Source organism: Parvibaculum sp. (assembly GCF_030651915.1).
GTDB lineage: Bacteria > Pseudomonadota > Alphaproteobacteria > Parvibaculales > Parvibaculaceae > Parvibaculum.
Genome location: NZ_JAUSBV010000010.1, coordinates 220146 through 599278 on the forward strand (window position 1 = coordinate 220146; position 379133 = coordinate 599278).

The 379133-nt window shown below is 62.0% G+C and carries 370 protein-coding genes and 9 tRNA genes (1 of these 379 only partly in view); 151 read left to right on the top strand and 228 right to left on the bottom strand.

What is annotated here, in order from left to right:
• The 16 genes from Q7V31_RS15065 to Q7V31_RS15140 form a co-directional block, all read right to left on the bottom strand.
• On the bottom strand, nt 1-203 hold the start of the coding sequence (locus Q7V31_RS15065) for a VWA domain-containing protein (protein WP_304735460.1). It extends 970 nt beyond the left edge of the window; only the first 203 of its 1173 coding nucleotides appear in the window; its start codon is at nt 201-203; its stop codon lies beyond the left edge, outside the window.
• Between the two features lies 1 nt (nt 204).
• Entirely contained in the window at nt 205-1116 is a 912-nt protein-coding gene (locus tag Q7V31_RS15070) for a MoxR family ATPase (protein WP_304735462.1), read from the bottom strand.
• Nucleotides 1117-1153: 37 nt separating this feature from the next.
• Nucleotides 1154-1951 (bottom strand): xanthine dehydrogenase family protein subunit M, encoded by a 798-nt coding sequence (locus Q7V31_RS15075; RefSeq protein WP_304735464.1) that lies wholly within the window; start codon nt 1949-1951, stop codon nt 1154-1156.
• 10 nt (nt 1952-1961) lie between these two features.
• Nucleotides 1962-4340, bottom strand: a complete 2379-nt coding sequence (locus Q7V31_RS15080) for a xanthine dehydrogenase family protein molybdopterin-binding subunit (protein WP_304735466.1) — start codon at nt 4338-4340, stop codon at nt 1962-1964.
• Nucleotides 4341-4374: 34 nt separating this feature from the next.
• Nucleotides 4375-4839 (bottom strand): (2Fe-2S)-binding protein, encoded by a 465-nt coding sequence (locus Q7V31_RS15085; RefSeq protein WP_304735467.1) that lies wholly within the window; start codon nt 4837-4839, stop codon nt 4375-4377.
• Between the two features lie 122 nt (nt 4840-4961).
• Nucleotides 4962-5618 carry a carbon monoxide dehydrogenase subunit G gene (locus Q7V31_RS15090; protein ID WP_304735469.1) on the bottom strand — a complete coding sequence of 219 codons (657 nt, stop codon included), beginning with the start codon at nt 5616-5618 and terminating at the stop codon, nt 4962-4964.
• 43 nt (nt 5619-5661) lie between these two features.
• Nucleotides 5662-7356: a Na(+)/H(+) antiporter subunit D gene (locus Q7V31_RS15095; protein ID WP_304735470.1), complete on the bottom strand. Its 1695-nt coding sequence runs from the start codon at nt 7354-7356 to the stop codon at nt 5662-5664.
• Nucleotides 7349-7621 (bottom strand): hypothetical protein, encoded by a 273-nt coding sequence (locus Q7V31_RS15100; protein WP_304735471.1) that lies wholly within the window; start codon nt 7619-7621, stop codon nt 7349-7351. The genes Q7V31_RS15095 and Q7V31_RS15100 overlap by 8 nt, the downstream gene beginning before the upstream one ends.
• Nucleotides 7618-9123, bottom strand: a complete 1506-nt coding sequence (locus Q7V31_RS15105) for a monovalent cation/H+ antiporter subunit D family protein (protein WP_304735473.1) — start codon at nt 9121-9123, stop codon at nt 7618-7620. Before Q7V31_RS15105 ends, Q7V31_RS15100 begins: the two co-directional genes overlap by 4 nt.
• A 10-nt stretch (nt 9124-9133) precedes the next feature.
• Entirely contained in the window at nt 9134-10639 is a 1506-nt protein-coding gene (locus Q7V31_RS15110) for a monovalent cation/H+ antiporter subunit D family protein (protein ID WP_304735474.1), read from the bottom strand.
• Nucleotides 10639-11058 (bottom strand): cation:proton antiporter subunit C, encoded by a 420-nt coding sequence (locus Q7V31_RS15115; RefSeq protein ID WP_304735475.1) that lies wholly within the window; start codon nt 11056-11058, stop codon nt 10639-10641. Before Q7V31_RS15115 ends, Q7V31_RS15110 begins: the two co-directional genes overlap by 1 nt.
• Nucleotides 11058-11495 (bottom strand): Na(+)/H(+) antiporter subunit B, encoded by a 438-nt coding sequence (locus Q7V31_RS15120; RefSeq protein ID WP_304735477.1) that lies wholly within the window; start codon nt 11493-11495, stop codon nt 11058-11060. The genes Q7V31_RS15115 and Q7V31_RS15120 overlap by 1 nt, the downstream gene beginning before the upstream one ends.
• 4 nt (nt 11496-11499) lie before the next feature.
• Nucleotides 11500-12084 (bottom strand): DUF4040 domain-containing protein, encoded by a 585-nt coding sequence (locus Q7V31_RS15125; RefSeq protein ID WP_304735478.1) that lies wholly within the window; start codon nt 12082-12084, stop codon nt 11500-11502.
• Complete coding sequence (gene mnhG / locus Q7V31_RS15130) at nt 12081-12440, bottom strand: monovalent cation/H(+) antiporter subunit G (RefSeq protein ID WP_304735479.1); 360 nt, start codon at nt 12438-12440, stop codon at nt 12081-12083. Before mnhG ends, Q7V31_RS15125 begins: the two co-directional genes overlap by 4 nt.
• Before the next feature lie 2 nt (nt 12441-12442).
• Nucleotides 12443-12727: a monovalent cation/H+ antiporter complex subunit F gene (locus Q7V31_RS15135; protein WP_304735480.1), complete on the bottom strand. Its 285-nt coding sequence runs from the start codon at nt 12725-12727 to the stop codon at nt 12443-12445.
• Nucleotide 12728: 1 nt separating this feature from the next.
• On the bottom strand, nt 12729-13202 hold the full coding sequence (locus Q7V31_RS15140) for a Na+/H+ antiporter subunit E (RefSeq protein ID WP_304735481.1): 474 nt from the start codon (nt 13200-13202) through the stop codon (nt 12729-12731).
• Nucleotides 13203-13559: 357 nt separating this feature from the next.
• Between Q7V31_RS15140 and Q7V31_RS15145 the strand changes: the two genes are divergently transcribed.
• The 3 genes from Q7V31_RS15145 (at nt 13560) to Q7V31_RS15155 (ending at nt 14772) form a co-directional block, all read left to right on the top strand.
• Nucleotides 13560-14114, top strand: a complete 555-nt coding sequence (locus tag Q7V31_RS15145) for a cold-shock protein (RefSeq protein WP_370690677.1) — start codon at nt 13560-13562, stop codon at nt 14112-14114.
• Between the two features lie 67 nt (nt 14115-14181).
• On the top strand, nt 14182-14613 hold the full coding sequence (locus Q7V31_RS15150) for a PaaI family thioesterase (RefSeq protein ID WP_304735483.1): 432 nt from the start codon (nt 14182-14184) through the stop codon (nt 14611-14613).
• An 82-nt stretch (nt 14614-14695) separates the two neighbouring features.
• Nucleotides 14696-14772: transfer RNA gene (locus Q7V31_RS15155), tRNA-Pro, on the top strand.
• 15 nt (nt 14773-14787) lie between these two features.
• Here the strand turns inward: Q7V31_RS15155 and Q7V31_RS15160 are convergent.
• The gene (locus Q7V31_RS15160; RefSeq protein ID WP_304735484.1) at nt 14788-15000 is read right to left on the bottom strand and encodes a hypothetical protein; all 213 of its coding nucleotides are present in this window, start codon (nt 14998-15000) and stop codon (nt 14788-14790) included.
• Between the two features lie 151 nt (nt 15001-15151).
• On the opposite strand from Q7V31_RS15160, the gene Q7V31_RS15165 reads away from it, so the two are divergent.
• From Q7V31_RS15165 to Q7V31_RS15185, 5 genes are all read left to right on the top strand, one after another.
• Complete coding sequence (locus tag Q7V31_RS15165; RefSeq protein WP_304735485.1) at nt 15152-15478, top strand: ETC complex I subunit; 327 nt, start codon at nt 15152-15154, stop codon at nt 15476-15478.
• A gap of 16 nt (nt 15479-15494) precedes the next feature.
• Nucleotides 15495-15571, top strand: a tRNA-Arg gene (locus Q7V31_RS15170).
• A 30-nt stretch (nt 15572-15601) separates the two neighbouring features.
• Nucleotides 15602-16633, top strand: a complete 1032-nt coding sequence (locus Q7V31_RS15175; RefSeq protein ID WP_304735487.1) for a histone deacetylase family protein — start codon at nt 15602-15604, stop codon at nt 16631-16633.
• A gap of 192 nt (nt 16634-16825) precedes the next feature.
• Nucleotides 16826-17512, top strand: a complete 687-nt coding sequence (locus Q7V31_RS15180; protein ID WP_304735488.1) for a tetratricopeptide repeat protein — start codon at nt 16826-16828, stop codon at nt 17510-17512.
• Between the two features lie 109 nt (nt 17513-17621).
• Nucleotides 17622-18947 carry a D-arabinono-1,4-lactone oxidase gene (locus tag Q7V31_RS15185; protein WP_304735490.1) on the top strand — a complete coding sequence of 442 codons (1326 nt, stop codon included), beginning with the start codon at nt 17622-17624 and terminating at the stop codon, nt 18945-18947.
• 3 nt (nt 18948-18950) lie between these two features.
• On the opposite strand, the gene Q7V31_RS15190 is transcribed toward Q7V31_RS15185, so the two are convergent.
• Nucleotides 18951-19175 carry an acetyl-CoA carboxylase biotin carboxyl carrier protein subunit gene (locus Q7V31_RS15190; RefSeq protein ID WP_304735492.1) on the bottom strand — a complete coding sequence of 75 codons (225 nt, stop codon included), beginning with the start codon at nt 19173-19175 and terminating at the stop codon, nt 18951-18953.
• Between the two features lie 13 nt (nt 19176-19188).
• On the bottom strand, nt 19189-20352 hold the full coding sequence (metC, locus tag Q7V31_RS15195) for a cystathionine beta-lyase (RefSeq protein ID WP_304735494.1): 1164 nt from the start codon (nt 20350-20352) through the stop codon (nt 19189-19191).
• A 193-nt stretch (nt 20353-20545) separates the two neighbouring features.
• Here metC and Q7V31_RS15200 point away from each other — a divergent pair, with 193 nt between their 5' ends.
• Genes Q7V31_RS15200 through Q7V31_RS15215 form a run of 4 tightly spaced genes read left to right on the top strand, consistent with a single transcriptional unit; the run spans nt 20546 to nt 24759 of the window.
• The gene (locus tag Q7V31_RS15200) at nt 20546-21655 is read left to right on the top strand and encodes an amino acid ABC transporter substrate-binding protein (protein WP_304735496.1); all 1110 of its coding nucleotides are present in this window, start codon (nt 20546-20548) and stop codon (nt 21653-21655) included.
• A 32-nt stretch (nt 21656-21687) separates the two neighbouring features.
• Nucleotides 21688-22872 (top strand): amino acid ABC transporter permease, encoded by a 1185-nt coding sequence (locus Q7V31_RS15205; RefSeq protein ID WP_304735497.1) that lies wholly within the window; start codon nt 21688-21690, stop codon nt 22870-22872.
• A 3-nt stretch (nt 22873-22875) separates the two neighbouring features.
• Nucleotides 22876-23976, top strand: a complete 1101-nt coding sequence (locus Q7V31_RS15210; protein WP_304735498.1) for an amino acid ABC transporter permease — start codon at nt 22876-22878, stop codon at nt 23974-23976.
• 9 nt (nt 23977-23985) lie between these two features.
• On the top strand, nt 23986-24759 hold the full coding sequence (locus Q7V31_RS15215) for an amino acid ABC transporter ATP-binding protein (protein WP_304735500.1): 774 nt from the start codon (nt 23986-23988) through the stop codon (nt 24757-24759).
• A gap of 12 nt (nt 24760-24771) precedes the next feature.
• On the opposite strand, the gene Q7V31_RS15220 is transcribed toward Q7V31_RS15215, so the two are convergent.
• From Q7V31_RS15220 to Q7V31_RS15245, 6 genes are all read right to left on the bottom strand, one after another.
• Nucleotides 24772-25290 carry a GNAT family N-acetyltransferase gene (locus Q7V31_RS15220; RefSeq protein ID WP_304735501.1) on the bottom strand — a complete coding sequence of 173 codons (519 nt, stop codon included), beginning with the start codon at nt 25288-25290 and terminating at the stop codon, nt 24772-24774.
• Between the two features lie 13 nt (nt 25291-25303).
• Nucleotides 25304-26149, bottom strand: coding sequence for a 3-mercaptopyruvate sulfurtransferase (gene sseA / locus Q7V31_RS15225; protein WP_304735503.1), 846 nt, complete (start codon nt 26147-26149; stop codon nt 25304-25306).
• Nucleotides 26150-26185: 36 nt separating this feature from the next.
• A complete protein-coding gene (locus Q7V31_RS15230; RefSeq protein WP_304735504.1) occupies nt 26186-27184 on the bottom strand; it encodes a cysteine synthase A in 999 nt (332 codons plus the stop codon).
• 91 nt (nt 27185-27275) lie between these two features.
• Nucleotides 27276-27890, bottom strand: a complete 615-nt coding sequence (locus Q7V31_RS15235) for an NUDIX domain-containing protein (RefSeq protein WP_304735505.1) — start codon at nt 27888-27890, stop codon at nt 27276-27278.
• Nucleotides 27891-27933: 43 nt separating this feature from the next.
• A complete protein-coding gene (locus Q7V31_RS15240) occupies nt 27934-29226 on the bottom strand; it encodes a cyclopropane-fatty-acyl-phospholipid synthase family protein (protein ID WP_304735507.1) in 1293 nt (430 codons plus the stop codon).
• A 199-nt stretch (nt 29227-29425) separates the two neighbouring features.
• Nucleotides 29426-29500, bottom strand: a tRNA-Asn gene (locus Q7V31_RS15245).
• A gap of 171 nt (nt 29501-29671) precedes the next feature.
• On the opposite strand from Q7V31_RS15245, the gene Q7V31_RS15250 reads away from it, so the two are divergent.
• Complete coding sequence (locus Q7V31_RS15250) at nt 29672-29947, top strand: hypothetical protein (RefSeq protein WP_304735509.1); 276 nt, start codon at nt 29672-29674, stop codon at nt 29945-29947.
• On the opposite strand, the gene Q7V31_RS15255 is transcribed toward Q7V31_RS15250, so the two are convergent.
• Nucleotides 29930-30967, bottom strand: coding sequence for a polysaccharide deacetylase family protein (locus Q7V31_RS15255; protein ID WP_304735510.1), 1038 nt, complete (start codon nt 30965-30967; stop codon nt 29930-29932). The genes Q7V31_RS15250 and Q7V31_RS15255 overlap by 18 nt on opposite strands.
• Nucleotides 30968-31177: 210 nt before the next feature.
• Here Q7V31_RS15255 and Q7V31_RS15260 point away from each other — a divergent pair, with 210 nt between their 5' ends.
• From Q7V31_RS15260 to Q7V31_RS15275, 4 genes are read left to right on the top strand one after another with little or no spacing between them, the layout of a single operon-like run.
• Entirely contained in the window at nt 31178-32452 is a 1275-nt protein-coding gene (locus Q7V31_RS15260; RefSeq protein ID WP_304735511.1) for a GNAT family N-acetyltransferase, read from the top strand.
• 11 nt (nt 32453-32463) lie between these two features.
• Nucleotides 32464-33843 (top strand): flippase, encoded by a 1380-nt coding sequence (locus tag Q7V31_RS15265; protein ID WP_304735512.1) that lies wholly within the window; start codon nt 32464-32466, stop codon nt 33841-33843.
• Between the two features lie 20 nt (nt 33844-33863).
• Nucleotides 33864-35156: a GNAT family N-acetyltransferase gene (locus tag Q7V31_RS15270; RefSeq protein ID WP_304735513.1), complete on the top strand. Its 1293-nt coding sequence runs from the start codon at nt 33864-33866 to the stop codon at nt 35154-35156.
• Complete coding sequence (locus Q7V31_RS15275; RefSeq protein ID WP_304735514.1) at nt 35140-36048, top strand: cupin-like domain-containing protein; 909 nt, start codon at nt 35140-35142, stop codon at nt 36046-36048. The genes Q7V31_RS15270 and Q7V31_RS15275 overlap by 17 nt, the downstream gene beginning before the upstream one ends.
• Before the next feature lie 12 nt (nt 36049-36060).
• Here the strand turns inward: Q7V31_RS15275 and Q7V31_RS15280 are convergent, their stop codons facing one another.
• Nucleotides 36061-38277 (bottom strand): polysaccharide biosynthesis tyrosine autokinase, encoded by a 2217-nt coding sequence (locus Q7V31_RS15280; RefSeq protein WP_304735515.1) that lies wholly within the window; start codon nt 38275-38277, stop codon nt 36061-36063.
• 236 nt (nt 38278-38513) lie between these two features.
• Here Q7V31_RS15280 and Q7V31_RS15285 point away from each other — a divergent pair, with 236 nt between their 5' ends.
• Genes Q7V31_RS15285 through Q7V31_RS15295 form a run of 3 tightly spaced genes read left to right on the top strand, consistent with a single transcriptional unit; the run spans nt 38514 to nt 41601 of the window.
• Nucleotides 38514-39095: a polysaccharide biosynthesis/export family protein gene (locus tag Q7V31_RS15285; RefSeq protein ID WP_304735517.1), complete on the top strand. Its 582-nt coding sequence runs from the start codon at nt 38514-38516 to the stop codon at nt 39093-39095.
• 35 nt (nt 39096-39130) lie between these two features.
• Entirely contained in the window at nt 39131-40306 is a 1176-nt protein-coding gene (locus Q7V31_RS15290) for a glycosyltransferase family 4 protein (RefSeq protein ID WP_304735519.1), read from the top strand.
• On the top strand, nt 40303-41601 hold the full coding sequence (locus tag Q7V31_RS15295) for an O-antigen ligase (protein WP_304735520.1): 1299 nt from the start codon (nt 40303-40305) through the stop codon (nt 41599-41601). Before Q7V31_RS15290 ends, Q7V31_RS15295 begins: the two co-directional genes overlap by 4 nt.
• A 55-nt stretch (nt 41602-41656) precedes the next feature.
• On the opposite strand, the gene Q7V31_RS15300 is transcribed toward Q7V31_RS15295, so the two are convergent.
• Nucleotides 41657-41730, bottom strand: a tRNA-Cys gene (locus Q7V31_RS15300).
• A gap of 216 nt (nt 41731-41946) precedes the next feature.
• On the opposite strand from Q7V31_RS15300, the gene Q7V31_RS15305 reads away from it, so the two are divergent.
• The 4 genes from Q7V31_RS15305 (at nt 41947) to Q7V31_RS15320 (ending at nt 47811) form a co-directional block, all read left to right on the top strand.
• Nucleotides 41947-42612 (top strand): protein-L-isoaspartate O-methyltransferase, encoded by a 666-nt coding sequence (locus tag Q7V31_RS15305; RefSeq protein ID WP_304735521.1) that lies wholly within the window; start codon nt 41947-41949, stop codon nt 42610-42612.
• Nucleotides 42613-42760: 148 nt separating this feature from the next.
• Nucleotides 42761-44161 carry a TolC family outer membrane protein gene (locus Q7V31_RS15310; RefSeq protein WP_304735523.1) on the top strand — a complete coding sequence of 467 codons (1401 nt, stop codon included), beginning with the start codon at nt 42761-42763 and terminating at the stop codon, nt 44159-44161.
• 578 nt (nt 44162-44739) lie between these two features.
• Nucleotides 44740-44976 carry a DUF2497 domain-containing protein gene (locus tag Q7V31_RS17380; protein ID WP_370690678.1) on the top strand — a complete coding sequence of 79 codons (237 nt, stop codon included), beginning with the start codon at nt 44740-44742 and terminating at the stop codon, nt 44974-44976.
• 117 nt (nt 44977-45093) lie between these two features.
• Nucleotides 45094-47811 (top strand): valine--tRNA ligase, encoded by a 2718-nt coding sequence (locus Q7V31_RS15320; protein WP_304735525.1) that lies wholly within the window; start codon nt 45094-45096, stop codon nt 47809-47811.
• A gap of 73 nt (nt 47812-47884) precedes the next feature.
• On the opposite strand, the gene Q7V31_RS15325 is transcribed toward Q7V31_RS15320, so the two are convergent.
• On the bottom strand, nt 47885-48241 hold the full coding sequence (locus Q7V31_RS15325; RefSeq protein ID WP_304735527.1) for a DUF2852 domain-containing protein: 357 nt from the start codon (nt 48239-48241) through the stop codon (nt 47885-47887).
• Nucleotides 48242-48388: 147 nt separating this feature from the next.
• A complete protein-coding gene (locus Q7V31_RS15330; protein WP_304735528.1) occupies nt 48389-49477 on the bottom strand; it encodes a Zn-dependent alcohol dehydrogenase in 1089 nt (362 codons plus the stop codon).
• A 204-nt stretch (nt 49478-49681) separates the two neighbouring features.
• Between Q7V31_RS15330 and ilvD the strand changes: the two genes are divergently transcribed.
• Both ilvD and Q7V31_RS15340 read left to right on the top strand, forming a co-directional pair.
• Entirely contained in the window at nt 49682-51412 is a 1731-nt protein-coding gene (ilvD, locus tag Q7V31_RS15335; protein ID WP_304735530.1) for a dihydroxy-acid dehydratase, read from the top strand.
• Nucleotides 51413-51505: 93 nt separating this feature from the next.
• Nucleotides 51506-52261: a tetratricopeptide repeat protein gene (locus tag Q7V31_RS15340; RefSeq protein WP_304735532.1), complete on the top strand. Its 756-nt coding sequence runs from the start codon at nt 51506-51508 to the stop codon at nt 52259-52261.
• Between the two features lie 10 nt (nt 52262-52271).
• Here the strand turns inward: Q7V31_RS15340 and Q7V31_RS15345 are convergent, their stop codons facing one another.
• The 3 genes from Q7V31_RS15345 to Q7V31_RS15355 all read right to left on the bottom strand — a co-directional run bounded on the left by Q7V31_RS15345 (nt 52272) and on the right by Q7V31_RS15355 (nt 53357).
• Complete coding sequence (locus Q7V31_RS15345) at nt 52272-52571, bottom strand: HigA family addiction module antitoxin (protein WP_304735533.1); 300 nt, start codon at nt 52569-52571, stop codon at nt 52272-52274.
• A gap of 27 nt (nt 52572-52598) precedes the next feature.
• Entirely contained in the window at nt 52599-52880 is a 282-nt protein-coding gene (locus Q7V31_RS15350) for a type II toxin-antitoxin system RelE/ParE family toxin (protein ID WP_304735534.1), read from the bottom strand.
• An 81-nt stretch (nt 52881-52961) separates the two neighbouring features.
• Nucleotides 52962-53357 (bottom strand): EthD domain-containing protein, encoded by a 396-nt coding sequence (locus tag Q7V31_RS15355; RefSeq protein ID WP_304735536.1) that lies wholly within the window; start codon nt 53355-53357, stop codon nt 52962-52964.
• Between the two features lie 100 nt (nt 53358-53457).
• Between Q7V31_RS15355 and Q7V31_RS15360 the strand changes: the two genes are divergently transcribed.
• Nucleotides 53458-54975, top strand: coding sequence for a M81 family metallopeptidase (locus tag Q7V31_RS15360; RefSeq protein WP_304736026.1), 1518 nt, complete (start codon nt 53458-53460; stop codon nt 54973-54975).
• A gap of 219 nt (nt 54976-55194) precedes the next feature.
• On the opposite strand, the gene blaOXA is transcribed toward Q7V31_RS15360, so the two are convergent.
• The 9 genes from blaOXA to erpA form a co-directional block, all read right to left on the bottom strand.
• Nucleotides 55195-55983, bottom strand: a complete 789-nt coding sequence (gene blaOXA, locus Q7V31_RS15365) for a class D beta-lactamase (protein WP_370690679.1) — start codon at nt 55981-55983, stop codon at nt 55195-55197.
• A 310-nt stretch (nt 55984-56293) separates the two neighbouring features.
• A complete protein-coding gene (locus tag Q7V31_RS17385) occupies nt 56294-56482 on the bottom strand; it encodes an AbrB/MazE/SpoVT family DNA-binding domain-containing protein (protein ID WP_370690669.1) in 189 nt (62 codons plus the stop codon).
• Between the two features lie 354 nt (nt 56483-56836).
• Nucleotides 56837-57250 (bottom strand): GFA family protein, encoded by a 414-nt coding sequence (locus Q7V31_RS15370; protein WP_304735538.1) that lies wholly within the window; start codon nt 57248-57250, stop codon nt 56837-56839.
• Between the two features lie 32 nt (nt 57251-57282).
• Entirely contained in the window at nt 57283-57813 is a 531-nt protein-coding gene (locus tag Q7V31_RS15375) for a flavin reductase family protein (protein WP_304735540.1), read from the bottom strand.
• A 34-nt stretch (nt 57814-57847) separates the two neighbouring features.
• A complete protein-coding gene (gene cueR / locus Q7V31_RS15380) occupies nt 57848-58276 on the bottom strand; it encodes a Cu(I)-responsive transcriptional regulator (protein ID WP_304735542.1) in 429 nt (142 codons plus the stop codon).
• A 20-nt stretch (nt 58277-58296) separates the two neighbouring features.
• Nucleotides 58297-60639: a heavy metal translocating P-type ATPase gene (locus tag Q7V31_RS15385; protein WP_304735544.1), complete on the bottom strand. Its 2343-nt coding sequence runs from the start codon at nt 60637-60639 to the stop codon at nt 58297-58299.
• Between the two features lie 194 nt (nt 60640-60833).
• Complete coding sequence (xth, locus tag Q7V31_RS15390; RefSeq protein WP_304735546.1) at nt 60834-61625, bottom strand: exodeoxyribonuclease III; 792 nt, start codon at nt 61623-61625, stop codon at nt 60834-60836.
• Entirely contained in the window at nt 61622-62212 is a 591-nt protein-coding gene (locus Q7V31_RS15395) for a PAS domain-containing protein (RefSeq protein ID WP_304735548.1), read from the bottom strand. Before Q7V31_RS15395 ends, xth begins: the two co-directional genes overlap by 4 nt.
• A 122-nt stretch (nt 62213-62334) precedes the next feature.
• Complete coding sequence (gene erpA / locus Q7V31_RS15400; RefSeq protein WP_304735550.1) at nt 62335-62688, bottom strand: iron-sulfur cluster insertion protein ErpA; 354 nt, start codon at nt 62686-62688, stop codon at nt 62335-62337.
• A 142-nt stretch (nt 62689-62830) separates the two neighbouring features.
• On the opposite strand from erpA, the gene Q7V31_RS15405 reads away from it, so the two are divergent.
• The 13 genes from Q7V31_RS15405 to Q7V31_RS15465 all read left to right on the top strand — a co-directional run bounded on the left by Q7V31_RS15405 (nt 62831) and on the right by Q7V31_RS15465 (nt 75170).
• A complete protein-coding gene (locus tag Q7V31_RS15405) occupies nt 62831-64021 on the top strand; it encodes a deoxyguanosinetriphosphate triphosphohydrolase (protein ID WP_304735551.1) in 1191 nt (396 codons plus the stop codon).
• A gap of 70 nt (nt 64022-64091) precedes the next feature.
• The gene (argS, locus tag Q7V31_RS15410) at nt 64092-65840 is read left to right on the top strand and encodes an arginine--tRNA ligase (protein WP_304735552.1); all 1749 of its coding nucleotides are present in this window, start codon (nt 64092-64094) and stop codon (nt 65838-65840) included.
• On the top strand, nt 65840-66631 hold the full coding sequence (locus Q7V31_RS15415) for an SPOR domain-containing protein (RefSeq protein ID WP_304735554.1): 792 nt from the start codon (nt 65840-65842) through the stop codon (nt 66629-66631). The genes argS and Q7V31_RS15415 overlap by 1 nt, the downstream gene beginning before the upstream one ends.
• On the top strand, nt 66628-67659 hold the full coding sequence (nagZ, locus tag Q7V31_RS15420; RefSeq protein ID WP_304735556.1) for a beta-N-acetylhexosaminidase: 1032 nt from the start codon (nt 66628-66630) through the stop codon (nt 67657-67659). The genes Q7V31_RS15415 and nagZ overlap by 4 nt, the downstream gene beginning before the upstream one ends.
• Before the next feature lie 128 nt (nt 67660-67787).
• Nucleotides 67788-68672, top strand: a complete 885-nt coding sequence (locus Q7V31_RS15425) for a ScpA family protein (RefSeq protein ID WP_304735558.1) — start codon at nt 67788-67790, stop codon at nt 68670-68672.
• Complete coding sequence (scpB, locus tag Q7V31_RS15430; RefSeq protein WP_370690670.1) at nt 68669-69448, top strand: SMC-Scp complex subunit ScpB; 780 nt, start codon at nt 68669-68671, stop codon at nt 69446-69448. Before Q7V31_RS15425 ends, scpB begins: the two co-directional genes overlap by 4 nt.
• A gap of 221 nt (nt 69449-69669) precedes the next feature.
• Complete coding sequence (gene tatA / locus Q7V31_RS15435) at nt 69670-69900, top strand: twin-arginine translocase TatA/TatE family subunit (RefSeq protein ID WP_304735560.1); 231 nt, start codon at nt 69670-69672, stop codon at nt 69898-69900.
• Nucleotides 69901-69938: 38 nt separating this feature from the next.
• Complete coding sequence (gene tatB / locus Q7V31_RS15440; protein ID WP_304735562.1) at nt 69939-70412, top strand: Sec-independent protein translocase protein TatB; 474 nt, start codon at nt 69939-69941, stop codon at nt 70410-70412.
• Nucleotides 70409-71230 (top strand): twin-arginine translocase subunit TatC, encoded by an 822-nt coding sequence (gene tatC, locus Q7V31_RS15445; RefSeq protein WP_304735563.1) that lies wholly within the window; start codon nt 70409-70411, stop codon nt 71228-71230. The genes tatB and tatC overlap by 4 nt, the downstream gene beginning before the upstream one ends.
• Nucleotides 71231-71361: 131 nt before the next feature.
• On the top strand, nt 71362-72669 hold the full coding sequence (serS, locus tag Q7V31_RS15450; protein ID WP_304735565.1) for a serine--tRNA ligase: 1308 nt from the start codon (nt 71362-71364) through the stop codon (nt 72667-72669).
• Complete coding sequence (gene surE / locus Q7V31_RS15455; protein ID WP_304735566.1) at nt 72662-73480, top strand: 5'/3'-nucleotidase SurE; 819 nt, start codon at nt 72662-72664, stop codon at nt 73478-73480. The genes serS and surE overlap by 8 nt, the downstream gene beginning before the upstream one ends.
• A 25-nt stretch (nt 73481-73505) precedes the next feature.
• Nucleotides 73506-74156 carry a protein-L-isoaspartate(D-aspartate) O-methyltransferase gene (locus Q7V31_RS15460; RefSeq protein WP_304735567.1) on the top strand — a complete coding sequence of 217 codons (651 nt, stop codon included), beginning with the start codon at nt 73506-73508 and terminating at the stop codon, nt 74154-74156.
• A 48-nt stretch (nt 74157-74204) separates the two neighbouring features.
• Complete coding sequence (locus Q7V31_RS15465; RefSeq protein ID WP_304735569.1) at nt 74205-75170, top strand: M23 family metallopeptidase; 966 nt, start codon at nt 74205-74207, stop codon at nt 75168-75170.
• Here Q7V31_RS15465 and Q7V31_RS15470 read toward each other — a convergent pair.
• The gene (locus tag Q7V31_RS15470) at nt 75167-76027 is read right to left on the bottom strand and encodes an ATP-binding protein (RefSeq protein ID WP_304735571.1); all 861 of its coding nucleotides are present in this window, start codon (nt 76025-76027) and stop codon (nt 75167-75169) included. The two genes, Q7V31_RS15465 and Q7V31_RS15470, sit on opposite strands and share 4 nt — an antisense overlap.
• Before the next feature lie 217 nt (nt 76028-76244).
• Here Q7V31_RS15470 and yajC point away from each other — a divergent pair, with 217 nt between their 5' ends.
• From yajC to Q7V31_RS15500, 6 genes are all read left to right on the top strand, one after another.
• Nucleotides 76245-76559, top strand: coding sequence for a preprotein translocase subunit YajC (gene yajC / locus Q7V31_RS15475; protein WP_304735572.1), 315 nt, complete (start codon nt 76245-76247; stop codon nt 76557-76559).
• Nucleotides 76560-76601: 42 nt separating this feature from the next.
• Entirely contained in the window at nt 76602-78209 is a 1608-nt protein-coding gene (secD, locus tag Q7V31_RS15480; RefSeq protein ID WP_304735574.1) for a protein translocase subunit SecD, read from the top strand.
• 22 nt (nt 78210-78231) lie between these two features.
• Nucleotides 78232-79185, top strand: a complete 954-nt coding sequence (secF, locus tag Q7V31_RS15485; protein ID WP_304735575.1) for a protein translocase subunit SecF — start codon at nt 78232-78234, stop codon at nt 79183-79185.
• Nucleotides 79182-79571, top strand: coding sequence for an Mth938-like domain-containing protein (locus Q7V31_RS15490; protein ID WP_304735576.1), 390 nt, complete (start codon nt 79182-79184; stop codon nt 79569-79571). The genes secF and Q7V31_RS15490 overlap by 4 nt, the downstream gene beginning before the upstream one ends.
• A 158-nt stretch (nt 79572-79729) precedes the next feature.
• The gene (locus tag Q7V31_RS15495; protein WP_304735577.1) at nt 79730-80335 is read left to right on the top strand and encodes a urate hydroxylase PuuD; all 606 of its coding nucleotides are present in this window, start codon (nt 79730-79732) and stop codon (nt 80333-80335) included.
• A gap of 71 nt (nt 80336-80406) precedes the next feature.
• Nucleotides 80407-81234, top strand: a complete 828-nt coding sequence (locus Q7V31_RS15500) for a phytoene/squalene synthase family protein (RefSeq protein WP_304735578.1) — start codon at nt 80407-80409, stop codon at nt 81232-81234.
• Here Q7V31_RS15500 and trmFO read toward each other — a convergent pair whose 3' ends face one another.
• The 5 genes from trmFO to Q7V31_RS15525 form a co-directional block, all read right to left on the bottom strand.
• Nucleotides 81235-82644 (bottom strand): methylenetetrahydrofolate--tRNA-(uracil(54)-C(5))-methyltransferase (FADH(2)-oxidizing) TrmFO, encoded by a 1410-nt coding sequence (gene trmFO / locus Q7V31_RS15505; protein WP_304735579.1) that lies wholly within the window; start codon nt 82642-82644, stop codon nt 81235-81237. It abuts the gene before it with no gap.
• A 27-nt stretch (nt 82645-82671) separates the two neighbouring features.
• Entirely contained in the window at nt 82672-84099 is a 1428-nt protein-coding gene (locus Q7V31_RS15510; protein ID WP_304735580.1) for an amidase, read from the bottom strand.
• A gap of 22 nt (nt 84100-84121) precedes the next feature.
• On the bottom strand, nt 84122-85549 hold the full coding sequence (locus Q7V31_RS15515; RefSeq protein ID WP_304735583.1) for an amidase: 1428 nt from the start codon (nt 85547-85549) through the stop codon (nt 84122-84124).
• Nucleotides 85550-85623: 74 nt separating this feature from the next.
• Complete coding sequence (locus Q7V31_RS15520; RefSeq protein ID WP_304735584.1) at nt 85624-87732, bottom strand: alkaline phosphatase; 2109 nt, start codon at nt 87730-87732, stop codon at nt 85624-85626.
• A 90-nt stretch (nt 87733-87822) separates the two neighbouring features.
• Nucleotides 87823-88623, bottom strand: a complete 801-nt coding sequence (locus tag Q7V31_RS15525) for a helix-turn-helix domain-containing protein (protein WP_304735585.1) — start codon at nt 88621-88623, stop codon at nt 87823-87825.
• 84 nt (nt 88624-88707) lie between these two features.
• Here Q7V31_RS15525 and Q7V31_RS15530 point away from each other — a divergent pair, with 84 nt between their 5' ends.
• Nucleotides 88708-89580 carry an alpha/beta fold hydrolase gene (locus tag Q7V31_RS15530; protein WP_304735586.1) on the top strand — a complete coding sequence of 291 codons (873 nt, stop codon included), beginning with the start codon at nt 88708-88710 and terminating at the stop codon, nt 89578-89580.
• A 36-nt stretch (nt 89581-89616) separates the two neighbouring features.
• Here the strand turns inward: Q7V31_RS15530 and uvrA are convergent, their stop codons facing one another.
• Nucleotides 89617-92613, bottom strand: coding sequence for an excinuclease ABC subunit UvrA (gene uvrA, locus Q7V31_RS15535; RefSeq protein ID WP_304735587.1), 2997 nt, complete (start codon nt 92611-92613; stop codon nt 89617-89619).
• Between the two features lie 229 nt (nt 92614-92842).
• Between uvrA and Q7V31_RS15540 the strand changes: the two genes are divergently transcribed.
• From Q7V31_RS15540 to Q7V31_RS15550, 3 genes are all read left to right on the top strand, one after another.
• The gene (locus Q7V31_RS15540; RefSeq protein WP_304735589.1) at nt 92843-93046 is read left to right on the top strand and encodes a hypothetical protein; all 204 of its coding nucleotides are present in this window, start codon (nt 92843-92845) and stop codon (nt 93044-93046) included.
• A 90-nt stretch (nt 93047-93136) separates the two neighbouring features.
• On the top strand, nt 93137-93613 hold the full coding sequence (locus Q7V31_RS15545; RefSeq protein WP_304735591.1) for a single-stranded DNA-binding protein: 477 nt from the start codon (nt 93137-93139) through the stop codon (nt 93611-93613).
• A 23-nt stretch (nt 93614-93636) separates the two neighbouring features.
• On the top strand, nt 93637-94110 hold the full coding sequence (locus Q7V31_RS15550; RefSeq protein ID WP_304735592.1) for a DUF2269 domain-containing protein: 474 nt from the start codon (nt 93637-93639) through the stop codon (nt 94108-94110).
• Between the two features lie 21 nt (nt 94111-94131).
• Here the strand turns inward: Q7V31_RS15550 and Q7V31_RS15555 are convergent, their stop codons facing one another.
• Entirely contained in the window at nt 94132-96906 is a 2775-nt protein-coding gene (locus tag Q7V31_RS15555) for a cation-transporting P-type ATPase (RefSeq protein ID WP_304735593.1), read from the bottom strand.
• Nucleotides 96907-97462: 556 nt separating this feature from the next.
• Between Q7V31_RS15555 and gyrA the strand changes: the two genes are divergently transcribed.
• The 10 genes from gyrA (at nt 97463) to Q7V31_RS15605 (ending at nt 108818) form a co-directional block, all read left to right on the top strand.
• Nucleotides 97463-100144: a DNA gyrase subunit A gene (gene gyrA, locus Q7V31_RS15560; RefSeq protein ID WP_370690680.1), complete on the top strand. Its 2682-nt coding sequence runs from the start codon at nt 97463-97465 to the stop codon at nt 100142-100144.
• Nucleotides 100145-100149: 5 nt separating this feature from the next.
• Entirely contained in the window at nt 100150-100653 is a 504-nt protein-coding gene (coaD, locus tag Q7V31_RS15565) for a pantetheine-phosphate adenylyltransferase (protein WP_304735594.1), read from the top strand.
• A gap of 38 nt (nt 100654-100691) precedes the next feature.
• Nucleotides 100692-101234: a peptidylprolyl isomerase gene (locus Q7V31_RS15570; RefSeq protein ID WP_304735596.1), complete on the top strand. Its 543-nt coding sequence runs from the start codon at nt 100692-100694 to the stop codon at nt 101232-101234.
• A 7-nt stretch (nt 101235-101241) separates the two neighbouring features.
• Nucleotides 101242-101715, top strand: coding sequence for a peptidylprolyl isomerase (locus Q7V31_RS15575; RefSeq protein WP_304735597.1), 474 nt, complete (start codon nt 101242-101244; stop codon nt 101713-101715).
• A gap of 248 nt (nt 101716-101963) precedes the next feature.
• Nucleotides 101964-103019 (top strand): tRNA preQ1(34) S-adenosylmethionine ribosyltransferase-isomerase QueA, encoded by a 1056-nt coding sequence (gene queA, locus Q7V31_RS15580; RefSeq protein ID WP_304735599.1) that lies wholly within the window; start codon nt 101964-101966, stop codon nt 103017-103019.
• Entirely contained in the window at nt 103016-104155 is a 1140-nt protein-coding gene (gene tgt, locus Q7V31_RS15585; RefSeq protein ID WP_304735600.1) for a tRNA guanosine(34) transglycosylase Tgt, read from the top strand. The genes queA and tgt overlap by 4 nt, the downstream gene beginning before the upstream one ends.
• Nucleotides 104156-104324: 169 nt before the next feature.
• Nucleotides 104325-104399: transfer RNA gene (locus tag Q7V31_RS15590), tRNA-Lys, on the top strand.
• A gap of 176 nt (nt 104400-104575) precedes the next feature.
• Nucleotides 104576-105010, top strand: coding sequence for a GFA family protein (locus Q7V31_RS15595; protein WP_304735602.1), 435 nt, complete (start codon nt 104576-104578; stop codon nt 105008-105010).
• Nucleotides 105011-105346: 336 nt separating this feature from the next.
• Nucleotides 105347-107965 carry a methyl-accepting chemotaxis protein gene (locus Q7V31_RS15600; protein WP_304735603.1) on the top strand — a complete coding sequence of 873 codons (2619 nt, stop codon included), beginning with the start codon at nt 105347-105349 and terminating at the stop codon, nt 107963-107965.
• Nucleotides 107966-108191: 226 nt separating this feature from the next.
• Nucleotides 108192-108818: a methyltransferase domain-containing protein gene (locus Q7V31_RS15605; RefSeq protein WP_304735605.1), complete on the top strand. Its 627-nt coding sequence runs from the start codon at nt 108192-108194 to the stop codon at nt 108816-108818.
• A 34-nt stretch (nt 108819-108852) separates the two neighbouring features.
• Here Q7V31_RS15605 and Q7V31_RS15610 read toward each other — a convergent pair whose 3' ends face one another.
• From Q7V31_RS15610 to Q7V31_RS15625, 4 genes are all read right to left on the bottom strand, one after another.
• A complete protein-coding gene (locus Q7V31_RS15610) occupies nt 108853-110229 on the bottom strand; it encodes a glycosyltransferase family A protein (protein ID WP_304735606.1) in 1377 nt (458 codons plus the stop codon).
• A 29-nt stretch (nt 110230-110258) separates the two neighbouring features.
• Complete coding sequence (locus tag Q7V31_RS15615) at nt 110259-110807, bottom strand: dTDP-4-dehydrorhamnose 3,5-epimerase family protein (RefSeq protein WP_304735608.1); 549 nt, start codon at nt 110805-110807, stop codon at nt 110259-110261.
• Between the two features lie 378 nt (nt 110808-111185).
• Nucleotides 111186-111599, bottom strand: coding sequence for a nucleoside diphosphate kinase regulator (gene rnk / locus Q7V31_RS15620; RefSeq protein ID WP_304735610.1), 414 nt, complete (start codon nt 111597-111599; stop codon nt 111186-111188).
• Nucleotide 111600: 1 nt separating this feature from the next.
• Complete coding sequence (locus Q7V31_RS15625; RefSeq protein ID WP_304735613.1) at nt 111601-112134, bottom strand: hypothetical protein; 534 nt, start codon at nt 112132-112134, stop codon at nt 111601-111603.
• A 319-nt stretch (nt 112135-112453) separates the two neighbouring features.
• On the opposite strand from Q7V31_RS15625, the gene Q7V31_RS15630 reads away from it, so the two are divergent.
• Nucleotides 112454-112837: a D-Ala-D-Ala carboxypeptidase family metallohydrolase gene (locus Q7V31_RS15630; RefSeq protein ID WP_304735614.1), complete on the top strand. Its 384-nt coding sequence runs from the start codon at nt 112454-112456 to the stop codon at nt 112835-112837.
• 21 nt (nt 112838-112858) lie between these two features.
• Here the strand turns inward: Q7V31_RS15630 and Q7V31_RS15635 are convergent, their stop codons facing one another.
• Both Q7V31_RS15635 and Q7V31_RS15640 read right to left on the bottom strand, forming a co-directional pair.
• Complete coding sequence (locus tag Q7V31_RS15635) at nt 112859-113218, bottom strand: hypothetical protein (protein WP_304735617.1); 360 nt, start codon at nt 113216-113218, stop codon at nt 112859-112861.
• A 47-nt stretch (nt 113219-113265) separates the two neighbouring features.
• Entirely contained in the window at nt 113266-114375 is a 1110-nt protein-coding gene (locus tag Q7V31_RS15640; protein WP_304735620.1) for a hypothetical protein, read from the bottom strand.
• 227 nt (nt 114376-114602) lie between these two features.
• Between Q7V31_RS15640 and Q7V31_RS15645 the strand changes: the two genes are divergently transcribed.
• On the top strand, nt 114603-114983 hold the full coding sequence (locus Q7V31_RS15645) for a hypothetical protein (RefSeq protein ID WP_304735622.1): 381 nt from the start codon (nt 114603-114605) through the stop codon (nt 114981-114983).
• Between the two features lie 60 nt (nt 114984-115043).
• Here Q7V31_RS15645 and Q7V31_RS15650 read toward each other — a convergent pair whose 3' ends face one another.
• Together Q7V31_RS15650 and Q7V31_RS15655 are read right to left on the bottom strand one after the other, a co-directional pair.
• Complete coding sequence (locus tag Q7V31_RS15650; RefSeq protein WP_304735625.1) at nt 115044-118454, bottom strand: hypothetical protein; 3411 nt, start codon at nt 118452-118454, stop codon at nt 115044-115046.
• Nucleotides 118451-120499: a hypothetical protein gene (locus tag Q7V31_RS15655; RefSeq protein WP_304735627.1), complete on the bottom strand. Its 2049-nt coding sequence runs from the start codon at nt 120497-120499 to the stop codon at nt 118451-118453. The genes Q7V31_RS15650 and Q7V31_RS15655 overlap by 4 nt, the downstream gene beginning before the upstream one ends.
• Before the next feature lie 276 nt (nt 120500-120775).
• On the opposite strand from Q7V31_RS15655, the gene Q7V31_RS15660 reads away from it, so the two are divergent.
• Both Q7V31_RS15660 and Q7V31_RS15665 read left to right on the top strand, forming a co-directional pair.
• Nucleotides 120776-121897 (top strand): helix-turn-helix transcriptional regulator, encoded by a 1122-nt coding sequence (locus tag Q7V31_RS15660; RefSeq protein WP_304735628.1) that lies wholly within the window; start codon nt 120776-120778, stop codon nt 121895-121897.
• A gap of 94 nt (nt 121898-121991) precedes the next feature.
• Nucleotides 121992-122819, top strand: coding sequence for a helix-turn-helix domain-containing protein (locus tag Q7V31_RS15665; protein ID WP_304735629.1), 828 nt, complete (start codon nt 121992-121994; stop codon nt 122817-122819).
• A 197-nt stretch (nt 122820-123016) separates the two neighbouring features.
• On the opposite strand, the gene Q7V31_RS15670 is transcribed toward Q7V31_RS15665, so the two are convergent.
• The gene (locus tag Q7V31_RS15670) at nt 123017-123664 is read right to left on the bottom strand and encodes a carbonic anhydrase (protein ID WP_304735631.1); all 648 of its coding nucleotides are present in this window, start codon (nt 123662-123664) and stop codon (nt 123017-123019) included.
• 259 nt (nt 123665-123923) lie between these two features.
• Between Q7V31_RS15670 and Q7V31_RS15675 the strand changes: the two genes are divergently transcribed.
• From Q7V31_RS15675 to Q7V31_RS15715, 9 genes are all read left to right on the top strand, one after another.
• Nucleotides 123924-124259, top strand: coding sequence for a hypothetical protein (locus tag Q7V31_RS15675; RefSeq protein WP_304735633.1), 336 nt, complete (start codon nt 123924-123926; stop codon nt 124257-124259).
• A gap of 144 nt (nt 124260-124403) precedes the next feature.
• Nucleotides 124404-125198 carry a sulfate adenylyltransferase subunit CysD gene (cysD, locus tag Q7V31_RS15680; protein WP_304735634.1) on the top strand — a complete coding sequence of 265 codons (795 nt, stop codon included), beginning with the start codon at nt 124404-124406 and terminating at the stop codon, nt 125196-125198.
• Between the two features lie 12 nt (nt 125199-125210).
• Nucleotides 125211-127127, top strand: a complete 1917-nt coding sequence (gene cysC, locus Q7V31_RS15685; protein ID WP_304735636.1) for an adenylyl-sulfate kinase — start codon at nt 125211-125213, stop codon at nt 127125-127127.
• A gap of 37 nt (nt 127128-127164) precedes the next feature.
• The gene (gene galE / locus Q7V31_RS15690) at nt 127165-128154 is read left to right on the top strand and encodes a UDP-glucose 4-epimerase GalE (protein ID WP_304735638.1); all 990 of its coding nucleotides are present in this window, start codon (nt 127165-127167) and stop codon (nt 128152-128154) included.
• 121 nt (nt 128155-128275) lie between these two features.
• Nucleotides 128276-129640: a bifunctional UDP-N-acetylglucosamine diphosphorylase/glucosamine-1-phosphate N-acetyltransferase GlmU gene (gene glmU / locus Q7V31_RS15695; RefSeq protein ID WP_304735640.1), complete on the top strand. Its 1365-nt coding sequence runs from the start codon at nt 128276-128278 to the stop codon at nt 129638-129640.
• A 2-nt stretch (nt 129641-129642) separates the two neighbouring features.
• Nucleotides 129643-131466 (top strand): glutamine--fructose-6-phosphate transaminase (isomerizing), encoded by a 1824-nt coding sequence (gene glmS / locus Q7V31_RS15700; RefSeq protein WP_304735642.1) that lies wholly within the window; start codon nt 129643-129645, stop codon nt 131464-131466.
• A gap of 277 nt (nt 131467-131743) precedes the next feature.
• Nucleotides 131744-132898 (top strand): SPOR domain-containing protein, encoded by a 1155-nt coding sequence (locus tag Q7V31_RS15705; protein WP_304735645.1) that lies wholly within the window; start codon nt 131744-131746, stop codon nt 132896-132898.
• 238 nt (nt 132899-133136) lie between these two features.
• Nucleotides 133137-134573, top strand: a complete 1437-nt coding sequence (locus Q7V31_RS15710; RefSeq protein ID WP_304735646.1) for a hydroxymethylglutaryl-CoA synthase family protein — start codon at nt 133137-133139, stop codon at nt 134571-134573.
• Nucleotides 134574-134585: 12 nt separating this feature from the next.
• Entirely contained in the window at nt 134586-135788 is a 1203-nt protein-coding gene (locus tag Q7V31_RS15715) for an acetyl-CoA acetyltransferase (protein WP_304735647.1), read from the top strand.
• Between the two features lie 93 nt (nt 135789-135881).
• On the opposite strand, the gene Q7V31_RS15720 is transcribed toward Q7V31_RS15715, so the two are convergent.
• From Q7V31_RS15720 to Q7V31_RS15740, 5 genes are read right to left on the bottom strand one after another with little or no spacing between them, the layout of a single operon-like run.
• On the bottom strand, nt 135882-136694 hold the full coding sequence (locus Q7V31_RS15720; RefSeq protein WP_304735648.1) for an enoyl-CoA hydratase/isomerase family protein: 813 nt from the start codon (nt 136692-136694) through the stop codon (nt 135882-135884).
• Nucleotides 136691-137821: a DUF3089 domain-containing protein gene (locus Q7V31_RS15725; RefSeq protein ID WP_304735649.1), complete on the bottom strand. Its 1131-nt coding sequence runs from the start codon at nt 137819-137821 to the stop codon at nt 136691-136693. Before Q7V31_RS15725 ends, Q7V31_RS15720 begins: the two co-directional genes overlap by 4 nt.
• A 16-nt stretch (nt 137822-137837) precedes the next feature.
• Entirely contained in the window at nt 137838-138215 is a 378-nt protein-coding gene (locus Q7V31_RS15730; RefSeq protein WP_304735651.1) for a DUF6285 domain-containing protein, read from the bottom strand.
• 10 nt (nt 138216-138225) lie between these two features.
• Nucleotides 138226-139233 carry a phosphotransferase family protein gene (locus Q7V31_RS15735; protein WP_304736030.1) on the bottom strand — a complete coding sequence of 336 codons (1008 nt, stop codon included), beginning with the start codon at nt 139231-139233 and terminating at the stop codon, nt 138226-138228.
• Between the two features lies 1 nt (nt 139234).
• Nucleotides 139235-140269 carry a hypothetical protein gene (locus Q7V31_RS15740; RefSeq protein WP_304735653.1) on the bottom strand — a complete coding sequence of 345 codons (1035 nt, stop codon included), beginning with the start codon at nt 140267-140269 and terminating at the stop codon, nt 139235-139237.
• A 185-nt stretch (nt 140270-140454) separates the two neighbouring features.
• Between Q7V31_RS15740 and Q7V31_RS15745 the strand changes: the two genes are divergently transcribed.
• Nucleotides 140455-141198: a DUF502 domain-containing protein gene (locus Q7V31_RS15745; protein WP_304735655.1), complete on the top strand. Its 744-nt coding sequence runs from the start codon at nt 140455-140457 to the stop codon at nt 141196-141198.
• A 6-nt stretch (nt 141199-141204) separates the two neighbouring features.
• Here the strand turns inward: Q7V31_RS15745 and recG are convergent, their stop codons facing one another.
• The gene (recG, locus tag Q7V31_RS15750) at nt 141205-143289 is read right to left on the bottom strand and encodes an ATP-dependent DNA helicase RecG (protein ID WP_304735656.1); all 2085 of its coding nucleotides are present in this window, start codon (nt 143287-143289) and stop codon (nt 141205-141207) included.
• 96 nt (nt 143290-143385) lie between these two features.
• Between recG and Q7V31_RS15755 the strand changes: the two genes are divergently transcribed.
• On the top strand, nt 143386-143691 hold the full coding sequence (locus Q7V31_RS15755; protein WP_304735658.1) for a succinate dehydrogenase assembly factor 2: 306 nt from the start codon (nt 143386-143388) through the stop codon (nt 143689-143691).
• A 13-nt stretch (nt 143692-143704) separates the two neighbouring features.
• Nucleotides 143705-147199, top strand: coding sequence for a transcription-repair coupling factor (gene mfd, locus Q7V31_RS15760; RefSeq protein WP_304736031.1), 3495 nt, complete (start codon nt 143705-143707; stop codon nt 147197-147199).
• A gap of 8 nt (nt 147200-147207) precedes the next feature.
• On the opposite strand, the gene Q7V31_RS15765 is transcribed toward mfd, so the two are convergent.
• From Q7V31_RS15765 to Q7V31_RS15775, 3 genes are read right to left on the bottom strand one after another with little or no spacing between them, the layout of a single operon-like run.
• Nucleotides 147208-147681, bottom strand: coding sequence for a hypothetical protein (locus Q7V31_RS15765; RefSeq protein ID WP_304735659.1), 474 nt, complete (start codon nt 147679-147681; stop codon nt 147208-147210).
• Complete coding sequence (locus tag Q7V31_RS15770; protein WP_304735661.1) at nt 147678-148127, bottom strand: hydrogenase; 450 nt, start codon at nt 148125-148127, stop codon at nt 147678-147680. The genes Q7V31_RS15765 and Q7V31_RS15770 overlap by 4 nt, the downstream gene beginning before the upstream one ends.
• Nucleotides 148128-148145: 18 nt before the next feature.
• A complete protein-coding gene (locus Q7V31_RS15775) occupies nt 148146-148799 on the bottom strand; it encodes a DsbA family oxidoreductase (RefSeq protein WP_304735662.1) in 654 nt (217 codons plus the stop codon).
• A gap of 144 nt (nt 148800-148943) precedes the next feature.
• On the opposite strand from Q7V31_RS15775, the gene Q7V31_RS15780 reads away from it, so the two are divergent.
• From Q7V31_RS15780 to Q7V31_RS15795, 4 genes are all read left to right on the top strand, one after another.
• A complete protein-coding gene (locus tag Q7V31_RS15780; RefSeq protein ID WP_304735664.1) occupies nt 148944-149723 on the top strand; it encodes a glucose 1-dehydrogenase in 780 nt (259 codons plus the stop codon).
• A gap of 96 nt (nt 149724-149819) precedes the next feature.
• Entirely contained in the window at nt 149820-150116 is a 297-nt protein-coding gene (locus Q7V31_RS15785) for a hypothetical protein (RefSeq protein ID WP_304735665.1), read from the top strand.
• 118 nt (nt 150117-150234) lie between these two features.
• On the top strand, nt 150235-151689 hold the full coding sequence (gene putP / locus Q7V31_RS15790; protein WP_304735668.1) for a sodium/proline symporter PutP: 1455 nt from the start codon (nt 150235-150237) through the stop codon (nt 151687-151689).
• 111 nt (nt 151690-151800) lie between these two features.
• Entirely contained in the window at nt 151801-151971 is a 171-nt protein-coding gene (locus Q7V31_RS15795) for a hypothetical protein (protein ID WP_304735669.1), read from the top strand.
• On the opposite strand, the gene Q7V31_RS15800 is transcribed toward Q7V31_RS15795, so the two are convergent.
• Complete coding sequence (locus Q7V31_RS15800; RefSeq protein WP_304735671.1) at nt 151968-153524, bottom strand: acyl-CoA synthetase; 1557 nt, start codon at nt 153522-153524, stop codon at nt 151968-151970. The two genes, Q7V31_RS15795 and Q7V31_RS15800, sit on opposite strands and share 4 nt — an antisense overlap.
• 151 nt (nt 153525-153675) lie before the next feature.
• Here Q7V31_RS15800 and Q7V31_RS15805 point away from each other — a divergent pair, with 151 nt between their 5' ends.
• From Q7V31_RS15805 to Q7V31_RS15815, 3 genes are all read left to right on the top strand, one after another.
• Complete coding sequence (locus tag Q7V31_RS15805; RefSeq protein WP_304735673.1) at nt 153676-154806, top strand: CaiB/BaiF CoA-transferase family protein; 1131 nt, start codon at nt 153676-153678, stop codon at nt 154804-154806.
• Nucleotides 154803-155561 carry a histidine phosphatase family protein gene (locus tag Q7V31_RS15810; protein ID WP_304735675.1) on the top strand — a complete coding sequence of 253 codons (759 nt, stop codon included), beginning with the start codon at nt 154803-154805 and terminating at the stop codon, nt 155559-155561. The genes Q7V31_RS15805 and Q7V31_RS15810 overlap by 4 nt, the downstream gene beginning before the upstream one ends.
• A gap of 69 nt (nt 155562-155630) precedes the next feature.
• Nucleotides 155631-156227, top strand: a complete 597-nt coding sequence (locus Q7V31_RS15815; protein ID WP_304735676.1) for a VOC family protein — start codon at nt 155631-155633, stop codon at nt 156225-156227.
• Between the two features lie 6 nt (nt 156228-156233).
• Here Q7V31_RS15815 and Q7V31_RS15820 read toward each other — a convergent pair whose 3' ends face one another.
• From Q7V31_RS15820 to Q7V31_RS15830, 3 genes are read right to left on the bottom strand one after another with little or no spacing between them, the layout of a single operon-like run.
• A complete protein-coding gene (locus Q7V31_RS15820) occupies nt 156234-157895 on the bottom strand; it encodes a class I adenylate-forming enzyme family protein (protein ID WP_304735678.1) in 1662 nt (553 codons plus the stop codon).
• Nucleotides 157896-157936: 41 nt separating this feature from the next.
• On the bottom strand, nt 157937-158869 hold the full coding sequence (locus Q7V31_RS15825; protein WP_304735679.1) for a nitronate monooxygenase family protein: 933 nt from the start codon (nt 158867-158869) through the stop codon (nt 157937-157939).
• Nucleotides 158870-158871: 2 nt separating this feature from the next.
• Entirely contained in the window at nt 158872-160674 is a 1803-nt protein-coding gene (locus tag Q7V31_RS15830) for an extracellular solute-binding protein (protein ID WP_304736033.1), read from the bottom strand.
• A 222-nt stretch (nt 160675-160896) separates the two neighbouring features.
• On the opposite strand from Q7V31_RS15830, the gene Q7V31_RS15835 reads away from it, so the two are divergent.
• On the top strand, nt 160897-161445 hold the full coding sequence (locus Q7V31_RS15835) for an invasion associated locus B family protein (protein ID WP_304735680.1): 549 nt from the start codon (nt 160897-160899) through the stop codon (nt 161443-161445).
• Between the two features lie 3 nt (nt 161446-161448).
• Here the strand turns inward: Q7V31_RS15835 and Q7V31_RS15840 are convergent, their stop codons facing one another.
• Nucleotides 161449-162144, bottom strand: coding sequence for a DapH/DapD/GlmU-related protein (locus Q7V31_RS15840; RefSeq protein WP_304735682.1), 696 nt, complete (start codon nt 162142-162144; stop codon nt 161449-161451).
• Between the two features lie 107 nt (nt 162145-162251).
• Entirely contained in the window at nt 162252-162584 is a 333-nt protein-coding gene (gene hspQ, locus Q7V31_RS15845) for a heat shock protein HspQ (RefSeq protein ID WP_304735683.1), read from the bottom strand.
• Nucleotides 162585-162747: 163 nt separating this feature from the next.
• On the opposite strand from hspQ, the gene Q7V31_RS15850 reads away from it, so the two are divergent.
• A complete protein-coding gene (locus tag Q7V31_RS15850; RefSeq protein ID WP_304735685.1) occupies nt 162748-163851 on the top strand; it encodes an NADH:flavin oxidoreductase in 1104 nt (367 codons plus the stop codon).
• Between the two features lie 6 nt (nt 163852-163857).
• On the opposite strand, the gene Q7V31_RS15855 is transcribed toward Q7V31_RS15850, so the two are convergent.
• The 4 genes from Q7V31_RS15855 to Q7V31_RS15870 all read right to left on the bottom strand — a co-directional run bounded on the left by Q7V31_RS15855 (nt 163858) and on the right by Q7V31_RS15870 (nt 168183).
• A complete protein-coding gene (locus tag Q7V31_RS15855; RefSeq protein ID WP_304735687.1) occupies nt 163858-164901 on the bottom strand; it encodes a CoA ester lyase in 1044 nt (347 codons plus the stop codon).
• A 71-nt stretch (nt 164902-164972) separates the two neighbouring features.
• Entirely contained in the window at nt 164973-166265 is a 1293-nt protein-coding gene (locus Q7V31_RS15860; RefSeq protein ID WP_304735688.1) for an MFS transporter, read from the bottom strand.
• Nucleotides 166266-166349: 84 nt separating this feature from the next.
• Nucleotides 166350-166916, bottom strand: a complete 567-nt coding sequence (locus tag Q7V31_RS15865; RefSeq protein ID WP_304735690.1) for a gamma carbonic anhydrase family protein — start codon at nt 166914-166916, stop codon at nt 166350-166352.
• Complete coding sequence (locus Q7V31_RS15870; RefSeq protein ID WP_304735691.1) at nt 166909-168183, bottom strand: MFS transporter; 1275 nt, start codon at nt 168181-168183, stop codon at nt 166909-166911. The genes Q7V31_RS15865 and Q7V31_RS15870 overlap by 8 nt, the downstream gene beginning before the upstream one ends.
• A gap of 168 nt (nt 168184-168351) precedes the next feature.
• Between Q7V31_RS15870 and Q7V31_RS15875 the strand changes: the two genes are divergently transcribed.
• The 5 genes from Q7V31_RS15875 to Q7V31_RS15895 all read left to right on the top strand — a co-directional run bounded on the left by Q7V31_RS15875 (nt 168352) and on the right by Q7V31_RS15895 (nt 172638).
• A complete protein-coding gene (locus Q7V31_RS15875) occupies nt 168352-168969 on the top strand; it encodes a glutathione S-transferase family protein (protein ID WP_304735693.1) in 618 nt (205 codons plus the stop codon).
• Nucleotides 168970-169110: 141 nt separating this feature from the next.
• Nucleotides 169111-169506 carry a hypothetical protein gene (locus tag Q7V31_RS15880; RefSeq protein WP_304735694.1) on the top strand — a complete coding sequence of 132 codons (396 nt, stop codon included), beginning with the start codon at nt 169111-169113 and terminating at the stop codon, nt 169504-169506.
• 40 nt (nt 169507-169546) lie between these two features.
• Nucleotides 169547-169966, top strand: coding sequence for a PaaI family thioesterase (locus Q7V31_RS15885; protein WP_304735697.1), 420 nt, complete (start codon nt 169547-169549; stop codon nt 169964-169966).
• A 200-nt stretch (nt 169967-170166) separates the two neighbouring features.
• Nucleotides 170167-170967 carry a triacylglycerol lipase gene (locus Q7V31_RS15890; RefSeq protein WP_304735698.1) on the top strand — a complete coding sequence of 267 codons (801 nt, stop codon included), beginning with the start codon at nt 170167-170169 and terminating at the stop codon, nt 170965-170967.
• A 123-nt stretch (nt 170968-171090) separates the two neighbouring features.
• The gene (locus tag Q7V31_RS15895; RefSeq protein WP_304735700.1) at nt 171091-172638 is read left to right on the top strand and encodes a wax ester/triacylglycerol synthase family O-acyltransferase; all 1548 of its coding nucleotides are present in this window, start codon (nt 171091-171093) and stop codon (nt 172636-172638) included.
• A 59-nt stretch (nt 172639-172697) separates the two neighbouring features.
• On the opposite strand, the gene Q7V31_RS15900 is transcribed toward Q7V31_RS15895, so the two are convergent.
• Nucleotides 172698-172787: transfer RNA gene (locus tag Q7V31_RS15900), tRNA-Ser, on the bottom strand.
• A gap of 231 nt (nt 172788-173018) precedes the next feature.
• Here Q7V31_RS15900 and Q7V31_RS15905 point away from each other — a divergent pair.
• Nucleotides 173019-173330 carry a hypothetical protein gene (locus tag Q7V31_RS15905; RefSeq protein ID WP_304735702.1) on the top strand — a complete coding sequence of 104 codons (312 nt, stop codon included), beginning with the start codon at nt 173019-173021 and terminating at the stop codon, nt 173328-173330.
• A gap of 2 nt (nt 173331-173332) precedes the next feature.
• On the opposite strand, the gene Q7V31_RS15910 is transcribed toward Q7V31_RS15905, so the two are convergent.
• On the bottom strand, nt 173333-174673 hold the full coding sequence (locus Q7V31_RS15910; RefSeq protein ID WP_304735704.1) for an MmgE/PrpD family protein: 1341 nt from the start codon (nt 174671-174673) through the stop codon (nt 173333-173335).
• Nucleotides 174674-174862: 189 nt separating this feature from the next.
• Between Q7V31_RS15910 and Q7V31_RS15915 the strand changes: the two genes are divergently transcribed.
• The 8 genes from Q7V31_RS15915 (at nt 174863) to Q7V31_RS15950 (ending at nt 183090) form a co-directional block, all read left to right on the top strand.
• Nucleotides 174863-175864 carry a septal ring lytic transglycosylase RlpA family protein gene (locus Q7V31_RS15915; RefSeq protein ID WP_304735705.1) on the top strand — a complete coding sequence of 334 codons (1002 nt, stop codon included), beginning with the start codon at nt 174863-174865 and terminating at the stop codon, nt 175862-175864.
• 57 nt (nt 175865-175921) lie between these two features.
• Nucleotides 175922-177076, top strand: coding sequence for a D-alanyl-D-alanine carboxypeptidase family protein (locus tag Q7V31_RS15920; RefSeq protein ID WP_304735707.1), 1155 nt, complete (start codon nt 175922-175924; stop codon nt 177074-177076).
• Nucleotides 177077-177078: 2 nt separating this feature from the next.
• On the top strand, nt 177079-177735 hold the full coding sequence (tmk, locus tag Q7V31_RS15925; RefSeq protein ID WP_304735708.1) for a dTMP kinase: 657 nt from the start codon (nt 177079-177081) through the stop codon (nt 177733-177735).
• Nucleotides 177736-177863: 128 nt separating this feature from the next.
• Entirely contained in the window at nt 177864-178556 is a 693-nt protein-coding gene (locus Q7V31_RS15930) for a M23 family metallopeptidase (protein ID WP_304735709.1), read from the top strand.
• 67 nt (nt 178557-178623) lie between these two features.
• The gene (locus Q7V31_RS15935) at nt 178624-179757 is read left to right on the top strand and encodes a DNA polymerase III subunit delta' (RefSeq protein ID WP_304735710.1); all 1134 of its coding nucleotides are present in this window, start codon (nt 178624-178626) and stop codon (nt 179755-179757) included.
• A gap of 158 nt (nt 179758-179915) precedes the next feature.
• Nucleotides 179916-181472, top strand: a complete 1557-nt coding sequence (gene metG, locus Q7V31_RS15940) for a methionine--tRNA ligase (RefSeq protein ID WP_304735712.1) — start codon at nt 179916-179918, stop codon at nt 181470-181472.
• A gap of 8 nt (nt 181473-181480) precedes the next feature.
• The gene (locus Q7V31_RS15945) at nt 181481-182275 is read left to right on the top strand and encodes a TatD family hydrolase (protein ID WP_304736035.1); all 795 of its coding nucleotides are present in this window, start codon (nt 181481-181483) and stop codon (nt 182273-182275) included.
• Entirely contained in the window at nt 182272-183090 is an 819-nt protein-coding gene (locus Q7V31_RS15950) for an MBL fold metallo-hydrolase (RefSeq protein ID WP_304735715.1), read from the top strand. Before Q7V31_RS15945 ends, Q7V31_RS15950 begins: the two co-directional genes overlap by 4 nt.
• 63 nt (nt 183091-183153) lie before the next feature.
• On the opposite strand, the gene Q7V31_RS15955 is transcribed toward Q7V31_RS15950, so the two are convergent.
• Both Q7V31_RS15955 and Q7V31_RS15960 read right to left on the bottom strand, forming a co-directional pair.
• Nucleotides 183154-183477 carry a hypothetical protein gene (locus Q7V31_RS15955; protein ID WP_304735716.1) on the bottom strand — a complete coding sequence of 108 codons (324 nt, stop codon included), beginning with the start codon at nt 183475-183477 and terminating at the stop codon, nt 183154-183156.
• A 313-nt stretch (nt 183478-183790) separates the two neighbouring features.
• Nucleotides 183791-184291 carry a hypothetical protein gene (locus Q7V31_RS15960; RefSeq protein ID WP_304735718.1) on the bottom strand — a complete coding sequence of 167 codons (501 nt, stop codon included), beginning with the start codon at nt 184289-184291 and terminating at the stop codon, nt 183791-183793.
• 344 nt (nt 184292-184635) lie between these two features.
• On the opposite strand from Q7V31_RS15960, the gene Q7V31_RS15965 reads away from it, so the two are divergent.
• From Q7V31_RS15965 to Q7V31_RS15975, 3 genes are all read left to right on the top strand, one after another.
• Nucleotides 184636-185139, top strand: coding sequence for a hypothetical protein (locus tag Q7V31_RS15965; RefSeq protein WP_304735719.1), 504 nt, complete (start codon nt 184636-184638; stop codon nt 185137-185139).
• Nucleotides 185140-185209: 70 nt separating this feature from the next.
• Nucleotides 185210-185464, top strand: a complete 255-nt coding sequence (locus tag Q7V31_RS15970) for a hypothetical protein (RefSeq protein WP_304735721.1) — start codon at nt 185210-185212, stop codon at nt 185462-185464.
• Complete coding sequence (locus Q7V31_RS15975) at nt 185461-185877, top strand: hypothetical protein (protein WP_304735723.1); 417 nt, start codon at nt 185461-185463, stop codon at nt 185875-185877. The genes Q7V31_RS15970 and Q7V31_RS15975 overlap by 4 nt, the downstream gene beginning before the upstream one ends.
• 54 nt (nt 185878-185931) lie before the next feature.
• Here Q7V31_RS15975 and Q7V31_RS15980 read toward each other — a convergent pair whose 3' ends face one another.
• The 23 genes from Q7V31_RS15980 to Q7V31_RS16090 all read right to left on the bottom strand — a co-directional run bounded on the left by Q7V31_RS15980 (nt 185932) and on the right by Q7V31_RS16090 (nt 196864).
• Complete coding sequence (locus Q7V31_RS15980; RefSeq protein WP_304735725.1) at nt 185932-186090, bottom strand: hypothetical protein; 159 nt, start codon at nt 186088-186090, stop codon at nt 185932-185934.
• Complete coding sequence (locus tag Q7V31_RS15985) at nt 186090-186263, bottom strand: hypothetical protein (protein WP_304735726.1); 174 nt, start codon at nt 186261-186263, stop codon at nt 186090-186092. Before Q7V31_RS15985 ends, Q7V31_RS15980 begins: the two co-directional genes overlap by 1 nt.
• Nucleotides 186264-186266: 3 nt before the next feature.
• Entirely contained in the window at nt 186267-186467 is a 201-nt protein-coding gene (locus Q7V31_RS15990) for a hypothetical protein (RefSeq protein WP_304735727.1), read from the bottom strand.
• Entirely contained in the window at nt 186467-187189 is a 723-nt protein-coding gene (locus Q7V31_RS15995; protein WP_304735729.1) for a cell wall hydrolase, read from the bottom strand. Before Q7V31_RS15995 ends, Q7V31_RS15990 begins: the two co-directional genes overlap by 1 nt.
• Nucleotides 187182-187370 (bottom strand): hypothetical protein, encoded by a 189-nt coding sequence (locus tag Q7V31_RS16000; protein WP_304735732.1) that lies wholly within the window; start codon nt 187368-187370, stop codon nt 187182-187184. The genes Q7V31_RS15995 and Q7V31_RS16000 overlap by 8 nt, the downstream gene beginning before the upstream one ends.
• Nucleotides 187371-187378: 8 nt before the next feature.
• Nucleotides 187379-187696 (bottom strand): hypothetical protein, encoded by a 318-nt coding sequence (locus tag Q7V31_RS16005; RefSeq protein WP_304735733.1) that lies wholly within the window; start codon nt 187694-187696, stop codon nt 187379-187381.
• A 6-nt stretch (nt 187697-187702) separates the two neighbouring features.
• The gene (locus tag Q7V31_RS16010; RefSeq protein WP_304735736.1) at nt 187703-188431 is read right to left on the bottom strand and encodes a hypothetical protein; all 729 of its coding nucleotides are present in this window, start codon (nt 188429-188431) and stop codon (nt 187703-187705) included.
• Nucleotides 188428-188877, bottom strand: coding sequence for a hypothetical protein (locus tag Q7V31_RS16015; RefSeq protein WP_304735737.1), 450 nt, complete (start codon nt 188875-188877; stop codon nt 188428-188430). Before Q7V31_RS16015 ends, Q7V31_RS16010 begins: the two co-directional genes overlap by 4 nt.
• Nucleotides 188877-189254, bottom strand: coding sequence for a hypothetical protein (locus Q7V31_RS16020; RefSeq protein ID WP_304735738.1), 378 nt, complete (start codon nt 189252-189254; stop codon nt 188877-188879). Before Q7V31_RS16020 ends, Q7V31_RS16015 begins: the two co-directional genes overlap by 1 nt.
• On the bottom strand, nt 189251-189481 hold the full coding sequence (locus Q7V31_RS16025; RefSeq protein WP_304735741.1) for a hypothetical protein: 231 nt from the start codon (nt 189479-189481) through the stop codon (nt 189251-189253). Before Q7V31_RS16025 ends, Q7V31_RS16020 begins: the two co-directional genes overlap by 4 nt.
• Before the next feature lie 3 nt (nt 189482-189484).
• Nucleotides 189485-189772, bottom strand: a complete 288-nt coding sequence (locus tag Q7V31_RS16030; protein WP_304735743.1) for a hypothetical protein — start codon at nt 189770-189772, stop codon at nt 189485-189487.
• Between the two features lie 2 nt (nt 189773-189774).
• Nucleotides 189775-190608 carry a major capsid protein P2 gene (locus Q7V31_RS16035; protein ID WP_304735747.1) on the bottom strand — a complete coding sequence of 278 codons (834 nt, stop codon included), beginning with the start codon at nt 190606-190608 and terminating at the stop codon, nt 189775-189777.
• Nucleotides 190609-190653: 45 nt separating this feature from the next.
• Nucleotides 190654-190782, bottom strand: a complete 129-nt coding sequence (locus Q7V31_RS16040; RefSeq protein ID WP_304735749.1) for a hypothetical protein — start codon at nt 190780-190782, stop codon at nt 190654-190656.
• Nucleotides 190783-190963: 181 nt separating this feature from the next.
• On the bottom strand, nt 190964-191629 hold the full coding sequence (locus tag Q7V31_RS16045; protein ID WP_304735752.1) for a hypothetical protein: 666 nt from the start codon (nt 191627-191629) through the stop codon (nt 190964-190966).
• Nucleotides 191626-192267: a hypothetical protein gene (locus Q7V31_RS16050; RefSeq protein WP_304735753.1), complete on the bottom strand. Its 642-nt coding sequence runs from the start codon at nt 192265-192267 to the stop codon at nt 191626-191628. Before Q7V31_RS16050 ends, Q7V31_RS16045 begins: the two co-directional genes overlap by 4 nt.
• Nucleotides 192268-192458: 191 nt before the next feature.
• On the bottom strand, nt 192459-192671 hold the full coding sequence (locus Q7V31_RS16055) for a hypothetical protein (protein ID WP_304735755.1): 213 nt from the start codon (nt 192669-192671) through the stop codon (nt 192459-192461).
• Entirely contained in the window at nt 192668-193885 is a 1218-nt protein-coding gene (locus tag Q7V31_RS16060) for a protein rep (protein WP_304736037.1), read from the bottom strand. The genes Q7V31_RS16055 and Q7V31_RS16060 overlap by 4 nt, the downstream gene beginning before the upstream one ends.
• Before the next feature lie 29 nt (nt 193886-193914).
• A complete protein-coding gene (locus Q7V31_RS16065; protein WP_304735757.1) occupies nt 193915-194148 on the bottom strand; it encodes a hypothetical protein in 234 nt (77 codons plus the stop codon).
• Between the two features lie 5 nt (nt 194149-194153).
• Nucleotides 194154-194336, bottom strand: a complete 183-nt coding sequence (locus tag Q7V31_RS16070; protein WP_304735759.1) for a hypothetical protein — start codon at nt 194334-194336, stop codon at nt 194154-194156.
• Complete coding sequence (locus tag Q7V31_RS16075; protein WP_304735760.1) at nt 194333-194524, bottom strand: hypothetical protein; 192 nt, start codon at nt 194522-194524, stop codon at nt 194333-194335. Before Q7V31_RS16075 ends, Q7V31_RS16070 begins: the two co-directional genes overlap by 4 nt.
• The gene (locus Q7V31_RS16080; RefSeq protein WP_304735762.1) at nt 194524-194889 is read right to left on the bottom strand and encodes a hypothetical protein; all 366 of its coding nucleotides are present in this window, start codon (nt 194887-194889) and stop codon (nt 194524-194526) included. Before Q7V31_RS16080 ends, Q7V31_RS16075 begins: the two co-directional genes overlap by 1 nt.
• Before the next feature lie 594 nt (nt 194890-195483).
• Nucleotides 195484-195810 (bottom strand): ribonuclease E inhibitor RraB, encoded by a 327-nt coding sequence (locus Q7V31_RS16085; RefSeq protein ID WP_304735765.1) that lies wholly within the window; start codon nt 195808-195810, stop codon nt 195484-195486.
• A gap of 46 nt (nt 195811-195856) precedes the next feature.
• Complete coding sequence (locus Q7V31_RS16090) at nt 195857-196864, bottom strand: SDR family NAD(P)-dependent oxidoreductase (RefSeq protein ID WP_304735767.1); 1008 nt, start codon at nt 196862-196864, stop codon at nt 195857-195859.
• Nucleotides 196865-197044: 180 nt separating this feature from the next.
• On the opposite strand from Q7V31_RS16090, the gene acsA reads away from it, so the two are divergent.
• The 6 genes from acsA to Q7V31_RS16120 are packed head-to-tail and all read left to right on the top strand — an operon-like array spanning nt 197045 to nt 203165.
• Nucleotides 197045-198805 carry an acetate--CoA ligase gene (gene acsA, locus Q7V31_RS16095; protein WP_304735770.1) on the top strand — a complete coding sequence of 587 codons (1761 nt, stop codon included), beginning with the start codon at nt 197045-197047 and terminating at the stop codon, nt 198803-198805.
• Nucleotides 198802-199797 carry a pyruvate dehydrogenase (acetyl-transferring) E1 component subunit alpha gene (gene pdhA / locus Q7V31_RS16100; protein WP_304735772.1) on the top strand — a complete coding sequence of 332 codons (996 nt, stop codon included), beginning with the start codon at nt 198802-198804 and terminating at the stop codon, nt 199795-199797. The genes acsA and pdhA (Q7V31_RS16100) overlap by 4 nt, the downstream gene beginning before the upstream one ends.
• Nucleotides 199794-200786: an alpha-ketoacid dehydrogenase subunit beta gene (locus Q7V31_RS16105; RefSeq protein ID WP_304735774.1), complete on the top strand. Its 993-nt coding sequence runs from the start codon at nt 199794-199796 to the stop codon at nt 200784-200786. The genes pdhA (Q7V31_RS16100) and Q7V31_RS16105 overlap by 4 nt, the downstream gene beginning before the upstream one ends.
• A complete protein-coding gene (locus tag Q7V31_RS16110) occupies nt 200783-202084 on the top strand; it encodes a dihydrolipoamide acetyltransferase family protein (RefSeq protein WP_304735776.1) in 1302 nt (433 codons plus the stop codon). Before Q7V31_RS16105 ends, Q7V31_RS16110 begins: the two co-directional genes overlap by 4 nt.
• Nucleotides 202081-202332, top strand: coding sequence for an acyl carrier protein (locus Q7V31_RS16115; RefSeq protein ID WP_304735779.1), 252 nt, complete (start codon nt 202081-202083; stop codon nt 202330-202332). The genes Q7V31_RS16110 and Q7V31_RS16115 overlap by 4 nt, the downstream gene beginning before the upstream one ends.
• A 56-nt stretch (nt 202333-202388) precedes the next feature.
• A complete protein-coding gene (locus Q7V31_RS16120; protein WP_304735781.1) occupies nt 202389-203165 on the top strand; it encodes a glucose 1-dehydrogenase in 777 nt (258 codons plus the stop codon).
• A gap of 28 nt (nt 203166-203193) precedes the next feature.
• Here the strand turns inward: Q7V31_RS16120 and Q7V31_RS16125 are convergent, their stop codons facing one another.
• From Q7V31_RS16125 to Q7V31_RS16135, 3 genes are read right to left on the bottom strand one after another with little or no spacing between them, the layout of a single operon-like run.
• A complete protein-coding gene (locus Q7V31_RS16125) occupies nt 203194-203895 on the bottom strand; it encodes a phosphoribosyltransferase (protein WP_304735783.1) in 702 nt (233 codons plus the stop codon).
• Between the two features lies 1 nt (nt 203896).
• Complete coding sequence (locus Q7V31_RS16130) at nt 203897-204550, bottom strand: dienelactone hydrolase family protein (protein WP_304735784.1); 654 nt, start codon at nt 204548-204550, stop codon at nt 203897-203899.
• A gap of 5 nt (nt 204551-204555) precedes the next feature.
• Entirely contained in the window at nt 204556-205899 is a 1344-nt protein-coding gene (locus tag Q7V31_RS16135) for an erythromycin esterase family protein (RefSeq protein ID WP_304735787.1), read from the bottom strand.
• Nucleotides 205900-206102: 203 nt separating this feature from the next.
• On the opposite strand from Q7V31_RS16135, the gene Q7V31_RS16140 reads away from it, so the two are divergent.
• The 3 genes from Q7V31_RS16140 (at nt 206103) to mazG (ending at nt 209124) form a co-directional block, all read left to right on the top strand.
• Nucleotides 206103-206753, top strand: coding sequence for an MBL fold metallo-hydrolase (locus Q7V31_RS16140; protein ID WP_304735790.1), 651 nt, complete (start codon nt 206103-206105; stop codon nt 206751-206753).
• 133 nt (nt 206754-206886) lie between these two features.
• Entirely contained in the window at nt 206887-208308 is a 1422-nt protein-coding gene (locus Q7V31_RS16145) for an MFS transporter (RefSeq protein WP_304735792.1), read from the top strand.
• Between the two features lie 12 nt (nt 208309-208320).
• Nucleotides 208321-209124 (top strand): nucleoside triphosphate pyrophosphohydrolase, encoded by an 804-nt coding sequence (gene mazG, locus Q7V31_RS16150; RefSeq protein ID WP_304735794.1) that lies wholly within the window; start codon nt 208321-208323, stop codon nt 209122-209124.
• Here mazG and Q7V31_RS16155 read toward each other — a convergent pair.
• The 10 genes from Q7V31_RS16155 to dusB all read right to left on the bottom strand — a co-directional run bounded on the left by Q7V31_RS16155 (nt 209121) and on the right by dusB (nt 221638).
• Nucleotides 209121-209951, bottom strand: coding sequence for an inositol monophosphatase family protein (locus Q7V31_RS16155; RefSeq protein WP_304735796.1), 831 nt, complete (start codon nt 209949-209951; stop codon nt 209121-209123). The two genes, mazG and Q7V31_RS16155, sit on opposite strands and share 4 nt — an antisense overlap.
• Before the next feature lie 8 nt (nt 209952-209959).
• Nucleotides 209960-211378, bottom strand: coding sequence for a GTPase HflX (hflX, locus tag Q7V31_RS16160; protein WP_370690671.1), 1419 nt, complete (start codon nt 211376-211378; stop codon nt 209960-209962).
• 11 nt (nt 211379-211389) lie between these two features.
• The gene (gene hfq / locus Q7V31_RS16165) at nt 211390-211638 is read right to left on the bottom strand and encodes an RNA chaperone Hfq (protein WP_293510532.1); all 249 of its coding nucleotides are present in this window, start codon (nt 211636-211638) and stop codon (nt 211390-211392) included.
• Between the two features lie 212 nt (nt 211639-211850).
• Nucleotides 211851-212708 carry a D-amino-acid transaminase gene (locus Q7V31_RS16170; RefSeq protein ID WP_304735801.1) on the bottom strand — a complete coding sequence of 286 codons (858 nt, stop codon included), beginning with the start codon at nt 212706-212708 and terminating at the stop codon, nt 211851-211853.
• Nucleotides 212709-212719: 11 nt separating this feature from the next.
• The gene (trkA, locus tag Q7V31_RS16175; protein WP_304735804.1) at nt 212720-214096 is read right to left on the bottom strand and encodes a Trk system potassium transporter TrkA; all 1377 of its coding nucleotides are present in this window, start codon (nt 214094-214096) and stop codon (nt 212720-212722) included.
• A 25-nt stretch (nt 214097-214121) separates the two neighbouring features.
• Complete coding sequence (locus Q7V31_RS16180; RefSeq protein ID WP_304735807.1) at nt 214122-215516, bottom strand: sigma-54 dependent transcriptional regulator; 1395 nt, start codon at nt 215514-215516, stop codon at nt 214122-214124.
• A complete protein-coding gene (locus tag Q7V31_RS16185) occupies nt 215506-217833 on the bottom strand; it encodes a PAS domain-containing sensor histidine kinase (protein WP_304735810.1) in 2328 nt (775 codons plus the stop codon). The genes Q7V31_RS16180 and Q7V31_RS16185 overlap by 11 nt, the downstream gene beginning before the upstream one ends.
• 199 nt (nt 217834-218032) lie before the next feature.
• On the bottom strand, nt 218033-219475 hold the full coding sequence (gene ntrC / locus Q7V31_RS16190; RefSeq protein ID WP_304735813.1) for a nitrogen regulation protein NR(I): 1443 nt from the start codon (nt 219473-219475) through the stop codon (nt 218033-218035).
• A 13-nt stretch (nt 219476-219488) separates the two neighbouring features.
• Entirely contained in the window at nt 219489-220619 is a 1131-nt protein-coding gene (locus Q7V31_RS16195) for a nitrogen regulation protein NR(II) (RefSeq protein ID WP_370690672.1), read from the bottom strand.
• Nucleotides 220616-221638 carry a tRNA dihydrouridine synthase DusB gene (gene dusB / locus Q7V31_RS16200; RefSeq protein ID WP_304735816.1) on the bottom strand — a complete coding sequence of 341 codons (1023 nt, stop codon included), beginning with the start codon at nt 221636-221638 and terminating at the stop codon, nt 220616-220618. Before dusB ends, Q7V31_RS16195 begins: the two co-directional genes overlap by 4 nt.
• 127 nt (nt 221639-221765) lie before the next feature.
• On the opposite strand from dusB, the gene Q7V31_RS16205 reads away from it, so the two are divergent.
• The 3 genes from Q7V31_RS16205 to Q7V31_RS16215 are packed head-to-tail and all read left to right on the top strand — an operon-like array spanning nt 221766 to nt 223902.
• On the top strand, nt 221766-222914 hold the full coding sequence (locus Q7V31_RS16205) for a bifunctional 2-C-methyl-D-erythritol 4-phosphate cytidylyltransferase/2-C-methyl-D-erythritol 2,4-cyclodiphosphate synthase (protein WP_304735820.1): 1149 nt from the start codon (nt 221766-221768) through the stop codon (nt 222912-222914).
• Entirely contained in the window at nt 222911-223411 is a 501-nt protein-coding gene (locus Q7V31_RS16210) for a phosphatidylglycerophosphatase A (protein ID WP_304735823.1), read from the top strand. Before Q7V31_RS16205 ends, Q7V31_RS16210 begins: the two co-directional genes overlap by 4 nt.
• Nucleotides 223408-223902 carry a CinA family protein gene (locus Q7V31_RS16215; protein ID WP_304735826.1) on the top strand — a complete coding sequence of 165 codons (495 nt, stop codon included), beginning with the start codon at nt 223408-223410 and terminating at the stop codon, nt 223900-223902. The genes Q7V31_RS16210 and Q7V31_RS16215 overlap by 4 nt, the downstream gene beginning before the upstream one ends.
• A gap of 6 nt (nt 223903-223908) precedes the next feature.
• Here the strand turns inward: Q7V31_RS16215 and Q7V31_RS16220 are convergent, their stop codons facing one another.
• The 10 genes from Q7V31_RS16220 to eno form a co-directional block, all read right to left on the bottom strand.
• Complete coding sequence (locus Q7V31_RS16220) at nt 223909-224400, bottom strand: type II toxin-antitoxin system RatA family toxin (protein WP_304735827.1); 492 nt, start codon at nt 224398-224400, stop codon at nt 223909-223911.
• 5 nt (nt 224401-224405) lie between these two features.
• Nucleotides 224406-225371 carry a lipoyl synthase gene (lipA, locus tag Q7V31_RS16225; protein WP_304735829.1) on the bottom strand — a complete coding sequence of 322 codons (966 nt, stop codon included), beginning with the start codon at nt 225369-225371 and terminating at the stop codon, nt 224406-224408.
• Between the two features lie 84 nt (nt 225372-225455).
• Nucleotides 225456-225956 carry a PAS domain-containing protein gene (locus Q7V31_RS16230; protein ID WP_304735832.1) on the bottom strand — a complete coding sequence of 167 codons (501 nt, stop codon included), beginning with the start codon at nt 225954-225956 and terminating at the stop codon, nt 225456-225458.
• Nucleotides 225957-226020: 64 nt separating this feature from the next.
• Nucleotides 226021-227556: a sulfatase gene (locus tag Q7V31_RS16235; RefSeq protein WP_304735835.1), complete on the bottom strand. Its 1536-nt coding sequence runs from the start codon at nt 227554-227556 to the stop codon at nt 226021-226023.
• A 26-nt stretch (nt 227557-227582) separates the two neighbouring features.
• On the bottom strand, nt 227583-228983 hold the full coding sequence (lpdA, locus tag Q7V31_RS16240; RefSeq protein ID WP_304735837.1) for a dihydrolipoyl dehydrogenase: 1401 nt from the start codon (nt 228981-228983) through the stop codon (nt 227583-227585).
• Nucleotides 228983-230263 carry a pyruvate dehydrogenase complex dihydrolipoamide acetyltransferase gene (locus tag Q7V31_RS16245; protein ID WP_304735839.1) on the bottom strand — a complete coding sequence of 427 codons (1281 nt, stop codon included), beginning with the start codon at nt 230261-230263 and terminating at the stop codon, nt 228983-228985. The genes lpdA and Q7V31_RS16245 overlap by 1 nt, the downstream gene beginning before the upstream one ends.
• A gap of 13 nt (nt 230264-230276) precedes the next feature.
• Entirely contained in the window at nt 230277-231653 is a 1377-nt protein-coding gene (locus Q7V31_RS16250; RefSeq protein WP_304735841.1) for a pyruvate dehydrogenase complex E1 component subunit beta, read from the bottom strand.
• A 3-nt stretch (nt 231654-231656) separates the two neighbouring features.
• A complete protein-coding gene (pdhA, locus tag Q7V31_RS16255) occupies nt 231657-232712 on the bottom strand; it encodes a pyruvate dehydrogenase (acetyl-transferring) E1 component subunit alpha (protein ID WP_304735843.1) in 1056 nt (351 codons plus the stop codon).
• A 174-nt stretch (nt 232713-232886) separates the two neighbouring features.
• The gene (locus Q7V31_RS16260; RefSeq protein WP_304735844.1) at nt 232887-233216 is read right to left on the bottom strand and encodes a septum formation initiator family protein; all 330 of its coding nucleotides are present in this window, start codon (nt 233214-233216) and stop codon (nt 232887-232889) included.
• Between the two features lie 69 nt (nt 233217-233285).
• The gene (gene eno / locus Q7V31_RS16265) at nt 233286-234560 is read right to left on the bottom strand and encodes a phosphopyruvate hydratase (RefSeq protein WP_304735845.1); all 1275 of its coding nucleotides are present in this window, start codon (nt 234558-234560) and stop codon (nt 233286-233288) included.
• A gap of 184 nt (nt 234561-234744) precedes the next feature.
• Here eno and queC point away from each other — a divergent pair, with 184 nt between their 5' ends.
• From queC to queF, 4 genes are read left to right on the top strand one after another with little or no spacing between them, the layout of a single operon-like run.
• Entirely contained in the window at nt 234745-235458 is a 714-nt protein-coding gene (queC, locus tag Q7V31_RS16270; protein ID WP_304735847.1) for a 7-cyano-7-deazaguanine synthase QueC, read from the top strand.
• Nucleotides 235459-235469: 11 nt separating this feature from the next.
• A complete protein-coding gene (gene queE / locus Q7V31_RS16275; protein ID WP_304735849.1) occupies nt 235470-236099 on the top strand; it encodes a 7-carboxy-7-deazaguanine synthase in 630 nt (209 codons plus the stop codon).
• A complete protein-coding gene (locus tag Q7V31_RS16280; protein ID WP_304735850.1) occupies nt 236099-236467 on the top strand; it encodes a 6-carboxytetrahydropterin synthase in 369 nt (122 codons plus the stop codon). Before queE ends, Q7V31_RS16280 begins: the two co-directional genes overlap by 1 nt.
• Nucleotides 236467-236928 (top strand): preQ(1) synthase, encoded by a 462-nt coding sequence (gene queF / locus Q7V31_RS16285; RefSeq protein WP_304735851.1) that lies wholly within the window; start codon nt 236467-236469, stop codon nt 236926-236928. Before Q7V31_RS16280 ends, queF begins: the two co-directional genes overlap by 1 nt.
• Before the next feature lie 103 nt (nt 236929-237031).
• On the opposite strand, the gene Q7V31_RS16290 is transcribed toward queF, so the two are convergent.
• The 16 genes from Q7V31_RS16290 to Q7V31_RS16365 all read right to left on the bottom strand — a co-directional run bounded on the left by Q7V31_RS16290 (nt 237032) and on the right by Q7V31_RS16365 (nt 259131).
• A complete protein-coding gene (locus Q7V31_RS16290) occupies nt 237032-238015 on the bottom strand; it encodes an AraC family transcriptional regulator (protein WP_370690673.1) in 984 nt (327 codons plus the stop codon).
• Between the two features lie 18 nt (nt 238016-238033).
• Nucleotides 238034-239065, bottom strand: a complete 1032-nt coding sequence (gene dmpG, locus Q7V31_RS16295; RefSeq protein WP_370690674.1) for a 4-hydroxy-2-oxovalerate aldolase — start codon at nt 239063-239065, stop codon at nt 238034-238036.
• Nucleotides 239062-240009, bottom strand: a complete 948-nt coding sequence (locus tag Q7V31_RS16300; RefSeq protein ID WP_304735854.1) for an acetaldehyde dehydrogenase (acetylating) — start codon at nt 240007-240009, stop codon at nt 239062-239064. Before Q7V31_RS16300 ends, dmpG begins: the two co-directional genes overlap by 4 nt.
• A gap of 9 nt (nt 240010-240018) precedes the next feature.
• Nucleotides 240019-240798 (bottom strand): 2-keto-4-pentenoate hydratase, encoded by a 780-nt coding sequence (locus Q7V31_RS16305; RefSeq protein WP_304735856.1) that lies wholly within the window; start codon nt 240796-240798, stop codon nt 240019-240021.
• Nucleotides 240788-241639: an alpha/beta fold hydrolase gene (locus Q7V31_RS16310; protein WP_304735857.1), complete on the bottom strand. Its 852-nt coding sequence runs from the start codon at nt 241637-241639 to the stop codon at nt 240788-240790. Before Q7V31_RS16310 ends, Q7V31_RS16305 begins: the two co-directional genes overlap by 11 nt.
• A gap of 26 nt (nt 241640-241665) precedes the next feature.
• The gene (locus Q7V31_RS16315) at nt 241666-242538 is read right to left on the bottom strand and encodes a VOC family protein (RefSeq protein ID WP_304735859.1); all 873 of its coding nucleotides are present in this window, start codon (nt 242536-242538) and stop codon (nt 241666-241668) included.
• A gap of 12 nt (nt 242539-242550) precedes the next feature.
• Complete coding sequence (hcaB, locus tag Q7V31_RS16320) at nt 242551-243381, bottom strand: 3-(cis-5,6-dihydroxycyclohexa-1,3-dien-1-yl)propanoate dehydrogenase (protein ID WP_304735861.1); 831 nt, start codon at nt 243379-243381, stop codon at nt 242551-242553.
• A gap of 36 nt (nt 243382-243417) precedes the next feature.
• Nucleotides 243418-243981 carry a 3-phenylpropionate/cinnamic acid dioxygenase subunit beta gene (locus tag Q7V31_RS16325; RefSeq protein ID WP_304735863.1) on the bottom strand — a complete coding sequence of 188 codons (564 nt, stop codon included), beginning with the start codon at nt 243979-243981 and terminating at the stop codon, nt 243418-243420.
• Nucleotides 243981-245363, bottom strand: a complete 1383-nt coding sequence (locus tag Q7V31_RS16330; RefSeq protein WP_304735865.1) for a Rieske 2Fe-2S domain-containing protein — start codon at nt 245361-245363, stop codon at nt 243981-243983. The genes Q7V31_RS16325 and Q7V31_RS16330 overlap by 1 nt, the downstream gene beginning before the upstream one ends.
• Nucleotides 245364-245758: 395 nt before the next feature.
• Entirely contained in the window at nt 245759-254203 is an 8445-nt protein-coding gene (locus Q7V31_RS16335) for a GH36-type glycosyl hydrolase domain-containing protein (RefSeq protein ID WP_304736045.1), read from the bottom strand.
• An 11-nt stretch (nt 254204-254214) separates the two neighbouring features.
• On the bottom strand, nt 254215-255237 hold the full coding sequence (locus Q7V31_RS16340) for a universal stress protein (protein WP_304735866.1): 1023 nt from the start codon (nt 255235-255237) through the stop codon (nt 254215-254217).
• 148 nt (nt 255238-255385) lie between these two features.
• On the bottom strand, nt 255386-255871 hold the full coding sequence (locus Q7V31_RS16345) for an RT0821/Lpp0805 family surface protein (protein WP_304735867.1): 486 nt from the start codon (nt 255869-255871) through the stop codon (nt 255386-255388).
• A 135-nt stretch (nt 255872-256006) separates the two neighbouring features.
• A complete protein-coding gene (locus Q7V31_RS16350) occupies nt 256007-256765 on the bottom strand; it encodes a helix-turn-helix domain-containing protein (protein WP_304735868.1) in 759 nt (252 codons plus the stop codon).
• Nucleotides 256766-256887: 122 nt separating this feature from the next.
• Nucleotides 256888-257265, bottom strand: a complete 378-nt coding sequence (locus Q7V31_RS16355; RefSeq protein WP_304735869.1) for a response regulator transcription factor — start codon at nt 257263-257265, stop codon at nt 256888-256890.
• Between the two features lie 96 nt (nt 257266-257361).
• The gene (gene fixJ, locus Q7V31_RS16360) at nt 257362-257988 is read right to left on the bottom strand and encodes a response regulator FixJ (RefSeq protein WP_304735870.1); all 627 of its coding nucleotides are present in this window, start codon (nt 257986-257988) and stop codon (nt 257362-257364) included.
• 9 nt (nt 257989-257997) lie between these two features.
• Complete coding sequence (locus Q7V31_RS16365; RefSeq protein WP_304735871.1) at nt 257998-259131, bottom strand: PAS domain S-box protein; 1134 nt, start codon at nt 259129-259131, stop codon at nt 257998-258000.
• 241 nt (nt 259132-259372) lie between these two features.
• Here Q7V31_RS16365 and Q7V31_RS16370 point away from each other — a divergent pair, with 241 nt between their 5' ends.
• Together Q7V31_RS16370 and Q7V31_RS16375 are read left to right on the top strand one after the other, a co-directional pair.
• A complete protein-coding gene (locus tag Q7V31_RS16370; RefSeq protein WP_304735873.1) occupies nt 259373-260254 on the top strand; it encodes a universal stress protein in 882 nt (293 codons plus the stop codon).
• Nucleotides 260255-260291: 37 nt separating this feature from the next.
• The gene (locus Q7V31_RS16375; protein ID WP_304735874.1) at nt 260292-260510 is read left to right on the top strand and encodes a ChaB family protein; all 219 of its coding nucleotides are present in this window, start codon (nt 260292-260294) and stop codon (nt 260508-260510) included.
• Between the two features lie 6 nt (nt 260511-260516).
• Here Q7V31_RS16375 and Q7V31_RS16380 read toward each other — a convergent pair whose 3' ends face one another.
• Nucleotides 260517-260996 carry an Hsp20/alpha crystallin family protein gene (locus tag Q7V31_RS16380; protein WP_304735875.1) on the bottom strand — a complete coding sequence of 160 codons (480 nt, stop codon included), beginning with the start codon at nt 260994-260996 and terminating at the stop codon, nt 260517-260519.
• A gap of 191 nt (nt 260997-261187) precedes the next feature.
• Here Q7V31_RS16380 and Q7V31_RS16385 point away from each other — a divergent pair, with 191 nt between their 5' ends.
• Complete coding sequence (locus Q7V31_RS16385; RefSeq protein WP_304735876.1) at nt 261188-261631, top strand: DUF2267 domain-containing protein; 444 nt, start codon at nt 261188-261190, stop codon at nt 261629-261631.
• A 49-nt stretch (nt 261632-261680) separates the two neighbouring features.
• On the opposite strand, the gene Q7V31_RS16390 is transcribed toward Q7V31_RS16385, so the two are convergent.
• Nucleotides 261681-262100 (bottom strand): CBS domain-containing protein, encoded by a 420-nt coding sequence (locus Q7V31_RS16390; protein WP_304735878.1) that lies wholly within the window; start codon nt 262098-262100, stop codon nt 261681-261683.
• Between the two features lie 100 nt (nt 262101-262200).
• Complete coding sequence (locus tag Q7V31_RS16395) at nt 262201-262605, bottom strand: DUF3775 domain-containing protein (protein WP_304736046.1); 405 nt, start codon at nt 262603-262605, stop codon at nt 262201-262203.
• A 158-nt stretch (nt 262606-262763) separates the two neighbouring features.
• Between Q7V31_RS16395 and Q7V31_RS16400 the strand changes: the two genes are divergently transcribed.
• A complete protein-coding gene (locus Q7V31_RS16400) occupies nt 262764-263336 on the top strand; it encodes an HPF/RaiA family ribosome-associated protein (RefSeq protein ID WP_304735879.1) in 573 nt (190 codons plus the stop codon).
• On the opposite strand, the gene Q7V31_RS16405 is transcribed toward Q7V31_RS16400, so the two are convergent.
• Nucleotides 263333-263623, bottom strand: coding sequence for a hypothetical protein (locus tag Q7V31_RS16405; protein ID WP_304735881.1), 291 nt, complete (start codon nt 263621-263623; stop codon nt 263333-263335). The genes Q7V31_RS16400 and Q7V31_RS16405 overlap by 4 nt on opposite strands.
• A gap of 74 nt (nt 263624-263697) precedes the next feature.
• Between Q7V31_RS16405 and Q7V31_RS16410 the strand changes: the two genes are divergently transcribed.
• The 3 genes from Q7V31_RS16410 (at nt 263698) to Q7V31_RS16420 (ending at nt 266606) form a co-directional block, all read left to right on the top strand.
• The gene (locus Q7V31_RS16410) at nt 263698-265002 is read left to right on the top strand and encodes an acyl-CoA dehydratase activase-related protein (RefSeq protein ID WP_304735882.1); all 1305 of its coding nucleotides are present in this window, start codon (nt 263698-263700) and stop codon (nt 265000-265002) included.
• 91 nt (nt 265003-265093) lie between these two features.
• A complete protein-coding gene (locus Q7V31_RS16415) occupies nt 265094-265678 on the top strand; it encodes a TetR/AcrR family transcriptional regulator (RefSeq protein ID WP_304735883.1) in 585 nt (194 codons plus the stop codon).
• Between the two features lie 19 nt (nt 265679-265697).
• On the top strand, nt 265698-266606 hold the full coding sequence (locus tag Q7V31_RS16420; RefSeq protein WP_304735884.1) for a phytanoyl-CoA dioxygenase family protein: 909 nt from the start codon (nt 265698-265700) through the stop codon (nt 266604-266606).
• On the opposite strand, the gene kdsA is transcribed toward Q7V31_RS16420, so the two are convergent.
• The 8 genes from kdsA to tpiA all read right to left on the bottom strand — a co-directional run bounded on the left by kdsA (nt 266603) and on the right by tpiA (nt 271556).
• Nucleotides 266603-267436, bottom strand: a complete 834-nt coding sequence (gene kdsA, locus Q7V31_RS16425) for a 3-deoxy-8-phosphooctulonate synthase (protein ID WP_304735885.1) — start codon at nt 267434-267436, stop codon at nt 266603-266605. The genes Q7V31_RS16420 and kdsA overlap by 4 nt on opposite strands.
• A 21-nt stretch (nt 267437-267457) precedes the next feature.
• On the bottom strand, nt 267458-269086 hold the full coding sequence (locus tag Q7V31_RS16430) for a CTP synthase (protein ID WP_304735886.1): 1629 nt from the start codon (nt 269084-269086) through the stop codon (nt 267458-267460).
• 105 nt (nt 269087-269191) lie between these two features.
• Nucleotides 269192-269566 (bottom strand): preprotein translocase subunit SecG, encoded by a 375-nt coding sequence (secG, locus tag Q7V31_RS16435; protein WP_304735887.1) that lies wholly within the window; start codon nt 269564-269566, stop codon nt 269192-269194.
• A 152-nt stretch (nt 269567-269718) separates the two neighbouring features.
• Entirely contained in the window at nt 269719-269913 is a 195-nt protein-coding gene (locus Q7V31_RS16440; protein WP_304735888.1) for a hypothetical protein, read from the bottom strand.
• Nucleotides 269910-270071: a hypothetical protein gene (locus tag Q7V31_RS16445; protein ID WP_304735889.1), complete on the bottom strand. Its 162-nt coding sequence runs from the start codon at nt 270069-270071 to the stop codon at nt 269910-269912. Before Q7V31_RS16445 ends, Q7V31_RS16440 begins: the two co-directional genes overlap by 4 nt.
• Before the next feature lie 31 nt (nt 270072-270102).
• A complete protein-coding gene (locus Q7V31_RS16450) occupies nt 270103-270327 on the bottom strand; it encodes a hypothetical protein (protein ID WP_304735890.1) in 225 nt (74 codons plus the stop codon).
• 52 nt (nt 270328-270379) lie between these two features.
• A complete protein-coding gene (locus Q7V31_RS16455; protein ID WP_293506055.1) occupies nt 270380-270589 on the bottom strand; it encodes a cold-shock protein in 210 nt (69 codons plus the stop codon).
• 208 nt (nt 270590-270797) lie between these two features.
• A complete protein-coding gene (gene tpiA / locus Q7V31_RS16460; protein ID WP_304735895.1) occupies nt 270798-271556 on the bottom strand; it encodes a triose-phosphate isomerase in 759 nt (252 codons plus the stop codon).
• Between the two features lie 571 nt (nt 271557-272127).
• Between tpiA and Q7V31_RS16465 the strand changes: the two genes are divergently transcribed.
• From Q7V31_RS16465 to trpE, 3 genes are all read left to right on the top strand, one after another.
• On the top strand, nt 272128-272496 hold the full coding sequence (locus Q7V31_RS16465; RefSeq protein ID WP_304735896.1) for a hypothetical protein: 369 nt from the start codon (nt 272128-272130) through the stop codon (nt 272494-272496).
• 163 nt (nt 272497-272659) lie between these two features.
• Nucleotides 272660-274552, top strand: a complete 1893-nt coding sequence (locus Q7V31_RS16470; RefSeq protein WP_304735898.1) for a peptidylprolyl isomerase — start codon at nt 272660-272662, stop codon at nt 274550-274552.
• Nucleotides 274549-276060: an anthranilate synthase component I gene (gene trpE / locus Q7V31_RS16475; protein WP_304735900.1), complete on the top strand. Its 1512-nt coding sequence runs from the start codon at nt 274549-274551 to the stop codon at nt 276058-276060. The genes Q7V31_RS16470 and trpE overlap by 4 nt, the downstream gene beginning before the upstream one ends.
• A gap of 198 nt (nt 276061-276258) precedes the next feature.
• Here trpE and Q7V31_RS16480 read toward each other — a convergent pair whose 3' ends face one another.
• The 4 genes from Q7V31_RS16480 to Q7V31_RS16495 form a co-directional block, all read right to left on the bottom strand.
• Nucleotides 276259-278511 carry a S8 family serine peptidase gene (locus tag Q7V31_RS16480; protein ID WP_304735901.1) on the bottom strand — a complete coding sequence of 751 codons (2253 nt, stop codon included), beginning with the start codon at nt 278509-278511 and terminating at the stop codon, nt 276259-276261.
• Nucleotides 278512-278608: 97 nt separating this feature from the next.
• Entirely contained in the window at nt 278609-278872 is a 264-nt protein-coding gene (locus Q7V31_RS16485) for a hypothetical protein (protein ID WP_304735902.1), read from the bottom strand.
• A gap of 2 nt (nt 278873-278874) precedes the next feature.
• Complete coding sequence (locus tag Q7V31_RS16490; protein WP_304735904.1) at nt 278875-279612, bottom strand: SDR family NAD(P)-dependent oxidoreductase; 738 nt, start codon at nt 279610-279612, stop codon at nt 278875-278877.
• Between the two features lie 367 nt (nt 279613-279979).
• The gene (locus tag Q7V31_RS16495) at nt 279980-280549 is read right to left on the bottom strand and encodes a rhodanese-like domain-containing protein (RefSeq protein WP_304735905.1); all 570 of its coding nucleotides are present in this window, start codon (nt 280547-280549) and stop codon (nt 279980-279982) included.
• 288 nt (nt 280550-280837) lie between these two features.
• Here Q7V31_RS16495 and Q7V31_RS16500 point away from each other — a divergent pair, with 288 nt between their 5' ends.
• The 9 genes from Q7V31_RS16500 to lexA all read left to right on the top strand — a co-directional run bounded on the left by Q7V31_RS16500 (nt 280838) and on the right by lexA (nt 287522).
• The gene (locus Q7V31_RS16500; protein WP_304735906.1) at nt 280838-281128 is read left to right on the top strand and encodes a DUF1778 domain-containing protein; all 291 of its coding nucleotides are present in this window, start codon (nt 280838-280840) and stop codon (nt 281126-281128) included.
• Nucleotides 281125-281625 carry a GNAT family N-acetyltransferase gene (locus Q7V31_RS16505; protein ID WP_304735908.1) on the top strand — a complete coding sequence of 167 codons (501 nt, stop codon included), beginning with the start codon at nt 281125-281127 and terminating at the stop codon, nt 281623-281625. Before Q7V31_RS16500 ends, Q7V31_RS16505 begins: the two co-directional genes overlap by 4 nt.
• Before the next feature lie 176 nt (nt 281626-281801).
• Nucleotides 281802-282395 (top strand): aminodeoxychorismate/anthranilate synthase component II, encoded by a 594-nt coding sequence (locus tag Q7V31_RS16510; RefSeq protein WP_304736047.1) that lies wholly within the window; start codon nt 281802-281804, stop codon nt 282393-282395.
• 16 nt (nt 282396-282411) lie between these two features.
• Nucleotides 282412-283440 (top strand): anthranilate phosphoribosyltransferase, encoded by a 1029-nt coding sequence (trpD, locus tag Q7V31_RS16515; protein ID WP_304735909.1) that lies wholly within the window; start codon nt 282412-282414, stop codon nt 283438-283440.
• Nucleotides 283433-284230, top strand: a complete 798-nt coding sequence (gene trpC, locus Q7V31_RS16520; RefSeq protein ID WP_304735910.1) for an indole-3-glycerol phosphate synthase TrpC — start codon at nt 283433-283435, stop codon at nt 284228-284230. Before trpD ends, trpC begins: the two co-directional genes overlap by 8 nt.
• Nucleotides 284231-284472: 242 nt before the next feature.
• Nucleotides 284473-284985 (top strand): GNAT family N-acetyltransferase, encoded by a 513-nt coding sequence (locus Q7V31_RS16525; protein WP_304735911.1) that lies wholly within the window; start codon nt 284473-284475, stop codon nt 284983-284985.
• 3 nt (nt 284986-284988) lie between these two features.
• Nucleotides 284989-285474 (top strand): cyclic pyranopterin monophosphate synthase MoaC, encoded by a 486-nt coding sequence (moaC, locus tag Q7V31_RS16530; RefSeq protein ID WP_304735912.1) that lies wholly within the window; start codon nt 284989-284991, stop codon nt 285472-285474.
• Nucleotides 285475-285477: 3 nt separating this feature from the next.
• A complete protein-coding gene (gene glp / locus Q7V31_RS16535) occupies nt 285478-286689 on the top strand; it encodes a gephyrin-like molybdotransferase Glp (RefSeq protein WP_304735914.1) in 1212 nt (403 codons plus the stop codon).
• 119 nt (nt 286690-286808) lie between these two features.
• The gene (gene lexA / locus Q7V31_RS16540; RefSeq protein ID WP_304735915.1) at nt 286809-287522 is read left to right on the top strand and encodes a transcriptional repressor LexA; all 714 of its coding nucleotides are present in this window, start codon (nt 286809-286811) and stop codon (nt 287520-287522) included.
• A 2-nt stretch (nt 287523-287524) separates the two neighbouring features.
• On the opposite strand, the gene Q7V31_RS16545 is transcribed toward lexA, so the two are convergent.
• Entirely contained in the window at nt 287525-289678 is a 2154-nt protein-coding gene (locus tag Q7V31_RS16545) for a ComEC/Rec2 family competence protein (protein WP_304735917.1), read from the bottom strand.
• 264 nt (nt 289679-289942) lie between these two features.
• On the opposite strand from Q7V31_RS16545, the gene gltX reads away from it, so the two are divergent.
• Together gltX and gltA are read left to right on the top strand one after the other, a co-directional pair.
• A complete protein-coding gene (gene gltX, locus Q7V31_RS16550) occupies nt 289943-291355 on the top strand; it encodes a glutamate--tRNA ligase (RefSeq protein WP_304735918.1) in 1413 nt (470 codons plus the stop codon).
• A 105-nt stretch (nt 291356-291460) separates the two neighbouring features.
• Nucleotides 291461-292777: a citrate synthase gene (gltA, locus tag Q7V31_RS16555; RefSeq protein WP_304735919.1), complete on the top strand. Its 1317-nt coding sequence runs from the start codon at nt 291461-291463 to the stop codon at nt 292775-292777.
• 49 nt (nt 292778-292826) lie between these two features.
• Here gltA and lpxB read toward each other — a convergent pair whose 3' ends face one another.
• The 45 genes from lpxB to Q7V31_RS16780 all read right to left on the bottom strand — a co-directional run bounded on the left by lpxB (nt 292827) and on the right by Q7V31_RS16780 (nt 338336).
• Nucleotides 292827-294002, bottom strand: a complete 1176-nt coding sequence (lpxB, locus tag Q7V31_RS16560; RefSeq protein WP_304735920.1) for a lipid-A-disaccharide synthase — start codon at nt 294000-294002, stop codon at nt 292827-292829.
• Nucleotides 293999-294868, bottom strand: coding sequence for an LpxI family protein (locus tag Q7V31_RS16565; protein WP_304735921.1), 870 nt, complete (start codon nt 294866-294868; stop codon nt 293999-294001). Before Q7V31_RS16565 ends, lpxB begins: the two co-directional genes overlap by 4 nt.
• A gap of 27 nt (nt 294869-294895) precedes the next feature.
• Entirely contained in the window at nt 294896-295696 is an 801-nt protein-coding gene (gene lpxA / locus Q7V31_RS16570) for an acyl-ACP--UDP-N-acetylglucosamine O-acyltransferase (protein ID WP_304735923.1), read from the bottom strand.
• Complete coding sequence (gene fabZ / locus Q7V31_RS16575) at nt 295693-296169, bottom strand: 3-hydroxyacyl-ACP dehydratase FabZ (RefSeq protein WP_304735924.1); 477 nt, start codon at nt 296167-296169, stop codon at nt 295693-295695. Before fabZ ends, lpxA begins: the two co-directional genes overlap by 4 nt.
• 54 nt (nt 296170-296223) lie before the next feature.
• Nucleotides 296224-297285 carry a UDP-3-O-(3-hydroxymyristoyl)glucosamine N-acyltransferase gene (gene lpxD / locus Q7V31_RS16580; RefSeq protein ID WP_304735926.1) on the bottom strand — a complete coding sequence of 354 codons (1062 nt, stop codon included), beginning with the start codon at nt 297283-297285 and terminating at the stop codon, nt 296224-296226.
• Between the two features lie 49 nt (nt 297286-297334).
• The gene (locus tag Q7V31_RS16585; RefSeq protein WP_304735927.1) at nt 297335-297937 is read right to left on the bottom strand and encodes an OmpH family outer membrane protein; all 603 of its coding nucleotides are present in this window, start codon (nt 297935-297937) and stop codon (nt 297335-297337) included.
• Between the two features lie 54 nt (nt 297938-297991).
• The gene (bamA, locus tag Q7V31_RS16590) at nt 297992-300343 is read right to left on the bottom strand and encodes an outer membrane protein assembly factor BamA (protein ID WP_304735929.1); all 2352 of its coding nucleotides are present in this window, start codon (nt 300341-300343) and stop codon (nt 297992-297994) included.
• 89 nt (nt 300344-300432) lie between these two features.
• Nucleotides 300433-301599, bottom strand: a complete 1167-nt coding sequence (rseP, locus tag Q7V31_RS16595) for an RIP metalloprotease RseP (RefSeq protein ID WP_304736048.1) — start codon at nt 301597-301599, stop codon at nt 300433-300435.
• A gap of 141 nt (nt 301600-301740) precedes the next feature.
• Nucleotides 301741-302955, bottom strand: coding sequence for a 1-deoxy-D-xylulose-5-phosphate reductoisomerase (locus tag Q7V31_RS16600; protein WP_370690681.1), 1215 nt, complete (start codon nt 302953-302955; stop codon nt 301741-301743).
• Nucleotides 302952-303821: a phosphatidate cytidylyltransferase gene (locus Q7V31_RS16605; RefSeq protein ID WP_304735931.1), complete on the bottom strand. Its 870-nt coding sequence runs from the start codon at nt 303819-303821 to the stop codon at nt 302952-302954. The genes Q7V31_RS16600 and Q7V31_RS16605 overlap by 4 nt, the downstream gene beginning before the upstream one ends.
• 4 nt (nt 303822-303825) lie before the next feature.
• A complete protein-coding gene (locus Q7V31_RS16610; RefSeq protein WP_304736049.1) occupies nt 303826-304593 on the bottom strand; it encodes an isoprenyl transferase in 768 nt (255 codons plus the stop codon).
• A gap of 79 nt (nt 304594-304672) precedes the next feature.
• Nucleotides 304673-305236 carry a ribosome recycling factor gene (gene frr, locus Q7V31_RS16615; RefSeq protein ID WP_304735933.1) on the bottom strand — a complete coding sequence of 188 codons (564 nt, stop codon included), beginning with the start codon at nt 305234-305236 and terminating at the stop codon, nt 304673-304675.
• A gap of 42 nt (nt 305237-305278) precedes the next feature.
• Nucleotides 305279-306004 (bottom strand): UMP kinase, encoded by a 726-nt coding sequence (gene pyrH, locus Q7V31_RS16620; protein WP_304735935.1) that lies wholly within the window; start codon nt 306002-306004, stop codon nt 305279-305281.
• A gap of 118 nt (nt 306005-306122) precedes the next feature.
• Entirely contained in the window at nt 306123-307049 is a 927-nt protein-coding gene (gene tsf / locus Q7V31_RS16625) for a translation elongation factor Ts (protein WP_304735936.1), read from the bottom strand.
• Between the two features lie 43 nt (nt 307050-307092).
• The gene (rpsB, locus tag Q7V31_RS16630; RefSeq protein WP_304735937.1) at nt 307093-307851 is read right to left on the bottom strand and encodes a 30S ribosomal protein S2; all 759 of its coding nucleotides are present in this window, start codon (nt 307849-307851) and stop codon (nt 307093-307095) included.
• 239 nt (nt 307852-308090) lie between these two features.
• Complete coding sequence (dnaE, locus tag Q7V31_RS16635) at nt 308091-311504, bottom strand: DNA polymerase III subunit alpha (RefSeq protein WP_304735939.1); 3414 nt, start codon at nt 311502-311504, stop codon at nt 308091-308093.
• 258 nt (nt 311505-311762) lie between these two features.
• Nucleotides 311763-311900: a hypothetical protein gene (locus tag Q7V31_RS16640; protein ID WP_304735940.1), complete on the bottom strand. Its 138-nt coding sequence runs from the start codon at nt 311898-311900 to the stop codon at nt 311763-311765.
• 663 nt (nt 311901-312563) lie between these two features.
• Nucleotides 312564-313277 carry an SDR family NAD(P)-dependent oxidoreductase gene (locus Q7V31_RS16645; RefSeq protein WP_304735942.1) on the bottom strand — a complete coding sequence of 238 codons (714 nt, stop codon included), beginning with the start codon at nt 313275-313277 and terminating at the stop codon, nt 312564-312566.
• The gene (locus tag Q7V31_RS16650; RefSeq protein ID WP_304735943.1) at nt 313274-313693 is read right to left on the bottom strand and encodes a thiol-disulfide oxidoreductase DCC family protein; all 420 of its coding nucleotides are present in this window, start codon (nt 313691-313693) and stop codon (nt 313274-313276) included. The genes Q7V31_RS16645 and Q7V31_RS16650 overlap by 4 nt, the downstream gene beginning before the upstream one ends.
• Nucleotides 313694-313760: 67 nt before the next feature.
• Nucleotides 313761-314471 (bottom strand): ABC transporter ATP-binding protein, encoded by a 711-nt coding sequence (locus Q7V31_RS16655; protein ID WP_304735944.1) that lies wholly within the window; start codon nt 314469-314471, stop codon nt 313761-313763.
• The gene (locus Q7V31_RS16660; protein ID WP_304735945.1) at nt 314464-315756 is read right to left on the bottom strand and encodes a lipoprotein-releasing ABC transporter permease subunit; all 1293 of its coding nucleotides are present in this window, start codon (nt 315754-315756) and stop codon (nt 314464-314466) included. The genes Q7V31_RS16655 and Q7V31_RS16660 overlap by 8 nt, the downstream gene beginning before the upstream one ends.
• 163 nt (nt 315757-315919) lie before the next feature.
• On the bottom strand, nt 315920-317239 hold the full coding sequence (gene proS / locus Q7V31_RS16665; RefSeq protein ID WP_304735946.1) for a proline--tRNA ligase: 1320 nt from the start codon (nt 317237-317239) through the stop codon (nt 315920-315922).
• A gap of 66 nt (nt 317240-317305) precedes the next feature.
• Nucleotides 317306-319006, bottom strand: a complete 1701-nt coding sequence (locus tag Q7V31_RS16670) for a hypothetical protein (RefSeq protein WP_304735948.1) — start codon at nt 319004-319006, stop codon at nt 317306-317308.
• Between the two features lie 77 nt (nt 319007-319083).
• On the bottom strand, nt 319084-319473 hold the full coding sequence (locus Q7V31_RS16675) for a hypothetical protein (RefSeq protein WP_304735949.1): 390 nt from the start codon (nt 319471-319473) through the stop codon (nt 319084-319086).
• A 58-nt stretch (nt 319474-319531) separates the two neighbouring features.
• The gene (locus tag Q7V31_RS16680) at nt 319532-319777 is read right to left on the bottom strand and encodes a hypothetical protein (protein ID WP_304735951.1); all 246 of its coding nucleotides are present in this window, start codon (nt 319775-319777) and stop codon (nt 319532-319534) included.
• A gap of 541 nt (nt 319778-320318) precedes the next feature.
• Nucleotides 320319-320591 (bottom strand): DUF1467 family protein, encoded by a 273-nt coding sequence (locus tag Q7V31_RS16685; protein WP_304735953.1) that lies wholly within the window; start codon nt 320589-320591, stop codon nt 320319-320321.
• A gap of 22 nt (nt 320592-320613) precedes the next feature.
• Nucleotides 320614-321018 (bottom strand): methylmalonyl-CoA epimerase, encoded by a 405-nt coding sequence (gene mce / locus Q7V31_RS16690; protein ID WP_304735955.1) that lies wholly within the window; start codon nt 321016-321018, stop codon nt 320614-320616.
• Nucleotides 321019-321088: 70 nt separating this feature from the next.
• Nucleotides 321089-322777, bottom strand: a complete 1689-nt coding sequence (locus Q7V31_RS16695) for a ribonuclease J (RefSeq protein ID WP_304735956.1) — start codon at nt 322775-322777, stop codon at nt 321089-321091.
• Nucleotides 322778-322786: 9 nt separating this feature from the next.
• On the bottom strand, nt 322787-323554 hold the full coding sequence (locus Q7V31_RS16700) for a biotin--[acetyl-CoA-carboxylase] ligase (RefSeq protein ID WP_304735957.1): 768 nt from the start codon (nt 323552-323554) through the stop codon (nt 322787-322789).
• 6 nt (nt 323555-323560) lie between these two features.
• Nucleotides 323561-325009 (bottom strand): NADH-quinone oxidoreductase subunit NuoN, encoded by a 1449-nt coding sequence (gene nuoN, locus Q7V31_RS16705; RefSeq protein WP_304735959.1) that lies wholly within the window; start codon nt 325007-325009, stop codon nt 323561-323563.
• A gap of 13 nt (nt 325010-325022) precedes the next feature.
• Nucleotides 325023-326567, bottom strand: coding sequence for an NADH-quinone oxidoreductase subunit M (locus Q7V31_RS16710; RefSeq protein ID WP_304735960.1), 1545 nt, complete (start codon nt 326565-326567; stop codon nt 325023-325025).
• Nucleotides 326567-328498, bottom strand: coding sequence for an NADH-quinone oxidoreductase subunit L (gene nuoL, locus Q7V31_RS16715; protein ID WP_304735961.1), 1932 nt, complete (start codon nt 328496-328498; stop codon nt 326567-326569). Before nuoL ends, Q7V31_RS16710 begins: the two co-directional genes overlap by 1 nt.
• A 6-nt stretch (nt 328499-328504) precedes the next feature.
• Nucleotides 328505-328813 carry an NADH-quinone oxidoreductase subunit NuoK gene (gene nuoK, locus Q7V31_RS16720; RefSeq protein ID WP_304735963.1) on the bottom strand — a complete coding sequence of 103 codons (309 nt, stop codon included), beginning with the start codon at nt 328811-328813 and terminating at the stop codon, nt 328505-328507.
• Between the two features lie 65 nt (nt 328814-328878).
• On the bottom strand, nt 328879-329493 hold the full coding sequence (locus tag Q7V31_RS16725) for an NADH-quinone oxidoreductase subunit J (protein ID WP_304735965.1): 615 nt from the start codon (nt 329491-329493) through the stop codon (nt 328879-328881).
• Between the two features lie 31 nt (nt 329494-329524).
• The gene (nuoI, locus tag Q7V31_RS16730) at nt 329525-330016 is read right to left on the bottom strand and encodes an NADH-quinone oxidoreductase subunit NuoI (protein WP_304735966.1); all 492 of its coding nucleotides are present in this window, start codon (nt 330014-330016) and stop codon (nt 329525-329527) included.
• A gap of 38 nt (nt 330017-330054) precedes the next feature.
• The gene (gene nuoH / locus Q7V31_RS16735) at nt 330055-331068 is read right to left on the bottom strand and encodes an NADH-quinone oxidoreductase subunit NuoH (RefSeq protein WP_304735967.1); all 1014 of its coding nucleotides are present in this window, start codon (nt 331066-331068) and stop codon (nt 330055-330057) included.
• 7 nt (nt 331069-331075) lie between these two features.
• Nucleotides 331076-333118, bottom strand: coding sequence for an NADH-quinone oxidoreductase subunit NuoG (nuoG, locus tag Q7V31_RS16740; RefSeq protein WP_304735968.1), 2043 nt, complete (start codon nt 333116-333118; stop codon nt 331076-331078).
• A 4-nt stretch (nt 333119-333122) separates the two neighbouring features.
• Nucleotides 333123-334409: an NADH-quinone oxidoreductase subunit NuoF gene (nuoF, locus tag Q7V31_RS16745; RefSeq protein WP_304735969.1), complete on the bottom strand. Its 1287-nt coding sequence runs from the start codon at nt 334407-334409 to the stop codon at nt 333123-333125.
• Entirely contained in the window at nt 334409-335026 is a 618-nt protein-coding gene (gene nuoE / locus Q7V31_RS16750; RefSeq protein WP_304735970.1) for an NADH-quinone oxidoreductase subunit NuoE, read from the bottom strand. The genes nuoF and nuoE overlap by 1 nt, the downstream gene beginning before the upstream one ends.
• A complete protein-coding gene (locus Q7V31_RS16755) occupies nt 335023-336201 on the bottom strand; it encodes an NADH-quinone oxidoreductase subunit D (protein WP_304735971.1) in 1179 nt (392 codons plus the stop codon). The genes nuoE and Q7V31_RS16755 overlap by 4 nt, the downstream gene beginning before the upstream one ends.
• Nucleotides 336202-336204: 3 nt before the next feature.
• Entirely contained in the window at nt 336205-336807 is a 603-nt protein-coding gene (locus tag Q7V31_RS16760; RefSeq protein ID WP_304736050.1) for an NADH-quinone oxidoreductase subunit C, read from the bottom strand.
• Nucleotides 336808-336880: 73 nt separating this feature from the next.
• Nucleotides 336881-337441 (bottom strand): NADH-quinone oxidoreductase subunit B family protein, encoded by a 561-nt coding sequence (locus Q7V31_RS16765; protein ID WP_370690675.1) that lies wholly within the window; start codon nt 337439-337441, stop codon nt 336881-336883.
• Nucleotides 337432-337797 (bottom strand): NADH-quinone oxidoreductase subunit A, encoded by a 366-nt coding sequence (locus tag Q7V31_RS16770; RefSeq protein WP_304735972.1) that lies wholly within the window; start codon nt 337795-337797, stop codon nt 337432-337434. Before Q7V31_RS16770 ends, Q7V31_RS16765 begins: the two co-directional genes overlap by 10 nt.
• Nucleotides 337798-338076: 279 nt before the next feature.
• Nucleotides 338077-338153, bottom strand: a tRNA-Asp gene (locus tag Q7V31_RS16775).
• Nucleotides 338154-338260: 107 nt separating this feature from the next.
• Nucleotides 338261-338336 (bottom strand) — tRNA-Val (locus Q7V31_RS16780).
• Nucleotides 338337-338483: 147 nt separating this feature from the next.
• Between Q7V31_RS16780 and Q7V31_RS16785 the strand changes: the two genes are divergently transcribed.
• Nucleotides 338484-339788 carry an MFS transporter gene (locus Q7V31_RS16785; RefSeq protein WP_304735973.1) on the top strand — a complete coding sequence of 435 codons (1305 nt, stop codon included), beginning with the start codon at nt 338484-338486 and terminating at the stop codon, nt 339786-339788.
• A gap of 56 nt (nt 339789-339844) precedes the next feature.
• Here Q7V31_RS16785 and Q7V31_RS16790 read toward each other — a convergent pair whose 3' ends face one another.
• The 9 genes from Q7V31_RS16790 to Q7V31_RS16830 all read right to left on the bottom strand — a co-directional run bounded on the left by Q7V31_RS16790 (nt 339845) and on the right by Q7V31_RS16830 (nt 350931).
• The gene (locus Q7V31_RS16790) at nt 339845-340120 is read right to left on the bottom strand and encodes an HU family DNA-binding protein (RefSeq protein ID WP_304735974.1); all 276 of its coding nucleotides are present in this window, start codon (nt 340118-340120) and stop codon (nt 339845-339847) included.
• 193 nt (nt 340121-340313) lie between these two features.
• The gene (gene lon, locus Q7V31_RS16795; protein WP_304735976.1) at nt 340314-342755 is read right to left on the bottom strand and encodes an endopeptidase La; all 2442 of its coding nucleotides are present in this window, start codon (nt 342753-342755) and stop codon (nt 340314-340316) included.
• A gap of 259 nt (nt 342756-343014) precedes the next feature.
• Nucleotides 343015-344280, bottom strand: a complete 1266-nt coding sequence (gene clpX / locus Q7V31_RS16800) for an ATP-dependent Clp protease ATP-binding subunit ClpX (RefSeq protein ID WP_304735978.1) — start codon at nt 344278-344280, stop codon at nt 343015-343017.
• A 335-nt stretch (nt 344281-344615) separates the two neighbouring features.
• Nucleotides 344616-345248 carry an ATP-dependent Clp protease proteolytic subunit gene (locus Q7V31_RS16805; RefSeq protein ID WP_304735979.1) on the bottom strand — a complete coding sequence of 211 codons (633 nt, stop codon included), beginning with the start codon at nt 345246-345248 and terminating at the stop codon, nt 344616-344618.
• Between the two features lie 180 nt (nt 345249-345428).
• Nucleotides 345429-345953 (bottom strand): GNAT family N-acetyltransferase, encoded by a 525-nt coding sequence (locus Q7V31_RS16810; protein WP_304735980.1) that lies wholly within the window; start codon nt 345951-345953, stop codon nt 345429-345431.
• Nucleotides 345954-346037: 84 nt separating this feature from the next.
• The gene (locus Q7V31_RS16815; RefSeq protein WP_304735981.1) at nt 346038-347321 is read right to left on the bottom strand and encodes a type III PLP-dependent enzyme; all 1284 of its coding nucleotides are present in this window, start codon (nt 347319-347321) and stop codon (nt 346038-346040) included.
• Between the two features lie 290 nt (nt 347322-347611).
• Entirely contained in the window at nt 347612-349087 is a 1476-nt protein-coding gene (gene tig / locus Q7V31_RS16820) for a trigger factor (RefSeq protein WP_304735982.1), read from the bottom strand.
• Nucleotides 349088-349121: 34 nt separating this feature from the next.
• Nucleotides 349122-349206 (bottom strand) — tRNA-Leu (locus Q7V31_RS16825).
• Between the two features lie 225 nt (nt 349207-349431).
• A complete protein-coding gene (locus tag Q7V31_RS16830; RefSeq protein ID WP_304735984.1) occupies nt 349432-350931 on the bottom strand; it encodes an NAD(P)H-hydrate dehydratase in 1500 nt (499 codons plus the stop codon).
• 140 nt (nt 350932-351071) lie between these two features.
• Between Q7V31_RS16830 and Q7V31_RS16835 the strand changes: the two genes are divergently transcribed.
• On the top strand, nt 351072-351566 hold the full coding sequence (locus Q7V31_RS16835; RefSeq protein ID WP_304735985.1) for a DUF2141 domain-containing protein: 495 nt from the start codon (nt 351072-351074) through the stop codon (nt 351564-351566).
• Between the two features lie 49 nt (nt 351567-351615).
• Here the strand turns inward: Q7V31_RS16835 and Q7V31_RS16840 are convergent, their stop codons facing one another.
• The 4 genes from Q7V31_RS16840 to Q7V31_RS16855 all read right to left on the bottom strand — a co-directional run bounded on the left by Q7V31_RS16840 (nt 351616) and on the right by Q7V31_RS16855 (nt 355835).
• Nucleotides 351616-353883 (bottom strand): arylsulfatase, encoded by a 2268-nt coding sequence (locus Q7V31_RS16840; RefSeq protein WP_304735986.1) that lies wholly within the window; start codon nt 353881-353883, stop codon nt 351616-351618.
• 103 nt (nt 353884-353986) lie between these two features.
• Nucleotides 353987-354460 carry a hypothetical protein gene (locus tag Q7V31_RS16845; RefSeq protein ID WP_304735987.1) on the bottom strand — a complete coding sequence of 158 codons (474 nt, stop codon included), beginning with the start codon at nt 354458-354460 and terminating at the stop codon, nt 353987-353989.
• Between the two features lie 131 nt (nt 354461-354591).
• A complete protein-coding gene (locus Q7V31_RS16850; RefSeq protein ID WP_304735989.1) occupies nt 354592-354945 on the bottom strand; it encodes an antibiotic biosynthesis monooxygenase in 354 nt (117 codons plus the stop codon).
• A gap of 29 nt (nt 354946-354974) precedes the next feature.
• Nucleotides 354975-355835, bottom strand: a complete 861-nt coding sequence (locus Q7V31_RS16855) for an isocitrate lyase/phosphoenolpyruvate mutase family protein (protein ID WP_304735990.1) — start codon at nt 355833-355835, stop codon at nt 354975-354977.
• A gap of 121 nt (nt 355836-355956) precedes the next feature.
• Here Q7V31_RS16855 and Q7V31_RS16860 point away from each other — a divergent pair, with 121 nt between their 5' ends.
• Nucleotides 355957-356856, top strand: coding sequence for a LysR family transcriptional regulator (locus Q7V31_RS16860; protein ID WP_304735991.1), 900 nt, complete (start codon nt 355957-355959; stop codon nt 356854-356856).
• A 118-nt stretch (nt 356857-356974) separates the two neighbouring features.
• On the opposite strand, the gene Q7V31_RS16865 is transcribed toward Q7V31_RS16860, so the two are convergent.
• Nucleotides 356975-358672 carry a hypothetical protein gene (locus Q7V31_RS16865; RefSeq protein WP_304735992.1) on the bottom strand — a complete coding sequence of 566 codons (1698 nt, stop codon included), beginning with the start codon at nt 358670-358672 and terminating at the stop codon, nt 356975-356977.
• 252 nt (nt 358673-358924) lie between these two features.
• On the opposite strand from Q7V31_RS16865, the gene Q7V31_RS16870 reads away from it, so the two are divergent.
• Nucleotides 358925-359356, top strand: a complete 432-nt coding sequence (locus tag Q7V31_RS16870; RefSeq protein ID WP_304736051.1) for a LysR substrate-binding domain-containing protein — start codon at nt 358925-358927, stop codon at nt 359354-359356.
• Nucleotides 359357-359719: 363 nt separating this feature from the next.
• On the opposite strand, the gene Q7V31_RS16875 is transcribed toward Q7V31_RS16870, so the two are convergent.
• Nucleotides 359720-360301, bottom strand: a complete 582-nt coding sequence (locus tag Q7V31_RS16875) for a histidine phosphatase family protein (protein WP_304735994.1) — start codon at nt 360299-360301, stop codon at nt 359720-359722.
• A gap of 515 nt (nt 360302-360816) precedes the next feature.
• Here Q7V31_RS16875 and Q7V31_RS16880 point away from each other — a divergent pair.
• On the top strand, nt 360817-361182 hold the full coding sequence (locus Q7V31_RS16880; protein WP_304735995.1) for a hypothetical protein: 366 nt from the start codon (nt 360817-360819) through the stop codon (nt 361180-361182).
• Between the two features lie 248 nt (nt 361183-361430).
• Here the strand turns inward: Q7V31_RS16880 and Q7V31_RS16885 are convergent, their stop codons facing one another.
• The 3 genes from Q7V31_RS16885 to Q7V31_RS16895 all read right to left on the bottom strand — a co-directional run bounded on the left by Q7V31_RS16885 (nt 361431) and on the right by Q7V31_RS16895 (nt 364944).
• A complete protein-coding gene (locus Q7V31_RS16885) occupies nt 361431-362984 on the bottom strand; it encodes an acetyl-CoA acetyltransferase (RefSeq protein WP_304735997.1) in 1554 nt (517 codons plus the stop codon).
• A 113-nt stretch (nt 362985-363097) separates the two neighbouring features.
• Nucleotides 363098-363757 (bottom strand): alpha/beta hydrolase, encoded by a 660-nt coding sequence (locus tag Q7V31_RS16890; RefSeq protein ID WP_304735998.1) that lies wholly within the window; start codon nt 363755-363757, stop codon nt 363098-363100.
• Nucleotides 363754-364944 (bottom strand): aminotransferase, encoded by a 1191-nt coding sequence (locus Q7V31_RS16895; RefSeq protein ID WP_304736000.1) that lies wholly within the window; start codon nt 364942-364944, stop codon nt 363754-363756. Before Q7V31_RS16895 ends, Q7V31_RS16890 begins: the two co-directional genes overlap by 4 nt.
• A gap of 326 nt (nt 364945-365270) precedes the next feature.
• On the opposite strand from Q7V31_RS16895, the gene Q7V31_RS16900 reads away from it, so the two are divergent.
• The 3 genes from Q7V31_RS16900 to Q7V31_RS16910 all read left to right on the top strand — a co-directional run bounded on the left by Q7V31_RS16900 (nt 365271) and on the right by Q7V31_RS16910 (nt 368389).
• A complete protein-coding gene (locus tag Q7V31_RS16900; RefSeq protein WP_304736002.1) occupies nt 365271-365609 on the top strand; it encodes a P-II family nitrogen regulator in 339 nt (112 codons plus the stop codon).
• 142 nt (nt 365610-365751) lie between these two features.
• Nucleotides 365752-367158, top strand: coding sequence for a type I glutamate--ammonia ligase (gene glnA, locus Q7V31_RS16905; RefSeq protein ID WP_304736004.1), 1407 nt, complete (start codon nt 365752-365754; stop codon nt 367156-367158).
• A 661-nt stretch (nt 367159-367819) separates the two neighbouring features.
• Nucleotides 367820-368389, top strand: coding sequence for an AAA family ATPase (locus tag Q7V31_RS16910; protein WP_304736006.1), 570 nt, complete (start codon nt 367820-367822; stop codon nt 368387-368389).
• Here Q7V31_RS16910 and Q7V31_RS16915 read toward each other — a convergent pair.
• Nucleotides 368365-369132 (bottom strand): MBL fold metallo-hydrolase, encoded by a 768-nt coding sequence (locus tag Q7V31_RS16915; protein WP_304736007.1) that lies wholly within the window; start codon nt 369130-369132, stop codon nt 368365-368367. The two genes, Q7V31_RS16910 and Q7V31_RS16915, sit on opposite strands and share 25 nt — an antisense overlap.
• 17 nt (nt 369133-369149) lie before the next feature.
• Nucleotides 369150-370451, bottom strand: coding sequence for an NADH:flavin oxidoreductase/NADH oxidase family protein (locus tag Q7V31_RS16920; protein WP_304736009.1), 1302 nt, complete (start codon nt 370449-370451; stop codon nt 369150-369152).
• A 154-nt stretch (nt 370452-370605) separates the two neighbouring features.
• Between Q7V31_RS16920 and parE the strand changes: the two genes are divergently transcribed.
• Complete coding sequence (gene parE / locus Q7V31_RS16925) at nt 370606-372651, top strand: DNA topoisomerase IV subunit B (protein WP_304736011.1); 2046 nt, start codon at nt 370606-370608, stop codon at nt 372649-372651.
• Between the two features lie 6 nt (nt 372652-372657).
• Here parE and Q7V31_RS16930 read toward each other — a convergent pair whose 3' ends face one another.
• On the bottom strand, nt 372658-373659 hold the full coding sequence (locus tag Q7V31_RS16930) for a HAMP domain-containing sensor histidine kinase (protein ID WP_304736012.1): 1002 nt from the start codon (nt 373657-373659) through the stop codon (nt 372658-372660).
• 486 nt (nt 373660-374145) lie between these two features.
• Between Q7V31_RS16930 and Q7V31_RS16935 the strand changes: the two genes are divergently transcribed.
• A complete protein-coding gene (locus tag Q7V31_RS16935; RefSeq protein ID WP_304736013.1) occupies nt 374146-375732 on the top strand; it encodes a DEAD/DEAH box helicase in 1587 nt (528 codons plus the stop codon).
• 83 nt (nt 375733-375815) lie between these two features.
• On the opposite strand, the gene Q7V31_RS16940 is transcribed toward Q7V31_RS16935, so the two are convergent.
• Nucleotides 375816-377279 carry a coniferyl aldehyde dehydrogenase gene (locus Q7V31_RS16940; protein WP_304736014.1) on the bottom strand — a complete coding sequence of 488 codons (1464 nt, stop codon included), beginning with the start codon at nt 377277-377279 and terminating at the stop codon, nt 375816-375818.
• Nucleotides 377280-377583: 304 nt separating this feature from the next.
• Between Q7V31_RS16940 and Q7V31_RS16945 the strand changes: the two genes are divergently transcribed.
• Together Q7V31_RS16945 and Q7V31_RS16950 are read left to right on the top strand one after the other, a co-directional pair.
• A complete protein-coding gene (locus Q7V31_RS16945; RefSeq protein ID WP_304736015.1) occupies nt 377584-378639 on the top strand; it encodes a GGDEF domain-containing protein in 1056 nt (351 codons plus the stop codon).
• A gap of 161 nt (nt 378640-378800) precedes the next feature.
• Nucleotides 378801-379025: an enoyl-CoA hydratase/isomerase family protein gene (locus Q7V31_RS16950; RefSeq protein WP_304736016.1), complete on the top strand. Its 225-nt coding sequence runs from the start codon at nt 378801-378803 to the stop codon at nt 379023-379025.
• Nucleotides 379026-379133 lie beyond the last annotated feature (108 nt).

Genomic DNA, 379133 nt, shown 5'->3' on the forward strand with positions numbered 1-379133 from the left:
TGGAAAGCCTGATCGAAAATGTGATGCTGGTCGCGGCGTTTAACCAGCGTCGCGTGCAGCGTCCAGTAGAAATCGGCGCGGGCGCCGATGCCGGCGGCTTCAACCGCCTCGACCGCGTCGAGCACCTGACGCGGGCCCACGGGTAGTCCGGCCCGGCGCAGCACGCGGGCGAAATGAACGATATTTTCGGCGAGACGGCCCATCTCAGTCGGCCGCCCGCGCCGCCACCCTGATTTCCTCGAGCAGGCGTGCCGCCTCGCTGCCGGCCACACGGGCGATGTCGTCCTGATATTTCAGCAGTGCGCCCAGCGTGTCGTTGACAAGCTCCTTGTCGAGCGCGACGGCGTCGAGCGCCGTCAGGGCTTCGGCCCAGTCGATCGTTTCGGCGATGCCGGGGCTCTTGTAGAGATCGAGGCTGCGCAGGGCCTGGACGAAGGCAACGATGTCGCGCGACAGCTTTTCAGGCGTTTTCGGGGCCTTCAGTTTCAGGATCGCCAGCTCCCGTTCGGCATCGGGGTAATCGACCCAATGGAACAGGCAGCGGCGCTTCAGCGCGTCGTGGATTTCGCGGGTGCGGTTGGAGGTCACGATGACGATCGGCGGTTCGGCGGCCTTGATGGTGCCGATTTCGGGGACCGTCACCTGAAAATCCGAAAGGACTTCAAGCAGATAGGCCTCAAAGGGCTCGTCGGTGCGATCGAGCTCGTCGATCAGCAGCACCGGCGGCCCTTCGACCGTCGGTTCCAGCGCCTGCAGGATCGGGCGGCGGATCAGGAAGCGCTCGGAGAAGACATCCTTGCCGAGTTCGGTGCGGTCCTCGACGCCTTCGGCCTCGGCCAGACGGATCTCGATCATCTGCGCCTGATAGTTCCACTCATAGACGGCGGCGGCCGTGTCGAGGCCCTCATAACACTGAAGCCGGATCAGGCGGCGGCCCAGCGCTTCGGCCAGAACCTTGGCGATTTCGGTCTTGCCGACGCCGGCCTCGCCTTCGAGCAGCAGCGGGCGGCCCATCTTCAGCGCCAGAAAGATCACGGTCGCCAGCGAGCGGTCGGCGACATAGGCGCCACGCGCCAGCAATTCGACGGTTTCGTCGATGGTCGAGGGCAGGTTCATGGAAACAATCTATGCCTGAGGGCGCCTGTCCGCAAAATCAGCCCGCTGCGGCGACGGCGCGCTTGGCCATGACCGTGATCAGATGGGCACGGTATTCCGCCGTGCCGTGGAGATCGGCATTCAGGCCCTTGGCCGGCACCTTGACGCCGGCGACCGCGTCGGGCGACCAGCTTTTGGTCAGCGCATCCTCCATTTCCTTGACCCGGAAGACACCGTTCTGGCCGGCGCCGGTGACGGCGACGCGGACGCCCCAGGGTCCCTTCGAAACGAAGACACCGACCATCGCATAGCGCGAAGCCGGGTTCGGGAACTTCATGTAGGCGGCCTTTTCGGGATGGGGGAAGGTGATCTCCTTGACGATCTCACCGTCTTCCAGCGCCGTTTCGAACATGCCTTTGAAGAACTGGTCAGCCTCGATCAGGCGTTTGCTGGTGTGTATCTTGGCGTCGAGCGCCAGGCAGGCGGCCGGATAATCGGCGGCGGGGTCGTTGTTGGCGATCGAACCGCCAATGGTGCCCATGTGGCGGACGGCGGGGTCGCCAATCCCCTCGGCCAGCGCGGCCAATGCCGGATTGTGCTTCTTCACATCGGGTGATTGCGCCACCGTCGCATGTTTCGCGCCCGCACCGATCATCACCGCATCGCCTTCGGCGCGGATGAAGTCAAGCTCCTTCAGGCCGCCGATATCGATCAGGTCGCTCGGCATCGCAAGGCGCTGTTTCAGCGTCGGGATCAGTGTCTGGCCGCCGGCAAGGAGCTTCGGATCGTCGGCCTTGGCGAGCAGCGCTTCGGCTTCGGCCAGCGTTTTCGGTCGCGCATAGTTGAACTGGTACATGGGAATCTCCTTATTCGGCGGCGGCGCGGGGGCGCGACTGGATGGCCGCCCAGACGCGGGCAGGCGTCGCCGGCATTTCGATGTCGCGGATGCCGAGGGCATCCGTGATGGCATTGATGATGGCGGGCGGCGAGGCAATTGCACCGGCTTCGCCGCAGCCCTTCATGCCAAGCGGATTGGACGGGCAGACGGTTTTCGTGAAGCCGAGATTGAAGCTCGGTAAATCGTCGGCGCGGGGCATGCAGTAGTCCATGTAGGAGCCGGTGATGAGCTGACCGGATTCCGGATCGTAGACGCCGTGTTCGAGCAGCGCCTGGCCGATGCCCTGGGCGATGCCACCATGGACCTGACCTTCGACGATCATCGGATTGATGATGGTGCCGAAATCGTCAACGGCGACGAAATTGATGATGCGCGTGACACCGGTATCGGGATCGATTTCGACCTCGCAGATGTGGCAACCGGCCGGGAAAGTGAAGTTGGTCGGGTCGTAGAAGGCACCTTCCTTGAGGCCCGGCTCGATCTCGGCCGAGGGAAAGCCATGCGCGGTGTAGGCCGAGAGGGCGAGTTGTGCCCAAGGCATGGTCTTGTCGGTGCCCTGTACGGTGAAGGTGCCGTTCTCGAAAACGATGTCCTCGACGGCGGCTTCCATCAGATGGGCGGCGATCTTCTTCGCTTTCGTCTCGATCTTGTCGAGCGCCTTGACGATGGCGCTCATGCCAACCGCGCCCGAGCGCGAACCGTAGGTGCCCATGCCGAACTGCACCTTGTCAGTATCGCCATGCACGATCTCGACCTGTTCCATCGGGATGCCGAGCCGCGAGGCAACCAGCTGGGCGAAGGTGGTTTCATGGCCCTGGCCGTGGCTGTGCGAGCCCGTCAGCACCTCGACATTGCCGGTCGGGTTGACGCGGACTTCGGCGCTTTCCCACAAGCCGACGCCGGCGCCAAGCGAGCCGACGGCGGCGGAGGGTGCAAGGCCACACGCCTCGATATAGGAGGAGAAGCCGAGCCCGCGCAATTTGCCGCGCTTTTCGGCTTCCGCTTTGCGCGCCGGGAAACCCTTATGATCGGCCGCCTTCATGGCGGCGTCGAGCGAGGCTTCGTAGTCGCCGGCGTCGTAGGCCATAATGACCGGTGTCTGGTGCGGGAAGCTGCGGATGAAATTGCGACGGCGGATTTCGGCCGGGTCTATGCCGGTCTCGCGTGCTGCCGTTTCGACAATGCGTTCGACCAGATAGGTAGCTTCGGGGCGGCCGGCGCCGCGATAGGCGTCGACCGGCGCCGTATGCGTATAGACGCCGTCGACCTCGACATAGATGGCGGGGATGTCGTATTGGCCCGACAATAGTGTGCCGTAGAGATAGGTCGGCACCGAGGCTGAAAAGGTGGAGAGATAGGCGCCGAGATTGGCGACGGTCTTGACGCGCAGAGCGAGAAACTTGCCGTTCTTGTCGAGCGCCAGTTCGGCATGGCTCAGATGGTCGCGGCCATGGGCATCCGAAAGGAAGGCCTCGGAACGGTCCGCCGTCCACTTGATCGGGCGGCCGACTTTCGCGGCGGCCCAGACGCAGGCGGTTTCTTCCGCATAGATGAAAATTTTCGAACCGAAGCCGCCACCGACATCCGGCGCGATGACGCGCAACTTGTGTTCGGGGGCGACGCCGACAAAGGCCGAAAGCACAAGACGGGCGACATGCGGGTTCTGGCTTGTCGTGTGCAGCGTGTAGGTGCCGGTTCCCTTGTCGTATTCGCCCAGGGCGGCACGCGGCTCCATGGCGTTGGGGATCAGGCGGTTATTGGTCAGGTCGAGCTTGACGATCCTGTCGGCCTTCGCGAAGGCAGCTTCGGTTTCAGACTTGTTGCCAAGTTCCCATTCGAAGCAGGTGTTGCGTGGCGCTTCCGGATGGACCTGCGGCGCGTCCTTCGACTGACAGGCGGCGAGGGCGACCGCGGCCGGCAGCGTTTCGTAGTCGACGTCGATCATCTCGGCGGCAGAGCGCGCCTCGGCCAGCGTTTCGGCGACGACCATCGCGACGTGGTCGCCGACATAACGCACCGTATCGACCGCGAGGATCGGGTGCGGGCCGACTTTCATCGGCGTGCCGTCCTTCGAGCTGACGGTCCAGCCGCAGATCAGGCCGCCCAGCCCGTCATCGGCGACATGCTTGCCGGTGAAGATCGCGACGACGCCCGGCGCCGTTTCGGCTGATTTGGTATCAATTCCACGAATTTTCGCGTGAGCGTGCGGCGAGCGCAGGAAGTATGCCCATGTCTGACGGGGCCTGGCGATGTCGTCGGTATAGTGGCCGTTTCCAGTAATGAAGCGGAAGTCTTCCTTGCGGCGAACGGGTTGGCCGATACCTTCGCCTATAGCTGCGTTCGACATGGAACTCCTCCCTGAGTTTCCGAGGTCGTATCGTTCAGCGCATCTCCTGCGATGCGGCGAGGATGGCTTTCACGATGTTGTGATAGCCGGTGCAGCGGCAGATGTTGCCCTCGAGCTCCTCGCGCACGGTCTTTTCATCGAGGTTCGGTTTACGGCGGATCAGGTCGACGGCGGTCATGATCATGCCTGGCGTGCAAAAGCCGCATTGCAGGCCGTGATGTTCGCGGAAGGCCTGTTGCACGGGGTGCAACTCGCCGTTCTTTGCCAGCCCCTCGACCGTCACAATTTCGGCGCCCTCGGCCTGAACGGCCAGGATCGCGCAGGATTTGACCGCGCGGCCGTCGACATGCACCACGCAGGCGCCACATTGGCTGGTGTCACAGCCGACATGGGTGCCGGTGAGGCCCAGTTGTTCGCGGATGTAATGGACAAGCAGCGTCCGCGCCTCGACATCGGCGCTTGCAGGCTTGCCGTTGACGGTCATGGCGACAACGGGCATGCGCAACCTCCCTTGGTGACTTGTGGCCTCATTTTCCGGATTGCCGGCATTTTCCGCCGTACGAGGCCGTTTTCCGGAGTCTCGACCCTCGGCCGCGCGAGGTCAAGCATACGCCGCTCCGATCAGGTGCCGAAGGCCCAGATCAGGACAATGATGACGAGGATCAGTGCCGGACCCCAGATCCAGGGCGACAGGCTCATGCCTGCATCCTCGTCGGGGATCAACGGGATGCCGGTAGGGGATATGGCGTCGCGATCGGGCGATTTGACCGGGATGCCGTGGGCCATCTCGTCGACCAGTTCGGGCAGTTCGCCTTCGGCGATCTTTTCGACCCGGGCCCCGCCGGTCAGAGCCGAGAAATTGTCGAAGAACTCTTCGGCCATCCGGGCTGCCGTCGAGTCGATGAAACGCTGGCCAATCTGGGCGAGCTTGCCGCCAACCTGAGCGCTGACCGAATATGCGAGGATGGTACCGCCGCCCTCGGCGTCGGACAGGCTGACCTTTGCCGAGCCCTTGGCGAAGCCCGCCGCGCCGCCATTGCCTTCGCCGGAAATTGTGTAGCCGTTTGGCGGATCGATGTCGGTCAGCTTGACCTTGCCCTTGAAGCGGGCGCTGACCGGACCGACCTTGGCTTTGGCGACGGCCTCGAATTCGTCGTCGGCCGTTTTTTCGACTGACTCCGCACCGGGGATTGATTTTAGCAGAACATCTGCGTCGTTGAGTGCCGCCCAGACGGCCTCGCGCGTGGCGGGGATCTTGTATTCACCGGACAGTTCCATCGGGGGCATCTCCTTGAGGCGCGGCTCTGGTCTCGCGCAGTCTCTATACGTAGGTCAGGACCAGTGTGGTGCCAAGCAATATGGCGATCCAAAGTACCATCGAGCCGGTGGGCCATGTGCGGGCCAGCACGCCCTGCGGGCCGTGGGTGCGGTAGATGCCGCTCAGGAAGACATTCAGGCGTCGTTGGATAAGCAGAGACGTCCAACGCCAGAGGGCGGTGACGAACGCCGATAACCTGCCAAGACCGGCCGACAGCAGGTGGCGATACAGCCAATCGGTATCGAGCAGAATGGCATGGCGCGGCGTTGACCAGAAACCCGCCCGGGCGAGAAGCGCGAAGGCGAGGGCAGCGAAGAGTACAAGTTGCAACTGCGTGATCAGATGCGAAAGCGTATAGGGCTCATAGGTGACATCGTTGGGCAGCAGGGCATAGAGCGGATCGGGGTAGATGCCGATGCCGATGGTGACTGCCGCCGCAAGTGTCATGGCGACCAACATATGCGATGGTGCTTCTTTCGCGCGCACTCCACGGTCCGGCCCGAAGAAAACGCTCAATGGAACGCGAATTGAGGTGTGCAGTACCGCGGCCGCATTGGCGGCGATTAACACCAGCCAGACCAGGTAGAGGCCACCATAGCCGGCGGCGCTCAAGACCAGAGATTTCGACACGAAGCCCGTGGTCGCCGGCAGAGCTGCAATCGACAGGCCGCCGACAATGCAAAACAAGGCGGTCCAGGGCATCTGTCGGGCCAGTCCACCGAGATCGCTTGCTTTAGATGTGCCGGTGCGGAAGAGAACAGCGCCGATGCTCATGAAGAGAAGCGCCTGATAGAAGATACTGCTGAGTGCATGGGCGATGGCGCCGTTCAGTGCGAGCGGTGTGCCAATACCGATGCCAACAACCATGAAACCGAGCTGACTGTTGAGCGCATATGTCAATACGCGCCGCAGTTCGTTTTCGACCAGCGCGTATGCAATGGGGAATAAAACCATCGCGATGCCGATGTAGATCAGGATTTCGGTGCCGGGGAAGCCGCGCGCGAGCGCATAGATCGCCAGCTTGGTCGTGAAGGCCGAGAGGATCACCGTTCCGGTAACGGTGGCCGCAGGATAGGCATCGTGCAGCCAGTTGTGCAGCAGCGGGAACGCGCATTTGATGCCGAAGGCCAGCAGGATTGCCCACGTGGCGGCACTTTGGAGCTCCATGGCGCGGAAGGCGACCGTACCGGTTTCGCGGTAGAATAGAATAATTCCCGCCAGCAGGATGACACCCGAACCGATCTGCACGATCAGGTAGCGCATGCCGGCGGCATAGGCGCCTTCGGTGCGGCGGGCCCAGATCAGGAAGACCGAGGCGATGGCCGTGCCTTCCCAGAAGATGAAGAGCGTGACCAGATCGGCGGCGAATACGGCGCCAAGGGCGGACCCCGCATAGAGCAGCATCGCGACTTGCTGAATCGTGTCGCGGACATGCCATGCATAGACCGCGACCACCAGCACTGCGAGCGAGAAGCCGAGACCGAATAGATAGGAAAGTGCGTCGACCCGCATCAGGCCGATATGCATACCCATCAGGTTGATATTGCCATAAGTGCCGTGTGGCAGACCCCAGAACACCGCCACGCCGGCAAACGGTGTCAGGATTATGAGAATCTGGCGCCACCTGCCGTGCGGAACTAAGGGAAGTGTCAGTGCGGCGACGACGTAGACCAGTGCGGGTGTCATGAATTCAGGCATCGGCCTTCTCCCGCTCAAGGTCGGCGGCGGGATGCTCCTCGGCATCGGTTGAAGCCGGCGCATAATAGTTCGCGTCACGCGTCAGCAAAGCACGAAGGCCGAGAGCGACCAGTCCCAGCACTATGCCGGCGGCGAGCGCAAAAAGTCCGTGAAAGCCGGGCAAATGCTCGAAGGCAAAGTAACCGTGTTTGTCATAGGCAAAATCGGCCAGCACCGATGCGACGACGAGTGCTACAAGCAGCGCGATTCCGTTGCGGCTGGTCATGGCGTTGTCTCCGGCAGGATCGGAATGTGGAGCAGGAACTCGTAGAGGCCGCCGATCGCGAAAAAGAGAACGATGCAGCCAACTGCCGTAATGCAGATCGGCACGAGGCAAAAGAGCGGTGCTTCCTCGATTTGGTCACCGGGAGCCGCGGCGGCGCCAAGCGAATGTGCGGGTCTTGCCGATGGTGCAGCAAAAAATGCGCGGGCCGGAATCGGCAACAGATAGGCGACGTTCAGCAACGAACTCAGCATCAAGACGCCGATGATTGCGATCTGGCCGGCGTCGGCGCTTGCGAGCATCAAATACCACTTGCTCCATGCGCCGCCCATTGGCGGCAGACCGATAATGCTGAGGGCGGCGATCGTGAAGGCGATGAAGGTGATGGGCATCTTGCGCCCGAGCCCGTCGAGTTCGCTGATCTTCGTCTTGTGGGCGGCGACATAGATTGCCCCGGCGCACATGAAGAGGGTGATCTTGCCGACGGCATGCGTTGCAATGTGCATCGAGCCGCCGATGACGCCCATCTGGTTTGCGAGCGCCATGCCGAGCGTGATGTAGGAAAGCTGGCTGACGGTCGAGTAAGCGAGCCGCGCTTTCAGATCGTCTTTCGTCAGTGCGACGATTGAGGCGATCAGGATCGAGGCGGCGGCGAGCCAGATCAGCCAGTCAGATGCACCCGTCTTCGACAGGAAACCGACGCCGAAAATATAGGTGCCGACCTTCAGCATTGTGAAAACGCCGGCCTTGACGACGGCAACCGCGTGGAGGAGCGCGCTGACTGGTGTTGGCGCCACCATGGCGGCTGGGAGCCAGCGATGGAAGGGCATCAGTGCGGCTTTGCCGATGCCGAAGGCGAAGAGCGCCAGCAGGAACGGCGCGAAGGACGGATCGAGTTTGCCATCAAGGATACCGCCGGCGCGGAAATCGAGCGTGCCGGCGATGTTCCAGACCCAGACGATGCCGACCAACAGGAAGGCAATCGAGGTCGTCATCAGGATCGCGAGATAGGTGCGTGCACCCTTGCGGGCTTCCGGCGTTTCCTTGTGGGCGACCAGTGGATAGGTCGAAATTGTCAAGATTTCATAGAAGATAAACAGCGTGAAGAGGTTTGCCGAAAAGGCGATGCCGAGGGCGCCGGAAATCGCGATGGCAAAGCAGATATAGAAGCGTGTCTGCTTTTTTTCGCCGGCACCCCGCATGTAGCCGATCGAATAAACCGCGGTGACGATCCAGAGGCCCGACGCGACGACGGCAAATAACATGCCGAGCGGCTCTATCGAAAAGGCGAGCAGCAGGCCAGGCATCACTTCAAAAAGCGCAACCTCGGGCCGCGCACCCTCCATGACCGGCCCCAGAAGCGTCAGTACCGCGATGAACGTGGCAATGGCGGCGAGCACGCTCGCGCCATCGCGCAGGTTAGGGCGGCTGCCGAGCGCGGCGATCAGGAAGGTGACGCCGGCCGGAATGAATATCGCCAGCAGGAGGATTGTGCTGTCGGTCATATCAGGCACCTCACTGCCACAACATGTTGGAGGCGCTGATCAGCGCCGATGCCGCACGGCTGGCAGCGGCCGTGGTGAGTGCGGCATAGGTCCCGAAGAAGACCGAGAGCGCTGCAAGCCCCCATGTCGGTAGCAGCATCCAGAGCGGCGCCTCCTTGCGCACGACGCCTTCCGGCGCCGGCTGAAGATAGGCCGTCTCGACGACACGCCATATGTAAATGATGGCAAGCAGCGACGAGGCCATGATCAGCAGCGCCACCGGCCACCAGTTCAGTTCCAGTGCCGCGAGCACGAGATACCATTTGCTGACGAAGCCGACCGTCAGCGGCAGTCCGATAAGGCTCAAGCCGGCGACGACAAAAGCTGCAGTCGTCCACGGCATGTCGCGGCCAATGCCGCGCAGGCTCGAAATCGAACTCGTGCCGGCCGCAAAGATATAGCAGCCGGCGACCATGAAAAGGGCGCCTTTGGTAACTGCGTGATTGAACAAATGGATCACCGACGCCATCAGGCCGGTGTGCGAGAGGAAGGTGAGACCGAGCAACATGTAACCAACCTGGGCAATGCTGGAATAAGCCAGCATCCGCTTCAGGTCATCCTGGAACACTGCAACGATGGAGGCCGCAAACATCGCGACGATCGCCAGCGGCAACACGACATGGCGAAGCGTTGCTGCCTGAAAATCGTAGTCGAAACCGAAAACCGTGAACATAAAGCGCAACAGCACATAGATTGCGACCTTGGTGGCGGTCGCGGCAATGAAGGCGGTCACGGCGGATGGAGCGAAGCTGTAGGCGTTCGGGAGCCAAAGATGAAGCGGGAACATTGCGAGCTTCAGGCCGACGCCGATCAGGATAAAGACGAAACCCATGCGCAAGGTGCGGCTGTCGCCATGCTCGGCAATGCGTTGCGCCAGATCGGCCAGGTTCAGCGTGCCCGTGATCATGTAGAGCATGCCGATGCCGATGACGAAGAAGGTCGCACCGACGGTTCCCATGATCAGGTAGTTGTAGGCGGCTGTCAGGGCGCGTTTGTTGCGCTCGGCACCGGTTGCGATCAATGCATAAGTCGAAAGCGACGAAATCTCGAGGAAGACGAATATGTTGAAGGCGTCGCCCGTGATGGTGACGCCGAGAAGGCCGGTCAGGCAGAGCAGGAACGCCGAGTAAAACAACGGCTGGCGCTCTTCCGAAATTTCGTGAGCGACGCTTGCTCGTGCGTAGGGCAGGACAAAAAGCGCGATGCCTGAGATTACCAGCAGCACAAAGGCATTCAGAATGTCGACGCGATACTCGATGCCAATGGGCGGGGCCCAGTTCCCCATTCGATAGGAAATGATCGTGCCATCGAGGGTGGCGACGAAGAGCGAGACGGCGACGGCAAACGCGAGCAGGACGGCGACCATCGTCAATGCCCAGGCGCGCGCGCCCCGGCCGAGCATGGCGCATATGGGGGCCGCCAGCATCGGCAGAACAACCTGCAACGCCGGCAGATTTGCTTCGATCATCGCCAGCATCAACGTTCGCTCCCGGCGGCCGAGGCCTTGGCCGTCGTGTCCATTGCGAGTTCCAGCGCGATAATTTCATCCTCCTCGATCGTGTCGTAGGTTTCGCGGATGCGCACGACGAGTGCCAGAGCCAACGCCGTCGTTGCGATTCCAACGACGATGGCGGTGAGGATCAGGACATGGGGCAGCGGGTTCGAGTAGACCGTACCGGGCTCGCCGGTGAGGATCGGCGCTGTGCCGCCCACGATCTTTCCCATCGAGACATAGAGCAGGAAAACCGCCGTTTGGAAGATATTAAGCCCGACAACTTTCTTGACCAGATTTCCGCGGCTCACCGTGATGTAGAGGCCCGTCATCATCAGGACCACGAACATCCAGTAGTTGTAGTGCGTCAGGACGAACCCGAAATCGAAGACGATTTCTTCCATCACCAGTCCTCGTCCTTGATCGGCGGATTGTGCGAGGCGAAGGCGACGAAGATCGCCATCATCACGGCGGCAACAGTCGTGCCGACGCCGATTTCGACGACGATGATGCCCCATTCCTGGGCGTGAACCGGGTTGGCGGCGAGCGCGTTATAGCCGAGATAGGCGTCGCCAAGCAGCATTGTGACCACGCCGGTGCCGGCAAAGATCAGGACCCCGAGGGCGGCGAGGAAGCGCAGCAGGCGCGGCGGAAGGATGTCGGTCATAGCCTCAACGCCGAAAACCAGCGCGTAAAGAATAAAAGCGACGGCGAAAATGACGCCGGCCTGAAAGCCACCGCCCGGTCCATATTCGCCGTGGAACTGCACGTAAAGCGCATAGAGAAGGATTGGAGGTATCAGCAGTTTCGAAACGACGCGAAGGATCGAATGGTGTTCCATGAAATCAATCCTTCTTTCGCTCGTCGGACACATCGTCATGCCGGCGCGACCGGCCGCCTCCGCCCAGCAGGAGCAACACCGCAATGGCTGCGGTGAAGACGACGACAACCTCGCCCAGCGTATCGAAGCCGCGATAGCTTGCGAGCACGGCGGCTACGGTATTGGGGATGCCGATTTCGACGGGTGTTCGCTCCAGGTAATCGGGTGCGACGTGGGTCTGTACCGGATTGTCGGCAGCACCGAATGGCGGCATATCAAGCGTGCCGTAGATTAGCGTTGCGCCCGCGATTGTGCATATCAGCAACGGCAAGAAAGCGGAATGTGTGACCGGTTTTTCATCGCGTACTGTGAGCGCAAGTGTGCCGAGCAGCAAGACGGTCGAGATGCCTGCGCCTACAGCCGCTTCGGTGAAAGCGACGTCCATGGCGTCGAGCGTGACAAAAAGCGCTGCCGACAGGAGGCTGAAGACGCCGGCCAGCATTACAACCGCGAACAGGTTGCGCAGACGTGTGATGGCGATGGCCGTAAGCACAAGAAAAAGGAACAAGAGAATGTCGATGACGGCAACGCCGATCAGACCATTGCTCATGGTTTGCTTTCCTCACCGAGTACATCGGATGCCTGGTTTTTGCGAAGATCAAGCGGTCGCAACCCGGCGGTGAAGGACGCATTGGCGACGGCATGGGTCGCGGTCGGACTGGTGACAAACAGAAATAGGCCGATCAGGACCAGCTTGATCGAGGCTTGAGAGAGGCCGGCTTGCAGGATCATGCCGAAGACGATCAGTTCGGCGCCGATGGTGTCGATGATGCCGGCGGCATGGATGCGCGCCCACACATCCGGCAGTCGGATCATACCGAGGGCTCCGATCAGCAGGAATATCCCGCCGATGGCAAAGGAAATGCCGCTGGCGATGTCGACAACAAGATCGAGCGTCGGGTCCATGGTTAGTCCTCGTCTTGCAGCGAGCGACGACCGAGCGCGCGGTAGCGGAAAAATTTCAGAATTGCAATTGTCGAGACAAAATTGATCAGCGCATAGAGCATCGCGATGTCAAGAAAGTCCGGCCGCTCGGTAATGAAGCCAAGCAATCCAAGCAACAGGACGGTCAAGGTGCCGAAGGTGTTGACGGCCAGTACACGGTCGTAAAGCGTCGGACCGGCGAAGAGGCGGATCAAGACCATCATCATGGCGATGAAGAGTGCGGCGGCCGTGGCAAGGAGCATTGTCATTTCAGCGTGTCTCAATCTCGGCAACGCGGCGACCCATCTCGGCAAACCCGCTCATTGCCGATGCTTCTTCGGTCAGGGCATGAATGAGGAAGATTCCCGGTCGCGTTTCGACCGTAACCGTGCCGGGTGTCAGCGTGATCGAGTTTGCGAATATGACATGACCCATGTCGGTTTTCTGGGGAGCCGGCACGGCAATCAGCTGCTGATGAAGCGGCATGTCGCGGGCCAGGATGACTTTCGAGACGGCAACGGCAGATTTGAATATCTCGCCCCCGAGCCAGCCCCAATAGAGCAGAAGGGTCAACCGGAGCTGGATCGGAACCGCCTCGTCGTCCAGCAGTTTCATACGAAAGGCCAGGTAGAGCGTCAGCGCGCAGGACAAGACACCGAGCAACAAAAGGAACGGCTTGAAAAACCCTGACAAAGCCAGCCAGAGAGCAAATAGCGCCACCGACAGACCAATCGCTTTTGCCATGCTTTCCCTTGCTTGCTGATGTGGCGGACCAACGAAATTCTTGGACCGCCCGGCCCATGGGCCGAGAGCCACACCCTTTGAAACGCCAGAAGAGGATGCCCATCCGTCGGCGAGGCCGGAATCCTTCGTGAGGCGGCAATATGCAATGCGGTGGCGGCTGAGGGCAAGAAAGACCGGCCTGGCACTGCCAAAAATCCGGCCTTTCGGCCCGCTTTCAATGCTTAACCGACACTGTTATAGTGAATAATACAAAACGGGGGGTCCTGGGGAGGAACCACGGACCAGTGATAAATTCCGTGTCGGTCAATACTTGAGGCCATTGTTGGTTTGACCGAATGGACGTTGATCGTGGTGGGGATGGAACAGCGAATCGAAATCTCGGCAGATTCAGTCGGTGAGTCGTTTGAAGTCACCGGCGCGGTCAAATGGTTCGATGCGGTCAAGGGGTATGGATTCATCATTCCCGATGACGGACGTGACGACGTGCTCGTGCATTTGTCCTGTCTCAAGCAAATGGGCCTCGATGCGCTTGACGAAGGCGCAACGGTGACCTGCGAGGTCGTGCGGCGTCCGAAGGGCAATCAAGCTGTCCGGGTGATCGATGTCGACGATACGACCGCGATAAAACCAGCCGGTGCCGTCGCGCGGCCGGTCAATCGATCATCGATGTCAGATGTGGTGCCGATCGGAGACTTCGAGACCGCGACCGTCAAGTGGTTTAACCGTGCGCGTGGATACGGGTTTGTGACGCGGGGCGAAGGTACACCGGACATCTTCATCCACATGGAAACGTTGCGCCGGCACAGCATTCGCGATTTACTGCCCGGTCAACAGGTCCAGGTCCGTTTCGGTGAGGGTCCGAAGGGGCTGATGGTTGCCGAGATCGCACCGGACACGCCGTCCGGGGATTGATTTCCGCAATTCATTGATCCTGCCGTGAAGGTATGCCGGCAGGGTGGGTTGTTCCAATTGAGTGGTCATGATCGATAGCAACGACGACAATCCGCCCGATGGGTTCGTTCCATCGACAGGCAGGGGCCCCTATACCAGTCATAACGGTCCATTCTTTCACAAAGTCACCGACGACGGATTTGTCCATGGTGTCCGTGTCAGGTCACGGCACTGCAATTCGCGCGGTATCACGCATGGCGGCATGCTCATGGCTTTTGCGGACGGGCTTCTTGGCACCGCGGTCTGGCGCGCGACGCAGACTGTTGCGTTGACGGTCCGCATGAACAGCGATTTTCTGTCCTCGGCTCGGCCCGGCGAATGGCTCGAGGGAACCGCACGCGTGACCCGTGCGACACGATCGGTCGCGTTTTGCGAGGCCGAATTGTATGTCGGAGCACGGCCGGTGCTGAAGGCGACCGGAGTCTTCAAGCTGATGCGGCGGCATAAAGGGGTCGCATAAGCCTTGTCCTATTCAAACGGTTGCCGGAAAGGGTCCGGCCGGTGTATTGCAGGTCCAGTCCGGCGCCAATGGCCGTACATGTCGGGGCGTAGCGCAGCCTGGTAGCGCATCTGCTTTGGGAGCAGAGGGTCGCAAGTTCGAATCTTGCCGCCCCGACCATCGTCGTCTACGCAGTCAGGCGGCGCGGGGCATCACGGTTTTGACAGCCGATTCATCGAGCCACCAGGCCCGGCTGGCGAGCCTTTCAATGCTGTGCGCCAGCCAGTACGAGGTGCCGCCATGCGAAACGGACCTTGTGAGTTCGAGCACACATTCGATGTCGATCCGGTTGAAGCCGTGAGCGGCAAGCAATGCGATTGCGGCCTCGCGATCGAAATAGTGGGTCATTTCCGGCGCTCCTTCGATCCTGGGTGTGCTATCGACGTCTCGGTTCAGCGTGCTGCTGACCCCGACGATGGTTTTGTTATCGCTTGCAAATTCGGCTGTTTTAGGGCGATAAGAATAAAGTTTTGCGACGTTCCCCATAAGCTTGGGGATTATGGTTCAGGGGCAGAAATTGGCGCGCGCGCGTATTTACAAACCGTCAAAAACGGCCATGCAATCCGGCCGGGCCAAGACCAAAAAATGGGTGCTCGACTTCGAGCCCGCCAACGCGCGCAAGGTCGAACCGTTGATGGGCTGGACAAGCTCGGGCGACATGAATTCGCAAGTTACGCTCCGCTTCGACAGCAAGGACGAAGCGGTCAGCTATGCCGAAAGACTGGGGCTCGACTATCAGGTTTTCGAGCCGCAGGCGTCTCGCCGTTCAATCAAGGCGTATGCCGACAACTTCAAGTATGGCCGGCAGGGACTCTGGACTCACTAGGCCTGCCCGGCGTCCCGATCCCGTAGCTCAACCGGATAGAGCAACAGATTTCTAATCTGTCGGTTGCAGGTTCGAGTCCTGCCGGGATCGCCACCGGATTTTCTTTCCATTGAGGCATAGTCGATGAAGGTTGTCTTTGACCCGGAACAAAAGCGCCACTATCCCCGCCATTTCCTCGTCAACGGCGTCGTCGAGTCCAACCCTGAGGTTCCCGAACGGGCCGACCGGCTTCTTGCGGCCGCGCGTCAAGCCGGCCTTGAGCATGTGGTGCCGGCGGATCACGGTCTTGTGCCCATTTCAGCAGTGCATACGCCTGAATATATTGCCTTCCTGTCGACCATCCATGAACGCTGGCTGCGGATAGAGGGCGGTTCGGATGAGGTGGTGCCGGGCATTCACCCGGATCGACGGGACGGCGCCTATCCGCTCTCGGCCGTTGCGCAAGCCGGATACCACATGGCAGACGGTGCCTGTCCTCTTGCCGCAGGGAGTTGGGCGGCGATCAAGCGCAGCGCGGATGCGGCGGCGGAGGCCGCGCTGATGGTCCGTGACGGCACAGCATGGGCCTACGCACTGAGCCGCCCGCCGGGGCATCATGCCTTTGCCGATATGGCCGGTGGCTTCTGCTACCTCAACAATTCGGGTGTCGCGGCGCAGATGCTTCGCGGCAAGCATGCGCGTGTGGCCATTCTCGATGTCGATGTTCATCACGGCAACGGAACACAGGGGCTGTTCTACAAGCGGCCGGACATCCTGACGGTCTCGATCCACGCCGATCCGGTCCGCTTCTATCCCTTCTTCTGGGGACATGCCGACGAGCGCGGGGCGGGCGCTGGCCTCGGCTATAATTACAATTTGCCATTGCCGCGCGGCACGGATGACGAAGCCTATATGCCGGCGCTGGCGGCAGCCCGACGTCGCATCGAAGCATTCGCGCCGGGGGCGCTGGTCGTCGCACTGGGCCTCGATGCCTACAAGGATGATCCGCAAGGTGGATTTGCGATCACTACCGATGGATTCGGGCGGATCGGCGAGATGATCGGGCGCTTCGGGCTACCCACCGTTCTTGTCCAGGAAGGCGGCTACCTCTGTGACGCACTGGGTGCCAATCTGACCCGTTTTCTCCAAGGTTTCGGCGCTTCTCACACGCTTTGACGCCGGCAGGGGCTTGCCGGAACGGGATTTGTGACCAACCTTTAACTTGAGTGTTTGGACCTGCTCCGGATCATGGTTGCCGGAGAGTGAGGGCGACCGGGGAAAGACGCCCCTGAGGGTGCCCGATGGGAGAGAAAAATGCGCCGACATGCCGTCAGTGTATCCGCTACAGCAAATGACGGACGGCCGCTCATGGCCGTTGCCTTTCTTGTTTTGCTTGCAGCGATGACATTTGCCACGGGGTCACGTGCGACCGGCACCATGGCGAATCCATCCAAGCCAGATCCTTCGATTGAAGGTCAGCCCAACGAGGCGTCCGGGCAAGATCTTTATAATCGCGGTTTCTACCCGGAAGCGCTGGCCGAGTGGAAAAGAGCCGTCGATATCAACAAGGATGCCGGTGCGGCTTTCCGTCTGGCTGAGGAACATTTCGACGCCAAGGTCATCGAGCGCGATGTTGAAACGGCGCTCAAGTATTATTTCTATGGCGCGCAGGGCGGAGACCGGCGCGCGCAGATGGACCTGGCGTCGATGTATGACAAGGGCTGGGGTCTGACGCAGGACGTGCAGGCGGCCGCAAAGTGGTATGAAGCCGCCGCGCGGCAGGGACTTGAAAGTTCACAATACAACATTGCCACGATGTATGAGGATGGTGTTGGCGTCGAAGCGGACAAGGTCAAGGCATATATGTACTACCAGTTGGCAATCGAAGGTGGCTTCCCGCGCTTTGCCACGGAGGCGATCGACCGGCTGGCAGAATCAATGACAGCGGCCGAAATCAAGGAGGCATCGATTTTGGCACGCAACTTCAAACCCCTGACGCCGGAAGAGAGCGCTGCGGAGATGTCGACCGCGAGCGAGGCCATTGACGTCGACTGACTGCATTTTTCTTTGAAGGAAACCGAAGCCCCGGGTTTGACCCGGGGCTTATTTCTTTTGGACTGCGGATCGAAGCGCTACTATTCGCACGGGGAAATGGAGATGCAGCATGACGGATGTATGGTCTAACTGGTCCGGTTGGGTGAAGGCATGGCCGACGCAGATTGCCGCGCCTGCGACCGAGGAAGAGGTCGTGGCGATCCTTCGGGGCGCACCGGCGCCCATCCGCGTCGCCGGACGGGGGCATTCATTCACGCCACTGGTCGAGAGTGCCGGAACAATTTTGACGCTTTTTGGACTATCGGGCGTTGTCGACCACGATCCGGAGGCGATGACGGCGCGCATCAAGGCAGGAACGACCATCCGGAACCTCGGGCCTGAGCTCTTCGAGCGTGGGTTGGCATTGCTCAATCAGGGCGATATCGACAGGCAGACGCTGGCGGGCGCTGTCGGAACAGGGACGCATGGGACCGGTGGCGAGCTTGGATCGCTCTCCGCTGGGGTCAAGGCTTTCCGGTTGGCAACGTCGAGCGGTGAGGTGATTTCCTGCAGTCGCACGGAGAATTCGGATGTCTTCGATGCTGGACGGGTCAGTTTCGGTAGTCTCGGCGTGATGACCGAGATCACCATGCAATGCAGGAATGTCTATGCGCTGGAAGAAACTGGCGGGCGTATGTCGATTGCCGAAGCGCTCGACAAGGCCGAGGCCCTGCGCGATGAAGCGCGGCATTTCGAGTTTTTCTGGTTTCCGTTCGCGGATCAGGTGCTCATCAAATTTCTGAGGGAGACCTCCAAGGAAGCGCGTCCGCGCCGGCGACGGCCGGACGGCGAGATGTCGCGCGACGACAAGATCATGCAACTGACTTGCGAAATTTCGCGGACGCTGCCCTTCCTGCGCGGCCCATTGCAGAAGCTTCTGACGTCGACGAGCGGATCGCGCTATTCGGGCGGTGCGGCCGACGGTGCCGAAGAGCAAAAGACGAGGGTGCGTTGGTCGCATGATGCGTTTCCGAGCGACCGCAATGTGCGCTTCAACGAAATGGAGTATGCGGTACCTGCCGAAAAGGGCCCCGATTGCATCCGTGAGGTCGGCGAGCATATGCGCAAGTGCGGAACCAATTTTCTCTTTCCGCTGGAATTTCGTTATGTCGCCGCCGACGATGCGTGGCTGTCGCCTTTTTATCGCCGGGACAGCGTGACCATTTCAGTTCATCAGTATCATCGCCAGCCCTACAAGGCGTTGTTTGCCGGCGTCGAGGATATTTTTCGCCGTTATGACGGGCGGCCGCACTGGGGCAAGCTGCATACGCGTGGCGCAAAGGACTTCGAGGCCCTTTATCCCAAGTGGGAGGCTTTCCGAGACGTGCGGAGGCAACTCGACCCGGAGGGCAAGTTTCTCAACGCGCATCTGAAGCAGATATTCGGAGAGGCGTGAGTGCTAGTCTGGTTCGACGATCGCGACCGGCTGACCTTCTTCCACCGTATCTTCCTCGGCGACGAGTATTTCGATCAGCGTGCAATCGGCCGGCGCTGAGACCGGAATTTCCATTTTCATCGATTCGAGAATCAGGATCGCGTCGTCCTCGGTCAGCCGATCGCCCGCTTTCGTTTCGATCTTCCAGACCTTGCCGGCAATCTCGCTTTTGACTTCAATCCTGGACACGTTGCCTCTTCCGTTATTCGTTGCAGGCGCGGAGCCGCTCGAAGCCGGCGTCGAGATCGGCGATCAGGTCGTCGGGGTCTTCAAGGCCGGCATGGAGACGCAGCATCTGACCTTGCGCCTCCCATCTGGTCGCCGTGCGGATTTTCGCCGGATCTTGCGGGATGATCAGGCTCTCGAAACCGCCCCAGGAATAGCCCATGCCGAAAAGTTCAAGACCGTCGAGCATGGCGGCGAGCGCGGCTTCGGATGCCGGATTGAGCTCGATGCTGAACAGCCCGCTTGCGCCCGTGAAGTCGCGCTTCCAGAGCGCATGGCTGGGATGGCTCGGTAGTGCCGGATGAATGACGCGGGCGACTTCCGGCCGCTTTTCCAGCCAGCGTGCGAGCTTGAGCCCCGTTTCCATATGGCGCGCGAGACGAACTGACAATGTGCGGATGCCGCGCAACACGAGATAGACGTCGTCTGGACCGGCACAAAGGCCGTTGGCACCATGGCTGGCGACCGTGTTGCGCCACGCGGCTTCCGTCGTCGTGATCGCGCCCATCATCACGTCGGAATGGCCGCCAAGATATTTGGTCACGGCCTGGATCGAAACATCGACGCCGTGATCGAACGGCTGGAAATAGAGCGGCGAGGCCCAGGTGTTGTCGAGCATTACGATTGCACCGGCCTTGTGTGCTGCCTTGGCGATGGCCGGGATGTCCTGTACTTCGAAGGTTACCGAACCGGGACTCTCGGTGAAGACGACGGCGGTCTCTGGTTTGATCAGCGTCGTGATATCGCTCCCCAAACACGGGTCGTAGTATTCAACATCGACCCCGTAGCGCTTGAGAACCTGCTCGCAGAACTGGCGTGACGGTTCGTAAACACTGTCCGTCATCAGCAGGTGGTCACCGGTCTTGAGATGCGCAAGGAGTGCGGCGGTGACGGCGGAAAGGCCTGACGGGGTCAGCAGCGTGCGATAGCCACCTTCGAGCTCGGCGATTGCGTCTTGCAAGGCGGCGCTTGTCGGCGTGCCGCGGCGACCATAAGTGAATGGCTGCTTGCGCGTTCGGACGGCATCGAGGGTTGAATAGAGGATGGTCGAGGCATGATAGACCGGCGGATTGAGGATACCGAAATTGGCTTTCGGATCGCGGCCAGCGGTGACGATCAGCGTGTCTTGCTTCTTCTTCATCCGGTCTTGTCCGTCCTCTGATCCCGGCCGATGATGCCTGCAGCAGTTTGTAACCTTCAAGTACGAAAGTGCCCGCCGATGAACGATCCACAACGCTGAATGCACATACAGGGTTTGCGCGCGAGCCCTCGGCGGTTAATCTCAGCGAATGCAGCATAGCATTGCAATCGGATAGGTTGACAAAGGAAGCCGAATGAGGAACCCCGTGGCCGCCCTTCTTTTGGGCATTCTGATCGGCGCCGGAGGGCTCTATTTCATGCTGCCCTACGATGCGGCGGCCGTGCTGTCAGGTCGGGCGGAAGTCGCCGTGTCTGCCGGGGGCGCCGTTCCCGATGTCGACCGGGCCGGGGCAGGTGAGACCCTGCAACGCATAAAGCGGCGGGGCTTTCTTCACTGTGGTGTAAGCCAGGGGCTTGCCGGCTTCTCCAGTCCCGACGAGCGTGGTCGGTGGTCCGGCATCGATGTCGATTATTGCCGGGCGATCGCGGCGGCGATTTTCGGCGACGGGGAGAAGGTTCGCTTCCGGCCGCTTTCGGCCAAGGACCGCTTCACGGCACTGCAATCCGGCGAAGTCGATATTCTTTCACGCAATACGACGTGGACGATGTCACGCGATACGCAGCTCGGCTTCGATTTCGCCGGCGTTATCTATTACGACGGGCAGGCCTTCATGGTACGGAAAGACTCCGGTATTACGAATGCGCGACAGCTGGCGGGGGCGACGATCTGCACGCAGACCGGCACCACGACAGAACTCAATCTGGCTGACTATTTTCGTGGCCGCGGGCTTGAATACCGGGTGCTTTCATTCGAAAAGAACGATGAAGCGATCAGCGCCTACGATCAGGGGCGATGCGACGGCTATACGACCGATGCCTCAGGGCTCTACGCCGAGCGACTCAAGATGCAGCGGCCCGAAGACAATATCGTTCTGCCCGAAATTATCTCCAAAGAGCCGTTAGGCCCCGTGGTGCGGCAGGGCGACCCGCAATGGGCCGACATCGCGCGCTGGACGCTTTCGGCGCTGTTGAATGCAGAAGAGCTCGGCATCACATCCGAAAACATCGAAGAGATGCGAGAGAGCGAAAATCCACTGGTTCGCCGGCTGTTGGGGGCGGAAGGCTCATACGGCGCATCGGTCGGTCTCGGTCCGGATTGGGTGATCGATATTGTACGTGCCGTCGGCAACTACGGCGAGATTTTTGAGCGCAATGTCGGCGTCGACACGCCGCTCGGCATCGAACGCGGGTTGAACGCGCTTTGGACCGACGGAGGCGTGATGTATGCGCCACCGATCCGCTGACAAACCGTATGCGAGGCGGCTGGGGGCAGGGTATGCAGAAACCCGTTAAACGCGGATCGGGCATGGGGATCAGTTGGTACAATCCGCGCGTCCGCTCGATTGCCTATCAGGCGGGCGTACTGGCTGCCGTCATCGCCGTCGTCTGGTTTTTCACGGCGACGGCGCAGGAAAACCTCGAACGCCTCAACATTTCGACCGGCTTCGGTTTTCTCGACACGACGGCCGGGTTTGGCATCATCCAGACCCTGATCCCCTATACCGAGCAATCGAGCTATGGCCGAGCCTTTCTCGTCGGACTTCTCAACACGCTCTCGGTCGCGGTCATCGGCATCGTGCTTGCGACGATGCTCGGCTTTGTCGTCGGTGTGGCGCGGCTGTCGCGGAACTGGCTGGTGGCGAAGATCGCGGCCGTTTATGTGGAAGTGATGCGGAACATTCCGCTGCTGCTGCAACTCTTCTTCTGGTACTTCGCGGTGCTGCGGCCGCTGCCCGGGCCGGCGGACAGTATCGAGGCGCTGCCGGGGGTCTTTCTCAGCAATCGCGGATTGATCCTTCCCGATCCGGTTCTCGATGCCGGCGCCGGGCTGTTTTTCAGCGCGCTTGCTGTGGCGATCGTGGCTGGTTATGTGCTGGTTCGATGGGCGCGGGCGCGGCAGCGTGCGACGGGCCGGTTGTTTCCGGCCTTGCGCGTCACTGCGGCACTGATCGTCGTCCTGCCGCTTCTTGCATGGGCAGTCGGCGGAACGCCCTTCCATCTGGAATATGCGACGCGCGGCGCCTTCGACTTCAGTGGCGGTGTGCGCCTGTTGCCGGAGTTCGTGGCGCTGGTGCTCGGGCTCACGCTCTATACGGCGGCCTTCATCGGCGAAATCGTCCGCGCTGGGATTCAGTCCGTCGACCGTGGGCAAGCCGAGGCGGCGGCAGCGCTCGGCCTCAAGGACAGCACGACGCTGCGGCTCGTCGTGGTACCGCAGGCGCTGCGCCTCATCGTGCCACCGCTGACCAGTCAGATACTCAACCTTACGAAAAACTCTTCGCTGGCGGTTGCCATTGCCTATCCCGATCTAGTGGCCGTGTTTGCCGGCACCGTGCTCAACCAGACGGGGCAGGCCATCGAGGTTATCGCCATCACCATGGCGGTCTATCTGACGCTCAGTCTTGCGACGTCGCTGGCAATGAACTGGTACAATGCGCGCATTGCGTTCCGGGAGCGGTAGACCATGAGCGCAATCGACATGATGGGCCCACCGCAAAAATCCGGAAGCGTCCTCGGCTGGCTTCGCCGCAATCTCTTTTCGAGCATCGGCAATACGGTGCTGACGGTGATTGCCGCCTATCTGCTTTGGCTTACTGTGCCGCCGCTGCTCAACTTCGCGATTTTCGACGCTGTTTGGACCGGCGACACGCGCGAAGCCTGTCTCGGTGAGGGCAAGGGTGCCTGCTGGCCGCTGGTCTGGGCGAATTTTGACCAGTTCATCTATGGCCGTTATCCGGCATCGGAAATCTGGCGAGTCAATATCGTGTTCGCGCTCGGTTTCATTGCGCTGGTGCCGATGCTCATCCCGTCCGCGCCGGCCAAGCGCTTCAACGTAATTTTACTGCTGGTCGTCTACCCATTGATCGCGCTGGTTTTGCTCGCGGGCGACCGGCCGGGGCTGCCGCCGGTGCCGACGAGCGAATGGGGTGGGCTGCTGGTTACGCTGGTCGTCGCTGTTACCGGCATTGTCGTTTCGCTGCCGCTCGGCATTGTGCTGGCGCTTGGGCGGCGGTCGTCGATGCCGGCGATCCGCATGCTGTCGATTATCTTCATCGAATTCTGGCGTGGCGTGCCGCTGGTGACGGTGCTGTTCATGGCAAGCGTCATGCTGCCGCTGTTTTTGCCGGAAGGTCTCAGCCCCGACAATCTGTTGCGCTGTCTCGTCGGTGTTGCGCTTTTTTCATCGGCCTACATGGCGGAAGTGGTGCGCGGCGGCTTGCAGGCGATACCGGCGGGGCAATACGAGGCGGCGCGCGCCGCCGGTCTAAGCTATTGGCAGACGATGGGGCTTGTCGTGCTGCCGCAGGCGTTGCGTCATGTCATTCCCGGCATCGTCAACACCTTCATCGGCCTCTTCAAGGACACGACGCTGGTGCTGATCGTCGGCATCTTCGATATTCTGGGGCAAGTCAGGGCGCAGCTCTCCGACCCGAACTGGACTGTGCCGCAGGGTGCGCTGACGGGCTATCTCTTCGCCGGGATCGTCTTCTGGATTTTCTGCTTCGGCATGTCGCAATATTCAAATTTCATGGAACGCCGGCTCAATGCCGGGCGTGGCCGCTAGGAGGGCAGGATGGCGGCGGATACCGCAAAGCCAATGCGCGTCTCGGACAAGGTGATGATCGAGATGTCGGGCGTGCACAAATGGTTCGGCGATTTTCATGTGTTGAAGAATATCGACCTGACGATCAAGGAGGGTGAACGGATCGTTATTGCCGGACCGTCGGGTTCGGGCAAGTCGACGCTGATCCGCTGCATCAACCATCTCGAAACGCATGACGCGGGGAAAATCGTCATTGACGGCATCGAGCTGACCGAAGACCTGAAACGCATTGACGAGGTGCGGCGCGAAGTCGGCATGGTGTTCCAGCAGTTCAACCTCTTTCCGCACATGACGGTCCTCGAAAACTGCACTTTGGCACCGCTCTGGGTGCGAAAGATGCCTGAGGCCGAGGCGCGCGACCTTGCCATGAAGTTTCTGGAACGTGTGCGTATTCCCGAGCAGGCCGACAAATATCCCGGTCAGCTATCGGGTGGCCAGCAGCAGCGCGTGGCGATTGCAAGGGCGCTCTGCATGAACCCGAAGATCATGCTGTTCGACGAACCGACTTCGGCGCTCGATCCGGAAATGATCAAGGAAGTTCTCGACGTGATGGTGGAGCTGGCGCGCGAGGGCATGACCATGCTTTGCGTGACGCATGAAATGGGTTTTGCGCGCGAGGTTGCCAACCGCGTCGTTTTCATGGACGAGGGCGAAATCATCGAGCAGGCGCCGCCGGAAGAATTTTTCAACGCCCCGAAGAGCGAGCGGACGAAATCGTTTCTGGCGCAGATACTTGCCCACTAGGCGTCTAGAGGGTCAGTCGAGTTCTTCCAGTTCCACTTCTTCCTGTGCGTAGGGTGTGAAGCCGTGGCGCTGGTAGAGGGGGAGGGCCCGGGGATGGTCGAGGGTGCAGGTCTGCACGATCAATCGTTCGGGGTGGCGTGTCCAGGCGCGTGTGATCGCCTCACAAAGCAGAAAACGGCCGAGGCCTTTTCCGACATGCTCCGGAATCACGCCGAGAAATGAAAGTTCCGCGCGTTCCCGGTTGCGGAAGTCGAGCTCGGTGAAGCCGGCCGGTGCGCCGCCGCAATAGAGGACGTAAATCTCCACCTCGTTGTGATGGATGATTGCGCCCAGCGCCTCATCGGAGAGACGCTTGCGATTGACCCAAACATAGTTCCGGCCAATCGCATCGTAGAGATAGCGATAGAAGTGGATCGGGGGCTTTTCGACGCGCAACAGCGCGTATTTCCCAAGGGGGCGCGGCACGGGCGGCAATCGCGGCTCGGACAACATTTCGAGATGTGTGACGACGGTCTTGTGTTTTTTCCCCATGCGCCCCCGCGCATCAGATCTCGACAGGCATTTCCACAACGGCGCCCCATTCGGCCCATGAACCATCATAAACGGGGACTTGCGGCTTGCCGAGTACCGCGAGACCGAGCGCGAGAATTGAGGCTGTGACACCTGAACCGCAGGTTGTGACTACTGGTGCGGCGATATCGACGCCCGCGCGCTCGAACAGGCGGCGAAGCTCATCCGGATTCTTGAGGGTGCCGTCGGTGGCGATCAGATCGGAGGCCGGCAGGTTGAGGCTGCCCGGAATATGGCCGCCCCGGAGGCCGGGGCGCGGTTCGGGCTCGGTTCCGTTGAAGCGGCCGGTACTGCGGGCGTCGAGAATTTGCTCGGCGCGCGTGTCGAGGTTGGCAAGCATCTGGGCGCGGTCGCGGATCAGGCCTGTATTGCGCCGCGCGGTGAAATGGCGCGCGCTGTGGCGCGGCTTGATGTCGTCAAGCGGGCGGCCTTCGCTTTTCCATTTTCTGAGACCGCCGTCCAGCACGACAACATCCGCATGTCCCATGACGCGAAACATCCACCAGACGCGAGCGGCACTGAAAAGCCCGGCACCATCATAAACGACGATGCGGACGCCATCGCCAAGACCGAATGCGCGAACTCGCGACGAAAATTTTTCGGGCGTCGGCAGCATATGTGGATACGGACTTTCGAGATCGCAGATTTCGTCGATGTCGAAGAACACAGCGCCGGGAATATGCGCCTGTTCGTACTCGGCTCGTGGGTTCCGCTGTGCTTGCGGTAAATACCAGGACGCATCGACAACCCGAACATCCGGGGCATCGAGATGAGCGGCGAGCCATTCGGTTGTCACGAGCGGTGAGGCGGCATCAGGCATTCCTGAATTCCTTGCATTTCGGCTTTTTCTGTCTGGTCAGAGCCAGTCTGGCGCCGGCAGTCCCTTTTCCTTCAGGAAGACCGGGTTGAACATCTTGCTCTGATAACGTGTGCCGTAATCGCAAAGGATGGTGACGATCGTGTGACCGGGCCCCATTTCGCGGGCGAGGCGGATGGCACCGGCTACGTTGATGCCACTCGAACCGCCGAGGCATAGCCCTTCTTCTTTCAGCAGGTTGAAGACGATGGGCAGCGCCTCTTCGTCCGGGATCTGGAAGGCATCGTCGATGGGCGCATCGACGAGGTTGGCCGTGATGCGGCCCTGGCCGATTCCTTCGGTGATCGAGGAGCCTTCGGCCTTCAATTCACCATGCTTGTAGAAGTGATAGAGCGCGGCGCCCATCGGGTCGGCAATGCCGATCCGGATATTCCGGTTGCGGTCCTTCAGCGCCATACCGACGCCGGCCAGCGTGCCGCCGGTGCCGACGGCGCAGATGAATCCGTCGACCGTGCCGTCGGTCTGCTTCCAGATTTCGGGCCCGGTGGTTTCGATATGGGCGAGGCGGTTCGCGACATTGTCGAACTGGTTGGCCCAGATGGCGCCGTTGGGCTCCTTCGCCGCCAGCTCTTCGGCGAGGCGGCCGGAATATTTGACGTAGTTGTTCGGGTCCTTGTAGGGAACCGCCGCCACTTCGATCAGTTTCGCGCCGCAGAGCCGCAACATGTCTTTCTTTTCCTGCGACTGCGTCTCGGGGATAACGATGACGCTCCTGAAGCCGAGCGCATTGCCGACAAGCGCGAGGCCGATGCCGGTGTTGCCGGCCGTGCCCTCGACAATGACGCCACCGGGCTTCAGCGTGCCGCGCTTCACCGCATCCTGAATGATGTAGAGCGCCGCGCGATCCTTCACGGACTGTCCGGGGTTCAGAAATTCGGCCTTGCCGAGAATCTCGCAGCCGGTTTCTTCCGAAGCGCGCCGCAAGCGCAGCAGAGGTGTGTTGCCGATCGAGTCGACCAGTCCGTTTTTAATATCCATTAGATCAGGGGCTTTGCTGTTCGGTGGCAAGGGAACTGGAACATACGGAGGCGGGGGGCAGTGTTCAAGGTCGAACGAGTGGACCTTTTCCTCATCCGATTCGCGACTTGTTTAATATAAGCCATTGAATCATAAGGATCGTCTTCGCGTCCGCAATACGCCCATCCTGGGTGGCGGCAAGCGCCTCGGAGAGCGGCACGACAACGGCGCGAATATCTTCTTGCTCGTGGGCAAGTCCGTGAATGCCGCCGATATCGGACAGATCGGCGGCGGCCGCGTAGAGATGCGTGCGCTCGCCATAGCCACCGGGCGAAGACCAAACGGTGGAAATATGGAGCGCTGTACCGATCCCGCAGTCGGCTTCCTCGCGCGCTTCGCGTGCCGCGACCCCGGCCGGTGTTTCGCCGGGGTCGACGATTCCAGCGATCGCCTCGAAGAGCCATGTCGCCTGACCCCATACAAGGCCACAGGCGCGAAATTGTTCGAGTAGCACTACGGCATCAAGTGCGGGGTCATAGGGCAGCACCATCGCGACTTCGCCTATCGTGTAGATGTCGCGTGTCACCTCGCCTGACCACGTGCCGTCGAAGCGCCGATGGCGGAAGACGAGACGCTCAAGTTTACCCCAGCCGCGGCCGATTGTGTCGCGCGAGCGGATGTCAACGTCGGCAAGGCTGCGCGGCGTTGGAACGAGGCGATTGTCCATGAAGAGCTCCAGACCGGTGAGGTCTGCAGTCTAACAGCAGGCGTCAGGGTCGTGCGAGTGTCACCTGCGTCACATCGATATTGCCGGAACGGAAACCCGCTTCGCAATATGCGAGGTAATATTCCCACATGCGGCGGAAGCGTTCATCGAATCCTTGGTGCTGTATTTCGGGCCATGCCGCACGGAAACGTTCGCGCCACTGGCGCAGCGTTTCGGCATAGTCGAGGCCGAATTCGAGATTGCCTGCCCAGGTCAGACCGGCGCGTTGGACCTGCTGCTTCAGCACCGAAGGCGAGGGCAGCATGCCACCTGGAAAAATGTAGCGCTGAATGAAGTCCGCACGTTTCCGGTATGCTGCAAAGGAACGGTCGGCGATGGTAATGATTTGCAGGCCGGCCTGTCCACCGGGTTTCAGGCAGTTGCGTATCTTGTCGAAATAAGCTGGCCAGTATTCTTCACCAACCGCTTCGAACATTTCGATCGAGGCAATGCGGTCGAAGCGCTCGTCGACGTCGCGATAGTCCTGATAGCGGATGTCGACCCGGTCGCTGAGGCCCTTCTGCTTCATGCGGTCGCGGGCGAAGGCGAGCTGCTCCTTGCTGATGGTGATGCCGGTTACACGGCACCCGATTTCGCCCGCCGCATATTCGGCGAAGCCGCCCCAGCCGCTACCGATCTCAAGCAGGTGGTGTTCGGGCCTGAGGTCGATGCGTTCTGCCAGCGAGCGGTACTTGTTGATCTGTGCCGACGATAAATCCTGTTCCTTGTGCGCGAAGCGCGCCGAGGAATAGGTCATGGTCGGGTCGAGCCAGCGACGGTAGAAGCTATTGCCGAGATCGTAGTGATACTCGATGTTGCGCTTCGAGCCGCTTTTTGAGTTGCGCCGCAGCATGTGCCCCAACCGCGCGACGAAGCGAAAGACCGGGTTGCCGGTCAGCTTTTCCTGCAACGCATCGGCGTTGCCCAGAAAAAACTCCAGAAAGGCCGTCACATTGGGGCTGTCCCACATGCCGTCGAGAAAGGCTTCGGCGGCGCCGAGATCGCCGCTTGCAAAGAAGCGCCGGGCGAGACCGAAATCGCGGATCAGCATTACGGCGTCGCTGCCCGGTTCGGTGCCCTTAAAGCGCAACTGGCGCCCGTCTGGCAGGATGACGGTTAGCGAACCGCGTCTGACGCGCAACAACAAACGGAAAGCGAGCCGGGCGAGGCGCGGGATACCGACGAGCGCAGCCAAATCAGCGGCATTGACATCGATCGGCGCCTGCTGCGCAGTGAACGCTGCATCCACGGGCGTCTCATGCGCGCCGTTGCGGGTGACAAGTGGCGAGTGCTGCATCGCTGCGAGTCCCTCCTCCGTTCTGCCGTTGCGGGCAGTATAGGCGAATACCGGTGAATGCCCAACGCTTCCCCGCCTCATATGGCTACGGGATGTGATGGCGCATGGTTCAGTTTCGAAAGGAGTTTTGTGCGGCGCGGCCATTAAAAAAGGCCGGCGGGCGGTGCGCTCGCGGCCTTCTCATATACGGTCTCGAAGGTGGCTCCCCGGGCCGGATTCGAACCAGCGACCAATCGGTTAACAGCCGATTGCTCTACCACTGAGCTACCGGGGATCACATCGAAATGGCCCCGGATGGAGCCGCCGATGAGCGGTGCATATAGCAAAGACATTTGCCTCACGCCAGCCAAATGTCTTGTTCCTGCCACCTTTTCCCCTTATCTGCCCACAGGGGCCGGACAACCGATGGGGCCCCTCGCAAATCTTTCGGAGTGAGCAATCTGTCATGGCGGCTGTGCGTCTCGGCAACAGGAAGTTCAATGTGCCGGGTACCCCCATCATTCGTGTCGTTGTGGGTATGGTGCTGATCATCGGCGGCATGTTCGGCTTCCTGCCGGTGCTGGGCTTCTGGATGTTGCCTCTCGGTGTTGTCGTGCTTTCGGTTGACATCCACCCGGTCCGCCGTTTCAGACGACGCGTTGAGGTCTGGTGGGGTCGGCGGCGGCAGCGCAAGCGGGACCAGCGCCGGGCTACGGTGTCGTCCTCAGTCGATCCCAAGTGATCGAATCGGCCGAGCGAATGCGAAGGGCAGTCCGCTCAGCAACGCTTCCAGCATGCGCCGGTCCTGATATTCGCCATTGAGAGAGAGGCGCGGCAGGCGGCTGAGCCGCCGCGCATGTTCGGGTTTGATGAGTCCCTTGCGCGTTGTTGTCGCCGAAAGGAAGCCCAGCGCTTCTGCGCGGGCGAAGTCGGCCTCGCCGGCGGAAGTCGGATCGCCATATGGATAGGAGAAATGGCGCGGGCGGTATCCGAGCTCGGATTCCATGCGCGTCAGGCCTTGTTCAATGTCCGCCCGTCCCCGCGCGTCGGGAAGGCCGGCCTGTGCGAAATGCTCGGCTGTATGCGCCTCGATGCTCGCCAGCGGGTGCGCGGCGAGCATCCGCACTTCGTCCCAGCTCATTGCCAGTTCGCGCGTCAGCGCCTGCAGGTCCAGTCCGTGTTCGGCGGCGAGGCGCCGCACTTCGGCGCGTAGCAGGTCTTCCGGCAAGGCACGCAAGGCCCAGTAGAACTTGTTCCATGCAGCATGTTTCTCGAAACCGTCGCGCGTGAACATCGCGATCTCGCCGTCCGGCAGCATCACGCGCACAGCAATGGACGACGCGATGATGCGCTCGAGCGCGACCCACCAGATTTCGGCTGTTCCGTCCGGCAAGCCAGTCGTCAGATAGACCGTGAACGGAACGCTGTGGCGCTCGAAAACGGGCAGGGCGTCGGTGAGGTTATCGCGATAGCCGTCATCGAGCGTGAAAACAGCGAAACGTTCCGAGACATCGCCCTCTTTGAGACGCGTCACCGCTTCGTCGAGGCTCAGACAGACATAGCCGCGCTCGCGGACAAGGCGGATCGTTTCATCCAGGAAGCCGGGGGTGATTTCGAGCAGCCGATTGGGGGCGAAGTCAGTGTCGTCCGGTTCGCGCACGCGATGGAGCATGAAGATGACACCGATCCCGGCCAGTGACAGTGGAGCAAGGCGAACGGCGCCGCTGGCATGCAGAGCCAGCAGCGCCCGGCCCATGGCCATCGGTTTTCGATATGTCCCTAATTCCAAAGTGGTCATTCCTGGAGCCTGAGAGAGCGCGGGTTGCATTCTGGCGCGAAAAGGTTAACGCGATTCCACTTTGCACGGGCCTTGCAGATAGATCGGCAAGGCAGGGATGTGCGTCCGAAATCGAGAAAAATCACGCCACTTGCTGACCGGAAAGACCAAGACCAGCGTGGCGAGGCCCCCCCAATGACGCCGCTGACCCGACCCATTGCCGATAAAGCCGGCATTGCGACGATGCCGGAGACCGAAACACACGAATCCGCCCGGATTCTGGCCGGTCCGTGGACCGAAAACGCCGCCGTCGGTCCCGATGTGCTGCTTTCGGTTCATGAAGATTTCGAGCCCCTGAAGGCCGTTTGGCAGCAACTGGAGCAGACGGGCGACTGCACGCCCTTTCAGACCTATGCCTGGCTGACGGCATGGCAGCGCCATATCGGGACAAATCAGGGCGTCCGGCCGACGATTGTCGTTGGTTGGGACAGTGCGGGTGGGGCGTTGTTCATCCTGCCGCTGGCTGTCCGGAGCGGCTTCTTCTGCAATCGCCTGTCGTGGCTCGGCGGCGATCTTTGCGACTATCAGGGGCCCCTTCTCTCGAAAAACTTCCAGAAATGCGTCGGCTCCGATCGGTTTCCGGCGCTATGGGCGCAGATACGTGGGCTGCTGCCCGTCCATCATGTCGTGGCGCTGGACCGGATGCCGGAGCAAGTCGGCGCGCAACCCAATCCGTTCATGGCGCTGGCCGGAAATCGCCCTCACGCCTGTTTCGCCCACAAGACGATGCTCAAATCCGACTGGAACAGCTACTACGGCGAAAAGCGTTCGTCGGCGAGCCGGAAGCGTGACAAGCAGAAGCGCCGCAAGACCGAAGAGTTCGGTGCTGTGTCGCTGGTGACGCCGCAAACGGCGACAGAACGATTGCGCGCGCTTGACGTGTTGATGGCGCAGAAGGCCGTGGCGTTTGCCCGCATGGGCGTTGCCAATCTCTTCGACAAGCCCGGCTACCGGGACTTCTATCGCGATCTGGCGACCAGTGCCGATGCGGGCGACATGGTTCACATTTGCTATCTCGACGTCGGCGGCACCATTGCGGCGGCGAACTGGGGCGTCAGCTTTGGCGGGCGCTATTCCTATGTGCTTGCCAGTTATGACGAAACAACCGAAGCGGCCAAATACGGTCCCGGCGTGATTCAGCTCATGGAATTGATGGCCCATGCGACGGCCACTGGTCACAGCGAGTTTGACTTCACGATTGGTGACGAGGCCTACAAGGAGCAGTGGTGTGAGGTCGAAATTCGCCTCCACGACCATTTTGAACCCAACAACCTGATCGGCTGGTTCGGTGTCGTGCCTGAAATCGCCCATGCCTTCGCTAAACGTTTCATCAAGCAGAGCCCGCTACTTTGGCACTGGTTTACCCGGTTACGCGCCGCTGCTGCCTCCTTGCGGGCTGCCGGGGCCTGAGGGCTTGCTTAATGAGTGTTAACGCGTTTCCGCAACCGCTGAGGCGGATCGGCGAGACCATCGCCGCGAGGCTTGGCGACGGCCATCTTGCCGGCGTCGTGCGCGGTGCTGCGTTCGTGATGGGTATTCGCGTCGCCGGCGCGGCGATCGCCCTTCTCAGTCAGGTGCTGCTGGCGCGTTGGATGGGCGTCTATGAGTATGGCGTTTTTGCCTATGTCTGGGTCTGGGTGATCATACTCGGCATTATCGTGCCGATGGGATTCGGTACCTCGGTGCTGCGCTTCGTGCCCGAATACCGCGCCAAGGCGAAATGGCACCGCCTGTCCGGCATGCTGTCGGCATCGTTTTATATCGTTCTGGCGTTTGGCGTTGTGACCGCGCTTGTTGGTATCGGTATCCTCTGGGCGGTGCGCGACCATATCGAAAGCTTCTACGTGCTGCCTTTGGTTGTCGGATTGCTATGCGTGCCGGCCTTTGCCTTGATGGACTGGCAGGAGGGGGCGGCGCGCGCTTTCGGCTGGGTCAACCTGGCTTATATCCCGGCCTACGTCATTCGGCCGCTCGCCATCGTTGCTTTCGCCGGCGGAATTCTTCTGTTCTCCGGAACGCCGACGGGACTGCAGGTGACGATGGGTGCGCTGGCAGCGACTGTGCTGACGCTGATTGGTCAGCGCGTGATGCTGACGCGCCGCGTCGCACAAACGATGCCACGCGCCAAACCTGTCTTTCATGTCCGGCACTGGGTTGCGATCTCGGCGCCGCTGGTGCTGGTCGAAGGACTGTTCCTCGTTCTTGTCAACACCGACGTCCTGCTGCTCGGGTATTTTGTTGATCCGGACGAGATCGGTATCTATTTCGCGGTCACGCGTATCGCCAATCTGATGGCCTTCATTTGCTTTGCATTGTCGGCGCTGGCGGTACCGAAGTTCGCCGAACTCTATGCTGCCGGCAAGCACGATGAACTGCAGACCTTCATGCATGGTGTGATCCAATGGGTCTTCTGGCCGACGCTTGCGGCTGGCTTGTTCCTGCTGGCAATCGGCGAGTTCGCGCTCGGGCTCTTCGGTGACGGGTTTGCTGCCGGTTATTCGGTGTTATGGCTCCTGATGCTTGGATTCCTGGCGCGCGCGGCTACGGGGCCGATCGAATATCTGCTCAACATGACGGGCAATCAGAACGCAACCGCAATCGCCTATAGTTGTGCGGCGGTACTGAACGTGGCGCTCAATCTGATCCTTGTGCCGCGCTTCGGCCTGGAGGGGGCGGCTGCCTCGACGGCTATCTCCATTATTCTTGCCACCCTCTGGCTCGCCGTCATCGTGCGACGGCGGCTCGGTATCACGGCGTTCGTATTCGCCGGCTTTCGGATTCGCAAGTTGGCGGCCGTCTGAAGGTCAGAACAGGAAAGCGCATGACTGATATTCGCCGGCACACACTGTTTTCCGGACTCGGTTTTTCGCGCAGCGAAAACATCTTGCCGCTTTCCGTCGAGCGGTTGAGCCATGCCGCGCGTTATGCCTATGACAGGCCGCCTTCCGCAGACATCGTGGTGCTGGAAAGCGCTGACGCGATGGGTCCCTATCTCGAAAACATCGACGAACTTGCGCAGGCGTCCGTCGACACCAACGTGCAGTTCGAGAGTGCAACCCTGGCGGCTTCGATGGAGCACCTGCAAGGCCGGGCCGCGGCGCAGGTCGCGCTGGTCTGGAGTGAACCTGGCCGCGACAACAGGCGAATGCTGCTTGGTGTTTTCCCCTTCAGAATTGTGCGGGGCCATTTTGGCCTGCCGGTCCCGGTCTGGTCGCTATGGGAGCACATCCACAGCTACACCGTCACACCATTGGTTCGGTCCGGACACGAGCGTCACGCTGTGCGGCGTTTCCTTGACTTTGCCGATCAATCCGGCGCGGCGCTGGTGCGCTTTCCACTGTTTGAAGTCGCGGGGGCCTTTGATACCGCGCTCGAAGAGGTGTTGCGGGAGCGAAAACGTGCGTGGCTCGAAACCGATCGACATGAACGTGCCTTCCTGCGGTCCGATCTTGATGAAGACGCTTATCTGGCTGCGCATATCCGCAAGAAAAAGCGGAAGGAGTTTTCGCGATTGTGGAACCGGCTGGCCGAACAAGGTCAGCTCGCCTTTGTCGCGCATGATGGCGGCGCGGATCCAGTTGCCTGGGTGCAGCGGTTTCTGACCCTCGAGGCGGGGGGGTGGAAAGGCAGACGCGGTACGGCCATGAAGCTGCGTCGCAACGAGCGAGCGTGGTTCGAGACTATTTGTGCAGGCGCGCAGGCGCAGAAAAAACTCATCTGCACTGAACTGACGCTGGACGGCCGACCGATCGCCATGCTGGCGAGCTTTCGCTCAGGCCCGGGCCTCTATACGTTCAAAATCGCCTTTGACGAAATCTATGGAAAGTATTCGCCCGGGACGTTGCTGATGCTGAAAGGCATCGGCGCGTTCCTGCGTGACGATCGGATCGAATGGGTCGATTCCTGCGCCATGCCTGGTCACCCGATGATCGATCATATCTGGGCGCAGCGTCGGACGATGCGCAGTGTAACCGTTTCGACGTGCCATCGCGCCAGCCCGGCGTTTCTGTCCTACAGCGCCGCCATGACACGCTTCGCCGAACAAGCGCGGGAAAAGCTGCGTTTTCTCTACCGTCGAATTCGCAAGGAGATCGAGAATGACCAGGCTCATTGAAATCGAACCGGGCACCGTGTCATCGTCATTGCCGGAGGCGAGCTTCCGGATTTGCCACCATCTGGCCGATCATCCGTTGTTCCAACTCGATCGTCTGGCACGTCTCGCAGCCTCGCTGCCCGCCGACCGGATCGAATTCAACGGTCCGGTGGAGCCGAACCAGGATCCGAATCGGACGCCGTCCAATGGCTTGACGCCCGAGGAAACGGTTCGGCGCATCGAGCATGCGAAGTCGTGGATGGTCATCAAAAACGCCGAGGGCGATCCGGAATACAAGGCATTGCTCGACGCCTGCCTTGATCAGGCAGCCGAACAGACCGGGGGGCTGATGGGCGGTGCACTCGATCGGCAAGCCTTCATTTTTGTGACATCGCCGGGCAACGTGACGCCATTTCATTCGGATCCGGAGCAGAATTTCCTGCTGCAGATTCGTGGTTCCAAACGCATGTCGCTATTTGACCATCGCGACAGGGAGGTCGTCAGCGCTGAAGATTCGGAGCTTTTTCCCGGCAAGCATCGCAACCTGCCATATCGCGATGAGCTGGAGGCCAAGGCGACGCATCGGCAGATTGCGCCTGGCGAGGGCCTCTTCGTGCCGATCTTCGATCCGCATTGGGTCAAGAACGGCGATGCAGTGTCGATTTCATTTTCGATTACCTGGCAGACGGAAGAAACGCGGCGGCTCGTGAGGCTTTCCTATGTCAATGCAGTTCTGCGCAAATTTGGTTGGCCGCAAGCGCCTGCTGGCGCCAATATGGCTTGGGACTGGGTCAAGATCGCGGCCTATCAGGCGCTGCGTCCCATCTACGATGCGGTCAAGAAGCTGGTTGGTGACCGCCGAAGGGCGCTCGCCATTTTTCTGGGGCGCAAAGCGAGTGGCGCTGTGGCCTGAATATTCGCTGGCCTAGCGTAAGGCGAGGCGGCGGCGCGGTGCGCGCGCAGGATATTCCTCGATCACCGTGTCGGTGTAGCGCCGATACCGCTTGATGTCGACGCGTGTCAGCAGGATGCCGACGCGGCGGCTGCTCGCGGCCGAGAGCAACTTCAGCACATGGGCAACAACCTGTCGGCTCGTCGAAGACCATCGTACGACAAGAATGGTGACGTCTGAAAGTTTGGTCAGGACCTGAGCGTCGGCGGCAGCCATGGCTGCGGGCGAGTCGATGATGACATAGTCGTAGGTTTGCTGGAGCGCCGACAATACCCACTGCATTTGCGGTGATGCCAGCGCAGCCGTCGGGTTGGCAAGAGGCGAACCGGCCTGCAGCAGATGTGCGGGGCTTCCGGGTTCCGACCGGATGACATGCTGAAAGGCGGCGCGACCGGTCAGCAGTTCCGACAACCCGGGGAGCGGTGCCGCGCCGAGGGCAAGATGAAGGGCAGGTGCGCGCATGTCAGCGTCGATAATGATCGTGCGATGTCCGCCCATCGCAAAGACGCGCGCAAGGCTGGCGGCAGTCGATGTTTTTCCTTCACCGGCGACCGATGACGTGACGAGGACGGTGCGCGCGCGGCGATTGCCGATGCGCGCCATCAACACGTTGCCTTGCAGTGCCCGAATTGCCTCGGCATAGAGGCCGTTGGGATCGCGGATCAGGTCGCTCGCCGGTGCGCGCGCGCCGGCGCGGGGATCAAGCTCGGGCGTCAAGCCCAGAAAGGGCATCCCGGTCGCGCGCTCGATCTGTTCGCCGATCCGGAATCCGCGTGCAAAAACTTCGATCAGGAACACGACGAGAAAGGCAAGGATCAGTCCGGCTGCGGCGCCGAGCATTAACGTCGGCCCTGTGCGGGGCGATGTGGGCTCGGTCGGCTGCTGGGCGCGGGAGACGATGCGCGCGTTGGCGGATTGCGTGTCGGCTTCGGCGCGAGCCTTGGCTTCCTCATAACGGCGGAGGAAGGACTCCAGAAGTGCCCGGTTGGTATCGGCTTCGCGCTGCAGCGCCCGGAGTTTCACGTCATCCTGATTGAGCTGGGCGGTACGGCGCTGTGCACGATTGAGATTCTCGCGGACGGCCGCGACGCGTGCATTGACGACGCGTGCTTCGTTTTCCAGCGCTTCGATTACCTTGTAGACCTCCTTCTCGATCTGCGTTTCGAGGTCGGCGAGGTTGGCCTGCGATTCCAGCATCCGCGGATGTGTCGGCAGCAGCGTTTCCGACATTTGGGCGATTTGCGCCCGCAGCGCGACTTCCTGTTGGCGCAGGTTCTGGATCAATGGCGATTGCAGCACTTCTGCGGCCGAATTGACCGCGTTGCCGGAGGCAACCAGATTGCGCGCGTTGGACAGTTTGGCCTGCGCGGCCGCGCGATCTGCCTCGGCCACCGAGAGCTGGCTGTTGAGGTCGGTCAGTTGCTGTTGCGGGACCGTCGATCCGTTTGTGAGAAACAGACCGGACTCGGTTCGGAAGTCCTCGACAGCCGCTTCCGATTCCTGAACCTTGACGCGCAGTTCGTCGATTTGATGCGCGAGCCAGCGTGTTGCCTCGCTGTTGACGTTGGCTTTTTCCTCGATCTGTTGCGCGATGTAGAGATCGGCCAGGCGATTGGGAATCGCGGCGGCCATGCGCGGATCGGTCGAGGTGAAGAGGATTGCGATGACGCGCGAATTTGACTTCTGGAAGATTTCCAGCCGCGCCAGTACTTGATTGGCGATTTCCTCGATATCGGTAACCGGGTTGTGTTCGCGCAGTCTGAAGGCAATGACAACGCGGTCCATGAACCCCGGCTGGCGCAGCGCCGGATTGAACTCGGCATTTGCCCCCAAGCCCAGATCCTGAATGAGTTGCGCAATCAGGCGGCGCGACGTCATGATCTGAATTTCGCTCTGCAGCGTCTCGCTGTCCGGCAGAGGGCTGCTGACGTCAATGTCGAATGTCGAGATTTCGCCGGTGCGGGGCGCGAGCATGACGCGGGTTTCGACCGTGAAGGTCGGCGTCGCAGTCGCGAGCCAGAAGAGCACCAGGGTCATGAAACCGGCGAAGACGACGATGACGATTTCCTTGCGCGCCCAGATGCCGCGCAGAATATCCCAGGGCGAGATGTCGCCGCTTGCGCCTTCGCCGGGCGCAGTGCGGCGCCTGTCGCCGAAGGTCACAGCCTGATTCATCTGGGTATCGGTCATCAATTCCGCTCGCCGGTATGCCCAAGTCAGGTCCGCCGCGTGCGCGGAAGCTTGCGAATACCCCATTCAAAGCAGCTTGCAGTAGACGGCTTTTGGGTAACGGAAGCCTTAACGGGAAACCATCAGGCTACGGCAAAGCCGGTGTTCACCGAGCCTTTTCAAAGGGCCGTCGGTCGTCTGCACCGCGCCGATTGCAAAAAATTAACCCTTCGGGCGCTACCGTCCGGAGGGGCAGGTTGAAAGAAAGAGACGCGTCGATGAAGGCCGGGTTTACAGGTATCTTGGTGGCCCTTTGCATGACCCTCGCGGCTTGTGCCCAGTACGGTGTGCTGGAGCAGCGGCCGGCCTCGGGTGAGTTTGACGCCTATCGGCTGGACACGGGCGATCAGCTGCGGGTCACCGTATTCGGGCAAGCGGATCTTAGTGGCGACTTCACGGTCGATGGAACGGGCTCGATCTCCATGCCGTTGTTGCCGCCGATTGTGGCACGCGGCCTGACAACCGAAGAGTTCGAGGCGGTCGTGGCCGTCGAGCTCGGCCGCCGTTTGCTCCGCAATCCCAATGTCAGCGCGCAGGTGATGCAGTTCCGGCCGTTCTTCATTCTCGGAGAAGTGCAACGTGCCGGGCAATACCCCTATGTCAGCGGCATGACGGTTCAAAGCGCAGTTGCGATCGCCGGCGGCTACAGTTATCGCGCCAATGAAGACCGTGTCCGGATCACGCGAAATCTTGGAGACCGGATCGTCGAGCTCGGTGTCGACAGCAAGGCTCCTGTCATGCCTGGCGATACGATTCTCGTCAGAGAACGGTATTTCTGATGCAACCGCCGGCGCCCAACTGCGCGACCAGAACGATGAGAGTGTTGCATGTGATGCGGCTGCCGATGGGCGGTCTTTTTCGTCATGTACTGGATCTCGTGGCGGGTCAGCAGTCGGCGGGCATAGCGGCAGGCGTCGTCTGCGCTCCGCCACCCGACGACGGCGTATCCGCCGCACGGCTCGCGGCGCTCGAAGCAAGTTGCGGGCTCGGCCTGCATGTCTTGCCGATGCACCGATTGCCCGGCCTGGGCGACCTTGCCAATATGCGGGAAATCGGCACCTTGATCGCCCGACTCCGTCCGGACGTCGTTCACGGTCATGGCGCCAAAGGCGGCCTGCTGGCGCGTTTGGCGCCAGCGAGCAGCGAGGCGATACGCGTTTACACGCCGCATGGCGGTACGCTCCACTATAGCGGTATGACGCCACACGGATTTGCGTTCCTCGCAGCGGAACGGCTGATGCGCAGCCGCACCGATGGATTCATTTTTGAGTCGGATTTCAGCCGGACCACGTTTATTGCCAAGGTCGGCAATCCGGGTGCTGCGACTGCCGTCATTCACAACGGTCTTGCAGAAAACGAATTCATGCCGGTCGGGCATGCCGATGCCGCCGCCGATTTTCTGTTCATTGGCGAACTGCGGATGCTGAAGGGCGTATCGACGCTTATTGAAGCGATGAGATTGCTCGGCCGGCCGGCACGTCTCAAAATTGTCGGTGAGGGTCCGGACCGGAAGCGGTTCGAGGACCTTGCGCGTGGGCTGCCGCCCGGTATCCGTGTCGAGTTTCTCGGCGCGATGCCTGCGCGGGCAGCGTTCCGGCTGGCGCGGATCGCCGTCATGCCGTCATGGAACGAGTCGCTCCCCTATGTGGCGCTTGAAGCGGCGGCGGCGGGCGTACCGCTCATTGCCACGCGAGTCGGTGGCGTTCCCGAGATTTTCGGCAGCGAGGCCCATCGCCTCGTTGCGCCGAATGATGCCGTGGCTCTTTCGCAGGCGCTTGCCCATGCGCTTTCGGAACCGGGCGATATCGGTGCATCGGCGATACGCCTTCAGGCACGTATCTCGCAGATGTTTTCGGTGACGGACATGGTCGCATCCGTAAACGGATTTTATGCCCGCATTCTCGACGCAAAAAAATCGCGCCATGCGGCGGTGGCAGATGTCTCGATTTTTGACAGTGCAAGGAGCCATTTCACAGGCGCCGGACAATGAGCGTCGAGGGTTGGCAGATTGACTCAACGGCGCGGCGTTCTGGCGTGCCGGTGCCGAACCTTGCGCTTCGTCTCGGTGAGGGCCTGGTCGTTCTGGTTCTTCTGACGAGCTTCTACGTCCGGTCGGAACAGGGTGCAGATCAGCCGACGCCTTACGACATGCTGATGGCGATCACGGTCGGTCTGCTGTTTCTGTTCGGCCTCAAGTTTCCGCGTGGTCTCGGGTGGCCCGCGGTCCTTTGGGGTCTCGTTGTCATTGGCTATGGGATCGGGGCGATGGGCGCGCTCTATCTCGACAAGGCACGGCCGGCGATGATCGTGTCGATCTATCTGATCGGAACGTTTCTTTTCTTTTCCTCGTTCGTCTATGCCGACGTCACGCGTCGGCTCGGCATCGTGTTCTGGGCCTATACGGCCGCTGCCTGTGTCGCTGCCGGACTTGGCGTTGGCGGCTATTTCCATCTCCTCCCGGGTTCGGAGGCGTTTCTGGTTTTTGGGCGCGCCACAGGCACATTCAACGATCCCAATGTGTTCGGTCCGTTTCTTGTGGCGCCGATCCTGTTTCTGGCAATGAAGCTCAGCACGGCGCAGCGGCTCCGTTCGCTCTGGATGTTGTTGCCGTTCGGGCTTCTGACTCTCGGTGTGTTGCTCAGCTTTTCGCGCGGTGCGTGGGGCAATCTGGTTCTGTCGGCTGCGGTCTTCGTCGTTCTGACACTTGCAACTTCACGTTCGTCGCGGCAGACGTTTCGACTGATCGGGTTCTCTGCGCTGATGGCTTTGGTGCTGACGGTCGTAATTGGCGTGGCGCTTTCAAGTCCCAGAGTGTCGGCGCTGTTCGAGCAGCGTGCGTCGCTGACTCAGGACTATGACGTCGATCCTGAGCACGGCCGCTTCGAGAGCCAGGCGCGGGCTTTTTCGATTGTCCTGCAAAAACCATGGGGCATCGGTCCGGCACAATGGGCCCGCATCAACAATCTCGACACCCACAATGTCTATTTGCATGTGCTGGTCGCCGGCGGCTTTCTGTCCGGTCTGGCATTCATCGCCTTCGTGTCGGTGACGGTTGCGCGCGGATGGCGCGCGGCGTCTGCAGCCGGACCGCAACAAGGCATGTTGATCGTCGCCTATGCGGCGTTGATCGGCCATTTTGCCGAGGGTGTCATTATCGACATCGACAGCTGGCGCCATCTCTATTTGCTGCTGGGCCTGCTTTGGGGGGCGATGCTTGCGACCGAGGCCCAAGGGCGCGGGGGCGAGCCGATCCAGGCTCCGGTTGCCGGGCGGGGCTGGCGCTAGGCCACGCCGATCGTCCGAATCCCTGCCGCACCGAAAACCGCATAAATCGGAACCCTGGAGGCCACGCCCGGAATCGAACCGGGGTATACGGATTTGCAGTCCGCTGCGTAACCACTCCGCCACGTGGCCATTTCCGAGGGCGGGCGGGGTATAGCAATTCCCCGGCCCGGGTACAACGATCATTAGACCAAGGAGATTTCTGCGGCCTTAATGGCGGTGTCGCCGTCTCGCGCTGTCGATTTCGGCGGCAGGGCGAATTTGAGTTTGGTTCACGGGACCAGTATAAACGCGGCGGGTACAAGCCGTCCCCGCATTCATCCCTTTTTCACGGCCAGGACTTCCCAGATGACCGACTTTGCCGCCGCCCGTCACAACATGGTCGAGAGCCAGGTGAGGGTCAACGCCGTAACCGACGGACGGGTGATCGACGCCATGTCGGCGATACCGCGGGAACGTTTTGTGCCGCCGCCGCGTCAAAGCCTTGCCTATATGGACGAGGACATTGCCTTGACCGACGGCGGGGGAAGCCCGCGCTTTCTGATGGAACCCCGTGTTTTCGCCAAGCTGGCCCAGCTCGCGGCGGTTGGGCTCGACGATCTGGTGCTGGATGTCGGGTGCGGCACGGGTTATTCGACGGCCGTCCTGTCGCATCTTGCCGGAACGGTCGTGGCGCTTGAAAGCGACAGCGAACTGGCGGCGCGCGCTGCGGCGGCACTGGCCGACCTCGGCGTCGACAATGCGGTCGTGGTGACCGGCGCGCTGAATGAGGGCTATGCGAAGCAGGCGCCTTACGATGTGATCTTCTTCAGCGGCGCTATCGGCTTTATCCCTGAGGGGTTCAAGGCGCAGTTGAAGGATGGCGGCCGGATCGTCGCGGTTCTTGGGGACGGTATTTTGGGCCGGGCGCGGATCTACGTAAGGGCCGGCGATACGCTGAGCGGCCGGGATGCGTTTGATGCCAATGTGCAGCCGCTGCCCGGTTTTGTGGCCACGGAGAGCTTTGTTTTCTGAAAATGATGGCAGATTGCACCTATTCGCGGCATTGCTCAGCTCTACTGGGAATAGTAATTCAGGCACACTACATCTAGCCTGTCGAAGACTTGGTTCATTCGCGGATGCGTTGAGGGACGAAACCGCCTCTTTGCGGAGAAGTAAGACAATGAAACGACCCTTGGAAACGTCCCTGAAGCGAATGATGGCAACGGTGCTCGGCACGACGGCGTTGACCGGAATGCTGGCGCTCGCGACACCTGCCGCCGCCGACACGCTGTTGGATGCGCTGACGGCCGCCTACCAGACCAATCCGACATTGCAGGCCCAGCGCGCCCAGTTGCGCGCCACCGACGAACAGGTCCCGCAGGCGCTGTCGGGTTGGCGGCCTTCGTTGCAGGCGCAAGGTTCCTACGGCGCGATCAATACCGACACGACGCTGGTCGGTGGTGCGACGGCCAGCGACGATCGCCGGCCCGCCACCGGTGCCGTCACGCTCAACCAGAATATCTTTGCCGGCGGCCGAACGGTCAATGCAACCGGGCAGGCCGAATCTGTTGTGCAGGCCGGCCGCGAGACCTTGGCGGGTGTCGAGCAGCAAACGCTGCTGGCTGCCGTGCAGGCCTATATGAATGTGATCCGCGACGAAGGTGTTGTGCGGCTCAACCAGAACAACGTTGCTGTGCTGCGGCGCCAGCTTGATGCGACGCAGGACAGGTTTCGCGTCGGCGAATTGACGCGCACCGACGTCGCCCAGTCGGAAGCGCGTTTGAGCCTCGCCCGTTCCAATCTCATCGGCGCCGAGGCGCAACTGACGGCAAGCCGCGCCTTCTATTCACGCGTTGTCGGCCAGGCGCCCGGTACGCTCGAAAAGCCGGTGCCTCTCGCGGGCTTGCCGGGTGACGAAGATCAGGCGCGTGAGCTCGCGGCGGAGAACAATCCGACGCTGCTGGCCGCCCGTCACACCGAATCGGCGAGCCGCCGGGCCGTCTCGGTCGCCAAGGGCGCGCTCTTGCCGTCCTTCGACGTGCAGGCGCGCTATCAGTATGGCCGCGATCCGGCCACCGCCATTCGCGATGTCGAGGAAAGCTCGATCCTGGGCGTGCTGACGATCCCGCTCTACCAGAGCGGTACCGAATATTCGCGCGTGCGCGAAGCCAAGGAAATCAACAACCGCAGCCGGCTCGAAGTGTCGGCCGCCATGCGGCAGGTCGACGAGGCGGTTCGCATCGCCTGGGAGCAGTTGCGGGCCTCGCAGGGTCGGATCGTCTCGACCTCTGAACAGGTGAATGCCAGCGAGATCGCGCTGGAAGGTGTCCGGCAGGAATCCGAGGTCGGCGCCCGCACCACGCTCGATGTGCTCGACGCCGAGCAGGAGCTTCTCAATGCCCGCGTCGCGCTGGTCGGTGCGGAGCGCGACCTGGCCGTTTCCGAGTATAATCTGCTGGCCGCCACCGGTCAGCTCACGGCGCGCCAGCTGCAGCTTCCGGTCACTTATTACGACCCGGAAGTGAATTATGGCGAGGTCCGCAACAAGTGGATCGGCTTCGGCACCGCTGGCGACGAGTAGTTTCATCCGGTTAGCGAAGTCTTTAGGGGAAGTTGGCAAAATCGTTCAACTTCTCCTAAGGTTATATTGGTATTCGTTAGGGGCCGGAGAGGTGGAATCCGGATGGGCAGGATCGGAATATGAGCAATCAGGGCCAGGCACAGGAACCGACGATGGAGGAGATTCTTGCCTCCATTCGCCGGATTATTTCCGAAGACAGCGGCAGCGACGAACCGGGCGATGCGCCGGAACCCGTCGCGGCGCCGGCTGCTGCCGACGAAGCCCTGCCGGAACTGTCCGCCGAAGACGAGGCGGATATTCTCGAACTGACCGAACCCTTGCCCGAAGAGCCGTTGATGGCCGAACCGGCACCCGAACCGGAGCCCCCGTACGTCCCGGCCCCTGAAGAGGTCGAGGACGACATCGCATTCGCGCCCGAACCCGAACCATCCCACGCACCCGTCGAGGAAGCCGTTGACGACATCGGATTTGCATCCGAGCCCGAACCGGCGCCTGCGCCTGCGCCTGTCATGACCGCCGCGCCGGCGCCCGAGCCGGTCGTTCAAGCGAATACGGACATCGATATTGAGGAGCCTGCCATGAGTGCCCAGAGCCAAATCCCGATCGTGTCGGGCGATGCCGAAAGGGCCGCCTCGGCCGCTTTTGGAGCGCTGGCCAGTTCGCTGGCGAGCGGCGGCGACGGCCGGACGCTGGAAGAGATCGTGTCCGACATGCTGCGGCCGATGCTGAAAGAGTGGCTCGACGGCAACCTGCCGCCGCTGGTCGAGCGTCTGGTCGCCGAGGAAATCGAGCGAATCGCCCGCCGCCGCGGCTGATCCGGCCTTTTCCGGTCCAAATTCCCTCCGATGCTTGATCGGTCCGGGGTGCCTGTGCTGTAACACGGGCCCCGGCGCGGCTTGATTTGCGCCGGCGTTTCACGGATACCGACCCCCATGCTCGACAAGACATTCAGCCCGCAAGAGGCCGAGGAACGGCTTTACCGGCTCTGGGAAGAGAGCGGCGCCTTCAAGGCCGGCGGCCCCGAGGGCGCCAAACCCTATTGCATCGTCATTCCGCCGCCCAACGTCACCGGCAGCCTGCATATGGGCCATGCGCTCAACAACACGCTGCAGGACGCGCTGATCCGCTTCGAGCGCATGCGCGGCAAAGACGTGCTCTGGCAGCCCGGCCTCGACCATGCCGGCATCGCCACTCAGATGATCGTCGAGCGCCAGCTTGCGGCCGAAGGCAATATCGGCCGCCGCGAGATGGGCCGTGAGGCTTTCATCGAGCGCATCTGGAAATGGAAGGGCGAGTCGGGCGGCACCATCATCGGCCAGCTTCGCCGGCTGGGTGCGTCCTGCGACTGGAGCCGCGAGCGCTTCACGCTGGATGACGGGCTCTCGAAGGCCGTTCTGAAAGTCTTTGTCGAGCTTTACCGGCAGGGCCTCATCTATCGCGACAAGCGTCTGGTCAACTGGGATCCGAAGCTGCAGACCGCCGTGTCCGACCTCGAAGTCGAGAATATCGAGGTCAAGGGCCACTTCTGGCATTTCCGTTATCCGCTGGCCGACGGCGTCACCTATCAGTGGCCGCTGACGGACGAGGAGGGCAATCCGGCCGGCCACGAGACGCGGAACTACATCGTCGTCGCCACCACGCGCCCCGAGACGATGCTGGGCGACACCGGCGTTGCCGTGAACCCCGAAGACGAGCGCTACAAGAGCCTGATCGGCAAGTTCGTCGAACTGCCGCTGGTCGGCCGCCGCATTCCGATCGTCGCCGACGAGCATGCCGATCCCGAACAGGGTTCGGGCGCCGTCAAGATCACGCCGGCGCATGACTTCAACGATTTCGAAGTCGGCAAGCGGCAGGGGCTCGAACAGATCAACATCCTGACCACCGACGGCCGCCTCAACGACGAGGTGCCGGAGAAATATCGTGGTCTCGACCGGTTCGAGGCGCGCAAGCATGTCGTCATGGACATCGAGGCGCTTGGTCTGCTCGAGCGCATCGAAGACAAGATCGTCATGGTGCCGCATGACGAAAAGTCGAAGATGGTCGTCATCGAGCCCTATCTGACCGACCAGTGGTATGTCGACGCGGCGACGCTGGCGAAGCCTGCCATCGAGGCGGTCGAGCGCGGCGCCACCACCTTCGTGCCGAAGAACTGGGAGAAGACCTATTTCGAATGGATGCGCAACATTCAGCCCTGGTGCATCTCGCGCCAGCTCTGGTGGGGGCATCGCATTCCGGCCTGGTATGGACCCGACGGTCATATCTTCGTCGCCTATAGCGATGAGGAAGCCGCGGCCGAGGCGCTAAAGCATTACGGCAAGCCGGTCGAACTGGCGCGCGACGAAGACGTGCTCGACACCTGGTTCTCTTCCGCCCTCTGGCCGTTCTCGACGCTGGGCTGGCCGGACCAGACGCCGGAGCTGAAACGCTATTATCAGACCGACGTTCTGGTCACCGCTTTCGACATCATCTTCTTCTGGGTCGCCCGGATGATGATGATGGGATTGCACTTCAAGCAGGAAGTGCCGTTCCACACCGTCTATATCCACGCCATCGTGCGGGATGAGAAGGGCCAGAAAATGTCGAAGACGAAAGGGAACGTCGTCGATCCCCTGGAGCTCATCGACGCTTACGGCGCCGACGCGCTGCGCTTCACGCTGGCCGCGATGGCGGCGCAAGGCCGCGACATCAAGCTCGCGACCTCGCGGGTCGAGGGCTACCGCAATTTCGGCACCAAGATCTGGAACGCGGCGCGCTTCTGCGAGATGAACGAATGCGTCCGCGTCGAGGGTTTCGATCCCGCCGCGCTCACGCAGACGGTCAACAAATGGATCGTCGGCGAAGCGGCGCGCACCGCGGCCGAGATCACCGAGGCGCTCGAGACCTACCGCTTCAACGAGGCGGCGGGGGCTGCCTACAAATTCGTCTGGAACGTCTATTGCGATCTCTATCTCGAATTCATCAAGCCGCTGCTGATGGGGACGGACGAGGTGGCGAAAGCCGAGGCGCGGGCGACGGCGGCCTGGACGCTCGACCAGATTCTGCTGATGCTGCATCCCTTCATGCCCTTCATCACCGAGGAGCTCTGGCAGCGCACCGCCGAGCCGGGGCCGAAGCGCGAGACGATGCTGGTGAAAGCCGCATGGCCGGCGCTTGCCGGTCTCGGCGATGCGGTCGCCGATGCCGAAATGAACTGGGTCACCCGCTTCATTGCCGAAGTGCGTTCGGTGCGCGCCGAAATGAACGTGCCGGCGGGCGCCAGGATCGCCTTGCTGATCAAGGGTGCGAGCGCTGATAGCCTTGCGCGTCTCGAGCGCCACCGCGACGTCATCCAGCGTCTGGCGCGGCTCGAAACGGTCGATGCAACCGAAACGATCCCGGACGGCGCGGTGCAACTGGTTCTCGACGAGGCGACGCTGATCCTGCCGCTGAAGGGCGTCATCGACGTCGCCGCCGAAACCGCGCGCCTCAAGAAAGAAGTCGGCAAGCTTGCCGACGAAGTGAAGAAGATCGATGCCAAGCTCGGCAACGCCAAGTTCCTGGCCGGCGCGCCCGAACAGGTCGTCGAGGAACAGCGCGAACGCAAGGCCGATGCAGAGGCCGCGATGGCGAAATTCGCCGAGGCGTTGAAGCGGCTCGAAGGCGCGGCGTAACGCAGCTCATCCGTCGTCCAACAAAAAAGGCGGCTCTCATGGAGCCGCCTTTCGTCTGTCGCATGTCTGCCGCTCAGTTGGCGGTCGCGCCGCCGGCGTTGCGCTCGGCCATGAACTGATCGAATTCCGTCTGGTCCTTGGCGCGGCGCAGGCGCTCCATGAAGTCGCCGAAGGCCTTCTGCTCTTCCGCGAGGCGCTTCAGCGTCTCGTCGCGATAGCCGTCAAAGGCGGTGTTGCCGCTCGACCGGTGACGCCGGAACTGCGACGAACAGCGGCGCATACCATCACGATTCCATCCCTGCATTTTTCCGCTCCAGATCATGTAGAAGAGGATACCGAGCCCGATCGGCCAGAAGAGGATGAAACCGATCACCATCATCGCGATCCAGGCGCCTTTCGGCAGGTCGTCCAGCATTGCAGCCGTGGGCATTGAGGGGGTCCTCCCGGTGGGGTTCGCATTGAACACAAGGGACAGGTGGATATTGCCGGCGCTTGCGTCAAGGTGCCGCATGCCGATTTTCGGCAAAAAGAAAAGGCGGCTCGAAAGCCGCCTTTCCTGCTTCCAGAGCACCCGAACTCAGGCGTCGAACATGATCACCGAGCGGGCCAGTTCGCCGCGCTTCAATTCGTCGAAAGCCTCGTTGACCTGATCGAGCTTGATGCGGCGCGAGATCATCTCGTCGAGCTTCAGCTTGCCGGACATGTAGAAATCGACGAAGCGCGGCATGTCGACCGGGAAGCGGTTCGAGCCCATGATCGAGCCTTGGATGCGCTTCTCGCCCAAAAAGTCGGCGCCGTGCAGTTCGATGTTCACGCCCACCGGGATCATGCCGATGATGTTGGCCGTGCCGCCGCGCGCCAGCATCTTGAACGATTGCTCGGCCGTCGCCTTCAGGCCGATCGCCTCGAAGGAATGATGCACGCCGGCGCCGTTGGTCAGCTCCATCACCTGTTTCACCGGGTCGCCATCCTTGGCGTTGACCACGTCGGTCGCGCCGAACTGCTTGGCGAGGTTCAGTTTCGAACCCTGCATGTCGATGGCGATGATGCGGCCGGCGCCGGCAATCGCCGCGCCGTTGATCGCCGCCAGGCCGACACCGCCGCAGCCGATCACCGCGACCGTTTCGCCGGGCCGGACATTCGAGGTGTGGATCACCGCGCCGACGCCCGTCGTCACCGAACAGCCGATCAGCGCCGCGCGGTCGAGCGGCATGTCCTTGCGGATCGCCACGCAGGCATGTTCATGGATCAGCATCTGCTCGGCAAATGACGACAGATTGAGGAACTGGTTCATCGACCCGTCATCCTTGGCCAGCCGCGGCTCGTCGCCCTGCTGGCGCTTGGTCTCGGGGCTGACGCAGCGCGACATATGGCCGGTCAGGCAATGCTCGCAATGGCCGCAAAAGGCCGACAGGCAGGTGATCACATGGTCGCCCGGCTTGACCGTGCGGACTTCGGAGCCGACCTGCTCGACGACGCCGGCGCTTTCATGGCCCAGCACCGCCGGCAGCGGGTAGGGGTAGGAGCCCTCGACGAAATGCAGGTCCGAATGGCAGACGCCCGCCGCCACGGTGCGGATCAGCACCTCATGCGGGCCCGGTTTGTTGATTCTCACGTCTTCGATGGCGAGCGGCTTGCCGACCTCGCGCAGAACTGCGGCCTTCATGTGTTTTCTCCCTGTATCCGGATATTGGGTTCTGGTGTTCCGGTTAAGGCGATGTTCCCCCGCCATAGGCCGATGGTCAACTGGCGGATTTCGGGGGCTCATGCGGCAACATGGGGGCTTTATCCGGCGAACCCTTCCCCCTAGTATCCGGCCAACTTTCATCCTCGAAAAGCCGGAGGCGTCCCCTCAACCGGGCGCGATCACATGACTGCCAGTAAATTCGACAAATCGAAGCTGCCGAGCCGCCACGTCACGGTCGGGCCGGAACGCGCGCCGCACCGTTCCTACTACTACGCGATGGGGCTGACCGAGGACGAGATCAACCAGCCCTTCGTCGGTGTGGCCACCTGCTGGAACGAGGCCGCCCCCTGCAACATCTCGCTGATGCGCCAGGCGCAGTCGGTGAAGCGCGGCGTCTCGATGTCGTCTGGCACGCCCCGCGAATTCTGCACCATCACGGTGACCGACGGCATTGCCATGGGCCATCAGGGCATGAAGTCCTCGCTGGCCAGCCGCGATGTCATTGCCGATTCGGTCGAGCTGACCATGCGCGGCCATTGCTACGACGCGCTGGTCGGTCTTGCCGGCTGCGACAAGTCGCTGCCCGGCATGATGATGTCGATGGTCCGCCTCAACGTGCCTTCCGTCTTCATGTATGGCGGTTCGATCCTGCCCGGCCGGTTCCACGGCAAGGACGTCACTGTCGTCGACGTTTTCGAGGCGGTCGGCCAGCATTCGGCCGGCAACATGGAAGATGACGAGCTGCACGCGCTCGAATGCGTCGCCTGTCCCTCCGCCGGCTCCTGCGGTGGCCAGTTCACGGCCAATACCATGGCCTGCGTTGCCGAGGCGATGGGCCTTGCGCTGCCGGGTTCCGGCGGTGCGCCGGCGCCATACGAAAGCCGCGACGAATATGCGGAAGCCTCGGGCCGCGCCGTCATGCATCTGCTCGCCAACAATATCCGCCCGCGCGACATCGTCACCCGCAAGTCGCTCGAAAATGCCGCTGTCATCGTCGCGGCGACGGGCGGCTCGACCAATGGCGCGCTGCATCTGCCCGCCATCGCGCATGAGGCCGGCATCGATTTCGACCTGATGGAAGTCGCCGAAATCTTCAAGAAGACGCCCTATATCACCGACCTCAAGCCGGGCGGCAATTACGTCGCCAAGGATCTCCATGATGTTGGCGGCGTTTCGATGGTCCTGAAGGTGTTGCTCGATGGCGGCTATCTGCATGGCGATTGCATGACCGTCACCGGCCAGTCGCTGGCCGACAATCTGAAAGACGTCAAGTTCAACCCCGACCAGAAGGTCGTCTATCCGCTCTCCAATCCGTTGTCGCCGACGGGCGGCGTTGTCGGCTTGCAGGGTTCGCTGGCGCCCGACGGCGCCATCGTCAAGGTCGCCGGCATGGAGAAGGACCATCTGAAGTTCTCCGGCCCGGCGCGCTGCTTCGACAGCGAGGAGGAATGCTTCGAGGCGGTCGACAAACGTCAGTACAAGGAAGGTGAGGTTCTGGTCATCCGCTATGAAGGCCCGAAGGGTGGCCCCGGCATGCGTGAAATGCTCTCCACCACCGCCGCGCTTTTCGGTCAGGGCATGGGCGACAAGGTGGCGCTCGTCACCGACGGCCGTTTCTCCGGCGGCACCCGCGGCTTCTGCATCGGCCATATCGGCCCGGAGGCGGCTGTCGGCGGCCCGATCGCGCTGATCGAGGATGGCGACATCATTGCGATCGACGCCGAGAAGGGCACCATCGACCTTGAAGTGGACGAGGTCACGCTGGCGAAGCGGCGGGCGGCCTGGAAGCCGCGCGAGACCATCTACGCCTCGGGCGCGTTGTGGAAATACGCCCAGCTTGTCGGCATCGCCCGCAAGGGCGCCGTCACCCATCCGGGCGGCGCGGCCGAAAAGCACGTCTACGCCGACATCTGACGCCACAGCTTCACCATATTCCGGCTTTAGGCTTGGGTTTCGGGACCGTTCTGCCAGAATGGTCCCGAACCCCTTGTCCGCCCGGGAGTATCCATGACCGTTCGCCGCAGCCTTGCCTCGCTCGCCGCCATGCTCGGCCTGACCTTCACGCTGGCCGGCGGTGTCGTGGCCAATCCATTGCCCGAGGCCCAGGCGGCCTATGATCGCGGTCTCGCGGCGCATCGGGCCGGCGACGTCGCCAGCGCGGTCATCGAATGGGAAGCGGCGGCGGAAGGCGGGCATACGGGTGCCGCATGGCTGCTGGCCAATCTCTACGACAAGGGTGTCGGCGGCGTCGTGCAGAACGATGCGCGCGCCTATGAATATTACCTGCAGGCCGCGCGCGGCGGACAGCCGGAGGCCGCCTATCGGCTCGGCCTGATCTATCTCGAAGGCAATGAAGCAATCGGTCTCAAGCGCAACTATGTCGAGGCCTTGAAGTCCTTCGAGGTCGCGGCGCTTTTGCCGCGTGCCGACGCGCAATTTCAGCTCGGCATGATGCACCGCAACGGCCTCGGCGTGCCGCTCGACCGCACCGAGGGCCTGCGCTGGATCATCCTCTCGGCGAAGAAGCGCTATTCACCGGCGCTGGCCGAGCTCGGCCGTATCTATTTCGAGGGCGAGGGCGTCGCCGCCGACCGCCTCCAGGGCTGGTCCTTTCTGATGCTCGCCAACCGCTTCGGCACTGCCGAAGAACGCCGCGCCGCCGACGAACTGTTCGAGAAATATGCCAACCGCATGAAGACCGGCGAACGCGAAAAGGCGCTCGAAATGGCCGATGCCTGGGTGGCGGCGAACAGCGGTTCGTGAGGGCGGCGGATCAGGCCGTTTCCAGCTTTCTGATCCTGGCGATTTCCGCCTTCTTGACCTTGGCTTCCAGCTTCAAATCGTAGCCGGTCTGCATGTTCATCCAGAGCTGCGGCGTCGTTCCGAAAAATTTCGACAGGCGCAGGGCGGTGTCCGGCGTGATCGCGGTCTTCTCGGTCACGACGCGTTCGATGCGCGTCCTCGGAACGCCCAATGCTTTTGCCAACGCGCCGGGGCTCATGCCCAGCGGCTGCAGATAAAGCTCTCGCAAGACCTCGCCCGGATGTACCGGCGGAAGAATATCGGTCGCCATGCTCATGCTTCCTTTGTCGCGGGACAATTAGTGATAGTCCGCAATTTCAACATTCTCGGGACCGGCTTCACCCCAGATAAAACAGATTCTCCACTGCTTGTTGATGCGGATCGAATGCTGTCCCTCACGGTCTCCTGATAGTTTCTCGAGACGATTGCCGGGTGGCGAGCGAAGGTCGTTCAGTTCTTCCGCGTGGTGTAGCAATGTCAGCATCAACTGGGCGCGTCTCACGAGATCGCCCGGAAACCCTTTTCTGACGCTGCCGTCGGCGATCGAGGCCGTCAGCTTGTTCCTGTAGGACTGGATCATTTCCGGGATCCTCGCGTGTATCATATCATGATACATTCGGATTTCAAGAGGAAATGTATCGTTGTGTGATACGGAGTGAGATTACCCGAAAACTATCTTTTCCTCGCCCCACCAGAGCGGCGAGCGGGTGAAGTCGATGAATTTGGCCTCGTCCTCGTAAAGCTGCCGCCCCGCCTCGATGCCTTCGGGCGAGGCCAGCGCGGCGGCGAGCGCCTCGGCGCTCTCCCACCAGAGCTGCGCCACGCCGTCATAGATCGCCGGCGCCTTGTCGAGCCCGCCGCCGCGTACCTCGCGGATGCCGTCGCTCAAGCCCGCCTCCCAGGAGTGAAGCTGCACATAGCGTTTGATCCGCAGGGTCTCCCGGTGGCTCGCCACCAGCGGCGCATGCTTGTTCCACCAGTAGTCCTGGAACGCGGCGAGGCTCAGCGCGGGCAGGCGGGTCAGGCAGAAGGTCAGGCAGAAGGTCAGTTTGATCATGGCGGTTCCTCAGCAGTTTGATTTGATGCCAGTATAGGCGAGGCGTTGGATACCGGCCGGAAAATCAACTGGAACCGGGCGAAGCAGGGGAACGAAACAGATCATGCGCATCGCCGTCGGCGGCTTCCAGCACGAGACCAATACCTTCGCGCCGTCCAAGGCCGACTATGCCGCTTTCGCCCAGGCCGATTCCTGGCCCGAATTGCAAAGCGGTCCGGACCTGCTGACCGCCTTTACCGGCATGAACGTGCCCGTCGCCGGTTTCATCGAGGCGGCGACGAAAGCCGGTCACACGCTCATGCCGCTGGTCTGGTGTTCGGCGACGCCGTCGGCGCATGTCACCGAAGACGCCTTCGAGCGCATTGCCGCGATGATGCTCGACGCGCTTGAAGGTTCGGCGCCATACGACGCCGTCTATCTCGATCTTCACGGCGCAATGGTCACCGAACATCTCGACGATGGCGAGGGCGAGTTGCTGGCCCGCATCCGAGCCGCCATCGGCCCCGACATTCCGCTGGTCGCCAGCCTCGACCTGCACGCCAATGTGACGCCCGTAATGGTCGCGCATGCCGACGCGTTGATCGCCTATCGCACCTATCCCCATATCGACATGGCCGAGACCGGCGCCCGTGCGGCCGCGCATCTCGATCAAATCTTCGCCGGTCTGCCGCGTCAGGCCAAGGCCATGCGCAAACTCGACTATCTGATCCCGCTGACCTCGCAATGCACGCTGATCGAGCCCGCGCAGCATCTCTATGCGCATCTCGCCAAACTCGAAGGCGCACTGCTCGGCAATGGCCGCGTCGGTTCGGTTTCCTTCACCACCGGCTTCCCGCCGGTCGACATTCCCGATTGCGGCCCCACCGTCATCGCCTATGGCGACACCGAGGCCGCGGCCGAAGCCGCCGCCGACCTGATCGCAAAGGAAGTCGTGGCGGCTGAACCGCGCTTTCGCGAAAAGCTTTGGAGCGCGCGCGAGGCGGTCGCCTATGCGATTGCCAATGCCGATGGCGGTCACGGCCCCATCGTGCTGGCCGACACGCAGGACAATCCCGGCGCCGGCGGCAATGGCGACACAATCGGCATTCTCGCCGAACTGATCGCGCAAGATGCGCCGCGCGCCGCACTGGGTGTGCTCTACGATCCCGAAAGCGCCGGCACGGCGGTCCAGGCGGGCGAGGGCGCCCGCGTCCGGCTCCTTCTCGGCGCGAAGACCGGCGGCGCGCCGGACGAGATGCCCATCGACGCCGAATTCGAAGTGGTGCGCATCACCGATGGCGAGTTTCTGGCGACCGGCCCCTTTTATGGCGGCTCGCGCATGTCGCTCGGGCCGACGGCGCGGCTCAGGATCGGCGGCGTCGAAATCGTCGTCGCCTCGCGCAAAGCTCAGTGTGCGGATCGCGAAATGCTGCGCCACACCGGCATCGAGCCCGCCAATCTCGCCATTCTCGCGGTCAAGAGCTCCGTCCACTTCCGCGCCGATTTCGGGCCGATGGCGCGCGAGGTGCTGGTCGTCGAAAGCCCCGGCCCCAACATCGCCGATCTCTCGAAACTGCCCTACAAGCGCCTGCGCAAGGGCATCCGCGTCATGCCGATGGGAGAGGGGTTCGGGGGGTAGGGGCGAAGGCCTTTCCCTTTTTCTCCACCCTCCCCCTGAGGGAGGGTCGAAATTAGCGAAGCGAATTTCGGGGAGGGGTAAGCGTCGAACCTCAACGCATAATCGAAAGCGCGCAATTTGCCGTAGGCGGAGAACCCCTCCCCAAACCGCTTGCAGCGGTTTGACCCTCCCACAGGGGGAGGGTAGAGAAAGAGGAGGGCTGGAAATAGAATTCGGGCACTACAACGCGCCCAACTCTCCCAGAAACCGCTTCGCAAGCTCAATGCGTAATCCCGCCTGCTCGATCTCCGTCATGTCCATGTTGAGCGCGAAGGCGAAAATCCGGTCGTCGCGTTCCGTCCAGCCGACAAACCAGCCGAGGCCGGGCTTGTCCTCGTAAAAGGCCCAGCCGGTTTTGCCGTAGAGCTTTGCGCCGTCGATCTCCTCGAGCAGTAAAATCTCGCGCACCAGCGCCTGGCTGCGGGTCGACAGCGGCAGGGCGTTTGTCGCCAGCGCGGCGACGAAGCGCGTCTGTTCAACCGCGTTGATTTCCAGCGGCCCGTCGAGCCAGAAACGGTCGACGACATCGCCGGGATCGGCATTGCCGTAACCGAGCCGTTCCAGCATGCCGCGCATGCGCGTCAGGCCGATGCGGCGCGCCACTTCCTGATAGACCGGCACATTGGAGGCGCGGATCGCCTCGCGCATGCTCATATCCTTCTCCCACGCCTTGAAGGGCTGCGGCTCGCCGCCATAGGGGAGTACCTCGTCGACATCCGTCACGGCGCCGGTTTCGAGCGCGATCAGGCTGTTCGCGATCTTGAAGGTCGAGGCCGGAACGTAGCGGCGCTCCGCGCGCCCGCGATGGACGATCGTGGTTTCGTCCGTCTGCACATTCAGCAGAACGAAAGTACCGTTGACGCCCGCGGCCTCGAAGAAACGTCCGAGGTCGGGGCGCTCCTCCACACTGCGCGCCTGCGCACCCGCGAGCGCCGGCAGCACGAGGAAAGCGGCAAGGATCGCAAGCATCCATCTGACGGGCATATGGGCTCCGGAACGGGACAAACAGGGGGGAAGCTTTGCTGGGGTTTATGGTGACAGTGGGGCCGTCAGTGGGCCGAACCCGGGCATCGGCGCCGAAACGCCATTTATGCATCGTTCCCTTCTTCACCGGGAATGCTGTGTCGAAGTTGTGCATTTTGAGGCAGGTGGTTTCTGCCGCTCCGTATTCGTCATTGCGAGCGAAACGAAGCAATCCAGAAGCCACGAGCGCAGAGCCTGCGGCTTCTGGATTGCTTCGTCGCGCTGGCGCTCCTCGCAATGACGATCCATTTTTTCGTTACTCGTTCCGGTTGTCTTTGTCGACCTGCCGCGTCGTCTCCGGAAGAGATTTCCGACGAAGGGCGACATTGCCATCGGAGCGGATGAAGAACGTCACCCGATCTCCAGACCTCAAACGAAGGTACTCCCGGATTTCCAACGGAATCGTTATCCGCCCTTTGGTTGTAACGAGCGATTCTGTTTTCATTCCTGTTATCCTCCTTGTCGGCTCAACGATCTTACTTTCGCTGGGAAGGATGTATCAACGCCATGTATTCGACTTCGGTACTGCTGTGCTCGCGATCATCCAGCATACGGTATCCTCATCGCCGCTGCTCCCCGGGCGAAAGAGATTTGCCCCGGGGAATCACAAATCAGGCCGCCCGGGAACATGGAGCCGTAAGTCGGAAATCTGCGCTGCCGGTATGGTTCCCCGATATAGCCCTAAATGGGGATTGAGCGTCGCGCTGACAACTGGGGATATCTTTTTCGGATGCTTTTTTCGCGCGCGCGCGAGCGGATCGCTGAACGCGCGCAGCAATGACGTCAGGACACTGCCGGATCAGTTTTCGGTGGTGCCTTTTCTTTCGGGCAGTTCCGCATCGAAGCCGTGCATCCATGAAGGCCTGGAACCGACCCAGATCTGGAAGCTCGGCGGCATGGCTTCGGGATCGTCCAGCGAGGCTGCGGTCACGTCGATGCTTTTGCCGGCGTCCTTGAGATAGCGGAAGGCGATCTGCGTGCCGCAATCGCCGCAGAAACCGCGCTCGGCCAGATCCGACGAGTTGCGGAATTTGAGCGCGCCCTGCGTCACACGGAAATGATCGCCGGTCACCGTGAACCAGGTGACGACCGGCGCGCCCGCCGCCCGCTGGCACATGCGGCAATGGCAATGGGCACAGCCCTTGACGCCGCCCGTGACTTCATAGCGCACTGCGCCGCAAAGGCAGCCGCCGGACATTGTTTCCTTCGTCATCTCTCCTCCGTTGCGCTTCTGCCGCGCCGCTGTCAGGGCATGCGGGACGGTAGCTTGAAGGCCGCGCCATCGACGAAAAAATTTCCCTCGCCGCGATGATGGATGGCTTTCGGATTTTTCTGCTTCGGGTCGATCCAGGCCTCGACCACTTCCAGCATGAACAGATTGTAGCGATTGACCATGCGGGTATCGACGACCTTGCATTCGAGATTGGCGAAGCACTCGGCGATCAGCGGCGGCGCCACGCGGCGGGCGGGCAGGGGCGTCAGCCCGGAGGCCTCGAACTTGTCGATGTCGCGGCCCGACACATTGCCGATCTTGACGACTGTTGCCGCCAGCTTGCGCGCCGGCAATGCGATCACGCATTCGCCGGTGGCGCGCAGGGCGGCGAAGCTGTGATTGGCATTGCTGACCACGCAGGCGATTAGCGGCGGCTCGAACTCGACCATGGTCTGCCATGACATGGTCATCACATTGGCGCGGTCCTTCCGGGTCGTCGTCAGCAGGACCACCGGTCCCGGCTCCAGCAATTGATAGACCTTCGAAAGGGGCAGCTTTCGCATGGCGGTCATCCCGGTTCGGTCGTTGCCTGCCTTGTCATGCACGCCTCCGCTTCGGCGTCCGCGCCGGTGCTTCGTGTTCGGCCGACAGATCGTCGAGGATCGGGCAATGCGGGCGGTTGTCGCCGTGGCAGGTCGCGGCGAGCTTGCGCAGCGTATCGGCGACGGCCTGCATCTCGGCGATCTGCCGTTCGAGTTCGACGACATGGCCGAGTGCCAGTTTCTTGACCTCGGCGCTGTTGCGGTCGCCGTCGCGCCAGAGTCCGAGCAGCACCGTAATCCGCTCCATCGGAAAGCCCATCGTCCGCGCGCGCTTGATGAAGCGCAACACATGCAGGTCGTTTTCGCTGTAGACCCGATAGCCCGCCTCGCTGCGCGTCGCCGGATCGATCAGGCCGACGCTTTCATAGTAGCGGATCATCTTGGCCGAAACGCCCGAGGCCTTCGCCGCTTCGCCGATGTTCATGGTTCTGTTCCGATCCTCCCTCACCCGAGCTTCGCCTGTCGCAGCCGCAGCGCATTGGCAATCACGCTGACCGAACTCAGCGACATCGCCGCCGCCGCGATCACCGGCGAAAGCAGGATGCCGAAGACAGGATAGAGCAGGCCCGCCGCCACGGGAACGCCCGCCGCGTTGTAAATGAAGGCGAAGAAGAGGTTCTGGCGGATGTTGCGCATGGTCGCCCGGCTCAAGGCGCGCGCGCGGACGATGCCGGTAAGGTCGCCGCCCAGCAGCGTGATGCCGGCGCTTTCCATGGCGACGTCGGTGCCGGTGCCCATGGCGATGCCGACATCGGCGGCGGCCAGCGCCGGGGCATCGTTGACGCCGTCGCCGGCCATTGCCACCACGCGGCCTTCGGCTTTCAGGTTGGCGACGATCTCGGCCTTGCGTTCCGGCAGCACCTCCGCCTCGACGTCGAGAATGCCGAGCTGCCGCGCCACCGCCTCGGCAGTCGTGATGTTGTCGCCGGTCAGCATGACGATGCGGATGCCGTCGGCCTTCAGCGCGTCGAGGGCGCCTCGCGTCGTTTCCTTGACCGGGTCGGCAATGGCAATGACGCCGGCCGCCTTGCCGTCGATGGCGACGAAGATCGCGGTGGCGCCGTCGCGGCGCAGCCGGTCGGCCACCGTTTCAAGCGCGGCGGTATCGGCGCCGAGGCTGTCGAGATAGGCCTTGTTGCCGGCCGCGAGGCGCCGGCCTTCGACCTTGCCGCCGGCGCCGCGTCCGACCGGTGAATCGAATTCGGCAACTTCGGCCAGCGCCAGCTTGCGCGTGCCGGCTTCCCTGACGATCGCGGCGCCGAGCGGATGTTCGCTGGCCCGTTCGAGGCTCGCGGTCAGGCGCAGCAATTCGTTTTCATCGACACCTTCGGCCGGCACGATCTCGACGACGCGCGGCTTTCCTTCCGTCAGCGTACCGGTCTTGTCGATGACCAGCGTGTCGACATGTTCCATGCGTTCCAGCGTCGCCGCGTCGCGGATCAGCACGCCCATGCCGGCGCCACGCCCGACCCCGACCATGATCGACATCGGCGTCGCCAGACCGAGCGCGCAGGGGCAGGCGATGATCAGCACCGCGACGGCGGCGACCAGCGCGAAGGCAAGCCGCGGTTCCGGCCCGAAGATCGACCAGACGATGAATGCGATGACGGCAACGGCAATCACCGCCGGCACGAACCAGCCCGACACCTTGTCGGCCAGGCGCTGGATCGGCGCGCGCGAACGCTGCGCGGCGGCGACGAGACCGACGATCTGCGACAGCATCGTGTCGCGTCCGACCTTTTCGGCTTTCATCGTGAAGCTGCCGGTCTGGTTGATCGTGCCGGCGATCAGCTTGTCGCCCGGCCGTTTGCTCACCGGCATCGCTTCGCCGGTGATCAGCGCCTCGTCGACGGCGCCGCCGCCTTCGGCCAGCTGACCGTCCACCGGCACCTTCTCGCCGGGGCGGACACGCAGCACATCGCCAACGGCGATCTCCTCGATGGCGACGTCCTCGTCATCGCCACTGCTGGTGACGCGCCTTGCGGTCTTGGCTTCGAGGCCGAGCAGCGCCTTGATCGCATCGCCGGTCGTCTCGCGCGCCCGCAGTTCGAGCACCTGGCCGAGCAGCACCAGCACGGTGATGACGGCCGCGGCCTCGAAATAGACCGCGACCGCGCCCTCGGCGCTGCGAAAGGCATCGGGGAAGATGTCGGGGGCCAGCGTCGCCACCATGCTGTAGGCCCAGGCGACGCCGGTTCCCATCGCGATCAGCGTGAACATGTTGAGGTTGCGCGTAACCAGAGATTGCGCGCCGCGGTGGAAGAAGGGCCAGCCGGCCCAGAGCACCACCGGCGTTGCCAGCACCATCTGGATTAGATTGTTGTTCTGCTGCGAAAGGACGTGCATCAACCCGGTCAGATGCGCCCCCATTTCGAGCGCGAAGACGGGCAGGGTCATTACCAGGCCGATCCAGAAGCGGCGACGCATGTCGAGATATTCCGGGTTCGGACCATCGGCGATCGTCGGCGTCATCGGTTCGAGCGCCATGCCGCAGATCGGGCAGGAGCCGGGGGTGTCGCGGACGATTTCCGGATGCATCGGGCAGGTCCATTGCACCCCCGCCATCGCCTCGACCGGCGGCCGCTCCGCCTTCGGCTTCAGGTAAGTCTCGGGATCGGCCTTGAACTTCGTCCGGCAACCGGCGCTGCAGAAATGGAAGTCCTTGCCGTCATGGCGGTGGCTGAGGGTCTCCGGGGTCACTTTCACCGTCATGCCGCAGACGGGGTCGATCGCCGTTGTGCTGCCGTGCTGGTGCCCGGCATGGTCGTGATGGGTGCAAGTGGACATGGAAAGCTCCTCTGGTCCGGTGTCGGATCAGAGATAGGGCTTCCCATCATGGGAAGGTCAAGGGGCGGAATTTACCGGCGGCGGATGCGAGACGGGGATAAGTCGGGTTATCCCCGGGCACGAATTGCGGGATAAGTTCGCCCGAAGTCGGCTTGTGACAGTTTTATGACAGTTTTGTGACAGAGGGGGGTGTTTCAGCCCTTTTCGCTGTCGATTTCGACCCAGACGGGCACGTGGTCGGAGGGCTTTTCGCGGCCTCTGACATTGCGGTCGATATCGCAGGCCGTCAGGCGGTCGGCGGCTTGCGGCGACAGCAACAGATGATCGATGCGGATGCCGTTGTCCTTTGCCCAGGCACCGGCCTGATAATCCCAGAAGGTGTAGCGGTGGGCTTCGGTGTGGCAGGCGCGGAAGGCATCGGTCAGGCCGAGATTGATCAGCTCACGGAATTTGGCACGGGTTTCGGGCCGGAACAGCGCGTCATTGGCCCAGGCTTCCGGATCGTGCACGTCGTCGGCGGTCGGGATGACGTTGAAGTCGCCGGCGAGCACCAGCACTTCCTCATAGGCCAGCAGCTTATGCGCGTGGTCGATCAGGCGGTCCATCCAGTGCAGCTTGTATTCGAACTTGTCGGTGTCGACGGGATTGCCGTTCGGCAGGTAAATCGATCCGATCCTTATGGCGCCGCTACTTACCGACACGACGGCCTCGATGTAGCGCGCCTGTTCGTCGCTGTCGTCGCCGGGCAGGCCGGTTGTCACGTCCTCGAGCGGCAGCTTCGAAATGATCGCGACGCCATTATAGGTCTTCTGTCCATGGACGGCGATGTTGTAGCCCAGCGCCTCGATCTCGCTGCGGGGAAAGGCGTCGTCGACGCATTTCAGTTCCTGCAGACAAACAATGTCGGGCGCGGCTTCGTTCAGCCATGCAATCAGGTTGGGCAGGCGGGCCTTGATCGAATTGACGTTGAAGGTCGCGATCTTCATTGGTCGGGCTGCCTCCCCCCGGTCAGGGCCGTTCTCTCGGCCCATTGGACGATCGCCTCGCCGTCGGGCACGCCCTGTCCAACATCGATGAATTCAAAATGGGTGGCCGGCGCCATGAAGATCGGCCGCCCGCCGGTTTCGGTGTAAGGCGCCGTGCCGAGCGGCGTCACGATCATCACCACCATCCGTCCCTCGCCGTCGTCAGTACGCAGAGGAAAGCCCGCTACTTCGACATCCGTTGCGAATCCGCGCTCGTAATCCTCCCGGTGCACGGACACGAACCCGCAGGGCGTCGCATGAAATGCCTTGAAGCGTGCAACCGCGCGCGAGACCTGAAGCGGCTCGGCGAAGTCGCCATAGCGTTTGCCGGTGATGTTCAGCCCCTGCCGCTCCGTAATGCCTGTGCCCGCGAGTCGAAAGACCAGATCGTCGTCCGTCAGCTCGGCGATCGTCATGTGCCGCATCAGCGGCGCCGTTTCCGTGGTCAGCCTGAACGCACTGCGAAGCGGTACTTCATCTGCTTTTCGGATCGATCGCCAGTATATCTCCAGCTTTCGGCTGGAATCAGTCAGCACACGGCTACTCATAAGCTAACGCTTGCTCCCCCTGCACGCAGAATCACTCTGTCGACACAAGGATACTGGCGTTTCTTCTAGGGTAAAACCTTCGTTGTGCCATGTGAGCACAGTATTTTGAGTATATCTGTTGTCTAGACAGAGAAGGAAGTTCCACAACCGCAGGATGACGTTGCGTTAGGATTGTTGATCTTGAAGGCCGAGCCGATCAGATCGTCCGTATAGTCGATCTCGGAGCCGGCCAGATAGGCGACCGAAACGGCGTCGATCAGCACCGTGGCGCCATCTCTTTCGAGGATCAGGTCGTCGTCCTGCCTGAGGTCGTCCAGCGTAAAGCCGTATTGAAAGCCCGAGCAGCCGCCGCCTTGCACGGCGACACGCATCATTGCACCTTCGCCTTCACCATCGAGGATTTTGGCAATTTGCCGGGCGGCCCGTGCGGTCAGCGTGACGGGCTTGATGAGTTCGGCTGTATCGGCGTTGGTCATGCGTTCATTCTCGCGTTCAGGCCCGAAATCGTGCTTTCGGCCTTGAACAATACCAGAATTGGCTTAGCAGATATGTAGTTGCCCGGAACCCGATTTTCAAACCGCCAAATCGGGCCATGGGACTGAAAAGTCGAGGTTTTTCGTGCTGATCGCCAATCCTGCCGCCACCGCGCCCTATGCCACCCGCGCCGAAGAGACGCGCGGGCGGCTCTTTGCCGAGCCCGAGAGCGCGACACGGACACCGTTTCAGCGCGACCGCGACCGGATCATCCATTCCGGCGCCTTCCGCCGTCTCAAGTACAAGACGCAGGTCTTCGTCTATCACGAGGGCGACAACTACCGGACCCGGCTGTCTCATTCGCTTGAAGTGGCGCAGGTCGCCCGTTCGATCGCGCGCGTGCTGGGTCTCGACGAAGATCTCGCCGAGACGCTGGCGCTGGCCCACGATCTTGGCCATACGCCCTTCGGCCATGCGGGCGAGACGGCGCTTGATCGCTGCATGGAAGGCTTTGGCGGTTTCGACCACAATGCCCAGACGCTGCGTATCGTCACCAAACTGGAGCAGCGTTATGCGCGCTTCGACGGCCTCAACCTGACATGGGAAACCCTTGAGGGGCTGGTCAAGCACAATGGACCGGTGGTGACGCCCGATCACGGCGTCGAGGCGTTACCGCGCGCCATTGCCGAATATGCCGAGACGCAGGATCTCGAGCTTTCGACCTATGCCGGGCCGGAAGCACAGGTGGCGGCGCTGGCCGACGATATCGCCTACAACAACCACGATATCGACGACGGTTTGCGGGCCGGCCTTTTCGAGATCGACGACCTGATGGCACTGCCACTGGTCGGCGATGCCTTCCGGGGCGTTCTGGACGAGTTTCCGGGCCTTGAAACCGCACGTGTGATTCATGAGGCGGTACGACGCCTGATCGGCACGATGGTCGACGATTTGCTGGTCGAAACGCGGTGCCGACTCGACCAACTCCGGCCGGGTTCAGCCGCCGACGTCCGCGCGATGGGACGGCCGCTGGTTGGCTTCGGTGCGGTGATGGGCGAGCACAATGCGGCTCTGAAGTCCTTTCTGATGCAGCGCATGTACCGGCATTACCGCGTCAATCGTTCGATGAGCAAGGCACAGCGGATCGTCACGGATCTTTTCGAGCTGTTGCATCGGGGGCCCGACCTCCTGCCACCGGAATGGCAGCGGGGTTGCGATGGGGCGGGCGGCCTCAAGACGGCCCGCCGGGTGTGCGACTTCATCGCGGGCATGACCGATCGCTTCGCCATTGAGGAGCATCGGCGGCTCTTCGACCTTCACGACTCAAGGGCGTGAACGGGGGCTGGAAACAGGCCCTCGGCGCCGCTAGAGTGCGCGCCCGGTGGCCCTCCAACTGACGGCAATAATGAATATTTTTCGGTATTTCGAGGATCGCGTCGAGGCCGCCCTGCGGGCCCTGGTGGACGAAGGTGTATTGCCGGCGGGTATCGACACGTCGCGTGTTGCTGTCGAACCGCCGAGGGATCCCTCGCATGGTGACCTGTCGACCAATGCAGCAATGGTGCTGGCAAAGCCTGCCGGCGTGAAGCCGCGCGACCTTGCCGATCAATTGGCCGCCAAGCTCACCGCCGAGGAGGCTGTAGCGGAAGTGTCGGTCGCGGGGCCGGGCTTCATCAATCTTCGGCTGAATGCCGTTTTCTGGCTGGCGCGCATTCCTGAAATGCTCCGCGCGGGTCCGGCCTATGGCGCAAGCGACATGGGCCGTGGTGAGGCGGTCAATGTTGAGTATGTGTCCGCAAATCCGACCGGTCCGATGCATGTCGGCCATGTTCGTGGCGCGGTCTTCGGCGACGCGTTGGCCAATCTTCTGGAGAAAGTCGACTATCGGGTTTGCCGCGAATATTACATCAACGATGCTGGCGGGCAGATCGAAGTGCTGGCGCGCAGCGCATTGCTTCGCTACCGCGAAGCATTGGGTGAGGAGATCGTTGCGATCCCCGAAGGCCTCTATCCCGGCGACTATCTGAAGCCGGTGGGGCAGGCCCTCGCTGCCACGCATGGCCGCGCGCTGCTCGATATGGACCCGGCCGATGCGATTGCCGCGGCCCGCGCGACCGCCGTCGAGGCGATGATGGAATTGATCCGCGGCGACCTCGCCGTGCTCGGCATCACGCATGAAGTGTTCTTTTCCGAGCTCTCGTTGCACGGATCCGGCGCGATCGAGGAAACGGTAAGGCTGCTGGAACAAAAGGGCCTGATCTATGTTGGCGTGCTGGAGCCGCCCAAGGGCGAGACGCCCGAGGATTGGGAACCACGGCCGCAGACGCTTTTCCGTTCGACACAATTTGGCGACGATGCCGACCGGGCCCTGAAGAAATCCGATGGGAGCTGGACCTATTTCGCGCCGGATATCGCCTATCATCACGACAAGTACCGGCGTGGTTACCGCACGCTGATCGACGTCTGGGGTGCCGACCATTCGGGCTATATCAAGCGCGTCAAGGCGGCGGTGGCTGCGCTAACGGGCGGCGATGCGGAGATCGATGTCAAGGTTTGCCAGATGGTGCGGCTGTTCCGCAATGGTGAGCCGGTACGAATGTCGAAGAGGTCCGGCGATTTCGTGACACTGCGCGATGTTGTGGACGAGGTCGGCAAGGATGTCGTGCGCTTCATGATGCTGACGCGCAAGAACGATGCGCCGCTCGATTTCGATTTTGCCAAGGTGACGGAGCAATCACGCGACAATCCGGTGTTTTATGTTCAATACGCCCATGCCCGTATTCATTCCGTTTTGCGAAACGCGGCCGAAGCCGGTTACGACCTTTCCGACGGGGCGCTCGCAAATGCCGATCTTTCGCGCCTGGGCGATGAGGCCGAGCTGGCGCTCCTGCGGCTGATGGCGGGCTTCCCGCGCCAAGTGGAGCAGGCCGCTCTTGCCCATGAACCGCACCGAATTGCCTTCTATCTCGATGATCTTGCGGCGGCCTTCCATGGGCTCTGGAACAAAGGCAAGGACGATGCGTCCCTTCGGTTCATTCGCGAAAATGACAGGGATGCTACGCTTGCCCGACTCGCTTTGATTCGGGCTGCGGCATATGTCATTGCCGCCGGTCTGGGGATACTGGGGGTTGAGCCGACCGAGGAGATGCGCTGATGTCGCGCCGAGACGGCAGCTGGGACGAGGATCCGGAATACGACTTCGATCCCGACGTCGAGGACTACGAGGCCTTTGATGACGACGAAGGCCGTCGACGGGGGCCGTTGATGCTCCTCAGCATCGTGGCGCTCCTGGCGGTGTTCGCGGGCGTTGTGTTCCTCGCTTATCGGCAGGGCGATTTGCAGAGCGGCGTTCCGCCGATCCTGCGTGCCGACGGCGAGCCGACCAAGGAAGTCCCCGTGAACCCCGGCGGCAAGAAATTTCCGCATCAGGATGCCGGCATTTACGACCGCCTTGGTGGAGAGACGAGCGCAGGGCGGGGCGAGGCCGAACAATTGCTGCCACCAGCCGAGGAGCCTCTGGCAATCGACCGTGCGGCCGATATTTCGCCGCGCGACCAGCAGGCAATGGATCGGCTCGCGGAAGCAATAGAAAGCGCGCCGCTTGATGCCGTCGTACCGGGAACGACCGCGCCAGAAGATTCGTCGGAGCCAGCCGTTTCGCCGGCGCCAACCGAAACGGAGCCGCAGGCAAGCGCTGCAGGAAGTCATGTCGTGCAGCTGGCCGCTTTCCGCGACGAGGCAGCCGCACGCGACGCGTTCAACAAGCTCAAGGTCAAGTATCCCGATCTTTTGGGGGGCCTCGGTGCTGACATCCAGCGCGCCGATCTGGGCGCGCAAGGCATCTATTACCGGTTACGCGCCGGCTTTCTCGACAAGGCGGATGCCGATGCGCTTTGCGCGAAACTTGATGCGCAAGGGCAGGGCTGTTTCGTCAGACCGCGATGAGTGTGTCGGCAGCGGTCTATGGCTGCGGCGGCCTCGTGATTGAGGCTTGGGAGCGGGCATTCTTTCGGGCAGCACGGCCCTGGGGCTTCATTCTATTCGCGCGCAATATCGACACGCCTCACCAGGTTCGGCAGTTGGCCGCGAGCTTGCGGGAGGCCGCCGGCCATGATGCACAAATCCTGATCGATCAGGAAGGCGGCCGTGTTCAGCGCTTGCGTCCGCCTCATTGGCAGAATTATCCGTCCGGCCGTGCCTATGGCGATCTCTACGCGCGCGATCCCGAAGCGGGTCTCGCGGCCGCGCAACTCGGCGCCCGTCTGATCGCGGCAGATCTTCGTGCTCTCGGCATCACCATTGATTGCCTGCCGGTACTCGATGTCCCGTCGCCGGGGGCACATGATGTGATCGGCGATCGCGCCTATGCGGCGACGCCGGACAAGGTGACGGCGTTGGGACGGGCGTCCGCCAATGGCTTGCTGGCCGGCGGCGTCTTGCCGGTGATGAAACATATTCCCGGACATGGGCGCGCCGGCGCCGACAGCCATATGAGTCTGCCGATCGTAACCGCGTTGCGCGGGGAACTTGAGGATGCGGATTTTCGCCCCTTCCATGCGCTGCGCGATCTGCCTTTGGCGATGACGGCGCATGTCGTCTACACGGCCATCGATCCGGATGCGCCCGCGACAACGTCGAAAAAGCTGATCGACGAAATCGTTCGCGGACACATCGGCTTTGCAGGCCTGTTGATGTCGGACGATCTTTCGATGGAGGCTTTGGCGGGTGGCCTCGACGAACGGGCGCAGGCGAGCCTTGCGGCCGGTTGCGATGTCGTTTTGCATTGCAATGGGCGGATGGCTGAGATGGAGGCGGTGGCGCGCGCGGTGCCGGTGCTTGAGGGCATTGCACAAGACCGGGCCGATTCGGCGATTGCGGCTCTGCCACGGCATGTCGAAGACCTCGATCCGGCAGAGAACCATGCGCGTTTGGCCGAATTTTTGGTGGCAGGCGCTGAAGATCGCTGGGGATAAGCCGAGAAACAGGGTACCCCGGCCTCGGGACGCGCGGTATAAGGGGCATTCGTCCCCGGCCGATGGGCAGAATCGGATCGCGGACGTATGGGGACTGCAAGAATCCGGGTCATATGCACAAGGCAGCCATGAGCGAGGCGCCCACACAAGGCGAAGCTGACGAAGGCGCTCCGGCAGGAGACGTCGCCTCTGACGACGCCGTGTCGAGTTTCGAAGAGGGGCCGCCGCGGAGTGACGGCGATCCCGGCGATACGCTGATTGTCGATCTTGACGGCTTCGAGGGGCCGCTCGACGTATTGCTGACGCTGGCACGCAACCAGAAGGTCGACCTCACCCGCATTTCAATTCTCAAGCTGGCTGAGCAATATCTCGACTTCATCGCCCATGCGCGACGTATGGAGCTCGATCTTGCCGCCGACTACCTCGTGATGGCGTCATGGCTTGCTTACCTCAAGTCGAAACTGTTGTTGCCGGCACCCGAGGAAGAAGAAGGCCCATCGGGTGCCGAGATGGCGGCTCGGCTCGCTTTTCAGTTGCAACGGCTCGAGGCGATGCGCAAGGCGGCCCAGGAAATTTTCGGGCGGCGTTGCCGGATGGGCATTCAGGTCTTTCCGCGCGGCGCGCCGGAAGGCATTCGCCTTATCAAAACAAGCGATTATCAGGGAACGCTGTTCGAACTTCTCAAGAGTTATTCGGAGCAGCGCCTTAAAGGTCACGAGACCAAGTGGGAGCCGAAACGACTGCCGATCATGGCGATCGAAGCGGCGCGAAAGCGCCTCGAAGCGATGATGGGCATGATGTTCGATTGGGGCCGGATCGACAATTTCCTGCCCGTTGATGAAATGAGTGCACCGATGCGACGTTCGGCGATGGCGAGCATGTTGAGTGCGGCGCTGGAGCTTGCCAAGGACGGGCATATGGAATTGCGCCAGTCAGGGGCGTTTGGGCCGTTGTTCGTGCGCCGTCGTGAAGCCAAATCCGAAGAAACCACCCCAGAGAAGACCAAGGAATGACGGACGAGACAGTTCAGGATACGGAAGCCAAGGGCGGTATCGAAATGGAGATCGAAGATGACGACGGGGGCGATGCGGACGCGGCGTCCGAGAATGTCGTTCGCTTTCCGGTCAATGCCACGGAACACACAGCGCTGATCCGCATGGTCGAGGCGCTGCTTTTCGCGGCCGCAGAACCGCTCGACATCGACAGTATCGCCAGCCGGTTGCCTGATGGCGCCGATGTCGGTGCGGCCGTTGAGGACCTGCAAAAAACCTATGAGGGGCGCGGCGTCAATCTCGTTCGGATCGCCAACAAATGGATGTTCCGGACGGCCGACGACCTGGCCTTTCTGATGGAGCGGGAAGCGGTCGAGCAACGACGTTTGTCGCGGGCGGCGATGGAGACGTTGGCGATTGTCGCCTATCATCAACCTGTCACGCGCGCCGAAATCGAGGAAGTTCGGGGCGTGACCGTCTCGAAGGGGACGCTTGATGTGCTGATGGAGACGGGGTGGGTGCGCCTGCGCGGTCGCAAACGGACGCCGGGCCGCCCGGTTACCTATGGCACGACCGAGGAGTTCCTCGTGCATTTCGGTCTGGAAAATGTTGGCGACCTGCCTGGAACCGATGAACTGAAAGCGGCCGGCCTTCTCGACGGACGCTTGCCGCCGGGCTTCGACATTCCCAATCCGAGCGAGAGCGGCGCCGAGGGCGATGGCGAGTTCACCGACGAAGAAGAGTATGGTGCAGCCCTTGATGAGCATATGGCGCAAGATGTCGCGGAAGACAATTAGCGCATGATTGGCTCATCCACTTTATGATGTTCGCCGGAATTTTCTTTTTAAATCATCTTGTTATTGAGGTTTGTTAACTATAATTCTTGTCTTTAAACCCATTGCGCAGATAGCACTCACGATCTGAAATGGTGTCGCAATTCGGCGGCAAAACGCCCATATTGCGACGAGGTAGTGCCGGTTACAGAAGCGTGGGCGTTTTCACGCGGGTGGAGAGACAAATGCCGAGTTGGACGCAAATACTGCTGGTGGTCGTACTGATCGTGCTGCTGTTCGGCAGGGGCAAGATTTCCGACATGATGGGTGACTTCGCGAAGGGCATCAAAAGCTTCAAGAAGGGGCTTTCGGAAGAGGATGAGGCCGATACCGCTCGACCGGAGCCCAAGACCATTGATGCGACTGTAAGCCGGGAAGAGAGCGCCGGGGCCAAGAACAAGGCCACCAACGGCTAGTAGGCGCGCGCGCCTGGTTCGAGGCATTTCAGAGCAATATGTTCGATATCGGATGGTCAGAGCTGCTTGTCATTGCGGCGGTCGCCATCATCTTCGTAGGCCCCAAGGACCTGCCGCGGATGATGCGGACGGTTGGCCAGTATGTGGCCAAAGTCCGGGCGATGGCGCGTGAGTTCCAGAGTTCGTTCGAGGATCTGGCGCGCGAGACCGAACTTGAGGAATTGCGCAAGGAAGTTACCGGCCTTCGCGATGTTGCCTCGGCACCGCTTAAAAAGCTCCAGCAGGAAATCGACAAGCCCATGAAGATCGGCGCTGGCGGCGCGGGTGCGGCCGCCGCCGCTTCGGCGTCGGCGGCACGGGCCGCCGAGATTGCCGCGGGTGAACCGGCCGAAACCAGCGATATATCGCCTGAAATGCAGGATGCGTTGAGGGAAGCCGAAGCCATTGATGCGTTCGGGGTGAGTGACCCGGCGCGCGCGGTGCCGGCGGATTCGGAGCGTGACGACAAATGAGCGTCAATGCTGCCGCGCCGGATCCGGACGATGAGGTCGAGGCATCGCGGGCGCCGTTGATCGATCATCTGATCGAATTGCGCTCCCGACTGATCCGCTCGGTAATTGCCATTGCGATTGCTTTCGGGATTTGCTTTGCCTTCGCCGACGATATTTTCAATATCCTGATCAGGCCTTATGAAGTTGCGGTCGGGTCCGGACCCGAGGCGCGTTTCATTTTCACCGCACCGCAGGAATTTCTGATCACGCAACTGAAGCTTGCCTTTTTCGGTGCGATGTTTCTGGCCTTTCCGATCATCGCCTCGCAGATTTACATGTTCGTCGCGCCGGGCCTCTACAAGAACGAGCGCCACGCCTTCCTGCCTTATTTGGTGGCCACGCCCATCCTGTTCCTGATCGGTGCGGCGCTGGTCTATTTCGGGGTCATGCCGCTCGCACTGCAGTTCTTCATGAACATGCAGCAAGAAGGCGGCGAGGGGCGGACGGCTATCGAATTGATGCCGCGCGTCAGCGAATATCTGAGCCTCATCATGACGCTTCTCTTTGCGTTCGGCATGTGCTTCCAGTTGCCGGTCATCCTGATGCTGCTGGCGCGGATCGGCGTCGTTAATGCCGCTCAGCTTCGCAAGGGCCGTCGCTATGCCATCGTCATTGTCTTCGCCGTCGCGGCCTTTCTGACGCCGCCCGACTTCTTCAGCCAGATTGCGCTCGGGGTTCCGACCCTGCTGCTCTACGAGTTTTCGATTTTCGGTGTGTCATGGACCGAAAGACGGCAGGCCGCGGCGGCGGCCGAAGCCGAGGATGCGGCCGAGGCTTGATCCGCCATCATCTGGACGGTTGGGGTCTTTGCGCCTATACAGGGCGCGAAAACGAACGGGCTGGTGGGAGATGATTCGATCTTGCTGATTGCCCGGTCGTAGTCGGATTTCCCACCATTTCCAGAGGTGTCATGTTCGACATCAAAGCCATTCGTGACGATGCCGGCGCCTTCGATGCCGGGCTCGCCAAGCGCGGGCTCGAGCCGCAAGCCGCGCGCCTGATCGAAATCGACGAGCGGCGGCGCCAGATCGTCACCCGTCTGCAGGAAATGCAGCAACGACGCAACGACGCCTCAAAGCTGATCGGCCAGGCCAAGGCCAAAAAGGATGAGGCCACAGCGCAGAAGCTGATGGACGAGGTCGTGAGCCTGAAGGGCGACCTTCAGAAAGGCGAAGAGGAAGAGCGGCAGGTCGATGCCGAGCTTGCGGCGGCGCTGGCCTCGATCCCGAACATCCCGCTCGATGGAGTGCCGGTCGGTCCGGACGAAAGCGCCAATGTCGAAGACCACCGCCACGGGGCGCCGCGCGCGATGAATTTCTCACCGCGCGAGCATTTCGATCTCGGCGAGGCCCTCGGTCTGATGGATTTCGAGACGGCGGCGAAGCTCTCCGGCGCGCGTTTCGCGGTGCTGAAGGGCCCGCTGGCGCGGCTCGAACGCGCCATTGGCAATTTCATGGTCGACCTGCACACCAGTGAGTTCGGTTACGAGGAAGTCGCGCCGCCGCTGATGGTACGCGATGAGGCGATGTTCGGTACGGCGCAGTTGCCGAAATTTGTCGACGACCAATTCGCGACGTTCAAGGGGCAGAGCCGCGACGACCAGGAAAAGTACTGGCTGATCCCGACCGCCGAGGTGCCGCTGACCAATCTGGTGCGCGAAAGCATCCTGTCGGAAGAAGATCTGCCGAAGCGCTTCACGGCCTACACGCCCTGCTTCCGCGCCGAAGCGGGAGCGGCGGGGCGCGACACGCGGGGGATGATCCGCCAGCATCAGTTTTCGAAGGTCGAGCTGGTTTCGATCACGACGCCCGAAAAATCGCTCGCTGAGCACGACCGGATGCTCGCCTGCGCCGAGGAGGTGTTGAAGCGGCTCGGCCTGCATTACCGGGTGATGGTGCTTTCGACCGGCGACATGGGCTTTGCGGCGCGCAAGACCTACGACATCGAGGTCTGGCTGCCGGGACAGAATGCCTATCGCGAGATTTCCTCCTGCTCGGTCTGCGGCGATTTCCAGGCACGGCGGATGAATGCGCGCTACCGGCCGAAGGGCGAGAAGAACACCCGTTTCGTTCACACGCTGAACGGTTCTGGCCTCGCGGTCGGGCGAACGCTGGTGGCGGTGATGGAAAATTACCAGCAGGCCGACGGTTCGATCGAGGTGCCGGAAGCGTTGCGCCCCTATATGGGTGGGCTGGAGGTCATTGCGCCTCATGGGTAAGCCTGCGTTCAAGGCCCTTCGTATTCTGGTCACCAATGATGACGGCATTCATGCGCCGGGTCTCACGGTGCTGGAGAAGATTGCACTGAAGTTGACGCGTGATGTCTGGACGGTCGCGCCGGAGGAGGAACAGAGCGGCTCTGCGCATTCGCTGTCGCTTGCCAATCCGCTGCGCGTGCGCAAGCTCAGCACGCGAAAATACGCCATCAAGGGAACGCCATCAGACTGTGTGCTGATGGCCGTACGTCACATCATGAAGGATGAGATGCCCGATCTGGTTCTTTCGGGCGTCAATCGCGGCCAGAACATCGCCGACGACGTGACCTATTCCGGTACCATCGCAGCGGCGATGGAGGGAACGCAGCTCGGCATTCCCTCGATCGCGCTCAGCCAGGCTTTCGGCTTTGGTGGCAACATTAAACTCAAATGGTCGACGGCCGAGCATTTCGCGCCGGACATCATCAAAAAGCTCGTCGCGGCAGGATGGCCCGCGGATGTCCTGATCAATATCAATTTTCCGGATGTCGTGCCGCAATCGGTAACCGGTATCGAGGTGACGCGGCAGGGCAAGCGCGACCAATCGCTGGTCCGCGTCGAGGAGCGGATCGACGCGCGCAACAATCCCTATTACTGGCTCGGATTCGAGCGCATTCTCAGCAATCCGCCGCAGGGAACAGATCTGCGCGCCATCTATGAAGGTCGTATCTCGATCACGCCGTTGCATATGGATCTCACGCACTCCGGTACGGCAAAGGCACTCAACGCCGCGCTTGGTACGATTCCGTTGAAACGTCCGCGTCGGAAATCGTGAGGTTCCGGTGAGCGACGAAACGCCCATGGACGAGATCGAACAGGGCAAGATCGAGTTGATCATGGGCCTGCGACGACAAGGCATCCGCGACAAGCGGGTGCTTTCAGCAATTGAGCGCGTGCCGCGCGAGAAATTCATCAGCGGTACATTTCGCAAGCAGGCCTATGAGGATCATGCCCTGCCGATCGAATGCGGGCAGACGATCAGCCAGCCCTACATTGTCGCCTACATGACCGAACAGTTGCAGGTCGGCGAACGGATGAAAGTGCTGGAAGTCGGCACGGGCTCGGGCTACCAGGCTGCCGTGCTGGCGCGGCTGTGCCGTCGTGTTTACACGATCGAGCGCTACCGGACCCTTCTGAAAGACGCCCTGAGGCGCTTTGAGAACCTTAATATTCACAATGTCACCGCCAAGGTCGGGGACGGCGGGCAGGGTTGGCCCGAACAGGCTCCGTTCGACCGAATCATCGTGACCGCGGCAGCACCGGCTGTCCCGCAAAAGCTGGTCGAGCAGCTCAAGGAAGGCGGGCTGATGATCGTGCCTGTTACGACATCTGGCGGCCGGGGGGAGCAGAAACTTGTGCGGATTGAGCGGACGGGCGAAGGTGTGAAGCGCGAGGAACTTTTACCGGTGCGCTTTGTGCCATTGGTCGAAGGTGTCGCGAAAGAAACCTGAACGCCTGAGAGGGAGCGGCTGGCAAAGATGCGGCGCGGCGGTCACAGCATGAAGGTGGCGAGATTGGTCGGCGCGCTCGCGTCGATACTGCTTGTGGCGGCCTGCAGCAGCCGCAGCGAGCGTCCTTGGTGGGATGGACAATCCGTCGGCGGCCAGCGTTTGCCGATGGCGCGCCCGGGCGATGCGGTTACATCGAGCGGCAACTATGTGGTCCGTCGTGGCGACACTGTTCACAGCATTGCCAGGGCGCATGACGTACCGCTGCGCTCGATCATCGATGCCAACCGACTGGCGCCGCCCTATGCCATTCGGGTCGGGCAAAAATTGACGATCCCGGCGGGACGGTTCCATGTCGTAAGGAGCGGGGATACGGTCTACAGCATTTCCCGACAATACAATGTCGATATGGCATCGCTGACCAGCCTCAACCGCCTGCGGGAGCCCTATACGATCAGGGTTGGCGAACGGCTGCAGCTCCCCTCGCGCGGCACGGCACAACCCATTGTCGACAGCGACGTGGCCGGTGGCCCGGTGCCGATAGCGCGACCGGTCGCCGGGGTGGCCGTTGCATCGTCCCAACCGTCGGTGATGACAACGACCCAACCGAAGAGCTCGCTGCCTGCGGCTCCGGCCGCGACCGGCGGGTTCATCTGGCCGATAGAGGGCAAGATTCTCTCGACATATGGGCCCAAGGCCAACGGGCTGCACAATGACGGCATCAACATCGCCGCGGAAATAGGCGCGCCGGTCAAGGCGGCACAAAGTGGTGTCGTTGCCTATGCCGGCAACGAATTGAAGGGCTATGGCAATTTGCTTTTGATCCGGCACGAGGGCGACCTGATCACGGCCTATGCGCATAACAGCAAATTGCTGGTGCAGCGCGGCGACACGGTCACGCGCGGCCACACCATTGCACAGGCAGGAAATTCCGGCAGCGTTGTCACGCCTCAGGTGCATTTCGAAGTGCGACGGGGCGCCAAAGCGCTCGACCCGCAGTTGTTTATCGGCCGCTAGCCGAGTTGTTGGCCAAGGCGGCCGGCCAGATCCTGAATGTATTGCCAGGCCACGCGACCAGATCGGGCGCCGCGCGTCGCGGCCCACTCGATCGCTTCGGCGTGCAACCTTTCCGTTTCGATCATCAAGCCATAGTGGGCGGCATAGGCCTCGACCATGCCGAGGAAGTCCGCCTGGCTGCAATTGTGAAAACCGAGCCACAAGCCGAACCGGTCGGAAAGTGAGACCTTTTCCTCGACGGCCTCAGACGGATTGATGGCGGTTGAGCGTTCGTTCTCCACCATATCGCGGGGCATCAAGTGGCGACGGTTCGATGTCGCATAAAAAATCACGTTGTGCGGCCGTCCCTCGATGCCGCCTTCGAGCACCGCCTTGAGAGACTTGTAGCTGGTGTCGTCGTGGTCGAAGGAGAGGTCGTCGCAAAAGATGATGGCAGGCCGATCTTGTCCGCGTAGAAGCGACATCAGGCGCGGCAGGCTCTCGATGTCCTCGCGATGAATCTCGATCAGGATCAGGCTGTGCGGTATTTCTTCGTTGACGGCCGCATGCGCCGCTTTCACGAGCGAACTCTTGCCCATGCCGCGGGCACCCCAAAGGAGTGCATTGTTGGCGGGAAGGCCGCGGGCGAAGCGCCGCGTGTTGTCGAGCAGGATATCGCGAACCCGATCGATTCCCTTCAGGAGAGAGAGATCGACCCGGGCGACCTCCGGGACCGGGACCAGCGCGGTTGTTTCGGCGTCCCAGACAAAGGCATCTGCGGCCATGAAATCGGCCGTGACGCTCCCGGGCGGCGCGAGGCGTTCGAGCGCCTCGGCGATGCGGTGCAGTTGAGCTTCAATACTGGCTTTGTCGGTCATCGCAGCGCTCGCCGGGGCAATCCAAACTGGGGATGGGGTGCGGACCCTAGCACCTTGGGTCACGCCCGAAAATGCCTGTCAGAGCCGTTGCTTAGGTGAAAAGGAAGAGGCCCCGGCCAGCGGTTTGCAAATGCCCGACCGGCCGCTATAGTCCGGCGCAATCCAGCGCGGCGTGGCAGCCCTGCCGCAGAGCAAGCAGTCGGAACAGGAGAAATTGATGGGTGGCGGCGGCACTTCTGAATTCTTGATCTCGCTATTTCCATTTATCGCGCTGTTCGCGATCATGTATTTTCTTATTCTCCGGCCCCAGCAGAAGCGGATGCGGCTGCATCGCGAGATGGTCGCCAATGTCCGCCGTGGCGATGTGGTGGTGACGGCAGGTGGCCTTGTCGGGAAGATCGTCAAGGTCGAGGACACCGAGGTTCAGGTCGAAATCGCCGATGGCGTCCGGGTGCGTGTGGTCAAGACCACGCTGACGGATGTGCGCTCAAAATCGGAACCGGTGCCGGCCAACGCCAATACCCCTTCGTAACGCTGCTCGCGGGAGCCCCCCGCAAAGGGGGGACATGCCGATATGCTTCACTTCGAACGCTGGAAAATAACACTGATCGTCTTGCTGTGCGTGGCGGGGATTGCCTATTCGGCACCGAATTTCATGCCTCGGGCGTCACTTGAGGGCGTGCCGAGCTGGCTGCCGAACCAGCAGATCAATCTCGGTCTCGATCTTCGTGGCGGCTCTTACATGCTGCTCGAGGTCGATACGCGGTCGCTTGTCCAGGATCGGCTCCAGTCGCTCCTCAATGACGTTCGTGTGGCGCTCGGCAACGAGCGAGTTCTCTATACGGGTCTCGGCATACGAAATTCGGATGTCTCGGTTCGTATCACGCGAGCGGAAGACATGGAGAAGGCGCGGGCGGCGATTGACAGTATCGGCACGACGATTGCCGGAAATGTTTTCTCGGCTTTACCGGAGCGCGACATTGCGGTGCGCGTCAACGAGCAGGAGATCGTGGTCTCGCTGACCGAACCGGCAATCGTCGCGCGCACTCAGTCCGCTGTGCAGCAATCGATCGAAATTGTACGTCGCCGCATTGACGAACTGGGCACGACGGAACCTGTAATCCAGCAACAAGGCGCAAGCCGTATTCTGGTTCAGGTGCCCGGACTCGATGATCCACAGCGTTTGAAAGAACTGCTGGGACAAACGGCGAAGATGAATTTTCGCCTTGTCAGCAACGCGATGTCGGGCGAGCAGGCCGTCGCAACGCGAACGGTCCCGACAGGTACCGAGATTATTTACACGGCAGATGAGCCGAGTTCGCCGGTGCTCGTCGAGCGTCGTATCATGGTCGGCGGCGACAAGCTGGTCGATGCGCAACCGGCCTTCGATCAGCAGTCAGGCGCGCCGGTCGTCAACTTCCGTTTCGACTCCACGGGCGCGCGGCAATTCGGCGAAGTGACACGCAATAACGTTGGCAGGCCGTTCGCGATCGTGCTCGACGACAAAGTGATCAGCGCCCCTGTGATCCGCGAGCCGATCATGGGTGGCTCGGGACAGATCAGCGGCAATTTCACCGTGCAAGCGGCCAATGACCTGGCGATCCTGCTGCGTGCGGGTGCACTGCCTGCGCCGCTCAATGTGCTGGAGGAGCGAACGGTTGGCCCCGGCCTTGGCGCCGATTCAATCCGGGCGGGTGAAGTCGCCGCGGTGATCGGCAGCCTTGCGGTTGTCGTCTTCATGATCGCGAGCTATGGGTTCTTCGGCGTATTGGCGGTGGTGGCGCTCGCCCTCAACATGGCGATGATCTTTGCTGTCTTGTCGGTGTTGCAAGCAACACTTACCTTGCCCGGTATTGCCGGCATTGTGCTGACGGTCGGCATGGCGGTAGACGCCAATGTGTTGATTTACGAACGCATACGCGAGGAAATCGCGGCGGGCAAGGGGCCAGTTCCGGCCATCGAAACGGGGTACAACAGAGCCCTTTCGTCCATTCTCGATGCCAATATCACAACACTGATTTCCGCAGCGATCCTGTTCCAGATGGGGTCGGGGCCCGTGCGCGGCTTCGCGGTAACGCTCGGCGTTGGCATCATAACCTCGGTATTTACCGCTTATACCGTTAACCGCCTGATGCTCTCGGTTTGGATACGCCGCCGGCGTCCGAAAACTATTTACCTATAAACGCCGGGACGGAGCCAGACATATGCGTCATCTCAAGCTAATTCCCGACGATACCCATATTCCGTTTGTCAGATTCCGATATATCGCCGTTGGCTTTTCGCTGATCATCATCGCTGCGTCGATCGCGCTGTTTTTCACGCGCGGCCTCAATTTCGGCATCGACTTCAAGGGCGGGATCATGATTGAGGTCGCGACCGATGGTCCCGCCGACATCACGCAGTTGCGAACCACGATGAGCGGTCTTGACCTCGGTGAAGTTCAGATCCAGGAATTTGGTCAAGCCGATGATGTCTTGATCCGGATTCCGTCACCGGCCGAAGGTGGAGAAGCCGCTTCGCAGGAGGTCGTCAACAAGGTTCGCACAGCACTTGGCGACCAGGTTGCCGAATACCGACGCGTCGAAGTTGTTGGACCGCAGGTCAGCGGTGAGCTTGTCCGGAACGGTACCATTGCGGTCGTACTCGCGATGGTGCTGATGCTTGTCTATATCTGGTTCCGTTTCGAATGGCAGTTCAGCCTCGGCGCGATCGTTTCACTGGTCCATGACGTTTTTGCGACCATCGGCATTCTCAGCATCCTGCAGATCGAGTTCAACCTGCAGATGATCGCCGCCATCCTGACCATTGTCGGCTACTCGATGAACGACACCGTCATTGTTTACGATCGTGTCCGGGAGAACTTGCGCAAGTACAAGAAGATGGATCTCGCAGAGTTGATCGATTTATCTATCAACCAGACTTTGTCGCGTACGGTCATCACATCGGGTACGACATTGCTGGCGCTCCTGGCACTGTTTGTCTTCGGCGGCGAAGTGTTGCGCGGCTTCACCTTCGCGATGATCTTCGGCATCTTGATCGGTACCTATTCGTCGATTTTCATTGCTGCGCCGGTCATTCTGGCGGTCGGCGTGTCGCGTGACTGGTCGGGCAACAGCGCCGGCAAGACGGCGGAGGGAAAGTCCGGGGCCAAAGCGTGAGCGGTGGCCCTTCGGGCATGAAGCCGCGCTTTTCGGGACAGCCGCCGGTCGACGCCTATGGCGATGGTGGCTTTCGCCTCGAAGGACAGCGTTTCGATGGCTCGATCATCGTCACGCCGCGAGGGCTTTATCCCTGGTCCGCCGCCGCGCTCGGCGACGTCACGGCAGCGTCGCTCGCCGTTCTGGCCGACGCGGCCAGCACCGTCGATTTCCTGCTGATAGGGTCCGGCGAGGCCTTTGCGCGATTGCCGGCGCAGGCGCAGAGGCATCTCGAATCGCGCGGGCTCTTTCCAGATATGATGGCGACCCCGGCCGCCTGCCGGACCTACAACATGATGCTCGCCGAAAACCGCCGCGTTGCCGCTGCGCTGATCGCCGTTCCCTGATTGCGGGTTCTCGCGGGCTTGGCTTTTGTGGCGGAAACTCCTAGTTTTCATTCCAGTATCGCGACATTGAGTCGCGCCGGTTTCGGCATCCGATCCGGACGCCTTCCACGAGGCAGAGGCCGGAGGCGGCGCCGGGCAATCAGACGGGGAGGACCATCATGGCTGCCATTCTCACATCGCTCCGCAACACGGTGATCGCCGGCTTCGTGCTGGCGGTGATTTTGGTGCTGCTCTATCTCAACTGGGGCGGCTCGCTCGGCGACTACGCTTTCTGGGCTTTCTTCTTCCGCTGGCTTCACGTCATCAGCGGCGTGATGTGGATCGGCCTGCTCTGGTATTTCAATTTTGTCCAGATGCCGTCGATGCCAAAAATTCCCGACGACCAGAAGCCTGCGGTGAGCAAGGTGATTGCACCTGAGGCACTGTTCTGGTTCCGCTGGGGTGCAATGGCGACGATTGTCACCGGTGTCATCGTTGCCCATATGAACGGCTATTTGCTCGACGCCTATACGCTCGGTGCGATGACCGGCTTTGCAGTACCGAAAAGTATCGCCATCGGCATCGGCATGTGGCTGGGTACGATCATGTGGTTCAACGTCTGGTTCGTTATCTGGCCGAACCAGAAGATCGCGCTCGGCATCGTTGACGGCCCCGCCGAAGCGAAGCCGGCGGCGGCGCGCACCGCGATGCTCTTCTCGCGCACCAACACGGTGCTTTCGATCCCGATGCTCTTCGCGATGGTCTCGGCGCAGAACATCTACTGATCGCGCAAACGCGTGGGCAACATGAGCGGGGCCGCCATGAAGGCGGCCCCGTTTTCTTTGAGGGATGCGGCATGACGCAGACGGCAACGGCGTTCGCGGCCTGTTTCGAGGAAGTCCGGCAGCACGATCACGACCGTTTTCTGACGGTATTGCTGGCGCCCGCGCCGGCACGCGACGCGCTGCTCGCGCTTTACGCCTTCAATGTCGAGATCGCGCGCATTCCCGAAGCGGTCAGCGAACCGATGATGGGCCAGATACGGCTGCAATGGTGGCGCGAGACCGTCGAGGGCCTCGACCGGGGCGAGACGCGCGGTCACGCGGTTGCCGAAGCGCTGGCTGCGACGGATATTTCACGTGAGGGGCTGCTGGCGCTGATCGACGCGCGGGAGCGCGACCTCTCGGAAGAGGCATTCGCTGACCTTCCCGCGCTCGAAGCCTATGCCGACGCAACTTCGGCGGCGGTCATGCGTCTGGCCGCCGGGGCGCTCGGCGTGACCATGCCCGAAAGCGCCGTTCGCAACGCCGGCATCGCTTATGCGCTCACAGGCCTCCTCCGCAGCTTGCCTCTTCATGCTTCGCAACGACGCCTCTTCATGCCGGCCGACCTGTTGCGTCGCCACGAGGTCGATCCGCATACGGTTTTGGCCGGCACGATGACCGAGGGCCTGCGCGGTGTCATGCACGAGGTGGTGGATCGGGCACGGGCTTTTCTTGCCGAAACGCGGCGCGAGCCGTTGCCGCGCGCGGCATTGCCGGCACTTCTGCCGGCGGCGCTATGCGACCGCTATCTCGATTTGATGATGGCGCGGGTGTTCAATCCGTTCCATCAGGCGACAGAGGTGCCGGTGTTCCGACTTCAGTTGCGGTTGCTACGCGCGAAAATTATCGGGTGCATCTGATTACTCGGCTGCCTGCGCCTTCGGATTGAGCCAGTGTTCGAGATCCGCCAGCGCGCGCGAGGTATAGGCGCGTTTGCGTGCCGGTGCTTTGGCCTTGCCGCGTGGACGCTTGCCGTTTTCGTCGAGCGGCACTTCGGGCGGTGGGAAGAGACCGAAATTGACGTTCATCGGCTGAAAGGTCGTTGCGTCGGCATCGCCGGTGATATGCGCCAGCAATGCGCCGAGTGCCGTCGTGCGCGGCGGTGCCTCGGGCGCAAGGCCCCGTCGCTCGGCAGCGGCGAAGCGGCCGGCAAGCAGTCCCATCGCGCCGCTTTCGACATAGCCCTCGACGCCGGTGATCTGTCCGGCGAAACGCAAACGCGGCTCTTTCGCCAGCCGCATCGACGGGTCGAGCAGCTTCGGGCTGTTGAGGAAAGTGTTGCGGTGCAGGCCGCCGAGCCGCGCGAACTCGGCGCCTTCAAGTCCCGGTATCGTGCGGAAGATGCGCGTCTGCTCGCCATGTTTCAGTTTGGTCTGGAACCCGACCATATTGTAGAGCGTGCCGAGCTTGTTGTCCTGGCGCAGCTGGATCACCGCGTAGGGCTTTTCGTCGGGCTTGTGCGGATTGGTCAGGCCGACCGGTTTCATCGGTCCGAAGCGTAGCGTCTCGATCCCTCGCTCGGCCATCACCTCGATCGGCAGGCAGCCGTCGAAATAGGGCGTCGTCTTTTCCCATTCCTTGAATTCGGTCTTGTCGCCCGTCAGCAACGCCTCGACGAAGGCGGCGTATTGCTCGCGCGTCAGCGGGCAGTTGATGTAGTCCTTGCCCGCGCCGCCTTCGCCTTCAACGCCAGCGCTCACCTTGTCGTAGCGCGACTGGTACCAGCAGACCGACATGTCGATACTGTCGCGATGAACGATCGGTGCGATGGCGTCGAAGAAGGCAAGTTCTTCCGTGCCAGTCAATTCGCCGATGGCCTTGCCGAGTGCGTCCGATGTCAGCGGTCCCGTCGCGACGATCACATTGTCCCAACTGGCGGGCGGCAACCCGCCAATCTCGCCGCGCTCGACCGTCACCAGCGGATGTGCCGTCAGCTTGTCCGTCACATAAGCCGAAAATACATCGCGGTCGACGGCAAGCGCCCCGCCGGCCGGCACGCGCGCAACGGCGGCGGCTTCCATCAGCAGCGAGCCCGCGCGCCGCATCTCTTCATGCAGCAGGCCGACGGCGTTCAATTCGTGATCGTCGGAGCGGAAGGAGTTCGAGCAGACGAGTTCGGCAAAGCCGTCGGTATGGTGCGCGTCTGTTTTCACCACCGGACGCATCTCATGCAGAACCACAGGCACGCCAGCCTGTACAAGCTGCCATACGGCCTCGGAGCCGGCCATGCCGGCGCCGATCACGTGGACGGGTTTGACGCTATCGCTCATGGGGCAGGAGATAGCACTCCCGTCCCCTCAGTTCCACACCTTCGGCTTCCGTGCAGCCCAGGGCAGTTCCTTCTCCAGTTGCGCGGCGAGGCGGAAAAGGGTTGCCTCGTCGGCGTAGCGGCCGGTCAACATCATGCCAATGGGCAGGCTATTTTCGGATTCCCACAGCGGCAGCGACAGCGAGGGCTGGCCGGTGAAGTTGAAGGGCGGGGTGAAGGGGAAAACCTGGCCCTGCCGCTTGTTCAGTTCGCGCGCCTCTTGGTCAGGGCCCAGATGGCCGATCTCGGGCTGCAACTGGCCGAGCACCGGGCAGAGATAGACGTCGATTTCCTCGAAGACGCCGAGGATCTGGCGGTTCATCAGCCGAAGTTGCTGCCAGCCCCACATGGCCTGCGCGCCGGAGAGTTTCTGGCCGTTGCGGAAGCCCGCCCAGGTCAGCGGCTCCAGCTCGTCCGGTTCTGGCTCGCGGCCCATCTTCTCGATTCGGCGCAGCATGCCGGCGGCGAAGTTCGAGCCCGAGACCGCGCCTTGCGCGCGATAGAGCTGACGGTAGTCGATGCCCAGCCCGCGCGGGCGGACATCATGGCCGAGTTTTGCCAGCGCATCGGCCGTGCGCTCCAGCGCCGCCTGGATCTCCGGATGGATCGGCCGACCGTTCGGCGTCTCGCTCGACCAGGCAATTTTCAGCTTGCCGGGGCTTTTGGTGATCTCCTCAATATAGGGACGCGCCTTCGGCGGCGGTGCGTAGGGGGAGGCGGGCTCCGGATAGCCGGTCGCGTCGAGCATCGCGGCGCTGTCGCGCACGGTGCGGCTCACCACATGGTCGACGCTGAAGCCGATGGCGCGGTCGTAGTCGTCCGGGCCTTGCGGGTTGCGGTCGCGCGTTATTTTCATGCCAACAAGGCCGCAACAGGCGGCCGGAATACGGATCGAGCCGAGCCCATCGGATGCATGCGCGAGCGGCAGGATGCCGGCGCCGACGGCGGAAGCGGCACCCCCCGACGACCCGCCGGAAATGCGCGCCGGGTCCCAGGGGTTGCGGCAGGGCCCGAGCAGGCGCGATTCCGTGGTGCCGGTAATGCCGTATTCGGGCGTGTTGGTTTTTCCGAAGAGCACGGTACCGGCGGTGCGGAAACGCTTCACCAATTCGCTGTCCTCGGTGTCTACGAGGTTGGCGACGAAGCGGCTGCCGCTCGAGCGCCGCCAGCCCTTCACCGGTGACCCAAGATCCTTGATCAGGAAGGGCACGCCCTTGAACGGCCCGTCGGGCAATTTGCCCTTGGCGACGTCGCGCGCTTCCTCGTAAGCCTCATAGACGATGGCGTTGAGTGTCGGGTTGTGGCGCTCGGCGCGTTCGATCGCGGCGTCGATCAGTTCGAGCGGCGTCACCTTGCCCTTGGTCACAAGCTCCGCAAGGCCCAGCCCGTCATAATCCGCATATTCGGCAAATCCCATTGTCTCTCTCCCTTGCCGCAAATCAGTTCCAGATTTTCGGATGCTTGTCCTTCCATGGCCGCGCTTCTTCCAGTTGCGCGGCGAGGCGGATCAGGCCGGCCTCGTCGCCGAAGCGTCCGGCAAACATGATGCCGACCGGCAAACCGTCCGCCGTCCAATGCAGCGGCAGCGAAATTGCCGGCTGGCCCGTCGCATTCTCGATGGCGGTGAAGGGAACGTAGTCGATGATCGGCGCGAAAGCCTTCACCGGGTCGCGTTCGTGAATGTCGATGGTGCCAATCTTCAGCGGTGGCGCACCGAGCGTCGGCGTCATCCACGCATCGTAGGATTCCATGAAATGCGCAACCTGCCGCGACATGCCCTGCATCTGCGCAATCGCCATCTGGTATTGAACCGCCGTCACCTGCTTGCCGGCCTGATAAAGGCCCCAGGTCAGGCCTTCGATCTCGTTGTCGTTGGGCTGCTTGCCGGTCAGCATCGCAAATCCGTCAATCTGCAATGCAAGACCTGCGGCCCATAGCGCCATGAAGGATTGCGAGAGGATTTCATTGGTCAGTGGCGGCGCCGCTTCCTCAACCTCATGGCCGAGGTCGCGCAGCAGCTTTGCCGTCTCCTCAATACCCTTGACGCATTCGGGATGCACCTTCTTGCCGGCCGTGTCGGTCACCGAATAGGCGATGCGGAGCTTGCCCGTTTTTCGGCCGACTTCCTCGGCGAAGGGGCGATCGTTCGGCGGCGCGAAATAAGGGTCGCCGAGTTCCGGTCCCGAGGTGCAGTCGAGCATGGTCGCGGTGTCGCGCACACTGCGCGAAACGATGTGCTCATGGATCAGTCCGCCCATGATGTCGCCCATATCGGGGCCCAGCGGATTGCGCGCCCGCGTCGGCTTCAGTCCGACAAGGCCGCAACAGGCCGCCGGAATGCGGATCGAGCCGCCGCCGTCATTGGCATGGGCGATCGGCACGATGCCGGCCGCGACGGCGGCGGCCGAACCGCCGGAAGAGCCGCCCGTCGAATAGTCGGTGTTCCAGGGATTGCGAGCGGGTCCATAGAGCGCCGACTCGGTCGTCGGCAGCAGCCCGCATTCGGGTACATTCGTCTTGCCAAGAATGACGACGCCGGACTGTTTGAAGCGAGTAGTCAGCGTCCCGTCATGCGGGGCCGGAATGCCGCTGAGGAACCGCGAGCCGTTCTGCGTCGGCACGCCTTCGAGGTCGCCCAGAATGTCCTTCAGCAGGAAGGGTACGCCCTCGAAAGGGCCGCTGGCCGGCTTCTTCGCCGCTTCGCGTCCGCGATCGTAGATTTTGGTAACGACCGCGTTCAGCGCCGGATTGTGCTTTTCGATGCGCGCAATGGCTTCCTCGGCCAGATCGGTCGCGCTGACCTCTTTCCGGCGCACCAGATCGGCGAGCCCCAAACCGTCATAAGACGCATACTCGGAAAAACCCATGCCCTCTCCCTCCCGGTCTTTTCTTGGGACGGAAGCTTAGCGGTTGGGGCCCGCGCGTCAAACCGGAGGGCAAGTCAGACGAGGGTCCAAGGGTAGGGCGGCGGGCCCTCGAACTCCGGACCTTCCAGCGCCGGCTCTTCGCCGGCTGCCCATGATTTCACGGTGAAACGCGCGCGGCGCAGCACGTCCGCGCCTTCAGGGCCGGCGTCGCGCGACACGTCGCCTACGTTGACCTGCTCGACCTTCATCGCCTCGTCGCTCAGGGTTACCAGCGTATAGCCGTGCCCGTCCGAGTCCAGGTAGTCGAGGCCGGGGCTCGCGCGTTCGTTCTGCACCATGTCGCGGAGATAGGCCGAGTCCGAATAATTGACGAGAATGCCGGCACGCAAACCGTTCACCAGCGTGTTGTTCCAGTTCTCGAACTTCTCGCCGTCCCGGTCCAGCACGACCGCGCGGTGAAAGAAGCCGCTGTTGCGTGTGCGCTGCTCAACCATGGGGTACATCGCGTTGGAGCTGATGGCGGCGGTCATGAATTCGACGGCGACATGCGAAATTTCGTCCGCATCCGGATCGACGGGCAGGCGGCCGGCGGCGAAGGCATGATAGTCGCCGGCGACCGAAACGAGATTGCCGATGCCCTCGTCGCGAACGAAGCTCATCAGTTCCTTCAACTCGCCGGGAAATCCGTTCCAGGCGTCGGTGCCGACATAGCCGTCCTGCAATCCAGCGAAGGGAATGCGCGAGAAGTCGAGGCGCATCTGCAGCGCCGGGCCGCCATTCGCCCAGACGCGCCACTTTGCGGTCGAGGCGGTCAGGACCGACTTGAACCATGCTTTTTGCGCAGTGCCCATATGTGTGCCGGGCGGTGCGTCGCGCCGTGGGTTGGGCATCTCCTTGCCTCCATAGCGGATCGTTTCCGGCGGCTCACCGTTATTTGCGGTCGCGCCGGCGTCAAGCAGCTGAACGAGACTTACGGGAGAAGCGGGCGCGCCCTTGATGAATTCCTTGACCTCTTCCGTCATCACGGGCGGGCTGCGATAGCTCCTGAGATCCGTCACCACCAGATCGAGCATCGCGCCCCATTTCAAGGTGCGATAGATCGTCAGGCTCGACAGTGCTTTCAGATTGTCTTCGCCTTGATAGAGGAAGTGTTCGTCGGGTTCGCCCATCGGCCCGTCCACTACGCGAACAGGCTTGTAGTCATGCGCCTTGTTGGCAACGCCGTTGAACGAGGGCATGCGCGTCAGCACGGCGGGGATGTATTCGAACCACGCCCGATTGGCGGCAAGCTTGCGGCGCTGCGCCGGTTCGCCATCGCCGAAATAAGTATCGTGGCTCTGCCAGGCGTCGTTGGTGAATTCGTGATCGTCCCAAGTGTGGACGAAAGGAAAGCGTGCGCGCGCCGCCTGCAGGTCGGGGTCGGTCAGACATTTGCGGTAGATCGTGCGGTAGTCGGCCATCGTTACGGCGGCCTGTCCACCTTTCTGCCACCAGGGCCGTGTGCCGTCCGGCTCCCACGGTTCGGTGCCGTTCGGGAGCGGCCCGATCAGGCGCGCCGGTCTCATATTTTCCGGTACGTCGCCGGTGCGTTCGTAGATGAAGTCGCCGAGATGCAGAACGAGATCGACCCTGTCCTCCGGCGCGGCGGCGATGTCGTCGTTCACGAGCCGGCGCAACGCACCGTAGTAGCCCTGTTCGTAGCTCTGGCACGAGATGGCGGCGAAACGGACGTTGCGGGTGGCGTTCGCGCGCGGCGCGGTGCGTGTGCGGCCCGGATAGGGCGAGCGGTCGCCACCGGCATAGAAGCGATAATAATAGACGGTGTCCGGTCTCAACCCGTGAATGAAGAGACGCACCGTGTGGTCGGCGGCCGGGTCGGCGCGCATCGCCTGTTCGGCAACCAGCTTCTCGAAGGCTTCGTCCTCGGCGACCTGTACATAGAGATCGATCCAGGTCTGCATTTCCGGCGCGGAAGGGTCGGTCGTCTCGACGCGGGTCCACAACATCACGGCGTCGGGCTGCGGGTCGCCGGAGGCGAGCCCTTGCGGGAAATGATAGTAGCCGCCATTGGCCTGGGCCCAGGCGCGCCGCGACGTGAAGGGCAGGGTGCTGGCGGCGAACGCAAAACACCCGGCTCCTGCCGTAAACAGCTTGAGAAATTCGCGGCGATCTAACTGAAACATGATCCCCCGGCGCCCGACTTACAGCCCTTAATATACGGGTTGGCGCTCGCAGGGAACGGCCGATCTGGTGTCCGGCGGAAAAAATCCGGTTTACACGCTTTCGGCCGTTAACGTTTCGAGGAAAGACTGCGTCTCGCGGTCGGCGGGGAAGAAGCACTCGATACGGATCGACTGCATCGTCGCGTCGTAGGGCACGCCGAACGTACTGTAGTTGGATACGAAAGAAAGGCGTCGGTCGCCGATCCGGATTTCGAACCTGAAGATTGGCAACTCGGCCCCGGCGGGCTCGATTTCAGGTCCGGCCAGGCGCCTGATCCGGGCAACGAGACGCCCGGCCTTGGCGCGGTCCGGGGCAATCAGCGCTTCCTGTTCCAGATGATGAAGCAGCGCCGGCGCCACCTCGCGCCAATTGACGATCGACGCGCGCGCGGCCGTATCCGAAAAGAAAAGCTCGAACAGATTGTCGCCGGCCGCAATTGGCTGGTCGCGCGAGATGCTGAAGAACCGCACGGCGGCATCGTTCATTTCGAGAATGTTGCCGAGCGAGTCCGATGCGACGGCCGGTATGGCGCCCTGTGCGTCGAGCAGTTTTGACACCGCATCACGCGCCAGCACCCGTTCGGGCTGTGCGAGGTCTGCCGGCGCGAAGGCGGGCGCAAAGCCCGCGAGCCGCAGCATCGCGTTGCGCTCGTTCGCCGACAATTCCAGCGCGTCGCCGAGACGCAACACGACATCGCGGCTCGGGCGCGACCGTCCCGTTTCGATGAAGCTCATGTGACGCGCCGAGATGCCCGCGACTTCCGCCAGTTCTTCCTGGCTTCGCTTTCGTGCGAGCCGGGCGCGGCGCAGGTGAACGCCGAATATGCCTTCGTCCTGCAGGATCGTGTTCATGGCGATTTTCTTACCTTCCGGGTAGTGGCGCAGCTGCGTCGCTCAGCCGAACCTGCGGATCGGCACAAACGGAAAGAATGCAAAATGACGAAAACCCTGACCTTCCCTTACGAAGACATCGAGCTTGCCTACACCGTTTCCGGGAGCGGCCCGGCGCTCATTTTGCTGCATGGCTGGCCCTTTCACAAGGCGAGCTTCCGCAAGCTGCTGCCGCTGCTCGAACCGCACTACACCTGCTATGCTCTCGATGCAGCGGGCATGGGTGCATCTGGCTGGAGCCGGCAAACCAATTTCTCTTTCCATGGCCATGTCGAGCGCGTGCGGGCATTCGCGGACAGGATGAAGCTGCCGGGCTATTCCGTCATCGGCCATGACACGGGCGGCACTTTTGCACGCATGCTTGCAGTTTCGGACGCGGCGCGCGTCGACAGGATCGTTGCCATCGATACCGAAGTGCCGGGGCATCTGCCTGGTGTCGTGCCGAAACTGCAATGGATGTTCAGACGGCGCTTCGGACGCGCGCTCTTCAAGGCGGCGCTCGGTTCTAAATCGTTGATGCGCCGCTGGCTTGGAAGCACCGGCTTCTTCGTCGACAAGCGGCTGCTCGACGACGAATACATGGAACTGTTCGTGACGAGCTGGCTTCGCTCCGATCACGCATACAGGGGATTGCTCGAATATCTTCTCGGCGTCGATCACAGTCTCGTCGCGCGTCTCGACGAATTGCATGCGAAGATTGACGTGCCGATACTCTTCATTTGGGGCGAGAAGGACGGCGTATTCCCCGTCCGGCGTGCCCGGGAGATGGTGGCACGGATGCCGGACAAGGCGAGCCTCGCGGTGATCGGCGGCGCGGCCTTCCTTCCGCATGAAGAGCGGCCTGAGGAAGTCGCCAGCCATATTCTGACGTTTCTCGACGCGCAGGCACCCGTCCGCTTCGCTAGCGAGAGCCGGTAGCCCCCGCCCGAGACCGGCGGAACGCGTGTGCGATGCCTATTTTCTCGTCTGCGCCCTAGCCGCCGTCTTCGGTCTCCCCTGCGGCCCGGCCTTGCGGGCCACCGCTCCGCTTTCGAGCGCGGAGGTGGCCTTGCGCACTTTCGCTTTCCCCGGGCGGCGTTTGAAGAGCTCCTTCAAATATTGCCCGGTGTAGGAGCGGGGCTCGGCCGCGACATCTTCGGGCGTTCCTGCCGCCACAATTTCGCCGCCGCCATCACCGCCCTCGGGGCCGAGATCGAGCAGCCAATCAGCCGTCTTGATGACTTCGAGATTATGTTCGATGACGACGATGGTGTTGCCGCTGTCGACCAGTTCGTGCAGCACCTCGAGCAGCTTTGCCACATCGTGGAAATGCAGACCCGTCGTCGGCTCGTCGAGAATGTAGATCGTGCGGCCGGTGGCGCGTTTTGATAGTTCCTTGGCGAGTTTGACGCGCTGCGCTTCACCGCCCGACAGCGTCGTCGCCTGCTGGCCGACCTTGATGTAGCCGAGACCGACGCGCTGCAGCACTTCCATCTTGTCGCGCACCGCCGGCACCGCCTTGAAGAAGCCAGCCGCTTCGTCGACCGTCATCTCCAGCACATCGGCGATCGACTTGTCCTTGAACTTCACTTCCAGCGTTTCGCGGTTGTAGCGATGGCCATGGCAATTGTCGCATTCGACATAGACATCAGGCAGGAAGTGCATTTCGATCTTGATGACGCCGTCGCCCTGGCACACCTCGCAGCGCCCGCCCTTGACGTTGAACGAAAAGCGGCCGGGCTTGTAGCCACGGGCGCGGCTTTCGGGCAGCTCGGCAAACCAGTCGCGGATGAAGGTGAAGGCGCCGGTATAGGTCGCCGGATTGGATCGCGGTGTGCGGCCGATCGGCGACTGGTCGATGTCGATGATCTTGTCGAGATATTCGAGGCCGAAAATTTCGTCGAAGGCACCGGGATGTTCGCGCGTGTTGTTGAGGCGCCGCGCCACGGCCTTGTAGATCGTCTCGATCAGGAGCGTCGACTTGCCGCCGCCCGAGACGCCGGTGACGCAGGTAAAAACGCCGAGCGGAATTTCGGCGGTTACATTCTTGAGGTTGTTTTCCTTCGCGCCGGTGACCTTCAACCACTTGCCGTTGCCGGTGCGGCGCGTCGCCGGCACCTCGATCTGGCGAAATCCGGTGAGATACTGGCCGGTCAGACTGTCGGGCGCGGCCATGATGTCGTCGACCGTTCCCTCGGCCACGACTTCGCCGCCGTGAATGCCGGCGCCGGGACCCATGTCGACCACATGATCGGCGGTGCGGATCGCATCCTCGTCGTGCTCAACGACAATGACTGTATTGCCGAGGTCGCGCAGCCGCTTCAGCGTTTCGAGCAGGCGGTCATTGTCGCGTTGATGCAGACCGATGGAGGGTTCGTCCAGCACATAGAGCACGCCGGTCAGGCCCGAACCGATCTGGGAGGCGAGGCGAATGCGCTGGCTCTCGCCGCCCGACAATGTGCCTGAGTTGCGCGACAGGGCCAGATATTCCAGGCCGACATTGTTGAGGAAATGCAGGCGTTCGCGGATTTCCTTCAACACACGGCCGGCGATCTCGTTCTGCTTCGCGGTCAGATGCTGGTCGAGATCGGAGAACCAGCGGTTCGCTTCGCGGATCGACATTTGCGACACTTCGCCGACATGCAGCTTCGCGATCTTGACCGACAGCGCCTCCGGCTTCAGGCGGAAGCCGCCGCAGGCGTCGCAATTGGTGATGCCCTGAAAGCGTTCGATATCTTCGCGCGCCCAGGCGCTGTCCGTTTCGCGCCAGCGCCGCTCCAGATTGGGGATCACGCCCTCAAACGGTTTCTTCGTCTTGTAAGAACGCATGCCGTCGTCATAGGCAAACGTCACCACTTCGTCGCCCGAGCCGTAAAGGATCACATTCTGCGCTTCTTCCGGCAGTTGCGACCACGGCACCGTCATCGAAAACTTGTATTGCTTCGCCAGCGCCATCAGCGTTTGCGTGTAGTAGGGCGAGGTCGAGCGCGACCAGGGCGCGATCGCCCCCTTCTTCAGCGACAGTCCGTGATCCGGCACCACAAGGTCCGGGTCCATATAAAACTGCGTGCCGAGCCCGTCGCAGGCCGGGCAGGCGCCGAACGGGTTGTTGAACGAAAAGAGACGCGGTTCGATCTCGTCGATGGTGAAGCCCGAAACGGGGCAGGCGAAGCGCGAGGAGAAGATAATGCGTTCGGCCGCTTCGCCCTTTTTTGCATCGGCCATTTCAACGACCGCGATGCCGTCGGCCAGGTTCAGCGCGATTTCGAAACTGTCGGCCAGCCGGTTGCCGAGGTCGGGGCGCACAACGATGCGGTCCACCACCACGTCAATGTCGTGCTTGATCTTCTTGTTGAGGTCCGGCACGTCGGCGATCTCGTGGAAGGCGCCATCAACCTTGACGCGCTGAAAGCCTTTCTTTTGCAGCTCGGCGAATTCCTTGCGGTACTCGCCCTTGCGGCCGCGGACGATCGGCGCCAGCAGGAAGAGCCGCGTTCCTTCCGGCAGCGCCATCACGCGGTCGACCATCTGGCTGACGGTCTGGCTTTCGATGGGCAGGCCCGTCGCCGGCGAATAGGGGATGCCGATGCGCGCCCAGAGCAGCCGCATATAGTCGTAAATCTCGGTCACCGTGCCGACCGTCGAGCGCGGATTACGCGATGTCGTCTTCTGCTCGATGGAGATGGCGGGCGAGAGGCCGTCGATCTGATCGACATCCGGCTTCTGCATCATTTCGAGGAACTGCCGCGCATAGGCCGAGAGGCTCTCGACATAGCGGCGCTGGCCCTCGGCATAGATCGTGTCGAAGGCCAGCGACGACTTGCCCGAGCCCGAAAGCCCGGTAATCACGATCAGCTTGTCGCGCGGCAGCTCCACGCTGACATTGCGCAAATTGTGTTCGCGCGCCCCGATCACGCGGATCTGGCGGTGTTGCGTGTCGGGCGCGGCGGCGGGTCTGGAAGAACGGGTCATGCGGAGGAACTCTGGGGAGGCGTCATCCGGCGGGCTGAATGACGGATACGGTGTCGGGACCATCTATGTAGGGCAGTCGCCGCCGCTTCAAGGGCCATATGGGGGTGTCAGGAAAGAATCACAGCGGATCGGATTTGAGCTTGCCATGAATGCCGGACCATGAGAACATAATGAGAACGACGAGCCGGTCAAGGCGTGAGGCGACAGGTGGGGATAGCGTTTGATACGCTTGGTTATTCCGAGCGGCTGCAAACCGCCGGAGCCTCAACAGCTCGCAGACGAGCATGCAAGGCTGGCCCGCGATATGATTATTGCCGATCTGGTGACGAAGGAAGATTTGCGGTTGGCGCTGTCGCACCAAACTCTTCAGTTTGGGGCCATGCTGGTTGTGGGGCTCGGTCTGCTCTTCGCGGCAATTTCTTTCATCGTTTGATCCACAGGTTTTTTATCGGGTGCGCTGGTTTGCAACCGCCGTCGCGGTTAGGGTCCGGCGCAAGGACAGTTCCAGCGCGAGGGCGAAAACATGGCAGGCAGCGTCAACAAGGTGATCCTGGTCGGCAATCTGGGAGCGGACCCTGAAATCCGCCGTACGCAGGACGGCCGTCCGATCGCCAATCTCAGGCTCGCGACCTCGGAAAGTTGGCGCGACAAGAACACCGGCGAGCGCCGCGAAAAGACCGAGTGGCACCGCATCGTCGTCTTCAACGAGGGTCTCTGCAAGGTCATCGAGCAGTATGTCAAAAAGGGCGCCAAGCTCTATATCGAAGGCGCGTTACAGACGCGCAAATGGACCGACCAGTCCGGCGTCGAAAAATATTCGACCGAAGTCGTGTTGCAGGGATTCAATTCGGTTCTGACCATGCTCGACGGCAAGGGCGGCGGTTCGTCCGCCGGCGGCGACTACGGCGGCGGCAGCGGTTCCGATGATTTCGGCGGCGGTTCTGGCAGCGGCGGACGCGGCAATTTCACCCAGGACCTCGACGACGAAATTCCGTTCTGAAGGGTCGGTGCGGGCTTCAGGCGATGGATCTCTTTCACGTCCTCGAATATCTACACATTCTCGGCGCCATGGTTCTTTTCGGGACCGGGGTCGGCATCGCCTTCTTCATGTATATGGCCGACCGCAGTGGCGATGTCGCGCTGATCGCCGGCACGGCGCGGATCGTCGTCATCGCCGATTTGGTCTTCACAGCAACAGCCGTCATCGTTCAGCCGGTCACCGGCCTTGCGATGGTTATGCTGTCGGGCCATACGCTCGACGAAAGCTGGATTGTGTTGAGTCTCGCGCTTTTCGTGATGGTCGGCCTGTTGTGGCTACCGGTTGTCTGGATGCAGAACGAAATGCGCAAGATGGCCGTCGCCGCGCGCGACGGTGGAACGGTGCTGCCTGCCCGCTATCGGCGCTACATGCGCCTCTGGTTCTGGATGGGCTGGCCGGCCTTTTTCGGCGTACTGGCGATCCTCTATCTGATGATCGAAAAGCCTCAGGTCTGGTAGACGGGCATATCCATCCGCGCTTCAATCCGCGGTTCTGTGCCGCCGTTTCTGCCAGCCCAAGCGGGTCATTTTCTCGATTTCCAGTATGACGAAAAGCGCGACGCCGACGGCGACAATCGCGAGACCGTCCGTGAAGGCAACCGGCGCCGTGTCGAATGGCAGCACCATGAATGGCGCGTAGGTGAAGGTGAGCTGCAGCACGATGACGGCGGCGACGCCGGCGAGAACGGCCGGCGTTCCGAAAAGGCCCCGCAGCGTCAGCGAGCCACCGTGCACATAGCGCACACTGAACAGGTAGAAGATTTCCATCACGACAATCGTGTTGACGACCATGGTCCGGGCGACTTCGTTGGGCAGGCCGCGGTCGATCGCCCACGCGAACATGCCGAAGGCACCGAACAGGAACAGGATCGAGATGAAGACGATCCGCCAGACGACGTCGCCGCGCAGGATCGGCTCGTCGGCCGGGCGCGGTTTCTGGCGCATCGTGCCGGGTTCGGTCGGTTCGAATGCGAGCACCATGGCCAGTGCGACCGAGCTGACCATGTTGACCCAGAGGATCTGGACCGGCGTAATCGGCATTTCGAGGCCGGCCAGGATTGCAAAAACGATTGTCATCGATTCTCCGCCATTGATCGGCAGCAGGAAGAGGATCGTCTTCTTGAGATTGTCGTAGACTGTCCGGCCTTCGCGTATTGCTGCGACGATCGAGGCGAAGTTGTCGTCGGCTAGGACCATTTCGCTCGCTTCTTTTGCGGCTTCGGTGCCTTTCTGGCCCATGGCGACGCCGACATCGGCGCGCTTGAGCGCCGGCGCGTCGTTGACGCCGTCTCCGGTCATCGCAACGGTCAGGCCGTCGGCCTGCAAGGCCTCAACCAGGCGAAGCTTGTGTTCGGGCGTGGTGCGCGCAAAGACCTGGGTTTCGAGAGCGGCCTTTTTCAGGGCGGCGTCGTCCATCTCTTCAAGGTCGCGGCCGGTCAGGACATGCGGATCGTCCGCCAGCCCGAGCGCGCGGGCAATGGCCTTCGCGGTCAAGGCGTGGTCGCCGGTGATCATCACAACGCGTATGCCGGCCTGCTTGCAGGCCTTGACCGCTTCGATCGCTTCCTCGCGCGGCGGATCGATGAAACCCACCAGGCCGATCAGCACCAGTCCGCTCTCGACATGATCGGCCTCGACGGCGCCATGCTCGGCCGAAACCGGCTTCAGGGCAAAGCCGAGAACGCGTTCGCCTCTTGCCGCCAGTTCATCGACCCGTGCGTGCCAGCGATTGCGGTCGATCGGCACTGTGCCATCGGATGTCAGCACGGCGTCGGCCATCTCGATCAGGCGTTCGGGTGCCCCCTTGACAAAAATGGCCCGTCCGCTGTCTCCGGCGGCGTGCTCCGCCTCATGCAGCGTCGCCATGAACTTGTGGGCGGAGTCGAAGGGTATCGCGTCGAGGCGGGCGCGGGCATGGCGGCGTTCGGACGGGTTCCGTCCGGCTTTCATCGCCAAAATCAACAGCGCCGCTTCCATCGGGTCGCCGGCCGCCTTCCAGCTGCCTGCCTCTTCATGTATCTCGGCGTCGTTGCAGAGCGAGGCCGCTTCGAGAATGGCGGCCAGTTGAGGATGTTCGTCCGGGCCGACCTGCTGTCCGTCGCTGGTCAGTTTGCCCTCGGGGACATAACCCGTCCCCGAGGCCTCGATCAAACCGTCAGCCGTCACGATCGAACGTGCGGTCATCTCGTTGCGTGTCAGCGTGCCGGTCTTGTCGGAGCAGATGACGGAGACGGCGCCGAGGGTTTCAACTGCCGGCAAGCGGCGGATGATTGCCTTGCGGCCGGCCATGCGCTGCACGCCGATCGCCAGCGTAATCGTCATGATCGCCGGCAGTCCTTCGGGAATCCCCGCAACGAAAAGACCGACGACCGCCATGAAAGCGTCGGCCAGTGCGAAATCCGGGCGTTGCAGCGCGATGACGAAGACGAGGACGGCCACGCCCATCAACGCAAAGGTAATGTGACGCGCAAAGCGGTCCATTTGCCGGACCAGCGGTGTTTTCAGTTCGACGACGTCGGCCAGCATGCCGCTGATACGGCCAAGCTCGGTCTGTGTCGCGGTTGCGACCGCAAGACCAGCGCCCTGTCCGGACACGACGATGGTACCCGAAAAGACCATCGAACTACGCTCGGCCAGATCGGTTGCGGCAGGTGCGGGAGCGGTCGACTTTTCAACCGGCACGGATTCGCCGGTCAGCGCCGCTTCGTCCAGTTTGAGGTTTCGGGCGCGGAGCAAGCGGAGATCGGCCGGCACGCGGTCACCTGCTTCGAGAAGTACCAGATCCCCCGGTACGACCTCATCAGCCTTGATGAGGGTGCGGGTGCCGTCACGCCGTACGGTTGCCTCGGGATCGATCATGCTGCGGATGGCTTCCAGCGCATCTTCCGCCTTGCCCTCCTGGAAGAAACCAATGCCGGTATTGACGATGACAACTGCAAGGATCACCAGCGCATCGACGCTGTGTCCGATCAGCAGGGCGAGGCCCGCCGCGGCGAGCAGCACGTAGATCAGCAGATTATTGAACTGGCCGGCCAGCCGCATAAGAGCGCTGCGCCGCCTGGCGGTGGCGAGACGGTTGGGACCGAAGCGTTCGAGACGGGCGGCAGCCTCCGCAGCACTCAGCCCATCGGCAGAGCTCGTCAGTTGTGCGGCGATGTCGTCGATTGGCAGCGCCGCCCAATCCGGGCGTGCGTCGGTTTCTGACGGCGCGGTGGCGGGAGCGACATTGAAGCTTGAGGAACGGTTGCGGGACATGGGAACAGGAGGCCTCGCGATGGGTTGTCGGTCGTTGTCGGGCGTGGTCCGAAAGCCGCTGTCGACACTACACGAGGACGTGAACTAGGTGCATTTCGCGCACAGGACATGTTGCCGCGCATGTGCAGCGACGGGCTTTTCCGGACCGGCTGGCGAGAGCCGTCGCAGGCTTTTGGGAAAGGGCTTTTTTTTCTTTTAATTCAGCATGTTACGGTACGTCTTTTCGCGTCTTTGAAGTTGCCGTGAGAAGGCGTGTCTGGTAGTCTGCCAACCAGTCAGTCAGAGGGATTCGGCGCGCGTCGTCGGCCCTCGTTTTTGTTCCTTCCGAGCGCCCCCGCGATGCGCGATTTCGGCCCTTGCGGCAGCGCTCTCAACGTCAGAAAAACACTTGTCCGATACTCAAGACAACGACATTCCGGGTAGCGAGCCGGGCCCGGGCGGCGACACCGATGTGGAAAACAGTCTGAACGGCGGCGGTTCGCGTCCGCCGGCCGGCGGCGCGGCGGGCGGCCTTCCGCCGGAGCGCGACGTTTCCCCGATCGCCATCGAAGACGAGATGCGCAGCTCCTATCTCGATTACGCAATGAGCGTGATCGTCAGCCGGGCGCTGCCCGATGCGCGGGACGGCCTCAAGCCCGTCCATCGCCGTATCCTCTTTTCAATGAATGAGAACGGCTACGACTGGAACAAGCCCTATCGCAAGTCGGCGCGCGTCGTCGGCGACGTCATTGGCAAGTATCATCCGCATGGCGACCAGTCGATCTACGACGCGCTGGTGCGCATGGCGCAGGAATTCTCGATGCGCCTGCCGTTGCTGGACGGGCAGGGCAATTTCGGTTCGGTCGACGGCGACCCGCCGGCCGCCATGCGTTACACCGAAGTGCGTATGGCCAAGACCGCCCATGCGCTGCTGCGCGACATCGACAGGAATACGATCGACTTCAAGGACAATTACGACGGCTCCGAGCGCGAGCCGGTCGTCCTGCCGGCTGAATTTCCAAACCTTCTGGTCAACGGCGCCGGCGGCATCGCCGTCGGAATGGCGACCAACATCCCGCCGCACAATCTCGGCGAGGTGATCGACGCCTGCATCGCGCAGATCGACAATCCCGAGATCACGGTCGATGAGCTGATCGAACATGTGCCGGCGCCCGATTTTCCGACCGGCGGCATCATGCTCGGCCGTCAGGGTGCGCGCTCGGCCTATCATCTCGGCCGCGGCTCGGTCGTTGTCCGGGGCCGGGTCGACATCGAGGAAGTGCGCAAGGACCGCCAGGCGCTGGTCATCACCGAGATTCCCTATCAGGTCAATAAGGCCTCGATGGTCGAGAAGATCGCCGAGCTGGTGCGCGAAAAGCGCATCGAGGGCATTTCGGACCTGCGCGACGAATCCGACCGCAACGGCATGCGCGTCGTTGTGGAGCTGCGCCGCGACGCGGTGCCCGATGTGGTGCTGAACCAGCTCTACCGCTTCTCGCCGCTCCAGCAGAGCTTTGGCTGCAACATGCTGGCGCTCGACCATGGCCGCCCGGAGCTGATGAACCTCAAGCAGTTCCTGGCCATTTTCATTGCCTTCCGCGAGGAAGTGATTTCGCGGCGCACCAAGTTCGAGCTCACCAAGGCGCGCGATCGCGCCCATGTGCTGGTCGGCATGGCCATCGCGGTCGCCAATATCGATGAGGTGATCCAGCTCATCCGCACCGCGCCCGATCCGGCGGCGGCGCGCGAGCGCCTGATGGCGCGCGACTGGCCGGCCGCCGATATCTCGCCGCTGATTGCGCTGATCGACGATCCGCGTCACCGCCTGTCGGATGAAGGCACGACGCGCATGTCCGAGGAACAGGCGAAAGCCATTCTCGAATTGCGCCTGCAGCGTCTCACGGCGCTTGGCCGCGACGAAATCGGCGACGAGCTCAAGGGGCTCGGCGAGAAGATTTCGGACTATCTCGACATTCTGCGATCGCGGGAACGCGTGCTCACCATCATGCGCGATGAGCTGCTGGCGATGAAGTCGGAATTCGCCACGCCGCGCCGTACCGAAATCATCGAGTCGGAATCCGACTTCGAAGACGAAGACCTGATCCAGCGCGAAGACATGGTCATCACCGTCAGCCATCACGGCTATATCAAACGCGTGCCGCTTTCGACCTATCGGGCGCAGCGCCGCGGCGGCAAGGGTCGATCCGGCATGTCGACGCGCGACGAGGATTTCGTCACCCGCCTTTTCGTCGCCAACACGCATACGCCGGTGCTGTTCTTCTCGTCCACCGGCATGGTCTACAAGCTCAAGGTCTGGCGCCTGCCGCAATCGACGCCACAGGCGCGCGGCAAGGCGATGATCAACATTCTGCCGCTGAAGCAGGGCGAGACCATCACCACCATCATGCCGCTGCCCGAAGACGAGAGTAAGTGGGATGAGCTGTTTGTGATGTTTGCCACGAAGAGCGGCGGCGTCCGGCGCAACAAGCTTTCCGATTTCATCCAGATCAATCGTAGCGGCAAGATCGCGATGAAGCTCGAGGACGAAGGCGACAGCATCATCGGCGTGCAGATATGCACTGAAAATGACGATGTGCTGCTGACGGCGGCGGGTGGGCGTTCGGCGCGCTTCCCTGTCTCGGAAGTGCGCGTCTTTGCCGGCCGCACCTCCACCGGCGTGCGCGGCATCCGGCTCGATGAAGGCGACGAGGTGATCGGCATGACGATCCTGCGCCATGTCGAAGTGACCTCGGCGGAGCGCGAGGCCTATTTGAAGCAGGCGGCCGCCATGCGTCGGGCTACGCTGGGCGACATTTCGGTCGATGACGGCCCGTCGAAGACCGACGAGGAAGACGCCGACGACGCGGCGATCGAGGACCTCACCCTGACCACCGAGCGTTATGCCGAGCTTGGCGCCAAGGAACAGTTCGTGCTCGCCGTCACCGAGAAAGGCTTCGGACGCCGTTCCTCCTCCTATCGCTATCCGGCCAAGGGCCGCGGCGGCAAGGGCGTCATTGCGATGGATATCGGCGCGCGCAACGGCAGGCTGATCGCCTCCTTCCCGGTTGAGGACGACGACCAGATCATGCTTGTCACCGATGCCGGCCAGCTCATTCGTTGCCCGGTCCATGACATCTCGATCCAGGCGCGCGGCACGCAAGGCGTCACCGTCTTCCGCACCGCCGCCGACGAGCGTGTCGTCTCGGTCGAGCGGGTCGAGGAAAGTGCCGACAGCGAAGCCGGCGACGAGCAGGAATAGAACATATGGCGCGCATCGGACTTTATCCCGGCACATTCGACCCGATGACCAATGGCCATCTCGATGTCATCCGCCGCGCTCTGACGCTGGTCGATCATCTGGTGGTCGCGATCGGCGTCAATGCCACCAAAACACCGCTGCTGACGCTTGAGGAACGCTTCGCGCTGATCGAGGCCGAGGCCGCGCCGCTGGCAAAGGCGGCGGGCGCACGGGTCAGCACGGCCTCCTTTTCCGGCCTTGTCGTCAATGCGGCCGACGAGGCGGGTGCCAGCGTCATCATCCGCGGCTTGCGCGGCGCCGTCGATTTCGAGTACGAAACCCAGATGGTCGGTATGAACCGCGTCATGAACCCGAAAGTCGAGACGGTTTTTCTGGCCGCTTCGCCCGAAACGCAGTTCATCTCCTCGACGCTGGTGCGCCAGATCGCCTCGATGGGCGGGGATATCCTGCCCTTCGTGCCCAAGCGCGTCGCCGACAAGGTGCTGGCGCGCATGGCCGAAAAGAAATAATCGTCGATAGAAGCAGTCATGAGAAACGGGAGTATCCCATGCGTAGACTGACGACCGCGCTGATCGCGCTTCTGGCGCTTGCCGGGCTTTCGGGAAAGGCCTTCGCGCTTGACCCGGAAAACACCATCTATCTCGATCTCAAGGATGGCCGCGTCGTCATCGAGCTGCTGCCAGAGGTGGCGCCGCGCCATGCCGAACGCATCAAGACGCTGGCGCGCGAGGGCTTTTATGACGGCATCGTCTTTCACCGCGTCATCGAGGGCTTCATGGCCCAGACCGGCGACCCGACCGGCACCGGCATGGGCGGTTCCTTCCTCGACGATCTCAGGGCCGAGTTCTCGCACAATGAAAGCTTCACGCGCGGCGCGCTCGGCATGGCGCGCTCGCAAAGCCCCAACAGCGCCAACAGCCAATTCTTCATCGTCTTCGACGACGCCTCGTTTCTCGACGGGCAATACACGCTTTTCGGCCGTGTCGTCGAGGGCATGGAATTCGTCGACAACATCAAGCGCGGCGAGCCGCCTTCGGATCCCGACAAGATCGTGAAGATGCAGGTTGCCGCCGACGTAAAGGAAAATTGAAACCGCCATGACCGATATCAAGGACCCCGAAAACACGCTGATCATGGAGATTCCGCACGGGAAAGTCGTGATCGAGCTCAGGCCCGATCTCGCGCCGAAGCATGTCGCCCGCATCAAGGAACTGGCACGTGAAGGTTTTTACGACGGCATCGCCTTTCACCGCGTCATCGACGGCTTCATGGCCCAGGGCGGCGATCCGACGGGCACCGGCTCGGGCGGTTCGGGCAAGAAGATCCCGGCCGAGTTCTCGAAGGAACCGCATGTCCGCGGCACCTGTTCGATGGCCCGCACGCAAGACCCCAACAGCGCCGATTGCCAGTTCTTCATCTGCTTCGGCGACACCGCCTTCCTTGACGGGCAATACACCGTCTGGGGCCAGGTGATTTCGGGAATGGACGCCGTCGACAAGATCAAGCGCGGCGAACCCGTCCGCGATCCCGACCGCATCGTCAAAATGCGCGTCGCGGCGGATGCGGCGTAGCCGGCGCCGTCGCAACGCACCTTCTTCCACCCTCCCCTGGGGGGAGGGTCAAACAGAACGGCTTTGGCGATTTATTGCCAAAGCCGTTCGGTTTGGGGCGGGGTCGCTGACTTCGTCGCATGTTTAAACGATAGCGAGTTCACCGTGGCGAGACCGAGCCCCCGCCCCGAAAAATTCGTCGCTACGCTCTCGAATTTTTCGACCCGCCCCCTAGGGGCGGGTGGGATACATCGGATTGATCGAACCCCATGCGCGTTTCCGATTTCGATTTCGAGCTGCCGGAAGCGCTGATTGCGCTTCGGCCGGCCCGTCCGCGCGACGCGGCGCGGATGCTGGTCATCGGCCCGGATCAAAACGCGCTGGCCGATGAAACCGTGCGCGACCTGCCCGGCCATCTGCGCCAGGGCGATATCCTCGTCTTCAACGATACGAAGGTCATCCCGGCCCGTCTCTTCGGCACGCGCCGGCGCGGCGACGCGGAAGCCCGCATCGAGGTGATGCTGCATCTGCGCGCAGGGCCCGCTGCATGGCGCGCCTTCCTGCGCCCGGCCAAGAAGCTCAATCCCGGCGAGACGATCGAATTTGCCGGCGGGCTCGTCGCCACCGTCGAGGACAAGGGCGAGGGCGGCGAGGCGGGCTTGCGCTTTTCGCTGTCCGGCGCCGCGCTTGATGCCGCCATCGCCATTGCCGGTGAAATGCCGCTGCCGCCCTATATCGCCCGCAAGCGCGCAACGGACGAGGCCGACCTTGCGGACTACCAGACGCTCCATGCCAGCGAGCCCGGCGCCGTTGCGGCCCCCACGGCCGGTCTCCATTTCACGCCCGAACTGATGGCCGCCATCGAAGCGCGCGGCGTCCACTGCGTCCGGCTGACGCTGCATGTCGGCGCCGGCACCTTCCTGCCGGTCACGGCCGAGGACACTGACGCCCATAAAATGCATGCCGAATGGGGCGAGATCGCGCCTGCGGAGGCTGCGGCCATCGAGGAAGCCCGCGCCCGCGGCGGCCGCGTCGTCGCGGTCGGCACCACGGCGCTGCGCCTGCTTGAAAGCGCGGCGGATGCCGAAGGCCGCATCCATCCCTTTCGCGGCGAGACCGACATCTTTATAACGCCGGGCTATCGCTTCCGCGCCGTGGACCTGCTGATGACCAATTTCCACTTGCCCAAATCGACGCTTTTCATGCTGGTCTCAGCGCTGCGCTCGCTCGACGAGATGAAGCGCGCCTACGCGCATGCGGTTGCCGCGCAATACCGCTTCTATTCCTATGGCGATGCCACCTTGATCTACAGGGCCACGCCATGAGCGCCTTCTCCTTCAGGCTCGCCGCCACTGACGGCCAGGCCCGCACCGGCGCCATTTCGACGCCGCGCGGGGAAATCCGCACGCCGGCCTTCATGCCGGTCGGCACGGCCGCCACCGTCAAGGCGATGTATCCCGAGCAGGTGCGCGCCACCGGCGCCGACATCGTGCTCGGCAACACCTATCATCTGATGCTGCGCCCCGGCGCCGAGGAGGTTGCGGCGCTGGGCGGCCTGCATCATTTCATGAACTGGCCGCATCCGATCCTGACCGACAGCGGCGGTTTCCAGGTGATGTCGCTGTCGAAGCTGCGCAAGATGAGCGAGGAGGGCGTCGCCTTCCAGTCGCACTTGGACGGCTCGCGCCACATGCTCTCGCCCGAGCGCTCGATCGAAATCCAGTGCCTCTTGGGTTCCGACATCCAGATGCAGCTCGACGAATGCACGCCCTTTCCGGCGACCGAGGCCGAAGCCGAAAAGTCGATGGAACTCTCCTTGCGCTGGGCCGCGCGTTCGAAAGCCGCCTTCGAGGCTGAGCTGCATCGCACCCCCGGCATGGCGCTGTTCGGCATCGTCCAGGGCAGCACCTATGAGCCCTTGCGCAAGCGCTCGGCCGCCGGCCTGCAGCAGATCGGTTTCGACGGCTATGCGGTCGGCGGGCTTGCGGTCGGCGAGGGCCAGGCCGAAATGCTGCGTGTGCTCGATTTCACGGTGCCGGACCTGCCGGCCGACAAGCCGCGTTATCTGATGGGCGTCGGCACGCCTGACGATCTCGTCGAAGCGGTGCGCCGCGGCATCGACATGTTCGACTGCGTGATGCCGACCCGCAATGGCCGCCACGGCCTTGCCTTCACGGCGCGCGGCAAGGTCAACCTCAAGAATGCCCGCCACGCCGCCGATCCGCGCCCGCTCGACGCCGAAAGCACATGCCCCGCCGCGCGCGACTATTCCCGCGCCTATCTCCATCACCTGATCAAGTCGGGCGAGATGCTGGGTTCGATGCTGGTCAGCTGGATCAACCTCCACTACTACCAGAGCCTGATGGCCGAGATGCGCGCCGCCATCGCCGAAGCGCGCTTCGAGGCCTTTATCGCCGGCTTCAAGGGCGCCCAGGCCGGCGGCGATATCGAGCCGGTGTGAGGGGCATGGGCTTGCGCTCAAATCTCGGCATCATCCCGTGGTTCGTCCTCCAAATCCCCAAGCCCGAAAAGGATTTACCCGCAATCCAACCCCGTGGTTGACCCCGCCCGACGCGCCCCTTAAGTTCCGCCCACCTTTTGAGCGGCGGCACGAGATTCCGCCCTCCGGCGGGCCCTTAGCTCAGCGGTAGAGCGGCTGACTTTTAATCAGTAGGTCGATGGTTCGATCCCATCAGGGCTCACCACTCTTTCTCTTTCACGCCATCATTCCGGTCAAAATATCTGTCACCCCGGCGACCCGCCTCCCATAGCTGCGAAGTAGCGAAGGGAGAAAGCCGGGGTCCATGGGCGGCACGATTGCCTGACGTCGTTGCCGTGTTGCGGCTAGGTTTGAACGGCCAACTCAGCACGGACGACACCCATGCCCCCACACCCCTCCAATCTCCCGCCACCCTATGAAGGCGGCTGCGCTTGCGGCGCGGTCCGCTTTCGCGCCGATGCCGCGCCGCTCGGCGTCCGCTTCTGTCATTGCCGCATCTGCCAGCAGGCGATGGGGGCGCCATTCCTTGCCGTCGCCTCCTTTCCGAAAGCCGCCGTCACGGTCACGGGCGCGACGGCGCGCTGGCGCTCGTCGGAAAGGCTCTGGCGTCACTTCTGTCCGCAATGCGGCACGCGGCTGACGCTCGAACCGCTCGACGGTGCCCGTCTCGGCTTTCCGCTGGCGACGCTCGACAACCCGGCGGCGCTTCATCCGGAAATGCATATCTGGGTATCGTCGCAGGTTCCCTGGCTCGTCATTGACGACGGATTGCCGCGCCATGCGGAGGGATCGCCCGAGCCTTACCGGATGACGTGAAAATACGGTGCGCGGATTTTTTGACGCGCCTTGTCTGTTCCCGGCCGGCCGTTTCTTGCTGTTTGCGCGCATCTGGCCGCCAGAATGCCACGGACCGGGGATCGTTGCCTGTCGGGGGGATGACCCGTCCATGTCATGGCCGCAGGCCGTACCGGCGCGACAATTTCTCAATGAAAGCTTACCGAAGAACCGTGTCCCGGTTAAGGACACCTTATGGCGTCTTCGCCAATCATGCCGTTGAAAGATGCGCATGATGGCAGGCGAACGGGGTAGGCGACTTCATTTCCCGATGCTGTTGCCGTAACGCGCCGAGGGGAATGCCGAGGGGGAATATCGATGACACCGGAAATCCGACAGCGTGTTCAAGACTCATTTGCGGCCGTTGCGCCGATCGCGGAGCAGGCCGCCGAACTTTTTTACGGCCGCCTTTTCGAGACCGCGCCCGAACTCAGACCGCTCTTCAAGGGCGACATGAAGGAACAGGGCCGCAAGCTGATGAAAATGCTGGCGATGGCCGTAAGCGGCCTGAACGACATCGACCGCCTCGTGCCCGCGGTCGAGGCGTTGGGCCGCCGGCATGTCGGCTATGGCGTCAAGCCGGCGGACTACCAGACCGTCGGCGCCGCGCTTCTGTGGACGCTGGAGCAAGGTCTGGGGGCCCGGTTCACGCCCGATGTGCGGGCCGCTTGGGAAGCCGCCTATGAATTGCTCGCCGGCGTCATGATCAAAGCCTCCCTTTCACCGCAAACAGCGGAAACCTCACCACCGACAGCACCCGAGAGAAAACCGATGCACAGCATGATCCATCGACTGACAAACGTCTCCCTCGCCGTCAAGATTCCGGCCCTGGTCGCGATAGCCGCGTTGCTGTCCGTCATCGCCGTCGGGACGATGAGCTACCTTCAAGCGGCCGACGCCCTGCACGCCGAAGCCGAAACCCGATATACCGCTCTTGCCGAAGCGCGGGCGGATGCGCTTGGTTCCTATCTGGGAAGCATCCGGGAAGATCTTAGCGTCACCGCGGCCAACAGCATGGTTGCCGATGCGCTTGTCGCCTTCGACCAGGGCTTTCGCGAGATAGACCGGGACGGCCGGGGCGCGCAGGTTCTTCAGGACCTCTATATTCGGGGCAATCCGCACCCGACAGGCGAGAAGCACAAATGGGATCAGGCTGGCGATGGCTCGACCTACAGCACGGCGCACGGCACCTATCATCCGTGGTTCCGTCAGTTGACCGAAATGCGCGGCTACTACGACGTCTTCCTGATCTCGCGTAGCGGCGACATCGTCTATTCGACCTTCAAGGAGCTCGATTTCGGAACGAATCTAAAATCCGGTGAATGGAAGACGAGCGACCTTGCGAAGGTCTTCAATGCGGCCAGCGACAATGCGACGTCCGGTAAGATCGTCTTTACGGACTTTGCGCCCTATGCACCGAGCAATGGCGCCGCGGCCAGTTTCATCACCACGCCCGTCATGCGCAACGGCCGGTTCCTCGGCGTGCTCGCCTTCCAGATGCCGATCGAGCGCATCAACGCGGTCATGCAGTCATCCGCCGGCATGGGCGAGAGCGGCGAGACCTATCTGGTTGGCGCCGACTATCTGATGCGCAGCGATTCCCGCTTTTCCAAGACATCGACGATCCTCGAAACCAGGATCGAAGGCGAAACGGTGAAGGCCGCGCTCGCCGGCGAGAGCGGGATCAGGAACATCCGGGACTATCGTGGCGTCCCGGTGCTCTCCGCCTTCCGGCCCTTCGACTTCGAAGGCGTGCGCTGGGCCATCATCGGCGAGATCGATATCGAAGAGATGATGATTCCGGCCAACAACATGCGCAACATCGCCGCCCTTATCGGCCTTGGTGTGCTCATCGTGCTCGCCGCGATCGGGGTCTTCGTTGCGCGTACCATCACGCGGCCGGTCTCCGCCATGACCGGTGCCATGAACATGCTTGCGGGCGGCAATCATTCGGTCGAGATCCCGGCAACGGAACGCCGCGACGAGGTGGGGCTGATGGCCAAGGCCGTGCTCGTGTTCAAGGAAAACATGATCCGGGCGAAAGAGCTCGCGGTCAAGGAAGCGGCCGCACAGGAACAGCGTGAGCGCCGGGCGCGCGCCATTGACGAGCTCACCGCCTCGTTCGACAACGATGTCAGCGCCGTCCTGAAGACGGTGGCATCGGCGGCGACCGAACTGCAAGCGACCTCGCAGAACATGTCGGCGATCGCCGAGGAGACCTCGCGTCAGGCCGTTGCCGTCGCCGGAGCCTCGGACCAGGCGTCCAGCAATGTGCAGACGGTCGCCTCCGCAACCGAGGAACTTTCGTCGACGGTCGTCGAGATCGGCCGCCAGGTCACCCAGTCGGCCGAAATCGCCGCCCAGGCCGTCAACGAAGTGACAAAGACCAACGACACCGTGAAGAGCCTCGCGGAAGCGGCGCGGCGGATCGGCGATGTGGTCCAGCTCATCAACGACATCGCCGCGCAGACCAACTTGCTGGCGCTCAACGCAACGATTGAGGCGGCACGCGCCGGGGAAGCCGGCAAGGGCTTCGCGGTCGTCGCGTCCGAGGTGAAGTCCCTCGCCAATCAGACGGCCCAGGCCACCGAGGGCATTACGGCGCAGGTCAGTGCCATTCAGAACGCCACCGACGGTGCCGTGACGGCGATGGGGAGCATTGGCGACATCGTCGGGCGTGTCGCTGAAATCGCGACGACCATTGCCTCGGCAGTGGAAGAGCAGCAGGCTGCAACGCAGGAAATCGCCCGCAATGTTCAGCAGGCGGCGCAAGGCACGCAGGAGGTGACCCTCAACATCGCTGGTGTGACCGAGGCGGCGGGCTCGACGGGCGTCGCAACCGGACAGGTCCTCAGTGCGGCGAACGAACTTTCGCAACAGTCGGAGAGCCTCAGCGCCCGGGTGGATACCTTCCTGGTGGCGATCAAGGCCGCCTGATTGGTCTGAATGGTCATTCCGATCGATGGACGGCGCGCGGCGGAAGTCGCGCGCCGTCTGTCGTATCCGAGCGGCGCGCAATCGGCCCGAAACCGTCTGGTTGATCTGCCTTGTCTGTTCCCGGCCGGACGTTTCTTGCTGTTTGCGTGCGTCTGGCCGATAAAGGCCCCGTTCCGTTCATTGTGCGGGTGCCGATGCAGGGCCACGAAGCGCAGGGAGACGCCGCATGACCACCTGGCTGCACGAACAGCGGCTGCAAGCGGCGCGCGCGGCCGTGCGAGAGAGCGGCGCCACCTCCGTGCTCGATCTCGGTTGCGGCGATGGCGATCTGCTCATCCGTCTCGCAGCCGAGCCCGGAATCGCGCGGATCGTCGGCATCGATCTCTGTGGCGATGCGCTCGGCCGGCTTCGCGCGCGGCTCGATGCGTTGGCGCCAAAGGCGGTGGCCGAGGTCGATCTGGTGCAGGGCTCGATGACCGACGCCCGGGCCTCGCTTGCCGGCTTCGATTGTGCCGTCCTGATCGAGACCATCGAACATATCGAGCCGGACCGGCTGTCGGTCCTCGAACGCGCCCTCTTTGTCGTGATGCGGCCGGCAACCGTGATCATCACGACGCCCAACGCTGAATTCAATTCGCTGCTTGGCGTGCCGTCCCACCGCTTCCGCCATCCCGGCCATCGCTTCGAATGGGACCGCGCCAAGTTCCAGCGCTGGGCGGGCGGCGTCGCGGCGCGCAACTCCTATGCGGTCGCCTGCCGCGATATCGGCGATCGTCACCCGGCGCTTGGCGGCGCAAGCCAGATGGCGGTGTTCGACCTTGCCCGCCGCCCCGGCGGGCGTCTCGCCGCCTGAACGGCGCCAACTCCGAAGATGTGCACTCGATTCCTCACGTCATGCTGCCGGCGAGACTGTCGATCTGCGCCGTTGCGGCATCGGCCTCGGCCGCGAAGGCGAGCCGTTGCGCCAGGCTCTGTCGCAGGCGCCAATAGGGAAGGGCGTGATGGGAATGCGGCGCCCGGTCGCGCACCCTTTCGATCCAGTCCCAGGCGGCCGTGTTGGCCCGCCCGCTCAGCCCTTGCGCCACCGCATAGCCGAAATAGAAGCGGGTCCAATCGGCGGTGTCGCGGAAACCCTGCTCGACGTCCTCAAGCATGGCCGCATCGATCGCATTCTGGCGTGCGGCCAGGTGAAACCGCAGCAGCGACAATGCCGGCCGCTTCCGGCAGCGCGCCAGCAGCGCCGCCATCGCGGCAGGCGTCATCGGCCCGGCGAAGGTGGCGGCGAGGTTCGGCGCGGTGAAATAGGGGCCGACCCGCGCATCGATCATTTCCTCCAGCGCCGAAAGCGCTCCGTCGGCCTCGGGGCAGATGCCGTCGGCCAGATCGCGCACGGCCTCGATCGCGGCAAGCTGGCGCGGCGCGGGTGCTGCCTGCTGCATGGCACCGTCGATCAGCTTGCGTGCCGCCGTGCCATGGGCCGGATTTCCGGCCGCCGCCATGGCGGCAAACAGCAGGTGGACATGAAAGGCATAGCCACCATCCCGCCGCAGCCCGGCCTCGATATCGCCGTCGCCGATGCGGGCAAACCAGCCGGCAATCTCAGCGGCGCGGGCCGCGTCCGGCATGCCGGTGCGGCCGGCGCCGTGAAACGAGAGTGCGGTCACGCGTTGCAGCGTCGTCCAGCGAATGGCGGGGTCCAGCGCGAAGAATTTCAGCATGTGCCAGACGACGCGGCGGTCGGTTGCCGCCATCCATGCCCCGGCACCGCTGAGATAGACTTCCTTGCTGTGTGCCAGATGGGTATCGAAGACACCCTTGAACTTGTCCTCGATCAGCAGGCGCTTCATTTCCGGATGGGCGGAGTCGCTGAGCGCCAGCGACACGGCGCCGTCGACCTGCACGGATACTGCCGGCGTGTCGACCACATCGGCTTTGTCCAGCGCCGCGCCAAGCAGTTCGACATGCCGCGGCAACAGCAGATCGTCATCGTCATTGTAGAAGATGCGCTCGGCCGCTGCCGCGCGCACCGCGCGGTCGCGATTGGCGACGCCGCGAAACGGTTCCTTCGACCGGTCGGAAAACAGGATGCGCGGGTCGCTACGGGCGAAGCTCTCGGCGATTTCACGCACTGCCGGCGTCGCGCCATCGCCGGACACCACGATCTCGATGTCGCGCACCGTTTGCGCCTGCGCCGAGCGGATCGACCAGGGCAGGGTGCTCGCCCTGTCATGGGTCGGGATCACAATGCTCGCATAGGGGGCCATAAGGTCTCCGTCGATCGGCCGGTGGCGCGCTAGCGGAAGATCGGATGATCCGGAAACAGCGCCGACAGAAAAGGCTGCGCCGCGTCCGTTTCGGACAGGATCGGCGTTCGCGTCGGCCAATCGACGGCCAGCGTCGGATCGTTCCAGGCGACGCCAAACCGGTTCGCCGGATCGAACGGGGCCGAAACATCGTTCAGATAGTCGGTCTCGCTGAAGCAATAAAAAGCGTTGCTGAGGCCGCGGCTGACAAAGACGCGCGCATATTCGCCGGGTGCGTCGCCCAGCATGAAGCTCTCGCTCTGGCCGAAGGTCGGGCTTTCGGGCCGCACATCGGCGGACACGAACATCGCGGTGCCGCGCGGCACATAGACAAGCTTGTCCCAGGGCTCGGTATGGAAGCCCCGCAGCACGCCGGCGCGCGAGCGCGAATGGTTGCCCTGCGCCAGAACCGGCGCCCGCCCCAGCGCCTCGGCAAGCTCGCCGGCCTGATAGCTGTGCTTGAAAAAGCCGCGGCTGTCTTCGCGCAAAGGCCAGCGAACGAGGAACAGGCCGGCAATCGACGTCGGAAGGACAGGCATGAACGCACCTCAGATCTGGAGTTCAGCTTGATCCAGATCAACCGCGCCCCCTGCCTGATATGCCAGAACGCAAGGCCGGAATAAATCCCCGATCGGTTGCCAGGCCCGGAAAACGTCATGCAAGGCCCGGCAAACCTCTTTGCGGGAGCCCTGTCTGTCGCTTGGTGACTTCCCACCCTCCCCCTGAGGGAGGGTCAAAATTCGTCTTCGAATTTTGGGGAGGGGTAAGCGTGGAACGGCAACGCATAATCGTGATTCCTGCATCCGCCGATAACGGAGCACCCCTCCCCGAAATTTGTTTCGCTAACGCTGCACAAATTTCGACCCTCCCTCAGGGGGAGGGTGGGAAATATCGATATCTCCCGTGTGTCTCCTATCTCACCCGCGCTCGACCACCCTCACCACCTTGAGCCAGCGCAGATCGCCATGGCGCGAGCTCCAGGAGATGGTCTGGCCTTCGCGCATGCCGAGCAGAGCCACGCCGACCGGCGAGGCGATCGAGACCACGCCCTCGTCCGACGAGCGCGCCGTCGGATAGACGAGCGTCAGCCGCTGCACGCGGCCCTTCATGCCGAAGATGAAGTCGACCGTCGAATTGACGGTCACGACATCGTCCGGCAGTTGCACCAGCGGCAGGACGGTCGCGCGCGCCAGCTCCCGATCGAGAAAATGCGCGACCTCCGGCAGCACGTCTTCAAGCCCGCCGGCCACCGCCGACAGTTGATCGTATTGCTCCGCCGCCACCATGATCGGCGGCATTGCGGCGTGGATCGCTTCTGCATGCACGGTCATCTCAAGCGGCCTCCGGTCCGTTGTTGTCCGGCCCCTCTCCATCCGCCAAGTCTCCGGCCGGTGCGGCGTTTTCCATGCGGCGGCGGATATCGGCTTCCGGCTGAAAGTCGATGCCGGTGAGTTCGAGCGTCAGCCGCGCACCGTCGAAAAGTTCGGCCTCGACAATGTCGCCGGCGGACTGGCCGAACAGCGCCAGGCCGATGGGCGTCAGCACGCTCAGATACTGGCCATTCGGTGCCGGCCCCCGCTGCAATTGCATCATCCGCCGCTCGGCAAGGCGGCCGTCAATTCGATAGCGAACGACGCTGCCCAGCGTCGCCACGGTTTCGGCGACGGCGGCGCCCGCCACCACCTTTGCCTCGGCGAGTTTCGCGCGGACGCGGGCCCGCATCGGGCTCGTGAGATCGAGGTCCTCGAAGCTCGCGGCTTCAAGCCGCGCATAATCCGACGAGGTCAGCACGGGCCGCGATGCCGTTTGCGGGTTCGGAACGATATTCAGTTGGGCGCGGCTGCCGCCGCCATTGACGATGGACATGACAAAACCTCATCGCACGGCTGGACCCATGGTCCGCCGATGCCGATTGAAATGAAACGATCTGTGAAGTCGGTCCCCGGGTCTGGCTCGCGCAAAGGCGCAAAGCCGCGAGCCCGGGGCTAATGTCCCGCGAGCAGCGTACCCGGCGTCAGAAAAACAGGTGCGGTGGCTTTGCGCATAATGACCTCAGGCTAGCCCTTGTGCCGGAAAAGTCAAAGCGGGCAGGGGTGGCCGAACGCCGCAGCCCGATTCGCTTCCCGCTTGCTTTCCCTCCGTCCGCTGAGCACCATGATGCCCGGAAACCGGCAAGGGGGGGTGCATGATCGACTGGCGCAGATATCCAAATTTCAGCGAGCGCGAATTTCGCTGCTCGGCCACCGGCCAATGCGACATGCAGGCCGAATTTCTTGATGTGCTGCAAGCGATCCGCACCGAATACGGAAGGCCCATGCGCATCAGTTCGGGTTTTCGTGCCCGCTCGCACCCGGTCGAAAGACGAAAGGCCGCCACAGGCGCGCATCCTCAAGGCATTGCCGCCGATATTCTGGTCTCCGGCGCGGCGGCGCTGGCGCTGATGGACATTGCCCGCAAGCATGGCATCCGCCGCATCGGCCTCAACCAGAAAGGCGCCGTCTCCGGCCGCTTCCTGCATCTCGACATTGGCGGGCCGGGCCTGTCGTCGCCAGCCGTCTGGACCTATTGAACGGGCGCGCCCGCCGGGTGATTACGGAGCGGGCGTCACGAGCCTGACGATGCCGACTGCCAAACCCAAAGCCTGATCGACGGCATCGATAATGTCCGTGGTTCGGTCGAGGCCCTTGAGAATTTCGTCGATCCTTTGATTGGCGGCGACAAGCGCGGCGGTCGCACCGGTAACCTGAGCCGTGGAATTGCGGAGTCCGGCGACAATCGCTGCGGTCAGCGCATCCCTGCAGCCGTTTAGCAATCTCCCAAGACGTTGGACTGTTTCATCGCTTGCCTGAGGATCGAATCTCGCTTTCCTGTAGGCCGCATGGGCTAGCCGATAGGCTTCTTCGAGAGCTTCAATCGGGTTCGATGTTTCTGTTGCGGGGTCGTTTGGCATTGCCGTTCGTCCTCACACCGGGAATTTTTCTGCAGTCAGAAAACAAGTCATTGGTTCACCAGTTTGTTGAGCGTCTCCACGATTTCGTTCAACCGCGCGAGATCGATGGGGACTCCTTCCTCGAGTTTCTGGTGCCCGGACTCGAGTTCCCGGATAGCGTTGACCATTGCGATGTATTTTTGGGCGCGCTCTGCGGCTATTGTCTTTTGCCGATGCTCGATGACACCGGCAAGCGCCTTGTTCAGGTTGTCGTATTTTGCCAGTTTTGCGTCAAAGTCTTTGGTCGGGGTAAAACCCAATTCGACAAACGCGGCTCTCTTTTCGGCGGTCTCATCAATCGCGCTGTCGCATTTCCCGTTGACCCTTTTGACGCATCTTAATGTATCCCTGAGTTCCGCTTCGATGCCAGGGAGCAGAGTTCTTTGCAATGCCGACATGTAATCTCGCTCGCCCTCAAGCGCTTCGGCGAGTGCTTCCAACCCCGGTCTGATTTCACGACTTGCCGCCAGAACAGCACGCTTGTGCGCTTCGACCGCCAACATGCCGCTGGCTATGGTCGATCTCGACGTCGTCTTTTCGCTAATGGAAGAGATATTCGATTTTGCACGCTTGTTGACGATGGTGATGTAGTCGTTTGTCTGTTTTGCGAAAGTCGAGATCCGCTGTTCGACATTGCTTTGGTGGTCGCGCAGGGCCAGCTTTGAAAAAGAACGATAGACGGAAACGAGTGCCGCAGACGACTTTGCGCGCGCCTCGAATATTTCCTGCATTTCCTTGAGACTTTTGACGGATTCGGACTCGTCCGGTTCCTTGTCCTCTGTCTCTTCTGTATCTATCGAATTCCTGCCATCCAGATCTATTCGCACTTCGACCTGGAGCTTCGCGATTTCCAGCCTTGCCTGCATTTCCTTCTGCTCGTCATGCAGCGCCGTCGCCGCCGCCGTTCCGCTGGCGGCCAAAGCCTGTGCCGCATCGAGGCTGACCGAGGAGCAGGCAGCGGTCAGGAGCAGGGCCAACGCCGCAATGGCGGGCAGGACGGCGCGGTGCATCGCGCCGGTCGCGCATGAAGCGGTTCTGTCTTCAGGTGATGTCGAATGTGTCATACCGCCGCCCCTCGTTTCCGCAAACAGATTGATCGACGGCGAAAGTTTTTTCAATCGTTATTTGGACAGTGTCAGTAATATTGACCGAATACTTCGGGCCTCTATTTGTTCTGCTTTTGAAGACCCGAGCGGCGTCTTCCGAGCGCATGCACGCCGGAGCCTCTTGCCCGCCCTCCGTCTGCTGATCATCATTACCGGGATCGAATCGCGCGGCGGGCTCAGGTGTGGTAGCCGGCCCGCGCGCTATGCGTTCGGCAACCGGTCAGACAATGGGGGGAACCATGAAGATCGACCGTCTTTTTCTCGTCATCGCGGCTATCTACATCCTGGTGGGCATGGGGCTCGGGATGTTCATGGGCCAATCTCAGGATTTCTCGCACCGCACAACGCACACCCATATCAACCTGCTGGGTTTCGTCAGCATGACGCTCTTCGCACTGGTCTATCGCGTCTGGCCGGCGATGCAGCAAAGCGTGCTCGCCAGGATCCATTTCTTCGCCTACCAGATCGGCGCTCTGATCATGGTGTCGGCCATTTTCCTGAAATATGGTGGCCATGCGGAGGAGGGCGTTTTTGGGCCGATGTTCGGCGTCTCGGAGGCCCTGCTGGTTCTCGGCATGATCTGCTTCCTGATCGGCGTCGTCAGGTCCGCCAGGGAATAAGCGGGCGGGCAACAGGCAACGGGCGCGCCTCATACGTGGCGTGATGCCCGTCGCACCCGCTCAGGGCGCGAGATCGATTTTAGGACCGCCGCCACCTCGGGGTCGGTTGCCGATACCGATTCCGATATTCAGGTTGTCCATGAAATTGGTGTTCTTGACGCAGCTCCCGTTCCGCTCGCGTGTTCCCTTCGGACATTCGCAGGCGGTGCGCTCGCCATTGAGTGTCATCGGGGCGGCACAAAGCGGCACACAGCCGATGCCCTCCATCACCTGGCCGTCCGCGCATGAAGCTTGCGGCGGTTCCGGCGCGTCGGGTTCTTCGGGTTCGTCCGGATAGCTCTGCTCCACCGGCTGGACGCAACCGACATCGGTCACCAGAAATTCACCGGCCGGGCAGGAACAGGTCGTCGGCGAAATCTTGCTCATGTTCGGGTACCGGCAGCTGCATTCATTGCCGCGCAGTACCGCCGAATGCCGGTCGCAGGTCGGGCTCTTGACGCAGCCCTCGCCGGCGACAAGCGAACTGCCGCTCGGGCATGCGCAGACGGTCGCGGTTTTTTGTGTCATGTCCTCGAAGCGGCATTGGCACTGGCCGTCCTTGAGGCGTGTGCTGCGCGGGTCGCATTCGGGTTCCGGCGGCGGCGTCACGGGCGGCGTCACAGTCGGCGCGTCGACCTCGCTGGTGGCGCAACTCTGGTTGTTGGTATCGTTGCTGTCGACGTGGCCGGATTCCGGCGTCAGGCCGACCGTCGCGCAATTTTCATAGACGAACGAGGTCGAACTCGTCGACGGATTGCCCCTGATCGTGATCGGCGGCAGGTGCGCGCCCGTGGCGATTTGCGCCGTGCCGAGATAGGTGCAGCTCAGCGTGCCGCCGGCGGGAATCGGAAACTGGCCGACAGGGCCGCAATCCCAATCCGTGCCCGATGCATTGGTAAAGATCATTCCCGGCGGCACGACATCCGTCACCACGATCGCGCTCTGACCGGTAAAGGGAGCGCCGGTATTGGTCACTGTCAGCGTGAAATCGACGAAGTTGACGATGGTCGGAGGCCCCGCACCCTGTAGTTCTTCGGTCCCCGCCTCGCCGGTCTTCTCGATGGTGAGGTCGATGATCTCCGGCTCTTCCTCGGGCTCGGTGCCGTCATCGGGCACCGTCACCTCGACAACGCCGGAGCAGCACAGGTCGGTCCCCGGCTTGCTGCCGCCACCGGTTTCGACCGCATCGACCACGAAACTGACAGTCATGCCGGGCACCAGACCGGTCAGATTCCAGCTTCCCTGAATCGAACCGCCGCCAAATGTTTGCGACGGCGAAACGACCGTCACGCCGCCGGTCGTCGAACGCACCGTGACAAGCGTCGAGGAAAAGCCCGGGGGGCCGCTGCCGGACAGCGTCAGCGTTCCGGTTCCATCCGGGTTTGCCGCGAGCGATGGTACAAGCTCCAGACAATCGGGCCCGGTCACGGGGCCGCATTCGCCGCCCACGGCCATCCCGAGGTCGATACTGGCATCCAGCGTCGAGAATTCATCCGTCAGGGTGGCGGCGTTCGAAACCTCGCCGCAGCCATCGACCGTCGCGCGGTAACAGATTTGCGACTGTTCGTCGGCGGTGTAATTCAGCTCTATCTGATAGTCGGTCGCAGGCGGCGTGCCGCCGGAATAGGTCGGCGTGAAGTCGAGCGTGACCGTGCTGCTTGTGCCCGTCGCGGACAGGTTGACGGTATAGCTATTGGCAGCTGTCACGGCGATCGTCTGAAGCACCGTACCGGAGCCGTCCCTGAGCGTGATCGTGCCCCCGGTCAGCTCTGCCGGACGATTGAGAATTTCGATCGTGGTCCAGGTCGCGTTGTCGGGCTTGTGAAAACAGAACGCCTCGTCGAGTTTGAACGTGGCGTGGTAGTCCTGCGGCGTGCAGGCACCGGCCGACGCCGTGCCGTCCAGTCCGAAACGCACCAGGATGCCGCCATGACCCAGCCCGTAGATGCAAGATTGCGGGGCGGACGGATCAGACGCATAGCCATAATCGCCAACGCTTCCGCGCGTGGTACCGCCGCCATCGGTCCAGGCACCTGAGCTTTTCCAGTAGGGCGTGAACGGCGTGCAGGCGGCATTGGTCGCAAAATCATGGCATTTCGGCACAACGGCGCCTGTATAGGGCGGGTAGAGCACGCGCGTGGTGCCCGGAATGTGATAGGCCGCAAAGATCGGCGACGACGACAATGCGGCCGGCCATGCGGTCACGTTGCTTCCGTTGACGGTGCTGAAACAGCGGAAATTGCTCGCTCCGAAAGTCTGAACCAGGCAGATCGCATTCATGATGCCGCTGCTGTCGATGCCCGGTCCCAGATGGGTTCCAGACGTTGCGCCGCCGTTCACGCCGCCGGCCGGCCAGCCCGCGCAAAACGAGCCGTCCGACAAATTCAGGCAGTAGACGCGCGGCGGCAGCGTCTCGGAAACGAAGAGCCGCGTTCCATTCTCTTCGACGAACATGTCGCGCGATCGCGCGCCGGTCGTATGCGGCGGGATCGTCGGCGGCGTCCAGCCCGCACAGGCCGGTGCGCCGGGCAGGGCGATGTCGACGCAATAAACCTTGTCCAGAGCAAACATCAGCAGGCGCGACGGATTCTGCGGATCGGTCCTCACGCCCGCGACATAGAAATCGAGATTGACCCCGACATAAGGTCCGGCGGTGCCGCCCATGTTGAGGCTTGGTTGCCCCGGCAATCCGACGAAGGCGCAGGCCGTATCCGCTTCGGCGTCCCAGCATCCCAGGCCGAATTCGAGTGTCGTTCTCGAAACCTCGTCGTAGCGGCCGACGGGGAAGTAGATTTTCCTGTCATATACAGCGGCATGCGGAAAATCCGGCGTTGTCAGCTGTTCCGGCGACGTGCTGACGCGGAGCGGGTAGGCCGGCGTGCAGTTTGCCAGTGTGGCGCCGAGCCAGCACATGATCTTGCCGTTGATGGCTTCGTGGTGGTTGATGCCGAAAACCTTGGTGCCGACGGAAGTGACGACGGGCACGGGTTCGTATCCGTCGCCGATGCCGCCCTGGATGCCGGCCGAGCCGGATACCGCCGGGATATTGAGCGTGAATCCCGTACCCGGCCCGAAGCCGGGACTGCTGTAGGTTTCGGTGTTCAGATTGTATTCGGGTGTCGAGAGCGTCCAGCCGGGTGCAACGATGGAGCCGGCCACGTAGGTTTGATTGGGGCTGAGCGTGTCGACGATGCTCACCGGTCCCGACGAACCGCTTACCGGTGGGCTGTAGCGCAGCACGTATTGAATGATCTGCCCGACCGATACCGGCCCCGTCAGCGGATTGCCCTGGGCGTCATAGGCGGATTTTGTGAAGGACGAGATGCCGTCCCCGCCGATCATCATGCGCAGTTGGGGCAGGCCCAGCAGGACGATGGCGCCAATGCCCACGGCGGCGGCGGTCCACAAGGCTGCGGTCCTGAAACCGGTCATGGCCGCATGCTCCTGCCTTCGGCCGGCCTGCAGATTTCTTCCGGTACTTTCACCGTCAGCGTCGCGCGGCAGCAATCATAGGGCTCGCCTGTCAGGCGTGCGGCATCGTCGAAACCGCAAACATCGATCGTCACCGTCTGGCCCGGCGTCGCGCCGCTCAACGAAATCAGACCCGGTGGCGGCACCACGGGAATGACCGGGCCGTTGCTGACACTGACGCCCGGCGTCGACGAATAGGCCGTCAGCGTATCCATGCCGATTCCGGCGATGTCCTGCGTAAAGATCTTGAATATCCAGCCGCCCGCCTCGGGATCGCAGATCGCCTCGCCGCTCACATTCATGCAGATTTCGGGTTCTTCGTCCGGCAGGCAGTCCGGGCCGAAGCAGGAGATGCAATCCGGGCCGATGCAGGGCGGCACACAGTCGAGGCCGACGCACTCGCCCTCTGGAAGATCGGTGTCCGGAAAATCGGTTCCGCCGGGCGGGTCTGTCAGCGGCACAGGCGGCAGAGCCCGCTGCTCCGTCACAACCCCGCCGGCCGGCAACACGCCGCAGGCGCCGACCGCACAGCCGAGACGATAGACCTCGACGTCGCCCACGGTGCCGGCGGCCGCCACCGAACTCATCCGGTCCGTGTAATTGACGAAGTAGCTGATGGACGGGGGCACGTTGAAGCCGCGCACCGGTCCTTTGGGACTGATCTGCAAGCCATGAGCGTTGAGCGGTCCGTCGGGAATGAACAGATCATCCTGCTGCTGGAAATCGCGCAACATGTCGCCGGTGAGGAAAATGCCGTCCTCGCATGCCGTCAGGTCGATCGTTCCGTCGGGGTTGTATCCATAGCCCAGAGAGACACCGCCGGCGCTGTTGCGGTGGTCGCCCGCATAGCCCACCGCATACTCCTCGGGTGCCTGGTACCAGGCGCTCGGCGTTTCCGGATCGTCCGGCTTCTCGCGCCAGAAGCGGTTGACATGTGCAATGCCGTGCGGCGCCTGAGCATCATAGCCGTAGGTCGTTCCGATCACCGAGCGCTGGGCGACGATCATGGCGCCGTCATAGGCGAAGACAATGTCCGAAACCGGTGCGGCATTCATGGCGCCCGGTAGGGAAATTTCCATGCGCGGGTCTTTGACGAAGTCGCCGTCCTTGTCGAGACCGACCGACCATATCTGTCCGCTATCGGCTTCCGGCTCGCCGGCTTTGACCGGCGCAAGGCGGCCGGCGGCAACTGCGTAATAGAGCCGCCCCTCATGCGTTGCGAGACCCCAGACGCGCCGTTCGGCATGGGTGAAGCCCCATGTCGCGGTGTCTTCCGTATCGAATGCCGCGTCTGCAATGTTTGCCCGCGCCGCCGGATCGTGGGCTCGCCTCGGCAGGCGCGCGGCGGCGCGGCCGGTTGTTCCGTGGTCGAAATATCCGAGATCGGTGCCGTCGAGGGCAAAACGATGGATCATCCCGGTCGACAGATCCGACACGAAGAGCTGCCGATGCGCTGCGTCATAGGCGATGTTGCCGAGCGCGGCCGGGCCGCTCGTCTTGCCACCCAGTTTGACATCCGCAAAGAGCGAGATTTCGCCGCTGCGCCCGTCGACCTTCCAGATGCTGCCGGGGCCGCCGCCGGGGCCGAACTGACCCGGCGCCCAACCGGCGGTTGCCTCGCCCTTTCTCCGGCGCTCGGGCAAGCCGTCGCCGTCGCTGTCGGGCGTTGCGATGTTGAGCCCGTAGACAGACGTCGCGGTCAGGTAAATGTCGGGATAGGCGCGGTTGTCGATCGCGATGCCGAAAACCTGACCGACGGCGCGCGCCGGTATGTCGCGTTTGTGGGGCGCCGCCCAGAACGCGCCGTTCCAGACGAAATCGGGCTTCTTGGGATCGAAAATGCGCGCCGACGGACCGTTTGGATCGATAAAGGTCTGGTCCGGGGCCGTTTTTCCGGCCGGCAGCGGCTTGGCGGGATCGGGCGGAATGACGCCGGAAAACCCGGTGACGATCGCATCGCCCAGACTAAGCGTCGGCACGCGATCGAGGGGATGAAGCGCCGACACGGACACCGGCGGACGGCAATAGCACAGCAAAAGCAATAGTATGATGATGACAAGGACAGCCACCGCAACCTGTGCGGCGAGCCGTTTTCGACTTCGCCTCGATGATTGGCGCCCGATCACTTTTCCAACATCTGCCTGCGTTTCCGCGTGACAGCCCCCGTATTCATCGCCCCGTTCTCTTTCTACAGCGATCTTGAGCGTCCGGCGCTATCGCGACTGGTCCGTTCGGACTAGTCTCCACCGTCGGTCTGCTTTTCCGAATGGAGTTTGGCGACCATGTTCAGCGCGGACGACCACGACAGGCTTGTCTCGCAATTCTATTCGTCCGCGATGGGCGATACGCCATGGACCGCCACGCTCGCTCATGCCGCCGACCTCTTCGGCAGCAGCGCGTCTCTCATTCAGGTCCGTGATTCATCGAAGCAGACGGTTGCGGTCGAGAACCACGGTTACTCGCGGGAATTTTCCGACGCCTTTTTCGCCAGCGAGGCTTTTGCCAACGATCCGCGTCTGGCCTATTTTGAGAAGGTGCGGCCGGGTTCGGTTTATTTCGACCACATGCTCTATGACGTCGAGGAAATGAACCGCAATCGCTGGTGCCGCGAATCCTGCGACATTCTGAAAGTGAAATACCAGCTCGGCGCGGTCTTGAGCTTGCCGAATGACGCAACGGCGGGATTTGCAATTCTGAGCAGCCCGAAGGAAGGGCATGCATCGGAAGCCGCCATCGAGTCATTCCGCCGCCTTGCGCCGCATATCCAGCAAGCCTGCGCGCTCGGCCATGTCATCGAGACCCAGGCCGCAACGCGCGCGGTTCTGCTCGATGCGCTGGCGCGGAAATCGGACGGTGTCATCCTTCTCGGCCGCAATGCAAAACCGACTTTCATGAACGACGGCGCGACGGCGATCCTGAATGCGGGTGACGGGTTTTCTCACACGGCGGCCGGCGGCTTCGTTGCACACCGGCCTCCCGAAACCCGCAAGCTTCAGCACCTGATCCGCGACGCTGTCATGCGGCCCTCGCAGCCCGATGCCGGCTATGAGGCATATGTGCTGGTGACGCGGCCGTCCGGAAAGCGGCCCTATGTTCTGCGGATCATTCCCGCGCCTGCGACCGAGCGTTTTCTGGCCAGCCAGACCATCGCATCCGTAATCCATATTCAGGATCTGGCGGCTGTTCCGCTTCCGTCCAGGGGTGCGCTTTGCCAGGCTTTCGGACTGACGGAACGCGAAGCGGATCTGGCGATCGAACTCGTGCGATGTGCCGATCTCGACGCTGCAGCGATCAACGCCCACATGGCCTACAACACGGCGCGCAATCATCTGCATGGAATCTTCCGGAAAACCGGTTCGACAAGTCAGGCGGAGCTTCTCCAGGTCCTGGGCCGACTTCACTAGGGTTCCTGCCGCGGTCGGATTTTTGGCCGGCTCTTATTATTTGGTAACCCTGTCTGGCTAATCTCCGTCCGGAACGGCCAAGGCGGATCTCCGGATGACGGGTTACAGGGACGAAATCGGGCAGACATTGTGCGCGGCGCGGCAGGCGGCCGGGCTGACGCTGGGCGATGTCGCGGCCAAAATCCGCATCAAGCCGGTCTATCTCGCGGCGATCGAGGCGGGCCATTTCGAACGCCTGCCGGCGCTTCCGCAGACGCTCGGCTTCACCCGCACCTATGCCCGCCACCTCAAGGTTGATGTCGAAGCGCCGCTGGCCCGGCTCGGCGAGGAGGTGCATCGCCACATCGACAGCACCGACTATTCGGCGCCGGAACTGGCCTGGGCCGAGGTGCCGATGCGGCGTATCGCCTGGGTCGCCGCCGGCGCTGTTTTCGGCGTGGCGTTGCTGACCTTGTCGATCGTCGATTTCGGGCCGTCGCCGGTCGCGCCGGTGCCGGAGCGCTTGCCGCCCCTGCACGCCGTCGCGCCCGCGGCGGCACCGGTCCGGGCGATCGCGCCTGCCGCCATCCCCGCCACCGTCGCTGTGCCCGTTCGCTCCGTCCACGGATCGTCGCCGGTCTCGGCCGTCATGGCGGCGGCGCTGTTCGGTCGCGGCACGGCGGCCGCCGCGCCGCCGGCCACGACCGCGCCCGTCGCGGCCGCTACACCGGTCCCCGATCTCGTCGCGACGATGAGCGTCTATCTGCGCGCGGCGCCGGCCAATGAGGGGCGCGTGCTCGGCGTGCTCACCGCCTGCGAGCCGCTGACGCTGGTCGGCGAGGGCCGCTATGGGCAGTGGCGCCAGGTCAAACGGGCCGATGGCGTCACGGGCTGGGTCTTTCACGGCTATCTCGGCACCAAGGCGCCTGCCGCCTGCCGCTGAAGGGCGCGGGGAGGGGGGCATGTCCCCGGTGCCGGTCCGCCCGAGATGGCGCCGTCAATTAGCTCCAGATCTCGATTTGCCGTCACCCCGGGGACAAGTTTTTTTATCCCCGGGTCGCGCCGTGACTTATCCCCGGCCCCGAAAGCCGGCGGCGGGCATTTGTGACAGTTTTTTGACAGTTTTGTGACAGAGGGGGGTCAGCTGTGATCGGCGACGTCTGTGAAGCTGTCTGTTTCGGCGTCATAGATCGACAATTTGCCGCTGCCGATGCCGTAGAACCAGCCATGCAGGCGCAGCGTGCCGGCCTTTTCGCGTTCGGCGATGAACGGGAAAGTTCGAAGCATTTCAAGGGATTGCACGACGGCGCGCTGTTCCATCAGGCGCAGCAGGGCGGGCTTGTCGAGATCGCCATGGGCCGCGCGCACGGCCGTCTCGACGCCGGTTGCCAGCGACATCCAGTTGGAAATGAACTCGCCTTCCGGCGGATGTCCGCAGCCGGCGTCATAGAGCGCCTCGATGCCGCCGCAACTGACATGGCCCATTACAATTACATCAGCAATTTCAAGGCCTTTGATGCCAAACTCCAGAGCGGCACTGGTGCCGTGATAGTTGCCGTCGGGCTGGTAGGGCGGCACCAGATTGGCAACGTTGCGGACGACGAAAAGTTCTCCGGGGTCGGACGAAAAGATCATCGCCGGGTCGGCGCGGCTGTCGCAGCAGGCGACGATCATCGCCTTGGGCCGTTGGCGGCGGGCCGCAAGTGCTTGATATCTGGCCTCATTCTGCTTGTAGGCGCCGGCGCGGAAAGCGCGGTATCCTTCAATCAGGCTGTCGATCGTGTCCATGCGGTCGGCGCTCCTGGCTGGTCTCGGCGGGTCTTCATACACAAGCCGCGCTGCCGATGAAAGATGCCGCGGCGGCAAGGCTTTGCGGTATCCTGTGACAGTGAAACGGGCAGGCTGCCTGCCAATTGTGCAAGCCTCGCGCGGCTGCCGCTGATTTCGCGCCCGCTCCGCTGCGCCATAGGCACAGGCCCGGATTCTGCATAGACTTTGCGCCAAAAAGGGCGTGCTCGGGACGCCGGTTCAGTCGATGAGGGAAGACATGTCGTATGTCGAAATGTTCGAAAGTCTGTCGCTTGAAAGCCAGATTTCGATTGGCGGGTTGGTACTCTTGCTGGTGATCCTGACGGCGCTGCATGTACGCAGCCTGCTGGCCTTGCGCGCCGAGCGCGCCGAGCGCGGCGCCCGGGAAATGAGCGCTCGCATCGACGCCCTGATGCGAAAACTCGAAGGAAAGACTGGAAGAAACGGCCGCCCCGATCCCGCCATCCTGCGTCCGCGTCCACTGCAACGCAGCGCCGCCAAGACGGTTCCGGCGGCACGCTGTCCCTCCAATGGCCTTGTGCCGCAGCGCCGCGTCCGGTCGCGTTTGGCGTAAGCGGCCCCATCTGCGGCGTTTTTGGCGCTTGCAAAGGCGATCAGGTCGCATTAAATCACAGACACAAACGGGGTTTGGAACATAAACCCCGTTTTCTTGTGTATTATCGCATGTCGCAGGCCGGGCCTGCGCAGGAAGGCCGTCATGGATCGCCTCGATCAGCTCGAAAGCCAGAGCATTTTTATCTTCCGCGAAGCCTTCAACAGGATCGAGAATATCGCGATGCTGTGGTCCTTGGGGAAGGACTCCAACGTGATGATCTGGCTGGCGCGCAAGGCTTTTTTCGGTCATGTGCCGTTCCCGGTGATGCATGTCGACACTGGCAAGAAGTTCCCCGAAATGTACGATTTCCGCGATCGGTACGCCGCCGAATGGGGCCTCAATTTCATCCGCGAAGAATGCCCGCCGCTGGAAATGACCGATGAAACGCTGCCGCCCGCTGCGCGTTCGGCCGCCCGCAAAACAGAAGGTTTGAAGCTCGCGATCAAGAAGTACGGCTTCAACGCGCTCTTTGCCGGCATTCGCCGCGACGAGGAAGCGACCCGCGCCAAGGAGCGCGTCTTCAGCCCGCGCGGCCTCACCGGCCAGTGGGACTTCAAGGATCAGCCGCCGGAATTCTGGGACCAGTTCAAGACCGATTTCCCGCCGGGAACGCATATTCGCATTCATCCGCTGCTGCACTGGACCGAAGTCGACATCTGGCTCTATACGCTGCGCGAACAAATCCCGACGATCCCGCTCTATTTTGCCAAGGACGGCAAGCGTTACCGCTCGCTCGGCGACAAGGACATCACGTCGCCGGTCGCAAGCACGGCAACGACGATCGAAGAGATCATCGAGGAACTGCGCACCACGAAGGTTTCCGAGCGATCGGGTCGGGCCATGGATCACGAGTCGGAGGATGCCTTCGAGCGTCTTCGCGCCGACGGCTACCTCTAGGGAAATTCGAGCATGTCCGAAGCATCAGAAGCCAAACTGAGACTGGCCGCCGTGAACCCCACTCCCGCATCAGCGCGCGACCTTTTACGCATCGTCATTGTCGGCCATGTCGATCACGGAAAATCGACGCTGGTCGGCCGGATGTTTCATGACACAGGCTCGCTTCCCGACGGCAAATACGAATCCATCAAGACCATGTGCGAGCGCCGCGGCGTTCCTTTCGAATGGGCCTTTCTGATGGATGCGCTGCAGGCCGAGCGCGATCAGGGCATTACAATTGACACGAGCCAGATCTGGTTCAAGACGGACTATCGCGACTACACGATCATCGACGCGCCGGGTCACAAGGAATTCCTCAAGAACATGATCACCGGCGCGGCACAATCCGATGCGGCGCTGCTGATTATCGACGCGGCCGAAGGGGTGCGCGAGCAGTCCCGCCGGCACGGCTATTTGCTGCATCTTCTTGGTATCCGTCAGGTCGCTGTTGCGGTCAACAAGATGGACCTCATCGCCTATGAAAAAGACCAGTTCGATCTCATCGAACAGGAATACCGCGACTATCTGACATCGATCGGTGTGACACCGACATTTGTCATTCCGGTCTCGGCGCGGCAGGGCGACAACATCGTCGAACCGTCGGCACAGATGCCCTGGTACAAGGGGCCGACAGTGGTCAAGGCGCTCGACAGCTTCATGCCGACGGCGGCGCCGGTCGAACGGCCGCTGCGTTTCCCGGTGCAGGATGTCTACAAGTTCGATCAGCGGCGGATCATCGCCGGGCGTATCGAAGAAGGCCACCTGCGTGTTGGCGATACGCTGATGTTCTCGCCGTCGAACAAATCGGCGCGCGTGCAGAGCATCGAGTTCTGGTCGACGGTTCCGGGCAAGAAGGCGCCGACCGAAGCGTCCGCGGGCGAGTCCGTGGGCATTACGCTCGATGAACAGATCTTCGTCGAACGTGGTGAGCTTGCCAGTCATGTCGAGCATTCTCCCATTGAAACCGATGTGTTCCGCGCCCGCATTTTCTGGCTTGGGCATGAGCCGCTGCTGAAAGGCAAGAGCTACCGCATCAAGCTCGGCACGCTGGAGGCGCCCGTCACCGTTCAGTCGATCGAGAGCATCATCGACACAAGCGATCTCTCGAATACGTCTTCGCATCAGGTCGAGCGCAACCAGGTCGCCGAAGTCGTGTTGCGCGCGCGGCGGATGCTGGCCCTTGATGAGTTCAGCAAGGCGCCCAAAAGTGGCCGCTTCGTGCTCGTCGACAAGTATGACATTGCCGGTGGCGGCATCATTTCGATGGACGGCTATGCCGACCAGCGCGACCTCATTACCTCACGCTCGACCAATATCACGCGCGTCGTGCATGGCATTGACACGGCGGCCCGCGCGTTCCGCAACGGACACAAAGGCGGCGTCCTCTGGTTCACCGGCCTTTCCGGTGCCGGCAAGTCGACACTCGCCGTTGCCCTCGAAAAGAAGCTCTTCGAGAAGGGTTATAACGTCTACGTGCTCGACGGGGATAACGTTCGTCACGGCCTCAACGCAAATCTCAGTTTTTCGCCGGAAGACCGGGCGGAAAACATTCGACGAGTCGGTGAAGTGGCAGCCCTTTTCGGCCGTGCGGGCATGATTGCCATCACCTCGTTTATCTCGCCCTATCGCTCGGATCGCGACCGGGCGCGTGAGGCCGCCGAGAATTTCCACGAAATTCACGTCAAGGCCGACGTGGCGACCTGCGAGGCGCGGGATCCGAAGGGCCTCTACAAGAAGGCGCGAGCCGGTGAAATTAAGGATTTCACAGGCATTTCCGCGCCCTATGAGGCACCTGACAGCCCTGAACTCGTCGTCGATACGGCTGATACCCAGATTGACGAATGCGTCGAGCGGCTCGTCAACTATGTGGAGACGAAGTTCAAGGTATAAGGGCTCGACAGGTCTCCAGAGGCGGACAGGACCCTGAATGAGCATTCTCGTTACCGGTGGCGCCGGCTATATCGGCAGTCACGCTGTTATCGACCTGATGAATGCCGGCGAAGAGGTTGTCGTGATCGACAATCTCTCAACCGGCTTTGACTGGGCCGTACAGGTGCCCGAGGCGCTGATTGTCGGCGACATAGCCGACGAGGCGCTGGTCGATCGCGTCATCGCGGAGCGCAAGGTCGAGGCGGTTATTCATTTCGCGGGCTCGATCATCGTGCCCGAGTCCGTCTCCGATCCGCTGAAATACTACCTCAACAACACGGCCAGATCGCGAACGCTGATCGAACGTTGCGTCCGGGGCGGGGTCGGGCACTTCATCTTTTCGTCGACTGCTGCGGTCTACGGCACGCCGGAACACTCGCCGGTCAACGAGGATGAACCTCTGGTGCCGATGTCGCCATATGGCCGCTCCAAGCTGATGACCGAATGGATGCTGCGCGACATCGCCGAAGCACATGAAATGACCTATGCGGCGTTGCGCTACTTCAATGTTGCGGGTGGCGATCCCGAGGGACGGGTTGGACAGTCGACTGCCAACGCGACCCACCTCATCAAGGTGGCCTGCCAGACGGCTCTCGGCCAGCGGCCCTACATCGAAGTCTACGGGGAGGACTACCCGACTCCTGACGGCACCTGCATTCGGGACTACATTCATGTCAGCGACCTGGCTGCTGCACATACGGCTGCATTGAACCACCTTCGCGACGGCGGTCGGAACCTGGTTGCCAATTGCGGCTACGGACACGGCTTCTCTGTGCGCGATGTACTGCGCTCGGTTGAACGTGCCGCCGGGCGCAAGTTCGAGATTCGACAGGCGCCGCGGCGCGCGGGCGACCCGGCATCCATTGTTGCCGATCCGGCAAGGATCAAGCAGACGCTGGGTTGGACTCCGGCCTATGATGATCTCGACACGATTGTCACGCATGCGCTGGCATGGGAACAGAAGCTCGCAGCGCGAAATCGGCTTTGACGAGCGAACTTGTCCCCGGTCGGCCGGGATGGGGCAACATAGTGAAATATAAGTTTATTTCCGGAAGATTCGGGCGATGTGCGAATTTCAGCCGCACCCAGAATGGAGCTAGTCGGAGACCATGACGAGAGGCAACGTCAGCACCGTCATTCTTGCTGCGGGCAGGGGCACGCGGATGAAATCCCGGCTGCCGAAAGTGCTGCATGCGATTGCCGGCCGGCCGTTGCTCGGACACGTGCTTGCAGCCGTCGAGAAAGCCGACGTTGCGCATCCCGTCCTGGTGCTGGCACCGGATATGGACAGTGTGGCGTCCTTTGCACGGTCGGTATTGCCCGGCATTGCGACAGTCGTTCAGCCGTCGCCGCGCGGAACCGGCGACGCCGTACGCGCCGCCGAAACGGCGGTCGGGCAGGGTGCGGGCGTGGTGCTTGTCGTGTTTGGCGACACGCCGCTGGTGCGCAGCGAAACGCTTTCGCAGATGATCGAATGCTGCACGGAAGAGATGCCGGTTGTCGTGCTGGGGTTTGAGGCCGTAGATCCTGCGCCTTACGGCCGTCTCGTCCTTGACGAGAAAGATATGCTGGTCCGGATTGTCGAAGCGAAGGACGCGTCGCCTGCCGAACGTGAAATTCGTCTCTGTAACGGCGGCGCGATGGCCGTCCGTCGTGAGCACATGTTTCGTCTGCTGGCTCTGGTCGGCAATGACAATGCCAGCGGCGAATACTATCTGCCGGATGTCGTCGGCCTCGCGCGGACCGAAGGACTTCCATGCACGGTGGTACGTGCAACCGAAGAAGAAATCCAGGGTGTCAACAGTCGCGCTGACCTCGCAGCGGCGGAAGCCGCCATGCAACGGCGCCTTCGAAAATCTGCTCTCGATGACGGCGTCACGATGCTTGATCCGGATACCGTCTATTTGAGTTTCGACACCAAGATCGGCTCGGATGTCACGATCGGACAAAACGTCGTCTTCGGCCCGGGCGTGCGGATTGCCGAAGGCGCAACGATCAAAGCCTTCTCGCATATCGAAGGTGCATCCATTGCCGAGGGAGCGGAGATCGGGCCGTTTGCACGCATTCGGCCCGGAACCGAAGTTGGCCGCAAGGCGAAGATCGGCAATTTCGTCGAGACGAAGAAAGCGAAGATCGAAGAGGGCGCGAAGGTCAGCCATCTGTCCTATATCGGCGATGCACGTGTCGGCGCATATGCGAATATCGGTGCGGGTACGATCACCTGCAACTATGACGGCTACGACAAATTCTTCACGGATATCGGATCTGGCGCCTTTGTTGGCTCCAATACGTCGTTGGTCGCGCCGGTCACGATCGGCGACGGCGCTTATATCGGCTCGGGCAGCGTTATCACGAAAGATGTCGCGTCCGACGCTCTGGCCGTTGCGCGCGGCAAGCAATTCGAAAAGGGCGGTTGGGCGACCAAGTTCCGCGCGGCGCATGAGAGCGTCAAAAAGATATCATCGGGCGAATAGTCATGTGTGGAATTGTCGGCATTGTTGGAACGGAACCGGTTGCGCCTATCATCCTGGAAGCGCTGAAGCGGCTGGAGTATCGCGGCTATGACAGCGCCGGCATCGCAACGCTCAATGGCGGCGGCATCGAAAGACGCCGGGCCGAAGGCAAGCTCGTCAATCTCGACAGATTATTGACCGACAACCCGCTCGATGGCGTTATCGGTATCGGCCACACCCGATGGGCAACACATGGTGCACCAACGGAGCGAAATGCCCATCCGCATGCAACCGACCGTGTCGCCATTGTTCACAACGGAATTATCGAGAATTTTCGCGAGTTGCGCGAGCGGCTGACGGCGGGCGGTGCGACATTTACCACCGAAACGGACTCGGAAGTCGTTGCGCATCTTGTGACGCACTTCCTGGACAAAGGACTTGCGCCACGGGAAGCCGCCGCCGCCGCCATTCTCGAACTCGAAGGCGCTTTTGCGCTCGGAATCGTATTTCGCGGCGAAGAAAATCTTATTGTCGGCGCACGCCGGGGACCGCCGCTCGCGATCGGCTACGGCAAGGGCGCCATGTATCTCGGATCGGATGCATTCGCGCTCGCGCCGATGACAAGCCGCGTAAGTTTCCTTGAAGACGGTGATCGGGTTGAGATCACTCGCGAGGGTGCATCCGTGTTCGATGCGCTTGGCAAAGCGGTTCAACGCCCGATCAAAATCACTGACGTTTCGGCGGCCTTAGTCGACAAGGGAAATCACCGGCACTTCATGGCCAAGGAGATATTCGAACAGCCGGAAGTTGTCGGCCACACGCTGTCGGAATATGTGAACCCCATCGACGACACGATCCGCCTTCCCGATTTGGCTGTCGATCTTGCCTCGGTGCCGCGGATCACGATGATCGCCTGCGGGACGGCTTACTATGCCGCGATGGTCGCCAAGTACTGGTTCGAGCGCTATGCGCGGATCTCGGTCGAGGTGGATATTGCCTCCGAGTTCCGTTATCGCGAAGCGGCGATGCCGGAAGGCGGCCTGGCCATCTTCATCTCGCAATCGGGTGAAACGGCGGACACGCTGGCGGCATTGAATTACTGCCGTGCGCAGGGACAGAAAATTCTCTCGGTCGTCAATGTGACGGAGTCGTCGATCGCGCGCGCGTCGGACGCAATCCTGCCCACCTTTGCAGGCCCCGAGATCGGAATTGCCTCCACAAAAGCCTTCACCTGCCAGTTGACGACGCTTGCAGCCCTGGCGATACGTGCCGGTCTCGCACGCGGGACTCTCGACCGTGCCGATGAAGAAAGGCTCGTACGGACACTCATGGAGGTGCCCCGTCATATTTCGGAAGCGCTGGCGAAAGACAATGAAATCCAGATGCTCAGCGCCGAGATTGCGAAGGCTCGCGATGTTCTCTATCTCGGTCGCGGGCACAATTACCCGATCGCGCTTGAGGGTGCACTTAAACTCAAGGAAATTTCCTATATCCACGCAGAAGGCTATGCGGCGGGCGAATTGAAGCACGGGCCGATCGCTCTTATCGACGAGGAAGTGCCCGTCATCGTGATTGCGCCGGTGGATGCCCTGTTCGAGAAGACCATTTCGAACATGCAGGAAGTGATCGCGCGCGGCGCGCGTGTCGTCCTGATTTCCGATCGCGCCGGTATCGAACGGGTCGGGCCGGGCGTTTGGGCGACCATCGAAGTGCCAAGCGTCGATCCGCTGATCGCACCGATCGTCAACGCCATTCCAGTGCAACTCCTTGCTTATCATACCGCTGTGTCCAAGGGCACGGACGTCGATCAGCCGCGCAACCTCGCAAAGTCGGTGACGGTCGAGTAACCGGCGATTCGCGGTCGGTCCGAGTTGCGGTTCCCGAGCCCTCTCGGCAAACGTCTGATTTCATTGATATTTTTACTCCTCCGCTAACGCTTGAAGGCGCCGTGATAGATTTGCCGTGCAACAAGCGACGATGCTTCGGGGAGGGCCGGCGAATGCGGCGTCAAAAATGCCCAGCCTGACACACACAATGCGGCATCATTTGTGGGCTCTTGCACTTGCAGCGGTGGTGGCAAGTGCGGCGCCGTCCCGGGCTGAAGAAGCAGAGGCGACGGCGCTTATGAGCGCCGGTGCCGCGGCGATAGAAAACGATCACTTCGACAAGGCCGTCGCCGATTTCTCAAATGCGCTGGATAGCGGTGGACTCGACGCCGCAGGGCGTGCCCTTGCTCACTATCATCGTGCAATCGCCCTGCAGAAGACCGGACAGCAGGACGGGGCGATCGCGGACTACACGCGGGCTATCGCCTCAAACATGCTGCCTGTCCCGGTTCAGGCACGGGCGCATTTCAATCGTGGTATTGCCCTTGTCGCCATCGGCGATGCCGGCCTGGCGGAGGCCGACTACCGCGCGACTATTGCGCTCGCGCCGGAGTATGCGGCGGTCTACCACAATCTTGCCAATCTCGAACGGCGCCGGCACGACTACGAGGCTGCCATCGTCAACTATTCTGCCGCGATCCGGCTCATGCCCGGTAACGAGCGCAAGCTGCCGCTTTTCGGCAGGGCGCTGGCCTATGAGCAAATTGGAAATCTGCGAAGTGCCGAGGCCGATTTGCGGGATGCGTTGGCTATCGATCCCGAGTTCGAGGTCGCCGGCGCCAAACTCGCCGAGATTTCGACCGACACCGGGCCTCGCGGCGCACAGAGCGCTGCCTCGGTTCAAACGGCCAAGGCGCCGGAGCCTCGCGTCTTGCCGGCCATGCTGACACCGTTCCAAAGCGCCTCATCCGGGAATGAAGGTGGCCCTGCCATTCGCATCACAAGTTCCGGGGGTTGGGAGACGACAGCGGTTCGAACTGCGGCTGCCAACAAGCCCGTCGATATCTCCCCCGCAGCGGCGGTCGAACCGGCTGAAGAGGATGAGAAGGTGCCTGCGGACCGACTGACGACGGCCTCATTACGACCGACCGCGCTTGTGCCGCATGTAACGGAATCGAGTGCGATGCGGTCTCCGGCGACAACGGCGCAATACCGGATACAGCTTGGGGCCTTCCGCGACGAACAGAGTGCCGTTCTTGAATGGGACAAGATTTATCGAGCAGCAGAGGCGGTGGTTGGCAAATTTGAACATTTTGTACAGCGTGCCGACCTCGGCGAACGCGGTACTTTCTACCGGCTCAGGGCCGGCGCCTTTGATGGCGTGGCCGAAGCGCGATCTGTGTGCAAGGCCCTCGATGCCCGGAAGATCGCTTGCGTGGTCGTTGAGGGTTGACGGGCAACTGCGTCGCCCACCTGGGTCACAGCATTCTCTGACCGGCGGTTGACGTAGCGGCGGCATGGGGCTCAGGCACCGCCCACAGGGACGGTTGTCGGGAGGCCGATTTCATCGATAAACTCGCGGCAACAATAAGCAACCGAGTGTTCGGAAAGGGAGACGAATGGCCCAGCAAGCGGTGGGACTTACAGCCTATGGTGCATATATCCCGCGCCTACGACTGCAGCGAAAGGCCGTGGCTCAGGCAAATGCATGGATCGCGCCCAATTTCCTTGGAAAGGGGAAGGGCGAGCGCTCGATGGCCAATTGGGACGAGGATGCCGTCACGATGGCGGTCGAGGCGGCACGCGATCTTCTCGGTCCGGATGACGACAGAAGTCATGTCGATGCGCTCTATTTCGGCTCCACGACCATGCCGTTCAAGGATCGTCTCAACAGTGGCATCATCGCCGCGGCGCTGACGCTGGATGAAAATGTGCGTGCCGTAGACGTGGCGTCGACGCAAAGGGCCGACACCTCGGCATTGATGCAGGCGCTCGCGGCGGTGAAGGCCGGCGAGGCGAAGAGCGCGCTCGTGCTGGCGGCCGACCACAGGAAGACCAAGGCGGTCACTTCGCAGGAGCTCGATTTTGGCGACGGTGCCGCGGCCGTGATGATCGGTTCGGACAATGTCATTGCCACGTATCTTGGCGGCGCAAGTCTCACGATCGATTTCATCGACCACTTCAGGGGTGACACTGAAGAATTCGATTATAATTGGGAAGAGCGGTGGATACGGGACGAAGGTTTTGCCAAGATCGTTCCGCGCGCAGTCAAAGCAGCGCTTGAAAAGTCGGGCGTAAGCGCCGGAGATATCAAACATTTTGTGCTGCCGTGCATCTTTGGTGACAAGTTCGCGCAGCAACTTGCCAAACGGTCTGGAATTGCGCCGGAAGCAGCGCGCGACACATTGGCTCTGAATTGCGGGGAGACCGGCGCGGCACATGCGCTCGTCATGCTGGTGCATACGCTCCAGAAAGATGCAAAGCCAGGCGACAAGGTTCTGATGTTGCATTTCGGCGGTGGCTGCGATGCGCTGATTTTCGAGGTAACAGACAAGATCGCCAGTCAGGCCGGCAAGCGCGGCGTTGTGGGCTCGCTTGCCGCCCGTGTTGAGGAGACCAATTACCTGAAATTTCTCACTTTCAACGGCCTCGTTGAGTGGGAAAAGGGGATGCGCGCCGAGCAGGACAAGAAAACGGCTTTGACGACGCTCTACCGCAATGAGGACATGCTGATGGGCCTCGTTGGCGGCCGTTGCAAGGAGACCGGCGTCGTGCAGTTCCCGCGTTCTCGCATTTCGGTCAATCCCAACAATCACACGGTCGACACGCAGGAGCCTTACAAGTTCGCCGAAAGGAAAGCGAAAATCCTGTCGTGGTCGGCCGATTTCCTGTCCTTCAGCATGAATCCGCCCAATCATTACGGCATGGTCGTTTTTGACGAGGGTGGTCGTATCATGATGGATTTCACCGATGTCGAAACAGGCTCGGTCGATTCCGGCATGGAAGTGAAGCTCGTGTTCCGGATCAAGGAATTCGACGACAAGCGCGGTTTCCGCCGATATTTCTGGAAAGCGGTACCGATAGCGACGAGTGGAGCAAAATCACAAACGGGCCAGGCGGCCGAATAGGGAGACACGAACATGGCGGCAGGTATCAAGGACAAGGTCGCGATCCTCGGCATGGGGTGCTCGAAATTCGGCGAGCGATGGGATGCCGGGCCTGAGGATCTGATGGTGGAGGCCTATCTCGAGGCGATGCAGGATGCGGGCATCGAACCGACGCAGCTCGACGCGGCATGGTTCTCGACCCATATCGACGAAATTGGCACCGGCAAGGGCGGTACGCCGCTATCCGTGGCGCTCCGGCTCCCGAATATCGCCGTGACGCGCGTAGAAAACTTCTGCGCCTCCGGTTCGGAAGCGTTTCGCGGGGCCGTCTATGCTGTCGCATCCGGTGCGGCGGACATAGCGCTCGCGGTTGGCGTCGAGAAGCTCAAGGACACCGGCTATGGTGGCCTGCCGGTCGGCAATATGGGCACGCTCAACCCGCAATGGTCGCCGTCGGGTTCCGCCCCCGGTAACTTCGCGCAGCTCGCATCCGCCTACCGGGCCAAGCATGGCGTCAGCAGGGAAGACCTCAAGCGCGCGATCGCGCATGTTTCCGTGAAGAGCCATGCCAATGGCGCCAAGAACCCGAAGGCTCATCTTCGTAACGTGGTGACGGAAGAGCAGGTGCTGAATGCGCCGATGATCGCGGAGCCGCTCGGCCTCTTCGATTGCTGTGGTGTGTCCGACGGCGCGGCGGCTGTGATCGTCACCACGCCTGAAATCGCGAAAGCCATGGGCAAGAAGGACATCGTCACCGTGAAGGCGATGCAGCTTTCGGTCTCGAACGGCCTCGAATCCCAGCACAACAGCTGGGACGGCAGCTACTTCCATACGGCACGGATCGCGGCCAAGAAGGCCTACAAGGAAGCCGGCATCGACAATCCGCGCGACGAAGTCAGCATGATAGAAGTGCATGACTGCTTCTCGATTACCGAACTCGTGACCATGGAAGATCTCTTCATCTCGCCAGAGGGCGGAGCCGTGAAGGATGTCATGGACGGTTTCTACGACGCCGACGGCAAGGTGCCCTGTCAGATCGATGGTGGCCTCAAGTGCTTCGGTCATCCGATCGGTGCGTCGGGCTTGCGTATGGCTTACGAGATGTACCTTCAGCTTCAGGGCCGCGCCGGCGACCGACAGCTTGCCAATCCGAAGATTGGCCTGACACACAATCTGGGCGGCGCGCCGTCGCAGAATGTCTGCTCGGTGACAATCATCGGTGCCCACGGCGCCTGAGTGACCGAACCTGTCTGAATCCGTGAAGGCCGGGCTATGTTCCCGGCCTTCACTACATTCAGGGCATATGATGGTGCCTTGGGCACATGCCTCTTATGAGCTGCGATTGATGTCCTCGTCGCCGGCGACAAACATCTTCATCAGCCGGAGGGCATCGGGATCGGTGGCGACAAGCGCGGCAAATCGGCCTCGCGCGTTGGACAGGCTCTCTGAAAGGGGACGATCCGCCGCCGATTTCACAAGGGCCTTGGCATCGGCAAGCCCCTGCTGACTCTTTCCGGCAAGCTCACGGGCCAGTTGATGGGCCCGATCGATCGCACGCCCTTTGACGCATTCATGGACGAGCCCCAATGCGGCGGCCTCTGCAGGCCCGACCGTGCGGCCGCACAGGATCAGCTCCAGCGCACGGGCTTCTCCGAGCAGCCGGGGCAAGCGTTCCGTTCCGCCGGCGCCGGGAAATATGCCGACATTCGTTTCAGGCAGCCCGATCCGGTAATCGCCGGCCTCGGCGATGCGCAAATCGCAGCAAAGCGCAAATTCGAAGCCGCCGCCCTGACAGAAGCCGTTGATGGCGGCAATTGTCGGCTTGGGCATCCGGTCGATCTTGTCGAAAGTTCGTGAGAGCGCCGTTTCAGATCGGCCTCGTTCGAAGATTTCCTCCTTGCTGGCCGGATTTTTCTGCAGCGCGTCGGCAAAACCCAGAATCTCGGCTACATCGTAGTGACGGATAAAGACATTCTCGATACCGCCCGTGAAGACGACAACGCGGACGGCGTCGTCGGCGCTCAACTCGTCTGCGATTCGATCGATTTCCTGCATCTGCACGGCATTCATGTAGCCGCGTGGCGGGTTGACGAAGGTAACGGTCGCAACCCCTTTGTCGATTGCCAGTGCCGTCAGGTTCATCGCCGTGCCTCCATCTCGAGATAGGCTGCGACACGTGTATCGAGATTGGCGCGCATATTCATATAGAAGAGGTTGTAGTCATAGATGTGGTAATCGCCGCTTCGCACACCCATTGTGAATCCTGCCTCGTTCTCGTCGATGGTGATCAGCAAGACACCGTCGTCGCAGGCGGCGCCGGTCAGCGCCGGACGCGGCGCCGGAAAGGCCTCATCCGAGCCGACGAATGGCAGACTGCCGAGATTTTCCGATGCAGCGGCCGCGCTTCCGACCAGCCAGTTCAGCGGATTGACACAGGCAAGCGACGCCCCGCCGATCATCCGATAGCCGCCATCGATCCATGTCGTGCCGTCCTCAACCCAGCCTCGGCGCGGTGCCGACGCGTTCATGGAATTCCAATTGACCGTACACCCCGTTGCCTCAGGGCCATTGCATGGCTCGATCCCATCGATGCCGAGATCTTCCGGCAGCACCGATCCGATCAGATAGGCGGCGATCATCCGATCGGCCAGCGGCGTGCCGGCGATTTCCTCCTGCAACAGTCTGGATCCATGCAATCCACCCTGGCTGTGACCGGCCAGGATAAAGGGTCGCTCTTCATTTCGTTCTGCAATGAAGTTTCGGAAAGCCTCACGGACGTCACGGTAAGCAAAATCCAGTGCCGCATGTTCATTCTCGCCCTTGCCGATAAAGGCATAAACCGTTGCCTGTCGATAGCGCGGCGCGAAGATGCGACAGCATCCATTGAACACGCTGGCCTGATAGCGCAGGACGCCGCTTTCGAGACGATCCAGCGAGAACCCCGGTTCGTCGTACCGCGCATTCCAGCCTGCCTTGCCGTAGTAGGTCGTGGGATGAATAAAGAAGACGTCGACATCGGCGTTTGCCTGATTGTCCGTGAGGCCGCTTCCGGCGGGCACAACATCAGCAAGATCGGTCCGCCCGGGAAGCGCGGCCCAAGAGTCGTCCAATGTATAGTCCGGTGCCGGCGGCGCCTTGGCTTCGTCGAAGCCGGTCCATGGCTTCAGCAGAACATGGTATTGCGCCGGTTTGTTCACATAGAGAAAACCACCGACCAGGATGGCGAGAACTGCAAGACCGCCTGCAGTCCAAAGTACCTTCTTCAACATCGACTAATCCTCGTCTTTATCGACCGTCTTCGACCGCGCGCTTGTAGCCCGAATAGTTGGGCTGGTCGATTGCGAGCTTGGTCAGCGTCGTCGCCCAGAGGTGATCTGTCAGACCCGGTGTTTCGAGACCGATGGAGCCGTTTTCGATGCGCGCGCACAGTTCGCGATTGAGCTCCTGCAGCGTTCCTTCGCGCCCAAGCAAGGCTTTAAGGCGGGCGGCCTCACCGGTATTGGCCGAGGGCGCAATTTCGAGCTCACGTTTGACGATGTCCAGCGCGTTGGCCGCGACACGGGCATGAAAGGCGGTGTGACCCTGAAGCTGCGGCATGGCGTGATTGCGAATGAATTCGGCGACGGCTTCAACGAGCTCTGCAGCTGTCGGTTGATCCTGCATCTTCGACTCCTCAGTTGCGTGGCGCCAACAGGCGCAGCAAATCGACTTCGGTTTCGGATGAACGGCGCCCGATTGTTGCACGCTCGACGGACCGGTCCGTACCGCTCTTGAATGCCGTGACCATGATGGTGCACATAACGCCCCATTTGAGCGTTCCCAACACTTCCCAGTATTTGACGCGTGCAGGATCAATCTTGAGGCCGCCGGCGGATTCGTAGCCCTCGAACATATCCTCGCGTGAGCCGAATCCGCCGACGGGCTGGTCGATATTGCCAAAACGCCATGAATTGACACAGATCCAACCGAGATCCTCCATCGGGTCGCCGATATGCGCCAGTTCCCAATCAAGGACCGCTCGTACGCCGTCCGGCCCGATCATCAAATTGCCGTTTCGAAAATCGCCGTGCACCAGCGTATGCGCGGTTGTTTCGGGCGGGGCATTGTCCCGCAGCCAACGAAAGGCCAACTCGAAAACCGGATGAGGATGACCATGCGCCTTGTAGGTTTCCAGATACTGTATGATTTCGCTGCGCGCCGGCGAGGTCCGCAAGGGCGGGAGCGACTCCATTTTGATACGATGCAACCTTGCGAGGATTTCGCCGCATTGACGGGCCAGTTTCGGTCGCGCCGCAGCAAACTCGTCATCACGCAGGATTTTTCGCGCGATCGTCTCTCCGGCAATGCGGTCCATGATGAAGCCGTGACCAAGACCGTCGTCAGGCGCGAGAACGTGACGAACGGTCGGGACCGGAACGTCCGCATGACCCGCCAGATCGATCAATCGGGCTTCGGTTTCAAGCGGAACGGCGGTTGCGCGGGAATCACGCGCGCCGCCGGGCGCACGACGCAGGATGAGAAGTACGGGCTCCTTGCCTGCAGTGGTGACGTCGAACGACCATGTTTCCTGACTCGCACCGCCGGACAGACGCTTGAGATTCGTGATGCCGGTTGCGCCCGGTATATGGTTGCGCACGACCGCGGCAAGCGGAGCTGAAAGTGGGTTTTCCTCCACGCCCATGTCAGTGACCCGCACCGACAGGTCGACCGTCGACGATCTGATCAAGATATTCCGACAGACCATAACCGGTCACACCATTGCAGCGATATTCCGTCATGCCTTCGGTGATACGGGTATTCAGATCGGTTCCATCTGGAGCCTTGCGGCGGTTGCGCAACGGAATCAGCGACAGGACCTTGCCGTCAATGTCGTACACGGCGCCCGATTCCGTGACCACATGGGCGTGCAGGGCGGTTTGGTACCAGTTGTCATCCCATTCGCTCTCGATCGTGCACGACTGGATAAGATCATAGGCCCCGTCTTTCAGAACCATGCCGCCCTGGCGCTGCTTTCCTTCGTCGTTGGTGACGATCGAAATCATCATGCCGAAGTCGCGGCCGAAATTCATCGGCAGCCAGCGATACCAGTGGATCGCCTGCCAGTAGCGGGGGCCCCAACTCTTGTCGCGCAATCCGAAACCCGACACGTTGAAACGCTCATCGCCGACAATGAAGTAACCTTTGGCTGCCATGTGCTGTTCATAGTGAGCCTTGGCAAAGGATTTCTCCGGGTCGAGATCGAGCGGCGAGCCGTCGTCCTTGACGGTTTCGCCACCGAACATCGGCGACACACCTTCGTAGTCAAGGACGACCTCGCAGGGAACGACGGGATTGTTTTTGAAGGCCTGCGCCGGATCGGCCATTTCGAGCGGGTTGGCGAGGACCACAACGTTTCCGGTGTAACTCACCCGGAGCCGCCTGAAAGGTTCGATAACCTCGAATTTCATGCCCCCGGCATTCATGGCCTCGTTACCCGATATTTTGGGCCGCGCATACATGAACGCGACGCGCCCGTCGGGCAGATAGAGGCAATTGGACATTTCGGCATAGCCCTCGTTAGGGCGATTGCCGAGCCGAAACCAGCCGCCTGTCTTGTTGGCCGGATCGAACATGTTGAAATACATGCTCTCGTTATAGTTCAGGGCTGCATCGGGCTTGTGGGTGTATTCGTCCGCCGGCTCGAGACGAAGTTTTGTTCCGGGTGGGGTCGAGGCCATATCGTCGTCTCCGCTGATGGTGTTTCGGGAGCCTCGGTCGAGCTCCCTGTATATCAATTTCGACATGATGGATCGGGCGAGCCTGACAGGGAAGAGGCGCAATGGTATGAAACAAGTGTGCGTGCTGGAGGCCAGCGCGCCCCGGCGTCAACCCATGACCCCGGGCGACGACGAAACAGCGGAATATGGCAGAACGCATGAACGACCGACAGAACGACGAAACACCGCCGACAGAGAGCGAATCCACCCTGATTCTGCCGGCCAGGCGGCCGCGGTTTATGGCGCGTATTCGAAACTATTTCCTGACCGGCATGGTCGTGGCCGCGCCGATCGGATTGACCATCTGGATTACGCGCTGGTTCATCGATCTGATCGACACATGGTTCACGCCGCTTCTGCCGCGCCAGTATCACCCTGATGCCTACCTGCCGTTCGATATTCCGGGGCTGGGCCTTCTCATTGCATTTGTCTTGCTGACACTTCTGGGAGCGCTGACGGCCAATATTTTTGGTCGCACCGTACTCAATTTTGGTGAACGGATTGTCGCCCGGATGCCAGTGGTACGCAGTATTTACGGCGCCCTGAAGCAAATATTCGAGACTGTCATATCGCAGTCAAGTGCGTCGTTCCGGGAAGTTGGCCTCATCGAATATCCCCGCAAGGGAATTTTTTGCATCGTCTTCATTACCACGCAGACGAATGGCGAGATCGTCGATCGTGTCGGGCGAGAACTCGTCAGTGTGTTTCTACCGACAACGCCGAACCCGACATCGGGATTTCTTCTATTCGTCCCGAAGGATGATGTGCAGGTCCTGGATATGACGATTGAGGAAGGCGCCAAGTTGATCATTTCGGCCGGCCTTGTCGAACCAAAGCATCGAAAAGACGACGACGAGCCGATTACCGTGAACAACCCGGCCGGCCTTTAGGCGTCGTCAACCGGATCGCAGATATCGGATGGCCTCATCTCGCTCGAAGAGGTAGAGCAGATTACGCAGCGCTCCGCCGCGCGGGCTTACCAGTTCGGGGTCGGCATTGAGGACCAACATGGCGTCATCATAGGCAGCGGCGAGAAGCTCCCGTTGTTCGTCAACGCGGGCAATCCGGAACGACGGCATGCCGCTTTGCCGGGTGCCGAGAAGTTCGCCTGCGCCGCGCAAGCGCAAGTCCTCTTCGGCAATGCGAAATCCGTCCTCTGTTTCGCGCATGATCCGGATGCGCGCCTCCGCCGTTTCGCCCAGAGGCGATTGATAGAGGAGCAAGCATGACGACTTTTCGCTGCCGCGGCCGACACGCCCGCGCAGCTGGTGAAGCTGGGCGAGGCCGAAGCGCTCGGCATGCTCGATAACCATGACCGTTGCGGAGGGCACATTGACACCGACTTCGATGACTGTCGTGGCGACAAGGATACGGATGTCGCCGGCTGCGAACCTTGCCATGACATTGTCTTTCTCGGACGCCTTCATGCGGCCGTGCACAAGGCCGACAATGTCACCAAAGATCGAATGCAGATGCTTGTTTCGCTCCTCGGCCGCCGCCGCATCGATCTCGTCCGATTCCTCAACCAACGGACAAACCCAGTAGATTTGTGCGCCTCTATCAAGCGCGCGCCGCAAGCTTGCGACGACATCATTCAGTCGCTCAAGCGGCAGAGCGCTCGTAACGACTGGTGTGCGTCCCGGAGGCTTTTCGTCAAGACGCGACACATCCATATCGCCATAGGCGGTGAGCGTCAGTGTGCGGGGAATGGGCGTAGCGGTCATCACCAGGACATCCGTCCCAACACCACCTTTGGCTGTCAACATGAGGCGCTGATGAACGCCGAAGCGATGCTGTTCGTCGACGACAGCGAAGGCTAGCGCACGGAATCCGACATCCTCTTGAAAAAGCGCGTGGGTGCCGACAAGAATGTCGATCTCGCCATTCGCAACAGAATCCAGGATGGCCGCGCGGCGGGCGCCCTTCTCCCGGCCGGTCAGCAGTTCAAGCCGGACACCAGCAGCTGCACATAACGGGGCCAGCGTCGCATGATGCTGGCGGGCAAGAATTTCGGTCGGCGCCATCATGGCCGCCTGAAAGCCCGCTTCGACAGCGTTTAGCATCGCGAGGAGGGCCACCACGGTCTTGCCGCTGCCGACATCGCCCTGGAGCAGGCGCAGCATGCGGTGGGTACCCGTCATGTCCGCAAGGATTTCATCCAGTGTGCGTGTCTGAGCGGCAGTGAGCGCGAATGGAAGTGCCGCAATGACCTGTTTCCGCAAGCGTCCATCGCCGGCGACGGAACGGCCGGGCAACCGCCGCATACGCAACCGCACAAGGCCGAGAGCCAGTTGATTGGCAAGCAGTTCATCATAGGCCAGACGGGCGCGCGCAGGCGCGCCGGTTTCGAGATCGCCCAGCGTTTGGGGTTCGTGGGCGGCCTGAACGGCGGTGCGCCAGGATTGCCATCCCCGTGCTTTTAGCCAGCTCGGGTCCTGCCATTCAGGCAGGTCGGGCAGAAAATTCATGGCGGCGCGAGCGGCCTTCTGGATGGCTCTCAATGGCAGACCCGCGGTCAGCGGATAGACCGGTTCAAGAAGCGGCAGCGATGGCATTTCTTCAGGTTTTACAATGTGATCCGGGTGGGTCATTTGCGCTTGACCCTGATAGAACTCGATACGACCCGAGACGATGCGCTGCGCACCTTCGGGAAGCGTTTTGAGTAGATGGTCGGGCCGGGTGTTGAAGAAGACGATCTGCATTTCACCTGTTGAGTCAGAGACATGCACCCGATATGGCAGCCGCGGGTTGCGGGGTGGCACATGCAGGCCGACGGTCACTTCGATGGTGGCGATCTCTCCGTCGCGGATTTCGGCGATTTTTGGACGGCTGCGGCGATCGATGAGACCGCAAGGCAGATGCCAGAGAAGGTCGACGACCTTGCTACCTGTCAGATTTTCCACACGTTTTTCGAGCCGGGGGCCGATTCCGGGGAGGCTGCGCACGGGCGCGAAGAGCGGAAAAAGAATCTCAGGCCGCATCGCCGTCCCCATGGGCACAGGTGGGAATCACGCTTCCATTCTAATGACATAGAGGCCGGAGCGGTCTATATCCCGAACTCGAAAGGGACAAGGACGATGGCTGAAACAAGCGCCGAGGATCATCGCGCAAGACTGCGGCGAATGGGCTTCAGATCCTGGCACCGGGGTATCCGGGAGATGGATCTTATCCTCGGACATTTTGCCGACAGCACTTTGGAATCGTTGAGTTTTCCAGAACTCGACCAATATGAGGCGCTGCTCGAGGCCGAGGATACATCCCTCTACAACTGGATTACGGGGCGTGAAACGGTGCCCATGGAACATGACACGCCGCTGCTTGCCCGTATCCGCACATTCAATCACCTGAAGGGAACGCTTTGGGCCGACCGGAGCGAGAACTAATTTCTTGAAAAGAATGCAGGAATTGGCGGCGATGCCGGGCCGGCTGACGCTCGGCGAAACGCCGGAAGGCTTCGATGCGCTGGCGCTGGCCGACATCGCGCGCGCATGCCGGAGCATGTCAAATGGCATGGTTGGGCATGTTGCTCGCGACGATGCCCGCATGGCGGCGCTTGCCGAGGCTCTCGCGTTCTTCGCCCCTGATATCGACGTCGAACTTTTCCCCGCCTGGGACTGCCTGCCTTATGACCGCGTGTCCCCGAACGGCGATATCAGCGCACGCCGCATGGCGACGCTGTCGCGGCTGGCGGCGCGGGTGGAGACGGGTGGGGACAAGCCGCTCGTCGTCTTGCTCACCGTCAATGCGGCGCTGCAACGCGTCCCCGCACGGGAAACGGTCAGCGGCGCGGCGTGGTCGGCGCATGTCGGCAACCGGGTCGACCTCGATGCGCTGACCTCCTATCTGGCGGCCAATGGCTACAACCGCACTGGCACGGTGCGCGAGCGCGGCGAGTTTGCCGTCCGGGGCGGCATCGTCGACATTTTCCCGCCCGGTCTGGAATTGCCGATCCGACTCGACATGTTCGGCGACACGCTGGACGCGGTCCGGAGCTTCGATGCCGAAAGCCAGCGTACCGTCGGTCAGCTCTCCGGTCTCGACCTCGTGCCGGCCAGCGAAATTCATCTCGACGCCGAGACGATCCGCCGATTTCGGGCGGGATATGTGGCAGCGCTCGGCGCGGTCAATGACGGTGACCCGCTCTATGCCGCGGTCAGCGAGGGCCGCAAACATGCGGGCATGGAACACTGGCTGCCGCTGTTCCACGAGAAGCTTGAAACGATTTTCGATTATATGCCGGGTGCGACGGTAACCCTCGACGCGCAGGCCGAAGAAGCCAGGGGCGCACGGCTCGAACTCATCAGCGACTATTATGATGCCCGTGTCACGGCGCGCGGCACCAAATCGACCGTCGACGCACCGAGCTACAAACCGCTAAAACCCGAAGCGCTCTATCTCGACGCAGCGGAGTGGGATGCCATCCTCGATGCGCGGCCGGTGCGCGCCTTTACGCCGTTTCGCGTTCCCGAGGGTGCCGGCATCAACCTGGGCGGAAAGCAGGGACGAAGTTTCGCGCCGGAACGCGCGCAGGACGGCGTCAATATTTTCGAAGTTCTCGGCGGCCACATCGCCGGTCTACGCCGGGCAGGCAAACGGATAGCAATTGCAAGCTGGACGGAGGGCGCACGGGATCGGCTGGCCCATGTACTCGGCGATCATGGTATCGGAAATGTTCTCATTGCGGATTCATGGTCTCAAGTTAACACTGTTAGCAAAAATACAGTTTCACTAATTGTTCTCGGCATCGAGGCCGGATTCGAAACGGCAGACCTCGCCGTCATTGGTGAGCAGGATGTGCTGGGCGACCGGTTGGTACGCCAGCGCCGGAAAAAACGGGCCGAGAATTTCCTGACCGAAGCGTCGAGCTTGTCGCCCGGCGATTTCGTCGTGCATGTCGATCACGGTATCGGACGGTTCGAGCGGCTGCTGACCATCGAGGTCATGGGTGCGCCACATGACTGCCTGTTGCTTGTCTATCAAGGCAACGACAAGCTCTATTTGCCGGTCGAAAACATTGAGCTGTTGTCGCGCTACGGTTCGGACGATGCGGAAGCGCAGCTTGACCGGCTGGGGGGCACCGGCTGGCAGGCGCGAAAGGCCCGTCTCAAGGAACGCATCCGCGAGATGGCCGGCGAGCTCATCAAGATCGCCGCCGCGCGCGAGTTGAAAAAAGCTCCCGTCATGGAGCCGCAGCCGGGCGCCTATGACGAATTCTGCGCCCGCTTTCCCTTTACCGAGACCGACGATCAGGAACAGGCCATCGAGGCCGTGCTGGCGGATCTGGCACGCGGACGGCCGATGGACCGACTGGTTTGTGGCGACGTCGGATTTGGCAAGACCGAAGTCGCTTTACGCGCGGCCTTTGTCGCCGCACTGAACGGCTACCAGGTGGCCGTTGTCGTGCCAACGACACTTCTGGCGCGCCAGCATTTCAAAACCTTCAACGACCGTTTCCATGGATTACCGGTCAAGATCAGGCAGATGTCGCGGCTTGTCGGCACCAAGGAGATGGCGGAAGCGAAGGCGGGTCTCACCGACGGTACGGTCGACATCGTCATCGGCACCCATGCGGTGCTCGGCAAACAGATAAAATTCCGCAATCTGGGGCTTGTTATCGTCGATGAGGAGCAACATTTCGGCGTCGGCCACAAGGAGCAGTTGAAGGCCCTGCGTGCCGAGGTTCATGTGCTTACACTGACGGCAACGCCAATTCCACGAACGTTGCAGATGGCCCTGTCGGGCGTTCGCGAGCTTTCGATCATCGCAACTCCGCCGGTCGACCGCCTTGTCGTTCGCACCTATGTCTCGCCGTTCGATGCGGTCGTCATGCGCGAGGCGTTGATGCGGGAGCATTTTCGCGGCGGGCAGAGCTTTTATATCGTGCCGCGTATTGCCGATCTTTCCGAGGCCGGCGAGTTTCTGAAGCAATATGCGCCGGAAGTGAAATTCACGATCGCGCATGGACAAATGGCGCCGGGCGAAATCGAAGACAAGATGACGGCGTTTTACGACGGTAAATACGATGTGCTGGTTTCGACCACCATTGTCGAATCCGGGCTCGACATTCCGACCGCCAATACGCTGATTGTGCACCGCGCCGATATGTTCGGTCTCGCGCAGCTCTATCAGCTTCGCGGGCGTGTCGGCCGTTCGAAAGCCCGCGCCTATGCCTATCTGACCGTGCCTGCGAACCGGACATTGACGCCGGCGGCCGAGCGGCGCCTCAAGGTGCTGCAGTCGCTCGACTCGCTTGGCGCCGGTTTTTCGCTCGCCAGCCACGATCTCGATATTCGCGGCGCCGGCAATCTGCTCGGCGACGAACAGTCGGGCCATATCCGGGAAGTCGGATATGAGCTCTACCAGTCAATGCTGGAAGAGGCCGTGGCCGCAATGCGTGGCGGCGGTGCGGAGGAAGACGAGGAGGGCCGCTGGTCGCCGCAGATCAATGTCGGCACGCCGGTGCTTATCCCCGAAAACTATGTGCCCGACCTTGAGGCGCGGATGTCGCTTTACCGGCGGCTTTCCGATGTGGAGACTCGCGCCGAGATTGACGGCTTCGGCGCGGAGCTGATCGACCGTTTCGGCAAGCTGCCGGAGGAAGTCGAGTTCCTGCTGAAGATCGTCGAGATCAAGGGCATGTGCCGTGCGGCCAATGTCGAGAAGATCGAAGCCGGCCCCAAAGGTATCGTGCTGACATTCCGCGACAACACCTTCGCCAATCCGGCCGCCCTGGTCGAGATCATCAACGACGAACGCGGGAATGCCAAGCTCAGGCCCGATCACAAGCTCGTCTTCAGGCGCGACTGGGATACGCCCGAAGAAAGACTCACCGGCACCTATGCGCTGATGCGGAAACTCGCGGAGTTGGCGGGCGCGGCAAAGGCGGCGTAGATTTTCGCTTACTGAGAGTTCTGTTCAAGCATCTCACTCAGAAGGCCAACGGCTTGCATGACGGTGATCGAATAGATTCCGCCCTTTTCCGATTTCCATACTTGATAGCCTTCTTCAAATTCCGCACCGGGCGCGACGTCGCTCTCCAAGAGTTGGTCCACTGACCCAGCTATTGCCGACATTTCAAAGGGCATGTGGCTGACCGTCATGGTGCCGTCCGGTGTCACGAGTCCTGGAGGTGCGGGTACACCAAGAAGTGAAACATGAACAGCGTGCATGTCGTTCCATTCTTCAATACGTCCGATGACAACTTTCGTCGTGGTTGGCTCCACCGACTTGATCGACCAGAGCTGATGCGGTCGGAGAATTGGCTCTGAGGTTTCGTTTTCTGCCATGCCTGTAGTTGAAGCGAATTGAATGCATAAAAAAAGAAGGATGCACCTTGAGATTTTACGTGCCGCCATAGCCGATTGAGGTTTCATTTTTTGCCTCCGCGCCAGAGACCCCAAATGATCAGGACAACGCCGAGGACCATTGCCACGGACAGGCTGATCAGCAGAAAGGAGATGATTGCCTCCTGCGTCCCTGAACCTGCCATTCCCTGCGCGGCGATCGGCATCATGCCAGCGCCGGCCCCCCAAATACCCGCCAGCAATACGCCCAGCCAATTGGCGAAGGCGGCATAGGTCACAAGCCAGAACGCACTGAGAAGCGCCACCGAACCGAGCACGAGGCGCGGCCAAAGCAGACCGAGAAGCACCAGGAACATTCCGTTCATGAGTCCTTCAAGATGCGCCGAAAGTCCCATGCGCGGATTGGCGATGCCCCCGGAAATGAACCCCGTGAGAAGCCCAATCAGGAAGAGAACGATACCCAGCAGCAATAACCAATACGCCTGCTGCTCCTGTCGCAGCGACAATGAAGACATGAAATCCCCCCTTTGGATTTACTGCGCGGCGCTGACCGCTTCTTCCGCTTCCTTGGCCAGCAGCTTGTCGAACATGCGCACCAGTGTTTCCGGCTCCTGCGCACCGACCATCACCCACTTCGAATTGATGACAAAACTCGGGACACCCTGAATGCCGAGTTCGCGCGCGGTCATGTCCTCGCGGCGTACCAGTTCCTTGTCGGCATCGCCGCTCAGCAAGCCGCGCACAATGTCGGTGTCCATGCCGGCTTCGGCCGAGGCATCGACCAGTACGTCGTGCGACCCGATATCTTCGCCGTCCTCGAAGTAGCGGCGGAAAAGGATATCGACCATTTCGTTCTGGCAGCCGGCCGTACCCGCCCAGCGGATCAGCCGATGGCTGTCGAGCGTATTGGGCGAACGCTCGATCCTGTCGAAGCGGAACTCAATGCCGACCGCCGCGCCGAACTCGCGGATCGTGTTGCCCACTTCCCTGGCACGTTCCGATCCGAATTTCTTTTCCATGTAGGCTTTGCGGTCAACGCCCCCTTCGGGGATCGACGCATCAAGCTGAAAGGGGCGCCAGGCGAGCGTGATGTTCGTACCGCCATGCATCGTCAGCGCTTCGTCGAGACGCTTCTTGCCGATGTAGCACCACGGGCAGACCGTATCCGAGACGACATCGAGTTGCATTTCTGGCCTCCGCCGCGCGTTTTCGATGGGTGATTATGAGGCCTGAAACGCAGGGGCCGCAAGGCACCGGTGGGCCGCCACTTGACGGGGCGGGCGACGCACGCGAAGAGTCCAGCAAAATCAAACGGCTGGAGGCTACACGCAATGACCGAGACAACCGAAGTCAGGCTCCCGGATTACGATCTCGGCGGTAAGGTGGCGCTGGTGACGGGCGCGACCAGCGGGCTCGGCAGACGCTTCGCTCTGGTGCTGGCGAAGGCCGGGGCGAAGATCGCCATTACCGGTCGGCGGGTCGAACGGCTCGCCGCGCTCAAATCCGAGATCGAGGCGACAGGCGGCGTGGCGGCGGCGATCGCCCTCGACGTCACGGATCCGGCGAGCATCGCGGCCTGCATGGCGGAGGCCGAGCACACGCTCGGACCGGTCGACATTCTCGTCAACAATGCCGGCATGAATGTGCAGGCGCTTCCGGCCGAGGTGACGCCGGAAGGCTTCGACACGATGTTCGACACCAATGTGCGCGGTGCCTTCTTCATGGCGCAGGCGGCCGGACGCTCGATGATGGCGCGGGGCGCGGGCGGCCGCATCATCAACATTGCTTCCATCGGCGCGCATACGGTTCTTCCCGGACTGACGATCTATTGCATGACCAAGGCAGCGGTCGGCATGATGACCAAATCGCTCGCCAAGGAATGGGCGCGGAAACAGATCAACGTCAACGCGATGTGCCCGGGCTTCATCGAGACCGAACTCAACTCGGACTGGTTCGGTACCGAGGGCGGGCAAAAGCAGATCAAAAGCTGGCCCCGGCGGCGGCTCGGGGTCGAGGAGGACCTCGACGGGACGCTGTTGCTTCTGGCGTCCGACCACGGACGGTTCATCACCGGGTCGCTTTTCACCGTCGATGACGGGCAGTCGCTCTGACAGACGACGAAATGCCCGATTTTCGGTAACACTTCATTAAGCATGATGGCTCATAATTTCCCCGAATCCTCTTTCAAGGTAATCAGAGGACGAATCGTGGGAAAACTCTTCGTCGGATTTGTGTTGGGCTTTCTTGCCTGCACTTGGACTTATGGAATCAATCCGACTGAGGCCGCTTTCGGCCTCAGTCACAAGATTGCTGCGGCCCGCGATCATCTGCAGACTGAGTATAACGTCGAGCGGCCGCTCGGCCACAAAGGTCAGTACGCGTGGGTAGGCCGAAACGGCGACGTTAAAACCATCTCGGCCGAGGTCCCGCACCCGACAATAGACCCCCTTGAACATCGTCGCGCTTACTGGCTAAGTCAGGCAGGCGGTTTGCCTCCGATGTGAAGCGCACCCGCCAGAACGGGGGCTTCATGATCGGTGGACTGACTGTTGAGAGCTGGCTGGTTCTTGGGCTACCCGCGCTTGCCATCATGGCATCCGCCGTCAGCTGGTTTCGCGCCCGATGACCGCGACGCTGCCTCTCACCATCGCGGTCTATCTGCTGGCGATGCTGGCGCTCGGCGTGGCCGCCTATCGCTTCACCAACAATCTCAAGGACTACATTCTCGGCGGACGGCAGCTTGGCCGCTGGGTGGCGGCGCTTTCGGCCGGCGCCTCCGACATGAGCGGCTGGCTGATGCTCGGGCTGCCCGGCGCGGTCTATCTCTACGGCCTCAACCAGATATGGATCGCGGTCGGGCTGGTTGCGGGCGCATTTCTCAACTGGCGGTTCATTGCGCGGCGCCTGCGGCGCTATACCGAGGCGGCCGGCGATGCGTTGACGCTGCCGGACTATTTCGAAAACCGTTTCGCCGACCGGAGCCGCGTGTTGCGCGTCGCCAGCGCCTTTGTGATCCTGATTTTCTTCACGATCTACACATCGGCAGGTCTTGTGTCGGGCGCCATCCTGTTCGAACAGGTGTTTGGCCTCGACTATCATTGGGCGCTGGCCATCGGCGCCGTCAGCATCCTGTCCTATACGGCGATCGGCGGCTTTCTCGGCGTCTGCTGGACCGATACGGTGCAGGGCGTGATGATGTTCTTCGCGCTGCTGATCGTGCCGGCCGTCGCCATTTCGGCAATGGGCGGCGTCGAGGCAATGATTGCCGGTGCCAACAGCGCCGGGCCGACAGGCGCACTCGACGCCTTTCACGACATCAGCCTGATCGGTGCGGTTTCGCTGATGGCGTGGGGGCTCGGCTATTTCGGCCAGCCGCACATTCTGGCGCGCTTCATGGCGATCCGCGACGAGGCGGCATTGCCGGGCGCGCAGTTGATCGGCATGACCTGGATGGTGCTGGCGCTTTACGGCGCCGTGGCGACCGGACTTGCCGGTATCGGCTATTTCGCCGCCGCGCCGCTCGCCAATCCCGAGACGGTGTTTCTGGCCTTGTCGCAGGCGCTGTTCAGTCCGGTGATTGCGGGGGTGCTGCTGGCCGCCGTGCTGGCGGCGGTGATGAGCACGGTCTCCTCGCAGCTTCTCGTGTCGTCGAGCGTCATCGCCGAGGATTTCTGGAAGCGCATTTTCCGGCCCGATGCGCAAGCGCGTGAATTGCTGATGGCGGGGCGGGCATCGGTCATCGTCATCTCGGTGGCGGCGCTCCTGCTGGCCCTCGACCGGGACAGCACGGTGCTGGCACTGGTCGCCTATGCCTGGGCCGGGTTCGGCGCCGCCTTCGGGCCGGTGGTGATCCTGTCGCTGTTCTGGGGCCGCATGACGCGCAATGGTGCGCTGGCCGGCATGGTCGCGGGCGCCGCCACGGTCATTGTCTGGAAGCAGCTCTCAGGCGGGATTTTCGACCTCTATGAAATTCTGCCCGGCTTCGCCGTGGCGATGCTGGCGGTCGTTATTGTCAGCCTGGCCGGCCGTGCGCCGCCGGAGGAAGTACGCGCCAGGCATGGCGCCATCGCGCATTAACCATTTCACTGTACCTTTTTGAAACAAGCCATTGATTTTGCTTGCGTTTTTATGGTTCGTGCGAGAGATTTTAACCGTGTTGCAGTTGTAGATTGAGAGGGCCGGACCCCAATGTCCAATTTCCTGATGGGCATTGTTTTCGGATTTTTCCTGTGTGTCTGGGTGCTCGATGCGAGCCCCATGACCGCAACGGCATCATTGTTTGAGCGTGTCCGCCAGGTGCAGGTCTCGTTCGCGGCCGAGCATGAGCCATTGCCGCAGGAACGGCCGGCGCGGCCCTAGACGCGCCGCAGCGCCCGTCGCATCACCTTGCCATTGGCCGTTCGGGGCAGGCTGTCGACGAAAATCACCTCGCGCGGGCGCTTGTAGGCGGCCAGGCGCCTCTCGGCCCAGGCGAGAATCGCGGCGGCGTCGGGTTCGGACGCCTCTTTCGGCACCACAAAAGCGGCAATGACCGACAGATCCTCCCGGACATGCAGCTCGGTGACCGCGACCTCCTGCACATCGGGATGGCCTGCCAGCGCCGCCTCGACCTCCTGCGGCGAGACGCGGTAGCCCATCGCATTCATCAGGTCGTCGGCGCGGCCGTGATAATGCATGTAGCCATCGGCGTCGAAACTGGCGAGATCGCCGCCGATGAACCACTCGCCGCGATAGACGTCGGCCTCTTCTTCGGGGCGCCGCCAGTAGCCGAGCATCAGCCCGGGATCGGAACGGTGGACGGCCAGCAATCCGGTCTCGCCGGGGGGCAGCGGCTCGAGACCGCCATCGACCGGCAGCGCCGCCACGCAGCGGCCGGGCTGCGGCCGACCCGGGCTTCCAGCACGGATTTCCATGCCCGGCGCGGTCGAGACATAGGTCGAGCATTCCGACATGCCCAAGGCCTCGTAGAGGTCCTTGCCGGTCGCCTCCCGCCAGTGCTCGAGCAGGGCCGGCGACAGCGCCTCGCCGGCGGTCAGGCCGTGGCGCAGGTTTGAAATGTCATGCGCGGCGAGATCGCAATATTTCAGGATCTGGCGATAGAGCGTCGGCACGGCGGCAAAGAGCGTGGCGCGCGTCTTTTCCATCAGCTTCGGCCAGACCTGCACATCCTTTTCGCCATTGTAGAGAATGGTGGTCGCGCCATTGGCCCATGGGTCGGTCAGGCCGACACCCAGCGTATAGGTCCAGTTGAAGGCACCGGCATGGAGCATCGTGTCGGCGGGCTCGATGCCGTACCAGCCCCGATACATTGGCCGACGACCCCAGGCGCTGCGATGGGCATGCAGGACGCCTTTCGGGCGGCCGCTGGTGCCAGAGGTGTAGACCAGGAAGGCCGGATCGTTGGCGCCGGTATCGGCGTAGCCGGCCCGCGGCGCATGCGCCTTCAAGCGCTCGATCATGGCCGCATCGATCACCCGCACGCCGCCCGTCTGCATGTGCATGCCGGGCGCCAGTGCGACTGCGGCGGCGGCTGAATCCGCGAGCAGGAAGTCGGCCTCGTCGGCGGTGAGTTGCGAGGAGGAGGGAAGCGGCACGATGCCGGCCGCCAGCGCGCCGAAAAAGAGCAGCGCATAGTCGGATGTGTTGGGCATGCGGATCATCAGACGTTCGCCGGATGCGAAACCTTCCGCCAGCAACCCGGCCGCCACGCGGCGCACCGCGTCATCGAGTGCGCCATAGCGCCAGCGCTCGGCCGTTTCGAGCGGCGCGTCGGCGTCGCCGACAACGACCAGCGCGATCTTCTCCGGCGTCTCCTTCGCCGCGCGCGCCAGGCAATAGCGCGCGATGTTGAAGGATGCGGGGCAGGGCTCGCCGGTATAACCGCGAGCGATGGCGGGAGCGGGCAGGGGCATGGCGCGTTTGTAGAGGCGGAAGCGAAAACCGGCAAGGGAGCCCGCGCCAGCCCGCCCTTGCGTCAATCCGGCCAGCGTTTACGGGCCTCGCCGCAGCCTGTACAAATCTCCTCCAACAAACGGCAAACAGCTGAATTCAAGGGAGCACGTCATGGGTAGCGGACCGCTGAGCGGCATCAAGGTCGTCGAATTCGCAGGTATCGGGCCGGGGCCCTTCTGCGCCATGCTGCTCTCCGACATGGGTGCGGATATCATCCGCATCGACCGCAAGGGCGGGCGCGGCGGCTCGAAATTCGATATCGGTTCGCGCGGCCGGCGCTCGGTCGCGCTCGACCTCAAGAAGCCGGAATCGGTCGAGGCCTGCCTGAAGCTGATCGAGAGCGCCGACATTCTGCAGGAAGGCTTCCGTCCCGGTGTGATGGAGCGTCTGGGCCTCGGCCCCGATGTCTGCCTGAAGCGCAATCCAAAACTCGTCTATGGCCGCATGACCGGTTGGGGCCAGACCGGGCCGCTGGCCAATGCCGCCGGCCATGACATCAACTACATCTCGCTGACGGGCGCGCTGCATGCGATCGGCCGTCCGGGCGAAAAGCCGGTGCCGCCGCTCAATCTCGTCGGCGATTTCGGCGGCGGCGCGCTTTATCTCGCCATGGGCATGCTGGCGGCGCTGGTCGAAGCGCAGCGCAGCGGCAAGGGCCAGGTGGTCGATGCGGCGATGACCGATGGCGCCTCGTCGCTGATGGCGATGTTCTACGGGTTCACGGCGTCCGGCATGTGGCAGGAGCCGCATGGCACCAACATGCTCGATGGCGGCGCGCATTTCTACGATACCTACGAGACCAAGGACGGGCAGTGGATTTCGATCGGTTCGATCGAGCCGCAATTCTACGCGATCCTGCGCGAGAAGGCCGGGCTCACCGATGCGCTCTGGGACGCGCAGATGGACCGCGCGCAATGGCCGGCGATGAAGACCAAGATCGAGGCCGTGTTCAAGACCAAGACGCGCGATGAATGGTGCCAGATCATGGAGGGCACCGATATCTGCTTTGCGCCGGTGCTGTCGATCAAGGAAGCGATCGACCATCCGCACAACAAGGCGCGCCAGACCATTGTCGAGATCGACGGCGTGGCGCAGCCCAATGTGGCGCCGCGTTTCTCGCGCACGGAATCGAAGATCCAGGGCCCCGCGCCGACGGTCGGCGAGCACACCGAAAGCGCGCTCAAGGATTGGGGCTTCTCGGGCGCCGATGTCGAGGCGCTGAAGAAGGCGGAAGCGATTTGAGTGCACTTCCCGGTACGACAGGGCGGCGGCGCCTCTATCTGATGCGGCACGGCCATGTCGACTATTTCGGACCGGAGATTCTGGCGGCCGGCGGCGACACGAAAGTGGTGCCGCTGACGCCGCTTGGCCGGGAACAGGCGAAGGCGGCCGGCGCCGCGCTTTCACATGTCGCGCTCGACCGCGCCATCTGTTCCGGCGTGCCGCGGACGCGGCAGACGGCGGAATTCGTCCTCGCGGCGCAGGAATCTTCCGCGCCTTTCCTCGAGGAAGAACCGGCGCTGGTCGAAATCCATGGCGGTAGCTTCGGCAGGATTTCGAGTCGCACCGAACTCGCCGCGAAAATGGCTTTCTATTTCGAGACGGCGGAAATGCCCGGCGCCACCATGCTCGAGGGCGGCGAAGTCTTCCGGGACGCGCTCACCCGCGCCATCGGCGCCGTCACGCGGCTCCTGGCCGAGCCGGGCTGGCACACGGCGCTGATTGCCGCGCATGAGGGCATCAACCGCCTCATTCTCGGCTGGGCGGCGACGGGCTGCTCGCTCGAGCGGGCGCTGGGCGCGGTGCGTGCCTTCGAGCAGGACCCGGCCTGCATCAATGTCATCGATTTCGACATGGTGCCGGCGGCCGACGGCAGCATCGGCACCGAAATCCAGCGCAGCCTGATCAAATCGGTCAATGTGACGCCCTATAATTACGTCAAGCACGGCATGAACATGACCAGCCTTGAGGCGATTTTCGCGCGGGAGCCGCGCTAGGCGCTCTGGTTTCGCGCGCCGGGCGGGAGTAGCCTCAAGCTATCGTCATCTTCTTTCGGGGAGGAAAGAATGAGCAACGAGCTTCTGGGCAGGGTCGATCATATTGGCGAGACCAAAACACCGGCGCCGACGATCACCGGCTTTCACCATATCGCCTATCGCTGCCGCGATGCCGAAGAGACGCGGAAGTTCTATTGCGACCTCCTGGGCCTGAAGCCTGCGGCCGCGCTCGCCTTCGACAAGGATCCGGCCGGGCGCGACAAGCCCTATATGCATCTCTTCTTCGAAATGGGCGACGGGCGTTTCATTGCCTTTTTCGACGAACCGACAAGCGCCAGCGACGACGTCTTCCGGATGAAAGACGGGATCGAGGATTATCACTTCGCCTTCGAGGTTGGCTCGATGGAAGAAATGCGGGCTTTCATCGCGCGGCTGAAAGAAGCGAAGGTGCCGGTGTTCGGCCCGATCGACCATCACTTCTGTCACTCGATCTATTTCTTCGACCCGAGCGGCCTTGCCTGCGAGATTACGGTGCGCGACGCGAAACATGACGAGATCATGAAGGCGGAAGGCGACCGCGCGGCGCAGGCCATCCATGAATGGACCGAGAAGACCCGCACCCTGAAGAAGGCACGGCTGAAACTTCTCAACCAGGCGGCGGACTGACGCGCGTCACGCCCCGATCATCTCCCTGAGCTGGCGCCGCAGCACCTTGCCGAGCGGGTTGCGGGGCAGGGCGTCGGCGAGTTCGAGACGCTCGGGCAGCTTGTAGGCCGCGATGTCGGACTTCATCAGGTGGTTGCGGATGTCGTCGAGCGTCACGCTTTCGCCCTCGGCCGGCACCGCGACGGCACAGATGCGCTCGCCCATGACGGCATCGGCATAGCCGACAACGGCCGCCTCCTTGATCTTCGGCAGGCCGGCCAGCAAGCCGTCGATCTCGCCCGGCGAGATGTTCATGCCGCCGCGGATGATGATGTCCTTGGCGCGCTCGACGAAACGGTAGTAGCGATTGCTGGCGCCGGCGATCTCGAAGACGTCGCCGGTGTGAAAGAAGCCGTCCTTGTCGATGGCATCCGTCGGGCCGCCGCCATCGCCGGCGCGGTAATAGCCCGCGAAGACCGTGGCACCCTTGATCAGCAATTCGCCGGGCTTGCCGGGTTCGCTCACTTCATCGCCCGTCTGGATGTCGACGAGCTTCGTTTCGATGGCCCCGGCGATCTTTGCCGGCCAGTCGAGGCCCTTGACGCCGAAGCGCGGGAAAAACTGCGCGCGCTCTTCCGGGTCCGGCACGTCGCCCGCGCCGGATATCAGGCATGTGCCTTCGTTCGAACCGAAGATGTTGACGATGGGCAGGCCGTATTGCTCCTGCCAGGTTTTCACCATCCAGGGCGAGAGCGGCGCCGAGCCCGAGCCGATGCTGCGCACCGCCGAGAGATCGAGCGTGGCCATCAGCTTTTCTTCCTTCAACAACAGCGACAGCACAGCGGGTGGCGCGACGGTGTAGGTGATTTTCTCGCCGACCAGTTGCTTCAGAAAAACAGGCAGGTCGAAGGGGTGATGTTGAACCAGCGTGCCGCCGGTCAGCAGCCAGGGCATGAAGCAACCGCCGATGGCGGCCATGTTGACCAGCGGGAAAGGGTTCAGCACCGTATCGCCGGGCTGGAGTTGTGCGGCGTCGGCGCAGGCGACGCCGGCGATCATCCAGTGATTGTGACTGCGGGGCACGCCCTTGGGCCGTGCTTCCGTTCCCGACGTCCAGCAGATCGTCGCCGCATCGTTCGCATCCGCCTTGGGCAGCGCGTCGAGCCGCGCATTGTCGGCCGCGGGCCACTCGCTCTCCCCAATAACGAAGAGCGCGCGAAGCGCGGGCAGCTTCGGCTTCAGGCTCTCGAACATCGCGGCATGATCGTGGCCACGTATCGTGCGTGCCGTCACGGCAGCCTTCGCGCCCGCAAAGGCCAGCACGTCGCCCAGTTCATGCGCGCGCCACTGCACGGGTGCAGGCGTAACGATGAGCCCGATGCGCCATGCGGCCAGATAGACCGCGACCAGTTCCACCACATTCGGGAGCTGTACGGCAACGATGTCGTCCTTCTTCAGTCCGGCGTCGAGAAAGCCGGTCGCAATCCGGTTGGCCTCGTCGCCGAGTTCGCGATAGGTGAGACGGCGCGGGTTTTGTCCGTCGATATCCGCCCGATTTGGCGGGTCGGCGACGGCAAGGCCCTCCGGCGTTGTCGCTGCATTGGCGCGGAATCGCTGATCGATGGTTTCGGTTCCCCACCATCCGGCCCGCGTATGGCGGTCGATTTCCATCTTCGATGCCAGGATCATCCCGTGCTCCTCCCAAAGCGACGCCGAGGACTTTTCGCCCTCTAGTTTTTTGCGGCCTCATATTCGGCCCGAAGCCGGGCAACGAGACTTGCCACCGGCTCTGTCCGGTCGATCATGCCAACACCATGGCCCGCCGACCAGACCTGCGCCCAGCGTTTGGCGCCGGATTGCGGATCGGTGAAGTCGATATCGGGGCTCTTTTCCATCGCGTCGAGATCGTAACCCGCGCGCGCGATACTCGGCTTCAGCCAGTTGGCCGCAACGCCGGTGATGGCGCGGGTCAGGATCAGGTCGTCCACGCTCGAGGCGATCAGCATGTCGCGATATTCGGGGGCAGCGAGGCTTTCCTCGCAAGCGATGAAGCGCGTGCCCATATAGGCGAGATCGGCGCCCAGCACCTCGGCGGCACGTATGCCGGCGCCATTGGTGATGCCGCCGCCCAGAACCACCGGTCCATCGAAGAATTCGCGCACGGCTGGTACGAAGGAAAATCCCGTCATCTGGCCCGTATGGCCGCCGGCACCCGCCGCCACCAGCACCAGCCCGTCGACGCCCGCCGCTACCGCCTTGCGGGCGAAGGGAACCGAATTCACATCTGCGAACACGAGGCCGCCATATTCATGCACCCGTTCGACGATGGCACGCGGGCTGCCGAGCGCGGTGATGACCAGCGGCGCCTTGTAACGCATGACGAGGTCGAGGTCTTCGTCGAGCCGCACGTTCGAACGATGAACGACCACGTTGGCCGCCCAGGGGGCGTCTTTCTCACCGAGACCGGTCGTGATGCGGTCCATCCACTCGTCGAGCATGGCGACGGTGCGGGCGTTCGGCGTCGGAAAGGAGCCGATGACACCGGCGCGCGATGCGGCCAGCACCAGTTCCGGGCCCGAGATCAGAAACATCGGTGCTGCGATCAGCGGCAATGTTACGCGCGCGCGCCACGCAGCGGGCAGTCTGGACGACAGGTTCAGCATCTCTACTCCTCAATCCACCATGCGCTGCTACGATAGCCGTAGAGTGACGGCTGTTCCGGTACCTTGACCTTGTCCCAGAGCGCCAGCCACTGGTTGGGCTGATGGAAGAGCGGGATCATGTAGGCACCGGACAGCAATACCCGGTCCATGGCCCGCACGGCAGCGACGAAGTCCTCATGCGTGCGCGCTTCGAGCATCGCTCCGATCATGGCGTCGATGGCGGGTTCCTTCGCGCCCATATAGTTGCGTGTTCCCGGTGCGTCGGCAGCGGCCGAGCCCCAATAGAAGCTTTGTTCGTTGCCGGGCGACAAAGAAGAAAACCAGCCGTTGAACATCATTTCAAAGTCGTAACTGCTGCGCCGTTCCTGAAATTGGCTTGGATCCACATTGCGTACCGATATGTCGATGCCGACGCGCCGGGTCATGCTTGCATAAGTGAGGGCGAGGCGCTCATCGTCGGGTGTCGCCACGAGTATTTCCAACTTCAACGGTCGGCCGGTTGGAACACCTGTCATGACGCCGCCGCGCAACTCATAGCCCGCTTCCTTCAACAGCGCGATGGCCGCCGCACGGTTTCGTCTGTCTTGTCCGGACGCATCGCCCGTCGGCGCATGCCAGCCATTTTCCATGATTTCAGGCAACACGGCATCAGGGAAAGGCGCCAGCAATTCGCGTTCGCGGGCACTTGCCGGGCGCCCATGCGAGCCAAGCTCAGAATTGTCGAAGAAGCTCTGCGTGCGAACATAGAGCCCGTGATAGAGATTGCGGTTGACCCATTCGAAATTGAAAAGCTGGACCAGGGCCTGGCGCACTTTTATGTCGGCAAGCGCAGATTTGCGCGTGTTGAAGACGAGAGCACGCATCCCCGAAGGCATACCGCTCTTGAATATCTCCTTGCGGACCTTGCCCTGACGGACCGCAGGAAAGTCATAGCTGTTGGTCCAGCGGCCGGGATCGTCCTCCGGGCGCGCATGATAGAGCCCGGCCTTGAAGGCTTCGAAGGAGGCATTGGCGTCGCGGAAATACTCGTAGGTGATGCGATCGATATTGTTGTGGCCCGAGTTGACCGGCAAGGCCGAGCCCCAGTAGTTCTCGTCGCGCCGGTAAACGACGCGTGCACCCGGCGCGAACCCGTCGACGACATATGGCCCGCTGCCGATAGCCATGTCGAAACCGGACTGGTCGAAATTTCGACTCTCGTAGATGTGCTTCGGCACAATGGGCATCAGGCCGAGAATCAGCGGAATTTCCCGGTCTCCATCCGGCGTGAATATGAACTTCACGGTGCGAGGGGCCGGTCGCTCGATACGCTCCACTTTCGAGTAATAGGTCTTGTAGTTCGGTCGGCCCTTGTCGCGCAGCGTCTCGAGCGAATAGATCACGTCGTCGACCGTGACCGGTGTTCCGTCCGAAAAATGTGCCTTCGGATTCAACGTGAAGGAAATCCAGCTCCGGTCATCCGCCATCTCGACTTTCTCGGCCAGCAACGCATAGAGCGTGAAGGCCTCGTCATATCCCCGCGCCAGCAAGCTCTCGAAAACATGCTCGCGCAGGCCGATTGCCGATGTGCCGCGCACGATAAATGGATTGAAGCTGTCGAAAGAACCGGTGGCGCCATAGGTAATGGAACCGCCTTTGGGCGCACTGGGATTTGCGTAGGAAAAATGGGTGAAACCGTCGGGGTAAAGCGGATCGCCGTGCATGGCGATGGCATGATCGGCCTTGGCAGGACCGGCAAAGGTCGCAAACAGGGAGGGAAGGATGACGGCCAGGGCAAGGCAGATCAGGGGTCGAGAAAACGGCATCACAGACAAGGCGTGTTCCTTCGGATTCCTCTGGCGGCGGCCGGACCGGGACCTGACGTCATTGCATAGCGTTAAGCAAATTTCCGGATTTTTCAAAGATTTCCAGTGCCTTGTTTATGCCGAAATGCGAGTCTATCAGAGCGCATGCTCGATGGTCCGAATACCCAACAAGGGTTCCGGGCCGTTTCACCGAGCGATTATGCTTCGAAAAGGACGTCTATCATGTTTCTTCGGCGCTTGATTCCCGGCATCGCCGCTGCGGTTCTCCTGTCCATGACCGGCGCCACGCCGGGAACGGCCCAGCCGGCCGCTCCCGAGCCCACTATCCAGAAATTTGGAACGTGGAGCACGCGCTGCGACGAGAACACGACCGGCGCCAAGCGCTGTCACGCCTTTGTCGGTGTCGCGGCCGGCGAAGACAAGCAAAGGCTGCTCTATCTCGGTATCGGCTATGGTCCGCAAGACAGCGACGGTGACGGCCAGAACGAGCTCTTCCTGTTTGCCATCACGCCTCTCGGCACCTTCCTGCCAGCGGGGATAGGCTGGTCCGTGGATGGCAAAGAGAACTTCAGCCAGCAGTTCATGTTCTGCATTGCCGGCGGTTGCCAGACCGAAATCCTGCTCTCGGATGAGCGACTGAAAGCAATGAAAAACGGCACCCAGATGGAGGTCGTGTTCCGTCTCGTCGGGCAGGGCGACGTAAAGGTTCCGGTGAAACTCGACGGCATCACCAAAGCAATCGCTGCGATTCCCGTTCCGAAAAAATCTTGATCGTCAGTCGCTGCGTGTCGGCGCGAACACGCTACGTAACCATCCGAACACTGTGTTGTTCCGTGCGAGGAGGCGCGTCAGGTTTTCCATATCGCGCGCAAGTTTTTCGGGATTGCCAAACAACGTCTCGCGTTTTTTGAACGACCTGTTGGGATCCAGTTCGCGGACGACGCGTGCCGGATTTCCGGCCGCAATGCAATTGGCAGGTATGTCCTTCGTGACCACGGCACCTGCACCGATGATGCTGTTATCGCCGATTGTCACACCCTTGCCGACAATTGCACGAACGCCAAGCCACACATTCTCGCCGATATGGATCGGCCGGTGCTTGTCCAGTTCGGCGGTGCGATCATAGGTGTCGTGCCAGTCGGAATCGGAGATATAGCAACCGCTCGCCATCATGGTATTGCTGCCAATCCGGATTTCTTCCGACGCAACGATATGCGTGCCGGGACTGATCAGCACATGGTCGCCGATGACGATGCGCCCTTCGCGTTCGCCGGTCCGCCAGGTGGCAAGACGCACATAATTTCCATCGGCTGCGTGCAAATGGAGATTGGCGCCGGCGGTGATCCCGCCACCCCAAAGCTCGATGTTCCAGGGGCTGGTCACGTCGAGCCCCGGTCCGATTGCGTCGAAGCCGGGAACCAGAAAGCGCTGCGTATAGAAACGCACCCACCCATTGATGATCCGGCGCACGAAATATGGCCTGGAGTCACGGCGCAAGGTTTGAGCCCTTCCCGGAGAGTAACCAAGACGCCGCCCGGCGGGCGGCTTTCGCACATCTGACTAGCAGATGGCAGATACTAATGTGCGGACTTTGCACGGATCGCGTAGATACTGCCCTGCAAGGTGCCGAAGAGCTCATGAACCTGCGAATGTCGCACCGGTTCGCCGGAGTCATCCGGAAGCAGGTTCTGCTCCGACACATAGGCGACGTACTCAGTGTCCGCGTTCTCGGCCAGCAGGTGGTAGTAGGGCTGGTCCTTGCGCGGCCGCACCTCTTCCGGGATCGAGTGCCACCATTCCTCGGTGTTGTTGAAGGTCGGATCGACGTCGAAGATCACCCCGCGAAAGGGATAGAACCTGTGGCGAACAACCTGGCCAATGCGGAATTTCGCCTGTCGGTTAACTTCCATAACGTCGTCGTACTCCCCAGGATATTGCACAATTCTAACAGGTGAAACGGCGCGACGGAAACCCTGTGATCTGGCGATCTTGATTTCACAGGCAGGGATTGCCATTCGCCGACAAATTCTCAATATGGCGGACAACGCCATTCCCCGCATTCAGGAGCTTTGTATGAGCCGTTCCGTCGCACCGCTGTTCGAGCCCTTCACGTTAAACGGGCTGACACTGCCCAACCGGGTCGTCATGGCCCCCATGACCCGTTCCCAGTCGCCTGGAGCCATTCCCGGCCCGGACGTCGCCGCCTATTACCGCCGCCGTGCGGAAGCCGAATGCGGCCTTATCATCACTGAGGGCACGACCGTCAATATGCCGGTCGCAACCGGCGATCCGAAGGTCCCGCAATTCTGGGGCGAGGAGGCTCTGAAGGGCTGGAAACGCGTCGTGGATGAAGTGCATGGCGCGGGCGGCAAGATCATGCCGCAGCTCTGGCATGTCGGCATGATGCGCAATCCGGCCAAGGCAACCAATACGGACCTGCCGAGCCACGGCCCCTCGGGTCTGACCAAACCGGGCAAGCAGCTTTCGCAGCCCATGACCAAGGCTGAAATCAAGGCAACCATCGACGCCTTCGCCCGCGCCGCGGCCGATGCCCGCGCGATTGGCTTCGACGGGGTCGAGGTTCACGGTGCCCATGGCTACCTCATCGACCAGTTCTTCTGGGAGGGTACCAACCAGCGTGAGGATGAATATGGCGGCGATCTCGTTGGCCGCACACGCTTTGCGGTTGAGATCATCGAAGCGATCCGGCGCGAGGCGGGCAAGGACTTCCCGCTGATCCTGCGCTTTTCGCAGTGGAAACAGCAGGACTACACGGCGAAGCTCGCACAGACGCCGGATGAGCTCGGCGCTTTCCTCAAACCGCTTTCGGATGCCGGCGTCGATGCCTTCCACTGCTCACAGCGTCGTTTCTGGGAGCCGGAGTTCGAAGGTTCCGACCTCAACCTCGCCGGCTGGACCAAGAAGCTCACCGGCAAGCCCTCGATCACGGTCGGCAGCGTCAGCCTGTCGGGCGAATTCATCGCTTCCTTTGCCGGCGAAGCGTCCGAGGCCACCGGCATCGACGATCTGCTGGAGCGGCTGGAGCGGGGCGAGTTCGATCTGGTGGCGGTCGGGCGGGCGTTGCTGGTCGATCCGGCATGGACCCACAAGATCCACCAGGGTGCCTTCGATCAGCTGCTGCCGTTCAAGCCGGAGGCGCTGGCGGTACTTTCCTGAGGGCTCTCACAGACCGTATGCCTTGGCAAGGTCGGGGTCTCGGGCCCCGACCTTCTTTGCCAGATCGACGATGACCCTGGCCTGTTTCCAGGTCGCGTCATCCTGCATCTTGCCGTCGATCATGGCGACCCCGGTGCCGTCGGGCATCGATTCGAGAATCCGCTTGGCGAAAATCACTTCGGCCGGGTCGGGGCTGAAGACGCGCTTGGCGATGGCGATCTGGTTCGGGTGCAGCGACCAGGCACCCACGCAGCCCATCAGGAAGGCGTTGCGGAACTGCTGCTCGCAGGCGTCCGCGTCCTGGATGTCGCCGAAGGGGCCGTAGAAGGGCCGGATGTCGTTCGAGACGCAGGCATCGACCATCTTGGCAAAAGTGTAGTGCCAGAGGTCCTGCTGGGCGGCGATGCGCGGGCTGCCGTCTTCCTTCGGGTCCTCGAGCACCCGGTAGAACGGATGTCCACCGCCAACACGCGTCGTTTTCATCCGTCGCGAGGCGGCGAGGTCGGCCGGGCCAAGGCTCATGCCATGCATGCGAGGGCTGGCGCAGGCAATTTCCTCAACGTTCTTGACGCCTTGCGCCGTTTCCAGAATGGCATGGATGAGGAGCGGCTTCTTCAATCCGTGCTTCGCCTCAAGCTGGGCCAGCAACTGATCGAGATAGTGGATATCCCAGGGGCCTTCGACCTTGGGTAGCATGATCACATCGAGCTTGTCGCCGATCTCGCCGACAAGTTCCGTTATGTCGTCGAGCATCCAGGGGCTGTTCAGCGGATTGATGCGGGTCCAGAAACCCGTCGCACCGAAATCATGGGCTTTGCCGACCTCGATGACCCCCCTGCGTGCCGCTTCCTTGGCGTCCGCCGGAATCGCATCCTCCAGATTGCCGAGCAGCACGTCGACCTGCGGGATGATCTCGCCTATCCGTGCACGGAGCTTTTCGTTGTGCCCCGGAAAGAAATGGATCATGCGCTCGAGCGCCACCGGCAGCTCCCGATAAGGGGCCGGAGCGCCGATGGCGAGGGGCTTGTAGAAGTTTGATGACAGTTTCATGACAGTTCCGTGACAGAAGGGGGGTGGCACATCAGCCTAACTGTACGTGCAGGGCGAATCCATTAATGCTTTCAAGATAGTACAGCCTTCTTCTCAGCCTCGATCAAAGCCCGTACCGGTCCAGCGGCCAAAAGGCAGGCAAAACCGAACAGCGGCGACAGCGTGATCGCTAGATAGGCGGTCTCGTAACCGCCCGCCGCGACATAGAGAAATCCCAGCAAAGCCGGGCCCGCCGCATTGGCGCAGGTCGTGATCATCTGCGAGACGGAGAGAATACGCGCATAGGCCTTGATGCCGAAGGCTTCGGCCATGATCAGCGGTTGCATCATCTGCATGTTGCCGACCGTTGCGCCGAACATGACAGAGGCGATGAGCAGTGCCACCGCGCCCTCGGCAAAGGCAAAGGCGGCGAAAGAAAAGCCCTGCAGCACAAATATTCCAAAGAGATAGCGGCGCGAAGAAACCCGCGCCAGCAGCCAACCGCCAACAAGGCGTCCGGCAATGCTGGCGGCAGCCATGACCGAGACGGCGAGGGCGGCCGTCGAGGTGTCGCCGGTGCGCGTCAGCACGAGACGGAACTGATGCGCGAGGCTGCCGACCTGCGCCATCATGGCGAAAACGAAGGCGGCCGTGCAGAGAATGAAGAAACGGCTCCGAACCGCCTCGGCAAAGCCGATGCCGTCGGGCGGCAGCAAGCTGCCATCGGCGGCGCGCCGGGGCGGATCGCCGTCGGGCGAGAGGCCGATCGCTTCGGGGCTGCGCCGCAGCACCGCCAGCGTTACCGGGATGACGCCAAGTATCATCATCAAAGCCAGCCAATAAGCTGCCTCGCCGAGCCCGAGCGTACCGACAAGGCCCGCCGAGATCGGCGTGAAGATGATGCCGCCCATCGACAGACCCGTCGAGGCATAGGCAATCGCCTTCGAACGCTGGCGCGTGAACCAGCGCGCGACAATCGTCATGCCGGGAATGACGGCGACGGCGGCGTTGCCGATGCCGAACAGAATATAGAAACCGTAGAGTTGCCAGAGCTCCGTCACATGGCCGGCGCCGGCCAGTACCAGCGCCGACAGGAGCGCGCCACCGGCGATGACCCAGCGCGGATCGTAGCGATCCAGCAGCCAGCCAACGCCGAGCCCTGCGATACCTGATGAAATGAAGAAAACCGCTGTGGCGTTCGATGTCGCCGAGACCGAGAATCCGCCGCCGGAGACAAAAGCTTCCAGAAAAATCGACAGATTGTAGAAGATCAGTCCGCACGACACGGTGTGCACGACAAAAACCGCACCGACGATATACCAGCCGTAAAAGAGGCCGGCGCGCGGCGGGGCGCGCGGCGTTTCTGGCGCGGGGCCAGCATTCATGTTGTCGAACTCCGGCAAGGTCGATAGACGAATGGCGTGATCTGACCTAAATAGAGCTTCCGGTCAGTTCCCCCAAGCGGAATCTTATTTGGTTGCCAGCGCGCGCATCTCTTCCGCCATCGCCTGGCGAAAAGTTTCCCGTTCCGTCACCCGATGATCGCCCTCCGCATATGCCCTGGCGTTCTCGTAGTAGAAGCGGGCATTCATGATGTTGGCCGCACCGCTGTCCCGGCTCCGGATGACCTTGGCCGGTGACCCGGCCACAATAGAATTCTCCGGGATAACGGTTCCCTCGGTCACAATCGAATGGCCGGCAACAATCGAGTTCCGACCAATCCTTGCACCGTCCATGATCGTGGCGTTGATCCCGATCAGGCAATTGTCTCCAATCTCGGCACCGTGGATCGTGCAGTGATGCGTGATCGAGCAGTTATCGCCAATGATCGTCGGCGTCTCGTTGCCGACATGGATCATCACGAAATCCTGGATGTTGGTTCGCCGGCCGATCCTGACTTCGTGCATCTCGCTGCGAATGACGACATATGGCCAGAGCGACGCGCCTTCGCCGATGAATATCTTGCCGTAGATCAGCGCTGTTTCGTGGATGAATGCCGGATTGTCGAGAACGACATCGGGGCCGAGATCACGCATGAGATTTTCCATCGATGAGGGCGCGGACCGGGCCCGCAGCAAGGATCAGCAGAAAGGCGAGTAGCGACGCCGACGCCATCACCAGAAATGCCACTTCGTAGCCGCCGAGTCCTTCATAGAGAAAGCCAATGGCCGCTGGCCCCGTCGCCACACCGGCGGTCATGCAGAGTTGCGTCACCGAATAAATGCGACCATAGGCCTTGAGGCCAAAAGCCTCTGCGACCATAAGGGGTTGCATCATCAGCAAATTGCCGACGGTCAGGCCGAAAACGATAGTCGTTGCGATCAGTGCCGGTGTTGTTTCCGCAAAGGCATAAAAGGAGAGGGCGGCACCCTGGACAATCGTCAGGCCAAAAACGAAGCCGCGTGACGGAATCCATCTGAGCGCCTGTCCGCCGATCAGACGGCCGATGATGCTGGCGGCTGCCATCGTCGCCACGGCAAGGCGCGCGGTGTTGCTGTTGTCGGTGCGCGAAAAGACAAGACTGTACTGGTGCGCGATCACGCCGACCTGCGCCATCATCGCGAAAACATAACCTGTCGTCAGGAAGATGAAAAAGCGGCTGCGGACGGCATTCTCGAATGAAATGCCATCGGCGGGCAGGGGCACGCCACTCGCGTCCCGCATGATCGGATCGCCGTCCGGGCCGAGCCCCATCGATTGCGGCGACGGGCGGATCAGCAACCAGGCAACGGGCACAACACCGAGAATGAACATCAGCGCCAGCCACGGCGCCGCGCCGCCGAGCCCGATGCGTTCGATCAGCAGAGCCGATACCGGCGTCAAAACGATGCCGCCGAGCGAGAGGCCAGTGGAGGCATAGGACAACGCGACCGAGCGTTGCCGCGCAAACCAGCGCGCGACCAGCGTCGTGCCGGGGATCAACGCCGCGCCCGCATAGCCGACGCCGAACAAAATGTAGAAGGCGTAGAGTTGCCAGAGTTCCGTGACGTAGCCTGCGCCGAAGATGGCAAGGGCGGCGATCAGCGCGCCGCCTGTGATCACCCAGCGCGGATCGTGGCGCTCGATCAATGCAGCGACGCCGAGGCCGGCGAGACCGGACGCGAGAAAAAAGCACGCGGTGGCGGCAGACGTTGCCGAAACCGAGAAACCACCCTGCAGCACGAAGGCCTTGAGATAGACCGACAGGTTGTAGAAGCCGAGCCCCGCCGTCGTGGTCATGATGACCAGAACGGCGATGACGACGTACCAGCCATAAAAAAGGCCCTGGGCCGGGCCTGTCGGTTCGGCGCTTTTCGCGCTCATGGTTGGCCTCCCGCACCCAACGCGCGGAAGGCACGCCGGACGCCCTACATAATCGCCCCACGCCCGCGCGCCAAGCCGAAAAGCCTGACTAGTGGCGTGGTCGGCATCATTCGGTTATTCATGGGGCCATACCGGCATTTCAACGACCGGAACCACAGGGAGCTACCTATGAAATTCTACAATTCGATCGGGCCAAATCCGCGCGTGGTCAAAATGTTCATGCAGGAGAAGGGGATCAAACTGCCGTTCGTCGAAGTCGACCTGATGGCCGGCGAGAACCGCAAGGAGCCATATCTGGCGAAGAACCCTTCCGGGCAGTCGCCGGCGCTTGAACTCGACGACGGGACTGTGCTCGCCGAGATCACGGCCATTTGCGAATATCTGGACGAGAAGTTTCCCGGCAACTCCCTGATCGGCTCCACACCCGAGGAGCGCGCCGAGACGCGGATGTGGACGCGCCGCGTCGACCTCAATATCTGCGAACCGATGGCCAACGGTTTCCGCTTTGCAGAGGGCCTGCCTCTCTTCCAGAACCGGATGCGCTGCCTGCCCGAGGCGGCGGCCGGCCTGAAGGCCATTGCCCAGGACAAGCTGGCATGGCTCGACAAGCTGATGAGCGGTCGCGAGTTCCTTGCCGGCAAGCGCCTGACGATGGCTGACATTCTGTTGTTTGGCTTTCTCGACTTTGGCGCGTCGGTCGGTCAGCCGATTGATCCGGAGTTCAAGAATATCAGCGCCTGGTTCGAGCGCATGAAGGCGCGGCCCTCGGCTGCCGCAAGCGCCTGAGCAAGTCCCGTTCGGCGGTGGAACCGGTCCTTCGATTGAGGTGCCGGTTCCATTACCGGAAATCAACTTGCAGCCGCTGCGGAATCTGCCAAGCTAGTAAAAACCAATTACTAGTTGGGGGGTATCTTGGGAGGAACAGCCGTGAAGTATCTTGTACAGCTTTGCTTGGCTCTCGGCGTCGCAATGACCGTGAGCATGTTCGTCGCGCCCGAGCGTGCACATGCGCAGCCGGTACCGGATTGCATCGATTCACCGGACGGGAAGCCGCAAGCGACCGCCGCCTGGTGGGGCCGCCGCACGGCGGAGGAAAAGCACTTGATCTCCGAACTGGAATGCAAGGAACGCTTCATTCCGATGGTCTGCATTTTCCTTTGGGAACCGGATCTTCGGGCCTGCACCAACAAGGGTGTCGCCGAGTACCGCGCCGACAAGGCCTGCACCGCGAAGGGCCATGCCTTGCTGTCGGAAGCACATGTCGCGTGCAAGGAAGAGTTCAAGCGCAGCTTCTCGCCGCCATTTCCAGGATCGACGTCCTGAGGCAGTATGACCCGGCACGCGCCGCCGGGAGTAAACACATTTGAGCCACAGCAAGACAGACATGCCGCCGCTGGATGACGATTGGGAATCGCCGGCGGCCGTTACCCTCGGCAAGAAGGTTCTGGAGACGGACCGGGAGCGCGGCTATATCCGCGCTTCCTTCGTCGCCGGCGACGGCTTCGTCAATCGCGGCGGCCGCATTTTCGGCGGCTTCCTTTCGGCGATGCTCGACGGATTGTGCGGCCATGCTGTTCGCCTTACGCACGAAGAACCGGGGACACCTCAGGTCACGCTCGAACTCAAGACCAGCTTTGTCGGCCGCGCCGACAAGGGAACGCTGACAGGCGAAGGATGGGTGCGCCATCGCGGCAAGTCGATCGCCTTCGCCGAAGCCGAACTGCGCGACGCGGCGGGAGAACTGGTCGCCAAGGGCAGCGCCACGTTCAAGATCGGCCGGTGAGCCCACCCATTAATCCCGCCAAACTGATGGTTTTTGGCGGTTGGCGGATCGCTCCCGTCCGGCTTGAACGGCGCTCTAATGGCGCGTAGCCTCATTTCAAAGACATCACCCGCCGGATTCTTGTGAACGAGAGCGGGACAGTTTCAGGCTCACAAACTCGGACACAACGGAGCAGATCAGCTCCCGGAAGGAATTGCGGCATGGCTGCAATCGCAGACGTCAGCGCAGCCGACATTGGTCGAAACATGAAGCAACGGCTTCAGCCCCCTTCGCGGCTCCTGACGCTTGCGGAACCCCGTGCGCTCATCGAACTCGGCATGGGTCTCGCGTCGCTGCCTTTGTTGATGCGGGCTCCGCGCGGCGACGGACATCCGGTGCTTGTAATGCCGGGCTTTCTCGCCTCCGACGGCTCCACCAAACTGCTGCGCAGCTATCTCGACCGGCTCGGCTATGAGACGCAAGGCTGGGGGCTTGGCCGCAATATCGGCAGCATGATGGCGCGGCGTCATCAGCTCTATGAGGAAGTCGAGGCGCTGCACGAAAAGACCGGCCGCAAGGTCAGCCTGATCGGCTGGAGTCTCGGCGGCATCTATGCCCGCGATGTGGCGTTGACCATGCCCGAGGCGATCCGCTCGGTCATTTCTCTGGGCAGTCCCTTCGCCAACGATTTACGGGCGACGCATGCCGGCAAGCTCTACGAAAAGCTCGGTGGCGAGGCGGTCGACGACATTGCCGAAGCTGATCTGGTTCGCATACAGAGCGATCTCGCAGTGCCGACAACCGCGATCTACACAAAGACCGATGGCATCGTGAACTGGCGCACCTGCGTGCTGCGAGAAGGCCCGCAAGCCGAGAATATCGAGGTTCTCGGCAGTCATTGCGGTCTCGGCGTCAACCCGGCTGTCCTTTGGGCTGTTGCCGACCGGTTGGCACAGAAGGAAGGTACCTTCCAACCGTTCGCACGGCGGGGTCCGTTCCGGCTCGGTTATCCGGCGGCCTGACACGTTCCGATGTTTCCGCTCGGGGGAGGGGAAACAACGCGTTCGGTATGAATTGAAAGAGCGCAAGCCCACTACAAGGGCCAGCCGGCACCAAGCCGGCGCGCTTCATGGGGGGAGGAAAATATGGACCAGCTCAGTCCGATGGATGCGTCGTTTCTCTATTTCGAAACGGCGAACGCACCGATGCATATCGGCGGGTTGACGATCTACGATCAGTCGACGGTCGAGGGCGGCGTTCTGGGATTCAAGCGTATCCTCGAGAACTACGAGACGCGGCTGCATCTTGCGCGCTCCTTCCGACAGCGCATCGTTCATGTGCCGATGAACCTCGATCACCCTTACTGGATCGAAGATCCGAATTTCGATATCGAATTCCATGTTCGGCACATTGCACTGCCCAAACCCGGCAACTGGCGCCAGCTCTGCATCCAGGTCGCACGTCTTCACGCGCGCCCGCTCGACGTTTCGCGGCCGCTCTGGGAATTCACCGTGATCGAGGGGCTCGACCAGGTGGAAGGGCTGCCGCCGGGTAGCTTCGGCATCATGTCCAAGATTCACCACGCCGCAATCGACGGTGTGTCCGGCGCCGAAATCGTTGCCGCCATTCACGACATCGCGCCGGACGCCCGGCCGGCACCGCCCGAAAAACCCTGGGTGCCGGAACGCGATCCCAATGTGCTCGAGCTGCTGTCACGCACCTATATCAACAATCTGCGCCAGCCCTTCAAGCTTGCGGGCGTCGTGGCGTCGTCGGTGCCGGCTCTCGCGAAAGTCGGTATCGGCCTTACGGCGGGCAAGCTCAAGACGGCGGGGCCGGTGCCGCGCACCCGTTTCAACACCAGCATTTCTCCGCATCGCGTTTTCGATGGCCGCTCCTTTTCGCTCAGCGATATTCGGGCAATGAAGAGCGCCGTCGAGGGTGCGACCGTCAACGACGTGATCGTGGCGGTTGTCGGCGGCGCGATGCGCAAATATCTCGAAGCGAAGGACGAACTGCCGAAAGAGTCGCTGATCGCCATGGCGCCGATTTCCGTTCGTTCCGACGACAAGAAGAAGGCCGCCGGTAATCTCGTCAGCGGTATGATGCTTTCGATCCGAACCGATATTGCCGATCCGGCCGAGCGGCTGCGGGCGGTTTTCCAGGCGACCAAGAGTTCGAAGGAACTGACCAACGCCATCGGCGCCAAGACGCTTTCGGATTATTCGCAATTCATTCCGTCGACGCTGTCGGGGCTCGCAGCGCGGCTCTACTCCAATCTCGGTATCGCCAACCGCATCCGACCTTTCTTCAACACCGTCATCACCAATGTGCCGGGACCACAAATTCCGCTCTACATGACGGGCTCGCGCATGGTTACGCATTACGGGCTGGCACCGATTCTCGACGGCATGGGCATTATCCATCCGGTGTTCAGCTATTGCGGCCAGATCACCGTGTCGTTCACGTCCTGCCGCGAGATGATGCCGGACCCCGATTTCTACGCCGCCTGCATTCAGGAATCCTTCGACGAGATGAAAGAGGCGATGCTCGCCGAAGCAGAGGCGAGCGGCGTCGAAACAATCAACGCAAAACCGAAGGCGAAGGCGGCAACGGGCCCGCGCCGCAAGCAATCTACGCCGAGAGTCGCGAGGGCCAAAACGAGCGCAAAGGCGGCAGGAACGGCGGCTTGAGATCAGCGTCGCGCAGTGGACGGCTGTGGAAAGTGCCGAGAGACGCTGCCGCACTTTAGTGGCGGATGGGGTGGGATTCGAACCCACGGTGAGCTTGCACCCACGCCGGTTTTCAAGACCGGTGCCTTAAACCACTCGGCCACCCATCCGGGCTCTCGAGTTACCGGTAGCGACGACGCAACTCAACCGGAAAATCGGCAGCATTGCTTCTTCGCCCAGCAGATGTCGAACTGAGCGTTTTTGCCTTGTCGGCCAGGCCATCGATCCCGTTCCTTTATGGTTAACGTCAATTCCCTTTTGCAAGTCCCGGCAATGCTTGCCAAAATGGGACAAAAGCGGGCAAGAATGCCGCGTGCGTGGCTTTCGGGGGGAGTGTTGTTGTGCCGGTTGATTTAACGTCGCCATGGATTCCGCTGGGCATCATCATGGTGCTTGGCATTTTTATGTTCCGGCAGTTTCTCGGGGAGCGGCGGGAGTCCCGTGAACTGGCTCTCGCGGAGGCCGCGGCGGAGGCAGCGCCCAAGACAAATGTCGCGCCGCCCGCACCGCTGGGAACAGCCCCGACGTCCGAAAAAGAGAAGCGCAAGCTGCGTTGGCGGACAGCCTGGATCTGGATGCCTTTTCTGATCGGCTTTTTCGGGCAGGCCTATCTGAGCTTCATCAAGCCAATGGTCGACAACGCCGCCGGCTGATTTCAGACCAGCGAAAGATCGGGCAGGGTTGCGCTTTCGGCAAGGCCGAGTACGGCGTCGATGAACGGCGTCGGGTTCGCGAGCCCGCCGTGACGGAGAAGCATTCCGGCTTTCTCCACCATTTCATTGGGGCTGAGCGGCGCTTCGGGGTCGCCCTTGGCGTCGGTGCGTTCGGCCACAAGTTCACGCCCGTCGGCCATGCGCAGACGGACACGACCGCCCCAGTTCTGCGGATAGGCGGACGCCCATGGATTGGCGGCTTCGATCCGGGCTCGCGCCGCAAGCGGTGCACAGCGTTGTCGGGCCGCGGCACCGAAGGCTTCAAAATCGACCACCGGGAACAGCAGGGCGGCGGCGGCCGCGTGCTGCAACGAGAACTTTGCCTCATAGTCGCTTTGCACAACGGGCCGATCGCAGACATCGATTGCCGCCCCATAGGTCGAAATGTCGATCGCTTCTATCGCATTCGTGTCGAGTCCCTCGGCCGTCAGCTGCAATCGCAGCTCGACGGCCGCATCGATGGTCGGATGGGTGTGACGGCATGAAGGCCATGGCTTGATCGAGGTGCGAACAAGTTGCCACGGCGCGCCTGGGGCACGCAGAACCGCATCCGGATCCGCGTCGGGGCAAGCTGCCCGAAAAAACCCCTTCTCACCTTCCAGAATTTGGGGCGGACCCGTGAAGCCGAAGGCTGCGAGTTCCGCAGCGTTGACACCTGCTTCTGCGGCATGGCCGGCATGGAGATGTTTGGTCATCGCGCCGGTTTCGAGAAATTGCCAGAGGCCGGCGGACTGACTGCCTGCATTTCCCAGCGCGTGAACCGCGGCCTCGTCCGACAAGCCGAGGAGCGACGCGCCCGCCATCGCCGAGCCGAAGGGCCCGCAGGTCGCCGTGTTGTGCCAGATGCGATAATGCGCCGGCCCGACAGCCATGCCGACCCGCGTCGTCGCCTCGAAGCCTTGCAGAACCGCCTGAAGAAACGCCCGTCCGCTCGCGCCTCGCGCCGTCGCGAGCGCCCAGGCGGCCGGAACGACGACACAGCCGGGATGCACCACCGACTCGCGATGCAGATCGTCAGTTTCCAGAATATGGCAGAGCGCCGCCATCAGGAATGCCAGGCGCGCCGGTTCAGGCGCCGTGTTGGAGCCACCGCGCGCATGCCACCAGTTCATCAACACGCGCCCGGGCTCCGAATTGCGCCCGGCCAGGCTGTTGGCGACGGCATCGAGCGTAAAGAGCGCCGCAGCCTCGAAATCGGCCGACGTCATCGGTTTTCGCCGGATCAGGCCGACGAGGCCAGCGGTCAGGGAAGGACGGGCGGGGCCGCCGGAAAGGTCGTTCACTTTTTTGTTCCAACAGACGGAATGTCTTTACGGACATGATGTAACCATATGGAGCCCGTAGCAAATTCCGGCTGCCGACCCGGTCTTGCTTGCCGCCGAATGTCCGGCTCAATATAAGAAAACTGTATAGATTCGAGGGATGAGTCGTCGCAGACGATGTACGACCGCCTCCTCGGAGAGAGGTCTCCGATGACTATTCAAACTTCTGAAAAGGTCCGCGGCTCAGCGCGTGCTCTGCTGGCGCCGCTGGCGCTTGCCTTGATGCTGGCAGGCTGCGGCACCGCCAGCAAGCCGTCGACGTCGGGGCCGATGAAAACCGGCGGCGGATACTACAAGGTCGGCAATCCCTATCAGATTGGCGGCATCTGGTATTATCCGCGCGAAGATGAGAAATATGATTCGACCGGCATCGCCTCCTGGTACGGGCCGCAATTTCACGGCAAGCAGACGGCCAATGGCGAGATTTTCGACCAGAATGCGATGACCGCCGCACATCCGACGCTGCCCATGCCGACGATCGCGCGGGTTACCAATCTCGAAAACGGCCGCTCGGTGATTGTGCGCGTCAACGACCGGGGGCCATTCGCCGCCGGGCGCGAGATCGATATGTCGAAGCGCGCTGCCGAGGAGCTCGGCTTCATGACGAAAGGCACGGCAAAGGTGCGGGTGCAGTTTATTGGCCGGGCTCCGCTCGATGGCGGCATCGGTGACGGACGCGCCGTTGCCGAAACCTTTATCGCGCCGAAGGTCGAGACGCCACCGGACGAACGCCGCGCGAATGCCGCGCCGTTGATGTCGGTGGCTGCCGTCTCGACCTCTCAGCTGGCTGCGCCTGTCGGTGCGGCAAGCGCGCCGCCGCAGAACATAATGCCCGCATCGGCGCCGACCGCACCGTCCGATGCGGCCATGCAGCCTGTTCGCGATGACGCAAGCCTGACGCGGCAGGTGCCCGTCTCCGGGGCCGGCAATATCTACGTGCAGGCCGGCTCGTTTCAGAACCTGCAAAACGCCGAAGCCGTACGTCAGCATTTGACAGGGCTCGGGCAGGTCGAAATTCAGACGACGATGGTCGACGGCACACAGTTCTATCGTGTGCGCCTGGGGCCGCTCTCCGACGTTCCGGCGGCCGACAGTTCGCTGCAGTCCGTCTTGCAGCGCGGACATAACGGCGCGCGTATCGTCATCGACTAGGCCGTACAATTGCCGGCGAGCAGACCGCCCTGTCGCCGAGAAGGACACGCAAACACCATGAAAAGCGCCGCTTCTTTCCTGATCTTCTGTGCCGCCCTGATCGGGGCTGCATTTGCCGTGCCGCGGACGGCGCTTGCCTTCGACACATCGGCGGAATTTGCGCTCCTGATGGATTATGAGACCGGGGCCGTGCTCTGGGGCAAGAACGAAGACCAGACAATGTATCCGGCCAGCATGAGCAAGCTGATGACGCTGGATGTGCTGTTCGGCGCGCTGCGCGACGGCAGCGTCAAGCTCGAGGACGAGTTCATCATCAGCGAATATGCCTGGCGCACCGGCGGGGCCGCGTCGGGCTCGTCAACCATGTTCGCCGACCTTAATTCGTCAGTGCCCGTCGAGGCATTGCTCAAGAGCATCATCATCCAGTCCGGCAACGACGCCTGCATCGCCGTAGCGGAAGCACTGAGCGGGTCTGAGGAGGCCTTTGCCATCCGCATGACCGAACGAGGCAAGGAAATCGGCCTCAAGAATTCGGTGTTCAAGAATGCCACCGGCTGGCCGCATGAAGAACATGTAATGACGCCGCGCGATCTGGCCTTGCTGGCGCGCCATCTCATCATGGAATTCCCCGAATACTATCCGATCTTCAAGGAACGTGACTTCACATGGAACGGCATCCGGCAGGGCAACCGCAATCCCGGGCTTTATCTCGATCCATCCGTGGACGGACTGAAGACCGGCCACACTGAAGCCGCGGGCTATGGCCTTACCGCGTCGGCGGTGCGCGGCGACCGGCGGCTGATCCTTGTGCTGAATGGTTTGCCGAGCGAAAGGGCGCGGGCCGACGAAACGGTGCGCATCCTCGACTGGGGCTTCCGGTCGTTCAAGAACTACAAGCTTTTTGCGGCCGGAACGGCCATCGACAATGCGCCGGTGTGGCAGGGCACCTATGCAGAGGTGCCGCTGGTCAGCACGTCCGACATCAATGTCATCCTGTCGGTCGATCAGCGCCGCGACATGAAAGTATCGGTGGCATATGAAACGCCGCTTGTGGCGCCGGTTGCGGCCGGACAAAAAGTCGGTGTGCTGAAGGTTGAAACGGCGGGGGCGCCGCTGCGAGAATATCCGCTGGTGGCGGGCGGAAGCGTTGAAAGACAAGGACTTTTTGGCCGCGCCGGCACGTCGTTGATGCAGATGCTGTTTGGAAGCTGACCTTGGCGCAGGCCCGATTCATCACGCTGGAAGGCGGCGAGGGCGCCGGAAAATCGACGCAGATTCAACTACTTGCGGAGAAGCTGCGGGCGCGCGGCGAGACCGTCTGCGTGACGCGCGAGCCCGGCGGCGCGGCGGGTGCGGAGGCGATACGGCAGTTGCTGGTGACTGGCGAAACGACGCGCTGGAGCGCAAAAACCGAGGCTTTGCTTCACTTTGCGGCCCGTGCCGACCATCTCGAGCGGACTATCAGACCGGCACTGGCACGCGGCGAATGGGTGATTTCGGACCGCTTCGTCGACTCGACGCTGGCCTATCAGGGGCAGGGGGTCGGCCTCGAATTCATCAATGAACTCAAGGAGATGGTTGTCGGTGCCGACATGCCGGCGCTGACGCTGATCCTCGATCTGCCGGTCGAACAGGGCCTTGCACGCGCCAAGTCGCGGCAGGGACAGGACAATTCGGCCGAGGACCGCTATGAGCGCATGGACCGTGCGTTCCACGAGAACCTGCGCCAAGCCTTTCTAAACATTGCCAAAAACGAGCCGGAACGCTGCGCCGTCATCGACGCCAGCGGCGACCCGGCAGCGGTCGCGACAGCGATCTGGCAGACAGTCGAACAACGCCTTACCCCCCCTCTGTCACGAAACTGTCACTGAACTGTCATAATTGGCAAACGGGGTTAATCCGGTTTGCCCTTATCCCCGGCTTCGCCTATAGGACATGCAGCATTTTTCAGATGGATGGATTCCCGGCGACCGCGCCGGCCACGAGAAGAGGATCGCCGGTGACACGACGACAGCAAAATGAGGTCGCCCGACCTATTTTTTCGGCGACCCTGATCCTCCTCTCGGCCTTCCTGTTCTTCCTTCCTTCGTCCTCCGCCGACGCCCGCAGCGGCAATCTCGTCACCGTGCTCGATCCGGTGGCCGCCAATGCGATCCGGCCGCTCGACCGGCCGGAGCAAGTCGAGCCGACCTTGCCCGATCGCGGGCTCCATCTCGGCGATCCGATCGACACCTCGAAGGCGCGCATGACCTCCGGCTATGGATGGCGCATCCATCCCGTTCTGAAGGACAAGCGGCTGCATCGCGGCGTCGACTGGTCGGCGCCGAAGGGTACGCCCGTCTACGCGGCGGAAGACGGCATTGTCGGCATGGCCGGCTGGCGCGGCAATTACGGCAAGCTGGTGACCATCCGCCACGCCGAGAATGTCGAAACCTTCTATGCGCATCTCTCGGGCTTCGCGCCCGGTGTCAGCGCGGGAGCGGGCGTCAAGAAGGGCGATGTGATCGGCTATGTCGGCATGACGGGGCTCGCGACCGGCAACCATCTCTATTACGAGGTGGCGATCAACAATGAGCGCGTCGATCCGCTGGCGGACGATCTCAACGAACAGATCAACGTGCTGGCCTCGCGCGGCACGCGGCCGACCGACCAGGTCGCATCGAGCCGCAGCCGGCCGACCGAAGCGCCGTAAGGGCCGCAGCCGCCATCCACCAAGCCAGGACATGACGCCCGCTGCCTGCCCGTGCTAACACAAGGGCATGGCTGAGAAGGACATTCCCGAGAGCGACCGGCTGGACGATTTCGCGCATCCGCGCGAAGTGGCGGGGCTTCATGGGCATCAGGAGGCCGAGCGGGCGCTTTTCGAAGCCTTTATGGGCGGGCGGATGCATCATGCATGGCTGATGACCGGACCGAAGGGCATCGGCAAGGCGACGCTGGCCTATCGCTTCGCGCGGTTCATTCTGCATTACGGGACGCCGGAGGCGGCGCGGGCGGCGGGTGCGCGCGATCTCGCAGTACCGGCGGCAAGTGCGGCTGCACATCAGGTGGCGGCGGGGAGCCATCCGAATCTTCTGACCGTGCGGCGGCCATGGGACGACAAGACCAAGAAATTCAAGACCGTGCTGCCGGTCGACGAGGTGCGGCGCATCGGTCATTTTTTCGGCATGACGGCGGGCGGCGCCGGCGGCTGGCGGATCGTCATTCTCGATGCGGCCGACGACATGAATCCGAATGCCGCCAATGCGCTGCTTAAGGCGCTCGAAGAGCCGCCGCCGCAGGGGCTGTTCCTGGTGCTGTCGCATCAGCCGGGACGGCTGTTGCCGACCATCCGCTCGCGCTGCCGGGCGCTGGCGATGAAGCCGCTCGGCGTGGCCGAGATCGTCGCGACGATGACGGCCGAAGAATTGAAGCTCAAGGCAGGCGAAGCCGAAACGATCGCACAGCTTGCCGATGGCAGCGCGGGCAGGGCGCTGGCGATCGCGTCGGGCGGCGGACTGGCGCTCTACAAGGAACTCGCCGGCCTGCTTGCGTCGCTGCCGCGGCTCGACATTGCCGCCGTTCATGCGCTGGCCGACAAGGCGGCGCGGCGCGGCGCGGACGACGCCTATGAGACGCTTGCCGAGTTGCTGACGCTGTGGCTGCAGCGGCTGATCCGCAGCGGCGCCGGGCTCGATCCCGGGCCCGATATCGCGGCGGGCGAGGGGGCGGCGATGGCGCGGCTTTCGGACCCGGCGCGCGGCGGGGCCAGCCTTGATCGCTGGGTCGAGGTATGGGAAAAGATCGGCCATTCCATTGCCCGGGGCGAGGCGCTGAACACGGACCGGAAGCTCGTGGTCCTGAACGTCTTTTCGATGCTCGAAGCGACCGCCAGCGAGCGGGCGGGTGCTTGAGAGACGACGGCAACTCAGCGCCCCTGCCCCGAAAAATTCGCGCTTCGCTTGAATTTTTCGACCCTCCCCAACTCTGGTGGTTTGTCCGCTAGAGCGGACAAAATGGGGGGAGGGTGGGAAGATGCAAGCAACGCCCGGCAAACCGATTCGAGAGCACAATGAGCGCGCCAAAGGCTTTTTACATCACGACGCCGATCTATTACGTCAATGACGTGCCGCATATCGGGCATGCCTATACGACGCTGGCGTGCGATGTGCTGGCGCGGTTCAAGCGGCTCGACGGCTTCGACGTCAAGTTTCTGACCGGCACCGACGAGCATGGACAGAAGGTCGAAAAGGCCGCGGCGCTGGCGGGCGTGACACCGCAGCAATTCACCGACCGCGTGTCGAAGAATTTCTTCGATCTTTGCGAGACGTTGAATTTTTCCAATGACGACTTCATCCGCACGACCGAACCGCGCCATGCCGCCGCGTGCCAGGCCCTGTGGAAGCGTATGGAGGAGAATGGCCATATCTATCTCGGTTCCTATGCCGGGTGGTATGCCGTGCGCGACGAAGCATTCTATGACGAGGACGAACTGACCGCCGGCCCGAACGGCAAGAAGATCGCGCCGACGGGCGCCGAGTGCGAATGGGTGGAGGAGCCGTCCTATTTCTTCCGGTTGTCGGCATGGGCGGAGCCGCTGCTCGAATTCTACGCGGCGCATCCCGATTTCATCGCGCCCGCAAGCCGGCGCAACGAGGTCGTCAGTTTCGTCAAAGGGGGTCTGCGGGATCTCTCGATCAGCCGTACGACCTTTGACTGGGGCATACCTGTGCCGGGCGACGAAAATCACATCATGTATGTCTGGCTCGACGCGTTGACCAACTACATGACCGCCGTCGGCTATCCCGATACCGAGAACGAGCAGTACAAGCGCTACTGGCCCGCCGACCTGCATGTGATCGGCAAGGATATTCTGCGCTTCCATACGGTCTACTGGCCGGCCTTCCTGCTGGCCGCGGAACTGCCGACACCCAAGCGCGTGTTCGCGCATGGCTGGTGGACCATCGAAGGGCAGAAAATGTCGAAATCGCTCGGCAACGTCATCGCACCGGATCATCTGGTGGCGACCTACGGGCGCGATGCGTCGCGCTATTTCCTGCTGCGCGAAGTGCCATTCGGTAATGACGGCGACTTCTCTCATACTTCGATCGTGCACCGGACCAATGGCGACCTCGCCAACGATCTCGGCAATCTGGTGCAGCGTGTGCTCAGCATGATCGCCAAGAATTGCGGAGCGGCGGTGCCGGAACCGGGCGCTTTCAGCGATGCCGACAAGGCGCTGCTGGCGACCGCGCATGGGCTTCTTGACCGGGTGCGAGCCGAATTCGACGCACAGGCCTTCCACAAGGGGCTCGAGGCGATCTGGGGGTTGTGCGGCGACGCCAACCGCTATGTCGACGAGCAGGCGCCCTGGACCTTGCGCAAGACCGATCCGCCGCGCATGGCGACCGTGCTCTATGTGCTGGCCGAGGCAATCCGGCATATCGGCATTCTGGTGCAGCCGGTGATGCCGGAAGCGTCGGCGAAGATCCTCGACCAGCTGGCGCTGGGGCCCGAGACGCGCGGCTTCGGCACGCTGGGGCCGCAGGGCGCGCTGAAGCCCGGGACGGCGCTGCCGGCGCCCCAGGGCGTGTTTCCGCGCTATGTGGAGCCGGAGGCGGCATCGTGACCTTTCCCGTGTTGATCGACAGTCATTGCCATCTCGACTTTCCGGATTTCGGGCCGGAGGTCGAGGATGTCGTCGCGCGCGCCCATGCGGCGGGTGTGGGGCTGATGATGACGATTTCGACCAAAGTCAGCGAGTTCGAGCGGGTGAGGGCGGTGGCGGAGCGATTTCCGCATGTCTTCTGCACGGTCGGCATTCACCCGCATGAAGCGGCCTCGGAGCCCGAGACGGATACAGCGACACTGATCGAGATGGCCAAGCATCCGAAGGTGGTCGGCATCGGCGAGACCGGGCTCGACTATTATTACGAGCACAGCCCCCGCGAAGCGCAGCAGCGGAGCTTCCGCGCCCATATTGCGGCGGCGCGCGAGACCGGACTGCCGCTTGTCGTGCATACGCGCGACGCCGACGCGGACATGATTCAGATTCTGGATGAAGAAACGGGGAAGGGCGCTTTCCCCGGGTTGCTGCATTGCTTCAGCTCGGGGCCGCAACTGGCTGAAAAGGCTCTCGAACTGGGCCTTTATATTTCGCTCTCCGGCATCCTGACTTTCAAGACCGCGGATGAGCTGCGCGCAACCGCCGCGAAGGTGCCGATGACGCGGCTGCTGGTCGAGACCGATGCGCCTTATCTCGCGCCGGTGCCGAAGCGCGGCAAGCGCAACGAGCCGGCTTTCGTGGTGCATACGGCGGCGAAGCTGGCCGAGGTCAAAGGCGTAACGGCGGCCGAGCTGGCCGAGGCGACGACCGCGAATTTCCTGCGGCTGTTTTCGCGCGTGCCGGCCGACGCGGTGCGGCGCGGATGAAGCTCCGGGCGACCATTCTCGGCAGCGGCTCGTCGGGCGGCGTGCCGCGCATCGGACCCGGTGGCGGGCATTGGGGCGCCTGCGACCCGAAGGAGCCGAAGAACCGGCGGCGGCGCTGCTCGCTGCTGGTCGAGCAATGGGACCGAAACCCGGCCGAAAAGACCGTGGTGCTGGTCGACACCTCACCCGACATGCGCGAACAGTTGATCGATGCCGGGGTGGGGCCGATCCATGGCGTGCTGTTCACGCATGACCATGCCGACCAGAGCCATGGCATCGACGATCTCCGCATGGTGGCGATCAACCAGCGCCGCCGCGTCGATTGCTGGATGGACGGGCCGACCAGCGAGACGTTGCTCAACCGCTTCGGATATTGTTTTCGCGAGAAGCCCGGGGCCGGTTACCCGCCGATCCTCAACCATCACTTGATCGAGGAGCCGGGAAGGGCGCTGCATATCGAAGGACCGGGCGGCACCGTTGTGGCGCTGCCATTCGACCAGGATCACGGCAATATCCGCTCGCTGGGCTTCCGCTTCGGACCGCTGGCCTATTCGGCCGATGCGGTTGGCATTCCGGATGAGAGTTTCGCGCTACTGGACGGAATTCACTGCTGGATCGTCGATGCGCTGCGCTATGCACCGCATCCAACGCATGCGCATGTCGAGATGGCGCTTCAATGGCTGAAGCGGGCCGGGGTGCCTCAAGGCGTGCTGACCAATCTGCATGTCGATCTCGACTACCAGACGCTGAAAGCCGAGCTGCCGGCGGGCGTCGAACCCGCCTATGACGGCATGGCGCTGGAGTTCGAGTTCTGAATAGCAAACGGCGCGGGAGCCTGAACTCCCGCGCCGAATGGTCGTGACAGGCTCGATTTGGGCTTAGTAAGCCGCTTCTTCGTCGATCACTGCGCCGGTATGGGTATCGAGCGTCACCTGGACGCGCGCGCCATCGAGATTGGTGGCGGTGAAGGACTGCTGGCCTTCGACTTCGGCATCGCCTTCGGCCTCAATGGGCTCGATGTCGCTGTAGCCCAATGCCTGAAGCTGCGCGATGGGGTCGACCTCGAGCATCGGCTCGGTGGCGGCCGCATCCGGCGCGCCCGGCATGCCGGGCTGCAATGCGTCGCCCTCGGCGAGGGCGGGAGACGCCAACAGCGCAATGCTGGCCGCGCCTGCGAGAAGGGTCTTGCTGAACCGGGTCATATCAAACCTCCAGTCGTTGCGCCCCCAGGCAGCCCTGACAAGAGGGATCTAATATTCGGCGTGGCGAGATCAACCCGATCATGAAATGACCCCATGTTGGGCAAGAATATGCAGCGATAAAAAGCGCTTACTATTTTTGCCGTACCAAACCGATCCCGGTTTCTATTGGGTTTTCGACGCTTCCGGTTGGACATTACGGAGACATCATTCAAATCGTCCGCAATCCCGCGCCATGAATGCAGACGGCGCGGAAGCCGAAGCTTCCGCGCCGTTGTTCGTTGTTTGCTGTTCGTGGCTTGCGCCGGGAAGCGGATTATTCAGCCGGCTCTTCGCCGATCACAATGCCGGTGGCCGTGTCGACAAGCAGGTTGACGCGCGCGCCGTCGGGGTTGGTGGCGGTCACATTGGCCTGACCTTCGGCGGCAGCGTCACCCTGGGCCTCGACGGGCTCGATGTCGCTGTAGCCGAGGGCCTGAAGGCGGGTCAGGTGCTCGACGGCAAGTTCGCGCGGAAGGGCGGAACGGTCGCTGCCGAGCGTGGTGCCGCCGCTGGCCTGACCGGCCGTGCCGACCGCATCGGAGGCGGTTGTCCGGCCGGTGTCCATGACGTCATGCGCCTTGTCCGCGGCATTCGGCAGACCAGCCGCGCCCGAACCTGAGGCGCCGCCCTTGGCACCAGCGGAGATACCACCCGCGGGGGTGCCGATTTCGGCGCCGACGCCGGCGCCGACACCGACTCCCGCGGCCAGCACGGGCGAGGCCATCAAAGCGACACTGGCAGTGCCGGCGAGAAGAAGCTTCGTGAACCGGGTCATACGTTAGTCCTCCAGTCGTTGTGCCCCCAAAGCACCCTGGCGGTTCGTATTTGAAGGCTTCAGACCAGCAGGTCAACCCAATCACGAAATGACCTTATGTAAGGCGATAATATGCAGGCGCGTTATTCGGCATTATATTTGTTATTACGTTGCGGTAAGTGACGGAACAACTTGCGTTTTGCTTTATGAAGGAACGTGATTACGGGTATTTACCGGGTGAGACTTCGGGACGCGCTGGCTCAAATATGACGTTATATTTCGTCATAATATATATTATCGGCGAACGAGCTTGACACAAGACAAAGCAAAATCAAGCACCTAGTAACCGTGTCCGGCTATACTCTATGGAAAATGTGACGTTACCCCAAAAAAAACTGGAGACGTTCGCCATAAGCGAATACGCAGCCGCACAATCCACCCTCTCCAGTTCTCAAATCGCAAAATCTCTCGACGCCGCCGCCGACGCACTGGAGGCAGAGGCCCGGCGATTGCGCCGGAACGCGGCCGAGCTGCGGGACCATATCGACCGGCAACGCCGCCTGACAGAGCTGCGCCACCGCGCCCGCGCGGCGGCCGTCGCCGCGTCCAGGAGCGGCCGGGACTTCGGTACGGCCGCACACGAGATCGCCCGGCAGACCGGCGCACCTATCGAGGCCGTCATACAGATCATGGAAGTCGAGTGGCGGAAGACGGGCCGCGAACGCCTCGCCCTGCGTAACGAGGCCATCATGCGCCTAAAGCGCCAAGGGCTCACCAATGCCCAGATCGGCGAGCGGATCGGCCTGCACGAAAAGTCGGTCGCCCGAATTGGCGGCCGGATGCGCCGGAACATGGTCTACCGGGCGTGATTTACCATAGCTGTTCAGCTACCGTTCAGCCCGCCCGGCCAGAATGGGCTGACATTCCGAGGGGAACAACATGAGCCGTCTAGATCGCTTTGCCGAAGCCTACAGCGGCAAGAAAATCCGTCAGGACCACCCGTTTCTCATGGGCGTTTATGTCGCCCTGATCTTCTTGGGCGGCTGGCTTGCCGCGCGCGAAGAATTTGAACCCATAGGCTGGGCGCTTGCCGCCGGGGCCGTGGCAGCGGCCGTGCAATGGTCATTGAATTCGATGAAAGAGGCATGGGCGGAAAGCGCCGGCGACAAGGACGACAGGAAGGAGCCCAAATGAGCCCTCTGTTAAAGCTTGCCCTCCCCCTCGCCGTGGCGGCCGTACTCATCAGCGGCCCAACCAGCGCCGCTGAGACCTGTTCTATCGAGCGGGCGGTCTATGAGGTCAAAGACACGGAAGGCGGATTCCGGACCTACATCACGATGACGCTCGACTACGCGGCAGACCCCGACCACCTGACAGCGACAATCTACAATCCGGACGGCAGCCCGGCCGACTCGGTGCAATTCCAGTGGGCGGGAGAGACGCCTTTCGAGGTGCGGACATCGGCCCGCCTGCTCACCTTCAGCAAGAACTTCGATTGGATGCCAATGCCCGAGATCGCGACCGACGCCGCGCCCTGGGCAATCGTGATACCAGCAGCCGGAGACGCGCGGCCAGAGATATGGACGCTGTTCTTTTGTCAAAAATGAGAAAGGCCGCACATGATCGCGATCGCGTTGCGGCCTTTCAATAAATTCAACACCTTAGCTGCGGCGGCGCCGGCGCTTCGCGGGTTTCCGTTTCGTCGCGGCCTTGGCCTTGACGATCCGGCCGCCGCGCACATAGCGGAAGCCCTTCTTCAGCGTCCCGTTTGCCTTTTTCGCGCCGCGCGCGCTCGCCTTCCGTTTGCGTCTAACCGCCATCACTTCCCACCTTTTGTTTGAAGCTGCACCACAAGTTTTTCCAGCGCCGCAAAGCCCAATTCGATTGCGAAAACGCGGCGGTCGAGACGCCATAGCGCGATGACAAGTGCGATGGTTGCAGCATCGCCGCCCGTCGATAGAACCTCTCGCAACAAGACCGCGAATTCAGGCACGGCTCACCACCACTTCTGCGACTTGCCAACCAGAAAAATGCCGATGACGGCCGCAACGACCATCACATTCGAGACGCCCTCTTTCGTCGCCTCGTTCGCACCCTGATAGGTGCCGATTGTTGCGGCCGTGGTTTTCGACCCGGCCCACCATCCGGCGATTGCGCCGCCACCGGCGAGGATCGCGGGAGCAAGAAAAATTGGCATCAGGGAACCCCTACCAAAAAAATGTGATTGCCGATTGTCAGTGACGACTTTGCGGCCGGAGCCCATGCGGGGCTCGCTTTGCGCGGGTTGTAGTAGTGATGTGCCCCGCCAGTCGGGTCCACAAGTCGCTCGGCAAGCGCGTCCTGGGCGACGGCCAGACACACCTTGAATGCGCTATTTGTGTCGGTAACCGACAGCGCGCGAAGCGAGTTCGCATCGGTGTCGCGATATTCGACGTTCCAGAGCGAGTACTGACGATTTTGCAGGCAGACAGCGCGCGCCGTGTTAGGCCATCGCCTATCCGCAACACGGTTCATGACCACCGCTGCAACCGCTTCGATGCCCCGCCGAGACTCACCAGCCGCTTCACCGAAAAGGGTTCGCGCCAGAACATCAAGCTCAGTCGCAGAGCGCGCGAAATCATCGAAATTCGACCAACCGAATGAACCGACGCGCGGGGCCGCCGCCTGTGCAGGTTGCCCCATGCTGAAAAACGAATTGACCAGATCGGCCGTGAACGGAAGCGCCATCGAGCTATCGCCCAGGTCAATCTTGTGGGGATTGCCTTGCACCGATCCGGGTTGCGTGACCGGGTATACATTCGCAGCAGTGTTCGGCGCGGCAGGCGCAGGCGCAGGCGCAGCGCGGCGCGAGCGCAGCCATGACCATGCAATTGCAAAAACGCCCATCACGAGAATTATATCTCCGCTCTTGTCACTCATTTTCCGGTTTCGGCTCGAATGGCGCGGGCATTTCTTCGATGCGCTTGCCCTTCAAATTCGTTTTCACCTTGTCACCCGGCGCGCGCATGTGTTCAACGCAGACCGGCGCTTCGTCGCCGTCGCTTTCAAAAACGCGAACCTCACCGGTCGGGAATTTCTGCACTATGCGATTGTCTGCCATTGTTCCGCCTAAAGAATGTCCCAAGTCGCGCTGACCTTGGCCGTGTTGGCGATGAAGGCCGAGATTGCGAGCCCGGCCGGGACGAATAGCTCTTGCATGTTGTCGGCCGCTGCAACGGCGGCACCGCACACCGCAACACCATCGACCCGCAATTCTGCCCGCGTCGACGCCCCGCCCTCGCACATCAGGGCAACCGTGCGAAGGAGGACGCCGCGCACATTGGCGCCCGCCGTCACAAGGGTTGTCGTTCCCGCCGACGTAACGGTTGCATTCGAGCCGCCGAAACTCGGGATTGATCCGCCGTCCGATGATTTCCACGCGCCCATGCTGCCCTACCACGTAATTTCAGCGCGACGGATCGTCTGCGCGAAGGCGGCCGGATTGCGGATATTAAGCGCGCCGTTCGCTTCGATTTCGAGGCGCTCACCCGGCCGGATCGGAATGCCGTTGTCGTTGTTTGTGTTCGCCGTCTTGATGTACATGGTCTCGGTTCCAAGATGCTCAAGCACATAACGCGCGCGCGCGGCCGTCGCCGCCGAAATCAGCGTCACCGCAGTCGCGGTGCATGACAGGTTGGCCGTGTTTGATATCGTGACAGACACCTGCTCACGCGGCAGATAGGTTCCCGTCAGACCGACATTCCATGCGCCGGACTGCAACACCGCCTGAGGGGCGGCGAAACTGACGACCCAAGACGATGCCTGGACAACATCGAATTGCGCGCCGACGCCGGGCACAACGGGCACACTTCCCGTGCCGAAAATCGCGCGATTGTCGAAAATGTCGCCATTCGACACCTGCACAACAATATCAATCGGCGCAGCGGTCGGATTTCGGAAGCGAAGCTGTCCAAAGCGCGGGCGCGCGCCCGAAGCGTCCGGCCGGCCTTGGTACGAGAGGCCCGGTTGCGCGATTTGGAACGGCCCGCTGTCAAACGAGATCAAGAAAGCATCGGTCGCGGAAATGATCGCCAGCATTTCGGCATCTGCCGCGTGTACCTGTTCAGCACCCGCCGCGAGCGTGAAAAAAATGTCCTGACAGGTCGGAAAGGCCGCGCTCATTTAAGCACCTGTGCGGCGACATAAAGCGCGCCGACGATCAGCACGACATTCAGCGCATTGTTGATGACTTCGGTTAGATCGTTCGTCCACTCGCTGCGCACCGCGTCCGCATAGCTCGCCTGCGTTGCCGCCGCGAAGCTAACCGATCGATCGGCATTGTCCGCCGCGAAGCCCAGAACGTCTTTCGCAAAATCCAGCACGCCCGCCGAAATACCCTGCGCAAGATCAAACCCGCCATCGAGAGCATTGCCGCTGAATGCGAGCGCCGACGACAAGGCGTCACCCGACATGTCGTTCAGAACGATACTCACCGACGAGTCCTTGCCGCTCGCAAGGTCTTTCAACGAATAGATGGTTGACGCCCCATCGGCCGCGATGCGTTCATCGCGATTGATGGTCTGCGTCTCTTGCTTGCTCGATGACTTCGAGGATGACGAAAGGCACATTACGCCGCCTCCACATACATGACCGCGCGCGGCGACATGCCGAGACGAGCGACGATCATTTGCATTTTGCGGACCTCGACCATGCACATGATCGCCCGCAAGCCATCGGCGCGGCGGCGCTCTTGAAGTGCCGCCCATAGCGCGCGGATCGCCAGCGCATGACCCTCGGCATTCAGGCCGATGATTTCGAGCAAGTCACCCGAGACGCGCCACGCGACGGCCGCAGCCGCTTCGCCCTCGCTCTCCGCAACGGCAAAATGCACATCGCCGGCCGAATGCTGCGCCTCAAGATCGCCCATCGGGAAATCGAGCGGCGCGGTCGCCAGCAACATCGCCGCGACTTCCGCCGTGTAAGGATGATCGACGTTGACCCTCACGTGAAGCGCCTCCCGACGATGCCGAGCGCGACGATTGCGGCGACGATCAGAATGACCGGCATCCAGCTTTGCAACACGGAAGCTTCCCCGGACGCAGCGTTACCGCCGCCAACCGCAAAAGCGCCCGTGTTGAAATTGCTATGCGCATTCGACGCGCCATCAGCGAAGCCGGATGAGCCCATGTCGAGGGACATTCCGCCGCCCATCATCGAAGCAAGAGGGAGCATGGTCTACCTCCGCAGAAGATAGATCGCGAGCAGGCCAGCGCCCGCCGCAAGCGCTATCGTGTCCCAAGGTAGCCCGGCCGAATAGGCATAAGGCGCGGGCGGGACAGTCTGATAGTTCGGCGGCGCGGCCAGCGAATTGCCCTGCGCCTTGAGGGTCATTTTCGCCAACTGATGCTGCTGCGTTGTCGAAAGAATTTCCTTCGCACCGCCAAACAGAACCCCGAGCCACCCGCCCGAGAAAACATCATTGGACGGTTGCGGCGGTGCGGCTCCGGGCACATTTGCCGACATGGCTAGTCCCTCGCGCCGATATATTCCGCCAGAATGTTGAAGCTTGCGGCGGCGGCCATGTCAAAGTCGAAACGCAACTCGCCGACCGCCCCGCCATCGCCGCGCCGCATCGGAAGCGGCAAGAGAGGCGTTCCGAATTCCTCGAAATTGATATGGAACACGGCGGCGGCAGGCGTGAAGCCGCGCGCGGTCAACACCGCATTGTTGAGCAGCCGCGTCCGGTCAAACGCGAGCACCTGATCGACATAGACCTTGACGGCCGAAATGTCGTTCGCCGTCGCCTCGAAGCAATGCAGCATCGAATAGTCGCCGATGCTCCGATGCATGTTGGCTTCGGTGCGGACGCCGGTTGACGTAACCGGCACGTTGAGGCGGCGCGTCTTGCGCATGATGAGCGGCGCGACCACGTTGTCGACCACAGCCGAGGCGGTCAGCGTCGGATTGGTCCGGCCCGCCGCAATGTCGACTTCGATCTGGAACGTCTGCGCGTTGCGCTGAAGCGACCACGCCATGCGGTCCTGATCCTCCAAGCGGGAATGCCAGGGCTCGCGGAACCAGATGAACAGGCGGCCGTTCTGATAGGCCATGCCGCGAAGCGCGTTCATGACGTTGAGCTGTGCCGCCGAGAATTCGCGCTGCGCCGTGCCATCGAGCCGGATGCTGATATTCGTCAGCGCCAGTTCCATGTTGGCCTGCGTCACGAGCACGCCGTTTTCGCGATACTCCAGCATGATGCAGTGATAGCGACGGTCGGCGGGCATGTCGATTGTAGCCCGGCCCGGCGAGGCCACGCCGTTGATCGTGGCAAGAGGCACGGTGCGCATGAATTGCGACATAGACTGATTTCCTTCTGTGTACGGAGGGACGGGACGGCGCGGCGCTTAAGCGCCGTAACCAGCCGTCGCCTTCTGAATGAAGGAATAGTCCTTCATCATGTTCATCAGGATGCCCGTCGCCACGATGGTGGCGGACAGGATCAGCGCGAGGCGGATTTCAGCTTTCGTCGGCATGGTGTCTCATCCGTTCGTTGAGAAGGTGTTTTGAGCCCACGGCAGGATGACAAAATGATAGGCCAGCGCGCCGAGCGCACTCCCTATTGCCGTCACCAGAATGGCTTTCACTACCGCTTCGTCCATGCCGCGATGGACGCCCGGCGCGGGCGCTTTGGCAAACGGAAAGCGACTTCATATGTCATATGGAAATCGGGCGAATTTGGCCGTTTTGGCGGACCTCGATTGCGCGGACCTGTCCATTTTCATGCACAAGCGCGCGGTGCGCCGGGAGGGTCCGCAGGCGGTCCGCATAGTCGCGGCCGATCAGTCGCAGCATTTCCTGTCGGTCTACATCCGCCGCCAGCGCGAACAGGTAGGACGTTGCCACGTTGGCCCGATAGGTCGCGGAAATTTGCGCCGGGCGTTGCGACACCGCGATGCACTCGATGCCGACATGGCGTCCCTGATTAACGACGCGCGTCATGCCGGAAAGATGCACCGGCAATTGCCGCGACGGATACGACAAATCGGCTTCCTCGACAACGAGTGTCAGCTTGCGCGTGTCGCGGCCATCCTCATATGGCGATTGCGCCGCCCAGCATATGAGCGTCAGCTTGTGCAGCGCCTCGATTTCGTCACCGGACGGCGGCACATATGCAATCCGAAAGCCGCGCGACCATCCGCGCCGCATCGCCTTGAGCAATTCCGTCCGCGAGTGTGTGACGGTCCACCCGCTGCCGACATACTCCGCGCGCGGATCGAATACGACAACCTTGGGCCTGCCTTTCAGCAGGCCCTTGGTTAGCGTCGATTTGCCAGAGCCGCGCCGCCCGAAAATCTGGATCAACTCGGCATCTTTTCTCATGCCGCCAGCTCGATCACGGTTGAGGCATCGGTTTTCGGCTCGCCTGTTTCGGCAGCCATCGCCGCCGCCTGTGCGGACGGTTCCGGCATTCCGGTATCGGCGGGCGCGGGCTTGCGGGAAGCAAGTTCGGCCCGGATCGCCCACAACTTCACGCCGACAAACGGCAAGATTGCGAGCGCGCGTTGCATCCACAGTGAGCCCGGCTCGACAAGCCAACGCAGATACGCCGTTTCGGACGCAATGTCATAGATCGCGTCAGAGGCGGCGCGCGCGGCCTGCATTTCGTCCGGCTTTATCGGCAGACTTTCGAGCGGGAATGGCGACACCGGCACAAGGTTTGGCGCATGGAAGCAAAGCTGAAACATCGCAAAGAAATCGTCTTTGGGTATCAGCCCGGCCGCTGCATCGTCGCGCGCGACATATGTGGCCTCACCATCCGCCGCCGCTTCCTCCCGCTCGATCTCGGCGGACAATTCGTCCAGGTGCGACGTGTCGAGATCATCGCCCGAGGAGGGAACCCGCGAGATCGTCGGCTCGCTCTCGTTCAGCGTCGGCGGCGGGTTCGTTGTCGGCGGCGGGTTCGGGCTTTCGGTTCGCGGCCGACTTGCCGCGAGCTTCGCGTCCAGCTTTGACGGCATTTTCGCTTTCCTTTTTCAGAGTGGCGACGATCTTGGCAGTATCGGCGGACCCGAACGCCTTGACCTCAAGGCCGCAGGCCCGCCGTTTCGGATCGGCGCTACCATTGCAGCGATAGAACGCCCGGCCAGCGACGTTCATTTTGAATTCGACGGTCGCATCGCAATTGATGCACTCGCCGAGGCCGATGATTTCACTTGCCATCGACATATCCGGTCGGTCGGCCGTCGCGCCAGCCTCTCGCTTGCCGGTTCGGACCCGGCTTCGGTTCGGCATGATGCTTGACGCGCGCCTCGCCCTTCGGCTTCGGTGCGGCCGTCGCGCGCGGTTTGGCCGGCGCTTTCGCCTTCGGCTTCGCCGCCGCTTTCGGCTTCGGCTTTGCCGTCTTTTTCGGCTTGCAGGTCATAGGTGTTTTTCCTTGTGGGCTTTGAGCGCGTCCATCACTTCGGCCATCGAGCCGAAGCCGCCGGGATCGAATGCGCGTTTTCTGGGTGCGGGCGGCGGGCGGTAATTCGGCGCGGGCATTTCGCGCGCGTCGAAATAGGATTGGCAGTCGTGTTGCGATAGCAAAAACTCGACGGCCTCAGTCCCGCCCTTGATCGCGGCGGAAAGAATGTCGGCCGTCAGTTTCAGGCGAACGACGCGGTTCCATGTGCCGCTGTCGAGTACGGCAACGCGGCCCGTTTGTTGCGCGATGATTTCGCCCGTCGCCGTGTCGATCACTTCGGAATGTTGGAAGCCCTCAAGCGCCAATTCTTCGTCGGGCGCTGCATCGCGCAGGCCGTACCACTCGCGAAGGCCGCGCGCATATGTCAGGTGGCGCGCACCTTTGAAGGCCGTGGCAAATTCGACAAAGAGCCGCCCTGCCCGCGCGTCATGCTCGCTCGCCTTGAGCAAGTCCCATACGCTTTGCCCGGCCGCGTCTTTCTGTGCGCCCTTGGCGATTTCCTGCCCCGCGCCCCACTTCGCGACATAGGCCGCGCCAGCGCCAGCCGATGACGCCTCGCGAAGATGGAAAGCCTTTCGGTTGCATGTTCCGCCGACGCGCCGCACCGCGCTTGACCATCGCGCCCATAGTGCGGCCTCTAGATCGTCCTGGCGCTTTTCGGACAGTGTGCCGCCTGTGAAAATCAGGACATGCAAATGGGGATGCCAGCCGCTTTTGCCGTGCGTCACTTCGAGCGCGCGCACTGTGCCGATGATGCCGAGATCGGCCTTGAGGCGCAGCCATGCGCCGCCCTGTTGCGCTTTTTCCCAAGCCCGCGTCACCTGCCAGCGCAGCCCTTCGGCCGACTGGAAAGCCATATGGCGAAGCGTGAGTGTCGCCATATACAATCCGCCGCCCGCCGCCATATGCGCTTCGGTCAGCGCCTCGACTTCAGCGGTTCGCCGCGTTGCGATTTTCGAGGCGCAGACCGGACACGTCCATATGCTTCCGCACGTCTCAACCCCGCGAAAATGCGCTCCGCCTTCCGGGTTAACCCATACCTCGACAGTCGGCCCTGTGCGGCGACGGCCGCAGCGTGAGACGCGGCCCGGCTCGCTTCGATCCGCCGCCGCGTCGAGAAGCTGCCCCGCCCGGTCGCGTAATTCGTGCCGCTCTTTCCGCAGATGCAGCACGTCCTCTGGAAAGTCTGTTTGCGTGTCTATCAAGGCGCGGCACCGGGCCGCTTGTGGTGGTCGAGAAAAACAACGTCGCGGACGCGCAACAGGATGATTTCACCGTCACAGTCCCACTTGTCAGCAATGCGGCGCGCCGCCGCGTCGTCGGCGGCCTCGATTGCCCGCACGTCATATTGCCGACCGTCTGCCGTCATATAGCGCGCGATGTAGAGCGACATTGCGCGCGATGAGGGAATGAAATTCATAGGATCGCGAAACATGCACATCACGCGCCGCCTTCCGGCAAGGTCAGCTCGCCGCGTCCGAACGTGTCGCGCATCCGCTGATAGTCGATCAGCAGCGACATGAGCGCGGCACGGTCGACGGTTGCCTTTTTCCCGCGACCGTTCGCTTTCTCGAATAGCTCTTCGAGTTGTGCGGCGGTGAGATCGAGCTTGAGCGCGGTCATTGCGCGCCGCCTTGCGGTTCGCGCGGGCGCGCATCGCCACACCAGTCGCCTACCGCAACAAGAGGCCATTGCGCGCCGCCATAGCTGTCAATGCGCGGCGCATTGCGGCGACACTCGCCAGACGTTGCGCCGGTCGCGAAATCGGAAAACTTGCAGAGGCCGCAGCCGAATTTGACGGGGCCGGACATTACCAGTCCCTCCCGCGTTGCATCGCGGCGAAGCGGCGCGAGCGCGCACGTTCTTCGGCCGTCTTTGCCGCCGCGAACTGGCGCGCAATCTCAAAGTTAAAGCGCGACGTGATGACCCATCGGCCTTCCGTCGGCCAATAGCACAGGGTTTGAACTTCCGCCGCATTGTCCGGGCGCTGTAGGCGCGCGAAAACATCGACGGCCGCCGCGCCGCATCGTCCGGCCGCTTCGGCGCGGTCGAATATCTCGGTTGCGTCCTCGATCAAGAGAACAGCGCCGGCCGCGCTCATATAGCGGATTTGTTTTTGGAAGGGTGGCGTATAGAGGGGCGCTGTCACGCCCGGCAATTCGTCAATTACGAGCATCGTTTTTCCCCGCGTTGCTCTGGCACCTGCCCCGCCTCGGCGGCGGCGGCGATGTCAGGGCTTTCCGGGGTACGGACAGATCATCGCCGCCACGCGCTTTCTGCGGGGGCATCAAGATCGCTCACACGTTCATTTGCCGTTCAAGTCGGCGCGGATACTGTGCCTCGACTCAAACGAGCCGCTGCCACGGGGGAAAATCGCTATGATTGGCCGTTATTTTCTTGCGCGCGAAAATCGCCGCGGATCTCCGATCGGAGATTGCACAGATCTAACCAGCTCGCGCCTGGCGCAGCTCGTATCCGGCAATCCGATGCCGCTAAATATGGCTTTACAGGCGATGCTCCGCACAAGGTCTAGACTTAGACCAAATCACTTGTGTTCAAATCGAGCGGAGGCACCATAAGCATTGTTCTGCCACCGTCAGGCCGCCGAAAAGTAACATCTATGTAAAATGGACTATATATTATCGGAGAAATGGATATGGTTGTGCGGGGGCGTGCCTCCTCTCCGGCCAAAGACGACAAACCGGAATTTTCCAGCTTCAAACGGTCCGGTTTCCAGCGTGCCGGTCGGCAAGCGCATTACCGCAACGAGTCAATGCACGGTTGGCCTGTCGCGCAGCACCTCTGCTTCCCAGCCATCGTATTGACCGCCAACCCTGGCAACCAAGGCCTCCATGGAACGACGCATCGAGAGCATCAACCGTTCCGTTGGCACCGCCTCGTGATGCACCAGCACGAGCCAGTTCACACCATCCGCTCCCGGACGCTCCTCGGTGTTGAAGCCGCGGGCCTGGAGTTCTTTCGCGACATCGACGGCAGCTTCACCGGTCGGCACATACAGGTAGTGACGAATGGGATGCGGTGCATCGCCGTCGGACAACGCGGCCAGCACGCGGACCGCCTTAGCGTCGTCATTCATGTCCTATCGTCTTTCCTGCACAGGATGCCGCCCCAGCCCACCCGACCTAACGTTTCAGGACCGCCTTGATCAGCGGGCCGTAAGGCGAACCGCCGAGCATTGCCAGTTGTTGCTGCGCCGACACCTCGTTGATGGGTTCCTGCGGGCGCGCAACCGGGTGCACGGCGCGCCGCAAGGGACGCTGGCCCGCCGGCATCGCAATGATCCCGGCGATCGCGCGCGGAATGTCCATTGGATCCGTGTCGCCGCCGCCTCCGCTTGCCACACCCATGGACGCTGTCATCTGCGGATAGGCGGCGAGCAATTCCTCCGGCGTCCGGGCCTTCAGCGCGGCCGACAGTGCAACGGAGTTTTCCCAGATCTTCGTCGGGTAGCCGCCGGGCTCGATGATCGTCACTTCGATGCCCTGCGTGACCGTCTCATAGGCGAGCTGCTCGCTGAGCGCCTCGAGCGCGAACTTGGTTGGCGAATATTGCGCGAGGCCCGGGACGATGAGGCGGCCCAGCTGGGACGAAATGTTGAAGACCTGCCCGGCGCCGGCCGCGCGCATGGCCGGAAGTACGGCGCGGATCATCCGTTGCGGACCGAAGACATTGGTGTCGAAGATCAGCTGCGTCGCTTCCATGTCCTGGACTTCGATCGGCCCGGAAAGCGCGATGCCGGCATTATTGACCAGAACATCGATCGATCCGCCGGCCGCCGCCAGCGCCTTCGCAACACCGGCCTCGACCTGCGCGTCCGAGGTCACGTCGATTTCGATCACGGTGATGTCGAGATCGTCGCTTGCCGCAAGCGCCATCAATTCGTCGGCCTCCGGACGCGGCAGATTGCGCATCGTGGCAAATACTTTTGCCCCCAGCCGCGCGTAATGCTCGGCACCGAGACGGCCAAAGCCCGAGGAACAGCCGGTAATGAGGATCGACTTGCCGGAAAGGTCCGGCGCGGTTGAATTTTCTTCAGCGCGCGCCTGAAAGCCGCCGGCTCCGACAGCGGTTGCCGCCAGCCCCGCGCCCATCATCAGGTGGCGACGGCTGATCTCGAATTTGCTCGGCATGGGAGACTCCTGTCCTTTTCGGCAGCCTAACGTCGCGAGACCGGCAGGTCACGCATAACAGGCGACCGCATATTGCGGCTCGGGTGACCTGCTGTCGCAGGCCGCGATGATGTGTTGATCGCAATCCGGCGACCGCCCATCATGGCCTCATATCGGGGCGTCGCCGCGAGGGAGATTCGAATGACAAAACATCCGATCATCCATCAGGCCCCATCGCCCGACCGACAACCCAATGTCGAGGACTATCCGGCACTGTGCGCCCGCTTTCGCTGGGCCGACGCGCAGGCCGAACTCGACGGGCTTCCCGGCGGCAAGCTCAATATCGCCCATGAAGCGGTGGACCGGCATGTACTGCATGGCGCCGGCGACAAGACGGCCATTCGCTGGATCGCGAAAGACGGCACGGTGCGGCCGATCAGCTATGCGGAGCTGAAGACGCAGAGCGACCGCTTCGCCACCCTGCTCCACCAGCTCGGCGTCGAGAGAGGCGAACGCGTTTTCTCGCTGCTGGGCCGCGTGCCCGAACTCTATGCCGCGGTGCTGGGAACGCTGAAGGCCGGCGCCGTCTACTCGCCGCTCTTCCCCGCCTTCGGCCCCGAGCCCGTGAAGGCGCGCATGCAGATCGGCGCCTGCCGCGTTCTGCTCACGACCGAGACTTTCTACAAGCGCAAGATCGTTCCCATTCGCCAGGAGCTTCCGGCGCTGCGGCATGTGCTGATCGTCGGCCCCATTTCCGAAGCGCTGCCGGACGATGTCCATTCCTTCGACGCGCTGATGGCGCAGGCAACCGACGGGCCCGGCATCGTGGCGACCGCGCCCGAGGACCCAGCGCTGCTGCATTTCACCAGCGGCACGACCGGCAAGCCGAAGGGCGCCATCCATGTTCATCAGGCCGTGCTTGCGCATCACATTTCCGGCAAGCTGGCGCTCGACCTGCATCCGGACGACATCGTCTGGTGCACCGCCGATCCCGGCTGGGTAACCGGGACTTCCTACGGGATCATCGCACCGCTGACGAACCAGACGACGATGATCGTCGACGAAGCCGAGTTCGACGCCGCGCGCTGGTATCAGATTTTGCAGGATCAGAAGGTTTCCGTCTGGTACAGCGCGCCGACGGCCATTCGCATGCTGATGCGGGCCGGCGCCGAACTGGCGTCGAAATACGATCTTTCGGCGCTGCGCTTTCTGGCCAGTGTCGGCGAGCCGCTGAATGCAGAGGCCGTGCTGTGGAGCCAGGACGTCTTCGGCCGCGCCTTTCACGACAATTGGTGGCAGACCGAAACCGGCGCGATCATGCTGGCGAATTATGCCACCGGCGATATCAAGCCCGGATCGATGGGCCGCCCCCTGCCCGGCATCACGGCCGGTATCGTGGAGCGCCTTCCCGATGGCGGCGTGCGGGAAATCACCGCGCCCGACACGCCGGGCGAACTGGCGCTGCGCAGCGGCTGGCCGTCGATGTTTCGCGGTTATCTCGACGAGGCGGAACGCTACCGGAAATGTTTCGCCGATGGCTGGTACCTGACCGAGGATCTCGCCAGCCGCGATGCAGACGGCTATTACTGGTTCGTCGGCCGTGCCGACGACATGATCAAGTCGGCTGGACATTTCATCGGACCCTTCGAGGTCGAAAGCGCCCTTGTGGAGCACCCTGCCGTCGCCGAAGCGGCCGCGATCGGCGTTCCCGACGACCGGGCCGGCGAAATCGTCAAGGCCTTCGTGACACTCCATCGCGGCTACACGGCCAGCGACGATCTCGAAAAGGAGATCATGGCGCATGCGCGCAAGACACTCGGGCCGGCCGTGGCGCCGCGCATCATCGCCATCGCCGAAAGCCTGCCCAAGACACGCAGCGGCAAGATCATGCGGCGCCTGTTGAAGGCGCGCGAGCTCGGGCTGCCCGAAGGCGACACGTCCACGCTGGAGGCATTCGCTTGACCGCCGGAAAAACCGAGGCGACGCATCCCCGTCTGACACGCGCGCATTGCCAGCATCTGCTGCAGCAGATGATCCGCATCCGCCGCTTCGAGGAGAAATGCGCCGAGCTCTATACGCAGGAGAAGATTCGCGGCTTCCTGCATCTCTATATCGGCGAGGAGGCGATCGCCGTCGGCGTGATGGATGCGCTGGAGGCGGACGATGCCGTTCTCGCCACCTATCGTGAACATGGGCATGCGCTGGCGCGCGGCCTGCCGATGAACAAGGTGATGGCGGAGATGTATGGCAAGCGCGACGGCAGCTCCGGCGGGCGCGGCGGGTCGATGCATATCTTCGATGCCGAGAAGCGGTTTGTCGGCGGCAACGCCATTGTCGGCGGCGGCCTGCCGCTGGCGGTGGGGCTCGCGCTTGCCGACCGGATGCAGGGCCGGGAGCGCGTGACGACCTGTTTCTTCGGCGAAGGCGCCGCCGCCGAGGGCGAGTTTCACGAAAGCATGAACCTCGCCACGCTGTGGAAACTGCCGGTGCTGTTCGTCTGCGAAAACAATTTCTATGCGATGGGCACAAGACTCGATCTCTCGGAATCGGAAACCGACATTCACGCCAAGGCGGCCAGCTATCGCATGCCCTCGGAAGCGGTCGACGGCATGAACATCGTCGAAGTGGAAGCCGCCGCGCGGCGCGCCGTGGCGACCGTGCGGGCCGGCGACGGGCCCTATTTCCTCGAATGCCGGACCTATCGATTCCGCGCCCATTCGATGTTCGATCCGCAGCTCTACCGCTCCAAGGACGAAGTCAAGGAACGGGAGAAGAAAGGACCGATCGTGCGCTTCCAGGGCTGGGTCCTCGATGCGGGCATTCTGCATCAGGCCGATATCGATGCGATCGAGGCCGACGTGGCGCAGGAAATCGACGCGGCAGTCGCCTTTGCCGAAGCGAGCGAGTGGGAAGCGATCGAGACGCTGCTCGATCATGTGGGGGCCGTGCCGTGAGCGAAGAGATCACCTATCGCGAGGCCGCGGGGGCTGCCATTCACGACGCCATGGCGGCGGACCCGCGCGTCTTCATCATGGGCGAGGATGTCGGCCATTATGGCGGCACCTATGCGGTGACCAAGGGACTGCTGGAGACGTTCGGTCCCGAACGGGTGCGCGATACGCCGCTTTCGGAGTCGGGCTTTACCGGCGCCGGCATCGGCGCGGCGATGGGCGGAATGCGGCCGATCGTCGAGATCATGACCGTCAATTTCAGCTTGCTGGCACTCGACCAGATCGTCAACAACGCAGCCACGCTGCGGCACATGTCGGGCGGGCAGTTCAACGTGCCGGTCGTGATCCGGATGGCGACCGGCGCCGGCCGGCAGCTGGCGGCCCAGCATTCGCACAGTCTCGAAAACTGGTATGCGCATGTGCCGGGGCTGCGTGTGCTGGCGCCCGCGACCGTGCAGGATGTCTATTCGATGCTGGCGCCGGCGCTCGAGGATCCGGATCCGGTGATCCTTTTCGAGCATGTGATGCTCTACAACCGGAAAGGAACGCTGGACCGCAGCGCCGCCGTCGATCTGCGCTCGGCCGCGATCCGTCGCGAAGGCCGCGACATCACACTGATCAGTTATGGCGGGAGCCTGTGGAAGACGCTGGAGGCCGCGGCGCTGCTGGCCGAAGACGGCATCGAGGCCGAAGTGGTCGATCTCAGGGTGCTGCGGCCGCTCGACGCGGATACCTTTCTGTCCTCTGTGCGGAAGACGCGGCGCGCGGTGATCGTTGATGAAGGCTGGCGGACCGGCAGCCTTGCCGCCGAGATTTCGGCACAGATCATGGAGGAGGTTTTCTGGGAGCTGGATGCGCCGGTGGGCCGGGTCTGTTCCGCCGAGGTACCGATCCCCTACCCGCGGCATCTGGAAGAAGCCGCGTTGCCGCAAGTGCCCGCCATCATTGCCGCCGCGCGCGCCGCGCTGGGCAAACAGGGGGAGCCCGCGTGAGCATTTTCAAGATGCCCTCACTCGGCGCCGACATGGATGACGGTGTGCTGGTCGAATGGGACGTCAAGCCCGGCGACCGGGTCAGCCGCGGCGATATCGTCGCCGTCGTCGAGACCCAGAAAGGCGCCATCGAGATCGAAATCTTCGAGAGCGGAACCATCACCCGCCTGCTCGCCGCGCCGGGCGACACAATCGCCGTCGGAGCGCCGCTGGCCGAGCTCGACGGCCCGGCGGCGACCGCCGGGGAAACAGAAGCGGCCAAGGCTGCGCCCGCACCGTCCGCGAAAGCGGCAGCGGAGCCGGCCGCGGAAACGCTGCCCGAACGACCGGCGGCCCCGACAATCGAAACGCCCGCCGTGGCGGCGACAGCGCGCGAGAAAACGGCGCCGGCCGTGGAAGCTGCACCGGCTGCAAAGGCCGCACCGGCCGGCCGGGTCCGGGCCTCTCCCGCCGCGCGGCAGCTCGCCGCCGAACGCGGCATCGATCTCGCCGGTATCCAGGGCACGGGCCCCGACGGTGCGGTGGTGCGCGACGACGTGGCCGGCGGGAAGGCGCCGCAACCCGCGCCGGGCGCGCGCCCGGCCGCCCCGACCAAAACAGCAGAGACGACGGGACCGGCGCGCCGCGGCTTCGACGTCGACGAAATGCGCAAGGCGATCGCCGCGGCCATGTCGCGCTCGAAGCGCGAGATTCCGCATTACTACCTCAGCCATACGATCGACATGCGCGTGGCCAGCGGCTGGCTCGACGAGCTCAATGCGCAGCGTCCGCCCGAAGAGCGGGTGCTGATCGGCATGCTGCTGCTCAAGGCCAGCGCGCTGGCGCTGACGCGGTTTCCCGAATTCAACGGGCGCTACGAGAACGAGGCCTTCGCGCCGGCCCCCGCCGTCCATATCGGCATGGCCGTGGCGATGCGCGGCGGCGGGCTGGTGGCGCCGGCGCTGCACGATGTCGACCGGCTGTCGCTGGAAGAGCTGATGGCCAAAGCGCGCGACCTGGTGGCGCGGGTGCGCAGCGGGCGGCTGCGCAGTTCGGAATTCACCGATGCCGGTATCACGGTCACCAGCCTCGGCGAGCGCGGCGTCGACACGGTCTTCGGCGTCATCTATCCGCCGCAGGTCGCGATTGTCGGTTTCGGTACGGTGGCCATGCGTGCCCTTGCGACCGAAAACGGCGTCGATGCGGTGCCGACCGTCTGCGCCACGCTGGCCGCCGATCATCGCGTCAGCGATGGCCGGCGCGGCGCGCTGTTTCTGCGTGAAATCGACAAACTGCTGCAGGTTCCGGAGGCATTGTGACGCGCGATCAGCTGAGACACATCTTCATCGAGGAACTGATGTCCATCGCGCCCGACATCGATCTCGACGGCGTGCCGGACACGGCCGATCTGCGCGATGCGGTGGATCTCGACTCCATGGACATCATGAATCTGCTGATCGCCCTGCATCAGCGGCTTGGCGTCGACATTCCGGAGGCCGATGCGATCAAGCTCACCACGCTTGGCGGCGCTGTGGCCTATCTTGCCGAAAGAAGCTCTGCGACATGATCAATCCGAAGCCGCATCGTGTCGTGCGGCATCACCCTTCAACCCGGGAGAAGCAGATGAGACGCGTGGATCAAAAGGTTTGCATCGTTACAGGTGGCGCCATGGGGCTCGGCGAAGCGACGGCGCGGCTGCTCGCCCGCGAGGGCGCCAAGGTCGTTCTGACCGACCTGAAGGATGCGGAAGGCGAAGCGGTGGCCGCCGGCATCCGCAAGGAAGGTGGCGACGCCCTCTACCTGCATCACGATGTCGCCGATGAAGGCGCATGGGAAGAAGTCATGAAACAGACCGTCGCCGCTCACGGACGGCTCGATGCTCTGGTCAACAATGCCGGCGTCGTCCGCGCCTGCGCGCCGCACGAGCAGACGCTCGAAAGCTGGCGCTGGCTGATGTCGATCAACCTCGACGGCGTCTTTCTCGGAACCAAGCACGCCATGCGGACGATGATGGCGGCCAATCCGGGTACGGGTTCGATCGTCAACCTGTCGTCAATCGCCGGGCTTGTCGGCATTGCCGAAGTCAGCGCCTATTGCGCCTCAAAGGGTGCCGTTTCGACCTACACCAAGGCCGTCGCGCTTTATTGCGGACGGGAGAAGCTCGGGATTCGCGTCAACTCGGTGCATCCGGCCTATATATGGACGCCGATGGTGGAGAACCATCTGAAGTCGCTGGGCGATCTCGAGGAAGGACGCAAGATGGCCGATGCGGCGCATCCGATCGGTCATGTCGGCGAGCCCGACGATGTTGCCTATGCCGTTCTCTACCTCGTGTCCGATGAGGCAAAGTTCGTCACCGGCGCTGAAACGGTCGTCGATGGCGGCTATACCGCACAGTAGCGGCGGTTGGACGGCATGCGGCCCGTTCTCACGCATTGTCCTGCCGGTTCTTGTTCCGCCAGGCCTTCGCCGCCTCCAGCAATTCCTCGACTTCGCTGTCTGAGGTCTGAGTGAAGTCCACATAGTGGAGACCGACGGCGCGAAACGGTTCCGGCATCGCGAGGCAGACGACCTCGTCCGCCAGCGCCTTCAATTCCTCGATGGTCTCCGACGGCGCCACCGGTACGGCCAGCACCAGCCGGGCCGGATGGCTCCGGCCAATGCCGCTCAGCGCCGCCTTGACCGTGCCGCCTGTGGCGATGCCATCGTCGACCACGATGACGACCCGGCCCTCGACATCGGCCGGCGGCGCGCCCTTCTTGTAGGCTTTCCGCCTGCGCTCGATCTCGTCGAGTTCCCGCGCCATCTGCGCGTTCACATAGGTGTCGCTGGCCTGCGTGAGTTGCGCGAGGCGCTCGTTCAGCACCAGTTGCGGATGCAGACCGTCGACCACGGCGCCGATCCCGAGTTCCGGCTGGCCCGGCGCGCCGATCTTGCGCACAAACAGAAGGTCGAGTTCGGCCTGGAATGCCTTCGCAATTTCGAAGGCAAGCGGCACGCCGCCGCGCGGCAGCGCAAGGATGACGGGATCTTCGTTCGCATATTTGCCCAAGGCCGCCGCAAGGCGCCGTCCGGCATCGCGGCGATCCTGAAACAGCCGACCATCGGCATCCGCGCGCATTGTCGGCATATCAATTCTCCGAAAGTGGCAGCAAATGAGCCAGAAACCAGCGGATCGCGTGATCCACGACCTGGTCGAGCGTTCCCGGTTCCTCGAACAGGTGTCCAGCACCGGGGACGATGACGAGTTCCTTCTCGGTCCGCAATTGCGCCAGGGCATCGCGGTTCATGCCGATCACCGGACCGTCGAGCCCGCCGACGATCAGCAGCACGGGCGCGCGCACATGCGCCAGCGCCGGACCGGCCAGATCGGGTCGCCCGCCACGCGAGACGACCGCCGCGACGCGCGCACCCGGCTCCGCCGCAGCCACGAGCGCGGCCCCGCCGCCGGTGCTGGCTCCGAAATAGCCGACGCTCAACCGGCAGGTGTCGGCTCGGGCCGCGGCCCAGTCGGTCGCCAGCAGCAGGCGGCCGGCAAGCAGCGGGATATCGAACACATTGCGGCGATCCCGTTCCTCAGCCGGTGTCAGCAAATCGAGCAGCAGCGTCGCCAGCCCGGCCTTACGCAAAGCAGCGGCGACATAGTTGTTGCGCGGGCTCAGGCGACCGCTGCCGCTGCCATGCGCGAAAATCACCAAACCCTTCGGGTTCTCCGGCAGACCCATTAATCCCTGAAGTCTCTGCGGTCCGATCTCGACGGTGCGTGGTTCGGATGCGGTGGTCATGTTCGTCAAAGCCCGAATGGATAGGTATCGGGCGCGCCACGTGGACGCCCAGCCGCCAGCGGCGTCACCGCCGTCGTTTCCTCGAACCAGACATAAGCATCGAACTGGTCGGCCAACACGGCCTCGAAATAGTGGCTGAGAAACTCGCTTTCGGGACGGTAGATCACGCCGATCGCCCGCTCGAGCATCGGCTCGCGCAAGGCTTCTGCCAGACCGCGCCGCGCCACGCCCCGCCAATCCGTCAGCGAACGGGAGACGCCTGTCTTACGGAAGGCATATTCATAGCTGTCGGTCCGCGCCGGCAGAACGCTCTTCAACTCCATCGGTGCGCCCCAATCGCTGGCTGCCGCTACGGTTCCGCGATCCGTTCCGAAGCCGATGGCCACCGCTCTGTCACCGAAGGCCGAGCGGCAGAGCTCGCCGATGTTGAATTCACCCTGCCAGCCCATGGATGTCGCCGACGCATTGCCGATATGGGAGTTATGCGCCCAGACAATTGCGCGCGCATCGGGACCGCGCGCCGCCATAAGCGCGGTCAGGGTGTCGAACATGTGGCGATCACGCAGATTCCACGACTCGGTCGAACCGCGATACATGATCCGATAATAGTGTTCGGCCGCAAGCACAACCCGCGCATTCTGCGCAGCATCGAACCAGGCCTCGCCGTCTTCGCGGACATAGTCGAGGCGGCGCGCGAGCATGTCCTTGAGCTGTCCGACCACATCCTCCTCGCAAGACTCCTTGCCCTGATAGAGGACCGCGCGACCATAATATGCCGGCTCGTCCTGCCAAGGTGTCAGGCAGCCGTAGCGCCGCCGCGCCAGCATCGCGGCCTCCGGATCGACGCGGTCCAGATAAGCGAGCACCGCATAAATGGATTCGCCGAGGCTGTAGACATCGAGACCATGGAATGAGACACGTGCCTCCGGCGCCCGCGTTTCGTTCCAGACGCGCAGCCAATCGGCAAAGGCCATGACTTCCCGGTTGCGCCACATCCAGACGGGAAAACGGGAGAAGGCCTCGCCTCGGCCCGGCCGCGCTGCATGATGGCGGACATAGCGATCGATATGTGCAGCGTCCGGCCAGTCGGCCTCGACGGCCACGATGTTGAAGCCATGATTCCGGACGAGTTCACGCGTGATGGCGGCGCGCGCATTGTAGAATTCAGCAGTTCCGTGCGATGCCTCTCCGAGCAGAATAACACGGGCGTCGGCGAACCGCGCAAAAGCCGCGCCAAACTCCTCCGCCTTCAGCGGCGACGGCAGCGGTTCGGCATGATGTCGGAGTACCTCCGTCAGCACCGGCTGGTGCGATTTCCTGTGTTCATGCGCAGTACGAAAATCGGCCATGACGACGAGCGCTCTCTCCCGATTTCATCCGGCATAATGTCCGGCGGCCGCGAACCTGTCCAGCGGTGCCAGTGTCGCAGCTTCACATTGCGGGACGTACCGCGTCCGGACCGGCGCGACGAAAGCCGCACCGACCGGTTGGACAAGAAGAAACGCTGCCCCTACCCTGCGGGCATCGACATTGCCATTCCGAGAGTTTTCCCATGAGTCTCAAAGCTGCCATTCTTCCCGTGACGCCGTTCCAGCAGAATTGCACGCTGATCTGGAACGACGAAAACATGCGCGGCGCCGTCAGCGATCCCGGCGGAGATCTGGCGCGGATCAAGGCGGCGGCGACCGAGGCCGGCGTCGCCATCGAGAAGATCCTGCTGACGCATGGCCATCTCGATCATGCGGCGGCGGCCGGCGATCTGGCGCGCGAACTCGGCGTGCCGATCGAGGGGCCGCACAAGAACGACCTCTTTCTCATCGAAGCGCTGCCGCGCCAGGCGGCACAATACGGCTTTCCGCCGGTCAGCGCCTTCCTGCCCGACCGCTGGCTCGAAAATGGCGACACGGTGGAGGTCGCCGGCCTCACCTTCGATGTGCGCCACTGCCCCGGCCACACGCCCGGGCATGTGATCTTCTTCCATGAACCGTCGCGGTTGGCCCTTGTCGGCGATGTGCTGTTCCAGGGTTCGATCGGGCGAACCGATCTGCCACGTGGCGACCATGGCGCACTCGTTCAATCAATCCGAGAGCGATTGTGGCCTCTTGGCGACGATGTGACCTTCGTGCCGGGGCACGGGCCGCTTTCAACCTTCGGCGCCGAGCGGCGGAGCAACCCTTTCGTCGCCGACGAGAATTTCGCCTGAACAAAGCCTCGGCCGCAGCCGGAAACGATGGACAAATGCACAGCAATCGGGTTCTTTTGCCGGACTGACAATTCGTCAACAAGAATGTCCATAAAGGACGCGGAGCGATTTGGCCACCGGCCAGGGGAAGCGAATGCAACAACAGAAGAAGGTCACGCGATGGCAAATCGGCGCCTTCGCCCTACCCTCGATTCCGATGGCGGCGCTGGGCCTGCCGATTGTCGTTTATCTGCCGCCCTTTTATGGCCACGACATGGGACTTGGCCTCACCGTTGCCGGCACGATTTTCATGCTGGCACGGTTCTGGGATGTGTTCACCGACCCGGTGCTGGGCATGGTGTCGGACCGCTATCCCAGCCGCTGGGGACGGCGGCGGCACTGGATCGTGCTGTCGACGCCGATCCTGCTGGTTGCCGGCTATATGCTGTTCATGCCGTCGCCGCCCGTGACCTGGGTCTATCTGGCGACATGGATGTTCGTGCTCTATATCGGCTGGACGCTGCTGACCATTTCGCACATGTCGTGGGGCGCCGAGCTTTCGGCCGAGTACGACGAACGCTCGACCATTCAAGGCGTGCGCGAATTCCTGCTGATCCTCGGCATGTTCGCCGTGCTGGCACTGCCGGCGATCATCGAGGGCATGTCGGAAGACGGCGCCGGCGGGCGTGAAAAAGTTGCCGCGATGGGCTGGTTCATCCTGATCCTGCTGCCGATCACCGTCGGGCTCGCGGTCTGGCTGGCGCCCGAACACAAGAGCGCGCCGCAGGCGCAAATCCCGTGGCAGAAGGCCTGGGGCATCATCGCGCGCAACCGGCTGTTGCAGCGGGTTCTGGTGGCCGATCTGCTGGTCAATATCGCGCCGGCAATCACGGGCTCGCTCTATATATTCTTCGCGGCCTATGTGATGGAACTACCGCGTTATGCGAGCCTGCTGCTGCTGGTCTATTTCATTTTCGGCTTTGTCGGCATTCCGTTCTGGATCCGCCTCAGCCATATGGCCGGCAAGCACAAGACGCTCGCCATTGCGATGGTCTATGGCTCGGTGGCGCTGCCGCTTGTCATCTTCTTTCCGCGCGGCGAATTCTGGTGGCTCTTTATCGGCAACTCGCTTTACGGCATTGCTTATGGCGCCGGCTCCTTCCTGCTGCGCTCGATCATGGCCGATGTGATCGACACCGATTATCTGGAGACTGGGCAGCGGCGCACCGGGCTTTACTATTCGCTGCTGACAATGACCGCCAAGATCGGCGCGGCGCTGGCGGTGGGCATCACCTATCCCCTGCTCGATCTTATCGGCTTCACGCCCGGCGGTGGCAATTCGCCGGAGACGCTCGACAAGTTCATGGCGATGTATGTGACGCTGCCGGCGATCACGATGCTGGTGGCGGCCTCCGTGATGTGGGGCTTCCCGCTCGACCGAAAGGCGCAGGAGAATTTGCGCGATCGCATTCGCGCCATCGAAGGTGAACACAAGTCGCATGCCGCAAGCGATGCCGCGGCGGCCGTGGTGCAGGTCGGTTCGGCCGGCGGTATTGTCGACCGCAGCGGCGACTAGAGGGGGGACTTCTTGGCCGAGGAAACAGGTGCCATCGACCGGCTGCTTTCGATCATGGTGCGGCTGCGCGACCCGACAAGCGGCTGCCCTTGGGATCTCGAACAGAATTTTTCCTCGATCGCGCCCTATACGATTGAGGAAGCCTATGAGGTGGCCGACGCGATCGAGCGCGGCGACATCGAAGAGATCAAGGACGAACTTGGCGACCTGCTGTTGCAGGTGGTGTTCCATGCGCAGATGGCCGCCGAACAAGGCGCGTTCGATTTCGAGGATGTAGCGGCGGCGATTTCCGACAAAATGGTGCGGCGGCATCCGCATGTGTTCGGCGACGAGAGGCAGCGCGCGGCCGGCGCCGTCAAGGTCCGGTGGGAAGAGATCAAGGCCGCGGAGCGCGCCGCCAAAGGCGGAGCAGCGGCCAGCATTCTCGACGATGTGCCGCTCGCGCTACCGGCGCTTTCGCGCGCGGTCAAACTGCAGAACCGCGCGGCGCGAGTCGGTTTCGACTGGCCGGAAACGCGGATGGTGATCGACAAGCTCAACGAGGAAATGCTGGAACTGTCGGCGGAGGTCGCCAAGGGCGGCGATGCCGACCGGCTGGAAGACGAGATGGGCGATCTGCTGTTTGTCTATGCCAATCTGGCGCGGCATCTGAAAATCGATCCGGAAGCGGCGCTCCGGCGCGCCAACGCCAAGTTCCGCCGCCGCTTCGGTCGGATCGAAGAGAAGCTTGCGGCGCAGGGGCGGACGCCCGCGCAATCGACGCTGGAGGAAATGGACGCGCTGTGGGATGAGGCGAAAGGCGAAGAGCGACGCTAGAGGTGGGCGCGCAACGCGCGGATTTGCGCCGCTGTTTCCTGCCAACTCTGCTCGTCGCGGGCCAAAAGATGCGGCCCTTTCAGGATCCGTGGCGCATAATCGAGGCCTGTCTCGATGTCGCGTACCACACCACCCGCCTCACGCAGGATCAACGTGCCCGGCACATGATCCCAGGGCAGCATACGAAAATAGGTGACGAAATCGTGGTGGCCGCGCGCAATCGACGTGTAGTCGAAGGCCGAGCAGAGATTTGATTCCTTGCGGCCGATGGCGTCGGCATGGCGTTCGATGGAGTTCTTCCAATCCTCCGGCATGAAGCGGACATAAAAGCTCGCCGATTGATCGGCACGGTCCGGCGCCGCGCGGCCCGAAGCCATGCGCTCCGTCGCGCCGCCCGATGTCCAGAAGGCGCCGGCACCCTGCTCGGCAACCGCGATTTCATCCGTTACCGGAAGATATATCCAGGCGTGGGTCGTCTCGCCTCTCTCGACCAGCGACACCATGACGCCGAAGGTTTCGCGGCCGGCAACGAAGTTTCCGGTGCCGTCGACGGGATCGACCGTCCAGAGCGCCCTGTCGTCCGAGAGACGCTCGAGCAGGGACGGATCGGCGGCGGCGGCTTCCTCGCCCAGCACATGCGAACCGGCCACCAGCGCCTCAAGGCGGGGCGTCAGCCAGATTTCCGAGGCGCGGTCGGCGATCGTCACCAGATCGCCCTTTGACTTTTCCTCGACATCGCCTTCCGCCAGGGCGCGGAAACGCGGCATGATTTCGCGTGCCGCCACTTCCCGCATCAAGGCGGCGACCTGTTCTGTGAGGATGGACATTCTATGCGTTACTCAACCGCTTCGATCTTGTCGATCGCGGCTTCGCCGAGGCGACGCGCCAGCGCCGGAAAGCGCTTTTCAAACCGACCGGTCATCATTGGTGTCATACCGATTTCGAGGTGGACAATGCCGTCCTCGCCATCCTCGCGCTTGCGCACATGCGCATTGGCGTGCAGCCAGGCCATGGCCTCGCCCTCGCCCGCCGGTATGTCGAGTGTTACACCGCGTTCGTCGTCGACAATCAGGCTGTCGATCAGTTTCAGCAGGTCATCGACGCCCTGCCCCGTCAGCGCCGAGACGGCAACGGAAAGCGGTTCGCGCGATGCCGCGTTGACCGCGGCGGCCCCTTCCTCGTCCAGGAGGTCGATCTTGTTCAGCACATCGACAATGTGCTGACCGCCGGCGGTGGCCGACTCCTTCGTCACGCCGAGCGAGGCGAGCACCTGCTCGACATCCTTTTTCTGGAGCGCGGTTTCCTCATGCGCGGCATCGCGGACATGGAGGATGACTTCAGCTTCCAGCACTTCTTCGAGCGTGGCGCGGAAGGCCGCAACAAGATGCGTCGGCAATTCGGAAATGAAGCCGACCGTGTCGGAGAGGATGATCTTGCGGCCGCTCGGCAGGACGAGCGCCCGCATGGTCGGGTCGAGGGTGGCGAAGAGCAGGTTTTCGGCGAAGACGCCGGCTTCGGTCAGGCGATTGAAAAGCGTCGACTTGCCGGCATTGGTGTAGCCGACCAGGGCAACGACCGGATAAGGCGCCTCGCGGCGCTTCTTGCGATGCAGTTCGCGCGTGCGCTTGACCGTTTCGAGCTGGTGTTCGAGCTTGGCGATGCGTTCCTGGATCAGGCGGCGGTCGGCTTCGATCTGGGTTTCGCCGGGACCGCCGAGAAAACCGAAACCGCCGCGCTGGCGCTCGAGATGGGTCCAGCTGCGGACGAGGCGGGTTTTCTGGTAGTTCAGATGTGCCAGCTCGACCTGCAGCGTGCCTTCGCGGGTTCCGGCACGCTCGCCGAAGATTTCGAGGATGAGGCCGGTGCGGTCGAGCACCTTCAGGTTCCAGGCCTTTTCGAGATTGCGCTGCTGACCGGGGCCGAGCGGGCCGTCGACAACAACGAGTTCGACGCGTAGCTCGGCGAGCTGGCCTTTCAGCTCCTCAACCTTGCCTTGACCGAACAGGGTGGCGGGCCGTGGCGTGGCAAGGGGTATGACGGCGCTGCCGACCACGTCGAGCGCGATGGCTGCTGCCAGCCCAACCGCCTCATCGAGGCGGGATTCAGGCGAGCGCGGGGATTTGCCTTCGCCTTTCGGGCGGGATTTCAGCCAGGGGACCAATACAAATGTCCGCGTCGGTTCTTTCGGCTTGTTGCCGGAACCGCGTTCGACGCGTTTGCGTCCGCTATGGCCGATCTCTGTTTCGTCGTTCAATCTTGCTCTCTTCAGGCCTCCTCGCCGTTCGTTTCAGGCTCGAATAGCTGAACGGGCTGGGCCGGCATGATGGTCGATATGGCGTGCTTATACACGAGCTGCGAATGGCCGTCCCGGCGGAGCAACACACAAAAGTTGTCGAACCAGGTGACGACGCCCTGAAGCTTGACACCATTGACCAGGAAGATGGTCAGCGTTGTCTTGTTCTTGCGAACATGGTTCAGGAAGGTGTCCTGGAGGTTATGGGTCTTCTCGTTCATGGGTAAACCCCATTTATCAGGCTGGTGGGGCCGGGCCTGCGCCGCGCGGACCGGCTTTTTGTTGGCACCCGGCCGGGGAATGGCGCGGGGCTGCGGCTCTCACACATACAGTCGAGTGTTTCAATTCATGCTGCAAGTGCGAAATTGAATTTCGCACCCGCAATCGCAACGATTTAGCCCCGCTTCCCGCCGATTTGGAGGGTTTGGGGGACTCAGGTCAGGTGCCCGACGCGCCCATAGGCTTCGCGCAAGCGAAGCGTCAGCAATCCGGGCTCCGCATTTCCTACGGGAGCGCCGTCGATCCGGACCACCGGAATGATGATCGCCGAGGAGGCGCTGATGAAAGCTTCGCGGGCCGATTTTGCCTCTTCGGGGGTGAAGGCCCGCTCGACCACCTCGATACCCTCGGCCTTTGCCGCCTCAAGCAACACCCGGCGGGTAACGCCATTCAGAATGTCACAGGTTGCCGGCCGTGTGACCAGACGGCCGTCGCCATCGACGATCCAGGCATTGGTCGACGAGCCCTCGGTGACAAAGCCCTGCGGATCGACCAGCCAAGCCTCATAGGCGCCAGCCTCGCGGGCGGCCTGCTTGGCCAGGATATTGGGCAGCAAGGAAACCGACTTGATGTCACGCCGGGCCCAGCGGATGTCGGGCATGGTCACGACGGCGACGCCCTTCTCTACCGCCGCGGCGATGCGCGCTTCATTGAGACGCCTGGCGGTGACGACCAAAGCGGGTGGCACCGGCGTGGCGGGAAAGGGATGGTCGCGCGGCGCGACGCCGCGCGTGACCTGGATGTAGACAAGCCCATTCGAGATACGGTTCAAGCGCACGACTTCGCGCAGAATATGCCGCAGCGCCGGTACGGGCACCGGCATGGCGATGCGCAGTTCAGCCAGCGACCGTTCCAGGCGCTCCAGATGCAACGCCTCGTCCATGAAACGGCCACCGCGGAGGCCGCAGACTTCATAAACGCCATCGGCGAACTGATAGCCGCGATCCTCTATATGGATCGCCGCCTCTGCATGGCGCACATAGCGGCCGTTGACATAAGCGAAGCGGGACAAGGGCGCGACCTTCAGAAAAATTCAAGGCTGACGCGGAACATCTGTTCGACCTTCTTGACCTGATCGGAACGGGCGAAAAGGACGACACGATCTCCGGCTTCAATTTCAGTGCCGCCGCGCGGAATGATGACCTCGCCATCGCGGATTACGGCGCCAACCAGGATGCCATCAGGCAATTTGACCTCGCGCAATGGCTGGCCAACCAGCGTTGACGTTTCCAGCGCCTCCGCCTCGATGATTTCGGCGGCGCCATCATGGACCGACTGCAAGCCGCGGATACGGCCACGGCGCACATGCTGAAGGACCGAGGACACGGTGGTGCCGCGCGGATCGATGAAGGCGTCGATGCCGAGCGAGCGCATCAGCGGTGCGTAGGTGTTGTTGTTGATCAATGCCATGGTGCGCGAGCAGCCTTCGCGCTTGGCAACGACACACGAAAGAATGTTGGCCTGATCGCTGTTGGTCAGCGTCACCAGAATTTCGGTTTCGCCGACGCCTGCCTCCTGCAACAGTTCGGGATCAAGCCCGTCGCCATGCAGCACGATGGTGCGTTTCAGCCTGTCGGCAACATAAATGGCGCGCTCACGGTCGCTTTCGATCACCTTGACGCGAACGCCGGGGTGATTTTCCTCAAGCTCCCGGGCGACATAGAGGCCGATATTGCCTGCACCGACAATGATAACGCGGCGCGCGGTTTTTTCCTCATGACCGAAAATGCCGAGCGTGCGGCGCACATCGCGCACATCGGCGGCGAAATAGGCAACGTCGCCGACCAGCATCTGGTCGTCGCTCTGCGGAACAAACAACTCGCCACCGCGCACGATACCGACGACACGCGAGCGCAGGTCCGGAAACAGATCGGTGAGTTGCCGCAGCGGCGTGTTGACGATCGGGCAGTCTTCTTCCAGTGACACGCCAACGACGCTCACCTTGCCATCGGCAAAATTCAGAATGTCGAGGGCGCCGGGGACGGCAAGACGGCGCAGCACGGCCTTGCCGACTTCAAGCTCCGGCGAAATGATGACATCAATCGGCAAATGGTCCTGTGAAAACAGGTCCTGGAATCCCGGCTGCAGATAGGATTGGGCCCGAATTCGGGCAATCTTGGTCGGCAAATGAAAAAGCGAATGCGCCACCTGACAGGCAATCATGTTGACTTCGTCATGGAACGTGACCGCAATCAACATGTCGGCCGACGCTGCACCCGCGCGCTCCAGAACGTCGGGATGCGCGCCATGACCGACAATTGCCCGGACGTCGAGCGCATCCGAGATCTGATGGACCAGTTGTGGCGACTGATCAATGACGGTCACATCGTTCTGTTCGGCGGCGAGCTGGCGCGCGATGCCGAACCCGACCTGACCGGCGCCGCAGATGATCACTTTCATGGTCTTGCCTCGGTTCGCGGGAGGATCATGCCGGTATGTCGATCCGGTTGGCCGCAGCGACACCGAGAGATTTCAGCTTCCGATGCAAGGCCGAACGCTCCATGCCGATGAATGCGGCCGTGCGCGAAATGTTACCGCCAAAGCGACTGATCTGCGCGATCAGATATTCACGTTCGAAGGTTTCTCGCGCTTCGCGCAGGGGCAATGCCATTATGTGCTCGCCGCCGGCACCGTTGACGGTCATCTGAGCTGAAGCGCCGACCTCGGCCGGCAGCATGTCCGCGGTAACGACGGCATTCGGATCGCCTGAAGTCAGAATCAGCAAACGCTCAATGTTGTTGCGCAGTTGACGGACATTGCCCGGCCAATCATGAGCCTGAAGCGCCGCCAGCGCGTCATCGGAAACCCGGCGCGGCGGAAGACCGGTGGCGTTCGAGATTTGCCCCATAAAATATTCAACCAGCAGCGGTATGTCCTCGCGCCGCGCCGATAAGGGCGGCACGCTGATCGGGACGACATTCAGACGATGAAATAGATCTTCGCGAAGCCGGCCTTTGGCGATTTCGTCCAGAAGATCGCGGCTCGACGAAGAGACGACGCGCACATCGACCTTCACCTTCGGCCCGCCGCCAACGCGTTCAAAGGTCTGCTCGACCAGCACACGCAGAATCTTGCTTTGCGTTTCGATCGGCATTTCGGCGACTTCGTCGAGAAACAGCGTGCCCCCATGCGCCTGTTCGAATACGCCCACCTTGCGCGGACCGGCTGCACTTTCTTCGGTGCCGAACAATTCCACTTCCATGCGCTCGGGCGCCATGTTGGCGGCATTGATGGCGACGAAGGCATTGGCGGTGCGCCGGGACCGTGCATGAAGAAGACGCGCCACGACCTCCTTGCCACATCCGGAGGGGCCGGTAATCAAAACACGGCTGCCCGTGGGCGCCACCTTGTCGATGATCTGGCGCACCTGCGCCATGGCCGGCGAAAAACCGATCAGCGTCGTGTCATCGCCAGCGCGGGCGCGCAGTTCACTGTTTTCCCGACGCAGGCGAAAAGCCTCCAGCGCGCGGCGGACAATCAGGATCAGCCGGTCGGCCTTAAAGGGCTTCTCGATAAAATCATAGGCCCCCTTCTTGATCGCGGAGACTGCCGTTTCAATATTACCGTGGCCGCTGATGATGACCACTGGCAAATCCGGATGACGCTCGCGGACGATGTCGAGGAGCTCAAGTCCGTCGAGCTTGCTGCCTTGCAGCCAGATGTCGAGGATGACAAGACCGGGACGGCGTGCCTCAATGGCCGCCAGCGCGCGGTCGCTGTCGGCGGCGCTCCGGGTGTCGTAGCCTTCATCGTTCAGAATGCCCGCAACCAGTTCGCGGATGTCACCCTCGTCGTCGACAATAAGAATATCAGACGCCATTCACAGCCTCTTTTTCTTCGTTCTTGCCGGTGATCCGGTCGATCGCAAATCCGCCGGTCTCATCGGGCGCCACCGTGTGGCGACGCGGAAACACCAGACGTATGCGTGCGCCTGTATCCCATTCCTCAATTCGCGGCGCATCTTCCAGAATCAAATCGCCGCCATGCTCTTCCATCACCTTGTTGACGATCGCGAGACCGAGACCGGTACCTTTGACGCGGGTCGTCATGTAAGGCTCGGTCAGACGCGTCCGGTCGCTTTCGGGCAAGCCGCAGCCCGAGTCGGTCACCCTGATCTCGACCCGGTCGTCATCCGCCGTCAACGCTATCTGAATGCGGCCGATCTTCGTATCGCCACCGTGGCCGGACAGCGAACCGCCTTCTTCTCCCTCGTCGTGACCACGGATCGCTTCTGCGGCATTCTTCAGAATGTTGGTCAGCGCCTGACTGACGAGGCGCCCGTCACATTCAAGAACAACCGGATCGTCCGGTATATCGAGACGATATTCGATATCCGGATGCCCGACACGCTGAAGGAAAACGGCCTGACGCAGGACTTCATTGATTTCAAGAGGTTTCATTACCGCCACCGGCATGCGGGCAAACGAGGAAAATTCATCGACCATGCGCCCAATATCTGCGACCTGACGAATGATCGTTGCCGTGCATTGTTCGAAAACCTCAGGATCCGATTTGATTTCCTTGCCGTATTTGCGCCGCAAACGCTCTGCCGATAACTGGATCGGTGTCAGAGGGTTCTTGATCTCATGGGCAATGCGCCGCGCGATATCCGCCCATGCGGAGGTGCGCTGGGCACGGACAAGCTCGGTGATGTCGTCGAATGTCAGAACAAATCCACCTTGTCCTGAATCGGTAACTTCACGCGTGATACGCAGATTCAATGTCCGGTCCTGTCCGTTGCTATGGATCATGACCTGGGCCTGTGCCCGACGCTCCGGGTGCGCCAGGGCATCCTCAACAACGGCTGACATTTCCGGCGCGGTCGTCGAGATGTCGAGCCCAACCACGCCCAGCTCCCGCTTACCAAAGAAATGCAAGGCTGCCCTGTTTGCGTGAGCTACCCGACCTTCATTGTCGAGCCCGAGTACGCCGGCGCTGACGCCGGACAGAACTGCTTCCGTGAACTGACGACGCTCATCAAGCTGGTGATTTGCTGCAACAAGGTCGTTGCGCTGGCTCTCAAGCTGGCTCGTCATGCGGTTAAAGGCGCTCGTCAGCATGTCGAGTTCGTCACCGGTCGCACCGACATTCACACGCGCACGCAGGTCGCCCGCGCTGACCCGTTCTGCCGCGCGCACCAGCTCGGAAATCGGGTCGACAATGCGGTTCGCGGCCCAAAGCCCGAGCCAGATCGCCGCCAGAAGCATGATCAGGGCGAATATCACGTAGATCAAAGCGAAAGTAACCTGAAATTGTATGCGGCGACTTTCAAGACTTTCGTACTCGTCGACCGCCGCGCGCGTTTCAGCAAGATGGTCGAGGACACGCGCATCGACCAGCCGAGCGACATAAAGATAAGTGTCATCGAGTGTCGGGATCGTCACCAAAGCCCTGACCTGGCTGTGGTCGTCCACTGTAAATAACGCCGCATCGCCTTTTTCGGCTGCCTCAAAAAGTTCGGGCGGCGGCTTTCCCAGTTCAACGCTTCCACGAGCCTTGGTCAGAATACGGCCGTCTGAACCAATCAGATAGGCACCGTTGAGCGCGCGCAGATGCATCTGGTCGGAAACAAGCTGAAAGAAAATTCCGGGATTGCTGGTCATCAAGGCCGAATTGCGATTGATGTCGTTTGCCATGGCCAGCGAGTCGCCACGCAACACGTGGTGATGTTCGTTGAGATAGGCTTCAGCAACAGTCTCGGCATTCGAAATGATCAGCTGAACGCGCTCACTGAACCATGTATCGAGACCACGGTTCAGCGTCATTGCGGCGAATGCAGCCACGATGATGGCCGGCATCACGGCAACAATGGCGAACATTGTCACCAGCCGCGCGTGAAGCTTGGCGCCCGTCGTGCCGCTGACACGCGCCATGACCAAGCGGATAACGCGCCACGAAATCAGCCCGAACAGCACAAGGACAATCGTGAGATTGGCCAAAAGCAGCAAAATCAGGACTGGCCGCGTTGGTGAAAAAGGGGTCAACCCGGTCAAAAGCATGTAGGTAAATGAGCCGAGCAGAACGGCGGCAACAACAAGCCCGACCGACACGCCTGCGGAAAAGCCGCGACGTCCCAACAACTGCCAAAGCCGGCCTTCCCAGCCTGGCGACGCGTCGATCCGGTCTGTCGTCGTCATTTTGTTTCCCGAGCGGGTCTCATGCGGAGCCCCGTTCCGTCTGGCCAAGACCGAACACAGGTTCTTGTCTTGCCTGTGTCAGGTCCTGTGCCTAATCCGCAACGCTCTGATGCGGCAAGGCGGCATTCTGTATCGGGAATCGGTACCGTTCAACAACAATGTTGCCGGATTACATCAGTACCAGATATCGAAATCATGGCTATTTCAGCCCGCGTATGACCTGAATGTCGAGTTCGCGGATCTTCTTCCGCAAGGTATTACGGTTAATACCCAACAGATGCGCGGCCTTGATCTGGTTACCGCGCGTGACCGCCAGGCTCATGCCCAGCAAGGGCCGCTCGACCTCCTGCAACAGTCGGTCGTAGAGACCCGGCGGCGGAAGGGCGTCGCCATGCGCGGCAAAGATGCGCCCGAGCGTGCGCTCGACGGCGGCGCCGAGCGGCTCATCGATGGCCGGTTGTTCGGCGGACCTGCCGAAGTCGGGCTCGGCCAGCTCATTCTCGAGGATCGATGCACCGATGATTTCCTCGGTGTAGAGGGCCGCGAGACGGCGCACCAGATTTTCCAGTTCGCGGACATTGCCCGGCCAGCGATAACGCTTCAGCAGTTCCATGCCGTCGGCGTCGATCGTCTTGGGCGGGAGCCCCTCGTCCTCGGCCTGCCCCAGGAAGTGCCGAATGAGATCCGGAATATCCTCTGAGCGCTCGCGCAACGGCGGCAGGCGGATCGGCACGACATTCAGCCGGAAAAACAGGTCTTCGCGGAACAAGCCCTGATTGATGAGCTGACGCAGATCGCGATTGGTAGCGGCGACGATGCGAACATCGGTCTTGATCGGTGTCCGACCACCTACGGTTGTGTATTCGCCCTGCTGCAACACGCGCAGAAGCCGGGTTTGCGCTTCCATCGGCATATCGCCGATCTCATCGAGAAAGAGCGTGCCGCCCTCGGCCTGCTCGAAGCGTCCGGTAGCACGCTGGCTGGCACCGGTGAACGCACCTTTCTCGTGACCGAAGAGTTCACTCTCGATCAGTTCGCGCGGGATGGCGGCCATGTTGACGGCGACGAAGGGACCGTTGCGGCGACGGCCGTAGTCGTGCAACGCACGGGCCACCAGTTCCTTGCCGGTGCCGCTCTCACCCGAAATCATTACGGTAAGGTCGGTCTGCATCAGACGCGCCAACACGCGATATATATCCTGCATGGCCGGCGACCGGCCAATCAAAGGGATCTTTTCGTCTTCCTCGGGTTGCTGGCGGGCGATGGCCGGTTCGCGCGGCGCGGTCAAGGCCCGGTCGACGACGCGGATCAGTTCGTTGAGATCGAAGGGTTTGGGGAGATATTCGTAGGCGCCGCGCTCCGCCGCCATGATCGCGGTTTTCAGTGTGTTCTGTGCGCTCATCACGATGATCGGCAGTTCCGGGCGCGCACGTTTGATGCGCGGGATCAGGTCGAACGCGTTCTCGTCGGGCATCACCACATCGGTGATGATGAGATCGCCCTCGCCCTGACTGACCCAACGCCAGAGCGTTGCTGCGTTCCCTGTGGAGCGGACATCGTAGCCGACCCTGCCGAGCGCCTGATTGAGAACGGTGCGGATCGCCGCATCGTCATCGGCAAGGAGAATGGTTCCACTCGGCATCTAAATTCTCCTGTCAGTGCGGCAGATCGCCGTCGGTCACGGTGGCGCCGGTATGCATGGGCAACAAGACACGAAAGACCGTGCCACGCGGCAAACTCTCGCATTCGATGATCCCGCCATGATCACCGATGATCTTGGCCACCAGCGCCAGACCGAGGCCGGTGCCCGAAGATTTGGTGGTCACGAAAGGATCAAAGAGGTGTTCCAGTATGTCCGGCGATACGCCGGGGCCGTCATCAATCACACAGATTTCGAGCGGCAGGCTGACACGGTCACGACTGCCCGGCATCGAGAGGCGAACACCGGGCCGGTAGGCTGTGGTCAGGACAATCTCGCCTTCGGGCCTGCCGATCGCTTCGGCGGCGTTCTTGACCAGATTGAGAAAGACCTGAATCAACTGATCCTTGTCGCCCAACACGGGTGGCAATGAGGGGTCGTACTCCTCGACAATGCGGATACCCTTCGCGAATCCCGTCGCCGCGAGTTGCTTTACATGACCCAGAACCAAATGAATGTTGACCGGCTCGCGCGGTACTGGACGCTCGTCGGAGAAGACCTCCATGCGGTCGACCAGCTTGCAAATACGGTCGGTCTCTTCGCAAATCAAGCGCGTCAGCGTCTTGTCTTCGGTCGAAGCCGCCAGTTCCAGCAATTGCGCCGCACCGCGAATGCCCGAAAGCGGATTCTTGATCTCATGCGCAAGGATTGCGGCCATGCCGGTGACCGAGCGGGCGGCACTGCGATGCGTCAGCTGGCGATCCATCTTGTGCGCCATGGTGCGGACTTGCAGAAGCAGCAGCACGTGGCCTGGATATTCGATGAGCGGCGTTACCTGGATATCGACCTGGCGGTCACCCATACGTGGTGTACCGATCTCGACTCCATACTCGTTGACCGAAACGCCGCGTTCGAAGACCTGCTCGATCAGCGACAGGACGGGGCTGCCGAAAGCGACGACGTCGCTCAACGGATGCCCAACCAACATGGCGGAACTGGCGGCAAAAAATTCTTCGGTGCTGTCGTTGACATATGCGATGCGGCTGTTGCGGTCGACAAGGATCACCGGATGGGGGATCGATTTCAGGATAACCGACGCTTCGGGCAGTGCCCCGGCGGGAGAAGATTGCGCGGCTTGAGACATCATGCGGCCTCCCTCGAAGCCGAAGCGGGCTCACGCCGGCCGGCCTCTTCATAAAACACATCGAGCGTGTCCAGCACTTCGGCCGGATCGCTCAAGTGCACGATGGTTCGTTTGGCGATCAATGCTTCGTTCGGGAAACGGCGCGCGGCCTCTTCGAGATACCAGACCAGGTGTTTGCGGGCGACGCGCAGCCCCAGCGCCACGCCATAGTGATCAAGCATGTCGCGGTAGTGGCGCGTGACAATGCCGTGTTGTTCGTCCCATGACGGTGCCGAAAGTTTATCGCCGGTTTTCAGGTAGTGAGCGACTTGCGCCGGGAACCAGGGGCGGCCTTGCGCACCCCGTCCGATCATCACGCCGTCGGCGCCCGAGGCATCAAGGACGGCGCGCGCGTCTTCCTCGCTCGTGATGTCGCCGTTGGCGATGACGGGAATCGAGACAGCGCTTTTGACTTCGGCGATAAAATTCCAGTCCGCACGACCCTTGTAGAACTGGCAGCGGGTGCGGCCGTGCACGGTCACCATTTTCACACCAGCGGCCTCGGCACGATACGCCAGCTCCGGCGCGTTGCGTGTGGCCTCGTCCCAGCCCGTCCGCATTTTCAGTGTGACCGGAACCTCAACCGCGCCGACCGTCGCCTCGATCAGGCTTTCGGCATGGTCGAGGTCGCGCATCAGCGCCGAACCCGACAGGCCCGTCGTCACCTGCTTGGCGGGGCACCCCATATTGATGTCGATGATGTCGGCACCAGCGGCAGCGGCCAGTCTGGCGCCCTCGGCCATCCAATGCGCTTCGCGGCCGGCCAATTGGATCGCCAGCGGCTCGACCTCGCCCGCCCCCGCCGCCCGGCGCACGACGTCCGGCCTCTCACGAACCAACGCGTCGCTCGCCACCATTTCGGAGACGACGAGGCCGGCCCCCAGCCTGTGGGCCACGCGGCGGAACGGCAGATCGGTCACGCCGGCCATTGGGGCCAACAGCACCGGGTTTGCCAAGACATGCCTGCCAATCGATATGGTCAAACTTTAGGCACCAATAGACATTGCACAAATTTTGTCCAAAATAGCGTCTGCCCAAAGTTTCGGCAAGGCAAATCGACAGGCTCAAATCCGCTTGCGAAAGCTCCTTCGGGGTGCGAAACGAGCAGACATGACCGTCGTCGCTCTCATCGTGGCGGCCGGCCGCGGCAGCCGCGCCGGGCCGGGCGCGCCGAAGCAGTACCGCCAGCTTGGCGGTGAGCCGGTGTTGCGACGGACGCTTGCTGCCTTTGCTTCCCATCCCGGCGTCGACGACGTTCTGACCGTAATCCATGCGGATGATCGCACCGAATACGAGGCGGCCGCGGCGGGCCTGCCCAAGCTTCTGCCGCCTTGCCTCGGCGGTGCGACACGACAGGCTTCGGTACTGGCCGGACTTGAAGCGCTTGTCGCGCGCGCGCCAACCCTGGTGTTGATCCACGACGGCGCTCGGCCCTTTGCTTCCTCAATGCTGATCTCGGACTGCATCGAAGCGCTGGCCACGTATCGCGGCGTTCTGGTCGCGCTCCCGGTGACCGATACGCTTCGGCGCTCCGTGGACGGGCAAGCGGGCCCAACAGTGCCCCGCGATGGCCTTTGGCGCGCGCAGACACCGCAGGGATTTCATTTCGAGGCTATTCTGGACGCGCATCGGGGCGTGGTGGATCAGTCGGTTACGGACGATGTCGAAGTGGCGACGGCGGCGGGGATCGATGTGGCGATGATCGAAGGCGACGAGGACAATATCAAAATCACCGACGCGGCCGACATGGCCCGCGCGGCGCGAATACTGGCCCGTGGCGGCGAACCGCGCACAGGCACCGGTTTCGACGTGCATCGCTTCGAACCGGGCGACCATGTCTGGCTGTGTGGTGTCCGGGTCCCGCATTCAGCGGGGCTTGCAGGTCATTCGGATGCAGATGTCGGCCTGCATGCGCTGACCGATGCAATACTGGGTGCTATCGGCGCCGGCGATATCGGCAAGCACTTCCCGCCCGAAGAAATGAAATGGGAAGGCGCCGCCTCCGATATCTTCCTCGCGCATGCCGGCGATCTTGCCGCCCGCGCCGGAGCGCGAATTTCCAATCTCGACGTGACGCTGATCTGCGAGCGGCCGAAGATCGGCCCACATGTCGAAGCGATGCGGGACCGGGTCGCCGAAATTCTCAACCTTGACCGCACCCGCGTCAGCGTCAAGGCGACGACGACCGAAGGGTTGGGCTTCACCGGGCGCAGCGAGGGTATTGCCGCGCAGGCCGTTGCAACGCTGATATTCGGATGAGCCGCTTCACCGCCCTGCCCGCCGGCCTTGCCTTTCACCATCCTGTCGCCCTTGTGGCAACATGGTTCGGGGCCGGGCTGATCCGTCCGGCACCCGGCACATGGGGATCGCTTGCCGCGATACCCTTCGCCGTCGCAATCGTCCATTTCCTCGGCGCACCAGCGCTGCTGCTGGCGGCGCTTGCCGCATTCGCTGCTGGCATATGGGCCTCGGAGCGGTATTGCGCGGCGGGCGGAACCGAAGATGCCGCTGAAGTCGTGATCGACGAAGTGGCCGCCATGTGGCTGGTGCTCGCGGCGCTGCCGATGTCACCCATCAACTGGCTCGCCGGCTTCGCGCTGTTTCGTCTTTTCGACATCTGGAAGCCCTGGCCAATCGGCGCGGTCGAGCGGCGTTTCAAGGGCGGCTTCGGCGTCATGGCGGACGACATCGTCGCCGCGATCTATGCCGTACTCGCCTTCATCCTTTGCGACATTCTGATCGGGTTCGTCACATGAGCATTTTCCCGCGCCGCCTGGTGCATCTCGCTGAGCTGACGCTGGCAGATGCGCGCGAGGCCAAACTGAAGATCGTGACAGCCGAATCCTGCACTGGCGGATTGATCGCCGGTCTTCTGACCGAGATCGCCGGATCGTCGGATGTGGTGGAGCGCGGCTTCGTCGTCTATTCGAACGAAGCCAAACGCGACATGCTGGACGTGCCGGGCGATCTCATCGCCGACTTCGGCGCGGTGTCGGAGCCGGTGGCACGGGCCATGGCTGAGGGAGCGCTCAGGAATTCACGCGCGCATATCGCCGTCTCGGTAACCGGCGTCGCCGGGCCCGGCGGTGGGACGCCGATGAAGCCGGTCGGTCTCGTTCATTTCGGCGCAGCGCGACAGGGCCGTAGCATTCTTCACGAGATGCAGCGTTTCGGCGATGTCGGGCGCGAGGAAATCCGTCTCAAAAGCATCGAGACGGCGCTCAACCTCGTGCGGCGAATGATGTGAGGGCGGCTATTCCGCCGATGTAACCGGAGGGCCGAAGGCTGGCGCGGCACGCCGGCCGTATACTGCGTCGGCGCGATCGACAAAGGCCTGCATCAGGCGGCCGAACGCCTTGGCAAAAACCGCATTCATCATTTTCTGCAACATCTGGCTGCGAAATTCGAAATCGATGAAAAAGTGGATACGTGTGCCGCCGCCTTGCAGCGGCTCGAACTGCCATTTGTTGTGAAGGTGTCGGAACGGACCCTCGACATAAGCGACGTCGATCAGACGCGTCGCGCGATCGAGCGTGACCTTGCTGGTGAAGCGCTCACGGAAGAGCTTGTAGGAAATAATCAGGTCGGCAAGCAACACTTCATTGCCGTCAATCGTGTCGCGGCGGCGGATGCGTGCGCCACCGCACCAAGGAAGAAACTCGGGATAGCGTTCGATGCCGGCGACAAGGTCAAACATGTCGTCCGCCGCGTAGGGAACGTCGCGGGTTTGCTCGTGGGCGGGCATGAGGGTTAGGTCTGCGGCTGCGCGGCATTGCGCGCGGCGCTCAGTCGGGCGAAGTCCTCATCCGCATGGTAGGACGAGCGAGTCAACGGGCTTGAGGAAACCAGCAGGAAGCCCTTGGTGCGGGCGACCGTCTCATAGGATTTGAATTCGTCCGGTGTCACAAAGCGATCGATTGCCGCGTGCTTGCGCGTCGGCTGCAAATACTGGCCGATGGTCAGAAAATCGATGCCGGCCGAACGCATGTCGTCCATCACCTGCAAAACTTCCTCGCGCGTTTCACCGAGGCCAACCATGATGCCGGACTTGGTGAAGATCGTCGGGTCGATTTCCTTGACGCGCTGGAGAAGACGCAATGAATGGAAATAACGCGCGCCGGGCCTGATATTGAGATAGAGCCGCGGCACCGTTTCAAGATTGTGGTTGAAGACGTCGGGTCGAGCGGCAACCACCATTTCGAGTGCGCCGTCCTTGCGCAGGAAATCGGGTGTCAGAATCTCGATCGTGGTGCCGGGCGAACGGCGGCGGATCGCCTCGATCACTTCAACGAAATGACGCGCACCGCCATCACCGAGGTCGTCCCGGTCGACCGATGTGATGACGACATGGCGCAGGCCAAGCTTCGCCACCGCATTGGCGACGTTTTCCGGCTCTTCTGCGTCGAGCGGTGCCGGCAAGCCGGTTTTGACATTGCAGAAAGCGCAGGCGCGCGTGCAGGTGTCGCCCATGATCATCATGGTGGCGTGCTTCTTGGTCCAGCACTCGCCGATATTTGGGCACCCGGCTTCCTCGCAAACAGTGACGAGGTTGTTCGCCCGGACGATCCGCCTAGTCTCGGTATAGACCGGCGAGCCCGGCGCCTTGACGCGAATCCATTCGGGCTTACGCAGGATCGGCGTGTCGGGCCGGTTGGCCTTCTCGGGATGCCGTGGCCGCGCGTCGGCAGCCTTCAGCTTATCAATGACGGTGACCATGTTTTTGCTCAGACAATCTTATCAGGACATGGATAGACGCTCGGCCCGATTCAAGCAAATCGGTTCGAAATCGCGGGCTTTCCGTCAGTCCAGCAGGGCCATGTCGTAGAGCCCACCGATCACCTGAAAGCCGGTATCGGCCGCTACCGGAAGGTAGATCGCCTCCAGCTGAATATATTCAAGGTCGACGCCGACGAAACGGCCACGCAGCACAGCCGGCTTGCGGTCATTCATAACGCGGTTGTGAAGGACGATCTGGCTTGCCGCCATCGGCGGCGCGTAACATTCGGAGAACAACCGGCCCGTGAACGGCATGCCGAGCCGGCGCACGTTGGCAGCGCCGATCAGGCGGTAGCGCATGTCGGTTCCGCCATCGACCGGCTCGACGACGAACATGCCACCCATGAGCTTCGGCATATCGAGCGGATTGAAGTCGCGGCGCAACGGCATTCCGTCCGGTTGGCAGCGAGCACGCCAATAGTCGAGCATGAACCGGCACTTCGGATGCTCCGGCTCCGCCGCCTCGACCACGTCGTAGTCGATGCCGGACTCACCTGTTTGATGCGTTTCGACACCAGCCGCCATTGTCCTGCCTCCGGCCACAATCCTAGGGTCGCGGGAGTTAAAAAATTGCTATCTCGGTAAGTATTCAACCGAGCCCGAGACGCTCAAACTGGGCATTCGGGGCATCAATTTCGACCAGTGCCGCACGTAGCCGTTCCTGATATTCGGCTGCCAGCGTCGTTCCCGCCAAATTTCGCTCCTCCGCCGGATCATCTTCCAAATCGTAAAGATGATCGCCTGAAAATTGTGTCCGCGCCCAGAACGGGATGGCATCGCCCTTCTCCCAGCGCTGATGGATGACGGGAACACCGCTACCCGGCATCCGATCGAGAAAGGCGCGTTCGTCGGGCAGCGGCAATTCCTTATCGCGTGTCAGAAAGTGCGTCGGCATGGTCGACCAGCGGTTCGACATCATCACCAGCGGAGCGTTGTCGCCGGTTGGTGCACGGGCATATTTGCATTGGCCGTCGATATAGTGAACCTCGCGGCCCCAAACGCCGGTCAACAACCAGTCACGGATACCTGACGCCTCGCCGCGAAGCAGCGGAAGCAGAGAGCGCCCATGTGTACGCTGGCGGACAGTGACACCAAACAGGTCGGCGAGCGTGGCAAAGAGATCAACACTGGTGGTCAGCGCGTCGCACGTGGCGGGCGCAATACCCGGATGGGCAATCATCAAGGGGATATGACCGAGCGTTTCATAGACAGGCACGCCCGGCTTGCCCCAAATGTCCTTCTCACCCAGATAGTGGCCGTGATCGGTGCAGAGAATTACCAGCGTATCGTTCCACAAATCACAACGATCGAGCTCATCCATCACCTTGCCTAACCAGTGATCGATCATGGTCAGCTTGCCGCCGTAAGACGCGCGCAGCTGCCGTGCCTGCCGCGCATCAATGACACCCTTCTCGATGCCCCCTTTCACATAAGGCGGCCAGATCAGGTGTGCGCCCTCCCAATCCGGGTCGTACATCGACGCATAGGGTTCTGGCGTGTCGAAAGGTTCGTGCGGGTCGAACTCGTCGACGAAAAGCATGAACCGATCATGGCGGCCGGCATTGTCGGCAAGCCATCGCGCCGCGGCACCCATGGTGCGCGGACCGGGGAAATCGGCCTCGCCGCGAAAATATCCGCGCGAGTCGTCATAGGGCATGTGCGGCCGCATGAAATTCGGCGCGCCGGCCCAGCTCGGGTCGGGCACGGTTTTCCAGGCATCGCCTTCATGGCCACGCTGATAGTCCCAAGCGGTGAAATCGACGTGGTAGTTCTCACCGCCGGTTTCAAAAAGATGCGGATGGTCGGAAATCAGCTGCGTGACGACACCGGCCTTGCGCAGCTCATAGGTAATGGCGTCTTCCCAGATCTCGACCGAGCCCCAGGGACGCCAGAGAAAATCCAGCGCGCCGCAAAGAATGTCGTGACGCGCCGGCATGCAGGGCAAGGAGCCCGTGTAATGACGGGTGAAGCGGGTGGCGCGCGCCGCAAAGCGGTCAAGATTGGGCGTCCTGAATTCGGTGCCGCCATAAGCGCCCAGCATGTGACGGTTGAGGCTGTCGAGCAAAATGACGACGGCGTTCTTCGGCGCATTCGGTGATGCGCCGGCTTTTTCTTCGCCTTCCATGAATCCTCCCCGTGCGGCCGTTTCGTTCAAGTATGAAGAACGCGCCCCTCGGCGTCGAGCACGGCTTCGCCCATCATCTCGGACAGCGTCGGATGCGGGAAGACGGCGTGGATAAGGTCGGCTTCCGTCGCCTCCAATGTGCGGGCGATGCCAAATCCCTGAATAAGTTCCGTTACTTCGGCACCGATCATGTGGGCGCCCAGAAGCTCGCCTGTCTTGATGTCGAAGACGGTTTTTACGAAGCCTTCGATTTCGCCAAGCGCGATGGCCTTGCCGTTGGCGCGGAAGGGAAAGCGGCCAACCTTGACGTCGTGCCCCTGCTCCTTCGCCTTCGCTTCGGTGAGACCGACACTGGCAATCTGTGGCGTCGAATAGGTGCAGCCGGGAATCTTCGTCGTGTCGATGGGGTGCAGGCCCTTCAGGCCCGCCAAACGCTCGGCCGCCAGCACGCCCTCATGGCTCGCCTTGTGCGCGAGCCAGGGCGGACCGACCAGATCGCCGATTGCATAGACGCCCTTCACACCCGTCTCGAGCCATTCATTAACGACGACATGGGTCTTTTCGACCTTGATGCCGGCTTCTTCGAGACCGAGGTTCTCCACATTGCCGACGATGCCGACCGCGGAGATGACGATTTCAGCTTCGATGGTTTCGATCTTGCTGCCGGCCTTTACCGTCGCAATGACACCGGACTTGTTCTTCTCGACCTTCTCGACGGACGCGCCCGTCAGCAGGCGGATGCCGCGCTTCTTGAAGGCACGCGCTGCCTCCTTCGAGATTTCCTCGTCCTCGACCGGAAGAATGCGATCGAGCATTTCGATCACCGTCACCTCGGCACCAAAGGCGCGATAGAAACTCGCGAACTCGATGCCGATGGCACCGGAACCGACGACAATCAGCGATTTCGGAATCGTTTTCGGCGCCATCGCCTCGCGATAGGTCCAGATACGCTCGCCATCGGGCTCAAGGCCAGGAATTGTGCGCGCCCGAGCTCCGGTCGCGAGAATGATGTTCTTCGTTGTGAGTTCGCTCTTTTCGCCATCCTTGCTTTCGACCGACACGCGGCCGGCGCCGGCGAGGCGGCCTGTGCCTTGGATAACGTCGATCTTGTTCTTCTTCATCAGAAACTTGACGCCGTTCGACAATTGCGCGGCGACCTTGCGGCTGCGCGCGACGACAGCTTCGATATCGAATTCGACCTTTTCCGCCTTCAAGCCAAACTCGTCGAGACGATGGAGCGTTTCATAAATTTCCGCAGAGCGAAGCAATGCCTTGGTCGGAATGCAGCCCCAATTGAGGCAAATGCCCCCCAGGTCATCACGTTCGACAATCGCTGTCCTCAACCCAAGCTGTGAGGCACGGATTGCCGCGACATAACCGCCGGGACCGGAACCGATGAGAACGAGGTCGTAGGTTTTGTCCGCCATCAGAGCAGCATCCTTGCCGGATATTCGACAAACGATTTGAAGGCCTGCAGAAATTGTGCGCCCAAAGCACCGTCGATAGCGCGGTGGTCGCAGGACATGGTGACGGTCATCACCGTGGCGGCTTCGAGCTTGCCATTGCGCACCACCGGCCGGTCCTCGCCCCTGCCGACGGCCAGGATCGCCGCCTGAGGCGGATTGATTACGGCCGTGAAGTGCTTGATGCCGAACATGCCGAGATTGGAAATGGAGAAGCTGCCACCCTCATATTCGGCCGGTTTCAGCTTCTTGTCGCGCGCCCGCTCGGCCAGCGACTTCGCTTCGGCCGAGATTTCGGCAAGACCCTTGGTTTCGGCGGCGCGGATAATCGGCGTAATGAGACCGCCATCCAGCGCCACGGCAATGCCGATATCAGCATGTTTGTGCTTCAGCAGCGCGTTGCCCGCGAAACTCACATTTGCCATCGGCACTTTCACCAGTGCCAGCGCCGAGGCGCGGATCAGGAAGTCGTTGACCGAAAGCTTGATGCCCTCGCCCGCTTCCTCGTTGAGCTTCTGGCGCGCCTTCAGCAACTCGTCCAATTCACAATCGATCGTCAGATAGAAATGCGGAATTTCCTGCATCGACTGCGTCAAACGGCGGGCAATGGTCTTGCGCATGCCGTCAAGCGGTATTTCGTCGTAGGCACCCTCTTCGTAGAAAGCACGCGGATCGACGGATGATGCGGGCGCCGCCGCGGCGGCCGATGGCGCGGCGGATTTCCGTGCGCCTGGCTGCGCACTCTCAATATCCACCTTGATGATGCGGCCGCGCGGGCCGGTGCCCTCTACGGCGGTGAGGTCGACGCCTCTCTGTTCGGCGATGCGTCGGGCCAAGGGCGAAGCGAAGATGCGCTCGCCCGCTTTTCGCGGGCGTTCGGCGGCAACGGGCGGCGCAACCTTCTTCTCTTCTTTTTTCTCGTCGTTCTTCCGCGCGGTTTCAGGTGCGGACTTCTTCTCCGAGCGCTCCGGCTTTTGTGCTTTTACGTCGCCTGCGCTCTCACCCTCTTCCAGCAAGATTGCAATAGGCTTGTTGACAGCGACGCCCTCGGTTCCTTCGGCGACCAGCAACTTCCCGATGCGACCCTCGTCGACCGCCTCGACTTCCATCGTCGCCTTGTCGGTCTCGATCTCGGCGATGATGTCACCCGACTTCACCTCATCGCCTTCCTTCACATGCCATTTGGCAAGGGTGCCTTCCTCCATGGTCGGCGAGAGCGCGGGCATCAGGATTTCGATCGGCATGTCCGGCCCCCTCTCAGCGGTAGCAGACGGCTTTCACCGCCTCCACCACATCATCGGCGCTGGGCAGCGCCAGCTTTTCGAGATTGGCCGCATAGGGCATCGGCACGTCCTTCTGCGTCACACGCAGGATCGGCGCGTCGAGAAAGTCGAAAGCATCCGCCTGCACCCGCGCGGCGATTTCGGCACCGATGCCGCACACCGGCCACGTCTCTTCGACCGTTACCAGACGGTTGGTCTTCTTCACGGAGGCGATGATCGTGTCGATGTCGAGCGGACGGATGGTGCGCAGGTCGATCAGTTCGACATCGAGCCCCTCTTCCTGCAGGCGCGCCATTGCCTCCAGGCAATAGACGATGCCGTGACTGTGCGAGACGAGCGTGACGTCCTTGCCCTCCTTCATTACGCGCGCCTTGCCGATGGGCAGGACAAAGTCGTCGAACTTCGGGACATCAAAGGTCTTGCCGTAAAGCACTTCGTTTTCGAGGAAGATGACCGGGTTCGGGTCGCGGATCGCGGCCTTCAGGAGCCCTTTTGCATCCGCCGCCGAATAGGGCGCAATTACGATGAGGCCCGGAATATGGGCATACCAGGATGCATAGTCATGGCTGTGCTGGGCACCGACGCGGGAAGCAGGTCCGTTCGGCCCGCGGAAAACGATGGGCGATGACATCTGCCCGCCCGACATGTAGCGCGTCTTGGCGGCCGAATTGATGATCTGATCGATGGCCTGCATGGCAAAGTTGAAGGTCATGAACTCGACGATAGGGCGCAGGCCGGCGAAGGCCGCGCCGACGCCAAGGCCGGCGAATCCATGCTCGGTAATCGGCGTATCGACAACGCGTCTGTCGCCGAACTCTGCGAGCAGGCCTTGCGTCACTTTGTAGGCGCCCTCGTACTGCGCCACTTCCTCGCCCATGACGAAGACGTTTTCGTCACGGCGCATTTCTTCGGCCATCGCGTCGCGCAACGCCTCGCGAACGGTTTGCTTCACGAACTCCGTGCCTTCGGGTAAATCGGGATCGGCCGCCACTTCGACAATGTGCGCCTTCGGCGCCGCAGATTTTTCCTGCTTCTTTTCGTCCGGTTTTGTCACCTGCTCTACTGCAACATCGGCGTTCCGTTCAGGCTTTTTCTTTGCCGGTAGATCATCGTCACCTGTCAGAAGGGCAATGACGGCGTTGACCTTCACGTTCTCGGTCCCTTCCGGCACAACGATTTTCTCGACTGTGCCTTCATCGGCCGCTTCGACCTCCATCGTCGCCTTGTCGGTCTCGATCTCGGCAATCACGTCGCCCGACTTCACGTCGTCGCCTTCCTTGACCAGCCATTTGGCCAGTGTGCCTTCCTCCATGGTCGGCGAAAGCGCGGGCATCAGGATTTCGATCGACATCGCTCAGGCCCCCGCCAGCACGTCGGTCCAGAGTTCCGACGGATCGGGCTCCGGACTCAATTGCGCAAATTCTGCGGCGTCGTTGACGATGGCCTTGATCTCCTTGTCGATCTCCTTCAATTCATCCTCTGTTACATGCTTGCCGGTCAGCAGGCGGGTGCGGACCTGTTCGATCGGGTCATGCTCCTGGCGCATTCGGGCCACTTCTTCCTTGGCGCGATATTTCGCCGGATCGGACATCGAATGACCGCGATAGCGGTAGGTCATCATTTCAAGGATGTAGGGGCCCTTGCCGGCACGACAGGACTGAACAGCCTTTTCTCCGGCCGCACGGACGGCGCGCACATCCATGCCATCGACCTGCTCACCGGGAATGTTGAAGCTGACACCGCGTTTGGAGAGATTGGTCTGGGCGCTCGCGCGGGCAACGCTGGTGCCCATCGCATATTGGTTATTTTCGATCACATAGACGACGGGCAAGCTCCACAGTTCGGCCATGTTGAAGCTCTCATAGACCTGCCCCTGATTGGCGGCGCCGTCGCCAAAATAGGCAAGACAGACGCGATCATTGCCGCGATACCGATTGGCGAAGGCGAGCCCTGTGCCGATCGGCACCTGCGCTCCTACAATCCCGTGGCCGCCGTAGAAATTCTTGTTGCGGCTGAACATGTGCATCGAACCGCCCTTGCCACGTGAGTAGCCACCTTCGCGCCCGGTCAGTTCGGCCATGACCCCTTTCGGATCCATACCGCAGGCCAGCATGTGACCGTGGTCGCGATAGCCGGTAATGACCTGATCTCCCTCCTCGATCGCCATCTGCATACCGACAACGACCGCCTCCTGACCGATATAGAGGTGGCAGAAACCGCCGATCAGCCCCATGCCGTACATCTGGCCTGCCTTCTCCTCGAAGCGACGGATCAGCAGCATGTCGCGATAGGCCTGCAGTTCCGCCTTTGACGACAGGTCCATACCGGCGTCTTTCTTTTTTACCGGCTTCGCTGCCGGCTTTTTTGCCGGTTTGCGGACGGCGGCTTTACTGGAAGTTCGGGACGCCATATGGGGGCCTCGGCGACATTGAAACGCGGCATCGCACTGGCTAGCGCGGTTCGCCAGCCCGTTCACCATACTTTAGAAGTGGATGATAAAGGTTTGGTTTCAATGCAAAAACGTCGAATTAACTGAATTTCAGTTAATTAACGTCGGGGCTCGGCAAGACATTCCAGTGACGGATCAGCGGCGGTCGAGGAAAATCACAAGCTCGTTGGCGCCCGCATAACCAAGCGCCGCGCGCGCACGCTCATCCAGCAGATCCGGATCGAGGCTTTCGGGCCGCAGCAGCGCGACCTGCCGGTCAAGCTGCTCACGTTGTCCGCGCAGTTCGACAAGCTGGTGCTCCAGTGTGTCGGCCCGATTCTGGATATCGAGCCAGGCGATGAAGCCGTGACGGCCATAAACGGCGTGATACGCGAAATAGCTGAGGACGACGAGACAGACCAACGGGATCAGCGCCTGTCTCAGGCGCATCGGCTCGCGGATTCGAATCAGTAGCTCGTTTTCCATAGACAACAGGGAATCATATAGCGATTCCAACGGTCAAGCGACATTTGCTAACAGGCGGCAGTCCGGCCCTCAACTCCTCACGACGCTCCGCCCCGCATATTCCGCCGACGGACCCAGAAGTTCTTCGATGCGGATGAGCTGATTGTATTTCGCGAGCCTGTCCGAGCGCGCCAGCGAACCGGTCTTGATCTGCCCGCAATTGGTGGCGACCGCGAGATCGGCAATGGTCGCGTCCTCGGTTTCGCCCGAACGATGCGACATGACGGCCGTGTAACGCGCCTTGTGCGCCATTTCGACGGCGCCGAGCGTTTCGGTCAGCGAGCCGATCTGGTTGACTTTGACGAGGATCGAATTTGCCGTGCCGCTGGCGATACCTTCGGCAAGGCGGGCGGTATTGGTCACGAAGAGATCGTCACCCACCAACTGAACTTTCGCGCCGATGCGATCTGTCAGTGCCTTCCAGCCCGCCCAATCATCTTCGGCCATGCCGTCTTCGATGGAGACGATCGGATATTTGCCGATCAGCGCCGCCCAATAGTCGACCATGCCGCCGGCATCGAGCTTCTTGCCCTCGCCTTCGAGGTTATAGACGCCGTCCTTGAAGAATTCGGTCGCGGCTGCATCGATGGCAAGGCAGATGTCGTCGCCGGGCTTGTATCCGGCCTTCTCGATCGCCCTCATCACGAAGCCCAGCGCCTCTTCGGTGGAGGCGAGGTTCGGTGCGAAACCACCTTCATCGCCGACATTGGTGTTGTGGCCGGCGGCCTTCAGTTCGGCCTTCAATGTATGGAAAACCTCCGCGCCCATCCGCACCGCATCGGCGATCGAACCGGCTGCCACCGGCATGATCATGAATTCCTGGATATCGATCGGGTTGTCGGCATGCTGGCCGCCATTGACGATGTTCATCATTGGCACCGGCAGAACGCGGGCGGCCGGCCCGCCGAGATAACGGAACAGCGGCTGGCCGAGAGACGCCGCTTCGGCCTTCGCGACAGCCAGCGAAACGCCAAGGATCGCATTGGCACCGAGGCGCGCCTTGTTGGGCGTGCCATCGAGATCGCACATCGTGCGGTCGATCAGAATTTGTTCGCCGGCCTCCATGCCGCCGATCGCATCGAAAATCTCGCCATTGACCGCCTCGATGGCCTTCAGCACGCCCTTGCCATTGTAGCGCGGGCCGCCGTCGCGAAGTTCGACCGCTTCATGCGCGCCGGTCGAGGCACCCGAGGGCACCGCGGCACGCCCCAGCGCGCCGTCCTCAAGCAACACGTCCACCTCGACCGTCGGGTTGCCCCGGCTGTCCAGAATTTCCCGGCCGATGATGTCGATGATGGCAGCCATGTCCGCTCCGTCTCTCTCTAGCTTGGATGTGGCGGTTTCATAGCTGAGCGGGGGCGGCGGCGAAAGGGGCTATTCGGCGCATGGCTACCGACTCCAGGAGGTTAACGCTGGCACAGCGGCCCGCCCGCCGCTTGACGCGGCCGGGCCCCTCCTGTTCAACAGCCTCGAACGGAGCGGACAGGCCATGACGAACCCCCAAGATTCCAAGGCGCTGGTGCTTTTCTCGGGCGGGCAGGACTCAACGGTCTGCCTCGCTTGGGCGCTGGCGCGCTACGAAAGCGTGGAGACCGTCGGGTTCGATTATGGCCAGACCCATGCGGTCGAACTGACTTGCCGGGACAGCCTCAGGACGGGAATCGCCGCCCTTTCGCCCGCTTGGGCGGCGCGGCTCGGCCCCGATCACACGATTTCGCTTCCCGAACTCGGGACCATCAGCGCAACCGCGCTGACCCGCGAGGTTGCGATCGAAATGGACGCGAACGGCCTTCCAAATACCTTCGTTCCCGGCCGGAATCTGCTCTTTTTCACCTATGCGGCGGCGCTTGGCTGGCGCCGGGGAGCATCGGTTCTGGTCGGCGGCATGTGCGAGACAGACTATTCGGGCTATCCCGACTGCCGCGCCGACACGATCGCGGCGCTAGAACGGGCAATATGTCTCGGCATGGGTCGGGATTTCAGGCTTGAAACGCCCTTGATGCGGATCGATAAAGCGGCCACGTGGCGGCTCGCCGAGGAACTTGGCGGCAAGGCGCTGGTCGAGCTGATCGTCGAGGAGAGCCATAGCTGCTATCGCGGCGACCGTTCGAAGCGCCACGACTGGGGCTATGGCTGCAACGCCTGCCCGGCCTGTGAATTGCGTGCGCGCGGATATGCCGCCTATATCGCCGGCAAGACCTAGAGAACCAGACGATGTATTCGGTGAAGGAAATTTTCTACACGCTGCAGGGCGAAGGCGCGAATGCCGGACGCGCGGCGGTGTTTTGCCGATTTGCGGGCTGCAATCTCTGGTCGGGCCGCGAGGAAGACCGCACTTCTGCCGTCTGCCGGTTTTGCGATACGGACTTCGTCGGCACTGACGGCGTCGGCGGCGGCAAATTTTCCGATGCGGTGGCCCTCGCCGCTGCGGTTGAGCGCGCATGGGCGGGCGCGGCGGAGGACCGCTTTGTCGTCTGCACCGGCGGCGAACCGTTGTTGCAACTCGATGAAGCGTTGATCGACGCGCTTCACGCGCGCGGATTCGAGATCGCCGTCGAAACCAACGGCACCATCGCGGCGCCTGCGGGCCTCGACTGGATCTGCGTCAGCCCGAAGGCCGAGGCCGCCTTGAATCAGACAAGCGGCGACGAGTTGAAACTGGTCTATCCTCAAGAGACGGCAAAGCCGGAGCGGTTCGCCGGACTGGATTTCCAGCACTTCTTCCTGCAGCCGATGGACGGTGACAACACAGAAGAGAACACGCGCGCGGCAACGGCTTATTGCCTCGCACATCCGAAATGGCGCTTAAGTCTGCAGACGCACAAGCTGATCGGTATTCCGTGATGAAGATATACAAAGAGTTCCTGTTCGATGCCGCGCATTTCCTTCCCTATGCTGAGGAAGGTCATCCGAACCGCCGGATGCATGGTCATTCGTTCCGCGTCGTGGTGTGGCTTGCCGGCAAGCCCGCAGCTGATACCGGCATCGTTCGCCATTTCGAGGATGTCGAGCGCGAGGTGATGGCGGTGCGCGAGAAGCTCGATCATCATTTGCTGAACGAGATCGCGGGACTTGAGTTTCCGACGCTGGAGCGGATTGCCGCCTGGATATGGAACGAACTCGCAAAGCCGTTGCCCGAGATCGCGCGTGTCGAGGTTCACCGCGGGTCGTGCCGCGAGGGCTGCGTCTATGACGGGCCGGAGGGAGAATGATGGCAAAAAAACCGACAGGCCTGACGCAGCTCGGCAACTCAGCGCCGCTGCCAGCCTCGCCCGACAAGGCGGTGCTGGAGCGGGTCGCCAATCCGCATGCCGACACCGATTATGTGGCGCGCTTCACCGTGCCCGAATTCACCTCGATCTGCCCCGTCACCGGCCAGCCCGATTTCGCGCATCTCGTCATCGATTATGTCCCCGGCAAATGGCTCGTCGAGTCGAAGTCGCTGAAGCTCTACATGCAGGCCTTCCGCAATCACGGCGCATTCCACGAGGACTGTACGGTCGGCATTGGCAAGCGGCTGGTCGAGACGCTGAAGCCAAAGTGGCTGCGCATCGGCGGCTACTGGTATCCGCGCGGCGGCATCCCGATCGACGTCTTCTGGCAGAAAGGTAAGCTTCCCGCCGGCGTCTGGGCACCCGATCAGGGCGTCGCACCCTATCGCGGACGCGGTTGAGCAAACCGAATTTTCCGAGGCAGTTTAATGGTTCGTTGGAGTCAGACGGTCCAAGCAGCTGTCTTATTTGAGACATCCCGCAAGGAATGTATCCCTGTCGCCTTCACGACAGTTCGATGCTGGCGAGATGCCGTTTTCGCCACTGGAGCGGCGTCGTGCCGAACTCGCGGCTGAATGCGCGGATGAACGCTGCCGCGGAACTGTAGCCGGCCAGGTCCGCTGCCTCTTCGACGGACGTGTCCTCTGCAAGAATTTTCCGGGCCACGAGCGTGAGACGCATTCGGGCAAGCGTCTGCATCGGTGTTCGTCCCACGATGCGCCGGAATTCCTCCGTGAATTTCGTTCTGGACATGCCGGCGAGGCGCGCCAGCCGGTCGATGCTCCAGTTTTCCAGCGGTGCATCCAGAAAAGCGCGAATGGCGGTGCTCACTCCCCTGCTCTTCACAAGACCGGCCTCGCGTGCATCCGTCTCGCCACGTGCGATCAGAATGGAACGCGTCATGTTGATCAGGATGATTTCGGCAATCCTGCGGACAATGATTGCCTGGCCGTATTCCTGCCCCGCGCCGACAAACTCTTCATCCAGAAGTTCGGCCGCTTTCCATATCCGGCGGGCGCATTCCGGCGAAGACTCCCGGCTCAGGTAAATCGGGCCGATGATCAGATTGGTCAGGGCTATATTCTCGGACGGCACAACACCAAGCAGGAGTTCGACATCGCTTTCGGCAGCGATCTCCTCGGTTATCGGCACCCGCTGGAAACTGTCCAGCGGCATCGCCTCAGGCTCAGGCACAGAATGAAGCCGATGCGGCGCAAGCCCGCTCACGCCGACAATGGAGCCCGGCGCGAGATCGATGAACCTCGGCTCGGGAAAATCGATGCTCAGGCGAAAATGCCCCCGCCGCACCATGACGCAATAGGAATAGTCGCCAGGGTCAAGCCGTTTTCTGAACGGATAGGACGCCGACGAGCGAAAGAAATAGACGCCGTCCATTCGGACATCGGCGCGAATATCGCTGGCGTCGAGATTCCGGAAAGACTGAATGCCGTTCGCTTCTTTTTCCTTTTTGTTCGTCATGGCGTGCATGTTTTCCGATCGATCAGATCACGAAAGCTTCGCCTCGTCCTGCCGCGCCAGATCGAGCGCGATGTCCACGATCATATCTTCCTGACCGCCAACCATAGCGCGTTTTCCGGCCTCCAGCAGAATTTTGCGGACATCGACGCCATAGCGCTCCGATGCGGTTTCGGCATGGCGCAGGAAACTCGAATAAACGCCCGCATAGCCAAGGCTCAGCGTTTCTCTGTCCACGCGCACGGGACGGTCCTGCAGGGGCCGCACGATATCTTCGGCCGCATCCATCAGCGCCAGCAGGTCGCAGCCATGTTGCCAGCCATAACGGTCGGCGGCGGCGATGAAGACTTCGAGCGGCGCGTTGCCCGCGCCTGCGCCCATGCCCGTGAGCGACGCGTCCACCCGGACGGCGCCGTTCTGAACGGCGGCGATCGAGTTCGCGACGCCGAGCGACAAATTGTGATGCGCATGGATGCCGCGCTGCGTTTCCGGCTTCAGAACCCTGTCATAGGCCTGCAGGCGGGCGGCAACGTCGTCCATCGTCATGGCGCCACCGCTGTCGGTCACATAGACGCAATGAGCGCCATAGCTTTCCATCAGCTTCGCCTGCGCCGCCAGCGCGTCGGGCGGCGACATGTGGCTCATCATCAGAAAGCCCGAGACATCCATGCCGAGCTTGCGCGCCGACTCGATATGCTGCCTCGCCACATCGGCTTCCGTGCAATGCGTCGCGACGCGCACCGAGCGGACGCCGAGATCGTGCGCGCGGTGCAGATCCTCAATGGTCCCGATGCCGGGCAGCAAGAGCGTCGTTACCACGGCACGCTCAACGACCTCGCAGACCGCTTCGATCCATGCCCAGTCCGTGCAGGCGCCGAAACCGTAGTTCAGGCTCGACCCCGAAAGCCCGTCGCCATGTGCGATCTCGATGGCATCGACACCCGCCTTGTCGAGCGCGCGGGCGATGACGCGGACATGTTCCAGCGAATATTGATGGCGGATCGCGTGCATCCCATCGCGCAGCGTCACGTCCTGGATGTAAAGGCGGTCGGGGATATTCATGCCGCCACCTGCCATTTCATTGCAATCGCCTCGGCGGTGCGCAGCGCGGCTGAGGTCATGATGTCGAGATTGCCCGCATAGGCCGGCAGATAGTGACCAGCGCCTTCGACCTCGAGAAAGACGCTCACCTTGAGACCGGAAAAGGTACGGTCCATATCCGGCAGATAGAGCGGCGCATTGTTGCCGATCTTCTCGATCTGCACCGACTGTTTCATCCGGTAACCCGGCACATAGGCCTGCACCTCGACGACCTTTCGTTCGATGGCGGCAGCAATACGCGCCGGGTCTGCTTCCTCGCAGAGACAATGCACCGTGTCGCGCATGATCAGCGGCGGTTCGGCCGGATTGAGAATGATGATCGCCTTGCCGCGCGTGGCACCGCCCACCGCCTCGATGGCTCTCGACGTCGTCTCTGTGAATTCATCGATATTCGCGCGCGTGCCGGGCCCTGCCGATTTCGACGCAATGGAGGCAACGATTTCGCCATAAAGGACCGGCGCGACGCTGCTCACCGCGGCAACGATCGGGATCGTCGCCTGGCCGCCGCAGGTCACCATGTTCAGGTTCCGCTCGTTTGCGAGCCTGTCGAGATTAACGCTCGGCACCACATAGGGGCCGATGGCGGCCGGCGTCAGGTCGATCACCTGCTTGCCATGCGCCTGCAGGATTTCATTGTGATGCCGGTGGGCGCCCGCCGAGGTCGCATCGAAAACGATGCCGATGCTCTCGAATTCCGGCATCGCCACAAGCCCTTCGATGCCCTCCGCGGTCGTGGCGATGCCGAGCCTCGTTGCCCGTGCAAGCCCGTCGGATGCGGGATCGATGCCGACCATCGCCGCCATCTCCAGCGTCTTGGAAAGGCGCATGATCTTGATCATCAGGTCGGTGCCGATATTGCCCGATCCGATGATCGCGGCGCGCACCCTCCCCTTCGCTCCGGTCATTCGCGTCTCCTATGCGAAGGCGACGTGCAGCGGCTTGAAGCCCTGCACGTAAACGGTGAATTCGCTGCCCGGGCTCGCGTTGCACATCGGGCCGAGGGCGCCGGACAGAATGATGTCTCCGGCGCCGAGCGGGCGGCCGACCTCCACCATCTTGCGGGCGAGCCATTGGGCGGCGTTGAGCGGATTGCCGAGGCAGGCGGCGCCGACACCGACCGAGACCTGCTTGCCATTCAGCAGCATTTCCATGCCGCCAAGGTGGAGGTCGATTTCGGAGAGCTTGCGCCGGTCCTTGCCGAGAACGAACTTCGCACCCGAGGCATTGTCGGCCACCGTATCCGCCAGCGTGATCCGCCAGTCGGCGATGGCGCTGTCGACGATTTCCATAGCCGCCGCCGCGCAATCGATGGCAGAAGCGACCTCATCAAGGCTCGGGTTCGGTTGGTTGAGAGGCTTACCGAGAATGAAGGCGATCTCGGCTTCCACCTTGGGCTGCATCAACCCGGCGACCGAAACCGAAGCCGCGCCGCTCACATCGTCAACATCGAACAGCATGCCGTAGTCGGGCTCGTTCACGCCAAGCTGCGTCTGCACGGCGGGCGATGTGAGCCCGATCTTCCGGCCCACGATACGCTCGCCCGCCGCGAGACGCCTCCGCGTGTTGATCTCCTGAACGGCGTAGGCCGAGGCAACGTCGAAACCGGAGGACGTTTCGGTCACCGGCGGTATGGGGGTCCGGCTATGTCGTGCCTCGGCCAGGGCGGCCGCTATCGCCTTCAGGTCATGCGGCATTGGCCGCCCCGAAGAAGTCGCCCGTCACGCGGTTGAACTCATCCGCGTGTTCCCACTGGGCCCAGTGTCCGCATTGCGGCAGCACGAAAAGCCGGGCCCGCGGAATCTGCTTGAGCAACGGGAACGCCATGTCGATCGGCATTACCTTGTCCTCGCGCCCCCAGATGATCATCGTCTCGTGCTTCAGCGATGCGAGGCGCGGATCGTTCCAGACCGGCTCCATCAGCGCCTTGGGATCGGGACGCATGGGCGGTGTCTCGACGATATGCGGCTGCAGCGCGGTCTTCATCCGACCTTCAAGCAGCTCTTCCGTGATCTGCGAGGGGTCGTAGACGAAGTCCTTCACGAAGCCGCGCAGGCGCTCGATCGAGGGCCCCGGACCGTCGTAGAAAAACAGAAGCGTCTTGATCGCTTCGGTCGGAAACTGACTGAACATCGGAATGCTGCCGCCCGGTCCCATCAGAACCATGCGATCGACTTTCTCCGGCCGGTCCAGCGCCAGACGCAAGGTCACCATGCCGCCCAGCGAGTTGCCGACGAAATGCGCCTTGTCGATGCCGAGTTCGTCGAGAAATTCGCCCATCTTCGTCGCATACCAGGCCGGCATGGCACTGCCCTTCGGCTTGATGTCCGACTTGCCGAAGCCCGGCAGATCGGGAACGATCACACGGAAGCTCTTCGCCAGCACCTCGATGTTGCGGTTGTAGTTCGACCAGCCGCTGGCGCCCGGTCCGCCGCCGTGAATGAGAACGAGCGCCGGGCCCGTACCTGCTTCGTTGTAATGAATCCTGACGCCCTTGACCGTGACGAACCGGCTGGTGCCTTCTTCCGTGATGCTCATAAAACTTTTCCTCGTTTGCTTTTCTTCTAGACGCGCTTGTGGCCCCACATGCTCGTGACCTCGTGATGGGTCACGCGCCAGACCTCGTCGTGAACTTCGATACCCGCCGTGCCGACCTCGACTTCGAAGCCCGACGGCGTTGCGGCATAGAACGAGACCATCTGGTCGTTTGAATGCTTGCCCAGTGTCATGGTTTGCTTCACGCCGCATGCACCGATGCGATCCATCGCAAATCCGACATCGTCCAGCGTCGCCATTTCGACCATGAAGTGGTGCAGCCGCTTCGGCGCGGGCATCGGCGCCAGCGCCAGCGTGTGGTGACGCGGATTGCAGTGGTAGAATTCGAGGACCAGCGTGAAGTCGGGTGAAATCGACATGCCGATCGTGTCGGAAAGCCGGAAGCCGAGAAGCCGCGTGTAGAAATCGCGGATCTCATCGATCTTCTCGGACGCCAGAACGACATGGCCGGCGCCCTGGCTACCCGTCATGAAACCGGACACACCCGCCGGAGAATGGAACGGCAGATTGGTGAGCGCCGTCGCGCCGACATAGACCTCGACCTGCAGCCCCGCCGGATCGGTGAGGACGAGAAGGTCGCGCACACCGCGCTCCTTCTTCAGATTGTCGGATGCGGGCGCGCATGGGACGCCTTCCTTTTCAAGACGCTCGCGGAGGGCCTGCAATCCTTCCGGCGTTTCGACTTCGAGCCCGATGAAGGCGATGTCGTCCGCCGCCCCCTTCTCGAGCTGGATGCGGAAGGCCCGATCGTCCATCCGGTAGCGGGCCGATGTGCCGTTGCCGCTCCCCGGCATCAGGCCCAGAAACCCTGTCAGATAATTGTCCCATGCCTTGAGGTCGCTCACCTCGAAGCCGATATATCCAAGCGATGCCACGCTCATCGGTTTCCTCCCCTATTTTCCGTACCTGGCGGCAAGACCCGCGCCCGCCGCTACGACGCCGATGCCCCGGACGCCGATGCCCGTCTCGCAAATGAGAACGCCGCCGGTTGCCGGCGCGCTGTCGCGGCGCGAGGCGAAATAGACATAGGAGCCGGCATATTCGGCAGGCGCCGGCACCCGGCCGAGCGGCACGACAGGGGCCGCGACCGTCGGCAGATCGACGCTGCTGATCGCCTTGTCGGCGAGGCCGAGCGCGGCCGGCCCGCGCAGATCGGTATCGATCGGCCCCGGCGCGACACCGTTCACGCGGACGGTGGGGGCGAATTCGAAGGCGAGCTGGCGGATCATGCCGACGACCGCATGCTTGGACGCGGTGTAGAGCACGCCGCCACCCGCCGGATCGAAGCCGGCATTGGAAACCGTGTAGACGAGCGACCCGCCGGAGCGGACCAGCGCCGGGAGCGCCGCCTTCGCAAGATGCAGGTAGCCCTTCACGTTGACGCCGAACAATTCGTCGAAAGCGCCGTCGATCTGCTCTTCCGGCATGTCATCGAGCGTGACGCTGTAATCCCAGATGCCCGCATTGCCTATGGCGCAGTCGAGCTTGCCGAAATGCTCCACCGCCAGCGCCACGGCTGCCTTATTGTCCGGCCCGGCGCGCACATCGCCCGCATGGGTCGCGACGGCCTCGCCATGGTCGCGCTTCACGTCCTGGAGCTTCTCCGCCGAGCGGTCGAACACGACCACGCGCGCCCCTTCCTCCACGAACCTGTCGACGATGGCGCGGCCGAGGCCCGATGCGCCTCCCGTCACAAGCGCGACTTCTCCTTCCAATCTTCCCATGAGCCTCCCCGCTCTCTGAAAGTTACAAACCCTGTTCTAGAACAGGGTGCTCATGTTCGTTGCCCGGATCAGTGTCTGGTCGAGATAGATTTCCCGTCCGCAGAGCTTGAGGACGCCGTCGACGCGGCGAAGCGTATCGACGCGCCGCCCGACCCACATGCTCTCTTCCGTATTGAGACGGCTGCGATAGAGGATGAAGGCAACCTCGACTGTCGTCTCCACGCCGTTCACGCCGGTGATACGGACATTGTCGACGATATGGCGCGTGCGGGATGGCGGGTCTTCGGACCAGGACGATCCGGACTCCATCTTGGCGACGCGCATCGCCAGCGCCTGCTTGTCATCGTCGTAAAAGGACATGTCGCCGCGCTTGGTGAACTCGCGGTCGATGTCGGACAGCGTCACCGTCCGCCGGATCGGCATCCAGTAGCTGCAATCCTCGGTCCAGAGATCGAGCCAGGCGCGATATGCGCGCCCGTCGATCATGGCCGCCTCGGCATAGAGGAACTGTTCAATCTCGAACTGAAGCTCCATCCGCTGCTGGAGAGAAAGCGCGTCGAGACCGGATGTTTCGGCTTCCACCGCCCTTGCCTGCGACATCAGACCCTCCCTTTCGGCAGCGCCGGATGATTTGCCTTCAGTTCGGCCCAGTCGTCGGCCGTCAGCCAGTTCATCCAATTGGTGTAGAGCCAGCGCTGCGCGTGTTCGCTGATGGTCGTTTCCACACGGCTCGTACCGGTGGCGTCGGTCAGCACCTCGTCCTGACCGAGCCCCATCGCCATGTGGTGGCGATAGCTCCGCGCCTTCACGCCGCGCGAGGCGCGCGTGCTCTGGCTCCAGTTCTCGCCATCATCCTGCTCGAGCATGCCGGCCGGTCCGAAGAGATGCGCGCTGAAGGCGATCTGCTTCTTCTTCACCTCTTCGGGCAAGGCCTTGGGCAGGACGGTGAACCACCAGATTTCGGTTGCAAAGGGACCGCGCGGCAGACGCAGCGAAAGCTGCGTGCCGTTGGTCGAGATCCAGAGGTTCGGGAAGATGTTGGGATGCCCCATGCAGCGAACGCCGGTGGGACCGAGCAGTTCGCGCGCGGCGCTGAGGCGCGGCGGCACCACGGGCTTGCTCGGATCCTTGAGCATTCCGGCCGCCGCAATGGCGAGCCGTTCGTCATCCGTCATGGCATCGATTTCCGCCTGCCGTTCCGGCGTGATGACCGGCCCGCTGATCGCATGCCCGTAATCGCCGAACATCACCATCTGGTGCTTCGGATGCAGAATGGCGGCGATGTCCATGAAGCCCGCCATGCCCGCCGAGGCATGGCTGTATTGCACGTGATACCAGTCGAAGAGATTGTCGACGGCGATCTTCCAGTTGCAGTCGATGACATTCTTCTGGATGCCGTCCACAATTTCGACCGGGCCGTTCGCCGCGAGAAGGCCAAGGCCGATGCGGCCGACCTCGCCCAGATAATCGGGGAGCGGGGGCGTATCGGGATCGAGCGTCGCGAAATAGAAGCCGTGCAGATGATCCACCTGCGCCGCCCTGGCGAGGCCCCATTGCGACTTGTCGAAGTCCTTGCGGTAATAGGCCGTCATGCCGGGAACGCCGATCAGGTCGCCGTTCAGGTCGTAGTTCCAGCCGTGATAGGAGCAGACGAAGGATTTGGCGTTGCCCTGCTCGGCGCGGCAGAGCGCATTGCCGCGATGCCGGCAGGTGTTGAGCAGGACCTGCACCTCGCCCTTCCTGTCGCGGACGACGATGACCTGATCCTCGCCGATATAGTTGATGAAGTAGTCGCCGGGATTCGGGATCTGGCTCTCGTGGCACATGAAGTTCCAGGCCCGCGCAAAGATGTTGCGCATCTCCAGATCGTAGATTTCCTGGTCGGCGAAAACCCGGCGATCGAGCGTTCCCTCGGCCGGATCGAAGTAGGAACGGATTTCAGATTTGCTCGGGGCGCCCCCCGGCTCTTGAACCAAGTCCATCGCTTCCTCCTTGTTCCGCTGCTTCCGCAATTCCGCGTGCGGCGGTTTCATTGCGGAAAGCATGCAGCGAGCCGGAGGATTTCGCGTCATCCCGACGTTCATAAAAATTGATAATTCGTCCGGAATTTGAAAATACCGAATCCAGTCAATTTTACGCGTACGCGCGACGAGGGGATGAGGACGGCCAGAAGACGGCAGCGGATGTCCGTGCAGGTTGAATGTGATTCAGATGGTGCATTCCACAAGTTTGGTTGATTCAAACGAGCTAAGTACCTGATTCTATTGGCGCTCGCCGACCACAGTTGGGGCGGTCCCAAGAGATTTGATTGGTCGTAATTTGATTGTAATCCCGCAAGCGCCGCCCAGCTCAGGACCTGGGTTGGCGCATCGCCTTGTCAGCTCGCATCTTTGCCAACTGCCCGTAGCCGTATAGCGACCCGCCGAACACCCTCTTCGGGAAATGCGACGGTCTGCCCCTCGCAGGTCGCGCCATCCACCGTCATTTCGATCGCTCCGGTCTGAAGACGGTCCGGATTCTCGACGCGGATTGCAAGAGTGCCGTTGTCGCGCCGGATTTCCGCTTCAAACGATGCCCAATGCCGCGGTAAGCACGGATCGATGACGAGCCGGCCGTCGGATAGTTTCAGCCCGAGGATCGCCTCGACGCCCAGACGCCACGTCCATGCCGCGGCGCCGGTGTACCAACTCCAGCCGCCGCGACCGACATGAGGCGCGACACCGCCCACATCGGCTGCCAACACGTAGGGCTCGTCACGATACCGTTGAAGGTCGAGGGCGTTTCGCGTCCGGTTGATCGGGTTCAGAATCTCAAAGATGCGCCATGCGCGATCCCCCTCCCCGCGCGCCGCAAAGGCGAGCCCGAGCCAGGCCGCCGCATGGGAATATTGCCCGCCATTCTCCCGAACGCCCGGCGGATAGGCCTTGATGTACCCCGGATCGCGCGGCGTTGTGTCGAAGGGCGGCCAGAGCAGCCGGACCAGCTGGTCTTCTTCGCTTACCAAATCGCGCTCCGCGCTATTGAGAGCCTTATCGATGCGGTCCGGCGCAGCGGCACCGGAAAGTACCGCCCAGGATTGCGCGATGGAATCGATCCGGCATTCGTCATTGCTGTCCGAACCCCATGGCCGTCCATTGTCGTCGAGCGCCCGCATGTACCAATTGCCATCCCACCCCTCGTCTTCGACGGCGCGCGCCATTTCGCGCGCGCGATCGTCCCAGTAACTCACTAGATCGTCACGATCCATATGCCCGGCCAACCTGACAAAACCATTGATCGCGGCAATCGCGAACCAGGCAAGCCAGACGCTCTCGCCCCGCCCCTGAGAGCCGACGCGATCCATGCCGTCGTTCCAATCGCCTGAGCCGATCAATGGCAAGCCGTGTGCGCCCTGCGTGACGCCGCGGTCCAGCGCACGCCGGCAATGCTCGAAGATCGTTCGCGTCTCGCCCGGCGTGTCGAAGCGCGCGTACCGGTCATGCTCCTCCGGCGTCAGCACCGGCGCGCGCAGGAAAGGCACTTCCTCGGTCAGGATGGAATGATCGCCGGTCGCCTCGACATAGTGACTCACAGCATAAGGGAGCCACAGCAGATCGTCCGAGCAGCGTGTCCGTACACCCCGATCATGCGGCGGGTGCCACCAATGCAGCACATCGCCTTCCTCGAACTGACGTGCTGCGCAAGCGAGGACATGCGCGCGGGCGCGGGCGGGATCGGCATGAAGCAGCGCCAGCACGTCCTGAAGCTGATCGCGGAAGCCGAATGCACCGCCGGCCTGGTAGAAGCCCGCTCTGGCAAGAATACGTGAAGAAAGCGTCTGATATTGCAACCAGCAATTTATCATCAGATCGAAGGCTGGATCGGGCGTTTGTACCGTCACGGCACCCAGCCGACGGTCCCACTGTTCTGTCAACGCCGCCAGGGCCCGATCGATCGAGGCCGGTTCCTGCCAACGGCGCGCAAGTTGCTCCGCATGCGCCCTGTTATCTCCCTGACCGAGAATGAAGATCACCTCGACCGTTTCTCCACCCGCGATGTCGAGATGCGCCTGATAGGCCGCGCAGGGATCCGCTCCCGACCCTACCCGGTCACCGAGGTCCCACTGTCGAAGTGCCGCCGGATTCGCCAAGTCGCCCTCACGGCCCAGAAAATCCCGTCTGTCGGTGGTCAGGCTGTGTGGCGGATGACTGGACGTCAGGAATGCAACACGCTCGCCGAAGTCGGGGTTCCACGGGTTGCGTGCCAGAAGCGAATGACTGCCGCTGTCGTATTCGCAGACCACATGCGGCCGGGCCGTGCTGCGCAACGCGCCGAGTACCCATTCAGCGTAATATGTCGCGGTGACGCGCCGGGCGCGCGCAGCGGGATTGCTCAAGCGGAGCCGCATGATCTTGACGGGATCGTCCGTCGGCACGAAGACGAGCAGTTCCTGTTCCAGCCCATGGCTGTTCTGCCGCCAGAGCGTATAACCCGCGCCGTGACGGATCTGGCAGTCCGCTCCCTCGCCTGCCGGCATGGGTGTGGGCGACCAGACCCCGGCGCTTTCCTCATCACGCAAATAGAACACTTCTCCCGGCGGATCGCAGACGGGATCGTTGGCCCAGGGTGTCAGGCGGTTCTCGCCGCTGTTGACGGCCCAGGTAAACCCACCCCCGGAGTCTGTGACGAGCGTGCCGAATGCGTCGTTTGCAAGAACATTCGACCAGGGCGCCGGTGTGCCCTCGCCCGTTTCCGGCTGGATCACATATTCGCGTCCATCTGGCGTGAAACCGCCAATGCCGTTGTCGAACAGAAGATCGGCCGGGCGTGCCACTGGCGGAATTTCTTCCGTTGGAACCATATCACCGGAGCCACCGAAGAACGGAACGACCGGCCGCGGCCGCACAGCCTTCGTGAGTTGGCTCTCAAGACTTCCTTCCGACTCATCGAGGATGACATGGGCGACGCTCTCAAGCAGACGTATATCTTCTTCAGCCATATGATCAGCAAAGAGCAGATGGACGTCTTGATGGTGGCCGGTGGTTACGTGTCCCCTGGCAAATTCCCGCAACATTGCGGAGAGGCGCTCGCGCGACTGGTCGATATATCCGGATGGTCCCGTGCGAAGCACAACGAGGTCGACATGAAAGCCGCGCCGGTACCACAAACAATGCGCAGCGGCCAGCAGCCGCAGGAGATCGGTCGTCTCGTCGTCGGCTGCCCGGAGCAAGAGGATGGGCAGATCGCCGGAAATCCCCAAACCCCAGAGCCTCGGCTGACCGTGCCGGTTTGCGGCGACCACCGCAGGACGTCCTCTCAATTCATGGTAGGGATAAAGGAGAAGCGAGGCGAGCTGCTGCAATTCGGGCAATCGCGGCGACTCGAGAGCAAGCCGCTGGGTCTCGTGGGCCACCCCAGCCGCAGCATCGGCGAGAGCCCAATCCAGCGAGGCGAGTGTTGCGTAGCGCTCGGCGAGTTCCAGAACGGACTCACGCGAGCCGGCGACGAATGTCAAAAATGCGACTTCACGTCTTTCACCGGGCTGCAACTCAACGCATGCCTGAAGCGCCATCGCGGGGTCGAGCGTCCAGCCCACACTGCCTGAAAGCCCATCGACTATGCCTCGCGGACGTCGTGACGTCCCGTTCCGTCCGAGAAATGCCGCGCGATCCGTTTCAAATCCGATCAAATTCGGATCGGCGTCGCTCGAAATAATGCGGTGAAGCATGACCGGCGGCTTTTCGCGAGGATGACGCGTCCGGCGCGTGAAAAGCAAACCATTAAGATGCGGTATGTGTTCGCTACCGACGAAGAGCTTGCTGAAAGCGGGATGGCGCTCGTCCTCGAGCGGCGGCGCCATAACGACCTCGCCGTAACTTGTGAATTCGAGCGTCCGCACCTCATCGCTTTCATTGACGATGGCGAGGCGCCGGATTTCAACATCGTCACCCGCCGCGACCCCGACTTCCATCCGCAATCCGATGCCCTGGTCCCGGCGGTGAAACTCGACCATGTGCGGATGAAAGACAGTCTGCGCTTCCTCCGGCCGAACGCCAGTGGGTTGTCGTCCGACGGACCAGATATCGCCACTGTCCACATCGCGAACATAGACCCACAAGCCTTCCCGGTCGCTGGCGTCGGGCAGCCAGCGCGTGAGCGCCTGGCCGTGCCAAAGAAGTCTCCCGCCGCCGGCTTCCGATATCCAGCTCGCCAGGCGACCATTGGAAAGCATGTGTATTTGCGGAACCACCGGCATGACCGCCGGCTGCCACACATCGAGCACGGGAGCCGCCGACCGGCGCGATGACGGCCGCGGGAGTTCTTCCTCCCGGCCCGGCTCCGCCGGTAGTTCCCTCGGAATGCGTTCATGCAACAAGAGTTCCATGACCCGCATTCGACGGTCTTCGCGAAATCTGCGGATATGTATGTCCTCGCAGAGTGCATTGCCCAAGGCGCTCAGGATCATACCCTGGTGATGTGCCATGTAAGCGCGGACAGGCAGAAAGCGCTGTCCCGCCGGCACGCGCTCAGGCGTGAAGTCCGCCGCTTCAAACAGGCCGAACGCGCCCACAAGCCCGAGCCGCACCAGTTCGCGCAAGTTCGCTATTGCCGCGCCGGTATTTACCGCAAGTGCCAGTACTGTCGCATAGGGAGCCACGACGTGATCGTTTGCAAGCCCGCGGCGCAAGCCAAGCCCCGGCACGCCGAAAGCCCGATACTGGTACCGGTGGTCCGCATCGCGCGATGCATAGGCCGATTCCGATACGCCCCATGGAATGCCATACGTCTCACCATATTGCCGCTGAATCTCAACTGCCGCACGCTCACTTTGGCCGAGAAGCGTTCCAGGATCGCTCCGCAGCAGCAGCGGTGGCATGAGATATTCGAACATCGATCCGTTCCATGACACCAGTGACATTCCGTGCTTGGTCTGCGTCAGCGGTCGCCCAAGAAAGAACCAGTGTTCGAGCGGCACATCGCCCTTCGCGATGGCAAAGAAGCTTGCCAGCCGCGCTTCCGTTGCCATGAGGTCGTAGTGATGGGCGTCGACGCGATCGGCGCTATGATTATATCCAATAAAAAAAAGCCGTAGCTCCTGGTCGAAAAGCGGCCGAAAATCCATTTCTTCCGCAAGTCGCTCCGATCGCATGGCAGCGTCCAGCAGGCTCTCGCGCAGTTCGTGTTGCGCTTGTGCGCCTCGCGCGAATGCCACGGTCAGTTCCGAAAACCATTGGCTCACCGCCTCGCTCTCTTCATGTAGCGTGGCCGTTGCTACTATTTCTGCGATCTTGGCACGAGCATCGTCGGTTCCCGCCAGCGACATGGAAGGCGGCAGGCTTTCTTCGATGCGAGATGCGAATTCCTCGCAGCCAGCGGGGGGAGCGGCGATGAGAGTCAGCCATGGCGTGAACGCATCGATGTCGCGCTGCATGCCGACCAAATGGTGTCGCCCGCGCTCAAGCCAGATATTCATCTCTCTCAAAGCTTCAACGGACGGCGCCTTTGGGGCTGCAACGAGATCGTCGACGACCTCCTCTATTTCGCGCCATGTGTGGCCGCTTATATTCATTAAGGCCGTTCGCCAGTCCTGCGGGTTTTCGCGGGCGTGCGCGATCTGGAGAGTGAGAGATTCGATCTTCGAACAGAGTTTTCCGCCGTCCGAATTCTTGAATTTCTTTCCTGCTTCCGAGAGAAGATCGAGCGTGTCGCCGAGCCCGTCCCAAAGCGCGACCGGAAACGCCGATCCCCTTGCGGCTTCCAGACACCCTTGCTTCAGTGCCAACAGGCAAACAGCCAGATTTCCACTATCTACCGTCGACACATAACGGGGCTCGAGCGGGGTCAGAAACCTGGTGTCGTACCAATTGAAAATATGTCCGTGACAGCGTTCGAGCCGGTCGAGTGTATCGAGAGCGTTCTGAATGCGCGTCGAGAAATCTATCGGACCGATATAACCAAGGTCGGCGGCCGTGAGCGTCGAGAGAAGCATCATGCCGATATTGGTTGGCGACGTGCGGTGCGCGATCTCAGCATGAGGTTCTTCCTGATAGTTGTCCGGCGGTAGCCAATTGTCCTCGGGCCCGACGAACGTCTCGAAATAGAACCAGGTTCGCCGTGCAACCCGCCGCAGGAAGATCCTCTCCGCCTCATCGATTCTTTCGACCGGCATGCGCCGCGGGCGACGGATCCAGATCGCTATCTCGGGCGCCACGAGCCAGAGCAGCAGCAATGGCGCGGCGGCCGGCAAAGCCGATGGGCTTGCCGTAGCAAGCAATATCAAGAGCATGACGGCGAAAACCGGTGTGCTCGCCATGTGCAGCCAGGTTTTGGCACGCGTGCCATTCGCAGCCAGATGCTCGGCCACATGGGCCGCCGAGGTCCACTCCAAGAGGCCGCGCCGCGAAACGGCGAGCCGCCAAAGCGTTCGAACAATGGCATCAAGGGCCGTTGCCGCATCGCTGACGAGAAACGCCAGAGCGAGAAACCAGCGCCCCGCGTGATCGGCGAGACGCCGCATCGCGCTCCGCACAGCGCCCCGCCGACGCCCCCCCGCAAGCCCGGTTACGAGATCCGCGAAAAGATAGGCGCCCGGAACCGCGACTGTGAAGACCGTCCAGACCCACGGACTACCGGGCAACACCAGCCATCCAGCCGTTGCAAGCGCAAGAAGCGAAACCGGAACCAGACTTCGCCGCAAATTGTCGAATATCTTCCAGCGATCGAGGGCCGACAAACTGTTTGCAAACCGCTGACCATCGACGCCCGGCACTTGTCTCGCAAGCCACGGCAGCAGCTGCCAATCGCCGCGGACCCAGCGATGCCATCGGCGCATATACTCGACGTAGTCGGCAGGAAACCCTTCATACAGAACGATATCGGTCGCCAATGCCACTCGTCCGTGCGCGCCTTCGAAGAGGTCGTGACTTACAAGCGCATTCTCCGGTACCCGCATCTCGAGACTGCGGTGAAAAGGTTCGACCTCGTATATACCCTTGCCGACATAGATGCCGGCGCCGAACAAGTCCTGATAGACGTCCGAGACAGCACGCGAATATATGTCTATCGACGTATCGCCGGTGAAAAGGCGAGCAAAGAGCGATCGATTTCCTCGCTCAGGTGAAATTTCGACACGTGGCTGAATGACGGTGTAACCCGCTCGAACGCGTCCGGTCCCGGCGTCGAAGTCAGCCCGATTCAGCGGGTGCGACAGCGCGCCGACAAGCCGGGCGACGGAGCCGGGCGGCAGCGTGGTATCCGCATCCACAGTGACAACGAAGCGGACGCGCCGCAGCGCCGCGCAGTCGCCCTCCTCGATCGAAAACCCGGACTCCCCCTCTCCCAGAACATACCGATTGAATTCCTCGAGCTTTCCCCGCTTCCGCTCCCAGCCCATCCAGCAGCCCTGGCGCGAATTGTAGCGACGTGGACGGTGAAGCACATGGAACGGTCCCGATTTCCCGTTTCCGTAGAGATCGTTGAGCCTTCGAATTCCGGCGATCAGCGCTTCTTCCACATCCGCATCGCCAGGCAGGTGCTCTTCGGCCGCGTCGACATGGTCGCTCAGCAACGCGAAACGCAACGACGGATCCGGATTGGCGAGGCGATGCATCTCGAGTTGTTCGATCAACCGCGCCACTTCCGCCGGGTTCGCAACCAGAACGGGCACAACCACAGCGGTCGCGCAGGCCGGAGGAATGGCCTTCGCGAAGTCCATCTTGGGAAGAACACGCGGCGCCACCAACGACGTTACGGCCCAATGTACAAGCGTTACGCTCAGCACGGATGCCGGCAGCAGTGCAAACATGACGCCCAGCAACCAGTCCGCAAGCCCGGCGTCTACGGCCCAGAGGTAGAAAGCAGGCAGCACAAGCGCCGCAATCCCCGCCAGAACAAGCGCAGTCGCGTAAGCCCGTCCGGCATTCCGGCGGAGCCAGTTTCTGCCCGCGTCAATCGGTCCCCGCCGATATCCGATTGCCCGTTCCGTTTCAGGCCGGCCTTCACCGGTTAACCAATAACCAACATGATTGTGGGGCTGGCGTCGCACCTCGCCGCGTGCGCAGGTCAGCACATGCTCTGTCACCTCGGCTTCCGGCCGGCGCGAACCGAAAGCCAGATCTTCCACCGTTCTGCGATATGTATCCCGTGTTTCGAAGTCCATGTGCGTGTAGACGCCCGCGGGATCGCCGGCGAGTGCTGCTTCAACCAGACTGGTTTGTTCAAAAAACTCTTTCCACGGAAGCGACGCAATCACAGCCAGATTGGCGAGTGCGCGCGATACACATTCCGTATCCTCAAACTCGCCACAGTCATTGGCGTATCTGCTGGGATCGACGGGCGCTTCAAGTCCCGGGAGCAACCGTCCGAACGAAACGATCAGAACTTCCAGGCAAGCCAGACGAAGCATCGTCGGGAACGCCCACAGCTCGGCCGTCGTCAGTGCATCCCGTTCCTGATACGCATTCACGAACTGTTGGAGGGCCGCCAGCGAAAGCTGCAGATGCGACGCCTTCAGAAAACCGTGCGCAAGTACGAAAACACGCGGGTATCCCTCGTCGCCTGTATTCGTCAGGCTTGGCAGTCGATTGTAGAACTGCGATGGCAGATCCTTTTGTACCTGGACGATGGCGCGCCGTACCTGGTAGTCGTTGTCGAGCAACCATTCGGCGGCCTTCGTTGAGTCAGGGGGCGGATCGGCGCAGAGCCGCCGCACCTCGGCGAGCCACGCGACCAGCGAGCCCGCCTGTGCCCAGACCGCGAGTGGGGCTGGGGTTCTGCCCGATGTCACATGGCGCTGCCGCAACTCCGATGCCGCCATTTCGAGCGGGCGATGCTGGACCTCCATATCGGGCACGGTCAGCGTTCGGTGTGATGAGATAGCCGCATGTCGACGTCGCGAAGACCCACGCTACGTGTCGTCGATGCGCGTGTCTCGCGTTGGACAATCAAAAGCGGTACAGCGATATGGGTTATGAGATGGGCCGTCACGCGGCCATAAGGAACGTCGGCGCGGGCCGCCTGACCGTGGGCCGAGAGGACCACCAAGTCGGCATTGTTGGCAATCAGATGAGACAGATTGCTTCGAACGTCGCCGCGCCGGATGATGACCCTTGTTGAAATACCACTCGCGGCAAGGCGCATTCGCAACCGGTCGAGGTAGTCTCGCGCGACGCGCTCGTTCCGTGCAGCCAGCCGCTCCCGCAGGTCGATGTCCTCCTTGTCGAGCGGTCCAGTTTCCGTCAATTCCGGCACCGGGACGACGTGCGCCAGGACAAGTTCGGCGCCATGTGCCTTCGCGATGCGGACAGCCAACGGAAGAACGCTTTCCGCCCGGCAAGAACCATCGACGGGTACAAGCAATCGCCGATAATGAATATCGTCCGAACGGACCGAGGAAGGCACGAGAAGGACAGATCCGGTGCCTCTCTCCATGACCCGTCGGGCCGTGCTGCCCAAGCTCCATTCCATCGATCCGCCCTCCCCATGCGTACCAAGCACGGCGAGATCCGATCTGTGCTCATGCGTCCAGAGAGCAATTTTCTCCGCGGCGGCGCCCTCGATAACCTCGACATCGACATGGGCACCGTCGCGCGCGCAAGCCTGCGCAAGACGCACGATACGCCCTTGGGCTTCACGCTGGCGAATCTTCCGCTCGACCGGATCGGACGGACCGTTGGGCCCAACCTCCAGCACGCGCAGCAGCGTAAGCGGCGCATCCAGCGCTTTTGCGACAGCAAGCCCGTGCGATAAAATCTTCCGTGTGAATTCAGACGTATCCACGCAAGCCACAACACGCGCAAAAGAAGTGCTAGCGCCGGATGCCGCCGTAACGACATGTTCAGGTGCACTTCGTTCCGGACCGACGGAAGATGCAGACATGGTTTGCCCTCCTTTCGCCCACGCCGCGCGAGCACATCAATGTGGATAGCGTTCGATGCATGAAGGTTAACGGCGCCCCCCGACCGCTACCTTGATACGGATCAATCTTTCGCTGAATTTCGAAAACGCCCGCACCGCCAACAGCCAATCAATTGCGAATCTGCCAGGAACCATCCTGCTGACGGCAGGCCGTTCCATATGCCTGCTCGGTCCTGCCGCCAACATTGATGGTCTGGGTATATTCGCGACACTGCAGGCCGCCCTGCTGAAAGGCCGGCTGCGGAACGACAGAGCCATAATGGCCGGAGTCCGGATTGATCCACCGCGCCGGATGGCCAGAGGGACCAGATTCCAATGCGCGGTATGTTGTTTGGCCCATATAGACCCTGTCCGCACGATCGAGCGACTTGCCGATCTCGCTGCCGACGACGGCGCCCAACAGTACGCCCGCTCCCGTTGCCCAGAGGCGACCGGAACCGCCACCGACCTGCGAGCCGAGCAAACCGCCAGCTACAGCACCGCCCAGCGTTCCGACGCTCTGTTTCGGTCCCGCGCCGCCGTACCTATTCTGGTCGCAGGCCACAAGGAACGACAGGGAAACAATGCCGACGAGTAATCCTTTAACGAGCTTCATGATGCGCTCCACAGTCTGTTTTGGCAGAAAGGGTCGGGGAGTTCCGCTTCTGCGGAACCCCCCTCAACTGCCGCCGTTCGGGGGGGGGCGCCCAGGGGGGCAGCGGCAGTTTCATATCACTTCGATTGTCGGCGACTACGCCTTGCCTGTCGCCATTGCGCGAAGGGCGGCGGCATTCTCGACGACGATCGCGCGGGCGGTCGGCGCAGCGACGACACCGGCACGCTTCAGGTCGCTGAGCGCCCGACAGACCGTCTCGATTGTGAGGCCGAGATAGTCCGCAATATCCTGCCTGCCCATCGGGAGGTCCAGACGATCGCCGTCGCATCCTTCACACCCCTGCCGTTTCAGCATCAGGAGGAGAAAGGATGCAACGCGTTCTCTGACGGTCTGCCGTCCAAGCATCAGAATATGGCTCTGAGCAGACGAAAGATTTCGGTGGAGCAGCGCTGTCAGATGCTCCCGGAGGCTCGATGAAACCTGCTCCAGACGCTCGATTTGCTTCCGGGGGTAACGGACGAGGACTACGTCGCTCACCGCTTCTGCCGTCAACGCATACTCATCGGTCCACGCGAAACCGAAATAGTCATTCGGGAGGCAAAAATCCGCAATTTGCCGACGGCCATCGGAAAACAGCTTGCACAGCCGCACGGCGCCACTCACCACTCGATAGGAAAACGTTGCGCAATCGCCGTCGTTGAAAATTGTCTCGTTACGATCAAATTTCAGGACCGCGCCGACTCCCTGGAGCGAGGAGATATCGCCGCGAGCCGCGCCATCGTCATCATGACCGAGCCATTCAAGATGTTGTGACGTATCTCCGCGATGCCCGCTTGTGCGCGGCGAAATGTAGGATGGATAAGCGAGATGGGCAGCGTTGACCGTGACGGACATTCGGAACCCCTTTTACATTACACATAAACCCAAAGGCCCCGTGCTTCTGCAATCGAGTAACCATGTCACGACTTTTCTTTACGAAAAATTGGGGAATCTACGTAGAGAGGCAATCGATCGGCTCAGTCGGCCGCATGATCCATAAGGACCTGCCTTATTGTTTGCGCCAGATCCTCGCTGTTCACCGGCTTCTCGAGAAGAGCCCGTGCACCGGCGCGCATTACTCGCTCCCGCAATTGTGCATCGGCGCGCCCAGTGAGAACGACAGTAGGCAAGGAAATTTCCGACTCCTTCAAATGCTCCAGTAGTTCGGCACCGCTCATGCCAGGCATATGCAAGTCGAGCAACAGACAGCAGGAAAGACCGTCGCGCTCGCGCGTCCGATCGTCATCAAGAAAATGGTTTGCGGATGGATAATCGCGAACGGTCAGACCGTACGCCTCGAAAAGGGCGCGCGTGGAATCCCGCACCGCGTCGTCGTCGTCCACGATATAGATCATTTCTATGCTGAGACTCTTCACTGCCGCCCCCCGACGACCTACTTTACCGTCCCGGACTATAGTGAGACGCGATGATTCATGAAATAAGTAGTTTTACTAGGTTTCATCTGCCGAAGAGACACCGGCCTCCAGCGCCATGCGTACGAGGTCGGACAGGCTCCGCGCCTGCATTTTTTCCATCAGGTTTGCGCGATGCACCTCGACCGTTCTCCGCGAAATGTCCAGTTCATGAGCTATGACCTTGTTGGGCTGTCCGGCAACAATGCGCTCCAGCACCTGTCTTTCGCGTCGCGTGAGACCGGCGACCCGGTCCTTTGCGGCCTGCGAGAAATCCGTATGGCCCTTCAGCTTCCGGCCGGACTCGAGAGCACGTTCGACGCTGTCAAGCAACAACCGGTCGTCAAAGGGCTTCTCGATAAAATCGATTGCACCGGCTTTCATCGCGCGCACAGCAAGCGGTACATCGCCATGACCGGTTATGACGATAACCGGCAACTCGATATGGCGGCGGACCAGCTCTTCCTGAAGCCCAAGCCCGTCCATATCCGGCATTCGGATATCGGCGACCAGGCAACCCGGCCGGGGCGGCTTGTAGGCGTCGAGAAATGCGGCGGCCGACCCGAAATCATCGACGAGAAACGCGGCAGCTTCCAACAACGCGCGAAGAGACTCGCGCACGGCATCATCGTCGTCGACGACAAAAACTGTTTCCCCCGGTTTCATCTCTCTGTTCTATGCATCGATGACAGGCAGCCGAAAGCAGAAAGTCGTACCGCCGTTCTCGTTCGCTGTCGCCGACAGGAGGCCGCCGTGACCGCTGACGATGGACTGGCAGATCGACAGGCCTACGCCCATTCCTTTCTCCTTCGTCGTGACAAAGGGCTGGAATAGCCGGCTTGCAACCTCATCCGGCAAACCCGGTCCTGTGTCGGAAAAGGATGCATAGGCATAGCCGTTCTCCTCAAAGCCGGTTTCTATCGTCAGCTCACGAATACTTACCTCCTGCAATGCTTCGACAGCGTTCCGCACGAGATTCAGGACTACCTGTTGTATCTGTATGCGGTCCATGAGCACCGGCGGGATATTCTGGTCAAATTTCAGGACAGCTTTGATGTTTGCATCCGATGCTCCGACCAAAGCCAGAGAGATCGCCTCCTCGATCGTCTTGTTCAGATCCTCGTGCGATTGACGAGCATCACGCTTTTCGACGAAATCACGCAGACGTCTGATGATTTCGCCCGCTCGCGCGGTCTGGCCGGCGGCCTTATCCATCATGCCCTGCGCCCGCACGATGGCCGGATCGTCGAACGCGGCAACGGTTCGCTGCGCTGCACGTAGATAATTCATGATGGCCGTGAGCGGCTGATTGAGCTCATGGGCGAGCGCCGACGTCATCTGCCCCATCTCGTTCAATCGCGAAACATGCGCCAGTTCGGCCTGTACTTCCTGCAGGCGGCTCGCGACAACCTGCCGTTCCGTCGTGTCATGAATGATGCCAATAAAGATCTGCTCATTCCCGAGCCAGCCCTCACCGACCGAAAGATACATCGGGAAGGTCGAGCCGTCCTTGTTCTGACCCAACACCTCGCGGCCAATGCCGATGATCTTGCGTTCGCTGGTCGTCCGATATGCCTCGATATAATTGTCGTGTTGCTCACGGTATGGCGACGGCATTAACATATTGATGTTGCGGCCGAGCACCTCCTCAGGCGCATAGCCCAAAAGACGCTCACAGGCCTTGTTGTAGAGACGCACATTGCCGACGGCATCAATGACGATGATACCGTCCACGGCCGTGTTGATGAGTACCTGGAAGAGCGCGGCGTTTTCCGCATCCTTGAACGGCGCATCCATGCCGGTTTTCATCGCCCTCCGGTCAGCTAATGGAACTATAACTTAAAGCTATCATGCAGCTTGTGACATAACCATTGAATCACGCAAATCGCCCACGAACTTCTCGAACTGTTCAAACTCGGGACCTTTCCCGATTTCACAGACCTTGCCGCCAGATTCACAAAGCGGCGCCAGCGTTGACCTCGATCAAGGCTTGCGGCCGCTCGTCTCGGCAATATTGAAAAATATTGAGGCGAACGCAGGCAATTTCTCGATGATCAAGTCAATTCTCGTGCCTGTTGCAGGCCAGAAAAACGATGTGGCAACGCTGCGTACGGCTCGGGAACTGGCGGTGCATTTCGACGCTCATCTCGATTGCCTCTATGTGCGGCCCGATCCCGCACAACTCGTGACGGCCGGCGCGGCTTTTCCGATCGGCGCTGGCATGATCGCCGGCGGCGTTGTCGATGCGCTGCGGCAAGAGCAAGAGGAAAAAGCCAAAGCTGCGCGGGCCCGTTTCGACGATTTCTGCGGACTTCACGATATCTCGATCTGCGACACTCCGCCGGGTCCAGGCCGCATTTCGGCCGCGTGGCACGAGGCGACGGGCCCCGCGGCCGACCTTCTCACAGTATGGGCGCGAACGCGGGATGCCTTGGTTCTGGGCCCGCGATCGCCGGATGGCCGTCTCGACCTGTTTTCGACCGGCTCCATTCTTCTCGGTTGCGGTCGCCCCGTGTTTCTTCCCGGCCCGGCCGCGCAGATGGAACCGGAAAGATCGATCACGGGCACGATCGCCGTCGCCTGGAAAGAGACGCCAGAGGCCGCAAGAGCCGTTACCGCCGCCATGCCGCTTCTCATGAAAGCGAAGAAGATCGTCGTGATTTCAGCCGTCGAGGCCGGTGATACAGCACCTGGTGACCCCGGAAAGCTCGTACGACAGCTGGGCTGGCATGGCTTCAATGTGGAGGGCCGGACGATCACGCCGGCCGGCCGATCGCTGCCTGAGGCCGTGATGCTCGACGCGGTAGCGGCTGGCGCGGATTTCATGATCATGGGCTGCTATGGCCGTAGCCGCCTCAGGGAATTCGTCTTCGGCGGTTTCACGCGCGAGGTTCTCAACGGCGCGCCACTGCCGATTTTCACTTTCCATTAGACAATGCGCTGGAGCGCGGACAGGGAGGCCGCAGGCAATGCCTTATCGCACCAATGCCGATCTCCCTTCCACCATCCGCCAACATCTTCCGGCGCACGCCCAGGATATTTTCCGTAGCGCCTACAACAGCGCTTGGGAGCACTACAAATGCGAGCGCGACCGCCGCGAGGAGATCGCCCACCGTATTGCCTGGGCTGCGGTCAAGAAGAAATACCGGAAAGTGGAAGACCGCTGGCATGTAAAAGACAAGGGCTGACGGCGCTCAAGCTGATTTTACCTCGATCTTCTTGCACGCCTTCTTGACGTCGGCCGGCTTTGGCACCTCGACCTTCAGCACGCCCTTCGAGAACGACGCCTTGATCGCGTCGGAATCGGCCCGAAATGGCATCCGGACGGTGCGCTCGAAAGATCCCCATGAGCGTTCCTTCAGGTGGTAGTCCTTCTTCTTTTCCTCGTGCTCCTCCTTCTTCTCGCCTTTTATCGAGAGCAGGTCGCCAGTCAACGTCACCTCGACGTCCTTCTCGTCCATGCCCGGGAGTTCGGCAGTCATCGTCACGCCGTCATCGGATTCCGTCACGTCAAGATGCGGCGAAAGTGTTCCGAATATCGACGGATCCGGGTGCCAGCCGAATCCACGTGAAAAATCGTCGAAGAGTCTTTCCACATCGCCGCGCAGCCGCCGAAAGATATCCATTTCGCCATTGCCCGTTTCGCGTTCGCGCATAAATCGCTGCGGTGTCATGATCATTGTCTCCTGTGCCGATTCATTCTCGAGGACTGGAGTTGCCAGCCGGTTCAGACAGGACAATTGAAATTCCGGGGCGTTGCCTTGATCGCAATCAACGAGCGAGAAAATCTACCTCGCGTTGCTCTGGATCAAGGCACAGCCGCCGGTCGACCTTATGCTGGGGTTTTCTGCCGAGGATGCCCGTAATGACCACAACCGGACTCGACACATTCGATACGACCGTTCACGAGACCAATGCTTGGCTCAAGGACATTATGGAGCGCCTGAAAAGCGACAATCGGCGCCTTGCCTACTCTGCGCTGCGCTGCACACTTCATGCGTTGCGCGATCGCCTGACGCCCGAAAGCGCCGTCCATCTCGGCGCGCAATTGCCGATGCTCGTACGCGGATTTTATTATGAAGGCTGGCGCCCGTCCGGTACGCCGACAAATGAAAAGCATGCGGACAACTTTATCGACCGTGTCGACGACGCGCTCCCGGCAGGGCTCGACATTGACCCTGAAGCAGCAGTAATCGCAGTGCTTGCCGTCATGGCCGATCGGCTCGATGCCGGTGAGATCGCCAAGATTGCTCGCCAGTTGCCGCGCGACATGCACCAACTCTGGCCGGAAGCGTTCCGTGGTGCATAGGCAGCGAAACGCAGACGGGGCCGCCCGCAAAGGCGGCCTCGCATGCATTTCATGCGTGATGGGTTGCAACCGCCGAGGCAATCTCGCCCGAAAGACTTTTCGGGGTCTGCCCCGAGAAATCGCCGAGGCTGAGCATGCCGACCATCCGCTTGTTTTCATCGATAACCGGCAGGCGGCGGATTTTCTTGCTTTCCATGAGACGAGCCGCCGCCTTGACGTCGTCAGTATCGCGGCACCATACGACATTCTTGGTCATGACTTTGCGGGCCGTCAGCTTCTTCATGTCGCCGCCATTGGCCGCCGCGCGGCAGGTAATGTCGCGATCCGTCACCATCCCGATCAGACGGTCGTTCTCGCCCACGGGGACCGCACCGATATCCTCGTCCCGCATTTTCTTCGCGATCTTGGACAGGGTCGTATCCGGCCCCACCCACGTCACGTTGCTGTGCATGATCTCCTTGACCTTCATTGTCCTATCTCCCTGATGGCGATGTGCGGTAGGTCCGCCACACCAAGACATTGCTGTTGTCAATCAAAGCCCGGCTGAGCTGGAGCGGCATTGATCCACATCACAATCGATTCTTTTCAAAGTCCTCGCAGCTCTCACCGAAGGCCGAAAGCCCCTCTTCCAGGTAGTCGCCAAGTAGCGGCAGGCCAATCAGGTATTCGGCCGTACGCTCGTTGTGCGCGGCGCGCGCCTCGTCAAGCGCGTCGTTCCACTCCACGAATTCATACGTGCCGCGGCCGAGCCATGAGAGCGCGACAAGTTCGACCTGCTCGTCCTCGTCGAGTCCGCGAATGAACTCGATAAGTTCCTGGCGCGTCGGATCGTCTGCAAAATCTTCCAGAATGTCGGCGCTGCCATCATCGGTGGGGTTGGAACCCGGCGACGGGTCGCTGACCTCTTCCTTCGCGTCGAACACGCGTGCTTTCACGATGACGTGGCAGACCTTTTCGGGATTGATGGTGAGCATCGCCACTTCTCCGTATCACCCGCCAATGGACTCCGACTTCAGCGGTCAAAAACCATGCGCCGGAAAGCCACTTGGCTCTTTGACCAGGATCAATGCCCAAACGACCGGCCAAGTGTCTAAAAACGATCAGGCTCCGATTAACGATGGAGGGATGTCCCATGCAACGGCCGATTTCGATCATCTTCCGCAATATGGACCCTTCGCCCGCTGTCGAGGATCGAATTCGTGAGCACGCAGCGAAATTGGAGCATTTGTTTCATCGAATTATTAGCTGTCAGGTTACCGTGGACGTCTCAGGGGATCGCCATCACAAGGGAAAACTCTACCGCGTAGGCGTCATCGTCCGAATCCCGACCGGCGAGATTTCTGTGAGAGATCCGGGTCCGAAGAACCATGCTCATGAGGACATATATGTCGCCGTACGCGATGCTTTCGATGCCATTGCAAGGCGACTTGAAGATCGTGCCCGCCGCATGCGCGGCGACGTGAAGGCGCATGAAACATCACCTCATGGAACAGTGACGAAGATTCTACCTGCCAAAGGGTATGGCTTTATTCAGACCAGCGAGGGCGAAGAAATCTATTTTCATCGGAACAGTGTGACAGGCGGAGCCTTCGATATGTTGAAAATAGGCAGCGAGGTCAGGTTGTCGATTGCTGAAGGCGAAAGCGAACACGGCGCACAGGCGAGCAGTGTCGTTCCGATCGGCAAGCACCACCTTTTGGACTAGGTTTCGGGCGCGTCTCCGCCTTCTACAAAGAGCACCCAGGTGACAAGCAGCGGGCAGGCGACGAGGAACGCGAGCGCCGGCAGCGCCCATGCCGCCGGACCATAGAATGGCAACATCGCTGCTGTTCCGACGATCCCCATGGCTATCCACAAAGGGACCAGAAGAGGCGCGCTGAACCCCTTGGCCTTGCGCTGCGCCAGCACGCGACCATCTTTTTCACGATATGCGCGTACAGGCACGTCACCGGCGGCGAACGCGGAAAGTAGAGCAATCAATCGGGTGTTCATATCGATCCTCCTGTGCATTGAAGAGGCAACAGCCATCCGGACATTCAATCTGCCGGATGCAACGGGACACTTCCTTGATCGAGCTCATATTGACGGACTTCGATGGCGCGCGTTTCAGGGTATCTGACCGCCGAGCATCCCAGGAGGAGATCCGGGCGGCCCGGGCAAAGCACCGCATCGGCATCCCCAAGATCCTCAACGTCTGGACGACGCACCAGTTCTGGCTCGGCTTCTTCGGTGCGCTCGGCGTCCCCAACAACCGCGTGGTATTCTCTTCCGACACCTCAGAAGAGCAGATGCACGAGTATGGGCGCGGGCGCGGCACCGTCGATTGCTGCTATCCGGTGAAATGCGGCTCGGGGCATTACGGCGAGTTGGTCTTCGGCCAGAAGCGCAAGATCGACATCCTCTTCTCGCCGATGATCTACTCGCTCTCCTCATTCCTCAATGGCCACGTGATGGATTCCCTCGCCTGCCCTCGCGTGATGGCCGCGCCGGAGAATATCAAGACAGGCTTCATCAGAGAGGCGGACGTCTTCGCGGAGAACGGCATCCGCTACGTCTCCCCCCTCGTCTCGCTCGGCGAGCGCCGGCTGGTGCCAAGGCAGCTCTTCGGCGCGCTCGACGGCGTGATCGAGGGACTCACCTTTGAGGAGACCGCCGAGGCGGTCGAAGAGGGTTTTCGCACGCTCGACGCTTTCAACCGGGCAATGCGGGCGAAGAGCCGCGAGGTGCTGGAATGGTGCGCGCGGAACGACAAGCCCTGCATCATGGTGCTGGCGCGGCCGTACCACATGGAGACGGGCATCGGCCACGAGATTGAGGCGGATCTGCAGGCCTATGGCTATCCGATCTTGTGGATGCAGTATTTCCCGACGGACGACGACATCATGCAGTGGATCTTCGGCGATGATCTCGCCGTCGGGCATATCCGCTCGCCCTTCGACATCGACGATGTCTGGCCGTCCTCCTACAGCGCCAACACCAACGAAATGCTCTGGGGCGCGAAGGTCGCCGCGCGGCTGCCTTGGATCTCCTGCGTCATCCGCTTGACGAGCTACGAATGCGGCATGGACCAGCCGACCTTCACGCCAGCGCAGCAGATCGTCGAGCGTTCGGGAACGTTGTTCTTTTCGTTTCAGGAGCTCGATTCGACGAAGCCCGCCGGTTCCGTCCGAATCCGCACCGAAACGATTTCGTATTATCTCGGTCGCAATTCGGATGCGATCATCGCAAGGAAACGTGCGCGTCTTTCGCCAGACAACCCGCTCCTGGAAGAATCTAGCGGGGGCGACCGATTTGAAGCTCACCGATCCGATGACGACGAACCTCTGTCCTTTGAAGGTTCGCCGCCGGACAGATCAAAAGCCGGAACGTGACGAAGTTACTTCCGGGCCGGGGGAAGACCGCCGGCGCAATCCCGATCAATTCGGCCTTGCGCCGGACCAGGATTTTTATATAATCACCATTATGCCAAAAAAGATCGACCACGACGCCCGCCGCCGCGACATTGCCAGAGCCGCCATTGCCGTCATCGGCGAGCAGGGCATCGACAACACGCGGCTTGTCGACGTCGCCCGCGCGGCCCATGCCACCACGGGCACAATCACCCATTATTTCGAGGACAAGGACGCGGTGCTGCTGGCCGCCCTCGACCATGTCGCCCAGAACATCCTCTACATGCTGCGGCATGGCGATGAGGTCGACGATCTGGTCGACCTGGCGGCCCTCATCCTTCCCGTCGACGAAGAGCGGCTGCGCGACTGGCGGGTCTGGCTCAGCTTTTTCAGCCGCGCCATCGGCGATCCGGCGCTGGCCCGCATCAACAAGGCCTATTACGACGAATTCCGCGACGGTCTCGCCGCGATCATCCGGCGCCGTCAATCCGGACGGAAGCTCGCCGCGTCGATCGAGCCGGACATGACGGCCGATGCGATCATCTCGGTCCTCGACGGTTTCTGCATCCGCGCGACGCTGGAGCGCGAGGACTGGCCGCCGGAACGTCAGCGCAAACAACTTGAAGCCATGCTGCGCCCGCTTCTGCCGGCGCCTTGAGATCAAACGGGAGGACAAGATGCCGAAACTCGAAACGCTGCCCGCCACCGCCTCCGCCGACGAAATTCTGGCGGTGCTGAAGCGCGACGGCGCGCTGATCCTGAGGGATGCGCTGACACCGGCGCAGCTCGCGCAAGTGCGCGCCGAGACCATGCCCTATATCGAGGCGACCGATTTTGGACGCGACGATTTCACCGGCAATCTGACGACCCGCACCGGCGCGCTGGTCGCGCGCTCGCCGGCCTGCCGCGAGATGGTCACCAACAAGATCATCGTTCAGGCGGCGGAAACCTTTCTCAAACCCTTCTGCGAACGCATCCAGCTGCATCTGACGCAGGTCATCCGCATCACGCCCGGCCAGAAGAAGCAGCAGATCCATCGCGACCGCTGGGCCTGGGGCACGTATCTCAAGAACATCGAACCGCAGTTCAACACGATCTGGGCGATCAGCGATTTCACGAAGGAAAACGGCGCGACGCAGGTCTGCCCCGGCAGTCTCGACTGGCCGGACGATTATCAGCCGACGGATGATCAGATCGGCTATGCCGAAATGAACGCCGGTTCCGTCCTCATTTATTCGGGCGGCGTCTTCCATGGCGGCGGTGCTAATGTGTCGAATGGCGACCGCATCGGCATCAACATCACCTACACGTTGGGCTGGCTCCGGCAGGAAGAGAACCAGTATCTCTCCTGCCCGCCCGAAATCGCGCGCGATCTCTCGCCGGAGTTGCAGGCGCTGATCGGCTATTCAATGGGAAGCTATGCGCTCGGCTACTACACGCCACCGCTGCCGGCAGGCCAGGGCCCGGAAGTCGTGCCGCCGGAATTCGCGCTCGGCAAGATGGACGCCAATGCCGCGCAATTCGGTTCGGCCGAGTTGCTCTCGGAAGTCCAGGCGCAGATCAGGGGCGAGAAGCAGACGGCCTAGGCAGCTTTCGCCACCGCGTCGAACTTCTTGAGGCGTGACAGCAGCGCCTCCAGGTCGGCAAGCTTGACCATATTGGGTCCATCGGACGGCGCATTGTCCGGGTCCTGATGGGTTTCCATGAAGACCGCGGCAACGCCGATGGCAACGGCGGCGGTGGCAATCACCGGCACCATTGTCCGGTCGCCGCCGGATGCCGTGCCCTGCCCGCCCGGCTGCTGCACCGAATGCGTCGCGTCGATGACGACGGGACACCGGCACTGTTCCTTCATGATCGGCAGCGCGCGCATGTCGTTGACCAGCGTGTTGTAACCGAAGCTGACGCCGCGCTCGGTTGCCAGCACATTCGGATTGCCGGCATCGACGATCTTCGCGACGACGTTCTTCATGTCCCAGGGCGCCAGGAACTGGCCCTTCTTGACGTTGACGACCTTGCCGGTCTGGGCGGCCGCTTCGAGCAAGTCCGTCTGGCGGCACAGGAATGCCGGAATCTGCAATATATCGACCGAGCCCGCGACTTCGGCGCATTGCTCGCGCTCATGCACGTCGGTCAGCACCGGTACGCCGAATTCCTTCTTCAGGTCCTCGAAGATCGGCAGCGCCAGATCGAGGCCGAGACCGCGCGTCGCATTGCGGCTGGTGCGGTTGGCCTTGTCGAAGGAGGTCTTGTAGATGAAGCCGATGCCGAGCCTGTCCGTGATCTCTTTCACGGCGCCCGCCATGTCGAAGGCATGCTGGCGCGTTTCGAGCTGGCAAGGGCCGGCGATCAGCACGAAGGGCTTGTCGTTGGCGATTTCAAGCTTGCCGATTTTGACGGTCTTGTTGGCGGACATCGAACTTGTCTTTCTCTGCGACTAAACCAGCCGACTCTGCTCAACCGCCGCCTCGACGAAGGAGCGGAACAGCGGATGCGGGTCGAAGGGTTTCGACTTCAACTCCGGATGGTACTGGACGCCAATATACCACGGGTGATCCGGTATCTCGATGATCTCGGGCAAGAGGCCGTCGGGCGAGACGCCGGACATTACGAGTCCGGCCGCCTCGATCTGGGCGCGATAGGTCATGTTGACCTCGTAGCGGTGCCGGTGACGCTCGCTGATATGGGTCGAGCCGTAAATCCGGGCCACCCGGCTTCCTTCGGCCAGCACCGCGTCATAGGCGCCGAGCCGCATGGTGCCGCCGAGATCGCCATGGGCAGCGCGCTTGACCAGTTCGTTCTGGTGCATCCACTCGGTCATCAGGCCGACCACCGGCTCGTTGGTGGCGCCGAATTCGGTCGAGCTGGCGCCTTCGAGGCCGCCAATGTTCCGCAGCGCCTCGATGACGGCCATCTGCATGCCGAAGCAGATGCCGAAATAGGGCACATTGCGTGTGCGGGCGAACTGCGCCGCGCGGATTTTGCCCTCCGAACCGCGCTCGCCGAACCCGCCCGGCACCAGAATGCCGTCGACATCCTCGAGATAGAAAGCCGTGTCCTCGGTGTCGAAGACCTCGGACTCCACCCATTTGACGTTGACGCGCACCTTGTTGGCGATGCCGCCATGCACCAGCGCCTCGGAGAGCGACTTGTAGGCATCCTTGAGACCGGTGTACTTGCCGACGATGGCGATGGTCACATCGCCTTCGGGCTCGCGGATGTTGTGGGTGATGGTCTGCCATTTGGCGAGGTCGGGCTCGGCCGCGCCCTTGATGCCGAAGACGGCGAGCACTTCACGGTCCAGCCCCTCCATGTGATAGGCGTGCGGGACGTCGTAGATCGTGTCGACGTCCATCGCCTGGATAACGGCCGTTTCGCGCACATTGCAGAAAAGTGCGATCTTGCGGCGCTCGTCCTTCGGGATCGGCCGGTCGCAGCGGCACATCAGAATGTCGGGCTGGATGCCGATCGAGCGCAGCTCTTTCACCGAATGCTGCGTCGGCTTGGTCTTCATTTCGCCGGCCGAGGGAATGTAGGGCAGCAGCGTCAGGTGGATGTAGCAGGTCTGGCCGCGATCGAGTTCATTGCCGAGCTGGCGGATCGCCTCGAAGAAAGGCAGGCCCTCGATATCGCCGACCGTGCCGCCGATTTCGCAGAGCACGAAATCGACATCGTCATTGCCCGAGAGCACGAATTCCTTGATGGCGTCAGTCACATGCGGGATCACCTGCACGGTGCCGCCCAGATAGTCGCCGCGGCGTTCCCGCGCGATGATGTCCTGATAGATACGGCCGGTGGTGATGTTGTCGGCCCGGCTCGCCGGCACACCGGTGAAGCGCTCGTAGTGACCGAGGTCGAGGTCGGTCTCCGCCCCGTCATCGGTGACGTACACCTCGCCGTGCTGGATCGGCGACATGGTGCCCGGATCCACGTTGAGATAGGGGTCGAGTTTCCGCAGCCGCACGGAATAGCCGCGCGCCTGCAGGAGCGCGCCGAGCGCCGCGGAAGCGAGACCCTTGCCGAGGGAGGAAACCACGCCGCCGGTGATGAAGATATACCGCGTCATGGGCCCCTAGATTACACAATGAAGAACGATTCGAAGCGCCAAACAGGGCTCCGGCGGAAAATTGTCTGACCGGCGCGGGTTTGGCTCGCGCCGCTCGAATTCGGCTTATTCGGCCCGCGGCACGCTCGGCTCGGCCGGCTCCGGCGCGGCCGGAGCGGTGGGGAACTCGGAACCCAGCGGTGCGGGCACCTGGGGCAGGTCCTCGTCGGACAGTTCCTGCGGCGCGATCACCCGGTCGAGGACCGAGTCGGCCGAACCGCCGCGCGAGGCGAGAATGCCCAGCACCAGGCTGGTGGTCATGAACATCGCCGCCAGAACGGCGGTTGTGCGGGTCAGCATGTTGCCGGCGCCGCGGCTCGACATGAAGCCGTCGCCGCCGCCGCCGATGCCCAGCGCGCCGCCCTCGGAGCGCTGCAGCAGCACGGAGGCGACCAGCGCGATCGCGATCATCAGATGAACAATGAGAATGATGGTCGCCATGATGCTCCGCGCGGTCCGAAAACTGGTCAAAAGGGCCTGTCCGTCCGGTCTTGCCGGGCCGGGTCAGTCCGGGCGCGTTGTAGCGCATGAGCGCGCCGGTTTCCAGCCCTCGTTGCGGTCCGCCGGATTGGCGCCGCAGGGGCCGGGGCCGGTTAGCCGAGCTGGCCTTCGCGAACCATGCGTTCCTGGCCGTCAGCCACGCTCTTGATCCGGTACTGATAGTCGACGCCTTCGGAGGGAAGCTGGCGCAGGACCACATAACGGCCGCGGGCCGCCGGCGGATAGGAACCGCCGGGATTGAAATCGACCGTCTCGCCGATGTCGAACTTGTGCTTCTGCGTCGTCATTCTGCGGACCCTTCCTCGGGCGCGGCCTCATTGTCGTCGCCCGACGCCTTGCGGAGCGCGGCTTTTTCCTCGCGCTCTTTCAATTTCAGTTGCGCCTTCGCGGCCTTGGCCCGATTGCGTTCGGCGCGCTCGTGATTGTAGTTGGGCTTGAAAGCCATCCGGTCCTCCGTTTCGGCCGCAGCGGCGGAATTATTTCCGGCCCGCGCGGTCGATCGATTTGACGCGGCCTCTCGGTCTGCCGGACTTTTCGGCAATCTCGCGGTCCTGCGCTTCGATGATCGCACGCGCGGTCGCGGTATCCTTGACGCCGTCGAGTTCAGCTGTCGGCACTTTGCGGTTTGAGCTCAGCGAGCCGTCCTCGTAGACGACGTTGAACATCAGAAAGTCGCCATCCATCGGCTTCTTGCGCGCCATTGTGCCGCTCCGGATAAAAAAAGGGGCGCCGAAGCGCCCCTTTTTCGGGCAATCAAGCCGAGCGCAGATTCGCGGCCGAAACCTTGCCGCTGCGCTGATCGGTCTCGAGATCGTAAGCGATCTTCTGGCCTTCGTTGAGCGTGCTCATGCCGGCACGTTCCACTGCGGAGATGTGGACGAAAACGTCCTTGTCACCGCCGTCCGGCTGAATAAAGCCGAAACCTTTTTGACCGTTGAACCACTTAACTGTTCCGTTCGCCATAGTTGGCATTCCTTCGTGTGTTGAGATAGCGCCGCCGTCGCACGTGCGACAGCGAATCAAACTTTGCGGGATCGGGAAAGACAGGTCCGGCGCTCGATCGCGAGCGTGGAGAGCAGCCGAACCAGTAAAATTCGATTTCGCGTATATAAACGCTTCGCGGGTAACTTACAAGGAATATTAAGAAAATCGCGGCTTTCGGCGGTTTTGCTCAGCAATAAGCCGAAATGATCCCCCAGAAATCATCCGCTTTCAGGCTCGCGCCGCCGACCAGCGCGCCGTTGACGTTGGCGACGCCCATCAGTTCCGCCGCATTCGAAGGTTTCACCGAACCGCCATAGAGTATGCGCATCTTGGCGCCCTCGGTGCCGAAGCGCGCTTCAAGGCTCTTTCGGATGGCCGCATGGACTTTGGCCACATCGTCCGCCGTCGGCGTGCGCCCCGTCCCGATCGCCCAGACCGGCTCATAGGCGATGACGGTGGTTTTGGCCGTCGCCGCGTCGGGCAGCGAAGCTTTCAACTGGCTCTTGATGATGGCGAGCGTCTTGCCGGAATTGCGCTCGGCCTCGGTCTCGCCGACACAGACAATGGCGACGAGCCCCGCCCGATGCGCGGCATCGGCCTTGGCCTTCACCACGGCATCCGTTTCGCCGTGATCGGCGCGGCGTTCCGAATGGCCGACGATGACATAGGTGGCACCGGCGTCCTTCAGCATTTCGGCCGAGATGTCGCCGGTATGGGCGCCCGACGCTTTGGCGTGGCAGTCCTGGCCGCCGATGGCGATCTTCGTGCCCTTCGCCGCATCCCTGAAAGCGGCGATCAGCGTCGCGGGCGGACAGATCAGCACGTCGCAGGCAGGCTTCTTCTTGCCGCCAAGCTTCTTTGCCAGCGCGGCCAGTTCCTTCTTCGAGGCCGTCGCCCCGTTCATCTTCCAGTTGCCCGCCGCCAGCGGTTTGATGCGCGCCGCCATTTGTCCTGCTCCATCGCGTCCTGAATCGTTGCGCTCCGTTTAGCAGAGCGTCACGGCAGCGCCAACCGCAACGACCTGCGTGAAATAGAACACAGGTGCGACAAAATTCTCCATTGCCATGATTATTCAATTGGCAAGTAAACGACTCAAGCGTAGGTTGCGCGCCATGACAAACCTGCACATGCAATGGGTCTTCGAGACCAACGGTCGAAACTACTCGCCTTCGGGGCCGGGTCGCTTGCGCGCGCGCTGATATAGCCTGCAAAATCGACTTTTCGAGCCCCGTTCAACCAGATCGGGGCTCTTGTGTTTTCAGGGTTCCGGTCCGTGATCCTCACCCACGTTTCCGGAGTTCCGTCATGCCTCGCCAATACTTCAACCGGCATCCCCGGCGTGTCTGCCGATGTTCCGCTCCCGGATCGATCCGGGCGCCGGAAATCCACAGCCTGCCTCACCCGTAAGACGTCACCCGTCGAACGGTAGCAGGTGCGGCGACGCGCGCCGGAGCCTGCGAATACTTTGCAACGACTTGCAGCTTTCCTCGCCTGTGCGAGGAGAGAAGGAGAATCTCATGACCACGCTTACCGACCGTGCGACATTGCGACCGGCCCTGTGGCTTGCCCGGAATACCGAAATAGCCGGCGTCGGCACGGCGCTGGTTGCCTTTCTCACCCTTGCGCTCCGGACCCGGCCGCCGGACGACCTGCTCGGTGCCCTTGTCGTCATCGTGCCGGCGCTGCAGGCGGCTTTCTTCGCCTTCATCGCCGCCGTTGCGGCGGGGGATCGCGACGCGCGGGCCGGCGCCACGGCTTTGCGCGATCTCGTGCTCTGGTTCGGGGCGAGCTTCATCACGATCTGGCTCTTCGTCGTCTTCACCCGGGCCAGCATCGATGCCTATGTCCGGTTCGGCGCGCCGCCGATGATCGGACCGTCGATCTGACAGCCGCAAGCGGCGCGCGGGGCCCGTTTTCCCAAGAAAATCAACCGGGAAGCCCGCGCGATCCGCTTGCGGGTGTCCGGCCCCGCACCTATCATGCCGCCCTCTCGAAGGACGGCGTGACTGGCGCGCCGCTGATGCCACGACCGCAAAAGAAAGATCCGAAATGCTCGATATGTTGCGAAGAAGTGCCTCCGGTTTTGTCGGAATGGCCATTATCGGCCTGCTGGTGGTCGCCTTCGCCGTCTGGGGCATCAACGACATTTTCACCGGCTATGGCGGCGACACGGTCGCCTCGGTCGGCAGCGAGAAAGTCGACGCCATCGCCTTCCAGCGCGAGCTGAGGGTCGAGATGGACCAGGCCGGGCAGCGTCTCGGCCAGCCGGTGACGCTGGAAATGGCGCGGCGCTTCGGCATCGACCGCATGGCCCTGTCGCGGCTGATGAGCCTTGCGGCACTCGATGGCGCCACGCGGCAACTGGGGCTCGCGGTCGGCGACGATATTGTCGGCGCCGACATTGTCAGCGATCCGGCGCTTCAGGGGCCCTTCGGCCGCTTCGACCGCGACCTCTTCCGCCAGGCACTGCGCAACCAGGGGGTCACCGAGGAGCGCTTCATCGAGCAGCGGCGCAAATATCTGGCGCGCCGCCAGTTGATCGACGTCATCGACACCGGCATTGCCGCTCCCGATGCGATGATCGGCGCGGTCGGCCGCTTCCAGGAAGAAACCCGCACCGTCGGCTATGTCATTCTGCCGGCCGCGCTTGCCGGCGAGACCGGCGAGCCGGACGAGGAGATCGTGCAAACCGTCTATCAGGCCGGCGCCTCGGCCTTCACGCTGCCCGAGACGCGCGATTTCAGCTTCATGGTGCTGGAACCCGAGAACCTGACCCACGCGGTGACGATTTCGGATGAGGAACTGGCGCTCGCCTTCGAACAGCGGCGCGGCGACTATGACATGCCCGAGCGGCGCGATGTGGTGCAGATCCCCTTCGGCAGCGAGGCGGCGGCGCGCGCGGCCCATGAAAGGCTCGTCGCCGGCACACCCGTTTCGACCGTCGTCGCCGATCTCGGCCTGTCGCTCGCCGATGTCGAACGCGGATTGGTCACGCGTGAAGCGCTGCTCTCCCTCGATCTCGGCGCGGCGGCCTTTGCCCTCGATGAAGGCCGGTTCAGCGAACCGGTCCAGGGCCCGCTCGGCTGGGTCATCATGCATGTCCGCAAGATCGAGGCCGAGAAGCTTGCCGAATTCGATACGGTGAAGGAAGAACTGCGCGCCGCGCTCGAACTCGAGATTGCGCGCGACCAAGTCTACGATATCCAGAACGCCATCCATGACGAGCGTGCCGGCGGCGCCTCGCTCGAAGATGTCGCCGAGCGCTACAATCTGACGGTGCGCCACATTGCGGGCGTCACCGCCGACGGCCGGACGCGCGGCGGCGATGCGGTCGAACTGCCCGACCTGCCGGATTTGCTGCGTCTGGTCTATGAAATCGGAATCGGCGAAATGGCGCCGCCGCAGCAAACCGACGATGGCTATTACTGGATCGACGTCGTCAATATCGACCCGCCGCATCTCAAGCCGCTCGACGAGGTGCGCGACCAGGTCGTCAAACTGTGGCGAGAGCAGACGCGCGATGCGGCGCTGATCGAGCGCGCCGAAGCGCTGACCGCGCGCGCCAACAAGGGCGAGAGCTTCGATGCCATCGCCGCCGAACTCGGACGCGCCGTGCTGACCGCGCCCGGCATGCGGCGCTATGCACAGAGCGACACCTTTTCGCGCCAGGCGGTGGCCAAGGCATTCGCCGCGCCCGAAGGCGGCGTCGTCTGGGGACCGCTCGGTCTCGGCGATGGTTTGGTGCTGATGCAGATCCGGGACGTCATCGAACCCGAACTCGACCCGGCTTCCGAGATCTATGCCAAGGCGCGTGAGAATGTGCTCGATTCGATCCGGGCCGACATGATCCAGACCTTCATTACCGGCTACCAGAACGAGCTCGGCTACGACGTCAATGCGCGTCTGGTGCAGCAACTGACGGCGGCGGATAGCGGACAATGATCTCGCCGTCTTTCGACGCCTTCGAACGTGCCCACACGGCCGGCGCCGCACAGGTCGTTTATCGCCGCCTCGTCGCCGACCTCGACACGCCGGTTTCGGCGATGCTGAAAATCGCCGACGGCAAGCCGAACAGCTTCCTGCTGGAATCGGTCGAGGGCGGCGATGCGCGCAACCGCTATTCGATCATCGGACTCAATCCCGACGCCATCTGGAGGGCGCGCGGCGACGCTTCCGAGATCAACCGCAAGGCGCGTTTCGAGGCCGAGGCGTTCGAGCCCTGCACCGGCGGCGCGCTGGCAAGCCTGCGCGCCTTCATCGAGGAAAGCCGCATCGAGCTGCCGGAAGAACTGCCGCCGATGGCCGCCGGCGTCTTCGGCTATATGGGCTACGACATGGTGCGGCTGATGGAGCATCTGCCGGACGAGAATCCGGACGTGCTCGGCCTGCCGGACGGTCTCTTCGTGCGGCCGACCATCATTGCTGTTTTCGATTCCGTGAAGGACGAGGTGACGCTGGTGACGCCGGTGCGTCCCGAGCCCGGCGTCAACGCGAAGGCGGCCTATGCCCGCGCCGAGGAACGCCTCAGCGACATCGTCGCCGATTTCGATCGCGCGCTGACCCATGCGCCGCAGCCGCTCGACGTCGCGACGCTGGCCGAGCCGACATCGAACACGCCGAGGGACACTTACTTTTCGATGGTCGAACGCGCGAAGGAATATATCGCCGCCGGCGACATCTTCCAGGTCGTGCTGTCGCAGCGCTTCGAAACGCCGTTCGCGCTGCCGCCCTTCTCGCTCTACCGGGCGCTGCGCCGCATCAATCCCTCGCCTTTCCTCTATTTTCTCAACTTCGCCGGTTTCGCCATTGTCGGCTCGAGCCCGGAAATTCTGGTGCGTGTGCGGAACAACCGCGTCACCATCCGCCCGATTGCCGGCACCCGCCACCGCGGCAAGAGCCGCGCCGAGGACGAGGCCATCGGCGAGGAACTGCTGGCCGACCCCAAGGAGCGCGCCGAGCATCTGATGCTGCTCGATCTGGGGCGCAACGATGTCGGCCGCGTCTCGAAAATCGGTTCGGTCGAAGTGACCGAAAAATTCGCGCTGCAACTGACCTCGCATCTGATCCACATCGTCTCCAATGTCGAAGGCGATCTCGATCCGTCCTACGATGCAATCTCGGCGCTGGTCGCCGGCTTCCCGGCCGGCACGGTCTCGGGCGCGCCGAAAGTCCGCGCCATGGAAATCATCGACGAGCTGGAGCTTGAAAAGCGCGGACCTTACGCCGGCTGCGTCGGCTATTTCTCGGCCGCCGGCGAAATGGACACCTGCATCGTCTTGCGCACCGCCATCGTCAAGGACGGCAAGATGTATGTGCAGGCCGGCGGCGGCGTCGTCGCCGACTCCAGTCCGCAGGGCGAATACGACGAAAGTGTCAACAAGGCCAAGGCCCTCTTCCGCGCCGCGGACGAAGCCGTGCGCTACGCCTCGCAGGCAGGCAAGCGGCAGTAGTCACCCCACCTCCACATGCTGCGGCCGCGCGCAAATCGTCGAGCGTGTAGCCCGCGCGGTGAAGGCGAGGAAGCAGCAAAAGGCCGTCAACTCATCCTGGAGCGCTTCGCGGAAAAGTGGAATCCGGTTTTCCGAAAAGAAGCGCGACCAAACAACAACCTGGAGTCTTTCAGTGTTTCCACGAAACACTGAAAGACTCTAGAACGCGAAGGCAAACCCGGCGCCCAGCGCCAGACCTTTTTCGCCGCCGCCGCGCAGATCGGTGTCGACGAGGTCGAGCGCCAGACCGAACATGCCGGCGCCGGTTTCGGCGATATATTCGAGCCGCGCCTCGACCGGCAGCGCGTTGCCGTCGAAAGCGGATCGGCGCTGCTCGTAATTGACCGTGCCGTCGAGCTCGCGCCCGACCGGCACCCGCGCCGAAACCGCGCCGCTGGTGATCTGAAGCGGCTTCACCAGCGAGAAGCGCAGCAGGCTGTTCTCATGAAGAACGTTTCGCGCCGCAAAGGTCGCGCCGAAATGATCGGCCGTCCAGCCATCGGCGGCATCGAACAGCGAACCCGCGGTGCCGTAGCTGTCGATGCTGGCGCGCGTGTAGAAGGCGCCGACCGAATAACGCTCATTGATGTCGCCGGAAATATTCAGGCCCTGGAATTGCGTCAGCGCCTCTGTGCCAAGCGAGAAAGCGCCGCTCGATTCGATGCCGGCCACGCTGCCGCGCTCGTGCAGCACCGCATAGGAGGCGCCGAGCGACCAGCCATCGGCGATGCGATATGAAAGGCCGAGCGCGGCAAAGCGGCTGTCGCCGTCGGTCTTGCCGCTGTTCTCGAAAAGCACCGGCGCATAGATGTCTTCCGCCGGCGCGGTCGCCGTCATGCTGAAAAGGGTGCCGTCCAGGCGGTCGGAAATCGGCGCCCGGAAACTCACCGACATGGCGTTGTCGAACAGCGCGCCGGCTTCGCCGAGCGAGGAGAACATCACCTGCGAGAAGCGCTGCGGCGCCGCCGCGCGATTGGCCGACGGCATGTCCGCCAGGAAGATTTCCGGGGCGCCAAGCCCGATGCTCAGCTCATATCCATCCGTGACCATGCGTATGGCGGATGTCGGCTGGCCATCGAGGCCGGTCGCCGTCCAGGCCAGCACCGCCCGGTCGGCATCGTCGAAATTCATCGTCTCCTGCCGCGACACGAGACCGAGCATCGACAGACCCCGCTGCGACAGCGAACGCGGCGCGGTTCCGGCAAAGCTCCCCGTATCGGCTTCGAAGGGGCGCCCGTAAGCATCGAACACGACCATGCCCTTCAGCAGCGCCGGATCGCCGGTGCCGCCATGCGAGAAACGGCCCCTGCCGAATTTCGGCGGCGCCTTCGACTTCGCGGCCTTCTTCGGTGCTTTTGGCGCTTTCACTTTCTTTGTCGTCACGACCGTCACATCGCCGACCGGCGCCAGCGCCGCCGGCACGTTGAGCAGGCCCCAGCCGAAAACGGCGTCGACGCCCTTCTTGCCGAGATCGGTCGCCGATTTCTTGATGATCGAGGCGATCTGCGTCGGCGTCAGCGGTGTGTTCTTTTTGAGGCCGTCCTCGGCGATCAACGCCACGGCGCCGGTGACATGGGGTGCCGCCATCGAGGTGCCCGACATCCAGGCCAGCATCTGGCCCGGATAGTCGGAGAGAATGTTGGTGCCGGGGGCGACGATGAAGAAGTTCGACATCTTCTCGCTGGCGGCACATTTGTTCGTTGCGGCGATGCAGGCGGTGCCGGCCTTGTTGGAGTAGCTGGCGATCTTGTTGTTGGCATCGACCGCACCGACGACCAGCAGATGCCCGAGGTCGCTGCTGGCCTTGCCCGAATACGGCTCGAAAATCGCGTTGACGCCGTCATTGCCGGCCGCACGCACCAGAACGACGTCGTTTCTGTAGCCGGCGAACAGCGCCAGCTCGCCGGGAATGAAAACGTCGCCCCGGGCCACCGGGCCGTAGCTCATGTTGACGACCCGGATATTGGCGCCCGACAGGTTCAGCGTCCGGATGCTGTTCAGCGCCGCCCGGCCGTGGTCGTGTGCCACCCAGTCGTAATCGTCGAAAACGCCATAGCCGTAGATATGCGCGCCGGGGGCCACGCCGACAATGCCGAGATTGTTGGCGGCTGCCGCCGCGATGCCGGCCACATGCGTGCCGTGACCGCCATATTGGCTGTAGAGGCCGCCGCCATAGACATAGAGATCGGTGCGGCCGGTCAGGTCGACGTGAGTCCGATCGACCAGCGAATCGAAGATGGCGATACCGACGCCGGCGCCGGTCAGCGAACTGTGCAGCGTCTTGGTGACGCCGATCTGGCCGAGATTTAGCTGATGCGTTGGCGAGTATTCATAGTCCGCCGCCGTCGCCCCGAAGGAGGCGATGCCAACCGACAATCCAGCCATCAATGCCGTCGCTGTCGAGCGTGCCATATGTACTGCCCCTTTGGCATATGCCCCCGCCTGGGGGCATATGAGGCGCCATGAATGGCTCCTTCTATATTGAGGCCTTTTTCCGGAGAAGGAAGCGTTAAGAACGATGGTTGAATTTTAGATATCGGCCCTGATTCGCCGCCCCGGCCCGGAAAGCCGCCATCCGGGCGGCGGCGCCGGGCCCCGGGGTGGCCCCCGAAGGGCGCTGCCAAAGCCCGGCGCGGCTTTCCGTTTCGATATTGATCGCATCCGACGAGGCGACCTGCGGCTCTGTCATCGAATTGGCGTGGTTGGTCACCCGGTCGTGATGGTCCTGCTCGTTGGGATAGATATGGGCATCCATGAAGGCCTGAAGCTTCACGATCAGGAGAGGATCAACCCGCCATCGACGATGAGCGTCTGTCCGTAAACGTAGGAAGAGAGCGGCGAGGCGAGAAAGAGCGCCGCGCCCGCCATGTCGTCCGGTGTGCCGAGGCGGCCGGCGGGAATGCCCTTGATCGCCATTTCGCGGCGCTGCGGATTTTCGGTCGTGACCTTGGTGAGTTTCGTGTCCACCAGCCCCGGCGCGATACCGTTGACGCGAATGCCGTCGCTCGCCCAGGCCTCCCCCAGCGTGCGGGTAAGGCCGATGGCGCCGGTCTTCGAGGCGTTATAGGCGGGGTTGCCGCGCGTCGAATGGAAACCAGCCGTCGAGCTGACCGTAATCAGCGCGCCCTTCGCGGCGGCCAGCATGTCGTGGAACTTGATGGCGCAGGCCATCAGGCTGTTCAGATTGACGTCCATCACCTTCTGGAAGCCGTCCATCTTGAATTCGCCGCGCTTGTAGATGACCGTGCCCTGGCAAAGCACCAGAATGTCGAGCCTCTTGAATGGCGGCGCATAGGCCTCGATGGCATCGAAATCGGCGACGTCCATACGGGCATAGTGAAGACCCTTGAGGTCGGAGCCTTCGGCGCCGTCATAGTCCTTCGCGCTCGCCCGCGTGCCCCAGACATGCACCTCGGCGCCGCGGCTGCGATAGGCATGCGCGATGCCGTTGCCGATGCCGCTCGAACCGCCGACGACCAGCGCCGTCTTGCCTGAGAAATCCAGATCCTTCATGCCGCTTCCCCTCTTTCTTTTTTCGTCTTGTTCGTTTCAGCCGATCAGGCTTCATCTTCCGGCCGGCAACCCCGGCCAGCCTGCCGTCAGATGAAGCCGGAATTTACCAGCTCAGCCGGCCCAAGGTTGGGGGCAAGTTCAAAATGTTCAAAGGACTCTACTTCCAACTGGATGAAATTTGGGGCTCACGTCAGCCGCTGCGTCTTGCCCCGGCCGGCCCCGAAAGCCTGCAAATACGTGGCAAATACGGTGACAGGAGCAACGATTCCCACGCTCGGAAGGGAACGTTGCTCCTGTCACCGTAATCGCAGTCGAGGGACACGAAGGGCATCAGGTGGCTTGCGAAGATCGCTACGAGGGACTCGATCTATAGATAAAAACTTTCAGTCTTCCCCGGGGTCCAGACGCTCAGCCCCTGCAACAGCCACCCCTGAAGGCCGTTGCGATAGTAGAGAATGCGCTCGGCCGGGAAGCCGGCCTCCACCATATTGCGGATCGCCGTCGGCGATTGCCCGCACCAGACACCGTTGCAGAACAGGGCGACGCGGGCCGCATCGCGGCAATCCCACCCCTCCGCCCCACGGCGACACCCGAGATGCTCCATCGCCTGATCGGTATCGGTAAAGGGCAGATTGACCGCGCCGGGAATCGTATATTTTGCATATTGGTCCCGCTTGCGCCCGTCTGCGACCACGATATCCGGCGCGCTCAGCGCTTCGATCAATTCAAGTTCGCCAAGCGGCACGACACCCGCAACCGGAACGAGCGGTTGCAGCAGCGCCGGAGGAGCGGGCCGGGACGTGTGCGCCCATTCGTCCGTCAGACGATGGTCGGCATCCGGGACGCGGGAAATTTCGATAGCACCATCAGGTGTGTCGACGGACAGGCTGACGACGCCTTCCTTGATACATAGCGGCGCGTCTTGAGCCTCAGACATTCCTCACGACCTCGACCAGCATATCGCGGACCTGTCCGGCGACAGCATGCAACGCGGCATTATCGATCGCCAATACGGCAGTATGGTGGCGGCAATACGGTGACAGGAGCAACGATTCCTTCTGAGCATGGGAATCGTTGCTCCTGTCACCGTATCCCCGCCCCGTATCCCCGGCAGGCGATCCTCGGGCGCCGGAATCGCGTCGATCCCGATACCTGAAGATTTGTCATGACAATGTCTGGCAACGATGCTATATGAAGGGCTTCTCTATTTCAGGAGATCCCGGCCATGGGCACGACAACAGTCACCCGCTCCGAAAAACTCGATCTCAGGCTCAGCCGCGAGGCAAAGCGGACCCTCCATGCGGCGGCGGCGGCCCAGAACCGTTCGGTGAGCGAGTTCGTCCTTGAAAGCGCGCTCGCAAAAGCGGCCGAGACGCTGCCCGATCGTCAGCGCTTTGCGCTCGATGCGGAAGGCTGGAAGGCCTTCCAGGCGGCGCTCGATGCGCCGCCCCGCCCCCTGCCCCGATTGAAGCGCCTGCTCGCCACACCGGCTGCGGCCCCGCCCCGCCGCAAATGACCGAGGCCTTCAGCGTCGAAAAACTCCGCCGCGACCATGCGGTGGACGGCTTCGACTGCGGCAAGGAACCGCTCAACCGGTTCCTCATCCGCAACGCGCTCCAGAACCAGCAAGCCAATGCCTCGCAGACTTATGTTCTGGTCATGGAAGGCCGTGTCGCCGGTTACCACACGCTGGTGGTCGGCGAGGTCGCCTATGACGATGCACCGGAGCGCCTGAAGAAAGGCCTCGCCCGCCATCCCGTGCCGGTCATGCTGCTCGCGCGTCTCGCCGTTGCATGCGATTGCCAGGGCCGGGGTATCGGCCCCGCGCTTCTCAAGGACGCTCTCCTTCGAACGCTACAGGCCGCCGACATTGCCGGCATCCGCGCCTTCATGGTTCACGCAAAGGACGACGAAGCGCGCGCCTTCTACGCGCATTTCGATTTCATCGCATCGCCGTCCGATCCGATGCATCTCTACGTCCTGCTCAAGGACGTCAAAGCGCTTCTGCGCTGACGGGCGGCCGGATGGACAGCGCGCTGCCAATCGCTCGATGGCGCCGTATCGATCCGATCCGCCTGTCGGAGAGGACGGCCGTCCGGCTGCAACGTCTTGCCCCGGCAGGCCCCAAACGCCTATATAAAGCCCTGCATGGCCTGCCCGTCCGGCAGGCCGTCCCCAAGGGTCCGGCCATGTTGCTCCTGATCGATAATTACGACAGCTTTACCTACAACCTGGTCCATTTCCTGGGCGAGCTGGGGGCGGAGGCGCGCGTCCATCGCAACGACAAGATCACCGTCAATGAGGTGCTGGCGGCCGCGCCGCAGGCCATCGTGCTCTCGCCCGGCCCCTGCGACCCCGACAAGGCGGGCATCTGCCTCGACCTCATCGCCGCGGCCGCCGCCCACCGCATCCCGCTTTTCGGCGTCTGTCTCGGCCATCAGGCGATCGGCCAGTCCTTCGGCGGCAAGGTCGTCCGGGCGCCGACATTGATGCATGGCAAGCTCAGCGCCATTCATCATGGCGGCAAGGGCGTCTTTCGCGGCCTGCCGAGCCCCATCGAGGCGACGCGCTACCATTCGCTGACCGTCGCGCGCGAGAGCTTTCCCGATTGCCTCGAAATCACCGCCTGGACCGCCGACGGCGTCATCATGGGCGCGCAACACAAGGAGCTGCCGATCCACGGCGTCCAGTTCCATCCCGAAAGCATCGCGTCCGAACACGGCCACGACATCCTGCGCAACTTCCTGCAGATCGCCGGCGTCAACACGCGCGAACTGGCGTGAGGGGGCGGTTGCGGCCATGACCGATCTCAAATCCACAATCGCGCATCTGGCCGAAGGCCGCACGCTCGACCCCGATGAAGCGCGCGCCGCCTTCGAAACCGTGATGTCGGGCGAAGCGACGCCGGCGCAGATCGCGGCTTTCCTGATGGGGCTGCGCGTGCGCGGCGAAACCGTCACCGAGATCACGGCGGGCGCCACCGTCATGCGCGAGAAGATGCTGCGCGTCACGGCGCCGCGCGAGGCGATCGACATTGTCGGCACCGGCGGCGACGGCGCAGGCACATATAACATCTCGACCGCCACCGCGCTGGTCGTCGCGGCCTGCGGCGTGCCGGTCGCCAAACATGGCAACCGCAAGGCCTCCTCGCTGTCGGGCACGGCGGACGCGCTGGAAAGCCTCGGCGTCAAGCTCGACATCGGTCCCGCCGTCATTGCCGATTGCATCGACCAGGCCGGCATCGGCTTCATGTTCGCGCAGATGCATCATTCGGCGATGAAGCATGTCGCGCCGGTGCGCGGCGAGCTCGGCATCAAGACCATCTTCAACATGCTGGGGCCGCTTTCCAATCCGGCGCTGGTCAAGCATCAGCTTCTCGGCGTCTTCGACGCCAAATGGGTCGAGCCCTTCGCCGAAGCGTTGCGCAATCTCGGTTCCGAAAGCGCCTGGGTGGTTCACGGGTCCGATGGTCTCGACGAATTGACGACGACCGGTCCGAGCACGGTTGCCGAACTGAAGGGCGGCGAAATCCGCGTCTTCGAGGTGACGCCGGAGGAAGCGGGCGTCAAGCGCGCCACCGCCGATCAGCTCAAGGGCGGCGATCCGTCGGAAAACGCGCAGGCGATCCTGCGTCTGCTCGAAGGCGAGAAAGGTCCTTACCGCGACATCGTGCTGCTCAATGCGGCCGCCGCGATGATCGTCGCCGGCAAGGCGACGACGCTGAAGAAGGGCGCCGAACTTGCCGCACTCGCCATCGACAGCGGCGGCGCCAAGGCGGCGCTCGCGTCGCTTGTCGCCGTCTCCAACGGCAAGTCCGCCCATGTCTGACATTCTCGACAAGATCGGCGCCTACAAGCGCGACGAGATCGCGACCGCCAAGCGCGCCCATCCACTCGCCGAGGTCGAGGCAGCGGCGCGCGGCGCCTCGCCCGTTCGCGGCTTCACGGCGGCGCTCCGTGCACGCATCGCTTCAGGCCGCCCCGCGCTGATCGCCGAAATCAAGAAGGCAAGTCCCTCCAAGGGTCTGATCCGTGCCGATTTCGATCCGCCGGCGCTTGCCCGCGCCTATGAAGCCGGCGGCGCTACCTGTCTCTCGGTGCTGACCGACGGTCCTTCCTTTCAGGGCGCGCCCTCCTATCTTGCCGCCGCCCGCGCCGCCTGTTCGCTGCCGGTCATCCGCAAGGATTTCATGTACGACCCCTATCAGGTCGCGGAAGCGCGCGCGATGGGCGCCGATGCCATCCTGATCATCATGGCCGCTGTCTCCGACGTGCAGGCCCGCGAGCTCGAGGACGCGGCCCTCGGCTGGAAGATGGACGTGCTGGTCGAGGTTCACGACGAGGCCGAACTCACCCGCGCCCTTGTCCTCAAGAGCCCGCTTCTCGGCATCAACAACCGCAACCTCAAGACTTTCGAGACGACGCTCGAAACCACCGAGCGGCTCGCTCCCCTCGTCCCGGCCGGCCGGCTGGTCGTCGGCGAGAGCGGCATCTTCACGCCGGCCGATCTCGCCCGCCTCGAAAAAGTTGGTGTACGGACGTTTCTGGTCGGCGAGAGCCTGATGCGCCAGGCCGATGTGGAGGCAGCGACCCGCGCGTTGCTGGTCGGTCCCGCCTGACCCCCGAGGACATCCTGCGGACATTTTTGTGCTGCAGCATCAAAACCGGGGATAAGTGCCACTTATCCCCGTTGCCGGGGTCCCTCCGATCGGGCCTCAAAAGACGTTTGTGACAGTTTTATGACAGTTTTGTGACAGAGGGGGGTCAAACAGCCGATTCCGCTGTCTCCGCGCTGCCACTTATCACCGGGGCGCTGCTTCCGTGTCACCCTGTCACGCTCCCTGGAATCCGGAACGACAACATGACCTACGACATCAGACAAGCACGCATGGACGACCTTCCGCTTCTCGCCGACATCGAACGTGCCGCCGGCGCGCTCTTCGCCACCGCCGGTATCGGTGAAGTCAATGTCGACGACGTCGCCGAATTGCGTTTCGTCGAATCCGTTGCCCGTACCGCAGGCGCTTTCGTTGCGGCGACGGACGACAAACCGGTCGGTTTCATCCTCTCCGCGCCGCTCGATCTTCATATCCACATCTATGAATTGTCCGTACACCCCGCTCATGGGCGGCAGGGCCTCGGCCGCAAGCTTATCGAGCAGGTCTGCGACGACGCGGCGGCGCGCGGCTTCGCGGCGGTCACGCTGTCGACCTTCAGCGACGTGCCGTGGAACGCGCCCTTCTATGCCACCTGCGGCTTTCGTCTTCTCAACCCCGCCGAGTGGACGCCGGCCTTCTATCTCGCGCATTATCACGAAAAGGAAATGGGTCTGCCGATCGAACGGCGCTGCTTCATGCGCAAGGAACTGAAATAGATCATGGCAAAAAAACCAAAGCTCACGCATCTCGATGCAAAAGGCGCGGCGCGCATGGTGGACGTTTCGGGGAAACCCGAAACGTCGCGCAGCGCAACGGCCAAAGGTCGCGTGACGATGAAGCCCGCAACGCTGAAGCTCATTCTCGAAGACGGGCTGAAAAAAGGAAACGCGCTCGAAGTCGCGCGTCTCGCCGGCATCATGGCGGCGAAGAAAACATCCGACCTCATTCCGCTCTGCCATCCGCTGGCGATTGCGAAGGTCGAAGTCGATCTTCGTCCCGACACGAAAAACAATTGTGTCGATGTCGCCGCGACGGTGAAGGTAACAGGTCAAACCGGCGTCGAGATGGAAGCGCTGACCGCCGTCAGCGTCGCCTGCCTGACGCTTTACGACATGGCGAAAGCCGTCGACAAGGCCATGACCATCGGCGACATCCGCCTCACCGCCAAGTCGGGTGGCAAGTCCGGCGACTACAAGGCAAAGTAACCGATGGCACAACAACATCTCCTTTCGGTTGAAGAAGCGCGGGCGCGCATGATGGCGGCGCTCTCGACCACGCAACCCGAAGTCGTTTCGCTGGCGCAGGCGCTCGGCCGCGTGCTCGCCGAGGAAGCGATCGCGCGGCGAACGCAGCCGCCCGCCGATCTGTCGGCAATGGACGGCTATGCGGTGCGTGCGGCGGATGTGACGAAAGTTCCGGCGCAACTGCGCATCGTCGGCGAAGCGCCTGCGGGCGGCGCCTATGACGGCACGCTCGGCGACGGCGAGGCGGTGCGCATCTTCACCGGTGCGCCGCTGCCGAAGGGCGCGGACAGCATCGTCATTCAGGAAGACACGACGCGCGACGGCGCGACCGTTGTCGTCAACGAGGCGGCGCGGCCCGGACAACATGTGCGCGTGACCGGCCTCGACTTTCGCACCGGCGATGCCGGCCTGCCGGTCGGACGAAAACTTTCGCCCGCCGACATCGCATTTGCCGCCGCCATGAACCTGCCGACGCTCTCCGTTCACCGCCGTCCCGTCATCGCCTTCTTCTCGACTGGCGACGAGCTGGTTCCGCCGGGCACCGAGCCCGGACCCAACCAGATCGTCTCCTCCAACAATGACGGTCTCGGCGCTTTGATCGTCGAGGCCGGCGGCGTGCCGCTCGATCTCGGTATCGCACCCGACAATCTCGACGCGATCCGCGCCGCCGCGGCGCGCGCGGACGCGGCCGACATGCTGGTGACGCTGGGCGGCGCCTCCGTCGGCGAGCACGATCTCGTGCAAAGCGCGCTTGCGCCTGCCGGTCTCGACATCGACTTCTGGAAGATCGCCATGCGACCCGGCAAGCCGCTGATGTTCGGCAAGCTCGGCGACCTGCCAACGCTCGGCCTGCCCGGCAATCCGGTGTCGGCTTTCGTTTGCGCGATGCTCTTTCTCCGGCCGGCGATCGCCCGCATGCAGGGCGGCGACAGCGCGCTCCACACGCTGCAGGCGCGGCTCGGGGCGGCGCTCCCCGCCAATGGTCCGCGCGAAGACTATGTCCGCGCGGCGCTCGACCACATGGCCGGGGAGACCGCCATCGCCACGCCCTTCGCGCCGCAGGACAGTTCGATGCTCTCCATCCTTGCCCGCGCCGGTTGTCTGGTGATCCGGCCCATCGGGGCGGCCGCCACCCAAGCCGGTGAAACCGTTACGGTTTTGCCCCTTCGGGTCTGACTTATCCACAATTACTCTTGACAGATCTCTGAGAACCAAACTAGAACGTTTGCAGTCGTTTTTGTTTTGTTCCCGAGACACCCTGTGGCGTCCGGGAGCAATGGGAGAGACCGAAGCCGATGCTGACACGCAAGCAACACGAACTCCTGATGTTCATCCATGAGCGAATCAAGGAGAGCGGCGTCTCCCCCAGTTTCGACGAAATGAAAGATGCGCTGGACCTGCGCTCCAAGTCCGGCATTCATCGCCTGATTACAGCGCTTGAGGAGCGCGGCTTCATCCGCCGCCTTGCTCACCGGGCCCGCGCGCTCGAAATTCTCAAGCTCCCCGAGTCGGCATCGCCCAGCCTCGCAACAATGCGCGGCAAGGGTTTCTCGCCCAGCGTTATCGAAGGCGGCGGGCGCAGCAAAGCGACCAGCCGCGACCTCGCGCCGGCACGCAGCGCCGGCGAAACAATGACACTGTCGGTGATGGGTCGTATCGCCGCCGGCACGCCCATCGAGGCCTTACAGGAAGAAAGCCATCAGGTCAGCGTGCCGCTCAATCTGCTCGGCTCTGGCGAACACTACGCGCTCGAGGTCAAGGGCGACTCGATGATTGAGGCCGGTATTCTCGATGGCGACACGGTACTCATCCAGCGCTGCGACACGGCAACGAGCGGCGATATTGTCGTGGCGCTCGTCGATGGCTTTGAGGCAACGCTGAAGCGGCTGCGCAAGAAGGGTGCGTCGATTGCGCTTGAGGCAGCCAATCCCGCCTATGAAACGCGAATCTTCGGGCCGGACCGCGTCAAGGTCCAGGGCAAGCTTGTCGGTCTGTTGCGCCGTTACTGATTTCAGTTTTTCCGCTGACGCTGTACCCAGGGCCGGGCGCCGCGCGCTTGTCGCGACGTTGCGATGTCGATACCGCCATCGGTCCTGAATGTGAGCGTCGTCGATCCCTCCCGCCACATGTCGAAATAGTCGATGACCGGAAACGCGCCGCATGTGTGCCGCACGCGCCATGGCAGAGGTTGCTTGACAATAACGATGTCGGCCACAGCACAGTCTTCCGTCGCGGCGTCAAGCGTCTCGGCAAAGGCAACGATCGGACGTCCCGGTTCGCGATAGACGCAACCTGCGGCATCGCATTTCATATGGGACGAACGAGCCGCCTCGCCGGCTGTACGCTTGTCACCGTCATGCCGGAGCCATTGCTCGGCGGCGTAGGCCGGTCGCGCCGCACCGAGCACCAGTTTTCCATCCGCGGCACGAACGGCAAAGAGCGCGGCATCGCGGTCGATCAGGACGTCCGGCTTCGGTGCGGCGCCCCAAAATGCGAGGCCGAGCAGCATCGGCGCCAGGCCCAGATAGCGCCAGCTCTCGCGCCAGAGCGCCAGCCACAACCCGCCAAGAACCAACAGCAGCAATGCGTAGAGCGGCGCATCGGCGACAAGACTGTCGGCCCCCTCCCAGCTTGCAACCTCGTCGGCAACACGGAGCATGCCATCGACACCCGCCCCCATGATCCAGAGCGCCGGTGCGTCGAACCCGAACGGCATCAGCAGCAATGCCAGAAGCGCCATCGGCATCACGACGATACCAACCAGTGGCATGGCCGCCATATTGCCGGCGAGGCTGTAGACGGCGATGCGATTGAAATGAAAAGCGCCAATGGCCCCGGTGGCCGCGCCGGCGACGATGCTGGTAAACGCAAGACCCAATGCATAGGCGCCGATCCGGCGCGGCAGGTTTCCAAGACCGATGCGGTTCGGGCTCGATGTCAGGCCGCGCACCATGTCGCTCTCGTAGAAGGCGATCAGTGCCACGACGGCGGCGAACGACATCTGGAAACTTGCGCCGAGCAGGCTCTCCGGCCGCCAGAGCAGGATGACGATCGCCGCCAGCGCCACGTTACGAAGGCTGAGTGCCGGACGGTCAAGCATGATGGCGACAAACATCAGCGTGATCATGATCCACGCCCTCTGTGTCGCAATGGCGGCGCCCGAGATCGCCAGATAAAACGTCGCCCCGACAAGGGCAACGGCCGCCGCCCATTTCTTGATTGGGTAGTACAGCGCCAGTTGCGGCACCAGCGCGAGACCGGCGCGGACCAGCCAGAAGACCGAACCGCCAAACAGCATCATGTGCAAGCCTGAAATGGCGAGCACATGCGCAAGGCCCGCAGCGCGAAGATCGGCAGCCGTGTCCTTCGGGATTGCAGCGCGCTCACCGGTCACCAATGCAGCCGAAACGGCGCCGGCCGGGCCGGCAATTACATCACGAATGCGCGCGCCGATGCGCCGTCGAAATTCGGTCAGCACGGCGATGGCGCCGGCCGGTGCTTCGACTTGCACCGGCGCCGTATAGGCAAATCCGACACCGCCCAGGCTTTCGAACCAGACCTGCCGTGCATAGTCGAAGCCGCCGGGCAGGACCGGTTCAGGTGGCGGCATCAACCGCGCTCGAAAGCTCACCGTGGCGCCCGGAGCAAGCGCCGCGTCTTTCAGCCGGAGATTGACGCGCACCTGCCTTGGCAGCTCACCTGGCGGCATGCCGGCGAAGGACTGCGGCGCCAGGACCGCGACGAGGCCGCCCGTCTCTGTCGGCTGGACGGCTATGACGCGCCCCGTCAGCAGGCCGGCCTGCGCTTTCTCGAGCACGGGACCGGCGACCAGATGGGTGCGCAGCGCGGCGGCCGCAAAGCCCAGAGCAACGCAGAGAATGGCGGCCGCCAGAGGCGCCATTATCGCATGCTGGCGAAACAGCAACCAGGCGAGCGCCGGCAGCAAGGGGGCCCCCAGGGCCACCGGTAGCGCAGGCTCGAAGGCGATGGCGAAATAGGCCGCAACGCCTGCCGCGATCAAGACCGGCGTCCAGAGAAAGAGCCGGTCGCCGTCGGTCGCCATGCAGACACGCAGCCATGACGTCAGGGCGGCCGGCGCGCCTGCAAACGCGCCGCCGTCCCACCGGACCCGTAACCAGCCATGCCACCGCCGCCAAAGCGCCAAACCGCCCTCCCGGGGACGAAAAACAGGCGATGGGCTGCCTTAAAAGACCGCCCCAACACACTAAAGACAAAGGCCATTTCTTCAGACCCAGAAGCACGTCTCCCGCGTGCGTTTCGGGCTTACGCTGCGTTGCCGCAATGTGCTAGAAATCCCCCTGTCCGCAGCGGGCCATCAAGGCCTCGCGCCCAGTTCTCGGGTCGAAGCTTGCCAACATTTACCGGAATTGCCTAGCCGCGCGGCTGCGGAGCCGGATCGCAGGAGATGATGAGCGAAAAGAAGACAGTCATTACCCGCTTCGCCCCGTCGCCGACCGGTTATCTGCATATCGGAGGGGCGCGCACGGCTTTGTTCAACTGGCTCCTTGCGCGGCACCATCACGGCCAGTTCCTGCTGCGGATTGAGGATACGGATCGTCAACGTTCGACAGAGCCGGCGGTCGCGGCCATCTTCGAAGGACTGCGCTGGCTTGGCCTCGATTGGGATGGCGAGGTTGTGCACCAGTTTTCCCGTCAGGCTCGCCATGTCGAAGTTGCCAACGAACTGCTGAGCCTCGGCAGGGCCTATTACTGCTATGCGAGCGCCGAAGAACTTGACGAAATGCGCGATAAAGCGCGCGCTGAGGGACGTCCTGCCCGCTATGACGGACGCTGGCGCGATCGCGATCCGTCCGAAGCGCCTGAAGGCGTCAAGCCGGTCATTCGGTTCCGCTCGCCCGACGAAGGCGAAACATTGGTGCGCGATCAGGTGATGGGCGATGTTCGCTTTCCGAACGATCAACTTGACGATCTGATCATCGTTCGGAGCGATGGAACACCGACCTACAACCTGTCCGTTGTCGTCGACGATCACGATATGGCCATCACGCATATTGTTCGCGGCGACGATCATCTGACCAATGCCGGGCGGCAGAGCCAAATATACGATGCACTCGGCTGGCAGGTGCCGGCGTTTGCCCATGTGCCGTTGATCCACGGACCCGACGGCGCGAAGCTCTCAAAGCGCCATGGCGCGCTGGGTGCCGAGGCCTATCGCGATATGGGCTATCTGCCCGAGGCAATGCGAAATTACCTTGTGCGCCTTGGCTGGAGCCATGGCGACGAGGAGATATTCTCAACCGAGCAAGCGATAGCGTGGTTCGGCCTCGAGAACGTCGGTCGCTCACCGGCGCGGTTCGATTTTGCGAAGCTCGAAAATCTGAACGGCCACTATATTCGCGAGGCCGACAACATCCGGCTTGCCGACGAAACCATCGCGCTCATGGAACGCGTTGAGCAATGGACGGTCGACGCGGCCTTCCGCGACAAGCTGATTGCTGCCATGCCTGGGCTGAAAGAGCGTGCGAAGACGCTTCTGGAAATTGGCCATGGCGCAGCCTTTCTGCGCGCACAAAGGCCGATTGCGCTCGACGACAAGGCGTCGCAACTCCTCAACAGCGAAGCCCGCGCCTTGTTGAAGCGGTTGCTTGACCGGCTGGAAGTACGAAACGATTGGGTTGTGGAAGAAATCGAAGCGACCGTGCGCTGCTTCGCCGAAGACGAGAATCTCAAGCTCGGCAAAGTCGCACAGCCTCTGCGTGCTGCGGTGACCGGCAGTTCGGTCTCTCCACCGATTTTCGACGTTCTGGCGACTCTCGGACGCGATGAGGCGCTCGGCCGAATCAAGGATCAAGCTGCCTGACCCCGATGGCTGACGGGTGAGGCGCAAACGAATATGGTATTCAACACACTGTCCGGCCCGCACGGGACCAAACGGACCGGACAGACAGACAGGGGACAGGCAGGCATGACAAAATTCGGAACCAAGGCCGGCGCGATTTCGAACGCGACCCTTTCGGTGGGCGGCAAATCCTACGAAATGCCTGTCTATGGCGGATCGCTGGGGCCAAGCGTGGTCGACATTTCGACCCTTTACGGCAAGAGCGGTCACTTCACCTACGATCCCGGCTTTACGTCGACGGCAAGCTGCGAATCCGACATCACCTATATCGACGGTGAGGAAGGCATCCTGCTCTATCGCGGCTATCCGATCGACCAATTGGCGGATCACGGGAACTTCATCGAGACCTGCTACCTGCTGCTCAATGGCGAGCTTCCGAATTCAGAACAGTACCGGGAGTTCGAGCGCGCCATCACCATGCATACCATGGTGCATGAACAGATGACGTTCTTCCTGCGCGGTTTCCGGCGTGACGCCCATCCCATGGCGATCATGTGCGGTATGGTCGGCGCATTGTCGGCCTTCTATCACGACTCGACCGACATCAATGACCCGCTCCAGCGGATGATCGCCAGCCGCCGCCTGATTGCCAAAATGCCGACGATCGCCGCCATGGCCTACAAGTATTCAGCCGGTCAGCCGATCGTTTATCCGCGCAATGATCTCGATTACGCCGAGAACTTCCTGCATATGTGCTTTTCGGTTCCGGCCGAGTCCTACAAAGTCGACCCAATTCTCGCGCGCGCGATGGACCGCATCTTCATTCTGCATGCCGATCATGAGCAGAATGCCTCAACATCGACGGTACGCCTCGCTGGCTCGTCGGGTGCCAATCCATTTGCCTGTATCGCCGCCGGTATCGCGTGCCTGTGGGGCCCTGCGCATGGCGGCGCCAACGAGGCGGCGCTCAACATGCTGCAGGAAATTGGCACAGTTGACCGTATTCCCGAGTACATCAAGAAGGCGAAAGACAAAGACGATCCGTTCCGCCTGATGGGCTTCGGTCATCGTGTCTACAAGAACTACGATCCACGCGCACGCGTTATGCAGCAGACCTGCCACGAAGTGTTGAAAGTGCTCGGGATCAAAGACGACCCAATGCTCGACGTCGCGCTGGAGCTGGAGCGGATTGCGCTCAATGACGAATATTTTGTCGAAAAGAAGCTCTATCCGAATATCGACTTCTATTCCGGCATCACGCTGAAAGCGATGGGCTTTCCGACCACGATGTTCACCGTGTTGTTCGCCCTGGCCCGCACCGTCGGCTGGGTCGCACAATGGAATGAGATGATCGAGGATCCCGGCCAACGGATCGGACGTCCACGCCAGCTCTACACCGGCGCACCGCAACGAAACTATGTCGAGGCTGGAAAGCGCAAATAGGATTTCATCGTTACGGAAACGCGGGCGCCTCGAAAGAGGCGCCCGTTCTTCATAACGAAGGCGTTTCGAGAATTTCCAGAACCGCGCGCGCGGCGCGGCGACTTGGCGCTTCTCCGTCAACGCCGATCCGTTCTCTCAGCTCCTCGAAATCCGCCAGCGCACGAAGACGTTCGGGTGTTTCGCGCAGTAGCGGCATCAATCCTTCGGCGAGAGCATCGGCTGTACAACGAAACTGCAGATATTCCTGCACCGACGGCCGATCGAGAATGAGGTTAACCAACACGACCGAGGGAATTTTCAGGATACTGAGGGCAAACCACCCGACAACTGTCTCGGCGCGGTAGGCAATCACCATCGGGACTCCCGCCAAGCCGAGCTCCAGTGAAATGGTTCCGGAGGCTGCAAGCGCAGCGGTCGCGGCGTCGAATGCCGCGCGCTTGTCCATCTCGTCCTCGACAATTTGCACGTCAATCGGCCAGTTCGCGACCTCGGCCTCCACGTATTTGCGAACATGCGGCACCACCGGCAAAACGACTTGCAAATCGGGTGTCTCAGCCGCCACGCGGCGCACAGCATCGCCGAACACACCAATGAGATGCTTGACTTCATTGAGACGGCTTCCCGGCAACACCAGCAACAGGGGTGCCTCGGCAGGAATTCCCCGCGCGGCACGAAAGCGCGCACCCGCGCCCCTTTCGGGAATGCGGTCTATTGCCGGATGACCCACATAGACGCAGTCGACACCAACGGTGCGGAGAAACGCCGGTTCAAACGGCAGGAGCGCCAGGACACGCCGGATATATTTTTTCATTGAACGTGCACGGCCGCGGCGCCACGCCCAGACACTCGGAAGAACATAGTCGACGATTGGAATCGATGGCGCGCGGCGCGCCACGCGTCGCGCCACCATATGCGTGAACTCAGGGCTGTCGATGACGATCATAACATCAGGTTTTTCGGTGACCGCGTGGTTCACCGTCTGGCGAATACGCTTGAAAATCAGTGGGAGGCGCGGGACGATTTCGCGCGGCCCCATCACCGATATGTCGGTCATCGGGAAAATCGAGGACATCCCCTCCGCCATCATGTGCGCGCCACCGACGCCCGAAAAGCGGACACCGTCACCAGTCATATTCCGCAATGCAGCCATCAACTCGCCCCCAAGCGCATCGCCGGAGGGCTCGCCGGCGACCAGCATGATGTGCAGTGCGGCGCGCGCCGTCATCGGCGCGCTTCCGCGATGCGCCCGGCGCTGAGACCGACAACAAAGAGACCATGCGCATTCGCGCACGAAGCGACCTCCTCACCATCGACCATGAGCGTCCCACCCGCTTCCACTGCGATGCCGGCGAGCCCCGCCGCCGCCGCATTCTCGACCGTCTTAACGCCGATGGTCGGCATATCGACACGCCGCTCCTGCCCTGGCTTTGTCAGTTTGACGAGCACCCCCTCCCGTGCGCCGGGCCGCCCGCGCATGGCCGGGTCCATTGCCGCAACGCGTGCCAGCATGGCATCCGTTCCGGAATCGTCTTCCCGCGCGAGCACGACACCGCGGCAAGCGACGGCTCCCTGTCCGATGTCGCGTGCGCCGACATCCAACGCAGCCCGAATTGCCGTGTCGATATCGAGAGCATGTCGTTCTTCAGGTGAGGCGGTTGTCAGCACGGCTTCGGGAACAAGCAGGTTTTCGGCCACTTCATGTGCGCCGATGACCCGGAGTCCGTGGTCCTTTTCAAGATAGCCGGCGATGCCGCGCAAAAGGCCATCGTCACCTTGTGCCAGCCAACGCACGAGGCGCGGCAAAAGTCTGATGCCTGCGAAATCGAGGCCGATCTTCGACAAATCGGGGCGGTTGATCCCACCGATCAATACGATGTCCCGACAGCCATTTTTTTTCAGGAGTCGAAGGAACTCTCCATGTGCGCCGATACGAACACGGGCATGGGGAAAGCGCTCAATTTCCGGGTTCACATCATCGTCGATGGCAACGATGAAGACCTCACGCCCTGCCGCAATCGCCGATTCCGCGAGCGCGACCGGCAAGGGCCCACGTCCGGCCACAATGCCCAGTTTCCGGGGTTCGTCAGTCATGGCAGTGGCGCATGGGGCTCACCCCGCTCATGCCGCCCGGTCGTGTCTGGGCATACAGATCGCTCGATCCGACTCCGCACGGATAAAGTCGACGATCTCCATCACTTCCGGTTCCTCGGCAAAACGATCTGCTACACGCTCCAGCCGATCGCGCAGCGTTCCGACTTCCGCAAAGAGGGCACTGTAGGCTTCGCGCATGGCATGTATCCGGTCGCGCGAAAACCCCCGGCGTTTCAGGCCAACAAGATTGAGGCCCATCAGTACGGCGCGGTTTCCAACAACAAGCCCGTAAGGGATAACATCATTCTCGACAGCGCTCATGCCGCCAATAAATGCATGCTTGCCAACGCGCCCGAACTGATGAAGCGCCGCTCCGCCGCCAAAAATCGCGTAGTCGTCCACCTTGCAGTGGCCGGCCAACATCACGTTGTTCGAAAAAACAACGTGATCACCAATGATGGAGTCGTGACCGACATGCGAACTTGCCAAAAATGCGCAGTTGTCTCCGATGCGCGTGATCATACCGCCACCTTCCGTTCCCGGATTCATGGTGACGTGTTCGCGAATTAGATTGTCCGCGCCGATTTCCAGCCGGCTCGGTTCGCCCCTGTATTTGAGATCCTGCGGCGCATGACCGATGGACGCGAATGGGAATATCTGTGTGCGAGCGCCAACACTTGTCCGCCCCGCGACAACAACATGAGAATGAAGCACAACGCCTTCGTCCAACGCGACATCAGGACCGACAAAACAGTATGGCCCTACAATCACACTCGGTGAGAGCCGCGCTTTGGCGTCAACAATTGCGGTTGAGTGAACTTCTGTCATTTCTCTGACCGGCTGGAGATCATCGCCCCGAGATCACACTCCGCAACGAGCTGACCATTGACGCGGCCTTCCCCGTGGTACTTCCAGACAGTGCCGCGACTCTGCAACTTAGTCACGTGAATGTGCAGAACATCGCCCGGGACAACCGGTTTGCGAAACCGTGCGCGATCGACCGTCATGAAATAGACCAGCTGATTGGTGCCTGATGTTCCAAGATGATGGACGACGAGTGCGCCTGCGGTCTGTGCCATTGCCTCGACAATCAGCACACCCGGCATCACCGGATAGCCCGGAAAGTGCCCCTGAAAAAAAGGCTCATTATTGGTGACGTTCTTGATACCGATTGCCGACTCATCACCCTTCATTTCGATGATGCGATCGATCATCAGCATCGGATAGCGATGCGGAAGGAGTTCCAGCACCCGTTGAAAATCGGCGCTGCCAAGGTTTTCGGTCGCCTCTGCTTCGCTCATACCTCGCGTCCTTCCAACACATGCATCGAATTGGCGCCTTTTTCTGCCGACACTTCACTTCTCGTCGTTCACGACCGGTTTGGGCCGCCTTCCAAGCTTTCGCAGCTCCACCACTTCACGGCGCCACTCGGCGATCGGCTTTGCCGGCACGCCTCCGTACTGCTGCCCGGCCGGAACATCGTGTACGACCGCACCCCGCGCCGCGATCTGGGCACCGGAATTGACCGTCAAATGCCCGGTCACGCCGACCTGGGCCGCCAGCACAACAAAATCTCCAAGTTTTGCGCTGCCGGCGAGGCCCGTCTGCGCAGCGATTATGCAGTGACGCCCAATCTCGACGTTGTGACCGATCTGCACGAGATTATCAATCTTGCTCCCCTCACCAATTACCGTATCCGGGCCGGCGCCGCGGTCTACCGTTGAATTGGCGCCGATCTCAACATCGTCCTGAATGATGACGCGGCCAAGCTGCGGCACCTTTTCGTGGCGCGGCAACCCCATCGCAAAGCCGAACCCATCCTGTCCAATACGGACACCCGGATGCAACATGACGCGATCGCCAATATGGGCATGGCTGATGGTGACATTTGAACCGATGGCGCAGTCTTTTCCCACGGTACAGGCCTTGCCGATGCTGGAATTGGCGCCGATCACCGTTCCATTGCCAATCTCGACATCCGCACCGACCGATGCGCCAGGCTCGATCGTCACGCCGGTACCTAACTTTGCAGTCGGATGAACGGCCGCCCGGGGATCGACTTGTGCACGCATACCGAACGTGTCCGTTGCCTTCACCGTCTCCGGAAAGAACATCTGCGCCGCGAGCGCATAAGCCCGATACGGTTGATCCGACAAGAGCATCGCCAGGTCGGCCGGCGCGCGGCCGGCAAAGCGCGGATGCACGATGCATGCGCCCGCCGAGGTATTCTCGAACTGGTTTATGTATTTCGGGTTGTCAAGAAAGCTCAAATCGTTGGGCCCCGCGACACCCAACGCGGCCACACTCGCTATTGTCCGCTGTCCGTCGACACCGGACGCCAGCGTCGCCCCAACACGCGTGGCGATATCCGCCAGCGTGCAAGGGCCGCTATTCGTAAAGAAGCGCTTATCCGCCATGGCCGTCGTGTGTCGGCCGCCGCATCTCCCGGCGCGCCTCTCCGTCAGATCAATTGCCGCTCTTCTGCTGTGCCTGAAGCTCGGCAATCGAAACCGGCTTCACCTCGATCGTTGTCAGCTTCTCGTTGAGCCGCTTGAGGACTTCAGCCGAAATGTCGAGGTCGGACCCTCCGGCAACAATAACCGACTGGTCAAAAAGCACAGTTCCGCCTTTTTCCTTCATCACGTCAGAAAAAATCGGGCGCAACGCAGCCTCGACCTTGGCATTGGCCTGCTGAACACCAAGTTGAAGCGCTTGCCCCTTCTCCTGCATCGACTGCTGGAACTCCACTTCACGCTTCTGCAAAGCCTGGAACTTCTTCTGGAGATCCTCGGGTGAAAGGAGCGCGCGCTCGTCGCTCAGCTTCTTTGCATCCGCCTGAAGTGCCGTCTCCGTCTTGGCGCCTTCTGCTTGCAGCTTCTTGGCCTGTTCCTGGAACTGGGTGCGGATGCTTTGTCCGACCTTCGATTGCGCAAAAACCGCTTCCGTGTTGACGATCAATATGACTGCCGGGCCGGCGGCCAAGGCCGAGCCCGCCGTCAACGGCGCTGCGGCCAGCGACAGAAGAGCGACCGCCGAAAGGGTACGCATAACAACCGACTTCAACTTCATCTCACTGCATCCTTGTTGCAAAGGTTTCAGGCGCGCCGGCCGGACCGGCAAACCTTAGAACGATGTGCCGGCACTGAACCGGAACGTCTCCTGTTCGTCATAGGGTTCTTCCAGAAGCACATTCGCAAAATCGAGACGGATCGGTCCGAATGGCGACTGCCAGTACAGACTGAGACCGACCGAAGCGCGCGGCGCGAAATCATCGACGACACCCGGAAAGAGCGTTCGATCGAAATCCGAATAGCCGATATAGCCGGCATCAACAAAAACCGATGTCCGAATACCTAGCGCCTCCGGTATCCCGTTCGGGAACGAGAGTTCCGACGTGCCGAAAATGAAAGCCTTGGCACCAACGGAATCCCTGTTCGGCGAAGCCAGATCTCGTGGTCCAACGCCAGCTCGCGCAAACCCGCGAATTGTGCTGCCGCCCTTGAAGAAGTGATCATTCAATTCGACGTCCTGGCCCACGCCTTGGACGTAGCCGCCGTCGAGGCGCCAACTCGTCAGGAAACCCTCGGCGATCTGATAGTAGTAACGCGTCAATACTTCCGTCGAAACGTAGCGGACCGTGCCTCCAAGCCCGGCAAAATTCTGTGTGAACAGGAAATCCCAACCGCCGGTTGGATCAATCGGATCGTTGCGGTTGTCGTAGTAGTAGTCGTAGCCGATGATCGAGCGATAGTCGCTGCCTTCCGCTGCCTTGACGACCGGCGACGCAGCCGGATGAACATTGAATATCTCGTCGAAGCGGAACTGGTAGCGCGCGAGGAAGCGGCTCTTTTCGGATAAGGGAAAACCGAACCTGAAACCGAAGCCCTGCGAACGGGAATCGAATGACGATTCGTTCTGGAAATTGGTTTCACTGCCGAAGAGGTCGAAACCGCCAACGAGATCCCGATCCAGAAAGTAGGGATCCGTATAGTGAAACTCGATCAGCTGACGACGTTTGGAGATCGACAACGACGTGCTGAGTTGCAGGCCGCGTCCGAGAAAGTTGCGCTCGGAAAGTTGAATGCCCGCAACGGCATTGTCGAGCGTCGAGAAACCGGCACTGAGCGAAAGCGAACCTGTCGACTGCTCCTGAACGTCGACATTCAAGATCGTCTTGTCGGGCGCCGTGCCGGGATCCTGCGTGACATTGACCCTGCTGAAGTACTGCAAGGCCCGAATATTCTTCTCCGACTTGTCCAGCAGCACCTTGTTGAAGGCATCGCCCTCAGACATGCGCATCTGCCGGCGCACGACCTTGTCAAGCGTGCGCGAATTGCCGGTAATATTGATCCTTTCAACATAGACTCGAGGACCTTCAGTGATCTGGAACGTCAAGTCGATCACACGTTCGTCCTTGCGGCGGCTGACGCGCGGTCGAACTTCCGCAAAGGCATAGCCACTTGTGCCGGCAGCGAAAGTCAGCGCGTCAATTGTCTTGTCGATCAGACCGGCATTGTAGATTTCACCACTCTTGGCCAACACCAATGAATCGAGCTCTGCTTGATCGAGCTTGTCGAGCGACGTTTTCACAGCGACGTCGCCAAACTCATAGACCTCTCCTTCATCAACCGTGAAGGTAATGTGGAAAGCTGCATCGTCCCGGCTCAAATCGGCGACGGCCGAAACAACACGGAAGTCCGCGTAGCCGCGCTGGAGATAGTAGCGACGCAGCAATTCGCGATCATAGGTCAAGCGATCGGGATCATAGGTGTCTGACGACGACAAGAACTTCCACCAAGCGGATTCGCCGGTCGAAACAACCTCGCGCAGCTTTCCATCGCTGAACCGGGTGTTGCCGATGAAATTGATCGACGCAATCTTCGTCTTCGGCCCTTCGGTGATTTCGAACACGAGATCAACGCGGTTTTGCGGGAGCTGGATCACCTTTGGTTCGACAGAAGCGGAGAAACGACCACTGCGGCGATAGAGCTCGATCATGCGCGTGACGTCACCCTGCACTTTGGCGCGCGTGTAGACAACGCGCGGCTGGAGTTGCACCTCCTTTTGCAGGTCCTCCTCCTTGAGCGCACTGTTCCCCTCGAAGGCGACGCGATTGACAATCGGGTTCTCGACGACCGAGACAATGACACGCCCCCCTTGCTGACGCATCGTTATGTCCGCGAAAAGACCGGTTCCAAAAAGCTGCTTGAGTGATGCGTCGGCGATCGACGGGTCGTAGGACATGCCTGGACGAAGGAGCATGTAGGAGCGCACCGTATCGGATTCGATGCGCTGATTGCCTTGCACCGCAATCTCGGTAATGACCGGCCCGGGAGACGTTTCCTGTGCCAATGCAGCGCCAGCAGAACCCATTCCGAACGGGACGGCGCCCGCCAGAGCCCAAGCGAAGAAAAGCGTTGCGGCGAGCCCGCCGACATTCGCAATCCCGGTCACAAATCCGGCCAGTCGCCCCATTCCGTCCCCTGCCTGTCTTGACGCGCCAGCCAAAAGCCGGCGGCATGCCCAATCCCGCGGTCGTCGTCAGCCGACGAAACGCGAAACAATCAACTAAAAAGTCCCGTCAGGAATGAAAAGACCTGAAGGTGGACCAGATCGTTCCATGTCGCAAAAATCATCAGCATCATCACCAGCGCGAGGCCGATGCGAAAACCGTATTCCTGAGCTTGCTCACCCAGCGGTCGACCGCGGACGGCCTCCACCGCATAATACAGAAGATGTCCGCCATCAAGCAGCGGCACCGGAAAGAGGTTGAGCAGGCCAATGCTGACCGACAGCACAGCGACCATAGTCAGAAGCGCCATAAAGCCGATGGTCGCAACCTGCCCGGAAACCTGTGCAATGCCAAGAACGCCGCGCAACTGATCGGCGCTTTCGCGCCCGGTCACAATACCACCGAGATAGTTCAACGTCCGCTCAGCGACAAACCACGTCTCCTTGGCACCGAGCCAGAGCGCGCGGACGGGATCGCTGCGAACGATTTCGATATTTCCAGATCCACCGTGACGCTGGATGCCAAGGCGCGCGACCCTATGGATATTGCCGAAACTGTCGACGACTTCCTGAATCTCCGGCGTTGCCTGGATCGGAACCTCGATACCGCGCCTGTCAACCAGAAAACTCAACTCGGAGGAACTCGTCGCAACGATGCGTTGCATTTCCTCGAAGCTTGCAACGGGGCTGCCGTCGATCGAAACGATCCGGTCGCCGACCGCAAATCCCGCTGCCGCCGCCGGGCTCCCCGGCATGATGTCGTCCACGACCGGTGTTGCAACGGTCCGCCCAACAAAGGTGAATACGCCGGCGAAAATAACGGTAGCCAAAATGAAATTGGCGATCGGCCCCGCGGCTACGATTGCAGCGCGCTGGCGCAGCGGCTTGAAGTGAAAGAGATCCTTGCGGTCTTCGGCCGGAATCAGCGCAAGGCGCTCGCGGTCTGGAACGCTCGCGGCATTTTCATCGCCCGCAAACTTCACATAGCCGCCAAGCGGAATCCAGCTCACCTTCCAGCGCGTGTCGTATCGATCATTCCAGCCAAATATCTCGCGCCCGAATCCGATCGAGAAAGTATCCACCTTCACACCGCACCAGCGTGCCACCAGGAAGTGTCCCAGCTCGTGGAAAAAGACCACGACCGTCAGCACGAACAGGAAGGGGATGACGTAGCTTCCGAGCGATCCGCCAAAGCCACCGATACCCGTTAGAAAATCCATCGCGTCCAAGCTATTGTCCCACTCAAACCAATCCGCACCGCCCATCGGCCAAGCTGCTGGACGGCGTCCCCCGATACATGACCGCCACCACCCGCCCAAGAGGCCGGTGCCGTGTATCTAGCCAACGCCGCATAGCCTACGTCAGCGGCCGCGGTTTTGCACCATTTCCTCTGCTCGAATCCGGGCAATTCGATCAAGTTCGTAAACTTCAGCAAGGTCCGCCGGGCGTTCGCCAAGTGCCATGGATTGCTCCAAAACTGCGTTCGTAACGGCCACAATGGCGTGAAACCCTATACGCCCGGCCAAAAAGGCTGCAACGGCGACTTCGTTGGCGGCATTCAGGACGGTCGGCGCGCTACCGCCGACATGCAGAGCCTCTCGTGCCAGCGTTAAAGCCGGAAACCTTTTTAAATCAGGCGCTTCGAAGGTTAATTGACCAATCTGCGCAAGGTCGAGGCGCGCCGACGGTGTGGCCATCCGCCGAGGCCATGCCAAGGCGTATGCGATTGGCGTCCGCATATCAGGCATACCTAACTGCGCCAAAACCGACCCGTCGATATAGGCGACCATGCTGTGGATGATGGATTCGGGATGGATGACCACATCGAGCCGTTGCTCACCCACCGGAAACAGGTAGTAGGCCTCGATCAATTCGAGGCCCTTGTTCATCAAAGTCGCGGAATCGACCGAGATTTTGGCCCCCATGTCCCATCTCGGATGAGCGACCGCCTGAGCCGGAGTGGCCCTGGCCATTTCCTCAAGACTCCACGTACGGAAGGGACCGCCCGAGGCCGTCAACACGATCCGTTCAACCGCCTCCAATCGGTCCACGTCGAGAACCTGGAAGATTGCATTATGCTCGGAGTCGACTGGCAAAAGCGTGGCACCCGAGCGCTTTACCTCTTCAAGAAAAAGCGGGCCCGCCGAGACAAGGCATTCCTTGTTGGCGAGGGCCACACAGGCGCCGCGCTTCACGGCCGCAAGGGTAGGCGCCAATCCGGCAGCCCCAACGATCCCGGCCATCACCCAATCGGCAGGGAGGGCTGCCGCGTCGACCAGTGCTTCCGCGCCCGCGGCAACCTCAATCCCTGTGCCGCTCAAACCGGACTTCAGTTCCGCGTAACAAGCAGGATCGGCTACTACGGCGAAACGCGGCCGAAACGCTCTCGCCTGTTCGATCAACGTCCCGACATTGCGGTGCGCCGTCAGCGCTACCAGCTCGAAGCGCGCCCTATCGCGACCGATCAAATCAAGCGTAGAACACCCAACGGAACCGGTAGATCCCAGAATGGTGACGCTCTTCACCTCGCCTGCAGCCGTTGCGGCAGGATTGTCATCTGCTGCCGCTGCAATCAGGGCCAAATCAAAACTCCCGCGCCCGGATGGACTGCATTGTGGAGTAGCGCCAGCAGTGCCGCGCCCACAGCGACGGTCACAAGGCCATCCACGCGATCAAGAATACCGCCATGACCGGGGATCAGGGTACCGGAATCCTTGACGCCAGCGCGACGCTTAAGTGCCGACTCCAGGAAATCGCCGGCCTGCTCGACCACCGTCATTCCGATTCCAACCAGCGCCAAAAGCACCGGCGATCCCATGCCTATCCAGAGGGAGGTGACGACGCCAACCGTCGCCGCACCCGCCATGCCACCCACGAGTCCGGCCCAGGTCTTTTTCGGAGAAATGCGCGGTGCGAGCTTCGGTCCACCAATAAATCGGCCGGCGAAATACGCGCAAATATCGATCGCCCAGACCGTTACCAGAAGCCAGAGAACGACTTCGAGTCCCCATTCCGGATCGTTGCGGAGCCAAATCAACGCAACCAACGGCAAGACCAGATAGGGATAGGCGACAAGGGCCGGAAACAGGCTGCGACCGCTCCAACTGCGGCCAGCCAAGGCGAAGCCCAAGACAGCGCCACCGGCAGCCAATGCACCTGCCGGCAGGCCGGCCGTTGCCAGAGCGATGGCGACAAGAGCAGCAAGTCCCGGGCCGATTGCCTCCCGCGTGCCGATCCTGCCAGCGTCGGGCACAGCGTAGAGAAGCCGTGTCAATTCCAGCGCCATGATCAATGCCGCGGCGGCAAGTAAAACCGCGAAAAACCATCCTCCGGCCCATGTTGCGCCGAGCGCAACAGGTGCCAAAACAATTGCCGACAAGACCCGTATCTTCAGATCGGAGCCCGTTTTTGCGGCAGGCGGAGCCATTTCCTCGGCAACCATTGGACTATCCTTCGCCCCGGGTCGCATCATCTGGGTCGACGGCGCCGAAACGGCGGTTGCGACGGCGATATTCGTCTATCGCCGCACGCAGTGCGTCAGGGGTGAAATCCGGCCAAAGCGCGTCGGCGAACACGAGCTCGGAATAGGCACTTTGCCAGAGCAGGAAATTGGAAAGCCGCATTTCGCCGCTTGTCCGGATGATGAGGTCAGGATCGGGAACGCCAGCCGTGTCGAGATGCGCCGCAACCGTCTCCGGTGTGATGGCTTCGGGATCGATGCGGCCCAACTGTACCTCGCGAGCAATACGTCGCATCGCAGAAGTGATTTCCGACTGACCGCCATAGTTGAAGGCGATCATCAGTCTCAACTTGCGATTGTCTCGGGTCAGCGTCTCCGCCTCGTCGATAAGCGCGACAATGTCGGCCTCCAGATGGTCGCGTTCGCCGATCACGCGGACCTGAACACCGTTCTGATGCAGTTCGGCCAGGTCACGACGAATAAAGAACCGCAACAGACCCATCAAATCGCTGACTTCTTCGGGCGGCCGCTTCCAGTTTTCCGAACTAAACCCGTAAAGCGTCAGATATTCGATACCGAGCTCACCGGCGGCACGAACAATGATGCGGACAGTCTCCACCCCCTGCCGATGGCCAGCGACGCGTGGCAGATGCCGCTTTGCCGCCCAGCGTCCGTTTCCGTCCATGATGATCGCGACGTGCCGCGGCAGTGCGCCATGTGCGGGTTCGCTCATCGATTGGCTGGACTTGAGCATCATTTTCTCAGGCTTTTTCCTTGAAAGACATATGGTTAAAGCAATGTCTTTATCTCGTTTGCGGGCGTTGCCGGAGAGCTTACACTTGCATAATTTCCGCTTCCTTGTGGGCGAGAGCGGCGTCAATCTCACCCACAATCCTGTCTGTCAGCTTCTGAACCTTTTCGGTCCATGACTTGTGGTCGTCCTGACTCATGTGTGCGTCTTTTTCGAGGCGCTTCAATTCGTCCATGGCATCGCGGCGTACATTGCGGACAGCCACGCGGGCCTGTTCGGTATATTTAGCCGCAATCTTGGTTAGTTCGGTACGGCGTTCCTGATTAAGCTCCGGAATCGGCAGGCGGATCAGGGTCCCGTCAACATTGGGATTGAGACCAAGCCCGGAATTCCGGATCGCCTTGTCGACGGCCGAAACCATACCTTTATCCCACACTTGCACCGTCAGCATGCGCGGCTCCGGCACGCCGATGGTGCCAACCTGATTTATTGGCATTGACTGGCCATAGGCTTCAACGACGATGGGCTCAAGCAAACTTGCCGAGGCGCGACCGGTGCGCAAACCGCCAAATTCCTGCTTCAGCGCCTGCAATGCCCCGCGCATGCGGCGCTCGACATCGTCGAGATCGAATTCGGTATCAGCCATTTCCTCTCCTTCCGGTCCAGTACGTCTTCGGTCGAGGCAGATTCAGGCCGCGTCCGAAATGATCGTGCAGCGGCCCGCGCCCGTCAGAACATTGACGAAACCGCCCTCGTCGTCGATCGAATAGACAATGATCGGGATGTTGTTTTCGCGCGCCAGGGAGATCGCCGAGGCGTCCATCACCTTTAAATCGCGCGACAACACATCCATATAGGTCAATCGGTCGTAGCGCACGGCATTGGCGACCTTGTGCGGGTCTGCCGAGTAGACACCGTCAACCTGCGTGCCCTTGAAAAGCGCGTCACAACCCATCTCAACGGCCCTGAGCGCCGCTGCCGTGTCGGTGGTGAAAAAGGGATTTCCGGTGCCGGCAGCAAAAATCACCACGCGACCTTTTTCCATGTGGCGGACGGCGCGGCGGCGGATATAGGGTTCGCAGACCGTCATCATCGGGATCGCCGATTGAACCCGTGTCGGCACGCCAATGCTTTCGAGCGATTGCTGCATGGCCAGCGCGTTCATGACTGTCGCCAGCATGCCCATGTAATCAGCACTGGCACGCTCCATACCCTTGGCCGCTCCCGACAAGCCGCGGAAGATGTTGCCGCCGCCGATGACAAGGCAAACCTGAACTCCGGCCTCGGTCGCCTGCCTGATTTCATTCGCGATGCGCCCGACCGTGTCGACGTCGATGCCGTATTGCCCTTCTCCCATCAATGCCTCGCCCGACACCTTGAGCAGGACACGCGAATAGTGCGGTTTCGGGGACATGGTATCTCTTCCATCAAGACATGGCGGGGCGCCCAGACCGAATCCGCCGGGCCCCCCAACAATAACGCCCCCAACGCACAATGGCGAAGGGGGCGTCAATTCAATCGCCAAAAGCAGCTTAACCGCGCGCGGCAGCCGCGACTTCGGCCGCAAAGTCCGACTCTTCCTTCTCGATTCCCTCGCCCAGCGCAAAGCGGACAAAGCCCACGACGCTGACCGGCGCGCCAATGCCAGCTTCCGCTGCCTTGACCGCCTTCTCGACCGTGTTGTCGGGGTCGATCACAAAGGCCTGTGAGAGCAGGACGACTTCCTCGTAAAACTTGCGGATGCGGCCCTCGACCATTTTCTCGATAATGTTCTCAGGACGACCGCTCTCCTTCGCCTCAGCGATCAGGACGTTGCGCTCACGCTCGATGACCGCGGGATCGAGTTCTTCCGTGCGGGTTGCCAGCGGGTTGGTCGCCGCAATGTGCATGGCGATCTGGCGGCCGAGTTCGGCGATTTTCTTCTTGTCGCCCGTCGACTCGATGCCGACCAATACACCGATCTTCCCAAGACCCGGCACGACCGCGCTATGGACATAGGCTGCGACAACGCCGTCTGTGACGGAGATCGAACCCGCGCGGCGCACATTCATGTTCTCACCGATGGTGCCGACCATCTCGGTGACATAATCCTTCACCGATTGCGATGTCCCGGGATAGGTCGAGGCGATGAGCTTGTCGAAATCGCCGTCCGCCGCCAGTGCGGCGGATGCTATGTCGCTCACCATCTTCTGGAACTGCTCGTTGCGGGCGACGAAGTCGGTCTCGGAGTTGACTTCCACGACCGCACCCTTCGTGCCTTGCGCGACAACGCCGATCAGGCCTTCGGCGGCAACGCGGCCGGCCTTTTTCGCTGCCTTGGCAAGGCCTTTTGTGCGCAGCCAGTCGATGGCCGCTTCCATGTCGCCGCTGGTTTCGTTGAGCGCCGATTTGCAGTCCATCATGCCTGCGCCGGTCTTTTCGCGCAGTTCCTTCACCATGCTCGCGGTGATTTCAGCCATTGTATTTCCTCGGTAATCGTATGAAGCGGAGCGACCGAATGCCTTATTCGGCGCTGGCCGGCACCTCGACGACGGGCTCGGCTTGCGCGCCGACATCCACACCCGACGCGGAATGACTCTGCGAGATGCCATCGATGACAGCACGCGAAACCAGATCGCAGTAAAGCGCGATTGCGCGCGCCGCATCGTCATTGCCGGGAACCGGATAGGCGATGCCGTCGGGATTGGAGTTCGAGTCGAGGATCGCAACGACCGGGATGCCGAGCTTGCGGGCTTCCTGAATAGCGATCTCTTCCTTGTTGGTGTCGATCACGAAAATCAGATCCGGCAGGCCGCCCATGTCCTTGATGCCGCCGATGGCGCGCTCAAGCTTGTCGCGCTCGCGGGTCAGGTTCAGGACTTCCTTCTTGGTCAGGCCGCGCGCTTCGCCGGCCAGCATCTCGTCGAGCTGGCGCAGGCGCCGGATCGAATTCGAGATGGTTTTCCAATTGGTTAGCGTGCCGCCGAGCCAGCGGTGGTTGATGTAATACTGGGCGCATTGACGCGCCGCCGCGGCAACCGGGTCGGATGCCTGACGCTTGGTGCCGACAAAGAGCACACGACCGCCGCCGCCGACCGCATCGCGCACCGCGAGAAGGGCCTGATGGAGGAGCGGCACGGTCTGCGCCAAGTCTATGATATGTATGTTGTTTCGGTCGCCGAAGAGGAACGGTTCCATCTTCGGATTCCAGCGATGAGTCTGGTGGCCGAAGTGAACGCCGGCTTCCAGAAGTTGACGCATAGAGAAATCGGGAAGTGCCATGGCACTTTTGCTCCTTTTCCGGTTGAACCTCCGCGGGGAGTGAACGACTCGACGTCGCACCGGACCGACTAACCCTATGTTTTCCTTGGTAAAAAGGAAGTGGGTTTGCCGAACCCCGCGTGTGGAATGGCGCCTTGATAGGCGCAAAACGGGCAAAAAGCAAGCGCCGACAGGCTGTTAGCACAGCAGCCCTGAAAACAGCCGTACCCCCCCTCTGTCACAAAACTGTCATAAAACTGTCATATATCCTGGACCTCGACGATGCCGGGGATCGATTTGACGGCGCCGCGGATCTGCGGCGTCACCCGGTAGCGGCCCTTGAGGCGCAGCTCGACCTCCCGGCCGCCCTCGCCCATCAGCACCAGCTGGACCAGACCCTTGCCGCGCTCGCCGAGACGGGCCTTGATCGGCTCCAGCGAGGCCGCGTCGTCGAGAAAGATCTTCAGCCCCTCGCCGGCGTCCTTGACCGTCTCGTCGACGCTGCGGATCGACTGGGCGCGCAGCTTGACCTCCTCGCCGGCGCGGTCGATCTCGACGCCGATGACGACCGAACTGCCGGGTTCCATCAGATCGCGGGAACGGGAGAGGACTTCCGAGAAGACGACGATCTCGAACTGGCCCGTGGCGTCCGACAGGCTCAGAAAGGCGAAGGGGTTGCCCTTCTTCGATTTGCGCTCCTGCTTGGCGGTGACGGTGCCGGCGATGAAGCCGGCTTGCATGCCCCTGGCGAGCAGGTCGGCGAGGGTCGAGACGCCGGAACGCTTCAGCGAGGTTCTGTAGTCATCGAGGGGATGGCCGGAGAGGTAGAAGCCGACGGCGTTGAACTCCTCGGTGAGACGCTGCATCGCCTGCCAGGCCTCGACGGCGGGCAGCGCGGGGGCGGAGGCGGCGGCGCTCTCCTCGCCGAAAAGGCTGACCTGCTGGCTCTCGCGGTCCTGCGCCGACGCATTGGCGGTGCCGAGGACCAGATCGACCGCGGCCATGACCTGGGCGCGGTTGGCATTGAGGCAATCGAAGGCACCGGCGCGGGCCAGATTTTCGAAGGCGCGCTTGTTGATCATGCGCGGATTGATGCGGCGGGCGAAATCGAACAGGTCGCGGAAGGGGCCGCCCTCGCGGCGGACCTCGACCAGATGCTCCATCGCCTGACGGCCGACATTCTTGATCGCGGCCAGCGCGTAGAGGATTTCGCCGTCGGCGACGCCGAACATCGCTTCCGAGCGGTTGACGCAGGGCGGGCGCACCGCGATGCCGAGCCGTTCGGCTTCCTGTTTGAAGAGACCGAGCTTGTCGGTGTTGCCGAGATCGAGGCTCATCGAAGCGGCCAGGAACTCGACCGGATGGTTGGCCTTCATCCAGCCGGTCTGGTAGGCGACCAGCGCGTAGGCGGCGGCATGCGACTTGTTGAAGCCGTAGCCGGCGAACTTGTCGACCAGCTCGAAAATCTCGGAGGCCTGTGTCTTGTCGACACCCTTGGCGACCGCGCCGGTGACGAAGCGTTCCTTCTGCGCCTCCATCTCGGCCTTGATCTTCTTGCCCATGGCGCGACGCAGCAGGTCGGCTTCGCCAAGCGAATAGCCGGACAGGATCTGCGCGATCTGCATCACCTGCTCCTGATAGATGATGACGCCGTGGGTTTCCTTCAGCACCGGCTCGAGCAGCGGATGCAGATAGTCGGCCGCCTCGCGGCCGCGCTTGCGGGCGACATAGCTGGGAATGTTGTCCATCGGGCCGGGACGGTAGAGCGCCACAAGCGCGATGATGTCCTCGAAGCGGTCGGCATCGAGCTTCCTGAGCACATCGCGCATGCCCGAACTTTCAAGCTGGAACACACCGACGGTTTCACCGCGCCCCAGCATCTGGAAGGTCTTTTCATCCGCCAACGGAAGATTGAGCAGATCGATCTCGATGTCGCGGCGGGCGACCAGCTTCACCGCCTGATCGAGAACGGTGAGGGTCTTCAGACCCAGAAAATCGAACTTCACGAGGCCGGCCGGCTCGACCCATTTCATGTTGAACTGGGTGACCGGCATGTCGGAGCGCGGATCGCGGTAGAGCGGCACCAGCTCGTCGAGCGGCCGGTCGGCGATGACGACGCCTGCCGCGTGGGTCGAGGCATGACGGTAGAGGCCTTCAAGCCGCAGGCCGATTTCGAGCATACGGGCGACGCCTTCGTCCGACGCCTGTTCTTCGCGCAGGCGCGGCTCACCCTGGATTGCTTCGGCGAGCGTGACGGGCGCGGCCGGATTGTTGGGCACCAGCTTGCAGAGACGGTCGACCTGACCATAGGGCAATTGCAGCACACGGCCGACGTCGCGCAGCACGGCGCGGGCCTGAAGCTTTCCGAAGGTGATGATCTGCGCCACGCGATCTTCGCCGTAGCGCTGTTGCACATAGCGGATCACCTCGTCGCGGCGGTCCTGGCAGAAGTCGATGTCGAAGTCCGGCATCGAGACGCGTTCGGGGTTGAGGAAGCGTTCGAAAAGCAGGCCAAAGCGCAAGGGATCGAGGTCGGTGATGGTCAGCGCCCAGGCCACAACCGAACCGGCGCCGGAGCCACGGCCCGGGCCGACCGGAATGCCCTGCCCCTTCGCCCATTTGATGAAGTCGGCAACGATCAGGAAATAGCCGGGGAAATCCATCTTGATGATGACGTCGAGCTCGAAACGCAGCCGAGCGCGATAATCTGCTTCCGGGGCGACGGTTTCGAGGGTGGCGAGGCGCTGCGTCAGGCCTTCCTCGGCCTGGCGGCGCAACTCGTCGGCCTCGCTGGTGCCGGCGGCGAATTTCGGCAGGATCGGATCGCGGGTCAGCGGACGAACGGCGCAACGGCGCGCAATCTCGACGGTGTTTTCGAGCGCCTCGGGCAGGTCGGCGAAGAGTGCGGCCATTTCGGCCTGCGTCTTGAAACGATGTTCGGGCGTCAGGCGGCGGCGCTCGGCCTGTACGACATAGGCGCCTTCGGCAATGCAGATCAGCGCGTCATGGGCCTCGTAATCGGCCTCGGCGACGAAATGGGGCTCGTTGGTGGCGACCAGCGGCAGGCCGTGGGCATAGGCAAGGTCTATCAGCGCCGGTTCGGTCTGGCGCTCACGGGGCTGCCCATGGCGCTGCAACTCGACATAGAGGCGGTCGCCGAAGGTCTGCTTGAGGCTCAGCAGCAATTCTTCCGCCGCCGGGCGCTGGCCGGCTTCGAGCAGGCGGTTGACGACGCCATCGGGACCGCCGGTGAGGCAGATCAGGCCTTCATGGTGGGCCGCCAGCAGCGCCAGCGGCACATAAGGCGGTTCGCCGGGCTCGGGGCCGAGAAAGGCCCGGCTCGAGAGCTTCATCAGGTTCAGGTAGCCCTGCTCGTCCTTGGCGATGAGGGCCAGCGTGCCGGCCGGCTCGTGGCGCAGGGGGCCGCGGGCGGGTTCCTCGCCTTCGTCCAGCAGGATCGGCAGGGTGCAGCCGACAATCGGCTGAATGCCGGCCTCGGAGAGGGTTTCGGAAAACTCCAGCGCGCCGAAAAGATTGGCCGTGTCGGTGATGGCGACGGCCGGCATGCCGTCGGCCTTGCAGAGCTTCGGCACTTCCTTGACGCGGATCGCGCCCTCCAGCAGCGAATAGGCGGTGTGGAGGCGGAGATGGATGAACTGGGGCGAGTCGGGCATGCCCCATTGTCGGGGTCCCGGGTGTGCGAGTCACGCGGCAGGTGCCGAAGGATTGGCCAAAGCTGTGGACAACCCCGGTTCGGCAACTATCAAGCATCGAGTCAGCGCCCCCGCCCCGAAATTTGCGAGGCAAATTTCGACTGGCCCTTCGCTTGCGCTCCGGCATTCGGCGCCCGAAAAGGCCCACTTGGCCTTTTCGTTTGCGTTCCGCAAATCGCACCTCACCCCCAAGCGGCAGGTGGGACGCGAGATCGCGCCTCAGCCGATCAGGGCCTCGGCGATGCCGACCCAGGCACCGGCCGCCCAGATGAAGGCGGCAACCGAGATCAGCGCTGCCACATCCTGAAGCCAGTCGCCGGCTTCGCTGTCTCTTGTCCGGTTCCACATTCCGCGCATCGCTCGCCCTCCAGATGTGTTCCTGTAATGTTCTCATCCGGAGTGTTGCTTGTTTGTTCTCGCGTGTCAAGAGGGGGGCGTGACCCGGCGCAGCGCGCAACTGCCCGAGGTCCGATTTTTCAGTCCATGGATACCGGCTTGAGCGGGTATGACAATTTCTGGATTTGGCCGAGCATGCGATCAAGCGCCATTTCGCTTTTCCCTGAATTGCGAAATCGCTTCATATCTTTGATTCCGGCGCGTCTTCGAACGACGATCCGTCCCCTCTGCGTGAAAGGAGCCACGTCGCCTGGAAACGCTTTAGCGGCGCTGGAGCCTCGGGCTAAAGGCCGCCCGAGCCGGGCGGGCCGCAGCAGGGCCCTTCGCCGATCGCCCCGCCGGATGAAGCAGCAGCGCATATGCAAACAGCATCACCGCGACCGCAATCCAGCCCCAAGTCGCCAGACCCGCATCGGCGGATACCAGCGGCGCCATGCGATCAACCAAGGCCGCAAAGGAACCATGGATGTCGTCGGCGACAAGTTGTTGCGTTTCCCCCCTCAAGGATTCGCCCTCCCTCATTATCTCCCACGGGGTAATGCTAAGCCGATTTCCCGACTCGATGAAAGGGTCTTTCGCTGTTGCGCCGCAGCAATCCTGCGCGCGCCGAACCGACGGCAGCCGCTACCAGGGAACCGGCTTGCCATGATGGTCGAAAAAGCCGCCGGATTGTTCGGGGCCGAGGGCGCCGATTACGGCCAGAAGACGGGCTGCGGCGTCGGCCGGAGACTGGGTGTCGCGCCCGATGCGGGCAAAGGGCGCCGACAGGCCGGTCGCGACCGTGCCCGGGTGGAGGGCGACGCAGAGGGCCTGCGGGCGCTTGCGGGCCAGTTCGATGGCGGCGGTACGCACCAGCTGGTTGAGAGCCGCCTTCGAGGCACGGTAGCCGTACCAGCCACCCAGACGGTTGTCGCCGATGCTGCCGACTCGCGCGGACAGGGTGGCGAAGACCGACCGCCCCTCGCGCGGCAGAAGCGGCAGCAGATGCTTCATCAGCAAGGCCGGGCCGATCGCGTTGACCGCGAAGGCATGGGCCAGCGCCGCCGGATCGAGGTCGCGCCAGCTCTTTTCAGGCCGGCAGGTTTCGTCATGGAGGAAGCCGGTCGCGTCGATCACCAGGCGCAACTCGCCGGATGCGGCGATACCGGCTGCCGCCACCGCGATGCTCGCCTCATCCAGAAGATCGAGCAGTGGCGCCGTGCGGCGGCCGAGCGCGACGACCCGGGCAAAGGTCCCATCCGCATGCAGACGATCGAGCAAGGCGCCGCCAATACCGCCGCCGGCACCGACAACGACCGCCACCGCATGCGACGGCGTGGCAACCGGTTGACCGGTCATGCGTGCGCCCGGCCCCAAAGCCGGCCGACGAGCCATGACAATAGCGGCCGCAGCGGAAGAAACAGGCGATAGGCGCCTTCAAGCAGCAACATTCCGCCCGGCAGGCTGGCAAGACGCGCCGCCCAGCGCCAGCGCGGCAGGAGCCGCCAGATGGCAACGAAGGCCGCCGCACCCGACAGAAGCGCACCATCGGCGCTACGCACATGAAAACGCGCCATGGCCCGTTCGCGCGTCAGGCCGGGACCGAGAGGGACCGCCGAATGTGCGACATCGAGAAAACAGAGCGCCGCCGCACCATGCTGTGCCGCATAATGCGCAATTTCGGCACGACAGAGCGGACAGGCGCCGTCGAAATAGACCGTCGCCTCGTGACCGCCAGCCCCGCTTCCGACTTCCGTTTCCGTCCGTTCCGACATGTCTGCACCTTCCGCTTCGTTCTTTCTACGGCGGAGGATGGGCCATGGACCAGTTTGTGCGTGGCGATCAGAGACTCTGGAAGGCGGCGGCCAGATCGGCGCCTTCATGGAGACGACCTTCATGGAGCAAAACAATGCGGTCCATGTGGCTCGCCAGATCGAGATTATGGGTGGCGATGAGGGCCGCCACGCCCTGATTGCGGCAGATGTCGAGCAATTCGCCGAAGACCATCCGGGCCGTTTTCGGATCGAGATTGCCGGTCGGTTCGTCGGCCAGCAGGATGCGCGGGCGGTTGGCCAGCGCGCGGGCAATGGCAACGCGTTGCTGCTCGCCGCCCGAGAGTTCGGCTGGACGGTGCGTGGCACGGTTGGCGAGTCCCATGCGGGTCAGCAGTTCCAGCGCGAAGGCCTCGGCACGGCGCCGCGGCACGCCGGCAATCATCTGCGGCAGGACGACGTTTTCCAACGCCGAAAACTCGGCCAGCAGATTGTGAAACTGATACACAAAACCGATTTCGCCGCGGCGGATCGCCGTGCGGCGGGCGTCGGAGAGATGCACCGCCTCGTGGCCGGAAATCCAGACATCGCCCGCATCCGGCGCTTCGAGCAGACCGGCGATGTGGAGCAGCGAGGACTTGCCGGCGCCGGAGGGCCCGACCAGCGCGACGATCTCGCCGGCGAAAACATCGAGGTCGGCACCGGCGAATATGTGCAGTGTTTCCTCGCCCTGCAGGTAGGTGCGTGTGATGCCACGAAGGCTGAGAACGGCATCACTCATAACGCAGTGCCTCCACCGGATCGAGCGAGGCGGCGCGCCAGGCAGGATAAAGCGTCGCGGCAAATGACAGCGCCAACGCCATCAACACCACCGAGGTCACTTCGCCAACATCGATCTCGGCGGGCATGCGGCTCAGAAAATAGACTTCGGGCGAAAACAGCTCGGTGCCCGAGAGCTTCGACAGCCATTGGCGCAGGGTTTCGATGTTGAGACAGAAGACCGTACCAAGGACAAACCCCGCCAGCGTACCGACGACGCCGATCGAGGCGCCCGAGATGAAGAAGACGCGCATGACGGCGCCCTTGGTCGCACCCATGGTACGCAGCACCGCGATGTCGCGCCCCTTGTCCTTCACCAGCATGATCAGGCCCGAGACAATGTTCAGCGCCGCGACAATCAGGATCAAGGTCAGGATCAGAAACATCACATTGCGCTCGACCTGCAGCGCGCTGAAGAAGCTCTGATTGGTCTGCTGCCATGTCTGCACATCGCAACAGTCGCCGGCCGCAGCGCGGATCGCCGGCGCAACCGCGTTGACGCGATCAGGATTGTCGATGCGAATTTCGAGCGCGCTGACACCCTCGAAGGTACGGAAATAGTTGCGCGCTTCATCGAGCGGCATGAAGACGAAGCTGGCATCGTATTCCGACATGCCGACTTCGAAGACGGCAACAACCGGATAAGCGCCAACGCGGGGCGCCGTGCCGAAGGGCGTGATGGCGCCGCGCGGCGACAGCAACGTGATGTTGTCGCCGACAAGAAGGCCGAGCGATTGCGCCATCCGGGAACCGATCACGACGCCGCCTTCATCGAATCCGTCCAGCGAGCCGGCCACGATGCTGTCCGAAACAACGGTCAGATTTTTCAGGTCGCGCTCGCGCATGCCGCGGACGATGGCCCCGCCGGCATTTTGCGGGCTCGAGACCATGACCTGGCCTTCGACCAGCGGCATGACGCTGACGACACCCGGGATTTCGCCAATGCGGGCGGCCTTTGTATCGTAGTCCATCACATGCATGCCGATACCGCGCACGAACATGTGACCGTTGAGGCCGAGAATTTTCGAGAGAAGTTCGGTGCGAAAACCGTTCATCACCGACATGACGATGATCAGCGTCGCCACACCCAGCATGATGCCGGCAAAGGAGAAGCCGGCAATGACAGAGATGAAACCTTCACGCCGGCGGGCGCGCAGATAGCGCATCGCCAGCAGCCATTCGAAGGCGCCGAAGGGGCGTGCCCTGCCCTGGGCCGGTTCGGCTGCGGAATGTGCGATATCGGTCATGCCCTGTCCTCAGGGCCATCGGCTTTGCCGATTGCCCTTCGTTGTTTGGCCTCAAGCGCCGGCGCCGCCATCCGGCGGCTTGGCTTACGCGCCATAAGGCGCGGCGGCCGGTCGGCCTTGCCGTTTTTCGTAAGCGAAAAACGGATACCCTCTTATCACCATCTCAACTCGCAATCTTCGCCAGCGCCGCCTCCGGCGACAGTTCGACGCGTTCGCCACTGGCGCGATTCTTCAACTCGACTGTGCCGGATTTAAGGCCACGCGGGCCGACGACCAGCTGCCAGGGCAGACCGATCAGATCCATGTTCGAGAATTTCGCCCCTGCCCGCTCGTCGGTATCGTCGTAGAGCGTGTCGATGCCGAGGGCGGCGAGCTTCGCATAGAGGTCCTCGCAGGCGGCATCGGTTTCGGCATCGCCCGATTTCAGGTTGATCAGGCCGACGCGGAAGGGCGCGACCGCTTCGGGCCAGACGATGCCCGCCTCGTCGTGGCTTGCCTCGATGATGGCGCCGACCAGGCGCGAGACGCCGATGCCGTAGGAGCCCATCTGGGCCGGGACTTCCTTGCCGTCGGATCCGGCAATGACGCAGCCCATCGCCTCGGAATATTTGGTGCCGAAGAAGAAGATGTGGCCGACCTCGATGCCGCGGGCGGAGAGCTGCTTGTCGGCCGGGACTTCGGCGGCGAAGCGGGCGGCATCGTGCTTCTCGTCGGTGGCGGCGTAAAGGGTGGTGCGGGCGTCGATGACCGGCGTCAGGTCGCCCTCGTAGTCGAGGTCGTCGCCGGGGACGGGCATGTCGACCAGATCGCGATGGCAGAAGACGGCGCTCTCGCCGGTTTCGGCCAGGATGATGAATTCATGGCTCATGTCGCCGCCGATGGGGCCGGTGTCGGCGGCCATCGGGATCGCCTTCAGGCCCATGCGTTCGAAGGAGCGCAGATAAGCCACGAACATCTTGCGATAGGCGCGGCGCGCGCCCTCGACATCGATGTCGAAGGAGTAGCCGTCCTTCATCAGGAATTCGCGGCCGCGCATGACGCCGAAGCGGGGGCGGATCTCGTCGCGGAACTTCCACTGGATGTGGAAGAGATTGCGCGGCAGATCGCGATAGGACTTCACGGCACCCTTGAAGATTTCGGTGATCATCTCCTCGTTGGTGGGGCCGAAAAGCATGTCGCGCTCGTGGCGGTCCTTGATGCGCAGCATTTCGGGGCCGTAGGCGTCGTAGCGGCCGGACTGGCGCCAGAGGTCGGCCGATTGCAGCGTCGGCATCAGGAGTTCGATGGCGCCGGCGCGGCGCTGTTCGTCGCGGACGATCGCCTCGATCTTGCGCAGGACGGCCAGCCCCAGAGGCAACCAGGCATAGATGCCGGCGGCGGTCTGGCGGACCATGCCGGCACGCAGCATCAGCCGGTGCGAGGGGATCTGCGCCTCGGCCGGGTTTTCCTTCAGGGTGGGCAGAAAATATCTTGAAAGGCGCATGATCACCTGACCGCGGGGGCACGAGCCTTGCGGCGGCCGCCGAGGCTTCGGATTGGGGCTCAAGTTTTAGGGGGTTGCGACCGGATTCGCAATGTCGGGCACGGCGACCGACTGGCGGCGCACCAGGCCCTCCAGATATGCCCTCACATCGACCTCCGGACCCTCAACGACGCCGCGGCCGGTGCGCGGGCCCCAGGGGCCGCGTTCGAGTTCGTCGATCGAATAGCCCATGTCGACATCGTAGGTGCGGTCGATCTGGTTCCTGAGATAGCGCTGGGCCTCGTACCAACGGGTCTTGTCCGCGCCTTCGTTGCAGGAGGCGAGTTCATCGCCGGATGCGCCCCATCGGCGCTCGATGCATTGATAGGGATCGAAGGAGAGATCGTAGAGGCGGTGGACGATGTCATCGATGGTGAGCGTGACGGTGCGGCCGGCGGAATTCCTGTAGTCGATGCGGCAGAGTTCGTTCTGTTCCCTGTAAGCGGTCAGCAGATCGCCGGCGAGATCGGTACCCTCGTAATGGAGGCGCGGGGCGTCGACCATGTCCAACTTGATGAAGTCGACAATGTGATCGTACATCTCCTTGAAGGCGGTCTTCAGGCGGGCGTCGCGCGAGGGTGTCGAGTAGAGCTCCCAAACGCCGTGCGTGCCGTAGATGTTGTTGGGCAGACGCGCGGGCGGGCTCATGTTCTGGATGCCGCGGGCGGTCGAGATTTCGACGGCATGCTTGCGGGCGCGCAGATCGAAGCAAACCGACTGCATCATGCCGCGCAGTTCGGCGACCGGATGATATTCGAGTTCGCCGATCGACATGCGGGCGCGCAAATAAGTGTAGAAATCCATGCTCTCGCCGTTCCAGACCCATTGCGCCATGCCCCATGCATAAGGATTGACGGGCGGGTTGCCGGTGTATTGCTCGAGCGAGAAATCCTCCAGATCGGCATTCATGATCGGCGCGATGCGGCCGCCGACAAGGGCACCGTTGGCGGCGCGGATTGCGCCGACGACTTCGATGGGGCGGAACTTCTGAAAGATCGAGCCGAGTTGCGGGCCGGTGCGCAGGAATTCGCGACCGAGAAAGGTGCGGCTCAGCGAATGATCGGGGTGGGACGAGAAGATCAGGATGCGGCCGCCGGATTCGACGCGCCAGACCAGCGAGGCATGGCCGTTGACGTCATAGGCGATGGTGCCGGGGCGGATCGACGCGCGGTCGAGGCGCGGCGCATAGGTGTCGGTGAACATCACGGGATGGTCGATCGTCGCGTCGCGGCGGAACATCGCCGTCGAAACGAAATTGACGATGTTGTGAAGGATCGGCACAGCGGCAACCCCGCGCGCGGTGCGCGGCACGGAATCGCGGGCGACGATGTCGTTGCCTTCCAGCGAATAGCGAATATCCGTACCCGGACCGTCATGGGCACGCATCGCCGATTGCCAGGCGAAAGGCAGGCCGTTCTTCCAGGCGAAATAGGCGCGCAGGACATAGGGCATGTCGGCGCAGTCGGCGTAGAAGCGGGTGCGCGGATCGGTGTGGCGATAGGGGTTGGCCGGGCTTTTCAGGCACTGGTCGAGCGTCCAGCAATCGGCGGCGCCGAGGCCGGCGATGAAATCCTCCCAGGATTTTTCGTGCGCGTCGCTCCAGCGTTGCTCGGTGATGCGCCAGAGGCCGTCGCTTGCCGAGGCGGCGGGCGCAAGCGCCAGCGACCAGAATGCCGCAAATCCGACGCACAAAGACAGAATGCCGGTTTTCCGGCCCCAGAAACGCATATCTTCGCCCCACCCATTGAGCCACAAGCCTGTGGGCGGGGGACTTCCGTGTCAACAAAAGCCGGATCGCGATCGCGTCATTTCACCGGCTTGTGATGCAATCTTGCACAAGCTTCGGCCAAAGCATGGTTAGCGCCGGAGACATCGTGGCCGTCAATGGTGGTTCGGCCGGTCTTCATGTCGATCGCGACGCGCGCGACGGTCAATTTCGTCGCCGAATTGAAAGCCGGGTTGCGGCCGACCAGCGGGTCGAGTGTCATGTCGAATTCGTAGACGGGACGCAGACCATAGGAATAGCCGCCGCCGAGGTCGGCCGGGGCGACGGGGCTGCCGTCGGCGGCAACGCCCGGAAGGTAATCCGCGCCACCGGGGAAGTGAACGGCAATGGCGTCGCAGTCGGATTGCTCGATATAGGCGATGTCGGTGCCTGCCAGTTCCTCGGTCGATGCCGGGAGGGCCGCTACCATTGCGGTAGCGAGCCCTATCAACCATGACAAATACCGACTCGATCGAACCGACATTGCTTTACTTCTTCCAGACCGACCGGTCGCTCTCAAGCAACGACAACAAATACCGGCAGGCGGATTCTTCATCTGGAAAGCGTCTGAGTTCATTCTTTCGACCACGTTCGGCGTAGTAGACTTCCCACATCGATCCCGAATGCTCGATACGAAACTCCTCGGTGTCGGCATCCGAACCGGATCCGTAGCGGACCGCGGCGGGATCGATATTTCGTCCCGCCAAAAACTCCTGAAGCTCACCCAGTGTCATCACCCACCTTGTGTGAATCGAGCGACATCTTGATGTCAGCAATATTGTTGCGGGAAATCCTCAACAATACAAACCAGCACCCGACAAGGGACGTTGCGGCGGGGGCAGCATTTCGTGAACGACCGGAAACCGAGGCCGGCGCTGTCAGAGCGCCCGTTCGATCTTGCGGGCAACGGGACAACGGTCCGGACCGCGGGACTCGCCGTCGCCTTCGCCGTCAAGCTCGCCTTGCAGCGAACCGGGCAATGAAGCGGACGTCAGCGGCCTCTCATTCGACCGGAAATTGCCGAGCGCGGGACTCGGATTTGCGAAAATTTCCAGCAGACACAATAGGCGCGTGACACGTCGCCGCAGGCTGGCTATAGTCCCTGCACAAAAAGGGGAAATAAGCGCGCGAGCGCGGCCCAGGTTTAGGGAGGAAACGCAGACTTTGTCCGCCGGAAACGGGCGGCAGAGGCGCGGCAAGAGGGAATACTAACGAGCAAGGCAGCGAAAGCTGGCCTTGCTTTTTTTTGCGGTTTTCCCCGGAACCTGCTGCCCGTCAGTATCCGTCGCCAAAATCCGGCATGAAGGGAAGATCGTCGATGGCCACCGGCTGCGCGACGACCAGCCAGACGATGAGGGCCCAGACCAAGGCCGCAACAATTGTGGTGACGCCCATCTTCCAGAGCAACAAGGGCGCGGCGGGCGCGCCCGGATCGCCGCCTGCAGGTACTTCCGATGTCGTCTGGGCCCGAACGCCCCAGGGCAGAATCGCGAAGAGCACGATCCACCAGACGACAAAGTAGATGGCCAGTCCGGCTGTCCAGGTCATCTCTGTTCCTCGCCCGTCAGTGTCAGGCCTGCTCGAGCTCGACCAGCGTGCCGTTCAGGTCTTTCGGATGCAGGAAGACCACCGGCTTGCCATGGGCGCCGATGCGCGGCTTGCCGGTGCCGGTGATGGTGACGCCTTCGGCGTTCATCTTTTCGCAGGCCGCATCGATGTCGTCGACCTCGATGCAGATGTGATGGATGCCGCCCTTCGGGTTTTTGGCCAGGAAGCCGGCGATGGGCGAGTTCTCGCCCAGCGGTTCCAGCAATTCGATCTTGGTGTTGCCGAGATCGACGAAGACGGTGGTCACGCCATGGTCCGGCTGCGGCACCGCGTCGGAGACCCGGGCGTTGAACTTCTTGCGGTAGAGCTCGCCCGCCGCTTTGACGTCGGGGACAGCGATGGCGACGTGGTTGAGAGGACCAAGCATCGATTTTTCCTCAGCGTTGAATGCGAATGGCCCATGTTTAGGCCGGTTTCAGGAAAGGGGCAAGGCGGGCTCAGATGCGGGTGACAACCACGTCGACCTGGGGCTTCTTGCCCCATTGGCGGCGCAGTGCCCCGCGCACCGCCCGGCGCAAGAACTCGGCGACGGTGTCGTCGTCGTCGCGCCGTTTGGCCGGCAGGCGGTCGAGCGCTTCATCGACCGCATCAAGCGCGCGGTCCTCGAAATCGACGCCGTTGCCGTCTTCCTCCGGCAAGCCCATCAGGCGGACCTGCGGATCGCCGCGGACCTGGCCCTTGCCGTCGAGGACGATGCTGACAAAGACCGAGCCGGCGAAAGCGAGGCGGCGGCGCTCCTGTACCGCGCCCTCGTCGGCCGCGGTCAGCACCTCGCCATCGAGATAGATGCGGCCCGACGGCGCCTCGTCGACGATCTCGGCCGGACCCGGCGCCAGACGGACCATCAGGCCGTTGCGGATGACGACCTGCTGCGGCACCTGCAGCTCGCGCGCCAGCGCCGCGTGTTCGGCCAAGTGGCGGGCCTCGCCATGCACCGGCACCGATATTTCAGGCCGGATCCATTGATACATGCGTGCCAGCTCGTCGCGGCAGGGATGACCCGAGACGTGGACGAAATGATCCTTCTCGGTGATGACGCGCACACCGCGCAAGGCCAGCGTGTTCTGCAGGTCGAAGATCGAGATTTCGTTGCCGGGGATGACGCGCGACGAAAAGATCACGCTGTCGCCCCGGTTGAAGGTGATGTTCGGATGGCCATCCTCGGCGATGCGGGCAAGCGCCGCGCGCGGCTCGCCCTGGCTGCCGGTGCAGATGAAGAGCACCTTCTCGCGCGGCAGATAGCCCGCATCCTGTTCGCTCACGAAGGGGGGCAGGTCATTCAGATAGCCGGCATCGCGCGCTGCGGCGACGACGCGGTGCATGGCGCGGCCGACCAGCACCGCGTGACGGTCGCAGGCCGCCGCCGCGCGGGCGATGCTTTCGAGACGTGCAACATTCGACGCAAAGGTGGTGACGGCCACCCTGCCCTCGAGCGGCCGGATCAGTTCGATCAAGCTGGTGGCGACATCGGCTTCCGATCCGGAGCTGCCGGGCGAAAAGACATTGGTCGAGTCGCAGACGATGGCGCGGACGCCTTCGTCGCCGATTTCGGTGAGGCGGGCAATGTCGATGTCGCCGCCCAGCACCGGGTCGGGATCGATCTTCCAGTCGCCGGTATGCATGACAAGGCCGAGGGCTGTGCGGATCGCCAGCGCGTTCGGCTCGAGGATCGAATGGGTCAGCGTCACCAGTTCGATGTCGAAGGGGCCGAGATCGAAGCGATGGCCGAGCGGAATGATGTGCATCGGCACTTCGCTTTCGAGGCCCGCCTCGATCAGCTTGCCGCGCACCATGGTGGCCGTAAAGGGCGTTGCATAGACGGGGCAGCGCAGGCGCGGCCAGAGATGCGCGACGGCCCCGATGTGATCCTCATGGGCATGGGTCAGCACGATACCGAGCAAGCGGTCGCGCCGCTCCTCGATGAAGGCGGGGTCGGGCATGATCAGGTCGATGCCCGGCGTGCGCTCATCGCCGAAGGTGACGCCGAGATCCACCATGATCCAGTGGCGGTCATCCGCAGGCCCATAGCCATAGAGGTTGAGGTTCATGCCGATCTCGCCCGAGCCGCCAAGCGGCAGGAAGACGAGTTCATCATTTGTGTGCGGCGATGCGGGGGATCTGGTCATGGCGCCAAACTACGCTGCCGCGGGGGCAAAGAACACATCGCCGGCCGAAACCTGGCGCAGGCTGCCATCGGCCAGACGCAACAGAAGCGCGCCATCCGGCGCCAAGCCCTCGAAAACGCCGTCGAATGTTTCCTGCGCGAGGCGGACGGTGAGGCCTTCGCCGAGGCCGATCGCGCGGGCAAGCCAGGCTTCGCGGATGGCGGCAAAACCCTGAACGCCGCGCCAGATGGCGAGCCAGCGCTCGAAGGCCGCTACCAATGCCGCCAATGCCTCGTCGGGCGCGACGGGCGGGGCACCGATGGCGGGGAGCGACGTTGCCGGGAATTCGACGCCTTCCGGGTGACCGGCGAGGTTGATGCCGATGCCGATGGCGAGCCAGGCAACCTCGGCCCCAGCTATACCGGAGGATTCGAGCAGGATGCCCGCCAGCTTGCGTCCGTCATACAGCAGGTCGTTGGGCCATTTGAGGCGCAGGCCGGGGCGGTCCGGCGGAGGCAGGAGCGTCTCGACCGCGTCGAAGACGGCAACGGCAGCGACAAAGGAGAGTTCGCCGGCCTGACGAGGACCGCAGCGCGGGCGCAGCAAGAGCGTGCCCATGAAGTTGCCGGGCGGCGATACCCAGCTCCGACCGCGCCGGCCGCGGCCCGCTGTCTGCCGCTCGGCAACAATCCAGAGGGGTCCTTCCGCGCCGGATTCGCCGAGGCGACGCGCTTCCTCGTTGGTGCTGTCGATCTCGATGAAGCGGCGAAGTGCGGCACCTGAAGGAAGATCAACCATCACCGTTTACGGCAACAGCGCGCCGACCGCGACTTGCGAGGCGACGATGAGCGGAGCCGGCCAGACGAAGAAGAAGAGCGTAAAGACACCCGAAATGCCGAGAATGGTCGTCAGTTCGGCGGGCATGGGTTGTGCGAAGGCTTCTGCCGGTTCGTCGAAATACATGATCTTGACGATGCGCAGGTAATAGTAGGCGCCGACGACGCTCGACAGAACACCGATGACGGCAAGCGGATAGAGCCCCGCCTGCACCGCTGCCATGAAGACGTAGAATTTGCCGAAGAAACCCGCGAGCGGCGGAATGCCGGCCAGCGAGAACATCAACATGCCGAGAAGGAATGCGACCATCGGCTGATTGCGCGACAAGCCGGCCAGATCACCGATCGTCTCGACATAGCCTTCATCGCGACGCATGGCGAGAATGCAGCAAAAGACACCGGCATTCATGATCACATAGATGACCAGATAAATGAGGACGCCACGCACGCCCTCCGGCGTTCCAGCGGCAAGGCCGACAAGCGCGAATCCCATATGCGAGATCGAGCTGTAGGCCATCAGACGCTTTATGTTGGTCTGACCGATGGCGGCGAAGGCGCCAAGCACCATCGAGGCGATGGAAATGAAGATGACGATCTGCTGCCACTCGGCCATCATCGACGGGAAGGCACCGAAAAGGACACGCAGGATCAGGGCCATGGCCGCAACCTTCGGCGCACCGGCGAAGAAAGCCGTGACCGGCGTCGGCGCTCCTTCATAGACATCGGGCGTCCACATGTGGAAGGGGACCGCCGAAATCTTGAATGCAAGGCCCGCGAGCACGAAAACGATGCCGAAGATGACGCCGATATTGGTGCCGTCTTTTGCCAGCACTCCGGCTATTGCGTCGAATTCAACGCTGCCGGTGAAGCCGTAGATCAGCGAGGCGCCATAGAGAAGCATGCCGGAGGCAAGCGCGCCGAGGACGAAATACTTCAAGCCTGCCTCGGAGGCACGACCGCTGTCGCGATTGAATGCCGCAACGACATAGAGCGCGAGGCTCTGCAGCTCGAGGCCCATATAGAGCGCGATCAGGCCGTTGGCCGAAACCATCATGAACATGCCGAGCGTCGCCAGAACGATCAGCACCGGGAACTCGAAACGGTCCATGCCTTCGCGACGAATATAGGTGAGCGACATGACCATGGCGGCGGCCGCGGCCAGCAGGATCAGCAGTTTCATGAATCGTGTGAAGCCATCGACGACAAACATGCCACCGAATGCCTGGACGGCGGTGCCGGGCTCAACGATCAACAGCGCAGCGACGAGCAGGAAAAGCCCGAGAGCGCCGTAGCTTGCCTCGCGTGCCGTGCAGTCCTTGCGAAAGGCGCCATACATCAACAACGCCATGGCGCCGACCGCCATGATGATTTCCGGCAGTGCCGGAAGCAGCGAGGAGACGGTGGTTGCGTTTTCCATTTTCCCGTTCTCCCTATCGGCCGGTGATGAGGGCGGCGAGATGCGACATCACGCCTCCCCCCTCGGCCAGCCGATGCGCCTCGACGGCGGCATTGTAGTTCGACACCAGATTTTCCACGGACATCGCCGTAACATTCATGATCGGCGCCGGGTAGATGCCGAAAAAGATCGTGGCGGCCAGAAGCGGTGCGAGCATCACGACTTCGCGGCGATTGAGATCGGCTATGGCCTTGAGCGTATCCTTTTCCAACACGCCGAAGATGATGCGCCGGTAGAGATAGAGCGCATAGGCCGCTGCCAGAATAACGCCGGTTGCGGCAATGGCGCCGACCCATGTGCTGACCTTGAAAGCCCCGATGATCGTCAGGAATTCGCCCACGAAACCGCTGGTGCCGGGCAGACCGACATTGGCCATCGTGAAGACCATGAAGGCCAGCGCATAGAGCGGCATGCGATTGACGAGGCCGCCATAGGCTGAAATTTCACGCGTGTGCATGCGGTCATAGATCACGCCCACACACAGGAAGAGCGCGCCGGAGATCCAGCCATGGCTCAGCATCTGGAAGATGCCGCCCTGCACGCCCTGCTGGTTGGCGGCAAAAATGCCCATGGTGACGAATCCCATATGGGCCACCGAGGAATACGCGATCAACTTTTTCATGTCCTCCTGCACCAAAGCCACCAGCGAGGTGTAGACGATGGCAATGAGGCTGAGGCCGAAGACGAGCCAGGCGAGATCGGCGGAAGCAATCGGAAACATCGGCAGCGAGAAACGGAGGAAACCGTAACCGCCCATCTTCAGCAGAATGCCGGCCAGAATAACCGAACCAGCAGTCGGCGCTTCGACATGCGCATCGGGCAACCAGGTGTGAACGGGCCACATCGGCATCTTGACCGCAAAGGAAGCAAAGAAGGCGAGCCATAGCCAGAATTGCATGTCGGCCGGAAAGTCATGCGCCAACAGCACGGGGATGCTGGTCGTGCCTGCATGCCAGTACATCGCCATAATGGCGAGCAGCATCAGCACCGACCCGGCCAGCGTGTAGAGGAAGAACTTGAAGCTCGCATAGATGCGGCGTTTGCCGCCCCAGACACCGATGATCAGGAACATCGGAATCAGGCCGCCTTCAAAGAAGAGATAGAAGAGAACCAGATCAAGCGCACAGAAGACGCCGATCATCAGCGTTTCGAGCACCAGGAAGGCGATCATGTATTCCTTGACGCGCGTGTCGATCGACGTCCAGCTCGCCAGAATGCAGGCCGGCATCAGGAAGGCGGTCAGGATGACGAAGAGCACCGAAATACCGTCGACGCCCATGTGGTAGTCGATCGCGCCGCCCAGCCACTCGGACTTCTGCACGAACTGGAAATCAGACGTCGTCGGATCGAACTGCGCCCAGATATAAAGCGAGAGAATGAAGGTTACACCGGTGGTCCAGAGCGCCACATAGCGTGCATTGCGCGCCACCGCGGCCTCGTCGCCACGCACCGTCAGGATGATCAAAGCACCGACGAGCGGAAGGAATGTGACCAGAGAAAGAATATAGCCGTCGGCCATTACTGCGCCCCCCCGAGCATGAACCAGCTCGCCAACCCGGCGACGCCGAGCAGCATGGCAAAGGCGTAGTGATAGAGATAACCGCTCTGGAGGCGGACAACGCCGCGGGTAATGTCGAGCACACGCGCCGAAATACCGTCCGGACCCCAGCCGTCGATGATGCGGCCGTCACCCTGCTTCCACAGGACACGGCCGAGCCAGAAGGCCGGACGAACGAACAGGAAGTCGTAGATCTCGTCGAAATACCACTTGTTGAGCAGGAAGTTGTAGAGCGGCTCCTGCGTACGCGCGAGCTGCTTCGGAATGTCGGGCCGGGCGATGTAGAAGAGCCATGCGGTGGCAAAACCGATAATCATCATCAGCGTCGGCACGAACGGCACCCAATCCGGCACTTCGTGCATGGCGTGAATAATGTGGTTTTCAGCCCCGCGATAGATCGCCTCGAGCCAGAAGGCTTCATAGGCATGACCAATGAAGAGCGGCGCGAAGAGGAACCCGGCACCCAGAGCTCCGACCGCAAGAATGAATAGTGGAACCAACATAACGATCGGCGATTCATGGACGTGGGAAAGCGTCTCATTGGAAGCACGGGATTCGCCGTGGAACGTCATGAAGATCAGGCGCCATGAATAGAAGGATGTCAGAAGTGCCGCCGCCACGGTGAGTGCGAAGGCGTACATGTGCGCCGCGTTGTGGCCAGCGAACGCTGCCTCGATGACAGCATCCTTCGAATAGTAGCCTGCCGTGAAGGGGAACCCCGTCAACGCCAGCGTACCGATAACCATCATCAGCCAGGTGATCGGGATCATCTTGTAGAGACCGCCCATCTTGCGCATGTCCTGCTCGTCGCTCATCGCATGGATGACGGAGCCCGAACCGAGGAACAGCAATGCCTTGAAGAAAGCGTGTGTGAACAAATGGAACATCGCCACTTCGTAGGCGCCGACGCCGATGGCAACGAACATGTAGCCAAGCTGCGAGCACGTTGAATAGGCAATGACGCGCTTGATGTCGTTCTGAACGAGACCGACGGTGGCCGCAAAGAAGGCCGTCGTTGCACCGATGACCGTAACGACCGTAAGCGCATAGGGCGAGAATTCGAAAACGGGCGACATCCGCGCCAGCAGGAAGACGCCGGCCGTGACCATGGTCGCGGCGTGGATCAGCGCCGAAACGGGGGTCGGACCTTCCATCGCATCCGGCAGCCACGTGTGCAGGAAGAACTGCGCCGACTTGCCCATGGCCCCCATGAAGAGCAGCAGGCAAGCGGTGGTGACGATCGGGACGTCGTAACCGAGGAAATGGAAGGTGTCATCGGCGATTTCCGGTATGGCCTTGAAGACCGTATCGAAATCGACAGAGCCGACGGTCAGGAAAAGCGTTGCGATACCGAGGATCAGACCGAAATCGCCGACACGATTGACCACGAAGGCCTTGATGGCCGCCGCGTTGGCGCTGGGCCGCTGATACCAGAAGCCGATCAACAGGTAAGAGGCGAGACCGACGCCCTCCCAACCAAAGAAGAGCTGCACGAAGTTGTCGGCTGTCACCAGCATCAGCATGGCGAAGGTGAACAGCGACAGATAGGCGAAGAAGCGCGGCTGGTGCGGATCGTGGCTCATATAGCCGATCGAATAGATATGCACGAGCGCCGACACCGAGGTCACAACGACAAGCATCACCGCGGTCAGTGTATCGATGCGCAACCGCCAGTCGGCTTCGAAACCTCCGGAATTGATGAAGGTCAGAACCTGAACACGTGCGGTCTCGCCGCCAAGACCGACCGAGACCAACGCCACAAACGAGAGAAGCGCCGAAACGACCAGCAGGCTCGACGTCACGATCTGCGCGCCGCGCGCGCCAAGCCAATGACCGAATATGCCGGCAATCAGAAAGCCTAGAAGCGGCAGGAAGACGATGGCCGAATACATTCTTCCTTACCCCTTCATCACGTTGATGTCTTCAACCGCGATGGAACCGCGATTGCGGAAGTAAACGACCAGAATGGCCAAGCCGATGGCGGCCTCGGCCGCAGCGACCGTCAGAACAAAGAGCGCGAAGACCTGACCCACCAGATCGCCGAGATGGGCAGAGAAAGCGACCAGATTGATGTTGACCGCGAGCAGCATCAATTCGATCGACATCAGGATGACGATGACGTTCTTCCGGTTGAGGAAGATGCCGAAAATGCCGAGCGTGAAAAGGATCGCCGCCACGGTCAGATAATGTTCGAGGCCGATTGCCATTCTCTATCTCCTGCCCCTTGCGCAACTTGCGCCGGGACCAGTCCCCACTTTTCTCGTTACGCCGCTCAGAGCCCCTGACCGGGTTCGACCTTCTTCAATTCGACAGCCTGTTCGCGCGTTCGTGCGACCTGATCCGCAATCACCTGCCGTTTCACATTCGGCTTGTGGCGCAGCGTCAGCACGATGGCGCCGATCATTGCGACCAGCAGGATCAGGCCGGCCGCCTGGAACAGGTAGGCATATTGCGTGTAGATAATTTGTCCCAGCGCACGCGTGTTGTGCACTTCGGATATCACCGGGGCCGGTGCGGCCGCGATGCCCGCCGCCTCGGGCGATATCACCCAGGCACCAAGCACCAGCATCAGCTCGATCATCAGAATCAAGCCGACCAGGGCGCCAATCGGCAAATACTGCAGAAAGCCTTCGCGCAGCTCCAGAAAATCGATGTCGAGCATCATGACAACAAAAAGGAACAAGACCGCGACTGCACCGACATACACGATGACAAGAATCAGGGCGATAAACTCCGCCCCGAGCAGCACGAAGAGCGCGGCCGAATTGAAGAAGGCCAGGATCAGGAACAATACCGAGTGAACGGGATTGCGCGAAGCGATCACCATGAAGCCCGCAGCAACGGTTATCGCTGCAAAGAGATAGAACGCAATGGCGGTGGCAATCATATGGACCTCTCGTCCCCTCGACGGTCTTCGTTCAACGGTATGGTGCGTCGAGCGCGATGTTTGTCGCGATCTCGCGCTCCCAACGGTCGCCATTCGCCAACAACCGATCCTTGTCGTACATCAGCTCTTCGCGCGTTTCCGTCGCGAATTCGAAATTCGGCCCTTCGACGATCGCATCGACCGGGCACGCCTCTTGGCAGAGGCCGCAATAAATGCATTTCGTCATGTCGATGTCGTAACGCGTGGTGCGGCGCGTACCGTCGTTGCGGCGCGGGCCGGCCTCAATCGTAATGGCGAGCGCCGGACAAACCGCCTCGCAGAGCTTGCAGGCGATACAGCGTTCCTCGCCGTTCGGATAGCGGCGCAGCGCATGCTCGCCGCGAAAACGCGGACTCAGCGGGCCTTTCTCGAAGGGGTAGTTGAGCGTTACTTTCGGTTTGAAAAAATAACGCATCGCGAGCACGAAGCTCGATACGAACTCCGCGAGAAAGAGCGACCGCGCCGACTGTTCCAGCCAGGCCATTGTTCAGTCCCTTCCCGTATGTGTCATCGTGCCCATCCTCAATGCTGCGGCACGATGTCGAAGCCAACCAACACACTGGCGGTCAGCACAACCCAGAACAGCGAGAACGGCAGAAATACTTTCCAGCCGAGGCGCATGAGCTGGTCGTAGCGGTAGCGCGGCACGAACGCCTTCACCATGGCAAACATGAAGAAGACAAAGAGAACCTTCAGCAGAAACCAGACAATTCCGGGTACCCAATTGAACGGCGCAATGTCGAAGGGTGGCAGCCAGCCGCCGAGAAACAGGATCGTCGTCATGGCGCACATCAGCAGGATCGCCACATATTCACCGAGCATGAACATCATGTAGGGGGTCGAGGAATATTCGACCATGAAGCCGGCGACGAGTTCGGATTCCGCTTCCACCAGATCAAAAGGCGGACGATTGGTTTCAGCCAATGCCGAGATAAAGAAGATCGCGAACATCGGCAGGTGCGGAATGAAATACCAAACTGTCTTCTGCGCTTCGACGATTTCAGTGAGGTTCAGGGAGCCGGCGGTCAGCAACACGCAGACAATGACGAAACCAATCGAGACTTCATAGGAGACCATTTGCGCGGCCGCACGAAGCGCCGAGAGAAAGGGGTACTTCGAGTTCGACGCCCAGCCCGCCATGATGACGCCGTATACCCCGAGCGAGGAGATCGCGAAGATGTAAAGAACGCCGACGTTGATGTTGGATATGACCACGCCTGCGTCGAACGGGATCACGACCCATGCGGCGAGCGCCAGCGTCACCGTCACCAACGGCGCAAGCAAGAAGACGCCTTTGTTGGCGCCTGCCGGGATCACAACCTCCTTGAACACGAATTTCAGAAGGTCAGCGAAGGATTGCAGAAGGCCGAAGGCACCGACAACATTGGGGCCGCGACGCAGCTGCACCGCTGCCCAGATCTTGCGATCAGCCAGCAGCACATAGGCGGTGACCAACAATATCGCAACGATAAGTGCCAGCGACTGTCCAATGATGATGGCGAGAGGGATGCCATAGGTGATCAGAAATTCGGTCATGCCACCCTCACTCCGCCGCCTGGACGCGCGTGCCGGCGTGTTCCGCCGAGCAGCGCGCCATAACGGCGCTCGCGCGCGCGATCGGATTCGTCAGGTAAAAGTCCTTCACCGGCGTCTCAAACGGCGCCGCATCGAGATCGCCAAGCGGAAGGTCGGGCAATGCGCCAGCGGCAACGACCGCGTCGACTTCCGCAAAGTGGGGTGCATCAACCGTCATGGCGGCCCGCAACGTCGTCAGATTGTCATAAGGCAACGTGTGACCGAGAACGGCAGAAAGTGCGCGCAGGATCGTCCAGTCCTCGCGCGCAGCGCCTGGCGGGAAAACCGAACGCCTGCCGAGCTGAACACGGCCCTCGGTATTGACCCAGGTTGCATTTTTTTCCGTGTAGGCCGCACCCGGCAGGATCACGTCGGCGCGGTGAGCGCCGGCATCGCCATGGGTGCCTTGATAGACGACGAAGGCAGAGCCGAGGCGGCTCATATCAATCTCGTCCGCAGCGAGGAGATACACAAATTCGATCCCGCCGTCGGCGGCGCCGTCGAGAATGCCTGCGATGTCGCGTCCGCCGCGCGTCGGCACGAAGCCGAGATCGAGCCCGGCGACACGCGCCGCCGCGGTGTGGAGCACATTGAAACCGTTCCAGCCGTCGCGGACAGCGTTGACGGACTTGGCCAAGGCGATGGCCGTGGCAAGAACCGCGGCACCATCCTTCCGCGTCAACGCACCCTGCCCGACCACAATCATCGGATTGGAAGCATTCTTCAGAACGTCCGCAAACGCACCAAGGTCTTTCAGCGAGAGCGGGCCGGCGCCGAGATGGTCGTAGGCATATGAAAGATCGGAACGCGGACCGACGACCCCGACCCTCAGGCCACCCCTTCGGGCACGCTTCAGGATGCGCGCGTTGAGAAGCGGCGCTTCCTTGCGCGGATCGGTTCCGATCAGCAGGATCGCATCGGCCTCTTCAATTCCGGCGATGGTGGTGTTGAAGAGATAAGACGCCCGTGCCGAGGCATCGAGCTTCGCGCCATCCTGACGGCAATCGATATTGGCAGAACCAAGCGCTGCATAAAGATCTTTCAACGCCTTCATGGATTCCGCACAGGCAAGATCGCCGGCGATCGCGGCGATGCGTTCGCCTTTCAATCCCTTCAGTCGCGCGGCGATTGCCGCAAAGGCCTCATCCCAGGTCGCCGACCGCAGACGGCCGTTTTCGCGGATATAGGGCGTATCGAGGCGTTGGCTCTTGAGCCCGTCCCAAACGAAACGCGTCTTGTCGGAAATCCACTCTTCGTTCACGTCTTCGTTCAGACGCGGCAGGATGCGCATGACTTCGGCGCCGCGCGCATCAACGCGAATGTTGGAGCCTACTGCATCCATCGCATCTACGGATTCCGTCTTGCGCAGTTCCCAAGGCCGTGCCGTGTAGGCGAAGGGATGGAACGTCAGCGCGCCGACCGGGCAGAGATCGACGACATTCGCCGACAGCTCCGAAGTGAGCGCGTGTTCGAGATAGGTCGTGATCTCCATGTCCTCGCCGCGGCCGATGGCACCGAGTTCCGGCACGCCGGCGACTTCCTGCGAGAAGCGGATGCAGCGCGTGCAATGGATGCAGCGGGTCATCACCGTCTTGACCAGCGGACCCATGTATTTGTCCTCGACGGCACGCTTGTTCTCCTGAAAGCGCGAGCCATCGACGCCATAGGCCATCGACTGGTCCTGAAGATCGCATTCGCCGCCCTGATCGCAAATCGGGCAGTCGAGCGGGTGGTTGATCAGCAGGAATTCCATCACGCCTTCGCGGGCGCGCTTGACCTGTTCAGTCCTGGTGTGAACGATCATGCCATCGGCCGCCGGCATGGCACAGGAGGCCACCGGCTTCGGCGATTTCTCGACTTCAACGAGGCACATGCGGCAATTGCCGGCAATCGACAGGCGCTCGTGGTAGCAGAACCGCGGAATCTCGGCGCCCGCTTCCTCGCAGGCCTGGAGCAGCGTGGCGCCGTTTTCGACCTCGACCTCAATGCCATCGACAATCAGTTTTGGCATGCCCCTACTCCGCCGCCCGCGCAACGCCGCGCTTCGACGCGATGCGCTCTTCAATGGTACCCCGGAAATGACGGATCAGGCCCTGAACCGGCCATGCTGCCGCGTCGCCAAGCGCGCAAATGGTGTGGCCCTCGACGCGCTTCGAAACGTCAAGCAACATGTCAATTTCCTCAACCGCCGCGTCGCCCGCCACCAGACGCTCCATCACCCGCCACATCCAGCCGGTTCCTTCGCGACAGGGCGTGCACTGACCGCAGCTTTCATGTTTGTAAAAGGCGGATAGACGCGCGATCGCCTTGATGACGTCGGTCGACTTGTCCATGACGATGACGGCCGCCGTGCCGAGGCCGGTTTGCACCGCTTTCAGCGAGTCGAAATCCATCAGCACGTCGTCGCAGACCGACTTTGGAATGAGCGGCACTGACGAGCCGCCGGGAATGACCGCCAGCAGATTGTCCCAACCGCCGCGGACGCCGCCTGCATGCTTCTCCAGAAGCTCGCGCAGCGGAATGCCCATTTCTTCTTCAACGTTGCAGGGGTTGTTCACGTGCCCCGAGATGCAGAAGAGTTTGGTGCCCGCGTTATTGGGGCGCCCGAGGCCCGCGAACCAGGTGGCGCCGCGACGCAGAATGGTCGGCGCAACCGCAATCGACTCGACATTATTGACTGTCGTCGGCGCACCATAGAGACCGACATTGGCCGGGAACGGCGGCTTCAGGCGCGGCATGCCCTTTTTGCCTTCAAGGCTTTCGAGCAGCGCGGTTTCTTCGCCACAGATATAGGCGCCGGCGCCGTGATGGACATAGATGTCGAAATCCCAGCCGGAGCCGGCCGCATTCCTGCCGACGAGGCCCGCTTCATAGGCTTCGTCGATGGCAGCCTGAAGCTGTTCGCGTTCGCGAATGAATTCGCCACGCACATAGATGTAACAAGCATGCGCGCCCATTGCGAAGCTGGCGATGAGGCAGCCTTCGATCAGCTTCTGCGGATCGTGGCGGAGAATATCGCGGTCCTTGCAGGTGCCGGGCTCGGACTCGTCGGCATTGACCACAAGATAATGGGGGCGGCCATCGGACTCTTTCGGCATGAATGACCATTTGAGGCCGGTCGGAAAGCCCGCGCCGCCACGGCCGCGCAGACCCGACTTCTTCATCTCGTCGAGTATCCAGTCGCGACCCTTGGCAATGATTTCCGCCGTACCATCCCAGTCGCCGCGTGTACGGGCACCAGCAAGCCGCCAGTCGTGATGGCCATAGAGATTGGTGAAGACACGATCCTTATCTTCGAGCATTACTCACCCCCACCCGAACGCGGCGCCGATGTCAGGCTGGTCAGACCGCCCAAGGGCTCGGACGAATGCCGGGCGCTTTGTGGCCCGGGCTTCACGTCCTTGCCTGCGCGCAGGTCGGCCAGAATGCGCTCCAGCGCTGCCGCGTCGAGGTCTTCATAGAAGTCGGCATTGATCTGGACCATTGGCGCGTTGACGCAGGCACCGAGGCATTCAACCTCGAGCCAGGAGAGCTTGCCGTCGGCGCTGACCTGCCCCTCGGGCCCGATCTGCTTGCGGCAGACTTCTTTCAGCTCGTCGGCGCCGCGCAGCCAGCAAGGGGTCGTACCGCAGAGCTGCACGTAATGCTCGCCGACCGGCGAGAGATTGAACATCGTGTAAAAGGTCGCGACTTCGAGCGCGCGGATGAAATCCATGCCAAGCATGTCGGCGATATAGCGAATGGCCGGTTCGGGCAGCCAGCCGCCATGCTGCTCCTGCGCCCGCCAGAACAGCGGGATGATGGCCGAAGCCTGCTTGCCTTCGGGATATTTGGAGATCTGCTTCTTCGCCCATTCGGCGTTCTCGGGCGTGAAGGCAAAGCTCGCCGGCTGGTTGGGATCAAGTCTACGAACGCTCACCGGTCCACCTCTCCGAACACGATATCGATGGAGCCGAGGATGGCGGCGACGTCCGCCAGCATGTGGCCCTTGCACAGATGATCCATGGCCTGGAGATGGGCATAGCCCGGCGCGCGGATCTTGCACTTGTAGGGTTTGTTGCCACCGTCGGAAACCAGATAGACGCCGAATTCGCCTTTCGGCGCCTCGACCGCCACATAGACTTCGCCCGCAGGTACGCGGTAACCCTCGGTGTAAAGCTTGAAATGATGGATCAACGCTTCCATGGAGCGCTTCATGTCGGCGCGCGACGGCGGCACGACTTTGCCGTCTTCGGCATGAACGGGTCCACCCGGCATCATTTCGATGCACTGCTTCATGATGCGCAGTGACTGTCGCATCTCTTCCATCCGGATTACGTAACGGTCGTAGCAGTCGCCATTCTTGCCGACGGGGATGTCGAAATCGAGTTCGGAATAGACCTCGTAGGGCTGCGAGCGACGCAGGTCCCAAGCCATGCCGGAGCCGCGCACCATGACGCCAGAGAACCCCCAGGCGAGCGCGTCGTCCTGCGAGACGACGCCGATGTCGACATTGCGTTGCTTGAAGATGCGGTTGCCGGTCAGCAATTCTTCAAGGTCGTCGAGCGCTTGTTCGCACGGGTCACAGAAATTGTAGATGTCCTCGATGAGTTTCGGCGGCAAATCGCGATGCACGCCGCCGACGCGAAAATAGTTGGCGTGCAGGCGCGCGCCGGATGCGCGCTCGTAGAAGATCATCAGCTTTTCGCGCTGCTCGAAGCCCCAGAGCGGCGGCGTCAGCGCGCCGACGTCCAGCGCCTGCGTCGTCACATTGAGCATGTGGGCGAGGATGCGGCCGATCTCGGAATAGAGCACGCGAATGAACTGGCCGCGGCGCGGGACTTCGAGACCCAGCAATTTCTCGGCAGCGAGCACAAAGGCGTGCTCCTGATTCATCGGCGCCACATAGTCGAGGCGATCAAAATAAGGCGTCGCCTGAAGGTAGGTCTTGTATTCGATCAGCTTCTCGGTGCCGCGATGCAGGAGGCCGATATGCGGGTCGACGCGCTCAACAACCTCGCCATCGAGCTCCAGCACGAGGCGCAGCACGCCATGCGCGGCCGGATGTTGCGGTCCGAAGTTCAGGTGGTAGTTGCGGAGTTCCTGTTCAGCCATGAGCTAGTTCTCCGCCTTCTCGTCGCCCGGCAACAGATACTCGACGCCTTCCCAGGGGCTGGCGAAATCGAAACTGCGGAATTCCTGAACCAGCTTGACCGGCTCGTAGACGACGCGCTTTTCGTCGTCGTCGTATCGCACCTCGACATAACCCGTAAGTGGAAAGTCCTTGCGCAGGGGGTAGCCGTTGAAGCCGTAGTCGGTGAGGATACGGCGCAGATCCGGATGGTCGCTGAAGAGCACGCCGTACATGTCGAAAGTCTCGCGCTCGTACCAATTGGCCGCCGGATAGATGCCGACGACGCTCGGCACGGCCGTATCTACATCGGTCTCGACGACGACGCGTATGCGCTGGTTCTGGTGCATCGACAGCAGGTGATAGACGATATCGAAACGGCGCGCGCGCTGAGGATAGTCGACGGCGGTGATGTCGATCAGCGTCGCAAAATGACAGGCCGGATCGTCGCGCAGAAATTTCAGCACACGCGCAATCGATCGGGCCTGCGCCCGGATCGTCAGCTCGCCAAATTCTACGCTGTAGCCCAGCGTCGAATCCTCGACGCCGCCGAGAATGTGCTCGCCCAGTTCTGTGAGACTTTCGTCCATCGATGCGGTCTCGAAACTCATGGGCAGGATTTCGCTTCCGGCAAGGAAGGTCATTGCTGCCGCTCAGTGGAACTCAACGGTCGAGCGTACCCGTCCGGCGAATTTTCTTTTGAAGGGCGAGGATGCCGTAGAGCAGTGCCTCAGCGGTTGGAGGGCATCCGGGCACATAGATGTCAACCGGGACAATCCGGTCGCAACCGCGCACCACGGAATAGGAGTAATGGTAGTAGCCGCCGCCATTCGCACATGAGCCCATCGAGATCACATAGCGAGGCTCCGGCATCTGGTCGTAGACCTTGCGCAACGCGGGCGCCATCTTGTTGGTCAACGTCCCGGCGACGATCATCACGTCGGACTGGCGCGGGCTCGCGCGCGGCGCGACACCGAATCGTTCCGCGTCGTAGCGCGGCATGGAGGTGTGCATCATCTCGACCGCACAACAGGCCAGACCGAAGGTCATCCACATCAGCGAACCGGTGCGCGACCAGTTGATCAAGTCGTCGACCGTGGTCAGCACAAAACCCTTGTCGGCCAGCGCATCCGACGCGTGCTGGAAGAACGCATCATCCTGCCCGCTTCCCACAATCGCATCACCTGCCGGTGCGACCGCGCCGCCGGTTTGTATCACTCCCATTCCAGGGCGCCCTTCTTCCACTCGTAGGTGAAGCCGATCGTCAGCACCGCGAGGAACACGATCATCGACCAGAAACCAAACAAACCGACATCACCCAGCGCAACTGCCCATGGGAACAGAAAGGCCACTTCAAGATCGAAGATTATGAAGAGAATAGCGACCAGATAGTACTTCACATCGAACTTCATTCGCGAATCGTCGAATGCATCGAATCCACATTCATAAGCGGCGAGCTTTTCGGGATCCGGTTTGCTCGGCGCGACAATGAACGGCGCGATGAGCAGCGCAAGACCGATCACGAGCGACAGCCCTATAAATATCAATATGGGCAAGTACTCGAGAAGCAGGTCTTCCATCGAATTGTCCCCAACAAGAGACCGATACCTTTTGGACATCGGCCGGGCAGATTTTCACGCTGCGCGGGCGCGCAGCAGGACGATTGGATCGTCCCTAATCGGCTGCCCAATTCGGCGCACAGTATATCTCTCGCATGCGCGAAATCAAAGGCCGGCTGACGTTTTGTCGGAGCAAAAACCTTTGAACTTCCTGCCCTTGCGCCAGGTCATGCGCAAGGTGGGCAGCGCACGCATACTGGCGCGCGTGGCGATCGCATACGCCCGATGAATTGGAAACGATGGCGGGAGTGACGGGACTCGAACCCGCGACCTCCGGCGTGACAGGCCGGCGCTCTAACCAACTGAGCTACACCCCCAACACGGCCAGAAAGACCGCCTGAAAGGTGGGCGGTTCGTAAGCCAAGGCCCCTTCCCTGTCAAGGCGCATCGACCCTTGCAGCGGTGCATGTGGCCATGACTTGCCTGGTGGGCGGTGACGGGCTCGAACCGCCGACCCTCTCGGTGTAAACGAGATGCTCTACCAACTGAGCTAACCGCCCCTGCCGACCAGCCGCAACGCTTGCCCAGGCAACGCCGCAACTCCTATCGAATGCCTGCCGGCAATGCAATCGGACCATTGCAATGGCACCCCAAACACCCGATCTTGGGCCATCGCCCTTCGGCTCATCGACAGACCGGGTGCCCCGTTGACTCGTACCCTCGCCCCCGTCCTTTCGCTGCTGATGGCCACAGCCATCTTGCTGGTCGGCAATGGCCTTCTCGGTACGCTGATCCCGATTCGTGCGGGTTACGAGGGCTTCGCGACCATCACCGTCGGCGTCATTGGCAGCTTCTATTTCGCCGGATTTCTCGCGGGTTGCTTCGCAACGCCCCATATTGTGCGCCGCGCCGGGCATATCCGCAGCTTCGCGACATTCTGCGGTCTGGCCGCTGCGGCGCCGCTCATTCATGCGATGTCTTCCGATCCCGCCACATGGGCGCTGATGCGGGTCCTGACCGGCTTCTGCTTCGCCGGCCTCTACATGGTCATCGAGAGCTGGCTCAACGAACAGTCCACCAACGACACCAGAGGACGAATTTTCGCTGTCTACCTCGCGGTCAACCTCACGGCGCTCGCCGGCGGCCAATTGATGCTCAACGCTGCCGATTCAACCGGTTTCGTCCTTTTTGCCATCTGCTCGATCCTGACATCGCTGGCGCTCGTCCCTGTGGCGATGACGACCTCCGTCCAGCCGATGCCTATACAGAGCACGCAGATCAATATCTGGAACCTCTACGCTCTTTCGCCCGTCGGACTGGTCGGGTCCTTTGTGGTCGGCCTGACCAATGCGCCGTTCTGGACCTTGGCGCCGCTCTTTGCGATGGAAAGCGGGCTCGGTGAAGGCGGGATTGCAGCCTTCATGCTTGCAGCGATCGCCGGCGGCGCAATCGCACAATGGCCAATCGGACGCATCTCGGACCGCATGGACCGGCGGCGCGTCATCGTCGCGCTTTGCCTTGGTTCGGCGTTGGGCGAGGTAGCACTGGTTTTCGCGGGCGTCAGCGGAAGCGCGGTCGCTATGTTGCTGACCGGCGTTCTCTTCGGTGTCTTCGCACTGACACTCTATTCGGTCTGCGTGGCGCATATGAACGATCACGGGCAGAGCGAAAGCTTTGTCTCGATTTCGGGCGGGCTGCTGGTCGTCTATTCAGTGGGTGCCATCGTTGGCCCCACTGCAGCATCGCTGGGTGTCGGCAGTTTCGGCATTTCGTCGATTTTCGTGTTCCCCGCGCTTGTTCATCTCTTGTTCGCCGGTTACACGATCTACCGAATAATCTCGACGCCAGCACTCCCCGACGAGCAACGGGCCGATTTTGTCGCCGTCCCCTTCCCGCAGGCTCATCCGCTACCGACCGAACTCGACCCGCGCGCCGCCGAGGAGGGGCCCGCAACCGCCGATGGCGCCACGACAACCGACCACCCCGCCAGCGGGCAAACCACCGGCCAATGAAAAAGGCCGGCACGCTTCCCTACGCGGCCGGCCCTTAAATTCACCGTTTCTCCCGGCTAGCTGTTCACAGCGTCCTTGAGACCCTTGCCGGCCTTGAACTTCGGCTGCTTCGACGCCGGGATCTGGATCGTCTCGCCGGTACGCGGGTTTCGGCCCTCGGTGGCCGCCCGGTTCGACACATTGAACGTGCCGAAGCCAACCAGCCGGACCTCTTCGCCCTTTTTCAGCGAGTCCGTGATGATGTCGAACACATAGTCGACGGCTTTGGTCGCATCGGCCTTGGATAGGCCGGTCCGGTCCGCCACTTCTGCAATGAGATCGTTCTTGTTCACGTCGGGCCCCTTCTGATGCGATGGCGGGGAATCGGGATTCCCTCAAGCGTTAAGAGTCTACTCGCCTGCCGAGAAGGGGGTCAAAGTAAAAACAAAGGATTTCTGCGGAAAATTCGTGAACCTCAAAGCAGAAACGGGAGCCCTTGGGCTCCCGTTTTGCTTCTTCCGATGGCCGAACGGCTATCCAGAGACCCTAATGCGCCATAATCGGCTCTGTCGCGCCGGGCCGGTTGCGCCCGGCGGCGGCCTGCTCGGCCAGCCAGGCATCCTCGTCCCACTCGATCGGCTCGGGTACCCGAGTCAACGCGTGTTTCAGCGCCTCGTCGATCGTGTTGACCGGCACGATTTCCAGACTGTTCTTCACATTGTCCGGAATCTCCGCCAGATCCTTGGCGTTGTCCTGCGGGATCAGCACCTTCTTGATACCGCCCCGGAGTGCGGCCAGGAGTTTCTCCTTGAGACCACCGATGGGCAACACCCGGCCCCTGAGCGTCATCTCGCCGGTCATGGCCACATCCTTGCGAACGGGGATACCGGTCATGACAGAGACGATAGCCGCCGTCATGGCGACACCGGCCGATGGGCCATCCTTGGGCGTGGCGCCTTCCGGCACATGGACATGGATGTCGCGACGGTCGAAGAGCGGCGGCTCAATGCCGAAGCGAGTCGCGCGGGAGCGGACATAGGAACTCGCCGCCGAGATCGACTCTTTCATCACATCGCGCAGATTGCCGGTGACCGTCATACGGCCTTTGCCCGGCATCATGACGCCTTCGATGGTCAGCAGTTCGCCACCAGCCTCGGTCCATGCAAGACCGGTAACGATACCGACCTGATCCTCGCCCTCGGCTTCACCGAAGCGATATTTTGCTACGCCGGCATAGTCGGCGATGTTCTCCATCGTCAGCTTGATCGTCTTCGTTTCCGAATCGGTCAGGATGCGCTTCACCGCCTTACGCGCCAGATTGTTCAACTCGCGCTCAAGGTTGCGGACGCCGGCCTCGCGTGTGTAGACGCGGATTAGTTGCCGCAACGCCTCGTCGTCGATCGACCACTCGCCCTTTCTCAAGCCATGACCGTCGATTGCCTTCTGGATCAGATGGCGCCGCGCAATCTCGACCTTCTCATCTTCGGTGTAGCCGGCAATGCGAATGATCTCCATCCGGTCCATCAACGGCTCGGGGATGTTGAGCGTATTGGCTGTCGTCACGAACATGACATCGGAGAGATCGTAGTCGACCTCCAGATAATGATCGGCGAATGAGCTGTTCTGCTCCGGATCGAGAACCTCGAGCAATGCCGATGACGGATCGCCACGGAAGTCCGCACCCATCTTGTCGATCTCGTCGAGCAAGAAGAGCGGATTGGTGTGTTTCACCTTCTTCATCGACTGGATGACCTTGCCCGGCATTGAGCCGATATAGGTGCGGCGATGGCCACGAATTTCGGCCTCATCGCGTACGCCGCCAAGCGACATGCGTACGAAATCGCGGCCAGTCGCACGCGCGATCGACTTGCCAAGCGAGGTCTTGCCGACACCGGGCGGTCCGACGAGACACAGGATCGGTCCCTTCAACTTGTTGGCGCGGTTCTGGACAGCCAGGTATTCGACGATGCGCTCCTTGACCTTGTCGAGGCCATAGTGATCGGCATCGAGAATTTCCTGCGCATTCGCCAGGTCCTTCTTGACGCGGCTCCGCTGCTTCCACGGCACGGAAAGCAACCAATCCAGATAGTTACGCACAACAGTCGCTTCCGCCGACATGGGGCTCATCTGCTTGAGCTTCTTCAGCTCGGCAACCGCCTTTTCACGGGCTTCCTTGGAGAGCTTGACCTTCTGAATCCGCTCTTCGAGTTCACGAATTTCCTCGCGCCCATCGTCGCCGTCGCCAAGTTCTTTCTGAATGGCCTTCATCTGCTCGTTCAGATAGTACTCGCGCTGCGTCTTCTCCATCTGCCGTTTGACGCGGCTGCGGATACGCTTTTCGACCTGCAGCACGCCAATCTCGCCTTCCATCAGCGAATAGACACGCTCCAGACGTCCGGCAACCGACGACATCTCGAGAAGTTCCTGCTTCTCCGGAATCTTGATATTGATGTGGCTCGCAACCGTATCGGCCAGCTTCGCCGGATCCTCGATCTGTCCAATCGAACCGAGAACCTCCGGCGGCACCTTTTTGTTGAGCTTCACATAGCCTTCGAACTGCGAGACCACCGAGCGCGTCAAGCCTTCAATCTGATCGCCATCCGCATCGGTTTCGTCGATTGCCTCAACCTCGGCTTCAAAGAACTCCGGATTGTCTATGTAGCGCTTCACGCGCGCACGACGCACACCTTCAACCAGCACCTTGACCGTGTTGTCCGGCAGCTTCAGAAGCTGCAGAACCGTGCCAATGGCGCCAATTTCATAAATATCGTCGGTATTCGGATTGTCGTCCGCAGCGTTCTTCTGCGCGACGAGCAAAATTTGCTTGTCGTCCTGCATGACATTTTCAAGCGCACGCACCGACTTCTCGCGGCCGACAAAGAGCGGCACGATCATGTGAGGGAAAACCACGATGTCGCGCAGCGGCAGCACCGGCAACACAAGCCTGCCGCCAGCCGTATCCTGATTGCGCTCGTCTTTCTCGGTCATATCAACTACCTGCCTTTAAACCTGACTCGACTGCCGCCCGCAGCGAAGCTCCAGCCTAGCATCCGATCCTGAACGAATGCTGACGGAAGCCTGCCTGCCCAGAATAGCGGGATTCGCGGGCGCCGCCCGGATTTCGGACGATTCTGGCCGCCGGGCAGCGATGCAGCCGGGGCCAAGGGTTAAAAGGAAAATGGCCTCGAAAGACCACGCTTTCAAGGCCACCTGCCAATTGTCGCAAAATGCCGGTTTTCAGGTCCGTTCAGGCACTCGTGCCGACGTCGCCCTGGCGTTCGGCATAGATGTAGAGAGGACGTGCCTTGCCCTCAACCACTTCGCCGCTGATGACAACCTCTTCAACACCGTCGAGCGTCGGCAGTTCGAACATGGTGTCGAGCAGGATCGACTCAAGAATGGAGCGGAGCCCGCGGGCACCTGTCTTGCGATCGATCGCCTTGCGCGCGATCGAGCGGAGCGCCTCCTCTGAGAAAGACAGACGCACATTCTCCATCTCGAACAGCCGCTCGTATTGCTTGACCAGTGCATTCTTCGGCTGGGTCAGGATGGTGACAAGCGCCTCTTCGTCAAGATCCTCCAGCGTCGCCAGAACCGGCATACGACCGACGAATTCCGGGATGAGACCGAACTTCAACAGATCCTCGGGCTCCAGATCCTTGAGGATTTCGCCTGTACGGCGATCTTCGACCGACTGTACCTTGGCGCTGAAGCCGATTCCCGCACCCTTGCCGCGCTGGCCGATGATCTTTTCAAGGCCCGCAAAGGCGCCGCCACAGATGAACAGGATGTTCGTCGTGTCGACCTGGAGAAACTCCTGCTGCGGATGCTTGCGCCCGCCCTGCGGCGGCACGGAGGCGACGGTGCCTTCCATGATCTTCAAAAGGGCCTGCTGCACACCTTCGCCCGAAACATCGCGTGTGATCGACGGGTTGTCGGATTTGCGGCTGATCTTGTCGACTTCGTCGATATAGACAATGCCACGCTGCGCGCGCTCGACATTGTAATCGGCAGACTGAAGCAGCTTCAGGATGATGTTCTCGACATCCTCACCGACATAGCCGGCTTCGGTCAGCGTCGTTGCATCCGCCATCGTGAACGGCACATCAAGGATACGGGCAAGCGTCTGTGCGAGCAGCGTCTTGCCACAGCCGGTCGGACCGATCAGCAGGATGTTCGATTTTGCCAGCTCGACGTCGTTGTTCTTGGCGGCGTGATTGAGGCGCTTGTAGTGGTTGTGAACCGCGACCGAGAGAACCCGTTTGGCGTGCTGTTGGCCGATCACATAGTCGTCCAGCACCGCACAAATTTCCTGCGGCGAGGGAACACCGTCACGCGACTTCACCAGCGAGCTCTTGTTCTCCTCGCGAATGATGTCCATGCAGAGTTCGACGCATTCGTCGCAGATAAAGACGGTCGGTCCCGCAATCAGCTTCCTGACCTCGTGCTGGCTTTTGCCGCAAAAGGAACAGTAGAGCGTGTTCTTGGAGTCGCCGCCGCTCACCTTGCTCATAAAAACTCCTTAGTAACCCGAGTAACCCGCAAGCCGGATCGGGCTTCTTCTGCTACCTGCACCAACCGTGCCTGCCTTACGCTACGCGATCAAGCCACCCGAATCTCTATACGTCACTGAGTGAAATTCGGATGCTTTGGCGGTCATTCCTGAGACATACGAGCATGTTATTCGCAGAGGGATCAACATTTCATTACCCTCCATAACGGCGCTGAACGAGGTTTCCGTCGCGGTGCCGCGGCTTCGGAAGGGCCCGGTTTTCATGTATTTGCCAACGAAGTCAGCAAAGGCAGCACTGGTGCCAATGCTGCCCCACGCCCTGGAAAGCCTGCGTTTCAGGCCTTTTTGGCGTCGTCCGGCGATGCGCGCACCACGCCGACATGGTCGATAATGCCGAATTCCAGAGCGCGTTCGGGGCTCATGAAATTATCGCGCTCCAGCGCGTCCTCGACAGCCTTCAGGCTTTGCCCGGTGTGTTTCACATAGATGTTGTTCAAGCGTTCGCGAATCGCGATCGTCTCACGGGCATGGATTTCGATGTCGGTCGCCTGCCCCTGGAACCCCCCCGACGGCTGATGGACCATGATGCGCGCGTTGGGAAGCGCGAAGCGCATGCCCTTTTCGCCGGCCGCCAGCAAGAGCGATCCCATCGACGCGGCCTGCCCCATGCACACTGTCGAGATCGGGGAGCGCACGTGCTGCATCGTGTCGTAGATCGCCAGACCCGACGTCACGATGCCACCTGGCGAATTGATGTACATCGAAATTTCTTTTTTGGGGTTTTCGGCCTCAAGGAAAAGAAGCTGTGCCGTTACGAGCATCGCCATGCCGTCTTCGACCGGGCCGGCAACAAAAATAATGTGCTCTTTCAGCAGGCGCGAAAAAATGTCGTAGGCGCGCTCACCGCGATTGGTCTGCTCGACCACCATCGGCACGAGGTTCATATAGGTTTCGATGGGGTCTTTCATTCTCTCTCCTGAGCGTCGGCCTGTTTTCTGCGGCATGCGGGCAGCAGCGCGTCTGCGCCAGCCAAAAACCGCACAGAACCCGAATAACCTGATTCGGTAAATGGACGGTTCCGAACTCTAGCGCAAGACCAATATAAGGTCAGTCACGACCGATTTCGCCCCCTGTGACAAAGAGGGCATTTACCGCAGCGTCAGAGCGACCTTCTTCGGTTCAATATCGCCCGGTCTGCCAATCATGCCTGAGACGCCCGTCAGCGAGCCGGCCACCAGTTCACGCGCCAGAAAGCGGGCGGGATCGACCCGGCCGGGCAGGTCGAGCCGCCGTGTCAACGCGCGGGCGAAGCCGAACCGACGATAATAGGGCTCATCGCCGACCAGCACGACGATGCGGTGTCCCTGCGCGGTGGCGCGGGCAAGGCCGGCGCGCATCAGCCGGCTGCCTATGCCCTCGCCTTGCCGATCAGGCGCGGTCACAAGGGGCCCGAGCAAAAGGGCCGGCGTGCCCCCGGCAATCTCGACCGGCCAGAAGCGCAGCGTGCCGACGACCACGCCTCGGTCGACGGCGACCAGCGCGAGGGACGCATCATGTGCGACGCCGTCGCGCAGCCGGTAAACGGCCTTGGCAAAGCGTTCCGGCCCGAAAGCCTCGGCGACCAAGCGCTCGACGGCGGCTTTGTGGATGTCTTTCTCGGCAACAATTTTCATCGGTCTGTCCGTTCCGGATGCACAGCCGGCATGCCTCGCGAACGCGGCTTCGCAATTTTCTGTGGGGTGAGCGCGATCGACCGTTCAGATGCAGACGCTGGCAAGCGGCGGGAAGCCGTTGAAGCCGACGGCCGAATAGGTCGTCGTGTAGGCGCCGGTGGCCAGTATCCAGACCTTGTCACCGGCAGCGAGTGCCGATGGAAGGCGATAGTCCGTCTTCTCATAGAGAATATCGGCGCTGTCGCAGGTCGGGCCGGCCAGCACGACGGGCGACGTCTCGCCACCATCGCGCGAGGTCAACAGGCGATACTTGATCGCCTCGTCCATGGTTTCGGCCAGACCATGGAACTTGCCGGCATCGAGATAGACCCATCGTCGATCGTCGTCGCCACCCTTCTGCGACACGAGCACGACTTCGGCCTGGATGACGCCGGCATCGCCGACAACACCGCGGCCGGGCTCGACGATCACTTCCGGCATGTTGTCGCCGAAGTGACGCAGCAGAGCCTCGTGGATTGCGGTGCCATAAGCCGGGATCGACGGCACGTCGGTGCGGTAGCGCGACGGGAAGCCGCCGCCCATATTGACCATGCGCAGCGTCACGCCGCGCGCCTCGAGCGCGCGGAAAAGCGAGACCGAAAGCTCAAGCGCCTTGTCGTATTGCGTGAGGTCGGTCTGTTGCGAGCCAACATGGAAGGAGATGCCGTAGGCATCGAGGCCGAGCGCCTTTGCGGCCGCCAGAAGGTCGACGGCCATTTCAGGCTCGCAGCCGAACTTGCGCGACAGCGGCCATTCAGCCCCTTCGCATTCCATCAGCACGCGGCAGTAAACCTTCGAACCCGGCGCGACGCGGGCGATCTTTTCGAGCTCCGGCTGGCTATCGAAGGCGAACATGCGGACGCCCTTTCGATAGGCTTCCGCGATGTCGCGTTCCTTCTTGATCGTGTTGCCGAAGGAGAGACGGTCCGGCGAGACGCCATGCGCGAGGCAGAGATCGATCTCGCCCATGCTGGCCGTGTCGAAGGCCGAACCGAGCCGCGCGAGGCGCGCCACGATTTCATCGGCCGGGTTGGCTTTCACGGCATAGAAGATACGCGCTTCGGGAAGCGAGCGCGCCAGCTCCTCGAAGTTGTGAGCGACGATGTCGACATCGACGATCAGGCAAGGCGAAGGCAACTCGGCCGTCGCGATGTAGCGCGCGATCTTTGGCGGCAGTCCACCGCGCTCCAGCGGCAACTCGGCCGCCTGCGGCACAAGGCGCAGAGGCGCCTTGCGGCCCTTGACCGCCTTCGAGGACGGGGCGGACTTTGCGATTGCTTTGGAAGAGGAGCGCGAACGGGCACGGCGGCCCTGCTCGGAGGCGAACATCGTCAACACCCTTTTTCAGATCCGGTACTCAGACCGGCGTGATCCAAAAAGGACGCTTCCGTCGTTGCATAAACCTGCCAGGGGCCAGCGGCACGTGCGTGTGCGTCTTGTGATGCGCGGAGATATAGGTATCGATGAGTCTGCGCAACAGGTAATTGGGCTCGCGGTCAAACTTTTTTGCTAACAAATCCTTAATGTGCCTGCGGCCGGATGCGGCCGAATTGCGGCAGCAAAAAGACAAAGGCCCGGAGGGGTGCTCCGGGCCTTCCTCGACGACGCCTCGTGACGTGTCAGTCGTCTTTCTTTTTCTTCGCCGCCGGCTTCTTCGCAGCGGGCTTTTTGGCGGCGGCCTTCTTTGCCGGCTTCGCCTCGTCATGATCGTGATCATGGTCGTGGTCGCAGTTCTCGTCGTGGACGTGCTCGTGCTCCTCCGCATCGGGATCGGCAAAGAGCTCGTCGCGGCTGACGGTCTTGTCCTGCACGTCGGCCAGCTCGGCAATGAAGTCGATGACCTTGTCCTCGAAGATCGGCGCGCGCAGTTCCTGCACCGCCTGCGGGTTCTGCTGGTAGTACTGATAGAGTTGACGCTCCTGACCCGGGAACTGGCGAGCGCGCTCGGCGAGCGCCTGGTTCAGCTCCTGCTCGGTGACGGAGATGCTGTTCTTCTCACCGACTTCGGCCAGCAGCAGGCCGAGGCGGACGCGCCGCGCCGCGATCTTGCGATATTCGGCCTTCACGTCTTCCTCGGGTTCATCGAGGTCGGCGGCCGTCTTTTTCTGGTGGCTGAGCTCATGCTCGAACTGCTGCCAAATCTGCTCGAATTCCTGCTCGACCATCGTCGGCGGCAGCTCGAAGTCATGCAGCTCGTCGAGCTTGTCGAGCATGGCGCGCTTCATGTGGGAGCGCGACATGCGGGTGTAGTCGGACTTGATCTGCTCGGCGAGTGCCTCGCGCAGCTTGTCGAGGGTGTCGAAGCCGAAACGCTTGGCGAGTTCGTCGTCGACCGTTACCTCGGCCGGCGCTTTCACTTCCTTCACCTTCACCTCGAAGACGGCGTCCTTGCCGGCCAGGTGTTCGGCGCCATATTCGGCCGGGAACGTCACGTTGACGGTCTTTTCTTCGCCAGCCTTGGCGCCGACAAGCTGTTCCTCGAAGCCCGGAATGAAGCGGGCGGAGCCCAGTTCGAGATTGGCGTCTTCGGCCGAGCCGCCGTCGAAGGCGACGCCGTCGATCTTGCCGACGAAGTCGACGGTCAGCAGATCGCCATTTTCGGCCGCAGCGCCTTCGGCGCGGGGTTCGAAATTCTTCTGGTTTTCGGCGAGGCGCTTCAGCGCTTCGTCGATGTCGGCGTCCTTCACCTCGGCAACGAGGCGTTCGACGGAAACCTTTGAAAAGTCTGCCAGTTCGAAGGCCGGCACGACCTCGAAGCTCATCTTGAAAGTGAGGTCAGCCTTGCCGTCCATCACTTCCTGGATTTCGCCCTCGAGATCGATCGACGGCTGGAAGGCAGGCCTAAGTGCTTCGTCCGCCAGCGCTTTCTGGCTCGACTCGCCGACGGTCTCCTGGATGATCTCACCCATGACCTGCTTGCCGAAGGTCTTGCGCAAATGGCTGACCGGCACCTTGCCGGGACGGAAGCCTTTGAGGCGAACCTGGTTTTTCATTTCCTCGAGCTTGACGCCGAGGCGGGCTTCGAGATCTTGCGCCGGAACCTGAATCTTCAATTCGCGCTTCAGACCGTCCGCGTTGGTGACCGTGACCTGCATCTTACAATCCATTGTATTTAAAGGGGTTTCGGTCTGGTGCGGGCGGAGGGACTCGAACCCCCACGCCTTGCGGCACTGGAACCTAAATCCAGCGCGTCTACCAATTCCGCCACGCCCGCCATGGGCCGACGACGAGGCCCGACAAGAGCCAGCCGCTCCCCAATTTGGCGCTCTCTATATCAAGGGGTTCGGGCGATTGCCAGCAAAAGAGCACAGCGGCGACAGCCGAAAACACCCCCTCTGTCACGAAACTGTCACGGAACTGTCACAAAGGCTCCGGCGGCGGGGATAAGGGGTGGGGATAAAATAAACTTGTCCCCGGTTTTGCCGCCGCGCGCGACATCTCAGCCGAGTTGAGCGGGCAGATCGCGCAGAATGGCGGGGAGCATTTCGGGGATGTCCTCGGCGATCAGGCCCGGACCGAAGGCGGCGCCCGCTTCGCCATGCAGCCAGACGCCGGCGGCGGCGGCTTCGAATGGCGGCATGCCCTGTGCCAGAAGGCCGAGCACGATGCCGCCCAGCACGTCGCCGGAACCGGCAGTGGCGAGTTCGGGACCGGCATTGATGTTGATGGCGGCGCGGCCGTCCGGCGCGGCGATGACGGTGTCGGCACCTTTCAGCACGATGACGGCGCCGGCTTCAGCGGCGGCCCGCCGTGCACGGAGGAGTTTGCTCTCGCCGGAGGCGGCCAGCGCCGGAAAGAGACGGGCGAACTCGCCTTCATGCGGCGTCAACACGACCGGACCGGCGAAGTAGCCCTTGATGGCGACGAAGAGATCGCGCGGAATTTCGGCAAAGGATGTCAGCGCATCGGCGTCGAGCACCATCGCGGTGCCGGACAGGAGGGCCGCCAAGACGTTTTCGCGCGTTTCCGCGCCGACGCCGGCGCCGGGTCCGATCAGCAATGCGTTCTTGCGCTTGTCTTCGAGAATTTGCGTCAACCCGTCGGCGCCGTCGAAGGGCGCCAGCATGATTGCGGTCAGATGGGCGGCGTTGACGAGCAGCGCCGAAGGCGGCGTCGCCACGGTGACGAGGCCCGCCCCTGCCCTCAAGGCGCCGCGCGCGGCCAGACGCGCCGCGCCGGTATGCGCCGCGCCGCCCGAGACGACGACGGCATGGCCGCGTGTGTATTTGTGGCCGTCGATCTTCGGCTGCGGAAAGGCGGCCGCCCAGAGCGGCGGATGGTCGATGAAGGTTTGCGGCGCAATCTCTTCGAGCACGTCGGAGGGGATGCCGATATCGGCCACTTTCAGCTCGCCGCAGAGGCGGCGGCCCGGCAGCAACAGATGACCGGGCTTCAGACGGAAGAAGGTGACCGTCAGCGCCGCCTTGACGGCCGCGCCGCGCACCGCGCCGCTGTCGCCGTCGAGACCCGAGGGGACGTCGACCGCGGCGACCGGAACGCCCGACTTCGCGAGGCGGGCGATCAGGTCGGCGACCACGCCTTCGACATCGCGGGCGAGGCCGGCGCCGAAGATGGCGTCGATCACGAGGGTGGCGCCCTCGCCCGCGCCGGCGGTGAGCGGGTGGACGGGACCCTGCCAGCGGGCGGCCGCTTCGGCGGCATCGCCCTTCAGGTTCTCGCGGGCGCCGAGAAGAAAGAGCGTCACCGGCCAGCCGCGTTCGGCGAGCAGGCGCGCGGCGACGAAACCGTCGCCGCCATTGTTGCCGGGGCCGCACAAGACCGCGACCGGGCCTTGCGGGAAACGCGCCGCGACGGCTTCGGCGACGGCGCGGCCGGCATTCTCCATCAGGACGGAACCCGGACGGCCGCGGGCGATGGCCAGCGCGTCGGCGCGCGCCATTTCGGCGGTGGTCAGAAGGGCCGGAGAGGAATCATGCATGGGGCCACTATAGACCCGCGATTGCGGCGGGTCAGGGGCGCAGCCGCCTCAAAATGTTTCAGGCTGCGCGCATCCGCCTCATGCTAGATTGCAGGCGGGGCTGGCGGCCGGACATATTTTCGAAGGAGCCCGTCAACAGGATGTGGAAACTTGCAGCCGGACTGGCCTTTGCATCGCTGGCCGCCCTGCCGGCCCAGGCCGGCGATCTCAAGGTCACGGTCACGGGCGTCCGCTCGGATGACGGCGCGCTGATGATCGGCTTCTATGACAGCGCCGCCAATTTCGAGGATGCCATTGGTACGTCGGCGAAGGTCGGGCTGCTCAACGACAAGGGACGGCTTGTCGGGGTGACGATGCGGGCCAGGACGGGCCCGCAGGGAATCGCAGTCTCGGACCTGCCGGCCGGCCGCTACGGCGTCATCGTGTTTCACGACGAGAACGACAACGGGCTGCTCGACATCAGCATTTTGCGCATTCCGATCGAAGGTTACGGTTTCAGCAACAATGCGATCGGCTTTCTGCGCGCGCCCTCCTTCGACAAGGCGGCCGTGACGGTCGGCGAAGGTGATGTCAGCATTTCGATCGCGCTGACCTATCAGGTTGCGCCTTACGTCCGGCCGGGGCCCAAGAAGTAAGCGGGTGCCCGGACAGGCCGGATCATGATGACGTCGTTCGCGCCCTCTCCTATTGCTGCGCGTAGGCGGCGCGGACATTGGCCACGTTTTCCCCCTGTTGCGGCCGAAGCGAGGGGATATCGAAGGTGACGGTGCCGATCGCACCGCCATAGGCGAAGGGCGCTGCGTAGTCATGACAGACCGGCGAAATGCTGCGGCCGATATCCATGCCGGTGGAAGAAAGCATGAACACCAGTTTCGGGATCGTGCCGGACGCCACTTCATTGCCATCGACCAGGAGGGCGACGTCGCCACCGCCATCGGGGCGGCGGGCGACGGCGAGTTCCAGCTGGCGCGCGCCGGGCGCGAGCGGCGCGGCGGATGCGATGGCCGTGTGTTCGTGGAAGCAGTTGTAGTCGAAATGCGGCCGGCCCTCCTTGATGTAGAGGACGAAGCCCGAGTTGATGCTGCCGCGCGCCACAATGGCACCGTCGCCATTGCCCGACGGATGTTCGATGTCGGCCGTCATGCGCCAGCCGCGCGCGACCGGCGGGCAGACATCGGCAACGATGTGGGAGACCGGCGGGTGATAGACGAAGCGGCGGCGCGAGGTCGGCATGCCGGGACGGCGCGAGGCGGCGAATAGTGCCAGACCGTTGCGATCATCGAGCGGCAACGCGCCCTGCGCTTCTGCTTCGGTCCACCAGAGTTCGACCAGCGCCTTCAGCCTTTCGGGTTCGTTTGCGGCGAGATCGTTTGCTTCCGAGAAGTCTTCGGCGAGGTTGTAGAGCTCCCAGCGGTCCTCGTCGAAGGGCTTGCCCTGTTCGTGGCGCGTCACGGCCTTCCAGCCGTCCTGCCAGATGCCGCGATGGCCGAGCATTTCGAAAAACTGCGATCCGCGCGCAATCGTGGCTTCAGGATCGGCGACGGCAGGTTTGAGACTGACGCCGTGGACCGGCATTTGCGGGACGCCGGCGACGACGGACGGCGTTTCGATACCGACGATTTCGAGCACCGTCGGCGCAATGTCGACCGCGTGGCAGAACTGGCGGCGGCTGACGCCGGGCGCGGCGAGGCCGGCCGGGAAGTGCATGATCAGCGGGTCGCGGACACCGCCGCCATGGGTGTTCTGCTTGTACCATTTCAGCGGCGTGTTGCCGGCCTGTGCCCAGCCCCAGGGGATGTTGCAGTGACTTTCGGGACCGCCGATGTCGTCGAGGCGCGCGACCGCCGCATCGACGTCTTCGGGCATGCCGTTGAACCATTTCATCTCGTCGAAGACGCCCTTCGGACCGCCTTCCTGGCTGGCGCCATTGTCGGACAGAAGAACGAAGAGCGTGTTGTCCCAGCGGTCGATCGATTTCAGGAAGTCGATCAGGCGGCCGATCTGGACATCGGTATGTTCGAGCATGGCCGCGAAGGCTTCCTGAAGCCGGGCGGCGAATGCCTTTTCGTTCGGCGAAAGCTCCTCCCACGGACGAACGCCGGGATTGCGCGGGGCCAGCGCCGTGTCCTTCGGGATGACGCCCATCTGCTTCTGGCGCTCGAACCATTCCGCCCGCACCACATCCCAGCCGGCGTCGAACTTGCCGCGATATTTGTCGAGATAGTTTTGCGGCGCCTGATGCGGCGCGTGCATGGCGCCGAAGGCGAGATAAAGAAAGAAGGGGCGCTCCGGGACCAGCGAGACGATGTCGCGGATCATGCCCGCCGAGCGGTCGACGATGTCTTCGGAGACGTGATAGCCGTCTTCGGCGCGGCCCGGCACATCGACGAAATGATTGTCATGCGTCAGCTCGGGATAAAACTGGTCGGTCTCGCCCTGCAGAAAGCCGTAATAGCGGTCGAAGCCCTTTTGCAAAGGCCAGTTGGCAAAGGGGCCGGCGGCCGAACATTCGCTCATCGGCGCGAGATGCCATTTGCCGGCGGCGAAGGTGGCGTAGCCCTTGTCGCGCAGGATCTCGGCCAGCGTCGCGGCGCTTTTCGGGATCGCGCCGCGCATGTTGGGGAAGCCGGTGTCGAAATTCGAGACGCCGCGCATGCCGACCGCATGATGGTTGCGGCCGGTCAGAAGGCAGGCGCGGGTCGGCGAGCAAAGCGCGGTGGTGTGGAAGCCGGTAAAGCGCGCGCCTTTGGCGGCAAGCGCGTCGATGTTGGGGGTGGCGATGGTCGAGCCGTAGCAGCCGAGATGGGCGAAGCCCGTATCGTCGAGCACGACCATCACGACATCGGGGGTGCCGGCCGCCAGTTTCGGCTCCGGCCACCAGGGCGTCGACTCCGCGACGGTGCGGCCGATGACGCCGCCGAATTCCTCGCCCGCTGGATGCTTGTAGGTCATCGCCTGTCCCTCCCCGGCTTGCGCCTGTTCTAATGGATACCATTAAACAGGTGCGGCCGGCGAAGAACAAGCGGCGATTGCAAAGATTCCGTGAGGCGGAACGCTAGTTTGCGACGACGATCTGAAGCGCGCCGATCTGGCTCGCGCATTCCTCGGGCGCGCAGCGGACCAGGATCGCCCTGGGCGGATCTGCGAGTGCGCCAACGATACCGAAGGCCGCACCCATCGACGGGCGAATGTCCGCACGCAGATATATCAGGTCGCCTGGCATCAATCGGATTGTCAGCTTGTTGCTGACAAGCCCGTGGCCATCGCCCACCCGCTCACCCCATGAGAAATCGTATTCCTGGGGGTCGAGATCGATGACCAGCACCTGTCCCTTGTTGATGCCACCCTGCACCGTGCCATTCGCAATCAGGTCGGCTGGCTGCTTGTTCGACATCGGCCCGAAAATCATTGCCGGGCTGTCATACACGCCGTGAAAGAAGTGAATGCGCGCCATTTCCTCGGGCGCTGTTTGTGCCTTTACCGCACGCTCGAGTTCCGGTGGCGCGCCGACGTTTTTCGCCGGCGACACACATGCCGCCAACGATGAAATCACTACCAACACGAAAAGACGGAATCCTACCGATCTACCCATCATGATGCCCCCCGGATGCACACGACCCCTTGCGTGACTGCGCATAACCTTATGGGAAGGAAGGCGACCTATTCCAGATTAAATCCGTAGTCCCTTTCGACGCGGGCGATGCGGGTGATGGTCGGGCCGAACCAGAGGGTCTTGGCCTTGTGCTTGGCGGCCATGTGGTGGGGATCGTCGCGCCAGCGCTGGATCGCTTCGAGGCTTTCCCAATAAGTGATCGCGACCGAGGCACCGTCCTGGAAGAAGGCTTCGAGGCCGAGAAAGCCGCCGATCTCGCCCGCGCGGCCATAAAGCTCTGTCGCAAGTTTGAAATAGGCGCTTTCGTCGAAGCCGGAACCAAGTTCGGTCGTCGTCGTGACGGCGTAATAGGGCGGCTCGGGCGTGCGCGCGACGCGGGCGACGCTGGTCGATCTGGTCATGGCGGTTCCTTGTGAGTGGGGTGGCGCGTTCAGCGCGACCTTTCGCGGGCGAATAGCGCATTGAGTTCGGCGCCGGAGAACTGACCTTCCGCAAAATCCAGCGTGCCCTTGTCGCGCAGCTCGTCGGCGCATCGGCGGATGAAGCCGAAAACCGAGCGGGCGATGGTGCCGCCGAGGCTGATGCGCCGCACCCCGGCCGCGATCATCTCATGGGCGTTGCCGTCCGTGCTTGTGAGACCGGCGACGATGTTGAGCGGTCCGTCAATCTCGCGAACCAGAATCGTCATCGCCGGGAGATCGGCGACACCGGGCAGGAAGACGCAATCGGCACCGGCTTCAAGGAAACGATTGGCGCGGGCGATGGCAGCCTCGAACGCACCTTCTCGGCCGAGCACGAGCATGTCGGTGCGGGCGTTGAGGACGAAGGCGCTGCCGCGTGCGTCGATGGCGGCGCGGGCGGCCTGGATGCGCTCGACCGCCAGCGTTTCGTCATAGAGGACCGGCTCCAGCGGCTTCTTGTCTTCGATGTTGCCGCCGGCCAGACCGGCGTCCATCGCCATGGCGACGGTTTCGGCGACCGCTTGCGGGCTGTCGCCGAAGCCCGCTTCGAGGTCGCCATTGACCGGCAGGCGCGTGGCCTCGGCGATCTCGCGCATGCGGGCGAACATTTCCGCGCGCGTCACGCCGAGCGCTGCATCGGTGACGCCGTAGTCCTGCTTGCCGAGCGAAAAGGCGATGCCGGCGCTGGTGGTACCGATGGCCTTGAAGCCCGCAGCGGCGAGAATGAGCGCGCTGCCGGCGTCCCAGGCGTTGGGCATGATGAAGCCGGGGCCGGACCTGTGCATGGCCTGAAAGGTTTGCGCCTTCGCTTCGGTATCGCTCGTCTGCATTTCGGTTTCCTTCGACGTGGCGGGTGGGATTCGCGTTGCCGAGAAATTGGGGCTTGCGCGCCCATTCGTCCAATTTATAGTTTTGATCTATTACATTTGTTTTTTGCATGTGAGGCGGCGCATGGATTCCGAGGCGCTCCAAACTTTCGTGACCATTCACCGGGCGGGCGGCTTTTCGGCGGCGGCGCAGGTGCTCAACCGCTCGCAACCGGCCATCAGCCGCCGCATCGCGCTGCTGGAAGAGGAACTGGGCATCCCGCTGTTCGAGCGCGTGACCGGCGGTGTCGCGCTGAGCCAGGCAGGCCGCGCGCTGCTGCCCCATGCCGAGCGCGTGCTGGCGGCGCTGAAGGATGCGGGCGACGCTCTCGGCGACCTGCAATCCGGTCAAGCCGGATCGCTCTCCGTTGCCGTCGTCGGCACGCTGGCGAGCGCCGGGCTGACGCGCGTGTTGAAAAAGTTTGCCGCGCGCGCGCCGGGCGTCGAGCTGACGCTCAGAACGGCAACAAGCGCGGAAGTGAGCGAGCTGGTGCGGAGCGGCGAGGCAACCATCGGGCTTCGTTATTTCAACGACCGGTCGCCCGACCTCATCGGCTTTGCGCTCCGGCCCGAGCCGCTTGCCGTGGCCTGCGCGCCGGATCACGCGCGCGCGGACAAGCGCGTGGCGCGGTTCGCCGATCTCGGCGACGAACACTGGCTGGCCTTTCCGCCGCCACCGGATTTCGAGGAGCCGTCCGCGGCGAACATCTTCGCCCAGTTTCTGTTGCGCGGCGTCGGCCGTTTCCGCTGGACCGCCATCGACAGTCTGACCGCACAAAAGCGGCTGGTTGAAGCCGGCTTCGGCATTGCGCTGCTGCCGGAAAGCAGCATCGCCGAGGAGCGGGCCGCGAAATCGCTCGCGGTCATTCGGGTGGGCGATCTCGATGCGGCCAATCCGGTGACGGCGATCACGCGCAAGGGCGGCTATCTCAGCCCGGCGTCGCGGAAGCTGCTGGAGATATTGAAGGCGGACTTTCGCGGCTGAGGTTCAGTTGACCTTCGTGTCGGCTTCCCTGCTCTGCTCGACCAGCTTCAGGGCCGTGCCGGCGGTTTCGAAGATCGTGACCGAGCAATTGTCGGGGCTCACTGGAAATGAGTTCGACTTAGGGTGAACATTTGTCAGGAAAATCGGCCAGCGTGCCTGCTTGGACGGCGCTCACGTTCCAATATCTTGCCGCGAACTGGTTGCCCGTCCAATCCCGAGTTTCGCCCCATGCATCACCTCCGATAGGGCCATCGACGAGAAGACTCACGCTCATCGGCCCCCTAACGCAAATTGGCCCTCGATAAGTGTCATCGTGATGTGCCGGCGTTCCTGTCAACCGGTGCATAACGGTACCGGATCGCATCAACTTAATCTGAATATGCCGGATATCTTCCGGTCTCGTATGCCCAAGGCCGTTCTTAGGTGACGCAATCGTCCCCTCTAGCGCCACCAGTGCGAACTGCCCCGCCGGTACGTCCACAATATGCTTCTCGATCAAACCTGCACTGCTTCCACTTGAAATGCATCGGTTTTCAGGGGCGTTGTACTGGCAGAATGGTACCTTTTTGGAACGAACCTGCTGCGGAAAATTGTCGTCTCTTAAATATCGCTTTATTCTCGCGACGAGATCAGAAATTCCTACAGCATGGCAATCCGCAGGTTTCTCCCGGCACGCTTCTCCGACATCGGCTGCTTCGGTGAGGAAGTCGTCCAAATCTTCCCTAATCGCGCTAATTTGTCCGGACAGTCCCAGCTGAGGCCAATAATCATAATTGCCGTTGTCATACTCTTCCACTTGAGCCTTTGCGAGGGCGAGCATCGATACTGAATCTGCGAGGTGCGAAAATTGCTGGTACTGTGTCGATAGTTTCCCTCTTCCGGGATACGGCGCCGTGTCCGAAATCACGTCTGCAAAATAACCAGAATCACCACGTGTATCGAAGCGGTTTATGGAGTCGCAAGTTGCCACTGAACTTGAGGATGCTGAAGGCGCACAATGCGCAACAATCGCAGGGAAGTCCCGAATAAACTCCAGCATCAAATCTACATTATGGATTGGCAACGACCCTGTATATCCAATCGACGTTGCATCGACATTCACGTGCAATGTTTTTATCGAGTTCGATATCTTATTGGTCAACTGCGCGGAAGTACTAAAGTCGTACCCTGCGCCGCTAGCGCTTCCGCTGAACGAGGCATCAAGAGTATCCAGCGCCTGCCGTGAATTGGATGAGACAACAAACACAACGACTAAGGATGCTTCACGTTGAATTCGTGCGACATATCTGTCGCCGCAGTTGTCTATGAACCCCTCAAAATCGCTTGGCAATCCCGGCTGCAGATTGGCATTGCTTAGAATGAGTGACTTCGGACTTACAGATACTCGGGCGATTATCGCTCTCTGAGAAGCTGAAAGACTGACGAAACGCCGCGATCCATAGGTAGCAGCAACGTCGCCACCCGACACTCCTATGCCCCAACTGAATTTAGCCGATGCAGTGAGGCGCCTATCAGTATCATAATCCTCCGTTGTCGCAGCATAGTCCAAATGATAGACAACGCCGGATGCTCCGTAGGGCACACGTGCATAGGAGGCGAGACACCGACCAGCAAAGCCGCCGGTGAACCGATTGTATCCATGACCTAATACGTCTGAGGGAACGATATTTGCCGACACGTTTGGCTGCACGCCATCCTGCTGCACATTCTGCATGAGTGAGTTCAACTCGTCCAACGGAACTGCCGTCGCCTTCTCTACAAAAAGTATCGAAACGAGAAGCGTAATAAAAATCCCAACATTATTGAGCGTTGCCATCGTGATTTCCAATTCGGTTTGATATGAACGCTAAAATCAGCAAAAGCGAACACAACAAGAGCAACAGAATTAGAGTTCGATGTGATCGCGCCACAAGGCACGCCGCAGACAGAGAGAATCTGCAAAGACAAAAGCGATGGGGACAAAACGCACACAACTACGCTATCGCTAGCTTGCGCGAGGAGTCGTCGCCGCGGCAACATAAAAGCACGACGTCTAAAATGTATAGTTTGTTTACATTACCAAGGCTTGATGGAAAATCAATCAGGATTACGAACTCGCTTTGTCGATAGAAACCGTTCCCCCAAGCGACCGAACCAATCCGGACTCACTCGGCCAATTCACTTTCGTTTTCGCCTCGGGGCCCTTCTCGACCAGCGAGAGAAAGGAGCCGTTCGTCTCGATAACCGTGACGGAACAATTGTCGGGGCGGAAGGAGATGAAGCGATCGTTGCCCGTTGCGGCGCCGGCGGCGACGTTGATGGCGATGAAGCCGGCTTCGGCATTGCGCTGCTGCCGGAAAGCAGCATCGCCGAGGAGCGGGCGGCGAAATCGCTCGCGGTCATTCGGGTGGGCGATCTCGATGCGGCCAATCCGGTGACCGCGATCGTGCGCAAGGGCGGCTATCTCAGCCCGGCGTCGCGGAAGCTGCTGGAGATATTGAAGGCGGATTACCGGGCGTGAGTGCCGATGAGGCGCCGGGGCGGCGCAGTCAATTCAACGACTGCGACCCGTCGTCCTGGTCTGGTTCGAAGTAATTTCGCCGGCATCGAGGAGACAGGCCTTGTCAAACTCGCGCATGGCCCGCCGACCGATTGCGCGGACCTCGTGCAGAGCTTTCGCCGTTTCATGCACGGCCTCAAGAGCGTCGCTCCGGTATTTCCTATTCATAGTTTCAGCCACTCAAATCTCGCCACAGTGAGAAAAGAAAGACGTGGATGGCCCGCATAAAGCGGGCCATGACGGGTTTGGTTGGCACAAGCGGCAAACGCTGCCTTTGCCCGAGCATCATACATCAAACCGGCGGCGGCGGTCACCGTCGTGCTCTCAATTGACCTTCGTGTCGGCTTCCCTGCCCTGCTCAACCAGTTTCAGCGCCGTGCCGGCGGTTTCGAAGATCGTGACCGAGCAATTGTCGGGGCGGAAGGAGATGAATCGATCGTCGCCCGTTGCGGCGCCGGCGGCGACATTGATGGCGATGAAATGGGAGAAGATCACCGTGTCCTCACTGCGCTCGGTCAGCGCGTCGACGACGGCGCGGCGCCAGGCCGCCAGATCGACTTTTCCGTTGCCGGTGTTTTCCGGCGCCAGCGCGTCGGCCCATGTGCCGGCCATCAGACCGCGGAGCCAGGCGCCGCGCGCGGCGAGGTCGGCGATGGGCGATGGGACTTCGGCGACGCGGGGCTCGATGGCAGGTGTGGCGACCCAGCTGGCGGCCAGCGGTTCGCTGGTTTCGCGGCAGCGGCGCAAGGGCGAGGAGAGCAGCGGCAGCTTGCGGCCGGTGCGGGTCTCGATTTCGCGGGCAACCGCTTCGGATTGCGCGCGGCCTTTTTCGCTGAGGCCGGGATCGGTGTCGGCATCCCAGCCGGCGGCGGCCTCGCCGTGGCGGATCATGTAGATCAAGGGCATGGGGTGGCTTCCTTCGGATCGTGTGATTTCGATGGGAAGGGCGTAGCGCTCAATAATGGTATCGGCAAGAGAGGACTTCGAGCGTCCGGTCGCGCGTGGAGAACAGGAACAAGCGACTTATCGCCGTTTCAGCAACCGGCTCAGGTCCACAAGCTCTCCCCGCTCAATCTCCTTCAGCGCCCTTGCGAGGTGGCGCGCGTTGGCCGGAACGCGAAGGAGATGCATGGTGGCGTCATCCGAGCGAGCCGTTGCTATGCTTCTCGCAGTTGATTTCTTCGTGGCCTTCATTTTCTCGATCTCCCGTTGCGGTCGAGAGTAGCGGGGTCGTCGCTCGAGAGCGAGTACCGAGTCGATAGGCCAATGGGCCCCGGGGACAAGCCCCGGGGTGACACTGAATTTGTGGCACTTGCGGCGATATCCAATGGAACCCGGCGATCCCGGCAAGGGAAAGCCGATGGTCAGGGGGCGGATGAGGGGCTAGCCTTTGACGAGGCGATTCTTCAGAGGAGGCTTCCATGAGCGACGCGCCCAATCCCCCTGTTGCGCAAGCGGGCGGCGACCCGTTCGGCATCAGCAAACTCGTCTATATTCTCTATTTCATCGGCTTCGTGAACGGTATCACGACGATTGCCGGCGTGATTGTCGCCTATCTCAAACGGAGCGAGTCGACGCCGGCTGCGGCGTCGCATCTGACCTTCCTGATCCGCACCTTCTGGATCGGGCTGCTGTTCGCGTTTGTCGGCGCCGTCACCATGATGATCATGATCGGCATGCTGATCCTGCTCGCGACGGTTGTCTGGGCGCTGATCCGCCTGATCAAGGGCATCATGCTGGCGATGGACGGCAAGCCGGTGCCCGATCCCGAGACGTGGCTGTGGTGAGGATGTGAAGCCTGCCGTCTGATCGCTTGCTGTAGTCACCACCCCCCTGGGGGGCGGGTCGAAAAATTCGAGCTTGCGAAGAATTTTTCGGGGCGGGGGAAGCGTCACGCCGTGCCGTCGGACGCAGCCTCATAGCTGCACCGTAAGCGCCGCGACCCCGCCCCGAAATTTACACCACTAACGTGGTGCAAATTTCGACCCTCCCCCAAGGGGAGGGTGGGTTCCGTCGCTAGACGACGGGACGCGCGTCACTCAGGCGTGAAGATGTTGACGCTGCCGTCGGCGGGCGAGGTCACGGTGCCGGGGCGGCCAAGCTGGTCGCGGGTCAGCATGTCCTGAAGCGTGGCCGGGTCGTTGGGCGTGTGGGCGACGAAGCGGGCGTCGCTGTCGGCCATGCGGCCGAAGAGGATGGCGAATTCGGCGCCGCCGCGTCCGTGGACGACCGTGTAAGTTTCGATCTTCGCCTTGCCGTTGGGCTTTTCCTCGACCTTCGGATGTTTCTCGGCGTCGATCTCGGCCTGATAGGTGGCCGGGGTCTCACGCTCCCATTTGCCTTCGCGCGGCGCCGTCGAATAGAGGCCGAGGCCGTGTTTCGTCACATACCAGCCGTTCGAGGTGACGAGGCCCTTCGTCCCCGGCTTCGCACGCAGCTTGTCCATCATCGTCGCGATCGAGTGCATCACGTAGTTGTTGCCGGCGCCGCCGAAATACGGCAAGCCGCCGGTGACGGTCAGCGGGCGCGGATCGTCTTCGGCGATGCCGAGTTCGTCGCGGCCGATCTGCACGGCCGACGGGAAGCAGGAATAGAGATCAAAATAATCGACGTCGCCGATCTTCCAGCCCGACATCGCGAAGGCCTTGCGGCCCATCATGCGGATCGCCGGCGAGGAATGGAAATTGACGCGCTCGCTCGGATACCAGAGATCGTTGGCGTCGGCGCAGCCATGCAGGAAGACCCATTTCGATTGCGGGATGCCGAGTTCGCGCGCCTTCTCGACCGACATCATGACGACGGCGGCGGCCTGATCGACCTGCATGATGGCGTTCATGTATTTCGTGTAGGGAAAGCCGACATAGCGGTTGTCGTCGGTCGGGGTGGCGATTTCCTCGGCCGTGCGGGCGACGGGGAACCAGGCCTGCGGATGCTTCGCCGCAATTTCGGTGAAAGGCGCCATCAGGCGGCCGATGGCGAGCTGGTGGTCGCGGACGCTGCGGCCCCTGGCGCCGCGAATGGCGTTTTCGAACATCGGATAGATGTTGACCGGGAATTGCAGCTTGTGACGCTTTTCGGTTTCGGTGACGCCGGCTTTCTCGTTGCCGATGTCGATGCGGGTGCCGCCGGGATTCTCGTCGTGCCAGGGGAGCTGCTTGCCCTGCCCCAGCGCGCGCATCAGCGTGCCGAAACATTCAGAGCCGGCGACGAGGGCCACCTCTGTGTCGCCACGCGCGATCAGCTCGGCGGTGTGGTTGACCAGCATTTGCGGCGTGTTGCCGCCGGTCGGGCCGTAGCAGGTTTTCGACGGGTTGGCGCCCAGCATGTTGGCCAGCGTCTTTGCCGCATTGGGATAGCGGCCGAAGGGCAGTCGCCCTGAATCCGGGCTGTCGGTGATGAAGCGCACCGTCGTCACATTGTCGATGGCGCTCCAGAGCTTCTCGCCCAATCCGGTGTCGGCGGCGGCGGCGCGGGCGGCGTCGGCCATCAGATGCATCGGCGAGAGCGCCTTCTCGACATCCTTTTCCTTCTGGACCAGCTGGCCGCAGCCGACCAGCACGGGCATGCGGGGGTCGAGTTTGTCGGACATGCGCAGGGCTCCCTTGAATTGCTTTTAGTTCGTGATGCTAACCATTGGCGGCGAGAATAGCGGCTCGGTGCGCGCTGTCCAGCACAGGGCGCGGGCGCGGCGAGGCCGCTGCGTCAGGCGCCGTGTTTCTCGCGGAAGGCGAAGGCCGAAAGCAGGAAGCGCGCGCCATAGATCAGCGCGTCGGCGTTGACCTCATGGCCGAGGCCGGGGATCGGCACGCCCTGGCAGACGATGCCCGCTTCGGAGAGCGCCTTGACCGAGGCCATCATGCCGTAGAGCGGCGCCAGCGCGTCCTGCTCGCCATGGACCAGCATGACGGGCGGCTTCGAGGTGACTTCGCCCGCCAGCCTGCCGGCGCCGACAAGGCCGCCGGAGAAGCCCAGCACGGCGGCCGGCGCGACGGCGCGGCGCAGGCCCAGATGCAGCGCCATCACCGTGCCCTGGCTGAAGCCGACCAGGGCGAGGCGTTCGGGCCCGAGATTGCTTCGCGCCAGTTCGGCATCGAGAAAGGCATGGAGCGCCGGCGCGGCCTCGACCGCATCGTCATAAAGGCGCGGATCGCCGGCCGGGCGTTTGCCGATCCATTGGAAGCCGCCGTCTTTCGCAGGCGCCGGTCCGTCCGGCGCGGCGAAGGCGACATTGGGCATCGAGGACTGCCAGAAATCGGCGAAGGACATCAGCGCCGCGCCCGCGGAACCGTAGCCGTGCAGGAAGACGACCAGCCATTCGGCCTTGCCGGAGGCGGCGGGGCGTCGGAGAGTGTTGAGCGTCACCCGCCCTGCCCCTTCGCATAAGCCTTCAACCGCGCGCTGGCGTCGTCGAGCACCGCGTCCTGCTTGCAGAAGCAGAAGCGGGCGAGATGTTGCGGCGCCTTGGCGGGATCGGCGTAGAAGGCCGAGACCGGAATTGCCGAGACCTTCGCCTTGACCGTGATCTCGCGGCAGAATTCATCGTCGCTGCCGTTGAAACCCTCCTTGTTTTTAAGGAGGGACCTGAAGTCGGCCGAGATGAAATAGGTTCCGTCCGTGGGCAGAACATCGAGGCCGGCCGCCGCAAGCCCTTGTGCCAGCCGGTCGCGCTTTGCTTGCAGCGACGAAGCCAGCTGCGCGAAATAGGCGTCGTCCTGCTCGAGCCCCCAGGCGATGGCCAGCTGCAGCGGCGGCGGGGTGGTGAAGGTAACGAACTGGTGGGTTTTGGCGACCGGCGCCATCAGGTTTGCCGGGCCGGTGATATAGCCGATGCGCCAGCCGGTCAGCGAGAAGGTCTTGCCGGCCGAGCCGATGCGCAGGCAGCGCTCGCGCATGCCGGGCAGCGTCATCAGCGGGATGTGGGCGGCGCCCGAAAAGACCAGATGCTCATAGACCTCGTCGCAGACGGCATAGGCGTCGTGGCGGATCATCAGGGCGGCGATGGCGTCGAGCTCGGCGCGGCTGAAGACCTTGCCGGTCGGGTTCATCGGCGAGTTCAGGAGGATCAGCTTGGTGCGGTCCGAGAAGGCCGCCTCGAGCCCGTCCAGCGGCAGCGACCAGTGCGGCGGCTCAAGGGCCACGGTCACGACTTTCGCGCCCACGGCCTCGATAATGGGCCTGTAGCTGTCATAGGCGGGCTCGATCAGGATCGCCTCGTCGCCGGGGTTCAGGAGGCCGATCAGGCAGTCGGCCAGCGCCTCGGTGGCGCCGGAGGTGACCATGACCTCGCTCTGCCAGTCGATATCGAGGCCGTAGAAGCGCTTGTTGGCGGCGGCGACCGCCCGGCGGAGCTGGGGCATGCCCATCATCGGCGGATACTGGTTGGGGCCGTCCATGATGGCTTTGGCGGCGACGGCGCGGATGTCGTCCGGGCCCTCGTCGTCGGGGAAGCCCTGGCCGAGATTGATGGCGCCATGTTCGGCGGCCAGCGCCGACATGGTGGTGAAGATGGTCGTGCCCAGACCCGAAAAAACCCGGCTTGCCGCCCGCATAGGCTCCGCCCTCGCCATTTCACGTGAAACCAATGGCGGCGTTTGTCGCGGCGCGGCGGGCGGCTGTCAATCGCCGGCGGAAATGGCCGGACGCCGGGCGGTTTGGCGCGGCCGGCAGGGATTGGTTAAGCTGCTGCCGGTTTTTTCATCTTGATGGCTATTTTTTATGCATATTTGCTGCACAAGAGACGGGCAGTGATTCAGCACCCCTGTCCTAAGCCCTTGTAATCAGGCCTCTTTCCGGCACCGAAAGGGTTGGCACGGGCCGTGCTATCCCACAGGGACAGACGGGGGGCGGCAAGCCCAGGAAGCAAGGAAGTCAGCGAATGAAAAAGATCGAGGCAATCATCAAGCCGTTCAAGCTCGACGAAGTGAAGGAAGCATTGCAGGAAGCCGGGCTGCAGGGCATCACCGTGACCGAAGCGAAGGGTTTCGGGCGGCAGAAGGGCCATACCGAGCTCTATCGCGGCGCCGAATATGTGGTCGATTTCCTGCCCAAGGTAAAGATCGAGGTCGTGCTCAACGACGACATGGTGGCCAAGGCCGTCGAGGCGATCCAGCAGGCGGCGCGCACCGGGCGCATCGGCGACGGCAAGATTTTCATCTCCTCGGTCGAGGAGGCGATCCGCATCCGCACCGGCGAAACCGGCGTGGAGGCGATCTAGCGGACGACAGCGACGCGTCGACACCGACGCGTCGAACGACAGACGGCGCGCCGCGGCCCGGCAAGGTCCGCGCGCGATTTTCACAAGCGGGCGCAAGCCCGACGCAAGAACCCCTAAAGGACAACAGGGAAAAGAGGATCAAATGGCCGGCAAACCTATTCAGCAGATTATCAAGGAAAAGGACGTCAAGTACATCGACCTGCGCTTCACCGATCCGCGCGGCAAGATGCAGCATGTCACGTTCGACATCGGTTTCTGCGACGACGATTTCTGGGCCGAGGGCACGATGTTCGACGGCTCGTCCATTGCCGGCTGGAAGGCGATCAACGAGTCCGACATGGTGCTGCTGCCCGATACGGCGACGGCGGTGATCGACCCGTTCTATGCGCAGACGACGCTGGCCGTGTTCTGCGACATCATGGAGCCGTCGACCGGCGAGGCCTATAGCCGCGACCCGCGCGGCACAGCGAAGCTGGCCGAGGCCTATCTCAGGTCGACCGGCATCGGCGACACGATCGTGGTCGGGCCGGAAGCCGAATTCTTCATCTTCGACGACGTCAAGTTCTCGACATCGCCCTACAAGACCGGCTTCGAGGTCGACTCGGTCGAACTACCGACCAATACCGACACCCATTACGAGACCGGCAATCTCGGCCATCGTCCGCGCACCAAGGGCGGCTATTTCCCGGCCAATCCGATCGACTCGTGCCAGGATCTTCGCGGCGAAATGCTGACGGTCATGGAGGAGATGGGCGTCAAGATCGAAAAGCATCACCATGAAGTGGCCGCCGCGCAGCACGAGCTCGGCACCAAGTTCCAGACGCTGACGACGGCCGCCGACCACATGCAGATCTACAAATATGTGATCCACAATGTGGCGCAGGCCTTCGGCAAGTCGGCAACCTTCATGCCGAAGCCGGTGTTCGGCGACAACGGCTCGGGCATGCATTGCCACCAGTCGATCTGGAAGGATGGCAAGCCGCTTTTCGCCGGCAACAAATATGCCGATCTGAGCCAGGAATGCCTGTGGTATATCGGCGGCATCCTGAAGCATGCCAAGGCGCTCAACGCTTTCACCAACCCGTCGACCAACAGCTACAAGCGGCTGGTGCCGGGCTATGAAGCGCCGGTGCTGCTGGCCTATTCGGCGCGCAACCGCTCGGCCTCGTGCCGCATTCCGCACGGCACCTCGCCGAAGTCGAAGCGCATCGAAATCCGCTTCCCCGATCCGACGGCCAATCCGTATCTCGCCTTCGCGGCGATGCTGATGGCCGGTCTCGACGGGATCGAGAACAAGATCGATCCGGGCGGGCCGATGGACAAGAACCTCTACGACCTGCCGCCGGCCGAGCTGAAGAATATTCCGACGGTTGCCGGCTCGCTGCGCGAAGCCCTGATCGCGGTCGATGCCGACCGCAAGTTCCTGACCAAGGGCAATGTGTTCTCCGACGAACAGATCGACGCCTATCTGGAACTGAAGTGGGAGGAATGCATGCGTTACGAAATGACGCCGCATCCGGTCGAGTACGACATGTACTATTCCTGCTGACCACGCCGGAACGGACGAACGGAAAGGCCGGTGCGAAAGCGTCGGCCTTTTTGTTGCCGGAGCAACTGGAGATACTCGCTCCGCTCACGGAACGTCTGCGGATATTCGTTCCGTTCACGGAGCGTTCGGCCCGCAGATCGGTCAGCATGACTGACTCAAGAAAAGCGCCGGAAACCCTTATTTTTCTTGACCTTTTTCGGATTTGAGGCGTAGCATTCTACTGTCTCACGAAGGAGGAGGTTTCGAAGATGGCTCCACCGACGCAGGTTGAATTCCTGTAAAGAATACGGAATTCGATCCTCTGCCAAGACCCGACGCTGTTCTCATGCGTGACCGGTCGGTAAACCGTTTAGGCCAAGGGAAAAGCGCGGATAAAGACTGACGCCAGCGTCATGCTAATTGAGCGCGCGGGCAGAAGGCACGGAGATAAGCCCGGCTTTATAGTGCGGGCGAGTGCGAGTAGCACATCCAAAAGCAACCCCGCGAGGGAACGCCCGACAGGAAAATCCGGGGCTTCCGCTTGAGCGGGGTTGCGCTATATGGCAACACGCCTTTCCTCCGACCAAAACTCCCACTTTCACCAATCATCGTCGACATTGCGCGCGGCATACGCACGGATTCCTTCGTGGCCGTTGGCCACGTCGTGTGCGCAGGGAGGAAAATGAAAATCGAAAAGCCGAATTTCCACGTCGTCACGGGTGGCCCCGGCGCGGGCAAAACGACGCTGATCGAGGCGCTGTCCGCTCGCGGCTTTGGCAGCGTCGAGGAAGCAGGCCGCAGGATCATTCGCGAGCAGGCGCGGACCGGTGGCAATGCGACGCATGATGGCGACCGCCTCGCCTTTCGTGCGCTGATGCTGACGCATGCGATCGACGCGTATCACGCGGCGAAGGGGATGCAACGTCCAGTCTTCTTCGATCGCGGCCTGCCCGATCTTGTCGGCTATAGCCGGCTGATCGGTGCCGAAGTGCCGCCGCGACTTGAAGAAGCCGTGGCGCGCCACCGCTACAACGGAACGGTTTTCATCGCGCCGCCCTGGGCGGAGATCTACGGCAACGATGCCGAGCGCAAGCAGGATTTCGCCGAGGCGGCGGCAACACATGACGCAATCCGTGCAGCTTACCAGAAGGCCGGGTATACGCTTGCCGAACTACCGAAGGCGAGTGTCGAGGTGCGCGTGAGGTTTGTGTTGGCGCGAATTGGCGTTCAAGCCGAGCGCCGCGCCAGATAGTCGTCGCAGAGTTCGACGAGTCGGGCGCCGTCGAAGCTCGGATCGTGGCCGCCGTGAACGGTGCGGGGGGCCATGTCGCGCAGGCGGCGGATCGTCTGCACATAGGTGGCGATGTCGGAGCCCGGCAGTTCGTCGAGCAGCGGGCCGTCATAGATCGCATCGCCGGAAAAGAGCGTTTGCGTTTTCTCTTCCCACAAGCCGACCGAGCCCGGCGAATGACCGGGCAGATGCATGACCGAAAAACGGCGGTCGCCGAGATCGACGGCGTCGCCCTCGCCGATCAGGCCAGTGGCTTGCGTCGACGTCACGTTATAGGCCGCAATGTCGTAGCCTTCATGCGGCAGCGCATCGATCAACACTTCATCGCGGCCGAGTCCGTAGCCGGCCAGCGCCTCACGGATGTCTTCGGGGAAGGCGGCGGCCGAGAGCGCGGCGAATTCTTCGTAGCGCTCCATGTGCGGCGCTTCGGCGGGGTGCATCAGCCGGTTCTCGAATTCGTGCAGCGAGCCGACATGGTCGTAATGGCTGTGAGTGGCGACGGCGACCAGCGGATTGCCGGAGAGGCTGGCGATCTCGGCCGCCAGCGAGCAGACACCGGTGCCGGTGTCGATCACCAGGTCGCGGTCGCGGCCGCGCACGAACCAGATGTTGCAGCGGATGAAGGGATGGACATGCGGCTCGAAGAGGAGCGTGACGCCGTCATCCATCTGCTGCCGTTCAAACCATCGCTCGGCGATTTTCACACTCTCTCCTTTGCCGTTCAGGGGCGCTGCAAGGCGGCGGCCGTTCGCGCCTCGTTTTTCGCGTAGTTGCGGAAGGCCGAGAAGACGCCCATGCGCGGGTCGGGATCCTGTCCGGCGCCCATGCGCAGCAGTTGCAGGCAGAACCAGCCCTGCTGGCCCCAGCCGTTCATCGCCTTGACGAGGTTGAAACGGCTGTGGGGACCGAGAATGCCGGGGCCGATGCGCAACGTCTTCTCGTAAGCCGGTGTTTCATGCGCCGCGCCGGAAAGGAGCTTCGCCGGGATCGCCGGGTCGACGCAGAGCGGGCGCGCAAGGCCGACAAGGTCGATGGTGGCGCTCGCCAGCGCCGCGTTCATACCCTGAAGGGTGCGGAAGCCGCCCGTCACCATCAGCGGCATTTTGACCGCCGCGCGGATGTCCCTGGCGTATTCGAGGAAATAGGCCTCGCGGGCGATGGTGCTTTCGCGGCGCGGTTCGGCCTTTTCCGGGTGCAGCGTCATGTCGTCGAGACCGACAAGACGCGGCTGTTCATAGGTGCCGCCGGAAATTTCGAGGAGGTCGAGGCCTTCGGCGTCGAGCCAGGCGGCGACGCGGATCGCGTCTTCGTGGGAGAAGCCGCCGCGCTGGAAATCGGCCGAGTTCAATTTCACCGAGACCGGAAAGTCGGGGCCGACCGCCTTGCGCACGGCGCGGACGATTTCGAGCAGCAGGCGGGCGCGATTTTCGAGGCTGCCGCCCCACTCGTCGGTGCGGCTATTGACGTCGGGCGAGAGAAACTCCGAAATCAGATAGCCGTGTGCGCCATGGATTTGTACGCCGGTGAAGCCGGTGTCGCGGGCAATGGTGGCGACATGGGCGAAGCGGCGGATCGCATCCTCGATTTCGGCCCCGGTCATGGCGCGCGGCTTGCCGAACTGGGCGCCCGGCATGTCGAGCGGCTTTGCCGAGGGCGCGACGGGTTCCTTGTTGACCAGCGCCGGGGTCTGGCGACCGGCATGGGAAATCTGCATCCAGAGATGGGTGTCGTTCGCCGTGCCGGCCCTGGCGTAGTCGCGCAGCGCCGCAATCGCCTCATTCGATTGCCGCCCGTCGATCGCCACATTGCCGGGGCGTTCCATGTAGCGGCGGTCGACCTGGACGTTGCCGGTCAAGAGCATGCCCGCCCCGCCCTCGGCCCAGCGGCGATAGAGACGGACATGGGCCTCGGTGGCGCGATTATGGGCATCGCCCAGCCCCTCGGTCATGGCACCCTTGGCGATGCGGTTTTTCAAGGTGGCGCCGCAGGGCAGCGCCAGCGGCGAGGCTATGGTGACGGACATCGTTTTCTCCCGAATTGCGCGATGACCGACTGTGGCACATCCGCGCCGACTGACAAGGCGCATCGACGAATGTTATGTGAGGGGAGCAGCATGGCGCGTGCGCCTGCCCCGCCCTACAATCCCGATTGATTCTCTCACATAAAGTTTCGAGTGCATGGCCGCCCCCAAGACGCGCAAACCCGCCGATACAGACGACCTCTTTTCCATCGCCGCGAGCCCGAAGCCCGCCGCGAAGGCCGGCAAGTCCGCGTCCGCGAAGGTGGCGAAGGGCGACGGGACCTATTCAGCCAAAGACATCGAGGTGCTGGAAGGGCTCGAGCCCGTGCGCCGGCGACCCGGTATGTATATCGGCGGCACCGACGAGAAGGCGCTGCATCACCTCTTCGCCGAAGTGCTCGACAACTCGATGGACGAGGCCGTGGCCGGCCACGCCAACTGGATCGAGGTCACTTTCGACGAGGATGGCAGCCTGACGGTGGCCGACAATGGCCGTGGCATTCCGGTCGACCCGCACCCCAAGTTCAAGAACAAGTCAGCGCTGGAAGTGATCCTGACGACGCTACATTCGGGCGGCAAGTTCGGCGGCAAGGCCTATGAGACGTCGGGCGGACTTCACGGCGTCGGCGTGTCGGTGGTCAATGCGCTCTCCGACCGCTTCGAGGTCGAGGTGGCGCGCGACCAGACGCTCTATACGCAGTCCTATGTGCGCGGCGCGCCGACAGGCAAGCTTGCCGACAAGGGTCGCGTGCATAACCGTCGCGGCACGCGCATCACCTTTCATCCCGATCCGGAAATCTTCGGCAAGGGCGCGCGCTTCATTCCGAAGCGCCTCTACAAGATGGCGCGCTCCAAGGCCTATCTGTTCGGCGGCGTCGAAATCCGCTGGAGCTGCGCAGCCTCGCTGATCGGCGACGACACGCCGCAAAGCGAGGTCCTGCATTTTCCGGGTGGACTGGTCGATTATCTGAAGGCGTCGCTCGACGGCTACGACACGGTGACGGCGGATGCTTTCACCGGCAAGGTGTCGAAGGCCGGCAGCCATGGCTCGGTCGAGTGGGCGATTTCGTGGTTTGGCGGCGGCGACGGCTTTTTGCATTCCTATTGCAACACGGTGCCAACCATTGAAGGCGGCACGCATGAAGCCGGTTTGCGCGCGGCGCTGGTGAAGGGCCTCAAGGCCTATGCGGAGATGGTGGGCAACAAGAAGGCGGCGCAGATACAGGCCGACGATGTGATCGGCACGGCCGGAGCGATGCTTTCGGTGTTCATCCGTGAACCTGAATTCCAGGGCCAGACGAAAGAGAAGCTGTCGAGTCCTGAGGCGCAAAGGCTGGTCGAGAAGGCCATCGGCGATCATTTCGATCACTGGCTGACAGCCGCGCCCCTGCAGGCCAACAAGCTGCTCGACTGGGTGATCGACCGCGCCGACGAACGGATGCGGCGGCGGCAGGAAAAGGACGTGGCGCGCAAGAGCGCGACGCGGAAGCTGCGCCTGCCCGGCAAGCTTGCCGATTGCAGCCAGTCGGCGGCCGACGGTTCGGAAATTTTCATCGTCGAAGGCGATAGCGCCGGCGGCTCGGCCAAGCAGGCGCGCGACCGCGCTTCACAGGCGATCCTGCCGCTTCGCGGAAAAATCCTCAATGTCGCCAGCGCCAGTGGCGCCAAGCTGGCACAGAACCAGCAGATCTCCGATCTCATCCAGGCACTCGGCGTGCGCACCGGTTCGCATTACCGCGAGGCCGATCTTCGCTACGACAAGGTCATCATCATGACCGACGCCGATGTCGACGGTGCGCATATCGCTTCATTGCTCATTACCTTTTTCTTCCGGGAACTACCGGAGCTGATCCGGCAGGGGCATCTCTACATGGCGGCGCCGCCGCTCTACAAACTGACGCAAGGCGGCAAGACGCTTTACGCCCGCGATGACGCGCACAAGGACGAGCTTCTGGAGAAAGAGTTCACGACCAAAGGCAAGGTCGAAGTCAGCCGCTTCAAAGGCCTTGGCGAGATGATGCCGGCGCAGTTGAAGGAAACGACGATGGCGCGTGGCAAGCGGACGCTGCTGCGCATCGTGGTTCCCGCCGATGAGGCGAAGGAGACCGGCGGTGCAATCGAGCGACTGATGGGAAGCAAGCCGGAGCTGCGCTTCCAGTTCATCCAGGAGCATGCAGCTTTCGCCAGGGATCTCGATATCTGAGGTCGCTCAGCTCGCCAGAACGGCCTTGACGGGCGGCGGCGCGGCGACCACGCGGGTGCCCGGAAAAATCAGGATGATGGCCGTGCCCGCGCCCTTTTCGCTGCGCACCATCAGGCGGCCGCCATGCAGCTCCATCATCGCCTTGGCAAGCGGCAGGCCGAGGCCCGTGCCGGCCTGGTGGCGCGTCATTGTATTGTCCGCCTGGCCGAAAGGCGTCAGCGCGACCTTGATTTCCTCAAGCGACATGCCGATGCCCGTGTCGGCAATCGAAATCACGAAGTTGCCATGGGCGCGGTACTCGGCCGACAGCGTTACCAAGCCACCGCTTTCGGTGAACTTCACGGCGTTCGACAGCACATTGATCAACACCTGCCGGACCATGCGTTCAACGCCAACCAACATCAGATCGCAATTGTTCGCATCGACGACAAGGCTTACGCCGCGCGCTTCGGCCATCGGACGGACCATTCGTTCAGCGCTTCCGATTGCCGCGCCGGCATCGAATTCGGTCTCGGCCTCCATTGTCGCGTGGCCCGCTTCGATTTTCGCCAGATCGAGAATGTCGTTGATGATACCCAGCAAATGGATGCCGCTGTCATTGACGTCACGGGCATAGCCGAGGTAGCGCTCGTTGCCTATCGGACCGAAGCGCTCGTTGCGCATGATGTCGGAGAAACCAATGATCGCGTTGAGCGGTGTCCGGAGCTCGTGGCTCATGTTCGCCAGAAAATGCGACTTTGCCTCGTTGGCACGTTCGGCATTGTCGAAGGCCCAGGCGAGACGCTCGGTCATTTTGCGCAGCATTTGACGCGACGATTTGATCTCGCGAATGATCAACTGCGAATAGACGATGATCGGGAAGCCGGTGAGGATCGTGACGATAGTGGTCGCGGTGAAAATGCGCCATGTGAATTCGATGAGGCCGGTCTGTCCGAGCAGCCAGTTGAGCGAGATGGCAAGGACAACCGCGACGCTCGTCAGCAGTGCCGTGGTAACCAGGATTGGCATCCGGCCGAGCAGACGATTGACAGAGGATAGTGGACTGCGGCGGGCGCCACGGCTTGTGGCACCCAGTTCACTTAAACGCTCCGGCTCGGATGTCGGTTGCTCGGTCATGCCTGTGCGGTCTGCTTTGCCGTTCTGGCTGCCGACAATGACCCGAAAGCATTAACTTTCGGGAAATCGCGTTGCGGCGGATCGCCCCGGCGACGTTGGGCAACGCCGTTCGGATGCGCCGTTTTCGTCACAGTTCCAGACAATCCCGCACCCGGACGCCGGCATACGCGCGGCTATCCGCCAAGCCAGGGTGGGCGTTCGGTTGACAATTGGACAGCAGCGCCTATGGTCCGCGCAAGAATCGAAGCGGATCAGCGCGGCCGCCGAACAACGCGCAATAGCTGCTCAACCCTCCCCGACCCGTTCGCGGAGGTCCGTCCACGGGCCCTGAAAGTGGGCCACCACGGGCAGCGTAACGATGGTGTACAGGGCTCCTTAATGACATTTGACGAACTTGGCCTCACGCCTGAGGTCCTGAAAGCCGTAGCCGAAACGGGCTACACAACACCGACGCCGATCCAGGCCGAGGCCATTCCCCATGTTCTGGCCGGCCGCGACGTGCTTGGCCTCGCACAGACCGGCACTGGCAAGACCGCCTCCTTCACGCTTCCAATGATCGACAAGTTGTCGCGCGGCCGTGCAAAGGCACGGATGCCGCGGTCGCTCATTCTGGAACCGACGCGCGAACTCGCCGCGCAGGTCGCCGAAAATTTCGAGAATTACGGCAAGTATCACAAGCTCTCGATGGCACTGCTGATCGGCGGCGTCTCCTTCGGCGATCAGGAAAAGAAACTCGATCGCGGCGTCGACGTGCTGATTGCGACGCCGGGCCGCCTGCTCGACCATTGCGGACGCGGCAAAGTGCTGCTGACCGGCGTACAGATTCTCGTGATTGATGAGGCCGACCGGATGCTCGATATGGGATTCATTCCCGATATCGAGGAAATTTGCAAAAAGATTCCGCCGGCGCGACAGACGCTTTTCTTTTCGGCCACGATGCCGCCGGAAATTCACCGGCTTACCGAGACGTTCCTGCGCAATCCGGTGCGGGTGGAAGTATCCCGGACTTCATCGACCAGTGCGACGATCAAGCAGGTCATGGTCAAGACGACGCGGGACGGCAAGCGCGATCTGCTGCAGAAGATCATCGAAGACGAGAACGTCAAGAACGCCATCATTTTTTGCAACCGCAAGCGCGATGTCTCGACGCTGGAGCGCGCGCTTTCGAAGAGCGGCTTGTCGGCGGGCGCCATTCACGGCGATCTCGACCAGGCAACGCGGACGCGGACACTGGACGGCTTCCGCAACGGGACGATCCGCCTGCTGGTGGCGAGCGACGTGGCTGCGCGCGGCCTCGACATTCCAGATGTCAGCCACGTTTTCAACTATGACGTGCCGAGCCATGCAGAGGATTATGTTCACCGCATCGGACGCACCGGCCGCGCCGGCAAGGCCGGTACGGCCTATACGCTGGCGACGCGCGAGGACAGCAAGTATCTCGCTGCCATTGAAAAACTGATCGGCAGCGCCATTCCGGGACCGGACAGCGCCGTACCGCAAGCGGCACCTGAATTGCCGAGCGATGCACCAGGCGCGGATCCCATCGAAGCGGCGGCCGTCGAAGTTGTCAGCTCAGAGAGCACAGGCGAAAAACGCAGCCGCGGACGGCGCGGCGGGCGCGGACGCAAAGACAAGGATGCAACAGCAGCAGCCGATGCCGTTGCAACCGAGGCCGGCACCGATGTCACCTCCGAGGCGCCTGCCCAGCCCGATATGCCAACCCCGGATGTGCGCGCGCAGGAGCGCGAACCGCGCGAACGCGAGCCGCACCGGCGCGACGATGAAAAGCCGGCGCGACGCGAACGCGGCGGACGCGGTCGCGGGCGGGATGATGACGATGGCCCGAGCGTTGTCGGCCTTGGCGATCACGTGCCCGCCTTCATGCTGCGCGCGGTCAAGCTGCCCAAGAAGAGCAGCAAGGATGACGACGAAATGGAGACAGAGACCGAAAGCGAAGAAGCCTGAATCGCAGGCTTGTCGATACAAAAAGGGCGGCTCCGACGAGCCGCCCTTTCTGTATTCCGGGTCAGTATCCCGGTTTTACCGGACTATTTCTTGATCTGCGAGGCCAGCATCTTGCGCGTCTTGTCGCCATAAGGCGGGCGGAACATTTCCGCGACCATTTTCGCCTTTGACTGCGTGTAGACGGCCTTGGTGTGACTGAACGTCCGGAACCCGTCGAGGCCGTGATAGGCACCCATGCCGGAAGGCCCGACGCCACCGAAGGGCAGATCTTCCATCGACACATGCATGATGACGTCGTTGACGGTGACCCCGCCCGATGTCGTCCTGTCGAGCACCGTGCGCTCTTCTGTCCGGTCCTCACCAAAATAATAGAGGCCCAGCGGACGATCATGGGCGTTGACGTAGCCCAGAACCTCGTCGATATGCTTGTAGGTCTTGACCGGCAACACCGGCCCGAAAATCTCGTCCTGCATCACCTTCATGTCGTCTGTCGGATTGAGCACCAGCGTCGGCGGAATCTTGTGAGCCTGCTGCTGGCTGAAATCCTCGTTGGCCGGGTTAATCTCGACCAATTTCGCACCTTTGCCTTTCGCATCTTCGAGATAGCCGTTGATACGGTCGAAATGGCGCCGATTGATGATCGATGTGTAGTCGGGGTTGTCCTTCATGGTCGGGAACATCTTCGTAATCGACCGGGTCGCTGCCGATACGAATTCGTCGACGCGGCCTTCCGGTACGAAAACATAGTCCGGCGCGAGGCATATCTGACCGGCGTTGAGCGTCTTTCCGGTCATGATCCTGGCCGCCGTCTCGTCCATTTTCGCCGTCTTCGAGACGATTACGGGTGACTTGCCACCGAGTTCCAGCGTCAGCGGTACCAGATTCTCGGCCGCCGCTCGCATGACGTGATAGGCGATCGAAGTTGCACCGGTGAAAAGCAGGTGGTCGAAGGGCTGCCGGCTGAAAGCTTCGCCGACGGCCGGGCCGCCGGTGACGACGGCCACTTCGGTTTCGTCATAGGCCGAGCGCAACATGCGCGCCATCAGCTCCGAGGTCGCGGGCGTGAATTCCGACGGCTTGATCATGGCGCGATTGCCGGCCGCAAAAACCCCGGCGAGCGGCGTCCATGTCAGATTCACCGGAAAGTTCCAGGGGCTGATGATGCCGACAGTGCCAAGAGGCTGAAATTCGACCCGCGCTTTGGCACCAAGGAGCCCCAGCGGAAACTGCACCTTGCGCTTTTCGGGCTTCATCCACTGGCGCAAATGTTTTTTTGCGTGCTTCAGCGGACCAATCGATCCCATCACGTCGGTCAACAGCGTCTGTTCGTGGCTGCGATGACCGAAATCGGAAGCGAGGGCTTCGGCTATTTCCTTCTGGTTGTCGACGATCAGCGCAATCGCCCGGTCGATCCAGTCGATGCGGCGCTCCGCGCTGGCAGGGCCTTCCTTGATATGCGCCGCCTTCTGACGGTCGAGGATTGCCCTGATCGAGGCGCCGATGGTGGCCGAATCCGTTTCGTGGGTCGTTTGCTCCGCCAAGCTCATTTGAATTCCTCCTGATACGCCGGCGTTTTCGGACCTGTCCGGGGGGCGGCCCTGCCTGCTGGCATTTTCTCTGTCCATTCGAGCGGCACCCGACTGGACCCTGATTTTCCCGAAATATACAGAAGGAAAGGCTGTTTGAGAGCCCCCTCTCCGTCCGGGGCCGCCGTTTCGCCGAGAACACTGCATTCCTCGAGAAAAAACGGCGGTTTTCCGCTGGAGTTTACGGCAGCGTAACCGAATTCACCTAGGGTTTCCGTCAGACAGAGACGGCCGCGCTGGCGGCAGGCGGGGGACGGTGTTCGCGATGGACGGAGCAGAAATCGAATTTGCCGCGGCATGGAGCGCGGAGGCCCTTCGGCTGATGGCGGAAAACGACGTTCCGCCCTGCCCCGAGAACTACGCCGTCTGGTTCCACTACGCATCCGGCCGCACCCCCGATCTCAACAAGGAGATCGACGCACGGATTGCCCGGCATGAACCGCTGGACATGAACGCGACGGCGGAGTTGCGCGAGCGCCTTACTGGCGACGGCAAGTTGACCGACGTCACGTTGAATACCGGTGCAAAGCTCAACACCGAAGTCGACCGCATCCTGAAGATCATCGAGGAAACGGCCGGCAACTCGAGCACCTTCGGGCATTCGGTACGCGCGGCAAGCGAATCGTTGACCAATCAGTCGACACCGAACGATGTGGCACACGCCGTCGAGGCGATCATTGCCGCTTCGAGGAAAATGGAAGAACGCAGCGCGGAACTTGAAGAGACGCTGCATGCGACCAAAAGCGAACTCAGCGAACTGCAGCAGAACCTCGAAATGGCGCATAGCGAAGCGCGGACCGACGGGCTGACGGGCGTCAACAACCGGAAGGCCTTCGACGAGGCGCTGGCACGCGAGGTGGCTGCGGCAAGCGCCGACGGGAATGCGCTCTGTCTCGTCATCGGCGATATCGACCATTTCAAGAAGTTCAACGACACTTTCGGCCATCAGACAGGCGACCAGGTTCTCAAGCTCGTCGCGAACTGCCTCAAAACCGGTGCGCTGGAACAGCATATCGTCGCACGTTATGGCGGTGAGGAATTCGCGGTCATCATGCCGGCGACCGAAATCAACCTGGCCGAGACGGTGACCAACAAGATTCGCGAAACCGTGCAGGCGCGCGAATTGGTCAAACGCTCCACGGGCGAGTCGCTCGGTCGGGTGACCATGTCGATGGGGATCGCCCTGTTGCGACCCGGCGAGACCGGCGCGGCCCTGATCAAGCGGGCCGATGATTGCCTCTATGCAGCAAAGCATGCCGGCCGCAACCGCGTCATCACGGACATGCATGAAGCCGAAACACCACAGGCCAAAGCAAGCTGAGGAGCGGCTTTCGTCCCTGCCTCAACACACCGCAAATCATTGACGCAACGGAACGTTGGGCCGCACAAAGGCTTTCCGCGTGGCCTTCCGTCATGGCCGACACACGACTATGCTCCCCGGAAACAGTGGAAATCGCTCCGCAATCCGGGAAGGCGTGTCGCATGGAAACCATCACCCTCGAAATCGACAATGGCGTCGCTCTGCTGACGCTGAACCGACCTGAGGTGCTCAACAGCATCAACACGCAACTCATCGCCGACATGCGGACCGCTGTGGCGGATGTGGCGGCGAACGCCGGTGCGCGGGTGCTCGTCATCACCGGTGCCGGGCGCGGCTTTTGTGCCGGTGCCGATCTAGGTTCTGTACTCATAAAGGGATTCCGCTGACAGGCGAAGCGTGATTCACTTTCTCTCTCGGTTTTCTGGGAGGGAGAGATGGGACGGTTCGATCTGAGCGATGCGGAATGGGCTTTAATCAAGCCTTTGTTGCCGAAC

What these genes read in the sequence shown, in the direction of transcription:
- xth (WP_304735546.1), bottom strand. Translation starts at nt 61,625, where the DNA reads ATGAAGATCGCGACCTTCAACGTCAATTCGATCAAGGCCCGCCTGCCC.
- Q7V31_RS15570 (WP_304735596.1), top strand. Translation starts at nt 100,692, where the DNA reads ATGCGTAGACTGACGACCGCGCTGATCGCGCTTCTGGCGCTTGCCGGG.
- Q7V31_RS15210 (WP_304735498.1), top strand. Translation starts at nt 22,876, where the DNA reads ATGAGCGCAATCGACATGATGGGCCCACCGCAAAAATCCGGAAGCGTC.
- Q7V31_RS16290 (WP_370690673.1), bottom strand. Translation starts at nt 238,015, where the DNA reads ATGCACGCCATGACGAACAAAAAGGAAAAAGAAGCGAACGGCATTCAG.
- Q7V31_RS16030 (WP_304735743.1), bottom strand. Translation starts at nt 189,772, where the DNA reads ATGTCGGCAAATGTGCCCGGAGCCGCACCGCCGCAACCGTCCAATGAT.
- Q7V31_RS15795 (WP_304735669.1), top strand. Translation starts at nt 151,801, where the DNA reads ATGTCCAATTTCCTGATGGGCATTGTTTTCGGATTTTTCCTGTGTGTC.
- Q7V31_RS16865 (WP_304735992.1), bottom strand. Translation starts at nt 358,672, where the DNA reads ATGGCAACGCTCAATAATGTTGGGATTTTTATTACGCTTCTCGTTTCG.
- Q7V31_RS15250 (WP_304735509.1), top strand. Translation starts at nt 29,672, where the DNA reads ATGGCGGCTGTGCGTCTCGGCAACAGGAAGTTCAATGTGCCGGGTACC.
- Q7V31_RS16945 (WP_304736015.1), top strand. Translation starts at nt 377,584, where the DNA reads ATGGACGGAGCAGAAATCGAATTTGCCGCGGCATGGAGCGCGGAGGCC.
- putP (WP_304735668.1), top strand. Translation starts at nt 150,235, where the DNA reads ATGACCGCGACGCTGCCTCTCACCATCGCGGTCTATCTGCTGGCGATG.
- frr (WP_304735933.1), bottom strand. Translation starts at nt 305,236, where the DNA reads ATGGCTGATACCGAATTCGATCTCGACGATGTCGAGCGCCGCATGCGC.
- Q7V31_RS16075 (WP_304735760.1), bottom strand. Translation starts at nt 194,524, where the DNA reads ATGTCCGGCCCCGTCAAATTCGGCTGCGGCCTCTGCAAGTTTTCCGAT.
- recG (WP_304735656.1), bottom strand. Translation starts at nt 143,289, where the DNA reads ATGCGGCCTGAGATTCTTTTTCCGCTCTTCGCGCCCGTGCGCAGCCTC.
- scpB (WP_370690670.1), top strand. Translation starts at nt 68,669, where the DNA reads ATGACGGACGAGACAGTTCAGGATACGGAAGCCAAGGGCGGTATCGAA.
- Q7V31_RS15675 (WP_304735633.1), top strand. Translation starts at nt 123,924, where the DNA reads ATGTCGTATGTCGAAATGTTCGAAAGTCTGTCGCTTGAAAGCCAGATT.
- Q7V31_RS16670 (WP_304735948.1), bottom strand. Translation starts at nt 319,006, where the DNA reads ATGCGTTTCTGGGGCCGGAAAACCGGCATTCTGTCTTTGTGCGTCGGA.
- tatC (WP_304735563.1), top strand. Translation starts at nt 70,409, where the DNA reads ATGAGCGTCAATGCTGCCGCGCCGGATCCGGACGATGAGGTCGAGGCA.
- Q7V31_RS15745 (WP_304735655.1), top strand. Translation starts at nt 140,455, where the DNA reads ATGGCAGAACGCATGAACGACCGACAGAACGACGAAACACCGCCGACA.
- Q7V31_RS15330 (WP_304735528.1), bottom strand. Translation starts at nt 49,477, where the DNA reads ATGAAGGCCGCAGTTCTGCGCGAGGTCGGCAAGCCGCTCGCCATCGAA.
- lpdA (WP_304735837.1), bottom strand. Translation starts at nt 228,983, where the DNA reads ATGGCGGACAAAACCTACGACCTCGTTCTCATCGGTTCCGGTCCCGGC.
- Q7V31_RS16895 (WP_304736000.1), bottom strand. Translation starts at nt 364,944, where the DNA reads ATGCGGGCGGCAAGCCGGGTTTTTTCGGGTCTGGGCACGACCATCTTC.
- Q7V31_RS16375 (WP_304735874.1), top strand. Translation starts at nt 260,292, where the DNA reads ATGCCTTATCGCACCAATGCCGATCTCCCTTCCACCATCCGCCAACAT.
- nuoF (WP_304735969.1), bottom strand. Translation starts at nt 334,409, where the DNA reads ATGCTCGAAGATAAGGATCGTGTCTTCACCAATCTCTATGGCCATCAC.
- Q7V31_RS15280 (WP_304735515.1), bottom strand. Translation starts at nt 38,277, where the DNA reads ATGACCGATACCCAGATGAATCAGGCTGTGACCTTCGGCGACAGGCGC.
- Q7V31_RS15915 (WP_304735705.1), top strand. Translation starts at nt 174,863, where the DNA reads ATGACTATTCAAACTTCTGAAAAGGTCCGCGGCTCAGCGCGTGCTCTG.
- Q7V31_RS16330 (WP_304735865.1), bottom strand. Translation starts at nt 245,363, where the DNA reads ATGGACTTGGTTCAAGAGCCGGGGGGCGCCCCGAGCAAATCTGAAATC.
- gyrA (WP_370690680.1), top strand. Translation starts at nt 97,463, where the DNA reads ATGCGCAGCTCCTATCTCGATTACGCAATGAGCGTGATCGTCAGCCGG.
- Q7V31_RS15595 (WP_304735602.1), top strand. Translation starts at nt 104,576, where the DNA reads ATGCCCCCACACCCCTCCAATCTCCCGCCACCCTATGAAGGCGGCTGC.
- pdhA (WP_304735843.1), bottom strand. Translation starts at nt 232,712, where the DNA reads ATGGCGTCCCGAACTTCCAGTAAAGCCGCCGTCCGCAAACCGGCAAAA.
- Q7V31_RS15070 (WP_304735462.1), bottom strand. Translation starts at nt 1,116, where the DNA reads ATGAACCTGCCCTCGACCATCGACGAAACCGTCGAATTGCTGGCGCGT.
- Q7V31_RS15510 (WP_304735580.1), bottom strand. Translation starts at nt 84,099, where the DNA reads ATGGGATTTGCCGAATATGCGGATTATGACGGGCTGGGCCTTGCGGAG.
- Q7V31_RS16350 (WP_304735868.1), bottom strand. Translation starts at nt 256,765, where the DNA reads ATGTCCGTCACGGTCAACGCTGCCCATCTCGCTTATCCATCCTACATT.
- Q7V31_RS15125 (WP_304735478.1), bottom strand. Translation starts at nt 12,084, where the DNA reads ATGAGCAATGGTCTGATCGGCGTTGCCGTCATCGACATTCTCTTGTTC.
- Q7V31_RS16380 (WP_304735875.1), bottom strand. Translation starts at nt 260,996, where the DNA reads ATGACACCGCAGCGATTTATGCGCGAACGCGAAACGGGCAATGGCGAA.
- Q7V31_RS15635 (WP_304735617.1), bottom strand. Translation starts at nt 113,218, where the DNA reads ATGCCAAACGACCCCGCAACAGAAACATCGAACCCGATTGAAGCTCTC.
- bamA (WP_304735929.1), bottom strand. Translation starts at nt 300,343, where the DNA reads ATGGGGCGACTGGCCGGATTTGTGACCGGGATTGCGAATGTCGGCGGG.
- Q7V31_RS16900 (WP_304736002.1), top strand. Translation starts at nt 365,271, where the DNA reads ATGAAAAAGATCGAGGCAATCATCAAGCCGTTCAAGCTCGACGAAGTG.
- galE (WP_304735638.1), top strand. Translation starts at nt 127,165, where the DNA reads ATGAGCATTCTCGTTACCGGTGGCGCCGGCTATATCGGCAGTCACGCT.
- Q7V31_RS16765 (WP_370690675.1), bottom strand. Translation starts at nt 337,441, where the DNA reads ATGGGAGTGATACAAACCGGCGGCGCGGTCGCACCGGCAGGTGATGCG.
- Q7V31_RS16640 (WP_304735940.1), bottom strand. Translation starts at nt 311,900, where the DNA reads ATGCGCGGAATGTGGAACCGGACAAGAGACAGCGAAGCCGGCGACTGG.
- Q7V31_RS16440 (WP_304735888.1), bottom strand. Translation starts at nt 269,913, where the DNA reads ATGACGACGCAGAAGCACAAGTTCGACATCGGCGAGACGGTCGATTTC.
- Q7V31_RS15830 (WP_304736033.1), bottom strand. Translation starts at nt 160,674, where the DNA reads ATGCCGTTTTCTCGACCCCTGATCTGCCTTGCCCTGGCCGTCATCCTT.
- kdsA (WP_304735885.1), bottom strand. Translation starts at nt 267,436, where the DNA reads ATGTCCGCCAACAAGACCGTCAAAATCGGCAAGCTTGAAATCGCCAAC.
- Q7V31_RS16395 (WP_304736046.1), bottom strand. Translation starts at nt 262,605, where the DNA reads ATGCTCACCATCAATCCCGAAAAGGTCTGCCACGTCATCGTGAAAGCA.
- lpxD (WP_304735926.1), bottom strand. Translation starts at nt 297,285, where the DNA reads ATGGCGGATAAGCGCTTCTTTACGAATAGCGGCCCTTGCACGCTGGCG.
- Q7V31_RS15610 (WP_304735606.1), bottom strand. Translation starts at nt 110,229, where the DNA reads ATGGCCCCCTATGCGAGCATTGTGATCCCGACCCATGACAGGGCGAGC.
- Q7V31_RS15100 (WP_304735471.1), bottom strand. Translation starts at nt 7,621, where the DNA reads ATGACCAGCCGCAACGGAATCGCGCTGCTTGTAGCACTCGTCGTCGCA.
- Q7V31_RS15120 (WP_304735477.1), bottom strand. Translation starts at nt 11,495, where the DNA reads ATGGAACACCATTCGATCCTTCGCGTCGTTTCGAAACTGCTGATACCT.
- Q7V31_RS16230 (WP_304735832.1), bottom strand. Translation starts at nt 225,956, where the DNA reads ATGGCGGCTGGTGTCGAAACGCATCAAACAGGTGAGTCCGGCATCGAC.
- Q7V31_RS15935 (WP_304735710.1), top strand. Translation starts at nt 178,624, where the DNA reads ATGGCTGAGAAGGACATTCCCGAGAGCGACCGGCTGGACGATTTCGCG.
- Q7V31_RS15835 (WP_304735680.1), top strand. Translation starts at nt 160,897, where the DNA reads ATGTTTCTTCGGCGCTTGATTCCCGGCATCGCCGCTGCGGTTCTCCTG.
- Q7V31_RS15775 (WP_304735662.1), bottom strand. Translation starts at nt 148,799, where the DNA reads ATGCAACTCGATGTCGTCTCGGATACGGTCTGCCCGTGGTGCTACATC.
- glp (WP_304735914.1), top strand. Translation starts at nt 285,478, where the DNA reads ATGGCACAACAACATCTCCTTTCGGTTGAAGAAGCGCGGGCGCGCATG.
- Q7V31_RS16050 (WP_304735753.1), bottom strand. Translation starts at nt 192,267, where the DNA reads ATGCCGTCAAAGCTGGACGCGAAGCTCGCGGCAAGTCGGCCGCGAACC.
- trmFO (WP_304735579.1), bottom strand. Translation starts at nt 82,644, where the DNA reads ATGAGCGATAGCGTCAAACCCGTCCACGTGATCGGCGCCGGCATGGCC.
- nagZ (WP_304735556.1), top strand. Translation starts at nt 66,628, where the DNA reads ATGAGTGTGTCGGCAGCGGTCTATGGCTGCGGCGGCCTCGTGATTGAG.
- glnA (WP_304736004.1), top strand. Translation starts at nt 365,752, where the DNA reads ATGGCCGGCAAACCTATTCAGCAGATTATCAAGGAAAAGGACGTCAAG.
- Q7V31_RS16455 (WP_293506055.1), bottom strand. Translation starts at nt 270,589, where the DNA reads ATGGCGAACGGAACAGTTAAGTGGTTCAACGGTCAAAAAGGTTTCGGC.
- Q7V31_RS16495 (WP_304735905.1), bottom strand. Translation starts at nt 280,549, where the DNA reads ATGTCTGAGGCTCAAGACGCGCCGCTATGTATCAAGGAAGGCGTCGTC.
- Q7V31_RS16675 (WP_304735949.1), bottom strand. Translation starts at nt 319,473, where the DNA reads ATGGTAGCGGCCCTCCCGGCATCGACCGAGGAACTGGCAGGCACCGAC.
- Q7V31_RS16025 (WP_304735741.1), bottom strand. Translation starts at nt 189,481, where the DNA reads ATGCTCCCTCTTGCTTCGATGATGGGCGGCGGAATGTCCCTCGACATG.
- Q7V31_RS16065 (WP_304735757.1), bottom strand. Translation starts at nt 194,148, where the DNA reads ATGTTTCGCGATCCTATGAATTTCATTCCCTCATCGCGCGCAATGTCG.
- Q7V31_RS16090 (WP_304735767.1), bottom strand. Translation starts at nt 196,864, where the DNA reads ATGCCGAGCAAATTCGAGATCAGCCGTCGCCACCTGATGATGGGCGCG.
- Q7V31_RS15160 (WP_304735484.1), bottom strand. Translation starts at nt 15,000, where the DNA reads ATGACCCACTATTTCGATCGCGAGGCCGCAATCGCATTGCTTGCCGCT.
- Q7V31_RS15550 (WP_304735592.1), top strand. Translation starts at nt 93,637, where the DNA reads ATGGATCTCTTTCACGTCCTCGAATATCTACACATTCTCGGCGCCATG.
- serS (WP_304735565.1), top strand. Translation starts at nt 71,362, where the DNA reads ATGTTCGACATCAAAGCCATTCGTGACGATGCCGGCGCCTTCGATGCC.
- dnaE (WP_304735939.1), bottom strand. Translation starts at nt 311,504, where the DNA reads ATGCCCGACTCGCCCCAGTTCATCCATCTCCGCCTCCACACCGCCTAT.
- Q7V31_RS16215 (WP_304735826.1), top strand. Translation starts at nt 223,408, where the DNA reads ATGAGCATTTTCCCGCGCCGCCTGGTGCATCTCGCTGAGCTGACGCTG.
- hcaB (WP_304735861.1), bottom strand. Translation starts at nt 243,381, where the DNA reads ATGGGAAGATTGGAAGGAGAAGTCGCGCTTGTGACGGGAGGCGCATCG.
- Q7V31_RS16310 (WP_304735857.1), bottom strand. Translation starts at nt 241,639, where the DNA reads ATGAGCATCACGGAAGAAGGCACCAGCCGGTTCGTCACGGTCAAGGGC.
- Q7V31_RS16815 (WP_304735981.1), bottom strand. Translation starts at nt 347,321, where the DNA reads ATGTTCGCCTCCGAGCAGGGCCGCCGTGCCCGTTCGCGCTCCTCTTCC.
- Q7V31_RS16045 (WP_304735752.1), bottom strand. Translation starts at nt 191,629, where the DNA reads ATGAGAAAAGATGCCGAGTTGATCCAGATTTTCGGGCGGCGCGGCTCT.
- Q7V31_RS16010 (WP_304735736.1), bottom strand. Translation starts at nt 188,431, where the DNA reads ATGAGCGCGGCCTTTCCGACCTGTCAGGACATTTTTTTCACGCTCGCG.
- sseA (WP_304735503.1), bottom strand. Translation starts at nt 26,149, where the DNA reads ATGCCTGATGCCGCCTCACCGCTCGTGACAACCGAATGGCTCGCCGCT.
- Q7V31_RS16480 (WP_304735901.1), bottom strand. Translation starts at nt 278,511, where the DNA reads ATGGCACGCTCGACAGCGACGGCATTGATGGCTGGATTGTCGGTTGGC.
- Q7V31_RS15180 (WP_304735488.1), top strand. Translation starts at nt 16,826, where the DNA reads ATGGCCGTTGCCTTTCTTGTTTTGCTTGCAGCGATGACATTTGCCACG.
- lipA (WP_304735829.1), bottom strand. Translation starts at nt 225,371, where the DNA reads ATGGTCACCGTCATTGATAAGCTGAAGGCTGCCGACGCGCGGCCACGG.
- ilvD (WP_304735530.1), top strand. Translation starts at nt 49,682, where the DNA reads ATGACTGCCAGTAAATTCGACAAATCGAAGCTGCCGAGCCGCCACGTC.
- tig (WP_304735982.1), bottom strand. Translation starts at nt 349,087, where the DNA reads ATGCAGGTCACGGTCACCAACGCGGACGGTCTGAAGCGCGAATTGAAG.
- Q7V31_RS16340 (WP_304735866.1), bottom strand. Translation starts at nt 255,237, where the DNA reads ATGTCTGCATCTTCCGTCGGTCCGGAACGAAGTGCACCTGAACATGTC.
- Q7V31_RS16335 (WP_304736045.1), bottom strand. Translation starts at nt 254,203, where the DNA reads ATGGAGGTCCAGCATCGCCCGCTCGAAATGGCGGCATCGGAGTTGCGG.
- nuoI (WP_304735966.1), bottom strand. Translation starts at nt 330,016, where the DNA reads ATGGCCTGGCTGGAACAGTCGGCGCGGTCGCTCTTTCTCGCGGAGTTC.
- Q7V31_RS15515 (WP_304735583.1), bottom strand. Translation starts at nt 85,549, where the DNA reads ATGGGTTTTTCCGAGTATGCGTCTTATGACGGTTTGGGGCTCGCCGAT.
- surE (WP_304735566.1), top strand. Translation starts at nt 72,662, where the DNA reads ATGGGTAAGCCTGCGTTCAAGGCCCTTCGTATTCTGGTCACCAATGAT.
- trpC (WP_304735910.1), top strand. Translation starts at nt 283,433, where the DNA reads ATGTCTGACATTCTCGACAAGATCGGCGCCTACAAGCGCGACGAGATC.
- Q7V31_RS15645 (WP_304735622.1), top strand. Translation starts at nt 114,603, where the DNA reads ATGAAGATCGACCGTCTTTTTCTCGTCATCGCGGCTATCTACATCCTG.
- Q7V31_RS15770 (WP_304735661.1), bottom strand. Translation starts at nt 148,127, where the DNA reads ATGTCTTCATTGTCGCTGCGACAGGAGCAGCAGGCGTATTGGTTATTG.
- Q7V31_RS15145 (WP_370690677.1), top strand. Translation starts at nt 13,560, where the DNA reads ATGGAACAGCGAATCGAAATCTCGGCAGATTCAGTCGGTGAGTCGTTT.
- hfq (WP_293510532.1), bottom strand. Translation starts at nt 211,638, where the DNA reads ATGAACGAGAAGACCCATAACCTCCAGGACACCTTCCTGAACCATGTT.
- Q7V31_RS15135 (WP_304735480.1), bottom strand. Translation starts at nt 12,727, where the DNA reads ATGACAATGCTCCTTGCCACGGCCGCCGCACTCTTCATCGCCATGATG.
- Q7V31_RS15085 (WP_304735467.1), bottom strand. Translation starts at nt 4,839, where the DNA reads ATGCCCGTTGTCGCCATGACCGTCAACGGCAAGCCTGCAAGCGCCGAT.
- Q7V31_RS15395 (WP_304735548.1), bottom strand. Translation starts at nt 62,212, where the DNA reads ATGAGTAGCCGTGTGCTGACTGATTCCAGCCGAAAGCTGGAGATATAC.
- pyrH (WP_304735935.1), bottom strand. Translation starts at nt 306,004, where the DNA reads ATGTCCCCGAAACCGCACTATTCGCGTGTCCTGCTCAAGGTGTCGGGC.
- erpA (WP_304735550.1), bottom strand. Translation starts at nt 62,688, where the DNA reads ATGACCAACGCCGATACAGCCGAACTCATCAAGCCCGTCACGCTGACC.
- metC (WP_304735494.1), bottom strand. Translation starts at nt 20,352, where the DNA reads ATGAAGAAGAAGCAAGACACGCTGATCGTCACCGCTGGCCGCGATCCG.
- rpsB (WP_304735937.1), bottom strand. Translation starts at nt 307,851, where the DNA reads ATGGCACTTCCCGATTTCTCTATGCGTCAACTTCTGGAAGCCGGCGTT.
- Q7V31_RS15090 (WP_304735469.1), bottom strand. Translation starts at nt 5,618, where the DNA reads ATGGAACTGTCCGGTGAATACAAGATCCCCGCCACGCGCGAGGCCGTC.
- Q7V31_RS16605 (WP_304735931.1), bottom strand. Translation starts at nt 303,821, where the DNA reads ATGGTTGCCGAGGAAATGGCTCCGCCTGCCGCAAAAACGGGCTCCGAT.
- Q7V31_RS16280 (WP_304735850.1), top strand. Translation starts at nt 236,099, where the DNA reads ATGAAGATATACAAAGAGTTCCTGTTCGATGCCGCGCATTTCCTTCCC.
- Q7V31_RS15350 (WP_304735534.1), bottom strand. Translation starts at nt 52,880, where the DNA reads ATGATCCAGTCCTACAGGAACAAGCTGACGGCCTCGATCGCCGACGGC.
- Q7V31_RS15990 (WP_304735727.1), bottom strand. Translation starts at nt 186,467, where the DNA reads ATGCCAATTTTTCTTGCTCCCGCGATCCTCGCCGGTGGCGGCGCAATC.
- Q7V31_RS15920 (WP_304735707.1), top strand. Translation starts at nt 175,922, where the DNA reads ATGAAAAGCGCCGCTTCTTTCCTGATCTTCTGTGCCGCCCTGATCGGG.
- secG (WP_304735887.1), bottom strand. Translation starts at nt 269,566, where the DNA reads ATGGCGACCATCATTCTCATTGTTCATCTGATGATCGCGATCGCGCTG.
- Q7V31_RS16870 (WP_304736051.1), top strand. Translation starts at nt 358,925, where the DNA reads ATGGAAAATCAATCAGGATTACGAACTCGCTTTGTCGATAGAAACCGT.
- secD (WP_304735574.1), top strand. Translation starts at nt 76,602, where the DNA reads ATGCTTCACTTCGAACGCTGGAAAATAACACTGATCGTCTTGCTGTGC.
- Q7V31_RS15720 (WP_304735648.1), bottom strand. Translation starts at nt 136,694, where the DNA reads ATGAACCTGACGGCACTGGCAATCGACAAAGGGGTTGCGACCGTTACC.
- Q7V31_RS15495 (WP_304735577.1), top strand. Translation starts at nt 79,730, where the DNA reads ATGGCTGCCATTCTCACATCGCTCCGCAACACGGTGATCGCCGGCTTC.
- Q7V31_RS15185 (WP_304735490.1), top strand. Translation starts at nt 17,622, where the DNA reads ATGACGGATGTATGGTCTAACTGGTCCGGTTGGGTGAAGGCATGGCCG.
- Q7V31_RS15260 (WP_304735511.1), top strand. Translation starts at nt 31,178, where the DNA reads ATGACGCCGCTGACCCGACCCATTGCCGATAAAGCCGGCATTGCGACG.
- Q7V31_RS15240 (WP_304735507.1), bottom strand. Translation starts at nt 29,226, where the DNA reads ATGCAGCACTCGCCACTTGTCACCCGCAACGGCGCGCATGAGACGCCC.
- Q7V31_RS15850 (WP_304735685.1), top strand. Translation starts at nt 162,748, where the DNA reads ATGAGCCGTTCCGTCGCACCGCTGTTCGAGCCCTTCACGTTAAACGGG.
- Q7V31_RS16345 (WP_304735867.1), bottom strand. Translation starts at nt 255,871, where the DNA reads ATGAAGCTCGTTAAAGGATTACTCGTCGGCATTGTTTCCCTGTCGTTC.
- Q7V31_RS16935 (WP_304736013.1), top strand. Translation starts at nt 374,146, where the DNA reads ATGACATTTGACGAACTTGGCCTCACGCCTGAGGTCCTGAAAGCCGTA.
- Q7V31_RS16860 (WP_304735991.1), top strand. Translation starts at nt 355,957, where the DNA reads ATGGATTCCGAGGCGCTCCAAACTTTCGTGACCATTCACCGGGCGGGC.
- Q7V31_RS15200 (WP_304735496.1), top strand. Translation starts at nt 20,546, where the DNA reads ATGAGGAACCCCGTGGCCGCCCTTCTTTTGGGCATTCTGATCGGCGCC.
- coaD (WP_304735594.1), top strand. Translation starts at nt 100,150, where the DNA reads ATGGCGCGCATCGGACTTTATCCCGGCACATTCGACCCGATGACCAAT.
- Q7V31_RS15725 (WP_304735649.1), bottom strand. Translation starts at nt 137,821, where the DNA reads ATGTTGAAGAAGGTACTTTGGACTGCAGGCGGTCTTGCAGTTCTCGCC.
- nuoL (WP_304735961.1), bottom strand. Translation starts at nt 328,498, where the DNA reads ATGTATTCGGCCATCGTCTTCCTGCCGCTTCTAGGCTTTCTGATTGCC.
- fixJ (WP_304735870.1), bottom strand. Translation starts at nt 257,988, where the DNA reads ATGAAACCGGGGGAAACAGTTTTTGTCGTCGACGACGATGATGCCGTG.
- Q7V31_RS15825 (WP_304735679.1), bottom strand. Translation starts at nt 158,869, where the DNA reads ATGCTGAACCTGTCGTCCAGACTGCCCGCTGCGTGGCGCGCGCGCGTA.
- Q7V31_RS16325 (WP_304735863.1), bottom strand. Translation starts at nt 243,981, where the DNA reads ATGTCGCAGGCAAGGGCGGTGGAAGCCGAAACATCCGGTCTCGACGCG.
- argS (WP_304735552.1), top strand. Translation starts at nt 64,092, where the DNA reads ATGAATATTTTTCGGTATTTCGAGGATCGCGTCGAGGCCGCCCTGCGG.
- Q7V31_RS15960 (WP_304735718.1), bottom strand. Translation starts at nt 184,291, where the DNA reads ATGACCCGGTTCACGAAGCTTCTTCTCGCCGGCACTGCCAGTGTCGCT.
- Q7V31_RS15375 (WP_304735540.1), bottom strand. Translation starts at nt 57,813, where the DNA reads ATGCGAAAGCTGCCCCTTTCGAAGGTCTATCAATTGCTGGAGCCGGGA.
- Q7V31_RS15150 (WP_304735483.1), top strand. Translation starts at nt 14,182, where the DNA reads ATGATCGATAGCAACGACGACAATCCGCCCGATGGGTTCGTTCCATCG.
- nuoH (WP_304735967.1), bottom strand. Translation starts at nt 331,068, where the DNA reads ATGACCGAATTTCTGATCACCTATGGCATCCCTCTCGCCATCATCATT.
- Q7V31_RS15345 (WP_304735533.1), bottom strand. Translation starts at nt 52,571, where the DNA reads ATGGCGACCGATATTCTTCCGCCGGTACATCCGGGCGAGGTCTTGCGA.
- acsA (WP_304735770.1), top strand. Translation starts at nt 197,045, where the DNA reads ATGACAAAACATCCGATCATCCATCAGGCCCCATCGCCCGACCGACAA.
- Q7V31_RS15115 (WP_304735475.1), bottom strand. Translation starts at nt 11,058, where the DNA reads ATGGAAGAAATCGTCTTCGATTTCGGGTTCGTCCTGACGCACTACAAC.
- lpxA (WP_304735923.1), bottom strand. Translation starts at nt 295,696, where the DNA reads ATGACAGAAGTTCACTCAACCGCAATTGTTGACGCCAAAGCGCGGCTC.
- Q7V31_RS15320 (WP_304735525.1), top strand. Translation starts at nt 45,094, where the DNA reads ATGCTCGACAAGACATTCAGCCCGCAAGAGGCCGAGGAACGGCTTTAC.
- Q7V31_RS16650 (WP_304735943.1), bottom strand. Translation starts at nt 313,693, where the DNA reads ATGTCGGAACGGACGGAAACGGAAGTCGGAAGCGGGGCTGGCGGTCAC.
- Q7V31_RS16415 (WP_304735883.1), top strand. Translation starts at nt 265,094, where the DNA reads ATGCCAAAAAAGATCGACCACGACGCCCGCCGCCGCGACATTGCCAGA.
- Q7V31_RS16685 (WP_304735953.1), bottom strand. Translation starts at nt 320,591, where the DNA reads ATGACCTGGACAGCCGGACTGGCCATCTACTTTGTCGTCTGGTGGATC.
- Q7V31_RS16070 (WP_304735759.1), bottom strand. Translation starts at nt 194,336, where the DNA reads ATGACCGCGCTCAAGCTCGATCTCACCGCCGCACAACTCGAAGAGCTA.
- Q7V31_RS16315 (WP_304735859.1), bottom strand. Translation starts at nt 242,538, where the DNA reads ATGAGCGTGGCATCGCTTGGATATATCGGCTTCGAGGTGAGCGACCTC.
- Q7V31_RS15975 (WP_304735723.1), top strand. Translation starts at nt 185,461, where the DNA reads ATGAGCCCTCTGTTAAAGCTTGCCCTCCCCCTCGCCGTGGCGGCCGTA.
- Q7V31_RS15955 (WP_304735716.1), bottom strand. Translation starts at nt 183,477, where the DNA reads ATGACCCGGTTCAGCAAGACCCTTCTCGCAGGCGCGGCCAGCATTGCG.
- secF (WP_304735575.1), top strand. Translation starts at nt 78,232, where the DNA reads ATGCGTCATCTCAAGCTAATTCCCGACGATACCCATATTCCGTTTGTC.
- lpxB (WP_304735920.1), bottom strand. Translation starts at nt 294,002, where the DNA reads ATGACGGCGCGCGCCGCACTGCACATCATGCTGGTCGCCGGCGAGCCC.
- trpD (WP_304735909.1), top strand. Translation starts at nt 282,412, where the DNA reads ATGACCGATCTCAAATCCACAATCGCGCATCTGGCCGAAGGCCGCACG.
- Q7V31_RS15175 (WP_304735487.1), top strand. Translation starts at nt 15,602, where the DNA reads ATGAAGGTTGTCTTTGACCCGGAACAAAAGCGCCACTATCCCCGCCAT.
- Q7V31_RS15205 (WP_304735497.1), top strand. Translation starts at nt 21,688, where the DNA reads ATGCAGAAACCCGTTAAACGCGGATCGGGCATGGGGATCAGTTGGTAC.
- mce (WP_304735955.1), bottom strand. Translation starts at nt 321,018, where the DNA reads ATGCTTGGTCCTCTCAACCACGTCGCCATCGCTGTCCCCGACGTCAAA.
- Q7V31_RS15310 (WP_304735523.1), top strand. Translation starts at nt 42,761, where the DNA reads ATGAAACGACCCTTGGAAACGTCCCTGAAGCGAATGATGGCAACGGTG.
- tpiA (WP_304735895.1), bottom strand. Translation starts at nt 271,556, where the DNA reads ATGGCGGCGCGCATCAAACCGCTGGCGGCGGGCAACTGGAAGATGAAC.
- Q7V31_RS16085 (WP_304735765.1), bottom strand. Translation starts at nt 195,810, where the DNA reads ATGAATGACGACGCTAAGGCGGTCCGCGTGCTGGCCGCGTTGTCCGAC.
- Q7V31_RS15730 (WP_304735651.1), bottom strand. Translation starts at nt 138,215, where the DNA reads ATGCAGGATCAACCGACAGCTGCAGAGCTCGTTGAAGCCGTCGCCGAA.
- Q7V31_RS15075 (WP_304735464.1), bottom strand. Translation starts at nt 1,951, where the DNA reads ATGTACCAGTTCAACTATGCGCGACCGAAAACGCTGGCCGAAGCCGAA.
- glmS (WP_304735642.1), top strand. Translation starts at nt 129,643, where the DNA reads ATGTGTGGAATTGTCGGCATTGTTGGAACGGAACCGGTTGCGCCTATC.
- Q7V31_RS16400 (WP_304735879.1), top strand. Translation starts at nt 262,764, where the DNA reads ATGCAACGGCCGATTTCGATCATCTTCCGCAATATGGACCCTTCGCCC.
- Q7V31_RS15415 (WP_304735554.1), top strand. Translation starts at nt 65,840, where the DNA reads ATGTCGCGCCGAGACGGCAGCTGGGACGAGGATCCGGAATACGACTTC.
- Q7V31_RS16755 (WP_304735971.1), bottom strand. Translation starts at nt 336,201, where the DNA reads ATGGCTGAACAGGAACTCCGCAACTACCACCTGAACTTCGGACCGCAA.
- parE (WP_304736011.1), top strand. Translation starts at nt 370,606, where the DNA reads ATGGCCGCCCCCAAGACGCGCAAACCCGCCGATACAGACGACCTCTTT.
- Q7V31_RS15875 (WP_304735693.1), top strand. Translation starts at nt 168,352, where the DNA reads ATGAAATTCTACAATTCGATCGGGCCAAATCCGCGCGTGGTCAAAATG.
- Q7V31_RS15500 (WP_304735578.1), top strand. Translation starts at nt 80,407, where the DNA reads ATGACGCAGACGGCAACGGCGTTCGCGGCCTGTTTCGAGGAAGTCCGG.
- Q7V31_RS15870 (WP_304735691.1), bottom strand. Translation starts at nt 168,183, where the DNA reads ATGAGCGCGAAAAGCGCCGAACCGACAGGCCCGGCCCAGGGCCTTTTT.
- Q7V31_RS16875 (WP_304735994.1), bottom strand. Translation starts at nt 360,301, where the DNA reads ATGCCCTTGATCTACATGATCCGCCACGGCGAGGCCGCCGCCGGCTGG.
- Q7V31_RS16565 (WP_304735921.1), bottom strand. Translation starts at nt 294,868, where the DNA reads ATGACTGACGAACCCCGGAAACTGGGCATTGTGGCCGGACGTGGGCCC.
- Q7V31_RS16465 (WP_304735896.1), top strand. Translation starts at nt 272,128, where the DNA reads ATGACCACGCTTACCGACCGTGCGACATTGCGACCGGCCCTGTGGCTT.
- proS (WP_304735946.1), bottom strand. Translation starts at nt 317,239, where the DNA reads ATGCGCCTTTCAAGATATTTTCTGCCCACCCTGAAGGAAAACCCGGCC.
- lon (WP_304735976.1), bottom strand. Translation starts at nt 342,755, where the DNA reads ATGACCGAGAAAGACGAGCGCAATCAGGATACGGCTGGCGGCAGGCTT.
- Q7V31_RS17380 (WP_370690678.1), top strand. Translation starts at nt 44,740, where the DNA reads ATGAGTGCCCAGAGCCAAATCCCGATCGTGTCGGGCGATGCCGAAAGG.
- yajC (WP_304735572.1), top strand. Translation starts at nt 76,245, where the DNA reads ATGGGTGGCGGCGGCACTTCTGAATTCTTGATCTCGCTATTTCCATTT.
- Q7V31_RS15305 (WP_304735521.1), top strand. Translation starts at nt 41,947, where the DNA reads ATGACCGACTTTGCCGCCGCCCGTCACAACATGGTCGAGAGCCAGGTG.
- nuoN (WP_304735959.1), bottom strand. Translation starts at nt 325,009, where the DNA reads ATGGAAAACGCAACCACCGTCTCCTCGCTGCTTCCGGCACTGCCGGAA.
- Q7V31_RS16880 (WP_304735995.1), top strand. Translation starts at nt 360,817, where the DNA reads ATGAGCGACGCGCCCAATCCCCCTGTTGCGCAAGCGGGCGGCGACCCG.
- Q7V31_RS15660 (WP_304735628.1), top strand. Translation starts at nt 120,776, where the DNA reads ATGTTCAGCGCGGACGACCACGACAGGCTTGTCTCGCAATTCTATTCG.
- Q7V31_RS15080 (WP_304735466.1), bottom strand. Translation starts at nt 4,340, where the DNA reads ATGTCGAACGCAGCTATAGGCGAAGGTATCGGCCAACCCGTTCGCCGC.
- gltX (WP_304735918.1), top strand. Translation starts at nt 289,943, where the DNA reads ATGAGCGAAAAGAAGACAGTCATTACCCGCTTCGCCCCGTCGCCGACC.
- Q7V31_RS15325 (WP_304735527.1), bottom strand. Translation starts at nt 48,241, where the DNA reads ATGCCCACGGCTGCAATGCTGGACGACCTGCCGAAAGGCGCCTGGATC.
- Q7V31_RS15995 (WP_304735729.1), bottom strand. Translation starts at nt 187,189, where the DNA reads ATGAGTGACAAGAGCGGAGATATAATTCTCGTGATGGGCGTTTTTGCA.
- Q7V31_RS16370 (WP_304735873.1), top strand. Translation starts at nt 259,373, where the DNA reads ATGATCAAGTCAATTCTCGTGCCTGTTGCAGGCCAGAAAAACGATGTG.
- Q7V31_RS15095 (WP_304735470.1), bottom strand. Translation starts at nt 7,356, where the DNA reads ATGCCTGAATTCATGACACCCGCACTGGTCTACGTCGTCGCCGCACTG.
- Q7V31_RS16660 (WP_304735945.1), bottom strand. Translation starts at nt 315,756, where the DNA reads ATGACCGATATCGCACATTCCGCAGCCGAACCGGCCCAGGGCAGGGCA.
- Q7V31_RS16035 (WP_304735747.1), bottom strand. Translation starts at nt 190,608, where the DNA reads ATGTCGCAATTCATGCGCACCGTGCCTCTTGCCACGATCAACGGCGTG.
- Q7V31_RS15670 (WP_304735631.1), bottom strand. Translation starts at nt 123,664, where the DNA reads ATGGACACGATCGACAGCCTGATTGAAGGATACCGCGCTTTCCGCGCC.
- clpX (WP_304735978.1), bottom strand. Translation starts at nt 344,280, where the DNA reads ATGAGCAAGGTGAGCGGCGGCGACTCCAAGAACACGCTCTACTGTTCC.
- Q7V31_RS15630 (WP_304735614.1), top strand. Translation starts at nt 112,454, where the DNA reads ATGATCGACTGGCGCAGATATCCAAATTTCAGCGAGCGCGAATTTCGC.
- Q7V31_RS16195 (WP_370690672.1), bottom strand. Translation starts at nt 220,619, where the DNA reads ATGATGTCTCAAGCCGCGCAATCTTCTCCCGCCGGGGCACTGCCCGAA.
- Q7V31_RS16655 (WP_304735944.1), bottom strand. Translation starts at nt 314,471, where the DNA reads ATGAGTGATGCCGTTCTCAGCCTTCGTGGCATCACACGCACCTACCTG.
- Q7V31_RS15805 (WP_304735673.1), top strand. Translation starts at nt 153,676, where the DNA reads ATGGGTAGCGGACCGCTGAGCGGCATCAAGGTCGTCGAATTCGCAGGT.
- Q7V31_RS15705 (WP_304735645.1), top strand. Translation starts at nt 131,744, where the DNA reads ATGAGCGCCGGTGCCGCGGCGATAGAAAACGATCACTTCGACAAGGCC.
- cysD (WP_304735634.1), top strand. Translation starts at nt 124,404, where the DNA reads ATGGATCGCCTCGATCAGCTCGAAAGCCAGAGCATTTTTATCTTCCGC.
- Q7V31_RS16940 (WP_304736014.1), bottom strand. Translation starts at nt 377,279, where the DNA reads ATGAGCTTGGCGGAGCAAACGACCCACGAAACGGATTCGGCCACCATC.
- Q7V31_RS15665 (WP_304735629.1), top strand. Translation starts at nt 121,992, where the DNA reads ATGACGGGTTACAGGGACGAAATCGGGCAGACATTGTGCGCGGCGCGG.
- Q7V31_RS16840 (WP_304735986.1), bottom strand. Translation starts at nt 353,883, where the DNA reads ATGACCTACAAGCATCCAGCGGGCGAGGAATTCGGCGGCGTCATCGGC.
- Q7V31_RS15340 (WP_304735532.1), top strand. Translation starts at nt 51,506, where the DNA reads ATGACCGTTCGCCGCAGCCTTGCCTCGCTCGCCGCCATGCTCGGCCTG.
- tatB (WP_304735562.1), top strand. Translation starts at nt 69,939, where the DNA reads ATGTTCGATATCGGATGGTCAGAGCTGCTTGTCATTGCGGCGGTCGCC.
- Q7V31_RS15575 (WP_304735597.1), top strand. Translation starts at nt 101,242, where the DNA reads ATGACCGATATCAAGGACCCCGAAAACACGCTGATCATGGAGATTCCG.
- Q7V31_RS15525 (WP_304735585.1), bottom strand. Translation starts at nt 88,623, where the DNA reads ATGAACACGATCCTGCAGGACGAAGGCATATTCGGCGTTCACCTGCGC.
- Q7V31_RS16015 (WP_304735737.1), bottom strand. Translation starts at nt 188,877, where the DNA reads ATGTGCCTTTCGTCATCCTCGAAGTCATCGAGCAAGCAAGAGACGCAG.
- Q7V31_RS15740 (WP_304735653.1), bottom strand. Translation starts at nt 140,269, where the DNA reads ATGGCCTCGACCCCACCCGGAACAAAACTTCGTCTCGAGCCGGCGGAC.
- Q7V31_RS15275 (WP_304735514.1), top strand. Translation starts at nt 35,140, where the DNA reads ATGACCAGGCTCATTGAAATCGAACCGGGCACCGTGTCATCGTCATTG.
- Q7V31_RS16155 (WP_304735796.1), bottom strand. Translation starts at nt 209,951, where the DNA reads ATGTCCATCCTCACAGAACAGGTCGCCGCCTTGATGCGGGAAGTGGCG.
- Q7V31_RS15970 (WP_304735721.1), top strand. Translation starts at nt 185,210, where the DNA reads ATGAGCCGTCTAGATCGCTTTGCCGAAGCCTACAGCGGCAAGAAAATC.
- Q7V31_RS16680 (WP_304735951.1), bottom strand. Translation starts at nt 319,777, where the DNA reads ATGACACTGGGTGAGCTTCAGGAGTTTTTGGCGGGACGAAATATCGAT.
- Q7V31_RS16405 (WP_304735881.1), bottom strand. Translation starts at nt 263,623, where the DNA reads ATGAACACCCGATTGATTGCTCTACTTTCCGCGTTCGCCGCCGGTGAC.
- mfd (WP_304736031.1), top strand. Translation starts at nt 143,705, where the DNA reads ATGCAGGAATTGGCGGCGATGCCGGGCCGGCTGACGCTCGGCGAAACG.
- Q7V31_RS15270 (WP_304735513.1), top strand. Translation starts at nt 33,864, where the DNA reads ATGACTGATATTCGCCGGCACACACTGTTTTCCGGACTCGGTTTTTCG.
- queF (WP_304735851.1), top strand. Translation starts at nt 236,467, where the DNA reads ATGGCAAAAAAACCGACAGGCCTGACGCAGCTCGGCAACTCAGCGCCG.
- blaOXA (WP_370690679.1), bottom strand. Translation starts at nt 55,983, where the DNA reads ATGCTTGCGATCCTTGCCGCTTTCCTCGTGCTGCCGGCGCTCGCGGGT.
- Q7V31_RS15780 (WP_304735664.1), top strand. Translation starts at nt 148,944, where the DNA reads ATGACCGAGACAACCGAAGTCAGGCTCCCGGATTACGATCTCGGCGGT.
- Q7V31_RS16000 (WP_304735732.1), bottom strand. Translation starts at nt 187,370, where the DNA reads ATGGCAGACAATCGCATAGTGCAGAAATTCCCGACCGGTGAGGTTCGC.
- Q7V31_RS16235 (WP_304735835.1), bottom strand. Translation starts at nt 227,556, where the DNA reads ATGGAAGGCGAAGAAAAAGCCGGCGCATCACCGAATGCGCCGAAGAAC.
- Q7V31_RS15215 (WP_304735500.1), top strand. Translation starts at nt 23,986, where the DNA reads ATGGCGGCGGATACCGCAAAGCCAATGCGCGTCTCGGACAAGGTGATG.
- Q7V31_RS15765 (WP_304735659.1), bottom strand. Translation starts at nt 147,681, where the DNA reads ATGAAACCTCAATCGGCTATGGCGGCACGTAAAATCTCAAGGTGCATC.
- Q7V31_RS15355 (WP_304735536.1), bottom strand. Translation starts at nt 53,357, where the DNA reads ATGATCAAACTGACCTTCTGCCTGACCTTCTGCCTGACCCGCCTGCCC.
- Q7V31_RS16445 (WP_304735889.1), bottom strand. Translation starts at nt 270,071, where the DNA reads ATGGCTTTCAAGCCCAACTACAATCACGAGCGCGCCGAACGCAATCGG.
- Q7V31_RS16260 (WP_304735844.1), bottom strand. Translation starts at nt 233,216, where the DNA reads ATGGAAAACGAGCTACTGATTCGAATCCGCGAGCCGATGCGCCTGAGA.
- Q7V31_RS15555 (WP_304735593.1), bottom strand. Translation starts at nt 96,906, where the DNA reads ATGTCCCGCAACCGTTCCTCAAGCTTCAATGTCGCTCCCGCCACCGCG.
- Q7V31_RS15820 (WP_304735678.1), bottom strand. Translation starts at nt 157,895, where the DNA reads ATGATCCTGGCATCGAAGATGGAAATCGACCGCCATACGCGGGCCGGA.
- Q7V31_RS16430 (WP_304735886.1), bottom strand. Translation starts at nt 269,086, where the DNA reads ATGACGCGGTATATCTTCATCACCGGCGGCGTGGTTTCCTCCCTCGGC.
- hspQ (WP_304735683.1), bottom strand. Translation starts at nt 162,584, where the DNA reads ATGGAAGTTAACCGACAGGCGAAATTCCGCATTGGCCAGGTTGTTCGC.
- Q7V31_RS16080 (WP_304735762.1), bottom strand. Translation starts at nt 194,889, where the DNA reads ATGCTCGTAATTGACGAATTGCCGGGCGTGACAGCGCCCCTCTATACG.
- Q7V31_RS16700 (WP_304735957.1), bottom strand. Translation starts at nt 323,554, where the DNA reads ATGGTTGATCTTCCTTCAGGTGCCGCACTTCGCCGCTTCATCGAGATC.
- Q7V31_RS16300 (WP_304735854.1), bottom strand. Translation starts at nt 240,009, where the DNA reads ATGACCGGAGCGAAGGGGAGGGTGCGCGCCGCGATCATCGGATCGGGC.
- Q7V31_RS16450 (WP_304735890.1), bottom strand. Translation starts at nt 270,327, where the DNA reads ATGGCGCGCAAGAAGCCGATGGATGGCGACTTTCTGATGTTCAACGTC.
- Q7V31_RS16390 (WP_304735878.1), bottom strand. Translation starts at nt 262,100, where the DNA reads ATGAAGGTCAAGGAGATCATGCACAGCAACGTGACGTGGGTGGGGCCG.
- glmU (WP_304735640.1), top strand. Translation starts at nt 128,276, where the DNA reads ATGACGAGAGGCAACGTCAGCACCGTCATTCTTGCTGCGGGCAGGGGC.
- Q7V31_RS16355 (WP_304735869.1), bottom strand. Translation starts at nt 257,265, where the DNA reads ATGATCTATATCGTGGACGACGACGACGCGGTGCGGGATTCCACGCGC.
- Q7V31_RS16205 (WP_304735820.1), top strand. Translation starts at nt 221,766, where the DNA reads ATGACCGTCGTCGCTCTCATCGTGGCGGCCGGCCGCGGCAGCCGCGCC.
- Q7V31_RS16645 (WP_304735942.1), bottom strand. Translation starts at nt 313,277, where the DNA reads ATGACCGGTCAACCGGTTGCCACGCCGTCGCATGCGGTGGCGGTCGTT.
- moaC (WP_304735912.1), top strand. Translation starts at nt 284,989, where the DNA reads ATGGCAAAAAAACCAAAGCTCACGCATCTCGATGCAAAAGGCGCGGCG.
- Q7V31_RS15520 (WP_304735584.1), bottom strand. Translation starts at nt 87,732, where the DNA reads ATGTTTCAGTTAGATCGCCGCGAATTTCTCAAGCTGTTTACGGCAGGA.
- Q7V31_RS15140 (WP_304735481.1), bottom strand. Translation starts at nt 13,202, where the DNA reads ATGGCAAAAGCGATTGGTCTGTCGGTGGCGCTATTTGCTCTCTGGCTG.
- Q7V31_RS16710 (WP_304735960.1), bottom strand. Translation starts at nt 326,567, where the DNA reads ATGGCCGACGGCTATATTCTTTCTCTGGTCACATTCCTTCCGCTCGTC.
- Q7V31_RS15385 (WP_304735544.1), bottom strand. Translation starts at nt 60,639, where the DNA reads ATGTCCACTTGCACCCATCACGACCATGCCGGGCACCAGCACGGCAGC.
- Q7V31_RS15370 (WP_304735538.1), bottom strand. Translation starts at nt 57,250, where the DNA reads ATGACGAAGGAAACAATGTCCGGCGGCTGCCTTTGCGGCGCAGTGCGC.
- Q7V31_RS16385 (WP_304735876.1), top strand. Translation starts at nt 261,188, where the DNA reads ATGACCACAACCGGACTCGACACATTCGATACGACCGTTCACGAGACC.
- Q7V31_RS16305 (WP_304735856.1), bottom strand. Translation starts at nt 240,798, where the DNA reads ATGCCGCATGACCTGAAGGCGATAGCGGCCGCCCTGGCCGAGGCACGA.
- Q7V31_RS15895 (WP_304735700.1), top strand. Translation starts at nt 171,091, where the DNA reads ATGGACCAGCTCAGTCCGATGGATGCGTCGTTTCTCTATTTCGAAACG.
- Q7V31_RS15600 (WP_304735603.1), top strand. Translation starts at nt 105,347, where the DNA reads ATGACACCGGAAATCCGACAGCGTGTTCAAGACTCATTTGCGGCCGTT.
- Q7V31_RS15255 (WP_304735510.1), bottom strand. Translation starts at nt 30,967, where the DNA reads ATGGCCATGGGCCGGGCGCTGCTGGCTCTGCATGCCAGCGGCGCCGTT.
- metG (WP_304735712.1), top strand. Translation starts at nt 179,916, where the DNA reads ATGAGCGCGCCAAAGGCTTTTTACATCACGACGCCGATCTATTACGTC.
- Q7V31_RS15470 (WP_304735571.1), bottom strand. Translation starts at nt 76,027, where the DNA reads ATGACCGACAAAGCCAGTATTGAAGCTCAACTGCACCGCATCGCCGAG.
- rnk (WP_304735610.1), bottom strand. Translation starts at nt 111,599, where the DNA reads ATGACCGTGCATGCAGAAGCGATCCACGCCGCAATGCCGCCGATCATG.
- trkA (WP_304735804.1), bottom strand. Translation starts at nt 214,096, where the DNA reads ATGAAAGTGATCATCTGCGGCGCCGGTCAGGTCGGGTTCGGCATCGCG.
- Q7V31_RS16585 (WP_304735927.1), bottom strand. Translation starts at nt 297,937, where the DNA reads ATGAAGTTGAAGTCGGTTGTTATGCGTACCCTTTCGGCGGTCGCTCTT.
- Q7V31_RS15890 (WP_304735698.1), top strand. Translation starts at nt 170,167, where the DNA reads ATGGCTGCAATCGCAGACGTCAGCGCAGCCGACATTGGTCGAAACATG.
- Q7V31_RS15425 (WP_304735558.1), top strand. Translation starts at nt 67,788, where the DNA reads ATGAGCGAGGCGCCCACACAAGGCGAAGCTGACGAAGGCGCTCCGGCA.
- Q7V31_RS16180 (WP_304735807.1), bottom strand. Translation starts at nt 215,516, where the DNA reads ATGGCGTCTGATATTCTTATTGTCGACGACGAGGGTGACATCCGCGAA.
- gltA (WP_304735919.1), top strand. Translation starts at nt 291,461, where the DNA reads ATGACAAAATTCGGAACCAAGGCCGGCGCGATTTCGAACGCGACCCTT.
- Q7V31_RS15815 (WP_304735676.1), top strand. Translation starts at nt 155,631, where the DNA reads ATGAGCAACGAGCTTCTGGGCAGGGTCGATCATATTGGCGAGACCAAA.
- ntrC (WP_304735813.1), bottom strand. Translation starts at nt 219,475, where the DNA reads ATGCCGAGTGGAACCATTCTCCTTGCCGATGACGATGCGGCGATCCGC.
- Q7V31_RS15800 (WP_304735671.1), bottom strand. Translation starts at nt 153,524, where the DNA reads ATGCCCCTGCCCGCTCCCGCCATCGCTCGCGGTTATACCGGCGAGCCC.
- Q7V31_RS15290 (WP_304735519.1), top strand. Translation starts at nt 39,131, where the DNA reads ATGAGAGTGTTGCATGTGATGCGGCTGCCGATGGGCGGTCTTTTTCGT.
- queE (WP_304735849.1), top strand. Translation starts at nt 235,470, where the DNA reads ATGTATTCGGTGAAGGAAATTTTCTACACGCTGCAGGGCGAAGGCGCG.
- Q7V31_RS16830 (WP_304735984.1), bottom strand. Translation starts at nt 350,931, where the DNA reads ATGCATGATTCCTCTCCGGCCCTTCTGACCACCGCCGAAATGGCGCGC.
- Q7V31_RS16855 (WP_304735990.1), bottom strand. Translation starts at nt 355,835, where the DNA reads ATGCAGACGAGCGATACCGAAGCGAAGGCGCAAACCTTTCAGGCCATG.
- Q7V31_RS16835 (WP_304735985.1), top strand. Translation starts at nt 351,072, where the DNA reads ATGTGGAAACTTGCAGCCGGACTGGCCTTTGCATCGCTGGCCGCCCTG.
- Q7V31_RS16130 (WP_304735784.1), bottom strand. Translation starts at nt 204,550, where the DNA reads ATGACCACCGCATCCGAACCACGCACCGTCGAGATCGGACCGCAGAGA.
- dmpG (WP_370690674.1), bottom strand. Translation starts at nt 239,065, where the DNA reads ATGAATATCCCCGACCGCCTTTACATCCAGGACGTGACGCTGCGCGAT.
- Q7V31_RS17385 (WP_370690669.1), bottom strand. Translation starts at nt 56,482, where the DNA reads ATGAAAACAGAATCGCTCGTTACAACCAAAGGGCGGATAACGATTCCG.
- trpE (WP_304735900.1), top strand. Translation starts at nt 274,549, where the DNA reads ATGATCTCGCCGTCTTTCGACGCCTTCGAACGTGCCCACACGGCCGGC.
- Q7V31_RS16210 (WP_304735823.1), top strand. Translation starts at nt 222,911, where the DNA reads ATGAGCCGCTTCACCGCCCTGCCCGCCGGCCTTGCCTTTCACCATCCT.
- Q7V31_RS15755 (WP_304735658.1), top strand. Translation starts at nt 143,386, where the DNA reads ATGGCTGAAACAAGCGCCGAGGATCATCGCGCAAGACTGCGGCGAATG.
- Q7V31_RS16610 (WP_304736049.1), bottom strand. Translation starts at nt 304,593, where the DNA reads ATGCTCAAGTCCAGCCAATCGATGAGCGAACCCGCACATGGCGCACTG.
- Q7V31_RS16420 (WP_304735884.1), top strand. Translation starts at nt 265,698, where the DNA reads ATGCCGAAACTCGAAACGCTGCCCGCCACCGCCTCCGCCGACGAAATT.
- Q7V31_RS16910 (WP_304736006.1), top strand. Translation starts at nt 367,820, where the DNA reads ATGAAAATCGAAAAGCCGAATTTCCACGTCGTCACGGGTGGCCCCGGC.
- Q7V31_RS15950 (WP_304735715.1), top strand. Translation starts at nt 182,272, where the DNA reads ATGAAGCTCCGGGCGACCATTCTCGGCAGCGGCTCGTCGGGCGGCGTG.
- Q7V31_RS15105 (WP_304735473.1), bottom strand. Translation starts at nt 9,123, where the DNA reads ATGACCGACAGCACAATCCTCCTGCTGGCGATATTCATTCCGGCCGGC.
- Q7V31_RS15220 (WP_304735501.1), bottom strand. Translation starts at nt 25,290, where the DNA reads ATGGGGAAAAAACACAAGACCGTCGTCACACATCTCGAAATGTTGTCC.
- Q7V31_RS15860 (WP_304735688.1), bottom strand. Translation starts at nt 166,265, where the DNA reads ATGAATGCTGGCCCCGCGCCAGAAACGCCGCGCGCCCCGCCGCGCGCC.
- nuoK (WP_304735963.1), bottom strand. Translation starts at nt 328,813, where the DNA reads ATGGCAATCGGCCTCGAACATTATCTGACCGTGGCGGCGATCCTTTTC.
- Q7V31_RS16125 (WP_304735783.1), bottom strand. Translation starts at nt 203,895, where the DNA reads ATGCCGACAATGCGCGCGGATGCCGATGGTCGGCTGTTTCAGGATCGC.
- Q7V31_RS15265 (WP_304735512.1), top strand. Translation starts at nt 32,464, where the DNA reads ATGAGTGTTAACGCGTTTCCGCAACCGCTGAGGCGGATCGGCGAGACC.
- Q7V31_RS15715 (WP_304735647.1), top strand. Translation starts at nt 134,586, where the DNA reads ATGGCGGCAGGTATCAAGGACAAGGTCGCGATCCTCGGCATGGGGTGC.
- Q7V31_RS16850 (WP_304735989.1), bottom strand. Translation starts at nt 354,945, where the DNA reads ATGACCAGATCGACCAGCGTCGCCCGCGTCGCGCGCACGCCCGAGCCG.
- Q7V31_RS15165 (WP_304735485.1), top strand. Translation starts at nt 15,152, where the DNA reads ATGGTTCAGGGGCAGAAATTGGCGCGCGCGCGTATTTACAAACCGTCA.
- Q7V31_RS15865 (WP_304735690.1), bottom strand. Translation starts at nt 166,916, where the DNA reads ATGCGTGATCTCGGCCCCGATGTCGTTCTCGACAATCCGGCATTCATC.
- rseP (WP_304736048.1), bottom strand. Translation starts at nt 301,599, where the DNA reads ATGGATTTTCTAACGGGTATCGGTGGCTTTGGCGGATCGCTCGGAAGC.
- Q7V31_RS16505 (WP_304735908.1), top strand. Translation starts at nt 281,125, where the DNA reads ATGACCGAGGCCTTCAGCGTCGAAAAACTCCGCCGCGACCATGCGGTG.
- Q7V31_RS16510 (WP_304736047.1), top strand. Translation starts at nt 281,802, where the DNA reads ATGTTGCTCCTGATCGATAATTACGACAGCTTTACCTACAACCTGGTC.
- Q7V31_RS16805 (WP_304735979.1), bottom strand. Translation starts at nt 345,248, where the DNA reads ATGAAAGACCCCATCGAAACCTATATGAACCTCGTGCCGATGGTGGTC.
- Q7V31_RS16250 (WP_304735841.1), bottom strand. Translation starts at nt 231,653, where the DNA reads ATGTCGATCGAAATCCTGATGCCCGCGCTTTCGCCGACCATGGAGGAA.
- Q7V31_RS15295 (WP_304735520.1), top strand. Translation starts at nt 40,303, where the DNA reads ATGAGCGTCGAGGGTTGGCAGATTGACTCAACGGCGCGGCGTTCTGGC.
- queC (WP_304735847.1), top strand. Translation starts at nt 234,745, where the DNA reads ATGACGAACCCCCAAGATTCCAAGGCGCTGGTGCTTTTCTCGGGCGGG.
- Q7V31_RS16005 (WP_304735733.1), bottom strand. Translation starts at nt 187,696, where the DNA reads ATGGGCGCGTGGAAATCATCGGACGGCGGATCAATCCCGAGTTTCGGC.
- Q7V31_RS15605 (WP_304735605.1), top strand. Translation starts at nt 108,192, where the DNA reads ATGACCACCTGGCTGCACGAACAGCGGCTGCAAGCGGCGCGCGCGGCC.
- Q7V31_RS16810 (WP_304735980.1), bottom strand. Translation starts at nt 345,953, where the DNA reads ATGAAAATTGTTGCCGAGAAAGACATCCACAAAGCCGCCGTCGAGCGC.
- Q7V31_RS16760 (WP_304736050.1), bottom strand. Translation starts at nt 336,807, where the DNA reads ATGGACGAAAGTCTCACAGAACTGGGCGAGCACATTCTCGGCGGCGTC.
- Q7V31_RS15545 (WP_304735591.1), top strand. Translation starts at nt 93,137, where the DNA reads ATGGCAGGCAGCGTCAACAAGGTGATCCTGGTCGGCAATCTGGGAGCG.
- Q7V31_RS15965 (WP_304735719.1), top strand. Translation starts at nt 184,636, where the DNA reads ATGGAAAATGTGACGTTACCCCAAAAAAAACTGGAGACGTTCGCCATA.
- cueR (WP_304735542.1), bottom strand. Translation starts at nt 58,276, where the DNA reads ATGAACATCGGCGAAGCGGCGAAGGCCTCGGGCGTTTCGGCCAAGATG.
- Q7V31_RS15650 (WP_304735625.1), bottom strand. Translation starts at nt 118,454, where the DNA reads ATGACCGGTTTCAGGACCGCAGCCTTGTGGACCGCCGCCGCCGTGGGC.
- Q7V31_RS16525 (WP_304735911.1), top strand. Translation starts at nt 284,473, where the DNA reads ATGACCTACGACATCAGACAAGCACGCATGGACGACCTTCCGCTTCTC.
- Q7V31_RS16885 (WP_304735997.1), bottom strand. Translation starts at nt 362,984, where the DNA reads ATGTCCGACAAACTCGACCCCCGCATGCCCGTGCTGGTCGGCTGCGGC.
- Q7V31_RS16140 (WP_304735790.1), top strand. Translation starts at nt 206,103, where the DNA reads ATGAGTCTCAAAGCTGCCATTCTTCCCGTGACGCCGTTCCAGCAGAAT.
- Q7V31_RS16490 (WP_304735904.1), bottom strand. Translation starts at nt 279,612, where the DNA reads ATGAAGGATCTGGATTTCTCAGGCAAGACGGCGCTGGTCGTCGGCGGT.
- Q7V31_RS16055 (WP_304735755.1), bottom strand. Translation starts at nt 192,671, where the DNA reads ATGACCTGCAAGCCGAAAAAGACGGCAAAGCCGAAGCCGAAAGCGGCG.
- tatA (WP_304735560.1), top strand. Translation starts at nt 69,670, where the DNA reads ATGCCGAGTTGGACGCAAATACTGCTGGTGGTCGTACTGATCGTGCTG.
- Q7V31_RS16220 (WP_304735827.1), bottom strand. Translation starts at nt 224,400, where the DNA reads ATGCCCGCCCACGAGCAAACCCGCGACGTTCCCTACGCGGCGGACGAC.
- Q7V31_RS15110 (WP_304735474.1), bottom strand. Translation starts at nt 10,639, where the DNA reads ATGCTGGCGATGATCGAAGCAAATCTGCCGGCGTTGCAGGTTGTTCTG.
- Q7V31_RS16245 (WP_304735839.1), bottom strand. Translation starts at nt 230,263, where the DNA reads ATGCCGATCGAAATCCTGATGCCCGCGCTCTCGCCGACCATGGAGGAA.
- Q7V31_RS16695 (WP_304735956.1), bottom strand. Translation starts at nt 322,777, where the DNA reads ATGACCAGATCCCCCGCATCGCCGCACACAAATGATGAACTCGTCTTC.
- Q7V31_RS15855 (WP_304735687.1), bottom strand. Translation starts at nt 164,901, where the DNA reads ATGAAACTGTCATCAAACTTCTACAAGCCCCTCGCCATCGGCGCTCCG.
- Q7V31_RS15460 (WP_304735567.1), top strand. Translation starts at nt 73,506, where the DNA reads ATGGACGAGATCGAACAGGGCAAGATCGAGTTGATCATGGGCCTGCGA.
- Q7V31_RS15230 (WP_304735504.1), bottom strand. Translation starts at nt 27,184, where the DNA reads ATGGATATTAAAAACGGACTGGTCGACTCGATCGGCAACACACCTCTG.
- lexA (WP_304735915.1), top strand. Translation starts at nt 286,809, where the DNA reads ATGCTGACACGCAAGCAACACGAACTCCTGATGTTCATCCATGAGCGA.
- Q7V31_RS15615 (WP_304735608.1), bottom strand. Translation starts at nt 110,807, where the DNA reads ATGCCTGTCCTTCCGACGTCGATTGCCGGCCTGTTCCTCGTTCGCTGG.
- eno (WP_304735845.1), bottom strand. Translation starts at nt 234,560, where the DNA reads ATGGCTGCCATCATCGACATCATCGGCCGGGAAATTCTGGACAGCCGG.
- tsf (WP_304735936.1), bottom strand. Translation starts at nt 307,049, where the DNA reads ATGGCTGAAATCACCGCGAGCATGGTGAAGGAACTGCGCGAAAAGACC.
- Q7V31_RS15980 (WP_304735725.1), bottom strand. Translation starts at nt 186,090, where the DNA reads ATGGCGGTTAGACGCAAACGGAAGGCGAGCGCGCGCGGCGCGAAAAAG.
- Q7V31_RS16500 (WP_304735906.1), top strand. Translation starts at nt 280,838, where the DNA reads ATGGGCACGACAACAGTCACCCGCTCCGAAAAACTCGATCTCAGGCTC.
- Q7V31_RS16930 (WP_304736012.1), bottom strand. Translation starts at nt 373,659, where the DNA reads ATGCCAATCCTGGTTACCACGGCACTGCTGACGAGCGTCGCGGTTGTC.
- Q7V31_RS16920 (WP_304736009.1), bottom strand. Translation starts at nt 370,451, where the DNA reads ATGTCCGTCACCATAGCCTCGCCGCTGGCGCTGCCCTGCGGCGCCACC.
- queA (WP_304735599.1), top strand. Translation starts at nt 101,964, where the DNA reads ATGCGCGTTTCCGATTTCGATTTCGAGCTGCCGGAAGCGCTGATTGCG.
- nuoG (WP_304735968.1), bottom strand. Translation starts at nt 333,118, where the DNA reads ATGCCAAAACTGATTGTCGATGGCATTGAGGTCGAGGTCGAAAACGGC.
- fabZ (WP_304735924.1), bottom strand. Translation starts at nt 296,169, where the DNA reads ATGAGCGAAGCAGAGGCGACCGAAAACCTTGGCAGCGCCGATTTTCAA.
- Q7V31_RS15235 (WP_304735505.1), bottom strand. Translation starts at nt 27,890, where the DNA reads ATGGACAATCGCCTCGTTCCAACGCCGCGCAGCCTTGCCGACGTTGAC.
- Q7V31_RS16120 (WP_304735781.1), top strand. Translation starts at nt 202,389, where the DNA reads ATGAGACGCGTGGATCAAAAGGTTTGCATCGTTACAGGTGGCGCCATG.
- Q7V31_RS16135 (WP_304735787.1), bottom strand. Translation starts at nt 205,899, where the DNA reads ATGGCCGATTTTCGTACTGCGCATGAACACAGGAAATCGCACCAGCCG.
- Q7V31_RS16770 (WP_304735972.1), bottom strand. Translation starts at nt 337,797, where the DNA reads ATGGAAGACCTGCTTCTCGAGTACTTGCCCATATTGATATTTATAGGG.
- Q7V31_RS16950 (WP_304736016.1), top strand. Translation starts at nt 378,801, where the DNA reads ATGGAAACCATCACCCTCGAAATCGACAATGGCGTCGCTCTGCTGACG.
- Q7V31_RS16365 (WP_304735871.1), bottom strand. Translation starts at nt 259,131, where the DNA reads ATGAAAACCGGCATGGATGCGCCGTTCAAGGATGCGGAAAACGCCGCG.
- Q7V31_RS16040 (WP_304735749.1), bottom strand. Translation starts at nt 190,782, where the DNA reads ATGCCGACGAAAGCTGAAATCCGCCTCGCGCTGATCCTGTCCGCCACC.
- Q7V31_RS16185 (WP_304735810.1), bottom strand. Translation starts at nt 217,833, where the DNA reads ATGACGACGACAGACCGGATCGACGCGTCGCCAGGCTGGGAAGGCCGG.
- mnhG (WP_304735479.1), bottom strand. Translation starts at nt 12,440, where the DNA reads ATGGACCCGACGCTCGATCTTGTTGTCGACATCGCCAGCGGCATTTCC.
- Q7V31_RS15625 (WP_304735613.1), bottom strand. Translation starts at nt 112,134, where the DNA reads ATGTCCATCGTCAATGGCGGCGGCAGCCGCGCCCAACTGAATATCGTT.
- Q7V31_RS15735 (WP_304736030.1), bottom strand. Translation starts at nt 139,233, where the DNA reads ATGGGCGTGGAGGAAAACCCACTTTCAGCTCCGCTTGCCGCGGTCGTG.
- tgt (WP_304735600.1), top strand. Translation starts at nt 103,016, where the DNA reads ATGAGCGCCTTCTCCTTCAGGCTCGCCGCCACTGACGGCCAGGCCCGC.
- Q7V31_RS16470 (WP_304735898.1), top strand. Translation starts at nt 272,660, where the DNA reads ATGCTCGATATGTTGCGAAGAAGTGCCTCCGGTTTTGTCGGAATGGCC.
- Q7V31_RS15530 (WP_304735586.1), top strand. Translation starts at nt 88,708, where the DNA reads ATGACGAAAACCCTGACCTTCCCTTACGAAGACATCGAGCTTGCCTAC.
- Q7V31_RS16145 (WP_304735792.1), top strand. Translation starts at nt 206,887, where the DNA reads ATGCAACAACAGAAGAAGGTCACGCGATGGCAAATCGGCGCCTTCGCC.
- cysC (WP_304735636.1), top strand. Translation starts at nt 125,211, where the DNA reads ATGTCCGAAGCATCAGAAGCCAAACTGAGACTGGCCGCCGTGAACCCC.
- Q7V31_RS15465 (WP_304735569.1), top strand. Translation starts at nt 74,205, where the DNA reads ATGAAGGTGGCGAGATTGGTCGGCGCGCTCGCGTCGATACTGCTTGTG.
- Q7V31_RS16725 (WP_304735965.1), bottom strand. Translation starts at nt 329,493, where the DNA reads ATGATTGCCACCGCCATTGCGTTCTATCTCTTTGCAGCGATAACCGTT.
- uvrA (WP_304735587.1), bottom strand. Translation starts at nt 92,613, where the DNA reads ATGACCCGTTCTTCCAGACCCGCCGCCGCGCCCGACACGCAACACCGC.